370 protein-coding genes and 4 pseudogenes (1 of these 374 cut by a window edge) are annotated in these 441,662 nt (G+C 59.9%); 166 read left to right on the forward strand and 208 right to left on the reverse strand.

Translation table 11 applies throughout. The features are described 5' to 3' along the window. Positions 1 to 1,000, forward strand: the 3' portion of a protein-coding gene (locus JNB85_RS09025; protein WP_220334356.1) for an ABC transporter transmembrane domain-containing protein. 851 nt of this gene lie to the left of the window's left edge; 1,000 of the gene's 1,851 nt are visible here — the last part of the coding sequence; its start codon lies off the left edge, out of view; the stop codon is at positions 998 to 1,000. 79 nt (positions 1,001 to 1,079) lie between these two features. Here the strand turns inward: JNB85_RS09025 and JNB85_RS09030 are convergent, their stop codons facing one another. Continuing rightward, positions 1,080 to 2,270 (reverse strand): ROK family transcriptional regulator, encoded by a 1,191-nt coding sequence (locus JNB85_RS09030; RefSeq protein ID WP_220333988.1) that lies wholly within the window; start codon positions 2,268 to 2,270, stop codon positions 1,080 to 1,082. Positions 2,271 to 2,442: 172 nt separating this feature from the next. Here JNB85_RS09030 and JNB85_RS09035 point away from each other — a divergent pair, with 172 nt between their 5' ends. The 5 genes from JNB85_RS09035 to JNB85_RS09055 all read left to right on the forward strand — a co-directional run bounded on the left by JNB85_RS09035 (position 2,443) and on the right by JNB85_RS09055 (position 8,877). Beyond that, a complete protein-coding gene (locus JNB85_RS09035) occupies positions 2,443 to 3,717 on the forward strand; it encodes an ABC transporter substrate-binding protein (protein ID WP_220333989.1) in 1,275 nt (424 codons plus the stop codon). A gap of 69 nt (positions 3,718 to 3,786) precedes the next feature. Further along, positions 3,787 to 4,671 carry a carbohydrate ABC transporter permease gene (locus JNB85_RS09040; RefSeq protein WP_220333990.1) on the forward strand — a complete coding sequence of 295 codons (885 nt, stop codon included), beginning with the start codon at positions 3,787 to 3,789 and terminating at the stop codon, positions 4,669 to 4,671. Beyond that, positions 4,671 to 5,522, forward strand: coding sequence for a carbohydrate ABC transporter permease (locus JNB85_RS09045; RefSeq protein ID WP_220333991.1), 852 nt, complete (start codon positions 4,671 to 4,673; stop codon positions 5,520 to 5,522). The genes JNB85_RS09040 and JNB85_RS09045 overlap by 1 nt, the downstream gene beginning before the upstream one ends. Before the next feature lie 52 nt (positions 5,523 to 5,574). Continuing rightward, a complete protein-coding gene (locus tag JNB85_RS09050) occupies positions 5,575 to 6,720 on the forward strand; it encodes an ABC transporter ATP-binding protein (protein WP_220333992.1) in 1,146 nt (381 codons plus the stop codon). An 18-nt stretch (positions 6,721 to 6,738) separates the two neighbouring features. After that, positions 6,739 to 8,877, forward strand: coding sequence for a beta-galactosidase (locus JNB85_RS09055; RefSeq protein ID WP_220333993.1), 2,139 nt, complete (start codon positions 6,739 to 6,741; stop codon positions 8,875 to 8,877). Between the two features lie 186 nt (positions 8,878 to 9,063). On the opposite strand, the gene vapC is transcribed toward JNB85_RS09055, so the two are convergent. From vapC to lysA, 3 genes are all read right to left on the reverse strand, one after another. Next, the gene (gene vapC, locus JNB85_RS09060; RefSeq protein WP_183747996.1) at positions 9,064 to 9,462 is read right to left on the reverse strand and encodes a type II toxin-antitoxin system tRNA(fMet)-specific endonuclease VapC; all 399 of its coding nucleotides are present in this window, start codon (positions 9,460 to 9,462) and stop codon (positions 9,064 to 9,066) included. Further along, positions 9,462 to 9,695 (reverse strand): type II toxin-antitoxin system VapB family antitoxin, encoded by a 234-nt coding sequence (gene vapB / locus JNB85_RS09065; RefSeq protein WP_183747999.1) that lies wholly within the window; start codon positions 9,693 to 9,695, stop codon positions 9,462 to 9,464. The genes vapC and vapB overlap by 1 nt, the downstream gene beginning before the upstream one ends. Positions 9,696 to 10,256: 561 nt before the next feature. After that, entirely contained in the window at positions 10,257 to 11,528 is a 1,272-nt protein-coding gene (gene lysA / locus JNB85_RS09070) for a diaminopimelate decarboxylase (protein ID WP_220333994.1), read from the reverse strand. A gap of 130 nt (positions 11,529 to 11,658) precedes the next feature. Between lysA and JNB85_RS09075 the strand changes: the two genes are divergently transcribed. Next, entirely contained in the window at positions 11,659 to 12,582 is a 924-nt protein-coding gene (locus tag JNB85_RS09075) for a LysR family transcriptional regulator (RefSeq protein WP_220333995.1), read from the forward strand. Between the two features lie 52 nt (positions 12,583 to 12,634). Here JNB85_RS09075 and JNB85_RS09080 read toward each other — a convergent pair whose 3' ends face one another. From JNB85_RS09080 to JNB85_RS09105, 6 genes are all read right to left on the reverse strand, one after another. Further along, positions 12,635 to 13,696: an ABC transporter ATP-binding protein gene (locus JNB85_RS09080; protein WP_220333996.1), complete on the reverse strand. Its 1,062-nt coding sequence runs from the start codon at positions 13,694 to 13,696 to the stop codon at positions 12,635 to 12,637. 21 nt (positions 13,697 to 13,717) lie between these two features. Further along, complete coding sequence (locus JNB85_RS09085) at positions 13,718 to 14,572, reverse strand: sugar phosphate isomerase/epimerase family protein (protein WP_220333997.1); 855 nt, start codon at positions 14,570 to 14,572, stop codon at positions 13,718 to 13,720. A 31-nt stretch (positions 14,573 to 14,603) separates the two neighbouring features. Beyond that, positions 14,604 to 15,842 (reverse strand): ROK family transcriptional regulator, encoded by a 1,239-nt coding sequence (locus JNB85_RS09090; protein ID WP_220333998.1) that lies wholly within the window; start codon positions 15,840 to 15,842, stop codon positions 14,604 to 14,606. A gap of 40 nt (positions 15,843 to 15,882) precedes the next feature. Then, the gene (locus tag JNB85_RS09095; protein WP_220333999.1) at positions 15,883 to 16,725 is read right to left on the reverse strand and encodes a carbohydrate ABC transporter permease; all 843 of its coding nucleotides are present in this window, start codon (positions 16,723 to 16,725) and stop codon (positions 15,883 to 15,885) included. Beyond that, positions 16,722 to 17,651: a carbohydrate ABC transporter permease gene (locus JNB85_RS09100; RefSeq protein WP_220334000.1), complete on the reverse strand. Its 930-nt coding sequence runs from the start codon at positions 17,649 to 17,651 to the stop codon at positions 16,722 to 16,724. Before JNB85_RS09100 ends, JNB85_RS09095 begins: the two co-directional genes overlap by 4 nt. Positions 17,652 to 17,738: 87 nt before the next feature. Continuing rightward, complete coding sequence (locus JNB85_RS09105) at positions 17,739 to 19,037, reverse strand: type 2 periplasmic-binding domain-containing protein (RefSeq protein WP_220334001.1); 1,299 nt, start codon at positions 19,035 to 19,037, stop codon at positions 17,739 to 17,741. A 275-nt stretch (positions 19,038 to 19,312) separates the two neighbouring features. Here JNB85_RS09105 and JNB85_RS09110 point away from each other — a divergent pair, with 275 nt between their 5' ends. Continuing rightward, positions 19,313 to 20,359, forward strand: a complete 1,047-nt coding sequence (locus JNB85_RS09110; RefSeq protein WP_220334002.1) for a Gfo/Idh/MocA family protein — start codon at positions 19,313 to 19,315, stop codon at positions 20,357 to 20,359. A 14-nt stretch (positions 20,360 to 20,373) separates the two neighbouring features. On the opposite strand, the gene JNB85_RS09115 is transcribed toward JNB85_RS09110, so the two are convergent. After that, entirely contained in the window at positions 20,374 to 21,510 is a 1,137-nt protein-coding gene (locus JNB85_RS09115) for an ROK family transcriptional regulator (protein WP_220334003.1), read from the reverse strand. A 256-nt stretch (positions 21,511 to 21,766) separates the two neighbouring features. Here JNB85_RS09115 and JNB85_RS09120 point away from each other — a divergent pair, with 256 nt between their 5' ends. Together JNB85_RS09120 and JNB85_RS09125 are read left to right on the forward strand one after the other, a co-directional pair. Next, on the forward strand, positions 21,767 to 22,093 hold the full coding sequence (locus JNB85_RS09120; RefSeq protein WP_220334004.1) for an avidin/streptavidin family protein: 327 nt from the start codon (positions 21,767 to 21,769) through the stop codon (positions 22,091 to 22,093). Continuing rightward, the gene (locus JNB85_RS09125) at positions 22,042 to 22,524 is read left to right on the forward strand and encodes a YybH family protein (protein ID WP_220334005.1); all 483 of its coding nucleotides are present in this window, start codon (positions 22,042 to 22,044) and stop codon (positions 22,522 to 22,524) included. The genes JNB85_RS09120 and JNB85_RS09125 overlap by 52 nt, the downstream gene beginning before the upstream one ends. Before the next feature lie 214 nt (positions 22,525 to 22,738). Here JNB85_RS09125 and JNB85_RS09130 read toward each other — a convergent pair whose 3' ends face one another. The 8 genes from JNB85_RS09130 to JNB85_RS09165 form a co-directional block, all read right to left on the reverse strand. Continuing rightward, positions 22,739 to 24,841 (reverse strand): beta-galactosidase, encoded by a 2,103-nt coding sequence (locus tag JNB85_RS09130; protein ID WP_220334006.1) that lies wholly within the window; start codon positions 24,839 to 24,841, stop codon positions 22,739 to 22,741. 108 nt (positions 24,842 to 24,949) lie between these two features. Further along, entirely contained in the window at positions 24,950 to 25,825 is an 876-nt protein-coding gene (locus tag JNB85_RS09135; RefSeq protein ID WP_220334007.1) for a 2-hydroxy-3-oxopropionate reductase, read from the reverse strand. A gap of 7 nt (positions 25,826 to 25,832) precedes the next feature. Further along, a complete protein-coding gene (gene otnI, locus JNB85_RS09140; RefSeq protein ID WP_220334008.1) occupies positions 25,833 to 26,612 on the reverse strand; it encodes a 2-oxo-tetronate isomerase in 780 nt (259 codons plus the stop codon). 10 nt (positions 26,613 to 26,622) lie between these two features. Further along, positions 26,623 to 28,332 (reverse strand): ABC transporter ATP-binding protein, encoded by a 1,710-nt coding sequence (locus JNB85_RS09145; protein WP_220334009.1) that lies wholly within the window; start codon positions 28,330 to 28,332, stop codon positions 26,623 to 26,625. Positions 28,333 to 28,342: 10 nt separating this feature from the next. After that, positions 28,343 to 29,530, reverse strand: coding sequence for an ABC transporter permease (locus JNB85_RS09150; protein ID WP_220334010.1), 1,188 nt, complete (start codon positions 29,528 to 29,530; stop codon positions 28,343 to 28,345). 10 nt (positions 29,531 to 29,540) lie between these two features. Beyond that, on the reverse strand, positions 29,541 to 30,527 hold the full coding sequence (locus JNB85_RS09155) for an ABC transporter permease (protein ID WP_220334011.1): 987 nt from the start codon (positions 30,525 to 30,527) through the stop codon (positions 29,541 to 29,543). Between the two features lie 105 nt (positions 30,528 to 30,632). Then, complete coding sequence (locus JNB85_RS09160) at positions 30,633 to 32,741, reverse strand: family 10 glycosylhydrolase (RefSeq protein ID WP_220334357.1); 2,109 nt, start codon at positions 32,739 to 32,741, stop codon at positions 30,633 to 30,635. Positions 32,742 to 32,827: 86 nt separating this feature from the next. Then, positions 32,828 to 34,753 (reverse strand): ABC transporter substrate-binding protein, encoded by a 1,926-nt coding sequence (locus tag JNB85_RS09165; protein ID WP_220334012.1) that lies wholly within the window; start codon positions 34,751 to 34,753, stop codon positions 32,828 to 32,830. A 184-nt stretch (positions 34,754 to 34,937) separates the two neighbouring features. Here JNB85_RS09165 and JNB85_RS09170 point away from each other — a divergent pair, with 184 nt between their 5' ends. Next, complete coding sequence (locus JNB85_RS09170) at positions 34,938 to 35,945, forward strand: LacI family DNA-binding transcriptional regulator (protein WP_220334013.1); 1,008 nt, start codon at positions 34,938 to 34,940, stop codon at positions 35,943 to 35,945. A gap of 149 nt (positions 35,946 to 36,094) precedes the next feature. On the opposite strand, the gene JNB85_RS09175 is transcribed toward JNB85_RS09170, so the two are convergent. After that, positions 36,095 to 37,321, reverse strand: a complete 1,227-nt coding sequence (locus JNB85_RS09175; protein ID WP_220334014.1) for a multidrug effflux MFS transporter — start codon at positions 37,319 to 37,321, stop codon at positions 36,095 to 36,097. Between the two features lie 192 nt (positions 37,322 to 37,513). Between JNB85_RS09175 and JNB85_RS09180 the strand changes: the two genes are divergently transcribed. From JNB85_RS09180 to tkt, 3 genes are all read left to right on the forward strand, one after another. After that, the gene (locus tag JNB85_RS09180; protein WP_220334015.1) at positions 37,514 to 38,164 is read left to right on the forward strand and encodes a TetR/AcrR family transcriptional regulator; all 651 of its coding nucleotides are present in this window, start codon (positions 37,514 to 37,516) and stop codon (positions 38,162 to 38,164) included. Positions 38,165 to 38,807: 643 nt separating this feature from the next. After that, the gene (locus JNB85_RS09185) at positions 38,808 to 41,843 is read left to right on the forward strand and encodes an alpha-mannosidase (protein ID WP_220334016.1); all 3,036 of its coding nucleotides are present in this window, start codon (positions 38,808 to 38,810) and stop codon (positions 41,841 to 41,843) included. A gap of 202 nt (positions 41,844 to 42,045) precedes the next feature. Next, positions 42,046 to 44,076, forward strand: a complete 2,031-nt coding sequence (gene tkt, locus JNB85_RS09190; RefSeq protein ID WP_220334017.1) for a transketolase — start codon at positions 42,046 to 42,048, stop codon at positions 44,074 to 44,076. Positions 44,077 to 44,176: 100 nt separating this feature from the next. On the opposite strand, the gene JNB85_RS09195 is transcribed toward tkt, so the two are convergent. The 5 genes from JNB85_RS09195 to JNB85_RS09215 form a co-directional block, all read right to left on the reverse strand. Beyond that, positions 44,177 to 44,680 (reverse strand): GNAT family N-acetyltransferase, encoded by a 504-nt coding sequence (locus tag JNB85_RS09195; protein WP_220334018.1) that lies wholly within the window; start codon positions 44,678 to 44,680, stop codon positions 44,177 to 44,179. Between the two features lie 14 nt (positions 44,681 to 44,694). Continuing rightward, on the reverse strand, positions 44,695 to 45,573 hold the full coding sequence (locus JNB85_RS09200; protein WP_220334019.1) for a carbohydrate ABC transporter permease: 879 nt from the start codon (positions 45,571 to 45,573) through the stop codon (positions 44,695 to 44,697). Positions 45,574 to 45,578: 5 nt separating this feature from the next. Further along, positions 45,579 to 46,469 carry a carbohydrate ABC transporter permease gene (locus JNB85_RS09205; RefSeq protein WP_220334020.1) on the reverse strand — a complete coding sequence of 297 codons (891 nt, stop codon included), beginning with the start codon at positions 46,467 to 46,469 and terminating at the stop codon, positions 45,579 to 45,581. After that, positions 46,466 to 47,560: an ABC transporter ATP-binding protein gene (locus tag JNB85_RS09210; RefSeq protein WP_220334021.1), complete on the reverse strand. Its 1,095-nt coding sequence runs from the start codon at positions 47,558 to 47,560 to the stop codon at positions 46,466 to 46,468. The genes JNB85_RS09205 and JNB85_RS09210 overlap by 4 nt, the downstream gene beginning before the upstream one ends. Positions 47,561 to 47,669: 109 nt before the next feature. After that, the gene (locus JNB85_RS09215; RefSeq protein WP_220334022.1) at positions 47,670 to 48,926 is read right to left on the reverse strand and encodes an ABC transporter substrate-binding protein; all 1,257 of its coding nucleotides are present in this window, start codon (positions 48,924 to 48,926) and stop codon (positions 47,670 to 47,672) included. 163 nt (positions 48,927 to 49,089) lie between these two features. Between JNB85_RS09215 and JNB85_RS09220 the strand changes: the two genes are divergently transcribed. The 7 genes from JNB85_RS09220 (at position 49,090) to JNB85_RS09250 (ending at position 58,728) form a co-directional block, all read left to right on the forward strand. Then, entirely contained in the window at positions 49,090 to 49,881 is a 792-nt protein-coding gene (locus tag JNB85_RS09220) for a GntR family transcriptional regulator (protein WP_220334023.1), read from the forward strand. A 370-nt stretch (positions 49,882 to 50,251) separates the two neighbouring features. Beyond that, positions 50,252 to 51,589 carry an epoxide hydrolase family protein gene (locus JNB85_RS09225; protein ID WP_220334024.1) on the forward strand — a complete coding sequence of 446 codons (1,338 nt, stop codon included), beginning with the start codon at positions 50,252 to 50,254 and terminating at the stop codon, positions 51,587 to 51,589. A gap of 228 nt (positions 51,590 to 51,817) precedes the next feature. Continuing rightward, positions 51,818 to 54,070 carry a CDC48 family AAA ATPase gene (locus JNB85_RS09230; protein ID WP_220334025.1) on the forward strand — a complete coding sequence of 751 codons (2,253 nt, stop codon included), beginning with the start codon at positions 51,818 to 51,820 and terminating at the stop codon, positions 54,068 to 54,070. 701 nt (positions 54,071 to 54,771) lie between these two features. Then, positions 54,772 to 55,917, forward strand: a complete 1,146-nt coding sequence (locus JNB85_RS09235) for an extracellular solute-binding protein (protein WP_220334026.1) — start codon at positions 54,772 to 54,774, stop codon at positions 55,915 to 55,917. After that, on the forward strand, positions 55,917 to 56,807 hold the full coding sequence (locus tag JNB85_RS09240) for an ABC transporter permease (protein WP_220334027.1): 891 nt from the start codon (positions 55,917 to 55,919) through the stop codon (positions 56,805 to 56,807). Before JNB85_RS09235 ends, JNB85_RS09240 begins: the two co-directional genes overlap by 1 nt. After that, positions 56,804 to 57,625 carry an ABC transporter permease gene (locus tag JNB85_RS09245; RefSeq protein ID WP_220334028.1) on the forward strand — a complete coding sequence of 274 codons (822 nt, stop codon included), beginning with the start codon at positions 56,804 to 56,806 and terminating at the stop codon, positions 57,623 to 57,625. The genes JNB85_RS09240 and JNB85_RS09245 overlap by 4 nt, the downstream gene beginning before the upstream one ends. A gap of 23 nt (positions 57,626 to 57,648) precedes the next feature. Further along, positions 57,649 to 58,728 carry an ABC transporter ATP-binding protein gene (locus JNB85_RS09250; RefSeq protein WP_220334029.1) on the forward strand — a complete coding sequence of 360 codons (1,080 nt, stop codon included), beginning with the start codon at positions 57,649 to 57,651 and terminating at the stop codon, positions 58,726 to 58,728. Positions 58,729 to 58,734: 6 nt separating this feature from the next. On the opposite strand, the gene JNB85_RS09255 is transcribed toward JNB85_RS09250, so the two are convergent. The 3 genes from JNB85_RS09255 to JNB85_RS09265 form a co-directional block, all read right to left on the reverse strand. Continuing rightward, positions 58,735 to 59,568 (reverse strand): inositol monophosphatase family protein, encoded by an 834-nt coding sequence (locus tag JNB85_RS09255; protein ID WP_220334030.1) that lies wholly within the window; start codon positions 59,566 to 59,568, stop codon positions 58,735 to 58,737. 130 nt (positions 59,569 to 59,698) lie between these two features. After that, on the reverse strand, positions 59,699 to 61,426 hold the full coding sequence (gene poxB, locus JNB85_RS09260) for a ubiquinone-dependent pyruvate dehydrogenase (RefSeq protein WP_220334031.1): 1,728 nt from the start codon (positions 61,424 to 61,426) through the stop codon (positions 59,699 to 59,701). A gap of 228 nt (positions 61,427 to 61,654) precedes the next feature. Continuing rightward, the gene (locus JNB85_RS09265; RefSeq protein ID WP_220334358.1) at positions 61,655 to 63,514 is read right to left on the reverse strand and encodes a TPR end-of-group domain-containing protein; all 1,860 of its coding nucleotides are present in this window, start codon (positions 63,512 to 63,514) and stop codon (positions 61,655 to 61,657) included. A gap of 641 nt (positions 63,515 to 64,155) precedes the next feature. On the opposite strand from JNB85_RS09265, the gene JNB85_RS09270 reads away from it, so the two are divergent. Together JNB85_RS09270 and JNB85_RS09275 are read left to right on the forward strand one after the other, a co-directional pair. Continuing rightward, positions 64,156 to 70,497 (forward strand): DUF4082 domain-containing protein, encoded by a 6,342-nt coding sequence (locus JNB85_RS09270; protein WP_220334032.1) that lies wholly within the window; start codon positions 64,156 to 64,158, stop codon positions 70,495 to 70,497. Positions 70,498 to 70,585: 88 nt separating this feature from the next. Continuing rightward, positions 70,586 to 71,770: a GTP-binding protein gene (locus JNB85_RS09275; RefSeq protein ID WP_220334033.1), complete on the forward strand. Its 1,185-nt coding sequence runs from the start codon at positions 70,586 to 70,588 to the stop codon at positions 71,768 to 71,770. Positions 71,771 to 71,780: 10 nt separating this feature from the next. On the opposite strand, the gene JNB85_RS09280 is transcribed toward JNB85_RS09275, so the two are convergent. The 5 genes from JNB85_RS09280 to JNB85_RS09300 form a co-directional block, all read right to left on the reverse strand. Next, on the reverse strand, positions 71,781 to 72,962 hold the full coding sequence (locus JNB85_RS09280; RefSeq protein WP_220334034.1) for a M20 aminoacylase family protein: 1,182 nt from the start codon (positions 72,960 to 72,962) through the stop codon (positions 71,781 to 71,783). Between the two features lie 86 nt (positions 72,963 to 73,048). Further along, positions 73,049 to 73,828 carry an amino acid ABC transporter ATP-binding protein gene (locus tag JNB85_RS09285; protein ID WP_220334035.1) on the reverse strand — a complete coding sequence of 260 codons (780 nt, stop codon included), beginning with the start codon at positions 73,826 to 73,828 and terminating at the stop codon, positions 73,049 to 73,051. After that, positions 73,825 to 74,766 carry an amino acid ABC transporter permease gene (locus tag JNB85_RS09290; RefSeq protein ID WP_220334036.1) on the reverse strand — a complete coding sequence of 314 codons (942 nt, stop codon included), beginning with the start codon at positions 74,764 to 74,766 and terminating at the stop codon, positions 73,825 to 73,827. The genes JNB85_RS09285 and JNB85_RS09290 overlap by 4 nt, the downstream gene beginning before the upstream one ends. After that, positions 74,763 to 75,656, reverse strand: a complete 894-nt coding sequence (locus JNB85_RS09295; RefSeq protein ID WP_220334037.1) for an ABC transporter substrate-binding protein — start codon at positions 75,654 to 75,656, stop codon at positions 74,763 to 74,765. The genes JNB85_RS09290 and JNB85_RS09295 overlap by 4 nt, the downstream gene beginning before the upstream one ends. 47 nt (positions 75,657 to 75,703) lie before the next feature. Then, positions 75,704 to 76,675, reverse strand: a complete 972-nt coding sequence (locus JNB85_RS09300) for a substrate-binding domain-containing protein (RefSeq protein WP_220334359.1) — start codon at positions 76,673 to 76,675, stop codon at positions 75,704 to 75,706. A gap of 100 nt (positions 76,676 to 76,775) precedes the next feature. Between JNB85_RS09300 and JNB85_RS09305 the strand changes: the two genes are divergently transcribed. Next, a complete protein-coding gene (locus tag JNB85_RS09305) occupies positions 76,776 to 78,104 on the forward strand; it encodes an aminotransferase-like domain-containing protein (protein WP_220334038.1) in 1,329 nt (442 codons plus the stop codon). 7 nt (positions 78,105 to 78,111) lie between these two features. Here the strand turns inward: JNB85_RS09305 and JNB85_RS09310 are convergent, their stop codons facing one another. The 6 genes from JNB85_RS09310 to JNB85_RS09335 form a co-directional block, all read right to left on the reverse strand. Beyond that, positions 78,112 to 79,797 (reverse strand): GMC oxidoreductase, encoded by a 1,686-nt coding sequence (locus JNB85_RS09310; protein WP_220334039.1) that lies wholly within the window; start codon positions 79,795 to 79,797, stop codon positions 78,112 to 78,114. A 76-nt stretch (positions 79,798 to 79,873) separates the two neighbouring features. Next, complete coding sequence (locus JNB85_RS09315; RefSeq protein ID WP_220334040.1) at positions 79,874 to 80,953, reverse strand: ABC transporter ATP-binding protein; 1,080 nt, start codon at positions 80,951 to 80,953, stop codon at positions 79,874 to 79,876. Between the two features lie 4 nt (positions 80,954 to 80,957). Next, positions 80,958 to 81,836: a carbohydrate ABC transporter permease gene (locus JNB85_RS09320; protein ID WP_220334041.1), complete on the reverse strand. Its 879-nt coding sequence runs from the start codon at positions 81,834 to 81,836 to the stop codon at positions 80,958 to 80,960. Next, positions 81,833 to 82,723 (reverse strand): carbohydrate ABC transporter permease, encoded by an 891-nt coding sequence (locus JNB85_RS09325; RefSeq protein WP_220334042.1) that lies wholly within the window; start codon positions 82,721 to 82,723, stop codon positions 81,833 to 81,835. Before JNB85_RS09325 ends, JNB85_RS09320 begins: the two co-directional genes overlap by 4 nt. A gap of 74 nt (positions 82,724 to 82,797) precedes the next feature. After that, positions 82,798 to 84,027: an ABC transporter substrate-binding protein gene (locus JNB85_RS09330; protein ID WP_220334043.1), complete on the reverse strand. Its 1,230-nt coding sequence runs from the start codon at positions 84,025 to 84,027 to the stop codon at positions 82,798 to 82,800. Between the two features lie 55 nt (positions 84,028 to 84,082). Beyond that, on the reverse strand, positions 84,083 to 85,036 hold the full coding sequence (locus tag JNB85_RS09335; protein WP_220334044.1) for a sugar phosphate isomerase/epimerase family protein: 954 nt from the start codon (positions 85,034 to 85,036) through the stop codon (positions 84,083 to 84,085). Between the two features lie 230 nt (positions 85,037 to 85,266). Here JNB85_RS09335 and JNB85_RS09340 point away from each other — a divergent pair, with 230 nt between their 5' ends. Beyond that, complete coding sequence (locus JNB85_RS09340) at positions 85,267 to 86,349, forward strand: LacI family DNA-binding transcriptional regulator (RefSeq protein ID WP_220334045.1); 1,083 nt, start codon at positions 85,267 to 85,269, stop codon at positions 86,347 to 86,349. Between the two features lie 37 nt (positions 86,350 to 86,386). On the opposite strand, the gene JNB85_RS09345 is transcribed toward JNB85_RS09340, so the two are convergent. From JNB85_RS09345 to JNB85_RS09370, 6 genes are all read right to left on the reverse strand, one after another. Continuing rightward, entirely contained in the window at positions 86,387 to 86,638 is a 252-nt protein-coding gene (locus tag JNB85_RS09345) for a hypothetical protein (protein WP_220334046.1), read from the reverse strand. Positions 86,639 to 86,731: 93 nt separating this feature from the next. Continuing rightward, positions 86,732 to 87,451, reverse strand: coding sequence for a TfuA-like protein (locus JNB85_RS09350; RefSeq protein ID WP_220334047.1), 720 nt, complete (start codon positions 87,449 to 87,451; stop codon positions 86,732 to 86,734). Then, positions 87,448 to 88,602 carry a YcaO-like family protein gene (locus tag JNB85_RS09355; protein ID WP_220334360.1) on the reverse strand — a complete coding sequence of 385 codons (1,155 nt, stop codon included), beginning with the start codon at positions 88,600 to 88,602 and terminating at the stop codon, positions 87,448 to 87,450. The genes JNB85_RS09350 and JNB85_RS09355 overlap by 4 nt, the downstream gene beginning before the upstream one ends. Before the next feature lie 48 nt (positions 88,603 to 88,650). After that, positions 88,651 to 88,869 (reverse strand): hypothetical protein, encoded by a 219-nt coding sequence (locus JNB85_RS09360; protein WP_220334048.1) that lies wholly within the window; start codon positions 88,867 to 88,869, stop codon positions 88,651 to 88,653. Positions 88,870 to 88,879: 10 nt separating this feature from the next. After that, entirely contained in the window at positions 88,880 to 90,718 is a 1,839-nt protein-coding gene (locus JNB85_RS09365) for an AfsR/SARP family transcriptional regulator (RefSeq protein WP_220334049.1), read from the reverse strand. Between the two features lie 8 nt (positions 90,719 to 90,726). Next, the gene (locus tag JNB85_RS09370) at positions 90,727 to 91,161 is read right to left on the reverse strand and encodes a helix-turn-helix domain-containing protein (RefSeq protein WP_220334050.1); all 435 of its coding nucleotides are present in this window, start codon (positions 91,159 to 91,161) and stop codon (positions 90,727 to 90,729) included. A gap of 589 nt (positions 91,162 to 91,750) precedes the next feature. On the opposite strand from JNB85_RS09370, the gene JNB85_RS09375 reads away from it, so the two are divergent. After that, entirely contained in the window at positions 91,751 to 92,437 is a 687-nt protein-coding gene (locus JNB85_RS09375) for a dimethylsulfonioproprionate lyase family protein (RefSeq protein ID WP_220334051.1), read from the forward strand. A 121-nt stretch (positions 92,438 to 92,558) separates the two neighbouring features. Continuing rightward, positions 92,559 to 93,842: a cystathionine gamma-synthase family protein gene (locus tag JNB85_RS09380; RefSeq protein ID WP_220334052.1), complete on the forward strand. Its 1,284-nt coding sequence runs from the start codon at positions 92,559 to 92,561 to the stop codon at positions 93,840 to 93,842. 84 nt (positions 93,843 to 93,926) lie between these two features. Here the strand turns inward: JNB85_RS09380 and JNB85_RS09385 are convergent, their stop codons facing one another. The 3 genes from JNB85_RS09385 to JNB85_RS09395 form a co-directional block, all read right to left on the reverse strand. Then, entirely contained in the window at positions 93,927 to 97,028 is a 3,102-nt protein-coding gene (locus JNB85_RS09385; RefSeq protein ID WP_220334053.1) for an efflux RND transporter permease subunit, read from the reverse strand. 9 nt (positions 97,029 to 97,037) lie between these two features. Continuing rightward, positions 97,038 to 98,282: an efflux RND transporter periplasmic adaptor subunit gene (locus JNB85_RS09390; protein ID WP_220334054.1), complete on the reverse strand. Its 1,245-nt coding sequence runs from the start codon at positions 98,280 to 98,282 to the stop codon at positions 97,038 to 97,040. A 109-nt stretch (positions 98,283 to 98,391) separates the two neighbouring features. After that, positions 98,392 to 99,240 (reverse strand): MipA/OmpV family protein, encoded by an 849-nt coding sequence (locus JNB85_RS09395; protein ID WP_220334055.1) that lies wholly within the window; start codon positions 99,238 to 99,240, stop codon positions 98,392 to 98,394. Positions 99,241 to 99,463: 223 nt separating this feature from the next. On the opposite strand from JNB85_RS09395, the gene JNB85_RS09400 reads away from it, so the two are divergent. The 4 genes from JNB85_RS09400 to JNB85_RS09415 are packed head-to-tail and all read left to right on the forward strand — an operon-like array spanning position 99,464 to position 102,082. Further along, positions 99,464 to 100,213, forward strand: coding sequence for a response regulator (locus JNB85_RS09400; protein ID WP_220334056.1), 750 nt, complete (start codon positions 99,464 to 99,466; stop codon positions 100,211 to 100,213). After that, positions 100,206 to 101,516, forward strand: a complete 1,311-nt coding sequence (locus tag JNB85_RS09405; RefSeq protein WP_220334057.1) for an ATP-binding protein — start codon at positions 100,206 to 100,208, stop codon at positions 101,514 to 101,516. Before JNB85_RS09400 ends, JNB85_RS09405 begins: the two co-directional genes overlap by 8 nt. Beyond that, entirely contained in the window at positions 101,513 to 101,755 is a 243-nt protein-coding gene (locus JNB85_RS09410) for a hypothetical protein (RefSeq protein WP_220334058.1), read from the forward strand. Before JNB85_RS09405 ends, JNB85_RS09410 begins: the two co-directional genes overlap by 4 nt. A 33-nt stretch (positions 101,756 to 101,788) precedes the next feature. After that, positions 101,789 to 102,082, forward strand: coding sequence for a DUF2934 domain-containing protein (locus JNB85_RS09415; RefSeq protein ID WP_220334059.1), 294 nt, complete (start codon positions 101,789 to 101,791; stop codon positions 102,080 to 102,082). A 162-nt stretch (positions 102,083 to 102,244) separates the two neighbouring features. Here JNB85_RS09415 and JNB85_RS09420 read toward each other — a convergent pair whose 3' ends face one another. The 8 genes from JNB85_RS09420 to JNB85_RS09455 form a co-directional block, all read right to left on the reverse strand. After that, complete coding sequence (locus tag JNB85_RS09420) at positions 102,245 to 103,057, reverse strand: ABC transporter ATP-binding protein (RefSeq protein WP_220334060.1); 813 nt, start codon at positions 103,055 to 103,057, stop codon at positions 102,245 to 102,247. Next, positions 103,054 to 104,043, reverse strand: a complete 990-nt coding sequence (locus JNB85_RS09425; protein WP_220334061.1) for an ABC transporter ATP-binding protein — start codon at positions 104,041 to 104,043, stop codon at positions 103,054 to 103,056. Before JNB85_RS09425 ends, JNB85_RS09420 begins: the two co-directional genes overlap by 4 nt. 2 nt (positions 104,044 to 104,045) lie before the next feature. Continuing rightward, positions 104,046 to 104,903, reverse strand: a complete 858-nt coding sequence (locus JNB85_RS09430; RefSeq protein WP_220334062.1) for an ABC transporter permease — start codon at positions 104,901 to 104,903, stop codon at positions 104,046 to 104,048. A 3-nt stretch (positions 104,904 to 104,906) separates the two neighbouring features. Beyond that, on the reverse strand, positions 104,907 to 105,911 hold the full coding sequence (locus tag JNB85_RS09435; RefSeq protein ID WP_220334063.1) for an ABC transporter permease: 1,005 nt from the start codon (positions 105,909 to 105,911) through the stop codon (positions 104,907 to 104,909). A 114-nt stretch (positions 105,912 to 106,025) separates the two neighbouring features. Continuing rightward, positions 106,026 to 107,930, reverse strand: coding sequence for an ABC transporter substrate-binding protein (locus JNB85_RS09440; protein WP_220334064.1), 1,905 nt, complete (start codon positions 107,928 to 107,930; stop codon positions 106,026 to 106,028). Positions 107,931 to 108,127: 197 nt separating this feature from the next. After that, entirely contained in the window at positions 108,128 to 109,636 is a 1,509-nt protein-coding gene (gene arfA, locus JNB85_RS09445) for an arabinosylfuranosidase ArfA (RefSeq protein ID WP_220334065.1), read from the reverse strand. Positions 109,637 to 109,842: 206 nt separating this feature from the next. Beyond that, the gene (locus JNB85_RS09450) at positions 109,843 to 110,766 is read right to left on the reverse strand and encodes an ArsR/SmtB family transcription factor (protein ID WP_220334066.1); all 924 of its coding nucleotides are present in this window, start codon (positions 110,764 to 110,766) and stop codon (positions 109,843 to 109,845) included. A gap of 158 nt (positions 110,767 to 110,924) precedes the next feature. Beyond that, a complete protein-coding gene (locus JNB85_RS09455; protein ID WP_338050323.1) occupies positions 110,925 to 111,914 on the reverse strand; it encodes a LacI family DNA-binding transcriptional regulator in 990 nt (329 codons plus the stop codon). 174 nt (positions 111,915 to 112,088) lie between these two features. Between JNB85_RS09455 and ltnD the strand changes: the two genes are divergently transcribed. From ltnD to JNB85_RS09495, 8 genes are all read left to right on the forward strand, one after another. Next, complete coding sequence (gene ltnD, locus JNB85_RS09460) at positions 112,089 to 113,003, forward strand: L-threonate dehydrogenase (protein ID WP_220334361.1); 915 nt, start codon at positions 112,089 to 112,091, stop codon at positions 113,001 to 113,003. 269 nt (positions 113,004 to 113,272) lie between these two features. Further along, the gene (gene denD / locus JNB85_RS09465) at positions 113,273 to 114,259 is read left to right on the forward strand and encodes a D-erythronate dehydrogenase (RefSeq protein ID WP_220334068.1); all 987 of its coding nucleotides are present in this window, start codon (positions 113,273 to 113,275) and stop codon (positions 114,257 to 114,259) included. After that, complete coding sequence (locus JNB85_RS09470) at positions 114,256 to 115,029, forward strand: SDR family oxidoreductase (protein ID WP_220334069.1); 774 nt, start codon at positions 114,256 to 114,258, stop codon at positions 115,027 to 115,029. Before denD ends, JNB85_RS09470 begins: the two co-directional genes overlap by 4 nt. Positions 115,030 to 115,101: 72 nt before the next feature. Then, on the forward strand, positions 115,102 to 116,169 hold the full coding sequence (locus tag JNB85_RS09475) for an ABC transporter ATP-binding protein (protein ID WP_220334070.1): 1,068 nt from the start codon (positions 115,102 to 115,104) through the stop codon (positions 116,167 to 116,169). Positions 116,170 to 116,320: 151 nt separating this feature from the next. Beyond that, entirely contained in the window at positions 116,321 to 117,625 is a 1,305-nt protein-coding gene (locus tag JNB85_RS09480) for an ABC transporter substrate-binding protein (protein WP_220334071.1), read from the forward strand. 81 nt (positions 117,626 to 117,706) lie between these two features. Beyond that, entirely contained in the window at positions 117,707 to 118,639 is a 933-nt protein-coding gene (locus JNB85_RS09485) for a carbohydrate ABC transporter permease (protein WP_220334072.1), read from the forward strand. 10 nt (positions 118,640 to 118,649) lie between these two features. After that, complete coding sequence (locus JNB85_RS09490; protein ID WP_220334073.1) at positions 118,650 to 119,549, forward strand: carbohydrate ABC transporter permease; 900 nt, start codon at positions 118,650 to 118,652, stop codon at positions 119,547 to 119,549. 274 nt (positions 119,550 to 119,823) lie between these two features. Continuing rightward, positions 119,824 to 121,941, forward strand: coding sequence for a carboxy terminal-processing peptidase (locus JNB85_RS09495; protein ID WP_220334362.1), 2,118 nt, complete (start codon positions 119,824 to 119,826; stop codon positions 121,939 to 121,941). A 138-nt stretch (positions 121,942 to 122,079) separates the two neighbouring features. On the opposite strand, the gene JNB85_RS09500 is transcribed toward JNB85_RS09495, so the two are convergent. After that, positions 122,080 to 122,403: a GCG_CRPN prefix-to-repeats domain-containing protein gene (locus JNB85_RS09500; protein ID WP_220334074.1), complete on the reverse strand. Its 324-nt coding sequence runs from the start codon at positions 122,401 to 122,403 to the stop codon at positions 122,080 to 122,082. A 1,102-nt stretch (positions 122,404 to 123,505) separates the two neighbouring features. On the opposite strand from JNB85_RS09500, the gene JNB85_RS09505 reads away from it, so the two are divergent. Continuing rightward, entirely contained in the window at positions 123,506 to 124,288 is a 783-nt protein-coding gene (locus tag JNB85_RS09505) for a hypothetical protein (RefSeq protein ID WP_220334075.1), read from the forward strand. A gap of 226 nt (positions 124,289 to 124,514) precedes the next feature. On the opposite strand, the gene betC is transcribed toward JNB85_RS09505, so the two are convergent. Continuing rightward, complete coding sequence (gene betC, locus JNB85_RS09510; RefSeq protein ID WP_220334076.1) at positions 124,515 to 126,029, reverse strand: choline-sulfatase; 1,515 nt, start codon at positions 126,027 to 126,029, stop codon at positions 124,515 to 124,517. Between the two features lie 329 nt (positions 126,030 to 126,358). Between betC and JNB85_RS09515 the strand changes: the two genes are divergently transcribed. Next, positions 126,359 to 127,273: an alpha/beta hydrolase gene (locus tag JNB85_RS09515; protein ID WP_220334077.1), complete on the forward strand. Its 915-nt coding sequence runs from the start codon at positions 126,359 to 126,361 to the stop codon at positions 127,271 to 127,273. A gap of 3 nt (positions 127,274 to 127,276) precedes the next feature. On the opposite strand, the gene JNB85_RS09520 is transcribed toward JNB85_RS09515, so the two are convergent. The 10 genes from JNB85_RS09520 to bcoG form a co-directional block, all read right to left on the reverse strand. Further along, on the reverse strand, positions 127,277 to 129,280 hold the full coding sequence (locus JNB85_RS09520; RefSeq protein ID WP_220334078.1) for a CocE/NonD family hydrolase: 2,004 nt from the start codon (positions 129,278 to 129,280) through the stop codon (positions 127,277 to 127,279). A gap of 56 nt (positions 129,281 to 129,336) precedes the next feature. Continuing rightward, positions 129,337 to 130,968, reverse strand: coding sequence for an ABC transporter ATP-binding protein (locus JNB85_RS09525; RefSeq protein ID WP_220334079.1), 1,632 nt, complete (start codon positions 130,966 to 130,968; stop codon positions 129,337 to 129,339). Then, positions 130,961 to 131,788: an ABC transporter permease gene (locus JNB85_RS09530; RefSeq protein ID WP_220334080.1), complete on the reverse strand. Its 828-nt coding sequence runs from the start codon at positions 131,786 to 131,788 to the stop codon at positions 130,961 to 130,963. The genes JNB85_RS09525 and JNB85_RS09530 overlap by 8 nt, the downstream gene beginning before the upstream one ends. After that, positions 131,785 to 132,792, reverse strand: coding sequence for an ABC transporter permease (locus JNB85_RS09535; protein ID WP_220334081.1), 1,008 nt, complete (start codon positions 132,790 to 132,792; stop codon positions 131,785 to 131,787). The genes JNB85_RS09530 and JNB85_RS09535 overlap by 4 nt, the downstream gene beginning before the upstream one ends. Before the next feature lie 88 nt (positions 132,793 to 132,880). Beyond that, a complete protein-coding gene (locus JNB85_RS09540) occupies positions 132,881 to 134,470 on the reverse strand; it encodes an ABC transporter substrate-binding protein (RefSeq protein WP_220334082.1) in 1,590 nt (529 codons plus the stop codon). 120 nt (positions 134,471 to 134,590) lie between these two features. Then, positions 134,591 to 135,373, reverse strand: coding sequence for a carnitinyl-CoA dehydratase (locus JNB85_RS09545; RefSeq protein WP_220334083.1), 783 nt, complete (start codon positions 135,371 to 135,373; stop codon positions 134,591 to 134,593). A gap of 6 nt (positions 135,374 to 135,379) precedes the next feature. Then, complete coding sequence (locus tag JNB85_RS09550) at positions 135,380 to 137,434, reverse strand: acetate--CoA ligase family protein (RefSeq protein ID WP_220334084.1); 2,055 nt, start codon at positions 137,432 to 137,434, stop codon at positions 135,380 to 135,382. 3 nt (positions 137,435 to 137,437) lie between these two features. Continuing rightward, positions 137,438 to 138,598: an acyl-CoA dehydrogenase family protein gene (locus tag JNB85_RS09555; RefSeq protein WP_220334085.1), complete on the reverse strand. Its 1,161-nt coding sequence runs from the start codon at positions 138,596 to 138,598 to the stop codon at positions 137,438 to 137,440. Positions 138,599 to 138,607: 9 nt separating this feature from the next. Further along, positions 138,608 to 140,098, reverse strand: coding sequence for a carnitine 3-dehydrogenase (locus JNB85_RS09560; RefSeq protein WP_220334086.1), 1,491 nt, complete (start codon positions 140,096 to 140,098; stop codon positions 138,608 to 138,610). A gap of 7 nt (positions 140,099 to 140,105) precedes the next feature. Next, positions 140,106 to 141,008 (reverse strand): 3-dehydrocarnitine:acetyl-CoA trimethylamine transferase BcoG, encoded by a 903-nt coding sequence (gene bcoG / locus JNB85_RS09565; RefSeq protein ID WP_220334087.1) that lies wholly within the window; start codon positions 141,006 to 141,008, stop codon positions 140,106 to 140,108. 119 nt (positions 141,009 to 141,127) lie between these two features. Here bcoG and JNB85_RS09570 point away from each other — a divergent pair, with 119 nt between their 5' ends. Further along, entirely contained in the window at positions 141,128 to 142,111 is a 984-nt protein-coding gene (locus JNB85_RS09570; protein WP_220334088.1) for a GlxA family transcriptional regulator, read from the forward strand. Here the strand turns inward: JNB85_RS09570 and JNB85_RS09575 are convergent. Further along, positions 142,086 to 142,961 (reverse strand): LysR family transcriptional regulator, encoded by an 876-nt coding sequence (locus tag JNB85_RS09575; RefSeq protein ID WP_220334089.1) that lies wholly within the window; start codon positions 142,959 to 142,961, stop codon positions 142,086 to 142,088. The genes JNB85_RS09570 and JNB85_RS09575 overlap by 26 nt on opposite strands. Before the next feature lie 114 nt (positions 142,962 to 143,075). Here JNB85_RS09575 and JNB85_RS09580 point away from each other — a divergent pair, with 114 nt between their 5' ends. From JNB85_RS09580 to JNB85_RS09610, 7 genes are all read left to right on the forward strand, one after another. Next, complete coding sequence (locus JNB85_RS09580) at positions 143,076 to 143,981, forward strand: DMT family transporter (RefSeq protein ID WP_220334090.1); 906 nt, start codon at positions 143,076 to 143,078, stop codon at positions 143,979 to 143,981. Positions 143,982 to 144,070: 89 nt separating this feature from the next. Further along, positions 144,071 to 146,113, forward strand: coding sequence for an NADH:flavin oxidoreductase (locus JNB85_RS09585; RefSeq protein WP_220334091.1), 2,043 nt, complete (start codon positions 144,071 to 144,073; stop codon positions 146,111 to 146,113). A gap of 291 nt (positions 146,114 to 146,404) precedes the next feature. Further along, positions 146,405 to 147,940, forward strand: a complete 1,536-nt coding sequence (locus tag JNB85_RS09590; RefSeq protein WP_220334092.1) for a sensor histidine kinase — start codon at positions 146,405 to 146,407, stop codon at positions 147,938 to 147,940. 349 nt (positions 147,941 to 148,289) lie between these two features. Then, positions 148,290 to 149,156 (forward strand): alpha/beta fold hydrolase, encoded by an 867-nt coding sequence (locus JNB85_RS09595; protein WP_220334093.1) that lies wholly within the window; start codon positions 148,290 to 148,292, stop codon positions 149,154 to 149,156. A gap of 71 nt (positions 149,157 to 149,227) precedes the next feature. Continuing rightward, positions 149,228 to 149,470 (forward strand): hypothetical protein, encoded by a 243-nt coding sequence (locus tag JNB85_RS09600; protein ID WP_220334094.1) that lies wholly within the window; start codon positions 149,228 to 149,230, stop codon positions 149,468 to 149,470. 124 nt (positions 149,471 to 149,594) lie between these two features. Beyond that, the gene (locus JNB85_RS09605; RefSeq protein ID WP_220334095.1) at positions 149,595 to 151,649 is read left to right on the forward strand and encodes a response regulator; all 2,055 of its coding nucleotides are present in this window, start codon (positions 149,595 to 149,597) and stop codon (positions 151,647 to 151,649) included. Between the two features lie 172 nt (positions 151,650 to 151,821). After that, a complete protein-coding gene (locus tag JNB85_RS09610) occupies positions 151,822 to 152,154 on the forward strand; it encodes a helix-turn-helix transcriptional regulator (RefSeq protein WP_220334096.1) in 333 nt (110 codons plus the stop codon). A 31-nt stretch (positions 152,155 to 152,185) separates the two neighbouring features. On the opposite strand, the pseudogene JNB85_RS09615 reads toward JNB85_RS09610, so the two are convergent. The 3 genes and pseudogenes from JNB85_RS09615 to gcvA all read right to left on the reverse strand — a co-directional run. Then, positions 152,186 to 152,305: pseudogene (locus JNB85_RS09615) on the reverse strand (catalase); the annotation flags it as partial. A gap of 119 nt (positions 152,306 to 152,424) precedes the next feature. Beyond that, complete coding sequence (locus JNB85_RS09620; protein ID WP_220334097.1) at positions 152,425 to 153,282, reverse strand: SDR family oxidoreductase; 858 nt, start codon at positions 153,280 to 153,282, stop codon at positions 152,425 to 152,427. A 178-nt stretch (positions 153,283 to 153,460) separates the two neighbouring features. Further along, the gene (gene gcvA / locus JNB85_RS09625) at positions 153,461 to 154,348 is read right to left on the reverse strand and encodes a transcriptional regulator GcvA (protein WP_220334098.1); all 888 of its coding nucleotides are present in this window, start codon (positions 154,346 to 154,348) and stop codon (positions 153,461 to 153,463) included. A gap of 138 nt (positions 154,349 to 154,486) precedes the next feature. Between gcvA and JNB85_RS09630 the strand changes: the two genes are divergently transcribed. Next, positions 154,487 to 154,753 carry a hypothetical protein gene (locus tag JNB85_RS09630; protein ID WP_223216469.1) on the forward strand — a complete coding sequence of 89 codons (267 nt, stop codon included), beginning with the start codon at positions 154,487 to 154,489 and terminating at the stop codon, positions 154,751 to 154,753. 12 nt (positions 154,754 to 154,765) lie between these two features. Next, positions 154,766 to 155,218: a VOC family protein gene (locus JNB85_RS09635; protein ID WP_220334099.1), complete on the forward strand. Its 453-nt coding sequence runs from the start codon at positions 154,766 to 154,768 to the stop codon at positions 155,216 to 155,218. 99 nt (positions 155,219 to 155,317) lie between these two features. Here JNB85_RS09635 and JNB85_RS09640 read toward each other — a convergent pair whose 3' ends face one another. Beyond that, complete coding sequence (locus JNB85_RS09640) at positions 155,318 to 156,097, reverse strand: alpha/beta fold hydrolase (protein WP_220334100.1); 780 nt, start codon at positions 156,095 to 156,097, stop codon at positions 155,318 to 155,320. Positions 156,098 to 156,355: 258 nt separating this feature from the next. Further along, complete coding sequence (locus JNB85_RS09645) at positions 156,356 to 157,090, reverse strand: endonuclease/exonuclease/phosphatase family protein (protein WP_220334364.1); 735 nt, start codon at positions 157,088 to 157,090, stop codon at positions 156,356 to 156,358. A gap of 97 nt (positions 157,091 to 157,187) precedes the next feature. Here JNB85_RS09645 and JNB85_RS09650 point away from each other — a divergent pair, with 97 nt between their 5' ends. Further along, the gene (locus tag JNB85_RS09650; protein WP_220334101.1) at positions 157,188 to 158,159 is read left to right on the forward strand and encodes a lysylphosphatidylglycerol synthase domain-containing protein; all 972 of its coding nucleotides are present in this window, start codon (positions 157,188 to 157,190) and stop codon (positions 158,157 to 158,159) included. Here JNB85_RS09650 and JNB85_RS09655 read toward each other — a convergent pair. After that, entirely contained in the window at positions 158,097 to 159,602 is a 1,506-nt protein-coding gene (locus tag JNB85_RS09655) for a phospholipase D-like domain-containing protein (protein ID WP_220334102.1), read from the reverse strand. The genes JNB85_RS09650 and JNB85_RS09655 overlap by 63 nt on opposite strands. Positions 159,603 to 160,021: 419 nt before the next feature. On the opposite strand from JNB85_RS09655, the gene JNB85_RS09660 reads away from it, so the two are divergent. The 3 genes from JNB85_RS09660 (at position 160,022) to JNB85_RS09670 (ending at position 161,879) form a co-directional block, all read left to right on the forward strand. Next, on the forward strand, positions 160,022 to 160,447 hold the full coding sequence (locus tag JNB85_RS09660) for a gamma-glutamylcyclotransferase family protein (RefSeq protein ID WP_220334103.1): 426 nt from the start codon (positions 160,022 to 160,024) through the stop codon (positions 160,445 to 160,447). A gap of 236 nt (positions 160,448 to 160,683) precedes the next feature. Beyond that, positions 160,684 to 160,872: a DUF3008 family protein gene (locus JNB85_RS09665; RefSeq protein WP_220334104.1), complete on the forward strand. Its 189-nt coding sequence runs from the start codon at positions 160,684 to 160,686 to the stop codon at positions 160,870 to 160,872. Positions 160,873 to 161,006: 134 nt separating this feature from the next. Beyond that, on the forward strand, positions 161,007 to 161,879 hold the full coding sequence (locus JNB85_RS09670; RefSeq protein ID WP_338050318.1) for an alpha/beta fold hydrolase: 873 nt from the start codon (positions 161,007 to 161,009) through the stop codon (positions 161,877 to 161,879). Positions 161,880 to 161,984: 105 nt separating this feature from the next. On the opposite strand, the gene JNB85_RS09675 is transcribed toward JNB85_RS09670, so the two are convergent. The 11 genes from JNB85_RS09675 to JNB85_RS09725 form a co-directional block, all read right to left on the reverse strand. Continuing rightward, on the reverse strand, positions 161,985 to 163,100 hold the full coding sequence (locus JNB85_RS09675) for a TRAP transporter substrate-binding protein (RefSeq protein WP_183748189.1): 1,116 nt from the start codon (positions 163,098 to 163,100) through the stop codon (positions 161,985 to 161,987). A gap of 70 nt (positions 163,101 to 163,170) precedes the next feature. After that, entirely contained in the window at positions 163,171 to 164,751 is a 1,581-nt protein-coding gene (locus JNB85_RS09680) for a TRAP transporter large permease (RefSeq protein WP_220334105.1), read from the reverse strand. A 14-nt stretch (positions 164,752 to 164,765) separates the two neighbouring features. Then, positions 164,766 to 165,314 (reverse strand): TRAP transporter small permease subunit, encoded by a 549-nt coding sequence (locus JNB85_RS09685; protein WP_220334106.1) that lies wholly within the window; start codon positions 165,312 to 165,314, stop codon positions 164,766 to 164,768. A 117-nt stretch (positions 165,315 to 165,431) separates the two neighbouring features. Continuing rightward, complete coding sequence (gene mctR / locus JNB85_RS09690) at positions 165,432 to 166,076, reverse strand: two-component system response regulator MctR (RefSeq protein WP_220334107.1); 645 nt, start codon at positions 166,074 to 166,076, stop codon at positions 165,432 to 165,434. After that, on the reverse strand, positions 166,073 to 167,458 hold the full coding sequence (gene mctS, locus JNB85_RS09695) for a two-component system sensor histidine kinase MctS (RefSeq protein WP_220334108.1): 1,386 nt from the start codon (positions 167,456 to 167,458) through the stop codon (positions 166,073 to 166,075). The genes mctR and mctS overlap by 4 nt, the downstream gene beginning before the upstream one ends. A 51-nt stretch (positions 167,459 to 167,509) precedes the next feature. After that, complete coding sequence (locus JNB85_RS09700; protein ID WP_220334378.1) at positions 167,510 to 167,704, reverse strand: hypothetical protein; 195 nt, start codon at positions 167,702 to 167,704, stop codon at positions 167,510 to 167,512. Positions 167,705 to 167,738: 34 nt separating this feature from the next. Next, positions 167,739 to 168,767, reverse strand: a complete 1,029-nt coding sequence (locus tag JNB85_RS09705) for a CorA family divalent cation transporter (protein WP_220334109.1) — start codon at positions 168,765 to 168,767, stop codon at positions 167,739 to 167,741. Positions 168,768 to 168,912: 145 nt separating this feature from the next. Continuing rightward, the gene (locus JNB85_RS09710) at positions 168,913 to 169,434 is read right to left on the reverse strand and encodes a sarcosine oxidase subunit gamma (RefSeq protein WP_220334110.1); all 522 of its coding nucleotides are present in this window, start codon (positions 169,432 to 169,434) and stop codon (positions 168,913 to 168,915) included. After that, on the reverse strand, positions 169,427 to 172,360 hold the full coding sequence (locus JNB85_RS09715; RefSeq protein ID WP_220334111.1) for a sarcosine oxidase subunit alpha family protein: 2,934 nt from the start codon (positions 172,358 to 172,360) through the stop codon (positions 169,427 to 169,429). The genes JNB85_RS09710 and JNB85_RS09715 overlap by 8 nt, the downstream gene beginning before the upstream one ends. After that, entirely contained in the window at positions 172,357 to 172,635 is a 279-nt protein-coding gene (locus tag JNB85_RS09720; protein WP_220334112.1) for a sarcosine oxidase subunit delta, read from the reverse strand. Before JNB85_RS09720 ends, JNB85_RS09715 begins: the two co-directional genes overlap by 4 nt. Positions 172,636 to 172,647: 12 nt before the next feature. After that, a complete protein-coding gene (locus tag JNB85_RS09725; protein ID WP_220334113.1) occupies positions 172,648 to 173,898 on the reverse strand; it encodes a sarcosine oxidase subunit beta family protein in 1,251 nt (416 codons plus the stop codon). An 88-nt stretch (positions 173,899 to 173,986) separates the two neighbouring features. On the opposite strand from JNB85_RS09725, the gene JNB85_RS09730 reads away from it, so the two are divergent. The 14 genes from JNB85_RS09730 (at position 173,987) to JNB85_RS30925 (ending at position 188,071) form a co-directional block, all read left to right on the forward strand. Then, the gene (locus JNB85_RS09730) at positions 173,987 to 174,946 is read left to right on the forward strand and encodes a GlxA family transcriptional regulator (RefSeq protein ID WP_220334114.1); all 960 of its coding nucleotides are present in this window, start codon (positions 173,987 to 173,989) and stop codon (positions 174,944 to 174,946) included. A 70-nt stretch (positions 174,947 to 175,016) separates the two neighbouring features. Then, positions 175,017 to 175,700, forward strand: a complete 684-nt coding sequence (locus tag JNB85_RS09735) for a helix-turn-helix domain-containing protein (RefSeq protein ID WP_220334115.1) — start codon at positions 175,017 to 175,019, stop codon at positions 175,698 to 175,700. Between the two features lie 90 nt (positions 175,701 to 175,790). Beyond that, positions 175,791 to 176,687 carry a class II glutamine amidotransferase gene (locus tag JNB85_RS09740; protein ID WP_220334116.1) on the forward strand — a complete coding sequence of 299 codons (897 nt, stop codon included), beginning with the start codon at positions 175,791 to 175,793 and terminating at the stop codon, positions 176,685 to 176,687. A 54-nt stretch (positions 176,688 to 176,741) separates the two neighbouring features. Beyond that, positions 176,742 to 177,428 (forward strand): GltB/FmdC/FwdC-like GXGXG domain-containing protein, encoded by a 687-nt coding sequence (locus JNB85_RS09745; protein ID WP_220334117.1) that lies wholly within the window; start codon positions 176,742 to 176,744, stop codon positions 177,426 to 177,428. 18 nt (positions 177,429 to 177,446) lie between these two features. After that, on the forward strand, positions 177,447 to 178,775 hold the full coding sequence (locus tag JNB85_RS09750) for an FMN-binding glutamate synthase family protein (RefSeq protein ID WP_220334118.1): 1,329 nt from the start codon (positions 177,447 to 177,449) through the stop codon (positions 178,773 to 178,775). Between the two features lie 80 nt (positions 178,776 to 178,855). Further along, positions 178,856 to 180,163 (forward strand): type III glutamate--ammonia ligase, encoded by a 1,308-nt coding sequence (gene glnT, locus JNB85_RS09755; RefSeq protein WP_220334119.1) that lies wholly within the window; start codon positions 178,856 to 178,858, stop codon positions 180,161 to 180,163. A gap of 102 nt (positions 180,164 to 180,265) precedes the next feature. Then, entirely contained in the window at positions 180,266 to 181,150 is an 885-nt protein-coding gene (purU, locus tag JNB85_RS09760; RefSeq protein ID WP_220334120.1) for a formyltetrahydrofolate deformylase, read from the forward strand. Between the two features lie 3 nt (positions 181,151 to 181,153). After that, entirely contained in the window at positions 181,154 to 182,053 is a 900-nt protein-coding gene (gene folD / locus JNB85_RS09765) for a bifunctional methylenetetrahydrofolate dehydrogenase/methenyltetrahydrofolate cyclohydrolase FolD (protein WP_220334121.1), read from the forward strand. A gap of 114 nt (positions 182,054 to 182,167) precedes the next feature. Continuing rightward, a complete protein-coding gene (locus JNB85_RS09770; protein WP_220334122.1) occupies positions 182,168 to 183,301 on the forward strand; it encodes an aminomethyl transferase family protein in 1,134 nt (377 codons plus the stop codon). Positions 183,302 to 183,313: 12 nt separating this feature from the next. Then, positions 183,314 to 183,919, forward strand: a complete 606-nt coding sequence (locus JNB85_RS09775; protein WP_220334123.1) for a dimethylamine monooxygenase subunit DmmA family protein — start codon at positions 183,314 to 183,316, stop codon at positions 183,917 to 183,919. After that, positions 183,916 to 184,881, forward strand: a complete 966-nt coding sequence (locus JNB85_RS09780; protein WP_220334124.1) for a PDR/VanB family oxidoreductase — start codon at positions 183,916 to 183,918, stop codon at positions 184,879 to 184,881. The genes JNB85_RS09775 and JNB85_RS09780 overlap by 4 nt, the downstream gene beginning before the upstream one ends. Before the next feature lie 28 nt (positions 184,882 to 184,909). Further along, the gene (locus tag JNB85_RS09785) at positions 184,910 to 185,950 is read left to right on the forward strand and encodes a heme-dependent oxidative N-demethylase family protein (protein ID WP_220334125.1); all 1,041 of its coding nucleotides are present in this window, start codon (positions 184,910 to 184,912) and stop codon (positions 185,948 to 185,950) included. Between the two features lie 66 nt (positions 185,951 to 186,016). Next, the gene (locus tag JNB85_RS09790; RefSeq protein WP_220334126.1) at positions 186,017 to 187,354 is read left to right on the forward strand and encodes an NAD(P)-binding domain-containing protein; all 1,338 of its coding nucleotides are present in this window, start codon (positions 186,017 to 186,019) and stop codon (positions 187,352 to 187,354) included. Between the two features lie 117 nt (positions 187,355 to 187,471). Next, positions 187,472 to 188,071 (forward strand): methyl-accepting chemotaxis protein, encoded by a 600-nt coding sequence (locus tag JNB85_RS30925; protein ID WP_220334127.1) that lies wholly within the window; start codon positions 187,472 to 187,474, stop codon positions 188,069 to 188,071. Between the two features lie 6 nt (positions 188,072 to 188,077). Here the strand turns inward: JNB85_RS30925 and JNB85_RS09800 are convergent, their stop codons facing one another. Beyond that, on the reverse strand, positions 188,078 to 190,447 hold the full coding sequence (locus tag JNB85_RS09800) for a trimethylamine N-oxide demethylase (RefSeq protein WP_220334128.1): 2,370 nt from the start codon (positions 190,445 to 190,447) through the stop codon (positions 188,078 to 188,080). Between the two features lie 245 nt (positions 190,448 to 190,692). Here JNB85_RS09800 and JNB85_RS09805 point away from each other — a divergent pair, with 245 nt between their 5' ends. The 4 genes from JNB85_RS09805 to panB all read left to right on the forward strand — a co-directional run bounded on the left by JNB85_RS09805 (position 190,693) and on the right by panB (position 195,769). Further along, complete coding sequence (locus JNB85_RS09805) at positions 190,693 to 192,477, forward strand: trimethylamine N-oxide permease (protein ID WP_220334129.1); 1,785 nt, start codon at positions 190,693 to 190,695, stop codon at positions 192,475 to 192,477. 769 nt (positions 192,478 to 193,246) lie between these two features. Beyond that, on the forward strand, positions 193,247 to 193,840 hold the full coding sequence (locus JNB85_RS09810) for a transglutaminase-like cysteine peptidase (protein WP_220334130.1): 594 nt from the start codon (positions 193,247 to 193,249) through the stop codon (positions 193,838 to 193,840). Positions 193,841 to 194,075: 235 nt separating this feature from the next. Further along, complete coding sequence (panC, locus tag JNB85_RS09815; RefSeq protein WP_220334131.1) at positions 194,076 to 194,951, forward strand: pantoate--beta-alanine ligase; 876 nt, start codon at positions 194,076 to 194,078, stop codon at positions 194,949 to 194,951. Beyond that, the gene (gene panB, locus JNB85_RS09820) at positions 194,948 to 195,769 is read left to right on the forward strand and encodes a 3-methyl-2-oxobutanoate hydroxymethyltransferase (protein WP_220334132.1); all 822 of its coding nucleotides are present in this window, start codon (positions 194,948 to 194,950) and stop codon (positions 195,767 to 195,769) included. Before panC ends, panB begins: the two co-directional genes overlap by 4 nt. A gap of 170 nt (positions 195,770 to 195,939) precedes the next feature. On the opposite strand, the gene JNB85_RS09825 is transcribed toward panB, so the two are convergent. Continuing rightward, positions 195,940 to 196,890 carry an AraC family transcriptional regulator gene (locus JNB85_RS09825; RefSeq protein ID WP_220334133.1) on the reverse strand — a complete coding sequence of 317 codons (951 nt, stop codon included), beginning with the start codon at positions 196,888 to 196,890 and terminating at the stop codon, positions 195,940 to 195,942. Positions 196,891 to 196,996: 106 nt separating this feature from the next. Between JNB85_RS09825 and JNB85_RS09830 the strand changes: the two genes are divergently transcribed. The 6 genes from JNB85_RS09830 (at position 196,997) to JNB85_RS09855 (ending at position 203,495) form a co-directional block, all read left to right on the forward strand. Beyond that, positions 196,997 to 198,196 (forward strand): MFS transporter, encoded by a 1,200-nt coding sequence (locus JNB85_RS09830; RefSeq protein WP_220334134.1) that lies wholly within the window; start codon positions 196,997 to 196,999, stop codon positions 198,194 to 198,196. A gap of 451 nt (positions 198,197 to 198,647) precedes the next feature. Continuing rightward, entirely contained in the window at positions 198,648 to 199,850 is a 1,203-nt protein-coding gene (locus JNB85_RS09835; RefSeq protein ID WP_220334135.1) for an MFS transporter, read from the forward strand. A gap of 204 nt (positions 199,851 to 200,054) precedes the next feature. Beyond that, positions 200,055 to 200,615, forward strand: a complete 561-nt coding sequence (gene msuE / locus JNB85_RS09840) for an FMN reductase (RefSeq protein ID WP_220334136.1) — start codon at positions 200,055 to 200,057, stop codon at positions 200,613 to 200,615. Positions 200,616 to 200,855: 240 nt separating this feature from the next. Further along, on the forward strand, positions 200,856 to 201,692 hold the full coding sequence (locus JNB85_RS09845; RefSeq protein WP_220334137.1) for a MetQ/NlpA family lipoprotein: 837 nt from the start codon (positions 200,856 to 200,858) through the stop codon (positions 201,690 to 201,692). An 86-nt stretch (positions 201,693 to 201,778) separates the two neighbouring features. Then, a complete protein-coding gene (locus JNB85_RS09850; protein ID WP_220334138.1) occupies positions 201,779 to 202,861 on the forward strand; it encodes a methionine ABC transporter ATP-binding protein in 1,083 nt (360 codons plus the stop codon). After that, complete coding sequence (locus JNB85_RS09855; protein WP_220334139.1) at positions 202,842 to 203,495, forward strand: methionine ABC transporter permease; 654 nt, start codon at positions 202,842 to 202,844, stop codon at positions 203,493 to 203,495. The genes JNB85_RS09850 and JNB85_RS09855 overlap by 20 nt, the downstream gene beginning before the upstream one ends. Here the strand turns inward: JNB85_RS09855 and JNB85_RS09860 are convergent. Further along, positions 203,486 to 204,847, reverse strand: a complete 1,362-nt coding sequence (locus JNB85_RS09860) for an LLM class flavin-dependent oxidoreductase (RefSeq protein ID WP_220334140.1) — start codon at positions 204,845 to 204,847, stop codon at positions 203,486 to 203,488. The two genes, JNB85_RS09855 and JNB85_RS09860, sit on opposite strands and share 10 nt — an antisense overlap. A 206-nt stretch (positions 204,848 to 205,053) precedes the next feature. Here JNB85_RS09860 and tauA point away from each other — a divergent pair, with 206 nt between their 5' ends. The 4 genes from tauA to scpA all read left to right on the forward strand — a co-directional run bounded on the left by tauA (position 205,054) and on the right by scpA (position 209,975). Next, the gene (gene tauA / locus JNB85_RS09865; protein WP_220334141.1) at positions 205,054 to 206,058 is read left to right on the forward strand and encodes a taurine ABC transporter substrate-binding protein; all 1,005 of its coding nucleotides are present in this window, start codon (positions 205,054 to 205,056) and stop codon (positions 206,056 to 206,058) included. Positions 206,059 to 206,118: 60 nt separating this feature from the next. Continuing rightward, positions 206,119 to 206,913, forward strand: coding sequence for a taurine ABC transporter ATP-binding protein (locus JNB85_RS09870; RefSeq protein ID WP_220334142.1), 795 nt, complete (start codon positions 206,119 to 206,121; stop codon positions 206,911 to 206,913). Next, entirely contained in the window at positions 206,910 to 207,740 is an 831-nt protein-coding gene (locus JNB85_RS09875; protein WP_220334143.1) for an ABC transporter permease subunit, read from the forward strand. The genes JNB85_RS09870 and JNB85_RS09875 overlap by 4 nt, the downstream gene beginning before the upstream one ends. A 99-nt stretch (positions 207,741 to 207,839) precedes the next feature. After that, positions 207,840 to 209,975 (forward strand): methylmalonyl-CoA mutase, encoded by a 2,136-nt coding sequence (scpA, locus tag JNB85_RS09880; protein WP_220334144.1) that lies wholly within the window; start codon positions 207,840 to 207,842, stop codon positions 209,973 to 209,975. 1 nt (position 209,976) lies between these two features. Here scpA and JNB85_RS09885 read toward each other — a convergent pair whose 3' ends face one another. Then, positions 209,977 to 211,137 (reverse strand): fumarylacetoacetate hydrolase family protein, encoded by a 1,161-nt coding sequence (locus tag JNB85_RS09885; RefSeq protein ID WP_220334145.1) that lies wholly within the window; start codon positions 211,135 to 211,137, stop codon positions 209,977 to 209,979. A gap of 369 nt (positions 211,138 to 211,506) precedes the next feature. Between JNB85_RS09885 and JNB85_RS09890 the strand changes: the two genes are divergently transcribed. Genes JNB85_RS09890 through JNB85_RS09900 form a run of 3 tightly spaced genes read left to right on the forward strand, consistent with a single transcriptional unit; the run spans position 211,507 to position 214,044 of the window. After that, complete coding sequence (locus JNB85_RS09890; protein WP_220334146.1) at positions 211,507 to 212,517, forward strand: Gfo/Idh/MocA family protein; 1,011 nt, start codon at positions 211,507 to 211,509, stop codon at positions 212,515 to 212,517. 10 nt (positions 212,518 to 212,527) lie between these two features. Continuing rightward, entirely contained in the window at positions 212,528 to 213,625 is a 1,098-nt protein-coding gene (locus tag JNB85_RS09895; RefSeq protein ID WP_220334147.1) for a Gfo/Idh/MocA family protein, read from the forward strand. A gap of 8 nt (positions 213,626 to 213,633) precedes the next feature. After that, the gene (locus JNB85_RS09900) at positions 213,634 to 214,044 is read left to right on the forward strand and encodes a VOC family protein (RefSeq protein WP_220334148.1); all 411 of its coding nucleotides are present in this window, start codon (positions 213,634 to 213,636) and stop codon (positions 214,042 to 214,044) included. Positions 214,045 to 214,104: 60 nt separating this feature from the next. On the opposite strand, the gene cydX is transcribed toward JNB85_RS09900, so the two are convergent. From cydX to JNB85_RS09935, 7 genes are all read right to left on the reverse strand, one after another. Beyond that, a complete protein-coding gene (gene cydX, locus JNB85_RS09905; protein WP_220334149.1) occupies positions 214,105 to 214,227 on the reverse strand; it encodes a cytochrome bd-I oxidase subunit CydX in 123 nt (40 codons plus the stop codon). Positions 214,228 to 214,239: 12 nt separating this feature from the next. Beyond that, positions 214,240 to 215,394, reverse strand: coding sequence for a cytochrome d ubiquinol oxidase subunit II (gene cydB / locus JNB85_RS09910; protein WP_220334150.1), 1,155 nt, complete (start codon positions 215,392 to 215,394; stop codon positions 214,240 to 214,242). 6 nt (positions 215,395 to 215,400) lie between these two features. After that, positions 215,401 to 216,981, reverse strand: coding sequence for a cytochrome ubiquinol oxidase subunit I (locus JNB85_RS09915; RefSeq protein WP_220334151.1), 1,581 nt, complete (start codon positions 216,979 to 216,981; stop codon positions 215,401 to 215,403). 77 nt (positions 216,982 to 217,058) lie between these two features. Further along, positions 217,059 to 218,750, reverse strand: a complete 1,692-nt coding sequence (locus JNB85_RS09920; RefSeq protein WP_220334152.1) for an amino acid ABC transporter ATP-binding/permease protein — start codon at positions 218,748 to 218,750, stop codon at positions 217,059 to 217,061. Then, positions 218,747 to 220,453 carry a thiol reductant ABC exporter subunit CydD gene (cydD, locus tag JNB85_RS09925; protein WP_220334153.1) on the reverse strand — a complete coding sequence of 569 codons (1,707 nt, stop codon included), beginning with the start codon at positions 220,451 to 220,453 and terminating at the stop codon, positions 218,747 to 218,749. Before cydD ends, JNB85_RS09920 begins: the two co-directional genes overlap by 4 nt. Positions 220,454 to 220,457: 4 nt before the next feature. Further along, complete coding sequence (locus tag JNB85_RS09930) at positions 220,458 to 221,033, reverse strand: GbsR/MarR family transcriptional regulator (protein ID WP_220334154.1); 576 nt, start codon at positions 221,031 to 221,033, stop codon at positions 220,458 to 220,460. Positions 221,034 to 221,279: 246 nt separating this feature from the next. Then, positions 221,280 to 221,879, reverse strand: a complete 600-nt coding sequence (locus tag JNB85_RS09935; RefSeq protein ID WP_220334155.1) for a HupE/UreJ family protein — start codon at positions 221,877 to 221,879, stop codon at positions 221,280 to 221,282. 244 nt (positions 221,880 to 222,123) lie between these two features. Between JNB85_RS09935 and JNB85_RS09940 the strand changes: the two genes are divergently transcribed. Beyond that, complete coding sequence (locus JNB85_RS09940) at positions 222,124 to 223,155, forward strand: hydroxyacid dehydrogenase (RefSeq protein ID WP_220334156.1); 1,032 nt, start codon at positions 222,124 to 222,126, stop codon at positions 223,153 to 223,155. Here the strand turns inward: JNB85_RS09940 and JNB85_RS09945 are convergent. Both JNB85_RS09945 and JNB85_RS09950 read right to left on the reverse strand, forming a co-directional pair. After that, positions 223,152 to 224,162, reverse strand: a complete 1,011-nt coding sequence (locus tag JNB85_RS09945) for a Tim44 domain-containing protein (RefSeq protein ID WP_220334157.1) — start codon at positions 224,160 to 224,162, stop codon at positions 223,152 to 223,154. The two genes, JNB85_RS09940 and JNB85_RS09945, sit on opposite strands and share 4 nt — an antisense overlap. Positions 224,163 to 224,243: 81 nt before the next feature. Then, positions 224,244 to 224,702, reverse strand: a complete 459-nt coding sequence (locus JNB85_RS09950; protein WP_220334158.1) for a YbaK/EbsC family protein — start codon at positions 224,700 to 224,702, stop codon at positions 224,244 to 224,246. A 236-nt stretch (positions 224,703 to 224,938) separates the two neighbouring features. On the opposite strand from JNB85_RS09950, the gene JNB85_RS09955 reads away from it, so the two are divergent. From JNB85_RS09955 to JNB85_RS10010, 12 genes are all read left to right on the forward strand, one after another. Next, the gene (locus JNB85_RS09955; protein WP_220334159.1) at positions 224,939 to 225,940 is read left to right on the forward strand and encodes a LacI family DNA-binding transcriptional regulator; all 1,002 of its coding nucleotides are present in this window, start codon (positions 224,939 to 224,941) and stop codon (positions 225,938 to 225,940) included. Positions 225,941 to 226,111: 171 nt separating this feature from the next. Continuing rightward, on the forward strand, positions 226,112 to 227,146 hold the full coding sequence (locus JNB85_RS09960) for a sterol desaturase family protein (protein ID WP_220334160.1): 1,035 nt from the start codon (positions 226,112 to 226,114) through the stop codon (positions 227,144 to 227,146). Beyond that, positions 227,143 to 227,454, forward strand: coding sequence for a MocE family 2Fe-2S type ferredoxin (locus tag JNB85_RS09965; RefSeq protein ID WP_220334161.1), 312 nt, complete (start codon positions 227,143 to 227,145; stop codon positions 227,452 to 227,454). The genes JNB85_RS09960 and JNB85_RS09965 overlap by 4 nt, the downstream gene beginning before the upstream one ends. 64 nt (positions 227,455 to 227,518) lie before the next feature. Continuing rightward, positions 227,519 to 228,724 (forward strand): NAD(P)/FAD-dependent oxidoreductase, encoded by a 1,206-nt coding sequence (locus JNB85_RS09970; RefSeq protein ID WP_220334162.1) that lies wholly within the window; start codon positions 227,519 to 227,521, stop codon positions 228,722 to 228,724. Beyond that, the gene (locus JNB85_RS09975; protein ID WP_220334163.1) at positions 228,724 to 229,551 is read left to right on the forward strand and encodes a sugar phosphate isomerase/epimerase; all 828 of its coding nucleotides are present in this window, start codon (positions 228,724 to 228,726) and stop codon (positions 229,549 to 229,551) included. Before JNB85_RS09970 ends, JNB85_RS09975 begins: the two co-directional genes overlap by 1 nt. An 865-nt stretch (positions 229,552 to 230,416) precedes the next feature. Then, positions 230,417 to 231,763 (forward strand): extracellular solute-binding protein, encoded by a 1,347-nt coding sequence (locus tag JNB85_RS09980; RefSeq protein WP_220334164.1) that lies wholly within the window; start codon positions 230,417 to 230,419, stop codon positions 231,761 to 231,763. Positions 231,764 to 231,827: 64 nt separating this feature from the next. Continuing rightward, positions 231,828 to 233,129 carry an ABC transporter permease subunit gene (locus JNB85_RS09985; protein ID WP_220334165.1) on the forward strand — a complete coding sequence of 434 codons (1,302 nt, stop codon included), beginning with the start codon at positions 231,828 to 231,830 and terminating at the stop codon, positions 233,127 to 233,129. A 2-nt stretch (positions 233,130 to 233,131) separates the two neighbouring features. Beyond that, positions 233,132 to 233,974, forward strand: coding sequence for a carbohydrate ABC transporter permease (locus JNB85_RS09990; RefSeq protein ID WP_220334166.1), 843 nt, complete (start codon positions 233,132 to 233,134; stop codon positions 233,972 to 233,974). After that, positions 233,974 to 235,023, forward strand: a complete 1,050-nt coding sequence (locus JNB85_RS09995) for an ABC transporter ATP-binding protein (protein WP_220334167.1) — start codon at positions 233,974 to 233,976, stop codon at positions 235,021 to 235,023. The genes JNB85_RS09990 and JNB85_RS09995 overlap by 1 nt, the downstream gene beginning before the upstream one ends. A 3-nt stretch (positions 235,024 to 235,026) precedes the next feature. Continuing rightward, on the forward strand, positions 235,027 to 235,800 hold the full coding sequence (locus JNB85_RS10000) for a glycerophosphodiester phosphodiesterase (protein WP_220334168.1): 774 nt from the start codon (positions 235,027 to 235,029) through the stop codon (positions 235,798 to 235,800). Beyond that, on the forward strand, positions 235,784 to 236,791 hold the full coding sequence (locus JNB85_RS10005; protein WP_220334169.1) for a LacI family DNA-binding transcriptional regulator: 1,008 nt from the start codon (positions 235,784 to 235,786) through the stop codon (positions 236,789 to 236,791). Before JNB85_RS10000 ends, JNB85_RS10005 begins: the two co-directional genes overlap by 17 nt. Next, positions 236,791 to 237,606: an inositol monophosphatase family protein gene (locus JNB85_RS10010; protein ID WP_220334170.1), complete on the forward strand. Its 816-nt coding sequence runs from the start codon at positions 236,791 to 236,793 to the stop codon at positions 237,604 to 237,606. Before JNB85_RS10005 ends, JNB85_RS10010 begins: the two co-directional genes overlap by 1 nt. Here JNB85_RS10010 and JNB85_RS10015 read toward each other — a convergent pair whose 3' ends face one another. Beyond that, complete coding sequence (locus tag JNB85_RS10015) at positions 237,607 to 238,461, reverse strand: glycerophosphodiester phosphodiesterase (protein WP_220334171.1); 855 nt, start codon at positions 238,459 to 238,461, stop codon at positions 237,607 to 237,609. It abuts the gene before it with no gap. Positions 238,462 to 238,697: 236 nt separating this feature from the next. Here JNB85_RS10015 and JNB85_RS10020 point away from each other — a divergent pair, with 236 nt between their 5' ends. After that, complete coding sequence (locus tag JNB85_RS10020; RefSeq protein WP_220334172.1) at positions 238,698 to 238,856, forward strand: hypothetical protein; 159 nt, start codon at positions 238,698 to 238,700, stop codon at positions 238,854 to 238,856. A 2-nt stretch (positions 238,857 to 238,858) separates the two neighbouring features. On the opposite strand, the gene JNB85_RS10025 is transcribed toward JNB85_RS10020, so the two are convergent. The 7 genes from JNB85_RS10025 to JNB85_RS10055 form a co-directional block, all read right to left on the reverse strand. Then, complete coding sequence (locus JNB85_RS10025; RefSeq protein WP_220334173.1) at positions 238,859 to 239,950, reverse strand: pyridoxal-phosphate-dependent aminotransferase family protein; 1,092 nt, start codon at positions 239,948 to 239,950, stop codon at positions 238,859 to 238,861. A gap of 11 nt (positions 239,951 to 239,961) precedes the next feature. Beyond that, entirely contained in the window at positions 239,962 to 240,741 is a 780-nt protein-coding gene (locus tag JNB85_RS10030) for an ABC transporter ATP-binding protein (protein ID WP_220334174.1), read from the reverse strand. Then, positions 240,738 to 241,520 carry an ABC transporter ATP-binding protein gene (locus JNB85_RS10035; protein WP_220334175.1) on the reverse strand — a complete coding sequence of 261 codons (783 nt, stop codon included), beginning with the start codon at positions 241,518 to 241,520 and terminating at the stop codon, positions 240,738 to 240,740. Before JNB85_RS10035 ends, JNB85_RS10030 begins: the two co-directional genes overlap by 4 nt. Then, on the reverse strand, positions 241,517 to 242,347 hold the full coding sequence (locus JNB85_RS10040; protein WP_220334176.1) for an ABC transporter permease: 831 nt from the start codon (positions 242,345 to 242,347) through the stop codon (positions 241,517 to 241,519). The genes JNB85_RS10035 and JNB85_RS10040 overlap by 4 nt, the downstream gene beginning before the upstream one ends. After that, entirely contained in the window at positions 242,344 to 243,333 is a 990-nt protein-coding gene (locus JNB85_RS10045; protein ID WP_220334177.1) for an ABC transporter permease, read from the reverse strand. Before JNB85_RS10045 ends, JNB85_RS10040 begins: the two co-directional genes overlap by 4 nt. A 40-nt stretch (positions 243,334 to 243,373) precedes the next feature. Next, on the reverse strand, positions 243,374 to 244,984 hold the full coding sequence (locus JNB85_RS10050) for an ABC transporter substrate-binding protein (protein WP_220334178.1): 1,611 nt from the start codon (positions 244,982 to 244,984) through the stop codon (positions 243,374 to 243,376). 105 nt (positions 244,985 to 245,089) lie between these two features. Next, positions 245,090 to 245,425, reverse strand: a complete 336-nt coding sequence (locus JNB85_RS10055) for a hypothetical protein (RefSeq protein ID WP_220334179.1) — start codon at positions 245,423 to 245,425, stop codon at positions 245,090 to 245,092. An 87-nt stretch (positions 245,426 to 245,512) separates the two neighbouring features. Here JNB85_RS10055 and JNB85_RS10060 point away from each other — a divergent pair, with 87 nt between their 5' ends. Then, positions 245,513 to 246,844: an LLM class flavin-dependent oxidoreductase gene (locus tag JNB85_RS10060; RefSeq protein WP_220334180.1), complete on the forward strand. Its 1,332-nt coding sequence runs from the start codon at positions 245,513 to 245,515 to the stop codon at positions 246,842 to 246,844. 82 nt (positions 246,845 to 246,926) lie between these two features. Here the strand turns inward: JNB85_RS10060 and JNB85_RS10065 are convergent, their stop codons facing one another. The 5 genes from JNB85_RS10065 to JNB85_RS10085 form a co-directional block, all read right to left on the reverse strand. Next, positions 246,927 to 247,256: a DUF6665 family protein gene (locus tag JNB85_RS10065; RefSeq protein WP_220334181.1), complete on the reverse strand. Its 330-nt coding sequence runs from the start codon at positions 247,254 to 247,256 to the stop codon at positions 246,927 to 246,929. 18 nt (positions 247,257 to 247,274) lie between these two features. Further along, positions 247,275 to 247,427 carry a hypothetical protein gene (locus JNB85_RS10070; RefSeq protein ID WP_220334182.1) on the reverse strand — a complete coding sequence of 51 codons (153 nt, stop codon included), beginning with the start codon at positions 247,425 to 247,427 and terminating at the stop codon, positions 247,275 to 247,277. Positions 247,428 to 247,556: 129 nt separating this feature from the next. Next, on the reverse strand, positions 247,557 to 248,198 hold the full coding sequence (locus JNB85_RS10075) for a ThuA domain-containing protein (protein ID WP_220334183.1): 642 nt from the start codon (positions 248,196 to 248,198) through the stop codon (positions 247,557 to 247,559). A 16-nt stretch (positions 248,199 to 248,214) separates the two neighbouring features. Further along, the gene (locus tag JNB85_RS10080; RefSeq protein WP_220334184.1) at positions 248,215 to 249,318 is read right to left on the reverse strand and encodes a Gfo/Idh/MocA family protein; all 1,104 of its coding nucleotides are present in this window, start codon (positions 249,316 to 249,318) and stop codon (positions 248,215 to 248,217) included. 33 nt (positions 249,319 to 249,351) lie between these two features. After that, positions 249,352 to 250,551: an ROK family transcriptional regulator gene (locus JNB85_RS10085; protein ID WP_220334185.1), complete on the reverse strand. Its 1,200-nt coding sequence runs from the start codon at positions 250,549 to 250,551 to the stop codon at positions 249,352 to 249,354. A 203-nt stretch (positions 250,552 to 250,754) separates the two neighbouring features. On the opposite strand from JNB85_RS10085, the gene JNB85_RS10090 reads away from it, so the two are divergent. The 4 genes from JNB85_RS10090 (at position 250,755) to JNB85_RS10105 (ending at position 255,023) form a co-directional block, all read left to right on the forward strand. Further along, positions 250,755 to 252,059: an ABC transporter substrate-binding protein gene (locus JNB85_RS10090; protein WP_220334186.1), complete on the forward strand. Its 1,305-nt coding sequence runs from the start codon at positions 250,755 to 250,757 to the stop codon at positions 252,057 to 252,059. 81 nt (positions 252,060 to 252,140) lie between these two features. After that, positions 252,141 to 253,085, forward strand: a complete 945-nt coding sequence (locus tag JNB85_RS10095) for a carbohydrate ABC transporter permease (RefSeq protein WP_220334187.1) — start codon at positions 252,141 to 252,143, stop codon at positions 253,083 to 253,085. After that, positions 253,078 to 253,926, forward strand: a complete 849-nt coding sequence (locus JNB85_RS10100) for a carbohydrate ABC transporter permease (RefSeq protein ID WP_220334188.1) — start codon at positions 253,078 to 253,080, stop codon at positions 253,924 to 253,926. The genes JNB85_RS10095 and JNB85_RS10100 overlap by 8 nt, the downstream gene beginning before the upstream one ends. A gap of 23 nt (positions 253,927 to 253,949) precedes the next feature. Further along, positions 253,950 to 255,023 carry an ABC transporter ATP-binding protein gene (locus JNB85_RS10105; RefSeq protein ID WP_220334189.1) on the forward strand — a complete coding sequence of 358 codons (1,074 nt, stop codon included), beginning with the start codon at positions 253,950 to 253,952 and terminating at the stop codon, positions 255,021 to 255,023. A 101-nt stretch (positions 255,024 to 255,124) separates the two neighbouring features. On the opposite strand, the gene JNB85_RS10110 is transcribed toward JNB85_RS10105, so the two are convergent. Further along, positions 255,125 to 256,459 carry a dicarboxylate/amino acid:cation symporter gene (locus JNB85_RS10110; RefSeq protein ID WP_220334190.1) on the reverse strand — a complete coding sequence of 445 codons (1,335 nt, stop codon included), beginning with the start codon at positions 256,457 to 256,459 and terminating at the stop codon, positions 255,125 to 255,127. Positions 256,460 to 256,666: 207 nt separating this feature from the next. Here JNB85_RS10110 and JNB85_RS10115 point away from each other — a divergent pair, with 207 nt between their 5' ends. From JNB85_RS10115 to JNB85_RS10155, 9 genes and pseudogenes are all read left to right on the forward strand, one after another. Next, a complete protein-coding gene (locus tag JNB85_RS10115; protein WP_220334191.1) occupies positions 256,667 to 258,544 on the forward strand; it encodes a sensor histidine kinase in 1,878 nt (625 codons plus the stop codon). Then, positions 258,541 to 259,908 (forward strand): sigma-54-dependent transcriptional regulator, encoded by a 1,368-nt coding sequence (locus tag JNB85_RS10120; RefSeq protein ID WP_220334192.1) that lies wholly within the window; start codon positions 258,541 to 258,543, stop codon positions 259,906 to 259,908. Before JNB85_RS10115 ends, JNB85_RS10120 begins: the two co-directional genes overlap by 4 nt. Positions 259,909 to 260,389: 481 nt before the next feature. Then, the gene (locus JNB85_RS10125; RefSeq protein ID WP_183748334.1) at positions 260,390 to 262,333 is read left to right on the forward strand and encodes a PrkA family serine protein kinase; all 1,944 of its coding nucleotides are present in this window, start codon (positions 260,390 to 260,392) and stop codon (positions 262,331 to 262,333) included. A gap of 37 nt (positions 262,334 to 262,370) precedes the next feature. Then, positions 262,371 to 263,648, forward strand: a complete 1,278-nt coding sequence (locus JNB85_RS10130) for a YeaH/YhbH family protein (protein ID WP_220334193.1) — start codon at positions 262,371 to 262,373, stop codon at positions 263,646 to 263,648. After that, a complete protein-coding gene (locus JNB85_RS10135; RefSeq protein ID WP_220334194.1) occupies positions 263,645 to 265,210 on the forward strand; it encodes a SpoVR family protein in 1,566 nt (521 codons plus the stop codon). Before JNB85_RS10130 ends, JNB85_RS10135 begins: the two co-directional genes overlap by 4 nt. Before the next feature lie 120 nt (positions 265,211 to 265,330). Then, positions 265,331 to 265,762: a hypothetical protein gene (locus tag JNB85_RS10140; protein WP_220334195.1), complete on the forward strand. Its 432-nt coding sequence runs from the start codon at positions 265,331 to 265,333 to the stop codon at positions 265,760 to 265,762. 207 nt (positions 265,763 to 265,969) lie between these two features. Beyond that, positions 265,970 to 266,185: pseudogene (locus JNB85_RS10145) on the forward strand (alkanesulfonate monooxygenase); the annotation flags it as partial. Between the two features lie 24 nt (positions 266,186 to 266,209). Further along, positions 266,210 to 268,036: a TRAP transporter large permease gene (locus tag JNB85_RS10150; RefSeq protein WP_220334197.1), complete on the forward strand. Its 1,827-nt coding sequence runs from the start codon at positions 266,210 to 266,212 to the stop codon at positions 268,034 to 268,036. 17 nt (positions 268,037 to 268,053) lie between these two features. Continuing rightward, positions 268,054 to 269,052 carry a TRAP transporter substrate-binding protein gene (locus JNB85_RS10155; RefSeq protein WP_220334198.1) on the forward strand — a complete coding sequence of 333 codons (999 nt, stop codon included), beginning with the start codon at positions 268,054 to 268,056 and terminating at the stop codon, positions 269,050 to 269,052. A gap of 76 nt (positions 269,053 to 269,128) precedes the next feature. Here JNB85_RS10155 and JNB85_RS10160 read toward each other — a convergent pair whose 3' ends face one another. The 8 genes and pseudogenes from JNB85_RS10160 to JNB85_RS10195 form a co-directional block, all read right to left on the reverse strand. Continuing rightward, positions 269,129 to 269,482 carry a cupin domain-containing protein gene (locus JNB85_RS10160; protein ID WP_220334199.1) on the reverse strand — a complete coding sequence of 118 codons (354 nt, stop codon included), beginning with the start codon at positions 269,480 to 269,482 and terminating at the stop codon, positions 269,129 to 269,131. Beyond that, positions 269,475 to 270,143, reverse strand: coding sequence for a cysteine hydrolase family protein (locus JNB85_RS10165; protein WP_220334200.1), 669 nt, complete (start codon positions 270,141 to 270,143; stop codon positions 269,475 to 269,477). Before JNB85_RS10165 ends, JNB85_RS10160 begins: the two co-directional genes overlap by 8 nt. Beyond that, a complete protein-coding gene (locus tag JNB85_RS10170) occupies positions 270,143 to 271,693 on the reverse strand; it encodes an ABC transporter ATP-binding protein (protein WP_220334201.1) in 1,551 nt (516 codons plus the stop codon). Before JNB85_RS10170 ends, JNB85_RS10165 begins: the two co-directional genes overlap by 1 nt. Next, complete coding sequence (gene biuH, locus JNB85_RS10175) at positions 271,690 to 272,391, reverse strand: biuret amidohydrolase (protein ID WP_220334202.1); 702 nt, start codon at positions 272,389 to 272,391, stop codon at positions 271,690 to 271,692. Before biuH ends, JNB85_RS10170 begins: the two co-directional genes overlap by 4 nt. Before the next feature lie 51 nt (positions 272,392 to 272,442). Beyond that, positions 272,443 to 272,619 (reverse strand): annotated as a pseudogene (gene amiF / locus JNB85_RS10180) (formamidase); the annotation flags it as partial. A gap of 33 nt (positions 272,620 to 272,652) precedes the next feature. Beyond that, the gene (locus JNB85_RS10185) at positions 272,653 to 273,579 is read right to left on the reverse strand and encodes an ABC transporter permease (RefSeq protein ID WP_220334203.1); all 927 of its coding nucleotides are present in this window, start codon (positions 273,577 to 273,579) and stop codon (positions 272,653 to 272,655) included. Next, the gene (locus JNB85_RS10190) at positions 273,579 to 274,709 is read right to left on the reverse strand and encodes an ABC transporter permease (RefSeq protein WP_220334204.1); all 1,131 of its coding nucleotides are present in this window, start codon (positions 274,707 to 274,709) and stop codon (positions 273,579 to 273,581) included. The genes JNB85_RS10185 and JNB85_RS10190 overlap by 1 nt, the downstream gene beginning before the upstream one ends. A gap of 20 nt (positions 274,710 to 274,729) precedes the next feature. Continuing rightward, complete coding sequence (locus JNB85_RS10195; RefSeq protein WP_220334205.1) at positions 274,730 to 275,851, reverse strand: BMP family ABC transporter substrate-binding protein; 1,122 nt, start codon at positions 275,849 to 275,851, stop codon at positions 274,730 to 274,732. A 306-nt stretch (positions 275,852 to 276,157) separates the two neighbouring features. Here JNB85_RS10195 and JNB85_RS10200 point away from each other — a divergent pair, with 306 nt between their 5' ends. Continuing rightward, complete coding sequence (locus tag JNB85_RS10200; RefSeq protein WP_220334206.1) at positions 276,158 to 276,865, forward strand: GntR family transcriptional regulator; 708 nt, start codon at positions 276,158 to 276,160, stop codon at positions 276,863 to 276,865. A 175-nt stretch (positions 276,866 to 277,040) separates the two neighbouring features. Further along, positions 277,041 to 277,415, forward strand: coding sequence for a DoxX family protein (locus tag JNB85_RS10205; RefSeq protein ID WP_220334207.1), 375 nt, complete (start codon positions 277,041 to 277,043; stop codon positions 277,413 to 277,415). A gap of 367 nt (positions 277,416 to 277,782) precedes the next feature. On the opposite strand, the gene JNB85_RS10210 is transcribed toward JNB85_RS10205, so the two are convergent. The 17 genes from JNB85_RS10210 to JNB85_RS10290 all read right to left on the reverse strand — a co-directional run bounded on the left by JNB85_RS10210 (position 277,783) and on the right by JNB85_RS10290 (position 302,080). After that, a complete protein-coding gene (locus JNB85_RS10210) occupies positions 277,783 to 278,820 on the reverse strand; it encodes a porin (protein ID WP_220334208.1) in 1,038 nt (345 codons plus the stop codon). Positions 278,821 to 279,332: 512 nt separating this feature from the next. Further along, positions 279,333 to 281,009: an ABC transporter ATP-binding protein gene (locus JNB85_RS10215; protein WP_220334209.1), complete on the reverse strand. Its 1,677-nt coding sequence runs from the start codon at positions 281,007 to 281,009 to the stop codon at positions 279,333 to 279,335. Then, on the reverse strand, positions 281,006 to 281,950 hold the full coding sequence (locus JNB85_RS10220; RefSeq protein ID WP_220334210.1) for an acetamidase/formamidase family protein: 945 nt from the start codon (positions 281,948 to 281,950) through the stop codon (positions 281,006 to 281,008). The genes JNB85_RS10215 and JNB85_RS10220 overlap by 4 nt, the downstream gene beginning before the upstream one ends. A 66-nt stretch (positions 281,951 to 282,016) precedes the next feature. Further along, positions 282,017 to 283,636, reverse strand: a complete 1,620-nt coding sequence (locus tag JNB85_RS10225; protein WP_220334211.1) for an ABC transporter substrate-binding protein — start codon at positions 283,634 to 283,636, stop codon at positions 282,017 to 282,019. Positions 283,637 to 283,661: 25 nt separating this feature from the next. Then, a complete protein-coding gene (locus tag JNB85_RS10230) occupies positions 283,662 to 284,582 on the reverse strand; it encodes an ABC transporter permease (protein WP_220334212.1) in 921 nt (306 codons plus the stop codon). Further along, a complete protein-coding gene (locus JNB85_RS10235) occupies positions 284,582 to 285,430 on the reverse strand; it encodes an ABC transporter permease (protein ID WP_220334213.1) in 849 nt (282 codons plus the stop codon). Before JNB85_RS10235 ends, JNB85_RS10230 begins: the two co-directional genes overlap by 1 nt. Beyond that, on the reverse strand, positions 285,431 to 286,012 hold the full coding sequence (locus tag JNB85_RS10240) for an ANTAR domain-containing response regulator (protein ID WP_220334214.1): 582 nt from the start codon (positions 286,010 to 286,012) through the stop codon (positions 285,431 to 285,433). After that, the gene (locus JNB85_RS10245; protein ID WP_220334366.1) at positions 286,009 to 287,142 is read right to left on the reverse strand and encodes a transporter substrate-binding protein; all 1,134 of its coding nucleotides are present in this window, start codon (positions 287,140 to 287,142) and stop codon (positions 286,009 to 286,011) included. Before JNB85_RS10245 ends, JNB85_RS10240 begins: the two co-directional genes overlap by 4 nt. A 307-nt stretch (positions 287,143 to 287,449) precedes the next feature. After that, a complete protein-coding gene (locus JNB85_RS10250; protein WP_220334215.1) occupies positions 287,450 to 289,696 on the reverse strand; it encodes a glycoside hydrolase family 95 protein in 2,247 nt (748 codons plus the stop codon). Between the two features lie 2 nt (positions 289,697 to 289,698). After that, entirely contained in the window at positions 289,699 to 290,796 is a 1,098-nt protein-coding gene (locus JNB85_RS10255) for an ABC transporter ATP-binding protein (RefSeq protein ID WP_220334216.1), read from the reverse strand. A gap of 34 nt (positions 290,797 to 290,830) precedes the next feature. Beyond that, complete coding sequence (locus JNB85_RS10260; RefSeq protein ID WP_220334217.1) at positions 290,831 to 291,865, reverse strand: LacI family DNA-binding transcriptional regulator; 1,035 nt, start codon at positions 291,863 to 291,865, stop codon at positions 290,831 to 290,833. Positions 291,866 to 292,005: 140 nt separating this feature from the next. Next, positions 292,006 to 294,057, reverse strand: coding sequence for an alpha-L-fucosidase (locus tag JNB85_RS10265; RefSeq protein ID WP_220334218.1), 2,052 nt, complete (start codon positions 294,055 to 294,057; stop codon positions 292,006 to 292,008). A 4-nt stretch (positions 294,058 to 294,061) separates the two neighbouring features. Next, positions 294,062 to 294,883 (reverse strand): carbohydrate ABC transporter permease, encoded by an 822-nt coding sequence (locus JNB85_RS10270; protein ID WP_220334219.1) that lies wholly within the window; start codon positions 294,881 to 294,883, stop codon positions 294,062 to 294,064. Further along, positions 294,880 to 295,839: a carbohydrate ABC transporter permease gene (locus JNB85_RS10275; protein WP_220334220.1), complete on the reverse strand. Its 960-nt coding sequence runs from the start codon at positions 295,837 to 295,839 to the stop codon at positions 294,880 to 294,882. Before JNB85_RS10275 ends, JNB85_RS10270 begins: the two co-directional genes overlap by 4 nt. Then, on the reverse strand, positions 295,839 to 297,146 hold the full coding sequence (locus JNB85_RS10280) for an ABC transporter substrate-binding protein (protein ID WP_220334221.1): 1,308 nt from the start codon (positions 297,144 to 297,146) through the stop codon (positions 295,839 to 295,841). Before JNB85_RS10280 ends, JNB85_RS10275 begins: the two co-directional genes overlap by 1 nt. 538 nt (positions 297,147 to 297,684) lie before the next feature. Then, the gene (locus JNB85_RS10285) at positions 297,685 to 300,978 is read right to left on the reverse strand and encodes a GH36-type glycosyl hydrolase domain-containing protein (protein WP_220334222.1); all 3,294 of its coding nucleotides are present in this window, start codon (positions 300,976 to 300,978) and stop codon (positions 297,685 to 297,687) included. Positions 300,979 to 301,324: 346 nt separating this feature from the next. Beyond that, positions 301,325 to 302,080 carry an SDR family NAD(P)-dependent oxidoreductase gene (locus JNB85_RS10290; protein ID WP_220334223.1) on the reverse strand — a complete coding sequence of 252 codons (756 nt, stop codon included), beginning with the start codon at positions 302,078 to 302,080 and terminating at the stop codon, positions 301,325 to 301,327. Positions 302,081 to 302,300: 220 nt separating this feature from the next. Between JNB85_RS10290 and JNB85_RS10295 the strand changes: the two genes are divergently transcribed. Continuing rightward, entirely contained in the window at positions 302,301 to 303,188 is an 888-nt protein-coding gene (locus JNB85_RS10295; RefSeq protein ID WP_220334224.1) for an AraC family transcriptional regulator, read from the forward strand. A 42-nt stretch (positions 303,189 to 303,230) separates the two neighbouring features. On the opposite strand, the gene cysG is transcribed toward JNB85_RS10295, so the two are convergent. The 9 genes from cysG to JNB85_RS10340 form a co-directional block, all read right to left on the reverse strand. Further along, a complete protein-coding gene (gene cysG / locus JNB85_RS10300; RefSeq protein WP_220334225.1) occupies positions 303,231 to 304,706 on the reverse strand; it encodes a siroheme synthase CysG in 1,476 nt (491 codons plus the stop codon). Next, positions 304,678 to 307,332, reverse strand: a complete 2,655-nt coding sequence (locus tag JNB85_RS10305; RefSeq protein WP_220334367.1) for a nitrate reductase — start codon at positions 307,330 to 307,332, stop codon at positions 304,678 to 304,680. The genes cysG and JNB85_RS10305 overlap by 29 nt, the downstream gene beginning before the upstream one ends. Further along, a complete protein-coding gene (gene nirD / locus JNB85_RS10310; protein WP_220334226.1) occupies positions 307,332 to 307,661 on the reverse strand; it encodes a nitrite reductase small subunit NirD in 330 nt (109 codons plus the stop codon). Before nirD ends, JNB85_RS10305 begins: the two co-directional genes overlap by 1 nt. 11 nt (positions 307,662 to 307,672) lie before the next feature. Continuing rightward, entirely contained in the window at positions 307,673 to 310,123 is a 2,451-nt protein-coding gene (gene nirB, locus JNB85_RS10315; RefSeq protein ID WP_220334227.1) for a nitrite reductase large subunit NirB, read from the reverse strand. Between the two features lie 3 nt (positions 310,124 to 310,126). Further along, positions 310,127 to 310,924, reverse strand: coding sequence for an ABC transporter ATP-binding protein (locus JNB85_RS10320; RefSeq protein ID WP_220334228.1), 798 nt, complete (start codon positions 310,922 to 310,924; stop codon positions 310,127 to 310,129). A gap of 11 nt (positions 310,925 to 310,935) precedes the next feature. Further along, on the reverse strand, positions 310,936 to 311,826 hold the full coding sequence (gene ntrB, locus JNB85_RS10325) for a nitrate ABC transporter permease (RefSeq protein ID WP_220334229.1): 891 nt from the start codon (positions 311,824 to 311,826) through the stop codon (positions 310,936 to 310,938). 59 nt (positions 311,827 to 311,885) lie between these two features. Then, a complete protein-coding gene (locus JNB85_RS10330) occupies positions 311,886 to 313,184 on the reverse strand; it encodes a CmpA/NrtA family ABC transporter substrate-binding protein (RefSeq protein WP_220334230.1) in 1,299 nt (432 codons plus the stop codon). Positions 313,185 to 313,541: 357 nt separating this feature from the next. Beyond that, complete coding sequence (locus tag JNB85_RS10335; protein ID WP_220334231.1) at positions 313,542 to 314,825, reverse strand: CmpA/NrtA family ABC transporter substrate-binding protein; 1,284 nt, start codon at positions 314,823 to 314,825, stop codon at positions 313,542 to 313,544. 37 nt (positions 314,826 to 314,862) lie between these two features. Further along, complete coding sequence (locus tag JNB85_RS10340; RefSeq protein ID WP_220334232.1) at positions 314,863 to 315,450, reverse strand: ANTAR domain-containing response regulator; 588 nt, start codon at positions 315,448 to 315,450, stop codon at positions 314,863 to 314,865. 218 nt (positions 315,451 to 315,668) lie between these two features. Here JNB85_RS10340 and JNB85_RS10345 point away from each other — a divergent pair, with 218 nt between their 5' ends. After that, positions 315,669 to 317,972, forward strand: a complete 2,304-nt coding sequence (locus tag JNB85_RS10345) for an FdhF/YdeP family oxidoreductase (RefSeq protein WP_220334233.1) — start codon at positions 315,669 to 315,671, stop codon at positions 317,970 to 317,972. 11 nt (positions 317,973 to 317,983) lie between these two features. Here the strand turns inward: JNB85_RS10345 and JNB85_RS10350 are convergent, their stop codons facing one another. Continuing rightward, positions 317,984 to 319,006, reverse strand: coding sequence for a LacI family DNA-binding transcriptional regulator (locus tag JNB85_RS10350; RefSeq protein WP_220334234.1), 1,023 nt, complete (start codon positions 319,004 to 319,006; stop codon positions 317,984 to 317,986). A gap of 234 nt (positions 319,007 to 319,240) precedes the next feature. Here JNB85_RS10350 and JNB85_RS10355 point away from each other — a divergent pair, with 234 nt between their 5' ends. The 4 genes from JNB85_RS10355 (at position 319,241) to JNB85_RS10370 (ending at position 323,969) form a co-directional block, all read left to right on the forward strand. Next, complete coding sequence (locus JNB85_RS10355; RefSeq protein ID WP_220334235.1) at positions 319,241 to 320,380, forward strand: sugar ABC transporter substrate-binding protein; 1,140 nt, start codon at positions 319,241 to 319,243, stop codon at positions 320,378 to 320,380. Positions 320,381 to 320,458: 78 nt separating this feature from the next. Beyond that, the gene (locus JNB85_RS10360; protein ID WP_220334236.1) at positions 320,459 to 321,997 is read left to right on the forward strand and encodes a sugar ABC transporter ATP-binding protein; all 1,539 of its coding nucleotides are present in this window, start codon (positions 320,459 to 320,461) and stop codon (positions 321,995 to 321,997) included. Beyond that, positions 321,994 to 322,989, forward strand: a complete 996-nt coding sequence (locus JNB85_RS10365) for an ABC transporter permease (protein ID WP_220334237.1) — start codon at positions 321,994 to 321,996, stop codon at positions 322,987 to 322,989. Before JNB85_RS10360 ends, JNB85_RS10365 begins: the two co-directional genes overlap by 4 nt. Continuing rightward, entirely contained in the window at positions 322,986 to 323,969 is a 984-nt protein-coding gene (locus JNB85_RS10370; RefSeq protein ID WP_220334238.1) for an ABC transporter permease, read from the forward strand. The genes JNB85_RS10365 and JNB85_RS10370 overlap by 4 nt, the downstream gene beginning before the upstream one ends. A 100-nt stretch (positions 323,970 to 324,069) precedes the next feature. Here JNB85_RS10370 and JNB85_RS10375 read toward each other — a convergent pair whose 3' ends face one another. Next, positions 324,070 to 324,828 (reverse strand): alpha/beta fold hydrolase, encoded by a 759-nt coding sequence (locus JNB85_RS10375; RefSeq protein ID WP_220334239.1) that lies wholly within the window; start codon positions 324,826 to 324,828, stop codon positions 324,070 to 324,072. 43 nt (positions 324,829 to 324,871) lie between these two features. Next, positions 324,872 to 326,647, reverse strand: coding sequence for a cytochrome c biogenesis protein DipZ (locus JNB85_RS10380; RefSeq protein WP_220334240.1), 1,776 nt, complete (start codon positions 326,645 to 326,647; stop codon positions 324,872 to 324,874). Positions 326,648 to 326,853: 206 nt separating this feature from the next. Here JNB85_RS10380 and JNB85_RS10385 point away from each other — a divergent pair, with 206 nt between their 5' ends. The 6 genes from JNB85_RS10385 (at position 326,854) to JNB85_RS30930 (ending at position 331,364) form a co-directional block, all read left to right on the forward strand. Continuing rightward, complete coding sequence (locus JNB85_RS10385; protein ID WP_220334241.1) at positions 326,854 to 327,222, forward strand: DUF488 domain-containing protein; 369 nt, start codon at positions 326,854 to 326,856, stop codon at positions 327,220 to 327,222. Between the two features lie 137 nt (positions 327,223 to 327,359). Beyond that, positions 327,360 to 328,400, forward strand: a complete 1,041-nt coding sequence (locus tag JNB85_RS10390) for an alpha/beta fold hydrolase (RefSeq protein WP_220334242.1) — start codon at positions 327,360 to 327,362, stop codon at positions 328,398 to 328,400. 136 nt (positions 328,401 to 328,536) lie between these two features. Beyond that, positions 328,537 to 329,277 carry a response regulator gene (locus tag JNB85_RS10395; protein WP_220334243.1) on the forward strand — a complete coding sequence of 247 codons (741 nt, stop codon included), beginning with the start codon at positions 328,537 to 328,539 and terminating at the stop codon, positions 329,275 to 329,277. Continuing rightward, on the forward strand, positions 329,274 to 330,599 hold the full coding sequence (locus tag JNB85_RS10400) for an ATP-binding protein (protein WP_220334244.1): 1,326 nt from the start codon (positions 329,274 to 329,276) through the stop codon (positions 330,597 to 330,599). Before JNB85_RS10395 ends, JNB85_RS10400 begins: the two co-directional genes overlap by 4 nt. A gap of 159 nt (positions 330,600 to 330,758) precedes the next feature. After that, on the forward strand, positions 330,759 to 331,178 hold the full coding sequence (locus JNB85_RS10405; protein WP_220334245.1) for an organic hydroperoxide resistance protein: 420 nt from the start codon (positions 330,759 to 330,761) through the stop codon (positions 331,176 to 331,178). Positions 331,179 to 331,229: 51 nt separating this feature from the next. Further along, positions 331,230 to 331,364: a hypothetical protein gene (locus JNB85_RS30930; RefSeq protein WP_262928177.1), complete on the forward strand. Its 135-nt coding sequence runs from the start codon at positions 331,230 to 331,232 to the stop codon at positions 331,362 to 331,364. A 94-nt stretch (positions 331,365 to 331,458) separates the two neighbouring features. On the opposite strand, the gene JNB85_RS10410 is transcribed toward JNB85_RS30930, so the two are convergent. From JNB85_RS10410 to JNB85_RS10420, 3 genes are all read right to left on the reverse strand, one after another. Continuing rightward, positions 331,459 to 332,418 (reverse strand): S1C family serine protease, encoded by a 960-nt coding sequence (locus tag JNB85_RS10410; protein WP_220334246.1) that lies wholly within the window; start codon positions 332,416 to 332,418, stop codon positions 331,459 to 331,461. 268 nt (positions 332,419 to 332,686) lie between these two features. Continuing rightward, positions 332,687 to 333,865: an alpha-D-ribose 1-methylphosphonate 5-triphosphate diphosphatase gene (locus JNB85_RS10415; RefSeq protein ID WP_220334247.1), complete on the reverse strand. Its 1,179-nt coding sequence runs from the start codon at positions 333,863 to 333,865 to the stop codon at positions 332,687 to 332,689. Between the two features lie 433 nt (positions 333,866 to 334,298). Then, positions 334,299 to 335,444: a M24 family metallopeptidase gene (locus JNB85_RS10420; protein WP_220334248.1), complete on the reverse strand. Its 1,146-nt coding sequence runs from the start codon at positions 335,442 to 335,444 to the stop codon at positions 334,299 to 334,301. Between the two features lie 97 nt (positions 335,445 to 335,541). Here JNB85_RS10420 and JNB85_RS10425 point away from each other — a divergent pair, with 97 nt between their 5' ends. After that, on the forward strand, positions 335,542 to 336,840 hold the full coding sequence (locus JNB85_RS10425) for an alpha/beta hydrolase family protein (protein ID WP_220334249.1): 1,299 nt from the start codon (positions 335,542 to 335,544) through the stop codon (positions 336,838 to 336,840). 44 nt (positions 336,841 to 336,884) lie between these two features. On the opposite strand, the gene JNB85_RS10430 is transcribed toward JNB85_RS10425, so the two are convergent. The 5 genes from JNB85_RS10430 to JNB85_RS10450 all read right to left on the reverse strand — a co-directional run bounded on the left by JNB85_RS10430 (position 336,885) and on the right by JNB85_RS10450 (position 343,057). Further along, on the reverse strand, positions 336,885 to 337,982 hold the full coding sequence (locus JNB85_RS10430; protein WP_220334250.1) for an ABC transporter ATP-binding protein: 1,098 nt from the start codon (positions 337,980 to 337,982) through the stop codon (positions 336,885 to 336,887). Positions 337,983 to 337,992: 10 nt separating this feature from the next. Next, positions 337,993 to 339,924, reverse strand: a complete 1,932-nt coding sequence (locus tag JNB85_RS10435) for a glycoside hydrolase family 127 protein (RefSeq protein ID WP_220334251.1) — start codon at positions 339,922 to 339,924, stop codon at positions 337,993 to 337,995. 29 nt (positions 339,925 to 339,953) lie between these two features. After that, a complete protein-coding gene (locus JNB85_RS10440) occupies positions 339,954 to 340,811 on the reverse strand; it encodes a carbohydrate ABC transporter permease (protein WP_220334252.1) in 858 nt (285 codons plus the stop codon). Beyond that, a complete protein-coding gene (locus tag JNB85_RS10445) occupies positions 340,811 to 341,737 on the reverse strand; it encodes a carbohydrate ABC transporter permease (protein WP_223216470.1) in 927 nt (308 codons plus the stop codon). Before JNB85_RS10445 ends, JNB85_RS10440 begins: the two co-directional genes overlap by 1 nt. Positions 341,738 to 341,812: 75 nt before the next feature. Then, the gene (locus JNB85_RS10450; protein WP_220334253.1) at positions 341,813 to 343,057 is read right to left on the reverse strand and encodes an ABC transporter substrate-binding protein; all 1,245 of its coding nucleotides are present in this window, start codon (positions 343,055 to 343,057) and stop codon (positions 341,813 to 341,815) included. Positions 343,058 to 343,237: 180 nt separating this feature from the next. Between JNB85_RS10450 and JNB85_RS10455 the strand changes: the two genes are divergently transcribed. Next, positions 343,238 to 344,251, forward strand: a complete 1,014-nt coding sequence (locus JNB85_RS10455; RefSeq protein ID WP_220334369.1) for a LacI family DNA-binding transcriptional regulator — start codon at positions 343,238 to 343,240, stop codon at positions 344,249 to 344,251. A 22-nt stretch (positions 344,252 to 344,273) separates the two neighbouring features. On the opposite strand, the gene JNB85_RS10460 is transcribed toward JNB85_RS10455, so the two are convergent. Then, positions 344,274 to 345,464: an MFS transporter gene (locus JNB85_RS10460; RefSeq protein ID WP_220334254.1), complete on the reverse strand. Its 1,191-nt coding sequence runs from the start codon at positions 345,462 to 345,464 to the stop codon at positions 344,274 to 344,276. A gap of 329 nt (positions 345,465 to 345,793) precedes the next feature. Here JNB85_RS10460 and JNB85_RS10465 point away from each other — a divergent pair, with 329 nt between their 5' ends. Then, a complete protein-coding gene (locus JNB85_RS10465; protein WP_220334255.1) occupies positions 345,794 to 348,022 on the forward strand; it encodes a methyl-accepting chemotaxis protein in 2,229 nt (742 codons plus the stop codon). 76 nt (positions 348,023 to 348,098) lie between these two features. Here JNB85_RS10465 and JNB85_RS10470 read toward each other — a convergent pair whose 3' ends face one another. The 9 genes from JNB85_RS10470 to melA form a co-directional block, all read right to left on the reverse strand. Then, the gene (locus JNB85_RS10470; protein ID WP_220334256.1) at positions 348,099 to 349,169 is read right to left on the reverse strand and encodes an ABC transporter ATP-binding protein; all 1,071 of its coding nucleotides are present in this window, start codon (positions 349,167 to 349,169) and stop codon (positions 348,099 to 348,101) included. Positions 349,170 to 349,240: 71 nt separating this feature from the next. After that, positions 349,241 to 350,542 (reverse strand): D-tagatose-bisphosphate aldolase, class II, non-catalytic subunit, encoded by a 1,302-nt coding sequence (locus tag JNB85_RS10475; protein WP_220334257.1) that lies wholly within the window; start codon positions 350,540 to 350,542, stop codon positions 349,241 to 349,243. Further along, positions 350,539 to 351,495, reverse strand: coding sequence for an SIS domain-containing protein (locus JNB85_RS10480; RefSeq protein ID WP_220334258.1), 957 nt, complete (start codon positions 351,493 to 351,495; stop codon positions 350,539 to 350,541). The genes JNB85_RS10475 and JNB85_RS10480 overlap by 4 nt, the downstream gene beginning before the upstream one ends. Before the next feature lie 11 nt (positions 351,496 to 351,506). Then, positions 351,507 to 352,364 carry a carbohydrate ABC transporter permease gene (locus JNB85_RS10485; protein WP_220334259.1) on the reverse strand — a complete coding sequence of 286 codons (858 nt, stop codon included), beginning with the start codon at positions 352,362 to 352,364 and terminating at the stop codon, positions 351,507 to 351,509. Beyond that, positions 352,364 to 353,281: a carbohydrate ABC transporter permease gene (locus tag JNB85_RS10490; RefSeq protein ID WP_220334260.1), complete on the reverse strand. Its 918-nt coding sequence runs from the start codon at positions 353,279 to 353,281 to the stop codon at positions 352,364 to 352,366. The genes JNB85_RS10485 and JNB85_RS10490 overlap by 1 nt, the downstream gene beginning before the upstream one ends. Then, a complete protein-coding gene (locus JNB85_RS10495; protein ID WP_220334261.1) occupies positions 353,278 to 354,534 on the reverse strand; it encodes an ABC transporter substrate-binding protein in 1,257 nt (418 codons plus the stop codon). The genes JNB85_RS10490 and JNB85_RS10495 overlap by 4 nt, the downstream gene beginning before the upstream one ends. Positions 354,535 to 354,561: 27 nt before the next feature. Continuing rightward, entirely contained in the window at positions 354,562 to 355,524 is a 963-nt protein-coding gene (locus JNB85_RS10500) for an N-acetylglucosamine kinase (RefSeq protein WP_220334262.1), read from the reverse strand. Continuing rightward, entirely contained in the window at positions 355,521 to 356,315 is a 795-nt protein-coding gene (locus tag JNB85_RS10505; protein ID WP_220334263.1) for a DeoR/GlpR family DNA-binding transcription regulator, read from the reverse strand. Before JNB85_RS10505 ends, JNB85_RS10500 begins: the two co-directional genes overlap by 4 nt. A 196-nt stretch (positions 356,316 to 356,511) precedes the next feature. Then, positions 356,512 to 357,828, reverse strand: a complete 1,317-nt coding sequence (gene melA, locus JNB85_RS10510; protein WP_220334264.1) for an alpha-glucosidase/alpha-galactosidase — start codon at positions 357,826 to 357,828, stop codon at positions 356,512 to 356,514. A 102-nt stretch (positions 357,829 to 357,930) separates the two neighbouring features. Here melA and JNB85_RS10515 point away from each other — a divergent pair, with 102 nt between their 5' ends. The 6 genes from JNB85_RS10515 (at position 357,931) to JNB85_RS10540 (ending at position 363,829) form a co-directional block, all read left to right on the forward strand. Continuing rightward, positions 357,931 to 358,785, forward strand: a complete 855-nt coding sequence (locus JNB85_RS10515) for a helix-turn-helix domain-containing protein (protein WP_220334265.1) — start codon at positions 357,931 to 357,933, stop codon at positions 358,783 to 358,785. Between the two features lie 190 nt (positions 358,786 to 358,975). Continuing rightward, complete coding sequence (locus JNB85_RS10520) at positions 358,976 to 359,734, forward strand: FadR/GntR family transcriptional regulator (protein ID WP_220334266.1); 759 nt, start codon at positions 358,976 to 358,978, stop codon at positions 359,732 to 359,734. A gap of 23 nt (positions 359,735 to 359,757) precedes the next feature. Next, the gene (locus JNB85_RS10525; RefSeq protein ID WP_220334267.1) at positions 359,758 to 360,732 is read left to right on the forward strand and encodes a sialic acid TRAP transporter substrate-binding protein SiaP; all 975 of its coding nucleotides are present in this window, start codon (positions 359,758 to 359,760) and stop codon (positions 360,730 to 360,732) included. Positions 360,733 to 360,792: 60 nt separating this feature from the next. Then, complete coding sequence (locus tag JNB85_RS10530; protein WP_220334268.1) at positions 360,793 to 361,365, forward strand: TRAP transporter small permease; 573 nt, start codon at positions 360,793 to 360,795, stop codon at positions 361,363 to 361,365. 4 nt (positions 361,366 to 361,369) lie between these two features. Next, positions 361,370 to 362,776 (forward strand): TRAP transporter large permease, encoded by a 1,407-nt coding sequence (locus tag JNB85_RS10535; protein WP_220334269.1) that lies wholly within the window; start codon positions 361,370 to 361,372, stop codon positions 362,774 to 362,776. Between the two features lie 9 nt (positions 362,777 to 362,785). Then, the gene (locus JNB85_RS10540; RefSeq protein ID WP_220334270.1) at positions 362,786 to 363,829 is read left to right on the forward strand and encodes an L-idonate 5-dehydrogenase; all 1,044 of its coding nucleotides are present in this window, start codon (positions 362,786 to 362,788) and stop codon (positions 363,827 to 363,829) included. Here JNB85_RS10540 and JNB85_RS10545 read toward each other — a convergent pair. From JNB85_RS10545 to JNB85_RS10565, 5 genes are all read right to left on the reverse strand, one after another. After that, positions 363,826 to 364,587, reverse strand: a complete 762-nt coding sequence (locus JNB85_RS10545) for an SDR family NAD(P)-dependent oxidoreductase (protein ID WP_220334271.1) — start codon at positions 364,585 to 364,587, stop codon at positions 363,826 to 363,828. The genes JNB85_RS10540 and JNB85_RS10545 overlap by 4 nt on opposite strands. Positions 364,588 to 364,600: 13 nt before the next feature. Continuing rightward, entirely contained in the window at positions 364,601 to 365,413 is an 813-nt protein-coding gene (locus tag JNB85_RS10550) for an ABC transporter permease (protein WP_220334272.1), read from the reverse strand. After that, entirely contained in the window at positions 365,413 to 366,279 is an 867-nt protein-coding gene (locus tag JNB85_RS10555) for an ABC transporter permease (protein WP_220334273.1), read from the reverse strand. Before JNB85_RS10555 ends, JNB85_RS10550 begins: the two co-directional genes overlap by 1 nt. An 82-nt stretch (positions 366,280 to 366,361) precedes the next feature. Continuing rightward, positions 366,362 to 367,525, reverse strand: a complete 1,164-nt coding sequence (locus JNB85_RS10560) for a polyamine ABC transporter substrate-binding protein (RefSeq protein ID WP_220334274.1) — start codon at positions 367,523 to 367,525, stop codon at positions 366,362 to 366,364. Positions 367,526 to 367,547: 22 nt separating this feature from the next. Continuing rightward, positions 367,548 to 368,639 (reverse strand): ABC transporter ATP-binding protein, encoded by a 1,092-nt coding sequence (locus tag JNB85_RS10565; protein WP_220334275.1) that lies wholly within the window; start codon positions 368,637 to 368,639, stop codon positions 367,548 to 367,550. 191 nt (positions 368,640 to 368,830) lie between these two features. Between JNB85_RS10565 and JNB85_RS10570 the strand changes: the two genes are divergently transcribed. Beyond that, on the forward strand, positions 368,831 to 369,634 hold the full coding sequence (locus JNB85_RS10570; protein ID WP_220334276.1) for a helix-turn-helix transcriptional regulator: 804 nt from the start codon (positions 368,831 to 368,833) through the stop codon (positions 369,632 to 369,634). Between the two features lie 27 nt (positions 369,635 to 369,661). Here the strand turns inward: JNB85_RS10570 and JNB85_RS10575 are convergent, their stop codons facing one another. Beyond that, positions 369,662 to 370,687, reverse strand: a complete 1,026-nt coding sequence (locus JNB85_RS10575) for a fatty acid desaturase (RefSeq protein WP_220334277.1) — start codon at positions 370,685 to 370,687, stop codon at positions 369,662 to 369,664. Beyond that, positions 370,684 to 370,884: a DUF4167 domain-containing protein gene (locus JNB85_RS10580; protein ID WP_220334278.1), complete on the reverse strand. Its 201-nt coding sequence runs from the start codon at positions 370,882 to 370,884 to the stop codon at positions 370,684 to 370,686. Before JNB85_RS10580 ends, JNB85_RS10575 begins: the two co-directional genes overlap by 4 nt. Positions 370,885 to 371,361: 477 nt before the next feature. Here JNB85_RS10580 and JNB85_RS10585 point away from each other — a divergent pair, with 477 nt between their 5' ends. From JNB85_RS10585 to JNB85_RS10595, 3 genes are all read left to right on the forward strand, one after another. Further along, complete coding sequence (locus JNB85_RS10585) at positions 371,362 to 372,282, forward strand: MYG1 family protein (protein ID WP_220334279.1); 921 nt, start codon at positions 371,362 to 371,364, stop codon at positions 372,280 to 372,282. A 113-nt stretch (positions 372,283 to 372,395) separates the two neighbouring features. Next, the gene (locus JNB85_RS10590) at positions 372,396 to 372,950 is read left to right on the forward strand and encodes a DUF309 domain-containing protein (RefSeq protein ID WP_223216471.1); all 555 of its coding nucleotides are present in this window, start codon (positions 372,396 to 372,398) and stop codon (positions 372,948 to 372,950) included. A gap of 63 nt (positions 372,951 to 373,013) precedes the next feature. Then, complete coding sequence (locus JNB85_RS10595) at positions 373,014 to 373,373, forward strand: hypothetical protein (RefSeq protein WP_220334280.1); 360 nt, start codon at positions 373,014 to 373,016, stop codon at positions 373,371 to 373,373. 49 nt (positions 373,374 to 373,422) lie between these two features. On the opposite strand, the gene JNB85_RS10600 is transcribed toward JNB85_RS10595, so the two are convergent. From JNB85_RS10600 to JNB85_RS10610, 3 genes are all read right to left on the reverse strand, one after another. Beyond that, positions 373,423 to 373,800 carry a hypothetical protein gene (locus JNB85_RS10600; RefSeq protein ID WP_220334281.1) on the reverse strand — a complete coding sequence of 126 codons (378 nt, stop codon included), beginning with the start codon at positions 373,798 to 373,800 and terminating at the stop codon, positions 373,423 to 373,425. Between the two features lie 349 nt (positions 373,801 to 374,149). After that, complete coding sequence (locus tag JNB85_RS10605; protein WP_220334282.1) at positions 374,150 to 374,659, reverse strand: Hsp20/alpha crystallin family protein; 510 nt, start codon at positions 374,657 to 374,659, stop codon at positions 374,150 to 374,152. A 79-nt stretch (positions 374,660 to 374,738) separates the two neighbouring features. Further along, positions 374,739 to 375,215 carry an Hsp20 family protein gene (locus tag JNB85_RS10610; RefSeq protein WP_220334283.1) on the reverse strand — a complete coding sequence of 159 codons (477 nt, stop codon included), beginning with the start codon at positions 375,213 to 375,215 and terminating at the stop codon, positions 374,739 to 374,741. A 210-nt stretch (positions 375,216 to 375,425) separates the two neighbouring features. Between JNB85_RS10610 and JNB85_RS10615 the strand changes: the two genes are divergently transcribed. After that, complete coding sequence (locus tag JNB85_RS10615; RefSeq protein WP_220334284.1) at positions 375,426 to 375,647, forward strand: hypothetical protein; 222 nt, start codon at positions 375,426 to 375,428, stop codon at positions 375,645 to 375,647. Between the two features lie 38 nt (positions 375,648 to 375,685). On the opposite strand, the gene JNB85_RS10620 is transcribed toward JNB85_RS10615, so the two are convergent. The 4 genes from JNB85_RS10620 to groES all read right to left on the reverse strand — a co-directional run bounded on the left by JNB85_RS10620 (position 375,686) and on the right by groES (position 381,509). Continuing rightward, complete coding sequence (locus tag JNB85_RS10620) at positions 375,686 to 377,890, reverse strand: amylo-alpha-1,6-glucosidase (protein ID WP_222858612.1); 2,205 nt, start codon at positions 377,888 to 377,890, stop codon at positions 375,686 to 375,688. A 21-nt stretch (positions 377,891 to 377,911) separates the two neighbouring features. Next, positions 377,912 to 379,006, reverse strand: a complete 1,095-nt coding sequence (locus JNB85_RS10625) for a glycosyltransferase family 4 protein (protein ID WP_220334285.1) — start codon at positions 379,004 to 379,006, stop codon at positions 377,912 to 377,914. A 508-nt stretch (positions 379,007 to 379,514) separates the two neighbouring features. After that, positions 379,515 to 381,143, reverse strand: a complete 1,629-nt coding sequence (gene groL / locus JNB85_RS10630) for a chaperonin GroEL (RefSeq protein WP_220334286.1) — start codon at positions 381,141 to 381,143, stop codon at positions 379,515 to 379,517. A 51-nt stretch (positions 381,144 to 381,194) separates the two neighbouring features. After that, entirely contained in the window at positions 381,195 to 381,509 is a 315-nt protein-coding gene (groES, locus tag JNB85_RS10635) for a co-chaperone GroES (protein ID WP_220334287.1), read from the reverse strand. A gap of 281 nt (positions 381,510 to 381,790) precedes the next feature. Here groES and JNB85_RS10640 point away from each other — a divergent pair, with 281 nt between their 5' ends. Further along, entirely contained in the window at positions 381,791 to 382,063 is a 273-nt protein-coding gene (locus tag JNB85_RS10640) for an usg protein (protein WP_220334288.1), read from the forward strand. A 96-nt stretch (positions 382,064 to 382,159) separates the two neighbouring features. Further along, on the forward strand, positions 382,160 to 382,450 hold the full coding sequence (locus JNB85_RS10645) for a hypothetical protein (RefSeq protein ID WP_220334289.1): 291 nt from the start codon (positions 382,160 to 382,162) through the stop codon (positions 382,448 to 382,450). A 63-nt stretch (positions 382,451 to 382,513) separates the two neighbouring features. Here JNB85_RS10645 and JNB85_RS10650 read toward each other — a convergent pair whose 3' ends face one another. Further along, positions 382,514 to 383,353, reverse strand: a complete 840-nt coding sequence (locus tag JNB85_RS10650) for an oxidoreductase (protein WP_220334290.1) — start codon at positions 383,351 to 383,353, stop codon at positions 382,514 to 382,516. 213 nt (positions 383,354 to 383,566) lie between these two features. On the opposite strand from JNB85_RS10650, the gene JNB85_RS10655 reads away from it, so the two are divergent. Continuing rightward, on the forward strand, positions 383,567 to 384,448 hold the full coding sequence (locus tag JNB85_RS10655) for an AraC family transcriptional regulator (protein WP_220334291.1): 882 nt from the start codon (positions 383,567 to 383,569) through the stop codon (positions 384,446 to 384,448). 194 nt (positions 384,449 to 384,642) lie between these two features. On the opposite strand, the gene fcl is transcribed toward JNB85_RS10655, so the two are convergent. From fcl to JNB85_RS10675, 5 genes and pseudogenes are all read right to left on the reverse strand, one after another. Further along, positions 384,643 to 385,614 (reverse strand): GDP-L-fucose synthase, encoded by a 972-nt coding sequence (gene fcl, locus JNB85_RS10660; RefSeq protein WP_220334292.1) that lies wholly within the window; start codon positions 385,612 to 385,614, stop codon positions 384,643 to 384,645. Continuing rightward, complete coding sequence (gmd, locus tag JNB85_RS10665) at positions 385,607 to 386,710, reverse strand: GDP-mannose 4,6-dehydratase (RefSeq protein ID WP_220334293.1); 1,104 nt, start codon at positions 386,708 to 386,710, stop codon at positions 385,607 to 385,609. Before gmd ends, fcl begins: the two co-directional genes overlap by 8 nt. Positions 386,711 to 386,890: 180 nt before the next feature. Next, positions 386,891 to 389,098, reverse strand: coding sequence for a GumC family protein (locus JNB85_RS10670; RefSeq protein WP_420852265.1), 2,208 nt, complete (start codon positions 389,096 to 389,098; stop codon positions 386,891 to 386,893). 192 nt (positions 389,099 to 389,290) lie between these two features. Continuing rightward, positions 389,291 to 390,328, reverse strand: a pseudogene (locus JNB85_RS31095) (O-antigen ligase family protein); the annotation flags it as partial. A 1-nt stretch (position 390,329) separates the two neighbouring features. Beyond that, entirely contained in the window at positions 390,330 to 391,427 is a 1,098-nt protein-coding gene (locus JNB85_RS10675; RefSeq protein ID WP_338050319.1) for a glycosyltransferase family 2 protein, read from the reverse strand. 569 nt (positions 391,428 to 391,996) lie between these two features. Between JNB85_RS10675 and JNB85_RS10680 the strand changes: the two genes are divergently transcribed. Then, positions 391,997 to 393,580, forward strand: a complete 1,584-nt coding sequence (locus JNB85_RS10680; RefSeq protein ID WP_220334296.1) for a hypothetical protein — start codon at positions 391,997 to 391,999, stop codon at positions 393,578 to 393,580. A 93-nt stretch (positions 393,581 to 393,673) separates the two neighbouring features. On the opposite strand, the gene JNB85_RS10685 is transcribed toward JNB85_RS10680, so the two are convergent. The 6 genes from JNB85_RS10685 to JNB85_RS10710 form a co-directional block, all read right to left on the reverse strand. After that, positions 393,674 to 394,903, reverse strand: a complete 1,230-nt coding sequence (locus tag JNB85_RS10685) for a right-handed parallel beta-helix repeat-containing protein (RefSeq protein WP_220334297.1) — start codon at positions 394,901 to 394,903, stop codon at positions 393,674 to 393,676. 124 nt (positions 394,904 to 395,027) lie between these two features. Beyond that, positions 395,028 to 397,238 carry a GumC family protein gene (locus JNB85_RS10690; protein ID WP_220334298.1) on the reverse strand — a complete coding sequence of 737 codons (2,211 nt, stop codon included), beginning with the start codon at positions 397,236 to 397,238 and terminating at the stop codon, positions 395,028 to 395,030. After that, the gene (locus JNB85_RS10695; RefSeq protein ID WP_220334299.1) at positions 397,235 to 398,377 is read right to left on the reverse strand and encodes a glycosyltransferase family 4 protein; all 1,143 of its coding nucleotides are present in this window, start codon (positions 398,375 to 398,377) and stop codon (positions 397,235 to 397,237) included. The genes JNB85_RS10690 and JNB85_RS10695 overlap by 4 nt, the downstream gene beginning before the upstream one ends. Further along, positions 398,371 to 399,471 carry a glycosyltransferase family 4 protein gene (locus JNB85_RS10700; protein WP_220334300.1) on the reverse strand — a complete coding sequence of 367 codons (1,101 nt, stop codon included), beginning with the start codon at positions 399,469 to 399,471 and terminating at the stop codon, positions 398,371 to 398,373. Before JNB85_RS10700 ends, JNB85_RS10695 begins: the two co-directional genes overlap by 7 nt. Next, the gene (locus JNB85_RS10705; protein WP_220334301.1) at positions 399,468 to 400,418 is read right to left on the reverse strand and encodes a glycosyltransferase family 2 protein; all 951 of its coding nucleotides are present in this window, start codon (positions 400,416 to 400,418) and stop codon (positions 399,468 to 399,470) included. Before JNB85_RS10705 ends, JNB85_RS10700 begins: the two co-directional genes overlap by 4 nt. A 653-nt stretch (positions 400,419 to 401,071) precedes the next feature. Further along, positions 401,072 to 401,977 carry a phytanoyl-CoA dioxygenase family protein gene (locus tag JNB85_RS10710; protein WP_220334302.1) on the reverse strand — a complete coding sequence of 302 codons (906 nt, stop codon included), beginning with the start codon at positions 401,975 to 401,977 and terminating at the stop codon, positions 401,072 to 401,074. Positions 401,978 to 402,270: 293 nt separating this feature from the next. Between JNB85_RS10710 and JNB85_RS10715 the strand changes: the two genes are divergently transcribed. From JNB85_RS10715 to JNB85_RS10735, 5 genes are all read left to right on the forward strand, one after another. Further along, positions 402,271 to 403,128, forward strand: coding sequence for a WecB/TagA/CpsF family glycosyltransferase (locus tag JNB85_RS10715; protein WP_220334303.1), 858 nt, complete (start codon positions 402,271 to 402,273; stop codon positions 403,126 to 403,128). A gap of 15 nt (positions 403,129 to 403,143) precedes the next feature. Beyond that, the gene (locus JNB85_RS10720; RefSeq protein ID WP_220334304.1) at positions 403,144 to 404,637 is read left to right on the forward strand and encodes a sugar transferase; all 1,494 of its coding nucleotides are present in this window, start codon (positions 403,144 to 403,146) and stop codon (positions 404,635 to 404,637) included. A gap of 44 nt (positions 404,638 to 404,681) precedes the next feature. Beyond that, positions 404,682 to 405,734: a UDP-glucuronic acid decarboxylase family protein gene (locus JNB85_RS10725; RefSeq protein ID WP_220334305.1), complete on the forward strand. Its 1,053-nt coding sequence runs from the start codon at positions 404,682 to 404,684 to the stop codon at positions 405,732 to 405,734. 57 nt (positions 405,735 to 405,791) lie between these two features. After that, positions 405,792 to 406,757 (forward strand): glycosyltransferase family 8 protein, encoded by a 966-nt coding sequence (locus JNB85_RS10730; RefSeq protein ID WP_220334306.1) that lies wholly within the window; start codon positions 405,792 to 405,794, stop codon positions 406,755 to 406,757. A gap of 108 nt (positions 406,758 to 406,865) precedes the next feature. Then, positions 406,866 to 407,858 (forward strand): glycosyltransferase family 2 protein, encoded by a 993-nt coding sequence (locus JNB85_RS10735; RefSeq protein WP_220334372.1) that lies wholly within the window; start codon positions 406,866 to 406,868, stop codon positions 407,856 to 407,858. Between the two features lie 208 nt (positions 407,859 to 408,066). Here JNB85_RS10735 and JNB85_RS10740 read toward each other — a convergent pair whose 3' ends face one another. After that, on the reverse strand, positions 408,067 to 408,855 hold the full coding sequence (locus JNB85_RS10740; protein ID WP_220334307.1) for a response regulator transcription factor: 789 nt from the start codon (positions 408,853 to 408,855) through the stop codon (positions 408,067 to 408,069). Positions 408,856 to 409,410: 555 nt separating this feature from the next. Between JNB85_RS10740 and JNB85_RS10745 the strand changes: the two genes are divergently transcribed. Genes JNB85_RS10745 through JNB85_RS10770 form a run of 6 tightly spaced genes read left to right on the forward strand, consistent with a single transcriptional unit; the run spans position 409,411 to position 414,945 of the window. After that, positions 409,411 to 409,917, forward strand: a complete 507-nt coding sequence (locus JNB85_RS10745; RefSeq protein ID WP_220334308.1) for an acyltransferase — start codon at positions 409,411 to 409,413, stop codon at positions 409,915 to 409,917. Continuing rightward, positions 409,914 to 410,951, forward strand: coding sequence for a Gfo/Idh/MocA family protein (locus JNB85_RS10750; protein WP_220334309.1), 1,038 nt, complete (start codon positions 409,914 to 409,916; stop codon positions 410,949 to 410,951). The genes JNB85_RS10745 and JNB85_RS10750 overlap by 4 nt, the downstream gene beginning before the upstream one ends. Next, positions 410,948 to 412,051: a DegT/DnrJ/EryC1/StrS family aminotransferase gene (locus JNB85_RS10755; RefSeq protein ID WP_220334310.1), complete on the forward strand. Its 1,104-nt coding sequence runs from the start codon at positions 410,948 to 410,950 to the stop codon at positions 412,049 to 412,051. Before JNB85_RS10750 ends, JNB85_RS10755 begins: the two co-directional genes overlap by 4 nt. Beyond that, positions 412,041 to 412,760: an acyltransferase gene (locus JNB85_RS10760; RefSeq protein ID WP_220334311.1), complete on the forward strand. Its 720-nt coding sequence runs from the start codon at positions 412,041 to 412,043 to the stop codon at positions 412,758 to 412,760. Before JNB85_RS10755 ends, JNB85_RS10760 begins: the two co-directional genes overlap by 11 nt. Next, positions 412,757 to 413,731, forward strand: coding sequence for an NAD-dependent epimerase/dehydratase family protein (locus JNB85_RS10765; RefSeq protein WP_220334312.1), 975 nt, complete (start codon positions 412,757 to 412,759; stop codon positions 413,729 to 413,731). Before JNB85_RS10760 ends, JNB85_RS10765 begins: the two co-directional genes overlap by 4 nt. Continuing rightward, positions 413,728 to 414,945, forward strand: coding sequence for a DegT/DnrJ/EryC1/StrS family aminotransferase (locus JNB85_RS10770; protein WP_220334313.1), 1,218 nt, complete (start codon positions 413,728 to 413,730; stop codon positions 414,943 to 414,945). The genes JNB85_RS10765 and JNB85_RS10770 overlap by 4 nt, the downstream gene beginning before the upstream one ends. A 73-nt stretch (positions 414,946 to 415,018) precedes the next feature. On the opposite strand, the gene JNB85_RS10775 is transcribed toward JNB85_RS10770, so the two are convergent. The 5 genes from JNB85_RS10775 to JNB85_RS10795 all read right to left on the reverse strand — a co-directional run bounded on the left by JNB85_RS10775 (position 415,019) and on the right by JNB85_RS10795 (position 419,944). Further along, complete coding sequence (locus JNB85_RS10775; protein WP_220334314.1) at positions 415,019 to 416,527, reverse strand: O-antigen translocase; 1,509 nt, start codon at positions 416,525 to 416,527, stop codon at positions 415,019 to 415,021. An 80-nt stretch (positions 416,528 to 416,607) separates the two neighbouring features. Continuing rightward, positions 416,608 to 417,918: an SLBB domain-containing protein gene (locus tag JNB85_RS10780; RefSeq protein WP_220334315.1), complete on the reverse strand. Its 1,311-nt coding sequence runs from the start codon at positions 417,916 to 417,918 to the stop codon at positions 416,608 to 416,610. A gap of 286 nt (positions 417,919 to 418,204) precedes the next feature. Continuing rightward, positions 418,205 to 418,741 (reverse strand): OmpA family protein, encoded by a 537-nt coding sequence (locus JNB85_RS10785; RefSeq protein ID WP_220334316.1) that lies wholly within the window; start codon positions 418,739 to 418,741, stop codon positions 418,205 to 418,207. A gap of 13 nt (positions 418,742 to 418,754) precedes the next feature. Then, positions 418,755 to 419,426, reverse strand: coding sequence for a L,D-transpeptidase (locus JNB85_RS10790; RefSeq protein WP_220334373.1), 672 nt, complete (start codon positions 419,424 to 419,426; stop codon positions 418,755 to 418,757). A 344-nt stretch (positions 419,427 to 419,770) separates the two neighbouring features. Then, positions 419,771 to 419,944, reverse strand: coding sequence for a hypothetical protein (locus tag JNB85_RS10795; protein ID WP_220334317.1), 174 nt, complete (start codon positions 419,942 to 419,944; stop codon positions 419,771 to 419,773). A gap of 366 nt (positions 419,945 to 420,310) precedes the next feature. Here JNB85_RS10795 and JNB85_RS10800 point away from each other — a divergent pair, with 366 nt between their 5' ends. Beyond that, positions 420,311 to 422,035, forward strand: a complete 1,725-nt coding sequence (locus JNB85_RS10800) for a peptidoglycan D,D-transpeptidase FtsI family protein (RefSeq protein WP_220334318.1) — start codon at positions 420,311 to 420,313, stop codon at positions 422,033 to 422,035. A 253-nt stretch (positions 422,036 to 422,288) separates the two neighbouring features. On the opposite strand, the gene JNB85_RS10805 is transcribed toward JNB85_RS10800, so the two are convergent. Genes JNB85_RS10805 through JNB85_RS10815 form a run of 3 tightly spaced genes read right to left on the reverse strand, consistent with a single transcriptional unit; the run spans position 422,289 to position 425,856 of the window. After that, positions 422,289 to 423,107 (reverse strand): alpha/beta hydrolase, encoded by an 819-nt coding sequence (locus tag JNB85_RS10805; protein ID WP_220334319.1) that lies wholly within the window; start codon positions 423,105 to 423,107, stop codon positions 422,289 to 422,291. Positions 423,108 to 423,126: 19 nt separating this feature from the next. Further along, complete coding sequence (locus JNB85_RS10810; protein WP_420852266.1) at positions 423,127 to 424,596, reverse strand: NAD-dependent succinate-semialdehyde dehydrogenase; 1,470 nt, start codon at positions 424,594 to 424,596, stop codon at positions 423,127 to 423,129. Between the two features lie 33 nt (positions 424,597 to 424,629). Further along, positions 424,630 to 425,856, reverse strand: coding sequence for an iron-containing alcohol dehydrogenase (locus tag JNB85_RS10815; protein WP_220334321.1), 1,227 nt, complete (start codon positions 425,854 to 425,856; stop codon positions 424,630 to 424,632). A gap of 211 nt (positions 425,857 to 426,067) precedes the next feature. Here JNB85_RS10815 and JNB85_RS10820 point away from each other — a divergent pair, with 211 nt between their 5' ends. Genes JNB85_RS10820 through JNB85_RS10840 form a run of 5 tightly spaced genes read left to right on the forward strand, consistent with a single transcriptional unit; the run spans position 426,068 to position 431,003 of the window. Next, positions 426,068 to 426,748, forward strand: a complete 681-nt coding sequence (locus JNB85_RS10820) for a GntR family transcriptional regulator (protein ID WP_220334322.1) — start codon at positions 426,068 to 426,070, stop codon at positions 426,746 to 426,748. Positions 426,749 to 426,770: 22 nt separating this feature from the next. Further along, complete coding sequence (locus tag JNB85_RS10825) at positions 426,771 to 428,339, forward strand: sugar ABC transporter ATP-binding protein (protein ID WP_220334374.1); 1,569 nt, start codon at positions 426,771 to 426,773, stop codon at positions 428,337 to 428,339. After that, the gene (locus tag JNB85_RS10830; protein ID WP_220334323.1) at positions 428,336 to 429,328 is read left to right on the forward strand and encodes an ABC transporter permease; all 993 of its coding nucleotides are present in this window, start codon (positions 428,336 to 428,338) and stop codon (positions 429,326 to 429,328) included. The genes JNB85_RS10825 and JNB85_RS10830 overlap by 4 nt, the downstream gene beginning before the upstream one ends. 53 nt (positions 429,329 to 429,381) lie before the next feature. Then, the gene (locus JNB85_RS10835) at positions 429,382 to 430,329 is read left to right on the forward strand and encodes a substrate-binding domain-containing protein (RefSeq protein WP_220334324.1); all 948 of its coding nucleotides are present in this window, start codon (positions 429,382 to 429,384) and stop codon (positions 430,327 to 430,329) included. A 59-nt stretch (positions 430,330 to 430,388) separates the two neighbouring features. Next, the gene (locus JNB85_RS10840; RefSeq protein ID WP_220334325.1) at positions 430,389 to 431,003 is read left to right on the forward strand and encodes a DJ-1/PfpI family protein; all 615 of its coding nucleotides are present in this window, start codon (positions 430,389 to 430,391) and stop codon (positions 431,001 to 431,003) included. Between the two features lie 237 nt (positions 431,004 to 431,240). Here JNB85_RS10840 and JNB85_RS10845 read toward each other — a convergent pair whose 3' ends face one another. Both JNB85_RS10845 and JNB85_RS10850 read right to left on the reverse strand, forming a co-directional pair. After that, on the reverse strand, positions 431,241 to 432,374 hold the full coding sequence (locus JNB85_RS10845; RefSeq protein WP_220334326.1) for an ABC transporter ATP-binding protein: 1,134 nt from the start codon (positions 432,372 to 432,374) through the stop codon (positions 431,241 to 431,243). Between the two features lie 322 nt (positions 432,375 to 432,696). Continuing rightward, positions 432,697 to 433,899 carry an ROK family transcriptional regulator gene (locus tag JNB85_RS10850; RefSeq protein ID WP_220334327.1) on the reverse strand — a complete coding sequence of 401 codons (1,203 nt, stop codon included), beginning with the start codon at positions 433,897 to 433,899 and terminating at the stop codon, positions 432,697 to 432,699. A 155-nt stretch (positions 433,900 to 434,054) separates the two neighbouring features. On the opposite strand from JNB85_RS10850, the gene JNB85_RS10855 reads away from it, so the two are divergent. Further along, positions 434,055 to 435,026, forward strand: a complete 972-nt coding sequence (locus JNB85_RS10855; protein WP_220334328.1) for an ROK family protein — start codon at positions 434,055 to 434,057, stop codon at positions 435,024 to 435,026. 15 nt (positions 435,027 to 435,041) lie between these two features. Continuing rightward, a complete protein-coding gene (locus JNB85_RS10860) occupies positions 435,042 to 436,784 on the forward strand; it encodes a GH116 family glycosyl hydrolase (RefSeq protein ID WP_220334329.1) in 1,743 nt (580 codons plus the stop codon). 94 nt (positions 436,785 to 436,878) lie between these two features. Here the strand turns inward: JNB85_RS10860 and JNB85_RS10865 are convergent, their stop codons facing one another. The 3 genes from JNB85_RS10865 to JNB85_RS10875 are packed head-to-tail and all read right to left on the reverse strand — an operon-like array spanning position 436,879 to position 439,885. Further along, on the reverse strand, positions 436,879 to 437,697 hold the full coding sequence (locus tag JNB85_RS10865; RefSeq protein ID WP_220334330.1) for a carbohydrate ABC transporter permease: 819 nt from the start codon (positions 437,695 to 437,697) through the stop codon (positions 436,879 to 436,881). Beyond that, a complete protein-coding gene (locus tag JNB85_RS10870) occupies positions 437,694 to 438,647 on the reverse strand; it encodes a carbohydrate ABC transporter permease (RefSeq protein WP_220334331.1) in 954 nt (317 codons plus the stop codon). Before JNB85_RS10870 ends, JNB85_RS10865 begins: the two co-directional genes overlap by 4 nt. After that, entirely contained in the window at positions 438,644 to 439,885 is a 1,242-nt protein-coding gene (locus JNB85_RS10875) for an ABC transporter substrate-binding protein (protein ID WP_220334332.1), read from the reverse strand. Before JNB85_RS10875 ends, JNB85_RS10870 begins: the two co-directional genes overlap by 4 nt. A 210-nt stretch (positions 439,886 to 440,095) precedes the next feature. Between JNB85_RS10875 and pglB the strand changes: the two genes are divergently transcribed. Next, complete coding sequence (gene pglB, locus JNB85_RS10880; protein ID WP_220334333.1) at positions 440,096 to 441,397, forward strand: polygalacturonase PglB; 1,302 nt, start codon at positions 440,096 to 440,098, stop codon at positions 441,395 to 441,397. Positions 441,398 to 441,662: the final 265 nt, after the last annotated feature.

Below are 441,662 nucleotides of genomic sequence, written 5' to 3' on the forward strand. Positions count from 1 at the left end.
CGGAGTTCTCTGGATCGGCGCCCATAATCTGCTTTCCGGAACGTTGTCGGCCGGAAGCCTGAGCCAGTTCCTGCTCTATTCCGTCATTGCCGCAGGATCGCTCGGTTCACTCTCGGAGATTTGGGGCGAACTGGCGCAGGCTGCCGGTTCTGCCGAACGTCTTTTCGAATTGCTCGATGAAGATGCCGGCGAGGGTGAACAGGTCCCCCGTGCTGCGCTCAGCCAACCTGCGAAAGGCGCGGTCGAAATCCGAGACTTGCATTTCGCCTATCCGGGCGCTCCGGACAGGCAAGTTCTCACAGGCCTGTCGATGAGCGTCCGGCCCGGTGAGACAGTAGCGCTTGTGGGTGCTTCCGGCTCGGGCAAGAGCTCGATCTTTTCGCTCCTGCTCGGTTTCTACAACAATTATGCCGGCGACATTTCGCTGGATGGCTGTGATGTGCGCTCGACCGCCAGCGCCGCGGTGCGTGGGGAAATCGCCATCGTGCCCCAGGACGTGACCATCTTCGCAACGACGATTGCCGACAATATCAGTCTCGGACGACCCGATGCATCGCAGGACGAGATCGTGGCTGCGGCCACGACGGCGAGGGCTCATGGGTTCATTTCCGAGCTGCCGGACGGCTATCGCACCGTGGTCGGCGAGCGTGGCCTGACGTTGTCCGGCGGACAGCGGCAAAGACTAGCGATCGCCCGTGCGATCCTGAAGAACGCGCCGATCCTTCTGCTGGATGAGGCCACGGCATCTCTCGATGCAGAAAACGAAATGCTCGTGCAAAAGGGGCTCGACGAGTTGATGCGGAATCGCACGACGATCGTGATTGCGCATCGTCTTGCCACGGTGCTCAAGGCGGACCGAATTCTGGTGATCGATGGCGGCCGGGTGATCGAGGAGGGAACGCATGCCGCGCTGATCCGCAAAGGCGGTGCATATTGCAAGCTTGCCGAACTGCAATTCGATCTTTCGGGGTCGGCAGCTTTGCAGCATGACGCGGCGTGAGAATAGTTCGCATCGATGGTCCTATTGATCGGCACTGTGGGCGAACTCATTCGTTCACGTGCCGGGTCGTCACTGCCCTCTATCCGAATGAGTGGAAGGGTTTCGCAACGCCTCCAACCGATTCAAAATCGAACATCTTCTGCGTTACCAGCGCTGCGGCGCCGCGCGCCCAAGAATTGTCCTCCCAATCAGGAAGAATGGGCGGCGGCATCCTGAAGGTTCGGCGCGCCAATGCCTCCTGCAGAGGCGTCAGGAAGTGTGCGCCGAGTGAAACAGCTTCTCCGCCCGCGACAATAACCTCCGGATCCGTCACATTGACGAGATTGGCGAGAGCCGTTCCGATGCCGCGGCCCGCATCTTCGACGATCCGAACAGCCGTCGGGTCCTCTGCAGCAAGCGCCTGGCGCAGCTCGGGCGCTCCCAGATCCTCACCCCCGCCTGTCGCCTCGCGCCAGCGCCGCAACATCGATACCTCGGAATGGTAGGCCATCAGGCAGCCGCGCTTGCCGCATTCGCAGAGGCGGCCATTCTCCTCGTAGAGCGTATGCCCGAATTTGCCGGCTGCGCCGTTGGCGCCGCGATAGAGCTTGCCTTCGATGACGAGGGCACAGCTTATGCCGACGCCGACCGCCAGCACCGCCATGTTGCGATGTTGGCGGCCGAGACCGAACAACTGCTGTGCAATGGCGTAGGCGTTGGTATCGTCCTCGAGCCAAACGGGAACATTGGCGCGATTGGCGAGAAGTGATGCTAGCGGAACGTTGTCCCAATTGAAGCGGTGGCTCCTGATGCAGATCGTTTGCTCGTGATTGATGACACCCGGCATCGATATGCCGATGCCTGTAAGCTTGGCATGCGTGCGGCCCGCAAGTCCGACGAGCCTCGGCACTGTTGCCGCCAGGAGATCCGCGACATCGTTCGGCGCCCGGCTTGGCATCGGAATCCTGATGGCGGCGAGGGGGCTCGTCGCCAGGTCAGTCGCGACGCATTCTACCGTATCGGCCATAAGCTTGAAGCCGATTGCCAGCCCGTGCCCATAGTTGATTTGGACAGGGATTGGCCGGCGACCGGTGAAGCTTGAAACCGCCTCTCCCTCGGTGACGATGCCTTCCTCCACGAGGTCGCCGACGACGAAGGTGACGGCGGCCGGACTGAGCTGTGTGATCGTTGCCAATTCTGCGCGACTCTTCGGCCCTTCCTGCCTTAGCAGGTTCAAGATCAGACGGCGGTTCATGGCCCTGGCAGTCGTCTGGTCACCCTTGAGCTTCACGGCCGAGTTCCTTTATTTTGTAAATAAACTATTGCGGTGCTTTCTGATCTATGCATAAGTTTGCCTCGTCGATCAACTCGGAATGTGGAGATCGGCACGTTGGATGCCCGGCGTCCCCGTTTTGGAGGACGGCCGCCGGGACGTGTTGATCTGCTCAACTGGGAGGAATTCAATGGTATTTTCCAAGCATTTTTTGCCGACCACGCGCCGCACATTTCTAAAGGGCGCAGGCATGGCATCTGCGGCCGCGGTCGCAGGCGGCTTCCCGATCCCGGCAATCGCCCAGGCTCAGGAAGTCAATGTGATTTCCTCAGAGAATAATGGCAAAGCGCTCGACGCGCTGAAGAAGATCGCCGAGGATTTCGGCGAGCAGGCCGGTACAAAGGTCGTCATCAATAATATGGACCACGAGGCCCACAAGACGGCGATCCGCAACTATCTGACGGCAGGCGCGCCGGACGTCTGCTTCTGGTTTTCGGGCAACCGCATGCGCGCCTTCGTCAAGCGAGGCCTGTTCGACGACATCTCGGATCTGTTCGAAAAGGAAAAATACAAGGACGTTCTAGGCGCCAGCACCGGAGCGGTCACGGTCGACAACAAGCAGTACGGTCTGCCCACCGGCGGTACGCTCTGGGGCATGTTCTACCGGAAGGATGTCTTTGATCACAACGGACTGACCGTGCCGACGACGGCAGAGAAGTTTTCGGCCTATTGCGACAAGGCCAAGGCGGCGGGACTGACACCGGTCGCCATGGGCACGAAGGAGCTCTGGCCGGCCGCCGGCTGGTTCGACCAGATGAACCTTCGCATCAATGGTCTCGACAGGCATATGGCGTTGATGGACGGGCAGATGAGCTATCTCGACCCTGCCCTGACACCGGTCTTCGATCAGTGGGAAGCCATGATCAAGAAGGAGGTCTTCACGCAGAACCACACGTCGTTCGGCTGGCAGGAGGCGGCAGCGCTGATCGCCCAGAAGAAGGCCGGAATGATGAACCTCGGCGCCTTCCTGCGCTCCGCATTCACGGAAGAAGACCTGCCGCAACTGACGTTCGCACCGTTCCCGACCCTTGATGCCAACATTGCCCGGTTCGAGGAGTTTTCGCTGAACTCGGTCCATATTCCGACGAACGGCAAGAACAAGCAGGGTGCGCGTGAATTCCTCGCCTACTTCTACAAGCCGGAAAATCTTGCCGCCTATCTGGAGCCGGGCGGCAATGTGCCGCCACGCAGCGACCTGCCGCCAAGCAAGGATCCGCTGGTCAATGCCGCGGTCGAGTCCTTGAAACAGGTCAAGGGAACCTCGCAATATTACGATCGCGACAGCGACCCGGACATGGCGCAGGCGGGTCTGGTGGGCTTTCAGGAGTTCATGGCCAAGCCCGACCGTCGCCAGGCGATCCTGCAGCGCCTCGAAGGCACCCGCAAGCGTATCTACAAGATCTAGTTCTCCTCCCGGCGACCGGGGAGCGGAACCGTGGTTCCGCTCCTTCCATCTTCCATGAGGTTCTGGACAATGTTGATGTTATGGCGCCGCCAGCGTTGGTGGCTCACCCCGACTTTGCTTATCGCTCCGGCCATCATCCTCTTCTTCACAGTCATCCTACTGTCGGCAGCGCGAAGCCTATGGATCAGTCTCCACGACTGGGACGGGATGGGCCCGATGACGTGGGTAGGATTTGGAAATTATGCCGAGCTCTACAACGATCCGCAGTTCTATACGTCGCTGAAGAACAATCTGATCTGGCTGGTGATGTTCATGGCCGCGCCGCCGCTCGGGCTGGCGATCGCCCTGCTCGTCAATCAGAAGATCGGCGGCATGCGCTTCCTGAAGTCGCTGTTCTTCATTCCGCTCGTGCTCGCCTCCGTCACTGTCGGCGTGGTCTTCACCTGGGTCTATACACCGGAGTTCGGACTTCTTGCGCTCGTCTTCAAGGCGTTTGGCGCCACGGCACCTGCCGTGCTGTCGGACGAACATTTCGTCACTGTCGCGATCGTCATCGCAGCCCTCTGGCCGCAGATCACCTTCTGCATGGTGCTCTATCTCGCCGGTCTCAACAATTTGAGCGAGGAGCTTATCGGCGCCGGGCGCGTCGATGGCGCGAAGGGATGGAACATGCTCTGGCACATCGTTCTCCCGCAACTGACGCAGGTCACGTTCATTGCGATCGCCGTGACCGTCGTCGGCGCGCTTCGATCCTTCGACATGGTATCCGTGATGACGCGCGGCGGGCCGTTCGGCTCCTCGTCGGTGCTCGCCTACCAGATGTTCGAGCAATCCATCTTCTCCTACCGCTTCGGATACGGCGCGGCGATCGCATCGGTCCTGTTCGTGATCATGGCAATCTTCATCGTCTGGTACCTGTCGCGGATCATCCGCACCGAAGAAAGGGGCGGCTGATGTATCCTCGTCCGATTCCCGAGACGGCCGTCTGGCATCGCCGCTTCTATTTCCTGGCCGTATTGGCAGTACTTCTCCTATGGCTCTGCCCGCTCTTCGCCATCATCCTGACCTCGTTTCGATCGACCGCGGACGTGATGGGCGGCAACCTCTGGGGATGGCCGACCGAGTTCGGGCTCATCGACAACTACACCGCGGTCTTCACCCAGACGCCGATGGCGCAGTATTTCATCAACAGTTTGACGATCACGATTCCCTCGGTGATCGGTGTCCTGGTTCTGAGCACGCTCTCCGGTTTCGTCCTGTCGCGATACCGGTTTCCGGGAAACATGCTGATCTTCGCGCTCTTCGTCGGCGGCAACTTCCTTCCTCACCAGATCATGATGATCCCGGTGCGCGACCTGATGGTGCGGCTCGACCTGATTGATACGACGACGGCGCTGATCATCTTCCATGTCGCGTTCCAGACCGGCTTTGCGACGCTCTTCATGCGCAACTTCATCGCGGCTCTGCCCGACGAACTGTTCCAGGCAGCAAGGGCGGAGGGAGCCTCGCCTTTCCAGACACTCATTCATGTTGCGGTTCCCCTTGTCCGGCCGGCATTGGCGGCACTTGCCATCCTCCTCTTCACCTTCATCTGGAACGACTACTTCTGGGCGGTCGTCCTGACAGTGAGCGATTCCGTCAAACCGGTGACCGCCGGCCTTGCCAACCTGCGCGGCGAATGGGTCTCGGCCTGGAACCTCATCTCGGCCGGGACGATCGTCGTCGCCGTTCCTCCCGTGGTGATGTTCTTTCTGATGCAGCGACACTTCATCGCCGGCCTGACGATGGGAGCGGTCAAAGGATGAGCGCCCTCAGGAATTCGGAAACCAGATCTTCAAAAGCAGAGAGCCAGGAAACATGACCAGCCTCGAACTGCGACAGATAAACAAGAACTATGGCGCCTACCATGCCCTCAGAGGGATCGATCTTTCAGTGGAGGAGGGTGAGTTCATCGTCATGGTGGGGCCGTCCGGCTGCGGCAAGTCGACCCTGCTCAAGACGATTGCGGGCCTCGAAGCTATTACCTCGGGTGAGATCCTCATCAATGGACGTGATGTCAGCCGTGAGGAGCCGGGCGACCGTGGTATCGCGATGGTATTTCAGTCCTATGCCCTCTATCCGCACATGACGGTCGCCGAGAACATGGGCTTCGGCCTTCGCATGGCGAAAAGGCCGAAGGCGGAGATCGATGCCGCGGTTGCGCGCGCGGCCAAAATCCTTCGGATAGCCGATCAGCTCGAGAAGCGGCCGAAGCAACTGTCGGGCGGGCAGCGCCAGCGCGTCGCCATCGGTCGTGCGATCACGCGTTCGCCGGATGTCTTTCTGTTCGACGAACCGCTGTCGAACCTCGATGCGGCATTGCGCACGCAGATGCGGGTCGAACTATCCAGCCTGCATTCCGAACTCGGTGCGACCATGGTCTACGTGACCCACGATCAGGTCGAAGCCATGACCATGGCAAGCCGCATCGTCGTCTTGAACCAGGGCGTTATCGAACAGGTCGGATCGCCGCTCGAACTCTATCGCAATCCCGACAATCTGTTCGTGGCGGGCTTCCTTGGCGCTCCGAGAATGAACTTCCTGATCGTCACGGTGAACGAGGTTTCGGGTCGCCAGATCAGAGTTTCCGCCCCAGGACTGGCACCTACAACGGTCGAACTCTCAAGTCCCGCAGCCCTTCAGAAGGGGACGAGCCTGACGCTCGGCGTGCGGCCGGAGAACATTTCCGTTTTCACGGACGGAGCAGAGAATGGCGCAGTGCGCGGCATCGTCCGCTTGGTCGAGCATCTTGGCCGTGAAACGATCCTCTATGTTGATGCCGGCGACCTCAGGACCGTCGCATCGGAGAGCGGAACCGGAAACATCACGGTCCAGCTCAGCTACGTCGCTCCATTCAAGGCCGACCAGCCCGTGACGCTCAAGCTCGACGCTGCCGAACTCTATCTCTTCGCGCCTGACGGGGGCCGCACGATCAGCGCCCGCAAGGCAATCATCGACAAATAGGTATCAGGATAGACGCTCGTGTCTGAAAACAAGTCAGCAAAAATCTCCGCCTGGAATCCGGTCAACACCGACCGCTTTCTCGTTGGCGCTCCGCATTATCCCGAACATGTCGATGAGAGCTATTGGGAGCGCGACGCCGAGCGCATGGCCAAAGCCGGCTTCAATATCGTCAGGATGGCGGAATTTGCCTGGCATATTCTCGAACCTGAGCTCGGGCGTTTTGATTTCGAGCTGTTCGACAGGGCGATCGCCATCCTCGGAAGTCATGGCATCGACACGATCATGTGCACGCCGACGGCGACACCACCGCGCTGGCTGACCGTCGCGCATCCCGAGATCCTACGGGTCGATGGCAAGGGCCGACCGATGAGCCACGGGTCACGCCAGCACTGCGACACCGCAAGTCCGGTGTTTCGCGAGCACAGTAGGCGCATCACCAAGGCGATGGCCGAGCACTACCGGGACAATCCGCGCGTCGTCGGCTGGCAGACCGACAACGAACTCAACACCAGCATGCCGGAGAGCTTTTCAAAGGCGACGCTGAGCGAGTTTCAACTCTTTCTTGCCGGAAAGTACAGCACGATCGACAGGCTCAACCATGCCTGGGGTGGGGATTTCTGGGCGACTGCTTACCAGAGCTTCGATCAAGTGGTGCTGCCGATCGAGTTCGGACCGACTTTTCCGAGCCCGGGCCATGTGCAGGACTACCACCGCTTCCTGGCCTTCTCGACTGCGCGCTTCCAGCATGACCAGGTCGAGATCCTGCGTGCCGTCAATCCATCCTGGTTCGTCTTCCATAATCTGGGCGGGCTGCGCGATATCGATTTCCGCGGACAGTTTACAACCGATCTCGATTTCGTCGGCTACGATATCTATCCGATGCTCTACGACGAGTTCCAGCGCATCGGCAATCATGCGAAAGTCCAGGCGCTTCATCTCGACATCTGCCGGGGCTTTTCGGGCAACTACATCGTGCCCGAGCAGCAGTCGAGCTTCGGCAGCCAGCCAGGCTTCTGCACCTTGACGCCGGAGCCGGGAGAAATGCGCCGAATGGCAATGTCCTCCGTTGCGCGCGGCGCCGACGGGCTGATGTTCTTTCGTTGGCGTCCCGCTCATTTCGGTGCCGAGATCTACTGGATGGGGATCATCGATCACGACGACGTCCCGCGCCATCGCTACGACGAAGCGAAGCGCTTCGCCACCGAGATGAAGGCACTGCAGGACAAGATTCTTGGCACCTATGTGCGCATGGACGTCGGCATTGCCGGATCGGATTTCGACAATCAGGAGGCTCATAAGACCTATCCGATCGGCCTGCCGAGCCCTCAAGACGACGCCGTGCTGCTGCATCAGTATTGCTACGATCGAGGCATTGCCTGCGGGTTCATTCATCCCGAAGACGATCTCTCGAAGCTGAAACTTCTCTATGTGCCGCACTGGGTCATGTGGAAGGGCGAATGGACGGAGCGCCTGAAGTCGTTCGCCGAGGCGGGGGGCACGGTGGTGTTCGCCGCTCGCACGGGCACGCGCGACGAGAACAATCATGTGATCCGGCAGACCGCGCCGGGAACGTCGCTTGCGAAGTTGACAGGTGTGCGGGTGGAAGATTTTGGCCGGCTTTCGGCACCTGGCGCCATGGGTCTGTTCGAGGTGATGGAGCGATCCGGCGGACTGGTCGTGCCGCCGAACAGGCCGGCGGAATCGCACCGGCGCGAACGCCGCTTCAAGATCGGCAATCGTGAACTGACGGCCGGGTATTTCTACGAGAACCTAATCGTCGATGATGATGTCGAGGTGATCGCCGTCTGGTCCAACCGTTACGCCGAGGGAAGGCCGATGGCGACATCCAGGAAGGTCGGTGAGGGCCGGGTCGTCTATCTCGGCACCTATCTGACGCCCGATCTGACGGAGGCGTTGTCGGAACGTCTGTTCGGCGATGCCCGGATCGAACCGCTCATCGCCGACTTGCCCGAGGGTGTCGAGGTGACGATGCGCATGAACGAGGATCGTCGCCTTCTCTTCATCCAGAACTACTTGGACAAGCCCGCCAGGATCTCTCATGTTCCGGCCGGCATCAATCTCTTGGATGCGGGCAAAGAGGTGGACGGCGCGCTTGCGCTCGAAGGTTATGGCTGCGCCGTGGTGCAACTCTCCTGAAACATATAGCGGCCGGAAACGCCGACGCTCCGGCAGGTTAGAATGAGAGATCGAATAAGCATGGAACTCGCTGGGGTATCCTTAGCCCTGGCGGGATCATTGGCGACTTTTTTGCCCGTCTTACTCAATCAAGAACGGGTCGGGTGGAGGCAATCGCCGCCCTCGACCTGGATCGTCGTGTGATTGCTACACCCAGTTCTCAGTCCTGACTCCGGGCATGCGAACGAACTCACGCATGTTGTTGGTGACGACGATCAGCCCTTCGGCACGGGCATGACCACCAATCTGCATGTCATGGGGGCCGCAAGGAGTGCCGGCCCGCTCCAGATCTGCCCGGACCTGCCCATAGTGCAAGGCCGCCTTTTCTCCGAACGGGAGGACTTCCAAGCGCGCCGTGAAATGTTCAATAGCTGTCAAATTTTCAATGCGACGAGCGGATTTCTCCGCGCCGTAGTACAGTTCGGCGAGCGTGATTGAGGATATGCAAAGCTGTTCGGCAAGCAGGTTGAATTTCTCCCGAAGCTCCAGCGGGTAATTCTTCATGACATAGATGCAGATATTGGTGTCGAGCATGTAGGCGAGCATCAGAACGGCTCGCGCTCTTCGGTCTTTGGCTGCTCGCGCTCGTTCATGAAATCCTCGCTCACACGCGGGCCCGTGAGGAACAGATCATCCCAACGCTTGCCTTGGGGCACGATTACGCGGCTGCGGCCGATTTTGATAATATCGACCTGATGCACATCTTCCGGAAAGGCGACAGCCTTCGGAAGCCGGACGGCCTGGCTGCGATTGCTGGTAAACACTGTAGATCTCGTCATGTCAGCCTCACGTATATCCGATTGGGATATACGTAATACGCGAGTTTCATAATTGCAAGTCGATGCCGAGTTCAGAATGCCGCACAGCGGTGGTATTTCGACAGTGAGCCAGTTGACAGAATCGCACTTCCCGATGAGAACGTAAAGCGAACGAATGGGAGGGTGAGCATTCATGATACGTTTCGCGCCGAAGATCCAGCAGAACGCTGCCTCAGCAATCAAAAAGTCGAGCGGCAACACGCGACCCGGCATCGGGCTATCGGACACTTCAATCGCTGCCGCCGAGAATGAAACCGACAAGGTGGAAGGGCAAGCTGCCGCGGTGATATCGGGATCTGCCGCGTCTGCCGCTAAGCTCCTGGAGTTGTCAGGGGAGCCACCTTCGAAAGGCAGAAAAACAACTTCCAGGAAGCGCAAGGAGGTTGCGCGCCCGGCGCAGCTCGAAGTCGGCAACCGAGGCCACGAAAGTGTCGGCGATTTGCTGCTCGACCTTTGACACAGGCTTCGAATACTGGTGCCAATGCTTTTCTTGCGCTCCGATTCTCTTCGGATTTCAAGGGGTCATGTCACTTTCGCCGGATGACTCGAGATCAACTCCATCTTGAAAAGCTCGTCGATGGTCTGGCGCCGACGGATAAGCCGGGAATTTGTCCCGTCGATGAGATATTCGGCAGCGTGAGGCCGGCTGTTGTAGTTCGACGACATAGACGCGCCATAGGCACCCGCTCGGTGGAAAACGAGCAGGTCGCCTACCTCGGCGGGCGGTAGCGCCCGCGTCTCGACGACGCCATCTGCCCCTTGCGTGAATACGTCTCCGGATTCGCAAAGCGGGCCGGCTACGACAGTTGGGCGTAACTCGGATGGGCTGAGGCTTCGGCCATCGCGCGGCAGAACCGAGATTTCGTGATAGCTGCCGTAGAGGGCAGGGCGCATCAAGTCGTTGAAACCTGCGTCAACGAGGGTGAAGTGATTTCGGCCAGCCTGTTTGGTGGCGCGGACCTCGGCCAGTAGCAAACCGGCTTCTGCCACAAGAAAGCGACCCGGTTCGATCTCCAGGCGCACGGCATGACCAAGCCTGCTTTCCGCCTGCTTTCGCACGCTGTCCCACAAGCTGAAATAATGCGCGGTATCAATCACCCTATCCCCGTCGCGATAGGGAACTGACAGGCCACCTCCGGCCGAAATCGCCTCGACATCGTGATCCAGATCGCCCAGCAGGTCGGTCATCGCATGACAGACCTGCTCGAGATGGCCGTAATCGACGCCGGAGCCGATATGCAGATGAAGCCCGACGAGATGCAGGCCATAGCGGCGAACCAGTTCGACAGCCTGCTTAAGCTCGCCATGCCAGATGCCATGCTTGCTGTTTTCGCCGCCCGTATTTGTCTTGTTGCTGTGGCCATGGCCGAAACCCGGATTAACGCGAAGCCAGACGCGGTGACCGGGCGACAACTCGCCGAGCTGGTGCAGCATGTCGATGGAGCCGATATTGACCTCGACCTTGTCGTTGACGACGCGGCGCAAAGTTGGGCGGTCGAAAATATCGGCGGTATAGATGATGTCCGCAGCACCTGAGACGGCCAGACTGGTGGAAAAGCCGGCCCGCTGCGCGCGATCGATTTCGCCTGAGGATACGGAGTCCACAAGCACACCCGCCTCACGCATGAGCGAGAGGATGTGGATATTGCAGCATGCTTTCTGCGCATAGCGTATCACATCGAATGCGCCGAGCTGCCTTATCCGATCTCGGATCGTCGGAGCGTCGTAAACCCATAAAGGCGTTCCATACTTATGAGTGAGAGCAGTGAGGTGATTGGCAGAGATGATGGGCATGATGCTCTCACTCATAAGTATGGTTTCAAGTTGGGCACTGCGGTTTTTCACAGAGAGGTTGACCACGAAACCGAGCATATGAAAAATATCAATTTTTCCAGACTGTATTCAATTTGGATATGAGGCAGGCATGGCTGTTACCATTCGGCATATCGAGGTCTTCAGGGCTGTGATGACGACAGGTAGCGTCACAGATGCGGCCGCGATGCTGAGTACCTCCCAGCCAACGATCAGCCGGGAGCTGGCACGGTTCGAGCACCTCATCCAGATGAAGCTTTTCGAACGTATGCACGGTCGCCTCCGCCCGACTGCGCATGCTCTGCAATTGTTCGAGGAGGTGCAGCGCGCCTATTTCGGGCTTGACCGGATCATCAGCACCGCGACGTCGCTGCGCCAATTCGAGCAGGGGCAGCTCTCTATCGCTTGCCTGCCGGTTTTTTCTCAATCGCTCCTTCCGCAGACCTGCCGACATTTCAGCGAGGAGTTCCCGAACGTGGGCATTAGCATCGTTCCGCAGGAGTCGCCTCTGCTGGAGGAATGGCTGTCGGCGCAACGCTATGACTTCGGGCTGACTGAGGTTGGATATGTCCCTCGGGGCACGGAGCTAACCCCGCTCATAACGCTCGACGAAGTTTGCGTGCTGCCGGATGGCCATCCGCTTCTTGAAAAGACCCTCCTCTTGCCAGGCGATTTCGAAGGGCAATCCTTTGTCAGCCTGTCGGCGATGGACAGCTACCGGCAGCAGATCGATCAGGTTTTTCGAAGCGCCGGCATCATGCGGCGTATGGTCATCGAGACGCACAGCGCGGCGTCCGTCTGTTCGATCGTTCGGGAGGGGGTTGGCCTGGCTGTCGTCAATCCCCTGACGGCCCTGGATTACACCGGTCACGGCCTACATCTTCGCCGGCTGTCGTTCTCGATCCCGTTTTCCGTCAATGTCGTTCGGCCAATCCATCGGCCCCAGTCACAGCTGGTCGCGGTTTTCGCGGCCGAGTTGGCCCGGCAAGCAGGGCTGATCGAAACCCGGCTTGCCGCCCTCATTGATCCCAGATGACGTCGTGGAAGCAGACGAAGTCGGGCGGGTCACCGATGTCTGTCACGTGTAACTAGTTCAGCACCGGTTCGCCCGCGGTGATGCGCTGCTCACCTTCGTCAAACAGGTGAACGGCATCATGGAGCGGAGCGATCCGCAGCACATCGCCCGGGGCTGCTCTGATCCGCTCCCTGAAGACGCAGCTGATCGTCTGCGTGCCAAGACGGGCAATCACCAACGTCTCGGATCCTGTTGGCTCGACGACGGCGGTTGTCACCCCGATGCCATTGGGGTCGAGGGTGATGTGCTCGGGGCGAATGCCGTAGGTGACGGCGCTGGGCGGACGCCGTTCGCTCGGCAGGATTAGCCCGTCTGCGGTCCGGAAACCCTCACTCGTCATGCTTCCCTCGATGAAGTTCATGGCGGGAGAGCCGATGAAACCGGCGACGAAGAGGTTATTTGGCCGGTCGTAGAGTTCGAGCGGTGAGCCGGACTGTTCGATCACGCCGTCCTTCATCACGACGATCTTGTCTGCCATCGTCATTGCCTCGATCTGGTCGTGCGTGACATAGATCGTCGTCGTTTTCAGCCGCTGATGCAGCTCCTTGATCTCGGAGCGCATCTGGACGCGCAGCTTGGCATCGAGGTTCGACAGCGGTTCGTCGAAGAGGAAGACGGCAGGATCCCGGACGATGGCGCGGCCCATCGCGACACGCTGCCGCTGGCCGCCCGACAGTTGCTTCGGATAGCGCTGCAGAAGCGCCTCAAGGCCGAGGATCTTGGCTGCATTGCCGACGCGCTGATCGATCTCCGTCTTCGGCATGCGCTTCAGCCGCAACGAGAAGCCCATGTTTTTGGCGACCGTCATATGCGGATAAAGTGCATAGTTCTGGAACACCATTGCGATATCGCGATCTTTTGGCGCCAATTCGTTGACAATATGCTTGCCGATCTGAATCTCGCCCGAGCTGATGTCTTCCAAACCGGCGATCATTCTGAGCAGGGTGGATTTGCCGCAACCCGAGGGGCCGACAAGGACCACGAACTCCCCGTCGCGGATATCGACCGACACACCTTTGATGGCTTTGAATGCGCCATAGTCTTTGCGCGCATTGTTCACTCTAACATGAGCCATTTCCGTCCTCCCCGGTCGCTGTCAAAGCGTGTTCAAGACATTTCTGAGATAGGCGAGGCCAAGGCGTTCCCCCTCCTTTCGGGCACCGAGATCCTTGCCCGGCCATCCGTAGGCGGCGTCCTCGTGCTCGATCGAAAGAGTACCGTCGAAGCCGTTAGTCCGCGCCTGGCGCAGGAAACGCTGCCAGTCGAGAAGGCCCTGGCCCGGCAGTTTGTACTGCCACCAGCCCTTGCCGTGATAGCCGACGGACTGCTGCATGGCCGCATCGATTGCGGTATCCTTGGCGTGGAGAATGGCGATGCGATCCTTGACCGCGTCCATCGCGGCATAGGGGTCCACGCCGATGCGGATGAGGTGCGAAGGATCGAATTCGAGACCGAAGCGCCGGTCGGGTATTCGCTTGAAGAGCTCCTGCCAGCCCTTCGGCGTGGTTCCGATGAAATTGTCCTTAGGTCCCGGCCAGTTTTCGATCGCAAAGACGAGACCGCTTGAGGTCGTCTTTGCGATCAGGCCGTTGGCGAATTCGGCAAAATCATCGTAATTGGCCTCGTCGTCGGCACTATCATCGCGTCCGGGAAAGATCACGAAGATCGGCACGCCCGCTTCGCCGATCGCCTGAGCAAATTCCTCCGTGCGGGCGCGCAGCTCGCCACGCTTGCCGCGGTCGGTATCGAGCTGATTGCCGAAATAGGTGATCGAGGAGACGAAGAGATTATGGTCGCGGGCAAGTGCGACCGCGGCCCGCACCCTTTCCGGCGTCCTGATATGACCGCGGACATCGATTTCGATCGCATCGAAACCGGCCGACGCCGCGAAATCCACGACCTCTTCAAGCGGTCGATCGTTGAACGTCGACGTGTAGAAGCCAATCCTCATCAAAGTACTCCCAATGACCTTGCCGGAAGTTTCAGTTGTTCAGGCGATCCATGAATTTGAGGGGCGAACGGGTGCGTTGAACGGCGTCGGCTGAAGCGAGCATCAAAGCGGCCGCCATGGGCATCGCTGCCGCACCGAGTGCGGAAGCGTCCTCGCCGATCGAGGCGCGATGCAGCGTGGGCAAACTGTTGTCTCCGGCCATCAGGTTTTCGTGAACGTAGCGCAGCAGCTCGTCGATCATCCGGATCGGCAGGCGCCCGCCGATGATGATGGCGTCAGGATCGACGATCATGCCAATATGCTTAACGGCAACGGCAAGGTGCGCGCTCATTTCCTTCAGCCACTTCGACACCAGGGCCTTGCCGCGTGCATCGAGTGTCAGAAGGTCTTGCGGCACGCTTGCATGCACGCCGTGCTCGCCAAGGAATTTGTAGAGGAAAAACACAGTCACCATCTCGCCGAGAAGATCGACCTTCGGCGCGCTCTTGTCTCGGTCGTCGGCGATCGGCAGCCAGCCGATTTCGCCGCTCAGCGCCATGGCGCCGCGATGGCCATTGCCGTCGAGCACCAGGCCACCGCCCAGACATGCGTTGATGGCGATATAGAAAAAGTTGCGGCTTTCCGCCCCCAAGCCGTAGTCCAGCTCGGCAAGTGCGGCCGCATTGGTCTCATTTTCGATGAAGACCGGATGCTGCGTCAGATTTTCGAGTGCGGTCCGCACGTCGAAGTCCGTCCATTCCGAATAATCGTCTGGCATGCCAAGAAATGGAATCTCGCCGAGCCAGTCAGGCATGGCGAGCCCGATACCGGCCAGATGTGCGTCATCGACCAGGCGGCTTCGCTGGAAATGGGATATCGCATCGGCCGTCAGCTGCATGAACTCAGCCGGGCGCACGTAGCGTTTCTCGTGATGCACGCGGGCGCGAACATTGCCGACGGCATCGACGGCGAGGATCGTCAGGTGATCCCGGTCGATGTCGATGCCGATGGCAAAGAACGCATCCGGATTGATTTCGAGCTCGATTGCGGGCTGCCCCCGAAGCCCGTGCCGACGGCGAGCCTCGATGATCAGGCCCTCGTCGAGCAGGCGATCGACGATCCTCGCAATGGCAGGCTTGGTAAAACCGGTCTGCCTTGCGATCTCGGCACGCGAAATCGGCGCCTGCCGATGGATGCAACGCAGCACGACGGCTCTGTTATGCTCACCCGCATCCTCGACGTTGGCCCCCGTCAGGTCCGGGGGAAATCTGGCGCCGCTCATCTGGTTCATGGTCGCAATCTCCTATCAGCCACGGACACGCAACCCGGCTCTATCCCTTCACCGCGCCACTGGTCATGGCGCCGAGGATCAGCCGCTGGAGCGACAGGAACGCCACGATCGCCGGAACGACGGAAATCAGGCAGGCGGCCGCAAGCAACTGGATGGACGAGTCGGTCTGCATGCCCCGGAAGTTAAAGATTCCGACGCCGATCGGCATCAGGTCATTTTTGGTGAGCAGCAGGAAAGGTACCAAGAATTGCGACCAGCCGGCAATCACCGTGATGATGAAGACCGAGGCAATGCCCGGCGCCGACAGGGGCAGGATGATGCGCCAGAAGACCGAGAAGCGGTTGCATCCATCGATCATCGCGGCTTCGTCCAGGCTGCGCGGAATGCCGTCGACGGTGCCTTTCAACAGCCAGGTCGCAAGGGGAACACCGAGCGCGACATAGACCATGACGACGGCAAAATGCGTGTCGAGGAGGCCGAGACGGTTCATGTAGCGATAGAGCGGCACCATGATGACGAGTGGCGAGATCATCTGGAAAAGCAGGAGCCCCATCATCGACAGGCCTTTGCCGCGGAACTGGAAGCGCGAGAAGGCGTAAGCGGCAGGCAAGGCAACGATCAGCACGCCGAAGCCGCTCAAGGCCGCAAGCTTCAGGCCGTTCCAGAGATAGATTGGAAAATAGCTGTTGTTGAGAACGGTGATGAAATTCTGGATGGTGGGGTTGTCCGGAATATAACGCGCCGCGCCGCGATAGACCTCACGCTTGTCACGCAGCGCCATCGACAGGAGATAGGTGAGGGGGCCGGCAAAGAAAACGAACATCACCAGCATGAAGAGATAGCTCATGGCATCGCCGAGCCTTGTTCCGGTGCGTCCGCTCATTGCTCTTCCTCCTTCGGCAGGAACGACGCATAGACGAAGGCGAGGCCGAGGCTGATGATCAGCATCAGCACGGAAAGCACGCTGCCGCCGGAGAGATCGTAGTTTCGGAAGACGATGTTGAAGACGTAGAGCGAGATCACCTCGGTAGCGCGTCCCGGTCCGCCGCCTGTCAGGGTGATGATCGCGTCGAAGGTGTTGACCGTCTGGATGGTGATCAGGATCATGTTGACGAGGATTGCGGCGCGCAGCTGCGGCAGTGTCACGAAGAAGAACTGCTGCGAAGCGGTGGCACCATCGACCTCGGCGGCTTCGTAGAGCGAGGGATCGATCGATTTCAGCGCTGCATACATCACGACCATCGAAAAGGCCGTACCGCGCCAGATGTTCGAGATCAGCGTCGACCAGGGCGCCATCGCCGGATCCGAAAGCCAGGCAACGGTCGGCATGTGCATCAGCCTCAAAATGCTGTTCAGCGCGCCATAAGGCGCTTCGGAAAACAGCATCTGCCAGATGATGCCGCCGGCAATGCCTGGCACGACCCAGGCGACCAGCGCCGTCGTCCGCAGGATCGTGGTGCCGAACAGGCCGCGCTTTTCGCCGCGGATGACGGTGACAGCGACCGCAAGACCGAGGATCTGCTGGCCGATGACGCTGCCGCCGACGAAGATCAGTGTCGCCCAGAGAATGTCGGGCAGTTGCGGCGAGCTCAGCGCATTGGCGATCGAACCGAGCGTATAGTCCTGGTTTTCGCCGATCAGCGTCGCATTGGTGAAGGAAAGGCGGAAAACGTCGATGACCGGATAGAGATAGAATATGCCGATGACGACGATCACGGGCATGATCCAGGGCAGGGGCGCACCGGCGAACCGGCGCATGAACGTTCTGCTTTGAGGCGGGGTGTCAGCCTCGATGGCAATAGGGCTCATTGGCTTCTCTGTCCGGGTTTGACACTGTCGACGGCGCCTCAAAAAGGCAGGCGCCGTCGTAATCTGAAGCGTCAGAAATGCGCGGGATCAGAGGCGCTTGTAGGCCTCCATCGCGGCGCTGAATGCGGCGTCCAGGGCTTCCTCGGGTTTCTTCGTTCCCGAGAGCACGTCGCCCATCATGATCTGGATCTGGTTAGAGATCTCGGGGTAGATCGGTACGCCGGGGCGGGCCTGGCCGTTGACCAGGGCATTGGCGAAGGTCTTGTTGGCTTCGGTGGCGAAGACATCGTATTTGTCGAAGACCGACTTGCGCGTCGGCAGCTGCTGCTGCAGTGCATTGGCCGGACCCATATAGACCTCGCGGGCAAGATTGGCGCACATTTCAACCTTGTCCTTGTCCTTGCTGAAGGACGCGATCGTCCATCCGCCGGTGCCTGTGGAACGCTGATCGGCGGTCGGGCCGGGGATCGGCGAAAAGGTCCAGTTCTTGAACTCTTCCTCGTCGAGCGTCGCCTTCAGCTGCGCATATTGCCAGTTGCCGCCGATGAAAAGCGCCGTCGTCGCCGCTGCCGCCGCCGCGTTCATGTCGTCATAGTTGGCGATGGTGGTGACGCGCTTGGGGGCCGCACCGGAATCGACGAGATCCTTGAAGTAGTTCAGCGCCTTCAGGAATTTCTCCTTGTTCTCGCCCTCGCCGAAGACCGGCTTGCCGGCGTCGTCCACAAGCTTGCCTCCGAGCGCCCAATAGTTCGCCAGCCAGTCGAAGGTGGTGCCTTCCCAGCGCCCGCCGTTGAAGAGGACGCCTTCCATTCCTTCCTTGGTGGAGGCAAGTGCGGCCTTCTTCAGGTCGTCCCAGGTCTGCGGCGCATCGGCGACGATGGACTTGTTGCGGTAGAGGACGCGAAGGTCCGTATCCCACCACCAGGCGCGGATCGTCTGATCCTTATCTGTGATGCCGCTGCGGATGAAGGGGAAGAGATCGTCGACTTCGTCCTTGGAGAAATAGGGCGTGAAATCCGCCAGCACCTTATTGACCATGAACTGCGAGAGCACAAAGGAGTCGACGGCGGCGCAATCCGGCGCGTTGCCCGCCTTGGCCTGCTCCAGCATCTTGGCCTGTTCCGTGCCGATGTCGGAGGACATGAACTGCATCTGCAGTTTCCAGTCTGGATGCTTCTTGATGAAGTCGACAAAGAGCTTCTGGTAACCCTCTGCGATGTTGGGGTCGGAATTATTCGGACTGTCGTTGGTGAGCCGCACGACAAGGGTTTTTGGCGCATCTGCAGCGCCGATCCTGTCCTTTGTCGCAAGCTCCTGGGCAAATGCGGCAGGCACTGAAAATAACATTGTGCTCAGCGCTAACGCGCTGACGAACGCTCTCTTCATGATGGGTCTCCTCCCCATTTTAAACGGATACAGCCTGGTGGTCGGTTGACCTCTCCTCATTTCCATGCTGCATTAATTAGATTAAGTTACTTTGATTTGATGTCAAGCCGCAGCATTGGGAGGATTGGAGATGCCGGCGACATTCAACACAAGTTAGCGGACCGCAACCGCACTTCCAGATCATGAAAAATCCAACCACTCCGGCCATCCGCGGTGGGAGAGCTTTTGCCTCGGCTACGTGAGGATAGCCGAACCTGACATCTATGGAGGATCAGATGCGCTTACTCATTCTCGGCACGGGCGGAATGGCCAACCAGCATGCGGCAAATTTCAAGGCAATCGACGGCGTGAGCGTCGTGGGCGGTGTCGACGTGGTGCCGGAGCGGCTGGCAGCCTTTTGCTCGGAGCACGGTATTCCAAACCACTTCAGTTCGCTGGAGCAAGCTCTTGCCTGGGGCGAGTTCGATGCCGTTGCCAACGTCACGCCTGACCGCATTCACCATCCGACAACACTTCAAGCGGTTGCGGCAGGCAAACACGTCTTCTGCGAAAAGCCGCTGGCGACCGATGCCATAAAGGCGATGGAAATGACCGATGCCATCGAAAAAGCCGGCAAGGTCGGCATGGTCAACTTTACCTATCGCAATTCTCCGGCTCTGCAGAAAGGCCGGCAGATGGTCCTTGCCGGCGAGATCGGCGAGGTGAGACATGTCGAGGCATCGCACCTGCAGAGCTGGCTTGTCGGGCGCCATTGGGGCGATTGGAAAACCGAGAGCAAATGGCTGTGGCGGCTCAGCAAGAAGCACGGCTCGAACGGCGCGCTCGGCGATATCGGCATCCATATCGTCGACTTCGCGTCCTACGGGTCGGGGCTTGATGTCGCCCACGTTTTCGCGCGGCTGAAAACCTTCAACAAAGCACCAGGCCACAAGATCGGCGAATATGATCTCGATGCGAATGACAGTTTCACGATGAATGTCGACTTCACGACGGGTGCGATCGGCACCATCCAGGCGACGCGAACCGCCGCTGGCCAGATGGATCAGCTGCGTCTGAGAGTCTATGGCGAGACCGGTTCGATCGAAATGATCTACGATACCGGAAAGTCAACGCTTCGCGCCTGCCTTGGTGAAGACGTTCATACCGCAACATGGCGCGATATTGCCTTCGAGCCGGTGGAGACCAACTACCAGCGCTTCGTCCAGGCGGTGAGGGCAGGCAGAACTCAGGAACCGTCCTTCCGCAGGGCGGCGAATATCCAGAAGGTGCTCGACAAGGCGCTTGCTTCCGATATCAGCCACAAAGACGAGGCGCTTGGCTGAGCTGACGTCGGCGTTTAGGCAGATACTGGCGGCAGCAGGGTGTTGAGGAAGGGCAGCAATGCCGCCCCCAGCGCCACGCCGCCGCCGCTGAAGCTTGCCGGCTTCAGCGGCGAAATCCACGGCGTCAGGAAGGGACGCTTGGATGTGTCGCGCCGTTCGACGGAGAGCTGGTGGATCAGCGCCTCAATGACGCTGCGCGGCAGGTCGCCACCGATCATGATGACACCAGGCGCGATAAAGCCGGCCATGGCGATAATCGGATCGAGCAAGTGGCTTGCGGCATCCCGGATCCACTGCGTCAATTGAGGGGAAGAGGACTCATCGCCAGTGATGAGGCGCCCGAACGCGTCAGCGCCGACCAGTGCGCGCAGCGCGCCGAAACCGACCACCGTGTTAAGCCGGACATTGTCGGGGCCTGTCAGCATCTCACCGATGCTGCCTGCGCGTCCGTGGACGCCTGAATAAGGAATGCCGCGAACGAGGAAACCAGCTTGTACATCTTCATCGATGATGATCATCGCCAGTCCGCCTTCGGGGGCAGGCGCACCGATGGTGCGCTCGGCAAGCAGGCTTGCGGTGCACTCGTTTTCCACGTGACTGACGGGAAGCGTGGATGCTGCGTCAAGCTCATCGGTCTCCTGCGCGGTCCAGTCGTTTGAGCCGATCCCCAGGCCGATGATCGGCATACCCGCGTGCTGCCTTGTCATCGTCTGGACCACTGAGAGGACCGACGGCACTCTCGCTGCCGGGGTGAGGGGAAAGTACTGGCGATCATGGACCTGGCCGCTGAGATCGATGAGCACGGCTTCGCCCCTGCTTTGGCGGACCCTGACGCCGATCGAAAATGCGCCATCGGGGCGTAATGCGAATTCGGTAGCGGTTGCACCGCTGCCGGCTCCGTTGCGCCGGTGCGATGTCACCAGGCCCCCGTCACTGAGGCGGCGCAGGATATTGGTAATGCCCGGCCCCGTAAGCCCGGAATGCTGGCCGAGCTCCATACGGGTCAACGGACCGTGCCGACGGATCGCCTCCAGGATGACGCGGATATTCCTGTCGGCGATTTCTCCCGATCTCAGACCGATTGTTTTACCCCGCGTAACGGCCGTTTCCTCTGTCTGACGTCGCCGCGGCCCGGATCGAAGATACCGCATGACCGTGTTCCCTAAGCACATGAATGCCTGTGTATCACAGGTAATGAGAAAACAGACCATAAGCCTTTGATTCCCGTCGACATCAAAGAAAGCCTTTCCCAACATAAATGACGGGTTCGAGCTCCACACGCGACGGTAGCGCAGATCCAGGCAATCCTCACATCCTGCCGTGAGAACTGCGCAGAACTGGCTCGACGAACCAAACACCTTCATCACGCGTTCCTGCTACGTCGCAGCATCGCGTTTGGAGACGTTCATGGATTGGCGGGGCACGTGGGTCAACGAGTACGGATCGGTCGTTCGGATCGAAGATGATGCGAGCGGAAGGATATCGGGAACATTCGAGACGGCCTTGGAGGAGAGCGGCTTTTATGGCGAGATAGTTCCGATCGTCGGCGTAGCGAGCGGAAACTGCATTTCGTTTGCGAGCGTCTGCAAGGGAAAAGCCGGCGACATGGCCGTGGCCTATACCGGACTTCTGCGGGAAGGGCGCCTTGAAACGGCCTGGCACTACGTCGCCGACGACGGGCCATGGTGGAAGGCAGTCATCACGAATACCGACACGTTCAAACGTCGCGACTGAACCGGGGAGAAACGGTCATGCCGGCATTAAACGAAAGCTTCGAGGAGTTCCTGAGCCGTCGCGAAAGCGTTTCGCTCGACTACATCAATGGCAGCAGCGAAACCTTGATTGACATTTCGACGTCGCACGATCCCGCCACGTTCTTTCCGCCTTCTGGGGCGCGCATCGTGGGCGCTCAGGCTGTCAATGAAGCGAATAGAAAAGGTGCCGTATCCTTCAAGGAGGGAAGCACCGGCGAGTTCGAAGTCCTTCAATCGGCAGAAAGTGGCGACATCGGCTTATGGACGGGACTTCAGCACGCCAAGGTGATGCTGGAGGGGAAGAGCGAGGCCGTTCCGATGTCCCTTCGTGTGACCGAGATATTCCGGCGGGAGGATGGCGAGTGGAAGCTCGTCCATCGGCATGCCGACATGGCGAAACCCGCCTCCTAAGGGTTGGATGGCAAGGCGTGGTCGGAAGGATAGGCTGAAGCCCTTCAGCCAAACCCAAAATGTCATCAAACGAACTCAGGAAATCCGGCCCCAACTGCCACGGCGGATGTCGACAGTGTTTGCCAGGTCAAGAGATGGTGCCTTTGCCTCGTCTGGGGTCTGATCGGGATCGCCGTCAGGACGATTTCGGGCACTATTGAATTGGCCGATCTGACTAGTCGAGCGGCAGGATCAATGCGTCCCGAGCCGGCACCTCGACGCTGTCTGTATCATAGCTGTATTCCACCGGCCAGGCAGGATTTCCCCCTGACAGCTTCCCATCGGCAAGAGTGACGGTCGTCGTCTGCGCCTTGCGCGTCGGATTGACCAGCCATAGGAAGCTGCCCTTTTCGCCTTTGTGGAGACGGGCGTAGACCGCATCGTTGGAAAGCGCCACATGGCGCGTCCTGCCGCTCCATTTCACCAGTTCGGCGAAGAACGCGGCATTGGCCCTGCCATTGGTACGGAAGAAGGCAACGGAGGGGTTGGTGCCGATCAGCAGGGTGCGACCCTTGCCGAAGCGGTTTTCGACGACGGCAAGACGGCCGCCATCGAAAGCACCGCGCCCGGTGCCGCCGGTCAGGCGGTAGGATTGCAGAAGACCGCCGCCATCAACGGCTAAATCGTCGAACTTGAAATGGATGCGGTCGCCTATGTCAGGCATGAATTCCACTTCTTCCTCACGGGCGCCGAACACCTCGTCAAGCCCCATATTCGGCTGTACCTGGCCGACATGGCCGCGGTCGCCGAAATAGCCGGGGCATGCTTCGGCGATCAGCGTGCCGCCCTTTTCCACCCAAGCCTTCAGACGTGCCGCCTGCTCGGCGGTGAACATGATCGGGTAGGGGAAATAGAGGAAATCGTAGGTGTCGATATCGTCGATATGCACCCAATCCGGCTGCAAGCCCTGTCCGAGGAAGGCGCGATAGGCCCCCCACATGGCTTCCGGATAGGGCTTTTCCTTGCGGTCGTAGTTCAGCAGGTAGTCCCATTCCTGCGTTTCGGGGACAACGAGAATGCCGACTTCACCTCGCACCGGCTTTGCGTCCCAGAGCGTTTTCTGTGCCGGGTCGTTTGCCCATTTCGCCATGGCGCTCTGCATGTCGGAGCGCGGCGTACGGCTGCCGTCCATGCCATAGGCACCGAAGGCGCCGAAGAGCGGGCCGTCGAGCAGCGGACGCCAGCGCAGGTTCAAGACGCCGCGAGCGCCGCCGGCAAAGGAGGTCATGCTCCAGATGCGGATATCTTCGGGCTCGGCCACTCGACCGTCTTCCTTGTCGCGGCCGATCACCTGCGGCTGAAGCCAGAGCGGGCCGCCCTGGCGTTCGGCATGCCAGAACGGTTTGCCGCGGGCAGCAGCGCGGTTGATATCGACGCCGTACCAAGTCTTCCACGGCTCCGTGCCCTTGCGGGCCTGAATCCAGGTGAAGCCATAAATTTCCACCTTGGAGGCGGCGAGCCAGTCGTCGCAGCCGTTGGCCGCCATGTTGGGGATCGCGCCTGATATGCCGTGGGCGGCAATGACATTCTTTTGGTCGACGGCACGGATCGTATCGATGCGCCACTGCATCTGGTCATAGAAGTTGTCGCGCTTGAACTGCAGCCAGTCGATGCATTCTGGATAAGGCGCCATGTGGACCGGCGGCTCGATATCCTCCCATTCGGCGTAGCTGTAGCGATGCCAGGCCTTGGCGAGCACTTTCAGGCTGCCGTATTTCTTCTCCAGCCATTTGCGGAAGGCGGCCTTGGCATAGCTGCTGTAATCGACATCGGCGGAATAGTTGACTTCGTTCCAGACGTCATAGCCATAGATCGCCGGATGGTCCTTGTAACGCGTGGCGAGTGCCGTCAGGAACTTGCCGGCAGCTTCCTTCACCTCAGGGCAATTCAGCGTCAGTGCACCGGCGCCGCCGCCATTGTTGGAAAAGCCGCCTGTTGCGGCCGAAACGCCCATATAGGAGCCGAGCTTGGTACCGTCGGCATTGACCTGCAGCGCATCAGCATATTTGCGCACCGCCCAATCCGGTACGGCGTGAATGAGCTCGGCAATGACCGTCTTGATGCCGTTCTTGGCGGCGAGATCGAGCTGGCGGTCATACTCCTCCCAGTCGTAGACGCCGGGAGCGACTTCGATCGCGCTCCACATGAACCAGTGGCGGAAGATGTTCAGGCCATCTTCGCCGGCCGTCGTGTAGTCGCGTTCCCAATCGTCGCGCGGCGGATTGGACTTGCGGAAATAGACGGCGCCGAAAGGGAATTGGATATCGTTTCTGAGCATTGTTCTGTCCTTCTCTGTCGATGTTCGGACATGGCTTCGCCGTCCGGAGAAAAGGCTCCGGCAGGAGGCAATCGAAGATGTGGTCCGGGTGTTCTAGGTGGTCCTGATCTAGCGCGGCCCTCCGGCGAGGAGCTCAAGCGTGCGGATAAGGGCGGAATGGTCGCGTTCGCCGTCGCCATTGGCAACAGCGGCATTCATGAGCTGCTGGGTGGCCGCCGTGTTCGGCAACGACAGATCGAGCGCGCGGGCGGCGTCAACCGCAAGCGTCAAGTCCTTGCGGTGCAGGCGGATGCGGAAGCCGGGGTCGAAGGTTTCCTTGACCATGCGCTCGCCGTGCACTTCGAGAATGCGCGAGGCGGCAAAGCCACCCATGAGAGCGGCGCGCACCTTTGCCGGATCGGCGCCGGCTCGTTTGGCAAAGAGCAGGGCTTCGGAGACGGCCTCGATGGTGAGACCGACGATGATCTGGTTGGCGACCTTGGCCGTCTGGCCGTCACCGAGGCCGCCGACCAGCGTGATGTTCTTGCCCATCTTTTCGAAGAGCGGCCGGGCGCGTTCGAAAGCTGCGTCTTTGCCACCGACCATGATTGTCAGCGAGGCAGCCTTGGCGCCAACCTCGCCGCCGGAGACGGGGGCGTCGAGATAATCGCAGCCAAGCGCTTCGATGCGCTTGGCAAAACCCTTGGTGGCGACGGGAGAAATCGAGCTCATATCGATGACGAGCTTGCCCGAGAACAGGCCGGAGGCAACGCCGTCGTCGCCGAAGAGCACGGCCTCAACGTCAGGCGTATCCGGCAGCATCAGGATGATGATGTCGGAGGCTTCCGCGACAGCCCTGGCGCTGTGAGCGGCCCTGCCACCCTTGGTGACGAGATGCTGCGAGGCTTCCTTTACCCGGCTTAGATGCAGGGTGTGACCGGCATCGATCAGGTGTTCGGCCATCGGGCGGCCCATGACGCCCAGTCCGATAAATCCGATATTCATGTCACGCTCACTTCCGATAGGGTTTCATCCAGCCAAGCCCATCGCTGGTGCCGGCCTTGGGTTTGTATTCGCAGCCGACCCAGCCGTCGTAGCCGAGACGGTCGAGTTCGGAGAGGATGAAGCCGTAATTGATCTCACCCGTGCCAGGCTCGTTGCGGCCGGGATTGTCGGCGATTTGCACATGGGCAATCCTGTCCTTCAACCTCATGAAGGTTGGGATGAGGTCGCCCTGCATGATCTGCATGTGGTAGAAATCATACTGGATGTAGAGATTGTCGGAGCCGACCTTGTCGAGGATGCGTTCGGCATGGTCGGTCGTCGACAGGAAGAAGCCTGGAATATCGCGCAGATTGATCGGCTCGATCAGCAGCTTCACGCCGGCATCGGCCGTGCGCTCGGCGGCATATTTCAGGTTCTCTACCAGCACCTTTTCCAGCGTTTCGAGATCGGCACCCTTTGGTACGAGCCCGGAGATGACGTTGACTTGCGGGCAGGCAAGCGCCTTGGCGTAATCGAGCGCCAGCGAGATGCCCCTCCGGAACTCTTCAATGCGATCCGGCAGGCAGGCGATGCCGCGTTCGCCGTTCGCCCAGTCACCCGAGGGCACATTGAAAAGCGCCTGTTTCAGGCCGTTTGCCTGGAGCGTATCGGCGACCTTTTCCTTCGACTCGGCATAGGGGCCGAGATATTCAAGGGCGCCGAAGCCGTCGTTTGCGGCGGCGGCAAAGCGGTCCAGGAAGGCAAGATCCTGATAAAGGAAGGAAAGATTGGCGGAAAATTTCGGCACTGGAACATCCTCAGGCATTGGCAGGGGCGACGAACCGATGCCGGTGCAGCATCCGCTTGTCGCGCGGATCGGGATTGGGAACGGCTGAAATGAGGCTCTTCGTATAGGCTTCCTGCGGTGCGGTGCAGATCTGCTCGGCCTCGCCGAGTTCGACGATCTTGCCGCGATGCATGACGGCGACGCGGTCGCAGAAATAGCGTACGACGGAAATATCATGGGAAATAAAGATGAAGCTGAGATTCAGCCGTTGGCGAATATCGAGCAGCAGGTCGAGGATCTGGCTGCGGATGGAAACGTCAAGTGCTGAAGTCGCTTCATCGGCGATGATGATGCGCGGATCGAGCGCTAGCGCACGGGCTATGCCGATGCGCTGGCGCTGGCCGCCGGAGAAGGCATGCGGGTAACGCTCCATACCAATCGGATCGAGGCCAACGAGGCGCATCAGTTCGGCCACGCGATCGTCCAGCGCCTTGCCCTTGGCGAGGCCGTTGACGATCAGCGGATCGGCGATCACTTCCTTGACGGTCATGCGTGGATTGAGCGAGGCGAAGGGATCTTGGAAGACGAGGCGGACTTCGCGATGGAAGTTGCGCAACTCCTTCTTGCCGAGCTTGATGATGTCGGTCTCGCTGCCATCCTTGTCGCGATAGAGGACGGTACCGGTGGTCGGCTCGACGGTGCGCAGGATCAGGCGGCCGAGCGTCGTCTTGCCGGAACCGCTTTCGCCGACAATCCCAAGGTTTTCGCCGGGATAGAGGTCGAAACTGGCATCATCGACGGCACGCAGCGTATTGGCGTTGCCATGCCAGCCGAAGGTCTTGCTGAGATTGCGCACCGACAGGATCGGCTGCGGCGCTTCCGAGGCCAATGCGATGGGCGGCAGTCTGCCTTCGACATGATGCGTGAGCTTCACCGTCGAGGCCAGCAGCTGGCGCGTATAGGGATGGGTGGGGGCATGGTAGATCGCATCGACCGGGCCGCGCTCGACAATATGGCCAAAGCGCATGACGGCAACGTCATCGGCGACTTCCGCGACCACGCCCATATCATGGGTGATGAGCAGCATCGCCATGCCGCGGTCGATCTGCAGGCGCTTGATAAGGTCGAGGATTTCCGCCTGTGTCGTCACGTCGAGGGCGGTGGTCGGCTCATCGGCGATCAGAATATCGGGATTGCCGGCAAGCGCCATGGCGATCATGGCGCGCTGGCGCATGCCGCCGGAGAATTCGAACGTATAGCGGTCGGCCATCTTGTCGGGATTGGGGATTTCCACCTGTCGCAGCAGTTCGACCATGCGGGCGCGCGCTGCCTTCTTGTCGACATTGCTATGCAGGCGGATCGCCTCGATGATCTGCGAGCCGATCGTGTGGACCGGAGAGAGGGAGCTCATCGGCTCCTGGAAGATCAGGCCGATGCGCCGTCCGCGGATTTCCCGCATGGCGCGGCTGCCGGGGGCGAGCGTCGCGATATCGGCAACTTCGCTGCCGTTGCGCAAAAGGATGCGGCCCCCGACGATGATGCCGGGCCTATCGATGATCTGCAGCAGCGAGCGGGCCGTGACACTCTTGCCCGAGCCGCTTTCGCCGACGAGGCAGAGCGTCTGGCCGCGCTTGAGCTGGAAGCTTACATCCTCGACGGCATGCAGGATATGCGTGCGCAGGCGGAAATCGATCGAGAGGCTTTCAACCGAGAGCACGACGTCATCGGGAAGATCGGTCATGGCAACCTCCTCAATTGTCATAGGGATCGGCTGCATCGCGCAGGCCGTCACCGAAGAAGTTGAAGGACAGGACGGCAATGACCACAGCCAAAGACGGCCAGATCAGCAGCCAGGGCGCGGTCGCGACCGTGCGAATATTTTGGGCGTCCTGCAGCAGCACGCCCCAGCTGACGACGGGTGGCTTAAGGCCAATGCCGAGGAAGGAGAGCGAGGTCTCGGCGACGATCATCGTCGGTACGGCGAGGGTGACGACGGCGAGGATGTGGCTCGTCAACGAGGGCAAGATATGGCGGAAGATCAGCCGCGCCTCGCTCGAGCCGTCGAGTTTCGCGGCAGTGACGAAATCCTCGCTGCGGAGCGCCAGGAAGCGGCCGCGGACCTCGCGGGCAAGACTGGTCCAGCCGAGCAGCGAGACGATGATGGTGATGACGAAGTAGACATTGACCGGCGACCAGGTGAGCGGAATTGCTGCTGCGAGCCCGAGCCAGAGCGGGATGGTCGGCATGGCACTGACAACCTCGATGACGCGCTGGATCAGCGTATCCACCCAGCCGCCATAGAAGCCGGAGATGGAGCCGAGCACAACGCCGAGCACAAGCGACATGGCGACCCCGACGAGGCCGATCGACATTGAGATGCGGGTTCCATAAATCAGCCGGGTCAGAACGTCTCGACCGAGGCGGTCGGCGCCGAGCAGATACATCGGATCATTGGGGTTGATCGGGCCGATAAAATGTGTGGTCATCGGGATCAGGCCCCAGAGCTGATAGGCGGGGCCCTTGACGAAGAAGCCGATCGGCACGACCTTGGCGTCATCGACGACGAAAGTACGCCGCAGCGCTACCTTGTCGATTTCCACCTTGTACCCCTTCACATGGAAATTGAATTCCGAGCTGCCATCGGGCTTCTCCACGAAGAAGCTGAAACCCTGCGGCGGCGCATAGGTATATTGCGGCTTGGAGGTCGCGGGCAGCGATGGCGCGAGGAACTCGGCGAACAGGCCGACGAGGTAGAGGAAAAGAATGATCACGCCGGCAACCATTGCCACCTTCTGGCGGATCAGCTTGCCGGCAATCAGTCGCCAGGGACCGATGGCTGCAGTCGATATGGTCTTGCCCTGTTTCAGCGGGCTGATCGAAGGGCCGTCGGCAACTACGTTCAGGAGGCAAGTATGGGTTTCGAATGTTTCGTGTGTCATCGGCGCCTCCTCAATTGAACCGGATGCGCGGGTCGAGCAGCGCGAGCAGCAGATCCGACAGAAGCATGCCGACGAGGGTGAGCGCGGAGAGGAGCAGGATGAAGCTGCCGGCGAGATACATGTCCTGCGAGACGAGCGCACGGAAAAGCAGCGGGCCGGCGGTTGGCAGGTTCAGGACGATGGCGGTAATCGTGACACCCGATACGAGATGCGGCAGCACCCAGCCGATCGCCGAAACGAAAGGGTTGAGCGCAATGCGCACTGGATATTTCATGATCACCTTGTATTCCGGCAGGCCTTTGGCGCGGGCGGTGATGACATAGGGCTTGTGCAGCTCGTCCGTCAGATTGGCGCGCAGGATACGGATGAGGGCGGCCGTGCCCGAAGCGCCGATGATGATGATCGGGATCCAGAGATGGGCTAGGAAATCGCCGGCCTTAGCAAGGCTCCACGGCGCTTCGGCAAATTCGGGGGAGTTGAGACCGCCGACGCTCTGGCCGAGATAACGATAGGCGATGTACATCAGCGTCAGCGCCAGGATGAAGTTTGGCACCGCCAGGCCGATGAAGCCGAAGAAGGTGAAGACGTGGTCGCCGACCGAATGGCGGCGCACGGCCGAATAGATGCCGATCGGCAGGGCGACGATCCAGACGAAGAGGAGGCTCAGAAACGAGATGACCAGTGTCGAGCCCATACGCGCCCAGATGAGGTCGGAGACGGGCTGGTTCCATTCAAAGGACCGGCCGAAATCGCCGCGGCTGACAATGCCCCACATCCATTTGAGGTATTGGATGTAGAAGGGATCGTCGAAGCCGTAGATCTCCTTCAACCGCTCGATCTGCGCGGGATCGACGGCCTGGCCGCTGTCGCTCATCGTTGCGATCATCGAGGTCAGGTAGTCACCCGGCGGCAGCTGGATGATCAGGAACGAGATCAACGACATGCCGAACAGGGTCGGGATCATGTAGAGCACGCGCTTGAAGATGTAGCCAAGCATGGGAATGTTTCTCCTCCCGTTGACAGCGCCCGATAAGGCGCTTCCTCGGATCTCCACCGCCTTCGCCCCCTCCAGGCCGAAAGCGCTCCTCTTTATCTCCTCACCTCATTTCCAGGTGAGGTGCAGCACTTCCAGCCGCTCGATATCAGGCACCTCGACCTGCGCGCGGCCATCCTTGACGCTGAAGGTTGCGGCGCGGTCGGTAACGACGAGCCACGCCTTGGCCAACGACTTGCCCTGAGGAATTTCCACTGAAACCGTCTGCGTTGCCAGAGGGTAATTTTCGCGTATCGGCCCCTTCATCATCATCGGGTTGGTGAGGTTGAAGAGGCTGAGCGCAATACCCTCAGCGTTTTCACGAAGCGCGATGTCTACAACGCCGGGGCCTTCGACTGTCACGCGCGGCGTCTTGCCGAGCGCCCAGCGAACGGCGTTGCTAATTAGCTTGCCATGATCGACGGCGAAGACTTCCCAAAAGATTTCGCCGATATTCCAGGGGATATAGACTGTACGGCCGCCCTTGCCGGTTTCGCGGGCGATGACGGCGGCACCTTCCGGCGCCTTGCGCGGATAGACTTCTTCCATCGGCAGATCCGGGAAATCGGGCACGTAGAGGAAGGGTGTCGTCGCATTGCCGATGGGATCGGCATGGATGAGGCGGGTGCCGCCCATGATACGCTCAGCGCCGTCATAGCCCTGATTGATCGGATGATCGCCCGAGAGCGCCACATAGGTGTTCTTGACGATGCCGCGCGGGCCGGAGACGAATTTGGCGCCGAGCACACCTGAGAGGCCGAACTCGGCGCGCTTCTTGCCGAATTCGTCACGCAGCGACGTTTCGTAGGACGCGATGACGCTGCCGCCGCGCTCCACATAGGCGTGGATCGCCGCGTTCTGCGCATCCGAAAGGCAGGAGGCGTTGGCGAGGATGACAAGCTTGAATCGGTCGAGGTTTTCCTTGGTCAGAACCTGATCGGAAACAAGCTCGAAGGGCAAGCGGGCTTCGATAAGCGCATGGTAGAAACCGAGATCGTGCTTCTCGGCGCTGTGTCGCTCTTCCGGCGCCCAGTGGCGGAGCGTGGTCGATGGGTCGATGACAGCGATTTCGGCGGTCGGTTGCATGCTTTCGAGGACGGGCTCGACGGCAGCCTGCAGCGCAAAGGCGTCGGCGACCGGCTCCACCCAGCGCTTGTCGGGCACGACGCCGTTGAACTTGGTGAACCAAGCATAGAGGCCGTGGGCCGTGCCGTCATTGATCCAAAGCTGCATTTCTTCGCCCGAGGTGACGGCGTCCTTCCAGCGATATTCCTCTTCCGGGCCGATCGAGGTGATGAGCACGACCGGACGATCGGGGAAGGTGGCACGAATTCGCTTGCCGTTGCGGCCGGCCGACCAGCCGAGCTCAAGACCCTTGCGGCCTTGATGATCGACGACGAGGAACGGGCAATGTTTGGCGATCACGGAGAGATCGAATTCCATCAGAGAAGTGCCGCCCATGTTCGGGATGAAGCTTGCATGCGGTCGGATCGCTTTGACCGAATCGTCCCACTGGGCGATCATGTCGGTCAGCACGCGGCGGCGCCACTGTACCCAGGCCTGCCATGCCGGGTCGTCGGCATCCGGCTTCTTCGGCAGGGCGTGGCCGAACATGTCCTTGAAGCGGCGCGCGCTGTCTTCGCTGTAATCGACGCCGTGCCCCTGCCAGCGATTGGCGAAGACCGCGTCAATATCGTATTTGCGGACGATCTCTTTCACCACTTCCGGCATGAAGACGGTGTTGTAATCGCCATAGGCGTTCGTGACCCAGACATCCGGATAGGCCCAGTGGCGGCGCGGCGTGCCGTCGGCATTGATCATCACCCATTCCGGATGGGCCTTGGCGGCATCGTCGTGAATGGCGTGCGGATCGACGCGGGCCATGACATGCATGTCGAGCTTGCGGGCGGCATCGACGAGCGCGCCGAAAATGTCCTTATCGCCCAGGTATTTGCTTACATAGTGATAAGGAACTTCGCTCGGATAATATGCGATGTAGCCGCCGGCGCTCAGGCAGACGGCGTTGGATTTGGTGCGCTTGAAGACATCGACCCAGAAGGCCGGATCGTATTTCTCAGGATCGTCCTCCACGAAAGTGAGCTGGGTCCAGCGCGTTGCGGTCTTGAACCAATCCGGTGTGCGCAACGTGTCGGTATTCTGTCTTCTGGCGTCGAGCATTGTCTTCATCCAATCATCGGCAAAAGAGGGGGCGCGGCGCCGGCCGGTGGGGCGGCGCCTGCAATGCGTCAAGCTTTTTCAGGCCATCAGACCTTGTAGAACTGCTCCGGCATGGTGGGAGCGGGTGTCGGCCAGCCGAAGGAGTTCGGCATGGTCCTGGTGATGTTCTTCATGTTGTTCTTGACGATGCCATAGCCATCCGGCGGCAGGGAAATGCCGAAGACATAGAAGTTCTCGGCAGCACCCTGCAGGATCTGCTTCATGATCTCCTGCTGCCCAGCTGGATCGGAGGTCGATTTCAGCTTGTCGTAAAGCTCAAGCTGCTTCTTCGTCTCCTCCGGCGGCTCTTCCGCATTGGCGTTGTTGCGGTCGAGATACCAGAGCTGCCAGGCCGGGGCATACATCGCGTTGGAATCCGTCGGCACATAGTAGCGTGGGTCGAGCATGGCGGCGACGCCGCCATTGGCGCCGAACTGATGGGCCGTCGCGTCGAAATCGCGGCCCTGGCGGACGCGGGTTTCCCAAAGCGAACGGTCCATGGTGCGCATCTGCGCGTCGATACCAACAGCTTGGAACATCGGGATGACGAGCTGGAAGAGATCGAGGAAGATGGCGCGCGCCTGGTCGATCTCGAAGATCACCGTCAGGCGGCGGCCCTTTTCATCGAGACGGAAGTTCTGGTCGTCCCGCTTCGGGATCAGTGTGTCGAGCATAGCATTCGCCTTGTCGACATCGTAGCTCGTGAACTGCGTGGCAAGCTGCTCGTTGTAGAGCGGATCGCCCTGTTTGATGGATGGTTGGGCGGGAACACCCTGTCCGACGAGAACCGAATCAATCAGCGACTGGCGATCGAGCGCCATGGAGAGGGCGGCGCGGAAATCCTTGTTGCGGAAGAGCTTTCTCTTGGTCTCGTCATTGTGGTTCAGGTTGAAGATGAAGTTCATAACGTTGGCTTCAGTCGAAGTCAGCGTGTAGAAATCATACTTGCCCTGATCGCGCGCATCGTAGAGCACCGATTTGTTGTTCGGTGTGGCAATATATTGGTCCATCAGGTCGACTTCGCCCTGCATGGCCTTGAGCAGCAGTACTTGCGGATCGGCGACCATCTGGTAGACGATGCGGTCCATATAGGGGAGTTGGTTACCTTCCGTATCAACCTTCCAGTAGAAGGGGTTGCGTTCGGCAACGGCGCGTTCGGTATTCTCGCCGGGTGCCGTCGTAAACATCCAGGCATGGAGGCAGGGCTTCTTAGAGGAGTTCAGGAAGAAGGCGTTATCGTCCTGGAAGCCGGAGGCGGACTGGAAGGCGGCGATCCAGCTTTCGAAGCCGCGCTCCTTTGCAAGCTCGTTGGCCTTCGGGTTATAATCGATGTGGAACTGCTCGAGGTAATGTTTGGGGCAGCGGGTCGTGTGGTCGTTATTGGCCCAAGCGACCTGCAACGGGAACATACCGTTAGGTTTCGCGAAGATGACTTTAAACGTCTGTTCATCTATGATTTCGAGCTTCGCCGGCTTGCCAGCCGTTTTCCAGTGGCCTTGGCCATTCACGGCGACGCGTTTGTCGGTCAGGATCGTATCGTACCAGAATTTCACGTCTGCCGTGGTATAGGGCTGGCCATCCGACCACTTCATGCCCTTGCGCAGGCGGATGGTGTATTCAGTGGAATCCGCATTGCCATCGAAGGCTTCGGCGACATTCAGCGTCACGCCGGACCAGTCGGGCGTATAGCGCAGCAACGGTTCATAGGCCTGATAGCGGAACAGCATGGACAGCGAACCGCCGCCGACAAGCGCCATATTCCAGTCGCCGCCATATTTGCCGACGCTTTCAACCGGCTTGATGACGAGCGGATTTTCCGGCAGCCGGTCCTTCAGGGCCGGCAGTGTGCCGCTTGAAACCTTCTCCTTCAGAATGTCCGCTTCCTTGAAGTCGGCGGCGAAAGCCGGCAGGGCCGGCAGGATAAGAACGGCCGAAGTCCCGGCCAGAAACGCACGACGTTTCAGCTTGATCATAGGGTTCTCCTCCAAAAATCCTCTACCCTTTATCGTTGTTTTGCTCTCGGGCTTGGATAACGGAAAGAATACATTTGGATATTGTTAGGTAAAGCGTTATGTTTTGTTAGTGCGAGAATTTGCAATTTTGACAGAGAACGTGTAGCGAAGCGCTCCGAGCGCCGGGGGAATATCGAGGTGGAGAGTGGGAAGCAGGGGGCGGGTTACCTTACAGACGATTGCGCGAGAGGTCGGTCTCTCGAAATACGCGGTGTCGCGCTCGTTGGCCGGCAAGAGCGGCGTCAGTGACGAAACTCGCACGCTAATCCGCGCGACGGCAGAGCGGCTGGGTTACACACGTCCTGCGGGCCAATCCCAGACAAACGATATCGCTGTCGTTTTCCACGATCTCGATGCCGTCAACAGCGAACTCTACATGCAGATCCAGAATGGCGTGCAGCGTGAGGCACACAGGCTAGGTATGGCACTCCGCATCCGTTGGACGCATAGCGCCGATCAGCTTGAGGAATTGGCACGTTCCTGCGCCGGGCTGTTGCTTGTCGGCCCGCATGATCGGGAGGCAATCGCCGCGGCAACGGCAGTCGGGGTGCCGATTGTGCGTTTCGGCTGGGTTGATCCCCTGGAGCAGGCTGACCAGATCACGGGCACGGACCATGAGGCGGGACAGGCGGTACTTCAATATCTGATCGAACTCGGCCATCGGTCGATCTGCTATGTCAACGGCACGCCCGGTTTCCGAGGCCGCCGAGAGCGCTTTTACGGTGCGCGCGAGATCGCCGAACGCTGCGAGGATGTCTCGCTGCATGTGCTACGGTTCGATGAGCAGGCCGGTTTCGGTGAAGCCTTCCGCGACCTCAAGGCAAAGGGTATTCATCCGACAGCCTTCTTCTGTGCCCATGACGGTCTGGCGCTGACAGTGGTTTCCGAACTGCTGGGGCAGGGCTATCGCATTCCCGATGACGTCTCGGTGGTCGGCTTCGGCGACTTTTCGCCCGCCACCCAGATTTCCCCGCCGTTAACGACGGTAAAGATGGAAGGACTTGAAGGCGGCGCCGTCGGCCTCCGGCTGCTCCTCGAACGCATCGAGAATCCGCGGCTGCCCGGGATGCCGGCCCGGCGTGTCATGATTGCCTCACGCATCGTCGAGCGTCGTTCGGCGGGTCCTTGCCGCGCTGAACCCCTCTCGAACTAGGCTGGCGAAGTGCTAGGAACACCGCGCCTGACCTTGTAGACATACAGCGACCGGTCGATCTCCAATACCCGACATGCACTCCGGATCGAGACTTCCCAGTCGCCTTGACCATGTCGATAACCTTGCGGTTGCAATCCTGGCAGCAAGATCTATTCAGCCGCCACAGCATACCTACTCCTCAGCACTGCGACCGAAAGTACGAACACGATGGCCGAGCAGATCGCGATGACGACCACCATCGGTCTCGCAGTTCCGTCCATAAACATACCGCTGACGCCAACCACCAGCGCTGATGTCATGAACTGGACCGTCCCCATCATCGCCGAGGCTGTGCCAGCGATGCGACCATGGTGTTCAAGCGCCAATACCGCTGCATTGGGCACGATCATTCCAAGGAAAGCGTAGCCCGCAAACAGGAAGGCCGCCATGATGTCGAGGTGATCGGCGCCACCGGCCATGAGAACAGCAAGGGCCACCATCGTCGCCGCATAACCGGAAACTGCACCGCGAATTACCTTGCGCAAACCAATCCGGCGGGCAAGCCAGCCGTTCATCTGCGACATGCCGATGAAGCCAACGGCATTCACCGAAAAGACCACGCTGTAAAACGACGGAGAGAGCCCGTAATGGTCGATTAGTATGAAGGAAGAGTTGGCAACATAGATCATATAGCTCGACATCCCGAAGGAAGCCATCAGCACCAGACCGAGGTAGTACGGGTCCTTAAGGAGTGTTCCATAGGCTTTCAATGCCCCACCGAGACTGCTTTCACTGCGAACCGCGACCGGACGAGTCTCCTCAAGGAAAAAGCGGCCCGCGACGAAGCCGACAACGCCGGCGAAGACCATGACCCAAAAGATCAGTCGCCAGTTCCCGAACGCTGTCACGATGCTGCCCGCGAGCGGCGCCAGGATGGGTGAGATACTGAAGACCAGCATAAGCCGCGACATCAGTTGCGCGGCGGCGGCCCCCGCATGGAGGTCGCGCACGATGGCGCGGGCAATCACGACACCGGCACAGGCGCCGGTGCCCTGAATGAAGCGGAAGGCGACCAGCCAGCTAATGTCGGTGGAGAGCGCGCAGCCGATCGCGCCAAGGATGTAGAGCGCAAGACCGACATATAGAGGCCGCTTGCGGCCAAACATGTCCGAGAGTGGACCATAGATAATCTGTGACACGGCCATGGCAGCGAAGAAGGAGATCAGGCTTGCCTGGACTGCATGACTATCAGCGTGAAGATCCAGGCTGATCGTTGGCAACGCGGGTAGATACATGTCGAGGGCAAAGAGACCGACCGCGGATAGAAGGCCGAGGACGACGGCATGGTGGGAGCCACCGGCCGCCCTGGGGGGTGAAACGATATTCTTGCTCTGCACGGAAAAAACCTTTCCCGCACACCATCCCCGGACGAAGCAAAGCCTCATACAAAAAGCATGTGACGGGGATTGAGTGGGCGATTATATCTGGGACAGTGGAAAGACGGAGATGGGTCCAAGGCATAGCTCGTCATTCCTGTAAAATATTTTGGACACCATTGTCCAATTCGTCAAGTCCTTTATAGTGGTGTTATGAAAACTTCGCCCGCAGCGGTTTCTTCCGAGACAGAGAGCCCACCAGCCACGAGCAAACGTCAGGCGATCTTGAACGCGGCCGCGGATGTTTTTGCCGAGGAAGGGTTTGCGGCGGCGAGCATCGATGCCATCGCAGCAAGGGCCGGCGTGTCACGTCAGACGGTGTACAATCAACTCGGCGACAAGGATAACCTGTTCAAGGTTGTGGTTGCGGAGATCACGGAGAAGTCGAGCGCCGACTTCTTTCGGGTGCTGGACACATTTCCCGTGGCACCTATCGATCTCGAAAAGGAACTCATCGAGTTTTCGGCGCGGCTCCTGCGCAAGGCAGTTTGTGATGCGAATGGCCGTTGGCTCCGCAAGCTCGTCGAGACTGAAGGCAGCAGATTTCCCGAATTGTTCGAGACCTGGAAGGAATACGGACCGGGCAAGAAATACCCCGCCGTCGCGGCTCGCCTGGCGCAGCTCGCGCTGGCCGGCCATCTCGACATAGAGGATCCCGCACTTGCCGCGCGCCAGTACATGGCTCTTCTCGCAACAGATTTGCGGATCAACCAACAGATCGGCCGTCCAACTCCGGACGAAGAGGTCGACCGCATGGCAAGAGAGGCGACGAAGACCTTTCTGCGCGCATTCGGCAAACGCTAATGGCATCGCCGCCGCAATTGCAATATGAAACAGGAGGCTCTCGCAGGCAAACTTCTCGTCCCTGCTGCGCGTTAGACGTAGCCCCTGGTTACCAGACATAATATCCTGGGAAAAACGGGGAGCCGGTTCCAATCTCGTCAAGGCAACTGTGGTTTGTTGCTCCGACATCGCCAACAGGCCCCTTTCTCAGGGTAGGGATTGTGATCCAAAATCCTCGGATAATGGGTTTCTGATCCGGGTTTTGTATCAATGGCAGCTTCCGTCACATAACGTCAAATCGCTCAAACCATGCTCGCGGAACGCCGGATAGCCCGTCTGGGGGAACCGCGGAATGCAAGCGTGACGGCAGCCACGCGAAAGAGAACCCGCTGTCATTAGGAGCAAAAAAGCAGCCGTTCGTCAGCGGACGTGAAACGGCTTAAGGGAACATCCGGAACGCAACCGGTGCAAAAGTGAAAACATAGGGACATCGACAAAAACTCTCGCATCTTACTTCTCGTCCGCTTGACGCAAAAACAAAGTTACTTAATCTAAGAGCTGCCACGCGCCTCGCTGGAGGAGACGGGATGCTGTGCATGCGGCCAATTTGCGCGACCAGATCATCTCCCCGCCCGTCAGTTGCCGACTTCCGATAGGACCCGCCATGTCTCTCACCATTGCTCAACGCCTCGATCGCCTGAAGGTCCGTACAGCCGAGCTCGCCCACTGGCGCGACAGGCAAAGCATGCTGATCGACGGCTGGACCTTCGACGGCGAGCCGATCGCCCGTCATCAGGATTGGCCGCACAGTAAGGGAGCGGTTCATTTCGCAGCATCGGTAACGGCTCCGCACGACTGGCCGGTCGACGAGGTTCGCCTGCAGCTCGATCTCGGCGGTGAGAGCTTGATCACATTGCACTATCCGGGCGGCCAATCCGAGACATTCGGGCTCGACCCATATCATCAGGAATTCCCGATCAAGGGCAGGGAATTCTCGATTGCGACGGAGAGCGTCGCGCGCTTTCCTTTTGGAGAGCCGAACCGGGAACCGAAGCTCAACAAGGCGCGGCTGATCTGGCTGGACGAACCAGTCCATAAACTGCATCTCCTGTTGCGGCAGGTCGGCGAAGCTGCGGGCGCACTCGATAGGCATGAAGTGGTGCCGCACCTGATCGGGGCGGCCGAACAGGCACTGCGCAGCCTTGATTGGCCCTCGGACACATCAGCTTATATTTCGCGTACATCCAGTGCGGTCATGCAGCAAAAAATCTGGGAGTTGCCAGAACTTCAGACAAATCCGGCCGGACTGACTGAAGCGCAGAGCGCGTCGGCAGGTGCGGCATATGATGCGCTGATTTCGGAATTGAAGGAGCTTCAGACGCGTTTCCCGCAAAATGGCGAGATCCTGCTCACAGGCCACGCGCATATCGATCTTGCTTGGCTCTGGCCCTATCGCGAGACGCGCCGAAAGATGCGCCGCACTTTCAATACCGCGCTTTCGTTGATGGAGCGATCGGACGACTTCCGCTTCAATCAATCGACGGCCCATTATTATGCGCAGATGGAAGAGGACGATCCCGAACTTCTCGAGCGGATCAAAAAGAAGGTTGCCGAGGGTAAATGGGAAACCGTCGGCGGCATGTGGGTCGAACCCGACACCAACATGCCGACCGGTGAAAGCCTGGCGCGGCAGGTGCTTTATGGACAGCGCTATTTCGAGAAACACTTCGGTTCGCGCCACACCGTCTGCTGGCTGCCGGACTGTTTCGGCTTTTCGGGTGCCTTGCCGCAGATTTTGAAGCTTGGCGGGATCGACAGTTTCTTTACGATCAAGGTCAATTGGAGCGAAACCAATCACATCCCATCCGACTTCTTCTGGTGGAAGGGCCTGGATGGTAGCAAGGTGCTGGCCCACACTTTCGACAATCCGATGCAGGGCTACAATGGTTTTGTGCAGCCGGACTGCATCGTGCCAACCTGGAAGAACTTCCGCGGCAAGGCGCAGCACGACACGTCGCTCTTGGCAGTCGGCTATGGCGACGGCGGTGGCGGCGTGACACCTGAGATGGTCGAACGCGAAGTGCAATTGCGCGACTTCCCGGCGATTCCTAAAGCCCGTTGGGGCACGGTGAAGGGCTTTTACGAAAAGGCCCACCAGACTGCAGCACAAAAGGAGCTTCCGGTCTGGGATGGCGAAATCTATCTCGAACTGCACCGCGCGACGCTGACCTCTCAAAGCGGCGTCAAGCGCAAGCACCGCCAGGCCGAGCGGGCACTGATTACGGCAGAGACGATCGCTTCGCTTGGGCATCTCTTGGGTGCCGCCAAACCGCAAAGCCTGGAAGCGGATTGGCGCGTTGTTCTGAAGAATGAGTTCCACGACATCCTTCCGGGCTCGAGCATCCGCGAAGTCTATATCGACGCCGAACAGGAACTCGACGGCGTCATCGGCAATGCCAAGGCAGAGCAGGCAAAGGCTCTGAAGGCGCTAACGGCCCATCTTCCGGCAGGCGGAGTGACGGATGCGCTGGTTGTCGTCAACCCATCGCTTGCGCCGCGGCCACTCACGGCAAAGCTTTCTGATGGAACTGTCATCTCATCTGCCGATCCCGTGGCCCCTCTTTCCATCGCTGTCTTCGATCGCAACGCCGTGAAGCCTGCCGGCATGCTGAAGGCCGGTGCGCAGAGTCTCGAAAACGACCACCTGTCTGTCGTCATTGGTAAGGACGGCGCGGTTTCCAGCCTTGTTCACAAGGCAACGGGCAGGGAAGCTATTGAGGGTTCAGCAAACCAACTCTGGGTCTATCCGGCAGATAAGCCGCGCAACTGGGATGCCTGGGATGTCGATGCCGACTATGCCGAAAAGGCTGTCCGCCTCGAGGCGCCGGAAAGTATAGCCGTTGTCGAACAGGGGCCATATCGCGCTGCGATCCGCGTCGTTTATCGATACCGGAATTCGACGGTCACTCAGCTTTATGTGCTGACTGCCAACGCTCGCAGGCTCGATATCGAGACGACGATCGATTGGCATGATCGGCGCACTCTGCTGAGGACGTTGAATCCCGTTGCTGTGCGGTCGCGTACCGCCACCTTCGAATGCGCCTACGGCGTTGTCGAGCGGCAGACACATACAAACACCTCCTGGGAGCAGGCGATGTTCGAAGCCGCGGCACACCGGTTTGTCGATCTCAGCGAACCGGGCTTTGGTGTCGCTCTGCTCAACAACGCCAAATACGGGCACAGCGCGCGTGGCAACGTCATCGGCATGAGCCTCGTGCGTTCGCCGATCTATCCCGATCCGCTTGCCGACGAAGGCGAGCAGAGCTTTACCTATGCGCTGATGCCGCATGAGGGAGCCTGGCATGAGGGCGGCGTCCTTCAGGAAGCGATCGATCTCAATCAGCCGCTCGTCACCGTCGAGGCTACTGACCTCGCCGCGGGCACACTGTCGCCGCTCGGCGTAGAGGGTGTACCGGTCGCTTTTTCGGGGCTAAAACCGGCGGAGGAGGGGGAAGGCCTTATCCTGCGGCTTTACGAGCCGGCAGGCCGGCGCGGCCGGCTTTCGCTCGCCCTGCCCTCGGGCTGGCAGGCTTCGGGACCTCTGAACATCCTCGAAGAGCCGATCGAGCGTAAAGCCCCTGCCGAGATCATGCCGTTTGAAATTCGGACCTGGAGGCTGCAGCGAAGTTCATCGCGTTAGAGTTTGGGAACGCTTTTCGACGTTCCGAGCCCCTTGTCGATCGATCGCCCAGAGGGATCGCTGTAGGCAGCGTGGATGGCAGGATCTAGCGATTTAGTCGTTGGATCAGAGATCCGGGAAAAGTTTCAGCCTGTGCAGTGGCGCGGCTCGCGCCGGGCACTATCTTCGGGCTGGTCTTTCACCACCTCCCGAGGAAAAGATCATGACGGAATCTGTGAAGTCCGTACCGGCGCCCCGCGATCAGCACCTGCGCGACATGGCCAATTGCATTCGGTTCCTCTCGATGGACGCCGTCGAGAAGGCCAAGAGCGGGCACCCCGGCATGCCGATGGGCATGGCCGACATTGCCGTCGTTCTCTTTTCCGAATTCCTGAAATTCGATGCCGAGGACCCCTACTGGTTCGACCGTGACCGTTTCCTGATCTCCAACGGGCACGGTTCGATGCTGCTCTACAGCCTGCTATACTTGACCGGCTACCAGGATATGACGATCGACCAGATCAAGAACTTTCGTCAAGTCGACAGCAGGACGGCAGGTCATCCGGAATATCGCCATGCGACGGGGATCGAGACGACCACCGGGCCGCTCGGGCAGGGCCTTGCCAATTCCGTCGGTTTGGCACTCGCCGAGCGCATCATGAATGCCAGGTTCGGTGATAATCTTTCGAACCATCATACCTATGTCTTCCTCGGCGACGGATGCTTGATGGAGGGTATCAGCCAGGAGGCCATATCGCTTGCGGGTCACTTGAAACTCGGCAAGCTGATTGCGTTCTGGGACAACAATTCGATATCGATCGACGGAGCCACAAACCTTGCGGAATCCGACGATCAACCGGCGCGGTTTCGCGCTTCGAACTGGCATGTGCAGGAGATCGACGGACACGATACCGACGCGATCCGCAACGCGATCGTCGAAGCCCAAAGGGTTACCGATCGCCCGTCCATGATCGCCTGCAAAACCATTATCGGCTTCGGCTTTCCGACCCGTGCCGGCACGCAGAAGGCCCACAGCGATGCGCCCGGCGAAGAGGAGATCGCCGGCGCCCGCAAGCTTCTCGGCTGGAACGCGCCTCCCTTCGAGATTCCGTCTGATCTCCTGGAAGACTGGAGAAAGATCGGCGCGAAGGGGCGCAATGCCCGCATGGCTTGGGCGGTTCGTGTTCAGACGGCGAAAGCGGATATCCGCCAGGACTTCGAACGCCGCATGAAGGGCGAACTGCCTTCGGGCTGGACCAAAGCGATCGAGGCTGCAAAACAGGAGCTTCTGTCTGCTGAAAAGGATCTGGCAACAAGGCAGGCGAGCGGGATTGTTCTCAACCACCTTGCCGAGGCCATCCCCGAGCTCATTGGCGGATCGGCAGACCTGACGCCTTCGAACAATACGAAGGCCAAATCCATGACGGAGATCGCGCCGGGCCAATATAACGGCTCCTACATCCACTATGGCGTGCGCGAGCACGGCATGGCGGCGGCCATCAACGGCATCGCCCTTCATGGCGGGCTGATTCCTTATGGCGGCACCTTCCTGACCTTTTCCGATTACGCCCGGCCGTCAATCCGGCTGGCGGCGATGATGGCGGTGCGGTCGATCTTCGTGATGACCCACGATTCGATCGGTCTCGGCGAGGACGGCCCAACCCACCAGCCGGTCGAGCATCTGACGGCGCTGCGCGCCATTCCGGGCCTTGCCGTGTTCCGCCCGGGCGACCCGATCGAGACGGCCGAATGCTGGCAGGCCATTCTCGATGCCCCGCGGCAGGCCGCACTGATCGCCTTGTCCCGCCAGCCCATGCCGCTTCTGAGAAAGCAGCCGGGCTCTGAAAACCTGTCGGCAAGGGGCGGATATGTTCTGCTTGAAGCCGAAGGTGGCGTTCGAGAGCTGACGATCATGTCAACCGGATCGGAATTGCACTTGGCCGTCGAGGCAAGGGCGAGGATGCAAGCGGAAGGCGTTCCAACCGCGGTTGTTTCCATGCCGTGCCGTCTTTTGTTTGAGGCGCAGGCGCCGGACTATAAGCGCGAGGTTCTCGGGGACGGGACTGCGCGTGTCGCCGTGGAAGCGGCCATCCAGGATAGCTGGGACCGATATCTCGGGCTCGACGGCCGGTTCGTCGGTATGCACAGCTTCGGCGCGTCGGGCAAGATCAACGACGTCTACAAGAAGTTCGGCATCACCACAGACGCAGTTGTGAAGGCCGCGCAAGAGGCAATGGGTCTTCGCGGGCGCTGAATGATTGGCAGCTGCGGGCGGCTTGCCGCCGCCCCTTCGCAACAAGGGGATCACACCTTACTGATTTGAGAATCGTGAATCTCACAAATTGCGACACGCTTTAGTGGCCCGATTGCGAAATGCCTTTCGGCTCAGCAAGCGGCAGCATGCCGCGATAGATGCCCGGGTCCGAGCCTCCGATCGGGATTGCCCCGACGCTTCGACGGTAGAACTCCATTGGACCGGCGCCCCCGATTACCCCGTAGGCATAGCCCTGCGCGTACATATCGAGAAGCGTTGTCAGCAGCAGAGCGTGGCCGACACCTTTGCCGCGGGCGGCCGTATCGACGCCGGTCGGCCCGAAAAAGCCCTTGGCGGTTGCGTCGTGGCAGGCAAAGCCGATGAGTTCGTCGTTCTGGATTGCGATGAAGCAAGTGGGTGGCTGGCGCATGGTGGCAACCGTCGCTTCCGCGACCCAGCCGGATCCGAAGCGCGGTTCGATCCAGGCCGTCAGAGCGCTCAACTCCGGCGCAAGCACACGCCGGATGGTGATACCCTGTTCGGCGATGCGTTTATCGAGCGCAGGATCGGCCTTCAGCTCGTAGAGTTTTACCAGCATGTCCATAATTTCGTCCTTTGTCAGCCCTTGATGGCGCCTGCCGTCAGGCCGGCGACGATACGTCTCTGGAAGATCAATACGATGATGATCAGCGGCAGCGTCACGGTAACGGATGCGGCCATGATCTGACCGAAGGGGTATTCGTACCGGCTATTGCCTGCGATCAGGCCGATCGCAACCGGCACGGTCCGGTTCTCGTCCGTCAGGGTGAAGGTCAACGCGAAGAGGAACTCGTTCCAAGCCAGAATGAAGGCAAGAATGCCCGTGCTGGCGAGCGAAGGTCCCATGAGCGGCAACAGGATCTTCATCAGAATTCTGAAATGTGAGCAGCCGTCGATGATCGCGGCCTCTTCGAGTTCCCGCGGAAACTCGCGGATGAAGGTGGTCAGGATCCAGGTTGTGAAGGGCACGGTCGACAGGAGATAGGTGAGGACGAGCGCGCTTGGCCGATTGAACAGGCCCATCCAGTTGATCAGCTCGAACATGCCGGAGAGAACGACGACCTGGGGGAAGATCGAGATCATCAGCACGATCATCAGGATCGTGCGTCGTTGCGGAAAGTCGATGCGCCCCAGCGCATAAGCGGCGCTGAGCCCGATGACAAGCGACAGGAAAGTGGTTGAGACCGCGACATAGGCCGAGTTCAGAAGCGAACCCATGAAAACAGGATTGTCAATCAGCTGGCGATAGTAGGTGAAGTCGAACGCCGGCATCAGCGCCGATTGATAGAGCGCCGAACCCTGCTTCGTCGAGGAAACGAAAGCCCAGTAATAGGGAAACAGCGTGTAGAACAGGACAAGCAGAAGGGCCAGGATCTGCAGGCCTCGCACGACACGGCGCCGCATCCTGAAGTAGGAGGCAGGCTTGCGGACGGTCTTCGGGATGATTGCATCGGCCATGTCGCTCAGGTCCCCGCGGCTCTATCGAGGCGAAGGACCCCGATGATGATGATGGCGACAAGCGCGACGAGCAGGAAAACCCAGGTCGATGCCGCCGAGCCGATGCCGAGCTCCTGGAAACTGATCAGCCGGTCGCGCGCGTAAATGGAGACTGTCATGACGCTTTCATTGCTCGCCGCCATCACATAGGCCAGATCGAACATCCTGAGCGCATCGAGGACGCGGAAGAGGACTGCGACGCCGATCGCCGGACGCAGCATCGGCAAGGTGATCGACCAGAAGCGCTTCCATGCCGGAATACCATCGACCTCCGCTGCCTCAAATATCTCCGAGGATATCAGTTGCAGGCCCGCCAGGATGAGCAGAACCATGAACGGGGTCGTCATCCACACGTCGACGAAGATTACGACGCCCATCAGCAGTGAACCGCTCGCCGTCCAGGGAACGCCATGATCGATCAGGCCGAGCCCGATGAGAACCTTATTGATAACGCCGAACTGATCGTTGAGCATCCATTCCCAGATCTTCGTCGAGACGACGACCGGGATTGCCCACGGCACGAGGATGGCGGCGCGCGCCAGCCCGCGGCCGGGAATGGCTTCATTGACGAGAAGCGCTATCGCCAGGCCGAGAACTGTCTCGATTGCGACCGAGATGACTGTGAAGATCAGCGTATTCTTCACGGCAATCCACCAGCTGCGGTCGTTGATGACCTCAAGGAAGTTGTCGACCCCTGTCATTGAATAGACGGAGGGATCGTCAAGATAGGCATCGGTGAAGGCGAAGAAAAAGGTGCGGCCCAGCGGCCAGAGGGCAACGACCAGCATCACGATGATAACCGGCAGCAAAAACAGCCAGGCCGCACGATGGTCGCGGCGGGCGAGCCGGGCACTCATTGCCGCGCTCCTTCGATCATGCCGGCCTGGCGGTTGAGAATGAGGCGTTTTCCATCGGCGGCGAAGGCAAAGATCGCGGTATCCCGAAAATTCAGGCCGACCTCGCTGCCGATCAGTTCCTTTGGCGGCTCGACATTGACGCGGATGACCCAGATGACGTCGCCGTTGATGCGGCAATAGGCAAAATGCTCATGGCCAAGATCCTCAACACGTTCGAGCACGCAGGTCATTCGTCCGTCCGCAGCGTCCACCAGCTGGATCGCCTCCGACCGTATGCCGATTTCGGTGATGTTTTGGCCCTCGGCGCCTGCATCGATAACGAGGCCGCCCGGTCCGGTCACTTTGGCAGAAGTTGTCTGCACGGGCAGGAAGTTCATGCGCGGGCTGCCGATGAAGCCTGCGACAAACCGGTTGTCGGGGCTGTGGTAGAGTTCCTTCGGCGTCCCGACCTGCTCAATGCGTCCGTGATTGAGAACGACGATCCGGTCGGCAAGCGTCATCGCTTCCGATTGGTCATGGGTGACATAGATCATCGTCGTCTTCAGATCATCGTGGAGCTTGGCGATCTCCATGCGCATCTCCATTCGCAGATCCGAATCGAGATTGGACAGCGGCTCATCGAAGAGGAAGATTTCGGGTTGGCGTACCAAGGCGCGGCCGATCGCCACGCGCTGGCGTTGTCCGCCGGACAACTCGCGGGGCCGGCGTTCGAGCAGATGATCGACCTTCAGCATCCGCGCGACCGATCGCACTTTCTCGCTGATAGCGGCTCTCTTCATGCCGAGGGTCTCAAGCGCGAAGCCGATATTACGCGCAACGTTCATATGCGGATAGAGCGCGTAAGACTGGAAGACGAATGCTACTCCTCTTTGGGAGGCCGGCACATCAGTCACGTCGTCGCCGCCGATCCTCACCACGCCATTCGACGCGGAAATCAGGCCGGCGACAATGCGAAGAAGCGTTGACTTGCCGCAACCGGAGGGGCCGACGAAAACGACAAACTCGCCGTCGATAATCTGCAGGTCGACATTCTGGATAACAGTATGCGTACCAAAGTTCTTCGAAACGGATTCGAGCGAAACCGATGCCATTGTTCACCTGAGGATATGAGACGGCAGAGACCTCGCCACCGTGTTTGGCGGCGAGGCAGTGACGCGTTCCGGCAGCAGATCGTTCCCGCCGCCGGAGATCCGGAGAGCGTCAGCGGCTTTCCTTCAGTTTCTCAAGCCGACCAGCCAGCGACGTCAGGCTGGACTTGACCTCGGCACCGCCGGAAAGCATGTCGTGAACCGAGCGGTAGAAAGCCTGCGAAACGCGGTTGTAGCTGGTGCCGGTGTAGCCGGACGGACGCACGGCGCTGTCGGCAAAGGCCTGTTGGTTATCCTTGAGGAACGGTATCTTCTCAAGGACTTCCGGATCGCTGTAGAGCGCCTGGATCGACGGGTTGAGGGCTGCATTCAGAGCACGCATCTTCTGCATCTCAGGGCCTGTAATGAAGTTTACAAAGTCGGCCGCGACCTCGGGCTTGGCGCTGTATTTGTTGACGCCATAATACATGGGGCCAAGGCATCCGCTCGACTTTTCGCCTTCCTTGCCGACCGGTAGAGGCATCACGCCGACCTTGTCGATGACATTGCTGCCCTTTTGATGCGAGGTGCCCCAGACATAGGGCCAATTGCGGTGGAAAACCGCGTTGCCGGATTCGAAGAGCGCACGCGACTGCTCCTCATCATAGTTGAGGACGCCCTCGGGGCTGATCGAGCCGATCCAGCCTTTTGCCTTTTCGAGCGCCGCAGCAGCCTGTGGATTGTCGATGGTCACCTTCCCATCGTCAGAAATGATAGTGCCCCCACCGTTGGAAGCAACAAGTTCGATTGCGTCGCAGGTCAGGCCTTCATAGCTTTTGGCCTGCCAGGCATAACCCCACATGTCGGCCGAGCCTGCAGCCCGCTCCTTGTCCTGAATTTCCTTGGCGGTGGCAGCCAGCTCATCCCAGGTCTTCGGCGCCGGCTTGCCGTATTTTTCGAGCAGGTCTTTGCGGTAGAACATGAGCCCGACGTCCATATAGGCAGGCATGGCAACGAGATTGCCGTCGAGTTTCGCCGCGTTGAGCGTCGAGGCGAAATGCTTGTCCTGGTCTGCCTGCGGGATCATTGTCTTGAGGTCGAGCAGGTTGCTCTTGAACATGCCGAGCCAGATTACATCAAGGAAAAGGACGTCCATATCCTTGGACTTGGCCGCGAGCAGCTGCTGATAGATAGGAATCGCGTCGTCCAAAAGCGCCGGCATCTTGTTGATCTTGGCCTCGTTGCCCGTCTTTTCTTTCCAGGCATTGGCAACGTTCGTGCAGAGCTCGAATTCTGTTGGCGCGCAAAACACGGAAATGGTTTCGGCATGCGCGCCGCCACCCCAGAAGGCCGCAGATATCGCCAATGCGGCAAGGCTTTTCTTCAGCATCGATTGTTCCCTTCGTTGATAACGGCATTACGCGGAGCTCTCTGACTCCTTGCTTCTAATAGGACTGGTTATGACCAGTCATGTCAACATGGACTTTGCCGACGGTTGCGTCGAAGATACAAAACGGCAAGAGTGCACCGCACAGGACAGGATCGGAATCAAGATGCAGCAAGCGCCGGCATCATTCATCGCGCCCCAGGGCGGCATCGATCGCAACGACCCTCGCCCCTTGCACAGGCAGGTCTACGAAGCCCTTCTGGCGTCCATCCGCGACGGCAAGCTGCCGCTGCGCGGCAAGCTGCCGTCAGAACGGGAACTCGTCGATCTCTACAATGTCAGCCGGATCACCGTGCGCCATGCCGTCCGCGAATTGATTCAGCAGGGCGTGATACACAGCCAACCGGGAAAAGGCCTCTACGTCGCCGAGCGTGGTGGCGGCTTCGAACTCCAGGTCCTGAAAAGCTTCACCAGCATCGCGATAGCGAGCGGTCGAAGTCCGGGTCACCGGCTGATCGAGGCCAGCATCGTGCATGCGCCGCTTGAGGTGAGCCGTCCGCTTTTCCTGGCGCCTGGCGCCGAGGTGGTTCTCTTGTCGAGGCTGCGTCTTCTCGACAACATACCTGCCGTCGTCCAGACCGATTGGATACCGGCTGCACGCGTCCCGGGTTTGCTTGATCTCGACTGGGCTGTTGCCAACCGGTCGCTCTATGCTGAGCTTCGCGAGCGCTATGGCATTCATCCGAAGCGCGGGCAGACAACGCTGAGCGCGCGCCTTGCAACGGAACAGGAGGCTGCGATGCTCGAGTTGCCTCCGCCAGCCGCGGTTCTCACCGTGGATCAGATCGCTTTCGACGATCGCAACCGCCCGGTCAACCTGACGGCGCTGGTCCATCATCCTGCGCGCTATCCTCTGACGCTGCTTCAGTCGGAATCGGGCGATTTCACGCAGTATTGAGCGGCTCTGTCCTGCTTATCGGGGGGGCGCTTTGAGGCTTGCCAGTGGCGCTCCAATGTCTTTTGCATTGTCCGATTTTCCAAAGGATCCCAACCTGCGTTTGCAGCGCTATCTTTGCCCCCAACAGCCGCGCTTCTGATGTTTGGGGCCGCACCAGTGGCAGCTGTCAGATGCAGTCGACCGCGCATCATGGGATGTATACGCTCGGGGAGAGCCGTCGGTAACCTCTTGATTTTGTGTCCCGGCGCGCCACTGCTACACGTTGATACACTTCAGCCGATTTTCGAAATATGCAGGACACGTCGATCCTTGAAACCTCTCTTCGTTGACAAGGGCCGCGAATGCGGCAGCAATCGAAGGAAAGTGTTTCATGACCAAGTTCGACAATGTTTCAATTCGGCGCAGTGTTTCCGATCGAGCGATCGCCGTGGCGTTTGGCTCGCTGTTGCTCGTTCCGGTGATCTATGCACTACCGGCCCATGCCGCCGACCCTGCGTCGAGTGCTGCCACGACGACGGCGAGCGCGGACGAAAGCGTCCGACCATTCCAGATCCACGTTCCGCAGTCGCAACTCGATGACCTGCGCAGACGCATCGCCGGCACCCGATGGCCCGATAAGGAGACGGTCGGCGACGACTCCCAGGGTATTCAATTGTCACGCGTTCAGGATCTGGTTCGCTACTGGGGTACAGAGTACGACTGGCGCAGGACCGAGGCGCAACTCAATGCATTGCCGGAGTTCGTCACGACGATCGACGGTGTCGACATCCAGTTCATCCATGTTCGTTCGCGTCATCCCAACGCTCTCCCGATCATTCTGACACATGGCTGGCCCGGATCGATATTTGAGTTCATCAAGACCATAGGTCCTCTCACGGACCCGACTGCATATGGTGGCCGGCCGGAAGATGCGTTCGATGTCGTCATCCCCTCGATACCGGGCTACGGATTTTCCGGGAAGCCGACCGATCAGGGCTGGGGGCCGGACCGGGTTGCCCGCGCTTGGGACGTCCTGATGAAGAGGCTCGGCTATGACCACTATGTTTCTCAGGGCGGCGATCATGGTTCGGTGATCTCCGACGCGTTGGCGCGCCAGGCGCCGAAGGGTCTGCTGGCAATCCATCTCAATATGCCCGCGACGGTGCCGGGCGCCCTCATGAAGGCTATCAACAGCGGGGACCCGGCCCCTGCGAGCCTGTCGTCGCCGGAGCGGGAAGCCTATAATTCCCTGAGCACTTTCTTCGGACGAAACGCTGCCTATGGCGCCATAATGGTGACCCGACCGCAGACGATCGGCTATTCGCTTTCCGACTCGCCGGCTGGCCTGGCGTCCTGGATCTACGAGAAGTTTGCCCAGTGGAGCGACAGCGGCGGTGTTCCTGAACGTGTCTTCTCCAAGGACGAAATGCTTGATGACATCACGCTCTATTGGCTGACGAACTCCGGCGCATCGTCTTCGCGCTTCTACTGGGAAAACAACAACAATAACTTCAGTGCCGAAGCACAGAAGACAAAGGACATCAAAGTCCCGGTCGGCATCACGGTCTTCCCGAAGGAGATCTACCAGGCGCCGGAAAGCTGGGCTAAGCAGGCCTATCCCTCGCTGACCTACTATCACCAGGTCGAGAAAGGCGGGCATTTTGCGGCCTGGGAGCAGCCGCAGCTTTTCGCAGAAGAAGTAAGAGCCGCTTTCAAGTCCGTACGCTAATGACGTCGAAATGGGTGGTCCTCGTTCGAGGGCCACTCACTGGCGTCGCCGCAACGACCCGTCGTTCATGATTGCAGCGACCTCGCACATAAACCTCGTCCATGCCGCGGCTCGAAAACCGGGATCAACGCCCTATACTTTGATCCACTTTCCAACAGGCGATCGGACGTAATAATCCTCCGGTGGCGATGCTTATGCGTTTCAGTTCTCGACTTTTATGGAGGCTCCATGTCCGTTGCAGATGACCAGATACTCACATTACAAGTGGCAAACATGAGACCGCAGGATGCGGGAACAAGCATTGCGCGGCTTTCTTCGAGCGCGATGAGCAAGCTTGGTATTCGAGAGGGCGACCTTATCGAGCTTATTGGTAAGCGTCATACCGCTGCGGTCGCCATGCGCCCGTATCCCGACGACGAAGGGCTGAACATCGTGCGCCTCGACGGCCTGCAACGTGTGAATGCCGGAGTAACGAGCGGAGACCACGTCGAGATACGTAAAGCCGAGGCGCGTCCGGCGACAAAGGTGGTTCTGGCGCCAGCGCAGAAGAATTTGGTACTGCAGGGATCGGGTGAGGCTCTGCAGCGAACTTTCCTCCAGATGCCGATGGTTGCGGGGGACGTCGTGTCGACTTCCGTGCAGCAACGGATACGGGATCCGCGCTTCAGCCTTCCGGCTTACGGTCTGCAAGAAATCAGGCTCGTTGTCGTCTCGACGCAGCCGCGCGGTATCGTCCAGATGACAGAGCAGACCACAGTCGAGTTGCGTCCGCAGTTCGAGGAGCCGAAGGAAGCCCGCCGCGCGGACGTCACCTATGATGATATTGGTGGCCTCGGCTCGTCTGTCGAACAGGTCCGCGAGATGGTGGAGCTTCCCTTGCGCCATCCGGAGCTCTTTCAGCGCCTCGGCATCGATCCGCCGAAGGGTGTTTTGCTCTACGGGCCTCCGGGAACCGGCAAGACCCTGCTAGCCCGGGCGGTGGCGAACGAGACTGAGGCCAACTTCTACCACATCGCCGGACCGGAAATAATGGGCAGCCGATACGGCGAGTCCGAAGAACGGCTGAGGCAGGTCTTCCAGGAAGCCTCGCAGAACGCTCCTTCCATTATCTTCATCGACGAGATCGACTCCATCGCGCCGAAGCGTGAACAGGTCACGGGGGAGGTCGAGCGGCGTATCGTTGCCCAGCTCCTGACCTTGATGGACGGGCTGGAGCCCCGGCAGAATATTGTCGTCATCGGTGCGACCAATAGGCGCGATGCGATCGACGAAGCGCTGCGGCGTCCAGGACGTTTCGATCGCGAGATCGTCATCGGCGTTCCGGACCAAAATGGACGGCGCGAAGTCCTGGCCATCCACACGCGTGGCATGCCGCTTGCGGAAGGTACGGACCTCGATGAGATCGCCAGAACGACCTACGGTTTCGTTGGCGCTGATCTGGGGGCGCTCGTTCGCGAAGCTGCCATGGATGCGTTGCGGCGCGTGCTGCCCGACATCAATCTTCGGGAAGGCATCCCGAGCGAGGTTCTGGAGAAGCTGACGGTTTCACAGGATGACTTCATGTCGGCGATGAAGCGTATTCAGCCATCGGCTTTGCGTGAGATCATGATCCAGGCACCTAATGTGCGCTGGGACGATGTCGGCGGATTGGACGAGGCACAGATGAAGCTGAAGGAGGGTGTGGAGCTGCCGCTGCGCGCCCCGCAGTCCTTCAAGCGCATGGGCATTCGTCCGGCCAAGGGCTTCCTGCTCTTCGGGCCTCCGGGAACGGGCAAGACGCTCCTGGCGAAAGCCGTGGCGCGCGAGGCGGAGGCCAATTTCGTGGCGACGAAGTCATCCGATCTTCTGTCGAAATGGTATGGCGAATCCGAACAGCAGGTTTCGCGGCTCTTCGAGCGCGCCAGGCAGGTCGCCCCGACGGTTATCTTTATCGATGAGATCGACTCGCTTGCTCCGGCCCGCGGCGGAGGATTGGGTGAGCCGGCGGTGACGGAACGTGTGGTCAACACGCTTCTGGCAGAAATGGATGGGCTGGAAGACATGCAGGGTGTGGTCGTTATGGCGGCGACCAACCGGCCAAACCTTCTCGATCCTGCGCTTCTGAGACCGGGCCGTTTTGACGAACTGGTCTACGTCCCGGTCCCTGATAAGAAGGCGCGGCTGAAAATCCTCGGTATCCATACGAAGAAGATGCCACTGGCGAAGGATATCGATCTCGACGAACTCGCCGAACAGACCGTGCGCTTCACAGGGGCCGACCTTGAGGACCTGACGCGTCGCGCCGGCCTCATTGCGCTGCGCCGCTCGCTCGATGCCTCCGATGTGACCAAGGGGGATTTCTCCAAGGCTCTCCAGGAAGTCCGCCCGTCCGTCACTCCGGAAATGGAGCAGGAATACGAGGAGATGCTGCGGACGCTGAGGCAAGAAAGCCCGCAGCGACGGCAGATCGGTTTTACCCCACTGCGACAGGCTGCGGAGTAAAGACGATGGAGGCGGCCAAACCTCGGTTTTGATTTCCTGAGGGATGACGAACCCCGTCCACGGCAACCCCGTCCGGTCCTGGAACCCCGTCCATCAACGGCAGATTCTGGACGGGGTTCGCAGAGGTGGAGGGTGTATGGACGGGGTAACCCCCTCCGGCTTAGGCGGTTGATTCGAAACAATTATCGTCTGCTGGAGGGGGTGGACGGGGTTGTTTGCTGAAAGGTGTCGGAAACGGGTTATGCCGGCTTGTAGACGGCGAAATACAGGGTGTTTCTGGAGACTCTTGGGAAATGCGGTTTAACCCCGTCCACCGCCTCCGCGCCTCGTCGCCTCCAATCTCTTCGTCTGATGCGCAAACCGCTCGAGCGGACCAAGGAAGCCAGCTATAGGCCTGGCATCGGCTTAACTGCGCGATGCCCTTTCTCAAGCCCACGCGATCAAGTCGCGTGTTGCAAATTGCCCAATTCCTGTTGCCAGGCCTTCTGGCCGGGCTGTTTCCACTCAGCAAATAACAAGCTTCTCCGACGAAATTTTTCGGGGGCCGATAATGCTGCCCCCAATGGAGTATCGGGGCTTGTCTATCGCGTTTGGCACACGTGTGCATTTTCTTCGCTTCTGTCATTCCGATGTTACGCGCCGGAGCTATCCAGTCTCACAACTCATCTGAGGCGCGGCCTCGATAACGAAGGGAGACAGGTATGAATAGGCGCGAATTTCTGATCACCTCATCGGCGGCTGCGACCCTTCTCGCCCTTCCACGCTTCGCCTCGGCCGCCGCAGGCACGATCGATCTCTACAGCGGTTCGGATGCCAATATCATCGACCTTTGGAACAACGTCATCCGTCCGGCTTTCGAAAAGGCGCATCCGGAAGTCGCGCTGAAGGTGACCGATGCCGGCGACAATAACGGCCTTCGCGCCATCGCCGATCGCGCTCTCGCCGCGCTGAAAACCAAGACCGATCCGCAGGCCGACCTCTTCGAATCCTTCGATCCGCGCCTTCCGGCCGGTGGCGTCGATGCCGGTCTCTGGGTAAAATTCTCCGCCGAGAACGTTCCGGGCTTCGAGCGCGTCAACCCGCTCGCTATCGACACGCCCTACGCGCTGCCCTATCGAGGTTCGCAGGTTCTGCTCGCCTATGACAAGAGCAAGCTTGATCCGAAGGACGCGCCGAAGACCTGGGAACAGCTGACGGCTTGGGTCAAGGCCAATCCCGGCCAATTCATCTACAACCGGCCGGACAAGGGCGGTTCGGGCGGCAACTTCGTCCGTCGCGCCATCCATGAAGCCAATAGCCGCGATCCGAAGAAGTTCAAGATCGATAATTTCACCGCCGAGTTTGCCGAGCAGTCGCTGACGCCGGCCTGGAAGATCCTCAACGATCTCGCCCCGTCGCTCTATCAGAAGGGCGCCTATACCGCCGGCAACACACAGTCGATCCAGCTGCTCTCCCAGGGCGTCGTGACCATGGTTCCGGTTTGGTCAGACCAGGTCCTGCAGGCGATCTCGCAAGGCGTTTTGCCCGAGACGACCGGCCTTGTGCAGCTCTCCGATCTCGCGCTCTGCGGCGGTTTTTCGGCCATGACGATCTTCACCAACGGCGCCAACAAGGATGCCGCCCTCAAGCTCGCCGCCTTCATGCTGACGAGCGAGATGCAGGAAGCCATCATCACCGAAATCGGCGGCTTCCCCGGCGTGTCCTGGGATCACATTTCCGAAGATCTGCGCAAGAAATATGCCGACGTCATCCCGGCGACCATCCCGACCTTCCCGGGCGGCGATTGGGAAAAGGCGATCAACGACGGCTGGTATCGTACTGTCGCTCCCGGTATCAGCCGCACCTGATGGCGCTGGATGCCGCGCAGCCTGCGGTCGCGCACCGCGCTCAACCTCTCGGCAGGGGGAGCCTTTACGGGCTCCTCCTCGTCGGCATGCCAGTCTTTCTGGTCGGCTGGCTGATCATCTTTCCGATCTTTTCGGCGATCGCGACCACCGTTTTCGTCCGCCAGCCGGACGGGACGGCGGAGTTTTCGCTCGCCTCCTACCGTTTCTTCTTCACGGATGGGTACAGCCTGAACAATCTCTGGCTGACGCTCTGGACGACCATTGTCTGTGGTCTGCTCCTGCTTGCCATCGGCCTTCCGATTGCGCTTTATCTGCGCTTTTCCGGCGGTCGCCTTCCCGCCTATGTGCAGGGTCTCGCGATCTTCCCGATGTTTGTGCCCTCGATCATCCTGTCCTACGCCCTGATCCGAACGATCGGACCGAACGGCACGGTCGACATCCTGCTCAATGCGGTCGGCCTGCCGAAGCTGCCGAGCCCTTATCTGACCCCCTGGGGACCGGTCATCGGCCTCGTCTGGGACAATCTGCCCTTGACCGTGCTGATGCTGACGGCGGGGCTTACGTCTGTTTCCAATAGCTCCATCGAGGCGGCCCGCGATGTCGGCGCAACGCCTATCAGGGTCTTCATCTCGATTATTTTGCCGCGCATGGCCAATTCACTGCTGGTGACCGCCGCCTTTGCTGTTCTCGGCATATTCTCGGCCTTCACGCTGCCCTACGTGCTCGGCCCTGCCTCGCCGGAGATGATGGGACCTTTCATGCAGCGCACCTTCGCGGATATGAATGACCCGCTGAACGCGCTGACCCAAGCGGTCATCAGCTTCGGCTTCTGCCTTCTCTTCGGCATCTTCTATGTCTGGTCGATCGCCCGCAACCGCGAGGGCCGATGATGCGTCAGTCGACAGGCCTGAAATTCGACTGGACGGGACTGCTGCTGGCATTGCTGCTGACGCTTTTCATCGCGCTGCCGCTGCTGGTCGTGGCCACCTGGGCCTTCACCGAGATCTGGCGCTACCCTTCCGTCATTCCCCAGCAGTTCGGCTTACGTTTCTGGTCGCAGACGCTGGCGCGTAAGGATGTCTGGGATGCGCTATTCCTCAGCCTGCGGCTGACGGCGACCGTAACGCTGCTCTCCGCGATCATCTGTCTTCCGGCGGCCTATGCCTTTGCTCGGATGCGCTTTCCCGGCCGTAACATTCTGTTCCTGTCGTTCCTCGCCTCCCATGCCTTCCCGAAATTCGGCCTGCTGGTGGCGATAGCAGGCATCTTCCTGCAGATGGGGCTAATCAGCACCTTCTGGGGCGTAGTGCTGATTCAGCTCGTCGGCACGCTGATGCTGATGATCTGGATCCCGGTCGCGGCTTTTCAGAATGTCGACCGGCGCATGGAGGAGGCAGCACGCGATGCCGGCGCAACGCCGCTCCGTGTCTTCTGGTCGATCACCTTGCCGCAGGCCGCACCGACGATCTCGGCGGCCCTGCTCCTGACCTTCGTCGGCACCTTTTACGAGACGGAAGGCGCCTGGCTGATCGGTGCGCCGGAGATCCGCACCATGCCGGTGCTGATGATCAGCTTCATCAACAATCAGATCGTCGTGCAATATGGCGCGGTCCTCTCCGTCATGCTGTGGGTGCCGTCTTTTGCGGCATTGATGTTTGCGCGCCGCGTTGTCGGGACCGGCGCCTTTGCGCGGGGCTTCGGCGCCTGAGCGCCGGCAGAAAGGATTTAACAATGGCACATTTGGCGATCGAAGGCGTTTCGAAGAGCTTCGGCCATACCTTTGCCGTCAGCGATTTTTCGCTTGAAGTCGGTGATGGCGAACTCGTCTGCCTCCTCGGTCCTTCGGGCTCCGGCAAGTCGACATTGCTACGTATGATCGGCGGTTTTGAACGGCCGACTGACGGCAGCATCCGCATCGACGCCAGGGATGTGACCACCCTGCCGCCGGAACGGCGCCCGACCGGCATGGTCTTCCAGAGCCATGCGCTCTGGACGCATATGGATGTCTTCAGCAATATCGCCTTCGGCCTCAAACTGCGGCGCTTGCCGAAGGCCGAAATCCGAGAGCGCGTCGAGAACGCCCTCGCTCTCGTCGGTCTCGCCGATTACGGGAAGCGCGCGGTGACGCAGCTTTCCGGCGGCCAGCAGCAGCGTGTCGCACTTGCCCGCTCGCTCGTCCTCGAGCCCAAGATCCTGCTGCTCGATGAACCCTTCGCCAGCCTCGACCAGCATCTGCGCGAGCGGCTGCGTGAGGAAGTGCGTGACATCCAGCAGCGGCTCGGCATCACGACATTATTCGTCACCCACGGCCAGGACGAGGCCTTAGCACTTGCCGATCGCATCGTCGTCATGCGCGACGGCCGCACGGAGCAGGTGGCGCCGCCGAGCGTCATCTATCGCGAACCGCAGACGGCTTTCGTCGCCGGCTTCATCGGCTCGATGAATTTCGTTGAGAGCGAGATCCGGGATGGGATCTGCACGCATCCGCTTTTCAGCTTTTCCATTCCGGTTGCAGACGGTCCCGTGATGCTTGCGATGCGTCCGGAAGCCCTGACCGTGCGTCCAGCCAGCCGATCGGCCGATGCAATCGTCCACCGCGTCACCGACTTCGGCATGCACAAGATCGTCGATATCGATCTCGCCGATGGCACCAGGCTGAAGGCGATGGTTGCGCCGGGCGATATGATCAGGGCCGGGATGACCGTCGCTCCCAGCTGCTCGGGCTTCTTCGCCTTCCGCGACAATGCACTGATCCACCAGTCGGCAGCGGCACAGGCGGCTGCGCCAATGCAGCCGCTCTATACGGCCTGAACTGTCTCAGGCTTCCGGCTGAAAACCTTCCCGCAGCCAGGGATAGAGTGGCTTGCTTGCTGCCAGGATGTCGCCTTTACCGGTGACGGCTGCGCCTGAAAACCGTGTGACGATGCCACCGGCTTCCTCGACCATGAGTGCCGAGGCGCCGAAGTCATGAACCGCGAGGCCATCTTCGAAGAAGCCGTCCAGCCGGCCGCAGGCGACATAGGCGATCGAAAGCGCTGCCGAACCGAGGCGACGCACGCCGGCGGTATTGGCCATCAGCCGCTTGACGGCGTCGAAGTAAAGCTCTTCCGGGACCGCCTTCACTTGGCCGGGGATCGGCAGGCCTGCACCGACCAGCACGTTCTGGATATCGGCCACCTCTGCGCAATGGATCTGCTCGCCATTCAGCCAGGCGCCGCCGCCGGCCTCCGCACTGAAGAGCTCGTCCTGCATAGCGTCATAGACGACACCTGCGACGACGCGGCCGGCCTCGGCGATCGAGATCGTCATGCCGAAATGCGGAATGCCCCAGGCGAAATTGGTCGTGCCGTCGATCGGATCGATATAGATGACCGGCGCATCCGCGCCACCCTGCCGGTTGCCGACTTCTTCCTCGCCCTTAATCGCGTAAGTCGGGAACGCGCTCGTCATCTCTTCGACGATGATCCTCTCGACGGCGACATCGATTTCCGTCTGGTAATCACGCGGCGCCTTGTGGACCATCTCTGCCGCCCTGCGTCGTCTGAGTGCCTTGCGCGCCGTTTCGCCTGCCTTGAGGACGGTTTGAGCAAGCACGAGAAGACGGGGCGAGGCGGCCGGCGACAGGCGCGCGGCGGTCGAAGTCGATGTCATTAAGAGGGTCCGTGTGATGACTGAGGGTGGTAGGACTTGTTCCCATCGCAGATGCGCATGATGCTTTTATGAAGCCGGCGCACCTTGTATGCGGTGCTGCGCCGGCCGAGTTCAAGAGGTGTGTCCGACATCACCGAGACAGGAAATTCGAGACCGTTAGGTCCACGAGTTCGTCTCCCCGGCCGTTCATCACCGCGCGAATGGCCCATAGACCAAAACCCTTCACCTGTGCAGCTTCGATCCTCGGCGGCATCGACAATTCTTGCGTGTTCGTGACGACGTCGAGCAGTGCTGGGCCCGGATGCGCCAGGATTTCCCGGATGGCACCGTCAAGCTCGGCCGGATTCTCCACGCGGACGCCATGCACTCCGGCTGCGCGGGCGACCGCCGCAAAATCCGGGTTCTTGAGTTCGGTGCCCGTCTCAAGGAAGCCTGAAGCCTTCATTTCCATCGCCACAAATCCGAGAACGGAATTGTTAAAGACGACGACCTTCACCGGCAGGTTTTGCTGAACGAGCGTCAGGAAGTCGCCCATCAGCATGGCAAAGCCGCCATCGCCGGACATGCTGATGATCTGGCGGTCGTTGTACGTTGCCTGTGCCCCGATCGCCTGAGGAAGCGCATTGGCCATCGATCCGTGAACCAGGGATCCGATCAGGCGACGCTTTCCGTTCATTTTCAGGTAACGTGCAGCCCAGATCGTCGGAGTTCCGACATCGAAGGTGAAAACAGCATCGTCGGACGCATGCTCGCTCAGAAGGCGTGCCACATATTGCGGGTGAATCTTGCCGCCCTCCCGGCCTGTGGCAAGGTCGTCGAGGCCCTCACGCGCCTTCCTGTAGGCGGCAAGACAAGCATCGAGGTGATCCCTGTCCGTTCGCTCCGTCAGCTTTGGCAGCGTTGCCGCCAGCGTCGATTTGACGTCGCCGACGATGGCGAGATTCAGCGAGGCCCGGCGGCCAAGATTCTCCGGTCGAATATCCACCTGCACGATCTTGGCGTCGGTCGGGTAGAACTGCCGATACGGGAAATCGGTGCCGAGCATGAGAAGCGTGCCGCATTCCAGCATGGCCTTGTAACCTGAGGAGAAGCCGATCAGACCGGTCATGCCGACATCGAACGGATTGTCCCACTCGACATGTTCCTTGCCGCCGAGCGCATGGACAACAGGCGCCTTCAGCCGGTCCGCAAAGGCGATCAACTCGTCATGCGCGCCTTCGCAGCCGCGGCCACATAGAAGGGTAACCTTCGAGCTGTTATTGAGGAGTTCCGACAGTTGATCGATCTGATCGCTCGCCGGCACGACGTTCGGCTGGGACAGGGTGAGTGCGGCCGGTGCCGAAATCTTCGCCGTGAAATCGGTCAATGCCACGTCGCCCGAAATGACCACGACGGCAACGCCGCGCTTTCCGATGGCGGTGCGAATGGCCGTTTCGATGACTGCGGGCAATTGCTCGGGATGGCTGACAAGCTCGCAATAGTGGCTGCATTCCCTGAAAAGCTGATCCGGATGCGTTTCCTGGAAGTAGCCTCTGCCGATTTCGGCCGAAGGTATCTGCGCGGCAATGGCGAGGACCGGGACCCGTGAGCGATGGCAGTCGAACAGGCCGTTGATGAGGTGGAGATTGCCCGGGCCGCAGCTTCCGGCGCACACGGCCAATTCGCCGCTGAGATGGGCTTCGGCCCCGGCCGCGAAAGCGGCTGTCTCTTCATGGCGGGTATGGACCCACTCGATGTCGCCTCTCTGTCGCAGCGCTTCCGTGAGCCCGTTCAGGCTGTCGCCGACTACGCCATAGATCCGTTTGACTCCTGCGGAATGCAGCACCTCTGTCAGGACATCAGCTACTTTGGACTTCATCGAAAGGCTCCCGGGCTTTGGGTTTCAGTTGATGGCAAAAGGAAGCTAGGCCTAGCTCTAAGCTTCTCAACCCGGAGAATTATCAGAGTGGCGGAGACACCCAACTGGACCTTGGTATAGGCGCTGGCCGTAAAAAGCCCGCTTGCCTGATATCCGAGGGAGCGGCCGACCAGCCGAGAGCATAGGTTTGTTCGACTCTCTCCGTTGGCCTCCTCCTTCTACCGCGACCTATGCCTCGATCCGTTCCCGCTCTTTCGTTGCCTCCGCGATAAGTTTTATGAAGCGCGGATTCCGGCGCAGATTGTCCAGGTCGGAATCATGGGTGAACCATTTGATATGGTAGACCGAGCTGCGGGGCAGCAGGCCCTCCAGGATATCGATCGCATGTTCCACATGGCCTAGCACAGAGTGGACGCAGGCGAGATTATACTGGGCGACGATATCATCGGGATCGATGGCGCTCGCCCGTGCGGCCCAGTCGCAGGCCCGCGTTGCTTCGCCGAGATGGGCAAGGGCAAGCGCGCCGCGATGGGCGGGGCCGGAATTTTCCGGGTTCTGATTGAGCGCCCGCTCGGCTCTTTCAATGCCTTTTCGCGCCCAGCTTTCCCGGTCCGCCATCCGTCCGAGAGAATGGTACGAGGACATCAGATGGATCGGTGAAACATAATCGTCGGGGCGGATTTCGGCGGCGCGGGTGAAGTAGTGCACCGCCTCGGCGAAATTCCCGCGCATGAAGAAGATGCGAGCATAGTGGAAATTTGCTTCATAGAGGTTGGGATCGAGCGCAAGCGCGCGTTCGAAGCATGCCGTGGCCTCGTCGTCCTCGCCGTTCTGATGCAGCGCCAGGCCGCGGGAGGCATGGGCCTCGGCGAGATCGGGATCAAGTTCCAAGGCCTTGGCGCTCATGGTGAGGATGCGCTCCAGGGGTACATCGTCAGGCGCCCAGTCGCGTATCGCCGCATCGCAATCGGCAATGCCTGCATAGGCGCGGCCATAGTCCGGATCGAGCTCGACGGCCTTGTAGAACATGCGCCGGGCAAGCTGCAGATAGGATTTTGTCCAGGTATGGGAGAGCTGCCTTCCTCGCAGGTAATAGGTATAGGCCTCGACATTGGCGGTCGGCTCGGCGGCGATCGCCTTGCGCTCTTCCGGCAGCAACCGCACCTTCAATTGGCTAACGATCGCGTTGGTGATCTCGTCCTGGATCGCGAAGATATCGGTGAGGTCGCGGTCATAGCGCTCGGCCCAAAGGTGATCGCCGTTCATGGTGTCGATCAGCTGGCCGGAGATGCGCACCCGCGTGCCGACGATGCGTACACTGCCTTCCAGCATGTAACGCACACCGAGCTCCTGGGCGACCTGCTTCACCTTCACCGATGTGCCCTTATAGGTGAAGACGGTATTGCGTGGCACCACGTGCAGGCTGGAGACCTTGGAAAGATCGGTGATGATGTCCTCGGTAATGCCGTCGGAGAAATAGTCCTGGTCGGCATCGCCGCTCATATTGGTGAAGGGCAGGACGGCGATGAAACAGGTGTTGCGATTCTGCGCGACGAGACGGGCGGAACTCGGCTTCTCAAGAGAAACTGTATAAACCTGAACCGGCTGGCGGATATTTTTGAACACGTGTTCACCTAAAAAATCGAAGTCGAGATTGAGGCGTGAACCGACCTGATCCCGCACGATTGCCGACACGGCAATGCCGCCGACCGGAGCAATGCTTTCCAGGCGCGCGGCAAGATTGACGCCGTCGCCGAAAATATCGTCATTTTCGACGACGACATCGCCGAGATTGATACCGATGCGGAAATCGACGCGCTCTTCCTTCGGCACGTTTTCGTTGCGCACGGCCATGCTACGCTGGATTTCGGCGGCGCAGGCCACGGCATTCACGACGCTCTGAAACTCGGCCAGGATGCCATCGCCCGTCAGTTTGACGATACGGCCCTTGTATTCGGATATGCGGATCTCGACCAGTTCGCAGCGATGGCGGTTCAAAGCCTGCAGCGTGCCTGTCTCGTCCATGCCCATGAGCCGGCTGTAGCCAACGACATCGGCAGCGAGGATGGCACTCAATCGCCGCTCCATGATCCTCTCCATGGATTGTCTCATGTCAGTGTCTCGCTTTTCCAGATTTTGACCGCGCCAGGGCTCCCTCCCACGCAGCCGATATCTTTCGATTCGGCATGCTGTCACGGCGGCGCAGAGCCTATATCGTTACGGCGCAGCATCAATACTCCGAACGGGCGAAGATTGCGTCAAACGATAGCTCTTTCGGATGAGAAAGACCCCGGACTTGTCGAGGTGCTCAATTTTGAGGCTGTGCATCAATTTGACTGCGTCTCTGAGGAAGGGGTTGCAAGGACAGCGCTCGAACTGGTCTCGGACATCATCTCGTGCCCGTTCCTCGCAAGAGCGAGGGAATGTTCTGCGAAGAGGAGTTGGAAATCGAGAAAGACTGAATTGCCAGTTGTTACGTTTCCAATGCGGTAAGCGTGGCCGAGGTTGCCAGCTACCATTCGTAATGCGAAGCAAATCCGACGATCATGCCACCCGTTGTGCAGCGAAAGGCAAGTCACGGCTCTGCGCAAAAGCCCGTTTGCCAAAAGGATGCCGCCTGTAGGTCGAAAGGGGTAGGATATACTCGTGCACTTTTCGATTATAATCGGAGTCCGCGTATCGAACGACCCACAGAGATTTGACCTGGCAATTTCGCGAGAGGGCACGCCATGTATCGCAACGCTCGCCGGTGGGCTCCGCGCTCGCTAATGGTGGATTCGTGGGCTCCCCGGTGGTGGTCCGTCGGTGGAAAAGCGAAGCCACGCAAGAACACCAATCAGCTTGAGGATAGCGCTCAACTTGCGACGTCTGCGCAGACGTCGGTTGAAGGCAGGGGGAGCGCCCTTGCCGACAGTCCCGAAAGCAATCCTGTGCTCAGCGGCCATGATAACGAACCGGGAGCGGATGCGGTCGCCGAAGCAGACGGTCCGGGCGATATCGACCAGGTGTCCCCATCGTTGGCCGACGCTTTCGCAGCGGCGCGGGAATCGGGTGTTCGAAGCGGAGAGTCTGACGCGTCTGTGCTGTCGGCCCATAATCCGGTTTTTGCACCTTTCGAGCGGAATGCGAGCGGCGCCGCTCTCGGGCCTGCGTCGCCCCTTTATGGCACCTATGCTGGCACTGGCACTATGGGCGACGATCCCTTGGCTGCGTACCTGCCGCAGAGCTCCGCACCGACAGCGTCGGGGCAAGGTTCTGCCGCCGCAGCGGGTGCGCGCGCTCACTCCGGCAAGGTGGTCATTCTCGAATCGAGCCCATCGGCAGAGGCGGCTGCGCACCACGGCGGATCGAACTCACTGGCGTTCGGCATGCCCTTTGGCGTCTGCGGGTGCGGCTACTTTACCTCCCCCACGCGGATTCTCGATTGGGCTCATGGCGGTGCCATGCTTCAACAGGATGGTCAATTGCCGGGGACCAGGCTGACTGAAGGGCCGGACTATGTAGCAACGATCAAGCGGGCCATCGGTGCGTCGGTCAGCGACCCGCTTCTCGATCGTGACTTATCTCCTCTCTCGGGCTGGCGCGGAACAGCAAACTGGACGGATTCGAAGATATTGAACGGATCCCTGCCTGGTGGCGGTGAGATGGGAACGGGAACCGGCACCAGGGGTGTCGGCGTCCTTTCCGGCTCGGTCACCACGCCGCCGACCACGCAGCGGTCGTTAACGACGCAAAATCTTGCAGCCACCGCGGCAGCGCCTGTCAACATCATCGTGGCGGAAAACCAGAAGCCGGGCAATCCGCAGAGCGAGTGGGGTATCGTTGGCGCCGGTAGCTCCAACATCGAAGGATTCGCGACCGACATCAGCGTCGATAACGGCAAGACGATTAGCTTCAAAATCAATACCAACTCCAACAACTACCGGATCGATATCTACCGGCTCGGCTATTATGGCGGCATGGGCGCGCGCAAGGTCACGACCATTCAGCACACCGGTGTGCAGAACCAACCCAATCCGTTACGAAATGCCACGACCGGAACCGTGGACGCCGGCAACTGGGCTGTCTCGGCCTCGTGGACCGTCCCTGACGATGCCGTCTCAGGCGTCTATATCGCCAAGCTCGTGCGACAGGATGGCACCTTCGGTGAAAACCATATCCCGTTCATCGTGCGCGACGACGGCAGCCACAGCGATATCGTCTTCCAGACCGCCGACGAGACCTGGCAAGCCTACAACGGCTGGGGTGGCGCAAACTTCTATGGCGGCAACGGTCCGGCGACTGGCCAGGGGGCGGGCCGCGCCTATGCCGTCAGCTACAACAGACCGATCGCGACCCGCGGCGGGGTCGGCACCTATGCTGGTCCGCAAGACTATCTGTTCGGCGCCGAATATGCGGGCATCTATTGGCTGGAGCAGAACGGCTATGATGTCTCCTACATGTCGGGTGTCGACGTCGACCGCTACGGCAGCCTGTTGCTCAATCACAAGACCTATATTGATGCCGGACATGACGAATACTGGTCGGGACAGCAGCGCACCAATGTCGAAGCCGCACGCGATGCCGGCGTCAACCTGATGTTCTGGAGCGGCAATGAGGTCTATTGGCGTACCAGGTGGGGCAATGCCTACAGCGCCGACGGCACACCTTATCGGACCCTTATTTCCTATAAGGAGACATGGTCGCCCAGCGCCAGCATCGATCCTTCCAACGAATGGACGGGTACTTTCCGCGATCCGCGTCTCAGCCCACCGGCTATCGGCGGCGGAAACCCGGAAAACTCACTGACCGGGCAGTTGTTCAAGGTCGACGACGTCGGCAGCAATCTCCAGGCGATCACTATTCCCTATGACGACGCCAATCTGCGTTTCTGGCGCAATACGAGCGTCGCCAATCTTCAGCCTGGCCAGACGGCAACGCTCACCAAGAACTATCTTGGATACGAATGGGATGAAGCAGTCGACAACGGCTTCGATCCGGCCGGCCTCGTCAAGCTGTCGTCGACGACGCTTCCGGTCAGCACCTACTTGCTCGATTACGGAAACACGACCGGCAGTGCGACCGCGACCCACAATCTGACGCTTTATCGCGCGCCGAGCGGTGCGCTGGTGTTTGGCGCCGGTACCGTCTACTGGACATGGGGCTTAAGCAACAATCACGACAATGAGGCAACCCCAACCGATCCCCGCGTGCAGCAGGCAATGGTCAATTTGCTGGCCGACATGGGCATTCAGCCCGGGACGCTGCAATCCGGCCTCGTCGCCACGACCGGTTCCACGGATCACACGGCACCAACCTCTATCATCACGGTGCCATCAACGGCGACCGTTGGCTCCACCATCACGATTACAGGGACTGCAACCGACACGGGCGGCGGCGTCATCGCCGGCGTCGAGGTTTCGACCGACAATGGGGCGAGCTGGCATCCTGCGACAGGCGATGAGAACTGGACCTATACATGGTCGCCGCAGGTCGCCGGCAGCTACACGATCCTATCGCGGGCCGCGGACGACAGCATCAACCTCGAAACGCCCTCGGCGGGACGCACTGTAACCGTCAGCGGACCAAGTTACACCTCTCTCTTCGGTTCGGCGACACCTGCCGTCGTCAACACTGGCGATACATCGGCTGTCGAACTGGGGGTTAAATTCCAGACCTCCGTGGCAGGCAACGTCACCGGCATTCGTTTTTACAAGGGCAGCCAGGATACGGGCACCCACACCGGTTCCCTCTGGTCGAGTACCGGTACACGGCTTGCGACCCTCACCTTCAGCAACGAGACCGCCAGCGGTTGGCAGATCGCCTACTTCTCAAACCCGGTGGCGTTGACGGCGGGACAGACCTACACGGCGTCCTACCACACGAATACCGGCCACTATTCGACGACCGCCAACTACTTCGTCTCCAATGTGACGAGCGGCCCGCTAACGGCGCCGGCCAGCGGCAACGGCGTCTATGCCTATGGCAGCAACAGTCTGTTCCCCACGAGCACCTTCGAGCAGACGAACTATTGGGTCGACGTGATGTTCACCACGCCGAGCGCCAACACGGTGCCGACGGCGGTTGCCGATGCGGGTGATGCGACCGAGAAGGGTGGTGTTGCCAATGGTTCGGGTGGCGTGGCTGCGAGCGGCAACGTCCTGACCAACGATACGGATCCGGATGCCGGCGACACCAAGACGGTCACGGCCGTCACCTTCGGCTCGACGTCAGGCACGCTCGGTTCGGCGCTGAACGGCGCCTATGGCAGTCTCGTGCTCAGTGCCTCGGGTGCCTATAGCTATGCTGTCAACGAGACCAATGCCACCGTCCAGGCCTTGCGGCAGTCGACCAACACGCTGAGCGATGTCTTCAGCTACACGATGCGGGATGCCGCCGGCGCCACCTCTACGGCAAACCTGACCATCACCATCCATGGCGCCAACGACGCGCCGGTTCTGGCCGTCCAGACGGCGACCCAGAACGCCACTGTCGGTTCCGCCTTCTCCTTCGTCGTGCCGGCCACCACCTTCACCGATGTCGACAGTGGCGATACGCTGACCTATTCGGCAACGTCTGCCGATGGCACGGCGCTGCCCGCGTGGCTCGCCTTCAATGCCTCGACGCGGACGTTCAGCGGTACTCCAACGACAGGTGGAAGCTATGGCGTCAAGGTGACGGCGACCGATCTCGGCGGCCTTGCCGCCAACGAGACCTTCAGCATCGCTGTATCGACGCCTGGCAACACGGCACCGACGGCAGTTGCCGATGCGGGTGACGCGACCGAGAAGGGTGGTGTTGCCAATGGTTCGGGTGGCGTGGCTGCGAGCGGCAACGTGCTGACCAACGATACCGATCCGGATGCCGGCGACACCAAGACGGTGACGGCCGTCACCTTCGGCTCGACGTCAGGCACGCTCGGTTCGACGCTGAACGGCGCCTATGGCAGCCTCGTGCTCAGTGCCTCGGGTGCCTACAGTTATGCCGTCAACGAGACCAATGCCGCCGTCCAGGCGCTGCGGCAGTCGACCAACACGCTGAGCGATGTCTTCAGCTACACGATGCGCGATGCCGCCGGTGCGACCTCTACGGCAAACCTGACCATCACCATCCATGGCGCCAACGACGCGCCGGTTCTGGCCGTCCAGACGGCGACCCAGAACGCCACTGTCGGCTCGGCCTTCTCCTTCGTCGTGCCGACCACCACCTTCACCGATGTAGACAGCGGCGAAACGCTGACCTATTCGGCAACGTCTGCCGACGGCACGGCGCTGCCCGCCTGGCTCGCCTTCAATGCCTCGACGCGGACCTTCTCCGGCACGCCGACGACCTCAGGCACCTACGGCGTCAAGGTGACGGCGACCGATCTCGGCGGTCTCGCAGCCAATGAGAGCTTCAACATCGTCGCCTCGACGACGCCCGCAACCTACAGCCTGTTTAACGCCTCCAGCACGCCGGCCCAGACAAACCTCAACGACGGCCAGCAGCTCGAGCTCGGCGTGAAGTTCCAATCGAACGTCGCCGGCGACATTACCGGCATCAAGTTCTATCGAAGTGCCAACGACAACAGCCAGAACGTCGTCGACCTCTGGAGCTCTACGGGCACCAAGCTCGCGACCGCCACCTTCACCAACACCACGGCGAGCGGCTGGCAGACGGTGAATTTTGCAACAGCCGTCTCCATCACCGCCAATACCACCTATGTCGCCTCCTACCACACAACAGGCGCCTATGTGGCGACGAACAATTTCTATACGGCCGCCGTCACCAGCGGCCCGCTGACGGCCTCGGCCAGTGGCAACGGCGTCTACGCCTATGGCGGCTCCGCCACCGCGGGCATTTTCCCAAATGCCACTTACAGCGCCGCCAATTATTGGGCCGATGTGGTCTTCCGCCCGTCGACGCCTGGCAACACGGCACCGACGGCAGTTGCCGATGCGGGTGACGCGACCGAGAAGGGTGGTGTTGCCAATGGTTCGGGTGGCGTGGCTGCGAGCGGCAACGTGCTGACCAACGATACCGATCCGGATGCCGGCGACACCAAGACGGTGACGGCCGTCACCTTCGGCTCGACGTCAGGCACGCTCGGTTCGACGCTGAACGGCGCCTATGGCAGCCTCGTGCTCAGTGCCTCGGGTGCCTACAGTTATGCCGTCAACGAGACCAATGCCGCCGTCCAGGCGCTGCGGCAGTCGACCAACACGCTGAGCGATGTCTTCAGCTACACGATGCGCGATGCCGCCGGTGCGACCTCTACGGCAAACCTGACCATCACCATCCATGGCGCCAACGACGCGCCGGTTCTGGCCGTCCAGACGGCGACCCAGAACGCCACTGTCGGCTCGGCCTTCTCCTTCGTCGTGCCGACCACCACCTTCACCGATGTAGACAGCGGCGAAACGCTGACCTATTCGGCAACGTCTGCCGACGGCACGGCGCTGCCCGCCTGGCTCGCCTTCAATGCCTCGACGCGGACCTTCTCCGGCACACCGACGACCTCAGGCACCTACGGCGTCAAGGTGACGGCGACCGATCTCGGCGGTCTCGCAGCCAATGAGAGCTTCAACATCGTCGCCTCGACGACGCCCGCAACCTACAGCCTGTTTAACGCCTCCAGCACGCCGGCCCAGACAAACCTCAACGACGGCCAGCAGCTCGAGCTCGGCGTCAAGTTCCAATCGAACGTCGCCGGCGACATTACCGGCATCAAGTTCTATCGAAGTGCCAACGACAACGGCCAGAACGTCGTCGACCTCTGGAGCTCTACGGGCACCAAGCTCGCGACCGCCACCTTCACCAACACCACGGCGAGCGGCTGGCAGACGGTGAATTTTGCAACAGCCGTCTCCATCACTGCCAATACCACCTATGTCGCCTCCTACCACACAACAGGCGCCTACGTGGCGACGGACGCCTTCTTCACCAACGCCGTGACAAATGGTCCCCTGACGGCTCAATCAAGTGCCGTCGCTGGCGGCAACGGTGTCTACGCTTATGGCGGCTCCGCCACCGTGGGGCTCTTCCCGACCAGTTCATACGATTCAGCGAATTACTACGCCGATGTGATCTTCCGCCCGCAGCTTGCCGCATGACACATCGGGATGGGTACGAACGGATTCGAATGAGGCTTATGCGACGCAAACGCCAACCGCTTTCGGTATCCATATCCGGGGCATGCCGATGACCAGGATCGAGCGGCTTCCGGTGACCGTGCTCGCCGGCTTCCTCGGGGCTGGCAAGACGACGCTTCTCAGTCACGTCCTGAACAATCGTGATGGTTTGCGGGTTGCCGTCATCGTCAACGACATGAGTGAGGTGAACATAGACGCAAGCCTCATTCGAGCCGGCGACTGCAATCTCTCGCATACGACGGAGACATTGGTCGAACTCAGCAATGGCTGCATATGCTGCACCCTGCGCAACGACCTGCTGACGGAAGTGCGGCGGTTGGCCGAAGAGGGACGATACGATTATCTGTTGATCGAAGGCACCGGCATTGCCGAGCCGCGCCCCATCGCAGCAACCTTTTCCTTCCGCGACGAGAACGGGGTTTCGCTCTCCGATTTCGCCAGGCTCGACACGATGGTCACTGTGGTCGACGCTGCGAACCTGTTAGCCGACTATAGTAGTGCTGATCTGCTTGCAGACCGCGGCTTGCAACGCGACGGCGAGGACCACCGCACCCTCATCGACCTGCTGGTCGATCAGATCGAGTTTGCGGATGTCGTCGTCATCAACAAGATCTCGGACGCGACGGAAGAGGTCCGCGCGGAGGTCCGCAAGATCGTTGCGTCTCTCAACCCGGATGCACGACAGGTGGAGACGGATTTCGGCAAAGTTTCTCTGGCGACCGTCCTCGATACCGGCCTCTTCGATGAAGAAAAGGCCGCCGGGCATCCTCTCTGGCATAAGGAATTGTACAGCCCGGGCGAGCATGTTCCGGAGACGGAGGAATACGGGGTGTCGAGCTTTGTCTACCGCACGAGGCGCCCCTTCGACCCCAAGCGGTTTCGCGAATTTCTGGACGAGCCTTGGCCGGGAGTGCTTCGCGCCAAGGGCCATTTCTGGCTCGCTACGCGCCCGCGGCACGTGGGCCTTATGTCGGCGGCAGGTGTGCAGCGGCGTTGCGAGCCTATGGGGCTCTGGTGGGCAGCCGTTCCCCGGCAGGACTGGCCGAGCCATCGGCAGTTTCGTCAGCACCTGCAGAGCCAATGGGACAGCGCCTGGGGCGACCGCCGGCAGGAACTGGTATTCATCGGCGTTGGCATGGACGAGACGGGTGTGCGGACCGCCTTAGACGATTGCCTCGCCAGCGCCGATCCGCGCGAGTGGTCAGCTCTCGAAGATCCGTTCCCTGCCTGGTAGACGAAAGCTCTCAGTCGTCGAGATAGCGTTCCGTCAAGCGCGCCCACATCGCGGCGCCCGCCGTTAGCGATTTGTCGGCAAAGTCGTATCTGGCGCTGTGCAGGATCGCGGATTCCACACCGTTGCCGAGCCGCAGGAAGCTGCCGGGTTTGTGCTCGAGGAAATGGGCGAAGTCCTCACTGCCGGGGATGAGGTTGCAGAGGGCTACCTTGTCGGCACCGACGAGCTCTTCTGCAACCTTGCGGGCGAATTCGGTTTCCGCCTCCGAATTGAGGACCACGGGGTGTCCGCGCGTGTATTCGATTTCTGCGGTTGCGCCGTAGCCGTCGGGAATCGTCTCAGTGAGCCTGCGGATTCTGGCCTCCAAGGTGTCGCGCACCTTCGGATCGAAGGAGCGGATGCTAAGCAGCAGTTTTGCACTTTCAGGGATGACATTTGCGGCTTCGCCGGCATGGATTGCACCGACCGTGACGACGGCGGTCTGTGTTGGATCAATGCTGCGGGAGACGACCGATTGCAGGCTGACGACGAGGTTGCAGGCAACGACCACCGGATCGATGGTCAGATGCGGCCGCGAGGCGTGGCCGCCCTTGCCCCTGATGATGATCTCGGCGCTGTCGGCAGCCGCCATCAACGGGCCAGATCGCATCAACCAGGTGCCCTCGGGGGCACCCGGATGATTGTGCAGCCCGAAGATGACGTCGAAGGGAAAGCGTTCGAACAGTCCGTCAGCGATCATGGCGGGCGCCCCACTCAGCGCACCCGCCTCCTCGGCTGGCTGGAAAATGAGATTGACGGTACCGTTGAAGCGGCGTGTGCGCGCCAGATACTCGGCCGCGCCGAGAAGGATCGTCGTGTGGCCGTCATGTCCGCAGGCATGCATCTTGCCAGCCACCGTGCTGGCATAGGGACGACCAGTCTCCTCTGTGATCGGTAGGGCGTCCATGTCAGCACGGATAGCGATGCTCTTCTTTCCGGCTCCGACCGTCATGCGCGCAACGACGCCATGGCCGCCGACATTGCGGGTCACTTCATAGCCCCAGGATTCGAGCTTTTCAGCAACGAAACGGGCGGTCTCAGCCTCCTCGAACGAGAGCTCAGGATGGGCGTGGAGATGCCGGCGGATGGCCGTCAGCTCCGCTTCCATCGGTTCGAAATCGGAGAGGCGAGCGAAATCATTGTCGAGGGACATGGCAATTCCAGTTTCATGGGCGCGATATCGCTGGCCGGCTCACAGCAAAGCCGGCCTGCAGGGCAAGAGCATAGGGAGCCGCCGCGCTAGATGAAGCGCGACAGGAAGCTTCTGGTGCGGGGGTGCTGCGGGTTGCCGATCACGTCTTCCGGCTTGCCCTGTTCGACGACCTTGCCGCCATCCATGAAGACGACGCGGTCGGCAGCTTCCCGCGCGAAACTTATCTCATGGGTGACGACGATCATCGTCAGACCCTGGTTTGCAAGATCCCGCATGGTAGCGAGAACCTCGCCGACCAGTTCGGGGTCGAGTGCCGAGGTCGGCTCGTCGAAGAGCATCAGCTTCGGCTTGATAGCCAGCGCGCGAGCAATTGCCACGCGCTGCTGCTGGCCGCCGGAAAGCTGGCGCGGGTAGCTGTCGGCCTTGGCCGAAAGTCCGACCCGTTCCAGCAGCCTCAGCGCATTTTCGGTTGCGACCTTTCGGCTTTCGCCATGTATGCCGACCGGCGCCTCGATGATGTTCTGCAGCGCCGTCATATGCGGGTAAAGATTGAACTGCTGGAACACCATGCCGATCTTGCGCCGCTGCAGGGCGATCGCATGGTTCGACAGCTGCAGCAGCCGGTCCTTGTGCAGGCGGTAGCCGATCTGTTCGCCGTCCACCTCGATCGAACCCTGATTGATGGATTCGAGATGGTTGATACAGCGCAGAAATGTCGACTTGCCGGAGCCGGAGGGTCCAAGGACGACGACGACCTCACCAGGCGCGACATCGAGATCGATACCCTTCAACACTTCCAGATCCGCGAAGGACTTGTGGACATTGCGCGCCTTGACGAGAGGCTCGATCGTGGCGATCCCGTTCATGCCCCTGCCTCCGTTGCCTGCGCCATGACGGCTGCTTCCTTTGCAGGCTTCGCGGCGCCCGTGCGGCGATCGCCGCGGCTGTAATAGCGCTCGATATAGGCCTGGCCGACATTTAGGACCGACGTGATGAGCAGGTACCAGAGAACTGCGACGAGCAACATCGGTACGATCTCGAAGGTGCGGTTGTAGATCGACTGCACAGAATAGAGGAGATCGGCCATGGCGATGACGCTGACGAGAGAAGTCGCCTTGATCATGCTGATCAGTTGGTTGCCGGTCGGCGGAACGATCGAGCGCATGGCCTGTGGGATGATGATGCGGCGAAGCGCGCGGATGCGCGTGATGCCGAAGGCTTCCGCCGTTTCGTACTGGCCCTTGTCCACCGAAAGCAACCCGCCGCGGATGATTTCCGCCATATAGGCGGACTCGTTGAGCGCGAGACCGGCAATTGCAGCCGTCATCGGGCTGATCACCGAATTCGTATCCCAACTCATGAAGGTCGGGCCGAAGGGAATGCCGATCGACAGCGTCGGAAAGAGTGTCGAAAGATTGTACCAGAAGATCAGCTGTACCAGCAGCGGCGTTCCGCGGAAGAACCAGATGAACAGCGAGGCAAGCGAACTTGCAAGGCGATCGCTGGACATTCTCGCGACGGCCAGCACGAGACCGAGTGCGATGCCGACGATCATCGCGACGACCGTCAGGCCGAGCGAGACATAAAGGCCGCTGATGACCGTCGGGTCGAAGAAATAGTGTGCGACGACCGGCCAGCCGAAATTCTCGTTATGCGCGACTGACCAGGCGCAGTAGGCGGCGATCGCAAGCGTGATCACCCACGCAGCGACGCGGCCCCTGGGGAAGGGCTTGTGGGCATGGGCCACATCCCGGCTTCTCGCATCGCCAGGGGGCGATGCGAGTGTTTGCGTCTGTGTGTTCATTTCGGAAGCGTCCCACCGAGGTTGATGCCGGGCTCTTTGATCATGTTGTTCTCAAGACCCCACTTCTTCATGATCGCGGCATAGGTGCCGTTGTCCATCAGCACTTTGATCGCATCGCGCAGGACCGGGCCAAGCGGCGAGCCTTTCGCGACAACCGCGCCCTGATAGAGGTTCTCGAAGCCGTTCTTCTGTCCGACGCCGGTGAGTTCCAGCTGGCCGTTGGCCTGCGACACGAAATAGGTGAGCGGTGCCTGGGAGGAGAAGAAGGCATCCGAACGCTTGGAGCGAACGGCAAGGATCGAGCTCGGCTGGTCGGTGAAGGACTGCACCTCGATCGCGCCCTTGCCCTCGGTCTTGCACTTTTCGGCTTGCACCTGGATCACCTTCTCAGCCGAGCCGCCTGCCATGACGGCAATGCGGTTGCCGCAGGCGGTATCGAGTGAGCTGATGCCCTTCGGATTGCCCTTCTGCACCGAGAAAACCACGAATTCCTGCACCCAGTCGACAAAATCGTTGGATTCCTCGCGGCTCTTGAAGTCCCCGACGGGACCGAAGGCAAACTGGTAACGGCCGGAATTGACGCCGGCGAGCAGCGCCGGCAGGCCGCCTACGGTCTCATGCTCGATCTTGACGCCGAGAACCTGGCCGAGCGCATCGGTCAGATCAGCGCTTGCGCCGGTCATCTCAGTGCCGGTGACGATTTCATAGGGAGGAAACGAGCCATTGTTGACCGAGATCATCTTGCCGGACGTACGGATCGCTTCGGGCAACTGCGCATGAAGCGCATCGTTGACCGAAAGCTTGGGCAGGGCCGCATCTTCAGCGAAGGCCGTTCCCGAGATCATCACCACGCTCGCCAGAGCAAGGTATGCAATTTTCCTGATCGACATTATTTAGTTCCCCTGTTTGGTTCGAATTTATGCGTTTCGTGTCGTGCTCACCCGATGCGGCTACCGTCCACATCGAAGGAGAAGAGGTCTTCCGGCGTCATCAACTGCGGCAGGATGCCCTGGATATGAAGCTCGCTCGCGAAATCGGCGATCATCTTGCGGTTGGCCGCAAAGCCACTGGCGTCCCAACCGACCGGAAGCTCGGCGGCTGACTTCAACAGCTCGTCCATCATGAAAGGCGAGGTATCGGCATATTTGCGGCGTTTGCTCAGCCACATCCGCTGCGATTCATCGATCAGCTTGCTGAGTTCTTCAATCACCCAAGGGTTCTGCGCGACGATGCCGGCTTTGATGCCGATCAGATGCATGCCTGGAACATAGCCGACATCAGCGAAATATCGACGCTCGGCAGTTCTGAAATCGGAGACGACCTGCCGGAACGGCGATCCGCCGCCAAAGTAGCCCTCAGGCATGAAAGGCGTGAAAACCGCGTCAAGGAAGCCTTCCTCGAGCAGGTCGACCATGGGACGCTCGCCGGGAGCCGCTTCAATGCGGCCGGGCCGGCCGAACCCGTCGAGGCGATCGACGATCGGATGGGCTTCGGTCAGACGGCCTGCATACCACATGGCATCCTCGACGCCGACACCCTCGCGGCGCAGCGCTGCTCTGGTCCATGTGTTTCCTGAGTCACGCCATCCGGTGACGCCGATGCGCTTTCCGGCGAGCTCGCCGAGTTCGGTGATGGGGCCGTCCTTGCGGGTGATGATGCAGCGGTGACGGAAGCCGCGCATGATAAAATTGGGAATGCCGACAACGCTCTCGTCGCCATCGATGCGCAGCTGCGTATAGCGGCTGAAGGACATCTCCGCGACATCGTAGTCGTCGCTTTTGCCGAGATGCGGGACCAATGTGCCGACGCGGTCGACCTTGATGTCCAGCTTGGGGGAGGAGACATCGCCGAGAACCAGGGGTGTCATGTAGTCCCAGTCACGCAGGGCAAGTCGCAGGCTAAGGGGCATCGGCATTCACTCGCAAAGACCTTGTTTTCGAGACAATTAAATGTTCAAATTTTTCTGATCAAATGTTATTACGTTATTGAACATTAAAAGTGACGGTTAAATGAGCGATGTTGTGGACGCGGCGTGGTTTGCCCAAAAATTGACCGACCGGACAATTCGAGGGATTGCGATTGAAACCAGTGCCTTGATCCGGGCCGGGGCACTTCCCGTTGGAACGAAGCTGCCGCCGATCCGCGATCTTGCCTTTGCGCTCGGGATCAGTCCGGCGACGATCTCCGAGGCCTGGAGCGAGCTGAGACGCCAGAAAATCATCACCGGTAGGGGACGGAACGGCACCTGGGTGAGCGGCGACCGTTTCGTGGCAAAGCCCGAACGGCTCGGCAGTTCCGGCCGTTACGGAGCCGACGTCCTCGACCTGACCGCGGCCGTGCCTGATATTAGGCTTTTGCCAAAGCTTACGGAAGCCATGGCCTACGGAGCGTCGGCAGAAAATCTCAACAGCTACGAGCGAAGCCGCATTCTTCCGGAGTTGGAAGAGGTTGTCCGAAAGACCTGGCCATACGAGCCGGAGGCGTTCTTGGCGACGAACGGGGGCTATAACGCGGTTTATACCCTCATCCAGGCGCTCGTCATGCCCGGTGCCTCCGTCGCAATTGAGGATCCGACCGCCATGCGGCTTCTCGATATTCTGGAGGACCGCGGCGTGCAGATCATCCCGGTCCAGTGCGATCGCAAAGGGCCGCTGCCTGCGTCTCTCGAAGCAGCAATGAAGCTGCGGCCAGTCGCCTTCATTTTCCAGCCGCGGCTTCATTCCGTGACCGGCCAGAACGTCAGCCGTGAACGATTGCAAAGGCTCGGAGACATTCTTGACGGCACCGATACCTTGATCGTCGAGGATGACGGTGTCGCCGACATTTCCACAGCTCCGCGTCATTCACTTGGGCGCCGGTTTGCCGACCGCACAATCCACATTCTCTCCTATTCGAAGACGCATGGTCCGGATCTCAGGCTTGCTGTGCTTTCAAGCTCACGTGCGATCGTTGAACAGATCCAGTCCTACCGCAGCTTCAGCGCCGGCTGGACAAGCCGCATCCTTCAGGCGGCCACGGCCTGGCTTCTGCGGGATCCTGTGACGGAAGCCTCGCTGCAACGCTCTCGCGACATCTATTTCCGGCGCCGGGCCGATCTGGTCGATGCCCTGTGCGAGCGTGGGATCGAAGCGCAGCATGGCAGCGGCCTGTGCGCCTGGGTGCCGGTCGCATCAGAACCCTTCGCGATGGTCACGCTGGCAGCGCGAGGCATCGCGGTTCATCCCGGCTCGAAATTTTCCGTCCTTCCAAGCGCACATCTTCGCGTGGCGACGGCCATCCTATCGGATCGGGTAGATGCCGTGGCCGACTCGATCGCCCTCGCCGCCAGTCCGGCCTAGTCTTCGGCTAGCCCAACAGTTCACTGTCCCTGGAGACGCCAGCAGATGCGCGGTACTGCGCCGCGAGTTTCCGGCAGGCGCGCAAGGTCAGGGCCATGACGGTCAGGGTCGTACCCGCGGTGCCGCCACCGGGAAAGGCGCTGGCGTCGGTCACGAGAAGATTGGGCACATCCCAGCTCTGGTTCCAGCCGTTGAGAACAGAGTTTTCCGGCGAGGTGCCCATGCGTGCGCCGCCGCTTTCATGAATTGCGGCACCCATGCACATTGTCTTTCGGAACCATTTCCGGAATAGGAAACGGCTTAAAGGGTCGGCATCCGGGAAGGCGCCACGGCCCATTTCCCTCAGGCCAAGCGGCGATCCGATGAAGTCGAGCTCGCCTCCGGCACTCTTCACCATGTCGATCAGGGTCTTTTCCTGCCTGCGGATCAATTCCTGCTCGGGCTCATGCATGACGCAGCGGATATGCGGCACCGGGATGCCCCAGGCATCCCTACGGTTGGCATCAAGGGTAATGCGATTGTCGGCATGCGGCAGCATCAGGCCGAAGCCGAAGAAGGCAAGGCTCGACGGTTCGTTGTCGCCGACCGGCGCGCGGCCGACGCTGCCCTGATAGGCGAAGTCGCCGCGGGGCGCCTTTCCTTCAACATTGTCGAAGCGCGGTACGAAGATCCCGCCTGACGGATTATAGAATGGGTCCTGCGGGGCCGAATCGTCATGCGACCAGCCACGGGCGGGCGGAAAGGTTCCAAAGGCCAGGCAAGGCAGCTGGTCCATGAAATAGCGACCGAGCGTACCGGAACTATTGCCAAGGCCGTTCGGGTGTTTTGTCGATGCCGAATTCAGGAGCAGTCGAACGCTTTCGATCGGCGAGGCGCAGAGGACGACGTTTTCGGCCTTCACCGCATGGACGCTGCCGGAATTGCGATCGATATATTCTGCGCCCGTCGCCCGGCCTGTCTTCGCATCCGTCATAATGCGGCGCACGATCGCATCGTGGCGGATGGTCAGCTTGCCGCTGGCGAGCGCCTCGCGCAACGGGCGCGGCACGCGTTCGGCGTCCGGCGCGATGTAACGCCAGGAGACGACATGCCGCTCCGGTGCCTGGCTCTCGACGGTCTTCTTGAAGAGCTCTTCGGCCGGCGTCAGCCTGGCGGGGCGGGAATAGACGCCATCAGGCAAGGTCGAGACATGGTCCTGATTGCCATAGAGTCCTAGATGGCTTTCGGCTTCGGCGTAGAAGGGGGCGAGTTCGTCATAGGAGACAGGCCAGTCGACACCGCGGCCACTGCGGCTCTCAATCTTGAAATCGTCGTCGCTCCAGCGCAGCAGCACGCGCCCGAAACTGTGCAGGCGTCCGCCTGCCTGCCTGCCGCGGATCCACAGAAAGGGCTCGCCGCGCGGCGTCGTATAGGGGTTCTTCCGGTCATTGACGAAGAAGCGGCTGAAGCGCTCTGTGAAGAAAGCGGCACGCGCCTGAACCGGCTGACCTTTGATGGTTGCCCGCGCACGCTCCCAGATGTTGATGGCGCTTGCCGGCGGCTTTTTGCGGGTGGGATCGAAGTCCTTCTTGCCGATCTCAGGGCCGGCTTCGAGAAGCAGGACCGACAGACCATTGGCCGTCAGTTCCATGGCGGCAAAGGAGCCGGCCGCGCCGGAGCCGATTACCAGCGCATCATACACTTTCTCAGACATGTCTTTCAAAACCTGACTTCATCAATGGAATGGGGTGGGCGGCAGCGCGATCTCTCTGCTGCCGGGAGAGCAGGGCTCAGAGGCGATTGCCGTCCTCTCCGAAAAGAGATGCCTTGGAGAGATCGAGGCCGATGCCGATGACATCGCCCGGCTGGAGCGCGAGATCGCCCATCACCCGCAGCGACAGGGTCGTGTCTTTCCAGGTGAGCCAGATGACCGTATCGGAACCCATCGGCTCCAGGACAGAGACGGTTGCCTTCAGTGCGACTGTTCCTCCATCCTGCCGGATGCTCAGATGTTCCGGACGCACGCCAAGCGTTACCGGGCCGGCCTGCGGACTTGTGGCAAAAGCGTAACCAGACATATCGAGGGTGAGATCGCCCGCCTTGAACAGCACTTTATCGCCGCCCGGTTCGACGCTGCCTTCGATGAAATTCATTGAGGGAGCGCCGATGAAGCCGGCAACGAAAAGGTTGGCCGGCCGGTGATAGATCTCCGCCGGTGTGCCCAGTTGCTGGATTACGCCGTCGCGCATGATGGCAATGCGGTCGGCAAGGGTCAGTGCCTCCACCTGGTCATGGGTGACGTAGATCATCGTGTTGCCGAGCTGCTGGTGCAGCTTTTTGATCTCGACGCGCAGCTCGTTGCGCAGTTTGGCGTCGAGGTTCGACAGCGGCTCGTCGAACAGGAAGACATCGACTTCGCGCACCAGTGCGCGGCCGATCGCGACACGCTGGCGCTGTCCGCCGGAAAGCTCGGCCGGACGGCGATCGAGCAGCTTTTCAAGATGGAGAAGCGATGCCGCCCGCTCGACGCGGCTGTCGATCTCCGGCTTCGGCAGGCCCGCGACCCTGAGGCCGAAGGAGAGGTTCTTGCGCACCGACATGCGGGGATAGAGCGCATAAGATTGGAACACCATGCCGATGCCACGGTCCTTCGGTTCTTCCCAGGTGACGTTCTCCCCCGAGATCCAGATTTCCCCGTCGGTGATGTCGGAAAGACCGGCGATTGCGTTCAGCAGGGTCGACTTGCCGCAGCCGGACGGCCCGAGCAGGACGAGGAATTCCTTCGGCGCGATATCGAGCGACATCTGCTCGATCACCGTATGGTCGCCATAGCTGATCTTCAGGTCTTTGATGGAAACAGCGGAATGCATCGGCTTATCCCTTGACGGCGCCGGCCGCGATCCCGCGGACGAACCAGCGTCCGGACAGGAAATAGATGGCGAGCGGAATGATGGCGGTGAGGATGGTGGCCGCCATGTTGACGTTGTAGTTGCGCTCGCCCATCGTCGTGTTGACGATGTTGTTGAGCTGTACGGTCATCGGCAGATTGTCACGTCCGGCAAAGACAACGCCGAGCAGGAAGTCGTTCCAGATGCCCGTGAACTGGAACATCGAGGCGACGACGATCATCGGAAGCGCCATTGGCAGCATGATCTCGAAGAAAATCCGCCAGAAGCCGGCGCCATCGACGCGCGCAGCCTTGAAGAGCTCTTCTGGAATGGTGACGAAGTAATTGCGGAAGAGCAGCGTCACCAGCGGCAGGCCGAACAGCACATGCACGAGAATGATGCCGCCGAGGCTGTTGTAGAGGCCCATCACGGCCATGGTGCGCACCAGCGGATAGAGAAAGATCTGGTAGGGCACGAGCGCGCCAGCCATCAACAGGCCGAACATCAACCGTCCCGCCTTCGGGCGCCAAAATGAGAGTGCATAACCGTTAATCGCGCCGATCAGGACGGAAATGACGACGGCCGGTACGGTGATCTTCACCGAATTGAGGAAGCCCATGCGCACGCCGGTGCATTCGCTGCCGGCACAGGCGCCGGTCCAGGCCGTCTTCCAGGCGGTGAAATCCAGGTGCAGCGGCAGGGCAAATATCTGCCCCAGCCGGATCTCATCCATGGTCTTCAGCGACGTGACGATCATCACATAAAGCGGCACGGCGAAGAACAGCGCGGCGGAGATGAGGAAGGCATAAAGCCCGATGCGCGCTACGGTGATCTGCGTCGGCCTGGGGCCACGGGGATGGGTCATAGAGTACCTGCCTGTCGCCGGGCGCGGATATATTGGGCATAGCGGAAGGGCGCGACGATGATCAGCACGGTCAGAAGCAGGATGGTCGCCGCTGCCGTCGCGAGGCCGAGATTCTGGCGCTGGAACAGATTGTCCATGATGAATTTCGCGGGCACTTCGGTTGCCGATCCCGGTCCGCCATTGGTGAGCGCCACGACGATATCGTAGGTCTTGATCACGCCCATGGAGAGCAGCATGCCCGCGGCGGCAAAGGCCGGCGTGAGTTGCGGCAGGATGATCGAGACATAGGTACGCCAGACTGGAATGCCGTCGATGCGAGCCGCCCGCCACTGCTCGCCATCGATGCCGCGCATGCCGGCCAGTACAAGGATCATCACGAGGCCGGCACCCTGCCAGAGAGCCGCGATCACCACCGCGTAGATCGCAAGATCCCGGTTGATGATCCAGTCGAAGGTGAAACTCTGCCAGCCAAGCGCCCGCACGCTTTCCTGAATGCCAAGCGTCGGGTTCATCATCCATTGCCAGATCAGGCCGGTAACGACGAAGGACATGGCATAGGGATAGAGGAAGATCGTCCGGAAGGCGCTTTCGAAGCGCACCTTGCGATCGAGGGCGGCGGCAAGGAGGAAGCCGACGAACAGGCAGCCCAAGACGTAGAGCACGCCGAAGATGATCAGGTTCTGGAAGGAGACCAGCCATTTGGGTGTCTGAAACAGTTTGGAATATTGCTCGAACCCGACGAAGTTCCATGACGGGAACAGCCGCGAATTGGTGAAGGACAGGCTCACCGACCAGACCATGGTGCCGAGGTAGACGACGACCACCGCAGCCCAGGTCGGGATGAGAGCGATGAGAGGCGCCTTCGAACGGTTATGCTTCCGTTTCATTAGAGCGTCTTTGCAAAGAGCTTCGAAAGTCGCCTGCACCGGTGGTGCGGTCCAGGCGACAGGCATGTCCGATCTTACTTGAAGATCGTGGCGAACTGCGCAGCCGATGCATCGATATCGGTGGAGGGATTGGCCCAGAATTCGCCGACGAAGTCTGTGAGGGCGCCTACCTGCTCCGGCGTCATGGTGATGGCGTGTTCGGGAACAATCTTGCCCTCGGCCATGAAGGCCATGCCCTTCTGGGTGCAGGCGTCGAACTTGGACTTGTCGACATCGATGCGCGCGGGGATCGAGCCCTTGTTCAGCGAGAATTCGACCTGAACTGCGGGGTCCATAACGACCTCGGCCAGCAGCTTCTGCGCGGCGTCCTGGTTGGCGTCCTTCGTCTTCAGATAGGCAAAAGCGTCCGCGATATAGATCAGGCCCGGGGAAGCGGGAGAGATGGCGCAGCCGAAATCCTTGTCGGCGACTTTACCGGCAGCCGTGAATTCGCCCTTGGCCCAGTCACCCATGAACTGCACGCCGGCCTTGCCGGTGATGACCATGGCGGTCGCGTCGTTCCAGTTGCGGCCGGCAGAACCTTCATCGACATAGGCCCGCATTTTGCCGAGGATTTCGAGAGCCTTCTTGACGCCATCGGACGTCAGAGCTGACTGATCCTTTTCGGCATAGATCTTCATGAAGCCGTCCATGCCCACCTGGGACAGGAGCACCATGTTGAAGACCTTCACCTCCTGCCAGCCTTGGCCGCCCCAGGCGATCGGCGTCAGGCCCGCGGCCTTCAGCTTGTCCATGTCGGCGAAGAAGGCGTTCCAGTCCTTGGGTTCTTCGGTGATCCCGGCCTTGCTGAAGGCCTCCTTGGAATAGAACATCCAGCTTTCACCGTGGATTCCGGTCGGCGTCAGATAGACCTTGCCGTCATAGGTGGTGTAGTCATAGAGCGCCTTCGGAAGCGCGTCCTTCCACTTGCCGGCAGCCGCCACCTCGTCCATCGGGTTCATCAGGCCCTGCTCGATGAATTCGGCTGGGTCCTTGCCGACGACGACCTGTTTTGCGGTCGGAGGATCGCCGGCGACGAGACGGTTCTGGAACGCGGCATTGGCATTTTCGAAGCCGGCAATCGTGGAGCTTTCCCACACGCCGCCGCGCTTTTCGAATTCCTTCTTGATGGCATCGACGGCGCGGCCCTCGCCGCCCGATGTCCAGGAGGTGAAGACCTCGGCCTTCAGTTTGTCGTCTGCATTGGCAAGGCCGGCGGCGCCAAGCAGGATTGTGCCGGCGAGCAGCATCGTCATTTTCTTCATTGTTCCACCTCTTGAATAGGCCCTCTTTGCGGGGCCGTTTGGTTGCAAGCTACGATTAGCGATAGATCGGCAGCAGCGCCTGCCGCACGAGGGTCAGACCATTGGCAATGTCGCCAATGGGATCGGCAGCGGCATCGAGTTCGAGAATTGCCCAGCCGCTGAACTGGCGATCGCGAAGCAGGCGGATCCAGGCCGGCCAGTCGACGCGGCCAAGGCCGAAGCCGCAGAAGAAGGGCCGGTGGCGCTCGTGAATGTCGGCGCCAACAGGCGTATCTGCCGGCATCTTGCCGATCGCATCCTTCCAGTGGGCGATGATCATCCGCTCGTGATGGCGATCGACGAGCTGGATCGGATCGGAACCTTCGAGAATGATGTGCGCCGTGTCTGGGCACATATGCACGTAGGCCGGATCCGTCAGCAGCATCAGCAGATCGACGTCGCGGGCAGCAGCAAAGATCGAATGCGCTTCCGTGTGTACGGCGAGCCTGACGCCCTTCTTGTAGAGGATGGCTCCGAGCCGATTGAGGAAATCGGCGATGACCTTGGCCTGTTCGAAATCGCGGAAACGCACGGGCTCTTCACCTGGCGTCTGACGCATCGGTGCGCCAATGACCATGATGTCACCGCCGCAGGCCTTGATGAAGTCGGCATATTGTTCGGCCTTGGCGATGATGGCGGCTTGTGCCGCGGCCTCGGTGAAATCACCGGAGGCTTCGAGCTCCGCGAAGAAGCCGGACGCGAGTTGTAGTCCGCGGACAGAAAGCTCGGCGCCGAAGGCTTCCACAGACCCGTAGGTCTTGATGGCATCCTGCCAGTTGAACGGCGAGAAGGTCAGCTCGACACCGGTCACGCCCGAGGCTTTGATGCTGTCCAGGATCTTGTCCCAGAACTGCCGCGGATGAGACTTCGCATGGCCGACGATCGCATCATAGCTGTCGACGCCCCAGAAGCCCGGATGGAAGAAGGTGACCAAGTCCACTCCGAAACGCAGATTGTCACTCACAGCCATTAGTCAGCTCCTCCATCAAGGCATAGCTCACCCGTCGCGAGGGGCGTCCCTTGCGTTGAATTTTATTCATTCAGGTCAATAACTTAGCAACTGGCAATCGATTGCCATGCCTAGATATTAGACAGGCCGATAAAATATGCAACGCTTTTCTTCGAGTTTTTGGCAATCGTTTGCTATAAAAGGATTCGTGGCCAGCACGGTGTTTGGCTGCACTGGGCTAAGTGAGTGAAATGATAAAGAAAACTGAGGACAGCTTATCCACGGAGGGAGCGTCAGCCCTGATGGCCGATGTCGCCCGTCTGGCTGGCGTCGCAACCTCAACGGTCAGCCGTGCTCTGGCCAATCCAGGCCGCGTTAATGAGAAGACTAGGGAAAGGATTGCAGCCGCAGCCGAACAACTCGGCTATACGCCCAATGCCGCTGCCCGCAATCTGCGGGTGGGTAAGTCGAACGTGATCATGATCATCCTGCCGGGCTCGCTGCATTATGGTGCGTCCCAGATCATCCCTCAGGTTCTGGAGGCAGTGAATCGCACGGTTATCCGCAACGGCTATAATCTGATGATCGCAAACCTCGACCGTGACGAAAGTTCCGAGCGGCATATCCTTGATCTTGCCTTCGGAGGGACGGTGAGGGGTGCATTGATCTTGTCGTCGCAGTTGCCGGTGGTCGCCAACAGATCGCTTGCCGAGGCGGGATTGCCGATCGTTTCGCTTTTGCTCGACATGAGCGACACCTCTGTTCCGAGCATCATCACAAACGACAGGCAGGCTGTCAAAGAGGCCGGCCGGGAGCTCCTGGCACTCGGGCATCGCCGCTTTCTCTATATCGCCGGCCCGACGGGCAACTATCACGACATCGAACGCTATGCCGGTCTCGTCGAAGCCCTGCAGGAGGCGGGGCTTTCCGAACGGCATGTAACGCGCTCCGGGGGCCAGTTCACCTTCCAGTTCGGATTTGAAACGGGTCTGCAGGCTGCCGAGGACTTTGCAAGGCTCGACGAAAAACCGACCGCCGTCGTGGCGACGAGCGACGATATGGCAATCTCCTTCATGAGCAAGGTTCAGAAAATGGGGTGGCGGGTACCCGAGGACCTGTCGATCGTCTCGTTCGACGGATCTCCGGTCTGCGAATATTGTGCGCCGCCGCTCTCGACGATCGAGCAGCCCATGGAGGCTCTCGGGGAGACCGCGACGGAATTCCTGATTGCCAGGATGGAAAAGTCCGATGAGAGGCGAGAATTGCGTGTCGTCATTCCGAGCCGGTTCATCCGCCGCGACAGTATCGCGGTGAACTCGAAATTGGCGACATGATCTTTTTATAAGGCTGCGCGGCTAGCCGAACGGCCGATCAGTGCAATTCGATATTCATGGCCGCGAGCAACGGGTCCAGTCCAGGAAGATCTTCGTCCGTCGCTCTGCGCAGTTCCCGCGTAACCGCCGCCAATGCCGCGTCGAGAGACTGAGCGCTCGGTTCGATCTTCAAATCCTCCGCCACCGCTTTTGCATAGGTGATCATTCGAGCCAAAGCCATCAGCTCGTCAAGATTATCCATGGCTTCTGCCGATTCGTACCGGCGTTTTCCCGACCCTATGACCGACATATCGATTCTCCAGATTACCCGGACGACCATAAGGACAGTTCAGTGCTAAAGTGCGTGAAAAACGCGTGAAACACCTTGTGGGTGCAATAGACCCTAACTCTTTGAGCGGGCTAGTTGTTCTGCCCAAAGCGTCGTTTTCTTGAATTCCCAATGGCGTTCTGTCGGCACGCGCTGATCATGGGCGGCGCGAACAGCTTCGAGAAGAGCCAGGGCATCGATGCGTTTCTGATCGACTGCGTGCGTCTTCAGCATGGTCAGCCAGTACTCCTCTTGCGATGCGGGTATTGCCGAACATGCACGAACGATGAGAGCCCAGCTTCTCTTCTTGAAGAAGAGATTTGCTGCGGTCAGTTCGAGAGCCAGGCGAAAGGCTTCGTCGAAAAGCTGCAGCCTCTCCATCTTGTCCAAAGTACTTCTCACATTGACCATCGGCACGGTCAGCGGTTTACCGCCAAGTTCCATCGGCTCGTGCAGAAGCGCGACGTCGGCGTCGTCGACGACGGTTTTGCTGACATAGTCGTTGAAAATCCGGCCAACGCCGATCATTCCGAACGCTTGGCATTCGGCGGCGCGCAAGGCGCCCATGCTGGCGGCGCCTAGGACTGTGACATTGAGCGAGAGCGCAAAGAGAATCTCCTTATGCCAAACCGGTGCGGTATTTTCAAAGCCGCCGTCGACCAGGCCTATAACGTTTGCGCCATCTTCCACCGCCCTTAGCACATCTCCCTGAACAGCGGGCGGCCGCAGAGCGATATCCGTCGCGGCGTGGTTTGCCGCGTCAGGCAAGCTCGGACCGACGAAGACGACCTTCACGCGCGCATCGCCCTTGCAAGCGCACGGTGGCCGAAACGATGGAGCCTATTGCCCGCGGGGTTCTCAAGATCGGGTATGAATATCTTTACCACCGAAAACGGCAGGTTCGCAGGCGTCAGGGGGAGGGCAATCACCGAGCCGATCCCGCGTTCGCGAAGTCTTGTCAGCAGCTTATGCGACAGGACGGATATGTTCCCGGCTGGTCTTGTGGCGGCTACAGATCCAGAAGCGGGAACGGCAAGAAAGGCACTGCGGGTTTGTGCCGGAAGCGGCATCGCGAACAATTCGGGCCAGACATCGTCGCGGGCGCCACTGATATAGGTCAATCTCGACTGAAGCGCTTCCGTTACGGCGCGGATTGCCGCCCTCACGGCCCAGGGATGAGCGCCACTGCCGCCGGTGACCTCGACAAAGCGGAGCGGCGCTTTTCCGTTGACGGCTGATGGAGCGACGAGCGCGGTATAGCAGGGGATATCGATATCGCTTGTGATATCGAAGAGTTTCAAGATGAGCCCGGCAGCCTCGATCCTGTCGATCAGGCCTGAGAGCGCGGCGTCGGCAAAACTCCTGGGATCGACGCAGCAGGCGTAGCGCCGGTCATCGCTGCCGATCTGCCAGAGGACATGAGCATCGCGCTCGATACGCTCCAGGATGCCATGAAATATCGCCTCTTCCAACGTGTTGCCCGAGGCAAGCCCATCTGACGACATCCAGAACCGGTTCTGCCGCGTTCGGTCGAGGAGAGCGGCATCCTGCGGAACATGGATCGGCAGGTCGTGAAGCAGTTCGGTTGCCAGGCTCCAGGTCAGTTCCTCGTCTTCGCCCACGACCTGCTCGCCGGCTGCGATCAGGCAATCGAGCGGCTCGGCGCGATCACCCCGGCCTCGCAGGTCTCTTGCCGACGAAACTGTCGTCATCGTGGTGGGTTCGCCCGCCACCGCACGTTCCAGGGCTTCCATCGCCGCCGAGACTTTGGCGTCGATATCCTCAAGTCCCTTGCCTTGGGCGATGACAATGGAGCGGGAGTTTGGCGTGTACGCGCACCAGACCGGAAGGCCGACACAATCGAGATCGGTCTGTCGTGACAGGCGCGTGACCCCCATTTTCTCTAAATAGGGAGCAACGCGGGACAATGTATCCCGCGGCGTAATTGTTCGGTCGGAATAAAGATCGGAATGACCGGTCAGCGTCGCTCGCCTTCAGCCATCCACGTGACCGGAGAAGACTGCCTGCGCCGACGAGACGGCGATTGCGAAATCGACGTTCTTGATGAATGTGCCGCCAGCCTCGCGCTGCTTAACGGCTGCCGCCAGATCGGTGCCTGCAGGCACCTGCAGCGGTGTCACAGTCTTCGCGTCGATATCCACGAGCCACAGCCCCTGATCGCCAGATACACCCAGTACAACAACTTTTGCCATGAAATTCCCCTCAGCTTCGTGAAAATCCGGCCTTGAAAAGACCGTCCCGGTAAAGTTCCTTTTGCCATCGCTCCTTGAACGGCACCAAGGCAAGCCATTTCTCGACCTCGAACGCGGGATTGAGGAGCTCGGCGCGGTGCCGATAAAACTGCGCCCGTCTTCGATCGCCGATCATCGCGCAGCTGGCGGCCGCGATGCGATAGGCTGGTGCCTTGTCTTTCATCCGATCGACATAGGCAAGCGCCTCTTCGTAACGTTCAAGGAAGTAGCTCGCTCCAGCCGCACACCAGAGGTAAGCGTCGGGTGCAATCGGATTGAGCGAGATCGCTTTCCTGATCTTGTCGAGCGCATCTTGCGGCCGCGATGCGTGGACGAGTGTGTCCGCGTGGCTGTAGATCACGTCGGCATAATGCGGGCTGAGGCTTTCGGCGAGGCCAAGTGCTGCAACACTGTCATCGACAGCACCCTGGTACAGCTTCGTTACGCCAAGTTCCCGATGCCCGGCTGCCGATTCCGGATCTCTTTCTATCGCCCGAAGCGCTTGATCTTCCGCACGCTGCAGCAGGGCGGGATCGCCTTGCGCAGTCAACAGCCACTCGCTGGTGAATGTTCGCGCCAAGCCTGTGAAAGCAGGGGCATAGTCGGGAGAAAAATGCAGCGCGTGCTTAAAGGATTTTCGCGCGCGTCTGATGTAAGGCAGGTTGAGCTTGGTAAGCAGGCCGGCACCGACAAGGTAGGAATGATAAGCCTCTGGCTCAGCCTCGTTGCGAAGACGAATGCTTTCGTTGCGCTTCAATTGTCCCGAAACGGCGTCGGCAAGCTTCTGGGCGATCAATCGCCTTTGCGTCGGCAGCGTTTCGAGTGCCATTTCAAATCGGGCTGCCCACAAAATCTCGTCAGTGGGGAAATAAATGAGTTGCGCATAAAGCCCCTCTCCGGAAAGCCGCGTGTCCAAAAGGTAGGAAATCGAATGGCGTTGAACGACGGTGGCCTTGTCGGAGTCGCGCTGGATCTGCTCGGCTGTATGGGGGGCGACGACGGATATGTTGCGCAGGGCGCAAAGCTCGATCGTGACATCCTCGATGAGGGCGTCGGCAATTGCCGCCTCTCGTGTCAGGGCCGCTGCGCCGGGCGGCAGCAGCACAAGCCGCGGCGCTGACGGCCCGGTTAAGATTTGCGGCATGCTGTCTTGTTGCTCGGCGATGCGACTGCTTGCCATTGCCACGGTTCCGGCCACCTGCGGCCGGCGTTGCGAATGATCGTCCGCCGTGCCACGAAGGATGGAGCGGATTTGTTCGTCGCCGGGAAAGGCCTCAAGAAGTTGAAGCCCCGAGCGGCGCAGAAGCCGACGCTCCTCGTCGTCGCGAATATGATCCGCAGCTCTGATGAAGATGTCTCTCAGGGTAAGCAGATGTAGCTGCCGCTCGCGCTCGATCCATCCATCGATTGCTCTGGTGGATGCACTGAGACCGGGAATAAAGCCACGTTGCACAAGGTCGCCGACGGCCGCCAATTGCGCCACCGGCGGCCCTTCCTTTCGCAATATGTCGAGATCGACTGACAGAGCTTGCTTGTTCAAGGTGACGAAAGGCGGCCCGAAATTCAGTATCTGTTCGTCGGATGTCGTGGTTGTGTCGCGAATGCGGGAAATCAGTTTGCGCAAATTGAGATCGGCGAGATGATCTCCTGTCTCGTTCCATAAGAACCGCGCAAGCTCTTGTCGGCTGCGTTGTTGATCCGGCGAGCAATACAGGTAGGCGAGCATCACCAGGGCCTTGACCGGATAGCGCATCGCCGCGCCCAGGTCGTCTGTCAGTCGTAACTCGCCAAAGGTCTGGAGGTGAAGCACGAGAGCTCTCAGGCGCCGGTTTCTGGATGAATGATGTCGTCGATCTCAGGGTGTGTGTCTCTTGCCAGGCTCTTGGCAAGGGCGACAAGCTTCTGCCGGATAGCCGGGCTTTCGATCGCCATGAAGGCGCGATTGAGGGCTTGGGCATCTTTCGATGCCAAAAATGCATTCACATCATCCCTGCCGTTGCTGACAAGGCTGTAGGTTGTAGGCTCGGTGTCGTTTTCGAAAAAGAATTGAACGGGGACGCCCAATGTCTCGGCGATGGATTGCAGCCGGCCCGCGCCAATGCGGTTTGTGCCTTTTTCATACTTCTGAATCTGCTGGAAGGTGACGCCTATCCGTTCGGCAAGTCCGACCTGCGATAGCCTGAGCACCTTGCGGCGTGCTCGCACTCTGCTGCCGACATAGGCATCAATCGATGTGGGCGACTTGGCCTTCATGGCTGGAACCTCCGGTCACAGATGATCATTGCGAGGTTTGCGGCAAAATGCAACCGAAAGTAATATAATAATTTTCCTCAGCGGTGCAGCGACATGAGTAACGTTTTGCCGATATTCAGATTTCCTGCACCGAAAATTATCTAATGCCAGAACAAGCGTATGAGAGTAAAAGAACCGGTTTGGAAAGCAGCAGAGCTTGAAAAAACGTTCTCTGATTGCTTTCGGCACAAGGAGACAAAGTGTTTTCTTAAAGAATAAATGCGGAAGTTAGGTGCCTTCAGTTCACGCGTGGACAAACACCATTTGCTATTAGGCAATTTTCTGATTCGCCCAAGCAGCCTGTTGCTTGAGCATGGAAAGACGGCCCCTTCTACCGGCCCCAAACTTTGGGCGAGTGGGCCTGAGCGAGCCATCCCGAGCCGGTCCGATACCTTCCTGGTGCCTGCGCTGGCAACGCCGACAAATCGTCAGACCAGAGATGATTTTCAGTCTCGATCTTCCTGACAGGTTGAGGTCCAGCGGCGGATTGATCACATCCTTGCCGGATATGGAGGAGACACTGTAGGGAAGGTTCCGCACGGAGGACGCCATGGGTAGGACAATCAAACGAGAAGCAGATCTACTTATCACCGATGAGAAAGAGCCGGTGAAGCGCAGGCTGCGGGAACGGGGTGCTGCGGAACGCCCGGTGGAACTCGACAATTTCCTGAACTTGCTTGCCCGCGTGATGCTGCATGCATCGGCTTCGACGATGGCGAGCTTCGTTGCGGGAAAAGTCTTTCAGAAGCTTGAACGCACGGGAACGCTGCGCGACAAGCGGCTCCACGACACCGGAACCCCTTCCGGCCTCGAGGACGCTCTTCGAATCGCAATCGCTGCTCGAGACATACATGCCGAGATCGCGCAGAGCGTTTGGCACCTCGCTGAATCGCTTCTATGGATCAGGGGCAGAAGCGGACCATTTGCCAGCCTGAATTTCGAGAAAGCCCATGCACACAGCGTGATCGTCGGCCCAGGTGGTCTGGAAGACCGGGCCGATATCCGGATTGGCCTCACATACATGGAGCCCTACAGCCGTTTTCCGGATCACGTGCAACGGTTTTCGCGGGCTTTCCTGTTGCTTTCCCCCTGCGAGCTTTCGATAGCCGGAGAGAGCTGGTTTTCGACCGGAATAGGCGGCGTCTTTGCCGCTGAAGCGGGCCAATCATTTGCCATGCGCTGCACCACCACTCCGCTTCTCGCGGTCTGGTGCCATGTCGAAGAGATCGGGAGGTAAACGGCAATAAATGCCTGGTCATCTGCCAAGAGGTGTTTCTCTGTGGCTGCGGCGCTCCAGATATGAGTGAGGCCTGGCACATTGTTGGTGCCGGAAAGCCGCTCATTGAGGGAGACGTTTCATGACTGCACCGCATCCTCCTAGAACCCATATCGGCAATCATCCCCTGCATCCGGAAACTCAGATGCTGAATTACGGCTATGATCCGGAACTCTCCGAAGGCGCGGTCAAGCCCCCCGTCTTCTTAACGTCCACCTTCGTTTTCAACTCTGCGGAAGACGGTCGCGATTTCTTCGATTACGTCTCTGGCCGAAAAGAGCCGCCGGAAGGCAAGGGGGCAGGCCTTGTCTATTCGCGCTTCAATCATCCAAACAGCGAGATCGTCGAAGATCGCCTTGCAGTCTATGAGCGGGCCGAGAGTGGCGCGGTGTTTTCATCGGGAATGTCTGCCATCGCGACGGTCCTGCTTGCCTTCGTCCGTCCGGGGGATGCCATCCTCCACTCACAGCCGCTCTATGGCGGGACGGAAACGTTGCTTGCAAAGACCTTCCTCAACTTTGGCGTTTCCGCCGTTGGTTTTGCCGATGGCGTCAGCGAAGCCTCGATCAAGGCCGCGACCGAGGAGGCAATGACCAAAGGCCGTGTCTCGGTCATCCTCGTCGAGACGCCCGCAAACCCGACCAATAGTCTTGTCGATATCGCGACGATCCGCCGGATTGCCGATACGATCGGCCAGAAGCAGGGCCATACACCCCTTGTCGCCTGCGACAACACGCTGCTCGGTCCGGTCTTCCAGCGCCCTATCGAGCACGGCGCAGACATTTCCCTCTATTCCCTGACCAAATATGTCGGCGGCCATTCGGATTTGATCGCCGGAGCAGCACTTGGAAGCCGGACACTGATCAAGCAGGTGAAAGCGCTTCGCGGCGCCATCGGCACGCAGCTCGATCCGCATTCATGCTGGATGCTAGGGCGTTCGCTCGAAACGCTGCAGATCCGCATGGAGCGGGCAAACAGCAATGCCAGGGCAGTGGCGGATTTTCTCAGACAGCATCCCAAGGTCGAGACGATCCATTATCTTCCATATAGCGATCCCGTCTCCGCCGTCGGCAGGACGTTTGCAGCCCAGTGCAGCGGCGCCGGTTCGACGTTCTCCTTCGATATAAAGGGCGGCCAGCCGGCCTCGTTCCGGTTTTTGAACGCGTTGAAAATCTTCAAGCTTGCCGTCAGCCTCGGCGGAACGGAATCTCTGGCATCGCATCCGGCAACCATGACGCATTCGGGCGTGCCGGCCGAGGTGCGCCAGCGCATCGGCGTCCTTGATGCAACGATCAGGCTGTCGATCGGGATCGAACATCCAGACGATCTCATTGCCGATCTCACCTTGGCGCTCGATGCAGCGTAAGCTTCGCCGTCACCACGCAACCAAGCGATGGCTGCGTGGTGACGAGCGCCGACGAATTCCGGCCGTCGGACTGTCTGACAGCCGCTAACTGCGCAAACTGTCTGAGCCTTCGATGAAGGTGTTGCCTGAACCATCGGCGGCAGCGCCGCTATCCGACATCTTTCGCGCCAAGCGTTTGACCCTATCGCCGAGATCGGCAATCAGGACATGGCATGCAGGAACGACGACCAACGAAAGGACCGTCGAAACCATCAGCCCGCCGATGACCGCGACCGCCATCGGCGCCCTGAACTCGCCTCCGATCTCGTGGCCGAGGGCCGCAGGCACCATGCCAGCCACCATCGCCAGCGTCGTCATGACGATCGGGCGCAGTCTCTCGGCACAGGCCTCGATGGTCGCTTCGATGCGCGGTAGGCCCGACCGCTCGAGCTCGATTGCGAAATCGACAAGCATGATCGAATTCTTCACGACGATGCCCATCAGCATGAGGATACCGATGACGACCGGCAGCGATACGGGATGGCCGGTGATAATGAGGGAGGCAACCACACCTGAAAGCGCAAGCGGAAGCGGGGTGACGATCGTCAGTGGTGTAAGCGGGCTGCCGAACAGCAAGATGAGCACGACCACAACAAGGCTCAAGCCCGCGATCATGGCGAAGGCGAAACTCGTAAAAACGCTCTCCTTGGAATCGGAATCGCCGGTTGCCCGCATTTCGACCTCCGCTGGCAGCGCCTTGACGGACGGCAAGTTCTCGAATGCTGCGATGCCTTCGCCTTGCGTGATCCCGGCTGCAAGGTCCGCACCGATTTCGACCCGACGCTGACGCTCCATGCGATGGATGACGGAAACGCTTTCACCTTCCTCCAGGTGTGCGACTGCCTCGATCGGCACGAGGATCCCGGCGGATGTCATGACCCGCAATTGTCGCAGCTTCTCCCAGCGGCCGATCCCGCCATCCTCGACGAGCGTGCGGATCGGGATCAATCTGCCACTGTCCTTGAATGACGGCAGTCTGGAATCGGCATCTCCCAACGTCGCGACCCTGATTGCTGTCGCGACCTCTCTCGCACTGACACCAAGATCGGCGGCCCGCTCCGGCGACACGACCACGCCAAGTTCTGGCTGGCGCGTTGCTTCCGACGAAGCCGGGTTGACGAACATCGCGTTGGCGCGCATTTCGGTCAGGATCGCCCGGGCGGCTTTCGACGCCTGCTCGCCGTTGACGCTCAGGATTGCAAACGACACATCCCGGCCGCCGCGGTCGTTGATGAATTCGAAGCGAAGGTCGGGAACGGCTTTCAGTTGAGCCTCAACCCTTTGCTGGATTTGCTCCAGCGCAAGCCTGCGCTTGCTTCTGTCGGCAATGGACATGACGATGACCGACTTGCGGATGTCGCGCACGCCGTCGGATCCCGATCCGGCGCGCACGAACACGGTCTTGATATCCTCGATCGTCTTGAGGCGACCGGCGACCAGATCGCTCACCTCTTCATTGTCAGCAAGGGTCGAGCCTGGCGGCAGCTCGATCGAAACCGTCATCCGGCCCGTATCTTGGGCCGGCAGAAACGCACTCGGCAAGGAACCGGCAAGGAGAATCGTCAGGGCAAAGAGGCCAGCCGCCAGACCGGCGGTGAACAATCGCCACCTGATGGCCAAGCCGACGAGCCCGCGATAACGCGTAACCAGGCGCCCTTCTACGTGCGCCTTGGTTGGGGAGGTCAGGAAGTAAGCGGCGATCAGCGGGGTTACCAGGCGCGCGACAAGGAGCGAGAAGAAGACGGCAATCGCGACCGTCAGACCGAACTGGCGGAAATATTGGCCTATTTCACCCGCCATCATTCCGACTGGGGCGAAGACGGCAATGATGGCGGCCGAGATCGCCATGACGGCGAGGCCGATCTCGTCGGATGCGTCGATCGCAGCCTTGTAGGCGGTTTTGCCGAGGTTCTTGTGACGGACGATATTTTCGATCTCGACGATGGAATCGTCGACGAGAATTCCCGTCACCAGCGTGATCGCAAGCAGGCTCAGCATATTGAGCGAGAAGCCCGCCAGTTCCATCACCCAGAAGGTGGGGATTGCCGAAAGCGGCAAGCTGATGGCGGCAACGAGCGTGGCGCGCCAGTCGCGCAGGAAGAGGAAGACGACGATGACGGCAAGGATCGCACCCTCGATCAGCGTGCTGCGGGCAGACAGGAAGTTTGCGAGAGTGAGCGTGACGCTGTCGTCGACGATCTTGAACTCTGTTCCTGGCCTTACTCTGGAAATCTTCTCAAGCGCCGCGGCAACCTTTCCGGCAACGTCGACGTCTCCTGCGCCAACCGCCTTGTAGACGGTAAATCCAACCGCCGGCTCGCCGTCGAGACGCGCGAAATCCTGCCGTTTCTCCGTCGTGTCGGCAACTACAGCGACATCGGAGACCGAGACACTCTTTCCCTGCGGCAGGGAAAGACGAATGGCTCTGAGCTCGTCGAGGGTTGAAACGGCTGCCTTGGTCGCTATCGTCATGTCCTGCGCATCGACATTGCCCCGCCCCGACGGCAGATTGAACTGGCTTGCGGCGACCTGGTCGCTGACGGAGGCTGCCGTCAGGCCGAGAGGTGCAAGCCTATCCGCCTTCAGCAGAACATGGATTTCCCGGTTGACGGTGCCGACGAGTTCGACGCGGCCTACGCCAGCCAGCCCTTGGAGCTTCCTGACGACGACGTCGTTGATGAAAAAGGACAGATCTTCCGCCGACATCGAGCCGTTATGGGCCGAATAGGTAACGACTGGCTGGTTCTCGGAATCGATCCGGTCGATGATAGGTTCATCGATGGCGGCCGGCAGCCGATCGCGAATCTTCGTGACCGCGTCCCTGACGTCGGAGACGGCCCGGTCGACCGGCACGCCGATTTCGAACTCGACCTTGGTCTCCGATCGACCTTCCGAAATCGTCGAGCTGATATGCTTGATATCGGAAAGCGTCGCGACGCTATCCTCGATGAGCCGGGTGATCTGGATTTCCATCTGATCGGGCGCGGCGGCGGGTTCTTCGACGGTCACGCCGACCGCCGGGACGTTGATGGCCGGAAAATAGGTGATCGGCAGCGTTGCATAGCTCTTCAGTCCGAGGCCGGTGAGGATGACGAACAGGAGGATGACGGGCAGCGGCGTGCGGATCGCCCATGCGGAGATGTTCATCAGATGACCTCAGTTGCCTTTGGAAACCGGGCTTGCGTCGGCTTGCTCGATGACCGGGACCGCCTGCTCGCCGGCCTCCATGAAGCCACCTGACTTTGTCACCACCAGGTCGCCCTCGTCGACGCCGGAGCGAACCTCAACGAAACCAGCTTGGCGAGAACCGAGCAAGACGGGCTTTTGTTCGATGCGGTTGTCCTTGAGGATCTTGATCGATGGTTCCTCACCGGCGCTGGCAATCGCCGAGGCGGGCAGGAATATGCCTTTGCTGCTTCCGATCTCGATACGCGCTGAGGCAAAGCCGCCGATCGGGACCATCAATCCACGAGGCAGGGTGATCCGCGCGCGTCCGAGCCGTGTCCGGTCGGCAAGCGCCGGCGCGACGAAGCGCACGGCACTTGTCAGACCGTCACGGTTGTCTTCGAGGAAGACAACCGTGACGGCGCCGACGGGCACGACATAAAACTGAGACTGCGGGATTTCCGCTTCCAGTTCGAACTGATCGTCATTTGCGATGATGAAGAGCTGCTCGTTGGATGAGGAGGCGGTCGCGCCGACCTTGGCGGATCTGTTGATGATCCTGCCTGCCACCGGCGCGACAATCTTCCCATAGCTCAGCCGCAATTCAATATCCTTGCGCGTCGCCGCGACAGTCTTGATGGCAGCTTTTGCCGATTGGACGGCCTGTCTGCTGGCCCGCACGCTCACCTGCGCGCGTAAGAGCGCCTTTTGCCTCTGCTCGAGCGCCTCTTGAGACATCAACCCCTTGGGAACGAGCTTTTGCGCACGCGTAAGATCCGCCTCGGCCTCCTCCTGCGAAATCAGGGCGCTGTCGAGCGCGCTCGATGCCTGCCCGAGTTGTGCCGCCGCACTCGCTGCCTGCGCGTCGTTTTGCTGAAGCTCGACCTCGATCCTCGACGTATCCAGTGTCGCAAGCACCTGTCCGCGGCTGACGAGATCGCCCTCCTCGGCGTCAATGGAGACTATCCGGGCTCCGGAGAGATCCGTATTGACCAGTGTCGTTTCCCGCGCAACGACCGTGCCGACGACGGAAACGCTTTGTTTGAGAACCTGAGCTTTCGCAGCGATGACCGACACTTTCGGCCCCTCCATGTCGGTGGCAAGAGCGTGAACCGGGAACCCAGCGGTCACGGACAGCAGGAAGATCGATGCAAGGCGACCCGTTCTGAGGTTTTGGGACGATCGGTCGCCCTGCGACAGGCAGGACGTGCGAAAGAGCGGCATAAAGGAGGTCATCAATTCATTCCCTGCGCGATTTTGCTTGATTGCCGGATGTTAGGGCCGCCACGGCCGCGACCCTTTTTTGGTTTCGAACAGCTCGCAAAGATGCTTTGGGTCGACCGGGTCAGAACCGGTAACCCAGCATCAGCATGGTTTTCGACTGAACCTTTTCCTTGACGATCGGGCTGTCTGCCGCGTCTCCGACCAGGAAGCCCACGCCCTGCTCGCCTCTGACCACCCAGTTCTCGTTGATCAGATAGGTGGCCGAGGCGGAGAGATCGACGCTCTTGATCCCAGCCCCAGCCTCGTGCTGCGCATGACCGGAGCGGGCGGACTGGGCAGCGTCGACACCAAAATAGGCGTCCATGTAGTTGTTGTCTGCAAAGGTGGCGGAGGCTTCGGCGCCGAGGATGAGGTGCTCAGACAGCGGCTGCGAGATTGCCGCGCCGGCGGTTGCGAGCAGGCCCTCGCTTCCGCCGATCGTCTTGTCGACCGATACGAAGAGACTGGCAGGGCCGAATGAGTAGGTGGCCTTGCCGCCGACAGTCACGCCAAAATCGATGTCGCCCATACCGCGCAGCGTGTCGGCATCGTCCTCGTCACGACCGGAGTCGTATCCGATATTGACGTCGAACCGGAAAGCATCCTTTTCGAAGGCCTTTATTTCGATGCCGGTTGGATCGATCGTGATCCGGTCAAAAAATTCGGCCGAGACAAAGGGAAAGGGTGAGACTTCAAACTCATCGCTTCCCTCATATTTTGGCTTGAAGGCTGCGCCGGCGCCGATGACGACGTGCCAATCGTGCAACGCCTGGCGAACCGGGCCAAAACGCTCCGGGTCCGGCGCCGGCGCGGTTTCTTCGCCGCTTGCGAAGTCGGCCGTCTGGGCAGCACATGGGGATAAGAACAGCGACGCTACGGCGATGGAACGCAGCCGGGACCGATTGGCAGTCACTTTTAGAGAGGCAGACATGAAAGCTCCGAGGTTAAACCGCGTGCTTCCCCCGACATCGACCTGGAAGCACGCCACGCTTCAGCAGTGCCATGCGCGATGGGCATCGCGTATTGGATGTTGTTAAGAATTGTTTCTGCCCGGGCCGGCCGTTCTTTGCCTTTGAAACATTTCTTCACAATCTCGGGCGAGGACGATTTTCTCCGTCATGATAAGGATGGGCCGAAGAACGGAGGTGGCGTGATTGGATGACGAGCGTACACGAGCGGCTGTCGAGCGGCCGAGGATATTGATCGTCGAGGACGATCGTCAGATCGCCGAAATGCTGCGCGACAGTCTTGTCGAGCAGGGCATGGATGCGGAGTTCGCGGGCGATGGCGCAGCGATGGACGCGAAGATGCGTGTCATGCCCTTCGATCTCGTTGTCCTCGATGTCATGCTGCCCGGCGAAGATGGCCTCAGTCTCTGCCGGCGCCTGCGTGTCGGCGGCGGCATCCCGATTCTGATGCTGACGTCCTTGAGCACCGACATCGATCGGATCGTCGGGCTGGAAATCGGCGCAGACGACTATGTCACCAAGCCCTTCGTTCTGCGTGAACTCCTGGCCCGGATCAAAGGCCTCCTGCGCCGGTCGGCATTGTCAGCGCAGAGGGAGGTAAGGCCGGCGCACAGGCTTTTACGCTTCGATGGCTGGCGGATCGATCCGGCCCGGCGTCAGGTTCACGATCCGGACCAGGCCAGGATTGCCATGACGACCCATGAGTTCGATTTGCTTTTGGCCTTTTGCCGCAATGCCGGCAGGGTTTTGACCCGCGAGCAGCTGCTTGCGGTGACCCATGCTGGTCTTGCCGGCCCGATCGAGCGCAGCATCGATGTCCATATCAGCCGGCTCAGGCAGAAAATCGAGAAGGACCCTCGCGATCCGCTCCTCATCAAGACCGTCCGTCTCGGCGGCTACGTCTTTACTGCGCAGGTGGAAGAGGCTGATGTTTAAACGCCTGCGGCGTGTCACGATGACAGTCCGAGGTCAGATCACCATCATCATTCTGGTGGCGCTGGTGACGATTGTCACCATGGGCGATGCGGTGGAGCGCTGGGCCAGAGAAGATCTTGCCGCTCCGGATCTCGAAAACATCGCTGACAAGCTCAACGCTATCGCCGGGCTGCTTGGACCCGCCTCGGCCGAAGATCGGCAGATCATCCTCGCCAATGCACGTCGCGCCGGCTGGGAGATCGAACTCACGTCGACGGCGACCGTGAGTCGGTTTACACAGTCTTCGAGCCGTCAGAGCTTCCTGGACATCGTCGCTGCGCGGTTGTTTCCGCCAGACAACGAGCCGCCATTGGGTGGCTGGCAAACCTTCCTCGATGACCGACGCGTGATTGCCGCGCGTGTCGACGACGACACGATCGTCATCACCTCGGGCTTCCCGGATTCCATGCTGAGCAGTGCGTTCCTCGGACGCGGCCCCTATTACTTCGTCGCCTTTTTCGTATTGATCGGCTTTTTCTTCATATTCGCGATCAGGGTGATTACGGAACCCCTACAACGTATTGCCCATGTGGCGGCGGTGTCCGATATCACCAGCGGTTCTCCTGTCTTCGAGGAGAGGGGAACGGTCGAGATCGTTGCATTGGCCCGGGCATTGAACGGCATGCGCCGGCGGATCCGTCTGATGATCGAAGCCCGCACCCGCATGCTGCGCGGCATCGGTCACGATCTGCGCACGCCGCTGACGCGGCTGAAGCTGCGTGTGGAGCGGATGGGGGAGAGCGGCCAAAAGGACGCCCTGCTGTCCGACATCGATCGGATCGAGAACCTGCTCGTCGAGAGCCTGAATTATCTTCGAAACGACTATGCGACCGAGGCGATCGAACTCGTTGACGTCGCAAGCATCCTGCAGACGGTCTGCAGCGAATTTGCCGATATCGGCCATGCCGTCCGATACAATGGCCCCAACAGGCTTCTTGCCAGATGCCGGCCGCTTTCCATCACCCGCGCAATCACCAATCTTTGCGATAACGCCGTTAAATTTGCAGGCAGGGCCGAGGTGACAATGGCCGAGCGGCCGGAAACCGTTCTGATCACTGTCGACGACGACGGCCCAGGCATTCCGCAGGAGCTTCGAGAGCGGGTACTGGAGCCTTTCTTCAAATCGGACCAGTCTCGCGCCGGAGGTGGCTTCGGCCTCGGTCTGTCGATCGTCGCAGACATTATTCAGTCCCACCAGGGCACATTGGAACTGCGCCAGCGCAGTCCGCATGGTCTCAGCGTTGCCGTGGCGATACCAAAATGAAAGGTATCGAGCGGCCGTCTGCTCTCGAAGGTTCTGCAAATCTTCACAGTGCGAAAGCAATCGCAGCCGGTACTCCAGGCAATCTCGGAGTCCCACTTATTATTGTCCCGTTGGCCGCATCAAATAACTGGCATGACGGCAGGTCTTCTTTGCCAGCATTTGATGCGAACGCCGTTCCACCTAAAGGCGTAGGAAATGCGCGCGCAGCCATTGCCCTTCTCGCGCGCAGCGCCATCTGATTGTTCCTGGCAGCAGTTTCACAGGAGAGGCAGATGGCATCGAACGAGGACCGCATCAGGCAGCGCGCTTACGAGATCTGGGAGCAGGAAGGTCGGCCAGACGGCGAGGACCTGAAGCATTGGCTTCAGGCCTTTCAGGAAATCGCCGCGAACATCGAGGCGAATGGCCAGTCTGCCAAAAAGCCTCGCGCGCGAAAGACTGCGACGGCAGAGGCTCCGGTGAAGCCCAAAGGCGCTGCGAAGGCCAAGGGCGGTGCCCAGAGCGCTCCGACGACGACTCCGCCCCCGAAGCCCACCAAGGCATCCCGGAGTGTCACCAGGCACTGACACGACCTGGGAAGTGATAGGCCGATCCGGAGTGCGCATAATGGGTTGTGCCGACCACTTCCGGGGCGCAGTGCTTGCACCTGCGCTTTGCGATGGCTTGTCGTTTCGAATTCAGTTTGAACGACGAACCTGTTCCTGTGGCGCATCGCATTCGCCAAATCGTTACGATGTCGAAGCGAAATCGGCAGTTAGCACCGCGTCTTTCAAGGCCCGGGAGTATGCGTGCTGCGGATTGTCGAGGACCCTGCGTGCCTCGCCCTGTTCGACGATCTCGCCTTTGCGCATGATGATGATCCGGTCGCTGATGTAATAAGCGGTGGCAAGATCATGGGTGATGTAGACGATCGAAAGCCCAAGCTCATGTTTCAATTGTTCGAAGAGATTGACGATTGCCATGCGCAGTGACGCATCGACCATGGATACCGGCTCGTCGGCGATCAGTAGGCGTGGCTGCGGGATCAGGGCACGGGCAATTGCAGCCCGCTGTAGCTGACCGCCGGAGAGTTCATGCGGAAACCGGCCCTTTACCTCCTCAAGACTGAGGCCGACGTGATGGAGGGCCTGGTCGGCCAGCCGTTCGATCTGTTGCCGATCCGGCTTGGCCCCGCCAACCGAAAAGTTCCGCGCGGTTTCGAAAAGGTAGCGATCGACGCGCTTGAGCGGGTTGAAGGCCTCGAAAGGGTTCTGCAGGACTGGCTGCACTTCCCTCATGAAGGCGCGGCGCTCGGCCTTGCCGTGGAGGGCCACCGCTTTCTGGCGAAATTGGAGTTCGCCTTGCGTGGGCGTTGTCTGTCCGAGGATCATCGCTGCAATCGTTGATTTTCCGGAACCCGATTCTCCGACGACGGAGAGAATCTCTGGCTCGCTGCCGATTTCGAAGCTAACATCCTTGACCGCCACGATCTGCCGCCGGCCAAGCATGCCGCCCTGACGGTAGATCTTCGTGACATGAGAGAGAGTGAGAAGAGCGTTCAAGCCTGATCTCCCGTCACCGCAAAGCAAGCCACTCGCCGATCCGGCTCAACTGTGATCATCGGTGGGACCTTCTGCGAGCAGATGTCCATTCGCTTCGGACAGCGCGGATGAAACCGGCAGCCCTCGGGCGGCATCGCAAGGTTCGGCGGGCGTCCCTCGAGCGAGGGCCGGGCCTTCGCATCACCGATGCTTGGCAGGCTGGCCACCAGATGCTGCGTGTAAGGGTGCAGCGGCAGGGCGAAGAGCTTGCGCGTCGGCGCTTCCTCGACGAGGCGACCGGCGTAGACGATGCCGACGCGGTCTGAAACCGTCGCATGCACACCCATGTCGTGGGTGACGAACAAGAAGGACGAGCCTATCTCACGCTGGATTTCGCGGATCATCGACAGCACGTCGCGCTGGACGATGACGTCAAGCGCCGTCGTCGGCTCGTCGGCAATGATGAACTCGGGCGTCAGGATCGTTGCAAGCGCGATCGTCATACGTTGGCGCATGCCACCGGAGAGCTCGTGCGGATAGGCTTGGAGCAGATGCGCATCAAGCTTCAGTCTCTCGAGATGCGAGCCGACTTTTGTGAAGAACTCATTCTTGCCGACCTTCATGTGACGGAAGGCGAAATCGGTGAAGGAGTGATGGATGCGTCGCACCGGGTTCAGCACATTCATGGACGCCTGCATGATATAGGACAGGTGCAGCCAGCGAAGCGCCATACGCTCGTCCGGCGTCATCGCATACATGTCCTGCGTGCCGCCGGCAAAATGGAAGACCACCTTGCCTGATACGACCTTGAGCGGTGGCCGGATGGCGCCGGCAATCGTCTTGATCAGGGTTGTCTTGCCACTGCTGGATTCGCCGGCGACCCCATAGATTTCGCCGTGCCCGATCGTCAGAGTGATGTCGTCGACGGCGCGCACCTCCCGGTCGACGCCGTAAAGGAAGGCGCGATAATAGGCTTTCAGGTTCTGGACTTCGACCAGGGCATCCATGGCTAGCCTCCCATCCGGTTCAGCCGGCTGCGCGGATCGTTGTATTCGTTCATCGACATGGACAGGAGAAACAGCGCCAGGAAGAGAACGACGATGACCGCTACGGGTGCAGCCACCCACCACCATGTTCCTGCTATCAGCGCCGAATGGGCGTTGGCCCAATAGATCATCATCCCCATGGTCGGCGTCTCGATATCGGTGAACCCCAGCACCGACAGAGTGATCTCCATCCCGATCGACCAGATCATGTTGTTCATCGTGGTGGCGAAGACGATCGGCAGGACATAGGGCAGATGCTCTTCAACGAGGATCTTGCTCATGCTCATGCCGGAATAGACGCTTTGGGTGGTGAAGGGTCTCGTCTTCAGACCGATTGCGACCGAACGGATGAGACGGGCGTCGTAGGACCAGCCGAGCGAGGCCATGATGACGATCAGCGCCACCCAGGTCATGTTATCCTTCAGCACGAAATAGAAAAGGATCAGCAGCGGAAATTGCGGGATGACCATGACGCTGTCGTTGATCGCCATCAGCACCTTGTCCACCGTGCCGCCGGCATAACCGGCGACTAGGCCGACAACCAGCGAGATGATGCGCGAGAGAAAGGCGACGCCGATGCCGAAATAGAGGGTGTTGCGAAGGCCGGTCGTCAGCTGCCAGAAAACGTCTTGGCCGCGCGATGTCGTGCCGAGCCAATATTCGCCGTCCGGCGGCATGTCCGGCGGCAAGAGATAGATGTCGGTCGCGCCATAGGGCGAGAAATAGGACAGGATCACCAGCCCGACGATGACGGCAAAGAGCAGCAGGCCGCAGAGAAATTCCATGTTTTGGCGGGCGAGGTCGCGGATGATGGTAAACATGGCCTATTCCACCTTGATGCGCGGATCGATCAGCGGGCTCAAAATGTCGATGATGAACACGGCAGCAGCAACGCCGACGATCGACAAAGCGCTAAGGCCGAGCACCAGGCTGTAGTCGCCGGCATGCACCGCGGAAATCAGCAGGTTTCCGATTCCGGGATAGCCAAAGACGATTTCCGTAATGACGGTGCCGTTGAAGATCCCGCCGAGTGACATGGCAAGCCCGGTGAATTGCGGCACCATGGCATTGCGGGCGATATAGGAGCGGAGAATTTTCCGCTTCGGAACGCCGCCGAGCTCGGCGAAGACGACGTAATCGTCGGTGATGATGTTGGAGACGAGCGCGCGCATCCCGATCAGCCAGCTGCCGGCGCCGACCAGGATCAGCGACAAGGCTGGCAGGATGGAATGCTTCAGGATATCGAGGACGAGCGCGAAGGAGAGATCCAGATTGGTGTTCATCTCGTAGCCGCCAGTGATCGGCAGCACCGGCCAGAGATAGCCGAACAGAATGAGAAGCACGAAGGCGAGAATATAATAGGGAATGGGAAGCAGGGCGATAAAGACGAGGCTGACGGCCTTCAGCACCATATCCTTCCTATAGTAGCCGGCGAGCGCGCCGATCGCATTTCCGAGCACGAAGGTGATCAGGGTGGACACCGTCATCAGCCCGATGGTCCAGGGCAGCGACCGCAGAATGATGGTAGAGACAGGTGTGGGAAAAGCCGAGAGCGAGGGGCCGAGATCACCGGTCGCAAGCCGCAGCCAAAAATGCAGATATTGCTGCCAGATCGAACCGTCCATCCCGTAGAGCTCTCGCAGCGACTGACGCATCAGTTCAATCGCGTTCGGATCGGATTGCCCCATCTGCGTGATGGCGCCTATGCTTTCTTCGACCGGATCGATCGGGGTCAGGTGGGTGACGAAGAACGTTATGGTTATTCCAAGAAAGACGACGAGCAGAAACTGACCGAACCGCTTCAGCACAAAGATCAGATAGGACGTCATAGAGCAGTTGTTCCTCTCTGGTTCCCTTCGAAAGGATCGACGAGCATGGCAGCTGCGGCACATGCCCGTCGATAGGGGGCCGGCGCGAAACGGCCGCGCCGGCGTTGGGGAGGATTATTTCGGTTGAGCCGGTTTCAGTTTGACCATCATCAGCCTGGAATTCGCCCAATTCGGCACTGGGTCGGTATAGGGGTCCGATATCGTCGGATAACCGGTCCAATAGGTCGTATCCATCGAGGTGAAGACGTTATAGGACATCAGCGGGATCGTCGGCATTTCGCGGGCGACCAGCTTCAGATAATCGTTGCCGAGCTCGATGCCCTTCGGATCGTCGGCGCTGATGCCGCGGATGCTTTCGATGATCTTATCGAGCTCCGGATTGCTCCAACGCTGCCAGTTGCGCGGCGGCTGATTGTCACCCTTCTTTGCCACGAATTGCGAGTGCCAGCTGTCGAGGAAGAAGGACAGGTCGGGATCGCCGCCCCAGGTCTCGACGCTCCAGGCAATCGCCACCTGGAAATCGCCGGGCTGCAGCGCAACCTGCCACAGTTTCGCAACGGGCACGGCTTTTGCGTCGATGCCGAAAGAGGCCCATTGCTGTGCGATGAGTGTGCCCGCCCGGGTGAAGACGGAGCGCGTGTCGCCCTCAACCGTCATCCGGATCTTGAACGGCTGGCCGTCCGGGGTCATCCATTTGCCGCCGGTTTTCTTGAAGCCGGCTTTTTCCAGAAGTTCGGCTGCTGCCTGCGGATCCGGTTTCCACCAGCCGTAGCCGAATGCCGTGGTGATCGCCGCCGGATCGGTCGGGATCTGGTCCTTGAACTTCGGCTGCTTGCGCAGGATATCGGCAACCTGTTGTCCGATCGTCGGATCATAAGGTTTGATCTTTCGTTTGCCGGTGTCGATCTCGAAATTCTTCAGCCAATCCTGCATCGGCGCCTGATAGTCGTTCATGGTGGCCGCCGTGGGCGGTACGCCGAGCGCCGACAGCGTGGCAGCGCCGCGATAGCTCGCCATGTCTACAGCCTTGATGTCGATCAAAAGGGCAAGCGCCCAGCGTACATCGGGATTGGCAAAGGCCGGATCCTGGGTGTTGAAGATCACCGCCGGAAGTGTCGGATCCGGATGGGCGAAAGGAAAGCCAGGGAACCAGGTCTCGACCGACTTGGACTTCTCCTTGAGGGTAAACATGCCCTCGGGCGTATTGTCATGAATGATATCGAGATTATGCTCGAGCTGGGCGATGGTGCGTTTATCCGGCGGGCCTGGATCGACATAGGTCACATATTTCGGGGCCGGCTCGCCGAAGCGCCCAAGCGATGTTCGCTGCCAGTCGTCACGCTTTTCCCAGGTATACCATTGACCCTGAGGGTCATAGGCCTTGAGCTTGTAGGCACCGAGTGAGACCGGGTTGGCGAAATCATAGCGAAGCGGATCGGCCACCTTCTCGAAGACATGCTTGGGCATGATCCAGGCACCGTTCCAGCGAACGGTGAAGATCGCATGGAAACGGGAATTGGGCTTCTTCAGCTTGAAGACGACCGTATAGGGATCGGTCGCTTCGACGCTTGCCACCTGTACGGAAAAGGCAGCACTCCAGACCATGCCGGGATGGTCCATCTGCGTCTTGACCGTGTAGACGAGGTCGTCGGCGGTGAATTCCACGCCGTCGCTCCAGTAGAGCCCCTTGCGCAGTTTCACCGTCATCTCGGTGAAGTCGGCATTATATTGCGGCTTGTCGGCGGCAAGGGAATTGTCCCAAGGCGAGCCGCCGAGGCCTTTTTCCGGATCGATGTACCAGAGCGTGTCCATGGTCAACTGCTGCAGGCCGGTTGAAACGCCGCCGCCGCCGTTGACCCAAATATTGAACCAGCCGGGATTCTTGATCGTACCTTCCGGGTTTTCGACGATGAGAGTGTCCTTGCGGGGCAAGGATTTATAGTCATCCGCCTTAGCCGCGGCCATCAGGCCGAGCGTCGCCAAGGCGACGCCGAATGCAAGCTTCTTCCAATGCTGCATTTTCTCCTCCCTTTGAATGCGACGAGAGCGCGGCCGCAATGGACGCATGGGACGTCGCGGTTTTGGGGTTCGCAGCGGCATCGGGACTTTTACTTGTCAGGTCCGATGCTTCTGCGAACCATTCCTCCGGCTCGGCTGCCTCCTCGCAGTGAGCGGATATTCTCCAGACCAGCACGAGAGTGATGGCCGGAAAGGTCTCAGACCGACAGACGAATAACGCTGTAGGACTGAGGCTTCAGGCTCGCGCGCAATCTGCCATCCTCGATTTTCGCATTCTCGACTCTAATCGGGGCGACTGTCTCGGGCTGCCGCGCCGTATTGACGGCCTCAAGGTCCGGATGCGTCATTTCCACCTGTTCCAGCACGCGCGCATTGGCAAAGCCGTCCAGCCTGGCGTCGAGATCAAGCGCGTTCTGCGGGTGACGGTTGACGACAAAGAAGGTCAGCATCTGGCTGTCATCGGAAAGAACCGCTGATGCGTCGAGATAGGGGACGTCGTCCGCTTCGTCGCAGTCATAGGTCGGTGCGTCGGCGATGAGCTGCAGGGCCGATCCGCGGCCGTATTTTGACGCGAAATAGAAGGGATAATAGATCGTCTGACGCCAGGCCGGACCGCCATTCTCGGTCATGATCGGAGCGATGACGTTGACGAGCTGGGCGATGCAGGCGATGCGCACGCGGTCCGAACGGCGGATGAAGGTATTGAGAATCCCGCCGACCTGCAGGACGTCCTCGAAATTATAGACATCCTCCAAAAGATGCGGCGCATCCGGCCATTCGTTCTTCGCCAGGATATCCTTGTCCTGCTGGTTGGAATGATACCATACATTCCATTCGTCGAAGGAAATGCCGATCGTCTTTTTCGATCGCTTTTTCGCCTTGATATAGTCGATCACGCCGCCGATGGTGGTGATGTAGCGGTCGAGTTTGGTTGTGCGGGCAAGGTAATTGAGCGTGTTCTTCTCGCGGTTTGCGAAATACATGTGCAGGGAAATATAGTCGGCGCTGTCATAGCATTCGTTAAGGACCTGCGCTTCCCAGTCCGGATAGGTCTGCATGTCGGAATGCGATGAGCCGCAGACCACCAGTTCCAGCGACCTGTCGAAATTCCGCATGGCCTTTGCCGTTTCGTCGGCAAGCCGGCCATATTCCTGCGCCGACTTGTGTCCGACCTGCCAGGGTCCGTCCATTTCGTTGCCGAGGCACCACAATCTGACATTATGGGGGGCTTCCCAACCATGCTTGCGACGCAGGTCCGACCAATAGGTGCCGCCGGGATGATTGCAATATTCGAGGAAATTGCGGGCCGAATCCAGCCCGCGTGAGCCGAGGTTGACGGCGAGCATCGGCTCGGTCTTTGCCTTCTTGCACCAGTCGACGAATTCATTGACACCGATCTGGTTGCTTTCACGGGTGCGCCAGGCAAGGTCGAGACGGACAGGGCGCTCCGAACGCGGACCGATGCCGTCCTGCCAATCGTAGGCCGAAACGAAATTGCCGCCGGGGTAACGACAATAGGGTGTGTCGAGTTGCTTTACGAGATCGATGACGTCTTGCCGGAAGCCGTCCGCGTCGGCTGTCGGATGCCCTGGCTCGTATATGCCGCCGTAAACGGCTCGTCCGAGATGCTCGAGGAACGAACTATAGAGTCTGGGATCAATGCTCGCGACCCGAAAATCGCGATGAACAACAACGTCCGCTTTCAACGAACCCTCCCGTAAATATCGACTTTTTCGTTCTTATGCAGCTATCTTGATAGCTTGAGAGCAGGGAGTCAATTGACGATCGTGTGCGTTATGCGGTGTGAAACCATCGGAATTAATCACTGTTTCTCAGTGGGTTGGCATGGAAACCGCGTGTCATCGACGCAAAAATATAGCAACATTAAAATCACGATTTCCGATATTCTCCATCAAACGTAGAGCCGCATGACGATGTCGCGGCCGTAATTTCCAAACCCGCGGCCGAATATATTCACGCCGCCGGTATGGCTGGCATTCTCGGCAATGCCGACGCGCAGGCGGATCGAGGAATGCTGCGCCAGCGCAAGGTCTTCAACCGTGACGTTGGAGGTCGAGACGCCGTCGATGAATGTGCCGCGTGTGGAGATACGCCAGGTCTTCAGCTTGCCGTATTGGGAGCCTTCAAGCTTCCACCAGCCAGGGGTATGGGCGCCTCGCTTGTCGCCGTAGTCGCCTGGAGAGGTCCAGGTGCCGACCGGCATTCCATTGACCCAAAGCGTGATGTCGGAGGGCCAGTCCGGATTGGTGCCCGGTACTTCCGAGGACAGCTCCATCGAGAATTCGATCGCGCGCACATTCTTATTCAGGACTTTGGCATTGTTGGGGAATTTGTATTCGACAAAGCCCCTGCCGAACCACACGAGACCTGCCTGCATGCGTTGCGGATCAAGGAAATAATCGGGAACGTCGAGCAGGCCGATTACGCTGTCACTCGAGCAGAGGCCGCAAGGGGCATGGATGTCGCAACTCGTATAGAGCCCAACCGGCATCTCGACCTCGATGACGTCGTCTGCCTTGTTGACGGACTTGTCTTCAAAGCTGATGAGGATCTCGTCATAGACTGCAGAGCAGATCTTCTGATTGCCCTTCCGGCCTTTGGCGAGGCGGGATTCAACCAGTCCCACCTCTTCCAGAATTTGAATTCCGGTTGCGACGGTTGACTGCGGCAGCGATAGCGCTCGGGCCATGTCGTTGACGTTCAGGGGACCCTTCGAGCACAATAGTTTGAGGAGTTGCAGGCGTCCTGGCGCAGCGAGAGCTTTGATAACGGCGTCGTTGACTCCGGCTTCGATCGTCAAAAACGAGCGTTCCATGCTCTCTCCAGGCTGCGTCACAGATGGATTTATATCGACAATCCTGATATGGGCAAGGCGGAGGAGAGGGATATCGATCGATTTCTTTGATTTTAATCCTGGCATTCGTTTAAGAGGACGGCTTTCCCAGCAACCCATCTTGCCGGCGCCGACGCCCACTATTCGATGCCGATAATCTCTGGAACAAAGGCGGTGATCTTACCGCTCGATGGGACGCCCGTCACCATGGAACCGCGTGCCAGACGCGCCGCGACTTCGCCGATCATGCGGCGCGGCGATTTGGATGTGGCAATCCTCACGGGAAGCGCGGCCGCGAGTTCCAACCCGTTGAAGCCCGCCATCAGAATATCATCGGTTCGGGAAGCTTCCATGCCGGCAAAAGCGCCTCCGACCGCCATGTCGTCGTTGGAATAATAGATGCAGTCGAGGTTGGGCTCGGCACGCAGCAACTCATGCGTCAGATATTTGCCGAGACAGACTGAGGAAAGGGTGTCGCCTATCCTTTGCCCGATGAAGGCGAGCCGATGTTCAAGCAGGACGCGCTCAAAGCCGGCCTTGCGTTTGGCAGCGCGCAGGTCCCGCTCCAGCACGCTGCCGACATAGCCGAAACGTCTTCGTCCGGCGGCAATCAGTGCTCTTGCCATCTCCTCGCCGGCCTTTCCGTGCGAGAGACCGACATTGAAATCGATGGGTGTGCCATCGAGGTCCATGATTTGAATGACGGGAATAGCCGCGCTTCTCAGCATTTTCACGGTATCTTCGGGCTGATCGAGACCGGTGACGATGATGGCGCTCGGCCGCCAGGACAGCATGTCTCTTATAACATCACGTTCCTTGCGAGCATCATAGTCCGAGAGGCCGAACACCGCCTGCATTCCGGATCCCTCGAGCCCGACCGAAATACCTGCGAGCACCTCCGGAAAGACAATGTTGGACATGCTCGGCACCACCACCGCTACGAGGTTGGTTCTCTGTGACGACAACGAAAGGGCAAGTTGGTTGCCGACATAGCCCAACTGCTCCGTTGCCTTCAGCACTCTCTCGCGGGTTTCGGGAGAAACATCAGGGGCGCCGCGCAGGGCCCGGGATACAGTCATCTTACTCACGCCAGCGGCTGCGGCAACTTCTTCCAGAGTGGGTTTGCGTATCCCCAAGGAATCCCCCATTCACCCCCGACATCGGCGCGTGAGCCAGTCATAAGCCGATTGCGCGAAAAGTGGAACTGGCGGCGCTTGACATACATTGTCAAAATGAGGCTTGTTACCGATACCGGTATCGATAACATCGTACCTGTGGCTAATGTTCATCTCGGAGGAAGGGCTGTGGAGGACGTGCAGACAGCCGCGGTCGTCGGCCTTGGCTCGATGGGATGGGGCGCTGCCCTATCGCTTCTGAGAGCGGGTTTTACCGTCTACGGATGTGACCTTCGGTCTGATGTGTTGCAGCGCTTTTCGGACGCGGGCGGCAAATCCTGCAAGACACCATCGGAAGCCACTGCGGAGGCCGCCGCGGTATTCGTGTTCGTCGTCAATAGCAGCCAGGCCGAGCAAGTCTTGTTCGGCCTCGGGGGCGCGCTGGAGACGGCTCGCGCCGGCACCGTGTTTCTCCTTTGTGCCACCATGGCGCCAAGCGACACAGTCTCAATAGCCGACCGGCTGGAGGCCGCCGGCATGCTTGTCGTCGACGCGCCGGTGTCCGGCGGCCAAGCCAAGGCACTTTCCGGAGAGATGGTCGTCATGGGTTCTGGTTCGCCGGAAGCTTTCACGCGCGCAAAACCGGCGCTCGATGCAGTCTCCGGCAAGGTCTTTCGTCTCGGAGACAGGCCCGGTCCCGGCTCGCAGGTGAAGATGATCAATCAGCTCCTCGCCGGGGTGCATATTGCCGTGACGGCCGAGGCAATGACGTTTGCAGCCAAGACCGGGATCGACCTGAAGACGCTTTACGAGGTGCTGCGGGTTTCGGCCGGCTCCTCCTGGATGTTCGAAAACCGTGGCGAACATATCGTCTCGGGTGACTACACGCCGCGCTCGGCGGTCGACATCTTCGTCAAGGATCTCGGCATCGTCGCCTCTGAAGCAGAGCGGGCAGGTGCCGCTACTCCTCTCGCGGCGGCCGCGCTTTCGCTCTTCCGGCAGGCATCCGAAGCCGGTTTCGGCAAGGAAGATGATGCCGCCGTGGCAAAGGTCCTTGCCGAAAAGAGTGGCGTCGTCCTGCCGGGCATGAAGGTTATTCGCTGACAGGCACTGGGCAAAGGAGACATGAGACTTATGTTCGATTGCTACCACCCGCGTATCATGCAAGGTAAGCTGACGTGCAGGTTGCAGTTTTGATTGATTTTTATCTGACCGGTAACGTTCCTGCGTATCGGTCGGAGCTTTGGAAAACTTGAAGGAATAGATGGCGTTGCGCTTGGTGTGACGCGCGGAATCCGACTGGGGAGAACGGGTTCCGATCTGACACGAGGTCGTCTCGGAACGAGATCGGCGGCGCTGGGAGGTAAACTGACATGCATGTGATGATTTTGGGTGCGGCAGGCATGGTCGGCCGCAAGCTGGTCGAAAGAATTACCCGCGAACCTGACGCGCTCGGCACTTCGATCAGCCGGTTGACGCTGGTCGACGCATTTCAGCCGCCGGTGCCTGAAGCCCTTCGGCCCCTGTCAAACGCCATGACGTTCGATCTTGCCCAGGCGGGCGTCGCCGACAAGCTGATCGGGACGCGGCCCGATCTGATCTTTCATCTGGCGGCGATCGTTTCCGGCGAGGCGGAGGCGGATTTCGATAAAGGCTATGCCGTCAACCTCGATGGGACACGTGCACTGTTCGACGCGATCCGCCAAGAGGGTCTGAAATCCGACTACATGCCCCGTGTCGTGTTTGCTTCCTCCATCGCCGTATTCGGCACGCCTTTCCCGGATGTCATTCCGGACGAATTCTTTTCCACGCCTCTGACGAGTTATGGCACTCAAAAGGCAATTGCCGAGCTGCTGCTTGCCGACTATTCGCGTCGCGGGATTTTCGACGGCATCGGCATTCGCCTGCCGACGATCTGCGTACGGCCAGGTGCGCCGAACAAGGCCGCCTCCGGTTTCTTCTCCAATATTCTGCGTGAGCCGCTCGCCGGTAAGCCGGCGATACTGCCGGTCAGTGACACTGTCCGGCACTGGTTCGCAAGTCCGAGGGCGGCGGTCGGGTTTTTCGTTCATGCTGCAAAAGTCGATACGGCAGAAGTGGGGCCGCGGCGAAACCTGACCATGCCGGGCCTCTCGGCCCTGGTTTCGGAGGAGATCGATGCCCTTCGCCGTATTGGAGGCGACAAGGCCGTCGCGCTCATCAGGCGCGAGAGCGATCCTGCGATCGAACGTATCGTTGCCGGCTGGCCGACCCGGTTCGACGCGAAGAGAGCCTCCGCACTCGGCTTTAAGGCGGAGACGAGTTTCGACGAGATCCTGCAGGTGCATATCGAGGACGAACTCGGCGGGAGGATCGGATGAGTGGAAGTTCCGGCGTGCAGCCGAAGATTGCTCTGGTGACCGGTGGCGGTACGGGCGTCGGCCGCGCGATTGCCAAAGGGCTCGGTGCAGCCGGCTACAGGGTCGTCATCTCTGGACGGCGCGCCGAGATTCTCGAGAAAGCCGCTGCCGAACTTGGGAGCGAAACAGGTGCGGAAGTGGTCGCAGTCCGCGCCGATGTCGGCGATCCGCTCTCGGTGAAAGCATTGTTCGACACGATCGCAGATCGCTACGGCCGTCTCGACCTCCTGGTCAACAATGCTGGGGTCTCGGTGCCGGGCATCCCGCTGGAGGAGGTGTCTTTTGAAGACTGGAGCGCTATCTTGTCGGCCAACCTGACGGGCGCCTTTCTGTGTACGCAGCAGGCGTTCAGGCTGATGAAGGCGCAAACGCCACGGGGCGGTCGTATCATCAACAACGGCTCGGTTTCGGCAACGACGCCCCGCCCTAATTCCTCGCCCTATACGGCGACAAAACACGCCATTACCGGCCTGACGAAATCAACCGCCCTCGACGGGCGTGAATTCGACATCGCATGCGGCCAGATCGATATCGGCAATGCGGCAAGCGACATGACGAAGCGGATCGCCGCCGGCGTCCTTCAGGCCAACGGCACGACTGCTGCGGAGCCGACCATCGATGCCGCACATATCGCCGATGCGGTCGTCTACATGGCGGGTCTGCCGCTGGGCGCCAATGTGCTGACGATGACGGTCATGGCGACCAAGATGCCCTTTGTCGGGCGCGGATAACCGGCGGCAGGCGGTGAAATTTGAGAAGACGAATACATAGCATGTAGTGCTCGATATCTGGGAGGAGGGAGTATGGCAGGTGTTCAATTCGCGGATGTTCGTAAATCGTTCGGTGCGTTTCCGGTCATCAAGGGCGTGAACATCGATATTGCCGATGGTGAGTTCGTGATCCTGGTCGGGCCTTCCGGTTGCGGCAAGTCCACGCTGTTGCGCATGCTGGCGGGGCTGGAAAACATCTCCGCCGGCGAAATCCGGATCGGCGGGCGGGTTGTGAATACTTTGCCGCCGAAGGATCGCGACATTGCCATGGTGTTCCAGAACTACGCGCTTTACCCGCATATGACTGTACAGCAGAACATGGGCTTTTCGCTGATGCTCAACAAGGCGCCAAAGGCCGAGGCCGAGAAGCGCGTAAAATACGCCGCAGGCATTCTTGGGCTCGATTCACTGCTCGACCGCTATCCACGCCAACTTTCCGGCGGCCAGCGCCAGCGCGTCGCCATGGGCCGGGCCATCGTGCGCGATCCGGAAGTCTTTCTCTTCGATGAACCGCTCTCCAATCTCGACGCAAAGCTGCGTGTCGCCATGCGCGCCGAGATCAAGGAATTGCACCAGCGGCTAAAGACCACAACCGTCTACGTCACCCACGATCAAATCGAAGCGATGACGATGGCCGACAAGATCGTCGTCATGCATGACGGTGTCGTGGAGCAGATCGGCTCGCCTTTGGAACTTTACGACAAGCCGGCCAACCTCTTCGTCGGCGGCTTCATCGGCTCTCCGGCGATGAACATGATCAAGGGCAGGCTCGATCCCGAGAATTCAGGGCGTTTCATCACTGCCGACGGCACGGCGCTGCCGGTTGCCAATGCGCCCGACAGCGCAAAGGGCCGTGACCTCGTCTACGGGCTGCGCCCGGAATATATCTTGCTCGATGCAGGCGGCCTGGAGGGCGAAGTCATCGTGATCGAACCGACCGGCTACGAGACGCATCTCACCTTGAAGCTCGGCGGCAGTGATCTCAACTGCGTCTTCCGCGAACGCGTCAACGCGCGCCCAGGCGAACGCCTGAATGTCGCGATCGACGCCTCGCATGTTCATCTTTTTGATGCTGAAGGCGGCCAGAGATTGAGCAGTTGATGCCTTCAGGCGCGGCGCGGGAGAGGAGGAGCCTTCCCGTTCAGTCACCTGATGGCAGGCATCCCATTTCCGGATGCAGGTACCGTCGTTCATCGAGCGGGAGATGGATGTCGGAGAATTCTCTCCCGCATTTTTTATGAGGAGGAATATCATGACGATCAAGAGACGTGAATTTCTTGCTGCTTCGGCAGCCGCAGCCGGCGTCGCCGGTCTGGGCATCAGGCCTTCTTTCGCACAGGCCGAACCGACCTATAAGCCGGAAAGCGGCGCGAGTTTGCGCCTGCTGCGCTGGACGCCCTTCGTCAAGGGCGATGAGGACGCCTGGCTTGCCAACACTAAGAAATTCACCGAGGCGACCGGCGTTGAGGTGCGCATCGACAAGGAAAGCTGGGAGGACATTCGCCCGAAGGCTGCGGTCGCTGCCAATGTCGGCTCGGGGCCTGACCTCATCATGTGCTGGTTCGACGATGCCCATCAGTATCCGGACAAGCTGGTCGACCTGACGGAACTCGCCAATTATCTCGGCGACAAATATGGCGGCTGGTACGACGGCCTGAAAGGTTACGCTTCGCGCGGGGATGCGTTCATTGCCATGCCGTTGACGACGATCGGCAATGCGGTCGTCTATCGCGATACCCACGTGAAGGCGGCCGGCTTCAGCGAATTTCCGAAGGATACGGCGGGTTTCCTCGAGCTCTGCAAGGCGATGAAGGCCAAGGGCACCCCTGCCGGCTTCCCTCACGGCAAGGCCGTCGGTGACGGCAACAACTATGCCCACTGGCTGCTCTGGAGCCACGGCGGCAAGATGGTCGACGAAGGCGGCAAGGTGACGATCAACAGCCCGGAAACGCTGGCTTCGATCAACTATGCCAAGGAGCTTTACGCGACCTTCATCCCGGGCACGGAAAGCTGGCAGGACGTCAACAACAACCGCGCCTTCCTCGCTGGTCAGGTTTCACTGATCGCCAACGGTGTTTCGGTCTATTACACTGCCAAGAATGACCCGAAGCTCGCCGATATCGCCAAGGACATCCGCACGACGAACTTCCCGATCGGGCCTGTCGGCAAGAGCGTGGAACTTTTCCAGACGAGTTCGCTGCTGCTCTTCAAGCACACGAAATATCCGGAGGCGGCAAAGGCCTACATCAAGTTCATGATGGAAGCCGACCAGATGAACGCCTGGATCCAGGGCTCCAGCGCTTATTGCTGCCAGCCTCTGAAGGCGTTCGCGAAGAATCCGATCTGGACTGCCGATCCGGTCCATGCGCCTTACGCGCTTGCTTCCGAAAAGCTGCGCCCGAACGGCTATGCCGGGCCGCTCGGCTATGCCTCTGCTGCGACTATGGCGGACTATGTGCTGGTCGACATGTATGCCGCCGCTGTCACTGGCCAAAAGTCGCCAGAAGATGCGATGAAGGAGGCCGAGCGCCGGGCAAACCGCTACTACCGCGTTTGATCCCATTTTTCCAAGACTTGCGGCATGCCGGAAACGACGTGCCGCAAGTCCCTAGGGCATATCGCAATCTGGAGATAAGCAATGTCGACGGTGAATTCCGGAGATACGCGCGGACCGGCATCCTCGCTCCTGCAGAACAACAACGTGCTCGGCTTCCTGTTCATGCTGCCGGCTGCGGTCTTCCTGGTCTGCTTCCTAACCTATCCGCTGGGGCTCGGTGTCTGGCTCGGTTTCACCGATACGCGCATCGGCCGCGATGGTATCTTCATCGGTCTGGAAAACTACCAATACCTTATGGACGACAATGTCTTCTGGTTGTCGGTCTTCAACACCGTCCTCTATACGTTCATCGCATCGCTGCTGAAGTTCGCGCTCGGCCTCTGGCTTGCGCTGCTTTTGAACCAGCATCTGCCGTTCAAGAGTTTTTTCCGGGCGATCGTGCTACTGCCCTGGGTCGTGCCGACCGTGTTGTCGGGCCTGGCCTTCTGGTGGATCTACGATTCCCAATTTTCGATCATTTCCTGGTCGCTGATGCAGCTTGGCCTGATCGATGCGCCGATCAACTTCCTCGGCGATCCCACCAATGCACGCATCTCCGTCATCATAGCCAACGTATGGCGTGGCATTCCCTTCGTGGCGATCTCGCTGCTAGCCGGCCTGCAGACCATTCCGGCATCGCTGCAGGAGGCCGCCTCGCTTGACGGGGCGACCAGCTGGCAGCGTTTCCGCTATGTGACGTTGCCGATGCTGACGCCGATCATCGCTGTCGTGATGACATTCTCCGTGCTCTTCACCTTCACGGATTTCCAGCTCATTTACGTGCTGACAAAGGGCGGGCCGGTCAACGCCACGCATCTGATGGCAACATTGTCCTTTCAGCGCGGTATTCCCGGCGGCCAGCTCGGCGAGGGTGCCGCGATCGCAGTCGCCATGATCCCTTTCCTACTCGGCGCGATCATGTTCAGCTTCTTCGGTCTGCAGCGCCGCAAATGGCAGCAGGGCGGTCAGGACTAGGGAGAAAGATATGTCGACCAATTCCAACACCGCCAATGCCGCCCTGACCGACAATGCCGAAGGCATGAGTTATCTAAACCGCCTGCCGCGGCGGGTGGTGATGCTCTATCTGCCGATGGCGGTTTTCGTCTTCGTGCTGCTCTTCCCGTTCTACTGGATGGCGATCACCGCGGTGAAGCCAAACGAACAACTGACCGATTACAGCAATTACAGTCCGTTCTGGGTTGTCGGGCCGACGCTTGCCCATATCAAATATCTGTTCCTCGAAACGTCCTATCCGGGCTGGATGTGGAACACGATCCTTGTCGCCGTCTGCTCGACCTTCCTGTCGCTGGTGGCGTCGGTCTTCGGTGCCTATGCGATCGAGCGTGTGCGCTTCACCGGCTCGCGCTCCGTCGGCCTCATCATCTTCCTTGCCTATCTCGTGCCGCCATCGATCCTGTTCATTCCGCTTGCCTTCATCGTTTTCAAGCTCGGCATCTATGATTCGCGCCTCGCGCTGATCTTCACCTATCCAACCTTCCTCATTCCCTTCTGCACATGGCTTCTGATGGGTTACTTCCGCTCGATCCCGTTCGAGCTGGAGGAAAGTGCGCTGGTAGATGGCGCCAATCGGTGGCAGATCCTGACGAAGATCATCCTGCCGCTGGCGGTACCCGGTCTCATCTCGGCCGGCATCTTCGCCTTCACCCTGTCATGGAACGAGTTCATCTACGCCCTGACTTTCATTCAGTCGTCGGAGAACAAGACGATTCCGGTTGGCGTGCTGACCGAACTGGTGCGTGGCGACGTGTTCGAGTGGGGATCGCTGATGGCGGGAGCGCTGTTCGGCTCGCTGCCCGTCGTCATCCTCTACTCGTTCTTCGTGGACTATTACGTTTCGTCGATGACGGGGGCGGTCAAGGAGTGAACAAGGACTAGAAGCTGCCCTCACGCTCTGACAGAACGTCCTTCTTCCGCCAATCCGCGAACGCTTACCAGCGCTTGGCTAGTCGCCGGGTAGAGAGCTCGTGATGGTCGAATTGCCGGGTATTGTCCGGTTACTCGGGATATTGTCATTGACGAAGGGACGAATTTCGCAGTTTTGCAAACCATGCAATTAACTGGCCGGTTGCCAAAAAACCATAATTGCCTCACCTAGATCGCACATCGACAACAGGCATTATGAATTGGATCAACGCCGGATGCGCATAGCCTACGTTTTTTTCGGTACATTTCTTGCAATCGCGCAGTCCGCTTATGCTGAAGTCGCGGCACCGCCTGTCCTGGCGCCGCAAAAGCAACAGGCGCAAGCTGCTCAGCTGAGCGCACAACTTCTCACGCGATACAGCTACAGACCTGTTCCACTCGACGACGCCTTGTCTGCCAGGATCATGGACCGGTTCATCAAATCACTGGATCCGGACCACATGCTCTTCCTGCAAGCCGACATCGACAAGTTCATGTCGGGGCGCAGCGAGATCGACGATGCCATCGACCGGAAGGATTTGAAAATCCCGTTTGCCATCTTCGCCGCGTACGAACAGCGTATCGTCGACCGCATGAATTACGCGCGCAGTCTGCTTAAGCAGGACTTCGATTTCGGTGTGCAGGAAAGCTATTCCGTGTTGCGCGACAAGGAGCCCTGGCCGCAGTCGGAAGCCGAAAGTAATGAGCTTTGGCGCAAGCGCGTCAAAAGCGATTGGTTGCTGTTGAAACTCGCCGGCAAAACCGATGCCGCTATTCGCGAAACGCTCGACAAACGTTACGCAAACGCTCTCGAGCGAGCCTACCAGTATAAAAGCGATGACGTCTTTCAGTTGTTCATGGAGGCTTATGCGACGTCGATCGATCCCCACACGGATTATTTCGGCGCAACGGCTTCGGCCGATTTCAATATCTCGATGAAGCTTTCGCTGGTTGGCATCGGCGCGGTCCTGCAGGAGCGCGACGATTATACGACGATCCGTGAGCTCGTACCTGGCGGTCCGGCCCAGTTGTCCGGCAAGCTCTCTGTCGGAGATCGTATTACCGGCGTCGGTCAAGGCAAGGACGGTGCGATAAAAGAAGTAGTCGGCACGCGCCTCGATGAAGTCGTGCAATTGATACGAGGGAAAAAAGGCTCCGTCGTGCGCTTGGACATCCTGCCGGCGGATGCCGGAGCAGACGCCACGCATCGCGTCGTCAGCCTTGTGCGCGATAAGATCAGTCTCGAAAAGCAGGCTGCCAGGAAGACCGTGCTGTCGGTAAAAGTCGGCGAGGCCACGCGCAAAATCGGGGTGATCACGCTGCCGACATTCTACGAGGATTTCGAGGCGCGGCACAAAGGGGACAAGGACTACAAAAGTGCAAGCCGTGATGTCGCCAGGCTTCTCGATGAATTGAAGCAAGAAAAGGTCGACGGCGTTCTCGTTGACGTGCGCAACAATGGCGGCGGTTCATTGGATGAGGCTATTGATTTGACCGGTCTGTTCATCGGCAATGGCCCCGTCGTTCAGCAGCGCGGTAGCGATGGCAAGGTTGCGGTCAGAAGCGCCGAGTTTGCAGCGCCTGTCTGGACAGGCCCGATGGGTGTTCTGATCAATCGCGGGTCGGCATCGGCGTCGGAGATTTTCGCCGCGGCAATCCAGGATTACGGTCGCGGCGTGATCGTCGGCGAACCCAGTTTCGGAAAGGGCACAGTTCAGACTGTCGTTGATCTCGATCAGATGGTTCACAACAGCAAACCCGAATTTGGCGAGCTGAAAGTAACGATCGCGCAGTTTTTCCGGATCAATGGCGGTACGACGCAGCTGCGCGGCGTGACGCCTGATATCAGTTTGCCTGGACTGTCCGACCCGAAGAGCTTCGGCGAGACCAGTTATGATAATGCCCTGCCGTGGGCGCAGATCAAGCCCGTGAACTACGCCCCCACGGATATGATCTCGAAATGGCTTCCGACATTACAAAGCCGTCATGACGCGCGGGTCGGGAGCGATCCAGATTTCCAATCTCTCGTGAAAGATATCGCCGATCTCAAGGCGCAGCGCGAAAAAGGCGTCGTTTCCCTCAACGAAGCCGAGCGTCGCAAGGATGCGGCCGCGCGAGAAAATCGCCGGAAATCTCGAGCCCAGTTGAGCGATGGTGAAGATCCCGGCACAGATGATGGCCTGGAATCAAGCGAGCGCAGCCTGAGTGCTGATATTGCCATTGAGAATGCCCGCAAGAAGGCAAAAGACCTATTGCTGAACGAGGCATCCGCCATCCTTGCCGACGTGGCGGATTTGCAGGAAGGCGTGCTGAGGGCAGCCACGAAACAATCGGGAGACACAGTCGGGAAGTAGTCAGGCTCGAGCGCTATTAGAGCGATAGGCGGCTGCAAGCGCACTTTCGACGCCGTGTAATATCGCAAACCCTCGCATTCTGCCGATGGGGGAATGGCCGAAGCGATCTTAGCTTCGGCCAACCGGTGAAAGGATCAATTACCGCCAGTCGCCATCGCGGTCCCAACGGTCGTAGCGTCTGTATTCACGCCAGTCGCGATCGCGATCCCAACGACCGTAACGTCTGTATTCCCAGCCGTGATGCGGACGATCCCAACCGTAAAAGCGTGGGGGCGGCGGTGCCCATCGATTGGGTCGGCAAAAGCCGCGTGGGCTCAGATGGTAACCGCGGCCACATGCATAATCGACCGCTATGACGTTTGCGACGGCTGGCGCCGTGACACGGCCAACAGGCGCGGCATTTGCGGCTCCAGCTGTTACTGCGGCTGCGAGAAGGGCCACCGTGACTAGAAGTTTTCGCATCTTCGTTACTCCGATTGTCAGGGGATTTAGCACCCGTCCTGGTGAACCGATGCTGAAAGCGTCGTTCACCTGAGTGACAGCTTCAGCTGCTAATCGCGCTCCCAACGATCACGCCGGTAATCGCCCCGTCGATCGCTGCTATCGGAATCGGACGTCCGCAAATGTTCCAGCACTTGCAGAACCGCGTCGGTGCAATCCTTTGTGGAATCCCCGTCAGCACACCTGAGGTCGATCCTGGTCTGGCCGTTCTCGATGTGAAACCGGGCGCCGCGCTCCCTTGGCTGCGAACGCCAATCATGGTCCACACGCTCTTCGTTCTTGCTTGAGACATTCGGCGGAAGCGGATTTTCTCTGCCGGATTCTGGCGCTGGGGATGGAGGCGGCGATGGTTCAGATGGGGCCTGAGCAAAGGCGCAAGTAGCGATCAACCCAAAGACTGCCGCCGGTAGTCCTATGATTCGTTTCATGACGTCACCTCGCTTTGTGCGAAAGTAACGAAGGGTCGAGACGATAGTTCCTATTGTGGAGCGGCGGCCGGCGCGTGCCTGGCGAGAAACTTAGCCGCCCCGCTGCCGGCGGCACGATGTGATCGGATGCTCAATGAAGGCCCTGCAGCCGATTCCGTCGTTCACTCAACAATTCATGTTGAACCAGGTCTCTCGCTTCCTTCGAAAGACCATTCGGCCCGGATAGGCCGAGCTCGATTAACCTTGTTTCGATTGGCTGGGGAACTCTATCCGCTTCATGCTGGCAAAGCCTCACAAGCCACTTCCATTCGTCGCTTGTCATGTCCCTTCGCGCGACCATCAACTGCCTCCCACCTCACAACAATCATCATTTTTTAGAAATACCACAATTCTCGCCGAAAGGCAGCCATGTAGCCGCCTCACAAGCGAGCTTTCGGACTCGTTCGATCGAAGACGCTGCAAGATCGCGAGTTGTTCCGATTTCATTCTCGCCCGCTCGGCGGGCGGGGCTCTTCGCGTCAAAATATTCGGCAAGAAGTTCAAATTGAAAGAACATGCTCAATTAGATTTTTATGGCAGGCTGCTTCAATAACCGAGATGTAACGGGCTCCTGTGCATATCGGAAGGACTATCTCATGCGGCTCTCCAGGACTATCGGCGTTCTCTGTCTCTCCACGACTCTGGCGCTCGCGCCTCTTAATGTCATCTTTACCGATCTCTCGCCTGCCTTCGCCAAGGGCGGCAACGGCGGTGGCGGGAAGGGGAGCGCCCCCTCTACCGGCAAGACCGAGAGCGGTCGCACTGCAAAAAGCTCGGGCAAAACCACGAAGTCGATCAAGCAGACCGCCAGCACGAAGAATACGGCCAAAAAGACGACCGTCGCCACAGCGCCTGCGACAGGGCCAGCAAAGAAGCCGGCAGCCGAGCTTGCCGGACTGAACTCGCTGAAGCGTAACTATCACGCGTTGATGAACACCGCGGATCCCAGGATGGCCGCGATCTCAACTTTCGCCAACGCCTACGCGCAGTACGAATTGGCAAATGGCGTTGCCCCGCCGGCTGACGATCCGGTTTTGGGCGACGCGGCTCTGACCGCAGCGCTGGCTTCGGCGACCAAGGCGGGCACCGTCAGCCCCGAAGCTTTGAGTTGGGCAAAGGATACGCTCGGCATCGGCACGGCTGTCGGAACGATCGACCAGATGAGAGAGGCGATGGCCGCCGCAGCCCCGGCGCCAGAGACGCCAACAACCGAACCGCCAGCCGGCGAGACGGCCGAGGGTAGCGAGACGGCTGACCCTGCCGTGGCTGCGGAAGGCTCCGAGACCGGAACGGAGAGCACGGCGACAACGACCGAAGCCGCACAAAGCGTGGATGCGACAGAGACCTCCGCAACGAGCAGCGAGACAACGAACCCCTGATCTTCCCTAGGGGATCTTTTGGTCTCGCTGGCTTTCATTGCCCCTTGAGTGACAAGGGGCAATGTCGGCTCTGTCTAAGGGCTTGCTACGGCTCAGCTATTCGCAATCGGAGCCTGCGCCTTCCGCACGGTGCTGTGCCGGAGGCTCTGCCCTTCGGCCGCCGCAAACGTTCTTCGATGCTTTCACGGGACAGCTGTCGCCTCGAGTCTCAGGCAAAGGTTAGCCGTCATTCGCCCCGCGGAAACCGCTGGTTCTCCTCCAGCACGTTCAGATCCATGTGATTGCGCATGTAGCGCTCGGCAGCCTTTTGCAGGGGTTGATAATCCCAGGGATAATAGGATCCTTCACGCAATGCAGGATAGACGACCCAGCGCCGTGCCTGGCTTTCTCGGACCGCCGCATCGAAACTTGCGAGGTCCCAGCGCAGTTTGGCTTGATTGAGGAGCGCGTCCAGCGTGTTCGCATGGGCCGGATCGCCGGCCAGATTGACGAGCTCGTGAGGGTCGTCCTGAAGATCGAACAACAAAGGAGGATCCTTTTCGCAAACGGTAAGCTTGAAGCGACCGTCGCGAATAGCCACCAACGGTGCGATCGATCCTTCGGCAGCATATTCCATCAGGACGGGGCTGCGCCTGCCCGAACCATCCACCAGTTGCGCCAGATTCTCGCCATCCGTCCAGTTGGCAATCGCCGCGATATCGAGACCGGCAAGGCCGGCAAGTGTCGGCGTGACGTCGAGCGTCGAAACCGGCTGATCGATCGATGCAGGTTGCCAACCGGGTGCGGCAATCATCAGCGGCACGCGGGCTGACCCATCGAAAAAGCACATCTTGAACCAGAGACCGCGTTCGCCGAGCATGTCCCCGTGGTCCGAGACGAAGAGGATGACGGTGTTGTCGCGCATCCGCCCCCGCTCCAGCACATCGAGGATCTCTCCGACTTTCTCGTCGACATAGGAGATGTTGGCGAAATAGCCGCGCCTGGCCAGGCGAATCTGCTCGGTGGTGATATCGAAGGCGGTGTAATCGCAAGCTTCGAGCAGGCGTTGCGAATGCGGATCCATCTCATCGAAAGGCAGCGGCGGAACGGTCGGGTCGAGGGCCGGGCAGTCCTCGTAGAGATCCCAGAATTTGCGCCTGGCCACATAAGGATCGTGAGGATGGGTGAAACTGACAGTCAGGCACCAGGGACGGTCGTCTTGACGGCGCGACAGGTCGTAGAGTTTTCGGGTGGCGTTGTAGGCGACTTCGTCGTCGTATTCCAGCTGGTTGGTAATTTCCGCAATCCCGGCACCCGTGACGGATCCAAGATTATGATACCACCAGTCGATGCGTTCACCAGGCTTGCGGTAGTCGGGCGTCCAGCCGAAATCGGCCGGATAAATATCTGTCGTCAGGCGTTCCTCAAAGCCATGCAACTGATCCGGTCCGACGAAATGCATCTTGCCCGACAGGCTGGTGTGATATCCGGCTGCCCTGAGATGGTGTGCATAGGTCGGAATGTCCGAAGCAAATTCGGCGGCATTATCATAGACGCGCGTCCGGCTCGGCAGCTGCCCCGACATGAAGGACGCGCGCGCCGGCGCGCAGAGAGGGCTTGCCGTATAGGTATTAGCAAAACGAACCGACCTTGACGCCAGTTCCTTCAGGTTCGGCGCATGAAGGAATTCTGCCGGTCCATCGGGAAACAGCGTGCCATTTAGCTGATCGACCATGATGATGAGAATATTGGGGCGGGCCATGTGTTGCGACTGCTCGTTGCTTGGGGGGCTGAAGGGTCTAGGGGTGCATTCGCCGCCAGTTGACGACCGTTTGACGGAAGTGATCCTCTGGGCAGCGTGGGTGCACCGGATGATGTAAGAAATAGCCGAATTGGGGACGACGAACTATCGCCTCGCCGACATCAGTTGTTCCGGGCGCTCGGGCAGCAGCTTTTTCGCAGCCACGGACCTGTCTCCGACACGAAGGGTCGCGGCAGGACAGGCGTCGAGGCGTCGCGCATGCATGATGCAATGCTGGCCGTTTGGCCAGCCGCCTCGACGGTACCTTGCGAACACGCGGAAGGAACTTCATGTCGATCGCCCGACCGGTGCCCACCGAAGAGAGCATTCTGAAATTCCTCGATATCTGCGAAGGCTTCTATCCGCCTGATGCGGTCGAGGCATCGATCGAGCAGCAACGGCAATGGTACGATGCGCTCTGCGCGCGGTTCGACCGCCTTCTGCCGCAGGGGCTGGTCTATGCCGATGGTATGGTGCAGCGCATACCGATCCGCCGCTATCGGCCGCGGACGATCACGACATCGACCGTTCTCCTTTACCTTCACGGCGGCGGTTTCGTTGTCGGCTCGCTGGAAAGTCATCATTCGATCTGTGCTGAAATCGCCGATTTTTCCGGCGCTGAACTCGTTTCCGTCGATTACCGGCTGGCCCCCGAATACCGCTGGCCGGCGCAGAGCGAGGATTGCTTCCTTGTCTTGAGACACCTGCTGTCGTCCCCCAGCAGCAAGGTCGTCGTCATCGGCGATAGCGCCGGCGCCAATCTGGCGGCGGGGCTCGCCATTAGAGCGCTGGAGGAGGGCCTACCCGGTGTCGCCGGTCAGGTCCTCGTCTATCCGGCATTGGGCGGCGACCTGCAGAAGGGTTCTTATGTAGAAATGGCAAATGCACCCGGCCTGACCGCGGCTGATGTCGCCTATTATCGCGACATCCTGCAGGCCCCGCCGCATCATCCTGTCGCCGCACCTCTTCACGCGATATCGGTACAGGGGCTTGCACCCGCCTTCATTACGGTCGCACGATTCGATCCCTTGCGAGATGACGGGCGCACTTACGCTGCCCGGCTCGCAGAGGCTGGCGTGGAAGTCTGGTTCCGCGAGGAACCGCAGATGGTGCATGCGTGGTTGCGCGCCCGCCATATGAGCGAGGGTGCCCGGGCAGGCTTCAGGGCGGTATGCGAGGCGGCGCGGCTCTTCGCATCGCGCTGACGGCTACATCAGATCGCGGGCGATTGCCGTCTCGCCAAAATCCTTCTCAAAGATCTTTATCCCGCCTTCATGGGCGATGACTGAGGCGGCGATGATCCAGTGTGTTGCCGTGCAACGGATCGATGCTGTCGCGACCGTTGTCACGGACCAACCAGGACGCTGCATGTCGCAAGTCCAGGTGGATCGGCCTGTCATCGATAGCGGATCGTTCGGCGCGATCGACCAGGTTTCCTCGCGCAGCTGCCGGGTGGAAAGACCGGTGCCGGGATGCTCGAAAAGGCCGGTATCCTCATGGATTTCATAGCGCGTGACGCCGGCCTGGAGATCGCGCACCACCTGCCGTTTTGTGGAGGCGGGTGCGTGTTCGATATATTTCGGCAGAGGATCGGGATTGTCGGGCTGTTTGATGTCGATGATCTCATGCGCGCCGAGCTTAGGCAAAGCCAGACCGATGGAGGTGATGTCGATTGTCAGCCCCGGATCTTCCGGCGGTGGCAGCACCATCGGCCAATAGGCCGTTGATAGCGACAGGCGGATACGGTGCCCCTTGCGGAAACGATAGCCGCAGGCATCGAGCGTGATGGTAATGCTTGTCAGTTCCCCCTTGTTCAGCGGCTCCGGTGCAGCATTGCCATTGCGATGAGCCAGATTGAGCACGCCGAAGGAGACGCGCGTTGCCGTGCCGTCTGGATGGACGTCGACGAGCCTTGCGCAGAGATTGGCGGTTTCGGCGTCGCACCTGAGCGTCAATGTGACGACCGGACGTCCGAGATAATCATGGTCCTCGACCAGCGGCGCGGTCTGAAAGGTCAGCGATCCGGCGTCATCGAGGCGCTGATCGATCGCCAGTTCCGCATCCGGCTTTAAGGTGAACCATTCGCCCGAGGCCGTGCCTGTATCGAGCGGCGAGCGCAGATAAACGGGATGTTCCGGCGCATGTGGGATCGGCATGCCTTCCATCAAGGCGCCGAACTGCTCGACATAGAAGCACTGCATGTCCGGCTGCTGCCAACTAGGCTTGGCGATCCAGAAACCGGGGTCCAAATCGCGGCGCGTGGCGGGCTTTATGGCATCGAGAATATAGGCGCGTATGGATGGCATGGTCTCAGCGCCGTTGCGCTCGCCGCGCAGCCAGCGGTTCCACCAGGCGATGGCTTCGCCATGAAAATCGACCCGCGGCTTCGGCCAGGCGAAATGCGGATACTTGTGGATCCATGGACCGATCAACGCCTTCGCCTTCTCGCCGAGACCCTCGGCGGCGAGCAGCGGCGTGTTGCGATAGCCATCCGCCCAGCCGGCGATGACGATGGCGGGAATATCGAAGCCTGCGAAATCTTCGCAGATCGATCCATGCCGCCAGAAATCGTCACGGCGCTGATGCTTCAGCCATTCTTCCATGAAGAAGGGTTCCTGCTCCAGGCGCTGCCGCCACATATCGCGCCAATCGTCGCCGACGATGGCCGGATCGGGGGAGCGTGATTGGTAGGCAAGCATCGTCGCGGCCCAGGAGAGCTGGGCGGAGAGATGGCAGCCGTTCTTATAGTGGATGTCGTCATTATAGCGGTCGACCGTGGAAGCGATCGAAATCACCGCCTTCAGCGCCGGGGGCTTCAAAGCAGCGACCTGCAGGCAGTTGAAGCCACCCCAGGAAATACCCATCATGCCGACCGAGCCGTTCGACCAAGGTTGCGCTGCGATCCAGGCGATCAGCTCGCAGGCATTGGCAAGCTCCAGCTCGGTATATTCGCCATCGATGATGCCGCTGGATTCGCCCGAGCCTCTGATGTCGACACGCACGCCGGCAATGCCTGCTGCAGCGAAGACCGGGTAGGTGGATTCATCACGCGGGCTTGTCCCGTCGCGCTTACGATAGGGCAGGAACTCGAAGACCGCCGGCACGGGATCCTTCTCCGCGCCGTCGGGCATCCAGATGCGCGCGGCAAGGCGTGTTCCATCGCCAAGCGTGATCCACTGGTTTTCAATCGTTGTGAAAGAGCGTTGGCTCATGATTTTTCCTGGGATGCAATCATAGAGCCGGCCAAAAAGCGGCCGGCGTTGACGGTTCAGTTGCCGGCACTTTCCATTCGCCGGGTGGTCAGCACCTTTTCAAGCCAGCCGATCTCCATTTCCGGAACGGATTTCAGCAGCAGGTCGGTGTAGTCGTCGAAGGGCGGCGAGAGCGCCTTCGACTTCGGTCCGAAGCGCACCAGACTGCCGCGGTGCATGACTGCGACACTGTCGGCAATGGCCCGCACGATGGCGATGTCGTGGGTGATGAAGATGTAGGAGAGCTCCTCCTCCTCCTGGAGCCGAAGCAGCAGCTTCAGAATGCCTTCGGCAACCAGCGGGTCGAGTGCCGAGGTCGGCTCGTCGCAGAGGATAAGTTCCGGTTTGGCGGCCAGCGCGCGGGCAATCGCCACGCGCTGTTTCTGGCCGCCCGAGAGCTCTGCCGGGTAGCGGTTCAGGAAGCCATTGCCCATCTCGATCTGGTCGAGCAATTCCTTCACGCGGTCCGTCTTCGCAGCTCCCCTGAGACCGTAGTAGAAGGTCAGCGGCCGACCGATAATGTCACGGACGGTCTGGCGCGGGTTCATCGCCGTGTCGGCCATCTGGTAGATGAGCTGGATGCGGCGCAGGTCGTCGCGTGGCCGGTGTCGGACGTCGGGCGTCAACGGGTTGCCGGCAAAAGAGATCGTCCCGACAGTTGGCGCAAGCAGGCCGGTTATGACGCGGGCGAGCGTTGATTTTCCCGAGCCCGATTCACCGACGATCGCCAATGTCTGTCCCTTCGGCACATGCAGACTGACATCGTTCAGGACCTTGAAACCATTGGAATATTCCGCGCTGACGTTTTCGACCTTCAGCAGCGCATCGGACTGATCGACAGCTTCGTGCCTCAGCGTCTGCCGGACGTTGACGAGCGCGCGGGTATAGTCCTCCCGCGGCGCTTCGATGATCTGCCGGACACTGCCGTATTCCACCGTCTTGCCATGGCGCAGCACCATGATGTCGTCGGAGATCTGGGCGACGACGGCGAGATCATGGGTAATATAAAGGGCTGCCGTATGGGTCGCCTCGATCGCATGCTTGATCGCCGCCAGCACGTCGATCTGGGTGGTGACGTCAAGTGCCGTCGTCGGTTCGTCGAAAACGATCAGTTCGGGGTTGGAGCAAAGGGCCATCGCCGTCATGGCGCGCTGCAGCTGGCCGCCCGAGACCTGATGCGGGAAACGTTCGCCGAAACTTTCGGGATGGGGAAGGCCGAGCACCTGAAACAGATAGAGCGCTCGCTTTTTCGCCTCCTGTTTGCTCATGAGCCCGTGTTTGACGGAAGCTTCGACCACCTGGTCACCGAGCCGGTGGGCGGGATTGAAGGCGGCCGCCGCCGACTGGGCGACGTAGCAGACGCGGGCGCCGCGGATCTGCCTGATGCCGCTCCTGCCGAGGCCAAGAATATTGTCGCCGTCAAGCAGCACCTCTCCGCCGATGATCTCGGCACCGCCTCGGCCATAGGCAAGTGCAGAGAGCCCGATCGTCGATTTCCCGGCCCCGGATTCACCGATCAGCCCGAGCACTCGGCCTTTCTGCAAATCAAAGGAAACGCCGTCAACGATGGTCACGCGTTTCGGCGCTTCACCCGGCGGATAGCTGGTGGCTTCGATCTTGAGATTGCGGACGGAAAGAAGATCAGGCATCGCCGCGCCCTCCCTTGAGGCTCGAGGTTCGTTTCAAAAGCCAGTCGACGACGAGGTTGACGCAGACTGCGAGAATGGCGATCGCGCTACCCGGCACGAGCGCTGCCGAAATGCCGAAGATGATGCCGTCCTTGTTGTCCTTGACCATGCCGCCCCAGTCAGCCGATGGCGGCTGGATGCCGAGGCCGAGGAAGGAGAGCGTCGAGAGAAACAGGATCGAAAAGGCAAAACGCAGGCCGAACTCGGCCAGCAGCGGTGTCAGCGTGTTCGGCAGGATCTCCCGGAAGATGATCCAGAGTTTTCCTTCGCCGCGAAGTTTGGCCGCCTCGACGAATTCCATCACAGCAACATCGAGCGCCACGGCACGGCCGAGACGATAGACGCGGGTGGAATCGAGGATCGCCATGACGAGGATCAGGACGATGATGTTTTGTGGCAGGACGGCGAGCACCACGAGCGCGAAGATCAGCGTCGGGATCGACATCATCAGGTCGTTGAAGCGCGAGAAGACCATGTCGATCAATCCACGAGAGACGGCTGCCGTAAAGCTCAAGATGACGCCGAGCGAGAAAGAGATGACCGTTGCGGCAAGCGCCACGAAAAGTGTCGTGCGCGCGCCGTAGATCAGCCGGGAGAGAATATCGCGGCCGAGATTGTCGAGGCCGAAGACATATTGCGCATCCGGAATCTGCCAGACGCTGCCGACGACTTCGGTCTCCCCGTAGGGGGCGATGAAAGGTGCAAAGAGAGCGAAGATGAAGGCGATCGCGATGCCGATCATACCGATCCAGGCGGTGATGGGGATGTCTCTCAATCTCATCTCGGATGCCTCAGCCGGGGGTTGGCGATGATGGCGAGAATATCGGCCAACATGTTGAGGAAGATATAGACGGCGGCAAAGATCAGGCCGCAGGCCTGCACCACCGGCATGTCGCGCACCGTCACGGCATCGACCATGTATTGGCCCATGCCGGGATAGACGAAGACCACCTCGACGACGACGACCCCGACCACCAGATAGGCAAGGTTCAGCGCCACGACGTTGATGATCGGCGCAAGCGCGTTCGGTGCGGCATGCTTGACGATCGAGTGAAACGCCGAAAGGCCCTTCAGCTCTGCCGTCTCCATATAGGCCGACGACATGACCGAGAGGATTGCAGCGCGTGTCATGCGCATCATGTGGGCCAGCACGACGAGCACGAGGGTCGCCGTCGGTAGGGCGATCGCCTTCAGGCGCTCGGCAAAGCCCATGCTCTCATAGACGGTTGCGGGAAAGGTGGCGACGCCGAATTTCACCGCGAAAAACATGATCAGCAGGTAGCCGATAAAGAACTCCGGTAGCGAAATCGCCGCCAGCGAAATGATGTTGATGATCTTGTCGGGCAGGCGCCCCCGGAAATGCACGGAAACCATGCCGAGCCCGACGGCAAGCGGCACGGAGATCAGAGCGGCAAAGCCCGCCAGAAACAGCGAATTGCCGAGCCGCTTGCCGATCTGTTCGCTGACGGAGTTCTTGCTGGCCCAGGATGTGCCGAAATCGCCTTGCACGGCATTGCCGAGCCACTCGACGTATCGCGTCGTCACCGGCCGGTCGAGCCCGAGATCTTTGCGGATATTGGCAACCGCCTGCGGCGTTGCCGACTGACCGAGATAGGTCGTAGCGAAATCGCCGGGAAGAGCTTCCAGGCCGCCGAAGATCAGGATGGAGACGGCAAAGAGCAGGATGATGCTGAGCACGAAGCGCTCGAGAATAAGGGAAAGCAGCGGAAAACGCTGCCGGAACCTGAGACCGGGCAGGATATTGCCTGAGGTCGGACTGGACATGATGGAGGCCTCGCGCTGAAACGTCAGGGGGACCGCGGATTTTGTCCCACGGTCCCGGCTTGCCTGGAGATCGGACAGCAGATCGGCGTCAGGCCTCCAGCCAGACGCGGGTTGCGACGTAGCCGTTCGACATGTCGTTGCCGATGTCGTGGACGTAGCCCTTCACCTGCTTGGTGGAGGCGTTCACGAAGTCGTTGAACATCGGCAGGATGACGCCGCCTTCGTCGCGGACCATCATCGCCATGGTGCGATACATGTCCTTGCGCTTGGCCTCGTCGAGTTCGGAACGCGCCTGAAGCAGAAGCTTATCGAAATCAGGGCGCTTGAAGCGGGTGTCGTTCCAGTCCGCCGTCGACAGATAGGCGGTGGAATACATCTGGTCCTGTGTCGGACGGCCGCCCCAATAGGAGGTGGAGAAGGGCTGGACGTTCCAGACGTTCGTCCAATATCCGTCGCCGGGCTCGCGCTTGACCTCTATCTCGATGCCGGCTTTCTTGCAGCTTTCCTGGTAAAGGACGGCCGCATCGACGGCACCTGGGAAGGCGACTTCCGATGTGCGCAGCAGAACCGAGCCGCTATGGCCTGATTTCTTGTAGTGGAAGGCCGCCTTATCTGGATCGTAGGCGCGCTGTTCGATACCCTCGGGAAAGAGCGCATAGGTGCTGTTGATCGGGAAGTCGTTGCCGACTTTGCCGTAGCCGCCGAGGATCTTCTGCACCATGGTTTCGCGGTCCATGGCATATTTGAGCGCGAGACGCAGGTCGTTATTGTCGAACGGCGCCTTGTCGCAATGCATGATGAAGACATAATGGCCGCGCCCGGCAGTCGAAAGGATTTCGACATTCGGAGCACGCTTCAAGAGGTTGACGGTCTTCGGGTCGACACGGTTGATGTAGTGCACCTGGCCGGACGAGAGCGCGGCGATGCGCGCCGTGGCGTCGTTCATGCCGATGATTTCGATGGAATCGACATAACCACGATCGGTGCGCCAGTCGTCCTTGTTCTTTTCGAAAGTGGCGCGCACGCCAGGCTCGAAGCTCGTGAGTTTGTACGGGCCAGTACCGATCGAGGCGAGCGGATCGTCGACACCGCCATTCGGCTGAATGACCAGATGATAATCGGTCAATAGCAGCGGCATGTCGGCGTTGCCTTCCGAAAGCGTCAGGACGAGGTTGCCGCCGTCTGCCTTGATGTCCTTGATCGAGCCGAGAACGCCGAGCGCGCCGGATTCCGACTTCTTGTCGGTATGACGCTTGAGTGTGGCGACCACGTCGTCGATCGTCAGTTCCTTGCCATTGTGGAACTTGACGCCCTTGCGGATCTTGAACGTCCAGGTTGCCGCATCCTTCGACGGTTCCCAGGATTCGGCAAGCGCCGGTACGGCGGCGCCCGTCAGCGGGTCGGATTCAACCAGCATGTCGCCCCAGCAGCGGCCGACGCAGAACATGAACTGCGACAGGAACTTCGCCGGGTCCTTGGAGTCGGTTGCAGCGCCTCCCTCCAGGCCAAGCTTCAGATGGCCGCCGCGCTTTGGCTCGGCGGCCTCGGCACTTTCGGTAAAGAGCTTGTCGGCAACGGCAAGCGTCAGGCCGGCTGCCATGGCGCGTCCCAGGAATTCGCGGCGGCTGAGGCCGCCTGCAGTCACCCGGCTTGCGAGATATTTGGTGTAGTCGTTCATTCCCCTTCTCCTTCTTATGGTGCGTTGACTTCGATTTTTGGGCATGATCCCGAACGGTTTCCTCTTCCGTCGGAGGTGCCCGCACGCTTGCGGGAAGATGATGCGGTTGCTGCCGCCTTGTTACCGTCCTTTCCAGTTAGGGCTTCGTTTCTCGGCGAAAGCCCGTGCGCCTTCCAATTGGTCCTCGCTCGAATAAAGCCGGTCGACCGTCGCAAACTGCCGTTTGGTGATTTTGTTCATGGCAGTCTGAAAGGTGGAACCCTCCGATTCACGCACGATTTCCTTGATCGCCGCGTAGACGAGCGGCGGCCCGCTTTCGAGCAGGTGGGCAAGATCCCAGGCCCGCTCCATCAGCTTGTCTGCTGGCAATATCTCATTGACGAAGCCCCAGCGATGCGCCTCATGGACGTCAAGCCAGCGGCCGGTCAGAAGCATGTCCATGGCGATATGATAGGGGATGCGCTTCGGCAGCTTCACCGAGGCGGCATCGGCAACCGTGCCGGAGCGGATTTCCGGAAGGGCGAAGGTCGCATGTTCGGCTGCGAGGATCAGGTCGGCGGAAAGCGCGATCTCCAGCCCGCCGCCGCAACAGATGCCGTTGACGGCACAGATGACCGGCTTGTTGAGATCGCGCAGCTCCTGCAGTCCGCCGAAACCGCCCACACCATAGTCTCCGTCGACCGTGTCGCCTGCCGCTGCAGCCTTCAGGTCCCATCCGGCGCAGAAGAATTTCTCACCCGCGCCGGAGATGATTGCAACGCGCAGCGCCGGGTCGTCACGGAAATCACGAAATATCAGTCCCATGGCGCGGCTGGTCGCAAGGTCGATGGCGTTTGCCTTCGGCCGGTCGATGATGACTTCCAGCACTGTGCCAGCCTGTCGGGTGCGAATGGGGTCGCTCAACCTATGCTACCTCCTCCGCCGGATCAGGGCATCGACTGCGGCCACGCCGTGACCTTCGGGAAGAACCATCAACGGATTAATGTCCAGTTCCTCCAGCCGTGCGGCATTCGTTACGACATAATCTGCCGCCCGCGCGACAGCCGTCACGATCGCTTCAAGGTCGCCTTTCGGGCGTCCGCGATATCCCTCGATCAATTTTACGATCTTCAGGCGCGAAATTGCCTCGGAAATTTCCGATTTCGTCGTCGGCAACGGCAAAATGACGGAATCCTCCAGAAATTCAACGAAAATTCCGCCGGCGCCGACCGTTAGCGATAATCCGAAGACCGGGTCGCGCGAGGCACCGACGATCAACTCGGCGACGGGCCGGTCGATCATCTTCTCGACCAGAAAACCGTCTGTCGCAGCCATCTTTGATGCGGCATCCAATACGGCCTTGGCATCCTTCAGGTTGAGTGCGACGGCGCCCGCTTCGGTCTTGTGCGTGACGCCAAGAGCCTTCAGGACAACAGGAAAGCCGAGACGCTCGGCACAATCCGCCGCCTGAAGCGGCGACCTTGCAACCCGACCTTGGGGGATACGAAGGCCGGCGAGGTCGAGTTCGGACTTCGCATCGGCCTCCGTCAGCGTTTCGATTGCGCCTTCTACAGTCGCCACATTGAGAAGCGGCAGGGGAGGCGGTTTGCGCCAGGCATGGCCGATGCCGGCTGCGACTTCCGCGGCAATCAGGGTTTCATCAATACCGCAGAAGGGAACGACGCCTTCGGCGATCAGCCGGTCGGCGACAGCCTCCGGCATGTTTTCGGGTAGGGTCGCCAGGATCCCGGCAAGCGCGCCTGTCGCAGAGGCCGCAGCGGTGACCGCGTCAGCCGTCGTCACCCAATCTGCCGCTTCGCATCGATCGGCGCGGGGAAAATCGAGGACGACGAGATTGAGGTCGTAGCGACCTTCGAACATTGCGGTGAAAGCTTCTGTCTGACGCGCAAGATCGCCCCACACGAACGTATGGTAATCCAGCGGGTTGGAGAGCGTCACCATGTCGCCGAGGATGTTTCTCAGGCGCGGCAGTTGCTTTGCTTCGAGGTCTCGGAACGTGACAGCGTGTCCGACCGCAGCATCCGCCACCAGCGAGGCTTCGCCGCCCGAACAGCTCATCGAGGAGATCGAGGCACCTTGCAGCGGGCCTTCGACATGCACGAGTTTCAGTGTTTCAAGGAGCGCTGGCAGCGTTTCGACGCGGCCGATGCCCAGGCGGGCAAGCACTGCATCGGCTACGGCGTCGCCGCCGGCAAGGGATGCGGTATGGGAGAGCGTTGCTTGTCTCGCCTGTTCCGACTTGCCGACTTTCAAAACAATAACGGGCTTTTTCGTCTGACGGGCTGCGGCGGCAAGTCGCTCGAGCGCAGCTTTGTCGCCAAAGCCTTCGACATGGAGGCCAAGCGCGGTCACGCGTGGGTCGGCGAGCAGGCCGCAGGCGACATCGCAGAGCGAGGTTTGCGCCTGGTTGCCTGATGTCACGACATAGGCGATCGGCAGGCCGCGTGTCTGCATGGTCAGGTTGAGCGCTATATTCGACGATTGGGTCAGAATCGCCACGCCACTTTCGACGCGCTTCATGCCATGCTGATCGGGCCAGAGAAGCGCGCCGTCGAGGCCGTTGATGAAGCCGTAGCAGTTTGGTCCAAGGATCGGCATGTCACCTGCAGCGCCAACCAATGCCTGTTGCAGATCGCTGCCATCGGCAAGCTCGCTCACCGCCTCACTGAAGCCCGAGGCATAACAGACCGCACCGCCGGCACCAGCCACCGACAGGCTGCGGACGATCTCGATGGTCGATATCCTGTTGACCCCGACGAAGGCGGCGTCTGGCGGCGACGGCAGGTCGGAAACGCTTCTGTAGCAGCGCCGCCCGAGGACCTCGTCGAGCGTCGGGTGAACGGGCCAGAGCTCGCCCGCAAACCCCATCCGGTCGCACTGCTCGATCACCCGACGCGCTTCGCGGCCGCCGAAGACGGCGATCGTTTGCGGTCTGAACAGGCGGTCGAGTGCGCGTGGTGTCATCAGCTACGCTCCCAGAGGCCGCAGGAGATTGCGGCTGATGATATGGCGCTGAATCTCCGACGTGCCGTCCCAGATACGTTCGACGCGCGCATCCCGCCAGAAGCGGGAAAGCGGAAGATCGTCCATCAGGCCCATCCCGCCATAGATCTGGATCGCCTCATCCGTGACGCGGGCAAGCATTTCGGAGGCGTAGAGCTTGGCCGACGCGATTTCGCGATCGGAAGATAGACCTTCATCCAGCCGCCATGCCGCCGAAAGCGTCAGCCAGTCGGCCGCGTCGATCTCGGTGACCATGTCGGCAAGCTTGAAGGAAACGCCCTGGTTGGCCCCGATCGGCCGGCCGAACTGTTTGCGCTCGGCGGCATAGGACAAAGCCATGTCGAAGGCGCGACGCGCCCTGCCGACGCAGGTGGCGGCGACCGTCAGCCGCGTGCCGTAGAGCCATTGATTGGCGAGTTCGAAACCGCGGTGCACCTCGCCCAGCACCTGGGAGGCCGGAATCCGGCAATCGGCAAAGCTCAAGGTGCAATTGTGATAGCCGCGATGGGAGACGGAATCATAGCCTTTGAGGATTTCGAAACCTGGTGTGCCGCGATCGACCAGAAACGCGGTGATCTTCTTCTTGAGGCCTTTTGGCGTTTCCTCCTCGCCGGTTGCGGCAAAGACGATAATGAAATCGGCGACATCGGCATGCGAGATGAAATGCTTGGTGCCATTGAGAACGAAATCGCCGCCGTTGCTGCGCGCGGTGCATTTCATGCCGCGCATGTCGGAACCGGCATCAGGCTCGGTGATTGCCAGTGCGTCGATCTTTTCTCCGCGGACGGCCGGACGCAAATACCGCTCACGCTGCTCGCCTTCGCATGCCATCAGGATGCCGGAGGGACGGCCGAAAAAGACCGTCAGCGCCATGGAGCCGCGGCCAAGCTCGCGCTCCACCAGCGTGAAGGTGACGTGGTCGAGGCCGGCGCCGCCCGCCTCCTCGGGGAAATTGCAGGCATAGAAGCCGAGATCGATGCATTTGCGCCGGATCTCAGCGGCAAGATCCGGCGGGACGACGCCTGTGCGCTCGACTTCGTTCTCATGCGGATGGATTTCGGTTTCGACGAAGCCGCGGACCGTCTCGACGATCATTTCCTGTTCTTCGCTGAGGCCAAAATCCATGTCGATCTCCTATCGTTTCTGGCCGACATGGCGGCCAGCCCCATCGGGGGGCGGCAGCTTTGCATGGGCCGTGGCGATCAGATTTGCCTTGTCGAGGACTGCGGCAGGCGCCGGTGTCGCCTTGCCGGCTTCGGTATCGACATGCAGCAGCATCTGCTCGGCAGTGGCGAGCACGGCGCCGCTCTCCGTGTCGCAGATCGTGTGGAAGAGGTGCAGCCGCTTGTCGTCGACTGCGAGGATCTGGCAGGTCGAATGGATGGCCTGCCCGAGTTTTGCCTCGCCAAGATGGCGGATATGGGTCTCGACGGTATAGTAGCTCCGCCCGGCCTCGACATAGGCAAGATCGACCCCGATCAGCCGCAAAAGCGCGTCAGACGTATCGCCGAAAACCTGCAGGTAGCGATGCTCCGTCATATGGCTGTTATAGTCGACCCAGGCGGGGCTCACCTTTGTCTCGACGAGCTTAAGGGGGCCTGAAGGATCTATAGCAGCGGTTTTCCCGCCGCCTGCAGCCCAGAGGGATCGTTCGAAATCCTTCAGCAACTGGCCGGCGCCCCAGCCCCTGCCGTCGTTTCCGGCCTTCAGCGCCTGCAGGATGCCGACGAGATTTTCGTCGCGGATGCGCTCCAGTGCGCGGATCGAAAGGCCGGCGGCCTGTTCGTCCGACTGTTTTCCGATCTTTTCGATCAACGCGTCGTCGAGATCGACAACGTCGGTGAGCTTCGTCCAGGGCCAGGCAAGGCAAGGCCCGAACTGGGCGAGGAAATGGCGCATGCCGGCCTCGCCGCCGGCAATGCGGTAGGTCTGGAACAGGCCCATCTGCGCCCAGCGCAGCCCGAAGGAATAGCGGATGACGTCGTCGAGCGTCTCGACGGTGCAGATGTCGTCATGGATGAGCCAGAGCGCCTCGCGCCAGAGCGCTTCGAGCAGCCGGTCGCCGACGAAGGCCTCGATCTCCTTGACGATATGGACGCCTTTCATGCCGATCGGGACCAGACGTTCCATCGCAGCCTCGATGGTGGCTTTCGAGGTCTTCTCGCCGCCGACGATCTCCACCAGCGGGAGCAGGTAGACGGGATTATAGGGATGAGCGACGAAGAGGCGCTCGGGGTGCTTCATGTCGCGCTGCAGGTCGCTCGGCAGCAGGCCTGACGTGGACGAGCCGATCAGCGCGTCCGGGCGTGCGGCAGCATCGATTTCCGTCAATACGCGGCGCTTGAGGTCGAGCCGTTCCGGCACGCTTTCCTGGATCCAGTCCGCACCGGAGACCGCCTCCTGCAGCGACGTTTCGAAGGTAAGCCGGCCGCGCGGCGGCAGCGGTGCGCCGGTCAGCATGGCATAGGCCTTTTCCGCATTGGCAAGGACCTCGCCGACGATACGGCTTGCTTCCGGATGCGGATCGAAGACGCTGACATCGATGCCGGCAAGCAGAAAACGTGCAATCCATCCCCCGCCGATGACGCCGCCGCCGATACAGGCCGCTTTGGTAATCCGTGTCATGTCGTCCTCAGCGCTTCGTCAGTTTCAGTTTCTTACGCACGTCCTCAGGACCGATGATCCTGGCCCCCATGCCTTCGACCACCTGCACGGCCTTTTCGACGAGCTGCGCATTGGTGGCGAGAGCGCCCTTGCCGATATAGAGATTATCCTCCAGGCCAACGCGGACATTGCCGCCCGCCAGAACCGCGGCAGCCGGATAGGCCATGGCGTTGCGGCCGATCGAAAAGGCCGAGAAGGTCCAGCTGTCGGGAACGTTGTTGACCATCGCCATAAAGGTATTGAGGTCGTCTGGAGCACCCCAGGGAATGCCCATGCAGAGCTGGATGAGCACCGGATCTTCAATCAGGCCTTCTTCGGCGAGCTGCTTTGCAAACCAGAGATGGCCGGTGTCAAAGGCCTCGATCTCGGGGCGTACACCAAGATCGGTCATTTTCTTCGCCATTGCCCGCAGCATGGCGGGCGTGTTGGTCATGACGTAATCGCCGAGATTGAAGTTCATCGTGCCGCAGTCGAGCGTGCAGATTTCGGGCAGGCATTCGGCGACATGGCTGACGCGCTCGGTTGCCCCTGCCATATCCGTCCCCGCCGCCTTCAAGGGAAGAGGGCTTTCGACATCGCCGAAAATCAGGTCTCCGCCCATGCCGGCCGTCAAGTTCAGCACCACATCGACGTCGGCCGAACGGATGCGGTCGGTGACCTCCCTGTAGAGGTCGTTGCGGCGGCTTGCAGCACCCGTTTCCGGATCGCGGACATGGCAGTGAACGACTGCCGCCCCAGCCTTGGCGGCATCGATCGCGGAGGCCGCGATCTGCTTGGGAGTAATGGGAACGTGGCTGGATTTCGAAACCGTATCGCCGGCACCGGTGACAGCGCAGGTGATGAAGACATCGCGGTTCATCGCAAGAGGCATGTCTGTTGTTCTCCCTCGTCTTGGGGGCATTACGCGCCAGGATGAGCGAGGATGCTTTGCATTTTCGGAATCGATCGATACATTATCGGAACAGCAAGGAGTGACTGTGGGAGGGGACTGTGCTGGAGCGATCGACGGAACGGCTCGACATCGATCTTCTCGTCCTGCCGGACACCAATCTCATCCTCATTGCCTCCGTCATCGAACCGCTGCGCGGGGCAAACCGCATCTCCGGCAGCGAGCTCTACCGCTGGCACATCTTCACGCCTGACGGCGAAGCTGTGCCGACAACCAGCCACATTTCCATACCGGCTCAGGGAACGTTCCAGACGACGGCATCGGATAGGCCGCTCTTCGTGCTGGCGAGTTACAACTGGCGACAAAGCGCGACAGCGGGCCTGAAGATGCAGCTATCGCAGGCGGCACGCCACCGGACGATGATCGCGGGCATTGAATCTGGCACCTGGCTGCTTGCGGAAGCCTGCCTGCTAGACGGTCTGTCGGCGACCGTGCATTGGGAGGACTATGAGGATTTCGCGCTTGCCTATCCGCAGGTTTCGGCCGTCAAGGACCGGTTCGTCATCGACGGCAAGCGGCTGACGACATCAGGCTCGCTGCCGACCGTGGATCTGATGCTGGAGATCATCCGGCGGCGCCAGAGCTATTCGCTGGCGCTCGAGGTCAGCCGGCTGTTCCGCTACGAGCAGCCATCCTTTCATGCCGACGAGGCGCTGTCGGCAGGCTTGCGCGTGGATGATCCGCGGGTGGCCCACGCCGTGCGGCTGATGGAGGACAATATCGAACAGCCGATCGTGCTGGCGCGCCTTGCCCGAAGGGTCGGGATCAGCGCCCGGCACCTGCAGGATCTCTTCCAGGCCTCGATCGGGGCGCCGCCCCATATCCACTATCTAGCGCTCAGACTGAACGCGGCGCGGCGCAAGGTGATAGAGACGACGGCGTCCTTCGCCGACATTGCAGCTGCAACAGGCTTCAATTCGGCCTCCGCCTTCGCGCGAAGCTATCGGGCAAGCTATTCCGAAAGCCCCTCGGAAACGCGGCGACGGTTGCGACGTCCGGTCAAGCTATCGGAAGCCCGGCCATAGGCTGGAAAGCGTCGCGCACCATTTCGGCAAGTTCGCGAACCGCTTCGCTCGACCGGAAGGTGTTGCGACGAAGCACGACCCTTGAGGAATCGACCGGCGGGAAGCCGTCCTCGGTCGTCAGCTCCCGGCAGCCAGGCGGGATGTTGCTGCGCGATAGCGTGGTCACGGCAAGACCGGCAGTCACGGCGTTCTTCAGTCCGGAGCTGGTATCGGCAATGAAAGCCACCCGGTAGTTGCGCCCGAGCTGGTGCAGCGACTTCAACGCAAAATCGCGACACCAGCTCGAGTCTCTGTAGGTTGCGATCGGCAGCGGGTCGATGTCGTGCAACCGGTGGACGATCGAGGTCACCCAGACAGTCGGGTCGATGCAGAGCACTTCGCCACTCATCTGATCGCTCCAGTCGAAAACGACGGCGAGATCGAGCTCGTCGCGTTCAAGGGCGGCGATGTTGCGGACGGTATAATCGCAGGAGATCGTAACCTCGACAGCCGGGTGACGCACGGCGAAGGCTGCAAGTGCGGCGGGCAGCACGGTCTGGCTATATTCCTCGGGAATGCCGATGCGAACCGGTCCGCCAAGCGGTTTGCTGCGGATCGTTGCGGCCGCCTCGCTCAGAAGATCGATGACACGGCGGGCATAGGGAACGAGCTGGACGCCCTGACGTGTCAGTACCACTCCTCGGGCGCCGCGTTCGAAGAGGGCTTCACCGATCGTGTCTTCCAGCTTCTTGATCGCCGCGCTGATTGCAGACTGCGTTCTGCCGACGCGCTGTGCGGCCGCCGAGAAATTGGTGGTCTCGACGACGACGAGGAAGGTCCGGAGAAGATCGCTCTCGATGGGCTCGCGCATGGACAGCCATAGAAAAAATCGATGACAACCATCTCTACTATTCGTTTGTCTGATGTCAATTGTGGGTGCAGAAAGGAGGTGCGTTCGACTTTTCCTCCTTCGAGACTTACTTACGTGACCATTGACCATCCGGCCGGGCACCTCAGTGCCGGCGAGCGCGAGAAGGGTATCCTTCTCGTCGTCGGGGCGACGCTTGCCTGGAGTGCCAGCGGGGTCTACTCGCGTCTCCTGACGACAGACGTCTGGACAGCGATCGCCTGGCGTTCGCTGTTCGGCGGGCTGTTCCTGCTGATCCCCTGCCTGTTCCTCGAAGGCGGGATATCACGAAAGCAATGGCGTTCGGTCTTGCATCCGTCCGGCCTGGCGATGATTGTCTGCCAGACGGTCAGCCAGGGCTGCTTCATCGGGGCGCTCTATATGACCAGCGTCGCGAACGTGACGATGATCTATTCGACCGCACCCTTTATCGCCGCCCTGTTTGGATGGGTCATCCTGAAAGAGGGTGTCGGACGGCGCACGATGATTGCCGGGGCCATTTCTCTTCTGGGTGTCGTTGTCATCGTCGCCTCGTCGATCGGCGGTGGCACCGGGCTCGGCGATCTCTTGGCCCTTGGCATGACGGTCTCCTTCGCGCTCGTCATCATCATCCCGCGCATCAATCCTGAAGTGCCGAGCCTGCCGCCGACCGTTGTCAGCGCCTTCCTGACGCTCGTCATCTTCGCTCCATTCGGCTCGGTCGGCTCGCTTGATCTTCACAACTGGATCGTGCTTGCAGCTTTTGGTGCGACCAATTTTTCGCTGGCGCTTGTGCTTTTCCTCGCCGGGGCCAGGCGAATGCCGCCGGCCGAAGCTGCGCTGATCGGGACGATGGAGATCGTGCTGACCCCGTTCTGGGTCTGGCTTCTGTTTTCCGAGCGACCGCCTGTCGCTACCTTCTTCGGCGGCGCCATCATCTTCTCAGCCGTTCTCTGGCATACCGCTGTGGATCTCAGCCGCGGCCGGCGGGCGCATGCCGGCTAGAAAGCGACGTCGATCGGATCGTCATTTCAGGCGGCATGGGTCAGAATAGCGGTTCGATTGCCGCTCCCACCCAAGCAACGAGTGTGGATATGTCCTCCAAAGACCCTCTGCTGCAGCCGTTTCAACTCAAGCACCTGACGCTGAAAAACCGCGTCATGTCGACCGCTCACGAGCCGGCCTATTCGGAAAACGGCATGCCGACGGATCGCTACCGGCTTTATCACAGGGAAAAGGCGAGAGGCGGCATCGCACTGACCATGACGGCAGGATCGGCGGTCGTCTCGCCTGACTCTCCGCCATCCTTCGGCAATCTCCACGCCTATCGGGACGAGATCGTGCCCTGGCTGAAGAGACTTGCCGACGACTGTCATGAGTTCGGTGCGGCGGTCATGATCCAACTCACGCATCTTGGCCGCCGCACAAGCTGGAACAAGGGCGACTGGCTGCCGGTGCTGTCAGCCTCGCCGATCCGTGAGCCGGCGCACCGGGCCTTCCCGAAAGAGGCCGAGGACTGGGACATCGAACGCATTGTGGCAGACTATGCCACGGCGGCGCAGCGCATGCAGGAAGCCGGCCTCGACGGTATCGAAATCGAGGCCTACGGCCATTTGCTCGATGGTTTCTGGTCGCCGGCGACCAATCGGCGCGAGGACGAATTCGGCGGCTCGCTCGACAATCGCATGCGTTTTTCTGTCATGGTCACGCGGGCGGTTCGCGAGGCGGTCGGGCCGGATTTCATCGTCGGTATGCGTCTCGTCGCCGACGAGGATTGGGAAAGGGGGTTGTCACGCGAGGAAGGCATAGAGATCGCATCACGATTTACCCGATCCGGCGACATCGATTTTCTCAACATCATCCGCGGTCATATCGACAGCGATGTCGCGCTCAACGAGGTCATTCCGATCCAAGGCATGGCATCTGCCCCGCACCTAGATTTTGCCGGCGAGGTGAGGGCGATAACCAGGTTCCCGGTCTTCCATGCCGCACGCATCGGTGACGTGGCGACGGCCCGTCATGCGATTGCAGAGGGGAAGCTCGACATGGTTGGCATGACGCGCGCGCATATTGCCGACCCGCATATCGTGCGCAAGATCGAAAGTGGCGAGGAGGCGCGCATCCGGCCTTGTGTCGGCGCTACCTATTGTCTCGATCGGATCTACGAAGGTGGGGAGGCGCTTTGTATCCACAATGCCGCGACCGGTCGCGAGGGAGAGATTCCGCATGAGCTTGCCAAAGCCGAGCTTCGCCGAAAGGCCGTCGTGGTCGGTGCGGGACCGGCCGGGCTTGAGGCTGCCCGCGTGCTGGCCGAGCGGGGGCATGCGGTCGAGCTTCTGGAGGCAACCGGAAGAGCCGGCGGACAGGTCAATCTTCTGGTCCGCAATCCCCGACGCAAGGAGATGATCGGTATCATAGACTGGCGGCTGGCGGAACTGGAGCGGCTCGGCGTTCGCATACGCTATAATGTCTACGCGGAGCCGAGCGATGTACTTGATCTTCAACCCGACCTTGTCGTCGTTGCGACCGGCGGCATTGCCCAACAACCCGAACTCGATTCAGGCGATGAGCTCGTAACCTCCTCCTGGGATATCCTTTCGGGCGGCATCAGGATCGCCGATACCGTCCTGCTGTTCGACGACAATGGTGGGCACCCAGGCATGTCGGCGGCCGAAGTGATTGCCGGAAGCGGTGCCGAGCTCGAGGTCGTTTCGCCCGAGCGCTTTTTCGCCCCTGACATGGGAGGCATGAACCACGTGCCCTATGCCCGTAGTTTCGCGGAGCGGAACGTCAGGGTCACCATCAATACGCAACTCAAATCGGTCCGACGCGACGGCAACATGCTCGTCGCTGTGCTCGGATCGGATTTTGCGGATGGCGCACAGTGGGAGCGCCGTGTCTCCCAGATCGTTGTGGAGCATGGCACAATTGCCAATGACGAGCTTTATCGTGAGCTAAAGCCGCTCTCGCGAAATCTTGGAGCCGTGGATTATGCCGCCCTGATCAATCGTCGGGCGCCGCTGCCAACGCGCAACAGCGAAGGACGTTTCGACCTCGTGCGGATCGGCGATGCGGTTTCCAGCCGCAACATCCATGCGGCCATTTATGAGGCTCTGAGGTTCTGCTCGCTGTTTTGAGCTCTTTATAGCTGAGCTCGGCTATCCTGATGGCGCCGCTCAAAGGTGCAGGATGCGGTCGGTGCGAGGATCGATAACCGAACTAGGTCTTTGAGTGTGGTCGATCTTGTCGACACCGTCCTTTGGGGCCTGATGTCAACGAGTGGAGCCTGTATTAACCAGCGCAGCAAACGCGTGTCAGCCAGTAAATTGTATAGCGGAGGGCGGGGAGAGTGGGGTCGTCTGCAACCTATCCTTGACTCCGATAGCCTGCTATCCGACAGTGTCGTCTGTTAAATCCATGGGGATTCGATGGGCCTCACGAAAGGCTTCACGATTGTCGGCAGGGCTGCGATTGCCGCTATCGTGTCAATGTTCCTTGCACTCTCTCTCGTCTTGGGCTTTTGGCTGCATTCGAGCTACATTTCCGCGATCATGCGTGGAGAAGACCAGGTCACCGCCACGGCCAAGATCGTTGCCGCCAACGCGATCTGGATCAATTCGCTCGCGCGCCAGACCCTTTCCCGCATGGATGATGCCTTCGGAACGACGGAGGCCCTGCCGGAGGGGGAGCGCATTGCGCGGTTCAACGCCGCGACGGCCGAACTGCCGACCACGGCAACCGCCTATGTGGTGGCTGCGGATGGGACGCTGCTCTATTCGACCGACCGGGAAAGCAGCCCCGCCGACATCGTCGACCAGACCTATTTCCGCCGGCTGGCCAATGGTGCAGAAGACCATACGTCGGCGATGACCATCATGCGCAATACGGATCGCCATGTCTTCCTTTCAGCTGCGCGCATCGAGCGGAACGATAGGTTCGAAGCCGTCGCGATTCTGGCGTTTGATGTCGGGATGCTGCGATCGATCTGGGACGCTGCCTCGCTCGGGCCGGGCTCTACGGTGAGCTTCCTGAGGCGGGATGGAAAGCTAATCGCCAGGTATCCCGAGCCGAAAGAAGCAGTCGATCTTGGCAACTACGTTCTCTTTACCGACTATATGCGGAAAGCGACATCGGGTTCTTATGTATCTGTCTCCCCCGTCGACCACGTCAAAAGGCTGGTCGCATACCGGATCGTCGAGCGGACGCCGTTTGTTGCCATTGCCTCGGCCGAGACGGCGGAAATTCTCAAGCCTTTCTGGACCGACGTCTCGATTGCCATGCTGATCGTTCTTCTGGCCCTTTGTGCGGCTGTGGTCGGCGGACTGAAGATCCTGAGCCTGGCGCATGCGGACGCGCGCCACACCGGAGAACTTGCCGAGGCGCTTCGAACCAATCAGGTGCTGATGCGGGAAATTCATCACCGGGTGAAAAATAACCTGCAGACGGTGATGGCGCTCATCCGGCTGCAGGGCCTGAGGCCTGAAACCGTTCAGAGGGTGAACGAGCGGATCGTCGCCATGTCGGCAGTGCATGAACAAATGTATGGCTTCGACCAGTTCAGCAGCGTCACTGCGCAGCAGTTCGTCCCGAGCCTGGTTCGCACGCTGGTCGGGCTGCACGACCGCGATATCAAGCTGAGCTTCGAAATCGACGACATCAGGATCGATGCGGACAAGGCCACGCCATTTGCATTGCTGCTGAACGAGCTTCTGACAAACAGCATGAAATACGCCTTTGTCGGCCGGACCGGCGGACATATTCGCATCAGGCTGCTCGAGCGTCCGGACGGCAAGGTCCTGCTTGAAGTGGCCGACGACGGCATTGGATATGAGCCGGTTGCAACCAAAGCCGGCATGGGAAGTAGGTTGATCAAATCTTTCGTCAGCCAGATGGATGGAACCTACGACACCGAGCGGGCTGAAGGTACCGTCTTCACTGCCTTATTGTCGATTGCCGTCCGATGATGCGGCAACGTGAGGGCGGGCGCCGCGAGCGGACGACAACGGCCGACACATGAGCGAAGGTCCGGTGTGGCGCCTGCCTCCGACGCGATTCGCAAGAAAGCCGCTTTACGAACCTTGATTGACAACTTCCATTGGCAGCCGGAACTCTGCCGCGATCCGTGAGTTCATCTCGGATCGTACCGAGGCGCCTCCATGCATGACCCCAATCATATCCTGAGCGCAGTTCAGCCGAGGCGTGCTGCGCTTCGTGATGAAGTTCTCCATTCGCAACGAGATACCGGCTCCGTTGCCGGGGATGAACGGTTGAACGACAAGCTGATATCAGACGCGCGAATGTGCGGGAGGAGTGATGTTTGAAGGCTTTGAGCTTCGATATGTCGTGATTGCCGAAGGGGCGATCCGTCTGCGCATCGGCGGCAGCGGCCCGCCGGTTCTTCTCCTGCACGGACATCCGAGAACCCATATGACGTGGGGAAAGGTGGCCGACCTTCTGTCGCCGTTCTTCACGGTCATCTGCCCGGATCTGCCGGGCTTCGGACGGTCCTATATTCCCACCGATACCCACGACAGCCGCCATTCGTCCAAGCGGGCGAAGGCTGCGGCGCTCGTCGACATGATGAAGGCGCTCGGCTTCCGCAAGTTTGCCGTGGTTGGCCATGATCGCGGCGCCCTGAGTGCCTTTCGCATCGCAATGGACCATGCAGACCATGTCGACAGGTTGGTGATCATTGACGGCCTCCCCGTGCTTGAGCATCTGGAGCGGGCGAACTGGGAGTTCGCCCGTGATTGGTATCATTGGTTTTTCTTTGCTCAACCCGACAAGCCCGAACGCGCGATCTTGGCCGATCCGCTTGCCTGGTACGACACGCTGCGCCCGGATGCGATGGGACCGCAAGCCTATGACGATGTCCTCGAGGCGATCTCTAATCCGCTCGTCGTCCATGGCATGATCGAGGACTACCGTGCCGGCATCCGCGTCGATCATATCCACGATCGGCAAGATCGCGACGCAGCTCGCAGGATCGCCTGCCCGACGCTGTGCCTCTGGTCGCTGCGCGACGACCTTGAACAGATCTATGGCGATCCGCTGGCGATCTGGGAGACTTGGGCACATGACCTGCAAGGTTTCGGCATCGACAGCGGCCATCATGTTGCGGAGGAAAACCCGTCGGCGCTGGCGCAGGCGATTTCGGCCTTCCTGGGACAAGAAATGTGAAGCAAGGCGCAAGCGCGCACGGAACAGACGCCCACGGGTTTTGTTTTCTTCTCGTAACCAGAGGTTCGGAGATGGCCGACCGTCCCCAACACGATCCCTTTGGATCGACCGAGACGCAAACCGCCTATGACGCCAAGGAACGTCCCGGCTCGAGCCGAGGTCTTGCCTTGTCCGCCTGGGCAATTATTGCCGCCGCTGTATTCCTCGTTCTGTGTGTCCTGGGCCTCGTGCTGGCGCCAGAAACGCCCTCCGAGCCGCCAGCAACTGGCTCCGCCGCTCAGCTGCCGCCATCGCGCGATGCGGGACACGACTGATGCATCTGGGATTCTGCTTCGCAGTCCTTATTCAGGGGAAAGGTCAGCCTCGTCCCAACTTGACATTGCAAGTTTCCCGCTCTGGATTATTTGATAGGGCTCGAAGAACACATCCGGAGGTCCGTTGAACAAAACCCGGCCAGCGCTCCTTCTCATTACCGCCTCGCTCATTCCGGTCATCATACTGGCAGCGCTGATGGGAAGGTTCTTCATCAAGGAGCAGCAAGCAGCTCTTGACGACGACATTCGCGGCCGGGCAGCGACGTTGGCCGCCACTCTTCAACGTGAACTCAAGAGCCAGGCTCAATTGCTCGCGGTCGTCGCCGATTCCCCGCGCCTCGACCCTCCGATCCCGCGCGCCGCCTTTGCCGAGACTGCGCGGCGTTTGCTCGATCGGGTGCCTGAATGGGAGCAGATCAGGATTTCGAACGAGAAGGGCGAAGTCGTTCTGTCGTTTCCGCCGCTCGATCCGTCGGCAGACGCGCCTGTTGCGGACATGGAAAGCCATCACGCTGTCGTTCGCACAGGTGCCGCCGTGGTCGGCAATATCGCCGTTGGTCCTAAAGGGCAGGCGGCCTTTGCGTTGCGCGCTCCGATCCAAAGGAACGATCGTTTGAAGGCTGTCCTGTCGGTGGTGATCCGTCCGGCGATGGTGACCAAACTGCTCTATGCCAACGGACTTCCAGGGTCCTGGTCGGCTTGGATCGTCGATGGACGCGACCGCCTTGTGGCATCGACCGGCGCTCCCGCCCTTGCCGGTAATCCGGCCAGCGAATTTGCAAGCTTTTCCGGCGAGGATTTAGGTGCTGCCACCCTCAAGGACGGGCTGGAGCTTCGGGTCGCCGAAGTCGCGCTCGCCGACACCCCCTGGCGGGTAAGGGTTGGTCTGCCGGTCTCCGACTATCAGCGGCTGGCGCGCAAGGCCACTGTGCTGCTTGTGACGGCGAGTTGTTTTACGCTCCTGCTGTCCGGTTCGGCTGTATTTCTCTTTTACAGGGAAGTGCGCGCCAGAAACCGTGAGCGGGAGAGCATGGCAAACTGGCAGCGGATGGATGCGCTTGGAAAGCTGACGGGGCAGGCCGCCCACGATTTCAACAATCTCCTGATGGTCTTCCAGTCCGGAGTTGAGGGCATCAAGCGACGGCGAAACGACGAACAGCGCGTGACGCAGCTTCTGACGCATATGAGCGATGGCGTGGTACGAGGAAAGGCGATCACCCAAAGGCTGTTATCGTTTTCAAGACGTTCCAACCAGGGCGCCTCGCAGGTCGAACTGGACGTCAGGCTTGCCGAACTGTCTCCGCTGCTGCGCCAAGCCGTCAATGACACGATCCTGATGGAGATCAGGGTGCCGGAAGATACCTGGCCGGTTCACGTCGATCCTGCTGGGCTTGAAATTGCCCTGATCAACATCCTGACGAATGCACGCGAAGCCATGACGGGAGGTGGGCATGTGATCATTTCCGCTCGCAATGTGCTCGACGCAGCGACGGAGAGTCCCGGGCTCAAGGGGCCGTTCGTCGCGCTGACGATTTCCGACACCGGGACCGGCGTTGCCCCGGAAAATCTTGCACGGGTGTTCGAACCGTTCTTTTCCACCAAGAAGAATGGTGGCTCGGGTCTCGGCCTCACACAGGTCCACAGTTTCGCCAGTGGCAGCGGCGGTGCAGTCAAAGTCGCAAGTCTGGCCGGCCACGGCAGTGCCTTCACCATGCTTCTGCCGCGATCAAACGAGCCGCGGGCGGTGCGTGCGGAGCCAGCCTCTTCGGCAAACCTTCCCCGTACGATCATGATCGTCGACGACACACCGGCATCGCTGGAATCCGTGCGACTGGTGCTCGACGGCATCGTGCCGACGATCTTCGAAGCCGCAGGTGGACCCGAGGCGATCGAGATCCTGAACCGTCATCCTGAAATCGAAGCGGTCGTTAGCGATATCATGATGCCGGGCATGTCAGGCATCGAGCTTGCCGAGGAGATCCGCCGCAGAAACCCGTCTCTGCCCGTCGTGCTGATGACCGGCTATAGCGACAGGCTGGAGGCCGGTACGGAAGTTGGACGTCCGGTCGTCCCGAAGCCCTTCAAGGTCGAGGATCTGGCTGCCTGCTTCGAGGAGGCGAAAATCTCGGTGGTCCAATCGGCAAACGTCGTGCGCCTGGAAATTCCGACGAAGGGCTGATCGGCGTTGACGTCACATATCTACTCCTTTGATCGATCGGTACGCTGATATCATCAGCTCCTAATCCTTTCGAACGGAACCCCGGTCAATCTTTGCCGTTTGCCCTTGCAGACAAGGCGGTCACGGATCACTGGGCCGCCGTGTCAGACAATTCGATTGGAGCTGTAGTGTTATGATTACAAGCCAACAGCTGCGTGCAGCGCGCGCGCTATTGCATTGGGAGCAGAAGGATCTTGCCGAAGCCGCGCGGGTCTCATTGCCGCTGATTAAGGAACTCGAAGTCGCGGCAGGACAACTGAAGGCAGAGGCGCGAGCAATTGACGCGATCGTCAACGCTATCCAATCGGCCGGTGTTTCGTTTCTCGACGGAAACTATTCGAGCCCGGGCGGACCCGGTGTGCGGTTCAGCCAGCCGGCTGGGACCAGCCTGGATACCACCGAAGACGAAACGATCCAGTACCGTGAGTTTTACGAAAATGATGCTCCGCCCGGCGCGGGCGGCTGAGACCGCCGGCGCCTTGCATCGCTCACGCGAGACGCGGGAATGCTCGGTCCGGCTCCGGTTTCACGGAATGGATAACGTCGGGAAGCTTGATGGCGTCCTGGATGAAGAAAACGGGAATGTTATTGGCGACGAGGTCCCAGTTTCCCTCCTTGGGCGGGTCACTTTGCCGCCCAAGCGTGTCTTGAGGTAAACCTTCGAACCAAGTTGAAACGTCAAGCTTGGCGTTGCCTCCGGCAAATCGACAGCCTCGCTGGTCTCAGGCGCTCCAGCTCATAAGATCGGTTTGCCGCCCGTCACGGCAATCGTTGCCCCCGAAACATAGCTCGATAGCGGATCGGCGAGCATTACATAGGTGGTCGCGAGCTCGGCGGGTTGGCCAGGGCGCTGCATCGGGACCTGCTTGCCGAAATTCCTGACCGCCTCATCGGGCATTGTAGAGGGAATGAGAGGCGTCCAGATCGGGCCTGGCGCGACTGCATTGGCGCGGATGCCCTTCTCAGCCAGCATCTGCGCGAGACCGGCAGTGAAGTTTTGGATAGCGCCCTTGGTCGTCGCATAAGCGAGCAGATGAGGACTCGGGCTGTCGGCATTGATCGAGGCCGTGTTGATGATGGCGCTGCCGGCTTTCATATGCGGGACCGCCGCCTTGGTCAGGTAGAACATCGCATGGATATTGACCTTGAAGGTCAGTTCCCATTCGTCGTCGCTGATCTCGCCAATATCCTTGAAGCTTGCCTGATGGGCCGCATTGTTGACGAGGATATCTATGCCGCCAAGTTCGCTGCGTGCGGTTTCGATGATATGGCGGCAATGCTCCGGATCCTGCAGATCTCCTGGGACGAGGACTGCCTTTCGCCCTGCCTCTTCGATCCACTTCTGGGTTTCGCGCGCGTCGTCCTCCTCGTCGAGATAGGCAACGAGAACATCAGCACCTTCGCGGGCATAGGCGATCGCAACAGCCCGTCCGATGCCGCTGTCGCCGCCGGTAATGACGGCTTTCCTGCCGGTCAGCCGCCCAGAGCCGCGATAGGTCCGTTCGCCGTGGTCCGGTACCGGCGACATCGCCCCGGTCGTGCCCGGCATGGGCTGGTGTGGCGTATTGAAAGGCGGGGTCGGATAATTGGCCATTTTCTGTTCCTCCAGGTATTGATGGGGCGGACCGGCCGACATCAGCCGACGAGCCTTCGGCCCTCGCCGCGGCCGGGCGGGCGGTCCGGTACAACAACTCGTCTGGGGTCCGACAGTTCCCTGTCAGTTCGTGGCAACGAACGGTTTCTAGCTGAAGTTCATTTTATAAGACGCCCAGTCAGCCGGCCGCCATTTCCCTGAATAGCCAATCTCGGAATGTCCTGACTTTCCGTTGCCGCAGTGCGCCGTTCGGATAGACGACATAATAGTTCCATCTCGACTTCAGCGTCAGATCAAAGGGACGCACCAGCCGGCCGGCCGCCAGATCGGCAGAGACGAGCGCGCTCCTGCCCAGCAACACACCTTCGCCTTGCACTGCAGCCTCGACAGCATAGGCGGCAGATTCGTACCTTACCCCGTTGCTAGGGTTGATATCGTCCAGACCCGCAGCCCGCAGCCATGTCGCCCAGTCGATGCGGAAGTTGTCGTGGATAAGCCTGTGATGCCTCAGGTCATCGGGTGTCCTGAGCGCATACTCCCCTTGCAGCAGTTCCGGACTGCAGACCGGCGAAACCTCTTCCTCAGCCAGGAACTCCGATGTCACGCCTTCATATCCCCCGGCGCCGTAGCGGATCGCGATATCAATTCCGTCTCTGATGAAATCCGAAAACGTGCCGGACGTCGACAGGCGCACGTCGATATCCCGGTTGGCGCGATGGAAGCGGTGGAGCCGCGGCACAAGCCACCGCCCTGCAAAGCCGTCAGACGTGCTGACATTAAGGACGCCGGCGGACTTGGGCGCAGTTGCCGCGATTGTCGCAGCACCGATCCGATCAAGGGCCGCGCCGATCTCCGCAGCATAAGCGGCACCTACCGATGTGAGTTGGACGGATCGGGTTCCCCTCTCAAAAAGCCGGCTGCCGAGCTGTTCCTCCAAGTTGCGGATCGCACGACTGACAGCGCCGTGCGTCACATGGAGCTCTGCGGCGGCCTTGGTGAAGCTCAGATGACGAGCAGCGGCGTCGAAGGCTGGAAGCGTGGTCAGAGGTGGAAGTCGTCTCGGCATCGAGTCACCTGTGATTTCTAGTCACAAATCCTGCACGAATATTCGATTGTCGTCCAGCCAGGGGCCGTGCACTTTCGGCGCATCGAGAAGCTTTCTCGAACCTGTTTATGCCAGTGTGTCGCCTAAGAGGAGATCGTCATGACTGTTACTTTCACTCACAATGAAAATTGCCGTCTCACCACGCGAGGCTCTGCGCACCTGCCCACGGTTCCAATTGACCTGCTTTGCGCAATGGTCACAGGACAAGCAGCCCGATTGTTCGCCGGCATTCGACGCCGCTGGACGATGAGACATATTGCACGCTTTTCCACCCATCGCCTGCAGGACATCGGCTTCGAGCGCGATTGGGATGGGTCGCTAATGCAAATCAGCAATGGCCGAGTTGCCGGTCACCTCGAACACTGAAGGAGAAGCGACATGAAGATCTATCCCCATCTTTGGTTTGCGTCTCGTGCGGAGGAGGCCATGGAGTTCTACACTTCAGTGTTCAAGGAGTCTCGAGTCCTTGGGCGCATCGATCTCCCCGACCCCGAACTGTCGGTTGTCCGCTTCGAATTGGGAGGTCTGCCGATCGCCGCGCTGAACGCTCACTCCCAGGTGCCATACAATGAAGCGTTCTCTTTTCAGGTCGAGACGGACGACCAGACTGAGACCGACTATTATTGGAATGCATTGACATCCGGAGGCGGCAAAGAACAGCCGTGCGGCTGGCTGACGGACAAGTTCGGCGTCTACTGGCAGGTCACGCCGACGATCCTGCTGCGGATGGTCGCCGATCCCGACAAGGAGAAGGCAGGGCGGGTGCTGCAGGCGATGTATAAGATGAAGAAGATCGTCATCGCCGATCTTGAACGGGCCTATCAAGGCTAGCGAAGGCCACTGGTTTCTATGGAGCCCACGCCAGTTCCTTTGCGCAGGCTTCCGGTGCATTCCGCATCCGGCATCGTTTCCGGTTGATCCATCCCGCCATCAACTGCGCTGCCCTGCAGCCTCGAGGATGAGACCGGTTATCTCGTCTGGATGAGAGATCAACGACAGGTGGCTGGCTTGCACTTCGATGGTCTTTGCGCCCATGCGCTTGGCCATGAAACGTTCGAGATCGGGGTTGATGGTACGATCCTCCGTGGAGACGGCATACCAACTCGGCTTGGAGCGCCAGGCCGCCTGGGTAGTCCTGCCTGTAAGAAGCGCTTTCTGGAACGGTTCCTGAACGGCATAGAGCACCTTTGCCTTCGCTTCCGGAAGGTCGCCGGCAAAATCGCGAAGGAACGCTGCTTCGGTAAGGCGTCCTTCGTCGCCATCGAAGACGATGCCGGCTGATGCTGGCGGCGTCGGATAGGTCTTGGCCAACGCCGTATAGTCCTCATCGGCATCCGGGGCACGCGCGGCCACATAAACGAGCGCGGAAACGTTTGGATGCACGCCAGCTTCCGTAACGATCATTCCGGCAAAGGAATGGCCAACCAGAACCGTCGGGCCGTCTTGTCGCGAGAGTACCCGCTGCGCCGCAGCGACCGCATCAGGCAGGGTTGTCAGTGGATTTTGTACCGAGGTGGCATTCAGCCCGGCGGCCTGCAAGCGCGCGATCACGTCGGACCAGCATGAGCCGTCAGCAAACAGCCCGTGCAGCAGGACGACGTTGCGAGCCTTTACCGGCGCGGGAGTCGCTGCTATCGCGCGAGTGGAGATGAGAGAAGCGGCGGCGCCGGCAACCAGGGCGCCGGTGAACATACGTCTGTTCATCATCATGATTTCGTTTCCTTCTAGGTCAAGTGATTTCAGTGAAACCAATACGCCTAAGTAGAATTCTCCGGATATGATCTCGTGTCGGCGGAAGCAGCTCTGAAATCGGAGCAACGACGCTGCAGTATTTGCTGTTATGCCGCCGCTCCCTCTCGGACGACCATGTCAGCTTAGGATAAATAAAAACCGGAGGCAGCTATATTGAGGTCTAGGCTCCTGCCTACCAATGGCTAGTCAAGCTGGTTGCAAGAAGCTTGACGGACGTTACGGATCACTGAAACCGATGTCCGCAAGAAGAGGGAGGTGGTCCGAGGCGATCCTCGCCAGCCGTGTTTCAAGGACTGTGGCTTTCTTTACGGTCAGTTGGTGGCTGACGAAGATGTGGTCGAGGCGCATCAGCGGGTAGCGGGAAGGGAAGGTGGCTCTCGGCGCCGCCGCACCGGTCAATTGGGCATCCTTCAGCGACCGCGCTGCAAGACGATAGGTCGCGGATGCCGGGATAGCATTTAAATCGCCACAAAGAACACTCGGAATGGACTCCTCTGTCGTGCCGCGCAGCCAGCCGGAATTCAGCAGCGTGGTCATCTGCTGGATGCGCTCGCGTCCGCGAAGACCCAGATGCGTGTTGACGACAAGCAGTTTTCTTTCGCCAACCATTATTTCAACGGAAAGTGCGCCGCGCGTTTCGCCGATAGACGGCAACGGGCCGGCCTTGACCGCGCCTGTGGGCAAGGCGGTGATGATTGCGTCGCCGTACTGTTCTTCGGCGATCGACAGGGCCGGATGGAAATGCGCCTGCATCTTCAGAAGTGATGCGATCATGTGAGCCTGATCGACACCACCTGTCCTTCGCCTGCCGACGTCGACTTCCTGTAGGGCAACGATGTCGGCCTCGGCCTCGGCGATGACATTGGCGATGCGGCCGGGGTCAAGCTTGCGGTCGGTACCGACGCAGCTATGCACATTGTAGGTCAAAAGTCTGATGGGTTTATCCGGCATGTACCTGCTGAAAGGTTGCTGCTGCAAGGAACACAAAACTCGCTCGTTCGTTCCCGCAGATCGAGCAGTAGCCTCACACTTCGAATATGGATGATCGATGACATTGAAAAGCATAATCTGGAACGGACTGCTTGCTGCAGCCCTCTGCCTGGCATTGTTTCTCCTCTACCGGATTTTCCAGCAGTATAGTTTCGATCAGGTCATCCAGTCGGTGCGCAGCATACCTCTTTGGAGGGTTTGTCTGGCAGTTCTTTGTGCTGCTGCGTCCTATCTATGCCTGAGTTGCTTCGATTTCCTGGCGATCCGTTCTCTCGGAAAGTCGTTGCCCTACCCAAAGGTGGCGCTGGCTTCCTTCATCAGCCTTTCGCTCGGCCACAATATCGGCTTTGCGGGACTAAGCAGCGGAGCCGTTCGCTACCGTTATTACACACGCTGGGGACTGACAGCCGAGGATATGGCAAAGGTCATCCTCTTTTGTGGCGTCACAGTAGGGCTCGGACTGATTACGCTGGGCGGTCTTGCAATGATCATCAATCCCGTGGATGCCGGGCGTCTTCTGCAGATCGAGACGACAAGCAGCCGACTGTTCGGCCTGTTCGCCCTCGCGGTGCCGGGCGTCTATGCCGCGCTGGCTTTTTTCGTCCGCGGCAAATTGCAGGTCTGGCGCTGGTCGTTTCAGTTGCCGCAGCTTTCCATTGCCGTTGCACAGATCGCGGTTGGGACGATCAACTTCATCTTCGTTTCAGCCTGCCTTCACCAGATGCTCTCCGCCTTCGGCCACATTGCCTTCTTCCAATCGGCGACGGCTTTCGTGCTCGCCAATTCTGCAATCCTCGCGACGCATGTTCCGGGCGGCCTCGGGGTACTCGAGGCGACGGTTGCCTATGTGGTGCCGAAGGAGGCGTCGATCGGCGCGCTTATCGCCTTTCGCTGTGTCTATTTCTTCATTCCGCTGACGCTCGGCACCACCTTGCTGATCATCAGCGAGGTGGTGTTCCGACGGCGCTCACGCGGGGCGGACGGTGAGGCCGAGGCGCTTGAAAAACGAGCGCAAGCCCAGTCTGCGTAGCAGCGAAAAAGGCTGGGTGGGGTCGAAGATAGTTGTACCGATAATCGGAGTGACGCTGCCGAACGGCTGGACCGCAAATTCCCGCAGGCCGCGCGGCCCGCTGTTGAACGCTTCGATGGCAGCGATCATCGAGCCGGAACGGATATTGGCCGCAGCAAAACTCTTTATCCCAACGCCGAGGAACTCCGCCAACAGCCTGTTGCGCAGCTCGGCGATCGCGCGGCGGTGATCTGCATTTCCGGCTTCGAGAAGCATGTCGCATTCCGAGTCCAGCCCCTCCGAGCGGTTGTTGAGATTGGAGGAGCCGATACGGACCACGTCGTCGTCGGCGATTATGAGTTTGGAATGGACAAGTACTTCCACCTCAGCCTTCTTCCCCGGCACGACTGGATAATAAACGCGCAGCCGGTTCTTGTGATCAACTCGCTTGAGCCGCCGAATGACACGATCACGATTGTTGCCCATGACAATCTTTTCGATCAGCCCATGGGAGCTGCGCGTGCAGATGACCACCACTTCCGGTCCTTCCTCCTCCTGAAGACGCGCTGCAATGGCGTCGGCGACGCGGAAGGATGAAAAATACTGCGTCTCGATGTAAAGCTGTCGCTTGGCTCCAGCAATTACATCGAGGGTCATGGCGATGCCGGCGCTGGCGCCCGACCGAAAGGCCGTCGACGGCTCTGTCAGAGCGAAGCTGACAGGGCAGTTGGCCATTGAAATGGAAAGATCGTCCGGCCAGACGAAATCGATGCCCTCGCCAACCGACGTATGGATCTCACCGGTAGCCTCTTCCCATCGCCGCCTTGCGATTTCGCCGATGCGCCGCGCGGCATCACCAGTGACCATCGCCTGAACGTCGTGCAGCGGATCGTAGAAAACGCCTTCAGGCGCGCGTCGCAGTTTGTCGTCGGCGCGATGGCGGCGGGTATCCCATCGCCGTGACGTCAAATCCATTCCACCGATGAAGGCGACCGCGTCATCGATGCACACGAGTTTCTGATGGTGGCTGCCACGTATCGCACTCTGGATATCGAAACGCAGATCGATTCCCGGGCTCTTCGGGAAGGCCTTCTTTCGTAACAGCTTCACGGATTTTTCCGAATAGATCGGGCCGAGTGTCCAGACGAGGATACGTATTTTCAGCTCCGGACTTGCCGCGCTTAACGCATGCAGCATGTCGCCCAATGTCTCGTCGGACTTTTCCGGCTCCATCAGGATATCGGGATTGAAGTCCCAGCCGACGATCCAGATGGTGCGCTTAGCCTGTCGCAGGGTGCGCGCCAGTTCCGCGAAATAATTATTGCCATTAATCAGGAAGGCAGTCTTCGCAGCGGTGTCTCCAACGTGAAAACGTCTCGCCCTACGTTCACTGTCGCTGCTTCGCCGCCGTTCCTCTGCCTGGGATAAGGTCGGATGATGGTATATATTTTTAGATATGGTCATGATTGCCTTGGCCTCTGAACTGATCACAAACGCTCAGGATTTCCTCAGGTTCCCTAGGCCCGGTGTCGGACTCACCGACAGCAGAATCGGTTCCAATGCCGATTGGCGAGGTGGTCATTCATTATTGCGGCCGCGAGGAGTTCCTGCGAAGGCTCGCCCATCCTTCCAGCTCTATTTCCTCTGTCATCATAAGCACGCAATGCGCGGGACACCTGATGAGTTGCGGCGACGGACGATCTTCTCGCAGAGCTCGGGCTTCCCCGCTTCTCCCCATGCCAAAATTCACAATTCAAACTGCGATGATCGATCGGCCGAAAGACGGCGCGCAACCTTCAGCCGGATTGCAACATTCAACGCAGCAGTAGCGTTAACTCCTTTCTGGCGATCGGCGAGGCCAAAATGCGTAGGGGCTGGCCCGGATGACACGGAACGTCTTTGTTTTCGGAACTCTGAAGAGAGGCTTTCCTCTTCATGAACAGGGGCTTTCCTGCAACAGTTTTCGCGGGATCTTCAGGACACGCGACCGTTATCCGATGCTTATCGCCGGTCCTTGGTTCGCGCCGATGATGTTCAACGAACCGGGCGTCGGATATCGCGTCATCGGTGAACTCTACGAGGCTGACCAAGATACGATAGCAAAGCTGGATCGGCTGGAATCCATCGGCAAGCCGGGTAACCTGCGAGTTGCGATAGAAGTGGAGCCCGTCGTCGGCGGACCAGCATGGTCCGCACTTGTCTACATGAAATCGCGGCAGCTCGCCGACCCAATTCACTCGGGTTATCTACAAATTTACGAAGACAGGCGGTTTATCCCATTCGACCGGAGAGACGGGCATCGCTGCTGAACTCTGATCTTCCGATTCAAAATTCCTTTTCGTCGAAGGAACAATCAGAAGGCCGAGGGGTTCGAGCATGAGAACGAAACCGCCAGACCGTCCGCAGCCGGGAATGCGTAGAAATATGCAGCGAATGCCCTGCCAATTGTGAACGAAGTCTCGACAGCAAGAATATCGAGACAATATCGGGACGATGTCGTTGACCGGCGTATCGATCCTGAGTGCCCGGATGAAGGAGCTTCGTGATGCCTGCAAAATCAAAATCTCAACAGATGGCTGCCGGCGCAGCCCTTGCCGCCAAGCGCGGCGAGAAGAAGAAGAGCGAACTGAAAGGTGCTTCAAAGAGCATGGTCGATTCCATGAGCGAGAAGGAACTTCACGACATGGCGTCCACTAAGCAGAAGGGAAAGCCAGCGCACTCCTCCAAGTCCTGAGGCCCACTGCCCGCTTCAAGAGCGGGTTGCGGCGCGGCGGTCTCGACGTTCACCTGCCGCCTCGAGTGACGACGCTCGTTTGCCGCGGGTTTTGATGATCGACCTGCAGAAATCTCACCAGTCAGGAGGTATGTGTGCAACCAACGATCCATAGATATGTGACCGTCAATGGTATCGATGTCTTTTGCCGCGAGGCCGGGCCTGAAAATGCCCCTGTGGTGCTGTTGCTGCACGGTTATCCATGCTCGTCATATGAATTCCGCAATCTGATCCCAGGGCTGGCGGATCGCTGGCGGCTGCTTGCGCCGGATCTTCCAGGTGCCGGCTATAGCGCGACCCCTAATGACTTCGACTACAGCTTCGACGGCTATGCCGACTTTCTGGACAGCTTCGTGAAGACGGTGGGCGTGGAGCGATTCGCGCTGTATCTCCACGACTTCGGATCTCCGATCGGCGCGCGGCTGGCCATCAAGGCGCCGGAGCGTATCGTGGCGCTCATCATCCAAAATGGCGATATCCCTTACGAAGATGCGTTGGGATCGAAATATGCCGAGATCGAGAAGACCTGGCAGCTTCCGCGGTCCGATATGAGGGCGAAAGTGGCGGAGGCGATCAACGAGGATACATTCAGGGAGGAATTCCTGAACGATGTGAGGCCCGATCTCGCCAAGCAGATTCCTCCCGACCTCTGGAAGCTGCATTGGTCGTTGATGACGCCGAAGCGCAAGGATATTGCGATTGACCTGATCGCCGGCCTGAAAGAGAACCGTGCGTGGTTTCCCCAACATCGAAATTACCTTGCCATATATCGTCCGCCGACGCTGATCGTATGGGGGCCTCAGGACGGCTACATGCCGGAGAAGTCGGCGCGTGCCTACCTCCGCGATCTCCCCGACGCCGAACTGCATCTGCTGGATGGCGGTCATTGGCTGCTGGAGACTAATCTCGATGAGGTGTTGCCGCTCATCCGCGATTTTCTTGGCCGAGTTCACAAGAGCACGACCTGAACAGAGGTCTTCAGTGTATGGCCGATGATGTTCAGCAAATCTGTCCGTGTGAGCGCGCTGCCGATCGCAAAGAGAAGAGCCGGGTTGAACCCGGCTCCGATATGATCACTTCTTCGCGGCCTGAGCGGCGTACATGTAGCTGTCATAGCTGTACTCGGCGACACGGAACCATTCAAAGCTCTCGTCGCGGAACTTCTTCCAGCCCGGATAGATCTTCGCCCAAGTCGGATGCTTCTGGCTGTACTCACCGTAGAGTTCGAAGGAAGCCTTGTAGGCGGCGTCCATCACGTCGCGCGGAAGGGGGCGCAGTTTGACGCCCTTGCCGACGAGCGAGCGGATCGCTGCGGTATTCTTGACGTCGTAGAGCGCCTGCATGTTGACGTTCGCCGCCTTGCAGGCAACGTCAAGAGCCGCCTTATAGGTGTCAGGCAACCCTTCATACTGCGCTTTGTTGATGAAGAAGTGGATGGTCAGGCCGCCTTCCCAATAGGCCGGGTAATAATAGTTCTGGGCGATCTGGTAGAAGCCGAGCTTCTCGTCGTCATAAGGGCCGATCCACTCGGCAGCGTCTATCGTGCCACGTTCGAGCGCAGGGTAGATGTCGCCACCCGGAAGCTGCTGGGGGACGACGCCGAGACGCGACATGACTTCGCCGGCAACGCCTGCGATACGCATTTTGACGCCTTTCAGATCGGCGACCGACTTGATCTCCTTGCGGAACCAGCCGCCCATCTGGGCGCCGGTCGCGCCGCCCGGAATGCCCACGACGCCATAGTCCGACAGGAACTCGTTATAGGCTTCGTTTCCGCCGCCGTGATAGAGCCAGGCGTTCTGCTGGCGGCCGTTCAGGCCGAAAGGGATTGTGGAGCCAATAGCAAACGTTGGATCCTTGCCCGTGAAATAGTAGCCGCAGGTATGAGCAAGCTCGACGGTATTGGCCTTGACGGCGTCGATCGCCTGGGCACCCGGCACGAGTTCGCCGGCCTGGAAGACCTGGATTTGGAACTTGCCCTCGGTGATCTTGTTGAGCGCGTCGGCCATGACCACGGCACCGCCGTAGATCGTGTCGAGATTGTTGGGGAAACCCGAGGTCAGGCGCCAGCGCAGCGTCGGCGTGCTTTGGGCGATTGCCGGGGCGGCAAGCGAGGCCCCCGCCACGGTTGCGGCGCCGGCCAGCGCACCTTTCGTCAAAAATCCTCTGCGGCCTATGTCTCTCGTCATGATGCTCCTCCTCTGGGGGTGGCGCGGCCGCGCGCTGCGGCAGCGATCTGGCTATGTGTCGGGCTTGGAATCAGGGATTGCTTCCGTTTTGTTCCGGGTTCCCGAAGCTTGGCGTCGGTGATCCGAAATCCGGTGCCGGTGCATCGAAGGCGGGCGGCGCGGTTTCGCCTTCCGACGGCTCGGCTCCGAACGGTGCTGCCGGTGCGCCGAATGGATTTGCCCCGCCCTCGCCTGGCATTGGAACATTCAGTTCGATCGTCGACGGATCCACAGCCACGCGTCCGGACTTGTAATGGGTCACCAGTTGAGGGAACGCGATGACGACGATCACCATCGCCAGCTGTATGCCGAGATAGGGCAGGGCACCCATGTATATCTGACCGGAGGTGACGGGCTGGATCGTCGTGCCTGTGATCCTGTCCTTATAGGCTCGCGTTGGCGCGACCGAACGCAAATAGAAGAGCGAAAAGCCGAACGGCGGGTGCATAAACGAGGTCTGCATGTTGATCGCCAGCATCACGCCGAACCAGATCAGGTCGATGCCGAGGCTGTCGGCAACCGGTGCAAGCAACGGAATGATGATGAAGGCCAGCTCGAAATAGTCGAGGAAGAAGGCCAGGAAAAAGACGAGCAGGTTCGCTACGATCAGGAAGCCGACTGCGCCACCGGGGATCGACGTCATCAGATGCTCGACCCAGACGTGGCCGTTGACGCCGTAGAAGGTCAGCGAGAAGACGCGTGCGCCGAGAAGAATGAAGATGACGAAGGACGACAGTTTTGCCGTCGCATAAAGCGCCGACTTGATCATCGCGAGATCGAGACGACGGTTGATGGCTGCGAGGGCAAGCGCACCAACCGCGCCCATCGCGCCGCCTTCCGTCGGCGTTGCAAGGCCGATGAAGATCGTGCCGAGGACGAGGAAGATCAGCACCAGCGGCGGGACGAGCGAGATAATCACGCGCTGCAACAGCTTCCAGCCCTTGAGTGTGCGCGCCGCCGCGGGCAATGCCGGAACACTCGGCGGGCGAATGATCGACATCGTGATGATGTAGAGGGCATAGGCGGCAACGAGCAGCAGGCCCGGGATAAGCGCGCCTTTGTACATGTCGCCGACGGAACGACCGAGCTGGTCGGCGAGGATGATCAGGACGAGGCTCGGCGGGATGATTTGCGCCAGTGTGCCGGAGGCTGCAATCGTCCCGGCGGCGACACGCCGATCATAGCCGTAGCGCAGCATGATCGGTAGCGAAATCAGGCCCATGGAGATAACCGATGCGGCCACAACGCCAGTGGTGGCTGCAAGGATTGCGCCAACGAAGATAACCGCGAAAGCAAGACCGCCGCGAATAGGGCCGAAGAGCTGGCCGATCGTGTCGAGCAGGTCCTCGGCCATTCCGCTTCGTTCAAGGATCAAGCCCATGAAGGTGAAGAACGGGATGGCAAGCAGCGTCTCGTTCGACATCTGTCCGAAGATGCGATCGGGGATTGCACCGAAAAGATTGACGGGCAGCAGCCCCATTTCGATGCCCACGAAGCCAAAGATGAAGCCGACGAAGGCGAGTGCGAACGCGACCGGATAGCCGAGCAGCAGCACCACGATCAGCGACAGAAACATGATCGGTGCTAGGTTTTCCGCAAAGAAAGCAAACATGATGTCGTTCCGCCTTAGAGAGTCTGCGCTTCGGCGTCAGCAAGGGCGATCGCGTCGGGCAAGTCGCCGCGCAAGATCGCTATGCGCTTGATGAGCTCAGAGAGGCCCTGGAGAGCAAGTAGCCCGAAACCCAGAGGGATCATGGCCCAGACCGGCCAGAGGATAAGGCCACCGGTATTGTTGGATACCTCGCCCGTAGAGAATTTCTCGATGACGCTCGGCCAAGAGAGGTAGATGGTGATCAAGCAGAAGGGGAAGAGGAAGAAGATCGTGCCGAAAACTTCGATCCAGAGCTGAACCCGGCGGGAGAGGCGACCATAGATCAGATCGACCTTCACATGTTCGTTGCTCATCAACGTCCAGGCCGCCGCAACCAGAAAGGCTGCGGAGAAAAGATACCATTGTGCTTCCAGCCACGCATTGGAGCTCAGATTGAACAGCTTGCGTGTCGTCGCGTTGATCGCGCTGATGAGGACGGCGAGCAACAGTAGCCAGGAAACGGCTTTGCCAAAGAAAGTATTGATCGCGTCTATCGTACGCGACAGCGTCAAAAGTCCGGCCATGGAATCCTCCCGAGGCCGCACGAAGCGGCCGCAAAGGACACCTACGAACTGCTTTTTGCAGGCGCAATATGAGAAAGCGGTAATCTGACGGTCCCTACCCACTACTGGGTAGAGCGCTCAAACCGCCGGGTTCAGTCCGTGCTCGATCGCAATACGCGTCAGATCAGCCGTTGTGGAAACACCAAGCTTGCGCTTGATCGTCTTGCGATGCGTTTCGACGGTTGCAACCGACAGGTCGAGCAACCCGGCAATCTCCCGGTTGCTCCGCCCGATGGCAAGATGCGCCAGGATTTCCCGCTCACGCGCCGTGATCGGCAGATCGTTCTCTTTCGTCCGCTTGCCTTGCATAAGAACGTCCGAGACGCCGGTGGAAAAATAGGTTCCGCCTGCAGCGACAGTTTCAATCGCCCCAATGATCTCTTCGTTGGGAACGTCCTTGAGGATATAGCCGGAGGCACCTCTGACGACCGATGCCGAGATATATTCGCGGCTGTCATGCATCGACAGCATCAGGATTTTCGTCGACGGTGCCGCGTTCTTAAAGATCTCGATCGCGTCAATGCCACTGATCTGCGGCATGTTGATGTCCAGGAGAACGATATCTGGGGCTTGCCGTGCCGCAATGTCCAAACCCGGTTGAACGGCTCCAGCGGTGCCAACCACCTTTATATGCTCGTAGGTTTCGAGGATGGCACGCAGGCCTTCAAGAACAAGCGGGTGATTGTCGACAAGGACGACGGAAATTACAGGTTTTTTGTTCATGCTGCCTTCGGCGCTGACGTCGCCGCATTTGCAGATTTCGGGAACATCGCAGTCAATGTCGTGCCCTTCTCATTCGTCTGAACGATCAGAATTCCCCGGAAATGCGCCATACGTTCCTGCATGTTTCTAAGCCCCAGTCCCCCCGAGTAATTTGGACTGCGACTTTCGGTTTTTTCAGTGAAACCGATCCCGTTATCAGCAATCGACATACGCACGCGTCCCTTCATGCTCCATATCCTGATCGCGACCTCGGAGGCGCCGGCATGTCGCTCGACATTCGATAGAGCTTCCTGTGCTATCCGATAGAGGGCGGTGTTGGCCTCGGGTTTGAGCGTGTCCGGGCTTGAAGATTCGACCGATACGGAAATCCCCGTCCGCTCTTCGAAGTGGTTTCCAAGCGATGTCAAGGCGGCGGTCAGCCCCAGATCATCGAGAACGCGTGGCCGCAATTCATGCGACAGGTCCCTGACTTCCTTGATTGCACCATTCAATGCATCGATTCCTCGATCGATTGCAGCACCAGCGTCGGCGGCGCTTGCCCTGACCTTTCGAGAGGCGAGATCAAATGCATAGCGGACGCCGATCAGGTTCTGTGAGACACCATCGTGCAGTTCTCGGGCCAGTCTTGCCCGCTCTTCTTCCTGCGTGTCGATGATACGCTGCGTGAGCAGTTTCTGTTTTCCGTCGGCCAGCCGCCGTTCATGGAGGGTGATCCACATGCAGGTCGCAAAGACCAGGAGAACAGACGGAACAGCAATCAGAGTGACGATGACAAATGTGCGCCTGATGCTCTGCTTGAGGTCTGCCTTGGCCGCTTCAGTTTGGGAAAAGACATCGTCCAGATAGACCCCTGTGCCGATCATCCAACGCCATTTATCGAGGCCCGCTGCAAAGGAGAGCTTGTCGGCCATCGATCGGGAAGAAGGCTTTTCCCATTTATATTGGTGTAGCCCCCCGCCTTCCTTCGCTTTGGCGATCAGGTTGGCAATGACCTTGTCGCCGTCTGGGTCGACAAGATCGAACCAATTGTGCCCCGGCCGGAACGACTGGCGTGGATGGACCACATTGTTGCCGTCGTAGTCGTAGACGAAGAAATACCCGTCTTGCCCGTAGTCGAGTGAGGTCAATATCTGCCTTACCCGTTCCTTTGCCGCCTCGTCGTCGGGGCCTGCATTGTCGTAGACATCCTTGATCGCCGACAGGGCAAGATTTGTAAGATTGAGAAGCTCGGTCTCTTTTGCCTTCAACAAATTGCGCTCGAAGGTATCAATGCTGCTCTGGGCCAGATTGGACGACTGCCACGTCGTGAATGCCGTTATCAGGGCAATGGTCAGCACCAGTGGAAGGATCGCAAGCGCGAGAATCTGATGACGAAGTTGCAAGATAACCGCCTCTCGTAAAGCGACGAGTTTAGTCTGTCTCGTCCATTCGGCTCAAGCTTTGAGTTCGGCGCGTGATAAAGGCGCACAATCTGCACGCCGCGGAACCTGATCACGCCAACGACGTCCAGCGCGATCCGACAAACGTTCGAGATGCAGGCGCAGCATGAAGAAGGCGGCTGCCTGGTCGACGAGATTGCCGATCTTTTCCAGGAACTGGTCTTTATAGGCGAGATGCGTTGAAGTCATCCGAAGGACCTTCTGGATCTCTGTCTTCCGCTCCTCAAAGCCAGTTGATCCGCTTGAGGACCATCAGGGTGGCAACGGAAATGATCGCAACGAAAGCAACGATGATGATGAAAGCCCATGTATCGTTGACGCCGGGGATGCCGCCGACATTCATGCCGAAAAGACCGGCCACAACGCTCGGCGGCAGCAGCAGAGCGGCGAGTGCGGCGAGGCGATTGGAATTGCGGGCTATCCGCTCGCTGATGACCGTCGAGAGATCGTCATGCAGAATGCCGGTACGGTCGCGGATGGCGTCGAGATATTCGATGAAGCGCATCAGCTTGTCGATGACTTCACGCAAGCGCAGCTTATCACGCTCCTTCAGAAAGGGTGCGTCGTCGTGCTCGATACGGTTTAAGGCGTCGCGCTGAGGTGCGAGATAGCGCCGAAGCTGCACGGAGCGGCGGCGAAGTTGCTTTAGCCGCTCGCGTACTTCACTGGCTTCGCCGTGAAAGATCAATTCGTCCAGTTCGTCGACCTCTTCGTCCATTGCGTCGAGCACAGGCTCAAGGTCGCGCACCAGCTTTTCGCTGACGAGAGCGAGCAGTTCCCCCGTCTGCTTTGGGCCTTTGCCTTTGTCCAGGGCGAGACGGATATCGCGCAAGGCGGTTATATAATGGCCGCTGTCGCGCAGGGTTACCAACCTGCGCTGGTCTGCCCATATGTGAAGAGGAACGAGATCGATTTCGGCAGGCCCGTCTTTTGCTCCCTCCGGGGGCGTGGCACAGACGCCGCGAAGAATAATCAGCAGCCCGTCATCGATGCTTTCGACGCGCGGGCGCGTTTCTTCCTCCAGCAAGGCTTCGGCGACGAGCGGATCGAAGCCGCCTCTCGTCGCCACCCATTCAGCAGCGGCTGGATGATCACGCTCGAAATGCAGCCAGACGACGCCGTCATCTGGCGCCCATCGACGCACCGCTTCCATGTCAAGGGTGCGGCAGCCGCCAATTCCGTCAAGGAGCACCGCGAAACGCAAACCCGGCTCTACGCCGTAACTCGCAACGTTCATGGCCTGCTCGTGCATGAGTACCTCCAGCCGCCGACCGATACCGGCGCGCGCTATCAGAACGCTATTGGTACGAAGTCGAATTTTCAACAGCAGAGAAACTGAAGCTGTTGCTGCGAAAGCGATTTCGCTGATGAAGACCGCGGTTTACCAGTTAGGCCTGTCAGGCTGCTGCGGCGCGTTCGAGCATCTCATATAGATCCTCGGCAAAACTGCGCAGCACCGTGATTTCGAAAGCTGTCGCCTGCGTGCGCGTCAACTGGACGGAGACATGCCCGAAAAGGGTGACGGCCGATTGGCCGATGGGGAAGGAGGCGGGGTCGAGATCGACTGCCGTTCCTTGCAGGAGCAGGTCGGCAGCGCGTGGACCGGAAAGGGCAAAGCGGATCCGCCCATGGCTCTGGTCGCAGACGAAACCTCCGCCTCTCAGACGATCGGCAAGCAGCGCGATACGCGAAGGCGGCAGGCTGTCATCGCCTGTTATGTACCATTGCTGATAACCGGCCGGCCGCACGCTGCTCGCGGCCAGTCCAACGGCAGCGAGCGCGCTGGCGAGGCTATCGCCATCGATTGCGCCCACGACATGCAGGAGATGGCCTTCCGGCAGCGGCTCCAGCCGGATGCCAGGGCCTTCGACCGTCGTCTTGCCGGCAAGGGCGGGTCTGTGTTCGGGACGTTCAGGCATGAAGTTTCTCGTTGTCGGGATCGATGAAGACGGGACTGCAAAGCAGCGCCTCCGTGAATTCGTTTCTGAGGCCATTCCAGACCACGACCTTTTCGCCTATGCGCTCCGGCCCGCGCTTGACGAGCGCAAGGCCGATCGTGTGGCCAAGGCTCGGCGAGAAAGCGCTCGAGGTCACATAGCCCTGATCGGCTTCAAGGGTCGCGACGGCATGTTGGGCAAGAATGTGAGAGCCGGTGCGGAAGCTCGCCGCCGGATCGAGCGGCTTGACGCCAACGAGGCGCAGACGGTCCTCCGCCTGCAAACCTTCGCGGGCAAGCATGGCCTTGCCGATGAAGTCGGGCTTGGTGGTCGAAACCATGCGGGCGAAGCCGAGATCGCCTGGCGTAACCGTTCCGTTAATCTCTGCATGGGTGACATGGCCCTTCTCGATGCGCATGACTCCGAGCGCCTCAGCACCGTAAGGGCAGATGCCGTGCTTTTCACCTGCGTGCATGATCCGGTCGGCGACCCATTCGCCGTAGCCGGCAGGCACGGCGAGCTCATAGGCGAGTTCGCCGGAGAAGGAGATCCGGAAGAGCCGGCCTTCGAGCGCGCCACCGAAGAGCGAGACAGTGCGGGCACTCATGAAGGGGAAGGCGGTATCGGAAATATCCTCGTCGACGATCGTGGAGAGAATCGCGCGCGATTTCGGACCGGCGACCGCCATCTGGGCCCACTGATCGGTCGAGGAGGCAAAACGGACGTCAAGCTCCGGCCAGAGCGTCTGGGCGCAGAATTCGAGATGGGTCAGCACGCCGGCGGCGAGCGCCGTCGTCGTCGTCATGAAGAAATGGTCCTCGGCGAAGCGGCTCGTCGTGCCGTCGTCGTAGATCATGCCGTCCTCGCGCAGCATGATGCCGTAGCGTGCCCGGCCGACCGGCAGCTTGGCAAAGCCGTTGCAGTAGACGCGGTCGAGGAAGGCAGCGGCATCCTTACCGAAGACCTCGATCTTGCCGAGAGTGGAGACGTCGCAGATGCCGGCATTCCGCCGGATGTTCAGCACTTCGCGGTCAACACTCTCGCGCCAGCTTGTCTCCCCTGCACGTGGAAACCAGGAGGAGCGGTACCATAGCCCCGTCTCGACGAAGACGGCGCCATTCTTCTTGGCCCAGCCATGCAGCGGCGATTTGCGTACCGGCTGAAAATGACGGCCGCGCGAGGCGCCCGTCAGGGCGCCGAAGGAGACAGGCGTATAGAAGGGACGGAATGTAGTCGTGCCGACTTCGGCCGGAGAGACGCCGCGGGCCTCGGCCAGGATGCCGATCGCATTGATATTGGAAAGCTTGCCCTGATCGGTCGCCATGCCGTTGGTCGTATAGCGTTTGGCGAGTTCGACATGCCCATATCCCTCGCGAACGGCAAGGCCGAGATCCTTGAGGTGTACGTCGTTCTGATAATCGACGAAGGCCTTGCCCTTTGCGCCCTTGACGGACCAGAGCGGCTTCGATGCCGCCCCGGTTTCCTCGACGGGCGCGAAGGCGGGCTCGACCGTCGCGAAGCCGATCGCCTTCAGCGCCTCGACGGCCTTGGCCGCACCATCGCCGAGGCAGGCGTTCGTAGAGCCGTACCCCGCCGCAGAGCCGGCGATCGACAGGCCCTGCTGGCGTTCCGGCGCCAGGAAGGCTGCCTTTTCCTCCGACCAGACCGGCTTGGCGCCGCGATGGCAGGCAAGGTGGATGATCGGGCTCCAGCCGCCCGACATGGCAAGCGCGTCGGCCTCGATGCGCTGTGTTGCCGAAGCGGTCTCGATCGTGACATGGCGCAGGCGTTTGCCACCATGCGCGTCGCAAACGCGGCTGCCGTATAGCACGCGGGCGCGGCCGGACCAGATGTTGTCGGCCGCACCGCGGCTGTCGACGATGGCGACGACATCGACACCGGCGGCTTCGAGTGCGGCTGCCGCGCGATAGCCGGACGCATTGCTGGTGAAGATCACGGTGCGGGCGCCGGGCGTCACCGCTTGCCGGCTGAGATAGCTGTGCATCGCACCGGCCATCATCACGCCTGGAATATCGTTGCCGCCGAAGATGAGCGGCCTCTCTTCTGCACCCGAGGCGAGGATCGCCTGTTTGGCGATGATGCGCCAGAGGCGCTCGACGGGGCGATGAGGATCCGGCACTGCCACATGTTTTTGCACACGCTCGACAGCGCCGAAGACATTGTCGTCGTACCAGCCGACGACGGTGGTGCGCGCCAGGAGGCGGACATTCGGCAGGCCCTCGAGTTCGTCGAGCATGTCCTGCAGAGCGGTTCCGCTTTCAAGAAGCAGGCTGCCGCCAAGCGCGAAACCTTCGTCGGCGAGGACGACGCGGGCACCGGCGCGTCCAGCCGTCAACGCCGCGGCAATACCGGCAGGCCCCGCGCCGATGATCAGCAGATCACAGTGAGCCCAGCATTTCTCGTAGGAATCCGGATCCGGTTCGTAGGAAGCCTTGCCGAGGCCGGCGGCCTTGCGGATCAACGGCTCGTAGAGCTTTTCCCAAAGGGCGGCCGGCCACATGAAGGTCTTGTAGTAGAAGCCGGCGCTCAGGAAGGGTGACAGCAGGCCGTTGACGGCGCCTATGTCGAAGCCGAGCGAGGGCCACCGGTTCTGGCTGCGGGCGACAAGCCCCTCATGGAGTTCGATCATCGTCGCACGCGTATTGGCTTCCGTGCGGCCGCCGGTGCCTGTCGTCACCAGCGCGTTGGGCTCGGCCGCACCCGCCGTCAGAATGCCCCGCGGCCGATGATACTTGAAGCTGCGGCCTACGAGCTGGATGCCATTGGCAAGAAGGGCGGAGGCAAGTGTATCGCCGGGATGGCCGGTCAGTTGTCTGCCATCGAAGGTAAAGTTCAGCGTGCGCGACCGGTCGATCCGGCCGCCGCTGGGAAGCCGCGAACTCGTCATGCCGCACCTCCGAGCTTGGCAAGCGCGGCATCGCTGACGGTGTGAACGGCGTGGGTGGCAGTGTCGCGCTCGACAACCAGCCAGCGCCGGCAGCCTGAGGAATGGTGCCAGTACTCCTTGTGCCGTCCCCTCGGGTTGTCCCGCAGATAGACATAGTCATACCAGACCTCAGCGCCGGCATCGGCTGCCGGCCGGGTCAGGCTCGCATCGCCCCGAATGGTGAATTCTTCCTTGGGGCGGATGCCGCAATGAGGGCAGGAGATCAGGCTTGCCATGGCGTCATGTCCTCAATGCAGGTTGGGCTGGGCGCCGACGCCCTTTTCGTCGATTTGATAACCGCGGCGGAAACGGTCGAGACGCAGCTCGCGCGCCGTCTCATGCGGCTCGTTGCGGGCGATCAGATGAGCATAGCAATAGCCGGAGGCGGGTGTGGCCTTGAAGCCGCCATAGCACCAGCCGGCATTCAGATAGAGATTATCGATATGCGTGCGGTCGATGATCGGCGAGCCGTCCATGCTCATGTCCATGACGCCGCCCCAACTGCGCAGATATCTGACCCGCGTCAGCGAAGGGATCATAGCGACGCCGGCTTCGGCGACGTGCTCGACAGTGGCGAGATTGCCGCGCTGGGCATAGGAATTGTAGCCGTCGATATCGCCGCCGAAGACGAGGCCGCCCTTGTCCGATTGCGAAACGTAAAAATGGCCGGCGCCAAAGGTGACGACGGTATCGATGAAAGGCTTCAGCCCCTCGGTGACGAAGGCCTGCAGCACATGGCTCTCGATCGGCAGGCGCAGGCCTGCCATGTCGGCAACCACGGTGGAATTGCCGGCGGCAGCAAGCGCGAGCTTGCCGCAACCGATGAAGCCTCTGGTGGTCTCGACGCCTGCCACCCTGCCGTTCTCGCTGCGAATGCCAGTGACCTCGCAACTGGTGATGATATCGACGCCGCAGCTGTCAGCGCCGCGCGCATAACCCCAGGCGACCGCATCGTGGCGCACGGTTCCGCCGCGCGGCTGGAATAGACCGCCCATGACCGGGAAGCGGGCATTGTCGAAATCGAGGAAGGGCAGCATCTTGCGGACCGTAGCGCGGTCGAGCAGCTCTGCATCGACGCCGTGCAGGCGCATGGCATTGCCGCGTCTTGTGTAGGCATCGCGCTGCGCATCGGAATGGAAGAGGTTCAGCACGCCGCGCTGCGAGACCATGGCGTTGAAGTTGAAATCCTGTTCCAGCCCTTCCCAGAGCTTCATCGAGAGCTCGTAGAAAGGGTTGTTGCCGGCCAGCAGGTAATTGGAGCGGATGATCGTCGTGTTGCGGCCGATATTGCCGGAGCCGAGATAGCCCTTCTCCAGCACGGCGACATTGGTGATGCCGAATATCTTGGCGAGGTAATAGGCCGTCGAAAGGCCATGACCGCCACCACCCACGATGATCACGTCATAATGCGGCTTCGGCGAAGGCTGGCGCCAGGCAGGCGCCCAGCCATTGTTGCCTCGAAGTCCGTTTAAGAAGATGGAAAGAGCGGAATAGCGCATGGGTGGATCCGGTGGGAGCTGGTGCCATGATGCCAGAAAGGCGAGACGCGACTTGCCTGTTTGGGACATTTATCGATAAGAACGGGACATGACGTTGATCGAAGCAAAAAACCTGCATTCCATCGGTTTCATCCTTCTGCCGGGATTTGCCCTGATGTCCTATGCCTCGGCGAGCGAGCCGCTGCGGGCCGCCAATCTGCTAGCCGGGCGGGAAATCTACCGCATCTCATGCTTTTCGCCGGACGGCGGGCCGGTATTGTCGTCCGGTGGCGTCCCAGTTCCGGCCGCACCGCTTCCCGGCCGCGGTTTCGGGCTCGGCACTGTCTTAGTCTGCGCCGGCGGTTCGCCGCGAGACTGGCACTATCCGGCTGTGCTCTCCTGCTTGCGCCAACTCGCGCGCGAAGGCGTGCGCATCGGCGGCATTTCGGGCGGTCCCTATCTGCTGGCAGAGGCCGGGCTGCTGACCGGCCGCGACTTTACAATCCATTGGGAGCATGCGCCGGCGCTTCTCGAAGCCTTTCCCGACCTGTCGCCGCGCCAGGCGCGTTTCGTGGTCGACGGCAACCGCATTACCTGCGGCGGCGGCATTGCGCCGCTCGACATGATGCATGCGCTGATCGCCGACCGCATCGGACCGGATTTCGCCCGAAGGGTCAGCGACTGGTTCCTGCACACCGAGGTCGGTCAGCCGACAGCGCCGCAGCGCGCTTCCCTTGCCGAGCGCTACGGTGTCCACCATCCTGGCCTGCTGAGCGTCTTGGAAAAGATGGAGGAGACCATTGAGATGCCGCTCAACCGTGCAGCCATGGCCCGCATTGCCGGGGTGACGCCGCGCCATCTCGACCGCCTTTTTGCCGCTCACCTCGATACGACCTTCCTCGAACAATACAGACGCATCAGGCTGCAGCACGCCCGAAGGCTCCTTGAGCAGAGCCCGCTGTCGATTTCCGAGATCGCAATGGCGACAGGTTTTTCCGGCGCCGCGCATTTTTCGCGCCTCTTTCGCGGCTTCTACGGCACCAGCCCGAGTTCAATCCGCAAGCCATGACTTTCTTCTGGGTTGAGAAGATTTCACTCCGGCGATAGGGTGCTTACAAAGAGCCAACGAAGGACCGTGAATGAAGATCAAGCTGGATGAAGCGTCGAGCCAGGAGCATGCCCATGCGGTGCGTCAGGCCCTGTCCCAGAATCCGCATGCGGTGCGCGAGCCGAAGGAAAACAATCTCGAAATGGCGATCGGCCACGAGGTGCGCGCCTATCGCAAGAAGCTCGGCATAACCGTCACCGATCTTGCGGCGGCGACTGGCATTTCGCTCGGCATGCTGTCGAAGATCGAAAATGGCAACATCTCACCGTCGCTGACGACCTTGCAGTCGCTCTCGCGCGCCCTCGGCGTGCCGTTGACGGCCTTCTTCCGCCGCTACGAGGAACCGCACAATGCCGTCTTCGTCAAGGCGGGCCAAGGCATCGAACTTGAGCGGCGCGGCACACGCGCCGGCCATCAGTATAATCTGCTCGGCCATATCGACAATAACAGCAGCGGCGTGGTCGTCGAGCCCTATCTCATCACGCTGACGACGGATTCGGATGTCTTTCCGACTTTCCAGCACGAGGGCATGGAACTGATCTACATGCTGGAAGGTGAGGTCGTCTATCGCCATGGCGACCAGCTTTTCCCGATGCAGCCGGGCGACAGCCTGTTCTTCGATGCCGATGCGCCGCACGGGCCGGAAGAACTCGTGAAACTCCCGAGCCGCTACCTTTCCATCATCAGCTATCCGCAGCGCGGCAAGAATGACTGACTTGCCTTAAAAGAAAAAAATATTCCTGCAGGTTGAAAACGCAAAACAGACCTGATAGTCATTTTGCAGACGCGAAATGGAGGGTCTGTCATGTGCGGAATTGTGGGTCTCTTCCTGAAGGATAAAAGCCTGGAGCCGGAGCTCGGTGCGATGCTGTCATCCATGCTGGTGACGATGACGGACCGCGGGCCTGATAGCGCCGGCATTGCGATCTATGGCGCAAGCAGCGGCAATAGTGCCAAGATCACCGTGCAGTCGGCCAGGCCGAAGAAGGATTTCTCCGGTCTTGAAGCTGAGCTCATGAAGGAACTCGGCACGGAGGTCTCAATCGACATCAAGAGCACCCATGCCGTCGTCACCCTGCCGAAGAACATGCTCGAAGAGGGCCGCGCTGCCATCGCCGAACTGCGCCCCGACATCCGTATCATGAGCAGCGGCGACGCGATCGAGATCTACAAGGAAACCGGCCTGCCGAAGGACGTCGTTTCCCGTTTCGCCGTCAATTCCATGGCCGGAACTCATGGCATCGGTCATACCCGTATGGCGACGGAATCGGCAGTCACCACGCTCGGTGCCCATCCCTTTTCCACCGGTTCCGACCAGTGCCTCGTCCATAACGGCTCGCTCTCCAACCACAACAACCTGCGTCGCGAACTGAAGCGCGAAGGCATGAGTTTCGAGACAGAGAACGACACGGAAGTCGCCGCCGCCTACCTGACCGCCGAAATGGCCAAGGGCAAGAATCTCGGCGAGGCGCTGGAAGGTGCCGTCGATGATCTCGATGGTTTCTTCACCTTCGTTGTCGGCACCAAGTCCGGCTTCGGCGTCGTGCGTGACGCGATCGCCTGCAAGCCGGCCGTCATGGCCGAGACCGACCGTTACGTCGCCTTCGGCTCGGAATACCGCGCGCTCGTCAATCTGCCCGGCATCGAGGCCGCACGCGTCTGGGAGCCGGAGCCTGCGACCGTCTATTTCTGGGAACGCTGAGGGCCGCTTTTCTGCCTTCATCCCATCGGCTCGATCTCATTTCAGGACGATTTCATGCCCACATTTGATCTTGCGGTGACCCCGCTTCGCGACCTCAACCAAGCCCTGCATGACGTGGCGTCAGGCGACAACGACCTGCAGTTCGATGTCGTCAATCCGCGCGGCCACCATGCCGTCGCCGCCGGCGTGCATGCTCCCGTCAGCATCGATATCCACGGCAGCGTCGGCTATTACTGCGGTGGCATGAACGAGGAGGCCGTCATCACCGTGCACGGCTCAGCGGGTCCCGGTGTTGCCGAAAACATGATGTCCGGCCGCATCACCATCAAGGGTGACGCCAGCCAATATGCGGGCGCCACTGGCTGCGGCGGCCTGCTCGTCATCGAGGGCAATGCCTCTTCGCGCTGCGGCATCTCGATGAAGGGCATCGATATCGTCGTGCGTGGCAATATCGGCCACATGTCCGCTTTCATGGCGCAGGCCGGCAACCTCGTCGTGCTCGGCGACGCCGGCGATGCGCTCGGAGATTCCCTTTACGAGGCCCGCATCTTCGTGCGCGGCAAGGTCGAGAGCCTCGGTGCGGACTGTATCGAGAAGGAAATGCGAGCAGAACATATCGAGCTTCTCTCCGCTCTGCTGGCAAAGGCCGGCATTACCGACGCGCGGCCGGAGGAGTTCAGCCGCTACGGTTCCTCCCGCAAGCTCTACAATTTCAACGTCGACAATGCCGACGCCTATTGAGTTTTATCGAGGTTTTCCATGAGCTATCACAACCCGCCCACAAAGCCTCGCCTTTCGGCAACCTTCGACGAATACACGATGTCGGAAATCCGCCGCGCCGCGGCAACCGGCATCTATGATATCCGCGGCGGCGGCGCCAAGCGCAAGCTGCCGCATTTCGACGACCTCTTGTTCCTCGGCGCCTCGATCTCGCGTTATCCGCTCGAAGGCTACCGCGAGAAATGCGGCACAAACGTCGTGCTCGGCTCGCGTTATGCCAAAAAGCCGATCGAACTCAAGATCCCGATCACGATTGCCGGCATGAGCTTCGGCTCGCTCTCCGGTCCTGCCAAGGAAGCGCTCGGCCGTGGTGCCACGATTGCCGGCACCTCGACGACAACAGGCGACGGCGGCATGACGGAGGAAGAGCGCGGACATTCTGAGACGCTCGTCTATCAGTACCTGCCGTCGCGCTACGGCATGAACCCGCGGGATCTGCGGCGCTGCGACGCGATCGAGATTGTGGTTGGCCAGGGTGCCAAGCCCGGTGGCGGCGGCATGCTGCTCGGTCAGAAGATTTCCGACCGCGTCGCCGAGATGCGCACGCTGCCGAAGGGTATCGACCAGCGTTCGGCAAGCCGTCATCCCGACTGGACCGGTCCCGACGACCTCGAGATCAAGATCCTCGAACTGCGCGAGATCACCAACTGGGAAAAACCGATCTATGTGAAGGTCGGCGGTGCGCGCCCCTATTACGACACGGCCCTTGCCGTGAAGGCAGGTGCCGATGTGGTCGTGCTCGATGGCATGCAGGGCGGTACTGCGGCAACGCAGGAAGTCTTCATCGAGCATGTCGGCATGCCGACGCTCGCCTGCATCCGCCCGGCGGTGCAGGCGCTCCAAGACCTCGGCATGCACCGCAAGGTGCAGCTCATCGTTTCGGGCGGCATCAGGAACGGCGCCGACGTGGCGAAGGCGCTCGCGCTCGGCGCCGATGCCGTCTCCATCGGTACGGCCGCCCTTATCGCCATCGGTGAGAACGATCCCCGCTGGGCGGCCGATTATGAGGCGCTGCATACGACGGCAGCTGCCTATGACGACTGGCACGAAGGCAAGGATCCGGCCGGCATCACAACGCAGGATCCGGAACTGATGAAGCGCGTCGATCCGATCACCGCAGGTCGCCGCCTCGCCAACTACCTCAAAGTCATGGCGCTGGAGGCGCAGACGATCGCGCGCGCCTGCGGCAAGAATCATGTCCACAATCTGGAACCGGAAGATCTCTGCGCATTGACGATCGAGGCTTCAGCGATGGCGCAGGTGCCGCTCGCGGGAACGAGCTGGATACCGGGCAAGGGAGGCTACTGATTTCTGCCGGCCGGGCAAAACGTCCGGCCGCTTCGCATCCATAACCAAAGTGTCTCTGAGAAATCCAAAGGGGAACGAGAATGACACTGGACCTTGCTGCTTTTGCGAAAGACAAAGGCATCAAATATTTCATGATCAGCTATACCGACCTGTTCTCAGGCCAGCGCGCCAAGCTGGTGCCGGCGCAGGCGATTGCCGGCATGCAGGAAGAGGGTGCGGGTTTTGCCGGGTTCGCCACCTGGCTCGACATGACGCCCGCCCATCCCGACCTTTTTGCCGTTCCCGATGCCACCTCCGTGATCCAGCTTCCCTGGAAGAAGGATGTCGCCTGGGTCGCCGCCGATTGCATGATGGATGGCACGCTCGTGGCGCAGGCGCCGCGCAATGTGCTGAAGAAGCTTGTCGGTAAAGCCGAAGCGGCGGGCAAGCGGGTCAAAACGGGTGTCGAGGCCGAGTTCTTCCTGATCACCGCCGACGGCGAACAGATTTCCGATGGCCGCGACACGGCCGAAAAGCCCTGCTACGACCAGCAGGCCGTCATGCGCCGCTACGACGTCATTGCCGAGATCTGCGACTATATGCTGGAGCTCGGCTGGGGCGCCTATCAGAACGACCATGAGGATGCCAACGGCCAGTTTGAGATGAACTGGGAATTCGACGACGCGCTGAAGACGGCCGACAAGCATTCCTTCTTCAAGTTCATGGTCAAATCCATTGCCGAGAAGCACGGGCTTCGCGCTACCTTCATGCCGAAGCCCTTCAAGGGCCTGACCGGTAACGGCTGCCATTGCCATATCTCGGTCTGGGACAATGATGGCAAGGTGAACGTCTTCGCCGACAAGACAGCCGAATTCGGCCTGTCGGCGGAAGGCAAGCACTTCCTCGGCGGTATCATGAAGCACGCTTCGGCGCTTGCCGCGATCACCAACCCGACCGTCAATTCCTATAAGCGCATCAACGCGCCGCGCACGACTTCGGGCGCCACATGGTCGCCGAACACGGTAACCTGGACCGGCAACAACCGCACTCACATGGTGCGCGTGCCAGGCCCCGGCCGTTTCGAACTGCGCCTGCCTGATGGTGCGGTCAACCCCTACTTGCTGCAGGCGATCATCATCGCGGCTGGCCTCGACGGCCTTGAGGACAGGGCCGATCCTGGTCCGCACCACGACATCGACATGTATGCGGAGGGACATCTCGTGAAGAATGCGCCGCGTCTGCCGCTGAACCTGCTCGATGCGCTACGCGCCTACGATGCCGACGAGACGTTGAAGGCTGCGATCGGTTCGGAATTCTCCGCCGCCTATCTTAAGCTCAAACACCAGGAGTGGAATGCCTATTGCTCGCATTTCACCCAGTGGGAACGCGACAGCACGCTCGATATCTGAGCCGACCGGTTGAGGTTTTGACATCATGCGCCCGCGGGCCGGAGCATCGACGTCCCGGCCCGATTGGTGGCCTATGCTTCAAGTGACGAAGGAAGAGATGGCATGAAGAGCTACGTACTGACGGTATCCTGCAAGTCGACGCGCGGCATCGTTGCGGCGATCTCGGGTTATCTCGCCGAACAGGGCTGCAACATCGTCGACAGCTCGCAATTCGACGATCTGGACACCGGCCAGTTCTTTATGCGCGTCTCCTTCATGTCCGAAGAGGGCATCTCCGAAGCCGATATCCGCGCCGGCTTCACCGGCATCGCCGCGCGTTTCGGCATGACCTATGATTTCCACGACAGCGAGAAGCGCATGAAGGTGCTGCTCATGGTGTCGCGCTTCGGCCATTGTCTCAACGACCTGCTCTACCGCTGGAAGATCGGTGCTTTGCCGATCGATATCGTCGGCGTTGTCTCCAACCACTTCGATTACCAGAAGGTCGTGGTGAACCACGACATTCCCTTCCACCATATTCCCGTCACCAAGGCCAACAAGGTGCAGGCGGAGGCACATATCATGGAAGTGGCCGAGCAGACCGGCACGGAACTGATCGTGCTGGCCCGCTACATGCAGATCCTGTCAGACGAGATGTGCCAGAAAATGTCGGGCCGGATCATCAACATCCACCATTCCTTCCTGCCGAGCTTCAAGGGCGCCAACCCCTACAAGCAGGCCTATGAGCGTGGCGTGAAGCTGATCGGCGCCACGGCACACTATGTGACCGCCGATCTCGACGAAGGCCCGATTATCGAGCAGGACACGGCCCGCATTACCCATGCGCAGAGCGCCGACGACTACGTTTCGATCGGCCGCGATGTCGAAAGCCAGGTGCTGGCGCGCGCCATCCACGCCCATATCCATCACCGTACCTTCATCAACGGCAACCGCACCGTCGTTTTCCCGGCAAGTCCGGGCAGCTACGCTTCCGAGCGCATGGGCTGAGCCATGGTCGAGGTCATCGACGGCAAGCAGGTTGCCGCATCCGTAATCGAAACCGTGAAATCGGCTAATGCTGCGCTTGAAGCCGCCAAGGGCGTCCGGACGGGCCTTGCGGTCATCATTGTCGGCGACGATCCGGCGAGCCACACCTATGTCAGCTCCAAGAGCCGCATGGCCAAGGAATGCGGCTTCAAGTCCGTCCAGCACACGCTTCCCGTCGAGACGAGCCAGGAGGAGCTTGCAACGCTCGTCGCCTCGCTCAACGCCGATCCCTCGATCCATGGCATTCTCGTGCAGCTGCCGCTGCCCAAACATCTCGACAGCGAGCCGATCATCCAGTCGATCCTGCCGGAGAAGGATGTCGACGGCTTGAGCGTCGTCAATGCCGGCAAGCTTGCGACCGGCGATCTGAAGACCGGCCTCGTCTCCTGCACGCCGGCCGGCGCCATGGTGTTCGTCCGCCGCACCCATGGCGAGGATCTCTCCGGCCTCAACGCTGTCGTCATCGGCCGCTCTAATCTATTCGGCAAGCCGATGGCGCAGCTTCTGCTGAATGCCAATGCAACGGTCACCATTGCCCATTCGCGCACCAAGAACCTCGCCGGCATCTGCCGCAACGCCGATATCCTGGTGGCCGCCGTCGGCCGTCCGGAAATGGTCAGGGCCGATTGGGTGAAGGCCGGCGCCACCGTCATCGATGTCGGCATCAACCGCATTGCCGCCCCCGAGCGCGGCGAGGGCAAGACCCGCCTCGTCGGCGATGTCGCCTTTGCCGAGGTTTCTCCGGTTGCTGCCGTCATCACCCCGGTTCCCGGCGGCGTCGGCCCGATGACCATTGCCATGCTGATGGCCAATACCGTGATCGCCGCCCATCGCTCGGCAGGGCTGACGCCGCCGATATTCTAAGGAAAGTGCCGTTGAGACAGCCGACAAAAATCACCGGGATTGGCTTGCCACAGCGTGAAAGACGAATATAGTCAGGAAATAAATATTCCGTAGAGGAAATAAGAGGGAACGGAAATGGCATTATCTTGGCGTTTCTCCGCCTTGGCGGATCGGCATCGCGCTCTGGGATCGAAGCTCGAGGACTGGAGCGGCATGGGAACCGCTTGGACCTACGACAAGAACATGTCTGACGAGCACGTCGCAGTCCGCACCAAGGCCGGTATCATGGATGTCTCGGGCCTGAAGAAGGTGCATCTGGTCGGCCCGCATGCGATCGCTGTCCTCGACTACATCACCACCCGCGACATGACGAAGATCTATCCCGGCCGCTCGGTCTACGCGACCATGCTGAACGACCGCGGTTACTTCACCGACGACTGCATCGTCTACCGCACCGGCCCGAATTCCTGGATGCTGGTGCACGGCTCAGGCTCCGGCCATGAGGAGATCGTCAAGCAGGCGGCAGGCCGCAATTGCGCCGTGCTCTTCGACGACGACCTGCACGATCTCTCGCTGCAGGGACCGTTGGCCGTCGACTACCTCGCCAGATATGTGCCCGGCATCCGCGACCTCAAATATTTCCATCACATGCAGACGACGCTGTTCGGTGCGCCTGTCATGATCTCGCGCACAGGCTATACCGGCGAGCGCGGCTACGAGATCTTCGTGCGCGGCCAGGACGCCGTCATGGTCTGGGACCGGATCGTCGCAGAAGGCGAAGAGATGGGCATCATCCCCTGCTGCTTCTCTGTGCTCGACATGCTGCGTGTCGAGAGCTACCTGCTCTTCTATCCCTACGACAACTCGCAAATGTATCCCTTTGCCGACCAGCCGCCTGGCGACAGCCTGTGGGAACTCGGCCTCGATTTCACGGTCAGCCCCGGCAAGACCGGCTTCCGTGGCGCCGAGGAACATGCGCGGCTGAAGGGCAAAGAACGCTTCAAGATCTTCGGCATGCTGATCGATGCCGACGGCCCGGCCGATCTCGGCGACGAAGTCTATGCTGACGGAAAGAAAGTCGGCGTCATCACCTGCCCGAGCTATTCTGCGCTGACGAAGAAGTCGATGGCGATCGCCCGTCTCGACGTCGACAAGGCTGTCCAGGGTACGAAGCTCGAGGTGCGCGGCAAGACCCTGAAGACCGGCGCAATTGCCCATGCGCTGCCCTTCGACGATCCGGAAAAGAAGAAGAGGACGGCGGTCGGTTAAGGAGGCGCAGGCATGCTTGTCGAAGGCATCAAGAGCCGGCCGGTCTACAAGGGTCTGACGATCCAGCCGCAGGCCCGGCATCATATCTTCGCGCTGGAGGGAGAGGGTGCGAATGCCCTTCTCGACCAGACGGCAGGGCTCGATACAGGCATCCTTTCCCGCAGCGAGATCCTCTATGTCGCCCGCGGTTCGCAGGGAAAGGGCCATGACGAGGCACTTCGCCGCCTCGACGCCGACATGTTCTTTGTCGCCCCGACGATCCCCACGCTGCTCTTTCGGCTGAAAGGTTCGCTGACGACCGCCCGCATGGGTACGCGACTCTATCTTGCAGGCACCGAAGGCTTCATCGGCCAGACGATGATGGTCGCCCTCGACCATGGCATGGACCACGCCTCGATCATTACGGAACATCGAGGGTCGCTCGCGCGGCGGGTGCAATGCGTCCACTGCAAGGGCATCACAGACAACGTCACGCATAGTCCCTTCACCTGCAGCCATTGTGGTCTGCCGCTCCTGGTGCGCGATCACTTTTCCCGTCGACTCGGCGCCTTCCAGGGCGTCAATATCGATGCTGAGGAGCCGGGCAGCGCCCCTGATCCGGAGGAATTGTTCCTGTGAGCGGTGGTACAGAAATTCCCGTACGCGTGACGACGGTGACGCCGGTCGCGGAACGCATCAAGCGCTTCCGCTTCGAACGCCTCGATGGCCGGCCGATGCCTTATTTTTCCGGCGGCGCGCATGTCATCGTCTCTATGAATGACGAAGGCCATATCCGGCGCAACGCCTATTCGCTGATGTCGCCGCCGCAGGATTGCTCGGCCTATGAAATCAGCGTGCTGCATGTCGAGAATTCCCGCGGCGGCTCGACCTTCATGCATGAGAAGGTGCGCGAGGGAGACGAGATGAAGGTCTCCTATCCCGTCAACCTCTTCCAGCCGGACTGGCGCGCCCGCAAGCATCTTCTGATCGCCGGCGGGATCGGTATCACGCCCTTCATCGCGATGATGGAACAGTTTTCGCGCGAGGGTGCCAATTTCGAGCTGCATTATGCGGTGCGCTCCCACGACCGCGGCGCTTATTGCCGGGAACTGGTTGACCGCTACGGTTCGCACCGGGTGAAGATCTATTGCGATGCGGAGAGCAACTTCATTCCTCTCGCCCGCCTGCTCGACAGCCAGCCGCTCGGCACGCACCTTTATGTCTGCGGTCCCTCCGGCATGATCGATGGCGTGCTGAGGGCCGGTCTCGAGGCCGGCTGGCCGGAGCAAAACCTGCATTCGGAACGGTTTTTGTCCTCCCAGCCCGGCAGGCCTTTCGACGTAGAGCTGCTGCGGTCGGAAAAGACGGTCCATGTCGGTCACCACGAGAGCATGCTGGAGGCGATCGAGGCGGCAGGCGTTGACGCGCCCTTCCTCTGTCGGGGAGGCGCCTGCGGACAATGCGAGACGGCAGTTGCGGCCTGCGAGGGAAGGCTCCTGCATCACGACGTCTATCTGAGCGATGAAGAAAAGGCCTCCGGCCGCAAGGTGATGATCTGTGTCTCCCGCTTCGAGGGAAACAGGCTCAGCCTCGACCTCTAGAGCAGAAAGCGGAACAAGGAGAACGGACATGGCCATCGTCTTCAAACAGGAAACCTTCCGCGATGATTTCACCTATCGCAACAGCCCGGAAAACATCCGGCGCTTTCCGTTTCCCTTTGATCGCGACGAATACATGTATTCGGTCAACATGGAGCCGCATGTGAAGGGCCGCGAGGGCACCGTGTTCGAAAGCCTCATCGATGTCGACGAGCATTACGTCGCCGAGATGCAGGACAGGGCGCTGGTGCTGAAAGAGGACCCGCTGCGCTATCAGGCGCTGCCGCACATGATGACGGCGCAATGGGATACGCTGGAACTCCTGATGGAGGAGCAGGCTGCCGGCTATCCCGAGCATTTCACGCTGATCAAGAACGGCGACCAGTGGCGCTGGATCAACCGGCCGCTTGGCATCGACGACACATTCACCTTCGGCGACCGTTCGACACTGCCCTATGAGCCGCTCGAATACATCACCCGCCAGGCTCAGGGAGATTTCTGCATCGTCGACCAACGTGACGGCAATCTCTGGATGGATGCCGGCATGGTGACGACCCAGGCCGACTGGTCGCTGGATTTCGATATCGGCATGAATTTCATGGAATGGCACGGGCCAGTGCCGCTCGCCCACCAGATCGGCGTCTTCGACAGGGCGCTGAAATTCCTCTTGAACCTGCAGCAGGGCAAGCCGACGCGCCGTTTCAACTGGACGATGACCATCAATCCGCGGCTGGATACCAGTCCGGAGAATTATCCCAAATGGGGACCGGACCGCACGACCGTGACATCAGAGAATGTCGGCGAGAAGGTGCATCTGCGCGTCGAGCTGCAGAGCCTCTGGCGCCTGCCGCGCTCGAACGCCATCCTCTTCGTTATCCGTTGCTACCTGATGAACATGGAGGAATTGGTGACGGTGCCGAAATGGGCGCGCCGCTTTCCGCGCGTCCTGAAAACTCTGCCGGCGGAGCTCGTCGACTACAAGGGACTGACACGCTACCGCGAGACGACCATCGACTGGCTCTCCGGATTTGACGACGGCGCGCCGACGAGCCCTGGCATCTTTCCGGACTGATGACGGGCGGATGGCGAACGACTGCACAAGATAAAAACGTCGATATCATCGAAAGGGGAATGCTTCATGACAAGAGTTGCCGTCATCGGCGCCGGTCCTTCCGGGCTTGCCCAGTTGCGGGCCTTCCAGTCCGCCGCACAGAAGGGTGCGGAAATCCCGGAGATCGTCTGCTATGAAAAGCAATCCGACTGGGGCGGGCTCTGGAACTATACCTGGCGCACCGGGCTCGACGAATATGGCGAGCCGGTTCACGGCAGCATGTATCGTTATCTCTGGTCGAACGGACCGAAGGAATGCCTGGAATTTGCCGACTATTCCTTCGAGGAGCATTTCGGCAAACCGATCGCCTCCTATCCGCCCCGCGCCGTGCTCTGGGACTATATCAAGGGCCGCGTCGAAAAGGCGAATGTCCGCCATTGGGTGCGCTTCAATACGCCTGTTCGCATGGTGCGTTTCGATGAGGAAACGAAGAAATTCACGGTCACGGCGCATAACCGCCTCGAAGATCACATGTACGACGAGGAATTCGACTATGTCGTGGTGGCGAGCGGCCACTTCTCGACCCCGAATGTGCCTTATTTCGAAGGCGTAAAGACCTTCAACGGCCGCGTCCTGCATGCCCACGACTTTCGCGATGCGCTGGAATTCAAGGGCAAGGATATCCTCATCGTCGGCCGCAGCTACTCGGCCGAGGATATCGGCTCGCAATGCTGGAAATACGGCGCCAAGTCGGTCACCACGAGCTATCGGTCGAAGCCGATGGGTTTCAACTGGCCGGATAATTTCGAAGAACGGCCGCTGCTGACCAGGCTCGAAAACCGCACCGCCCATTTCCTCGATGGTTCAACGAAGGAAGTGGATGCGCTGATCCTGTGCACCGGATACCAGCATCACTTTCCCTTCCTGCCCGACGAATTGAGGCTCAAAACCGCCAACCGCCTCTGGGCCGATCATCTCTACAAAGGCGTGATCTTCGACAGAAACCCGCAGCTTTTCTATATCGGCATGCAGGATCAGTTCTACACCTTCAACATGTTCGACGTGCAGGCCTGGTGGGCACGCGATGTCATGATGGGCCGCATCAAATTGCCGCCGGAAGAGGAACTGCAGGCGAATTTCGACATGTGGCGGACCCGCGAGGAGACGCTCGAAGATGCCGAGCAGATGATCTGGTACCAGGGTGACTATGTGAAGGAACTGCTCGCCGAGACCGACTATCCGAGCTTCGATATCGAAGGAACCAACAGGACCTTCATGGAGTGGGAGCACCACAAGGCTGAGAACATCATGGGCTTCCGCGATCACGCCTATCGTTCGCTGATGACCGGCAACATGTCGCCGACGCACCACACGCCCTGGGTTAAGGCGCTCGACGATTCCATGGAGGAATATCTGCGCAACTGATCTCTCCCAAGTTCCCGCGTAACCGAGAAAGGGTCGTCCGTCGCGGCCCTTTCCGGCGTGTTTGAAATGAGACGAAGCAAACCCGATCTGCACTCATTTTCTCAAGGCGTGGTCTTCATGGATTTTCAGAGCAGTGTTCTCGGCCGCATGAGCGGTTTTCTCTATCGCTGCCGTGCGGATGAAAACTATACGATGCTGGAGATGACCGATGGCATCGAACGCATTTTCGGCTATCCAGCCGAAGAGATCATCGGCAACACGACACGCACCTTCACCTCGATCATGTGCGAGGAGGACGTGCCGCTGATGGACAAGGTCGTCGGCATAGCGCTGGAAAGCCGCACCGACTGGACGATGGAATATCGTATCCGCCATCGTGACGGGCATTATGTCTGGGTGACGGAGACGGGCGGCGGCGTCTGGGACGAAAATGGCGAGCTGCTCTATCTCGAGGGCAGCATCATTAATATCGAGTCGCTCTACCAGCGCATCGACGAACAGACTGCCGGAATGCGCATCACTGCCTCGAAGACCAACGAGATCCTGCACTCGCTGCGCTACCTGAAGCTGCTTGCCGTCAATGCCGGTATCGAGGCGGCAAGGGCGGGGACGGCGGGATCCGGCTTCGCCGTGCTTGCCGCCGAGATGCGTCAGCTCGCCAATTCCTCCGAAGAGGCAGCAAGGGCGATCACCAGCGCCCAGCGCAGGGCAGAATAAAGGCTTTTACGAACGCGGCCGGGTCTTCTGCGGGTCGTAGTGTGACAGAGGCACCACTACCGCCGGCAGGCGCTTCTGCTGGCCATCGAGCTTGCCAATATCGACTTCGGTGCCAACGCCGGCATGGGTCACGTCGATGCGGGCGAGTGCGATCGTCTTGCCGAGGATGGGAGAGCGCGTCGCGCTGGTGACGACGCCGATCTGGGCGCGGCCGACATGGATGCAATCGCCGTGGCCGACCGTTTCGTTCGCCTGCACGTCCAGGCCAACCATCAGGTGGCGCGGATGTTCCTTGCGCCGCAGAAGCGCCTCACGGCCGATGAAATCGTCCTGCTTGGACTTGAGTGGCACAGTGAAGCCGATGCCGGCCTCGAACGGATCGGTCTGATCGTCGAATTCGTGATGGGCGAAGACGAGGCCCGCCTCAATGCGGACCATGTCGAGCGCTTCAAGCCCCATCGGCTTCAGCCCGTAGGGCTCGCCGGCCTTCCAGACGGCATCGAAGACGGTCAACGCATCCTTTGGATGACAGAAGATTTCGTAGCCGAGTTCGCCAGTATAGCCGGTGCGCGAGACGACGACCGGGGCGCCTTCAAAGCCGCCGACGCGCCCGACGGTGAAGCGGAACCATTCGAGCTCGCCGATATCGGGCTGGCGTGGCGCCGTCCAGATGATCTCCTTGAGGATGTCACGGCTCTTCGGTCCCTGCAGGGCGATATTGTGCATCTGGTCTGTCGAAGAGCGCACCCAGGCCTTGAAGCCCTTCTTCTCGGCCTGTTCGCGCAGCCATATGCCGCTGTAATCGTCGCCGCCGATCCAGCGGAAATTCTTGTCACCGAGGCGGAAAAGTGTGCCGTCGTCGATCATGCCGCCGTGCTCGTAGCACATGGCGGAATAGACGACCTGTCCGGTCGACAGCTTGCGCACGTCGCGCGTCAGGCAGTATTGCAGCAATTCCTCCGCATCGGGACCCGTGACCTCGAATTTGCGCAACGGCGACAGGTCGATGACGGCGGCCTTCTCGCGGCAGGCCCAATATTCTTCGACCGGACCTTCAGAGGAAAATCGGTTCGGCAGCCAGTAGCCGCGATATTCGGAGTAGTCCCGCGTCAGTGCCGCAAGGCGAGGGTGAAAGGCGGTTTCCCGCGTCAGTTCTGCATCGGCGTCAGGGGTCATGCGATAGGCTACCGCTCTTGAGAATTTTTCTTTTCCGGAGAAGGTGCGGACGTGGATGTCGGTCGGATCCCAGCCATTGGCCGCATCGATATCGTCGGGGCAGGAGGAGGAGACGCAGACAAGATCGGTCAGCGCCCGCATCAGGACGTAATCACCCGGCCGAGACCATGGCTCGTCGAGGTAGAGCTGGTTGTTGTGGTCGATATTCGTATTGTAGAAATAGTTGAGCGCCTCCCAGCCTTTGCGGCCGGGTATGCCGTAGGGCGCGAGCGCCGCATTGAAATTGTCGGTGCAATTGACGTGGCCGGGATAACCCATATCGTCGTAGTAGCGCGAATTGCAGGCGGTCGCGAATGCGTCATGGCGGCCGACCGTGTCCTGGACGACCTCCACCAACGGCTCGAAATCGCGGTCGAAAGCCTTGGACGGCAGGCCGGGGGCAGGATAGCTGCGGCCGAGCAGGGTGCGGGTCACGGTGGAGTCCAGCGCAAGATCGAGACCCTTGTCGACCTTGCGGGCGGCAAAGGCCTGGAAATCAGTACACTGCCGGCCGTAGACGTCGATGATCTGGATGAACTCTCCGGCGCGGACGAAATAGGCCGATGCGGTCGCCGCCCTGATGCGGATGTCTTCGATCGGATCGGCCATCGGCTCGGGGAGGGCCGCGGCATAGTCGCGGACCAGCCTGCTGCGCCGGATACGGATCTCGATCGGTGTTGCCGTATTCTGTGCGTCAGGCGACATCGCCGTTGCAGCTGCGGCGGCCACCAACAGACCCTTCAAAGCGATCGTAAACTCAGCCTTGCTGCCCGCAGCGGAAGCTTCGCTGAAAATGCGGATCGCACCTGCCGCGCCGAGATCAGCGCCGCGTCGCTCAAGTGCCGCGCGGGTCCGGGCGGCGCTCTCATCACCCGAAGAGAGAATGGCCTTCAGTCCGTCGGCCGGGCCGGTGAAGGCTGCACCGAGGCCGACCGATTGAAACCGGCCGTTTTCGTCGAGGAAGGAAAGCTCGCAGGCCTGTCCGCCTTCGCTGTCGATCAGGGTGACGTGGTCGCCTGCCTCGACGCGAACAACAAGGGATCCACTGCCCTTACAGCGGTAACGCTCGACGCCCTCGGGCAGCGCCGGGATACCGGGATAGCGGATGATGCTTGCCGACACGGGTCGCACCCCTGACATCCCGGGATGGAGATCTCGCATGTGGTCCTCATGGGATTGATGTGCTCTCCGGCACGCAAATCATGCTGACAAAATGCTACCCGAAAGTAAAGGGATATTGACTAAAAAGAAAATATCTTCACTATGCATAAAGGGTCAAGACTCGGAAATCCGCTGGGGAACGCGGATCGAGAAAATGCCGGGCAGCCCATCATGCCACGGGAGGCGCGTTCAGGGAGACGTACGCAAAGCTACGTCCCGAACAAATAGAATGGGGAATTTCATCGATGACGGATATCGTGGACGCCGGCGTTGCCGCCGGCACCGAAGGTAAGCTTATACGCGCGCTTGACTGGAAGGGCGCGTTCTGGGTGGCAGCCGGCGTGCCGCCGCTTGTTCTCTTCTCCATCGGCGGTATTGCAGGCACGACCGGCAAGCTCGCCTTTGTCGTCTGGATCATCTCGATGATCATGGGCTTCCTGCAATCCTTCACCTATGCCGAAATCGCCGGCATGTTCGGCAACAAGTCGGGCGGCGCCTCGGTCTATGGTGCCACGGCCTGGCTGCGCTATTCGAAATTCATCGCGCCGCTGTCCGTCTGGTGCAACTGGTTTGCCTGGTCCCCGGTGCTTTCGCTCGGCTGCGCCATTGCGGCCGGATATATTCTCAATGCCTTCTTCCCGATCCCGGCGGCGGATTCGCAGGCGGTCCTCGCCTGGATCAGCGCGCATGCCGCTTCGATTACAGCCGATAGCCCCCGCGTCGCCGAATATATTGCCGCCCATGCTGGCACTTCGCCTGAGGATGCGGTCAAGGCGCTGGTGAGCGCGGACGGCGTCGCGGCGCTGACGCCGACGATCCGCACTTGGTCGCTCGTCAGCTTCAGCATTCCTTTCCTCGCCACCGCCAATATCAACGCCACCTTCTTCATCGGCGGCATCCTGATGCTGATCATTTTTGCGATCCAGCATCGCGGCATCTCCGAAACGGCGAGCGTCCAGAAATGGCTGGCGATCATCGTGCTGGTGCCGCTGCTTATCATTGGTCTCTATCCGATCATCAGTGGCCAGATCGTTGGCGCCAACGTCACCGGGCTGGTTCCGCCGACGGCAGCTTATGCCGGCACCGACGGTACCTGGAGCAATGGCGGCTGGACGCTTTTCCTCGGCGGCCTCTATATCGCCGCCTGGTCGACCTACGGCTTCGAGACCGCCGTCTGCTATACGCGCGAACTGAAGAACCCGAAGACCGATACTTTCAAGGCGATCTTCTATTCCGGCCTTGCCTGCTGCCTGTTCTTCTTCCTCGTTCCCTTCGCCTTCCAGGGCGTACTCGGTCATGAGGGCATGCTGGCGCCGGGTATTGTCGACGGCACGGGTGTCGCCGAAGCGCTCGGCGGACTGATCGGCGCCGGCCGCATCGTCACCCAGCTTCTCGTCGTGCTGATGATCATGGCGCTTTTCCTCGCCATCATGACGGCGATGGCAGGCTCCTCGCGCACGCTCTACCAGGGCTCGAAGGATGGCTGGCTGCCGAAATATCTCGACCATGTCAATGAAAACGGCGCCCCGACCCGGGCGATGTGGACAGACTTTGCGTTCAATCTTTTCCTGTTGGCGATCGCGTCCGACGCTGGCGGCTATTTCTTCGTGCTCGCCGTCTCCAATGTCGGCTACATCATCTTCAACTTCTTGAACCTGAATTCCGGCTGGATCCATCGTATGGATTCCGGTCATGTCGAGCGCCCCTGGAAGGCCCCCACCTGGCTGATCGGCGTCAATACCGTGCTTGCCTTCGTCAACGCTCTCTTCCTCGGCGCCGGCGCCAAGGTCTGGGGCTATGCCAACGCGCTCTGGGTCGGCTTCATCTTCGCCGCGCTTATCCTGCCCGTCTTTGCCTATCGCCACTACGTTCGCGACGGCGGTAAATTCCCCGCCGGCGCCATGGAAGACCTCGGGCTTGTCGGCCAGGACCTCGGAGTCAAGAAGGCGGGGATACTGCCATATCTCGCGCTCGCCGGCGGTCTCGCCATCGTACTGATCGCCAACTGGATCTTCCAGTTGCCCGCCTAACGTCCATTGCTTTGGCTATCCTCAGGTTTCTCTGGCGCTTGGTTCGCACCAGAGAAACCTGATACTGAGGGCGCCAGTTGGAGACGGCTGACGTCTCTGGAATTCGAATGATCTAACGTTCGCCGCCGCCTCGCCGCCGCTCACGGCGTCGCCAGGGGGCGCGCTGAATTCGCGCCATCGTCTGCCGATGCTTGCGATACCGACTGCGACATTGCGTGCATGGCGGTCAAAGGAGCGGCTACCCGGCGTCGGAAAGATAGAGGTGCGAGGCATTTTCTAAAATCAGCCGGGGGGCAACTGTTTTCCAGCTGCCGATGAGCCCGCATTTGCATCGGCATCCGCTGAGTTGCGCAAAGTGTGTCCCAGCCCGCTGCAAGCGCCTCCCGCTTTCACGACAGATGGCCGTTCAGGAGGACGCACCCCAAGATCTTGCGGGCGACTTTTTCCAAATCAGCACCCATCGCGGCAATTGAAACGGCCGTCCTGCCGCACTAGTTTAAATTGTTAAGCCGTTGGCGGCGTGCGTCTGGTTGCGATGCGCATTTCGGCAATTGCGCTGTGACTGAAGGACCGGATATGCCCGCAACTTGGATGCGCCCGCGTCGCAAAGTGAAACATGTGATCAGCCTATGCGTTGAAAAGGTTATGGTATTCGGAAATAAAGGATCGCGACCAAGCGCCCAGCCGTCCGAATGAGGCCCTTAAAGGGTTTCGCCGCCGCTGAGCGAAGCTCATCATCGTTCGATCAACCGCTACACGGAAGTAGAAGATGCGTAAGCATGAACTGGTTATCGTGGTGACGCTTGCATCTCTGTTCGCGGCTCCGACTGCTTACGCGGACGGTCCTGCCGGTTCAGCGCGTGGCCTGAAGACGGCGCCTGTGTTCAGCTATATTTCTGAAAAGCACCGGACTGCCGCGCCTTTCGCGCATGTGATGTTTTGCGCCCGAAATCCCGATGAGTGCACTGCGCGCGGCGATGTTTCCGAAATCTCCTTGAGCCCGCTTGCAGAGAAACAGCTTGGCGATGTCAACGCGTCGGTCAACCGCTCGATCCGTCCGGTGGACGAACGGTCCGATCAGGGCGACGTCTGGCAGGTGAACGTCACGGCGGGCGATTGCGAGGATTTTGCGTTGACCAAACGCGACCACCTCATCGCCATGGGCTGGTCGTCGAAAGCACTGCGGATCGCCGTGACCAAGACGCCCACCGGCAAGGGCCACGCGGTTCTGGTCGTCAGGACCGATCGCGGCGATCTGGTGCTCGACAACCGCACCAATGCGATCAATAGCTGGAAGGATACGGATCTTCGCTGGCTGATGATACAGTCGGGCGATAATCCACGGATATGGTACGAACTTTAGATCCATCGACATGATACGAGTTCGGACGCATGTGTGACGTGCGCTGCCGTCGCTGTTCTTGCCTGAATTGCCCGGCGAGAAATTCGTCGCCTTGGCTGCCGTCCGCAATATTTGGACACGCCCTGATCGAACCTTCTTCATCTAATCGGTCTTATCGAAAAGAAACCATTGACCTGGAGCCCTGCTTGCATCTTCTATCCGCCCCCAACGTGAGGAAGGCGGCCAGGGAGGGCACATGCAGGTCCTATCGAGCATTGACGCGGTGCGCGCAGCGCTTGCCGCGGTGAGAACAAATGGCGGAGGCGTTGGTTTCGTGCCGACGATGGGTTATCTTCACGCGGGGCATATGGAACTTGTTGCACGAGCCCGCGCCGAAAACGAAATCGTCGTTGCCTCGATCTTCGTCAATCCGCTCCAGTTTGGGCCGACGGAGGACCTGACCCGATACCCGCGTGACCTGCAACGCGACAGAACGATGCTGGAAAAAGCAGGCGTCGATATTCTCTTTGCGCCCGGTGTCGAGGATATGTATCCGCGCCCGATGAAAACTGTGGTTGATGTGCCGGAGCTTGGCTGCGAGCTCGAAGGCGCTGTTCGGCCAGGGCATTTCGCGGGTGTTGCGACCGTCGTCAACAAGCTCTTCAACATCGTCCAGCCAAGCAACGCCTATTTCGGCGAGAAGGATTACCAGCAAGTCGTCATCATCAAACGGATGGTTGAGGATCTGGCTCTACCGGTACGCATCGTTTCAGTACCGACGGTCCGGGATGCGGATGGCCTCGCTCTATCTTCTCGCAACGTTTATCTCAGCGAGGAGGAACGACGCGCAGCGGCCATTATCCCGCGCGCATTGGAGGAGGCAGAACGCCTCGTCGCTCAGGGCCTCACCAACCCGCAGGTCCTTGAAGCGAAGCTGATCGGCTTCATCGGTGGTGAACCCCTGGCAACGCCGGAAGTCATCGCCGTGAGGGACGCTTCAACGTTGAAGCATGTCGCGAAACTCGAAGATCCGGTGGTTGTCGCACTGTTCGTGCGGATTGGCTCGACCAAGCTTCTCGACAACCGGGTGATTGCCAGAAAAGGCTTATCCGGAAAGGGAGAAGCACAATGAGCGCTGTCGGCTCCGCAAAACGCCTGACGCCCACACGAATCCGGATGATGAAGGGCGGAACGCCGATCGTGTGTTTGACGGCCTATACCACGCCGATGGCGCGGCTCCTGGACGAGCATTGCGATCTCCTGCTGGTTGGGGATTCGCTCGGCATGGTTCTCTACGGCATGGAAAGCACCGTGGCAGTGACGCTCGACATGATGATCGCCCACGGCAAAGCGGTGATGCGCGGCGTCGCCAGATCCTGCGTGGTCGTCGACATGCCCTTCGGCAGCTACCAGGAGTCGAAGGAGCTGGCCTATCGCAACGCCGTGCGCATTCTGCAGGAAACTGGGTGCGATGCGGTCAAGCTCGAAGGTGGCGAGGAGATGGCCGAGACAATTTCCTTCCTCACAGCGCGCGGTATTCCGGTTCTCGGACACATCGGCCTCATGCCTCAGCAGGTTCATACCGCCGGCGGCTATCGATCTGTTGGACATTCCGAGACGGAGATTGCCAAGATCCGGCGTGACGCCGACGCAATCGGCAACTCGGGCGCCTTTGCGGTCGTCATCGAGGGCACGGTGGAGACATTTGCCCGCGAGGCGACGACGGCAATTCCTGTTCCGACGATCGGGATTGGTGCTTCGGCCGCCTGCGACGGCCAGGTCCTGGTTTCGGACGACATGCTCGGACTGTTCAACGACTTCACGCCGCGCTTCGTCAAACGGTACGACGAACTTGGAAAGAGGGTCGGGGCGGCGGCTGCCGCTTATGCGGGCGAGGTGCGTTCCCGCGCATTCCCCGCGGAAAAACATACATTCAAGCGCCGGTCTTGATTGGGCGGCCTGTTGACTTGCAGAGCCTGGCGACCCGCGCCGATATCAGGATTGCGCAGCGTATATGAGGTGAAACCCAAGCGCGTAAGGCCAATGTGATCGGGCGCGCATCCCAGCGTCATGAACAAAAGCGAGATATGGTTCGCGGGTGCTGCGTTGATCTGCCGTTATCAGGATGCGAGCTGACCTCTGGGACGAGTTGCATCCAGAGTGCGCATGCGAAAGGTCACGGGCGGAGCGCCAATGATGCGCTTGAAGGCACGGCTGAACGACGCTTCGGATTCATAGCCCAGCCGTTCGGCAATCGCGGCGACACGCCGTCCTTCGCGCAGCCACTGATGCGCCTGGTGCATGCGCATGCGGGCAACGTAACGGGCAGGCGTCTCTCCAACTGCCTTGGCGAAACGTTCGGCAAAACCCGATCGGGATGCCCCCATCTTCCGTGCGAGCTCTTCGACCGTCCAGTCATGGGCAGGATCGAGATGGATGGCTGCCAGAACCCGTCCTACTTCGGGATTACGAACCGCCGTCAACCAGCCGGAGGAGTCGCCGCACCCGTGCTCGACCCATGCTCTTATGATCGTCGCGGTGAGAACATCTGCGAGGCGGGCCAGGATGCCGCCAGCGCCGACGCGGTTCATATCCACTTCACGCACCATGGCATCGAGAAGGGCAGGGATAGAGGGCTCGCTCACCGAGAGGTCGCTTGTCCGCATCACGTTTGGCATCAGTTGCAGCAGCGGATGACGCTTGTCGACGTTGAACCGCATGACAGCAAAGAACAAGAGGTTTTTGCTGTCCGCGCACGGACACTGCAGGTCGACAATGCCGTCGCAGACTGGTCTGCGCGTCATGCACTCGACCGGCGTCGGCGTTATTCCAGGCTCGCTTGCAAGCACGTGGGCATCGCCACGCGGCAGAAGGACCGCATCGCCCGGATGCATCTCCATCCAATCTCCGTCCGGCGTCTGCACAAAGGCCTTTCCGGCAGCCAGAAAATGGAACTGCGCTTCATCCTTCATCGGAAACGCCGTAGCCCACGGGGCAGAAGGCTGACAACGGCCATAATCGACGCCGTCCAGGCGAAGTCCCCGCATCATTTCCGTCAGTGCATCGCTCATGGACACCTTCATTATTTGGACGAACGGTCATGATTTATAGATTTTCTAGCATAGAAGCACCAGAGCGAGCCGTCTAGCCTTACTGCAACATGTTTGGAGATGGCATATGAATCTCAATTCTAGTGGATTCCATAAGAAGACCAGAGAATCGGAGCCCGCCTGGGCCGGCGTCGTCTCGCTTTCGCTCGGAGTTTTCGGTCTCGTCACGGCCGAGTTCCTGCCGGCCAGTCTGCTCACCCCGATTTCCCATGATCTCAATGTCAGTATCGGCTCTGCGGGTCAGTCGGTTACGATGACGGCGGTCGTCGGTGCTTTCGCCGGACCCGCCGTGGTCATCGGCACGAGCCGGATCGACCGCCGCATAACCCTTCTCGGCTTGACGAGCCTGCTGATTCTGTCAAGCCTTCTCGCAGCGTCTGCCGGTGGGCTTATCGCGCTTCTCATTGCCCGTGCGCTGCTTGGTATCGCGCTCGGCGGCTTCTGGGCCTTGTCGCTGGCGCTCGCCATGCGGCTTGTTCCGAAGCAACTGATGCCGCGGGCGATGGCAATCATCATGACCGGCGTTTCCGTTGCAACGGTTTGCGCTGCTCCCGTCGGCGCGTGGGTGGGGGAGGCCTATGGTTGGCGCTCCGCTTTCCTGATTGCCGCGGCCGTTGGCGGCGTCGCACTCGTGGTGCAGATCCTGACCTTGCCTGCGATGCCAGCCACGGGTTCTGCGGGATTGGCGACAATGGCCGCGGTGCTGCGCCGTCCGGCCATCCGTCTCGGCCTGCTCACGGTGCTGCTTGTCGTGGCCGGCCATTTTGCCGGTTTCACATTCATTCGTCCTTTCCTGGAAACGGTTCCGCATCTGCAAGTCGAAGGCATTTCCGCCGCGCTCCTGGCCTTCGGGATCGGCGGATTTCTCGGCAATCTGTTCGGCGGCTTCGTCTCGGAGCGAAGCACGAGGCTGTCCATCGTCATTGCAGCAGGCGGAATCGCCGCAACGACGTTGCTTTTGGCACTCGCCGGCATCCTCCCGGTCATTGCTTTCGTTGCCACTGCCCTTTGGGGTTTCGCGTTCGGAGCCTTGCCTGTCAGCGTCCAGAGTTTTGTGACGCAAGCTGCATTCGATGAGGCAGAAAGCGCCGGTGCTCTGATGTTGACGACTTTCCAGGTTGCGATCTCAAGCGGGGCAGCAATCGGCGGCCTGATCGTCGACGCCCAAGGGCTCGAAGGAGTGTTCGGCTTCGCAGCCCTTTCGGCTTTTTGTGGAGCGATCGTCATCGGCGTTCGCGGCCGAAGATCCGTGGAGGCGGCATCGTAGCACGAGGTTCGCGCTTCCGAGGCTTCTAAGATAGGCGATGGCAGAGATATGGCCTTCCATGGTCTTGCTGGAGGCGCACGGGTCCTTCAAGGATCTATGGTTCGTGGCTCGGACAGGAAGCCCCTCGTTTGCTCTCGGCCTCGACGCGGATCTGCGACTGAAGGCAAATGCCTCGTAGTTATTTGCCGTTTCAATCGCGGATCCCGGTACCAGCCGGGAATCTGCTGCGGGACCGGCGTGCGAGGGGTCTGAATTGCGGGATCGGGAGCAAGAATCTTACAACTGCGTACCGATCCATGCAAATCTGGGCTGTAATCGTCTCTGTTCATACGATAAACGCTTTTTCAGCGACCGCCGCTGACAAATCACTTCCCAAGCCCCGATCGCCTTAGAACAGCCCGCACGAAACCGACGACGGCCCGGCATGTCCGGCCGCGCAGGAGGAAGACCCATGGCATCCGTTGCCGAGAGCGCCCCCCGCTTCGAAAAAACCGCAATGTCTATCCTGGTGGCGGTCAGCTTCTGCCATATGCTCAACGACATCATGCAGTCGCTGCTTGCTTCGCTCTACCCACTCTTCAAAGCCAATTACAACCTCGATTTCGTGCAGATCGGCCTCTTGACCATGACTTTCCAGGTTACGGCTTCGCTGCTCCAGCCCCTCGTCGGCATCGTCACCGATCGCTGGCCGATGCCCTATTCGCTGCCGGTCGGCATGGCGAGCACCTTCTGCGGCCTGGTCCTGCTCGGCAATGCCGGCAGCTTCGAACTGCTGCTCATTGCCGCAAGCCTCATCGGCTTCGGTTCGGCCGTCTTCCATCCGGAATCCTCGCGCGTTGCGCGCCTCGCCTCCGGCGGACGCCACGGCTTTGCCCAGTCCTTCTTTCAGGTGGGCGGCAATGCCGGCCAAGCGATTGGCCCGCTGCTCGCTGCCTTTATCGTACTGCCGAACGGTCAGCACAGCGTGTCCTGGCTTTCCGGCATCGCCATGATTGGCATCGTGGTCCTGAGCTGGGTCGGCAACTGGTACATGAGCCACCGCCGCCAGAACGCCAGCAAGGCAGCCCCGAGCCGCACGCTGCCGCTGCCGCAGAGCAAGGTCGTCTGGGCTCTCCTCATCCTCGTGTTGCTGACGGCGACGAAGAACGTCTACATGGCAAGCGTCTCGAGCTACTTCACCTTCTATGTCATCGACCGTTTCCAGCTCGATGTGCAGCAGGCGCAGCTCATGCTCTTCCTGTTCTTAGGATCCGTAGCTACCGGCACTTTCCTCGGTGGCCCGATCGGTGATCGCTTCGGTGCCCGTTTCGTCATCTGGTTTTCGATCCTCGGCGTTATCCCCTTCGCGCTGCTGCTGCCCTATGCCAATCTCTTCTGGACGGGCGTGCTCAGTGTCGTTATCGGCCTGGTTTTCGCTTCGGCCTTCTCCGCCATTGTCGTCTTCGCGCAGGAACTGGTCCCAGGTCGAGTCGGCCTGATTGCCGGTGTTTTCTTCGGCTTCGCCTTCGGTGCGGGTGGTCTCGGTGCGGCCTTGCTCGGCGGTTTTGCCGACTCACACGGTATCGCCTTCGTCTACCGCATCTGCTCCTACCTGCCGCTGCTCGGCCTGCTCACCATCTTCCTGCCGCGCATCCCGAAGCACCGCGCGGTATGATCTTTGAACTGGGAAGAGGCACTGGAAGCGTTTCGGCGCCTCTTTCTCATCCGGGCAAGCGCATGGGCGGGGTTGCCTTCGGACGGATATATTTTCTCTGGCCTTTGGCGAAGACGGATCGTCATTTCTTTAATCTACTATTTTGATGGATAATATCCGTCTCATGATGCAGCCATCGACGGCGCGATAGTGGAAGGAAATGATATGTCTGCACCCAAACTGGTCGGTCTTGCCGGCAGCTTCAATCGTCCCTCGAAGACCTTTGCGCTGGTAGAGAATATTGCCGGCCTTGCCGCCGAAAAATACGGCTTCGACAACACAATCTACGATCTGACGGACGTCGGGCCGTCGCTCGGTCAGGCGCTGCGCCGCGATGACCTCGACAATCGCGCCAGAGAAATCATCGCAGACATTGCAAACGCCGACGTCCTCGTTGTCGGCGCACCAACCTTCAAGGGCAGCTATCCGGGCCTCTTCAAGCATCTGATCGATCTCATCGATCCGCATGAGCTGCGCGCCAAGCCGATCGTCATCACCGCGACCGGTGGCGGCGATCGTCATGCGCTGATGGTCGAGCATCAGCTGCGTCCGCTCTTCGGCTTCTTCATGGCCCATACGCTGCCGACCGCTGTCTACGCCTCGGACCGCGATTTCACCGACTACCGCGTTTCCTCCGAACAGCTTTCCAAGCGCATCGGCGAAGTCATCGGCGAACTCGCTGCCTTCTTTCCTGGCAGAAGCTCAAGGCTGATCGCGGCGGAATAAACGATATCCAAAGACGGATTTCAGCGGCGCCCTCGGGCGCCGTTTTGTTTGGAGCGCGCCTAGCAGCTGGATTAATCCATAATTTTGATGGAATTTTTATCCTGCTGCTCTCGAAGACGCGGCAAGAGTTTTTCCGGTGTTGAGACGACATCAGACGTTCGTGCTTCGCTCGCCATGCCCGTATTTGCAATTATCCGCCTGCTCGGGGCTCGGCCTCATCAAGTCAGACGGGATAAAAAAATGACGAAGAACAAGAATTTCGGCGCCATTTCGCTTTCGCGCCGCGCGGCTCTCGCGGTTGCCGCCTCTGCGGCCGCACTCATCGCCTTTGCTGCGCCGGCGCCTTCCTTTGCGGAAGACAAGTCGATCAAGGTCGGCATCATGAGTGGCGAGGATGAAGATGTCTGGCGGGTCGTCACCAGCGAAGCTGCCAAGAAGGGCCTCAAGATCGAAACGGTCACCTTCAACGATTACACCCAGCCGAATGAGGCACTGGAGCGCGGCGAAATTGATGCGAACGCCTTCCAGCACCAGCCCTATCTGGACAATCAGGTCAAGCAGCACGGCTACCATATCGTCCGTGTCGGCTATACCGGCGTATGGCCGATCGGTCTCTATAGCAAGAAGCACAAGTCTGTCGCCGAGCTGCCGAAAGGTGCCGTGATCGGCGTGCCGAACGATCCGTCCAACGAAGGCCGCGCCCTTCGCGTTCTGCAGAACGAGGGCCTGATCAAGCTGAAGGACGGCACCGGCATTCTGGCGACGATCGTCGACGTCTCGGAAAACCCGAAGAACATCGAAATCCGCGAACTCGACGCCGGTATCGTCGGCCGCTCCATCGATGACCTCGACGCCGGCGTCGTCAATACCGACTGGGCGCTGAAGAGCGGTCTGTCGCCGAAGGAGCGCATCGCGCAGGAGCCGATCGCCGACAATCCCTATCGCAACTTCATCGCTGTCAAGGAAGAGAACAAGGATGGCGATTGGGTAAAGACCCTCGTCTCCTCCTATCAGAACGAGACGGTGAAGGCCGAGTTCGATAAGGTCTACAAGGGTACGGGGCTCAGCGCCTACTGATTTCGCCGCCCTTAGAAGGGCGTCAGCAACCGAGGCGGCCCTGGCCTTTTGCCGGGGCCGCCTTCAGCGTTTGTAAAGGAACGAGCATGAATTCAATTGTCTCCGCTTCAGGCATCGAGACGCGGCCGGGCGAGGCCGAAGAAGTGGTGCGCCTGAAGGATGTCAGGCGCAAGTTCGGCGTGACGGCAGCACTCGACGGTGTTTCGCTCAGCGTGAAGAAAGGCGAAATCCTCGGCATCATCGGCCGCAGCGGCGCCGGCAAATCGACTCTGATCCGCTGCCTCAACGGTCTCGAAAGGGCCGACAGTGGTGAGATCGTCATCGAGGGCCGCAATATTGCAGGCCTTGCCGAGCAGGAACTGCAGCCGCTGCGCCGCCGCATCGGCATGATCTTTCAGCATTTCAACCTGCTCTCGGCCAAGACGGTCGAGGAGAATGTCGCGCTGCCGCTGAAGATCGAGGGTGTCGCCAAGGCCGAGCGGCTGAAACGGGCGCAGGAGCTTCTGGAACTGGTCGGCCTTTCCGATAAGGCCAGGGCTTATCCGTCGTCGCTCTCAGGTGGCCAGAAGCAGCGCGTCGGCATTGCCCGCGCACTGGCCGCCCGGCCAGCCCTGTTGCTGTCCGACGAAGCGACCTCGGCTCTCGATCCGGAGACGACGCGGTCGATCCTTGCCCTGTTGAAGGATATCAACCGTAAGCTCGGGCTTACTATCCTGCTGATCACCCACGAGATGGAAGTAGTGCGCAGCATTGCCGATCGCGTTGCGGTCATAGATGCCGGTCGCATCGTGGAGGAGGGCCAGGTCTGGTCGATCTTCGGCGATCCGCAGGCGGCGATCACAAAAAGCCTGCTCGGCGGCATCCGCCCGCAGTTGCCCGCGCATATTGCCGCGCGCCTGTCGCAGAAGGGTGGCACGGAAGCAATCCTCAGCGTCGATCTTTCCGGTCCGGAAGCGCAAGGCGCGCTTTTTGCGGATCTCTCGGCAGCGCTGCCGCATTCCTTCCGCCTCGTGCACGGCGGTATCGATCACATCCAGAACCAGCCGGTGGCGCGGTTCTTCATTGCCGTTCCTGCGCGTAATCCCGCGCTTGCCGAAAAGGTCGAACAATTTCTGAAGGCCCGGTCCGCCCGGGTGGAGGTGCTTGGTTATGACACCGATCATGATTAATCTGTTGCTGCGCTCTCTCTGGGAGACGGTGCTGATGACGGCAGCATCCGGCCTGATTTCGCTGGTAGCAGGATTGCCGCTCGGTCTGGCGCTGGTGCTGACGAACCGCGGCGGCATTGCCGAAAACCTCTGGATCAACCGCATCCTCGGCGCCGTCATCAACGGCTTCCGTTCCGTGCCTTTCATTATCCTGTTGGTGGCACTGATCCCGCTGACGCGCCTGATCGTCGGCACGGCGATCGGCACCTGGGCGGCCATTGTTCCGCTCGCCATTGCTGCTACGCCCTATTATGCCCGCATCGCCGAAGTTTCACTGCGCGAGGTGGATCGCGGGTTGATCGACGCCGTGCGCGCCATGGGCGGCAACCGTTTGACGATCATTCGCGAGGTTCTCGTGCCCGAAGCGCTGCCCGGCATCGTCGCCGGCTTTACCGTCACGTTGGTGACGCTGATCGGCGCCTCAGCCATGGCCGGCGCCATCGGTGCCGGCGGTCTCGGGGATCTTGCCATCCGCTATGGCTATCAGCGTTTCGAAACCAATGTGATGATTGCCGTCGTGGTCGTGCTGATCGTTCTGGTCTGCGGCATCCAGTGGTTGGGCGACCGGTTCGTCGCCCGCCTGGATCATTGCTGAGATCTGAATTGCGCAGCGGGATGGCCGGCCGGTAGCCGGCCGTTCCCGCCGAACAGCTTCTGGCGCAGCGGCCCTTCCGCATAGTCGGCCTTGAACAGGCCGCGCTCCTGCAGCACGGGCACGACGAGATCGACGAAATCGTTGAGGCTCTCAGGTGCTATGGTGCGCGCAAGATTGAAGCCGTCGATGCCGCCTTCCTCGATCCAGCGCTGCAGAGTGTCGGCGACCTGCTCCGGCGAGCCGACAATCGGCTTCATGCGGCTGCCGAGTACCATCTGATCGATGATCTGCCGCTTGGTGACCGGTTTTGCTGCCTGCTTGGTGATCGCAGCCAGTGCCGACTGATTGGCATTGGTCGAACCCTGGTCGATCACGTCGTCCAGCCCGTATTTCGAAAAATCAATGCCGACAGAGGCGGAATAATGGGCGAGCGACGCCTCGACGCTTGCATGCCGGCGATAGTCCTCAAGCTTCTCCTGTGCCTCGTTTTCGGTCCTGCCGACGACGACCGTGATCAGGCTCAGGATCCTGGTCGCATCCGCGCCGCGGCCGTTTGCCAGCGTCTTGGTGCGAAGCGCATCGACGATCGGACGCGCCGATTGTGGTGTCGGCCCGGCAATGAAGACGCATTCGGCATGGCGGGCGGCGAAATCCTGTCCGCGGGCGGAGGCGCCAGCCTGGAAGAGCAGCGGTGTGCGCTGCGGCGACGGTTCGGCGAGATGAATGCCCTCCATCTTGTAATACTGGCCTTTGTGGCTAACCGCGCGCACCTTTGAGGCATCGGCGAAGATGCCGCGCTCACGGTCACGTAACACCGCACCATCGTCCCAACTGCCTTCCCAGAGCTTATAGAGGATTTCGAGATATTCTTCGGCGGCGGCGTAACGCGCATCATGCTCCGGCAGCTTCTCGAAACCCATACTGCGGGCAGCGCTGTCGAGATAGCCTGTCACGATGTTCCAACCGATGCGCCCCTTGGTCAGATGGTCGAGCGTCGACATGCGCCGCGCCAGCAGGAAGGGCGGCTCATAGGTGGTATTGACGGTGACGCCGAAACCCAGATGTTTCGTCACGTAAGCCATTGCCGAAATCGGCATCAGCGGATCATTGACCGGGATCTGCGCGCCCGTCTCGATGACCGGGACCGGGCTGTCCTTGTAGACATCGTAGACGCCGACAATATCGGCCAAAAATATGCCGTCCAGCTTGCCGCGTTCGGCCGTGCGCGCGAAATTCGCCCAGTAATCGAGGTCAGTGTAATTGACCGAACGATCGCGTGGATGCGTCCACATGCCATGATTTATGTGCCCGACGCAGTTCATGTCGAAGGCGTAGATCTGCACTTTCTTCATCGAATACTGTCCTGAGATTTAGTCGGCCACGTGGCAGGAGTTGCCGAGCGGATCGGGAAATCACCGCTTCTTCCCTCCAAATTAGAAGCAAATTATCCCTTATCGCCGATTCCGGAAATTTTCTATCTCTATAAAATCTATGAATTTTAGAATGATCTATCGACATTCCCGAGGCGGAATGATCTTGAACATTGCGGGAGAGGGATATGAAAATCAACCGACGCAACCTTTTGGGGACGGCTGCTGCCGCTGTTCTCACCTTTGCCACCTATGCGGCTCACGCTGCCGACGTTACGCTCAATATCGGTTACCAGCCGATCGTCGAGCCGTCGCGCGTGCCGCAGGCCGATGGCACCTATGAGAAGGAGACCGGCGCCAAGATTAACTGGCGGAAGTTCGATAGCGGCGCCGATGTCATCACGGCGATCGCCTCTGGCTCCATCGATATCGGCTATGTCGGCTCGTCGCCGCTTGCCGCCGCCGCCAGCCGCGAACTACCAATCGAAACCATCTATGTCGTTGGCCTGATCAGCGATGCTGAGGCGCTCGCCGTCAAGAACATCGCCAAACCGGAGGATCTGAAGGGCAAGAAAATCGCCACACCCTTCGTCTCGACCGCGCATTACAGCCTGTTGACGGCGCTGAAGCATTGGAACGTCGATCCAAAGTCGGTGCAGGTCCTCAACCTGCGTCCGCCGGAAATCGCCGCAGCCTGGGAACGTGGTGACATTGACGGCGCCTATGTCTGGGATCCGGTGCTGGCGCAGCTGAAGAAAAGCGGCAGTGTGCTGGCCACCTCCGCCGATGTCGCCAAGTGGGGTGGTCCGACCTTCGACGCCTGGATTGTCAGCAAGAAGTTTGCCGACGCCCATCCGGAAGTCGTCACCGGCTTCGTGAAGGTCACAGGTGCGGCTTACGCGTCCTATCTCGCCAATCCTGACGGCTGGAACGCCACTTCGCCAGAAGCCGAAAAGATCGCCAAACTGACCGGCGCCAAGACCGGTGAAGTTCCGGCTCTTCTCAAGGGCTACACTTTCCCGAGTCTCAAGGAACAGGCCGGGGCCGACCTCCTCGGTGGCGGCACGACGAAGGCCGTTGCAGAAACCTCGGCCTTCCTGCTGGAGCAGGGCAAGATCCCCAGCGTTCTGAAGGACTATAGCCCCTATGTTTCCGATCGCTGGGTCAAGGAAGCAGCCAAGGCAGGTCTCTGATCCTCCCAAGGGTCCCGGCGCGGCTTCGCCGCGCCGGTTTTGCTTAAACAGGTGGTGTGCATGAGCATACTTTCACTACAGTCCCTCTCGCTCGATTATGCTGAGGCAGGCAGTCGCCGGAAGAGACGTGTGCTGGATGGCGTCAACCTGCATATCGCTTCGGACGAGTTCGTGGTGGTTATCGGCCGTTCGGGTTCGGGCAAGACGAGCCTTCTCAACATTGCCGCAGGTTTCACTGAGCCAAGCGAGGGACGCGTGCTCGTCGACGGCAAAGAGATCGACGGGCCTGATATAGACCGGGCTGTCGTGTTTCAGGACGACGCGCTCTATCCATGGCTGACGGCCGCAGGCAACGTCGCCTTTCCACTGAAGCTTCAGGGGATCCCGAAAGGCGAGAGGCAGCGCCGCGCGGAAGACCTGCTGGTGAAGGTCGGCCTCGATGGCGCGGGCAAGAAGAATATCTGGGAACTCTCCGGTGGCATGCGTCAGCGCGTCGGCATTGCCCGCGCGCTTGCGTCCGGGCCACGCTTCCTGCTGCTCGATGAGCCGCTCGGCGCGCTCGATGCTCTGACGCGTAGCCGCATGCAGAAATTCCTGCTCGACGTCTGGGCCGAGAGCAAGACCGGCGCCTTATTGATCACCCACAGCATCGACGAGGCTTTGCTGCTTGCCACGCGAATCATTGTGCTTGCGCCCAATCCGGGTCGCATCGTTGCCGATATCAAGACGGAGTTCGGCAAGGCAGTGCTCGAAGGCAAAAACATAAAAGACATCAAGGCGCTGACGTCATTCAAGGACTTGAATGACGAGCTGACCGCGCTGATCCATGCGGATGAAGAGGAGATTGCCGCATGAGCGTCGAGGCGGAAACACTGACGACCCCCGTCTCGGATCACCCGGTAGAGGCGCGGCCAAAACGCAGCGGTACGCTGCCGATCTCGCTCGCAACCATTGCCGTTATCATCGCCGGCTGGAGCCTTGCTTCCGCCTATGGCGCCGTCTCACCGGTATTCCTGCCGTCGCCGGTTGTCGTGGCGAAATCGCTTGCCAATGTCGCGGTCAGCGGCTTCGTCGATTCCACGCTCGCCGAGCATACGTTGGCAAGTCTGCTGCGCATCTTCGCAGCGCTCGCCGTCTCGCTCCTCATCGGCGTGCCCGCTGGTCTTGCCATCGCCACCAGCCGCATCGGCAAGGGCATCCTCGATCCGATCGTCGAATTCCTGCGCCCTCTGCCACCGCTTGCCTATCTGCCGCTAATCATCATCTGGGTCGGCATCGGCGAGGCGTCGAAGGTTACGGTGATCTCGCTCGCCATGCTGCCGCCGATCATCCTATCGACGGCATCAGGGGTCAAATCCGCTCCGGCTGATTTCGTCAATGCGGCCCGCTCGTTTGGCGCGAGCCGGCTGCAGGTGCTGCTGCATGTCATTCTTCCAGGCGCCATTCCGTCGATTTTGACAGGCACGCGCATCGCGCTCGGCGCCGGTTGGTCGACGCTGGTCGCTGCCGAGCTGGTGGCGGCAAGCCAGGGCCTTGGTTTCATGATCCAGTCCGCGGCGCAGTTCCTGGTGACCGATATCGTCATCGGTGGGATCATCGTCATCGCTGCCATCGCCTTCCTGCTGGAGATACTGGCGCGGCTGATCGAACGGGTCCTCGTGCCCTGGGCCGCGCATCGCTAAACGTCTATTATCGCCTTGCCGATCAAATTATCCTAAGGCTGTATCGCGCCGCGCGACCGCATGGTGGTAGCGTGGCGCGCAGACGATGCGGAGGATGATATGACGAAGAAGACGCTGTCGGACTGGGAGGCGTTGGCGGAAAAGGAGCTGCGCGCGGCACCGGAGACGCTGACCTGGCATACGCCCGAAGGCATAGACGTCAAACCGCTCTACACAGCCGCCGATCTCGACAGCACTGACGTGGACAGCCTGCCGGGATTCGCGCCCTTCACCCGCGGTCCACGCGCCACCATGTATGCCGGCCGGCCCTGGACGATCCGCCAATATGCGGGCTTCTCGACCGCCGAGGAATCCAACGCCTTCTACCGCCGCAATCTCGCCGCCGGTCAGAAGGGCCTCTCCGTTGCCTTCGATCTCGCTACCCATCGCGGCTATGACAGCGATCATCCACGCGTCGTTGGCGATGTCGGCAAGGCGGGGGTGGCTATAGACAGCGTCGAGGACATGAAGATTCTGTTCGACGGCATTCCGTTGCAGGACATGTCCGTCTCCATGACCATGAACGGTGCCGTCATCCCGATTCTGGCAAATTTCATTGTCGCTGGCGAGGAGCAGGGCGTTTCGAAGGCGGAGCTTTCCGGGACCATCCAGAACGATATCCTCAAGGAGTTCATGGTCCGCAACACCTATATCTACCCGCCTGAACCCTCGATGCGCATCGTTGCCGATATCATCGAATATACGGCGAAGGAGATGCCGAAATTCAACTCGATCTCGATCTCCGGCTATCACATGCAGGAGGCGGGCGCGACGCTGGTGCAGGAGCTTGCCTTCACGCTTGCCGACGGGCGCGAATATGTGCGTGCGGCAATCAACAAGGGGCTGAACGTCGATGATTTCGCCGGCCGGCTCTCCTTCTTCTTTGCGATCGGCATGAATTTCTTCATGGAGGCGGCCAAGCTCCGCGCTGCCCGCCTGCTCTGGACACGCATCATGGAGGAGTTCGAGCCAAAGAAAGCGTCTTCATTGATGCTGCGAACTCATTGCCAGACATCGGGTGTGTCGCTGCAGGAGCAGGATCCGTACAACAACATCATCCGCACGGCTTTCGAGGCGATGTCGGCCGTGCTCGGCGGCACGCAATCGCTGCACACCAATTCCTTCGACGAGGCGATTGCCCTGCCGACGGAATTTTCTGCCCGTATTGCCCGCAATACGCAGCTCATCCTGCAGCACGAGACCGGCGTCACCAAGGTGGTCGATCCGCTCGCGGGTTCCTATTACGTGGAGAGCCTAACGAAGGAACTTGCCGACAAGGCCTGGACGCTGATCGAAGAGGTTGAGGCGCTCGGCGGCATGACCAAAGCCGTCAATGAGGGCCTGCCGAAACGGCTGATCGAGGAGGCCGCCGCCCGTCGCCAGGCCGCGGTCGACAAGGGCGACGAGGTCATCGTCGGCGTCAACAAATACCGGCTGGAGACCGAACAGCCGATCGACATTCTCGAGATCGACAACAGCGCGGTGCGTGCTGCGCAGATCCGCCGGATCGAGGAAACCAAGCGTCGTCGTGACGGCATGAAAGTGAAGGAGGCGTTAGCCACGCTTTCGGACGTTGCCCTCAGCGGCAACGGCAATCTGCTCGCAGCCGCTGTCGAAGCGGCGCGTGCGCGAGCGACCGTCGGTGAGATTTCCGATGCGATGCGCGCGGTCTTCGGCGATCATTTCGCCACACCCAAAGTCATCCGCGGTGTCTACGGCACGGCCTATCGTGACGAGCCGGAGCTGGACGTCCTTAAAGCCCGCATGGCTGAAGTAACAGAGGCCATGGGCCGCAAGCCGAAGATCATGGTCGCCAAGCTCGGTCAGGACGGGCACGACCGCGGCGCCAAGGTGATCGCCTCGGCCTTCGGCGATGTCGGTTTCGACGTGCTTGCCGGCCCGCTGTTCCAGACACCAGAGGAGGCGGCCGGCATGGCGCTCGCCGAAAAGGTTAATGTGATCGGCGTTTCGTCGCTGGCAGCCGGTCACCGGACGCTGCTGCCGCAGTTGATCGACCGGCTGAAAGAGCAGGGCGGTGGCGATATCATCGTCGTCTGCGGCGGCGTCATCCCGCGGCAGGACTATGAGTTCCTGCACGAACACGGCGTTGCCGCGGTGTTCGGTCCAGGTACCAATGTGCTTGAGGCCGCGAATTCCGTTCTCGACCTCCTGCAGGGGATCAGGCGAAACCAGTAGCTTAGAGCAGCCCGCGCTTTGCGAGATTGCTCATCAAAGCCGAGATGCCGAAAGTCCACGGCGGGCATTCCGTCGACAGCCGTACAGTGTTGACCAGTGCGCCCAGGCCGGCGGACGAGATTTCAACGACGTCGCCAGTCTTGTGGGTAAAGCCCTGATTCTTTGCATCGCGGTCCTGTGTCGGCGCAAAGAGCGTGCCGAGAAATAGCATGAAGCCATCGGGATATTGATGGTGAGCGCCGACCGTCTGTTTGACGAGATCGGTCGGGTCGCGGCTGATCTGCGACATGGAACTCTTGCCGTGCAGGACGAAGCCGTCCTGGCCGGTGACCTTGAGGTCGAGCTCGGCCTTGCGCACGTCGTCGAGGCTGTAACTCTGATCGAAAAGGCGAATGAAGGGGCCGATGGAGCAGGAGGCGTTGTTGTCCTTAGCCTTACCGAGCAGCAGCGCCGAGCGACCCTCAACGTCGCGCAGGTTCACGTCATTGCCGAGGGTTGCTCCCTTGATCTCGCCCCGGCTGTTGACCGCGAGCACGATTTCCGGTTCCGGATTGTTCCAGGTCGAGATCGGGTGGAGGCCGACATCGGAACCCCAGCCGACGGAGGAGAGAACCGGAGACTTGGTGAAGACTTCCGCATCCGGGCCGATGCCGACTTCGAGATATTGCGACCAGATGCCTTCCTCGATCAGCGCCTGCTTGACTTTGTCAGCCTCCGGCGAGCCGGCCTTGATGTTGGTCAGGCTGCCGCCGATCAGCGTGCTGACTCGCTCTCGAATGGAGGCGGCGCGATCCGGATTGCCGGCGGCTTTCTCCTCGATGACGCGCTCGATCATCGACTGGGCAAAGGTCACGCCGCAGGCCTTGATCGCCTGCAGATCGGCAGGGGCGAGAAGATAGGTTTTGTTCGAATCCGGCTTTCCGGTGCTGTTTGCCGCAATCTCCTCCAGCGTGCCGAGCGACTTGCCGCTCGCTGCTCGAACGAATTCCGCCGCATCGGCTCGCTCCAACAGCGCGCTCAGCGTGGGGGCTGCCGAAGAGGTGATGTCGACGAGGGCGCCGTCGCGCAGCGTCACGATGCTCGGACCGGAGACTTCCGGATTCCAGACGCGGCCGACAAACAGGCCGCCCGAAGCGGCAGGATCGAGGGGGGAATGGGACATGGTGATCTTCCATCAACGGTGGAGCGGGGAGCGCTCCTGCGGAAAGGGATGGCTGCCGTCCTCCTACCCGACGGCTTGCAGAAATCGAGCACATTCATCGGACAAGAGCAAGTCTCGACAGGTGGAAAGCAGTTCGTGCTGGCCTTTGTGCTGAGCCGGAGCAACACAATGCCGAAGCGGCATTTTGCCATAACTTATAACTATTTAGATACAAAATAATCTCAATATTTCATATATTTACCAGTATGACGAAACTGTTTTGCCACTTGCCTCGCCTTGACAGGACCTCTCTTTCGTTATCTTGTTTTGCCTCATGGAGGAGGGTTGGCGAATGCCGACCTGCGAATTTCCCGGGAGGATGATATTGCGATGCTGAGATTTGCCGTCGTCGGGATCGACCATGGGCACACGTTCGATCATGTGAAGGGATTGCTGGCCGCAGGCGCCGAATTCGTCGGCTACTGCCCGCAGACCACGGTACCTGCGATTCGCGAAATGTTCGAGAAGACTTATCCGGATGCACCGCAGATCGACCGGGAAAAGATCTTCGAAGACCCCTCGATCGACGTCATCTGCATTGCCGCCATTCCGCGCGATCGCGCAGGCCTTGCCATCCGCGCCATGAAGGCCGGCAAGGATGTCATGACTGACAAGCCGGGTGTGACGACCTTCGCCCAGCTCGAAGAGATCAAGCGTACGGTCGCCGAGACCGGGAAGATCTTCTCTATCTGCTTTTCCGAGCGCCATTGCGTGCGCTCCGCGGTCAAGGCGGGCAAGCTGGTGAAGGAAGGGGCGATCGGCAAGGTCATCCAGACGCTCGGCATGGGGCCACACCGGCTGCAATTGCCGACGCGGCCTGACTGGTTCTTCGACCCGGAGGCCTTCGGGGGCATCATCGTCGATATCGCCTCGCATCAGGTCGACCAGTTCCTGTTTTACACGGGCTCGACGACGGGCGAAGTGGTCGCAAGCTCCATTGGTAATTTCGGTATGCCGGAAAAGCCTGATTTCCAGGATTTCGGTGAAGTGCTGCTGCGTTCCGACAAGGCGAGCGGTTATGTCCGTGTCGACTGGTTCACCCCGGAGGCTCTGCCGACATGGGGCGACGGACGCCTGACCATCCTCGGCACTGAGGGCTATATCGAACTGCGCAAATATATCGACATTGCCGGCCGCCCGGGCAAGGATCATCTCTTTCTTGTCAACGGCAAGGAGATGACGCATATCGACTGCAGCAGCGAGAAGCTCGACTATTTCGACGCCTTTGCCGCCGACGTGCGCGACCGCAGCGAGACGGCGATGACGCAGAACCACGTCTACGAGGTCTGCCGCCTGTCGCTCGAAGCACAGACGAAGGCTGCCCGCATCGGTACCCGCTGAGGAAAACATCATGACACGGAAACTGCGCGTCGGCGTTCTCGGCGCAGGCATTGCCGAACGGCATCTGACAGGCTTCGGCTGGAACAGCGGCCTCTTCGAGGTTCCGGTTCTCTGCTCTCTCGATGCGGATCGCGGCCAGCGGCTCTGCGAGGAGCACAAGATCCCCGAATATACGCAGGATGCGGAATCGCTCTTTGCGCGCGACGATCTCGATATTATCGACATCGCCACGCCGCCGAGCTCGCATTTCGAGCTTTGCAGGAAGGCGATCGAGAGCGGCAAGCATGTGATCTGCGAAAAGCCGCTCTTCGGTTCGATTGCCGAGGTGGACGAGATGGCAAAGATCCTTGCGCGCTCGAACGGCCGCAAGTTGATGCCGATCTTTCAGTATCGCTATGGCAGCGGCCTGCAGAAGCTGAAGCTGTTGATTGAGCGCGGCCTTGCCGGCAAGCCATTTCTGACGACGATTGAAACGCATTGGTGGCGCGGGCCGGATTATTATGCCGTGCCCTGGCGCGGCAAATGGGCGACGGAGCTCGGCGGCGGTCTGCTCGGTCACGCGATCCATGCTCACGACATGCTGAACTATGTGCACGGCCCTTGCGCCGAGGTGTTTTCCTATGGCGCGACGCTGGTCAACCCGATCGAAGTCGAAGACACTGCTTCGCTGTCGGTGAAGATGAAGAACGGCTCGCTCGCCACGCTCTCGATGACGCTTGGTTCCCGGAAGGAGATCTCCAGGCTGCGCTTCTGCTTCAGCAATCTCGTCGCCGAAAGCATACTGGAGCCCTATACGATGGGCCGCGACCCCTGGACGTTCATCGCCGGAACCGAAGACCACCAGGCGCGCGTCGATGCCGCACTTGCCGGCTACGAAGCCAAGGAGGATGGGTATACGCGTCAGTTCGAGCTCTTTCATCGGGCGATCGTCGAGGAGCGGGATCCGCCGGTGACGCTGCAGGATGCGCGCAATTCGCTGGAGCTGGTAACCGCCGCCTATCACTCGCAGCGTACCGGCCGGCCGACGCCGATGCCGATCACAGCCGATCATTCGCTCTACGGCTCCTGGCTTCCGGAAGAAGCTCGAACATCTGCCGCCGGCGCGTAAAGAATGAAATGCTGAAATCATTCGAACATATTGGCATGACGGTCAGCAATATGGACCGAGCGATCGAATTCTATTGCGGTCTGCTTGGGCTAAAACTGCAACTGCGCAAACAGATGCCCGATGGCATGCAAGTCGCTTTCCTCGATGCCGGCGGCGGCATGTTGGAAGTCTTTGCGCCGCCCGGCGGTGCCGCGAGAGCGGTCGATGTTCCCGATGGAACGGCCGGCGTCAAGCACATCACCTTCCATTTCGAAAACGTCGAGGGAATCTTTGCGCGACTTGAAGCTGTGGGCGTTGAAGTCAAAGAGCCGCCACGCTTTGCCGTTCATTCCGAGATGTTGAATAGGATCGCCTTTGTCCGAGATCCCGACGGTATCATCGTAGAACTTGCAGAGCGGTCGCAAAACCGCCTTGGCTGACAAATCTGCGGCGATGAGACGAAAGAGAAAGGGCGCAGTACGAGCCGCGCCCCTCGACATTTATCGGCGTTCGCCCGGCGCCTTTTTCCTGGCTTCGTCGTCCACCAGCTCATACCACATGGCGTTGAGGACGGCGAAGGCGGCGGCCAGCGGCAGGCCGAGTATCCATGCAAAGTACCACATCGTTCCGTCTCCTCAGTAGGCGTGGCTGTTCTTGTCTGTAACGCTCTTCTCGTCGACCTTGCCCCACAGCACTTTGTAGACCCAGGCGGTGTAGGCAAATATGATCGGCAGGAAGATGACCGTGACCACCAGCATTATGAAGAGCGTCTGGTGGCTCGACGATGCATCCCAGACCGTCAGGCTCGACTTCGGATCGAGCGAGGAGGGGAGGATGAATGGAAACATCGATAGACCCACCGTCGAGATGATGCCTGTTATCGAGAGCTTGCTGAAGAGCAGAGTCACAACCTCGCGCCGTGCCTGCATTGCGATGAAGGCGGCCGCAGCACCCAGGAAGCCGAGAATCGGAGCGACGATCATCCAGGGATAGGTGCCGTAGTTGGTAAGCCATCCTCCGCCTTGGAGCGTCACAGCTTTCAAGAGCGGATTGGATGGGCCGACTGGGCTGATATCGCTGGTGATCCGATAGCCGCTGATACCCATCCAGAGATACAGGCCGCCCAGCGCAAAGAGCACGATGACCGCAAGCGCTGCGCTGCTGCCGAAGCGACGCGCGCGATCAGCAACCGGCCCCGTTGCCTTGAGCACCAGCCATGCGCTTCCGTGCATGATGAGCATGGCGACGGAGAGCAGGCCGCAGAGAAGGGCATAGGGGTTGAGAAGAGCGAAGAACGAGCCTTCGTAGAAGATGCGCATGTCGTCCGCGAAGCGGAAGGGTACGCCCTGCAGCACATTGCCCACGGCAACGCCGAAGATCAGCGACGGTACGAAACCGCCAACGAAGAGCGCCCAATCCCAGCCGTTCCGCCAGCGAGCGCTGTCCCGCTTCGAGCGGTATTTGAACCCGACTGGGCGCAGGATGAGCGCGAAGAGGATTGCAAACATCGCCAGATAAAAGCCCGAGAAGGAGACCGCATAGAGCGGAGGCCAGGCGGCGAAGATGGCGCCGCCGCCGAGGATGAGCCAGACCTGGTTGCCTTCCCAAGTGGCGCCGATCGTATTGATGGCGATACGGCGTTCCGTATCGTTTTTGGCGACGAAGGGCAGAAGCGTGCCGACGCCAAGGTCGAAGCCGTCGGTCGTGGCGAAGGCGATCAGCAGCACGCCGAGCAGCACCCACCAGATGATGCGCAGGGTTTCATAATCGATAAGGTCGTGAAGGATCATGACGGGTCACTCCGCGGCTGGAACGAGGGTTTCGGAAACAAGTTTCGCTTCCGGCTCGTGGTCCGGTTCCGGTCCTTGCCGGATTCCTTTGAGCATTAGCTTCATCTCGATGATGATCAGCGTCGTGTAGAGTACGGCAAAGCCGACAATCGTCAGAAGCACCGTGCTGGCGCCGAGGCTGGAGACGGCGACGGCTGTCGGCAGCACGCCTTCGATCACCCACGGCTGACGGCCGAACTCGGCAACGACCCAGCCCAGTTCGATTGCCACCCACGGCAGCGGGATGGCAAATACCGCGATGCGCAGAAGCAGCGGATACTTGTCCAGGTGCCGACGGGCCGACAGCCAGAAGAAGGTTGCCGTCAGCACGATGAAAAACATGCCGAGGCCGACCATGATACGGAACGACCAGAAGAGCGTCGGCACATGCGGGATGGTGTCACGCGCGGCCTGGGTGATCTGCTGATCGGTCGCCTGACGCGGGTCGTCGACATAGCGCTTCAGGAGCAGCGCATAACCGAGATCATGGCCGAGATCCTCGAAGGAGGTGCGGACTTCCTGGGCAACCTGATCCTGGGCGGGTGCTGCGCGAATCTGCATCAACGCGTCATAGGCTTTGATGCCGTCGCGAATGCGGCTCTCGGCCTGCTGTTCCAGCTTGTCGATGCCGGGAATTTCCGTTGTCAGCGAACGCGTGCCGATGAGGCCCATGGCCCAGGGGATATGGATGGCGAAATGTGTTTCGCGCGCTTCCTGGTCCGGGAAGCCGAAGGCGGTGAAGGCAGCCGGTGCAGGCTCCGTCTTCCACATGGCTTCGATCGCGGCGAGCTTCATCTTTTGGTTTTCAGTGGCGAGATAGCCGCTTTCGTCACCGAGCACGACCACCGACAGCGCCGATGCGAGACCGAAGGAAGCGGCAACGGTCATCGAGCGCTTGGCAAGCTCGATATGCCGGCCCTTGAGGATGTACCAGGCCGAAACGCCGAGCACGAAGATCGAGGCGCAGACATAGCCGGCCGAGACTGTATGCACGAACTTCGCCTGCGCGACGGGGTTGAAGACCACGTCGAAGAAGCTTGTTATCTCCATACGCATCGTCTGCGGATTGAGCGCCGAACCGACGGGGTTCTGCATCCAGCCGTTAGCTACGAGGATCCAGAGTGCGGAGAAGTTCGAACCGAGCGCCACCGCCCAGGTGGCGACCAGATGGCCGACCTTCGAGAGCTTGTCCCAGCCGAAGAAGAAAAGGCCGACGAAAGTCGCTTCGAGGAAGAAGGCCATCAGGCCTTCGATCGCCAGCGGCGCGCCGAAAATATCACCGACATAATAGCTGTAATAGCTCCAGTTCATGCCGAACTGGAATTCCATGACGATACCGGTCGCGACACCGAGCACGAAGTTGATGCCGAAGAGCGTGCCCCAGAATTTCGTCATCTGCCGCCATATCTGGCGGCCGGTCATGACATAGGTTGTTTCCATGATGGCAAGCAGCACGGAAAGGCCGAGCGTCAGAGGCACGAACAGGAAGTGATAAAGCGCAGTCAGCGCGAATTGGAAGCGCGATAGCGCCACGATGTCTAGTTCCATTGTCTTTCTCCCACGGTCCCACGCGGTCTCAAGAGTTTCCGCATGGCCGGCCGGCCGTGCGGGGCATCCTCGTTTGCTCAATCCGGCCGAAGCCGATCGAGCGCCTTTTCGAACGCCGCCTCTCCACGGCGCGAAACTTCTGTGATGCGACCGTCCGTGATGACGGCGATCAAGTCTGCGAGTGCGGCCTCGCGGCGAATATGCGTGGCGATTACCAGCGCTCGGCCTCCGGCTCTCAGCGCGAGGCGATGCAGCACATCGCGTGCAGTGCGGCCGTCGAGCCCCTCGGTCGGCTCGTCGAGTAGCCAGAGCGGCGTGTCGCGCAGGAAGAGCCGCGCGAGTGCCAATCGGCGCGACTGGCCACCGGAAAGGCCCATCCCGCCTTCGCCGAGCGGTGTATCGAGGCCTGAGGGTAGCGCATCGACATCGGCAAGCAGGCCGGCAGCGGCGAGCGCGTCTCGCAGCCGGTCATCACCAGCATCGGGCGCCGCGAGCAATAGATTGCCGCGCAGTGTATCCTGGAAAAGCTCGGTGCGCTGGGTCAGCAGCGTTGCGTCGAGCGCTGCGGCCATGCCGGCACTAGGTGGCAATTCGCCTGAAAGCAGCGATAGCAGGGTCGATTTGCCGGCGCCGCTACTGCCGACCACGGCTATGTGCTCGCCGCGACGAAGTTCGAGCGCCACTTCCCGCAAAGCCGGCGATGCCGCCCCGTGATGGCTGACGGTTACATTTTGCAGCGCGAAGGCGAGCTCACGAGACGGAGCCTTGGGCGTGAAATCCGCTTGAGCGGCCGAAAGGCGTGGCGCGATACGCTTGGCCGCCAGTATGGTCCTGCCGAATTCCATCGCGCCGCGGCGCAATGCGGCAAACGGTTCTGTTGCGGCAAAGGCGACGAGCACACTGAGTGCCGCAACGGGTGCGGTGATCGTGCCGGTCTGCATCAACGTCGCAGATGTCAGCAATGCCGCGACCAGCAGGGCCGTCGAGACGAGCCCGAAGCCAATGCTCACGCCGGTCTCGATCCGGTTCAGCCGGTCGTCGGCCTTTGCGGTATAGGTGTCCGCGGCGGCGATTGCCTGCTGCTGCGCGGCAAGGCGATTTGCCATGAGGAGATCGGTCTGCCCGGCAACGAGATCAATGGTTCGCGACCGGATGGTTTCGATGCCGTAGGCGCGGCGGCGGGCGTGCTTCAGTGCCAGTCGGCCGGCGGCGAGCGGCAGGCCAAGCCCCGTCAGAAAGAGGCAAAACCCGAATAGCAGGCCGGATAGCGGATTGATCAGGCCGAGTGTCACGCTGGCAACAAGTGCTGTGCCGACTGCTACGGCCGCTGGCACCAGCACGCGAAGATAGAGCGAATCCAACGCATCGATATCGGCGGTCAGCCGGAAGAGCAGCCGGGCCGGACGGTTAAGAAGCGCGCGCGCCGCACCGGCGGAGGCCCAGCCGCGGAACAGGCGCTCACGAAGGGCGGCGAGCACGGCGAGCGTCGCGTTGTGGGTTGTCAGTCTTTCGCCATAGCGTGCAGCCGTGCGCAGGATGGCAAGGAAACGGATGCTGGCCGATGGCGCGAAGACGTCGAAGGTCGCGGCAGTGGTTGCGGAGAGACCTGCAAGCGCGGTTGCCGTAATGAACCAACCTGATAGGCCGAGCAGGGCAATGCCAGCCGTGACAGTCGCAACCGACAATGTGGCGCCGAGCAGCAATTCCCTGCGGCGCGTCTGCAGGAACAGGCGCAAAACCGGCTTGATATCTCCAAGGAAGGTGATCATTCCGCAGCCTCCTGAAGATGCTCCGTATCCAGGCGGATGGTGCGGTGCATGCGTGCGGCCAGCAGCGGGTCGTGCGTTGCGACGATCAGCGTGCGGCCCTCCGCAAGAGCAAGTAGGCTCTCGGTGATCTCGGCCGCCGTCTCGGCATCGAGATGTGCGGTCGGCTCGTCGGCGAGGATGATGCGGATATCTGGGTCGCAGGCGGCTCGTGCGATGGTAAGGCGCAGCGCCTCGCCGCCGGAAAGACCGATGCCGCCTTCACCGAGGGGGCTATGTCCATAGGCCTTGGCGACACCGCCAAGCTTGGCGAGATCGAGCGCCTTGGAGATTTCTGTCTTGCTGATGCCAGGTCGTCCGAGTGCAATATTGCCGGCAACGGTGCCTGCGAAGATATGCGGTCTCTGACCAATCCAAGCCATGTGGCCGCGATCTGCCGACGCTCCGCCGATTATAATCCGGCCTTCGCTGCACGGGGCTAGGCCTGCGATCAGCGACAGCAGCGTTGATTTGCCAGTACCGCTCGCGCCAAGCAGCGCGACATGTTCGCCGGCTGCGAGATCGAGATCGAAGCCCTCAAAGATGGGAGATTGGTCCGGCCGGTAGCGGAAGCTGATATTTTCCACGCGAAGAGCGAAGGCCGCGTCAACGGCCAGTTTCCCTGTCTTGTCGCGATCGGCAAGCGTCATGCTTTCAGCAGCGATTCCATCCAGCGCCTTCAGCGCAGCCTCCCCCGAGGCGCGGTCATGCCAGACGGCCGAGAGCTCACGCAACGGCTCGAAGAAGGCAGGTGCGAGCAGCAATACGAACAGGCCCTGCGAAAGGTCGAGACCGCCGGACCAGGCGCCAAACCGGATTTCGCCGAGCAGGCTGAAGCCGACATAGACGGCAGTCATCGCCACGCCGAGCGCCGAGAAGAGTTCGAGTACGGCCGAGGACAGGAAGGCGATCTTCAGCACGGCCACGGTGCGCGTGCGCAGTGATTCTGCTTCCGAGCGAAGTTTCAGGGCCGTGGCATCGACCGCGTCCAGAGAGCGGATCGTCGCAAGACCGCGCAGGCGGTCGAGCAGGAAAGCGTTGAGGCTACTAGTTGCGATAAGCTGCTTTTGACTCGCGGCCTGCGCGCGCCAACCAATCAGCGCCATGAAGATCGGAATGAGCGGCGCTGCAAACAGCAGTACGAGTGCGGCAATCCAGGAGATCGGAAAAATGCAGGCCAGGATGACGAGCGGTACGAAGCTCGCCTTCATCCGCGCCGGTCGGAAACGGGAGAGGTAGGGCACGATCAGTTCGGCCTGTTCGCCGAGCACACTGGCGGCCTCGCCAGAGGCCGGACGGCCGGCGTCAACAGGCGAAAGGCGGGCAAGCAGGCGGACGGCGTTGGCGCGTTTTTCGCTGAGCTCGCTGCGTGCTGCGCGAAAGGCAAGGCGGCCACCAACCGCATCGAGACAGCTTTTGACCATGCCGAGTAACAGGATGAAGACAGCTGGCCAGAACATGTCACCGAGACCGACGCCATCGGCCAATCGGCCGACCGACCGGGCAAGTATGCCCGCCTGCGGAATCCAGAGCGCAGCCGCGAGGGCCTGCAGCATTGCGGCACTGCGCAGGCGACGGTTTGTGTTCGCCGGCTTGCGAGCCGCTACCCCGACAGCAGGCATCTCCACCTGTTGCTGTTCTCTCGCGTCGAAGAAAGCACTGACCATGGCGCTAACTCTTGTTCGCAGGATTGGGACGGCGGCGGCCAAGCGAAACGACCTTGTCCTTCGCCTCCAGCAGCTTGGTCACTTTTGCACCTAACGAGAGTAGCGTTGCAAGTCTTTCTGTTTCAAGTTGTTTTACGTCTTCGTACCAATGCGTCAGTTGCTCGATGAGCGTATGCATCTCGCTCATGCGTTCCTGGGCATGACGTTCGGCCTCGCTGGCGGGCCGCTGCATGAGGATTTCGCGTAGCACCGATAATGTAGGATCGACCTCGCGCTTCTTGCGCTCTTCAGCGAGCGTCCTGAGGATCACCCAGACATCGTCGGGTGTGGTGAAGAAGTCGCGCCGGTCATCCGGCTTGTGGCGCAGCAGCACCAGTTTCCAGGCCTGCAATTCGCGAAGACTCATCGAAACGTTCGAGCGTGATATGCCGAGCGCGTCGACGATCTCCTCTGCGCAAAGTGGCGAAGGCGAGACGTAGAGCAGGGCATAAATCTGGCCGACCGTGCGGTTGATGCCCCAGCGAGAACCCATTTCACCGAAGTGCAGGACGAAGGACTGAACGAGAGGCGGAAGGTTCATTTTTGTTTCCGAGCGTCTGTAGTTTCAGAAATTTCTGAAATCACTATACAAACTTTCCGATTTGCACCGCAATTGTGCTGACGAGGGCTGCGTCAATTTGGACGGACGCTTCGATGGCGTTTTCTCAGTAAACGAACGCCGCCCACCTGGAATTGACTTAAGTCAAATCTCGCAAACGTAAAACGCCCGGCGGACATCCGGCCGCCAGGCGTTTACGCAGCGTAAATGTTTAAAGAGATGCGCGCCTCAGATGAGTCCGGTCAGGAAGCCGGCGCCCGCTACGGCAGCAAAGCCGCCAGCGCTACGCACCACGAAGGCGCCCCGACGCTCGCCGAAACGGGCGATCACGAGGCCGAGGCCAAGGCCGGCCACATGCAGCAAGGCGGTCGCGATCATGAAGCCAGCAGCATAGGCAACCCCCGCTGCAGTTTCGGGCATCTCGGCGCCGTGCGCATGGCCGTGGAAGATCGCAAACAGACCGACGATGCCCATCGCGACTGCCGTCGAGACGCGGATGTTCAGCGCAACGACTGCGCCGAGCACGATGACGGAAAGCGCGATGCCCGTCTCAACGAAAGGTACGTTGATGCCGACGATGCCAAACGCGCCACCGAGAGCCATGACGAGAAGGAAGGTTGCAGGCACTGCCCAGACGGCCCGGCCGCCGAGCTGGAAAGCGAGTATGCCAACCATGACCATAGCAAGGATATGATCAAGGCCGGAAATCGGATGACTGAAACCATGGACAAGACCGGCCGCTTCGCCGACACCGGTATGGGCGTAGGCGGCTACCGGAAGCGCTGCGGCGGCGAGCGCAAGGACGCCGCTCTTGAAGACTGATTTCATGATGGAATTCCCTCTGCTTTGTAGATCCTGCGGCCGCCGATCGCTCAGTCCCGGTTGCAAGTCGCTTTCACAAACTAATCCAGGGAAATTTCATCGTCAACGGAAAGCAAGAGAATAGGTAGTAATTTCAAGTGCTTATATCATAGGCAATTGCCGTTTTGAAAGGCGTCTTCACAAGCGCCCGCCAACGGTACTATGAATCACGTTGCGGCGGTGAGAGCCATCGCATCTTGAGGAGGATTTCATGACGAATACCGAAAGGCCGCTGGCGATCAGTGCGCCGGAGCCGCGTACGCTCGACCTGATCTTCAGCGACAAGGCACGCGGCGAACTCTATGCGAAATATGAGATCGTAGAGGCCGATCCCGAAAACATCGCCGGTCTCGGCGACGATATCCTCGGCAAGGCGCGCTACATTATCGGCCAGCCACCGCTTTCGGCGGACACGCTCGGCCGTATGCCACAGCTGCGCTCGATCCTCAATGTCGAGAGCAATCTCCTCAACAACATGCCCTACGAGATACTCTTCCAGCGCGGCATTCATGTGGTGACGACGGGACAGGTCTTTGCCGAGCCGGTGGCGGAGATCGGCCTCGGTTTCGCGTTAAGCCTCGCCCGCGGCATCGTCGATGCAGATGTCGCTTTCCGGGAGGGCAACGAGATGTGGGGCGGCGAAGGCAATACAAGCGCCCGGCTGATAGCGGGCTCCGAGATCGGCATTATCGGTTTCGGCGATCTGGGCAAGGCGTTGCGGCGGGTTCTGTCAGGCTTCCGGGCCAGGATCAGGGTTTTCGATCCCTGGATGCCTCGCTCGATCCTGGAGGAAAACGGCGTGGAGCCTGCCAGCCTGAGCGACGTGCTGACGCAGAGCGATTTCGTTTTCGTCGTCGCCTCCGTCACCAGCGATAACAGGGGCTTCCTCGGCGCGGATGCGTTTGCCAGCATGCGAAAGGGCGCCGCCTTCATCCTGCTCAGCAGGGCCGACGTCGTGGATTTCGATGCGTTGATGGCCGCCGTTGCATCAGGCCATATCGTTGCGGCAAGCGATGTCTATCCGCAGGAGCCGCTGCCATCAGACCATCCGGTGCGCCGCCTCAAAGGCTTCATTCGCTCGGCCCATCGCGCCGGCGCGCTCGATGTCGCCTTCAAGAAAATGGGCGACATGGTACTTGAGGATATGGATCTGATGGATCGCGGCCTGCCGCCGATGCGCTGCAAGCGGGCGGAGCGCGAAACGGTGTCCCGCATGCGCTCCAAACCCGTTTCAGTCAATTAGGCAGCGCGCTGGCCGGTGCCCTGGATGGCGGCAAGCTTCCAGTCGGCACCTGGCTTGCGCACAAAGGTCCAGACCTCCGTGCTTTCGCTCGGGCGGCGGTCGTCGCCCGAGACGACACGGCCGCTGCCGCGCTCGACCATGGCGTCGATCGAGGAATAGCGCATCGCTAGCGTCGCATATTCTTGACCATTCTCACGCCAGGCTTCGGCAATATCGCCCTGCAGCAGCTTAACGTCGGAAACCTGGTTGCGCACGCCATTGGTGGCATTCTCGCCAAGCTCTTCGGCAAGGTAGGACATCGCTTCCGGCGTCGTCAGGCGGCGCAGCGTGCCATAGTCCTCTGCCCCATAAGCGGTCTGAACCTTTGTCAGCAATTCTTCGAATTGGTCGAGGTCAGCCTGGGCAAGTCCGATCTCATCGTTCGGGCGCACATTAGGCCGCTTGCTGCCGGAGCCCGACCCGATTGCCGGAATATGGAAGGACGAGCCGCCATTGGCCGGCGACATGCCATAGGACTGCGGTCCGCCATAGCTCTGGCCGCCGGTGCCGTAGGACGGTTGGCGGCGATTGGCGAAGAAGCGCATGGCTAGGGTGATCGCTCCGAAGATCAGCGCGATCTGCAGGAGCATGCCGAGGAAACCGAAGCCGCCGCCGAAGCCGTGGCCGAGCAGCATACCAAGCAGACCGCCGGCAATCAGGCCGCCGATCATCGAACGGCCGAAGCCGCCGAAGAGGCCGGGACGCTGCTGGGCATAGCCGGGTTGTTGCGTGTTATAAGGCGCAGTTGTCTGCGGGCGCGGCGTCATCGAGCGTTCGATGGGTGAGGCCGGGGCGGGAGCAGTCTGCGTGGCCGGAGGCGCGCTGAAGGTACGCGTGCCGCGGCTTCCGAATCCGCCAAAGCTGCCGGCACGGCGCGCATCGGCGTCTCCGATCGAAGCAAAGACGGTGGCGCTCGCAAGAACGGCGATCGCCGCGATCCTGGCAAAACGCGAAACGGCAGTGGGCATTCTTTCATCTCCTATCATGCGCTGAATGGCATGTCGGTACCTAATATAGGTACTCTTTTTGCCCTGTGAAGTTGCGCACTGCTACTGGCAGACGTCGACCCACTCGGCTTTGGTAATTTCCGTCAGCCGTTGGGTCGAGACGCGCAGCGCGGAATTGGTCGAGCCGGCGGCCGGAACGACCTCATCGAACTGCTTCAGCGACACGTCGCAGTAGATCGGCAAGGGTGCCGGCAGGCCGAAGGGGCAGACGCCGCCGACCGGATGGCTCGTCACCGCCAGCACTTCCTCCGCGTCGAGCATGCGCCCCTTGCCGCCAAAAGTGTCCTTGAACTTCCTGTTGTCGAGACGCGCCATGCCGCTCGCCACGATCAGCATGATACGATCACCGACGCGCAGGCAGATCGTCTTGGCGATCTGCGCTGGCTCGACGCCATGCGCTTCGGCGGCGAGGGTGACGGTCGAAGAACTGCCGGCCGTTTCGATGATGGCAATGTCGGGGGCATTGGCGGCGAAGAAGGCGCGGACGGATTCGAGGCTCATGGGATGGATACTTTTGATACTTTTGGATGAACAGCCGATCTGGGGCCGCATGAGGCGGCACGCGATTCATGTATTTGCCTCCCAACTTAATATTTAGATTTCAGAAAGTTCAACCGCTTAATTCCTGAAGAAGCATTTCTCTGCGTTCTGAAAGGCAATTCGTATTGCTCCTCATATCTGACTCATGGATATGCTGGAAAAAACGGGATCCAGCTTTGGCCCATTAAGGACAGACAGTGAGCAAACCGAACTATCGGGATATCGCCCGGCAGGCGGGCGTGGGAACCGCAACCGTGGAACGCGTCCTGAATGGTCGCGGTGGAGTTCGTCCCGAACTGGTCGAAAAGGTCGTCATCGCTGCGCGGAGCCTGGATTACCCTCGCACGCTTCCCCATGCCCATCGCGGTCTGTTGCGCATCGAGGTGCTGATGGTTCGTCCCGAGACGAGCTTTTATCAGCGGCTCTCCACGGCGTTCGAGCGGATCGCAGCGACCCTGGATCCGCTGGTCGTCGTGCATCGAAGCTTCACTGAAGAAATGAAACCGGAGGAGATTGCCCGCCGCATCCTGTCGACCGATTTGCCGCGCGCCGGCCTGATCCTTGCGGTGCCGAGCAGTCCGGTGATCCAGGCAGCCGTCGAAAAAGTCGCCACGCAAGGCTTGCCCGTTGTGAATGTCGTCACCCGCGCGTCCGATCGTTCAGGCGAATTCGTCGGCATCGACAATTATGCCGCCGGACGGACCGCCGCGCTCTTCATCAGCCGCATGGCCCGCCGGCAGGGGGCCGTCGTTGCAATCTGTCATCCAATCTATCAGGTGCACCGCGATCGCATCCGCGGATTTTCCGATTATTTTCTGGAACACCCAGGTGCCACCAGCTTTCAATGGCTGGGCTTTGGCCTCGATGAAGAGCACCTTAGTGCTGAACTGCTATTATCAGCTCTGAAAATGTCTCCGGATCTTGCGGCCCTTTATAATGCCGGAGGCGCCAACTCTGCACTGATCGGCGTGCTGCGTCGTCACGCGCGCGAGCGCGATATCTTCTTCGTCGGCCATGAACTCACAGATTACACCCGCCAAGCCCTGCAGGACGATGTCATGGATGTCGTGCTCGATCAGGCGCCGGAAGCACAGGCTCGTCGATCGCTCGATCTCGTCCTGCGCCGCATCGGCCTGACCGATATCGAACCCGACCGGGCGCCCATCCGTTTCATTACCATCACCAAGGAAGGCCTTTGATCTAATTTGATCAAGAATGGCTTCGCCGCTGCGACGCTCCCCTGTTAATTTCGAAGCAAGGAGGAGAGCCGGAGCGTCAAGAGGAGCGACACCGGATCAAGCGCACCAGCGCTCTCTTTCAAAAGAACGTGTGCGATGCGGAAATGACCGTGTTGCCGTGAGGAGAGTGAAATGGACGATCTGAAATTTGGCACGCGCAACAAGCGCGGCGACTGGGCGCCTGACAAGCCCGTCGAGACAGCGCCGCTCTTTGCCTTTCCGCCGCGGCTGATGGCCATCCTGAAATGGCTGCCGCATTATTTCTTTCCCTGGAATGCGATTTTTGCAGCCTCCGCCGTCGCCTATTGGGCCTGGGTCATTCCGTCTGTCGAGACGATGCGAACTTTGGGCTTTGGCTGGATCGCCTGGCTCTATGGCATGAATGCGACCTGCGTCCTGCTCTTTTATGGCGCATTCGAGGTGCATCTCTATGTGCTGAAGCGCCAAGAGAACCGCTTCAAATATAACGGAAAATTTCCCGCCGAACAGAAGAACAAGGCGTTCTGGTTCGAAAACCAGAACATCGACAACATGCTGCGCACCTTCCTGTCAGGCGTGACGATCTGGACGGCGATCGAGGCGGCGATGTTATGGGCCTATGCCAATGGTTATGCGCCGTGGCTGAGCCTTGCCGAACACCCCTGGACGCTTGCCCTCGTCGCGCTGATCGTGCCGATCATTCACGAATTCCACTTCTTCTGCGTCCATCGCCTCATCCACACGCCATTTCTCTACAAGTGGGTCCACTCGGTCCATCACAACTCGGTCAATCCGTCACCCTGGTCGTCGCTGTCGATGCATCCGGTCGAGCATCTGCTCTATCTCGGAACGGCTTTCTATCACCTGATCCTGCCATCTAACCCGGTGCTGATGCTGTATCAGCTCCACTATGCGGGTTTTGGTGCCATTCCAGGCCATGTCGGCTTCGACAAGGTCGAGATCGGCGACGACAAGCTGATCGATAGCCATGCCTATGCGCATTACCTGCACCACAAATATTTCGAAGTGAACTATGGCGACGCGCTGATCCCGTTGGATCGGTGGTTCGGCACCTGGCACGACGGCTCGCCCGAAGGTGAGGCCCGCATGCAGGAGCGCTACCGCCGCCGCAAGGAAAAACTCGCCGCCCGAAAAGCTGGCTTGGAACGCAACGGAGCGGCCGAATGACCTGGATCACTGCCTGCAAATTCGACGATATCGAACAGGAAGGCGCCATTCGTTTTGATCACGGCAGCCGCACCTATGCCATCTACCGTGGACCTGACGATAGCGTCTATTGCACCGCGGGTCTCTGCACCCACGAGGCGATCCATCTCGCAGAAGGCTTGGTCATGGATTTCGAAGTGGAATGCCCCAAACATTCCGGCGCCTTCGACTACCGAACCGGCGAGGCTCTCCGGCTTCCTGCCTGTGAAAACCTGAAAACCTATCCGGCCGAAGTGGTCGACGGGGTGGTGCGCGTGGCCCTCGCCTGATGATCCTTCCCGGCCGGCGTCTCCTTCTCAGAACGCCGGCCTGCTTTTTTCCATGGAGAACCTCTTGAGCGACATTGTCATCATTGGTGCAGGGGAATGCGGAACACGCGCTGCTTTTGCTTTGAGAGAGGCGGGATATTCCGGGTCAGTAACCCTCGTGGGCGCCGAGCCCCACCTGCCTTATGAACGGCCGCCACTGTCAAAGCCGATGAATGGTGCCGTGCAAATGAAGGTGATTTGTGCGGAAGGTGTACTGGGGGCTGCCGGCATCGATTACGTCAAGGGGGTGTCTGCATCCAAGCTGGACGTTGGTGCTCGTACTGTCCTTTTGAGTGACGGTCGGCTCCTTGCCTTTGATAAGCTGCTGCTCGCCACTGGTGCGCGCCCAAGACGGCTTGGCTGCCCCGGGGCCGAGCGTGCGCTTGATTTCCGCACGCATGCCGATGCAGAGGCGATATTTGCCAATGCCGGGCCAGGTCGGAGCGTTGCCATTATCGGCGGCGGCCTGATTGGCATGGAACTCGCAGCGGTTCTTCGCGGAAAGGGCGTCGCAGTCAGCGTGATTGAGGCCGCGCCTAAACCGTTGGGTCGTGCCGTTCCGCCGCGCTTTGCTGCCAAACTGCATGCCAGGCACGTCGCCGAAGGCGTCGATTTTCATATCGGTCGAGGCGTCATCACCATCAACGAGGACGGCGTTCTTCTGACGGATGGCGGCATGGTTCAAGCGCAACTCGTCGTCAGCGCCATTGGTGTCATGGCGGAAACCAGATTGGCGCAAGAAGCTGGGCTGGTAGCGGGCAACGGCATTCTGACGGATATTTATCTGCGCACCAGCGCAGCGGATATCTTCGCGGCAGGGGACTGCGCGGCAGTAAGCCAGCCTGGTGGCGGTCATATCCGGTTCGAAAGCTGGCGGAATGCCAGAGCTCAAGCGGAGACTGCGGCGCGCAATATGATCGGCTCACCGGAGGCTTTCGCCTCAATCCCCTGGTTCTGGTCGGATCAGTATGATCTCGGCCTCCAGGTGGCGGGACTGCCGCAGCCGGAGCATCAAAGCGTGGTCCGGCAGTATGGCGATGGCGAGCTCGAATTCTATCTGGACGGAGGACGTCTCGTTGCCGCAGCTGCTCTCGGTATCGGCAATGCGCTCGCCAAGGATATCAAGCTCGCCGAGATGCTGATCGCTGCAGGCGTTCGGCCTGATCCCGCCGCGCTCGCCGATGCCAACCTCAATCTCAAGATGCTTCTGAAAAACGTGCGGGCGGCCTGATGCAGAAGCTGATGATCTTCCAATCGCTCTGGGCTATGGAGCGTCGGCATCCTGACGGGTACGAGCGCAGCCTCGATGAGAACATCGCGATGATCCTGGACGCCGGCTTCGAGGGCATCAGTGCCCACTATACGAACCGCACCGATGTCGTCAGGTTAAATGACGCGATCCGGGGCACCGGATTGAAGATAGAAGGCGTCTGTTTTCCTCGCAACGTCCAGGATCTACGCTTGCCGCTCGAGCTTGCCGCGGAATTCCCGGTCAGTCATATCAACGTGCAGCCCGATGTCCGACTGCGCCGCGTCGAGGATTGCCTACCGATCCTGGATGGCTGGATGCAGCTTGCCGAGGATGCCGGCGTTTCCGTCTTCATCGAAACCCACCGCAACCGGATGACGACGGATCTGTTGTTTACCCTCGACCTGCTGGAGAAGAGGCCGGATTTGCCGCTGCTCGCCGACCTCTCGCATTTTACGGTCGCCCGCGAGTTTGCGTTTCCGATCGATGCCGAAACCGATGTCATGATCCATCGCATCCTGCGCAACGCGCAGGCCTTCCATGGCAGGGTCGCATCGTGTGAACAGGTGCAGATCGAAATTTCATTTCCTCACCATCGGCCCTGGGTCGACCTCTTCCTTCAATGGTGGGACTACGGCATGCGCGAATGGCGCAGTCGTGCGGCTTCGAATGCCGAGCTGGTCTTCACCTGCGAATTGGGGCCGAAGCCCTATGCCATCACCGGGCGAGACGGCAACGATACCACCGATCGGTGGGCGGAGGCGCTAGTGCTTCGCCAGATGCTTCGTGACCTCTGGGCCGGGATATGATTGCCATATCGCACTGGCCGAAAGCCGGCGGGGATGATCTCATCTTGACACCATTCCCTGCCGGATATTCCCCTGGCAATTTCAGCGAGGAGTCCGATCTATTCATCGGACAAAGCGAGGTCGCGGCGCAACCAGGCTGGGAAGGTGTCGACGCTGTTCGTCCTATGACGACATCTCCACCTGGCAACGATCGTTGCGACGAGAATCTCTCTGAGACTGAATCGCGAGCAAAGCTCGCGCATGGATGCCGACAGGCTTTCGCCGGCGCGTTGATTGATCATGATCATCAGCGGTCAGAATTCTGAGCCGCCCTTCTTTCAAGCTGAAAGTGCACAGCGACATGGCGCGGACGTCATCGCGTCCAGACGCTGCGTGCGAAACGAATGCCATCTTTGGATGGGGAAGCTTGAAGGATCTCGGATGTGATCGAGGGTTTGGAGCTTCGAAGGCCTATGCCAAAGAGGCGTTGGACGAAGAAATATCTGTCATTGCACGCCTCCATTGTTGAACGGCTCCGTCGCAATTACTAGCCGATTGCGAAAATAGAGGCAAGTGCGCGATTTCGAACTCTTCGAAGAGCCGACGGCGTGGTCGTGGCGGCCATGCTGCGGCTCGCGACATTGCCTCAGCACCCTTCGATGCAGATTTTCACCGGCAATCGGCCTCACCTTTTGATGGGCAATTGACCGCGCCGAGAACATCGTCATAATAATTTTGCACACGTGCTCAATTTTGTCATTCGGCCGTTACGTTCGCCCCCTAGAGCGGGATACGCCACGTTCTCGTGGGGTTATCGGAACGGCCGTCAACACCAGTGATGACCCGTCAAGAGGCCTCACACTGCTCTTCTGGGGAGATGAAGAAAATGACTCTTTTGCCGACACTGAAATCCCTCACCGTCGCAGCCGCCATCCTGGCTTCGACTTCCGCTCTCGCGCTTGCCAAGGACGTTCACATCAGCGTCTGGGCCGGCGGTACCGGCCCGAACGACGTCTATCGCCTCGACGCCATCGAGATCGCAGCCCAGCAGCTGCAGCGGGAAGCTGCGCTGAAGGGTGAAGACCTGAAAATCACCGTCGAGAAGAAGCCCTATTCCGCCTGGGAGGATTTCAAGCAGGCGCTGACCCTTGCCGCAGAAGCCAAGACCGCTCCGAACATCGTCGTCAGCGGCCATGAAGACATCGCGCCCTGGTCGCAGGCCGGTCTCATCGTCCCGATCGAGGACTATGTCGATCTCGACTCCTGGCCGCTCAGCGACATTTATGAAAACCTGATGCAGATCGCCTCCTATAACGGCGCCGTCTACGGCATTCCGCAGGATGCCGAATCCCGGCCGATGTTCTTCTGGAAGCCCTACATGAAGGCGATCGGTTACAGCGACGCAGATCTCGATGCCTTGCCTCAGAGTGTCCAGGACGGCAAGTACACGATGAAGAACCTGCTCGAAGACGCCAAGAAGATGCAGGAGAAGGGCCTCGTTCAGGCCGGTTACGGTTTTTATCCGCGTGCCAGCAACGGTCCTGATTACTGGCAGTTTTACACCAGCTTCGGCGGCGCGATGGAAGAGGGCGGTAAGCTCGTCTTCGACAAGGCGGCGATGACCCGCACCTATCAGTTCTTCGCCGATGCCGTTAAGGCAGGCGTCACCAAGAAGAACCATATCGGCATGCCAGGCGATCAATGGTGGAAGGAAGTCGCCACCGGCAAGGCCGGCATCTGGGATGGCGGCACCTGGCACTATGCCCGCCTCGTCAACCAGGAAGGCCTCAAGGACTTCTTCGGTAACGTGATCTTCACGCTGATTCCGGCCGGCGAAGGCGGCAAGGCCAACACGCTGACGCATCCGCTTGTCTACCTCCTGACTGCAGGTCATGACCAGGAAGACACCGAGATCGCCGCTCAATTGATCAAGATCGCTTCCGAGCCACGTACCAACGCCCTGCATGCGGTAAAATCAGCCCATCTCGGCATCTCCAAGTCGGAATCCGCCGTGGATTTCTATGCGGCCGACCGATGGACCCGCGAAGCCACCGAGCGCCTGCTGCCGCATGCCAATGCGATGCCGAATAATTCGGATTTCGGCAAATATTGGAACATCATGTGGAAGAACCTGGAAGCATCCTGGACCGGCGCCAAGACCGTAGACGCCGCGGTCAGCGATGCGGAGAGCGAGCTGAAGAGCACGCTCGGCGACAAGATCGTCATCCGCTAAGACCGAAGCACTCTTTCGGGCGGCGGCCACCGCCGCCCGGCCAGTTCGCGATGAAGAGGCTTCCATGAAATCGTCCAGAGCGCTCGGACTGGTGATGATCGCGCCTGCCGCGATCATGATCATCCTGTTCTTCCTGATGCCGGTGGTTCTAACGGCGGTCTTCTCCATGACCAACATGACAACCGCGACCGGCATTTCCGGCGGCGTCTACCAGATCGCACCCAACTCTCTGATCGCGCTGAAAGCGGCCATGCCCGAGATCGCCGCCGAAATGGCCGAACCGCGCTATACGATCGACGAGGCGGGCCTCGCGGCCGTCGAGAGTCTCGGGCTTGCGCCTGGGATTGCCGCCGAATTGCGCACGAAACATATGGGCGAGGTCTTTCCGGTACGCCGCGACGTCGAACGGATGATCAAGGATCTCGCCGACCGGCCTTCGACACGCGACGTCAAGCAGATTTCCGAACAGTTCAATCGTTCCGTTCTCAACACCCGCTTCGACAGCAAGGAGCAGCTCTTTTTAGCGCTGCACGATCTCGGTTTCAAACTGACGCCGGAGCAGAAAGAAACGGTCGCCAAGACCACCTATACCGGCTGGGTGTGGACATCAGACAATTTCTCGCGCATGACCGCTTCGCCCGACATGGCGCGGGTGCTTTTCAACACTGCGCTCTATGTCGCGCTGGTGCTGATACTCTTCAATGTCGGTTATGCGCTGCTGCTGGCCATTTGGACGCATTATATGCCGCCGACGCTGGCTTCGATCTTTCGCGGCATTTGGCTTCTGCCGCGGATTACCCCTGTCGTCATCTACGTGATGCTGTGGAAATGGCTTGCCTGGGATACGGGCTTCATTTCAATCCTGATGGGCAAGTTCGGCTATCCGCCGAAGAACTATCTGCTCGACAGCGCTTACAATGCCTGGTTCTTCGTCGTGCTGATCAACGGCTTCATCGGCGCCTCGATGGGCATGCTGGTCTTTTCCTCGGCGATGAAGGCCATTCCGAAGAGCCAGTTCTATGCGAGCGAGGTGGACGGCGCCTCGCGCTGGCAGCAGATCCGCTACATCATCCTGCCGCAGATGCGTTGGCCGATCCTCTTCGTCACCTGCTACCAGACCCTGTCGCTGCTTGCCTCCTTCAATGAAATCCTGCTCGCCACCAATGGCGGACCGGGCAACGCGACCGAAGTCTGGGCGCTCTCCGCCTATCACACGGCGCTCAGGAACTATGCCGGCAATCTCGAATACGGGCTGGGTGCCGCCATGGCGCTGGTCCTCGTCGTCATCGGCGTGACGCTGTCGCTTCTTTATCTGCGCGTCTTCAACTACGGCACGCTTGTCGCCAAGCCCCTGATCGAGGATTGACCATGGCCGAACGCTCGCAGCCCTCGGCAAATTACCGCAGCTGGCCTGTTCTAGCGGCACTGACCATCGTCAGCCTGCCGCTGCTCCTGATGTATGTCTATCTTTTCATCGACACCGTGACGGTGAAGCAGTCGGATGCCTTGCTGCCCTCCGGCTTGACGCTCGCCCACTGGCGCTTCCTGTGGCAGACGACGCCGGGCAAGGCGAACATCTGGCAGGTGACGCTGAACACGCTGCTGTTTTCGGCCTGTACCACCAGCCTGGTGCTCATCGTCTCGTCGATGGCGGGCTATGTGCTCTCGCGGCTCAATGTACCTGCGCGCGGCTTCTTCCTTGCCGGCGTCATGGTGCTGCATGCTTTTCCGTCGGTTACACTGATCATCGCCATCTTCATCGTGCTGCAGATGATCGGTCTCTACAATTCATTGATCGGCGTGATCCTGGTGAAGGCGGCGATCGACCTTCCGCTTGGCATCTGGCTGATGAAGGGTTTCTACGACACCGTGCCCTGGGAAATCGAAATGGCCGGCGTCGTCGACGGTGCCTCGCGGTTCCGGGTCTGGCGCAGCCTCGTGCTGCCGCAGGTCAAACCCGGCATCATGGCACTCGGCCTGTTCTCCTTCCTTGCCGGCTGGGGCGAGTTCATCCTGCCGCAGGTGCTGGCGCCGGGCAATCAGGTGCAGGTGCTGTCGGTCTATCTCGCCGGCTTCCTTGCCGACGACAACAACTACGATTTCAACATGTTCAAGGCGGTTGGCCTCTTCTACCTCATTCCGGTGCTGATCGCTTACGCGCTCTTCAACAAATATCTCATGAATATCTATGGCGGCGGGAGCAAAGGCTGATGCGTATCCTCCTCGACAATTTTTCGAAGAGCTTCGGCTCCACCAAGGTCATCGAGGACATGACGCTCGAAGTCGGCAGCGGCGAGATGCTGGCACTGCTCGGCCCCTCGGGCTGCGGCAAGTCGACGACGCTCTTTTCTGTCTGTGGCATCCATAGACCAAGCAGCGGGCGCATCCTCTTTGGCGACCGCGACGTGACGGACCTGCCGAGCCAGGCCCGCAACGTCGGCGTCGTATTCCAGTCCTACGCGCTCTATCCGCACATGACGGTTGCCGAAAACATCGGTTTTCCTCTCAAGGTGAAGGGTGTCAACGCCACAGAAATCCGCAAGCAGGTCGAGCGCATTTCCGGGCTTGTTCACATCAGCAACCTCATGGAACGCCGGCCAGCCGAGCTTTCGGGCGGTCAGCAGCAGCGTGTGGCACTTGCCCGCGCTCTCATCCGCAAGCCGGATGTGCTGCTGCTCGACGAACCTCTCGCCAATCTCGATGCCAAGCTGCGGCTTGAAATGCGTTCTGAAATCCGCCGCATCCAGCGCGAGACCGGTATCACCGCCATCCTCGTCACCCATGATCAGGTGGAAGCGATGAGCATGTGCGACCGCATTGCCATCATGAAGGAAGGCGAGATCGTGCAGATCGCGACGCCAGCCGAAATGTACAACGACCCGCGGACGTCCTTTGTCGCCGGCTTCCTCGGCAATCCGCCGATTACCTTCCTGCGCGGCGTCATGAAGGATTGCGCTTTCGCCATGCCGGAAAGCGAAATTCGCGTGCCGATATCGGTCCAGGCTGCGGAGGGTACAAAGCTGACGCTCGGCGTGCGCCCGGAGCATTTCCATCCGGCCGGCGATGTCCCCGTTGCCGGGAAGGTCACCTTCGCCGAAACGCAGGGCCGCGAAAACCTTTACGACGTGCAGCTTGCCGGCGGTTGGCTGCTGCGCTCCATCCAGCCGGTCCGCAACGACATCACAGTCGGCGACGAGGTGAAGTGGGCGATCGACAGCAAGGGTGTATTCGTCTTCGACGAAGAAGGCCGGAGGCTCTGAGGGATGCGTGATTTTTCCAGTTTTTTCGAACGTTACGGCTGGCCCCGCGACAAGGGATATCTCCCTTTCTGCATCGGCCATCGCGGCGCGAGTGGGCATGAGCGGGAAAATACGCTCGAAGCCTTCCAGCGTGCCGCCGAACTCGGTGCGGAGATGTGGGAACTCGACACGCAGCTTACCAAGGACGGCGTGGTCGTGGTCTCTCACGACGATCATCTTGAACGCGTCTTCGGCGTCGACAGGCGCATTTCCCAAATGACGGCCGCCGAACTTGCCGCCCTTGAAGGCGTCAATGTTCCGACTTTCGAGGCGGTCGCCGCGCTCGGACGGCGGACCAACACGGGCCTTTACGTCGAGCTCAAGGCATCGGGAACAGGACTTCTATGCTGGAAGCATCTGAGCGAAAAGAACCAGCGCTTTGCCTGCCTCGGCTCCTTCGATACCGCGCAAGTGCGCGAACTTCGCGATGCGGGCTGCGATTATCCGCTCTCGGTGCTCATCCGCGTTGGACATGATCCGCACGCGGCGGGTGACGAGGCTGGCGCCAATATCCTGCATCTCTGCTGGGAACGGGCCGGCGAACGGCCGCAGGATCTCGTAAACGAAGAGCTGATGCAGCGCACTTTCAGTAAAGGCCGCGAGATCGTGCTGTGGCATGAAGAGCGGCCGGCCATCCTTTCCGACATCATGAAACTTCCGGTGCTCGGCATCTGCACGGACTTGCCCGACCTGATGCGCCCGGCCGCAAGAGATAAAAGACATGGCAGACAAGGATAACAAGGGACCGAGGAAGGTTACGTCTTTCGACGTGGCGCGTGTGGCGGGTGTTTCGCGTGCGGCCGTCTCGCGCGCCTTCACGCCGGATGCGAGCGTTTCGCCGAAGACGCGCGAAAAGGTCTACCAGGCAGCCAAGGATCTGGGTTACCGGGTAAACTATCTCGCCCGCAGTCTCACCAACAAGCGCTCCGATCTCGTCGGCCTCGTCGCCGCCGGTCTGGATAATCCGTTTCGCACATTGCAGATAGAGCATCTGGCGCGTGTGCTGATTTCACGCAATTTCCGACCGATCCTATTGCCGACCTCGAAGGAAGCGGACACATCCGCCGTTATCGGTCAGCTTCTGCATTATGCCGTTTCCGGCGTCATCGTCACGTCGGATGCTCCACCGACGGAGATCTGTGAACAATGCGCGGCTGAAGGCGTGCCGATCGTGCTGATCAACAAGGGCGATGATATTCCTTTTGTCGATCGCATCATTTCCGACGATCGCATGGCCGGCCATCTCGCCGCCACACATCTGATCGAAAACGGCGTCAAGGCGCCGGCGGTCATTGCGGCGCCTGCCATTTCTTATACAGCAAGGCGCCGCAGCGAGGCCTTCATGGCGTCCTGTCGGCAGCTCGGCCTCGAGCCGCGCACGATAGAGGTGAAAATCAACGATTATCAGAGCGGCTATGACGCAGCCGCTGATCTTACCTCGCTCGGTATCGACGGGCTCTTCTGCGCTAACGACTATATGGCTTGCGGTGTGATCGACCGCATCATGAAGGGGCTCGGTCGCGAGGATCAGCCGCCGTTGCGCATCGTCGGCCATGATGACATCCCCCAAGCAAGCTGGGCGGCTTACGGCCTCACGACAATCCGCCAGCCTTGTGATGTCCAGGCCGAACAAACGGTCGATCTGCTGATGAGCCGGATCGCTGAGCCGGATATGACGGCTCGCGTCGAATTTACCCCTGTGACGCTGATAAAAAGAAGGACTACCTGATGAATTCCGCATTCGATGCTTCAGCCCTGACCGCACGGGCGGAGGTCGCAATCGACGTGGCCCGCCGGGTTGGACGCGAGGCTGCACGCTTCCGACGTGAAGGAAATTCGGCCGCACTGCATGTCGAAAACAAGGGGCTGCAGGATTTCGTCACCATCGCGGACAAGCAGGCGGAACAGGCAATTCACCAAGGCCTGCTGGCATGCTTTCCTGACGATACTTTCATGGGGGAGGAGACCGGCGGACACTCCGGCTCTGCCGGCACCTGGGTCGTCGATCCCATCGACGGCACGACCAATTACATCAGAGGCTTTCGTCACTGGGGCGTTTCCATCGCCTTCGTCCTTGGCGGCACGGTGGAGATCGGCGTGGTCTATGATGCGGCCAACGATCAGGTTTTTTCCGCGATCCGCGGCAAGGGCGCCTTCAAGGAAGGCCAGCCGATCCAGGCCGCTCCAACGATTGATCCCGCCAGTGCGATCGTCGTGCTCGGCCATTCGCGCAAAACGAGTTTTGACGACTATACGGCGCTTTCGAAGCGGCTCCATGAACGCGGCATGGATTATCGCCGCATGGGTGCAGCGGCAGTCGATCTGGTGCGTGTCGCGGAAGGCATTTCCGATCTATTCTACGAACGGCATCTCAATGCCTGGGATATGCTGGCCGGCGCGCTGATTGCCGCCGAGGCGGGTGCCAAGGTCGCCATCCCGCCTGTCGACATGTTGCTGAAGGATGGCGGCCCGGTTATCGCCCATTCGCCGGGCCTGGCAGAGGAATTTGCCTTTCTCATCGAATTCGAGGGATTGGCGGGCTGATCAGCCCGCCACTCGCGCCAGCCACGCTCGCTCTGTCGCAGGGGCCTCGTCTGTGGTGATCTGATCTGGCTTCAACGCCATCAGCGCTGAGAAATTCGTCCATTCGGCATCGCTGAAGCCGCTGTCCGGGTCGTTCAATGTGAAGGTCCAGGCATCGACCTGTTTACCCTCGCTATGGCATAGCGCGATCATGTCGAGCCCGGCCTTTGCAGCATCGAGCAGCATCTGCCAGTAGAGATAGACGGTTTCCGGTTCGGTCGGGCCACGCAGATCGGCAAGCAGTTCCTTTTCGACCGCTTTCCAGCCTTCGGCCCTGTAGATATTGCCGAGCTTGTCGGTTGGGTCGATTCCGCGGCGCAGATGCGGCAACTTCTCCTTGACCGCCAAGATCAGCTCCAGGCTGCTGGCGCTAACGATGACGGAGGCAGAAATCTGCTGCAGGCGTTCAGCCAGGTGGGCGATGCCCTTTTCACCGATCGCTTCGTAATCGTCCTTCATATCGAACTGTAGCAGCGCGTCCGGATGGGCCGATTGCAGCATGGCGGCCAGATCTTCGCTGTAGAGGAGGGGACGACCGCCGTCCTTCATGCGCAGGCCGCGCAGCTCCGCGAGGCTCTTTTTGGCAACCAGACCGTGCCCAGTCGTCTCGCCTTCCAGTTTCTCGTCATGCAGCACGACAAAACCGCCATCGGCGCGCACCCTCAGGTCGAGCTCCATCGACGCGCCGGTCTTGAAGCCTTCCGCCATCACCTCCGCCGAAAAGAGCGGATCGGCCATGCGTCGGCGCAGCCGGTGCCATTTGAGCAGGGTCGCATGACCCTCGAACACGATCTGAAGTCCGCATGCATCCGACATTCCGTCATCCTCGGCTTACTTGTCTTCGACCCTTCGTGCATCGGAAAAGCCCGATTCTCAAGAGGAGTTCGCAAACCCGGGCAAAGCCGAGATGAAGCCTTTTTCCCGGGCCGCTCTTATAGCGGCATCTTGATGCGATGAAGTCACCCCAAATTAGAATACAATTTTTATAGACTATATATCCCGGTGGCGCGATCCGTGCGAAAATCGCCACCCGGTTTTCCAGGAGGTGGCGTATGTTTGCGGCATTCAAAACGTTTCTTGTGAGGTTTTTCCGAGGCCGCGAGCAACCAACAATCGCCCGTGCGACGGCAGAGGATTCGGAAAGCCGCATGCGCAGTCTGCGGGAGGAGGAGCTCTTTTTCTGGCAGCCGACGCCGCTCTCCTGGTTTTGAAACTAGGCGTTATAAGCCTTGGCGACCGCCTCCGATGCTGCGCCGATATCCGCCGGCAAACCGGCCTGCCGCAAGGCCTCGCCATAGGCTACGACACCTGCGAGGACGATCTGGAACGTCGCTCGTGGTCCTGTATGGTTCAATCGAATGAGATGCGACAGGTTGGTGCCGACCCCGGCTGTCAATTCAACGCCCAGCCCCGCCGCAAAGCGGATGACGAATGCCGCTTCCATGCCTGCCGGTACTGAGACCGTGGTCACCAGGTTTGACGCCCGTTCGGCAGGAACCCAGAGGCTGGCTCCCAGCGCCGACAAACCGGCCCGGCTCGCGGAAGCGGCCTTCTCGTGGCGCGTGATGAGCCGTTCGATGCTCTCTGCCTCGACCCGATCGAGGGCCGCCTCGAGTGCGAAGAATTCCAGCGGCGCGGGCGTTCCGGGCAGGGCGCCGTGACCGTCATCCAGCCACGCCTTCAGGTCGGCGAGTGACAGGATGGAATCGCGCGGCGCATCGTCATGCAGGATCAGTTCCCAGGCGCGCGGGCTGACCGACAGAGCGGAGACGCCCGCAGGTCCTCCAAGCGCCTTCTGCGGGCCGATGACGGCTATATCGATGCCCGATCCATCGACATCGAGTCGATGACCGCCAACCGACGCAACGGCGTCGACCACCGTAGCAATGCCCCGAGCCCGTGCCAGGGATATAATCTCAAGCAGCGGATTGAGGATACCGCTGGTCGATTCGGCGTGAACAAGCGCCAGTACATGGATGCCGGGATTGGCATCCAACGCTTCGGAAACCGTCTCGGCGTCGATCGGCAGGCCGGGTAGAGCGGTGATGTCGATGACATCAGCGCCGCCACGCCGCAGCCATTGCCCGAACCAGCCGCCATAGGGGCTGGTAACGATGTTCAGTGCCGAGAGCCCGGGCCTGGCAAGGCTGGTCGCGACAGCTTCGAGCGCTACGACGGCTTCGGCTTGTACCAGCAGCACGTCGTTGTCCGTCTTCAGAGCGGCGCCGATGCGGTGGGCGAGAGTGGCATAACGTTTGGCCGGATAGACCGGCGTACCATAAAGCGGGTTCCAGACTTCGGTCATGGGCGGCTCCTTCAATCGGGTTCGGTCACGAGGCGCGGCACGGCTGCGACGAGCCGGCGCGCCGCTTCGGATCGCGGTACCGTGACGACATCGGCCGCCGGTCCTTCCTCGACAATCTGGCCGGCATCCATGACGGCGATACGATGCGCGATCGCCCGCACCACTGCAAGATCATGGGAGATGAAGAGATAGGCAAGGCCGCGCTCGCGCTGCAGCGCCACCAACAGTTCGAGGATACGGCCACGAATGGTGACGTCGAGCGCGGAGACGGCCTCGTCCAGCACCAGCAAAGATGGCCTCGGGGCAATGGCCCGGGCAATGGCAACGCGCTGGCGCTGCCCTCCCGAAAGCGTGTAGACCGGGCGTGAGGCAAAGGCGGCGGGGAGACCGACACGTTCGAGCAGCGTGATGATTTCTGTCAGCCGTTGCTTGCTGTTGGCGATGCCGTGGATGCGCAGCGGGTCGCCCAGAACCGAGGCGACAGAGGCCAGCGGGTTAAAAGCCGCAAGCGTATCCTGAAACACCATCTGCATGCGCGCTCGCCTGCGCCGCAGTTCTGCGCCGCGAAGTGAGAGCCAGTCTTCTCCCTCAAAGCGGATGGAGCCGGAATCGGGCTCTATCAGGCGCAGGAGCACGCGCGACAAAGTCGATTTTCCGCTGCCCGAAGCGCCAACCAGTCCCAACGTCTCGCCTGCTGCAATTCTCAGCGAAACATTGTCGAGAGCGGCAACATGCCGGCCTGTTGTGGAATAGGTCTTCGACAATCCGTCGATAGTCAAAAGCTCGCTCATGGGGCCACTTCTGCAATCAGCGGCGGCGTGGAAAGATCGCGATGGCTGGCAATAAGGGCGGCGGTATAGCTCTCTGCCGGCGACGACAGAACCGACCGGATAGTGCCGGCTTCGACCAGTTCTCCATTACGGAAGACGGCGATGCGATCGGCGAAACCGGAGGCGATCGCGATATCATGGGTGATGAAGAGCAGTGTCATGCCTTCTTCCCGCACCAGTCCGTCGAGCAGGTCGACGATTTCAGCCTGTACCACCACGTCGAGTGCGCTGGTCGCCTCGTCGGCGATCAGCAAGGCGGGCTTGGCTGCAATCGCCGCGGCAATCGCCACGCGCTGCCGTTGGCCGCCTGAAAGCTGGTGCGGGAAGGCGCGCATGGCGCTTGCGGGCTGCGGCAAGCGCACCCGCTCCAGAAGTTCTTCGGCATGGGCACAGGCCTGCCGCCAACCGAGGCGGAGGTGTCTTTCGGCAGCTTCGGCAACCTGCTCACCGATGGTTAGCACCGGATTGAGGCTGGTGCCCAGATCCTGAAACACAAAACCGATATCGCGGCCGGGTACCGGAGCGCGGCCGAGTGCTGGCCATGTTATTTCGCCTTCGATCCTGGCCCGCTCCGGCAAAAGACCGGCGAGCGTGCGGGCAAGCGTACTTTTGCCCGAACCGCTCTCGCCAATGAGCGCCAGCCTCTCACCCCTGACAATGTCGAGGTCGACGGCTCCCAGCGCCGCCTCCCGTCCGTAGCGGACAGTAAGGCTTCTCACGCTGCAGAAGGGCGGGCTCATCGGGAGCCTCCGTCAGAACCAAGCACCTTAGTCAGGCCCTCGCTGAAGAGATGGACGCCGACGACGGTGACCGCCAGCGTCAGGCCAGGCAGAACCGAAAGATAGGCGGCCGAGCGCAATACGCTGCGGCCTTCGGCGATCATCGAGCCCCAAGTGGCGAGATTGGGATTGCCGAGACCGAGGAAGGAAAGGGCTGCTTCCGTGAGGATTGCGCCGGCAACGATTGTGGCCGACAGCGCCAGCACCGGCGGAAGGGCATTCGGCAGGATTTCCTTAAAGGCGATCTCGGCCGGATGCATCCCGATCACACGCGCGGCTGAGACATAATCCCGCTCCCGGATGGACAGCACCTGTGCCCGCGTCAGCCGCGCCGGATCGGCCCAGGTGCCAAGCGCGATGGCAAAGACGACGACGGGCGTCGACACGCCGATAGTGCTGACGAAGGCGAGCGCCAGCAGAAAGCCCGGAACGATCTGAAAGGCGTCAGCCACACGCATCAGTGTCTCGTCGACCAACCCGCCGGCAAAACCCGCGGCCATGCCGACAAAGAGACCGAGCACCATGGCGGAGAGGGCGGCGGCAATCCCGACAGCAAGCGAAGTCCGCGCGCCGTGGAGAAGGCCGGCGAGTACATCGCGGCCCAATCGGTCCGTGCCGAGCGGCAGGCCCGGATCGGAGAAGGGCGGAAGCAACGCCCGGCCAGCAATACGCAGCGGATCCCCCGGCGATATTATCGGGGCCAGCAGGCCGGCAATGAACAGAGCCGCCAGGATGACGAGCCCGATCGTGCCTTCTGGGCTCCGCAGGAAACGCCTGAGCAAGGTCATACGCAGCCCTCCGAGGCACCGATGCGCGGATCTAGCGCCGCATAAACGAGATCGACGATGAAATTGACGCAGATGACGAGAACGGCGCTCGTGACGATGATACCCATCAAGAGAGGCGCATCGCGTCCGTTGACGGCCTCCTGCGCCAGCCTGCCGAAGCCCGGGATGGCAAAGACGCTCTCGATGACGACGCTGCCGCCTAGCATGGCGGCGGACTGCAGGCCGAGCATGGCGACAAGCGGCAGGAGCGCATTGCGCGCGACGTGCCGAAGCACGATGCGGCTGCGTGACAGGCCTTTTGCGCGGGCAAACAGCACGAAATCGAGCTTCCAGGCTTCCGCCATGCCGGATCGCATGACCCGCAAGAACAGCGCGAGGTAGATAAAGGCGAGAGCGCCGACCGGCAGGGCAAGATGTTGTGCGATATCGAGCGCGCGTGAAAACCCGGTTTTCCCGGACGCAATGGTTTCGATACCGGCGATCGGCAGCCAACGCAGCTTGACCGAAAAGAGGATGCTGAACACCAGCCCCAGCCAGAAGCTCGGGATGGCATAGACGATCAGCGAGCCGGTCGAGAGAAGACGATCACATAGGCTGCCTGGCTTCGCGCCGGCGAGGATACCGAGCGTCGAACCCAGTCCGAAGGACAGTGCCGTGGCACTGCCCATCAGGAGAAGCGTGTTCGGCAGCCTCTCGACGATCAGATCTCGCACCGGGCGGTTGAAGGCGACTGACCAGCCGAGATCGAGGCGGGCGAGCGAAGACAGATAGAGCCAGAGGCGGGCAAAGACCGATTGGTCGAGGCCGTAGCTTTCCCGCAGCGACTTGACGAGTGCGGCGTCGCCACCACCGATCGAACCGAGATAGGCGTCGACAGCGTCGCCGGAGGCGGATTCCAGCAGGAAAAAACTGAAGATCACCACGATCAGCAGCACCGGAATGCTGCTGATGATCCTACGTCTCAGGAGGAGAAGTGCACGTTTCACGCCGGATGAGGCCCCTGCAGCAATTGCACCTTCGACCCTATCACGATTGCAGCGCTGTATCTCCCCAGTTCGAAACCGCCCAACGCGGATTGTCGGAGACGTTCAGCACCGTATCGCGGGCGACCGTGATGAAGCCCCATTCGGCGACGTTGATCAGCGGCAATTCTGCCACCACGAGCTGCTGGAACTTATAATAGAGGTCGGTGCGTGCGGCCGTATCCACGGTCTCGGACGCCTGCTTAATGATCTTGTCGAGCTCGGCACTCACGTAGCCGCCCTGGTTGGAGAAGGGCACGCCATCAGGCGTTCCGGACTGGACGAGGATCGTGGTGGAAATCGCTGGATCGCCGCGGAAGACCGGCGGTCCGACGGCGATATCGAAGTCGTGGTCGGTATAGACGGCTTTCTGGTGGGCGGCCGCATCGGCATTGACGATGACGGCATCGATGCCGACCGCCGCAAGCGCCTGGCGCAGGTAATCACCGAACTGGCGCGTCTCGTTGAAATAGGGTGCCGGACGTAGCTTGAGCTGGAACCGATTGCCATCAGGGCTTCTGGTATAGCCGCCCTGGTCCAGCAGCTCGTTTGCCGCCTTCACGTCGAAATTATAGTTGGCGACATCGGCGGTGTAGAATTCTTTAGAATTCTTCGGAACAGGGCCAGTGGATTCCGTCGCGTAGCCGAGGAAGATCGTATCGACGACGAACTTCTTGTCGATCGCGTGGGCAATCGCCTGACGGACCCTGAGATCGGAGAGCTCCTTGCGGCGATGGTTGATCTCGACGACGAGCTGATAGGTGAGCGCCTCATAGCCCTTAGAAATCACTTTGATGCCATCGACCTTGGAGATGCGGTCGAGATCGGCAAGCGGTACGGCTGAGAAGGCGGCAAGATGGATTTCCTCGGCTTCGAGGGCCGCACCCGCCGATTCACGGTCGGGCAGCACGCGGTAGACGATTTCGTTGAGCTTCGGCTCGCCCTTCTGCCAATAGTTCTCGTTACGCGTCAGCCGATAATATTCGCCGGGCTTGTATTCGGCGAACTTGAACGGGCCGGTGCCGATAAGCGTATTGCTGGCCGGGTTCTTGGCGATATCGGTACCTTCGAAAATATGCTTAGGGACGACGCTGGTAACAGCCGGAAGCGCATTGCGGATGAGCTGGAAGGGCGTCGGCTTCGAGAATCGGAAGATCGCCGTGTGGTCGTCAGGTGTATCGACTGCTTGCAGATTGGCGAAGACCAGGCGACCGAGGTTCTGGAGTGGCTTCCAGACGTTGAGCGCGGAGAAGGCGACGTCGGCCGAGGTGAATGGCTTGCCGTCATGCCAGGTGGTGTTGTCGCGCAGCTTGAAGGTGACGGAGAGCCCGTCGGCTGAGCCTTCCCAGGATGTAGCCAGACGCGGCGCCAGACCGTCCGAGCCTTCGTAGGAGGCCTCCGCGAGTGGTTCGATCACCTTGCTCGCGATGAAGAAGACGCCGTTTGAGGCGACGATGGCGGGATTGAGGTTCTTCGGCTCGGAATCAGCTGCGACGATCAGACGCCCGCCGGCAGGTACATCCTGCGCCAGCGCAATACGCGACAATGCCGTCGTTCCGAGAAGCAGTGCCGTGCTCTTCAGCAGGCCGCGCCGAGAGATATCTGCAATAGTCATGCCCCCTCCTGATACTCAAGAAATTCAACGATCTATATTCGAGCTGAAACCGTAAGTGTGACAGGAATTAAATTCGAACAGGACGGCCAGGCGAGATATTTTTTGTCACCCAGCCATTATTTTTTTCCAATGGCTGCTGCCGACAAGCTGTGGTGTTTTGGCGCTGAAGTCGCGATATGCCGCTTCCGGATGCGGTGCGATTAGCCTGGGCTCATTACCGCTGAACTCTTTGCACAGCGAATCCTGCCGGTAATCGGTATTGCAGAGCCGCGCTTCTGCAAACTCCGGCATCAGTATATCGGCGTGATGTTTCCACGCCCGGATCGCGCAGCGTGTGCGGCGCGCACTTTGCGCCAGCACGGTTACTCGCATAGAGATCAGCGTGCCGGAGAAACTGCCGCCAGAAAATGCCGGTACCGATCTCGAATTGCTGTGTGCCAACGCCTACGTAACCCGAACGGATACGTCATTCCGGCATCCGCATTAAGTTGAGGGGCGCCCGCTTCGCGCCGATCCATGAGGAAAAAGATGACCCGTTCACGGCAGTTGCGCCTCGGCGCCTTTATGCGTCCCGTCAGCCTGCATACCGGCGCATGGCGCTATCCCGGGTCCTATCCGGATGCGAATTTCAACTTCGCACATATCAAGTCTTTCGCGCAGAAGCTGGAAGCCGCAAAGTTTGACGCCTTCTTCATGGCAGATCACCTTGCAGTGCTGAACATGCCGGTGGAGGCGCTGAAGCGCAGCCACACCGTCACGTCCTTCGAGCCCTTCACGCTGCTGTCGGCACTCGCTGCCGTTACCGAGAGGATCGGGCTGGCCGCGACGGCGTCGACCACCTTCGATGAGCCTTACCATGTTGCTCGCCGCTTCGCTTCGCTCGACCATATCAGCAACGGCCGCGCAGCCTGGAATATCGTCACCACATCCAACCCCGATGCTGCCCTTAATTTCGGCCTCGACGAACATGTGGAGCACGGTGAGCGCTACAAGCGGGCGCGTGAATTCTATGACGTCGTCACTGGCCTCTGGGACAGCTTTGCCGACGACGCATTCATTCGTCACCGCGAGAGCGGAATTTATCTCGATCCCGAAAAAATGCATATCCTCAACCACAAGGGCGAGGAACTGAGCGTGCGTGGGCCGTTGAATATCGCCCGTCCGGTTCAGGGCTGGCCTGTCATCGTGCAGGCAGGTCAGTCTGATCCCGGCCGGCAGCTGGCTGCCGAAACAGCCGAAGTGGTCTTCTGTTCGCCGCGCGATCTTGACGGCGGCAAGGCACTCTATGCGGATATCAAGGGGCGGATGCAGGCTATCGGCCGCAACCCTGACCATCTGAAAATGTTGCCCGCCGCTTTCGTCGTCATCGGGGACAGTATTGAGGAGGCACGGACTAAACGGCTGTCGCTCGATAGCCTCGTCCACTACGACAGCGCCATCGCGTCGCTTTCGATCGCGCTCGGCCACGATGCTTCCGCTTTCGATCCGGATGCGCCGCTGCCCAAAGATATTCCTGAGACCAATGCCAGCAAGACCGGTCGCGCCCAGGTCATCAAGCTGGCGCAGGAGGAAAACTTGACCGTCCGCCAGCTTGCCCAGCGTTATGGCGGCTACTCGGGCCTCGCGTTCGTCGGTACGCCCAAGAGCATCGCCGACGAGATGGAGCGCTGGCTGGACGAGGAAGGATCCGATGGATTCAACGTCGTCTTTCCCTACCTGCCGCAAGGGCTCGACGACGTGACGACACGCCTAGTGCCTGAATTGCAGCGGCGTGGCATATTCCGCAATGAATATGAGGGCACGACATTACGAGAGCATCTTGGCCTGCCGCGGCCGAAAAATCGTTTCTTCTCCGATTAAGGCGGTTTCTGAAGTCTTCGCATGCAACCGCGTCGTTTGCTGAACGGGCACCATCGTGTCGGCACAAACCGGCTAGTTGCTTCTACTTCCTGACGATGCCCACCCGCGCCAGCACCTCGCCAGGGATGCCATAGCGCTGGATAATATCCTTGTTGTTGCGCAGGCCGCAGATCTCACGCTGGACAAACAGCCCCCAGACGGCGTCGGATGCTTCGTTGACAAGCGTTTCCCGCTGCTCAGCGCTGTGGCGATCGGGGTTCCACGCCTTTAATGCAGCGAGCGCCGACTCGACTTTCAGCCCGTTGCGTCCAAGCGAGCTCGCCCGCTCCGACATCATCTCGTATTCGAGCACATCCACGCCGCCTTCTGCCGAAACCGACTGTCTTAAGGATTGCGGTGGACGAAGGCTCATCGGACTGTCCCTCGCTGGTTATGGCGCCGGCGCGCCCGTGACCTGGAAATAGGCCCAGGCGGCGGCAAAGACGATGATCACGACCGCGATAATCATCAGCTTGCGAAGCATGGGGTTGGGTGCTTTGCGCGGGGGCTTCGGCTTGCGAAACTTGATAACGTTGTCGCTCATCGTCTTGCTGTTCGGTTCGTTCTTCCCACAGCAGTAACGCATATCGACGGGCTTTGGCACCCGTGTCCCGTCCAAATATACGCTTTTATGTGAGAGCTGCCGGCGGATACCGGCAGCTTCGAAACCCGATCAGCGGGCAGCCCAGTTGGCGCCGCGGCGGAAAATCGTCTTCATCTGCGGCACGTCGAATTCCTTGGCGACATGGCCGAGGGAGGAGTAGAAGACGCGACCCTTGCCATATTTCCGCTTCCAGACGACCGGCATGGTCACGCCGTCGATCCAGTAGGCATGTTCGCCGGTGAAGGTCGTCGTCGCGAGCACCTCGTTCGAGGGATCGACATGCATGTAATACTGCTCGGAATTATACGGGAAATCGGTGATCCCCTCCATCAGCGGGTCGTCCGGCCGGGTGATGTTGACGGTGTAGTCGATGATATTGCCGGGATGAGCAACCCATTGGCCGCCGATGATGAACTGGTATTCCGTCGATTCGCGGAAGCTGTCGCCGGCGCCGCCGTGATAGCCGGCAATACCGACGCCGCTTTCGATGGCGGCAGCGAGGTTCTTCACCTCCTCCTTCTCGATCTTCGACATGGTGATGACGGGAACGATGAGGCTCAGATCATGGATCGACGGATCGGCGAAGGCCTCCGTGCTGTGCTCAACATAGACTTTGAAGCCGTCTTCCTCGAGCATGTCCTTGATGATCGCGGCGCATTGTTCCGGTTCGTGGCCTGCCCAGCCGCCCCAGACGATCAGTGCTTCACGCATGTATTCCTCCTGAATGTTATTTGCCGAGCAGTCCGTCGACGAGAGATTGAGAAAGCGGAGCAGGGCGCTCCGTTGTCGTGGTGAGTGTCACCGTGCTGCCGGTGTCGGACGCCTTCTGAAAGGCTTCCATGACTTCGAGTACGTGCAGCGCCAGGTCGCCGTTTGCGCGGTGCGGCCGGTTCGACCGGATGGCGTGGGCGAGATCGGCGACACCGAGTGAACGATAATTGCCGTCGGCATAGGGCAGGGTTACGGGCTGTTCCTCGAACTGGCCGCCCTTTTTCAGATATTCGACTGTCCCGCCGAAATGGTTCGGGTCGGGCACGATCAGCGTGCCTTCGGTACCGTAGACCTCGAGCGGCACGTGCTTGTGGCCGGCGACATCGAAGCTCATGCCGATCTGCACGACAGCGCCGTTGGCGAAAGCCATGACGCCGGTCACGTGGGTCGGAATATGCACGGGAATGCGCTCACCGTTGCGCGGCTCGCTGGTGATGATGCGCTCATTGCGGGGCGTGACCGCAAAACCGGCGACCCTCGCAACCGGCCCCAAAAGGTTGACGAGGTCGGTGATGTAGTAGGGCCCCATATCGAGCATCGGGCCACCGCCGACTTCGTAATAGAAGGCCGGATTGGGATGCCAGCGCTCGTGGCCGGGACACATGAAGGTGGCGGTGCCGCCGACCGGAATGCCGATGACGCCCCCGTCGATCAAGGCGCGGGCGGTCTGATGGCCGCCGCCGAGGAAGGTATCGGGTGCTGCGCCGATGCGAAGGCCCTTGGCCTTGGCGGCGTCCGCCAATTTTTTCCCTTCCTCGAAATTAATCCCGAGCGGTTTTTCCGAATAGGTGTGTTTACCAGCGTCCAGCGCCTGCAAGCCGACGGCGACGTGAGCCTTTGGAATGGTGAGGTTGACGATGATCTCGACCTTGGGATCGGCGAAAAGTTCTTCGGCCGTCCTGGTCTGAAGGTTGAATTCGGCCGCCTTCGCCTCTGCAAGATCACGATTGAGGTCGGCCAGTCCGCGGATGTCGAGGATCGGGAATGCCGATGTCATCGCCTTCAGGTAGGCGCCCGAAATATTGCCGCAGCCAATAATGCCGATGCCGACTTTTTCCATCATATCCTCCGATAAATGTTGGGGTTTTGCGCGTCAGAGCGCCGGTCCCGTCGTACTCCAGGGCGATTCGTAGAGTTCGTAGAGGGCAACAGCGGCGGCGCCCTGTGCCCAGAAGTCGTCGGTCGAGTCGTCGAAAACGAGTTCACTGACGCCCTTCAGGGATGGCGGGATAGCGAGTTCGTAGGCCTCTCGCAGGCTGTTGAGGAAGGGCTCGCCCAGCGCAAGCGAGGAGCCGACGAGAATGACGCGCGGCGGCGCAAACAGCGTGACAATATTCGCGACGGTCAGCCCTACCGCCTCGCCGGCGCGCACCGCCGCAGCGATCAGCCGGTCGTCGTCAGCCTGAATCAGTGCCTTCACATGCGTCATACCGCGGCCGAGGCGCACTGCTTCGGCAAAGCGTCCATCGGCCTGCTGTTCGCCGAGAATAGCACTTTCGCCGGCTTGGCTGGAAAGGCGCACTACGCCCTGCTGTCCCATGCCGAGGACGAGATCGCCGAGATTGTGGCTGAGGCCGCCGGCACCGCGGAAAAGCTGGTTGTCATGCAGCACGCCGAGGCCCAGCGTCTGCTCCAGCGCGATCAGAACCATGTCTTCCAGATCACGGGCCTTTCCGAACCAGTGATGGCCAAGCGTGATGGCGTGCGCGTCGCTTTCGATAATCGTCGGCGTCGACAGGCGGCCCGACATTTCCATAGCAAAATCAATGTTGACTTCGCGGAATATCGGGCTCGAACGGATATGGCCAGTACGGTGCTCGATGACCCCGGGAAGCGCCAGGCATATGCTGTCGATATCGTCGAGCGATAGGCCGATATCGACGACACAGCGCCGTACGCCATCCTCGATGAGATCGGCAATAACGGCGATCGGCTGGCGATCGATGCGGATTGGCAGCGTCAGCTTGGAGAGCACGTCCCCACGGAAATTGGTGACGGCGAAAACCATACGGCTGGCCGCGATCTTGGCGCCAACCACACGGGCGGCATCCGGATTGAGCTCCAGCATTACGCGAGGCCTTCCGCGTACGGCCTCATTGCGGATATCGCCTTCATGACGCGGCAGGATCAGCCCATCGTCGAGCAACGAGGCGGTGATGGCGGAAACCGTCGTCGTCGAGAGCTCCGTACGCTCACTGATCTGGATACGGGAGATCGGACCGTGACGCCGGATCGTGTCGAGCACATTCAAGCGGTTGATCGCACGCATCAATTCGGGATCTGCAGTTTTCATGAAAACGAGCCAGGCAATCGGTTATTGGGCAAAAGGACCCAATATTTTTAACGGGTTACGAAATAAATAGCAGTCAATTACGGTGCGCTGTCAAGCGAATTAGATGAAAAATACAGCAGTTGGGTTGACAATAGGCAAAAGCTCCGTTGAATTAATCCGCATAGGGGAAAAATTGTGAGGATAGGTCCCCTGGGAGGAAAATCATGAATTTCATGTTGAAGAGCTCCGCTTTCGGCGGCAGGCGCATCGCATCCATGGCCGTGGCAACCGGCATGCTATTGGCAGGAGCCGGTGCTGCCTCTGCGACGACGGCGGTCAAGTGGCTGCATCTCGAAAGCGATCCGAAAAACGTCGCGGTCTGGGAAGATATCGCCAAGAAATATGAAGCCCAGCATCCCGACGTCGATATCCAGATGCAGTTCCTTGAAAACGAGGCCTTCAAGGCCAAGCTTCCGACAATGCTGCAGTCCGACGACGTGCCCGATTTCTTCTTCAGCTGGGGCGGCGGCGTCTTGAAACAGCAGTCCGAAACCGGCGCGCTTCAGGATCTGACGACAGCCCTCGATGCCGATGGTGGCAAACTGCGCAATGCCTATACCCCCGCTTCGGTCGATGGGCTGACCTTCGACGGCAAGACCTGGGCCATCCCCTACAAGGTCGGCCTGGTCAGCTTCTTCTATAACAAGGCGCTGTTTGCCAAGGCCGGAGTCAAAGCCGAGGACATCAAGAGCTGGTCTGATTTTCTCGAAGCGGTGAAAAAGATCAAGGCAGCCGGCATCGTGCCGATTGCCGGAGGCGGCGGCGAGAAATGGCCGATCCATTTCTACTGGAGCTATCTCGTCATGCGCGAGGGCGGCCAGAAGGTCTTCGAAGCGGCCAAGAACGGCGAAGGCGAAGGTTTTCTTGACCCCGCGATCATCAAAGCGGGCGATGACCTCGCCGAGCTCGGCAAGCTCGAGCCTTTCCAGCCAGGCTATCTCGGCGCAACCTGGCCGCAGACGCTCGGTGTCTTCGGCGACGGCAAGGCCGCGATGATCCTCGGCTTTGAAGCGACCGAGGCCAACCAGCGCAAGAATGCCGGCGACGGCAAGGGTCTTGCACCCGACAATATCGGCCGTTTCGATTTTCCTGCGGTCGACGGCGGCGCCGGCAAGCCGACCGATACACTCGGCGGGTTGAACGGCTGGGCCGTTACCAAGAAGGCATCCAAGGAAGCGATCGATTTCCTCGCCTTCCTGACGAACGCCGAGAATGAGCGGGCGATGGCCAAATTGGGCATGCTTCTGCCCGTAGCTGTCGGCGCCGATGACGGCGTCGTCAACCCGCTGCTTGCTGAATCTGCAAAAGAGCTTGCTGCATCGACCTGGCATCAAAACTTCTTCGACCAGGATCTCGGTGCGGCCGTCGGCCGTGTCGTCAACGACGTGGCGGTGGAGATCGTCTCCGGCCAGATGAATTCCAAGGACGGCGCTCAGATGATCCAGGATGCTTTCGAACTGGAGCAATAACCTGCGCCTGCAGAACCTTTCCCGGCGCTCCCAAAAGCGGAGCGCCGGCACCGCTGCCGACGAGATACGAAAGCAGGAATCATGGCCAATATTTCAGTCCCCTCGATGTCAGCCACGGCAAGTCCGGCAAGACGAGCACGAGCCGCAAACCGGAAAAGTTCGGTCGCCCACGACCGGCTGGCCGTGCTTTTACTCTTTCTGCCGCCGGCGCTGCTGCTCTTTACGCTGTTCGTCATCATGCCGATGGGTGAGGCCGCCTGGTACAGCCTCTATAAGTGGAACGGCTACGGCACGCCGACCGACTTCATCGGCCTGCGCAATTTCGAGGTCCTGTTTCGAAACGCCGCTTTCACTCAGGCGCTGATCAATAACGGCCTGATCATCGTCATCTCGATCTGCATCCAGGTGCCGCTTGCCATCTGGCTGGCGACCATGCTTGCCCATCGCATTCCAGGCGTCGTCGGCTTCCGCCTGATTTTCTTCCTGCCCTATGTGCTTGCCGACGTTGCGGCGGGCCTCATCTGGCGCTTCGTCTATGACGGAGACTACGGCCTATTTGCCGCCGTCTCGAATTTCTTCGGCTTCGCCAATCCCTATGTGCTCGCCGACAAGGATGTGGCGATCTATGCCGTACTCGGCGTCATAGTCTGGAAATATTTCGGCTTTCACATGATGCTGTTCATCGCGGGCCTGCAATCGGTCGACAAGAACGTGCTGGAGGCCGCCGAAATCGACGGCGCCACCGGTTGGCAGAAATTTCGTTACGTCACCCTGCCGCTGCTCGGCTCGACCCTGCGTCTTTCGATTTTCTTCGCCGTAGTCGGCTCGCTGCAGCTCTTCGACATGATCATGCCGCTGACGGGCGGCGGCCCGTCCAATTCCACGCAGACGATGGTCACCTTTCTCTACACCTATGGCGTCATGCGCATGCAGGTGGGCTTGGGCAGCGCCGTCGGCGTCGTGCTCTTCATCATCTGCGTGACGCTCGCCTTCGGTTACAAAAGGATATTCATGCGTCATGACTGATATCAGCTCTTCAATCCGTGTGAGCGCGTCCACACGCATTTATCTCTACGTGTCGCTGAGCCTGATTGCCACAATCGTGCTCGTGCCGCTGCTGACGACGGCGCTCGGCGGTTTCAAGACACTGGGCGACCTGCGCACCAATCCCTTCGGCCTGCCGACGGAATGGCAGTGGGCGAACTATACGGATATTCTCTTCGGCGAACGCTACTGGCTGCAGATCGGTAATTCGCTTGTTATCGCAGCCCTCACCGTGCTCCTGACGCTGATCGTCTCGTCCATGGCGGCTTTCGCCTTCGCCCATGTCCGCTTCTTCGGCTCGTCCTTCCTGCTGAATTATTTCCTGCTGGGACTGATGTTTCCGGCGGCGACTGCGATCCTGCCGCTCTTCATCCGCATCCGCGATCTAGGCCTGTTGAATACCTACTGGGGCGTTGTGCTGCCGCAGGTGGCCTTCGGTCTCGGCATGAGCATCCTGCTGTTCAGGAACTATTTCCGCAATCTCCCGGAGGAATTGTTCCAGGCCGCTTTCGTCGATGGCTGCGGTTATCTGCGCTTCTTCTGGCATATTTCGCTGCCGCTTTCCCGTCCGATCGTTGCTACAGTCAGCATCATTTCCTTCGTCGGCAGCTGGAACAGCTACATCCTGCCGCTGATCATGCTGAACTCGGAATCCAAATATCCCTGGCCGCTCGGCATCATGGTCTATCGTGGCGAATACGGCACCGAGTGGCAATTGGTGCTGGCCTTCATCACGCTCACCATCCTGCCGACCATCATCGTCTTTTTCGCTGCCCAGAGGCACATCATCGCCGGATTGACCGCCGGCGCCGTGAAGTCCTGAGCCGAACCATTGGAGGTGCAATCATGGCATCCGTTTCACTGAACGATATTCGCAAGGCCTATGGCGCCGTTGACGTCATCCACGGCATTTCGCTTGACATCGAGGATGGGGAATTCGTCGCCCTCGTCGGGCCGTCCGGCTGCGGAAAGTCGACGCTGCTGCGGATGATCGCCGGCCTCGAAGAGATCACCGACGGCGAGATCGCCATCAACGGCAACGTCGTCAACGGCATGACGCCGCGCGAACGCAACATCGCCATGGTCTTCCAGTCCTACGCGCTCTATCCGCATATGACCGTCGCGGAAAACATGGGCTTCAACCTGAAGCTCGCCGGTGTCGCAAAGCCGCAAATCGAGGCGCGCGTTGCCGAGGCCGCCCGAATGCTCGATCTTGCCCAGCTTCTCGACCGCAAGCCGGCCCAGCTTTCCGGCGGTCAACGCCAGCGTGTCGCCATGGGCCGTGCTATTGTGCGAAATCCCGCCGTCTTCCTGTTCGACGAGCCGCTGTCCAATCTCGATGCCAAGTTGCGTGTGCAGATGCGCTCGGAAATCAAGACGTTGCACCAGAAGGTCAGGACCACCTCGATCTATGTCACGCACGACCAGATCGAGGCGATGACGCTTGCCGACCGCGTCGTCGTGCTCAATCAGGGCAGGGTGGAGCAGCAGGGTACGCCGCTCGAACTCTACAGGAAACCGGCCAATCTCTTCGTCGCCGCCTTCATCGGATCGCCGGCGATGAATATGCTTGACGGCACGGTGGACGGCGAAAACGGTGAGCCGGCAGCGCGCCTTTCGGACGGCACTGCAATCCGTATCGCCCCGGATAGGAAGGTTCGTCCTGGCCAGACGGTGACTATCGGCCTGCGCCCCGAGCATCTGACGCCGGGCGGCAAGGACGGAAATGCTCTTGCCGGGCAGACCCTGCTTGTCGAGCCGACCGGCGCTCAGACGCATGTCGTCTTCGATCTTGGCGGCCAGCCTGTAACGGCCGTCGTGGATGGAAATTATGCGGCCCGCTACGGCGCCCGTTTCGAAGCCAATATCGCCAGCGAGCAGATCCATGTCTTCGACCGCGGCACCGGTCTTGCGCTTTAAGCCTGAAGCATTGCGGACGGGCCGGCGTGTTTCGGCGCTCCCGAAATCACGTAAATCCGCCGCCGATCGTATGACCGGCGGCGGATTTGCCTTGTCGGCGCTTATTCGGCCGGCTGTGCGGCGGGACCGAGCAGATCGCTGTCGTCCCGCGGGTTGCCGGCCATTGCGGCGGTAAAACGGGTCTGGTCGAGTTCGTTTTCCCAGCGGGCGACGACGATTGTGGCAACCGCATTGCCGACGAGGTTCGTCAGTGCCCGGCACTCAGACATGAAGCGGTCGATGCCGAGGATGAGCGCCATGCCGGCGATCGGAACCGAGGGAACGACCGAGAGTGTCGCGGCAAGCGTGATGAAGCCGGCCCCGGTGATGCCTGCGGCACCCTTGGAACTCAGCATGGCCACCAGAAGCAGTAGGATCTGGTCGCCGAAGCTCAGATGCGTATCCGTCGCCTGGGCGATGAAGAGCGCTGCGAGCGTCATATAGATGTTGGTGCCGTCGAGGTTGAAGGAGTAGCCGGTCGGGATGACGAGCCCGACGACCGAGCGCTTGCAGCCGGCACGTTCCATCTTGTTCATCAGGCCGGGCAGGGCAGCTTCCGATGACGAGGTGCCGAGCACCAGCAGCAACTCTTCCTTGATATAGCGGAGCAGCGCCAGGATGGAGAAGCCGTTGTAACGGGCGACTGCGCCGAGGATGATCAGCACGAAGAGCAGCGACGTCAGATAGAAGGTGCCGATCAGGAAAGCGAGGTTGGCGATCGCGCCAATACCATATTTGCCGATCGTGAAGGCCATTGCGCCAAAGGCACCGATCGGCGCAAACTTCATCAGGATCGCGACAAGACGGAAGACCGGGGCGGTCAGAACCTGGAAGAAGTCGAGGACAGGCTTGCCGCGTTCGCCGACGGAGCCGAGCGCAATGCCGAAAACGACGGAGAAGAACAGCACCTGCAGGATGTCGCCCTTGGCGAAGGCGCCGACGATCGTGTCCGGAATGATGTTCATCAGGAAGCCGACGATCGTTGCGTCATGGGCCTGGGCGGCGTAATTATTGACCGCCTTGGTATCGAGCGTTGCCGGGTCGATGTGCATGCCGGCGCCGGGCTGCAGCACGTTGGACACGACAAGACCGACAACGAGCGCCAGCGTCGAGAAGACGAGGAAGTAGCCAAGCGCCTTGCCGACCACGCGGCCGAACTTCTTGAGGTCGGCCATGCCGGCAATGCCGGTCGTGACCGTCAGGAAGATGACGGGCGCGATCACCATGCGCACGAGCTTGATGAAGGCATCGCCAAGCGGCTGCAGCGAGGCGCCAAGAGAAGGGTAGAAATGGCCGAGCAGGATGCCTGCGGCGATGGCGGCGAGAACCTGCACATAGAGGTGCCGGTAAAAGGGCGTTTTGCCGCGCTCTGCGGCGGCGTTCATTGCAATATCCATTGGTGTCCTCCGCTGTGCCGGACGCCGATGCGCCGGCGGCAAATCATGATGGTCAAACAGCCTCCCGACTGATGAGGACGTGGTTTGCAACGCGCGTGCCAGTTTCTTCCGCTTGTCTAATTCATTGATATTCTTGGATGCACCTGCTTGTTACAGGCGGGATAGTGCGATTCTCCGCACAAAGTGATTTGCCGTCCGTGCGAAAACATGCACAAGTACGCCATGCTCCAGAAGGCTGCGAACGAACGTTTCCTGACGCCTGAACAGCTCGGCCGGCGCTCCCGGTCGGTCTGGCTGATCTTTGCGGCGCTTGCTGCGGTCCTCATCGGAACAGCCCTTTACGGCGCCGGCATCTATGCCCGCCTGCAGGCAGTAGCAGCGCTGGAGGATCAGGGGCAGACCGACGCCAATCTCAAGGTGGCGCTGCTGCGCGCAGTGCTCGAAGGGCCGCGGGCGCTGCCGCTGCTTCTTGCCGATGACCAGCAGGTGCAAGACGCTTTGGCCTCGGGACAGGGAGAGTCGGTGATGGGGCTTGACCGTAAGCTCCAGAGCCTAGTCGCCGGCACCCGCGCCTCCGTTCTTTATGTAACCGGCAAGAACGGCATTGCGATTGCTTCCAGCAATTGGCAGGAGCCTCTGAGCTTTGTCGGCAACGACTATTCCTTTCGTGACTATTTCCGCCGTGCGATGGAAACAGGAACGGCGGAGCATTTCGCACTCGGCAATGTCTCCAAGCGGCCAGGTCTCTATATTTCCCGGCGGGTCGGAGATGCTGCGGCTCCGCTTGGCGTCGTGGTCGTCAAGATGGAGTTCGACCAGCTGGAATCCGATTGGCGCGATGCCGTCCGTCCGGCCTATGTCGTCGACGAGCACGGCGTCGTCCTCATCACCAGCCTGCCGTCCTGGCGTTTTATGACGACGAAGCCTCTGCCACAGGACAGCCTTGCGGCGATCAGAAACAGCCTGCAATTCGGCGAAGCGCCATTACTGCCCCTGCCGATCGAGGAGCGACAGGCGCTGAAGCCAGGAGCCGCCATTGTCCATGCCATCATGCCGGGCGCGGGGGAGGGCGAGTTCCTGCGATTGCGCACCGAGGTGCCGTCGACATCCTGGCAACTCGAATATCTCGTGCCGACCGAAGCGCCGATCGCCTCTTCGGTGCGCGAATGGCGGCTGCTGACATTGGCCGCCCTCATTCCCGTGCTGGCGATCATGACCTTTCTGCTGCGCCGTCGCCAGATCGTCGTCATGCGCATCGCGACTGAGAGGGCCGCCCGCGAGGAGCTGGAGCGCCGGGTGCTGGAGCGCACGCAGGACCTCAGCCGCGCCCGTGACCGGCTGCAGGAGGAGATATCGGACCACCGTTCGACCGAGGCGCGGCTGCAGGTGGTGCAGCAGGAGCTGGTGCAGGCGAACCGCCTGGCGATTTTGGGGCAGGTCGCCGCCGGAGTGGCGCATGAAATCAACCAGCCGGTCGCGACCATCCGCGCCTATGCCGACAATGCCCGCACGTTCCTCAAACGTCAGCAGCCGGAATCAGCCGACGATAATCTCGATGCGATTGCCAGCCTGACGGAGCGGATCGGCACCATCACCGAGGAGTTGAAGGCCTTTGCCCGCAAGGGCCGCACTGCGGCGGAACCGATAGAACTGCGCGCCGTCATCGAAGGCGCGGTCGTTCTGCTGCGAAGCCGGTTTGCCGGCGAGTTGGATGCGCTCGATATTAGGTTGCCTTCGGCCGATCTTAAAGTGAGCGGCAATCGCATCCGGCTTGAGCAGGTGCTGATCAATCTCTTTCAGAATGCACTGGAGGCCTTGGACGGCAGGGAAGGCGCAAAAGTTGAGGTCTTCTGCGATGAGAAGGACGGTGAGGTGGCGGTAACCGTCGTCGATAACGGCCCCGGCATATCGGACGACATCCTCGGCTCGCTCTTTTCGCCGTTTAACACCTCGAAGGAAAAAGGCTTGGGCCTCGGGCTCGTCATCTCCAAGGATATCGTTGCCGACTATGGCGGCCGTATCGAGGTCGAAAGCAACGGGAGCGGCACCCGCTTTACCGTTTATCTGCAGAAGGCACAGGCATGAGCGAAGCAATCCCAGTCTTCCTTATCGATGACGACAAGGATCTCCTGAAGGCGACGAAACAGACACTGGAGCTCGCCGGCTTTTCTGTTTCGACCTTTTCCGCCGCTACGGAAGCGCTGAAGGATCTGAACGCGGAGTTTTCGGGTGTCGTCGTTTCCGATATCCGCATGCCGCATATCGACGGATTGCAGCTCTTCGACCGCATCCGCCGGCTCGACGAAGACCTGCCCGTGATCCTGATCACAGGACATGGTGACATCCCGATGGCCGTCAAGGCGATCCAGGACGGAGCCTATGACTTCATCACCAAGCCTTTCGCCGCCGACAGGCTGGTGCAGAGCGTGCATCGTGCCGCCGAAAAGCGCCGGCTCGTACTCGACAACCGGTCGCTGCGCGAAGCGGCCGAGCAGGCGCAGGGCGATCTGCCGCTGATCGGCCAGACGCCGGCCATCGAGCGCCTGCGGGCAACGCTCCGGCAGATCGCCGACACCGATGTTGATGTGCTGGTGACCGGGGAGACCGGCAGCGGCAAGGAAGTAGTCGCAAGCCTGTTGCATCGCTGGAGCCGTCGCTCGAAGGGAAACTTCGTTGCACTGAATTGCGGCGCCCTGCCGGAAACTGTGATCGAAAGCGAGCTCTTCGGCCACGAAGCCGGGGCCTTCACCGGTGCTCAGAAGAAACGCATCGGCCGTATCGAACACGCAAGCGGCGGAACGCTATTCCTCGATGAAATCGAAAGCATGCCGGCTTCCGCGCAGGTGCAGATGCTGCGCGTCTTGGAAATGCGCGAAGTTACGCCGCTCGGCACCAACGAGGTGCGGCCCGTCGATCTGCGTGTCGTCGCTGCCGCCAAGGTCGATCTCGGCGATCCGCGTGAGCGCGGCGATTTCCGCGAGGACCTTTATTATCGCCTCAATGTCGTGACGATCAGCATTCCGCCACTGCGCGACCGGCGCGACGACATCCCGCTGCTCTTTGCCCATTTCACCGAGCGGGCTGCCAGCCGTTTCAAACGTCCCGTTGCCGCGCCTTCGCCCGAGCTGCTCCGCCACCTGAAGAGCCATAACTGGCCGGGCAACGTGCGCGAGCTCTCGCATTTCGCCGAGCGCTTCGTACTCGGCCTTGAAGCGACACCGGCGGAAACGCCGCAAAACGGGATGGGGGACAAAGAGGCTTCCCTGCCTCTGCCGGCGAGGGTCGACCGCTATGAGGCCGATATCATCCGCGAAACGCTGACCCGGAACGACGGCGACGTGCGCCGGACGATCGAAACACTCGGCATTCCGCGCAAGACCTTTTATGACAAGCTGCAGCGCCACGGCATCGAGCGGGCCGCATTCAGCTCTTCAAAGCCTGAGAACTGACACTTTGGCTAGCGGGCTGTGGCGAGCGGATCCGGATATAAACACCTCGGTCGGAAGTCCGGGGGATCCGAGCCTTAAGCGTAAGGATTGTGATCATGGCCTAGTTTCGACCAGGCCTTGCTTTTCTGACGCCTGCTGAAAGCATAGCTTTCGTTCTGACGGCAAGAAAAACTCGGTCCAGCGAATCAGGTGGCCCATGAAACGGCACCGGCACATATTCCCATCATTGGCGTGAAGGTGCGTGGCGTTCTCTTTTCATACCGCGCGCGAATGATACTCCCGCCGCCGCCGCAAAGCTATAGAGGTGGTCAATTTTCGAGGATCAAATTGCCAGGTTACGCGCAATTTTCTGTGTAGCGATGCTGGAATGCCGGCCATGTCTTATTTCCGACGATGAGGACCTTGATCTTTCGAAACATTGGCGCACCATCTTAGTTAGCGAAGGCGAAAATCGCTGAGGCAGACCTTTATAGGAGGGCCTATGCTGAACAACTCCCTATTTGATGCGTTTACCCGTAACTACGAGTCTCGCCGTGAGACCGATATGTCCATCGCGGACTATCTGTCCTTGTGCAAAGAGGATCCGATGGCCTATGCCAATGCCACCGAGCGGCTGCTTTCGGCAATCGGCGAACCCGAGATCATCGATACAGCGAAGGATCCGCGGCTCGGTCGGATTTTCATGAACAGAACCATCCGAACCTATCCCGCCTTTGACGGGTTTTTCGGCATGGAGGAGACGATCGAGCGGATCGTTTCTTTCTTCAGACATGCTGCCCAAGGCTTGGAGGAGCGCAAACAGATCCTTTACCTGCTCGGCCCGGTCGGCGGCGGCAAGTCTTCGCTTGCTGAGCGCCTGAAGCAGTTGATGGAGGTCAATCCCATCTATGTGCTGAAAGCCGGTGACGACCTGAGCCCGGTCTTTGAAAGCCCCCTCAATCTTTTTGATCCCCTGACCATGGGTCCGTTGCTGCTTGAGGAATACGGCATCCCGACTCGTCGTCTCAGCGGCCTGATGAGCCCGTGGTGCCTGAAACGGCTTGATGAGTTCGATGGCGACATCTCCCGCTTCCGGGTCGTCAGGATCCAGCCGTCGAGGCTGCGGCAGATCGCGATTGCCAAGACAGAGCCGGGCGACGAGAACAATCAGGATGTCTCGTCGCTGGTGGGCAAGGTCGACATTCGCAAGCTCGAGCACTACTCGCAGAACGATCCTGATGCCTACAGCTATTCCGGCGGCCTCAACCGGGCCAATCAGGGCGTGCTGGAATTCGTCGAGATGTTCAAGGCGCCGATCAAGATGCTACATCCGTTGCTGACGGCGACGCAGGAAGGCAATTACATGGGCACCGAGAACATCGGTGCGATTCCCTTCTCTGGCATCATCCTTGCGCATTCGAACGAAGCGGAGTGGCAGACCTTCAAGGCCAACAAGAACAACGAGGCCTTCATTGACCGCATCTGCGTCATCAAGGTTCCCTATTGCCTGAGAGTGATGGAGGAACAGAAGATCTACGAAAAGCTGATCGAAGGATCGGAGCTTGCGGATGCGGCGTGCGCGCCGGCGACACTGGAGATGCTGGCTCGTTTCTCCGTCCTGTCACGGCTTCGCAAGCATGAGAATTCCAATCTCTTCTCAAAAATGCGCGCCTATGACGGCGAAAGTCTGAAGGAAACCGATCCGCGTGCCAGAAGCGTGCAGGAATATCGGGATGCCGCCGGCGTCGATGAGGGCATGGACGGAATATCGACACGTTTCGCGTTCAAAGTTCTTGCATCGACGTTCAACCACGACACGACGGATATCGGCGCCGATCCTGTGCATCTGATGTATGTCCTGGAACAAGCTATCCGTCGCGAGCAGTATGGCGAGGAGACGGAAAAGCGTTACATGGAGTTCATCAAGGCCGAATTGGCGCCGCGTTATGCGGAATTCATCGGCAACGAGATCCAGAAGGCCTATCTGGAATCCTATTCCGACTACGGTCAGAACCTGTTCGACCGCTATGTAGATTACGCGGATGCATGGATCGAGGACGTCGATTTCAAGGACCCGGATACTGGTCAGCTGCTCGACCGTGAACTTCTGAATCAGGAACTGACGAAGATCGAAAAACCTGCGGGCATCGCAAACCCCAAGGATTTCCGCAACGAGATCGTAAAGTTCTCCCTCAGGTCGCGCGCCGCCAATGGCGGCAAGAATCCCTCCTGGACGAGCTATGAAAAAATCCGGGAAGTCATCGAAAAGCGTATGTTCTCACAGGTCGAGGATCTGCTGCCCGTCATCTCCTTCGGTTCGAAGAAGGACAGCGAGACCGAAAAGAAACACAGCGAATTCGTCTCGCGCATGGTGGCGCGGGGCTACACGGAACGGCAGGTTCGCCGGCTGGTGGAATGGTACATGCGCGTCAAGCAGGCGAGTTAGGTAGGCTGTCCGAGCGAGTACCCAGGTAGGAGCAAACATGCACATCATAGACCGGCGGCTTAACCCGCGCGGTAAAAGTTTAGAAAATCGACAAAGGTTTCTACGGCGTGCCAAGGACGCCGTAGAGCAGGCGGTTAAACGATCTTTGCAAGACCGCAGCATCCGCGATGTGCTTGATGGCGGTGAAGTCACTCTTCCGATCGGCGGCATGGCCGAACCCGGCCTTCACCGGGGGGGAGGAGGAATTCAAGATCGCATCCTTCCCGGCAACCAAAAGTTCGTCGAGGGCGATTTCATCAAGCGTCCGCCGGCATCGGGCGGCGGTCGTTCGTCCGAGGCGGGAGAGGGCGATGGCGAAGACGGTTTCCGCTTCATACTAACCCGAGAGGAATTCCTCAACATCTTCCTCGAAGATCTGGAGTTGCCTGATCTCGCCAAGCGCCGGCTGAGCGAAACCGAGGAGGTGACGCCGCAAAGAGCCGGCTTTTCTGTTTCCGGCTCCCCCTCAAACATCGCCGTCGGGCGCACGACACGCCTTGCCATGATGCGGCGCCTTGCGCTTCATCGCCCCACGGCAGAGGAGATCGAAGCGCTCCAGAAGCAGATCGAAGAATGCGAGAATGCGAAAGAGCGCCTCGTTCTCGAAGACAGGCTGAGGACACTGACGCTCAAGAGCAAGCGCATTCCCTATATCGACCCGCTCGATGTCCGCTACCGGCGCTTTGAAAACACGCCAAAGCCAGTCGTGAAAGCAGTGATGTTCTGCCTCATGGATGTTTCCGGTTCCATGAGCGAGCATATGAAGGATCTCGCAAAGCGCTTCTACCTGCTCCTCTATCTCTTCCTGTCGCAGCGTTACGAAAAGGTGGAGATCGTCTTTATTCGCCATACGGAAAAGGCGGAGGAGGTCGATGAGGAGACTTTCTTCTATAGCCCGGCGACGGGCGGCACGCTGGTCTCCAGTGCGTTGGCCGTCATGCGCTCGATCGTTGCTGCGCGTTTTGATCCGACGGAGTGGAATATCTATGCGGCGCAGGCCTCCGATGGCGACAATTCCTACTCAGATGGAGCTTTGACCGGCCAGCTGCTGCAGCAGGAAATCTTGCCGGTCTGCCAGTACTTCGCCTATATTGAGGTCGGTGAGGAAGACGGAGATTCTTCGATGTCAAGGTCGCCGCTCTGGACGCTTTACCAGGAAATCCGCTCTGCAACACGGCCTCTTGCCATGCGCAAGGTCTGCCGCAAGAACGAGATATTCCCTGTTTTTCATGACCTGTTTCAGAAGAAGGCTGCCACGGCAGGGGCTACGCCATGAAGACCAGCACGCGGCAAAAGGAAGAGCTTCTGTTCGAAGGGGCTGACTGGGATTTTCCGATTTTGCAGCGCATTCATGACGCCTGCGAAGAGATTGCGCTTGGAGAACTGGGGCTCGATGTCTATCCGAACCAGATCGAGGTCATCACGTCCGAGCAGATGCTCGATGCCTATTCCTCGACAGGTATGCCGCTCTTCTATCGCCACTGGTCCTTCGGCAAACATTTTGCCCATCACGAGGCCTTCTACCGCCGCGGGATGCGCGACCTCGCCTACGAGATCGTCATCAACAGTTCGCCCTGCATCTCCTATCTCATGGAGGAAAACACGGCGACCATGCAGACGCTGGTCATTGCGCACGCAGCCTTCGGCCATAACCACTTCTTCAAGAACAACTATCTGTTCAAGCTCTGGACCGATGCCGAAGGTATTCTCGATTATCTCGATTTCGCCAAAAGCTACATCTCCCGCTGCGAGGAACGATATGGGGAAGCGGCTGTGGAGCGTACGTTGGATGCTGCACACGCATTGATGTCACACGGCGTGCACCGCTACGCCGGCAAAACCCAGGTTGATCTCCGGCAGGAAGAAAAGCGGCTGCAGGAGCGCCGCGCCCACGAGGAGAAAATCTTCAACGATCTGTGGCGCACCGTGCCAACCAGCCTCAAACGCAACAAGTCGGATCGCGATCTCGAGCGTAGACGTGCCGCTCTCGGCTTGCCTCAGGACAATATTCTATACTTCCTCGAAAAATCGGCGCCCCGGCTGCATCCCTGGCAGCGCGAGATATTGCGCATCGTCCGCCACGTCGCTCAATATTTCCATCCTCAGCGCCAGACCAAGGTGATGAACGAGGGGACTGCCACCTACGTCCATTACAACGTTATGCAACGCCTGCATGAGCGCGGCCAGATCAGCGACGGCAACTTTTTCGAGTTTTTGAAATCGCATACGAATGTCATTTTCCAGCCGATGTATGATGATCGGCGTTTCTCCGGTTTCAATCCCTATGCGCTTGGCTTTGCAATGATGCAGGATATCGAGCGCATCGTGACGAAGCCCACAGGCGAAGACCGCGAGTGGTTTCCGGATATTGCCGGGCGGGGCGATCCTATGGCGGTCCTGCGCGATATTTGGGCCAATTATCGCGATGAGAGTTTCGTCAGCCAATTCCTTAGCCCAAGCCTCATGCGCCGGTGGCGCATGTTCCAGCTCCACGATGATCCCGACATCAAGGAAGGCATTCTGGTTTCAGCGATCCACGACGAGCGCGGCTATCGGCGCATTCGCCGGCAACTCTCGCGCAGTTACGACATAGGGCACACCGATCCGGCGATTGAGATCGTCGACGTCGATCTGGCCGGCGACCGCAGGCTGCTTTTACAACACCGGGCCAGCAATGACGAATTCCTGGAAGAGGAAGACCTAAAGCTCGTCCTGCAGCACCTTGCCGATCTCTGGAGCTATGACGTCCTCCTGGAAGAACTCGACAGCAAGGACAGTGTCGTCCGGAAGCACGTCGCCCATCCGCGGGCTTTTGCGAGACAAAGCGAATTCGCCTGATTGGTGGAATTCTGCCATTGAAGAGACCCGATTCTTCAAACGTGATTGGACAGGCCGCGCAGTTGGGATCAACGTTATCGACGGGGGCGTGCAGTCTATTTTTCCAAATAGGAGGCCGTCATGGAACAATACGCAGTCGATCAGCTCAAGGCTATAGCCAAGGTTAGCCGCACCACGCCACAACTGTCTCGCGCCGAGCGGTTGAACCGGTGGGCGGAGCTTCTGGAAAGCGATCCTGCGCGTTCGCTCGTTACCCTTCGGGAGACCGAATATCTGCCCCGTGACCAGCGGATAAAGATGAGAATCACAGGGTCACCCATATCCGTAGCCTATGCCGATCCGGTTCTGCGTGCAGCCGGTCTTGAGGGCGATACTTATGGAGATGCCCTGAGTTTCTTCGACCTTAACGATCGGCAACTGCACGGTCTCGTCTGCTCCTGCCATTTCGGGGCACGGGTTGATGCGGGTGTCGTCGCCCGCCATCTGAGAGCTGCCTCCATATCGGGCATGAAGGGCATTCTGGCGCGCATGCGGCTGATGTTTACGCGATAAGCCGGCTGCGTACCCGAAATCGTTGGCCAGACGTTCGCTGCAGCAGAACCCGGCTGATGAAGTGCGGCACTTCACAGCCGCGCTTCGCCTGCGTCCGGCAGCAAGTACAGATCTCGGAGTGGCGGCATCTGCCAATGTCGCCTGTTTGCGACGGCCCTTTGCAAATGCGCCGCTTTTCATAGTAAGCGGTTGCATCTTCTTAAGACAGTTCATTCCCCTGCTCTCGTCTTCGATGCTGTGGCCTATCAAAAGGCCAGCGTCGAAACCTTTTATTATTTCGGCATACCCCTCCTTGAGGAAGCCTATCGTTTCGGCGAAAAGGTTCTGCCGCGTCTCGATGTCAGCAGAAAATGCATAAAGACGCGCAACTTCACCTGGTCGACACCCTTCGATCGTGGCCTTTCCACCGCCGAGAGCGCCTGAGGGCACTGCAAGAAAGCAAATTCTGTGGCAGCAAGCGAATTCCACCCAGCCGAACAGGAGACTGATGAGGGATTTGCAGCCCGCATCCTGAAGGCGATCGAAGCCGTACTTGGCGTTGCTGCCGCGTCGGTGCTTGCCGCGCTGCTCTTCATGGTGCTGGTCACTGTCTGCATGCGCTATTTCTTCGCGACCGGTTTTCTCGGAGCCGAGGATCTCGGCATCTGGCTGCACGTGCTGCTGATCGCGCTTGGCGCGCCGCTTAGCCTCAACAGTGCGCTCGCCATGCGTCTTGATGTCTTCGTCAAGATGATGCCTGAGCGGCTGCACTCGGCAACACAGGTCGCGGCCGATGTTTTCACCGTGCTATCGGGTCTCATCTTGAGCTTCGGCGGCAGCGAGATCATGACCATGCTCGGAGGCATTTCCCCGACGCTGGGCGTACCGGAATGGATCCGCTTCGGCTTTCTCGGCGCCGGTGGCGTGCTGATCCTCGTCGTACTTCTGCTGCAACGTATCGTCGAAGAAAAGGTTTGGCCGGTCCTTTTTTCCGTCGCTATCGGAAGTGCGCTCTATGCCTGCATCCCCTTCGTCTCCGTCAAGCTCGACTGGCCGCCGAGCATCTTTCTCGGCCTAATCGCCGCGATCGGCCTGGTGCTTGCAGCACCCCTGCCACACGCCTTCCTGGCGGCCGCCTATATCGTGATCGCCTTCGGCAGCAGCCTGCCGGAACCGGCGATCGTCTCTTCGACAGTGGCCGGGATCTCGAGGTTCCTGCTGCTTGCGATCCCCTTCTTCCTGCTTGCCGGCGGACTGCTGACAGCATCGGGCGTTGCCAACCAGCTCGTGCGCTTTGCCGCCGCCATGGTGGGCCATCGCCGTGCCGGCCTCGCCCAGACGACATTGCTCACCAGTGTGCTCTTTTCCGGAGCCTCAGGTTCCTCGGTCGCCAATGCCGCTTTCGGCGCATCCACCTTCCAGCCGGAGCTCGTCCGCCACGGTTATCCGCCCGCCAAGGCCGCAGCGATCATTGCAGCGACCTCGGTACTCGACAACGTCATTCCACCGTCGATCGCCTTCCTGATCCTGGCAACCGCCACCAATCTTTCCGTCGGCTCCCTGCTGGTCGGCGGTTTCTTTGCGGGTGGTCTGATGGCCATCTGCCTCGCGGTCGCGATCCATCTGACGGTTCGCGACCAGGCGCCTCTGGCGCGGGCCACATCCGCACAGCGCCGGCAGTCGGCTGTCCAGGCAATCCCTGCCTTCGGCCTCGGCGTCATCGTCGTGGTCGGCATTCGCATCGGTATCGTCACGACGACGGAGGCCGCCGCCCTCGCCGCCTTCTACACCTTTCTGCTTGGCATCGGTGCGCGGCTTGGCATGTTCTCGCTTTATGCCGCCTTTCGCCAGGCGGCGGTCGAGGCCGCCGCTATCGGCCTTCTGATTGGCACAGCCGGCCCCTTTGCCTTCCTGCTTGCGGTTGATGATGTCTCAGGCCTGATCTCACACCTGACGACGGTGCTCGGCGGCAGTGCGCTCGCTGTCATCCTGTTGTCCAACATCATCCTGCTGGTCGTTGGCCTCGTTCTCGATATCGGCGCTGCGATCCTGCTTTTCGGCCCGATCCTGTTGCCTGCGGCTGTCGCCGCCGGCATCGATCCCATTCATTTCGGCGTCATCATCGTCGTCAATCTGATGATCCACGGACTGACGCCGCCGCTCGGCATGCTGATCTTCGTCGTCAGTGGCGTGACCCGCATACCCGCTTCCGCCCTTTTTAAAGCGGTCGTTCCCTATCTGCTTGCCCTTCTCGTCTCCCTCGCAATCCTTTGCGCCTGGGCGATCATCTTCTAACGGACAGGACCTCATTCATGGACAATCTCAACCGACGCAATTTCCTGAAGACTACCGCGATTGCCGGAACAGCCCTTGCCGCCCCGGCCTTCGTTCGCAGGGCAGCTGCCCGCACAACGACCATCACCATCGCCTCGCTGCTTGGCGACGACAAGCCGGAAACCAAAATCTGGGTGAAGATCAGAGAGCTGGTCGAAGCAAAGCTGCCCGGTCAGTTCAAGTTCAACATCGTCAAGAACGGTGCGCTTGGCGGCGAAAAGGAAGTGGCGGAAGGCGTTCGCCTCGGCTCCATTCAGGCAAGCCTTTCGACGGTCTCCTCGCTTTCCGGCTGGGTGCCGGAACTGCAGATCCTCGATCTTCCCTTCCTGTTTCGTGATGCCGATCATGTGCGCCGCATCGTCGGCGGCGATGTCGGCACCGAACTTAAAAGCAAGCTGCAGGCGCAGAGTTTCGTCGTCGGCGATTTTATCAATTACGGCGCCCGTCATCTGCTAAGTAAGGAGCCGGTGACGCGCCCGGAACAGCTCAGGGGCAAACGCATCCGCGTCATCCAGAGCCCGCTGCACACCAAGCTCTGGAGCGCCTTCGGCACGGTGCCGATCGGTATTCCGATCACCGAGACTTATAATGCGCTGGCAACCGGTGTTGCCGACGCCATGGACCTCACCAAATCGGCTTATGCCGGCTTCAAGCTCTATGAAGTCGTGCCCTACATGACCGAGACCGGCCATATCTGGGCCTCTGGCGTTATCTATTATTCCTCGACCTTCTGGGGCGGCCTGAATGACGAGGAGAAGGCGGTCTTCCAGCAGGCCTCTGCGGAAGGTGCCGCCTACTTCAACCAGCTGATCGTCGATGACGAGGTAGCGTCGGTGGAAGTCTCGCTGAAGAACGGTGGCAAGCTGTTAAAGCCGGAAGCCTTCGAAGACTGGCAGAAGGGTGCGCAAGGCGTCTGGGACGATTTCGCTCCCACCGTCGGCGGGCTCGACCGCATCAAGGCAGTCCAGTCGTCCTGACAAAGCTTTGAACGCAAGGCTGGCCCATTAGCCAGCCTTGCCGAATTCTCAGGGTACGAAGCAGCGAGCGTCGAATTCACGCTGTTTCCTCGTCCAGGATTTTTACCGGCCTGTCCCACTGGATGAGCACCACGCAGCCGGGATCGCTCCAGACTGAATGCTCGGTACCGGGCGCATTGACGACATAGCTGCCACGACCGTAATCCCCCGCTTCGTCGGATTGCACACCGTCGAGAACAAGGATGGTCTCAAGTCCTTCATGGCGATGGCGGGGAACGCTGGCGCCGGCCTCGTATTTCAGAAGCGCCACGCCCGGCTGATCGCCTTCGAAAGGCCTGATCCAGTGGATGGTCACGTCGTCGCGGAAAGGGCCGAATTCCAGCTCCTTCCAGCCGCCTGATGTGAGCAGCTCGCGGGTGGTTTCAGGCATAGGCTATGCTTTCCAGGATATCGTCGACATGTGCGGTCCAGCCGACGATCGCACCCTGGGCGCGGATCATGGCAATGGCTGCCGCCTTGAATTCGGGGAAGTAGCTTTCCGTCGCCTCCTCGGCGAGCAGACATTCGTAGCCGCGATCGTTCGCCTCGCGCATAGTCGTCTGCACGCAGACTTCGGTCGTCACGCCGGCAAAGACGAGCTGCTTGATACTCTTCCGTTGCAGCACATCGTCGAGTTCGGTGGCGTAGAAGGCGCCCTTGCCAGGCTTTTCGATCACCACTTCGCCCTTCAGCGGTGCGAGTTCCGGCAGGATCGCGGTGCCGGGCTCGCCTGAAACGAGAATGCGGCCCATGGGGCCTTCGTCACCGATCCTAAGTGTCGGGTTGCCGCGGTCGCGTTTTGCCGGCGCCAGGTCCGAGAGATCGGGCCGGTGACATTCCATCGTGTGGATCACCGGCAGGCCGGCATTGCGAAAGCCTTGGATGAGGCGTTTGACGTCGGGCACGATCCTGGTGATGCGGCTGACATCATTGCCAAGGCTTGCTCCGAAGCCGCCCGGTTCGGCGAAATCACGCTGCATGTCAATGACGATGAGGGCAAGCTGGTCGTGCTTCACCGGAAAGGCGAAAGGCTCTGCCTTGATCTCCGCCATCAGTGATGCCCCGCCATATGCGCGCCGATGACGCCGATATCGGCTGACCGTGCCGGCGTCTCGTAGACCAGTTTGCCTTCGGAAATCACCATGATGCGGTCGGACATCTCGAGCAACTCGTCGAGGTCTTCGGAAAGCAGCAAAACGGCCGTACCGGAATTGCGCGCTTTCATGATGCGGGCGCGAATCTCCGCAACCGCCGAGAAATCGAGACCGAAACAGGGATTCGAGACGATCAGCAGATCCACCTCGCCAGTCAGTTCGCGGGCGAGCACTGCGCGTTGCACGTTACCGCCCGAAAGGGCTGCGATCGGCGAGGAAGAGGATGCCGTCTTGACCTTAAAATCGAAAATCAAATCCGTGGCGCGCTTCTTCATCCTGCCCTTGTTCAGCCAGATCGCATCCTTGCCATCCGCCTTCAGATCGAATGTGCGGAAGGCGAGGTTTTCGCTGATCGTCATACGTGGAGCGCAGGCATTCTGCAGCGGCTCCTCTGGGATGAAGCGGACATTGTTCTTGCGGGTCTCCGGACGTGTCGCGCCGTAAATCTCACCCTTGACGCTGACGCGGCCAGTATCAGTCGGCCGCTGGCCGGCAAGGATCTCAGTTAGTTCCTTCTGGCCATTGCCCGATATGCCGGCAATGCCGACGATCTCGCCCGAGCGGACTGTGAGATTATCGATCTCGATGGTCTTGAGACCGGAACGATCCGGCGCCTTGACCTGCTCGACCGTCAGCACAGGTTTGGCGCTTTCGGAAATCGGAACACGGATATCGAGTTCGGCGAGCTTGACGTCGCCGATCATCGTCGCCGCCATGTCGGCCGTGGAAAGCTCACCCACCTTGCCGGTGCCGACGAGCTTGCCGCGCCGCAGGATCGATACGGCGTCGGCGAATTTCGTGACCTCGTGGAATTTGTGGGAGATCATCAATACGGTCAACTCGCCGCGCTGTGTCATGCCGCGCACGAGGCCGAGCATTTCTTCTGCTTCGGCAGGCGTCAACACCGAGGTCGGCTCGTCGAGTATAAGGAACGAGCGACCGAGATAGAGTTGCTTGACGATTTCAAGCTTCTGCTTCTCACCGGCGGCAAGTTCACTGACGGGACGATCGAGCGGGATCTTGAAGGGCATGCGCTCCATGAAGGCGGCAAGATCCTTGCGTTCCTTTGCCCAGTTGATGATGGCAGGCACTTCGGCGCGGCTGATGACGAGATTTTCTGCCCCCGTCAGTGAGGGAACCAGCGTGAAATGCTGGTAGACCATGCCGAGCCCGTAGGTCGCAGCGTCATTGGGCGAAGCGATCGCCACTTCGCGTCCATCGACGGAAAGCGCGCCCGATGTCGCGTGGTAGAAACCCATAATACACTTGACGAGCGTCGACTTGCCGGCGCCGTTTTCGCCGAGCAGCGCGTGAAAGCTGCCTGCGGGTATTTTGATTGACACATGATCGAGGGCGGTGAAGCCGCCGAAGCGCATCGTCATGTCGATCGTGTCGATGCCGACGGCCTTGCCGGCTTGCGGGAGGGGAGTGTCGCGGACCGTGCTCATGGCAGCTGCCTCAGAAGCTTCTCTGAATTAGAGACCGACCCGAAAACACCGCCCTGCATCTTCACCATTTTGATGGCGGCAAGGTGGTTGCCATAGTCGGTCGCTCCACAGCAATCTTCCAGCAGGAGGCATTCATAGCCGCGGTCGTTCGCCTCGCGCATCGTGGTGGAGACACAGACGTCGGTGGTAATGCCGGTCAGGATGATGTTCTCGATGCGCTTCTGGTTGAGTATCAGTTCAAGATCGGTAGCGCAGAAGGACCCCTTGCCGGGCTTGTCGATGATTGTCTCCCCTTCGATTGGATAGAGCTCCGGGATGATGTCCCAGCCGGGTTCGCCGCGTGTGAGGATACGCCCGCAAGGGCCAGGATCGCCGATGCCCGCCCCGATGCGCTGCGAGCGCCAGCGCTTGTTGGCCGGCAGGTCGGCGAGATCGGGGCGGTGGCCTTCGCGCGTATGGATGATGTGATAGCCCTTGGCCCGCATGGCGGTCAGGACCTTCTTAATCGGCTCGATCGGGGCCTGCACAAGCGACAGGTCGTAACCCATGTGATCGACATAACCGCCCTTGCCGCAGAAATCCGTCTGCATATCGATGATGACGAGGGCGGTATTGTCCGGCCGAAGGGCGCCGTTATAGGGCCAGGCATAGGGGTCGGCGTCGATATAGTGTTCTTTGGTTTCGACCATGGCGTCCATCGTCTTCTTCTCCTATTCACCCGCGAGTTTGGATGTTTCGCCGCAGCGGCGCAGCGCGTATTCCGGAAAGACGACCAGATCGATGCTCGGTTGATTGCGCCGCGCCTTGCCGACGAGATCGACGATCACATGTGTCTGGCGGGCCAGGTCTTCCCTCGTGACGGTGACGGGGAGCTGCAACTGGACGATGCCGTGTTCCGACTTGTTCAATCCGCCGAGACCGTTCATGGTTTGCTCCGTTCATGCCTATGTCGTTGGGGCTCATTTCGTCAGGGAAAGCGCACCGGGCGCGCCGGCGAGCGAACGGGTGGGTGAGGAGGTCGCGATCATGATGACCAGCGTCAGCACGTAAGGGGTAGCATAGAAGAGGTAGTAGCCCTGTGTAACGCCGACGGACTGCAGCGCCGGACCCAGCGCGCCCGCACCGCCGAAGAGAAGAGCGGCAAGAAAGCAGCCGATCGGGTTCCAGCGGGCGAAGATGACGAGCGCGACGGCCATCAGGCCCTGACCGGAGGAAATTCCCTCATTCCAGGAGCCGGGATAATAGAGCGAGAGATAGGCGCCGCCGATGGCCGCCAGCGAGCCGCCGACGGCTGTGGCGAGCAGGCGCACTCGATCAGGGTCGATGCCCATGGCACGGGCCGCATCGGTGCTGTCGCCAACGACACGGAGGATGAGGCCGATACGGGTATTCCTGAATGCCCACCAGAGGATGAAGGCGAGGGCTGCGCCAAGCAGGAAGAGCACGTTGATATTCAGCGCCGCCTGGATCTGCGGTAAGCTGGACCAGAAGCCGAGCGGGATGGCCGGCAGGTGCGGCGCAGCCGGCTGGATGAAGGGCTTGCCGAGGAAGAAGGCAAGGCCGAGCCCGAACTGCATCAAGGCGATGCCGATTGCGATATCGTTGACCTTCGGCCACTTGCAGATCCAGCCGTGGACGAGGCCGAAGACTGCGCCCGTTGCCATGGCTGCGAGCACGCCGAGCCAGGGCGAATTGGTCATGACGGCGACGGCGTAAGCCGTCATGGCGCCGAAGACGAGCGTGCCTTCAAGCCCGAGATTGATGCGGCCGGACCGCTCGGTGATCGTCTCGCCGAGGCTGACGAAGATGAAGGGCGTGGAAACGCGGATGGCGCCTGCGAGGATGGCGAGGGGCACGCCCCATATGCCGATGCCTGTCTCTTCCATCAGAGGCTCCTTTTCCAGAGGTCGGGATTGAAGATCTTGAAGCGGCCGTAGAAGGTCTCGCAGAAGAGGATGACGATGAAGAGCGTGCCCTGCAGCACCAGCACGGTGGCATCGGGCAGACCCGTGCGCCGCTGGATAAGTCCGCCCGAGGCATCAATGCCGCCGAGCAGGATGGCAACCGGAATGATCGCCAACGGATTGTGACGCGCGAGGAAGGCGACGAGGATGCCGGTATAGCCGTAACCTGCGGCGAGTGATGCATTGGCGCTGCCTTGCACGGCGGCAACCTCGACCATGCCGGCAAGCCCGGCGAAACTGCCGGCGATCGCCGTGAAGCCGGCGATCAGCCTGCCGACAGCCAGGCCCTGGATCTGGGCGGCGCGTACATTGCCGCCAGCGATGCGGGCGGCAAAGCCGAAGCTCGTCATCTCGATCAGAATCCAGGAAAGGATGCAGGCGGCGATACCGACGACAAGCCCCCAGTGCACATCCATGCCCGGGATGTTGCCGAGCATATATTCTGATGGTAACGGTTTGGTGGAAGGCTTGTTGAGACTGGCGGGATCGCGCAGCGGCCCTTCGACGAACTGGTTCATCAGGGCAATGGCGATATAGGAAAGCAGGAGCGACGAGATCGTCTCGTTGACGCCGCGATAGTGGCGCAGGAAACCGGCAAAGCCGATCCAGATGCCACCGACCGCCATGGCGGCAATCCCCATGAAAATCAGCGTAAGGAAAACAGGCGCGGTGCCGACAAGCGGCATGGCCATGGCCGCGGCGGCAACGCCGCCCAGCACGACCGCTCCTTCCCCGCCGATGATGACGAGGCCAAGGCGGGCGGGCAGGGCTACGCAGAGTGCCGTCAGGAGAAGGGGTGCGGCACGACTTAAGCTGTTTTGCACCGAAAACCAGCTGCCTAAGCCGCCGGTATACATGAGCTGAAAGAGCATCGCCGGCGATTTGCCATTCGCCAGGATGAACAGGGAGAAGAGCGCAAGACCTATCAGGATGGCCGCGAGGCCGATGACAATTGGCTCGGCACGTCGCGCGATCCATTCGAGGACGGGGAGCAGCAACGCGGTTTTTTCGGAAGCGACTGAGATTGCGGGATCATTGGCCTGGACAGTCATGGCGCTTCTCCCTTGTCGGTTTACGCCGTCGATCCGACGACGCCCTCGACCAGATAATTCATGCTCTCGAGTTCGATCGCCTCTTCGGCGTAGCTCTTGTCAGCGGTCACGACCGAATTGCCCTTGTTGTCCTTCAGCGGTCCCTTGAAGACCGAGAAACCGCCCTTCATCATCTCCGCATGGGTAGCATTGAAGGCCTGGCGGCCTGCCTCGGAAACGCCTGGTCCGAGCGCGCTCATCTTGACGAAACCGTCCTTCAGGCCGCCGCGGACGAAATTGCCAAGCTTTTCACCGGCCTGAGCCTTCTTGACGAAATCGCTGTAGACATTGCCCCATGCCCATTCGGCACCGGTGAGATACTTTTCCGGAGCAAGCGGGCTCTGGTTGGCGTGATAGCCGCAGACGAAGGCGCCGCGGCCGGCGGCCGTCTCGACGATGACCTTCGGACTGTCGACGTGGCAGGTGATGACATCGGCGCCCTGATCGACCAGGGCGTTGGTGGCTTCGGCTTCCTTGACGGCAAGCGACCACTCGCCGGTAAAGATCACCTGGCAGGTGATGGTCGGATCGACAGTGCGGGCGCCGAGCAGGAAGGCGTTGATGTTCTGCAGAACCTGCGGGATCGGTTTGGCGGCAACAAAGCCGATCTTCTTGCTCTTCGTCGCATGGCCGGCAGCTATGCCGTTCAGGTACTGGCCCTGGAAGATATAGCCGAAATAGGAGCCGGTATTGACCGGGTTTTTGCCTTCCTGCCAGAGGCCGCCGCAATGGCGGAACTGGATGTCAGAATATTTGGCGGCCATGGCCAGCATGTGGGGGTCGAAATAGCCGAACGATGTCGGAAAGAGCACGGTCGCGCCATCGAGATTGATCATCGACTCCATCGTCTTCTGAACATCGACGGTCTCCGGTACATTCTCTTCTTCGACGACGGTAACACCTGGAAGCCCCTTGACGGTTGCGGCGCCCTCGGCGTGGGCCTGGTTGTAGCCATAATCATCCTTCGGGCCGACATAGATGAAGCCGACAGTGAGGGATGCTTGCGCGAGCGCACGCGCAGATAGGAGGCTGGGGGCGGCGCCGACCAGGGCGGCAGAGGCCTGAAGGAAATGGCGGCGGCTCATGGAAAGGAGTTTGGTCATCAGGAATGCTCTCCTTGCGGCGTTTTGCCGGTTCAATTGGGTGCAGAAAAGTGTATGCAATCGTCATGCCAGATTTTATTCTACTGAATTCATTAGTGGTATTTAAAAAAACCGCGGGCTCTGTAAAAAAGTGTATGCAATTTTGAGCAACTTAAGATCAAAAACTGTGCATAGCCTATAAAAGTAGCTAGAATTGGCGCCAGATACCTCTGTTTTCTGTATTGTAGAGTCACGAATACAGAATTTATTCATAAAAACAAGTAGTTGCAGCGATATTTGACTTTGCTGCGCCAACAATGCATGTGTATGCATCAGTCAAATTGGCAGAATCGTTCCTTGAAGCAGATCAGGCGCAGAGAGATCATCCGAACAGGAACCACCGTCGAGCAGATGGTGCGAGCAATTGCCGATATGATCGTGACCGGGCAGTTGCTGCCGGGCGACAAGCTTGACGAGATCTCGTTGGCCGCCCGTTTCGAAGTCTCGCGCACGCCAGTACGCGAGGCGCTGCGCGAACTCGGGGCAATGGGGCTTGTCGATCGCGAGCCGAATCGCAGCGCTGTCGTCACCAACGTAACCGAGACCTATCTGCACTCGATGTTCGAGGCGATGGCGGAACTCGAAAGCGTGTGTGCGCGTCTAGCCGCCGAGCGGATGACTGTTGACGAGCGACGCATGCTGGAAATGGAACATCGTGCTTCCGCTCGCCTCGTGCATCAGGGTGCGGAAGAAGACTATGCTGCGCATAATACCGAGTTCCACACGCGGCTCTATCGCGGTGCGCATAACGAGCATATTTATGAACTGGTAACCCAGAGCCGGGCTCGGCTTGCGCCTTTCCGCCGTGCGCAGTTCCGGCTGCCAGGCCGGCTTGCGAAATCCTATGACGAGCATGACATGATCGTGACCGCGATCATGCGGGCAGATGGCGCAGCCGCTGCAAAGGCTGCCTATTCGCATGTGGAAATCGTCAGCGATGCCAGCGTCGTGTTTGTTTCGTCGAGAGAGAAATAGCTGCCGCGGGCGTGCCGACCGCATAGTGCAGCAAGCACGAGCCGTCCCGTTTGGAATTGCAGGCGAGACCAGACGCGGGAAGGCCAAATCCCGATTGCGAGGTCGCTGCCGAATTGACAATATCCAGGCGACATCATAGTCCGGGTTATAGCCGGCAATTGAAAAGGCAGTGATAATGTCGATTTGGATCGGGCGAATTCTGTCGACGATAGTTGTCGTTCTGCTTCTTGCCGATGCGGCGACCAATTTGTTTGCACCTGTTTTCATACGGGCGGAAATGGAAGCGACCGGTTTTCCCATTAGTCTCGCCCCGGTGCTCGGTATTATTATAGCGATCTGCACGATCCTTTATGCCGTTCCGAAGACAGCCTTCCTTGGTGCGATATTGATAACCGGTTTTCTCGGTGGCGCTATCTGCACGCAATTTCGCCTGGGCGAGTTTTTTACCCCTCCCCAGATCGTCAGCCTGCTTCTCGGCATCGCCGTCTGGGGTGGCTTGTATCTGCGCGACCCGAGACTGCGCCAGTTGATGCCGCTGAATATGGTTTGAGCGGGTCGCGATCCCGCCCTGGAGTGTGAAAGCGGGAGGCTGTCGCTGCCACCTTTTCTAAGACAGACGCGCTCACCCGATCTGGGGCCAGGGCGACCATCACGCTTATCGATTGCAATTTTCTCGATGGAAGTCGACGATTGGGTTCTTCAGGCTATCGGACGGCAATACAGTCCTGCCAATTAAAAGCTCGCCCTCGGGTGAGGGCGAGCCCATACCATCTACAGGAGTGGAGTTCTGTATCGATGGGTGAGGCCGATCCAGCAGGGAACCGGACCGACCTCTTTCTTCTGAATTGGAGGTCACCAAACCAGAAGCTCGTGATGAAAAACCCCGAGATGTGATCCCGGGGTCTTCAGTGTTCAAATTAGAACGAGCGCTGCAGACGGAAGTAACCGGTGGTTACGTCGTCGCCATCTTCCGGATCCAGGTACTGGACGGAAGCCTTGGCGTAGAAGTTGTCGACGATCTGGTAGTCGACCGTGAGACCGACCTTCCAGGCATCGCCGAGACCGTCGAAGTCATCCGGAACAGCAGAGGCGCTGCCGAAGTAGTTGCCGTAGTACTGAACGCCGGGGGTGATCTTCAGCTTGTCGGTAGCCTTGATGGCGTACTCGGCAGCAACTGCCCATTCGGCGATCGAGTAGTAGGAGTTCGGACCGCTGGAGTAGACAGCAGCGAGGCCGAGCGTGCCCGGGCCGAGTTCAGCCGTACCCATAGCGCGGATAGCGCCGTCTTCGTTGTCGAAGTCGTAGCCGCCGGTGACCTGGTAGCTGAAGGCGCCGGCCGTGCCGCCGATGCCGAAAGCAACGCCGACGTTGTTGGGCTCTTCGCCATCCTTGAAGACGCCGTCTTCCAGTTCGTCGACGCTGAGGCCAGCGTAGAAGGAACCGGTTTCGTACTGATAACGGAGCGAGTTATGCAGCGTTACGTTGGAGCCGATGTCGTCCGTTTCGCCGGAGAGACCGTCGTCCCACCAGGAGTAGAAGAGACCAGCGCGGAAGCCCGCGATGTCGAGGTAAGCGGAGTCGAGGATCGTCGACTGGTCAGACGCGTTGTCGGCGTTGGCCTGAAGAACGATCACGCCGGTGAGCGGACCGTATTCGGTGTCGCTCTTGGCCGTGAACTGAACCTGACCACGGGTTACAGCATCCCAGCTGGAGTCGTTCGGGCGAGCGTCGGTTTCGCCAGCGCTCGGGCCGACGTTAACCTGGAAACGGATGTAGCCTTCGATCTTCAGGCAGGTTTCCGTGCCCGGGATGTAGAAGTAGCCGGTGCCGTAAGCGTCGCAGACGCGAACGTACTCAACCGGTTCCGGCTCGGCAGCGACGATTGCGTCTGCTGCGAATGCCGGTGCAGCGATGAGGGCAGCTGCGGAACCAAGCAACATCATACGAATGTTCATGGAAAGCCAATCTCCTAAGTTCGAGTGCGTTCCACGAAAGAACGTCCCCTCTGATAAAACCCGATCAATTCGGTAGGGCCTAAAATAGCCGAAAGGGGGGAGGGCTCAACAACGAATGCTCTCATTTTATAGCGAATTCTAACTAAACCGTGATGTGTGTGACAGAAGTACAACAGTCCTGAGGCGGGTATTAACAAGAGGTAAAATGGAACGGCGAAATATTGCTGTTTTAGCACTACTTAGCCGGATTGGCCGCGCCCAAATGGACACGGGTTCTGCGCCTCAATACCGAACTTTATCGCAAACCGATCCAGATGCGAGCTTGTATTCGCGCATTCGAGCGGTGCGATAGACGGAAAATGCGGCTGGCCGACGGGAATAGCGGCATGCACGATCGGCACTCGATCGTACCGCGATTCGATACAAGCGATGATTCGACAGAGACCGAGAGCAAGCCTCGTGAAAGAGCACGCGGTTTCAGAGGGCGCGCTTCTATATCTGTGATCCGAATCTCAAACCTGCGCGCGCCGCGCTTCAGGATCGGGAACCGGAACGGCAGCCATCAGTGCCTTCGTATAATCGTCCGTCGGGTGTTCGAAGATCTGGCGACGGGTGCCGGTCTCGACGATCCTGCCGCCACGCATGACGGCAACCTTGTGGGACATGCGCTCGACAACCGCCATGTCGTGCGAGATGAAGAGGTAGGAGAGCCCCATGCTTTCCTGCAGTTCCAGCATCAGATCAAGCACGCGGGCGCGGACGGATACGTCGAGCGCCGCAACGCTTTCATCGGCGACGATCAGCTTCGGCTTGAGCGCAAGGGCACGCGCGATGCAGATGCGTTGGCGTTGGCCGCCGGAGAACTCATGCGGATAGCGCGTAGCGGCATCCGGCGTCAGCCCGACACGGCGCAGGAGCTCTGCGATCCTGTCATGGCGCTCGGATTTAGCGGCAATGCCGTGGATGACTAGCGGTTCTGCGATCGCAGCGCCCACCGACATGCGAGGGTCAAGCGAAGCATAGGGATCCTGAAAGATCATCTGCGCCGTGCGGCGTATGGGCCGCATTTTTCGATGGCTGAGGCCTGCAATGTTGCGGCCGTTGATGACCACATCGCCTGTGAAAGGAATGAGGCCGAGGACGGCCTTGCCGGTTGTCGATTTTCCCGAACCGCTTTCGCCGACGAGACCGAGTGTTTCGCCCGGCAGAATATCGAAGGAGACGTCGGTGACTGCCGCGGGCGGCGCCTTGTTCTTGAAGATAAAGCTCTCAGCCCCACCATAAGTGACATTGAGACCACGCACATTCAGTACCGGTGCGCGATCGGGATGCAGGGTCTCGACACTGCGTGACGTGATACGCGGCGGACCGTCCGTGCCGGTAAAAGCACCGAGACGCGGCACGGCCGAGAGCAGTTGCTGCGTATAGGTCTGGCGCGGCGCGCGGAAGATAGCGACAGCATTGTCCTCTTCGACGATGCTGCCATTCTGCATGATGATGACGCGGTCGGCCATTTCGGCAACGACGCCCATGTCATGAGTGATCAGGATGATCGAGGTGCCGAACTCCGACTTCAGCTCTCGCATGAGTTTGAGAATCTGTGCCTGTACCGTTACATCGAGTGCGGTAGTCGGCTCGTCGGCGATCAGCACCTTGGGACGGCACGAGAGCGCCATGGCGATCATCACGCGCTGGCGCATGCCGCCCGAAAGTTCATGCGGATATTGCTTCAGACGTCTTGTCGGATCGGTGGCCTGCACGGCATCGAGCATCCGCAGTGCGATCGCCTCGGCATTCTCGCTGGCCTGATGTTCGCGGATTGCTTCCATCAACTGCGCGCCGATCGACATGACTGGATTGAGCGAGGTCATCGGCTCCTGGAAGACCATGGCGATATCGCCGCCGCGTACGCTGCGCATGGCCCGGTCGGAAAGTTTCAGCAGGTCGCGTTCGCCGAGCAAGATGCTGCCGGAGGCGACTTGAAGCGACGCCTTCGGCAGCAATCCCATGATCGACAGCGACGTCACCGATTTGCCGGAGCCGGATTCTCCGGCCAGACAAAGCGTTTCGCCGCCTGCGAGGTCGAAGTTGATATCTCTCAGAACCGGTTTGCGGCCCTCCGGGGTTCGCGCATCGACGCTGAGATCACGAACGCTGAGAACAGGCGCGGCGGGTATGGCTTCAATCACGCGAATACGATCCTCGGGAAGTAGAAGGAGACGACCCAGTTCGGCATATCGACGATTTCGCTGATGCGCAGATCGCCGCAGACAGAGCAGAGCAGATAGGCATCGATGGCACTCATGCCATGTTCAGCAGTCAGAAGATCGATCATGCGCATCACGCTTTCGCGTGCGCCGGTCATCAGGTCCGGACCGATGCCGGTCGTGACTTCATAGCCGGCGCCATCGAGATGGCGGGTGACGGGTCCGGTGGTGGTGAAGCGCGGCGTCTGTAGGCGTGCATCCTTGACGAGCTCGATCGTCGCCTCGACATTCATCTGACTTTCGATCGCGGTGCCGCAGACTTCGCCGTCGCCTTGGGCAGCGTGCGTGTCGCCGATAGAGAAGAGAGCGCCTTCGACCTCGATCGGCAGATAGAGAGTGACACCAGCAGTCAGGTCGCGGATATCCATATTGCCGCCGATACGGCGTGGCGGCACGACGGAATGCGTGCCGGGTTCCGCCGGGGCAACCCCGATCGTGCCGGCAAAGGGTTTCAGCGGTACGCGGCCGCCAGGCCCGTAAAGGGCTGGCGTCATACTGTTGGCGTCGTAGGACCAGACGTGCAGTGCCGGTTCCTTGAATTGGTCGGCAAGCAGGCCGAAGCCGGGAATATTGGCCGTCCAGCCCGCACCCGAGGGAATGAACTTGCGCAGCGTCACCTTTAGCGCATCGCCGGGCTTGGCGCCCTCGACGTAGATCGGGCCGGAAACCGGATTGATCTTGCTGAAATCCAGATTGTTCAGCGTCTCCAATGTTGCGTCGCTGCCGAGCTGGCCGCCGGAGGAGTCCAAGCATTCGAAATGGATCGTTTCGCCTGGCTTGGCGACGACGGCGGGTGCAAAATCCTTGTTCCAACCTAAATTATGCTGGGCGCGGTGAATGGTGTGGGTGCAGGCAATGCACATAAGGTGTCTCCCTCGATTTTATGGAGCCTTCCCGACTGGACCGGGAAGGCGCTGTTTCCTTAGGGCTTATTGCTTCACGTGGATCGCGTCGTAGTTAATGACGCGGGTCGGGTCGATGTAGATATTGTCAGCGCCGCCCATGCGCAGCGACTTGGCTACGACGCGGCGCTCGTTGATGACCGGAACCCATGGCGCATCGGCCATGATGTCGGTGAAGATCTTGCCCCAGGCAGCGATACGCTCTGCAGACTTTGCCGGGTCGGACATGGAGTCGGCGGCAACTGCACGCTTGTCGAGATCCGCATTGCAATACCAGGACCAGTTCCAGCCGCCCTGAACAGCGCCGGCGCAACCGAGGATCGGGCCGTAGAAGTTCGAAGGGTCCGGGAAGTCGGCGATCCAGGCCATGCCGCCCGACCAGATCATCGGCGCTTCGCCTTCCGTACCGCCGGCCGAAATGACGTTGGCTTGGGCAAGCGCGCGAACTTCAGCCTTGACGCCGACGGCTGCAAGATCCTGCTGGATCGCCTGGGCGATACGCGGCTGTGGATCGGTGTTGGTCGAATAGAGCACTGTCTCGAAGCCGTCTGGGAAGCCCGCTTCCGCCAGTAGAGCCTTCGCCTTGGCAGCGTCATAGGCATAGCCTGTAAAGGACTTGTCGTAACCGGGCATCAGCGGCGGCAGCGGCTGGTCGGCAGGCGTTGCGCGGCCGTTGAGGATGCGCGTGATGCGCTCCTTATTGATGGCCATGTTGATGGCCTGGCGCACTTTGACGTTATCGAAGGGCTTCACCTTGGTGTTCAGCGTGATGTAGCCAGTGTGAAGCTGCTCGCCATCGACGATCATCTGTGCGCCATCGGCAGAGTTCTTGATCTCGATGAATTTTGCGGGCGGGATACCGTCGCCGGCAATATCGACTTCACCTTTCTGCAGGCGCAGCAGTGCAACCAGCGGCTCCTGCCCCACTTCGACCTTGAAGCTGTCGATATAGGGCACACCTTTGACGAAATAATCCTTGTTGCGCTCGAAGACGAGCTGCTGGCCGATCGTCCAGTCCTTCAGGATAAAGGTGCCGGAACCGATAGGCTTCTTGCCGAAATCGCCGCCGGCGGCTTCGACCGCTTCTTTCGGCACGACCGAGGCGAAATTGATCGCGAGCACGTGCAGGAAGGTCGCGTCAGGACGCGACAGGTGGAAGATGACAGTGTTTTCGTCGGGCGTCTCGATGCCCGAGAGCGTTTCGGCCTTGCCGCCGGTCTCATCCTCGAAGCCTTGGATGGCGCCGAAGAAGCCGGCGCCCGGGCCTTGCGTCTTCGGGTTGACTGCGCGCTCGATCGAATATTTCACGTCGGAAGCGACGACTTCACGGCCGTTGGAGAATTTCACGCCCTTATGCAGCTTGAACGTATAGGTGAGGCCATCCGGCGATACCGTGAAGCTTTCGGCGAGCGACGGAATCGGGTTCGGCGTGCCCGGTTCGTAATCCATCAGGCGCGAATAGAGGCTCTTGATCATCGACCAGTTGACCCAGTCGTAGCCGATGGCCGGGTCGAGCGTAGTGATGTCGTCCTTGTAGGTGACGACGATATCGCCGCCTTGCTTGGGCGTTTCCTGTGCCGTGGCAGCGAAGGGGGCGAGCGCCACCATCGTTGCCATGGTTGTGTGTCGAAGCCAGCGTTTGAACATTCGGGTTCCCCTTCTTTGGTTGCTGTCAACGTGTACGGATGCGTGGATCGATAAGCGGGGCCACCAGGTCGGCGAGCAAGTTGCCGATGACGATGGCAAGTGCAGATGTCAGCGTGACGCCCATGATGATGGGTATGTCTACCTGCTGGATTGCCTGCCAGGCGAGTTGACCAATGCCCGGCCAGCCATAGACCGCTTCGACGACGACCACGCCGCCCATGAACTGGCCGATATCGATACCGATCATGGCGATGATCGGCAGGATGGCGTTTGGCAGGGCGTGGCGGAAGATGATGCGGCGCGAGGAGAGGCCCTTAGCCCGCGCCGTGCGCACATAGTCCTGATTGAGCACGTCGATCATCGCGGATCGCACCATGCGCGCATACCAGCCGGCGCCGAGGACGCCGAGGGTGGAGGCTGGCAGTACGACATGGGCGAACGTGCCATAGCCGCTCATGGGTAGCCATCCGAGCGTTACGGCAAAGACATAAAGAAGCAGCAAGGCGACGACGAACTGCGGCGCTGAAACCCCGACAAACGAGGCCGTCATGACGAGCCGGTCGACGGAACCGCCGCGGCGGACGGCGGCGATCGTGCCAAGCGTCAAGCCGAGAGCGACTTCCACTAGGATGCCGGCTAGCATCAGGACGAGCGTTGCCGGCAGGCGGGCGGCGATCAGTGTCCAGACCTCTGTCTTCTGCGCATAGGAGCGGCCGAGATTGCCGTGCAGCAAGTTGCTCAAGTAGGTGCTGAACTGGACGAGCAGCGGCTGATCTAGGCCGAGTTCGTGACGGATGTTGGCGACCGTCTGCGCTGTAGCACTGCGGCCGGCGATCATGCGCGCTGGGTCGGCCGGCAGCGCATAGAGCAGCACGAAAGTGATGGCGGCAACGCCAAGAAGAATGAGGGCGGCCTGCACGAGCCGGCGAAGGATGAGGGAGATCATCAGCCTCTCCCCCGCTGGGTCGGATCGAGAATATCGCGTAGCGCATCCCCGACCAGATTGAAGGAGAGCGCCGTCAGCAGGATGACCGCACCGGGGAAGAAGACGAGCCACGGGGCTGCCTGGAAATAGCTCTGGCTCTCGAAGATGATGTTGCCCCAGGACGGCTGCGGCGGCTGCACTCCGATGCCGAGGAAAGAAAGCGTCGCCTCAAGCAGCACGGTCGTGGCGATGCCGAGCGTGCCCCAGACGATCGCTGTAGGCACCAGATGTGGCAGGATATGCAGGAAGAGCACGCGCATATGCCCGGCACCGAGCGAGCGCTCGGCCATGATGAAATCACGCTCCACCAGTCCGCGCGTCTCGGTATAGACGATGCGGGCGACCTGAACCCAGTTGACGAGCGCAATCACCATGGCGACGATCCAGAGGCTCGGCCGCAGCAAGGCGGCAAGCACGATTGCGAGCAGCAGCGCCGGGAAAGCCATCATCAGATCGGTGAAGCGCATCAGGATATTGCCGAGGACGCCGCGCAGATAACCGGCAAGGATGCCGATGAAGAGGCCGATCGCGACCGCGATGCCGTTGGCGACGAGCCCGATGACGAGCGAGGTGCGCGCACCGAAGAGCATGCGCGAGAAGAGATCGCGCCCCAGCGTATCGGTGCCAAGCAGATAGGGGCCGCCGGGCGGCAGGGGGGCGCCTTCCAGTGACAATCCGTCGAACATCTGCTCGTCGGGATTGAAAGGCGCGATCCAGGGGGCCGCCACCGCAAGGCCGATGACGATAAGCACGACGATAAGGCCAAAAAGGGCGGTCGGCTGCCTTAAAATGGCTTTCAATACACGCATTCAACCCGCCTCCGGCAACGGTTCTATGCCACCGATGATGAAGGCAGCGATCTGTTCCATGGGCAGCCGGCGACGCATGGCGCAGTTACGCAGGATCGAATAGGCGCGCTCTTCATCGACGCCGTGCGCCTTCATGAGCTTTTCGACGGCGGCATGAACCAGCGGTCGCAGGCGCACGCGCTCTTCGAGATATTGCAGGCGCTCGGCCACACCCTTGCGCTCCTGATGAATCGAGACGGCCATGACGAGGGCCGGATAGACGGCGGAGGCAGCAATAGGCTTGGCGATAACAGCGCCGGCACCCTGGCTGAGCGCCCAGGCGATACGGCCCGGCGCTTCCGAGCCGAGCAATGCGACGACGGGGCATGTCGGAACGGCACTGCTCCAGGGCAGGAGATCATCAAAACCCTGGTCGGCATCGACGATAACTAGATCGGGTACGCTTGCCGCTGAAAGCGGCGCCCATTGCAGGGTTGCCGAAAGCCCGAGAAGACGCAGCTGACGGATCAGCCTTTCGGTATTGCCGTCCTCGCGGTGCAGGACGACGGCATGCCAGCCGGTGAAATTGGGTGTTTCCTTCATGATACCACCCGCAATTTCGGCGAAGACGTCTTGCTGCGGCCGGTCAGATAGGGATCGGCGGCGAGTGGTGGGCGCGAGGCGATCACATCGAAGCCGTTCTGAGCGTTGATGCGACCGAGATGGAAGGGCAGGGCGGCGTGGTTCGTCTCGCGGTCGATGTTGAGCGCGCCGAAGGGTGTCGCCCAGCTCTTGCCGTACAATTCCCGGCGCACTGCGGAAGGCTCGTCACCGCCGGCCGCCACAATCGCATCGACGCAGAGCCGCACGGCTGCATAGGCACTGGCAAAGACGCTGGAGATACGGCGCTCGGCGCCAAAATGGGCGACGATCCGCTGCTTGAATTCGGCGTTTTCGGATGTCGCGACGCTGTCGAAATAAGAGGCGGCACAGAGCTGGCCGGTGGCGGCACCCGGTGGGATATCATCGAGCTCGCACTCCATCAGGTCGCAGCTGACAACAGGGCAATTCTCCGGCCGGAAAGTCGGGTCGCGATCGGCAAGCCGCCGGATCGCCTCGTGGAAAGCATAGCTCGAGGGGCCGATCAGATTGTTGAGGATGAAACTCGGACGGCGCTGCTCGATATCGGTCACGATGCGCTCGACCGCGGTTTCCTCGAGCGGCAGGTAACGCTCTCCGAGAACCTCGCCACCGGCATTGGTGGTGAGTTCACGGGCAAGCCGATTCATCTCCCAGCCCCAGACATAATTGGCCCCGACAAGATAGGGCCGATTGCCGTAGCGTGGGATCAGGTGCTCGAAAAGCGGCAAGAGATGCTGGTTGGGGCAACCGCCGACATAGATGACATTCTCATTCGCCTCGAACCCTTCGTAGGGGCACATATACCAGAGCAGCCCGTCATGTTTTTCGATAAGCGGAATGACCTCCTTGCGAGCGGCCGAGGTGATGGTGCCGACGATATGGCGGCAGCCGGCACGCAGCAGACGACGGGCGCCTTCGAGATAGGCGGCAAGATCGGCTTGCGGATCAAAGAAGATCGGTTCGACCGGCCGGCCGCTCGCCGCGGCGAATTCGGCAATCGCAAATTCCGCGCCAGCGCGCGCGTCGCGCCCCATGGAGCCGTAGGGGCCGGTGGTGGAGTAAAGAATGCCAATTTTCAACGCATCATTCATCTGCAAGCCAAAAACCAAAAACCCCATGAAGGCGTCCCATCCGCGACGGGGCCATCATGGGGCGAAACTGCCCAGCGACTATCGAAGTCATGTAAGAATGCGGAGGCGCTCTCTGCCTAATCCGCAGGCTTGAATAAAATACAGGCAGTCCGGTTTTGTCAAGCGTGTGGCAGGCGAAATCCGGGACGGTGCGGTGAGATCACAGCTGGGGCTGAAGACCTGAAGATGAAGCTCTCGTGCCGTGCCGGACACCGTTTGGAAGCCAATGTGGGCCGGTAAAAGCCGAGTTCGCGTAGAGGCCCGATCTCTATACGAAGAGGTCGTCCTTGCTCGCCATGAAAGTCTGTCCAGCGGCAAGGGTGATGGCGAATCTGCCGTTCGCAAAACGGATGGCGGTCTGAATATCCCGTGCTGCCGAAATGGCAATCTTCACGGGCCTGCCATTCTCCCAGTCGAGGTCGAGAAGCATGCCGCCGCGCACCCGCAGACCGCCCAATGAGCCCCGCGGCCACGCTTTGGGCAAGGCCGGGAGCATGTGAATTTCACCAGGGCGAGACTGCACCAGCATTTCCAGAATGCCGGCGGCTCCGCCGAAATTGCCGTCGATCTGGAAGGGCGGATGGGCGTCGAACAGATTGGTATAGGTCCGCTCAGGGCTGATCAGTAGCTTGACGACGTCGAGCGCGTGATCGCCGTCACGAAGCCGTGCCCAGAGGTTGATGCGCCAGCCGATGCCCCAGCCCGTTGCCTCGTCACCACGGATTTCCAGCGAGCGGCGCGCAGCCGCAGCAAGCGCGGGCGTCGCATCCATGTCAATCTGCCAACTCGGATAGAGGCCGTAGAGATGCGAGACATGGCGGTGATGGATCTCCGGTACCTCCAGGTCCCAGTCCTCAAGCCATTCCTGCAACTGACCGGCAGCACCAATCCTGTCGGGCGGCAGGTGCGGCAACACGCGGTCGATCGTGGAGACCAGTGCGTCTTCGCCGCCGATGGAGACTGCGAGCGGGCGCAGCAGATTGAGGAAATCCCGGATGATCTGGCTATCCATGGCCGGCCCGGCACAAAGGGAGGCGCCATGCGGATGGACGTTCTCCGGAGAGATCGAAGGATTTGTTACCAGATAAGCGGTACCGGGAAGGGGAACCAGTACATCGAAGATAAACTCGGCTGCAGCCTTGGCAATCGGGAAAAGCCGACGGCGTAAGCCTTCGGGGTCATCGAGATAATCGCTGAGATCGAGCAGTTGCGCCATGAGCCAGGCGCCACCAGTCGGCCAAAGTCCCCATTTCGCACCATCGATCGGTCCGGTAGCCCGCCAGAGATCGGTATTGTGGTGCAAGACCCAGCCGCGGGCGCGGTAGTGCATTTGTGCCATCTCGCGACCGGTTTCGGCAAGCTCCTCCACCATCTCGACAAGAGGCTCGATACATTCCGGCAGATTGGCAGGCGCCGGCAGCCAGTAATTCATCTGTAGATTGATGTTTGCAGTATATTTGCTGCCCCAGGGCGGATTGGTCTCCTCGTTCCAGATGCCTTGCAGGTTTGCCGGCTGGGTGCCAGGGCGGGAGGAGGCGATCATCAGGTAGCGGCCGAACTGCACATAGAGGGCGGCAAGTGCGGGATCATGTCCACCGGCAAAACCTGCGATGCGGCGATCGGTGGTCTCGTTGGCTGCAGATGTCGAACCGAGGTCGATGGCGAAGGCGCGGAACACCTTTTGATGTTCGGCCACATGGTCCCTGCGCATGAGCTCCATGTTGCGGGCAGAAGCATTTGAAAGACGCGCAGAGACGGCACCATCCGGATCGCCGGAAACATCGTCGTAACGCCGGAAACTCGTCGCTGCATCGAGCAGGATCACAAGGTCGTTGGCATCATCGACCGAGATGACGCCGTCGGAGACCCTTAACGTTCCACCCTTATTGATCACCCGGATGCTGAAGGCGAAGCGCAAGGCGGCGGCAACGCCCCATTCGTCCTTGCCGACGCCGAAAAAGGTCAGTTGTGAGTTTTGTCCCTCGATCAGTTGGCCTTGTTGCGGGCTGTCGAGCGATATCCGGCAGTTTATGGAGCGGAGCCGATCTGCCGAGATGTGCATGACCAGCACGCCGTCGACGGCGGAAATGAAAGCCTCGCGACAGAAGGCAGTGTCCTCGGCGACGTAGGAGGTCGTAGCGATTGCAGTATCGAGATCGAGCGTGCGGCGATAGCTTGTCACGCTCTGCGAATGCAGAAAATCGATATGGAGATCGCCAACCGGCTGATAGGACATCTGCTTGATCGGCCGGGCCATCAGATGCTTTTCGGCTAGTGCTTCGGCTTCCGCATAGCGCTCTGCGAAGATCAGTGCGCGCACACGCTCCAGGTGACCATAGGCATCGGGATTGGCCGGCCGATAAGGTCCTCCGGCCCAGAAGGTGGATTCGTTGATCTGCAGCCTTTCGGAAATGGGGTCGCCGAACACCATGGCGCCGAGCCGGCCGTTGCCGAGGGGCAGCGCATCCGTCCAGAGCCGTGCCGGCACGTCGTACCAGAGAAGATTGTCCGCCATCGTCATTCTGCCGGAATGCTGTTTGCCGGGCGGGTATCGCGGATACGCATGCCGTCGACGCTAAAGAGCAGCGTCTTTCGACTCGGAAAGCCGGCGCTTACCGTTTCGCCGGGGCGCAAGGCTCTCTCCGAACGGTCCTCGACGATCACGGACTGGCCGGAGTTGAGCGTGCCATAAATGAAACGGGTTCCACCGAGGTTTTCCACGACCTCGACCTTGACGTCGATTGCGCCGTCGCCTTCATCCTGCCCCGAGAAATGTTCCGGGCGGATGCCGACCTTGACCGGCATTTCCTTAGCCTGACCAACGATGCCGGCTGTGAAAACCGTGCCGCAATCGAGCTTGATCACCCCATCCGCACCGAGCGTACCATCGAGGAAATTCATCCGCGGCGAGCCGATGAAGCCGGCGACGAAGAAATTGTCGGGATCGGCGTAGAGCGCGTCCGGCGTGCCGGCTTGCTCGATCTTGCCGGCCCGCATAACGACGATCTTGTCGGCGAGCGTCATCGCCTCCGTCTGGTCGTGGGTGACATAGATCATCGTCGCGCCGATGCGGCGATGCAGCTTGGCAATCTCGACGCGCATCGAGACCCTGAGTTCCGCATCGAGGTTCGACAGGGGTTCGTCGAACAGGAAAACGGCCGGGTTGCGCACGATCGCCCGACCGATCGCAACGCGCTGGCGCTGACCGCCCGAGAGCTGCGCAGGTTTGCGCTTCAACAGCGCTTCGATCTGCAAGGTGGCTGCCGCCGCAGCGACGCTGCGGTCGATATCGGCCTTGCCCATGCCGGCCATACGCAGCGAAAAGCCGATATTCTGCTCCACTGTCATGTGCGGATAGAGCGCGTAGTTCTGGAAGACCATGGCCACGCCGCGCTCGATCGGGTCGGCGTCGTTCATGCGCTGCCCATCGATCTTGAGGTTGCCGGCGGTGATCTTCTCAAGGCCGGCGATCATGCGCAGAAGCGTTGATTTTCCGCAGCCGGAGGGACCGACGAAGACCGTGAACGAACCGTCGTCGATGCTCAGGTTCAGGCCCTCGATGGCTCGAAAGCTACCATAGGATTTGTCGATATCGTGCAATTCCACGCGGGCCAAAGCTTCCTCCCTTTAACCGCTGGCGGGCAGCGCGTCAGGTGATCCGTCGCGTCGAGCCTCGCAGGATGATGTCGCATTCAAGGACGACGCTGCGTGTCGCTCCCCCGGAGGGCTCCGTCAGACGTTCCACGAGAATGTCGGTAATGGTTTCGGCAACGCTTGCGACCGGCTGGGCGACTGCGGTGATACCGGCTTCGTAGAGCCGGAAGATCGCCACATCGTCGAAGCTCGCAAGCGAAATATCTTCGGGCACATGCCGGCCGTTTTCCTTCAGCCAGCTCAGTGCCCCGATCGCCATGCCGTAGTTGGCCGAGAAGATCGCGGTCGGCTGGTCTTCGAGCGACATCAGCCGTTTGGTCGCCTGATAACCGCCGTCCATGCGCCAGTTGCCGCGCACTGCGAGTGCCGGATCGATTGCAATGCCCCGGTCGCGCAGCGCCTGCTCATAGCCCTCCAGCCGTTCGATCCCCGAGGAATTGCGTGGATCGCCTGTCAGAATGCCGATACGGGTGTGGCCGAGATCGATGAGGTGGCTGACGATGCGGTGGCTTGCGCGATGGTTCTCCACCATCACCCGGTCTGCCGCCAGCCCGCGGACGTCGTTGTTGTAGAAGATGATCGGGATGTCGTGGTGGATCAGGTCGTCGACGCGATCATAGACTTCCGCCGTGCCGTCCATGACAAGCGCATCGACGCGCTGTGCCGCAAAGAAATCCAGGGCCTCGGCCACCACGCGCGGATCGCCGCCGTGGCAGTAGGTCAATAGCGCCCTTCCGGTCTGACGCACGGAATGAGCAAGATGCTCCAGCATTCGGGCATGGAACTCGTCGAAGGTCGGCACCAGGAAGCCGATCATATGGGTGAGATCGGTGCGGATAGAGGCAGCTGCAGCATTCCGCCGGTAACCGAGATCCTGGATAGCCTGCTCGATCTGTTCGCGGTTCGACCGACGGATCGTTTGGCCGTTAAGATAGCGCGACACAGTGCCGACGGCGACGTTCGCCACCTTGGCAACGTCGATGATCGTGGCTCCGCGCCTCCTTCCGGCCGTCTGGTCCGTTTGTTGCATTTCGAGCGGGCTCCTGCACTCATCCATGGGAAATCGCGCCAGGCCAGGCGCCTTTCCGTCGTATAGCCCAGCGCTCCGCCGCCCACCAGTATCGCGGGCGGCAAGAGCAAAGTCCGACGGCTCCCTTACTTCAATCTGCATTATGCGCCTTCGAAGATCACGGCGCTGTGGATGCGCAGGCGCGGCACCGTGATGTTGATGGCACCATCGTCACCCGCATCCCAGGCAAGATCCTCTCCTGTCATCGCGTCAAAAACGCGCTTCGGTTTTGCCGGCAGGCGCACAGTGGCATTGACCGGGCCAATCGCCGGAATGTCCTCGATCATCTCCATCATCCGCGTCGAGCCGTCGTCGCCGCGCACATCCTTCCCGCGGATCTGCGGCGGCCCGTAGAGCAGATGCAGGATATGGCGATCATGCTCGATCTGGCGCGTCAGCGTCGCCCGGCCGGAAGACGGCAAGTCGGTAACCATGGCCGGATTGGGAACGAGGCGATCGAGTAGTCCGCGGACAACATATTTGTAGAGGGGCTGGCCCATCGCCCGGTAGAGACGGAAAATCGGGTAGGCGACATAGGCGGCACCCTCGTGTTCGGTGACTGCCGCTCCCAGCATATCGGCATCCGGGTCGTCAGGCGCATGCTGATGCGAGCAGAAATGCTTGTAGGAGCGGTTGAAATAGGAGGGATAGATGCCGGCCAGCACCGTTGCACCGACGGAGTGGACGGTTTCGGCATCATCGTAGAAAACGAAGGCCGTTTCCGGCATGGACGGATCGAGATCCTTTCCGGCTTTCACATAGCTTGGCTTGAAAGCGACCGGCGCAGATCCCCTTTCGATGCCGAAGTCGACGGCAAATCGTCCGTTTTCATCAAGACCCGAACGCCAGGAAGCGATGATCCTGCCGCCGCCGGCGAGATAGGACTTGAGCCGGGCGGCAAGTGCGGCATCGACAGGGATTTCATCCGGCAGGATCAGCAGCCGGTATTGCTCGAAGCGGCCGGATTTATCGATGACGTCGAAAGGCCGTTTCAGCTCCTGCAGCATTTGGGCGGCGCCGTCATCGCTTGGATGGTTGCGCGCGCCTTTCGGGTTCATGTGTTCCGCCGAAAGGATCGCGATTTCGGAAATCTGCTTGGCGCCCTCCAGAAAGGGCTCGAGCTTTTCGACACGATGATAGGCCGGCGCGATCGAGGCGTAGGTATCGGGGTTGATCGCTCCGTTCGGATGAAGCTGGTCGCCGACCAGGCATTTGGAGCCAAGGGCAATCATCTGGGCACATTCGTATTCCAGTGCATCTGGATGTTTGAAGCCGCCGAATTCGCCCCAAGACGTATGGAACTTGCCGGTATGGGCGAGAAAGTCCATGCCGAGCGTTGCCGCATAACGGGCGCTTGAGGGAAAGTGGTCGTATCCCCAACCGCCCGTCGGCAGGCTTTCGAGTTCGAGATGCGAATAGGTCGAGAAGCGTTCCGGCCCCTGCTTATGGATGTGGCCGCAGTTGTAGAAGACGCGCAGGCCCGGAAACTCCGCAAATAGCGCCTCGCTGGTCTCACGACGAAACTGCTCGTTGACGGCTTCGTCGTTCTTCAGGCGGTCGGCCGGGTTTTCAGGGTCGAGGCCTTCGCACAGCATGCGTTCGACGCAGGCCGGGCAGACGCAGTCCGGCGTCAGGATGATATCGAAGAAGAGCCCCTGCGTCGGATAGTTCTGCGCGACCTCGCGTGCCTGTTCGAGGATGTAGTGCCTGAGACCCGCATGATTGAGGCAGAGCGTGTGCCACGCGGGGCTGAGCTGCTTGCCGGCGGAAGGGTCGGTCGGCCGGTCGTGATGATAGCGGTTCGATGCGCTCATGGCGCGCCATTCAGGATGTTCGCGTGCCGTCAGCTCGTCCCACTGTACCGAGATATAGATCGGGCTTTCGATATCCGCTGCGGCAAGCGCCTTCACCATCTCACCGAGAAGGTCCGGGCGGGCAAGTTGCGGATGCGGCTTGCCGACCTTTGTCGGGTAATAGGACCAGCCATGGTGACACTTGGCGAAAATGGTGATGGAATCGACATGAGCTGCCTTCAGCGTCGAAACGAAGGTGTCCGGGTCGAAATCGGCGCCGATCCCGGGAATATGTTCGGACGTATGGAAATCGAGATGGATCTGACGGTAACGCAGCGGCTTGTTCGTGGTCTTGGGCATGGTTCTATTCCTTTGCGCCGGTGCTTGTCTGGGAGCCGGCGGCGAACTGACGTTGAAAAACGAGGAAGACGAGCAGGGGAACGATGGTGGTGATGATGGCTGCCACCGATCTCAGGTCCCAATTGATCTCGTAGCTGCCGGAGATACGGGCGAGCAGAACGGGAAGGGGCACATCGCTGCGCAAGAAGAGCATGGGCAGCAGCAGCGCATTCCATGTCCACAGGAACTGCAGGATGCCGACGGCGAAGATCGGCGACAGGCTGTTCGGCAGCACCACATGGCGAAATGTTGCCAGCGGCCCGCAGCCGTCGATCTTGGCGGCCTCCACGAGTTCGCGCGGAAAATCCTCGAAGAAGTTTTTGACGAGGAAGATAGACCAGGCGAAGGACAGCCCGACATAGGGAATGAGCACAGAGAGAATGTTGTCGATCAGTCCCATGTCGCGCCAGAGCGTGAAGAGCGGAATGATGACCACCTGTTGCGGCAGCACGAATGCATTGATGATGATGATCAGGAGCACGCGTCGGAAGGGGAAGGTCAGGAAGTGGAAGGCATAGGCGGCCGCCGGGGTCAGCAGCATGGTGAGCGCCGTCGCGATACCAGCCGTCTTCATCGTCACCCACATGGAGTCAGCAAGCGGATACTTGTCCCAGACCCGGCGCCAGGCATCGAGCGTCAGATCGAAATGGTCAAAACGCCACCAGCCGAGCGATACGCCTTCGGGCGGGCGCAGCGAGGTAACGACGATGCCGATGATCGGAATCACCCAGATGAAGGCGATGACGCCGACGACGAGGATAATCCAGCGGGGAGCTTTTCCGATCATTTCGCACCGGCCGTTCGCTGGATGATGGCGGGGATGGAGACGATCAGGACAGCAAGCAGCAGGATGACGGTAGCTGCCGCGCCATAGCCCAGTTTGAACTGGGTCATGGATTCCCGGTACATGAAATAGCCGACAGTTTCCGTCGAGCGCACCGGTCCGCCGCCGGTCAGGATATAGATGATGTCGAAGGCGCGCAGAGCCGACAGAAGGTTGATGAAGACGGCGACACGTACGCCCGGCATCGACAGGGGCATCATGATGTGCCGCATGGTCGAAACCGGCTTGGCTCCATCCATATAAGCGGCTTCGAGCACGGATTTGGGGATCGCCTGGATGGCGGCGAAGATCAGCATCAGCGGCAGCCCGACACCGCTCCAGGAGGCGGCGACGATGAGCGCCCAGAGGGCGGTGCTGGCGTCGCCCAGCCAGGCATGGGCAAAACCGGGAAAACCCAGGAACTGGATGAGCGAATTGAGAAGGCCACCGGCATCCGCCCTATAGATGCCGATCCACATATAGCCGGAGACCGCTTCCGAAATACCGAAGGCTGCGAAGATCATCACGCGGAAGGGCAGGGTCTGCTGTGGCGCAAAAGCGCAAAGCATCGCCAGAACCCAGCCGATCGCAACCGAGATCGCAGTCGTGCCGATGGTGAAGATCAAGGTCGTCAGCAACGTGCTGCGAAAAGCCGCGTCGGCAAAGAGCCGCGTATAATTTCCGAAGCCAATGAAGGCGGGCTTTCTCAGCCCCTGGATATCCCAGAAGCTCAGCCGGATCGTCTCGACCAGCGGGTAGATCACAGCGATCGCAAACAATACGATAACCGGCGCAATCAGGATGAGCGCGGCGGGCGTGTTCCTGAGCAGACGCCGATGGCTTCTGATGCCAGCCGCCGGCGGAGAACCCTGCATCACGCCCGCCGCTTCCCGCGCCGGGGAAGCGGAGGTGTCAGCCATCAGTAGGAACCCTTGGCTTTTGTCTCTATAGCCGCAAGGACCGTGTCGATATTGGCATCGGACGGATCCTGCAGGAATTTTTGCAACTGCACGCGATATTCGTCGACGAGATCGCCGGGCAGCAGGTCGCCGAGCACGAATTGCAGCTTCGAGCTTGCGACCGCCTGTGTCGCCACCTTCTGCGCTTCGCCATAGAGCGAGGCATCGACATTGCTGCTCGGTGAAGCATAGCCGGCCTTGGCAAGGATGTTGGCGGCCTCGGCACTCGTCCAGAAATCGAGGAAGGCGTCCGCCGCCTTCGGATTGGGGCCATTCGTCGTCACCAGCAGCTCCTTGGCGTCGACGCTCGACGTATCGTCATGGCCCATCCCGAGAGACGGGAACTGGAAGAGACCGTAATCTTTGCCTTCAGTGAGCTTGTAATCGTTCTTGGCACGATTGTTCAACCACATGCCGATCAGCAGATAGTTCTTGGCATCGGCCTGGAAGACCTGATCGGCTTCACCGTCCCAGTCATTGGCAAGCATCGCGTTTGGCGCACCGCAGCAGCCGGCGGTCAGCATCTGCGCATATTTCGTCAGCGCCGTCTTCACGGCGGGATCGGTCCACGGGATCTGATGAGCGCCAAGCTTCGTCGCCGTCTCGACGCCCGCGGTTCTCAGCAGCAGGGTTTCGAACCATTCGGCATGTGCCCAATATTTTCCGGGGATCGCGACCGGAGCTGCGTAGCCGGCCTTAGTGAGCTTCGCGAAGGAGGCGACAAACTCGTCCCAGGTCTTCGGGGGTTCGGCAATACCGGCCTTGGCGAGATGCTCCTTCTTGTACCAGACGCCGGAGCGGTCCCCGAACGTGTAAGTCAGGCCGTAGGTCTTGCCGTCGATGGCGCCGAGATTCTTCCAGGACTGGCTGACAAGCTTATCCCATCCGAAGGATTTCCACTGGTCGTCGATGGGCCGCAGCATGCCGGCATCGGCAAGTTCCTTGCGAAAGGCCGGCCAAGTGTTGAAGAGCACGTCGACGACTTCGCCGCCCATCAGCGCGGTGCGGATACCGCCGCGCATGTCACCCTGGCCGGTGATGGCGACCTCGCGGATCGTGACATTGGGATATTTCGACAGAAAGGCCTTCTGGATCGAATGCATCATCTCGAGTTCGGAGCCGCCGATCCAGTTCAGAACGACCAGTTCGCCGCTGATTGAATCCTGAGCCCGTCCCGCTCCGGTGACGGCCAAGAGCGCAGCGCTTCCTGCGCCGGCAAGAAGGGTGCGGCGACGGATTTCGGGCATAAATCTACTGCTGCTGGTCATGTCATGTCCTCCCAAACATCGACTGCTACCGTCATGCATTCAATTTAGTTGAAACGTTATCATCTATTTTGCCTGAAACAAACGTTTTATCGATAAACAAACGACTTATCGAATAAGCGACTGATATTACGTTATAAAGTGAACCGGAACGACGACCGATATGTGCGTTCCATGCTCTGGAGAAGGAGCAGGTCTCATTGGCGAGGACGTGGCGATAGTGACCGATTTGATGCCAGCCAATAACAATCACACAGAGTGAGACTGCGTCCTTGCTGCATAGGATGCATAGGATGTTTCTGCCGCTACGTGAGAGATGTCAGCCACATATATGACAGCTGATAATCTGACATTTTTAGAGGGCGTGGGAAAATGCCTATGCATCCTATGCAGGCCCCGCGATCAGCTGAAGCCTTTCCGGCAGGCACGAAGCTATCTTCTAGAGCGCTTCCGAGCCGAAGCGGAATCGGAGGAAGCGCTCTATCCTATTGTTTTCCAAGATTCCGGATGGAAAGCCGCTGCCACTTTTTCTGGAATTGCTCTAGCTCTTTCCCTTCGGCGCCGTCGATGGAGCATTCAACCGGCGCCAAGGCGCATGATCCGCCTTGATCGTGATCGATGCGGACGACGGCAGCAGCGGTTCGCGCTTGCGCCGTCCGAAGCGGCGTTTGAAGCCGAGGATGTTTTCGATGAAGCTGCGGGCATAGAGGCCGGGGCCGCTGGAATAGATGCGCCAGCCGCCATCGACGTCGATCTCGCCCTTCTTGACCTGATCCCAGCTGCTCATCGCCTGATAGCGATCGGGGAAAGCGGCATCGCTGCTGCTGAAATAGGTGTTGCGCTGGCGCAGCGACGCATGCGGCAGGGCATCCGTGACGGCAATCGGGTTGACGAGGCCGATCGTCTTCCAGAGCGCCTTCGCATCTCTGGCGATGGCGAGCGTCTCGCAGTAGCGCAGATGGGCATGGACATACATGAGGCCGATCTCGCGGCCGAAGAAGGAAGAGGATTCCGCGCGCCGGAACAGCGTTTCCGGGCCACCGGCATAGGTCGCGGGTTTCTCCATCAGGCGCACGCCATCAGGGAAAAGCAGGTGCTTTTCGATCAGCTTCATATGCGCCTGCCGCTGCTCCGGCGTGAAGAGCTTGCCGAGCATCGCCTGCGTCATCGAGATCAGCGAATAGTGCAACCCTGTGCGCTGGTCATCGGGATGCAGCAGCAGCTCGACGCCGTCGTGGGCGGGATCGAAGATGCCGTAACCGGCGACAACGCCATCGCGGATCAGGTGCTTGTTGAAGTCCCGCCGCATGGCGGTGGCGATCTTGCGCAGTTCGGTGGCGTCAGCGCCTTTACCGATACGGCGCAGGATCGCGGAATAACGCACGATCTGTTCGTAAAGCAGGGAAACGGTCCAGCTGCTCACCATCCAGTCGCGCAGATGCGGATCGGCCGGCTGCAGGGAGTCATTCCAGTCGCCTTCGCCGTAGCGGATCAGATGCGTGCCGGGAATGAAACGCTCGCGCACCGTATCGAGGAGCTTGTCGACATGGACGGCGATCGTATCGGCCGGCGCTCTGCCCATAGTCTTGTCATCGCGCCAGGCCACCTCTTCATCGAGGATGGCAAGGTCACCGGTCGCTTCGACATAGTCGCAGAGCGCCTTCAGCGGCCAGACGACGATATCGCCGTGGCTGTCGCCGGAGCGGATGTTGGAATAGGGCTCCAGCATGAACCATTGCGGCCAGTCACCTTTCTCCAGGTACTGCTCGCTGAAGACCGTCTTCACGACCTCCTTGGCTTCGAGATCATGCTCATAGGCGAGCAGGAATTCCACCGGTCCCTGGCAGGCATCGCGCGTGCCCCAGGCGGCACCGGTATATTGCTCCAGCCCATGCGGCACGCTCAGATGCACGATTGCGTCATGTGCCAGCCAGGGCAGCATTGCTGCGTGTGCCTGAGCGTCGGCTTTTGGTTTGTCGAGCGTCAGACCGCGAATGGCGTGCTGCCAGAAACGCGATGCCGGAGCCAGCATCGTTTCCTGTATGACGCCGCCTGCATAGCGGTCCGCCAGACGTTCGGCCTCTGCCTTGTCCGTCATCGAGCCGACGACGGCGAAAGAGAGTGATTGTGTCTCGGTGGAGCGCAAGGCGATATACGCGCCGTTGCGGGCGGCGCCATCCCCATAGAGAAGCTCGTCACCGCCGATCGCCTCAACGGCGTCTGGTGTGGAGCTCACAAGCCAATAGCTGGCATCGGGAAAACGCTCACCCCATAGCCAATGCGGGTCCGGGCGAAAGAGGATGCGCTTTGCATCGTCGTCGAATTCGGCGTAGCCGCTCGTGTCATGTTCCCGCTCGCCGAGAACGAGATGGCCGAAGACCAGGAAGCGGCAGGGCTTTCCCTCGACGGAGACCGCCCACTGCATCGCGGGATCCTCGCCGGAGGCCGTGGCCGTCACGGTGACGGTGCGGTCGGCAAGCCGATAGATCCAGCGGCAGTCGCTGAGGCCCATGTCGAAGACCGAGGGCACGCCGAGAAGCTGCCAGCCATGGCCGACATCGGCGAGGATGCGCAATCCGCTGGTCCGCGTCAGATTGTAGGGATCGCGGGAGACCGAAAACAGCTTGTGGAAGGATGTATTGCCGATCGTCAGCTGCGCGGCAAAGATGCCCTGCATCCAGCAGGTGGATGCCAGGGTGACATCGTCAAGCAGCATGTTCTGGCCGCTGCGCACGATTGCTCCATGGCGGCGTGCGACCTGCAGTTCCTTTTCCCGCAGAACCACGTGGCGATTAAGAGCGCCCTCGGGCACGAAGAAGGACAGCAGGTTTCCGTCTACGCGCTCTTCGAGCATGCGATTAGGGTAGAGTCGGGCAAGCGCTTTATCGTTGAGCGTCTCGACCGTCAGCAGCCCGGCATCCTGCAGGATGCTGCGCGGCGGCGCTTGCTCGGCCGGTCCGGCTGCCGTCGCTTTGGGAACGTTCAGATGATCAAGGCGAGAAAGATCGGCATTGTCGGATGCCGCCTGATGATCGTTTAGGAACAGGCCGAAGAAGGTCGCGGTTACGCCTTCGGCTGAAACGGAAAGCGGCTTCGACTGAAGGGCCGGGCAGGCCATTTCATGCTGCCGGCGCTGGCTCGGCAGATCGGTGCCGAAGGGACCGACGAGAAGACCGTCCTCGTCAGTGGCCGATTTGACCAGTTGGATCGCATCGGTGGAGTAAGCGGCGACACCTTCGAGGCAACCCTGCGCGAGCCACGGATTGCGCCCGCCGCCCTGCTTGAGGTTCTGCCGGTTCATCACTACAGGGCCGAAGGCCGGATGCTCGGCGATATGATGGTCGATATATTGTGAGGCATAGGCCTCGCTGTTCATCAGGAAACCGCGGTCGCCGAGGCCGATATCCTGAACCAGCACGAGATCGGCCGGCGGTTTTTCCGTACCGGAATGCGCAAGCGTGACATGCCAGAACCATGTCGTTTCGGAAGGGGCAAGCACCAGGCTCACGTTATAGTGGATGTCTGCGAGTTCGCCACTCCAGGAGAAGCCTGCCTCACTATGGCCAAAGCGACCCTGGGCCCGTGGTCCGACGATCTCTGCAACGGCAGGCTTCCTGCCACCGATCCGCAGATAGAGGCGTCCGACGCCGCCGGAGAGCGGCGATCCCTGGATCTGGTTGATCTGTACCGTTCCGAGGCTATCGGCATAGTCGATGGAAAACAGCGTGCCGTTCGGCAGCGCGGATATGGAAAGGCCGGAGCCATTGGCGATTGTCAGAAGGCCGAGGTCGTCGCGGCGCGGCAGCTGCAATTTGCGATTCAGTCTCGAGGGCATGTCAGATCTCGTGTCGCCTAAAAGAGAATCGGACAATGCCGCAAAATGTTTGAGCAAAACACTACCGAATGTCACGGATTAGATCGTGGCGTGCATGGTGAGGTCGTTAGAGCGAAGCAAACATTGGTCTAAAGTAAAATTGCTTCAACCAGAATTTCGCAATGCAGGACGTTCAATGCCGCCGGGGGGGTGGCTCAATCGAGTCCACGGTGCCCTCCCGACGATGCTGGTATTGAAGGCTATCGCCTTGTCTCGCCTCAAAGAACAAGAAAGTCCTCGGGAAAGGGCGGCTGCATTGAAGGCATTCAAGGCCGGTCCAGCGGAAACCCGAACCGGCCCAGGTTGACTAGATATTCTGGCCGCCAGATACTTCAATACGCTGTGCCGTAACCCAGCCGTTGTCACGGCCAATCAAGCTGGCGATCATCGGGCCGATATCGTCCGGCAGACCGACGCGGCCAAGGGCGATCATGTTTGCGAACGCCTCGTTATAGGCTGGCGTATCGCGAACCGCGCCGCCCAGGAAATCTGTCGCAATCGCACCCGGGGCGACCGTATTCGCCGTGATGCCGCGGCTCCCAAGCTCTTTCGCCATGTAGAGCGTCAGGATTTCGACCGCGCCTTTCGCTGCGGAGTAGGCCGAAAACCCAGGATAGGAAACGCGGGTGAGGCCGGACGAGAAGTTGACGATACGACCGCCGTCTACAAGGAGAGGGAGCAGGGTCTGGGTCAGGAAGAAGACGCCCTTGACGTGGACATTGAATAGATTGTCGAACTGGGCTTCCGTGGTCTCCGCGAAACTTGCCATCTCGCCATGACCGGCATTGTTGATGAGGTGATCGAAGCTGGAGCGCGACCAGGTCACCCTCAGGGCGGATCGAACGGCTTCCGCGAAGGCTGGGAATGCCGATGTGGTGCCGACGTCGAGCTGCAGCGCCACCGCCTTGCGGCCGAGAGCTTCAATTTCGGCAACGACAGCGGTGGCTTCTTCCGCGCCGTTTCGGTACGTTAAAATTACGTCGCCACCATGCTTGGCGATGCTGACGGCGGTGTTGCGTCCAAGGCCGCGGCTACCGCCGGTTACGAGTGAGATCGTCGTCATAGGTCAACTCCTTTTGTGATGACTGCTGATCGACACAATGCCTCCAGCCTAACCGGAACTGCTGCCTATTTCTCCAAACGAATTGCCTATTTGTCCAAAAGCGAGGAGTTGCATCGTCCCACGGCCTTGCGAGAGCGCCTAAAGACTTGGTAGTCTGGCGTTGTTGAAGGCCCGCCGCAATTTCGACTTGCCTTTTTCTCCATCGTCGCACGGAGTTCTAATGAGTTTGCTGGAGATCGTCCGCCGTCATGCGGATATCAACGTCGATCGCTTCGGAGCGGCAGCAACTCCGATCACCGGTCTGACGGCAATCCGCGCCCTGAACCCAAGCGAAATCCAGTTTGCGATCAACAGGCCGCTGGTTGCGCTGGTACTCCAGGGTCGAAAGAGAGTGAGCATCGGGTCGGAGACATTCGATTTCGGCGCAGGCGATAGTCTCCTGATCACCGCCGACGTTCCCACGGTGAGCCAGATCATGACGGCAAGCCGCATTGCTCCCTATTACTCTCTCGTTCTCGAACTCGACCTGGCCCTGATCCGTGAACTGAACTCCGAAATTGGTCCGGCGGCAGCGTCGACCTCGAAGCCCGTTAACGTAGACCCGACCGAAACAGAGGTCGCGGACATCGCCGCCAGGCTCATGGGCCTCATCGATCGGCCCTCAGTCATGCCAATCCTGGCGAGACAGCATCTAAGGGAGATGCACTTCTGGCTAATGACCGGCAAGCACGGAGCCTCAATCCGGGCGCTCGGTCAGACAGATGGCCACGCGGAGAGAATTGGTCGTGCCGTTGCCATCATCCGCGAAGGCTTCGCTCGTCCCTTAAGGGTGAATGAGCTTGCCGAGACGGCAGGCATGAGCCTTTCGTCATTTCATCAGCATTTCCGCACGGTGACCACATTGTCGCCACTTCAGTTCCAGAAGCAATTGCGCCTGATCGAGGCGCGAAGGCAGATGATCTTGGAAGGCGTTCCGGCCAGTTCGGCTGCCTATTCCGTCGGCTATGAGAGCGTCACGCAGTTCACGAGGGAATATGCCCGCCAGTTTGGAGCGCCGCCCGTTCGTGATCTCAAGGCATTGCTGGAAAATGGCGTAACCGCGGCGTGAGGTTGACGAGGCAAGGCTTTTGCTCAGCGTTTCGGCGCTTCCTTACGCCTGGGCAACGAACGGCAGATCGGCTTCAGCCATCAGATCGCAAGCCGCAAAGACCTCCCCGACGCCGATCAGTACGGGCCGGTCGAGGCCCATTTCCGCCATGGCCGAAGAAAGGCCGTCCAGATTGCCGACCCAGCGCCGTTCGTCGGCATTGGCGACAGAGCTGACGATCACGACGGGCGTTTTTATATCGAGGCCAGCCTCGATCAACCTGCTCTGGATTGCTCCGGCGGTGCGTCCGCCCATGTAGAAGATCGTCGTCTTTCGTATGTCTGCGATTGCCTGCCAGTCGATCGTCTCGGGCAGGCTGCCATGGCGCGAATGTCCGGTGACGAACTGCACGCTCTGCGCATGATCGCGGTGAGTCAAGGAAATGCCGAGCCGCGACGCCATGGCGCTCGCCGCTGTGATGCCGGGGACGACCTCGACCGGAATGTTATGCTGCTTCAGATAGGCGATCTCCTCGCCGGCGCGGCCAAAAATCATCGGGTCGCCGGATTTCAGCCGGGCAACGTTCTTGCCGGCCTTGGCGAAAGTCAGCATCATCTCGTTGATGTCTTCCTGGCGGCAGCTTTCGCGCCCGCCGCGTTTGCCGACGAGCAGGCGCTTTGCCTCGCGCCGCGCCAGTTCCAGAACCTCATCCGACACCAGATCATCGAACAGGATGACATCGGCGGCCTGCAATGCTCGCACGGCCTTCAGCGTCAGATATTCCGCATCGCCCGGACCGGCGCCGATCAGCGTCACCCGTCCGGGGGCGCGCGCCCGAGCCGGCCGTCCCATATCGGCAAGCAGATCGCGAGCGCTTGCTTCCGTTGGCTCAGCTCCGAAAGCACGATCGACAAAGCGTTCCCAGAAGACGCGCCGTTCTGCGCCAGGCTTCAGACGAAGAGCGATCTCTTCGCGCAGCGACTGGGCAAGCGCCGCCCAGGATTTCAGGGATGTCGGCAGCAGCGTCTCAATGCGGCGGCGAATGGCTTGGGCGAGAATGGGGGCGGCGCCGTCCGTCGAGATCGATACCACGACGGGCGAACGGTTGACGATGGAACCGAACTGGAACTGGCAGAAAGCAGGCTTGTCGATCACGTTGACCGGAACGCCGGCTCGCCGCGCCGCCTCGAAAAACGTTCGAGCCTCTGTCTCACTCTCGCAGTCCGCTACGGCAAGCGCCGCACCTGCAAGAACGTCTTCGCGCCACGTCATTGGACGGTGGATGATAGCACCTTCCGGATGTGGTGAGCCTCGTTCGAGGAGAATTGAACAGGCCTCGCCGAGGCGCTCGCCATAGATATCAACCCTTGCACCGCAAGCGGCGAGCAGCTCCGCCTTCCAGGCGCAGGCATCCGAACCACCGGCGACGATCACCCGGTGCCCGGCTAGCGACCAGAAGACCGGCAGCTTGGCGAGCGGCGCCATGCGGGCAGGCGCCCGGTCGGCAATATCATTCGGCAGCGTCTGCAACACAGGCATTGATGATCCCCCTGATTTCGGCGCGGCACGAACCGCAATTGGTGCCGGCCTTGAGCTCGCTGCCGATCGCCTCGACGCTGCGGCAGCCGGAACGAACGGCAGCGACGATCTGGTTGACGCCGACGCTGAAGCAGGAACAGACCGTTGCACCCGGATCCGGCATGTCTGCACCCGGTCGGCCGGCGATGATGGCAAAGCGGCGACGCAGATCGCCGTGATCGGCAGTCAGCTGCGATACCGCCCAATTGCGCGCGACGGCAACCGGCTCTCTTGCGAGAAAGAGAGCGGCAAGCAGCCTCTCTCCTTCGAAGAAGGCGATGCGACGGTCGCCCGATTGCTGGTCGGCATAACCCAATGGCTCGATATAGTCGGCAATGCCGAAGCTTTTTCGGCACCAGGCTGCCCAGTCTTCGATGCCGTCACGGAAGGCAAGCTCCAGCCGCCATCCGCCATCGGCCTTGGCGAGTGCCCAGTAATCTGCGTCCACCACGTCAGGCTTTGCCATGCTGACGGCGAAGCCATACATGGCAGCGCGGTAGCGGCTGACGGCAACCGCGACATTCTTCGAAGCGGGCTGCCCCGAAACCGGGTCCGTCGCTGGTTTGATAACGGCGCCTATCCGCGCTTCAGCCGAATTCTGGTCGCTCCAGTGCATCGGCACGAAGACGCTGCCGCGTGCCTGCCGGTCGGTCACCAGCGCACGGATGATCGCCTTGCCATAGCTGCTTTCGATCTGCACGAGGGCAGCATCGGCCACGCCGAGTTCCATCGCATCGCGTGGATGGATTTCCGCAAAGGGTTCAGCGATATGGGATGACAGCCGCGCGCTTTTTCCTGTCCGTGTCATGGTGTGCCACTGGTCACGGATGCGACCCGTATTCAGCGTGAACGGATAGGCTGCATCTGTTCTGTCGGTTGCCGGCGCTTCGACGGCAACGAAACGCGCTTTGCGGTCGGGATGAAAGAAACCGCCGTCGGAGAAGAACCGTGTTTCTCTTGCCTCTGTTCCGTATGGCTGCGGCCACTGGAACGGTTCCAGCGCATCGTAAACGGGTTGCTGTATGTCAGCATAGGCGCCGATATCGAAGTCGCGGTCTCCATCGTTCTCGAAGGCGGAGAGTGCCGCGTGCTCAGCGAAAATATCGGCCGGAGACGTGTAGTCGCAGGCGGTAAAGCCCATCCGGCGGCCGACTTCTGCCATTTGCCACCAATCGGCGCGCGCCTCTCCCGGCAGGGTGAGGAAGGGACGTTGCCTCGATATGCGGCGTTCCGAATTGGTGACCGTTCCGTCCTTCTCGCCCCAGCCGAGGGAGGGCAGCAGCACATCCGCATGCTGCGTCGTATCGGTCTCGCGCACCATGTCGGAGACGACCACGAAGGGGCAGGCGGCAATGGCCGCCTCGACGCGGCGTGCATCCGGCAGGGAGACGACCGGATTGGTCGCCATGATCCAGAGCGCCTTGACACGGCCTTCCTCCACAGCGCCGAACAGATCGACGGCCTTCAGGCCGGGTTTGGCGGCAATAGAAGGCGCATTCCAAAAGCGCTGCACTCGGTCGCGATCACCAGCGCTTTCGATCGCCATATGGGCTGCCAGCATATTGGCAAGGCCACCGACCTCGCGGCCGCCCATGGCATTCGGCTGTCCCGTCAGCGAAAACGGTCCCGTGCCCGGTCGGCCGATACGCCCCGTCGCCAGGTGGCAATTGATGATGGCATTGACCTTGTCGGTGCCGGAAGCGGACTGGTTGACGCCCTGGCTGTAGCAGGTGACGACCTTCTCGGTCGTCTCGAACAGGCGGAAGAATTCTCTTACCTGCATGGCCGGCAGGCCGGTACGGTCAAGCACCTCGTCCGATGTCAACGCGGCGGCAGCGGCAAAGGCCGCTCCAAAACCTTCCGTATAGGCACCGATATAGTTCTGGTCGATAGCAGAGCTTGCCGCGAGATGGGCGAGCAGTCCCATGAAGAGTGCGACGTCACCATCCGGACGGATGGCCAGATGCAGATCGGCGATGTCGCAGGTCATCGTCCGGCGCGGATCGATGACGACGATCTTCAGACCCGGCCGGGCCGCCTTGGCGGCTGCGAGCCGCTGGTAGATGACGGGATGGCACCAGGCGAGGTTGGACCCGGTCAGTATGACGAGATCGGCAAGCTCCAGATCCTCATAGAGGCCCGGCACCGTATCCGAGCCGAACGCGCGACGATGGCCGGCGACCGAGGAAGACATGCAGAGGCGGGAGTTGGTATCGATATTGGCAGCGCCGATGAAACCCTTCATCAGCTTATTGGCGACATAATAATCCTCCGTCAGAAGCTGACCGGAGACATAAAAGGCGACGGACTCAGGGCCATGTTGGGCAATGATCTCGCAAAACCTGCTGGCGACAAGATCGAGCGCCTCATCCCAGCTTGCCTGTCTGCCCTTGATTTCAGGATGGAGCAGGCGACCATCGAGATCGATCGTTTCAGCAAGCGCCGAACCCTTGGAGCAGAGCCGACCGAAATTGGCCGGATGCTCCGGGTCGCCTTTCACTGTTACGGTGCCGGTCTCGTCCACCTTGGCGATCACGCCGCAGCCGACGCCGCAATAGGGACAGGTGGTCTTGACTTCCGCTCCCATCATTCCGCCGCCATGACAAGGCTTTCGAGCGCGATATAGAGTGTGCCGCCCTCGTTCCTGAGCGGGATGGTCCGCACCGCACCGTCGTCTGCACCGAGCGCCTTGCCGGTCTCCAGCGAGATCACCCAATTATGCAATGGGCAGGTAACGGCATTGCCGTGCACGATGCCTTCCGAAAGGGGCCCGCCTTTGTGCGGGCAGCGGTTTTCGATCGCATAGACCTCATTCTCGCCGGTGCGGAAGACGGCGATGTTCATATGCGGGGTCTTCACGCAGCGGGAGCCACGCAGAGGAATATCGGAGACATCGCCGATCGGGTGCCAGTTCATGATGGTTCTCCTCACTCGGCTGCCTGACTGAAACCGATAGTCGCCATCGGCCGGAATTCATGCTTGTCCTTGCCGGAGACACGCTCCGACCAGGGGTCGACCTGGGCAAATTTCTGGGAAAAGACGAAGCGCTCGTAATAGGCCTTGCGTTTGTCGTGATCCTCCATGATCTGTCGGCGGATCTCATCGAGGCCGATGCGCTTGGCCCATTTGTAGATACGCTCGAGATAGCGGCCCTGCTCGCGGTACATCTGCGTCAGCGCCACGATATGTTCGAGCGCTTCGTCCTCGGTCTTCACCAGGCCGAGCACCTCCGTGCCCTTGATGTCGAGACCTGCAGCACCGGCGAAGTGGATCTCGAAGCCGGAATCCACGCAGATGACGCCGATATCCTTGCAGGTGGCCTCGGCGCAGTTTCGCGGACATCCTGACACTGCCATCTTCAGCTTTGCCGGCGTCCAGGAGCCCCACATGAATTTCTCGATGCGGATGCCCAGACCGGTGGAATCCTGCGTGCCGAAGCGGCACCAGTCGGAACCGACGCAGGTCTTCACCGTGCGCAGGCCCTTGGCATAGGCCTGGCCGGAGATGAAGCCGGCCTTGCCGAGATCGGCCCAGACGGCCGGAAGGTCTTCCTTTTCGACGCCGAGCAGATCGATGCGCTGGCCGCCGGTGACCTTGACCATCGGAATCGCGAACTTGTCGACGACATCGGCGATGGCGCGCAGTTCGCCGGAACTGGTCACTCCACCCCACATGCGCGGCACGACGGAATAGGTACCGTCCTTCTGGATGTTGGCGTGGACGCGTTCATTGATGAAACGCGACTGGTAGTCGTCGGCATATTCATCCGGCCAGTCGCAGACGAGGTAGTAATTAAGTGCCGGGCGACATTTGGCGCAGCCGCCCGATGTCTTCCATTCCAACTCCTGCATGACGGCCGGAATGGTCTTCAGCTTCTTTGCCTTGATCAGGCGGCGCACATCGTCGTGGCCGAGTTCCGTGCAAGTGCACATAGGCTGCACGGCTTTTGGGTTATAAGCATCCCCCAGCGTCAAGCACATGAGCTGCTCGACAAGGCCGGTGCAGGAGCCACAGGAGGCCGAAGCCTTGGTATGGGCACGCACGTCATCGAGCGATGTCAGCCCCTTGGCCGTGATTGTTGAAGTGATTTTGCCCTTGCAGACGCCGTTGCAGCCGCAGATTTCCGCATCATCCGGCAAGGCTGCAACGGCCGCCATAGGGTCCAGCGGGGACCCTCCCTGATAGGCCTGGCCGAAGATCAATGTGTCGCGCATATCGGAGATATCGACAGCCTTTTTCTTCAGGTCGTTGAACCAGGCGCCATCGGAGGTTTCGCCATAAAGCACGGTGCCGATGATGCGATTGTCCTTTAATACCAAGCGCTTATAAACGCCCGCGGTTGCATCGCGCAGCACGATTTCCTGCCGGTCGTCGCCGTCGGCGAAATCACCCAGAGAATAGAGCTCGATGCCGGTGACCTTGAGCTTGGTCGGCGTGTCGGAATGTACGAAGCCCGGCTTGGTATCGCCTGCCAGATGGGAGGCTGCCACGCGGGCCATCTCGTAGAGCGGTGCGACAAGGCCATAGACCATGCCGCCGACTTCGGCGCATTCGCCGAGGGAATAGATATTGCCGTCGGAGGTCTGCATGCCGGCATCGACGACGATGCCGCGATTGACGGCAAGTCCGGCTTCCTTGGCAAGGTTGACGTTCGGGCGAATGCCGACCGCCATGACGACGAGCGTGGCCGGAATGATCGTGCCGTTGTCGAGCTCGACACCTTCCACCTTGCCGTTGCCGATGATCTGCTTGGTATTGGCCTTGCAGATGACTTTGATGCCGCGTTCCTCGACGGCCTTCTGCAAGAGGTAACCGGCGGCGGGATCGAGCTGGCGCTCCATCAGTGTCGGCATGACGTGCAATACAGTGACATCCATGCCTCGCTGGGCAAGACCCGCCGCGGCTTCCAGACCGAGCAGGCCGCCCCCGATAACGATCGCCTTTTGCCGCGACTGGGCGGCAAGCAGCATGGCCTGCACGTCGTCGAGATCGCGATAGGTGATGACGCCAGGCAGATCCTTGCCGGGTACGGGAATGATGAAGGGCACGGAGCCTGTGGCGATGACGAGCTTATCATAGCCCTCGGTCACGCCATGATCCGACGTGACCGTCTTCCTGTCGCGGTCGATCGAGATGATCTTGTGGCCCTTGTAGAGGGTGATGCCATGGTCGATGTACCAGCCGTCGCCATGGATGACGATCTGCTCGTAGGTCTTTTCGCCCGAGAGAACAGGCGACAGCATAATGCGATCGTAATTGACGCGCGGCTCGGCGTTGAAGATCGTGACCTGATAGCGGCCCGGTGCCTGTTCGAAGAGATGTTCCAGCATGCGCCCAGGCGCCATGCCGTTACCGATGATAACGAGTTTTTCGGTCATGGTTTACTCCGCGGCTTCGACGAAGCGGTGACGTTCGTAGAGGAACTTCAGCACGGCTTCGCGGCATTTGAGGTAGGTTCGGTCGGAGGCGAGCTCGATCCGGTTGCGGGGACGGGCAATGGGCACGTCGAGAACTTCGCCGATGCGGGCTGCCGGCCCATTCGTCATCATCACGATGCGGTCGGAAAGCAGCACGGCTTCGTCGACGTCATGGGTGATCATGACCATCGTATTGCCGAGCCGGGCGTGGATCTCCATGACAGCATCCTGCAAATGCGCCCGCGTCAGGGCGTCGAGCGCGCCGAAGGGCTCGTCGAGCAGCAGGATCTTCGGCTCCATCGAGAGTGCCCGGGCAATGCCGACACGCTGCTTCATGCCGCCTGATATTTCGGAGGGGCGTCTGTCTTTCGCATGAGCCATCTGCACGAGGTCAAGATTGGTCATGACCCAGTCGTGACGCTCGGCCTTGCTCTTTTTGTTGCTGAAGACTTTCGAGACGGCGAGATTGACGTTCTCATAGACCGTCAGCCAGGGGAGCAGCGAATGGTTCTGGAAGACGACGGCGCGTTCCGGGCCGGGCTCGTTGACCTCGCGGTTTTCGAGCAGCACGGCTCCCTTTGAGACAGGCGTCAGGCCGGCGATGAGGTTGAGAAGTGTGGACTTTCCACAGCCGGAATGGCCGATGATCGAGACGAATTCACCCTTGTCGATGACGAGGTTGACGTCCTTCAGTACCTCGGTGCGGGCGCCGGCACGGTCGAAATGCTTGTCGATATGGTCGAGCTTCAGATAGGCGTTCATGGTCGATCCCCTCAATTGGCCGAGGCGCCGCGTGTGACGATCTTGCCGATGGCGGACACGAGCTTGTCGAGGGCGAAGCCGACGACGCCGATATAGGCAAGGGCCACGATGATGTCGGGCAGGCGGGAGGAGTTCCACGCATCCCAGATGAAGAAACCGATGCCGACACCGCCGGTCAGCATCTCGGCGGCGACGATCGCCAGCCATGAGAGACCGACGCCGATGCGAAGGCCGGTGAAGATGTAAGGGGCTGCGGACGGCAGCATGATCTTGAAGAAGAACTCGAACTGGTTGAGCCGCAGCACTTCGGCGACGTTGCGATAATCCTGCGGGATGTTGCGCACGCCGACGGCGGTGTTGATGATGACCGGCCAGATCGAGGTGATGAAGATCACGAAGATCGCCGAAGGATTGCTGTCCTGGAAGGCCGCGAGCGACAATGGCAGCCATGCAAGCGGCGGCACGGTGCGCAGCACCTGGAAGATCGGATCGAGGCCGCGCATCGCCCAGACCGACTGGCCGATAACGGCGCCGATAACGATGCCGATTACGGCTGCAAGGCCGAAGCCATAGGCAACCCGCTGCAGCGAAACCAGCACGCGCCAGCCGAGACCGATATCCTGCGAGCCGTAGTTGAAGAAGGGATAGGCGATCAGATCATAGCTTTCCTGCCAGACCTGGTGCGGCGATGGCAGCGAAGCGTTCGGCGAGGAACAGAGGATCTGCCAGAGGCCGAGAATAATCGCGAGAACGATCAGCGGCGGCAGGATATTGCGGGCGGCAGCGACCAAAAGAAGCTGAAGGTCGATCTTGCGCGCCGGCTTCTTTGCGAGATGGACGATAGTGGCCGTCTTCGGCACAACAGCCGCCTTGATGGTTTCATTCTTTGCAAGCGCTGACATGCGTTCGCTCCTTGATGGAATAAAAGGCCGGCGCGCGCCTCACGCGCCGGAGGCAGGGATTACGAAGCGGCCTTTATGGAAAGGCTGTCGAGATAGGCGGAGGGGTTCTCCGGGTCGAAGACCTTGCCGTCGAAGAAGGTTTCCTTGCCGCGCGACATCGAGGCCGGAATATCGGTCGCCGCAACGCCGAGATCCTTTGCGGCCTCGCGCCAGATGTCCTCACGGTTGACCTTGTCGACCAGCGCCTTGATATCCGTATCCGGTGCGAGTTTGCCCCAGCGGATATTCTCCGCCATGAACCAGGTATCGTGGCTCTTGAAGGGATAGGAGACGCCGCCGGCCCAGAATTTCATGTAGAGATCGGTGCCGTGGGTAACGCGGCCATTGCCATAATTGATGTCGCCCCTCAGGCGGCCCAGCACATCCTTCGGCGGTACGTTGAACCACTGCCGCTTGCCGAGGATGGTCGCCATCTCTTCCTTGTTGTCCATGCTGTCACACCATTGCTGGGCTTCCATGATGGCCATCAGCAGGGCTTTGGCAGCATTCGGGTTCTTTTCCACCCAGTCGGCGCGCATGCCGAGGGCCTTTTCCGGATGGCCTTTCCAGAGCTCACCGGTCGTTGCCGCCGTGAAGCCGATGCCCTGATTGACGAGCTGCTCGTTCCAGGGCTCGCCGACACAGAAGACGTCCATGTTGCCGACCTTCATGTTCGCGACCATCTGTGGGGGTGGTACGACGATGGTGGAGACGTCCTTGTCCGGATCGATGCCGCCGGCGGCGAGCCAGTAGCGAATCCACAGGTCGTGCGTGCCGCCGGGGAAGGTCATGGCGGCTTTCACTTCCTTGCCCTCGGCCTTCTTCTTCTCGAAGGCGGCTTTCAGTTTGGAGGAGTCGAGCTGGACACCTGTATCGGCATATTCCTTGGCGACCGAGATGCCCTGGCTGTCGTAGTTCAGACGTGCCAGCAGTGCCATCGGCACCGGCTGGTTGTTCTGGGTCACCTTGCCTGTGTGCATGAGATAAGGCAGCGGCGAGAGGATATGCGCGCCATCGATACCGTTGGCCGCACCGCCGAGAACCAGATTGTCGCGCGTTGCACCCCAGGAGGCCTGCTTCGCCACGTCGACTTCAGGAAGGCCGTACTTTTCGAACAACCCCTTTTCCTTGGCGACGATAAGCGGCGCTGCATCCGTCAGGGCGATGAAGCCAAGCTTGACGCCCGTCACTTCAGGTGTGGCCGCAGCAGCGAAGGCTCCGGAAGGAAATGCTGTCCGAACAGCGCTCACGAGGGCTGCGGCGGCGGTGGTCTTCAGCATGCTGCGACGGCTGATCGCGGTCGTGAAAATCTTGGTCATGCGCGGGCTCCTCTGGGTGGCTGCCGGAATTTTCGCAATAAAAAACGCCGCTCGGAGATTGCGTCCTCGGGAAGGGAGAAGTCCCGGACAGCAAAAACCTTGCGACGTCGATGTCTGTTGTGAGCGCTTATTGCGCGCTCATCCTGCGCCGATCGCCGTTGACCGGTGCAGTTTTACCCCTGCAAGCAGCGTGCCAGTTTGTCTAGGTTGCTGTAGGCTATTGAAATGGAAGGAAATTTCTTCGGCTCGCACCCGCTGCTGCTTTTCAAAGCACGAAGTCGCTCTGCAAAACTTTTGTGCGATTGCTCAGTGCGGGTCGAAAATCCTGCAAGCGATTTATGCAATGCAGCAACCGGTTCAGGCTTCATCAGCAGGCAGAACGAAGGGCAGGGCGCTCTTCACCGCAAATCCCGCAATGTAGTCCGGCAGTTTCGACGGATCGAAAACATGGCCGTCCATGAAGCGGTCGTTTTCGTCGGCGCCCTCGATGCGTACATCGGCATCGATGGGTGCACTGCCCTCGCCAAGGGCCGTGCGGTAAAGGTCCGGGCGATAGGCGGAAGCGGCCGCGCGTGCGGGGTTGAGTCCGAGTTCGGCCTGACCCCAGCGGATCATCTGGCTATAGATCCACAGCGCCTGGCTTGTGCGCGGATAATTGGCAAAGCCCGAATGGAACATGAAGTAATTGTCAATGATGCGCCGGTTCCCCTTCGCATCGAGGCTGAACTCGCCGGCCAGCACATGGCGGATGATGTGGACCGGGGCTGCGATGTAGCGGGCTTCCGCCAGGGCTTCGGCAAGCGCATCGTGGTTTTCCGGCCGGTCGCACCAGCGTGCCGCTGCGTCGAGAGCGACGATCAGCCGGGAGACGGTTTCCTGATGACTGTCCGCCCACTCCGGGCGCATGCCGATCACCTTTTCCGGTGCAGATGGCCAGATATCCTGTTTGGCAGCGACGATACGCCCGACGCCACGCTCTGACGCCACCATGTTCCAGGGTGCGCCGACACAAAAGCCATCGATCGCGCCGGCGGCCAGCGCGTCGGAGGTCAGTGGCGGCGGCACGACGACGAGTTTGACGTCCTTGTCCGGGTCGATGCCGCCGGCGGCGAGCCAGTAGCGGAATTCGTAATTATGCGAGGAAAAGGGATAGGTGACCCCGAAGGTCGGCAGCGGCTCGCCGCTTGCCTTCATTGCCGCCAGCACCGTTGAGAGGGCCTGGGCGTTTTCCAGTGCACTGGCAGTTTCGGAAAGCCCGGTCGTATTCCGCATCCTGTCGAAAAGGCGGGTCGACAGCGTAATCGCATTTCCGCCGCGCCCGAGAGAAAAAGGCGTAATCGTCGGTGACGGATTGGAGCCGAGGCCGAGCATGGAGGCAACGGGCATAGGCGAGAGCATGTGGGCGATATCGAACTGCCGGAAAGCGAGGCGGTCGCGGATGTTTGCCCAGGAGACGTCCTTGACGAGATCGAGCGTCAAGCCCTCCCGCTTGGCAAAACCGAATTCTGCTGCCGCGATGAGCACGGAAGCGTCGATGAGCGGAATGAAGCCGGCCCGCAGCGTTTTGGAACCTCCGCCGTTGGCATGTGCGGGTGCCGGCAGACCGGCATCGGGATCGAAGCTTTTCGTCATCATGTTCACTCCGGCTTCCTCCGGACAATCGCAACCAGACCGGTTATCACATCAAAAGCCCTGCTGCGGTCACGACGCTCTGGGCGATGTCGGACATCTTCTTCTTCTCGTTCATTGCCGTCTGCCGAAGCAGCGCAAACGCTTCCTCCTCTGACAGGCCGCGCAACTTCATCAGTATGCCTTTGGCGCGCTCGACGATCTTGCGTTCCTCCAGGGCCGACTTGGCATCGGCAAGTTCACGCTGGAGCCGGTTGAAGGCATTGAAGCGGCTGACCGCCATATCGAGAATGGGTTTGACGCGCTCCTTCTTCAGCCCGTCGACGATGTATGCCGACACGCCGGCATCCACCGCGGCCTCGATGGAGGCCGTGTCGGAGCGGTCGACGAACATGGCAATCGGTCTGCCGACCGTGCGGGTCAACTGGAACAGATGCTCCATCATGTCGCGATTGGGGTTCTCGATATCGATGATGATGACGTCGGGCCTCAGCGTATCGATGATGCGCGCCACACCCTGAACCTCGTGAATGACAGTCACGCGCGCATGGCCAGCCTCTCGCAGGCCCTCTTCGATGATGGAGGCGCGAATGGTATTTTCATCGATCACTAGAATGGTCAGATCGAGCCGGCTCATGTGTCATTTATGACGCAATGCAGCAAGGCCGACAAGGCGAAAAGGCAATTTAATAGGCATTTTGTAAAAATGATGAAATAATAATCTATTTGCTTTATATATGTGCAACCCTCCCGGATCCCTACACTTGTCGACGACTGGCTATCTATGCCTCAGTATAATGCACCGCCCGGACATTCGCTGTTATCGTTGGGTTATCTTGAAGATGGAGAGTGAAGATGAGTGACGAACGTCCCGAAGGCGTTGAGGCGTACAGTCACCCCGCAGGGGGATGGGATGCGCTGAAAGCGGTGGCGAAAACGCTGAAGCATCAGCAGATCGTTGCACAGGGCAGTACTACGCTGCTCAAGGCAAACCAGCCTGAAGGTTTCGATTGTCCCGGCTGCGCCTGGCCCGATCCTAAGCACACGTCTTCGTTTGAATTCTGCGAAAACGGTGCAAAAGCAATTACCTGGGAATCGACCGCCCGCCGTGTCGAGCCGGAATTCTTTGCCGAGCACACGGTTTCGGAACTTTGGGAATGGATCGATCACAAGCTCGAAGACCAAGGCCGCCTGACGCATCCATTGAAATACAATGGTGCCACCGACAAATACGAAGCCATCGATTGGGACCATGCCTTCGCTCTGATCGGTGCGGAGCTTAACAAGCTCGCGAGCCCACACGAGGCCGAGTTCTATACATCCGGTCGCGCGTCCAATGAAGCTGCTTTCCTCTATCAGCTTTTCGTTCGTGCCTATGGCACCAATAATTTCCCCGATTGTTCGAACATGTGCCATGAGGCGACCAGCGTCGGCCTGCCGCTGTCACTCGGCGTCGGAAAAGGTACTGTAACGCTTGAGGATTTCGACGATGCCGATGCGATCTTCAGCTTCGGCCACAACCCGGGAACCAACCATCCTCGCATGATGACCACCTTGCATGAGGCGTCGCGGCGCGGCGTGCCCATCATCGTCTTTAACCCACTGAAGGAACGCGCACTGGAGCGTTTCGCCGCGCCGCAAAATCCAGTGGAGATGGTGACCCTATCCTCGACGCGCATTGCATCAGCCTATCATCAGGTCCGCACCGGTGGCGACCTTGCAGCCCTTAAAGGGCTGATGAAGCTGATCTTCGAGCGCGACGAGGCGGATCTTGCGGTGGGGGGCGAAGGTGTTCTCGACCGGGCTTTCATTGCCGAACATACCATTGGTATCGATGCTCTGAAGGAAGATCTCGCAAATACCAGCTGGGCCGATATCCTCAGCGTGTCCGGCCTTACCATGGAGGCGCTGAACAGCGCCGTCGATGTCTATCTCAATGCTCGCAATGTCATTCTCTGCTACGGCATGGGCATCACGCAGCACGCGAACGGAACGGCGAATGTCCAGCAGCTTGCCAATTTCCTGATGCTGCGCGGCAATATCGGCCGCCCGGGCGCCGGCCTCTGCCCGTTGCGCGGTCACTCCAATGTGCAGGGCGACAGGACCGTCGGCATCACCGAGATTCCAAACAAGGCGCTGCTCGACGGTATGGAGCGCGCCTTTGGTTTCCGTCCTTCTGCAGAGAAAGGCCACAATGCGATCGAATCTATCGAGGCGATTGCGGCCGGCAAATCCAAGGCGCTGATCTGCCTCGGCGGCAACCTGGCTGTCGCCATGTCAGATCCTGACGTGACCTTCGCGGCGATGCGCAAGCTTGATCTTGCTGTCCATATCGCCACCAAGCTCAACCGCTCGCACCTCCTGACGGCAAAGACCTCGATCATCCTCCCCTGCCTCGGGCGGACCGACCTCGATACCCAGGCATCAGGTCCGCAAGCGGTTACGGTCGAGGATTCCATGTCCATGGTGCATGCTTCGCGCGGCTTCCTGAAGCCGCCGAGCGAATTGCTGAAATCCGAACCGGCCATCATCGCAGGCATCGCAATGGCCACACTCGGTACAAAATACGATATCGACTGGGACGGGCTGATCGCCAATTACGATCGCATTCGCGAAAAGATCGAAGTGGTCTTCCCGGATTTTCATGAGTTCAACAGCCGCGTCCGGGTCCGCGGCGGCTTCCGGCTCGATGTTCCGGCCTCCTATCGCGTCTGGAAGACCGCGAGCGGAAAGGCGAATTTCCTCGTCGCTCCCGGTCTCGACGAAGATCCCCGCCTGAAGGACCCGACGACATTGGTGCTGACGACGCTGCGCAGTCATGACCAGTACAACACGACCGTCTATGGTCTCGACGATCGCTATCGCGGCATCTTCGGCCGCCGTGACGTCATCTTCATGAGCAGTCGGGATCTTGCGGAACGGGGCCTGCGTGACGGAGACAGGATCGATATCCGCTCCGCCGCGGGTAACGGCGGCGGGAAAACCGTCATCGGTTTCACGGCTGTCGAGTACAATATCCCCGTCGGTTCCGTGGCCGGTTATTATCCGGAAATGAATGCGGTGATCGCCCTTGATCACTACGATCGCAAGTCGGGCACGCCGAGTTACAAGGGCGTCCCCGTCACGATCGCCAAGAGCGAGGCCCAAGCTGCGGCTTAGAGCCTTTCCTCCTAACTCGAAACCGCAACGGTCACCCCCGTGCTCTCGCGAGCGATGACCTCGAAGCCGAGATCGATCTGGTTTGGTGTCTGACGGCTCGTCGAATTGAGGGCCGCCAGCACTTTTTCGGCGGCAAGTTTGCCCGTCTCGAAACGTCTCGTCATGATCGATGAGAGGGACGGTGACGCACAGGCGGAAAATTCCAGATCATGAAAACCGATGATGGCGATATCGTCAGGCACGCGGATGCCGCGCTTGCGGCACTCCTGCATGGCGCCGAGTGCCACGTTGTCGTCGGTGCAGAAGATCGCTTCCGGGTGGTCGCCGCGTTCATGCATAAAGGCCAGGAGGTCGGAGCCAAGCGCAACCGAGCTGTGCCGCGGCCGCTGAGTGACGATCTCAAGATTCTCCAGGTCCGCTTCCTGCATCGCCAGACGATAGCCGTCGAAGCGGGACTGGGAACGATGGTCGAGGTTGCCTGCCAAAAAGGCAATACGGCTGAAGCCGCGGTCGATGAGATGCTGCGTTGCCGCCTGCCCGGCGCGATCCTGCAGCATGCCAATATTAAGGTCGATCGGATCGGGCGACAACTCGAACGTCTCGACAACGGGCAAATGTGCCCGCGTCAGAAGTTGATGGGCAAGCTGCGTATGATGAACGCCGGCGATAATGATTGCTTCGACCCGCTGGCCGAGCAATACCTTAATCGCATTCTCCTCCTCCTGCTCCGAATACCGGCTGTTGACGACGATCACCTGGAAGCCGGCACCGACAAGTACTTCGTGCAGTGCAAAAAGATATTCGGCAAAGATCACGTTGTAGAGGGTCGGCACAATGACGCCGATTGCATGCGTGCGGGATGAGGCAAGCCGGCTGGCCGCGATGTTGGGGACGTAACCGAGTTCCTGAATGGCGGCATTCACGCGCCGCCGCAGCGCCTCCGAGACCGCGTCGGGCTTGCGAAGTACGCGTGAAACCGTGATAGGGCTGACGCCAGCCAGATTTGCCACATCATCCAAAGTTATTCTTCGCATTGCCTCTCACTCTAACAGAACAATTCATATTGATCCGTAAATCATCTCGCAGTTGCGAAATATCTATCATGATTAGCGTAGTTGACAGCGCTAGCAAATCCGATTTGACAGCGCTGTCAACTATGTTACGCTCAAATCGTACCGGAAAGGGATGGGATGGAGCCTTCCCGGAATCAGCATGCCAATAATATCTTGTGGAGGGGCGGCTCGGGCCGCCTGAGGAGGAGGTATTCAATGTTCAAGGTGAAAAAAGCTAAGATGGCTGGTGCCGCCGCATTTTCCGCGTCGGCCTTTGCTCTTCTCTGCAGCACGGCCATGGCGGAGCCAAAGGTTGTGTCCGGACCCGCCGCCGATCCGGATTGCATGGTTCCATGGTCAGCTGAAACCCAGTTCTTGCAATTTCCGAAGAAGGATGGCCCATACCGTATCGCGCTTGCTAACGGCTATATCGCCAATACATGGCGCATCCAGATGGTCCAGACGGCAAAGGCCTATGCCGCCCAGCCCGACGTTGCTGCCAAGCTGAAAGAGTTCAAGGTCGTCTCGACCGGCGAGGATGTTCCGGCCCAGATTTCGGCGATCAACAACTTCATCGATGCTGGTTACGATGCCATCGTCGTCAATGCTCAGAACCCGACAGCGTTCGGTCCGGTTATCAAGCGCGCCAAAAAAGCCGGCGTCGTTCTCGTCGCCTTCGACAATATTCTCGACACCAAGGATGCGATCAATGTCAACGTCGATCAGAAAGGCCTTGGTGCTCTCTGGGCCGATTGGCTGGTGAAGCACCTGCCGCAAGGCGGCAAGATCCTGGAAGTGCGCGGTGTTGCCGGCACCTCCGTCGATACGGATCGTCATAACGGTATCCACGAAACGCTGGACGCTTCGGGCAAGAAGTTCACCGTCACCGAAGTCGTCGGCAAGTGGGATGACGGAGTCGCGCAGAAGGCAACCGCTGATGCGATCGCCACCAATGGCCCATTTGACGGCATTACCGCGCAGGGCGGCGATACTGGCGTGGTGCAGGCGATGATCGATGCAAAGCATCCCTTCGTGCCTTTCGGTGGTGAGACAGAGAACGGCTTCCGCAAATTCTGCGCCGCCCATGCGGCAGATGGCCTGAAATGCTCGTCGGCCGGTACTGGCCCGGCACAGGTTGCTGTTGCCATCAAGACGGCCATTGCGGCACTTGAGGGCAAGGTCGTTCCTCAGGCCGTCAAGCTGCCGACGGCACTCGTTTCCGATCCCGATTTCAAGGAAGGTGAGGACTACTATCCAAAGGAATCCGATAACTTTTTCGTCGGCAACTCTTTCCCGACCTGTGGCATCAACTTCTCCGCACAGGAAATCATGGGGCAGACCAAGGAAAACCAGTAAACGCCACCATCCGGACCTGACTGCGGGCGTTCGCGCCCGCAGTCTCGATCTCGACACCACCGAATGGAGGCTGGATGCATGATCCTTTCTGAACCGCTTCTGCGCATGGAAGGCATATCGAAACGCTATGGCGGTGCGATTGCGCTGAAAGAAGCCAATATCGCTGTTCGACCGGGCGCGATCCATGCCGTGCTCGGCGAAAACGGCGCCGGCAAATCGACGCTCATCAAGATTATGGCCGGTGTAGTAGCGCCCGATGAAGGACGCATGCTGCTCGACGGAAATGAAGTCTCCTTCGCGTCACCGGCCGCCGCCAATGGCGCCGGTATCGTTTGTGTTTTCCAGGAATTGTCGCTTATTCCCGATCTTTCGGTGGCCGACAATATCGTCATCAGCAATCCGCCGCTGCGTTTCGGTATGATCGATCGCAAAAGACAGCGCCAGATTGCCGAGGAAGCACTCGCTCGCGCCGGTGCTGCCGATATCCATCCGTCGTCCCTGGTGAAGGATTTGCCGCTTTCTCGCCGGCAGATGGTGGAGATCGCCAAGGCGCTGGCCCGCAAGCCGCGTTTGATGATCCTCGACGAGGCCACCTCGGCCTTGACCCAGTCGGATGTCGAGAAGGTTTTCGGCGTGCTTAAGCAACTCAGGGCCGAAGGCATGGCGCTGATCTATATTTCGCACCGCATGCATGAGATTGCACAACTGGCCGACGACTGCACGGTCTTTAGAAACGGCCGCAGCATCGAATCCTATCCTGCCGGCAGCAAGAGTGACCAGCAGGTCGTGGAACTGATGATCGGCCGTGAATATACCAACGTCTTTCCGCCCAAGCCGATGCAGCCGAGGGCAGCCACGCCGGTTCTGTCCTGTCGCGACCTTTCCTGGGGAGACCGGCTTTCCGGAATCAATTTCGATGTGCGGCCGGGCGAGATTATCGGCTTCGGCGGATTGGACGGGCAGGGGCAGCGAGAATTGCTTCTGGCGCTTTTCGGCGTGCTGCGCGACCTTAAGGGCGAGGTGGCGATTGATGGCAAGCCGGTTGCGTTGAAGAGCCCCGGCGAAGCGAAATCGGGCGAGATCTCAATGGCGCTGATCCCAGAGGATCGTAAGACCGAGGGGCTGATGCTGCCAATGACGGTGCGCGAGAACCTCTCGATTGCGGCACTCGACCGCGTTTCGCGCAACGGCGTTATTGATCGGGCAGCCGAGCTTCGCGAAATCGACGAGCTGCTGAAGCTTCTGGCGATCAAGGCCGCGACGATCGATATGCCCGTCGCCTCGCTGTCAGGTGGCAACCAGCAGAAAGTGGTGATCGCCAAATGGCTGATGAACCGCCCGCGCATCATTCTGCTCAACGATCCGACCCGCGGTATCGATGTCGGCACCAAGCAGGAAATCTATGCCCTGCTGCGCAAGCTTGCAGATGCGGGTGCCGCCATCATCTTCTATTCGACCGACTATGATGAACTGATCGGCTGCTGCGATCGTGTGCTCGTCATGTATGATGGCAGCATCATTCGCGTTCTGGAAGGAAACGAGATCAACGAGCGCGAGCTCATCAGCGCCGCCCTCAATATCGACGCCAGTCAAGCACAGCAAAGGATAGCCCAATGAGCATGCAGGCGAGCGGCGAATGGCGCTATCGGTACGTTCAGCAGAAGGGCACGCTCTTTGCTGCCCTTCTCTTCATCCTGATGTTCATCATCTATGTCTCGAACCATCCCGCCGGCTTTACGCCCAACGTGGTACAGACGGCCGCCAACAAGGCAACGCTGCTTGCCTTCGTGGCCATGGCGCAGTGTTTCGTGGTGATCACGGCGGGCATCGATCTTTCGGTTGGCATGATCCTGATCCTGTGCAACTGCCTCGCATCGTGGCTCGTCGTGGGTACGCCGCTGCAGACGGGGCTTGGCGTCATTGCCGTACTCCTGACGGGTCTTGCCTGCGGCCTGCTCAATGGGCTGGTCATCATCTTCGGTCGGTTGCAGCCCATCGTCACGACGATTGCGACCAGCGCGGTCTTCTACGGACTGGCGCTGTTGCTGCGGCCCACACCCGGCGGCTCGGTCAACGAGGATCTCGCCGATGCCTTCACCTCGACGTTTTTGGGCGTCATCCCGGCAAGCCTTGTCGTGCTCGCTCTAGTCATCCTGGTGATCTGGGTGCCGTTCAGCCGTTCCGTGTTCGGCCGCACCGCCTATGCAGTCGGATCGGCGGAAAACGCCGCCTATATGTCGGCTATGCCGGTGAAGCGGGCAAAGCTTGCCGCCTATGCGCTGGCTGGCCTACTGTCAGCGGTCGGCGGGCTTTATTTGACCTTCTTTTCCTATACGGGCGAGGCGGCCTTTGCGAGCGGCAACGCCTATACGCTCTATTCGATTGCGGCAGTGGTGCTCGGCGGCGTTTCGCTCGCAGGCGGTAAGGGAAGTGCCATTGGCGCGGTATTCGGCGCGCTCGCCTTCCGCACCATCGGCGACCTCTTGTTCGTCTTCGACTTCGACCCGCTCTGGCAGCCGCTTTTCCAGGGTGTTGTGCTGATGCTGGCAGTCAGCATCGGCTGCATCGGCCTATCGCGGGTGCGCAATCGTCTGGAGTGGTTCCAATGAGCGAGGATGCTTCCACCATGCGGCAGATTCCTGTGCCTCCACGCTTGCGTGGTGTCGATCCCGCCGTGGCGATCGCCTTCGGCTGCATCATCCTGTTGCTTCTCGGCGGTTCGCTCTATTCCTCCAACTTCCTGTCTCCGGATTACCTGTTGCAGCAGCTAAAGGTGGCTTCGTTCCTAGGTGTGATCGCGACCGGCATGATGGCGGTCATCCTGCTTGGACAGATCGACCTGTCGGTGCCTTGGGTGGTGACGACAGGAGCGATGATGGCCTGCGCCGCCACTGCCTACGGAACGACGGGTGCGATCCTCGCGATCCCCTTCGGCATTCTCTGCGGCGCAGCAGTCGGGTTCGTCAACGGGCTCGCGGTCGCCTATCTGCGCATTCCCTCGATGATCATCACGCTTGCCACCAATGCCGTCGCCCAAGGATTGATGGTCGTGTATACCGGTGGCTTCTCCCCTCAGGATTCGGCTTCTGCGGCCATGCGCTTCCTTGCAACCGGCTACACCATTCCGGGTCTTCCGAACGGCGTTCTGGTGTGGCTCATCGTCGGCCTGCTCGCCGTCTTCCTTTTGACGCGCACGACTTTCGGCCGGTCGCTCTACGCGATCGGCAATCGCGAACGCGCCGCCTACATGTCCGGAATCAATACGCGCAGGATTACCCTGCTCGCCTTCATCATCTCGGGCGGTCTCAGCGCGCTCGGCGGCGTGCTGCTCGCGGGATACGCTTCGAAAGCCTCCCAATCCATGGGTGACGCGTATCTCCTGCCGTCAATTGCTGCCGTCGTGCTCGGCGGCACGCATGTGCTGGGAGGCAAGGGTTCTTATCTCGGAACCGTCGCTGGCGTCATCTTGATAACCCTGCTGCAGTCGATCCTCTCGGTCATGCAGATCGAAGAGGCCGGGCGTCAGCTGATCTATGGTGCCGTCATCATCGGCATGTTGCTGCTTTACGGGCGGCAGAAGGTTTCGTGACAAAGCTCGGCGCTCCGTCTCCTCGAGGCGAAGACTGTATGGCCAAAAGAAATGAGCCGGCGGAGTGATCTGCCGGCTCCGGTTGGCGCTTTTGACCTGATTACTTGCCGGCTGCCTCGGCAGCCTTCGCGATCACATCGGCGACCTTCTCCGGCTGAGACGCAAAGACGGCGTGACTTGCCTTGATTTCCGTCACCGTGCTGCCGGCCCGCTTTGCCATGTCGCGTTCTAGGTCGGGATTGATCGAACGGTCTTCGGTGGCGACAATCGCCCAGCTCTTTTTAGCCTTCCAGGCGGGATCGCCAACCTTGGCGGAGAAAGCCTCCTTGGAGGCGAAGACTTGTGACTTTGCGAGGAACGCGGCCTCGTTCTTCGGCAGGTCAGCGGCGAAGTCGTTCGCGAAGGCGGCCGGGTCGAGATAAAGATATTTTCCGTCCTTCGTCTCGCGAATATTCATGCCGCCAGCCGGCTTGGAACTCGCCAGGCTGATGAGGCTTTCACCCTTGTCCGGCTGGAAGGCCGCGACGTAGACCAAGCCCGCGACGTTAGGACTGTTGCCGGCTTCGGTGATCACCATGCCGCCGTAGCTGTGGCCGACGAGCAGGGTCGGGCCGTCCTGCAGGTCCAGCACTCGGTTGGTGGCGGCGACGTCATCGGCAAGCGAGGTGATCGGCTCCTGCACGATGGTGACGTTGAAGCCGCGGCGTTCGAGAATTTCGGTCGCTTGGCGCCAGCCGGAACCGTCGGCGAGTGCGCCGTGGACGATGACAATGTTCTTCACATCCGCTGCATGGGCGGCAAAAGCGATGACGCTGGTTGCGAAGGCGAGAGCGATGGTAGAAAAATATTTGCGTTTCATGATATTTGCTCCTGTTGTTCAAGTTAAACGAGAGAAGGAATGTTCAGCCGAAAGTGAAGGCGTAGGCCTGAACGCCGGGATCGAGGAAATGGATCTCGAAGTTGCGTGCTTCCACCGCGCCTGACTGGCGCACGAGCTGGTAGAGCTTGGTCGAGGTCACGGTTCCGTTTCCATCGGCATCGATATCGCTGCCATGGTCGGCACCCGGCTCCTTGCCGTCGATCGTCACCTGGAAGCGGATCGGTTTGCCGTCAGCACTTGGGCCGAGTACGAGATGCAGGTCGCGGGCGCTGAAGCGGTAGGCGATACCGCCGCCTGCCTGATCCAGCGTTGCCTCTTCGGCGCCGACAGTCCATTTGCCCGAAAGACCCCACTGGTTGAGACTTGGCTGCTTGACCGAATAGTCCCTGGCGGCATCGGCGCGCATACTCTCATTGGAGGCAAAGCCAATGGCCTGCTTATAGCCGATATAGGTCTCGCCGGAGCCGATGTCCTTCAGGTCCGGGCTTGCTTCGGCACCTTTCGCATCCGGCACGACCGGTGCACTTACTGCCATCTCGCTGCCGGCTTCGCGCAACAGGTCCTGGATCGCCTGCTCGGTCTGTCGGTAGTTGCCTTCGCCGAAGTGATGTTCGCGGATCTGGCCCTTGGCATCGATCAGATAATGAGCCGGCCAGTAGCTGTTATCGAAGGCGCGCCAGATCTTGTAGTCGTTGTCGATAGCGACCGGGTAGCCGATCTTGAAGTCGGCGATGGCCTTTTTGACATTGTCGATCTTCTTTTCGAAGGCAAATTCCGGGGCATGCACGCCGATCACGACCAGACCCTGGTCTTTGTATTTTTCAGCCCAGGCGCGGACATAGGGGATCGTGCGGATGCAGTTGATGCAGGAATAGGTCCAGAAATCGACGAGCACGACCTTGCCACGAAGCTGTTCAGTCGTCAGCGGCGGCGAGTTCAGCCATTCGACGGCGCCGTCCAGTGACGGAGCACGGCCTTCGACGGGTAGATCGCTATGGAAAGGTTTCTTCGCGTCGGAAAGACCGATCGTCTTGTCGTTGCTTGCGACTTCGGACGATCCTCCATCGGTTGGCTTAATATTCACCCTGTCGAGAACGGCCTGCTCGAAGGAAGACGTGCTGGCATAGGAAAGTTGCGAGAGCAGGCCGGTGTCGAGGCCGAGTGCGATAACGACGACACCTGCAAGTACGGCAGCGCCGAGGCCCTGACGAATGCGCTCACTGACGCCGAGCGACTTCTTCATGCCGGTAAAGATCTTGCCGCCGACGGAGAGTGCGATAGCCAGCGAAGTCGCGGCACCGGCGGCATAGGCAAGCAGCAAGAACGTCGTCTGCAGGTTGGCGCCCTGAAGTGCGGCGCCGGTCAGTACGAGACCGAGGATCGGCCCGGCGCACGGCGCCCAGAGCAGACCGGTTGCGACGCCGAGAACGAGCGCGCTCGCCACAGTCGGCGCAGCACCGGTCTTGCCGGAAGCGTTCAGCAGGCGGTTGCCGAGATCGACGATCGGCAGGGTGATGAAGCTCGCGATACGCGGCGAAATCAGGCCGACGCCGAAGACGGCAAGCAGGGTCAGCGCAGCAAGGCGGCCATATTCATTGGCATTGATCGCCCAGCTCCCGCCAATGGCGGCAAGTGTGGCCACCAACGCGAATGTGGCGGCCATACCGATCAGCATTGGCAGCGTGCTGCGCACGAATGGCTGTCCAGCTCGGGCGAAGACGAAGGGGAGGATTGGAAGGATGCAGGGGCTGAATATGGTCAGCGCCCCTCCGAGATAGGCAATGATAAGAAGCGTCATCATCGTTTCCTCTGAAACCTGTTGGGTTCTGGACGGCGATGCGGCTCGGCCAGCAACGGCGCTAATCTGTTGAGGCCATGTATCTCCTATGTGTCCGGGTTCGCGGCAATATGTACCGAAGTGTAGGAAGCGCCGTCATCGCGGCTGCGCTATCTTCACTTCATCGCCGCTTTACCTGGCGTGGATCAGGCACGGAGGATGAAAAAATGGTCAAAGCGAAAGCCATAAAGCTAAAGCGGGCCTATGCAGCCAAGGCAGATACAGATGGTATCCGGCTGCTGGTCGATCGGATCTGGCCGCGCGGCCTGAGCAAGGAGCGCGCCGCCTTCGATGCCTGGTTAAAGGATGTCGCGCCGAGCACTGAATTGCGCCACTGGTTCAATCATGAACCGGGGCGCTGGGAGGAATTCCGCAAGCGCTACAGGGCCGAGCTTCAGCAGAAAGAGGAAGAGATAAATCAGGTGCTCGATTTCACCAAGAAAGGCACCGTCACCCTGCTTTATGCGGCCCGTGATGACGAGCGCAACAACGCGGTCGTGCTCCGTGATGTCCTCATCCAGCGAATTTCCGATTAAGAAGGCAGCCAATTGTATCAGAATGTATCCGGAAGGCCGGATGCTACATCCGCATGCAATAAAAGCGGATGCCCGAAACATCGGGGATACATGCCGGTTGTTTTCTCCCTGCTATCCACTCGAAACGGAGAAAGCCAATGTCCAGCGAAATCAATCTTCAGCGTCGTCGTTTTTTTGGTGTTGCCGCCATGACCATGGCGGCCGTCGAGTTCGGCCTGACCAGCGCCGCCAACGCCCAGTCTCAGGTGACCGCGCCCGCCGTCACGGCAGGTTCGAACACGTCCTTTGCAGCGCTGAAGCAGATCAAGGCTGGCGTATTGAATGTCGGCTACGCTGAGGCCGGTCCCGCGAATGGTCCGGTTGTGCTGCTGCTCCATGGCTGGCCCTACGACATCTACAGCTTCGTCGACGTGGCGCCTGCGCTCGCCGATGCCGGCTACCGGGTACTGATCCCCTATCTGCGCGGGTATGGCACAACCGAATTCCTCTCCGCGAAGACACCACGCAACGGTCAGCAGGCGGCCATCGCCACTGATATCATCGCCTTCATGGATGCGTTGAAGATCGAGCGTGCCGTAATCGGCGGCTATGACTGGGGCGGCCGCACCGCGGACATCCTGGCCGCTGTCTGGCCGGAACGCTGCAAGGGTTTGGTCTCGGTCAGCGGTTATCTGATCGGCAGCCAGGACGCGAACAAGAAGCCGCTTCCGCCGCAGGCCGAGTTGTCCTGGTGGTACCAGTTCTATTTCGCTACGGAACGCGGCCGCGAGGGCTACGAGGCCAACCGGCATGATTTCGCGAAGCTGATTTGGAAGCTCGCTTCGCCGCAGTGGAAATTTGATGACGCAACTTTCGACCGCTCTGCCAAGGCATTCGAAAACCCCGACCATGTCGCGATCACCATTCACAATTACCGCTGGCGGCTTGGCCTTGCCAACGGTGAAAAGAAATATGACGCGTTGGAAAAGCAGCTCGCTGCCTTTCCCGTCATCACCGTACCGACCATCACCATGGAAGGCGACGCCAATGGCGCGCCGCATCCGGAGCCTTCGGCCTACGCCAAAAAGTTCACCGGCAGGTATGAGCATCGCACCATAACCGGCGGCATCGGCCATAACCTGCCGCAAGAAGCACCGCAGGCCTTTGCCCAGGCCATCCTGGATGTCGATCGCTTCTAAGCCCTGCCTCGGCTGCCGCGAACGGAGTTCCCTGTTTCGCGGCAGCCAATTCAGAGTCAAAACAGTAAGCAACGAGTCTGCATCTGAGATAACAATTCTGCTTCGAGCCAGCAGATAGAGGATCCGAAAGTCCGACATGGAGCACGTCGACCATATCCTGATCGTCGATGACGATCGTGAAATCCGCGAACTGGTTTCAAGCTATCTGAAGAAGAACGGGCTTCGGACGTCAGTCGCCGCCGATGGCCGCCAGATGCGCAGCTTTCTCGAAGGCAATACGGTCGATCTCATCGTGCTCGATCTCATGATGCCGGGCGATGACGGGCTTGTGCTCTGTCGTGAGCTGCGTGCCGGTAAGCACAAGGCAACACCGATCCTGATGTTGACGGCCCGCAGCGACGAGATGGATCGCATCATCGGACTGGAGATGGGCGCCGACGACTATCTGCCGAAACCCTTTGCCGCGCGCGAATTGCTGGCACGCATTAAGGCCGTCTTGCGCCGCACCCGCGCCCTGCCGCCAAACCTGCAGATTTCGGAGGCAGGACAGTGGCTTCGCTTCGGCGACTGGCGCCTGGATACGGTCGGCCGGCATCTTCTCGACAGGCAGGGAACCGAGATTGCGCTGAGCGGCGCCGAATATCGGCTGCTGCGCGTCTTCATCGATCATCCGCAGCGGGTGCTCAACCGCGACCAACTGCTGAACCTCACGCAGGGCCGTGACGCCGAACTCTTCGACCGTTCGATCGATCTTCTGGTCAGCCGGGTTCGCCAGCGACTGGGGGATGATGCGCGCGAGCCGACCTATATCAAGACGGTGCGCAGCGAAGGTTACGTCTTTTCCGTTCCGGTGGAGATTGAAGAGGCCAGGTCATGAGCGTGGGAGCTGCTCTTCGCTCGGGGCTTTGGCCGAGCACGCTCAGGGCTCGGCTTTTCCTTATTATGCTCTTCGGTCTGGCGGTTGCCTATGGCCTGTCCTTCACCGTGCTCTTCGTCGAGCGTTCCATGTCGGCCAAGGCCGTCATGCTTGGCACACTGGAAAGTGATGTCGCGACCTCGATCGCCGTTCTCGACCGTCTGCCGGCGGATCAGCGCAGCGACCTGCTCGATCGTCTCAGCCGCGGCAATTATCGTTTCGAACTTGGGCCGGGCCTGCCCGGTGTGCCCGACAATTCCAGCAAGGGCAGGGAAATCGGCGGCAGGATCGAAGAGGCGATCGGCGGCGCCTATCCGATCCGCATAGAATCCATTCCGGGCGACGTCAGCCGGCTGCAGGCGCATCTGACGCTGAGTGACGGAAGCCCGCTGACGATCGACATCACGCCGCGGCCTCCGATGCCGATTGCGGCATGGTTGCCCTATGTGCTTGCTATCCAGATGGTGCTGCTGGTGCTTTGCACCTGGTTTGCGGTGCGCCAGGCAATCCGGCCGCTCGGTGCACTTGCGGCTGCAGCAGATGCACTCGATCCCAACAAAAAAGGCCTGCCGCTCAGCGAGCAAGGACCGAGGGAGGTTGCCCATGCTGCCCGCGCCTTCAACGCCATGCGGGAGAGGATCGCGCACTATCTCGAAGAGCGGGTACAGATATTGGCTGCGATCTCCCACGACCTGCAGACGCCGATCACCCGCATGCGACTGCGCGCCGATATGGCCGATGATTCCCCTGAAAAAGACAAGCTGGTGCGTGATCTCGCTGAGATCGAACGTCTCGTGCAGGATGGGATCGCTTATGCCCGCAGCGCCCATGGCAATGGCGAGAAGTTGGCCCGCATAGACCTCGCGTCCTTCATCGACAGCATCGCCTATGACTATCAGGATATGGACAAGCCAGTCAGCGTCGCCGGCCTCGTACAGGGCCTTGCGTCGACAAAACCGCATGCACTTCGCCGCATTCTCACGAACTTCATCGATAATGCGCTGAAATTCGCAGGCGCAGCCGAAATCAGTGTCGAGCGGAAAGATGAGGAGGCGATCGCCATCACCGTGATGGATCGCGGTCCCGGCATTCCGGGCGCCATGCTCGAAGCCGCCATGCAGCCCTTCTTCCGGCTGGAACAGTCGCGCAACCGTGAGACGGGCGGCACAGGCCTTGGCCTTGCCATTGCCCAGCAATTGGCAGCCGCGATCGGCGGCTCGGTGCGGCTCTATAACCGCGAGGGCGGTGGGCTGGCGGCCGAAGTGACGATCCGCGCCAACTGAATCTTTCGCTGCATTTGTACGCGAGAATGTCCGGACAGACCGGCGCTACGCTTTGATACAGTTCGGCCGATTTTGGAAACATACGGGATACGTCAGGCCGTCAAAACCACTCCGTCACCAGATGTCGCAGGTCGCGATACGAAACCAAGGAGTGCTCTCATGACGACGACGATCGAAAAGGTTCTTTACACCGGCAAGACTCACACCACCGGCGGCCGCGACGGTGCGGCCCGCAGCAGCGATGCGCAGCTCGAGGTGAAGCTTTCGCCTCCGGGCAGCGCCCATGCCGGTACCAATCCTGAGCAGCTGTTTGCCGCCGGCTGGTCGGCCTGCTTCATCGGGGCGATGGGCCTTGCTGCTGGCAAGCGCAAGCTGAGGCTTCCCGCCGATACCGCCGTGGACGCTGAAGTCGATCTCGGAATGACCGGCGATGCCTATTTCCTGCAGGCCCGCCTCAACATCAGCCTGCCGGGTCTGGAGCCTGAAGTCGCCCGTACGCTGATCGAGGAAGCCCACCAGACCTGCCCTTATTCGAAGGCGACGCGCGGCAACATCAATGTCGAGCTGAACCTCGTCTAAACATTCCAGATACGAACCGGGCGCAGCTTGGCTGTGTCCACGGAGGTTTCGATGAGAAGGATCATCATCTGCATTCTGGGGGCGGCTGTCGTTGCGGCGCCCTGCATTTACGACGTCTTCTCTACGGAGCCATCTGCTCTGGAGGGGCTGCTTGCGGCGATCTCGACGGTGCCGATATCGCCGTGATTCCGGCCCGGATCGCTGAAAAGAACAACGAGGCATCCGCCAGAAACGGGTGCCTCGTTTGTTTCAGGCAGTCAATAGGTTGCAGATGCGCTTGCTAGTGGGCTCTCTTGGTCGGGCGTACCGTGCGTTGCTCGATCCGGCCCGCAACCGAGAAAATCAAAACATCGATCTCGGCATCGATCGTCGATCCATCCAGAAGCCGGACCACATCGTCTATTCCCGATACCGGCTGACCGCCGATCGAAAGCAGATAATCGCCCTCGCGAAGACCGGCTTTTGCGGCAGGACCGCCGGCTTCGACGCGGCGCAGGCGGACAGTCGTCCGCTGCGGGATGCCGGCCTCAAGCGCAATGCGACGGTGCAGATCGACGGTATCGGCTGCGATGCCGATGTATCCGCGGCGCACCTCGCCGAAGCGCAGGATTTCGGACACGGCATGCTTGGCAGTGTTGGATGCGACCGCAAAAGCAATGCTCTGCGCCCCCTGGATAACAGCGGTATTGACGCCGATGACTTCCCCGGCCGAAGAGACCAGTGGACCGCCTGAATTGCCGGGATTGAGCGCTGCGTCGGTCTGGATGATATCTTCCATCAGACGACCGCTCGCAGCGCGCATCGAGCGTCCGAGAGCGGAAACGACGCCGGCTGTGACAGTCCATTCGAAGCCAAGCGGATTGCCGATGGCAACCGCGATATGCCCGCGCTTCAGCTTCTTCGAGTCGGCAAGCTGCGCCCAGGCACCGGACCAGTCATTGGCCCGGATCAGGGCAAGGTCGGTGTCTTCGTCCCGGCCGAGCACCCGGCCTTCGACGATGGCGCCGTCGGGCGTCTTGATAGTGACGGCTTTCGCATCGCCGACGACATGATTGTTGGTGACGACGAGACCATCCGGCGAAATGGCAAAGCCGGAACCATGTCCCGCCCGCCCGCCGATCCGCTCGATGCGGCTGACGGCCGGGCCGACCATATCGACGGTATTCGACACCGTTTCGGAATAGGCATCCAGCAGCCCGGCGTCTGACGACGGCTGAATGTCACGATCAATGAATCCCATGAAATCTCCTCCGACGCGTGAGGCGTCGACGTTGAGGACCGGCAGCGACTGCTGGAGGCAAAGGGCTGTCGTTCGACAGGTGAACAATGGAGATATCAGGTGAGACTTGTAACGGCGTCTTTCAAGAGACGTGATGTCCGAAGCCCCAATGGGCGAGGCTGCTGCCTTGCAGGGCAGCTGGGCAGGGTGAGCGTTTTGTTGCCGAGAGGCGAGGGGAAGTCGACGACCGCGTCGCAATACTCCGAAAATGCAATAGCCGTCTTCAGTGTCAAATCGTGGTTGGTGTTGAGAGCCCCGGGACTGTTCCATCCGAGTAAACCAGTTTTCCGCGGCTGAAGGTTGCTCTCAGCCGGGGCAGACGACCTCTCTCCGCCACAACAAGATCGGCGCGCAGGCCAACTTCGATCGCGCCGCGATCTGTGAGCTTCAGCGCGGTCGCAGGGTTGGCGCTGATAAGTGCCACAGATGCCGGCAGCCCACCTGATCCGGCATTCGCAAGCGCTATGGCGGCCGGCAACATGCTGGCGGGATGATAATCGCTCGCCAGAATGTCGAGAATGCCGTGTTCATAGGCCTCGCGGGCAGAAAGATTGCCCGAATAAGACAAGCCGCGAAGCGCGTTCGGCGCCCCCATGGCTGTTGCCAGTCCGAGTTTGCGAGCTTCCTGCGCCGCTGCCATCGTCACTGGAAATTCGCTGATGCGCGCACCCAATCCCTCGACGATCGCAACTTTCTCCGCGCTGTCATCGTCGTGGGAGGCGATGATGACGCCATGATCGCGAGCAGTGGCTGCAATTCCCTCCAGATTGTCGACCGCATCATTGCTTTGGGTCCGGTATTCGATGCGCTCTCGCACGCGGCGCGCTGCCTGTTCAAGCGTGATTTTGTTGTTCCGGGCGATCGTCTCGATATGCCGCTCGACATCGCGATACTGGCCTTGTCCTGGCGTGTGGTCCATCAGCGACACGAGGTCGAGGGCGCCGGCCCGCAGCAGATCTTCGATCACGGCGCGGGCATGGGTGAAGGTGATTTCGAAGCGCGCATGGACCCTGTGGTCGACAAGAAGATCATTTTCTCGGAGCTCGATCAGGGTCTGGATAATGGAACGCGAATGTTCTTCCGAGCGGACGTTGCCGTAGCCGTTGTTACCGTGGAAGGAAAGCGCTGCAAAGGCGGTGGTGATGCCATTGCCGGCGAGTTTCTTGTCGAGTTCGAAGAGGCTGAGTTCCAAAGGAAAGCGCACATTCAGACGCGGCTCGATCTCGCGCTCGATCATGTCTCCATGCATATCGACGAAGCCGGGAAGCAGCAGCCTGCCGTCGCCGTTGACATCGGCGGAAGCCGCAGGTTCTTCCCTGATTTCCGCGATCATGCCGCCTTCGATCCTGACTGCGCCGCGAGGTATGACCCTATCGCGCAGCACGACTTCGAAATCACTCAGCCACATTCTCTGCTCCATCCTGGATCTGTCGGATCTGCCGATGCGACGGCCTAGCCTGTTACGCTGCTGTGATGACGAAACATGTCAGCAAGATCTTTGATCCGCCGGCGCCTCATGGAAACAATCGGCTACCGGCAAGCGCTTTCGTCTAATCGAGTGCCGCATAGGATGCAGGAGATGCAGGGGTAGTTTTAGCCGCTCTCTGGGAAATGTCAGATTTAGTGCCTGTCATCTAACCATCTGACATTTCTCACGCGATCGATAAAAAAACCTATGCGGATTATGCATCCTATGCAGGTCAAGGTGGACCTTCCATTATCGCCGACTGCGCTCCTTCTACGGGCTGATGTCGCGGATCTCGGCTGAGCTTGACGTGGCTGCAGGACGCGGCGGCTGTGACCGGCACGAACAGGCTTCTCGCATTTTTGCGGAATGGAACTCAGACTGCGTAAGGATTTGCAGCCGGCGTCGTAAACCAGCAGGGACCGTCCTCGGTCATATGAACATGGTCTTCCAGGCGGACACCAAATTCCCCCGGAAACACGATCATCGGCTCGTTCGAAAAGCACATTCCTGGGGCCAGCGGAGTTTTGTTGCCTCGCACGATATAAGGCGCTTCGTGGATTTCGAGGCCGAGACCGTGACCGGCGCGGTGCGGCAGGCCAGGTAGGCGATAGTCCGGGCCGAGGCCGTGGCGCGCGAAAGTGTTTCGGGCAGCGGCATCAAGGCTTTCGCAGGCCGCACCGAGTTTTGCCGCATCGAAAACGGCCTGTTGACCCCCGCGTTCGATTGCCCAGGCGCGTTCGAACGCGCCATTGCCCTCGTCCAGCATATAGGTGCGTGTCAGGTCGGAATGATAGCCATCGATCCGGCAGCCCGTATCGACGAGAATGACGTCGCCCGTCTGCAGGATCTGTTCGCCGTCCGCCCCATGTGGCAGTGCAGTCGCTTCACCGAAGGAGACGATGCAGAAGGTCGAGCCGCCATCGGCGCCGGCCAAACGATGCTGCTGGTCGATGAAGCGAACCACATCCGAGGCTGCTGTGCCGGGGGCGAGCATGTTGCGGACCTTGCGGTGAATATCCAGCGTGATGCCCATCGCATACCGGATGAGGGCAATTTCCGCCTGCGATTTGATGGCGCGTAGTGCATGGATGGCAGGCCCTGCATCGGCAAGGCGGGCCGCCCCCATCTCCTTCGTAAAGGCGTGGTAGAAGGCAAGCGGTAACGCATCGTCGAGCGCGAGCTTGCCGGACGGGCCGACGAGCCGCGATGCCAATGCTGCAGGGCTTTCCTCTTCTTCCCAGACGGCGATCTCACCAGGCAGATGCGGCAGCGTCTCGACGCGGCTGCGCTCAAAACCGGGTACGATGTACGTGAGCTTGTCGTCTGTCACCACCGCGCCGAGCAGGCGCTCGCTCAGGTGCCAGACGAGGCCGGTGAAATAGCGCAGGCTCTCGGTCGGGCCGAGCAGAGTAGCGGTTATGCCCTCTGCTCCCATACGTTGGCGCAGGCGCAACAGGCGATTGCTTCGTTCTTCGTCCGTGATGGCGGCGACCGGATGTGACCAGGTTGGGAGAGACACGTTCTATACCCGTTACTTTTGGCGCAATCAGATGCTTGATTCCAGCATAGGGCAATTGTAGGCACTGTGTCGACAAACAATCTACAGGATTTTGATCATGCTCGTCAGCGAATATACGATCCCCGGTGTCCATATCCGCGACCATTTCGTCGACGTGCCGCTCGACTGGAAAAATGCGGACGGCGCATCGATCAGGGTTTTTGCACGTGAGGCCTGCGATCCCTCCCGCAAACAGGAAAAACTGCCGGTCCTGCTGTTCCTGCAAGGCGGTCCGGGCGGCAAGTCGCCGCGGCCTGTCGGCGGCGGACCGCCCTGGTTGGGTGAGGCGCTGAAAAACTACCGCGTCGTGCTGCTCGATCAACGCGGCACCGGAAGGAGCACTTGGATCGAGAGTGCCACGATGGCGGCATTTGCGGATGGGAAAGCCGGAGCAGACTATCTCAGCCACTTCCGTGCCGACAGCATCATCGCCGACTGCGAATATCTCAGGAAGACAGTCTTCGATGGTATGCGATGGGAGACTCTCGGCCAAAGCTATGGCGGCTTCCTGACGCTGACCTATCTGTCGCAGGCGCCGGAGGGACTGGCTGCGTGTTATGTCACGGGCGGACTGGCAGGGCTTTCGGCGACTGCCGATGATGTCTACCGCCGCACCTATCCGCGCGTTGCTGCCAAGAACCGGGAATACTACCAGCGTTATCCGGCCGACCGCGACCGCATCGCCCGGATCGCCGATCGCATTGCGGCCTACGATGTGCGTCTGCCTGATGGGGATCGCCTGACGGTGCGCAGGCTGCAGACCATCGGCATCGATTTCGGCATGGCGCCGGGATACGAGAATGTGCATTGGCTGGTCGACGAGGCCTTCTCCGATCCGGCGGAAACGCGCTTTTCCGATGCCTTTCTGGCTTCGGTCATGTCTCTCACCTCCTACGACGCAAACCCCATGTTTGCGGTGCTGCAGGAAAGCATTTACGGGCAGGGCAAAGGCGCGACTGGTTGGGCGGCGCAGCGCATCCGATCGGAATTTGCGGAGTTCGGCGAACAGAGCCGGCCGCTCTATCTGACCGGCGAGATGATGTATCCGTGGATGTTCGAAGAAATCCGCTCGTTGCGACCCTTCCGCGGCGCTGTGGAAGCGCTGGCGCGCGGCGATGAATTCGAACCGCTCTACGATCCGGCCCGGCTGGCTTCGAACGAGATCCCCATCGCCGCGGCGGTCTATTTCGACGACATGTATGTCGACGCCGATCTGTCGCTCGCCACTGCCCGTGATGTCGGCAATATCAAGACGTGGGTGACCAACGAATTCGAGCACGATGGTGTGCGCCAGTCAGCCGCTGTCTTCACACGTCTAAGGCAAATGGTGCGCGATCGCGGCGGCCCCCTCGGTTAATCCGAGGGATTTCCGCCTTCGCTACGTCCACGCGTACGCCGTCGTCAGGCCGAAAGCGATCTGCCGCTGACGGGATCGAAGAGATGCATGCGGTTCATGTTGAAAGAGAGCGGCATTTTCGTACGCGGGCGCGGATCGCTCTCCGGATCGACATTGGCGCAGATGCTGACCGAACCGATGTCGAAATAGATCATTGTTTCCGGTCCGAGCGGCTCGACCAGATCGATATCTGCCTCGAAGGTTTCAAAGCCGGGTTTCGAGAACAGACTCGATATCGATTCCGGCCTGATACCGAAAATGACCGGCTTGCCGGCATGGGCCCGATATTCTGCAACCCGCGTTTCCGGAACGGCAAGACGGCTGCCATCTTCGAGGACGACCGCCAGTCCGCCACCCATGGCCTCTAGCGTCGCATTCAGAAAATTCATCGACGGTGAACCGATAAAGCCGGCCACGAACTGGCTGACAGGACGATGGTAAAGTTCCTGTGGCGGCCCGGCCTGTTCGATGATGCCGCCATTCATGACGACGACGCGATCGGCCATGGTCATGGCCTCGACCTGGTCGTGGGTGACATAGACTGTCGTGGTAGGCAGCAATTGATGCAGGCGCTTGATTTCGGTCCGCATCTGCACCCGCAGCTTGGCATCGAGGTTGGAAAGCGGCTCGTCGAACAGGAAGACCTTGGGATTGCGCACGATGGCGCGGCCCATCGCGACGCGTTGGCGCTGCCCGCCTGAGAGCTGGCCGGGACGCCGGGACAGGAGTTCGGTGATATGCAGCGTCTCGGCGGCGCGATTGATGCGCTCGTCGATCTCCGCTTTCGGCAGCTTCTGCTGTTCGAGGCAGAAGGAGATGTTTTCCCTGACACTCATATGCGGATAGAGCGCGTAGTTCTGGAACACCATGGCAATGTCGCGCTTGCCGGGGCCGAGCCGGTTGACCACCTGATCGCCGATGACGATGTCGCCGCCGGTAATGTGCTCCAGGCCGGCGATCATGCGCAGCGTCGTCGATTTGCCGCAGCCGGAGGGACCGACGAAGACGACGAATTCATTGTCCTCGATCTCAAGGTTGATGCCGCGAACGGCTTCGTAAATACCATAGGATTTGATCACATTGCGCAGTTCAAGTCGTGCCATGGTGACCTCCCTACTTTTCGTGCAGCCAGACGGCCATTGCGCCCGGCTCTCGGTTTGCCCAGAGATGATAGGGGATCGCCCTGAAGCGCCGCGGCTTCAGCGCCGGTGGCTCAGTGCGATAGAGCGTTTCCTGCCAGTCGGACGCATCGGCTTCGAGCGCATCGCCTTCGAGAACGGTGGCGCCACCAAGGAGTGCCGCGTCGTAGTTCGCAATGATCTCGCCCTCAGAGGACAGCCTGAGGCGTTGTGGCTCCGTGCCAAGGTCGGCCTCCTCGACGCAGAAGATCACCGGACCGCGCCGCAATGCGAAGCGGCCATTGTCTTCGGTTGCCGCCGGATGTGCGTAGAGACGATCGACCGGCATATCGAAGGTGAGACGAACCTCGTCGCCGTCCTTCCACTCGCGTTCGATGACCGCATATCCCTTGGCGACATCGAGCTTGATTGCTTCGCCGTTAACGAAGGCCCCGGCATCGCGGCACCAGCCCGGAATACGCAGACGTAGCGTGAAGTGCTTTGGCTGCTCGAGGCCGAGCGAGATCCCGACATCACCATTCCAAGGATATTCGGTTGTCTGCTTAAGGCGTAGCAAGGTATTGCCGACCGAGAGCTCGGCTGCATTTTCGCCGTAGAGATGGATCGCCACTTCATCGGCCTTCGTCGAATAGAAATACTGGCCGAGCGAGGTGATGAAGCGGGCGATATTGGTTGGGCAGCAGGGGCAGTAATGCCATTTCCAGCGGCGGTTCTGGCCGTGGCTCTCGAGCACGTTTTCATAGAAATAGTGCTCGCCGTCACGCGAGATGCCTGACAATGCGCCGTTGTAAAGCACTGTTTCGAGCTTGTCCGTGAACTTGCTGTCGAGCTCGATCTGGGCCATGCGGTGGCTGAAGAAGCCGAGCGCCACTGCCGCACAGGTCTCGGCATAGGCGGTTTCGTTCGGCAGATCGTATTCCCTCGTGAAGCCTTCGTTCGATGCCGAAGGGCCAAGGCCGCCGGTGACATAGAGCTGGCGCCCGATCAGATTATCGAACAACCGGTCGCACGCGCTCTTCAGGCTCTCGTCGTCATTTTCGAAGGCGAGATCGGCCATGGCCGAGAACAGATACATGGCGCGCACGGCGTGGCCCACGACCTGCGTCTGCTCGCGCACCGGCATATGGGCCTGGCTATAGGCATAGGTCTGAAAGACATAGCCGGCGGGGTCTTCGCCGCGCTTGCGCGCCTCTTCATCATAATAGGAGGGCATCTGGCCGCGCTCGTCGACAAAATAGGTGGCGAGCTTGAGGTGGCGGGGATCCTTGGTGACACGGTAGAGCTTGACCAGCGCCAGTTCGATTTCCTCATGCGCATCGTAGCCGCGCAGCTTGCCCGGCTCGCGGCCGAACGTGTCGATGATATGATCGACGGCGCGGATCATCACGTCGAGGAAACGGCGCTTGCCGGTCGCTTCGAAATAGGCGACGGCGCCTTCCAAGAGATGGCCCATCGAATACATTTCATGCAGGTCGCGCAGGTTGGTCCAGCGCTTTTCCGGCTCGCGGCGGATGAACCAGCTGTTGAGGTAACCATCGCTCATCTGCCCATGTTCGAGCTTTTCGACGATGGCGTCGATCTTGGCTTCAATGTCGGGATTCGGATTGTTCTTCAGCGTGTAGCTTGCCGCCTCGATCCATTTGCCGAAATCGGAATCGAAGAAATGCTGCATTGACAGCCCGCTCGGCTGGATCGGCCGCACGAGCGGGCCTGCTGGCTTGTCAAAATCGAGCACTTCGAGAAAGCCCTCCTCATCGAGCCGCATATGCTGGGTAGGGATCGTCACGTCACGCACGGTCTCTGTCCAGCTTTTCCAGAAGCCGCCCGTGAAGGCGACGCGGGTGTGGTCGGCCGGCACGTAACGGTCGATCGGGGTTCGTGACTGGGATTTCTGGGCGATGGGCATGGAGACTCCTTGAGCGGACGCGCCGCGTCTCATTTCACGGCGCCGGCCGTCAGGCCGCGCACATAATAACGTTGAAGAAGAAGGAACAGGATGATGCAGGGGATCATGGTGACCGCGATACCGGCCTGCAATGCGCCCCAGTCGATGATGCCATAGAGACCCGAAGACACGTTCACCAGCATGATCGGTAGCGTGAACTTGTTCTGGTCCGACAGGAAGATCAGCGCGGCCAGGAACTCGTTCCACGAATTGAGGAAGGCAAACATCGCCACGGTTGCGACGCCGGGCAGGGCAATCGGCAGCATGATACGGCGAAGGATCGTCGCTTGGGAGGCACCGTCGATGCGCGCCGCCTCGATCAGCGCCTTCGGCACGGCGTCAAAGGCGTTGCGCATCATGAAGACGGAAAAGGGTAGCTGGAAGGTGACATAGATCAGCACCAGGCCAACAAGGCTATTCTGCAGTCCAATTAGTTTCAGGATCAGGAACAGTGGCGTCAGGATCGACTGGAACGGGATCATCATCGTCGCCATGATCAGCACGAAGAGGATCGACTGGCCGGGAAACTTGAACTTGGAGAAGCCGTAGCCGGCCGGCACAGAGACGATAACGGTCAGGAGGACAGTGCCTATCGCAATCATAACTGAGTTGGCGGCGTAAACGTACCAGCCGGCGCCGACATTCTCGAGCCGCCGGTAATTCTCCAGCGAGAAGGTCTTGGAAAACAATGCTGCCGGATTGGCGAGTGCCTCGGCAGCCGGTTTGAAGGAATTCGCCAGCGACCAGACGATCGGCATGATGAAGAAGATCGCAAACAGGATCGATGCGAGCAGGAAGAGTAGGTAACCGGTCTGGCCGCCGCGGGGGTTTGTTGTCGGTTGGGTCATTAGCCTTCCTCCGGGCGCTCGCGCAGCAGCACGAATTGGATGGCACTGATAGCGACCAGCACAATCAGCAGCGCAAAAGAGAGCGCCGAACCGTAGCCGAGCCGGTAGGACGAGAAGGACGCCAGATAGATGGAGAACACGGCCGAGATCGTGCTGTTTTCCGGTCCGCCTTGGGTGATGATGAAAAACTGGTCGAATGCAAGCATGGACGAGGTGACGTTGAGCACCAGCGCCAGCACCATCGAATTGCGCATCAGCGGGAGGGTAATTCTACGAAAGCGGCTGAAAACGCTGGCGCCGTCAATCTTGGCAGCTTCGATGACGTCGTTCGAGATGCCCTGCAGGCCGGTCAGCAGGATGACCATGGTGAAGCCCGCGGTCTTCCAAACGACCATCAGGATGATCACGGCCATCGCCGGCCAGAAGCTTTCGAGCGGGCGTGGTGCAGAGTCGATCAGGCCGATACCGCGCAGAACCTGCGCGAAGACGCCGCTATCGGGATTGAGCAGCCACATCCAGAGTGTGGAGGCGGCGCCAAAGCCGATGACGACAGGCATGAAGAAGATCGTCCGAAAGAAACCGGCCGAGCGTAGCGGGCGGTCGACGAGCAGCGCCAGCGGAAAGGCCACCACGAAAATCGCCGCCGTCACAAGCACGGTATAAAGCATCGTGAAACCCAGCGAATGCCAGAGCTGCATGTCGCCGAGAAGTTCGCTGTAATTGGCAAGACCGATGAATTTCTTCCGGCCGAGCAGCGGCCAGTTGTAGAAGCTCATCCATATGGTCATGGCGAGCGGAACGAGAAACAGCACGAGGATGAAGAGGAAGCCGGGCAGGATGAAGGCCAGTCCCAGCCAGCCCTTCGGCTCCGGCTCCCCGGAGGCCGGCTGTTTTATGTGCATTGTCGGCGTGTCGACCACTGTCATTCCTCGAAGATTTCAAAACCGCGCGTCGGCAATCCGGAAGGTGCGGGGCGGACGACCGCCCCGCTTCAGATGTTGTTAGGGGTTGGTGCGGTCGAGGATCTTGGTGAAGTCGTCCTGCGCCTTCTTGATCGAACCATCGACATCGTTGCCGAAGATGGTGCCCTGGATCAGGTTGAGGAACGGGCCGGTGCGGCTGACAAACAGTTCATCCGAGGAGAAAGTATAGGGCGTGCGCGCCTTGGCGAGAATGTCATAGGCGACGAGGTTGCGCGGGTCGAACTTGGCATAGGCTTCCTTGGCCAGATCCGTACGCGACGGCATGCCGGATTCCTGAGTGATGTAAACCTGCTGCTCGGGCTCCATGTAGAATTTCACGAAGTCGAGCGCGACCTTCTTCTTCCCGTCGCTGATACCCTTGATGAGCGCCATGGTATCACCGCCGGCAAAGCTCGATGCGCCGCCCTTCGGGCCCGGGATCGGAGCAACGGCGAACTTCACATCAGGATATTTGCTGGTCAGCAAGTTGACGATATAGGAGCCGGTCATGAGGATGCCGACCTTGCCGGAGGCGAAGGCTTCGACGGCATTGTTGCCGTTGCCAGAACGCGAGGTCGGATGGATTGCGCCTTCCTTCCACATGTCGCGATAGGCGGCGATGGTGTCACGCATTGCCGGTGTGTCGACGGTGGCGGTGCGGCCGTCATCGGAGAGCACGTCGGCGTTGGCGGCCCAGAGATGCGGCAGGAAGTCATAGATAAGCCAGCTGCCGGAATTGGCGACGAAGTAGAAGCCGTAGGTTTCCTTGTCGAGCGCATGGATCTTCTTGGCGTCGGCGGCGATCTCTTCGAGTGAGGCCGGTGCCTTGTCCGGGTCGAGGCCTGCTTTCTTGAAGAGATCGGTATTGTAGGCGATGATCGAGGCATCAGGCAGCGCCGGCACGCCATAGATCTTGCCGTCATAGGTGGCGAGGCGGACATGCGAAGGGCTCAACGCTGCGGAATAGGGCAGTCCCTTGACGAAATCGCTGATGTCCTCAAGGCTGTCATTGGCCGCAAAGGTCGGCAGGTAGATCAGGTCGAGGACTGCGCCGTCGGGCGCTGCACCCCCGGCGATTGCAGCGCCGAGTTTCGGCACCATCTGCTCGGCGGTGATCTGGGTCACGTTAACCTTGTCGGAGTGCGAGGCATTGTATTTTTCGGCCAGGCCCTGAAGCACGGCGCCCGAAGAGGTCCGCACCCAGAGCGTGATTTCTTCGGCGCTGGCGAGAGAAGAGCTCGCTAGCAGCGCAACAGCGGCAATGGTGGTTTTCAAACGTAACATGCGGGTTCCCCTTCTCTTATGCGAGGCTCCTCTGCCTCGAGACGAAGACGACGTTAAAGGAGAAAATTTTTCGTGTCGACAGGCTGTATGCACCAAAACGCAATGTTTTTGTTAAAACCTTTTAGCAACTGAATTATTTCTGCTAAAAGGTTTTAACAACGTGGATGAATGGGTGCGAGTTTGAAGGAAACTGGTGGCGGCAGGCACACGATCCGTGACGTGGCGAAGGCCGCGGGCGTGAGTATTTCAACGGCCTCGAACGCTCTGAACGGCACTGGCAGAACCAATGTTGAGACACGCGAAAAGGTACGACGGATTGCTGAGGAGATCGGATTTCGTCCGAACGCTCTCGCGCGTGGGTTGTTGACGAAACGCAGCCATGCGATCGGCATGCTGACCAACGATACTTATGGGCGCCTGACACTGCCGATGGCGAGCGGCGTGTCGGAAGTGCTGGTCGATCACGGCGTTTCGCTCTTCCTCTGTGCCACCAACAATGACCCGCGATTGGCGAAACTGCACCTCGAGACGCTGCTCGATCGGCAGGTTGATGGCATCATTTTTACGGCAACCCGCATCGACCTGGAGCCGCCGCCAGAGCTGACCAGGCTGCGCATCCCGGTCGTCTATGTCTTCGCACAAGGACCAGGAGATAGCGTAAGCTTCCATCCAGATGACGCACAGGGCGCGCGGTTGGCGGTCGAGCATCTCCAGAGCCTCGGCCGGTCGCGCATCCTGCACATCACCGGCGAGCAAAATTATCGCGCCGCCTGCATTCGGGCCGAGGCCTATCGGCAACTGGTCGGGCCGATGGCCGAGGTCATGTTCGGCGATTGGTCGGAAGAATGGGGACATGCGGCGGTCGAGACCGTCTTCTCGCGCCCCGGAGCGAAACCGGATGCGATCTTTTGCGGTAGCGACGAGATCGCCCGTGGCGTCATCGACGCACTGCGCGACAGAAATATTTCCATTCCCGGCGACGTCGCGGTCGTCGGTTTCGACAATTGGGAAGTTGTCTCCAGGCAGACGCGTCCGCCTCTGACGACTATCGACATGGAACTCAAGGAACTCGGTCACCGGGCGGGGCTTGCGATACTTGCTCTGTCGAAAGGCGAGAATGTCGAGCCGGGCGTAGAGAGATTGCCCTGTACGCTTGTCGTTCGCCGGTCTGCTGGCCAGTCCAATCAGGCGTGACCGGGCAGTCATCACCGATCATTTAACCGCATGCTGCTTGATTGGCTTCTTCCTTGATCCCCGCCTTGTTATCGCTTTCGCGCGGCTTCAGCGCTTTCGTCAGGCACAAAGCCGCAATGATGACCGGCAGGCAGACAAGGTAGGAGATCCTGATGCCGGCATGTTCGGCCACGAAGCCAAGCAGTGGCGGCGCCAGGAAGAACACGACGAAGGACATTTGCCCGAGGGCTGCGACATTCAGATGAGCCGGGCGATCGGTCCGCTGTGCTGCTGCGGAAACCGCAAGAGGGTAGACGGCGCTGCAGCCGCCACCCATCAGCGCGAAGCCGAACAGTGCGATATAGGGGTGCGGCGCAAGCCAGACGGCGCACAGGCCTGCCACCGAGAAAATCAGCAGAAAAGTGGCTACGGCGCGCGCGCCAAATCGGTCGACGAGCGGGTCGACGAACAGCCGGGCGACGGCCATAAAGAAAGTGAATAGCGTGAGCCCGAGCCCACCAATAAAGGGCTCGACTGCGAAGGCGTCGCGCATATAGATCGCTGACCAGTCGATACCGGCGCCTTCCACCAGAAAGGCGGCAATGCCGATGATGCACAGTGGCATGAGCCCCCATGTCGGCAGTGCCGCGCTCGGGCCTTCCACGTGCTCAATTCCTGCGCGAGCCGGCGCATTCTTCATGCCGGAGATGACAATCGCCCCGACAATCAGAACGAAGGTGAAGGTCAGCGCAAGATGCAGTTGCATGGGCACACCCGCTTGACGAACGGCTGAGCCAACGAGCGCGGTCAGGAAAAATCCAAGGCTCCAGAAGCCATGCGCCCTGTTCATGACGCCGCGGTCAAGCTGGGCCTCGATGCGATCAATCTCGACATTGAGATTGATTTCCAGCGCCCCGGCCAGCAAGCCTTCGCAGAACAGGATGAAGAAAACCAGCCAGGCGGCATTGGCCCATGGAATGGTTGCCAGCAGCGCAGACGTGCCCAGGACCGTCAGAAACGCAGTCTTACGTGCTCCGAAGCGGGCGATCAGTGGCGAAGCGAAGGTAAGGGAAATCAGCGCGCCGATTGCCGCACCGATCAGCGTGAGGCCGAGCTCGGACTTGTCGACAGCCAAAGCGTCCTGAAGGTCGGGCAGACGCGAAAGGAGCGCGCCCATCGAGATGGCGAAGAGAAAGAAGCAGACATAGATCCGGTGTTGCGGCTGGATAAGCATTCGATCGCTCCGGGATCTCATCAGTTGGAGAGTTGGTCTCAATCGCAACGACGGCGAAAAGACAATTTCGGGTAGCATTTCCGAGATATATGTTGTTTGCAGAGACCGCAACAGCAACCTTTACTCGCTATCGGCGGGCGGTCCTTTTATTCCGGGGAGGCGGGACCGAACATCGGACCATCGAAACTTTCTGCATATTTTCGCTGCTCAATGCGGTATGGCAGCGCTGACGACGCAGCAGCTACTGCCTAATGTTGACCATTCAAAATTAAGTAAAAAACAAGTTTTCCTCTCAAGAATTAGGGGCATTCGATATTTGAGGGGGCATTATGAACGAGGAAAAGATCAAACGGCCTATATGGATCCGCATCACGGCCTATGGATTTGCGGCCGTTATGTTTGCGAGCGCGGCAATCGGTGGTCTTGCTTGGTATCGTCAGAATGCGATGAGCGATCAATCGCTTCAGAAGGAGCTTTCGTCGGATCTGCATGTAATCCAGGCGGATATGGAGGCTCAGAAGCGGGCGGCAGCCGGGCTTGCGGTAACCCTTGCCGGCGAGCCTGAAACGGCTGATCTGATCGGCAAGAATGATCGCGCATCCCTTCTTGCGAAATATACTGCCAGCTTACCGGCGATCAAAGCGCAGGGCCTTCAGCTCATCACTTTCAGCAATTCCGATGGCATGGCCGTTGCGCGTATCCATGCGCCGGATACTTTTGGCGACGATCTCAAGGGACGTCGCAAGACGATCGTTGCAGCACTGACGCAGGGCAAGCTGAATGCCGGCATCGAACCTGGGCGGACCGCCGTCAGCATGTTTGCTTCGGCTCCCGTCATCAAGGACGGCAAGACCGTCGGCATCGTCGATGTCGGCACCTCGCTCACGAACGACTATTTTGCGCCGCTGGCGCAGTCGGTCGATGCGGCCGTTGCAGTCCATATCCTTCAGGACGGGAAATTCGTATCGCAGGCCTCGACTTTCGGCGACAAGACAATTCTCACTCAAGAGCAGTTGCAGGCAGCCTTCAACGGTGACCGCGTCCGTGTCCACGCGATTCTCGGCGATAAGGACTATGAAGTCGCGGCCATTCCGTTCGAAGATTTCTCCGGCCGCAAGATCGGCGTTTTCGAAATCGGCTCCGATGTGACAGAGATCGTCGAAGCGTCGCAGCAGGCGCTCTGGATGGCGGCGATCGGTACGGTTATCGTCTCGCTGATTTCGCTTGTTGGCTTCCTCGTCTTTGCGCGATCGATTGCTGCGGTTATCAAGAAGACGACCAGCACGATGGCGCGCCTGGCTTCAGGCGATCTCGATGTCGAGGTTCAGGGCCAGGCCCGACCGGATGAAATCGGCGCCATGGCGCGCGCTGTTCAGGTCTTCAAGCAGAATGCGATCGAGCGGGTTCGCCTCGAAACGGAGGCAGAGGCTAATCGCAGCATGAGCGAAAGAGAGCAGATCGAGCGGGAGAAGGAAAAGGCGAAAGACGCTGCCGATGTCCAATTTGCCGTCGACAACCTCGCCGCCGGTCTCGCCAAGCTCGCCGACGGCGATGTATCCTACCGCATCGATCAGCCCTTCGTGACGAAGCTCGATGGCGTCCGCAGCGACTTCAACAACTCCGCCGACAAGCTGCAATCGGCGTTGAACCGGGTGTCGCAGAATGCGCGCGGTATCGATTCTGGAGCAAACGAAATCAAGTCGGCCGCCGACGACCTCGCCAAGCGCACGGAACAGCAGGCAGCGGCGCTCGAGGAAACCGCGGCGGCTCTCGAAGAAATCACCACGACGGTGAAAGATTCGAGCAAGCGTGCAAAGGAAGTCGGAGAGCTCGTTTCCCGCGCTAAGACCGGCGCGGAAAAATCCGGCGAAGTCGTCCGCAAAGCGGTTTCGGCCATGCAGCAGATCGAAAAGTCCTCGGGCGAGATCTCCAACATCATCGGCGTCATCGACGATATCGCCTTTCAGACCAACCTTCTCGCTCTGAACGCCGGCGTCGAAGCCGCGCGCGCCGGTGAAGCCGGCAAGGGCTTTGCCGTCGTCGCCCAGGAAGTGCGCGAGCTCGCCCAGCGCTCAGCAAATGCCGCCAAGGAGATCAAGGCTCTGATCAACACGTCGAGCGAACAGGTCAATTCCGGCGTCGGTCTCGTCGGCGAGACCGGCAAGGCGCTGGAAGCGATCGCCGCCGAGGTCCAGGAAATCAATCGCCATATCGCCGCGATCGTCGAAGCGTCGCAGGAACAGTCCTCCGGTCTCGACCAGATCAACCTGGCCGTCAATCAGATGGACCAGGATACGCAGAAGAACGCCGCGATGGTGGAAGAATCGACCGCGGCAAGCCATAACCTTGCGAAGGAAGCGTCTTCGCTCAATGAGCTTCTCGCGCAGTTCAAGCTAAGCGAGACTGATCATGCGCCGCGTTCTGCAGCACCTCGTGCAGCCGCGCAAGACGATGCGCCGGCGCCATCACCGGTTCGCGCTCTCGGACGCAAGATCGCCTCTGCCTTCTCAGGAAATGCCGCACTTGATACGAAGGGCGACAATTGGGAAGAGTTCTGAAGCTCGATCCGTCAAAGCAAGGTGCGGCGTGGCGATCATCGCCGCGCCGTTTTCATCCAGTAGCCCAAAGCGGCCGCTAGCCGATCGGCAGGCGCTTTTCGCTTTTGGCGTCGAAGAGATGCAGTTTGGTGAGATCGGGCATCATCCTGACGGTATCGCCGGCCTGCAGGGAAAGCCGGTCTCGCACCGTTGCCACCAGGGGATCCGATCCAAGCTTGGCATTAATCTGGGTTTCAGCGCCTGTCGGCTCGATGACCGCCACCTCGGCGCTCACGCCTTCCGGGCTGACGATCAGATGCTCCGGACGGATGCCATAGACCACTTCCGTCCCACGCGCTGCCGCGGCAGTCTCCGGAAGCGGCAGGTGCGCTCCTCCGTCGGCGATGAATTCGAGCGGCCCGGACACGCTGATCTTGCCTTTGATAACATTCATGCCCGGTGAACCGATGAAGCCGGCGACGAAGAGATTGGCCGGGCGGTCGTAGAGGTCGAGCGGTGAACCGATCTGCTCAACATAACCGTCACGCATGACAACGATCCTGTCGGCCATGGTCATGGCTTCGATCTGATCATGCGTCACATAGATGGTCGTCGTTTTCAGCCGCTGATGCAGCTGCTTGATCTCTGAGCGCATCTGCACGCGAAGCTTGGCATCGAGGTTGGACAAGGGCTCGTCGAAAAGGAACACTTGCGGCTGGCGCACGATGGCGCGGCCCATGGCAACACGCTGACGCTGGCCGCCGGAGAGATTTCTCGGGTAGCGGTCGAGAAGATGTTCGAGGCCGAGGATCTGCGCCGCATCGCGGACGCGCGCTTTGATCTGCTCTTTCGGTGCTTTCCCCAGCCGCAGTGAAAATCCCATATTCGCTTCGACCGTCATATGCGGATAAAGCGCATAGGATTGAAAGACCATGGCAATGTCGCGCTCCTTTGGAGCGACATTGTTGACGACCTTGCTGCCGATCGAGACGTTGCCACCGGAGATTTCCTCAAGCCCCGCGATCATGCGCAGCAAGGTCGACTTGCCGCAGCCGGACGGGCCGACGAGAATGACGAATTCTCCGTCGCGGATGTCGATGTCGACCCCGTGCAACACTTCGAAGTGACCATAATTCTTGCGGACATTTGCCACGTTCACGGACGCCATAACTGTCTCCGGCTGAAAATTTTGATTTCGGATCTGCGGTCGCTCGGAAAGAGCGACATGTGACATGCCTGCTACCGAGGCGCTGTCGCGGTGGCGTAGGGGGCGAGGGCTGCATCAATAGCGGCAAGGCAGAGATCGCGGGCCTTGGGCGCCAGGCGTTTCTCGACCACATCGGGATAGAGACGGGCAAGATGCTGGCTGATCAGTGTTTCCGGAATCTCGTCGGGCAGCTGCGCAAACAGTTTGTCCACCGCCGCGGCAGCGCGCGCGTTCGGCCAATAATAGCGGATGCGGTCGCTGTAGCTGAAATGTCGCTGCAGGCGCTGCTCATCTGCCGTGCCGCCATAGTGACCAGCCCAATGTCCAGGCTCGGCAAGCATGATCTCTTCCATCGTCGTCACCAGCCCGCGGGCCTCCTTGCTGCCTGAGAGGGTGTCGGCGATCGCATCGAGACCGTAGAGCGCTTCGCGCAATGCAAAGGTCAGGCCCGGACCGACTTTGAGGATCGAGAACCCGCCGTCAACCAGAGAAGCCAGCAAGCCTGCTGGCTGATAGTCGGTGGAGTGGGCTTCGAAGAGCAGACCGTTCATCTCGTCGAGCGCGGAGATCAGCTCCCGTGCCCGCTCGGGCTTATAGAGCGCGACATTGGCATTGCCGAATTCCACACCCGGCTGAACGACGATGGCGATAACGCGCTCCAAAGCTGGACTGACGCCGGCTTCGGCGAATGCCCGACGGTGAACATCAAGCGTCCTCAGAACTGCTTCCCGCCGCGTGATCTCCAACTCCTCCAGCGCGTGCGTCGCACCGCCGGGCGGTGGCACCTCGGTGCCAATGACATAGACCGGCAAACGTCGACCGCTCCGACGGGCAGCCTCTTCGGCAGCTTTCGCCAGACGCGCCGCTCTTGCGGCGGTCAGTTCATCGGCAAGGGCCACAGGTTCGTCGGCGCAGCCCATCGACGTGTCGAGATGCAGCTTTTCGAAACCGGCCTCGACATAAGCCGTCACCATCGCCTGAGCACGCGCCATCGCATCCTCGGCGTCGAGCTTCCGCCATGGGTTCGGGCCGAGATGGTCGCCACCGAGAATGATGCGTTCGGCGGGAAAGCCAACGCTTGCCGCAATTCGTTCGATGAAGGCGCGGAAATCCGCCGGTGTCATACCGGTATAGCCGCCCTCCTGATTGACCTGATTACAGGTTGCCTCGATCAGGACCACGTCGCTCTGCCGGGCGGCACGTCGCAATGTGGCTTCGATGACCAGCGGATGGGCGGAGCAAACGGACGTGATGCCGCGGGGCAGGGGCAGCCCTCTGTCCCCGAAGAGTTTCGCCAGCGCAATCTGGCGGTTTTGATCGACCGCGGCGCTCATGCGAGTGTGACAACTTTAGTGAGATGACGTGGTGAGACGGTATCGATGTGGTGTGCCTGAGCGGCACGTTCGCCGAGGATCTGCAGCGCCGGCAGAACGGCGAGGCCGGCGAGCGACAAGTCGACATCAACAGGAAGCTCCAGGTCGCCAGGACCGCCGAAGCCGATGACAACGGCGCCTTTTTCGCGCAGCTCGCCAACCAGCTTGGCCTCGGCTTCTCTCTGGTCCGAACTGTAGAGCACGACAACCGCCGTCTTCTCATCGACGAGGCTGATCGGCCCATGGCGGTATTCAAGCGGATGGAAGGCCTGCGTCAGGAGCTGGCTCATCTCCATCAGCTTCAATGCGCCTTCAAGCGCGATGCCGAAAAGCGGTCCGCCGCCGAGAAAGACGAAGTGCGAACGGTCCTTGATGATATCGGGCAGGGAAGCGTCGAGCGTGTTCGCAAGCTGCCGTGCCGATGCGACGATCGAAGCCGGCACAGTCTGGCCGATCATCTGCAGGCTCAGCAAGACCATAAGGCTTGCTGACACTGTCATGACGATGCCTTCGTCCGGATGGGTTGGCGAGCAGATCAACTGGTCGCAATTCTTGGCAAGCGCGCTTTCGGCCTCGACCGTGACAGCGGTGACGAACGCGCCGGCAGCGCGGCTCGCCTTGGCCGCCGCGACCGTTTCCGTCGTCTCGCCGCTGCGCGAGAGCGCGACCACATGGGTCTTTTGCCATTCCGGCCAGAAATAGGAGGGGCGGTTCAGCCACTCTGCGCCAGGCACCGCAATCGCCCTGCACTTGAGGCTGTTGGCATAGGCGGCGAGAGACAGAGCAAGGTTGAAGGAGGTGCCGCAACCAACGAAGACAAGGAGATCGTCCGCCTTGCCGCTTGCCGCATTCGAGCCGATAGCCTTTTCCCAATAAGGGAACTGCTCGAAGATTACCTTTTCGGTCGTGTTCATGATGTCTCCGATTACTTGACCGAACCAGCCAGCAGACCGCTGACGAGGTACCGGTTGAGAAAGATGACGACGAGGGCAGGGATGACGATGGCAATCGATCCGCTTGCCGTGATCAGCCCGTAGTCGATGAAGTTCTTGGTGACGAATTCGGGAATGAGAACCGTCAGGGGTTTCGTCGCCTGCGGCGAGAAGATCAGGGGAACGAGATATTGGCCCCAGGCTCCCAGGAAGGTGAGGATGGCAGCTGCCGTCAGGCCGGGGCCGGCGAGTGGCAGCACGATGTGGAAGAAGATGAAGAGGCGACCCGCGCCATCGAGTTGTGCGGCCTCTTCGAGCGCGATCGGAAGCTGCTCGAAGACGCTGCGCAGCAGCCATAGGGAAAGCGGCAGATAGGCCGAGACATAGATCAGCGAGACGCCGGTATAGGTGTCGACCAGATGCATCTTGATCATGATCTGATAGAGCGGGATCAGCACCGCATAGGCAGGGATGGCGAGTGTCGCGACGACAGCACCGAACAGAAGGTGACGCCCGGGAAAGCGCATCCGGGTGAATGCATAGGCGCCGAGTGCCGAGATCGCGACGCAGAGAGCCGTGGCAGCTGCAGACGTGATCACGCTGTTGAGCAGCGCTGCGCGGAACTGCTTCCACACTTCCACCCCGCCGATCCGCGCAATGTTGATGCCGAGCAGGCGCGAATAATGGTCGAGCGTGAAATGCTGTGGAAAGAAATGGATCGGCCGCGTGGAAAAATCTTCCGTCGGCGTCACGGAGCTTGCGATCGTCCAGTAGATCGGGCCGAGCGACCAGACCAACAGCACGGCAAGACCCGTCCATATCATCAGGCGATAGAGAATGGTTGGTTTCATCAGTCGAACCGTGTGTTGCGATAGACGCGGAGGACGTAGACGAGCGAGACGAGCAGCGACACCAGCGTAATGACCACCGACAACGCCATCCCGTAGGAGAAGCGAAGGTTCTGGAACGTCTCGAGATAGATCTGCACGAGGATCGGCCGCGTTTCGAGGCTCGATCCGGCAAGCACCCAGGCCTCGTCGAAGAGGTTGAAAGCATTGACCGTCGCGTTCGTCATGGCGACAGCGATGGCGCTGCGCACGAGCGGAAGCGTGACCAGGCTGAACATCTGCAGGCGCGTCGCGCCGTCGATACGGGCAGCCTCATAGAGATGCGCCGGGATGCTCTGCATGGCGGCCAGCACGATGACGATCGTCAGCGGCATCATGCGCCAGATATGCACGACGGTCACGGCGATGATCGCGCTCGTCCGGTCGTTGAACCAGACATGATTTTCGAAGGGCAGGCCGAGTGCGACGAGAATGCCGTTCAACAGGCCGGCGCCGGGCTGATAGATCCATAGCCAGATGACGGAGTTGACGACACCGGGAAGCGCCCAGGGCAGGATGACGGCCGCGAGCACCCATTGGCGCCCGGCCTTCATCTGATTGATGAGCGCTGCAGCCAGCACGCCGAAGATGGTTTCGGCAGCGACGGCGAGAACGACATAGATGAGGGTGTTCGTCCAGGTCGTCGCCAGCTGTCCGTCCGACAGCATGCGGGTGTAATTCTCCAGTCCGACAAAGGGCGTTCCCGCCTGCATCGGATTGACCCGATGCAGCGAATCCCAGACTGTCCGGCACATCGGATAGAAGACCAGAGCTGCCATCGTCGCGAGGATCGGCAGTACCAGCAGCAGGCCGAGCATCGTGTCGGCGTTGAAGCCGACACTCCGCTTGGCTGCTATACCTTCGGCGGTGACTGTCGTCATTGCGCCATGGCCTGCTTGGCGGCGTCGGCGATGGCCTGCATGGCCTGATCAACCGTCATCTGATCCTTCGCCGCGCTGTTGATCGCCGTGTTCACCGCGCTTGAGAACTGCGGATACCACGGCGGCGTTCCCTGCTGGAACAGCGGCTCCACAGTCTTCGACTGTGCGACAAGTGCGTCACCGCTGGTGAGCTTGCCTTCCGTATTCAGTTCGGAGAGGGCGGAAGTGCGGGTCGGCAGGAAGCCGTTTGCCGCGTTCTTCTTCTGAAACTCCTTGCTGGTGAACCATTTGACGAAAGCGACTGCCGCTTCCTTGTTCTGCGAGACGTTCGGAATCGCGAGTGCTTCCGGAAGGCCGAAGCTGCGGGTCTGGCCGCTTTCGGTCGGCACGAGGATTGCTTCCACCTGCCCGGCGACCTTGGACTGCTTCGGATCGTTCATCTGACCCAGCCGACCGGGCTCGCCCGAGATCATGATGCTTGTCAGCCCCTGGGCGAACATGCTCTCGTTGATCTGACTGTCTTTGAGACCCGTCGAGGCCGGATCGACCAGACCGTCCTTCAGCAGGCTCAATTCGAAGGCGAGCGCCTTGTAGCCGGCTGAATCGGGGGTTAGGAAAAGCGGCTTGAAGTCCTTGTCGAAGAGTTCACCGCCAAAGGCCTTAGTCAGCAGATACCAGCTGGTGGAGGCACCCTCCGTCGCCGAGAGAGGCAGGCCGATCGGATAGGTGGAGATGCCCTTTTCCTTGATCTTCTTGGCGGCAGCCACCAGCGCGTCGAGCGTCTTTGGCGTCTCGGTGACGCCGGCATCCGTGAAATGCTTCTTGTTGATGAGCATGACGCGGAAGTCGTTCGTGTAGGGCACGCCGAGCAGCTGGCCGTCGACGGTGAAGATCTTGGCGACGCCGATGTCGGCGACGGTATCCTTGTCGATCACATCGTTCAGCGGCATGTACCAGCCCGCGGCACTGAACTGTCCCGTCCACGACCAGTCGAATTCGGTGACGTCGGCCGGCGCTGTGCCGGCGACGAGCGCCGTTACCAGCTTCGGACGGATATCGTCCCAGGAGAGGGTCTGGAGATCGACATGGATGCCGGTCTCGGCTTCGAAATCGGCCGCTACCGTGGCGCCCTGCGGCGATGGCATCAGCACCGTGATCGATTGGCCGGCAAGCGGCTTGGCGTCGTCTGCCATGGCAGGCAGGGCAATCGCAAGTGCGGCTGAGGCAAGCAAAGGCAATATGAATTTACGCATGTTCCCATCCTTCGTTATCGTTGACAGTCATTGTCCTGATCGTGCGATCACGGCTTCAGCCTCGACCGCGATTTGCCCGAACCAGCCCTCGTCCAGCGGCCAGTCGAGAAGTTGGGCGGCAGCCAGGAGCGCGCCGCCAATGGGAGGAAGTACAGGTGCGATCGCTTGCCGGCCGATCCGCCTTTCGACTGCATCGAGCAGGAGACGGCTGGAAAAGGTGCCCCCCGCATAGGTCCAGTCGGTTCCGCTCTCGCAATGGTCTGATATCGCCCGGTGGTGCTTGGCAAGCTCGTCGGCTGCCTCTTCAATCAGACCGATTGCGGCTTCGTCACCCTGCTCGGCAATTCGGTCGACGAGGATCGAGAGCGCGGCAATACCAGCGCGCGGCCGTGCGAGCCCATCGATCCAACTGCCGAGCGCGTTGATCGGATCGGAAATGTCGAGCTCGAGGTGATCATAGATCGCCTTCGCCAGCGCCGTCGGTTTGGCGCGTCCATCAAGGCTCTGGCTGATAAGGTGCAATGCTTCGCGGCCGATCCAGTAGCTGCTGCCCTCGTCGCCGATCACATCGCCCCAGCCGCCGACGCGTGCGGAGGCACCTGCGCCGTTGCGTGCCCAGGACATGGAACCGGTCCCCGACAGAACGAGTATGCCTGGGCGCCCGGCAAAGGCGCCGAGATGGGCGGCATCGACATCGTTGAGGACGGTTCTGTGGATGTCCGGGAAGGCTTCGTCGATGCATCGCTTCTGGAGAGAGGAGAGATGCGCAACTTCGCCGTAAGCAGGCAAGGCAGCGCCGACAGCGGCCAATCCCGGCTCATTGCGGAAGGGGTCGATATGCCGCTCCAGCTCCCGCCGCCAGTCGGGGTTGTCCATTGGATTGACGCCGCCGCCGAGCGCGGTGCGTAAAATCCGGCCCCTTTTGTCCGCCAATGCGATGAGCACCTTGCTGCCGCCGCCGTCGATGCCAAGGATCAACTCGTCGCTCATTCTTTTGCTCCGAGCTCGGCATAGGTCGTATCGACACCGAAATTCGCGAGTTCGGCGCGCCATTGAGGCGCCAGGCCTTTGTCGGTTATGAGCTTTGCGGCGTTCAGCGGCGCGACCTTGTAAGTCGCCATCGTCCCGAATTTCGAGGAATCGGCGAGAACATAACCGTTGGCCGAGCGGGCGAGCATGCGTCGATTCAGGCTGGCTTCCGCGCTGTCGACACTATAGATCGCTCCATCCGGGCTGATGGCGCTGGCCCCCAGAAAGAGCTGATCGAACCAGATCGTTTCCAGCATCGCTTCAGCCTGCGGGCCGACGAGAGAGGCATTTTCACTGCGCAGATGGCCGCCGAGAAGCACGACTTCGAGATGCGGAATGTTCAGGAATTCCTGGGCGACGATCAGGCCGTTGGTGAAGATGCGCAGCGGCATCGGATTGATGCGGATCAGCCGGGCAAGCTGAAGAACGGTCGTGCCGGCATCGAGGAAAATTGCCGTGCGCGGCAGAAGCTTTTCATAGGCCGCATTCGCGATCGAACGCTTGGCTGAAAGATGACGCTTTTCGCGCTCCTGGAAGGCCAGTTCAACCGAGGACCCTTCGGCGATGCGGGCCCCACCGTGCACCCTGTCGATCGCGCCGTCCTGCTCGAGAACCTGCAGGTCGCGCCGGACCGTCGCGAGCGAAGCGCCGACTGCATCAGCCAGGTCCTGAATGGTGGAAAAGCCGTTCGCATAGAGATGGCTGCGGATGGCATCGAGCCGGTCAGTTTTTACGCCGCCAGTCTGATTCACGGATCGCCCCCTGCTGCTTATCGTTTATTTGCGTCAAAGTTCCCACTCAATACGATCAATGTCAATCATAATTCTGATCGTTTGTGATTTTTTGAGATCGTAGCGCGGAGTTTAAGAACAAACAAAAGCACGCCTTCCCGAGGGATGGCGTGCCTCATCATGAGTAGCGTGCTGGCGGTTGTGGGCTCTGACGGCTTCAGTGGTATTTCGGCAGCAGATCGCCGTGTGCTTCGATCAGGTCGTCGACCAAACCCCAGATTTCATCGGGCGAGAGTTCTGCGGATGTATGCGGATCAAGCAGTGCGGCCTGATAGATGCGATCGCGCTTGCCTGTCAGCGCCGCTTCAACGGTCAGTTCCTGAACCGAGATGCTCAGCTTCATGACAGCGGCGAGCTGCGAGGGAATCCTGCCGATGCGGGTCGGCTGGATTCCGTTCCTGTCCACATGGCAGGGCACTTCCACAATACACTCGGGCGGCAGGTTCTCGATCAGACCATTGTTGGGAACGTTGCCGTAAATCAGTGCGGGATTACCGGTGACGGCAGCGTTGATAATGCCTGCGGCATATTCATTACTGCGGCAGACCTCGATCGGCTTGTCGCCTTCGAGATCGCGGCGCAGCGCATGCCATTCGGAAATCTGCCGCTCACAGCGGCTGATATATTCGTCGAGCGGGATGTTGAGCTTGTCGATGAGCTCGGGGCGGCGGTCCTTGATGTACCACGACGTATATTCGGAGAAATGCTCGCTGGATTCCGTCACGAAATGGCCGAGCCGCTTCAGTACATCGAAGCGCACGCGGTCGTCGGACGGCACGCGTCCCTCGCCGGCGATGGCCGTCAGGCGTGGATAAAGATCTTCGCGCCGGCCATCGGCATGCAGCTTTTCGTATTTCAGAAAGAAGGCGACATGGTTGATGCCTGCCGAGATGTAATTGATGTCGGCGATGTCTTCGTCGAGGCAGGAGGCGAGATGGGCGGCGGTATGCTGAACGCTATGGCAAAGACCGACCGTGCGGACGCTGGGCGCCAATTCCTTGATCGCCCAGCAATTGATCGCCATGGGGTTCACATATTGCATCAGCAGCGCGTCGGGGCAGACCTCTTCCATGTCGCGGCAGATCGCCTCCAGCACCGGAATGGTGCGAAGTCCACGGAAGATCCCGCCGATGCCGAGCGTATCGGCAATGGTCTGCCGCAGGCCGTATCGCTTCGGCACGTCGAAATCCGTGACAGTCGCAGGCTTGTAGCCGCCGACCTGCATCATCAGAATAACGAAATCCGATCCGCGCAGCGCCTCGCGACGATCGAGGGTTGCCTCTACCCTTACCCTCTGCAGATTGAGCGCCTCACAGATGCGCCGCGCAACGATCTCCGACGTCTTCAGCCGCTCCGGGTCGATATCAAAGAGGCTGATCACGTAATCGCTGCCCGAGGGTGTGGACAGCACGTCCCCCAGAATGTTCTGCGCAAAAACGGTGCTGCCCGCACCCACGAGGCAAATCTTCGGCATTTCGGTCTCCCGCCAATGAAGGTTGCCACAGTCGTGCCTCTTCCAAATCAGAATTTCTTCCTGCTATTGAAGTGAGTGTTCCCGGATTGAAGCGTTGGACGCATGAGAGACGATCATTTCAACAGGAGCGGCGAGTGGGCGGGATCGCCGCGGAGCTTCCTGATCGAGCGACACACGGCCGATGCCATGAGCGCCGCGCATTGGCACGACCATGTCGAGATCAACCTGCTTCTCGATGGTGCCATGACCTATCTCTTCAATGGACGGCAGGAGCGGGTCGAGGCCGGACGTCTTGTTCTCTTCTGGGCGGCCATTCCCCACCAGACAATCCTGGTGACGCCGGAAGCGCCGCTCATCTGCGTCTACCTTCCGCTCGTCGATTTTCTCGCGCTCTCCATCGACAAGAAGGCGAGACAGGCAATCATGCAGGGTGCCTTCGTTGTCGAGCCTCGCCGCCGCGAGACGACATCGCTCACCGTGTCTGCCTGGGCCGAGGAATGGGGCAGGGGCGATCCCATCCGGCGTCAGCTGATCGCCGACGAGGCCAAGCTTAGAGTGCGCAGGCTCATCCTCGATCACGCCGATGATCGAGGCTCGTCCATTGCAGCCGCTGCGACGCCGGTCAGTCCCGCCATCCGCCACTCAGAGGTGCTGACCGACCTGATCAACCGGCATTTTTCTGAATCGCTCAGCCTCGTGGAACTTGGAAGGCGCGCCAATGTGCATCCAACCACCGCCAACAGGGCGTTTCGCGATGTGCTTGGCATTTCGGTCATGGAATATCTGACCCGTTATCGCCTCGCGCGAGCGATGCAGCGGCTGGCCGAGACGGAGGACTCGATCCTAGAGATTGCCCTCGACTGCGGCTTCGGCTCCAGCAGCCGGTTTTACGACGTCTTCAAGCAGCGAACCGGCAAGACACCGCGACAGTTCCGCCTGTCGCTCGACAAGCCGTAGCGTGTATCTTGATCGGAGCGCGGTCGAGGACTGCAAATCCGGGCACGATCTGCCTCCCCTATCAATTGGCAGACCGATCTGAGCGCATGCGTCGGATTGACGCACAACTTCCGCGATGATAGTTTGAGGTCAATTGGTCAGGCCAGTTGACCAGTTGTGCGCTTGAGGAGAAGCGCGCCGGGAGGCCACAATGTTTTCGGCAGTCGAATCACGCCGCCTCTACAGGCAGGTGGCGGATCAGATCCGCATAATGATCATCCGGGGCGAACTCGCCATCGGCCAGAGGCTGCCGGCCGAGCGCGACCTTGCGGAGCGACTTTCGGTTTCGCGCCCGACGCTGCGCGAGGCGCTGATCGTGCTGGAGGTCGAAGGCTACATCAATATCCGCATGGGCTCCGGCATCTACGTCACACGCAAATCTGCGGCCGAAGCGACCGGTAACGAACGCGAACCGTTGGAAGGTCCTTTTGAGCTGCTGCAGGCCCGCGCCATCATCGAATGCGCGATCTCAGAGGAGGCCGCAAAGAGCGCCAGACCGCAGGACATCGCCGTTCTCGACGAGGCGCTGAAAGCGATGAGCGGCGTAGTGGAGGATGCGCGCGCCGTGCTTGTTGCCGACCGCGCCTTTCATACCGGCATAGCAGCAATCGTCGGCAACGCAACCTTGGTCCGGGTCACCGGCGAATTGTTCGACATGCGCATGACGCCGTATTTCGAAAAGCTTGCCAGCCACTTCGAAGGACCGGTGTCGTGGCGCACCGCGCTGGAAGAGCACCGGGCTATCCGCGACGCGATCGCCGCCGGCAATGCGGCAGGAGCGAGGGCCGCCATGCGTACGCATCTGACGAATTCGCAGAAGAGGTTTTCCGAAAGCTTCGGGGAGGAGTTCTCGGGCGAGGAGGGGCGCGGCCATGCGGCCGAGTCGAACAAGGGAAACGCAGGCATCTAAGGAGATCTCAGGAGGAGAGACCGATGAAGCTGAAACTGATGACGATACTCTGCACTGCCGCTGCAATCATGGCGACGACGGCGATCGCTCATGCCCAGACCGTGCTGAAATGGGCGCATGTCTACGAAACCTCGGAACCGTTCCATACGGATTCCGTCTGGGCCGCGGAAGAGATCAACAAGCGCACCAACGGCCGTTACAAGATCGAGGTCTATCCGGCATCGCAGCTCGGCAAGGAAGCCGATATCAACCAGGGCCTCAAGCTCGGCACGGTCGACATCATCATCTCCGGATCGAGTTTTGCCGCCCGCGACTATAAGCCGATCGGCGTCACCTATTTCCCATACATTTTCCGCAACCCGGAACACCTGATCGCCTATACCAAGAGCGAGGTCTTCAAGCGTCTTGCCAAGGGTTATGAGGACAAGACCGGCAACCATATCGCCGCCGTCAGTTACTATGGCACGCGCCACACGACATCCAACAAGCCGATTGCCAAATGCGCCGATATGCAGGGCCTGAAGATCCGTGTGCCCGACGTTCCGGCCTATCTCGCCATGCCCAGGGCTTGCGGCGCCAACACCACGCCGATCGCCTTTGCGGAAGTCTACCTCGCGCTTCAGAACGGCACGGTCGAAGCTCAGGAAAACCCGCTGACGACGATTGAGGCCAAGAAGTTTTACGAAGTTCAGAAGAACATCAGCCTGACCGGCCATATCGTCGATCATCTGAATACGGTGATCTCGAAAACGCTCTGGGCCAACCTTTCCGATGAAGACAAGAAGATCTTCGGCGACGTCATGCAGGAAGCCGCTGAGCGCACGACCAAAACCATCGAAGGCAAGGAAAAGGGCCTGATCGCCACCTTCAAGGAGAAGGGCCTGAGCGTCACTGAAGTCGACAAGGCCGATTTCGAAAAGGCCGTCGCTGAAAAGGTCAAGTTTGAAGACTTCGGCTACGATGAAGCGGATTGGGAAGCGATCCGCGCCATCCAGTAAGAGCCGAGGGCGCGCGGGAACGCTGCGCGCCCTTCTTCCGCAACCGGAACAAGGCCGATCATGTCGCAAGAAATTCATACGCCAATCACTGCCGAGGAAATCGGCCACGAGTTCGAAGGGCATGCGCCCACCGCCAATGTCTCTGATTACGCTATCGAAGACTGGATTACCCTGATCGTTTTCTGGCTCATGGCCGGCTGCGTTTTCCTGCAGTTCTTCACCCGCTACGTGCTGAACGACAGCTATGCCTGGACCGAGGAAATTGCCGTCAACTGCCTGGTCGGCGTCGTTTTCTTGGGCGCCGTCATGTGCGTGCGCACCTCACGCCACATCCAGGTGGATGTCTTTTACCACTATATGCCGGCTGGCCTTGCGCGCGTTCTCGCAACCTTCGTCGATATCGTCCGCATCGGCTTCTTCGCCTATGGCTCTTATCTGATGTGGCGCTACGTGCAGATCGTCGCAGACGAGCAGATGGTCACCGTCGACCTGCCGCGCAACATCGTCTTCTACAGCGTGCTTGCAGCCTTCGTGCTGATGCTGATCCGCGCGGTGATTGTCTTCATCGCCAATTTGCGCCGCGGCTATTCCGTTCTGGAGCGCCCCGAAGAATTCCACGCCGTCGAAGGATGACCCGATGCTGCTCTTGCTTGGCTCGTTTCTGCTGTTGATGCTGATCGGCGTGCCCGTCGCAATCTCGATGGCCGTCGCATCCGTTCTCTATATTGTCCTTTACGGCGTTGCTCCCGACATCATCGTCGCCCAGCGGATGATAGCCGGTGTCGAAAGCTTTCCGTTGCTCGCTGTTCCATTCTTCATCCTTGCCGGCAATCTCATGAATTCGGCTGGTGTCACCGGCCGCATCTACTCCTTCGCCGTCGCGCTTGTCGGCTGGATGAAGGGTGGCCTTGCACAGGTCAACATTATCGGTTCGGTTATCTTCTCGGGCATGTCCGGCACCGCGCTCGCCGATGCGGCAGGGATCGGCACGATCGAGATCAAGGCCATGAAAGATCACGGATATCCGGTCGAGGCTGCGGTCGGGGTAACGGCGGCATCCGCGACACTTGGCCCGATCTTCCCGCCGTCCTTACCCTTCGTGATCTACGGCATGATGGCGAATGTCTCGATCGGCGCTCTTTTCATGGCCGGCATTCTGCCCGGCATCGTCATGACGCTGCTGATGATGATCACAGTCGCCGCCTTCGCCTATGTGAAGCGCTGGGGCTCCGATGCGCCGTTCGACGTCAAACAGTTATTTTCGGCAGGGATGGAGATTATCGTCGTCCTACTCGTACCGTTGACGATTTACCTGATGACGCGATCAGGCGTATCGATGAACGCTGCGGCGGGTATTGCCCTTGCCGTGCTTCTGGTGCTCGATTGGTATTTCCGTTTTTCCGCCGTCATGGCGCTGATGACGCCGGTCATCCTGATCGGCGGGATGACCATGGGCTGGTTTACGCCGACGGAGGCGGCCGTCGCGGCTGTGCTCTGGTCGCTGTTCCTCGGCCTTGTGCGCTACCGAACGATGACGCTCTCGACGCTTGCCAAGGCAAGCTTCGACACGATCGAGACGACGGCTTCCGTTCTCTTCATCGTCACTGCTGCTTCGGTCTTCGCATGGCTGCTGACCGTCAGCCAGGCCGCGCAGCTTCTGTCCGATGCGATCCTATCCATCACTGACAATAAGTGGATTTTCCTGATCCTGGTGAATCTGCTGATGCTGTTCGTTGGCTGTTTCCTCGACACGATCGCTGCAATCACCATCCTCGTGCCGATCCTTCTGCCGATCGTTGCGAAGTTCGGGATCGATCCGGTGCAGTTCGGCCTCATCATGACCCTGAACCTGATGATCGGTCTCTTGCATCCGCCGCTCGGTATGGTGCTCTTCGTGCTGTCGAGGGTCGCGAAGCTTTCCGTCGAACGGACGACGATGGCGATCCTGCCCTGGCTGGCACCGCTCTTCATCGCCTTGCTCCTGATCACTTTCATTCCCTCCGTATCCCTCTGGCTGCCACAGCAGCTCGGGCTTCTGAAGTAGGAGGGTGTGATGGAGACCCGTCTGGCACGGCTTTATGCAAAGGGCGATTTGCGGATTGAAACCGCTCCGGTCGCAGTTCCCGGTCCGGGTGAGGTGCTTTTGAAGATGGCAGCCGCAGGTATCTGCGGCTCCGATCTGCATTATTACCAGGATGGCGGCTTCGGTCCGGTCAGGGTTCGCGAGCCGATGATACCCGGCCACGAAGCATCAGGAACGGTGGAGCTGGCAGGTGAAGGCGTCACGCTGAAAACCGGTACGCTGGTCGCCGTCAATCCGAGCCAGCCTTGCGGCGCTTGCGAATATTGCGAGATCGGCATGCCCATCCACTGCCTGGAAATGCGCTTCATGGGCAGCGCAATGCGCCTGCCGCATGAGCAGGGCATGTTCCGGGATTGGCTGGTGGTGCCGGCGAGGCAATGCGTTGAAGCCGGGCCTGCGACGACGCCCGCAGAAGCGGCCTGCAGCGAGCCCCTATCCGTCTGCCTGCACGCCGCATCGCGTGCGCCGGGCATTGCTGGCAAGAAAGTTCTGATCACCGGCGCCGGACCGATCGGCTCGCTGATGGTGGCTGTCGCAAGCCATTTCGAGGCAAGCGAAATCGTCGTCACTGACCTTGCCGATGCGGCGCTCGCGCGAGCGAAGGCGATGGGTGCCAGTCGCACGACCAACGTGGCGCGAGATGCAGTGTCACTTACCGAATATCAGGCCGGAAAGGGTTATTTCGATCTGGTATTCGAATGCTCCGCGGCCGCTCCGGCCATCCATAGTGCGATTGCGGCGGTCCGGCCGCGCGGCACCATCGTCCAGGTCGGCGTCTCCGGCGACGTGCCGATACCTCTCAACGCCATCGTCGGCAAGGAGTTGCACATCCACGGAACGCAGCGCTTCCACGAGGAGTTCGCTGTTGCGGTCGACCTGATCTCACGGCGGAAGATCGATGTGCGGCCGATCATCAGCCACAACCTACCGCTCGAGGAGGCCGTAACAGCCTTTGAAATTGCCGGCGATCGTTCGCTTGCCTGCAAGGTGCAACTGACCTTCCCGTCAGTCTAAACGACAGTCTCTCCGCCATCGACGACGAGAATCTGCCCCGTCATGTAAGAGGAGCGGTCTGAAACGAGAAACAGGATCGGTTCGGCGATCTCCGAAACATTCGCCCAGCGGCCGAGAGGCACCTTTTCAGCGATATAGCTTTCAATCTTGCTGCGCCCACCCATCTGCGCGATGAACGGCTCATTGAACGGCGTGTCGACCCATCCGGGGCAAAGCGCATTCACGCGAATGCCGAATTTTGCATAGTCGCCCGCCATCTGCCGGGTCATGGCGATGACAGCATGTTTGGTCGTCGTATAGGCGATCATTTCGCGGTCATAGAGGACGCCTGATGATGAGGACGTGTTCAGGATCACGCCTTTGCCGGCTTTCTTCATGATCGGCATGACGAAGCGCGCCGCCATGAAATGCGCCCGCACATTCAGGCTCCAGGACTTGTCGAAACCTTCGACCGCAACCTGCTCCAGATCGCCGGCAACCTGCGCGCCTGCGTGATTGTGCAGGATGTCGAGCCGGCCGTGGTGGGTGGCGATCGCTGCAATGCCCGCTTCAAGCGCCTTGTCGTCGGTCACGTCGACCACCAGGCTTTCGGCGCTGCCGCCGGCATCGACAATCAGGCCGACGGTCTCCCCGGCGTTTGCAAGATTGATATCGACGACGACCACATGTGCGCCTTCGCGCGCCATGATCAACGCGCCGGCCCGTCCGATGCCAGAGCCTGCGCCCGTGACGATTGCAACGCGATCTCTCAGTATCATGGCATTTCCCCGGTCAGTTTGTCGTTGTCTTTTCGCGCATCAGGAAGCGCGCGATGAAAATGAGCGCAAGCGAGGCGACGAGCACCATTGTCGCGATCGCATTGATTTCGGGCGTCACGCCGCGGCGAATGGAGGCGAAGACATAGATCGGCAGCGTCGTGTTGGAGCCGGCCACGAAGAAGGCGATGATGAAATCGTCGAAGGAGAAGGTGAAGGCGAGCAGAAAGCCCGCCAGGATCGATGGCATGATCTGCGGCAGCACGATCTGCCGGAAGGTCGTGAAGGGCGTCGCATAGAGATCGCTGGAGGCCTCGACGATATCGCGCCCAAGGCTGGCGATACGCGCCTTCACGATCATCGTCACCAGTGCCATGGTGAACAGCCCGTGCGCGGCAATGATCGAGCCGTAACCGAGCGCGAGTTTCGGAGGCTGATCGCCCGGCCAGAGGGCGGCGACGACGGGGTTGATGAAGCCGAAGACCTCGACGAGGGCAACAAGCGTCGCGATGCCGATGACGACACCCGGCACGACGATCGCCGCCGCAAAGAGCCCGTCGAAGATGGCGCGTGTCCGGGCGCCGAGCCGCTCCATGCCGATGGCAGCCATCGTGCCGAAGATTGCTGCCAACGCGGCGCTGGTGACAGCGATGATCAGGCTGTTGCGCAGCGCTTCCATCAAGAACGTATTCGACAGCGCCCGGCCATACCATTGGGTCGAGAAGCCGGTGAACTCGCTGGCATTGCGGCCCGCATTGAAGGAGAAGAGCACGACGAGCGCAATCGGCGTGTAGAGGAAGAGATAGACGAAAGTAACGAGCGCGCGCATCAGATGAGATCCACCTGCCGGGTACCGGCAACGCGCCAGGCAATCCGCATGGCGACAAGCAGCACGATGACGACCACGGCAACCAGTGTGACGGCAATCGCCGATCCGAAAGGCCAGTTGCGCGATTGCAGGAAGAGGTCGACAAGCGCATTGCCGATGAAGAACACCTTGCCGCCACCGAGAAGCTGCGGGATCAGGTATTCGCCGAGAAGCAAGATCATTACCAGCGCAACGCCTGTCATCACGCCCGGAAGCGATAGCGGCAGAGTGATACCGAAGAAGGTCGAGATGGGCTTTGCACCGAGATCGGCCGAGGCTTCCAGCAGCCGGCGATCCAGTTTTTCCAGGCTGACATAAATCGGCATGATCATCAGCGGCAGGTAGCCGTAAACGATGCCGAGCAGCACGGCGCCGGGCGTATTGATCAGCCTGACATTTTCGATGCCAACGAATTCGAGCAGGTGCGGAATGCCGCGCGCGCCGAGCAGATACATCCAGGCATAGGTGCGCACCAGCAGACTGGTCCAGAAGGGCACGACGACAAGAGAGACGAGAAGCAGCCGCCGCTGCGGGCTTGCCTTGACCGCAAGGTAATAGGCGACCGGGTAAGCGACGGTGAGGCAGGCAGCCGCCCCGATCGGCGCCAGGATCAGCGTATTGACGAAGGCTGCCGAGCGCGCGCCGAGATTGGCGAACTGTTCGAAGGTAAAAGCCGCCTGATAGCCGCCTTCCGGCGCCCGTTCGCCAAAGGCGAAGACGATGATCGCGATGAAGGGCAGCACCAGGAAGACGAACAGCCAGACACAGGCCGGGCCGACAAGAGCCACGGTGATCAGGCCTCGTTTGGTGGCATGGGGCAGGGGCATGGCTTGGTCTTCATCCACCGGATCAGAAAGCTGAACCGGCTTCCCCGCTGCAGGTCGGGGGAAGCCGGGATGCGAGATGGTCTTACGCCGACTTGAAGCGCGCCATCAGTTCGGCGCGGCCCGGATCGGTGAGCGTCACGGCGGCGCCGAATTCCAGCGGTGTCAGCGCGGCTTCGTCCGGATAGACGATCTTGTTCGATGTGACCTCTTTCGGCAGCAGCGCAATGACGCGGCTATCGGTTGTTGGCGCACCGTTGGCGATGTGCTCCTTCACCGCATTCTGCGGGTCCATCAGGTAGTTGAGCAGTGCATAACCGGCAGCCTTGTTCGGCGCATCCTTCGGGATCGCGTAATAATCGGTCCAGATTTCGCCGCCGTCGGTGCCGAGGATATAGGCAAGTTCCGGCATGTCGCGGTTGAGCTGGGCGCCGTCATTGGTCCAGCACATGGTGAGCCATGCATCGGTCGAGCGCATGGACGGCTGGTAGTCGGAATTGATTGCGAAGAGATGCGGCTTGACCTTGATCAGCAGCTCTTCGGCCTTGGCGAGCTCGTCAGCCTTGATCGAGTTGAAGTCATAGCCGAGTGCAACAAGCGCACTGCCGATCGTCGTCAGCTGGTAGTCATGTACCATGGCGCGGCCATCGGCTTCGGTTTGAGCGATCTCGAAGAAGTCCTTCCAGCTCGAAAGCTTGGTCTTGATCTTTGAGGTGTTGACGGAGAAGCCGGTTGTGCCCCAGTTCTTCGGCACAGCATATGTCTTGCCGTCGATCTGGCCTTCCTTGGTGAAGCGCGGGCTTTCCGTTGCCTGGCTGAAGTTCGGGATCTTCGACAGGTCGAGCTCGTCGATCAGGCCGAGCTTGTGATGGGTCGAAATCGTATAGTTGGTCGGCACGAAGAGCGACCAGCCGGAAGCGCCTGCCTGCAGCTTGGCGAGCATTTCCTCGTTCGAACCGAAGACGTTGACTTCGACGGCGACGCCGGTTGCCGCCTTGAAGTTCTCGAAGGTTGCCGGGTCGTGATAGTTCGGCCATGTGGCGATCGACATCTGCGTGCCCAGATCTTCGGCCGCATAGGCAGGCGTCGACAGCGCGCCCGGGAAGCGCGACAGTACGGCGGTCGCAAGCCCCAGGCCGGTGACGCCGAGGAAGTGCCGGCGGCTGACGGAACCGCGCTTCAGGCGCATGAACTCATCCATGAAGCCTTCGGTGGAAATGGGCAGATTGTCCTTATAATCCTTGCTCATGATGCTGTTCCCTTGTTTTGGTTTATGCATTCGATGCTGGAAAGACATGGATGGCGGCGGGGTCGAAACCGAGGAAAACCTCCTCGCCCGGTTCCACGAGATCGCTCTCGTTCATGCTGCGGCGGTCTGCTGTGATCAGGAAGTCGCCAAGCCCCGGAACGCTGACCGCATATTCGGCGGACGAGCCGAGGAAGATACGATGCGTCACGGTTCCCTTGAACGACGCGCCTGATGACGCAGCCTTGCGCGTCAGATGGATCGCCTCGGGGCGGAGGGCCGCTATAACCTCGCCCGACGCCAGCCGCTTGCCGCTGGCGATCGCTGTCCCATTGGCCAACCGGAGCGTCGTACCATCCGCTTCCATTGCCGCGGCGATACGGTTCGTCTTGCCAACGAAATCCGCGACGAAAAGGTCGGCCGGACGGTCATAGACCTCCTGTGGGCTACCGAGTTGACGGATGCGGCCGGCGCTCATCACGCAGACGACGTCGGCCATCGAAAGCGCCTCTTCCTGGTCGTGGGTGACGAGGACGAAGGTGATGCCGAGTTCGCGCTGCAGGGTCTGCAACTCGATCTGCATCGCCGAGCGCAGCTTCTTGTCGAGTGCGGCCAGGGGCTCGTCGAGCAGTAGGACAGAGGGGCGGTTGACGATAGCGCGAGCGAGCGCCACGCGCTGCTGCTGGCCGCCCGACATTTCATGGATCCGCCGCTTGGCAAAGCCGCCGAGCCGGACCATTTCAAGCGCCTCGGCGGCACGGCGGTCGATCTCTGCCGACCCGATCCTCGGGCGCATCTGTTTGAGCCCGTAGGCGACATTCTGCTCGACATTGAAATGCGGGAACAGCGCGTAGTGCTGGAAGACCATGTTGACCGGGCGGCGATAGGCGGGAACTCCGTTCATTTCGCGCCCGTCGATCAGCACCGTGCCTTCGCTCGGCTGCTCGAAGCCGCCGATCATGCGCAGGCAGGTCGTCTTGCCGCAGCCGGAAGGCCCAAGCAGCGCCAGGAAGGCGCCCTTCGGCACAGTGAGGTTGATGTCCGTTACGGCGGTCACGGCGCCATAGTTTTTCGTGACCGAACGGAATTCGATATCGTTCGTCGAAGCGGATGCCACGTCTGTTCCCTGCGGTTGGTTTGGAATGGCAGTCTATCGCTGCTCTTATTGCCACCGTCGTTAAGAAAAGAGTAAGCCTGGGCGTCCTGCACGGTATATACCCCGAGAGAGGTATTTAGGCACACAGTGTTTCGTGGAAGGTGTATATCTCAACTGCGTGAGATTGCGCGGAACGGCACAGGGGAGGGCTAGTGAGCATCGATCTGGAAACGCTGTTTGCCGCTTTCAATGCCACCGTTGGCAAATCAGCCATGACGGATGCGGGCTTCGGCGACACCTTCCGCCAGATGATGGCCGCGCTCGTGCGCTTCGACTATGTCGTCGTCTTTGCCTATCGCGGCAAAGAGCGGCCGATCGATCTCTACAGCACCTTCGATCGCGAAGAGCACGTTGTTTTCGTCACACTGTATCAGGCCGGTCCTTATCTGCTCGACCCCTTCTATCATACCGCTCGTGAACGTCGTGAAGGGGTCTTTAGGATGCGTGAACTGGCGCCGGATCGGTTCTTCTCCAGCGAATATTACCGCACCTATTACGTTCAGACCGGACTTGCCGAGGAAATCGGCTTCTTCGTGCCCATCGATGGCGATATTACTGTCGTCCTTTCGCTGATGCGGCGGGAAAAGACCGGTGTTTTTCCACCCGCTGAATTTTCGACGCTGAAAAAGGTCGAGCCGCTCGTGGCCAGCATGGTGAAACATTACTGGGCCAGGCTCGCGCCGCGCTTCGATGGCCAGCTTGCCGCAAGGGGCAAGAGCCGCCGCAAAAGCGAGAGCATCCCGCGCGCCGATACCGTCTGGCACGATCTCAACCTCACGAGCCGGGAAACGGCAATCGTCGAACTGGTGCTGCAGGGCCATTCGTCGGAATCGATCGGCCTGAGGCTCAACATTTCGACGGGAACGGTGAAGGTCCACCGCCGGAATGTCTACCGCAAGCTCGGTATCTCTTCGCAGACGCAGCTGCTCTCGCTCTATCTGAAAAATCTGAGCTGAGCGATTGCTGCGCGCTCCAGGCTGCCGTCAGGCGCGTGCCTCTGCCTCACGCAGCGAAATCAGCCGTCGCGCCGTCTCATCCCAGAGGATGAGCTTCACGCAGCCGAGGCTGTCACGCATATTGATGCGCCCAAGCTTCGCCAGTTCTGGGTAGTCCCGCAGCACTTCCGGCAACCTGTAAAATGGCACTCGGCTCGACAGATGGTGGACATGGTGCATGCCGATATTGGCGGTGATCCATCGCAGCGGGCGCGGCAGATCGTAATGCGAGGCACCATGCATGGCGGAATGGGGAAACGTCCATTCCGGAGGCGTGGACCAGTGAGTGTCTTCGAATTGGTGCTGGACATAGAACAGCCAGACACCCGCCGCTCCTGCAAGCAGAACGATCGGCAGATGGATCAGCAGAAATGGAACGATGCCGACGGCCCAGATGAGAAGAATGGCAAGCGCAGCGATGCCGGCGTTGGTCGCCATCGTTGAAACCCAGGGCAGCGCCCCGGAGCGCATCATGCCGAACGGCAGTCTCTGTTTGAAGAGAAAAAGATAGGCAGGACCAATGCCGAACATGACCAGCGGATGCCGATAGAGGCGATAGGCCAGTTTTCCCCGACGCGTCAGGGCACGATATTCCGCGACCGTCAGCGTGGCAATATCACCGACACCTCTCTCGTCCAGATTGCCGGCTGAGGCATGGTGTTCCGCATGCGCACGGCGCCAATAGTCGTAGGGAGTGAGTGTGAGGACGCCGAGCAGGCGCCCCGTCCAGTCATCCCACTGACGTCGTCCAAAGAAAGAGCCATGCCCACAATCATGTTGCAGCATGAAGAGCCGCAAGAGGAAACCGGCGGCTGGAACGACGAGGATAACGCCCAGCCAATAGCCGAAGTGGATTGCCACCCACGCCGCTGCCCAGAGAAGGACAAACGGGATTAGGGTCACGGCCAGTTCGTACAGGCTTCGTCCTGTATCGGGCTTTCGGTAGTTCGAGAGAATCTTGAGCCAGGCTTTTTCCGCACCGGCGTCTTGGCTGGCGGTCATCGTTGCGTTCATAGTCGGTCGGCGTCTTTCTGTTCAGCAGCGCTGCGGAAGAAATGTTCGGCATGCTGGTAGTCATTTTCTGCGCCGATCCGATCGCCGGCCAAAGACTTCAGCTCGGCGAACTGAAGGTACTGCTTGTGTCGATCCAATAGGCGCTTCCTGGACGGTGTAGCACTTTGGTTGGGGTGGGCGAAATGGTGATTACTCATGATAAATCCGAACCGCGATGGTTCGCTCCTGATTGTCTGGAAATGATTGCTTGAACGCTCTGCTCGGCGATCATCCGCGGTCGCAGTTTGCAACTGATGCCTTGCCTTGGGAGACTGCGGCAACGCGTGTTAGCGATCGGCGAGATAGCGTTTCGCAGCAGATGGGTCGTTCCGATCTGGTCTGTATGGGAGCCACGCGCGGAAACAATACTCCACTGCGGCTGCTACAAATTGCTGAGGGGAGGGTCGCAGGCGCGCGTCGGCAATCGGACAACGGACCCTGCGTCATCGAGCATACAATATCCTCGAATATCTGCGATATTACCGCGGCATTGTGGCTGCATCACGTCCGGGATGCCTCCAAGCTATCCGGATCGAAAGAATTGTGTCGCTTCCCGCGCCCGCTGTTGAGCTGGCGACCAACGCAGGCTATCAGGACGGGCAACAAAGCCCCAGTTCCAAGAGACGCATCTGACAATGACCCCTTCATACCTGGTTACGCATTCCGGCGGCTTCCACGCCGATGAGCTGCTTTCGAGCGTCATCCTGACCCGGCTGTTTCCTGAGGCCGCGGTTATTCGCAGCAGACACGTTGAATGGACCACACCGGCCACTGATCGGATCATTTACGACGTCGGCGGGCAGTATGACCCCATCGCAGGCATCTTCGACCACCATCAGCGTGGCGCGCCCGTGCGTGAGGACGGGCGGCCCTACAGTTCCTTCGGCCTGGTCTGGAAACACTATGGGGCTGATTATCTTGCAGCACTAGGAGTGCCCGAAGCGAATGTTTCGTCGGTGCATGCCTCTTTCGACGCCAAGTTCGTCTTGCCTGTCGATCTCACCGACAATGGTGCGCTTGATCCTTCCATCGCAGGCGAGCTGGCCGGCCTTACGCTGCCGGCCTTGCTGGAAACCCTGAAACCGGTTTTCGATGCCAAGGAGCCCGAGGCCGATGACCGGGCATTCCATGCCGCCCTTTCGATCGCACGAAGCTTCGTCGAGGCCGGTATCGCGACGCAGGATGCCAAGCTGCGCGCCGAAGCCCTCGTTCTCAAGGCGATCGACGAAACAGGCGAGGGGCATATCCTCGAACTGCCGATGGGCATGCCTTTTCGCGCGGCAATCGTAAGAGCCAAGGCTGATCATCTGCTTTTCGTCGTTCACCCTCGGGAAAACGATTGGTGCGTGACCGGTATCCGCCGTGCTGACGAAGGCTTCGAACTGCGCGCCGATCTGCCCGCATCCTGGGCGGGCCTGACCGGCGACGAGCTTGAACGTATTTGCGGCGTCGAAGGAGCGACTTTCTGCCATAAGGGCCTCTTCGTCGCGGCAGCAAAAACTCGAGAAGCAGCATTTGCGATGGCACAAATCGCGGTAGAACAGGCGCTATCGTAGGACGATCACGCACATCAACGACGTCGCTTCGGGCTAGTGAGGACAATGGTGTGCGATGAAGCGATTTATCAGCTGGCTTGCGTACAGCTTCGCTTGCGATCATCGTCTTCGGCATGATGACGGTTCAGGTTATGCAGCGTCCTCGTCTACTGCCGCAGCGGAGCTTTCCGCGCTACGCTTATTTGCCAGGCCGGATGCCTCATCCTGTACGGGATCCGGCAGGACATAGTTATCGGGTCGAGCCCGAGCCAGTTCTTCCCACACTCAATTCCGACGAATTCGCGTGGGGCGCGGATCTTTTCAACCATGGTTATTACTGGGAAGCGCATGAGGCTTGGGAAGGGATCTGGCAGGTCGCGGAGAGAGGGAGTGCGCTGCACACCTTGCTCAAGGGGTTGATCCTGCTTTCCGCCGCCGGGGTGAAGATCCGTGAGGGCAAACGCGCACCGGCGATGCGCCATGCCGGCCGCGCTGCCGGGCTGTTTCGTCAACTACCGAAAGTCCCGCATGACGCCTTTTCGCAGGCGCTCGGAATGTCGCTGACGACGCTTGCCGATAAAGCGGAAGCATCGGTAAGCGTCGCGCCAGTGTTGCGGATGACCACGCCGGGACAGCCGGAACCAGTCTATGATTTCATTCTTGGAGATCCACGAAGCCTTGCGCCATAAAGGGTTTATTGGCAGCTCTGCCTGAGACAACATAGGGGCAATCGCTATGGGCCTGGTTTTCCGATGATGATGGCTCAATTTGATAATATGATGATAGTCAGACGCGTGATTGCAAAAGGTCTCCTGCTTCTCGCATTCTCCGGTCCGTGCTGCGGGCCATCGTTGGCTGCAGATGGGAAAGCAGATGTGTCAAAACTGCCGGAGGACGTGCGCGCTTTTATGGAGCGGCGCGATGGATGCGATCATTACCGCGGCGAAGATTCCCCCGACGCGGAGCGCAGGGCGCAAATCGACATGGAGCTGCAGCGACTCTGCATCGGAACCGATGCAGAACTTGCCCGACTGAAGCGCGCCTATGCTGGAAATAAGGCCGTTCAGCATTCGCTTGACGGCTATGAAGTGGGCATTGAAACGGGAAACTAGCTCACCGATCGCTGAGAGCCGACCGACAGCGTCCATCATCAGCCTCTCGTCAAACTTCCATCACGTCTTCAAAAGCTCCCGGGAAACTCTGACGTGCCACTTTCTCGTTGATGATCAGCATTGCCGCATAGGACACGGGGTCGAAATCCTTATCGACAGCCACCACTTCTCGTCCAAAGAGCAGGTTGAGCCGAGCCGCGTCCAGATTGCCGCGCTCGAAGGGCTCCGCCCCGAAATAATGCCAAAGCGCATGCAGGAAGGCTGCGTCGACCCGGTGTTCAGCAGTGCCTGGCCGGGCGCGACGGGGCAGAGCCTTGATCGGCGTCACACCCTTCGGGTTGGCGCGGCGGATAGTGAATTGAATGCCGGTCCCTGGCATACCCGATGGAAAGCCACGGTGTTTCGTCATATCGGGAAGATTGGCCATGGCTGGCTCTCCTTCGCAAACGGATAGTTCCAATGTCAGGCGCGTCGATAGCAATGCGTCGGGGCACACGCATAGCCGTTTAGGCGCTGCTTTACGAGCGTAGCAAGGTCTCTCCATTGAATATTTTACTCAATTCCCCCTGCGTGGAACTCGGCTCCAAATCTCGTTGGCAACAGTGCGAACAGGGCAAGGGGGGAGCAAAATAAGTAGGGGCCGAAGCCATCTGGTCCGACTGATCCCCGTCCGGTCTTCAAGTCAGATATGCCTGGAGATATCGATTGTTCTTTCGTCGTCTCTGCCGCGGGCTGCCGCCGGCGGCCGTAAAGCAAGCCGCCGGCCGTCGTTTAGATCAGCTCTTGATAGCGATGCGCTTGATCTGAGACTGCGCCTTCTCGGTCTTCGGCAAGGTCACTGTCAGCACGCCATTCTTGAAGCGGGCGTCGATATTGTCTTCCTTAACTTCGACGCCGAGCGGAATGCGGCGCTCGAAGCGGCCGTAATAGCGCTCGGAGAACTGACGATCCTTGTTCTCGATTTCCGACTGCTTTTCGCCTTTTAGCGTCAGCACACCATCATTAAGCAGGACTTCAATGTCCTTCTCCTCAAGGCCGGGCACTTCGGCGGTCACCTTGATCTCCTTATCGTTATCGGAGATCTCGATGCTTGGCCATCCGCCGCCCAAACCGGTGGCGCTACTTAGAGACGGCAAGCCGGAGCCGAAGCCACGGAAGACGTCATCGAAGAGCCGGTTTACCTCGCGATGCAACGATAAAAAGGGATCGCGGTCGTCGTCGCGAAACAGACTGGGAACCTGGTTGCCGTTGTTGCGGCTCCAGGGAATGAGATCACGGACACTCATAGTTTTCTCCTTTCTGTTGGGTGGTGTAGCTTTTCCGGTGCCGGACGTGGCCCGGCACCTTTGCACTCGCCGCGGATGCTTAAGCCGCTTGTTGCTTGGCGTCGATCTGCTTCGTCTCGACCTCGGGCAGTGCCTGGTCGGTCTTGATCTCGATCTGCCGTGGCTTCATCTCTTCAGGGATTTCGCGCTTGAGATCGATGGTCAGCAGACCGTTGACGAGACTTGCAGTCACGACCTTTACATGGTCGGCAAGATCAAACCGGCGCTGGAAGCTCCGTCCGGCGATACCGCGGTGCAGATATTGCACCTCCTCGGCATTCGCCTTCTGACCAGAAACCACGAGCATGTTCTGCTCCTGTGTCATTGTCAGCTCGTTCTGCGAGAAGCCCGCGACTGCCATTGCGATGTGATAGTCATCCTCGCCGGTCTTGACGATATCGTAAGGCGGCCAGTTGTCGATGGTGTCGATGCGGCTTGCTGTTTCGAGCGCGTTCAACATTCGGTCGAAGCCGATGCTTGACCGGAAGAGGGGAGAGAAATCGAGGTTTGTCCTCATAGCCATATCCTCCTTATAAGCAACATGGATACAAGGAGACGCCAAGAGCGACAGGCGTCTCCTGGACTTGTGCCGGTTCCCTTTGGCAACCGACAATACTAATGTAATTCAGTGACTTGCCGTTTCAAGGGACTGGAATTCTTCGATAAGAAATTGATTTTTTGGGCAGTATCACCACATCCGAGCGTAGGTAAGAGAGGAGCAATGGATATGACAATGACTTCAGACGATGTCATCGCCGTGCTTGGCCCTGTCGATAAAACGCTTGTAGCCGAGGTCATCGCTACTGGTGCAACGCAGGCTGAACTTGCAGAGGCATTTGCGTGGGCCAGCAATGACGAGGCCTTGATAGGCGAAGGGCGGCGCCTGGCTACGGGCAGGGTTGCTGCGCTCGTGGATCTGCTGACCTCGGATGAAGAGGAATTGGAATAGGGAAGGCAGACACCAGCCTTCCGAAAATCGTGGTTCATCTACACTATTGTGAGCACCCGCACGTCGCCCCTGCGTTCGACGACATCGACCACAACTTGGCGGCCGGAGCGCCGGATGGCGACATCAGCCGAGCCGTTGCCGATAGATAGATGCCGCAGGAGAACCTCATCCAGGAAAGAGGGCAGCTGTGGTTCGTTAAAGCTGATCTGCAAGGCGTTCGGATCAAAATCCAGTCCCAGGCACGATTGCAGCAGCGAGAGGGGTGCTGCTGCTGCCCACGCCTGTGGAGAGCAGGCAACCGGATAGAAGGTCGGCCCCTGCGCCCACCGACGCGCAAACCCGCAAAAGAGTTCGGGAAGCCGCCGCAGCTCAATATAGGTCGATGCCGCGAAAAGGCCCTCGAAGATCCGGGCAGCCTCAGTGCGGTAACCGTAACGGGCAAGCCCGCTGGCAATCATGGCATTATCATGCGGCCAGATCGAACCGTTGTGGTAGCTCATAGGATTGTAGCGTGCCTCGGTCGAGGGGATGGTGCGGATGCCCCAACCGCTGAAGGAGGGCGCACTCATCAGCGTGCGGGCGACCTTTACAGCCCTTTCGGGATAGGCGATGCCGGTAAACAGCGCATGGCCGGCGTTCGAGGAGCGGACCCTGCAAGGCTGCTTGTCTGCATCGAGCGCCAGCACATAGGTGCCGAGTTCCTCATCAAAAAAGGAAGCATCGAACGCGCGGCGCAGGCCTTCTGCCCGGGCAAGAAAGCCTGCAGCCCGCTCCGGCCGGTCGAGCAGCCGGAAGATTTCGGCTGCCGCCTGCCAGGCGCCATAGACATAGGCCTGAACCTCAGCAATGGCGATCGGTCCCTTCGCCAATGCGCCGTCGGCATGAAAGACGGAGTCGTTGCTGTCCTTCCAGGCCTGATTGACCAGGCCTTCCTCGGTCAAGCGCCCATATTCGACGAAGCCGTCGCCATCGCGATCCCCGTGCTCGTCAATCCAGGCGAGCGCCGCCTCGATATGCGGCAGAAGACGAGAGACAGTGGCGACATCGCCGGTCCGCCTGACATATTCGCCGGCGAGCATTACGAAGAGCGGAGTCGAATCGACGCTGCCATAATAGCGGCGGAAAGGAACTTCGCCGAGTTCAGCCATTTCTCCGGCGCGTACCTCATGCAGAATTTTCCCTGGCTCGGCGTCGGAGGCGGGATCGATCTCAGTCGCTTGGTTGACGGCGAGATGTCCAAGAACGCCGCGGGCGATCTGCGGATCGAGCCAAAGCATCTCAAGAGCGGTAAGGATGGCGTCGCGACCGAAGACTGTGCTGAACCAGGGGATGCCGGCATAGGGATAGGGCCCTTCCGGCTTGTCGGTCATCAGCATGTAGAGGTCGGCAATGCTGCGACGCGCGACCTCGTTGAATATCCCGTTTGATGTTGCAATCGAAGCCGCGCGTGAGGACGAGGCGCGCAATGCCCGGCGAGCATCCCGCAGGGCAAAGAAGAAGGAACGGTGGCCGCGGCGTTGGGTCGCCGTCCGGTCGCAACCGATCTCTATAAACAGCGACCGCGTCTCGTGTGGCGCTAGGAGGAGATCATAGACGACATGATCGCTGCCAAGTTGGTCGGGCTGCGGATCGAAGGACAGCCGCGTCGATCGTTTCCGGTTGTCCAAGCCTATATAGGAGAGCAGGATCGCATCCCGCTCCGTAATGGCTGGAAGATGCCGTCCTCTCCTCGCCCTCACCGTTCCCCGCACCTCGAACAGATCAGCGAAATCAGCTCCAAATCCGATCTCTATCCGGACATGCTGCGGTCGCTCGTCATAGTTCCTGACCGTCAGCCGCTCGTAGCAGCATGCATTCCAGAGGAAGCGGGTCCTGCGCAGATGGATCAGGTCATGGCCAAGGGTGAGCTTGCCCTTGTCGTCGAAGAGATCGGGATTGGTCAGGTCGCATCTCAGGGTAGCGTTGTCGTCGCGCAGGGTTGACGACAATAGCATCGGTCGCTTGCCGTTGACCGTCAGGTAGAGATGCGAGAGATAGCGTGTATCCCCGTGAAACAGGCCTTCCGGACTGCCGGGCCCGAAAAGCACGTCGCCGTTGTGATCGAAGACGGCGAAGGTGTCACCGTGTTTAAGGGTACGGGGTCGCCTCTCCTGTAGAGATGCTGCGGCAGGAATGAAGAACTGTGCGATCGGCGCTGCCGGGCTCGCCGATGCAGGGGCCGGGTTACTGCCTGTTGCAACCATCGAAATGGCTCCTCCGTGCGGTTAGGCGACGACTTTCAGGTCTAGCGACTGACCGTTCGCCCGGCGAACAGGCGCGGCTCTTGTGCGAACGCCCGGCAGATTGCGATAGATGCCGAGATAGTCCCGCGCCATCCGTTCGGCTGTAAAACGCTTCTCGAAGGCTGTCCGGACCTTGCGACGATCGAGCCGCAGCAGCCATTCGATATTTTCTGCGGCTTCCTGAACATTGTCGACCAGTACACCGGAGACGCCCTCGTCGATCACTTCAGGAGCAGAACCGCAGCGGAAAGCGACAACGGGTGTGCCGCAGGCCATGGCTTCGATCATAACAAGCCCGAAAGGTTCCGGCCAGTCGATCGGGAAGAGCAGCGCGCAGGCATTGCCGAGGAAGACTGCCTTCTGATGCTCGTTGATCTCGCCGATGAATTCGACGTTCGGATGGCTCTTGACCATCGGCTCGATAACGGTTTGCCAATAGGCTTTGTCGGCGTTGTCGATCTTGGCTGCCATTTTCAGTGGCATGCCGACCTTTGCGGCAATCTGGATGGCACGATCCGGCCTCTTTTCGGGAGATATGCGACCGAGGAAGGCAAGGTAATTACCTTTCGGCTTTTCCGTGAAGGGCAGCAGATCGCGAGGCAGGCCATGATACACCGTTCCTGACCAGCTGACCGGCGGCATCGGGCGACGCTGATCATTGGAGATCGAGACGAGCGGAGTATCGGCGAAAGCCTTGTAGAAGGGCTTGAGATCAGGCAGGTCGAGACGCCCATGCAGCGTCGTGACCGTGCGGTCGGCGAAGTCCCGGATCAGCGGGAAATGCAGGAGATCGATATGGAAATGCAGGACGTCGAACTCATGTGCACGCCTGCGGATCTCCTCCAGCATCACGACCTCGTGCGGTAGATGCTCCTTGACCGCCGGGTTGAGCCTGAGCGCGACGTCCGAGCACGCCACCAGCTTGGCGTTGGTGATGGAATCGCCGCTGGCGAAAAGCGTGACGTCATGGCCTTGGGCGACAAGTTCTTCGGTGAGATAAGAGACAATCCGCTCGGTCCCCCCGTAAAGCTTGGGCGGAACGCTTTCGGCGAGCGGTGCGATCTGAGCGATCTTCATCGGCAAACCTCCTCAAGTGAGCAAAGATTCCTCGAAAGAACCAGCTCTGCGTCCTTAAAGGCACGCAGCGGCCAGATAGGATGTCTAGATCTCGAATGATTGTCGGCGACATCCTCCTTTCCGGTAGCTGCACAGGCCAGTGCTACCTAACCCGCGAACTCGCGGCGGGTTCCCCCGACGAGGCCTTTGAATGTCGAAGAAATGGGATGAAATCATTCCTTGAGATCGCCGATCGGTCTTATTGGACGCCCATGAAGCGAGTACGGGCCGTTTCCCATCATTGCCGGCGCCTTCGGCAGCAAACGCCTCGCTAGGGGCCTCGAAATGCATGGTCGGACGAAGCGGACGCGCGGCAGCGATCACTTTCGCGGTTTTCCGCCCTGCGAATCTGTTTGTGTCTTCCTTTCTCATCCCTTGGCTCCATTGATCTCGACCGATGGAACTTGTGGTTTCGATGACGTAATATGGAGGTCCGCCCCGGCAGACGGCGCGGACCTCCGCAATCGCTTTAGAAGTCCATGCCGGGGCCGGCGGGCACGGCCGGCGCGGCATCTTTCTTGGGCTTTTCGGCGATCATGGCTTCTGTCGTCACCAAGAGGCCGGCAACCGAAGCGGCATCCTGAAGCGCCGTACGCACGACCTTAGCCGGATCGATGACGCCTTGCGCATAGAGGTCGCCGTATTCCCCAGTCTGGGCGTTCCAACCGTAGGAGAAGTCACTCTTTTCACGCAGCTTGCCGACGATGACGGAACCTTCTGCACCGGCGTTTTCGGCAATCTGGCGGGCAGGGGACTCGATCGCGCGGCGGACGATATCGACGCCGACACGCTGATCGTCGTTGGCTGTGGGTAGATTGTCGAGGGCCCTGACGGCACGCAGCAGCGCAACGCCGCCACCCGGCAGGATGCCCTCCTCGACAGCCGCACGGGTTGCATGCAGCGCGTCGTCGACGCGATCCTTCTTCTCCTTCACCTCGACTTCCGTCGAACCACCGACGCGGATGACGGCGACGCCGCCAGCGAGCTTGGCAAGACGTTCCTGCAGCTTTTCGCGGTCGTAGTCGGAGGTGGTCTCTTCGATCTGGGCCTTGATCTGGGCAACGCGACCGTCGATTTCGGTCTTCGATCCGACGCCGTCGATGATGGTCGTGTTCTCCTTCTCGATCGCCACCTTCTTGGCGCGGCCAAGCATATTGAGCGTGACGTTTTCGAGCTTGATGCCGAGGTCCTCGGAGATGACCGTGCCGCCCGTCAGGATGGCGATGTCTTCGAGCATTGCCTTGCGGCGGTCGCCGAAGCCCGGAGCCTTGACGGCAGCAATCTTCAAACCACCGCGCAGCTTGTTGACGACGAGGGTCGCAAGAGCTTCGCCTTCGACGTCTTCAGCGATGATGAGGAGCGGCTTTCCAGACTGGACGACAGCTTCGAGGATCGGAAGCAGCGATTGCAGGTTCGACAGCTTCTTTTCGTGGATAAGGATATAGGGCTCCTCGAACTCGACCCGCATCTTGTCGGCATTGGTGACGAAGTATGGGCTGAGATAGCCGCGGTCGAACTGCATGCCTTCGACGACTTCGAGTTCGGTTTCACCGGTCTTGGCTTCTTCGACCGTGATCACACCTTCGTTGCCGACCTTTTCCATGGCCTCGGCGAGATAACGGCCGATCTCGGCATCGCCATTGGCGGAGATGGTGCCGACCTGGGCGATCTCGGAGTTGTTCGAGATCTTGCGCGCGTTTGCCTTCAGTTCCCTAACGACCGCATCGACGGCAAGGTCGATACCGCGCTTGAGGTCCATCGGGTTCATACCGGAGGCAACAGCCTTGGCGCCTTCCTTGACGATGGCCTGTGCGAGAACCGTGGCGGTCGTGGTGCCGTCACCGGCAAGATCGTTGGTTTTGGAGGCGACTTCGCGCAGCATCTGGGCGCCCATGTTTTCGAACTTGTCTTCAAGTTCGATTTCCTTGGCGACCGAAACACCGTCCTTGGTGATGCGCGGCGCGCCGAAGGACTTGTCGATGACCACATTCCGGCCTTTCGGGCCGAGCGTGACCTTTACCGCATTGGCCAGCACATCGACCCCTCGCAGCATGCGATCACGGGCATCGGTATGGAACTTGACTTCTTTTGCAGCCATTTTCTTCACTCCTTTGATAGGCAGCTATTTGACTGATGGTTGGAAAGCGCCTCAGGCCGCCTTTTTGTGCTCGGCCTGGGCTTCGATGACGCCCATCACATCGCTTTCCTTCATGATCAGAAGGTCTTCCCCATTGATCTTGATCTCGGTGCCGGACCATTTGCCGAATAGAATGCGATCGCCGACCTTGACGTCGAGCGCTTGGATCTGGCCGGCACCGTTGCGCGCGCCGGAGCCGACGGCGATGACCTCGCCTTCCTGTGGTTTTTCCTTGGCGGTGTCTGGGATGATGATGCCGCCTTTGGTCTTTTCTTCCGATTCGACACGGCGGACGAGAATGCGATCATGAAGCGGTCGGAACGACATGTTTTCCTCCGATGGACAAACAATGATGATGTTGTTCCCCTGGCCGGACCGGATGACCAGTCCGGGCGGGTGCAAAGACCTCGGTCGAGCGTTTTGCGAAAAATGATCTGGTTTTGCATTTTTTCGATTTCAAGAGAGCGAATGAAAAAAATTAGCACTCGCACTTGGTGGCTGCTAACACGCTGGAAAGGAACAGAAAACCTGGATCAGACGTTCACAATTCCGTTGATGGCCGCAAAAAATTGCGCCACCTTTTGACTGTCATGAAACGGAGATGAAGCATGCGATTTTCATCGGATCTCGAACGTCAATTGAATGGCTACGGGCTGACCACCGCTCACATTCTCTACCGCATTCCCGATTTTGAATCAGTTCTGCAGACCTACGTCTGGCAGGATTACGATCTTGCGCCAGATTTTCCTGAGATGCATAAGTTCCTGGACTTTTGGCAAACCAATCTCGATGGACCGCTGCATTCGGTCCGCTATTCCCACCAGCGCCTGATAGGGCCGAACGAATGGCGCCGTGTCGAAGGCGAGTTCAAGCTGCACTGAGACTTGAAACCGGATTTTTATCTTCCTAGCTCTTCCTGCGACCGAAGCCGATGAGTTCGGTCACTATCACATGTCTTTTTGGAATGGGTACGGAACGTGGAAGAGAAGATCAGTGTCATCAAGAACCTTAGCGTTGAGGAACGCGAAGAGACCCTCATCGATATCGCGCGGATTCTGGAAGACACAGCACGCGAAGCTTTCGTCGAAGGCAACAGGCATTTTGCAGTGCTATCCAACAACATGGCCGCTGCAATCCGGATCAACGCCGATGAGCTTGCGCGCGACGACGTTCGAAATGCTGAGCGCGTGCTGCAGCAGGCAACGACAATGCTTTCGGAATTCAAGGCTGCCCACCCCTACCGATTGGTGAGCATGGCCGTTCACTAGCGAATGTGGAGCGAGCTCCCAAAATCGGCCGGCGCTATGACACCGGCCGAACTTTGTCGTAACTTAGTTCCGCGGAAAGTCCGTGCTAACAGTCACGTGTTGCCAGGCGTCGAAATTCTTCCGCAGAGCCTCCAGGCGTCCCTGCGCGAGCTTATATGCGTCCGAACCGAGGAGGAGCCGGAGAGGAGGCTCGGCTGCGTCGACTGCCTTGATTATGGCCGCCGCGCCGCGCACCGGATCGCCCGGCTGTTTGCCTGAATATTCACGCGCGGCCTTGCGTCGGGCGCCCGCTGTCTCGGCGTAATCGTCGATCACGGTCTTAGATTCGATCATGGAGCGACCAGCCCAATCCGTCCGAAAGCCGCCTGGTTCCACGATTGTCACCTTGATGCCGAGCGGCCCGACTTCCTGCGACAGAGATTCCGAAAAGCCTTCAACGGCGAACTTGCTGGCATGATAATAACCGGTCGCCGGAAACGCCATCAGACCACCAACCGAGGATATGTTGATGATGTGACCGCTTCGGCGAGCGCGCATCCGCGGCAGGGCCTTACGTGTCACTGAATAGAGGCCGAAGACGTTGGTTTCGAACTGACGGCGAATTTCGGCGTCTTCGCCTTCTTCGATTGCGGAGAAGTAGCCGTACCCAGCGTTGTTCACCAGCACGTCGATGTGACCAAAGTGCGCTTCGGCGCCGGAAACGGCCGTCTCGACAGCCTTCTCATCGGTTACGTCGAGTGGCAGCGCGATGGCTTTACCGTCATATTTTCCAACGAGGTCTTCGAGATTTTCCGGGCGGCGAGCGGTTAGCACAGCGCGATCGCCGCGCTCCAGCACCTGCTTGGCGAGCTCGTAACCAAAACCGGTCGAGCAGCCGGTTATGAACCAAATCTTCTGTGACATTGGATTGCCTTTCTTGTTTCAAACTTCCTTGGCTCGGCAGGCAGGAACCGTAACGCCACCGCCTGCGAAGCTGAACGCCGCTGAATTTGGCAACAAGTCCCCTTTGAAACTACGGCAATCATGCCAATATTTTGCACGATCCTGCCAAACAGCCCGCCCCAGCCTTTCCGTATCGGTGAGCACGTGTCAGACACGGAGCAAATGGAGATGATCGTGAAACAAATCGTTGAAACGATGTGCGACATCATCGAGCGTCACGCCGACAAGCCGCGTACGCCGACAATCATTCCGGGTCTTGTGCTCCACCAGATGGAGACAAGCATCCATCCGATCCACGCTCTTTATCATCCACGGGTGTGCATCATCTTGCGGGGAGGAAAGACGGTTAGCCTCGGCGACGAGCGGTTTCACGTGGACCAATCGACATTCCTTCTTGTCACCGTCGATTTACCTGTCGCGTCACAGGTGTTCAAAGCCGATGACGGAAAGTCTCATCTTGCCCTCACCTTGGACCTTGAGCGGACGATGCTTGCTGATGTCCTGCAACGCCTTCCACCGCATCATACGCCGACCAGTCCTCCGGCCGGCATTATCGCTTCCGAGCTTACGGGATCGCTGCTTGAGCCTTTCGCGAGATTGCTGAATTTGCTGGACAACCCGGATGAGGTTGAATTTATCCGGCCCTTGATCGTTCAAGAGATCCATTATCGGCTTGCGCGGAGTGGTCTTGGCGAGAGGCTCGGACAATTCGCCCGGAGTGGCTCCCATCTATGGCAGATTGGAAAAGCAACGAGTTGGATCAAGGCGAACTACAAGGAGCCTATGAGGATCGAGGAACTTTCTGAAATGGCAGGGATGAGCGTCACGTCCTTCCACCGCCATTTCAAAGCTGTCACATTGATGACACCGATACAGTACCGAACCCAGATCCGCCTTCAGGAGGCCAGACGTATCCTGATTTCAGAACGCGCTCCGGCCGGCACGGCGGGCGTCGCGGTAGGCTATGACAGCCAATCGCAATTTAGCAGAGACTATAAGCGAATGTTCGGGGCGCCTCCGGCGTCTGATGCCGTTCGCCTCGTCGGAACAGTATGACGATACGCGCGCCGTGGAACATTGCGCCGACCTCGATCCGGCACGGAAGCGTGATCGGCATTGAAGAAAATCTGAGGTGCCGAGAGAAGTTTTCGTGCCGACCGCAGCGTTTCGTTGACCAAGCCCGCGGGCCGCCGGCCAACGAATCCGCTGAAGATCAACCGCGTCAGTTAGGTGACAACGGGCGGGTGCACTCACTCCGCAGCCTCGATGTGGCGCTTAAGATAGTGCCCATTCAGGAAGGAGTGGTAGGCATCGGCAATGCCCTCCTTCAGGCCGATCTTTGGAGACCAGCCAAGCCTGCGAAGTTTGTCGGCACTCATGAGTTTGCGTGGCGTTCCGTCCGGTTTCGTGAGATCGCGGGTGATATCGCCTTCGAAGCCTATAACCTCTGCAACCAGCTGCGCCAATTCGAGGATGCTGATGTCTTTTCCGGAGCCGACATTCACATGGCTTTCGGCGGAATAGGTCTTCATGAGATAGACACAGGCGTCGGCGCAATCATCGACATGGAGAAATTCTCGCTTTGGTGTGCCAGTGCCCCAGATGCGTATTTCCTTATCGCCGTTGACCTTCGCCTCATGTGCCTTGCGGATCAGGGCCGGCATGACATGGCTTGATGCGAGATCAAAATTGTCGCCCGGCCCATAGAGATTGGTGGGCATGGCCGAGATGAAATCCTTGCCGTGTTGCTTTCGATAAGCAGCGCAGAGCTTCAACCCGGCAATTTTGGCGATCGCATACCATTCATTCGTGGGTTCGAGCGATCCGGTGAGAAGCGCGTCTTCGACGATCGGCTGATCGGCAAGTTTCGGGTAGATACAGGACGAACCCAGAAACATCAGCTTTTCGACGCGAGCTTCATAAGCGGCGTGGATGACATTCGCCTCCAGGATCAGGTTGTCGTAGAGGAAGTCGGCTGGATAGGTATCGTTGGCGAGAATGCCGCCAACCTTGGCAGCTGCCAGGAAGACGGCATCGGGACGGTTCTTCGCCATCCATGCCTCCACCTGATCCTGCCGTCTCAGATCGACCTCGGCGTGCGCGACCGTCAAGATCTCGCAGCCCTCGGACTCGAGGCGCCGAACGATCGCAGAGCCCACCATGCCGCGGTGGCCCGCGACATAGACCCTCTTTCCGGCAAGGCTGTAGATGACATCAGGCATGGACCAGGCCCTTGTTCGCACCGACCAACGGAACATTGCGGGCCATGACTTTCAGATCCTCGCGAACCATTTCCGAAACCAGCTGGTCAAGAGTAATCTCGTGTTTCCAGCCGAGTTTTGTATGCGCTTTTGTCGGATCGCCAAGCAGAAGGTCGACTTCAGTGGGGCGGAAGTAGGCGGGGTCGATTTCTACCACGCATCGGCCGGAGAGCTTGTCAAATCCTCTTTCCTCGACACCCTCCCCACGCCAATCGATCGGCATGCCCACCCTGGCAAAGGCCTTCTCGACAAAGGAGCGAACGGTGTGCGTTTCGCCGGTCGCAAGAACATAATCCTCAGGTTCGTCCTGCTGCAGCATGAGCCACATGCCGCGGACATATTCTCGCGCATGTCCCCAGTCGCGCTTGGCATCCAGATTACCGAGATAGAGCCGGTCCTGCAGGCCAAGATGGATGGCCGCGGCCGCCCGAGTGATCTTGCGCGTTACGAAGGTTTCGCCGCGAAGCGGGCTTTCATGATTGAACAGAATGCCGTTCGAGGCATGCATGCCATAGGCTTCGCGATAATTGACGACGATCCAGTAGGCATAGAGCTTGGCAACGGCATAGGGGGATCGAGGGTAGAAGGGCGTCGTCTCGTTCTGTGGAACCGTCTGAACTTTGCCGTAGAGTTCGGAGGTGGATGCCTGGTAGAAACGGGTCTTCTTGGTCATGCCCAGCAGGCGAATGGCTTCAAGCAGCCGCAAGGTGCCGCTTCCATCCGCGTTGGCGGTATATTCCGGCGTCTCGAAAGAGACCTGGACGTGGCTCTGTGCGGCAAGATTATAGATCTCGTCGGGCTGCGTTTCCTGAACGATCCTTATGAGGTTTGTTGCGTCCGTCATATCTCCATAGTGCAGGATAAAGCGCGGATTGTCGACATGAGGATCCTCGTAGAGATGCTCGATGCGATCGGTATTGAAGGATGACGAACGCCGCTTGATGCCGTGAACGATGTAGCCCTTATCCAACAGCAACTCGGCCAGATACGCACCGTCCTGACCCGTCACGCCGGTAATTAGTGCAACTTTCCTGTTCTGTCTCATTCCGGTATCCATGATCGCTCTCCAACTCGAATACGAACGCTGTTTCTGACAAACTGATGCTGCAAGGGACGGGCGCTGCGCCGCCTTAATCAGGCGGAATGCCTTGCCGGATACATCGACGGGGCGGTGCCTTGCTGCTTGAACGGTCGGCTCCGGCCTTGCCTTTCATGCGGAGGAGCGAAGCGTTTTGCCTCATTTTTGCATCCCCAGATACGGGTGCAGCCAACGCAAGGTGAACCATGTCGCGATCGGCGACGTCTCGAAATTCTGATATTTCATCAACGACCTTGCGTAGAGTTCGGAGTCGCGGAAGCTGTATTTGGCGTGACGTTTTGGTTTGACGTTGTTGATGGTGACGACGATGTCGGCATTGCGGGCGCTCCTGAGCTGCTGCAGGCAGAATTCGGCGGCGCGGCGGCTGGTCTTTGCCCATTGCACGACCATCAGCGTTCGCTCGGCAAGCGCCGTCAGATGCATCGTGTCGGCCGAGGCGAGCACTGGGGCGCTGTCGAAGATGACGATCTGGCCTCTGGCGCGGGCCATCTCGATGATCTCGGCCAGGTCGGCCGACCGCATGCGCCGCTGCAGACCGGGATTGCCGGCCGGGATGAAGTCGATGCCGCTCGGATGGTGATGGACGATGTCCTGAAGAGCTGCCTGCCCACTTAAGAACTCGTTCAGCCCCTGCGTCAGGCCGGACCTGAACAACGTGTCGAGACGTCCGCGCCGGATGTCGCTGTCGACGAGCAGCACCGGCGTGCCGTTGGCGGCGAGTTCGATTGCCAGCGATCCGGCCACCAGCGACTTGCCTTCGCCGCTATGGGCCGAGGTGACGGCAATACTGTTCGGCAGCTTTCCGCCGTTGGTCTGTTTGAGCGAGATCATGATGGTGCGGATCGCTTCGTCGAACATGCCGATCTGCGTTTGCCCGAACAGCCTTGAAGGGTCTCTGCGGTCCTTGCGTCGCAAGTGCGGGACGAAGCCGGCCGGCACGATGCGTGCGATTCCGGCGATCTGGTCGAAGCTGCGCACCGTCCTGTCCATCATCTCGACCACGAAGGCGGCCGTCACCGCAACCGAGATGGAAGCAAAGAAGGCGCCGATCAGATAGAACAGCCGGCTGCGCCCCTGCGGTGTGAGCGGCACTGCAGCCGGTGACAGGACCTCCAGTTCGGCGCCCGGCAGCATGGCCTGCCCGACAAGGCTCCGGCGCTGCTCCTCGAGCTTGTCGAGCGCCGTCTGCTCCTTGTCGGCGATGCGCTGCAGCCGCGTAAGCTCTGTCTGCGCCAGCGACGAGCGGGAGCGCTGCTCATAGGCGGCCGTCAGTGCCGATCGGACCGTGCGGTCCTCGTCATCCAGAGCGGTCAGCCTGGCGCGTATGGACTGCAGGTACCGGTCGACCGCCGTGCTGAGATCGGCGCGGGACTTGTCGATCTTTGCCCGCAGGTCGACCACGGCGGGAGCATCGTTGCCATAGATGTCGAGAAGGCGGGCAAGATCCTGCTGCTGGGTCCGAAGATCGGCCTGCATCACGCCGATGCTGTCGGGAACGGCTTTGGTCTGAGCGGCAAGCGAAGGATCGTCGGCTGCTTCCAGCGCGGCAATCGTATCCTTGATGTCGGCGCGGCTTTGTCCGATCTTCGTCTGCCGGTCGCTCAATTCGACGATCGCCTTGATCTGTTCGCTCTGATCATCGTCGTTTTGAACGACGCCCGCCGTTTGCTGATAGGTGTCGGCGGCATCGCGGGCTGCCTTGGCGCGATCCTGCTGTTCGGCGATGCGCTGGCCGATCCATGCTTGCGCCGTGTCCAGGCTGGCGCGGATACTGTCCTTGCGTTCTTCGAGATAGATGCTGATGAGCCGGTTCGGGACGGCGGCTGCGAGTTGCGGATCGCCGGCCATAAAGCCGATCTGGACGACGTCGCTCTGGCCGTCGCGCCAGACACTCAGCGCCTTGTAATAGGCCTGGATGACCGGCTCGACACTGTCTGCTGCCGGTTGCGACGACTGATCGCTGCTCATCAGGGCGCGCAAAGTTGCCCTGATCTCATCGACGACGGAGGCCTGGCGCAGGGCCGGGTTGAACTCCGGCCGCTCGTCGAGCCGCAAGTCGCGGATGACCCGCTCGGCCACGCTTCTCGACAGAAGCCGCTCGGTCTCGGAGGTGACGTTGAGCGGCGCATTGCCGCCGGCATCGCCGCTGTTCAGCGCGGTTGCCAGGGGCTTGTGGATCATCAGCCGGGATCCGGCATGATAGCTCGGCCTCAACCCCGAGATCAGCACGATCGAAGCCGCCATCAGCACCACCATCAGAGCAACGATCATCACCAGCCGCCGACGCAGCAAACGTAAACCAGACGTGAGATCACCCGTTTCGGTCGGGAACCGGATCGCGAACATAATCACGGCAGTGGCAAACAGGACGAAGAGAAGGCTATTCTGAGTGAGGATGATCGTTTCCGTGAGGTTCATCACCAGAAACATGATGACCAGCACGTTCAGCCACAGCCAACCTTCCTCAGGAGCGTCACACAGGAGCGCCGCGCCCTGCCGCAAAGCGCGGGCAATGGTCCAGACCAGTGGGATGAAGCCCAGGAGCCCGAGACTCAGCAATGTGTCGCGAAATCCATTATGGGCGTGCGGCGCCGGCCACCCCGCCGCGGCTCGGACGTGCCAGCCATCGGCGTTGGAGTCGGCCCAGAAGGCCTGATAGCCGTAACCGAACAACAACCGCCTTCCGATTGCGTGATCCACTTCCCGCCAGAGCGGAACACGGCCGGTCAGTGTCGCATCCTTGCCCAGCGCTTCCAGCATGGGAACGAGCAGTTCGCTGAGGCCTACAAGGACCAGCGCGACCAGTTGCAGACAGACCAGCACGAGGGTCACCCGTCCGAGATCGCGGGTCTTTGATAGAGCAAGGAAGAAAACCGTGGCCACCACCGCACTGGCGAGTGAGGTCATGGCCGTCATCGACTGGGACGCGACGAGGCAAACGAGACTGGCGCACAGCAGCGGTATGCTGACGATTTTCAGCCCCGCCTGTCGATCCGCTGCCATCACGCTGCATGCGAAAGTCGCGATTGCGGCGTTCCACCCGAGCGCGTTCTTGTTGTCAAAGACCCCTCTCAGGGAGCTCTCGCCCACGGTGAACGCGCGACTGGGCCATGCCACAGCCATCAAAAGACTGAATACCATGCCGGAGCCGAGCACCACGACCGTCAGCAACAGCAATTGCCGGGGCGTGAACAGGATGGCGAGAAGATACGCAAGCGATACGGAGAGAACGAGCGCGATGCCCCGCTGCAGGGTGAGAGCGGGGCTGGGCGACCACAGCACGGAGACAAGCGGTAAAAGGAGGAGCACAACGAACGGCAGGCTGCGGCGGATGGCGATCAGCAGCTCTGCCTGATTTCGAGCCAAGAGCCCAAGAGAAATCAGATAGATAGGCATGCCAAGCAGGCGAAGAGTCGCCATTTCACTGGCATCCAGGTAGCCATCGCGGTCGATCAGAGGGAAGACGCAACCGCTCAGAAGGAGCAGCGCAATGATAACACCGACGCACTCCATCGAACGCCAAGGCATGATGACACTGGGGCTGTAGATTGCCGGGTAGCAAGCCTTATCCACCATGTCATTCTGCCGGATACTGGCTGCTCAACTGGCCCTCCGGCGGTCTCGCGCTCGCCACTGCCGAACTTGCGGCGATGCCGACCCGTCGCACAGAGCCGGCGGTGGCGGGCGCGCCGCGCCTCGCCAGATCGGCAACGGTGCCGCTATCCGTCCCTGCGGCTGCTCGACCCGTCAGATGCTCCACCAGATAAAGCGGCCGTTGCCGGACCTCGACTGCGATCCGGCCGACATATTCGCCAAGGAGCCCGACGGAGATCATGTTGAACGCGCCGAACACCAGAATGACCACCATAATCGATGCATAACCAGGCGCATCGACGCCGAATATCAGCGTTCGCCCGATGATGATGGCCGCGTAGAGTTGCGCCAGAAAAACGACGACGAGGCCGACATAGGTCCATATCCGCAGCGGCATCGTCGTCGATCCCGTGATCCCGTCCAAAGCGAAGTTCCACAGGCGCCAATATACCCACTTCGAGGTGCCTGCCGTCCGTTTCGGCCGGTCGTATTCGACCGTCGCCTGCGTGAAGCCAACCCAGGAGAACAGGCCTTTCATAAAGCGGATGCGCTCCGGCATGCCGTTCAGGACATCGACGACGCTGCGGTCCAGCAGCCGGAAGTCGCCGACATTGTCCTGGATGGGATAATCGGCCATTCGATTGTAGAGGCCGTAAAAAGCCGTGGCGCTCCAGCGCTTAAGCCAGGTGTCGCTGCCACGCCTCTTGCGGCGTGCGTTGACCACCTTTGCGCCGCGCATCCAGGCGGTTACCATATCAGGAACGATGTCCGGCGGGTCCTGCAGATCGACGTCCATCGGGATGATTGCGTCGCCGCGGGCATGGGCAAGGCCTGCGGCCAGCGCTGCGTCCTTGCCGAAGTTTCGCGACAGGCAAATCAGGCCGACATCCGATCGCTGCGCCACGAGACCTTCGATGATCTCCACAGTGCGATCTCGGCTGCCGTCGTCGACGAAGAGAATCTCCACCTGCCCGCCTGATCCAAGAGCGCTGCGGATCGCGTTGGTCTGTGCATCCACGGCCTGGAGAAAGAGCACGATCGTCTCCTCCTCGTTAAACACCGGCACCACGATACTCAGCACCAGGCCTTCCGTATCGGACATGCCTCGAGGCGAAAGATCAGTCGCAGCAATTGGCCATGTGCGGGGGAGCTCCGTGCTGTGCGGCAACATTTTAAGCTCCCGATGTGATGAAATGGGTTGGACCATGCGTGCCGGCGACCGCACGACGATCGGCGCTCAGCCGACCGAGCAACTGCAGGCACATGCCGAATAAGGATCGGGCCTGATAAAAGTCTTCGCCGAGACAGCGGAGCCGTCCACAGGTGTTTTGAGGAAACCGCTCGATCCGATCACTCTTTACAATAGTCTTACTCTTGACCATGTCCGGCTCCATCCAGCTTGCGAACTTGCAAGCTTCAAGGCTTATCGAACCTCTCTCGGAATCTCCGTCTGTGATGACGCGCAAGCCTTTGTAGAAATGAACTTTATTCTTTCTACCGGCTGATCGAAAGCGAGCCATAAGACGTACGCGTACCACTTTGTGCTGATTGTTGCTCGAACGGAGAAAGCGTTAGTCTTAGCGCCGATCTAAGCCGGGATAGATGTATTGCCGGCGGCTCGCTGGACACGGCTTTGGGACTTGTACGTGAATGGGCATATCTAACCTCGATCTGGCGATGGGCGCAGAGATCGCCGAACCATCGAACCCGGCCAACAAACCAGGATCGTTTTCGCAGAGGTCGCGCCCGTTGTCGCGGCGGGTCACTTCGTGGCTCGCCATGGTCGCCACCTTGGGGGCGCTCTGTATCGCGATCAGCGGACAGAGCTACTGGATAGACGAAGCCAACACCGCCTGGCGCGCAGCGGAGCCGCACTTCGGGACGTTTCTGGCCCGCATGGTCGCGGAGACCGGTTCAGATGCGCAGATGCCGTTTTTCCTCGTGGCGATCTGGGCCTGGGAGAAAATCGCAGGCGACGGCGAGATCGCTCTCAGGGTGATGAACCTGTTTTGGCTCATTCCTGGCCTCTACATTTTCGCTAAGGGTCGGATTGATCGCCTTCTGGTGGCCGGGACCAGCGCCTTCCTGTGGTACTATATCGACGAGGCGCGGCCCTATGGCATGCAGATCGGGGCGAGCCTCATGGTCTTCGGCCTTCTCGAGCGCGCGGTCGTTGCAGCGAGCGATCGCGGCGCAGAAGGCCCCCTTCTTAGCCGCTGCCAAGCATGGCTGCTCGCGTTCGGGCTTATCGCTCTTGCCGGAAGCAGCCTCCTCGGCGCGATATGGGCCGCAGCCGCGGTTGCTGCCGCCGCGTGTGCTGTGTCCTGGCGCAGTCGCCGGCTTGCAGCCAGCCATCTCATCGGGCCATCGGTTCTCCTCGTGCTCGTGCTGGCGCCGCTCGGGCTCTATTATCTCTGGACGGTGATCGGAGGGGCAGGCGGCACCAAAGTGGCGACGACCGACGCGCGGACTCTGGTTTTTTCGGCCTATGAACTGTTCGGCTTTGCAGGCCTCGGGCCGGGCCGCACGGATCTGCGCACAGGGGAGGGGGCGATCGTCTCCTCTTACGTGGTTGCTCTGGCGAGCTACGCCATCCTGGTCGGGGCGGTAACGCCGGCGGGGTTGATCCATGCCATTCGCAATATTCCGCCTCGCACGCTGGCAGCCTGCGCGATCGCCTTCACGTCCGCTGCTGCACTGATCCTGATGGCCGGATATATCTTGCACTGGCGCGTCGTCGGTCGCCATCTTGCGCCCGCAATCGCGGTCGTCCTGGCGCTGCAGGCAGCGGGCGTGGCCTTGCTCTGGCGTAGGCCCGCCGGCAAGCTCGTGGTGCTTGGCTTTCTGATGATGGCATTGGCCTCCGGCGCGAGCATCAGGTTCGCTCCCCGCCACGCCAAGGACGACTATCGCTCCGCGGCCGGCGTCGTGCGCTCAGCTCTCACTGAGGGTGATCGCGTCTGGTGGAATGCCGACGCGCTCGGCGCCCTCGTTTACCGCGTGCCGCTGGGCCGCGAGTGCGGCAGTGCGCTCTATGTCTCAGAACCGCGGCCAGGCTTTGCTTCCATACTCGAGGCTCCAACCCTCATCGTCACCAGCAAGTCTGATATCTACGATCCGGAAGGGGTTCTCGCCGCGTTCCTGTCCGATCAACATTTTCAAATCACCGAGACCTTTCAGGCTTTCCAGATCTGGCGACGCGTGCCATCGACGGGTCCGTTGCCTTGCCGCTAACCTCCTATATCATGCTTCGAGCTGCTGCGATCGACGCCCCTGAGCTCACTATGAGCTAGCCGCTGTTGGCGAGGAAGTTCTCGGCGACCGTATTCATCGCGGTGCCGAACCAGAAACGTTCTGGGCATTCGGCGGCGTGTCTGCATCGGAATCGGCCTCATCTGCTCCGATGTCGACCTTGCCGTTCATGCGGGCCTGCCCGTCAAGGTCGACAGATCCGAGCCCGAAAGCGGACGTGCCGGCATCGATGGCCGGCGAAGCCGGCTTCAGGTGGAAATTTCCCGTGGCCGGGTCGGAAAGCAGCGGATCAAACCCAAGCAGGTTCCCGTCGGCAGCGTCCGGCGAACGGCCGTCCGAAAGTACCGACGCCTCGCGTGGCGTACCGTTGAAGGTGATATTGTTGTACCACTTCACATCCTTGTTCACGTAGCCGTTGGTGCTGACGTCGTTGATGGCTCGGTTCCGGGAGTCCGTTCGCGGATCCGCCACTGCGATATTGTTCACCCAGGTATTGTGGCTGCCCATGGCGTTGCTCAGCTCGCCCCGCCAGCTTCCCTTATTGGCATTGTCGTGATTGTTGTGCCAGACGGTATTGTTGCGTACTGTAACGAAGTCGCTCAGGAAGACGTGGATGCCTTTGCCACCATTGCCGTAGGAGACATTGCCCTCGATCAGAGTGCGGTATCGGTATTTGGTGTCGTGAAAGCCATCGATGATGATACCGTTTCCATCCGTGTGTTCCCAGTTGATCGCTGGTCCTTGCACGTTGTCGTAGCTTATGTTGTTCCTGATGACGTTGCGGAACTCGGCATTGCCTGGGGCGAGATCCATGTTTTGCCAAAGGGAGATGCCGCTGCACTGATAGCCGTTCGTCGCGGCGTTGCCGTAGATCCGGTTGTCTTCGATCGTCAGCCAATCGGACTTGGCGGTGGAAATACCCGAACCGCCGCTGTCATGGGCGATATTGTCCTTGATCGTCACATGATGCGATCCTTCAACATCGATCGCATGTCCTTCTCCGCCGACGACATCGAAGCCCTGGATCTTCACGTAATTCGCTCGCACGCTCAGCGTGCTGTAGGCGTCCGAAGAAGGCGGCCTGAGCATAGCGTTGCCGGGCAATTCGGATCGGATGGTGACATAATTATCCGCCGCGCCATCCTTCGTGATCACGATCTGCTCGTGGTACGTACCTGATTTTACGACGACCTGATCGCCGGGCCTGAGTTGGGCCTGCATGGCGCGGCTGATCGTCTTCCAGGGTGCTGACAAGCTGCCTTTGGCGATGTCGCTTCCATCAGTGGCAACGTAATAGTCCGTCATCGCTCTTCTCCTGTCCCTAGTGTGCTGATCCCGCGGGTACTGGCTGTGATGATTGATGGCGTTCACCTGCTGCCTAAGCGGCGGCGGTCGATAAATTCTGTTAAACCATTGGTAATGTTCAGATTTACGTTTTAAAATCGTGATATTTCATCAACGACCTTGCGTAGAGTTCGGAGTCGCGGAAGCTGTATTTGGCGTGACGTTTTGGTTTGACGTTGTTGATGGTGACGACGATGTCGGCATTGCGGGCGCTCCTGAGCTGCTGCAGGCAGAACTCGGCGGCGCGGCGGCTGGTCTTTGCCCATTGCACGACCATCAGCGTTCGCTCGGCAAGCGCCGTCAGATGCATCGTGTCGGCCGAGGCGAGTACCGGGGCGCTGTCGAAGATGACGATCTGGCCTCTGGCGCGGGCCATCTCGATGATCTCGGCCAGGTCGGCCGACCGCATGCGCCGCTGCAGACCGGGATTGCCGGCCGGGATGAAGTCGATGCCGCTCGGATGGTGATGGACGATGTCCTGAAGAGCTGCCTGCCCACTTAAGAACTCGTTCAGCCCCTGCGTCAGGCCGGACCTGAACAACGTGTCGAGACGTCCGCGCCGGATGTCGCTGTCGACGAGCAGCACCGGCGTGCCGTTGGCGGCGAGTTCGATTGCCAGCGATCCGGCCACCAGCGACTTGCCTTCGCCGCTATGGGCCGAGGTGACGGCAATACTGTTCGGCAGCTTTCCGCCGTTGGTCTGTTTGAGCGAGATCATGATGGTGCGGATCGCTTCGTCGAACATGCCGATCTGCGTTTGCCCGAACAGCCTTGAAGGGTCTCTGCGGTCCTTGCGTCGCAAGTGCGGGACGAAGCCGGCCGGCACGATGCGTGCGATTCCGGCGATCTGGTCGAAGCTGCGCACCGTCCTGTCCATCATCTCGACCACGAAGGCGGCCGTCACTGCAACCGAGATGGAAGCGAAGAAGGCGCCGATCAGATAGAACAGCCGGCTGCGTCCCTGCGGTGTGAGCGGCACTGCAGCCGGTGACAGGACCTCCAGTTCGGCGCCCGGCAGCATGGCCTGCCCGACAAGGCTCCGGCGCTGCTCCTCGAGCTTGTCGAGCGCCGTCTGCTCCTTGTCGGCGATGCGCTGCAGCCGCGTAAGCTCTGTCTGCGCCAGCGACGAGCGGGAGCGCTGCTCATAGGCGGCCGTCAGTGCCGATCGGACCGTGCGGTCCTCGTCATCCAGAGCGGTCAGCCTGGCGCGCATGGACTGCAGGTACCGGTCGACCGCCGTGCTGAGATCGGCGCGGGACTTGTCGATCTTTGCCCGCAGGTCGACCACGGCGGGAGCATCGCTGCCATAGATGTCGAGAAGGCGGGCAAGATCCTGCTGCTGGGTCCGCAGGTCGGCCTGCATCACGCCGATGCTGTCGGGAACGGCTTTGGTCTGAGCGGCAAGCGAAGGATCGTCGGCTGCTTCCAGCGCGGCAATCGTATCCTTGATGTCGGCGCGGCTTTGTCCGATCTTCGTCTGCCGGTCGCTCAATTCGACGATCGCCTTGATCTGTTCGCTCTGATCATCGTCGTTTTGAACGACCCCCGCCGTTTGCTGATAGGTGTCGGCGGCATCGCGGGCTGCCTTGGCGCGATCCTGCTGTTCGGCGATGCGCTGGCCGATCCATGCTTGCGCCGTGTCCAGGCTGGCGCGGATACTGTCCTTGCGTTCTTCGAGATAGATGCTGATGAGCCGGTTCGGGACGGCGGCTGCGAGTTGCGGATCGCCGGCCGTAAAGCCGACCTGGACGACGTCGCTCTGGCCGTCGCGCCAGACACTCAGCGCCTTGTAATAGGCCTGGATGACCGGCTCGACACTGTCTGCTGCCGGTTGCGACGACTGATCGCTGCTCATCAGGGCGCGCAAAGTTGCCCTGATCTCATCGACGACGGAGGCCTGGCGCAGGGCCGGGTTGAACTCCGGCCGCTCGTCGAGCCGCAAGTCGCGGATGACCCGCTCGGCCACGCTTCTCGACAGAAGCCGCTCGGTCTCGGAGGTGACGTTGAGCGGCGCATTGCCGCCGGCATCGCCGCTGTTCAGCGCGGTTGCCAGGGGCTTGTGGATCATTAGCCGGGATCCGGCATGATAGCTCGGCCTCAACCCCGAGATCAGCACGATCGAAGCCGCCATCAGCACCACCATCAGAGCAACGATCATCACCAGCCGCCGACGCAGCAAACGTAAACCAGACGTGAGATCAAACTCCTCCGATTTCATCTCCGTCTGAAATCGGGGTTCGTAATGGACCGCCGGGAGCGGCACGTTGCGGTCTGGCGGAAAAGTCGAAATTGTCATTGTGCGCTAACCTTTGCTTGAGGTTGCGCGGAGATGGTTTCGTAGAGTTTTTCCATCGACCGCATATATGCCTTCATACTGAAATGATTCAGATAATGCGCGCGCGCCCTGGTCGAGAGGCGGCTGCGGACATCTGGATCCGCAACCAGTCTAGCAAGGGCCGCTGCCAAGGCATCCTTGTCTCCGACAGGGACGAAGACACCGGTTTCACCGTCGGAGATGACCTCTTCGTGCGCCCCAACGCGTGTGGTGACAACAGCAAGCCCGTGGGAAAGCCCTTCGAGCACCGCCATCGCCAAGCCTTCGGCATGCGAGGGCAAGACCAGGATATCGGCGCGTGCACACAGCGCGCGCGCCTCGTCGGCGCCGAGCCATCCCGGCATCTCCACCAGACTTGAAAGCCCCATATCCGCAGCCTGGCGGCGATAATCTTCGACAGGCCCGTCTCCTGCTAGCACGGCGCGCCAGCGAAGCTTTTTCATGAGCGGATGGCTAAGGGCGAGCAGAAGTTCCGGAACGCCTTTGCGTTCGCTCAGCCGGCCGAGGAATATGATCAACGGCGGCTCGCCGGTACGAGTGTTGTGTGCCCCGGGATCGGGGACACAATTGTGAGCGATCACGAGGCGGCGCTCGTCAACGCCCAGACGTGTCGCAAGCGTCGCGCGGTCACGTTCACCCAGCGCCACGACGCAATCAGCACGTTGAAACATCCGGCGTATCAGCGATTGTTGACGCGGCGAGCGTGCAGCAAAATCGCCGGCATAATCGTAGTCATGTAGATGCAATATGTGAAAGCACCCGAGCAAATGGGCAGCCTCGGTCAAGATCAGCTTTCGGGAGGTGCTGCCGCGGCCCGCGACATGGATATGGTGAATGCGTTTCGGATCGACGACTCGATCCTTCGCCATCGTCAGGATGGCGACCAGCAGACGCAGAGGCGACGACGCGGCAGACCATCGAGGCCCTCTGGTGTCGGTGACTGCGTGTTCTGTCCCGCCTTCCTTCGCCGCGCTGGTCAGATAGCCGATCAGCCTGCCAATACCGCCGCCATTCTCGCAGCCACCTGGAACATAGTGGCGGACGCTTGTCGTATTCCGCACCTCCGACGGATGACCATCCATAAGTACCTTCATCAGCATGATCCGACCACCTCGCGATAAAGGGCGGCGGCCCGGGCGCCAACCTGGTCGGGCGAGTTCGGTCCTGTGGCCCATTCGAGTGCGTTGGCGCCGAGATTGTTTCTAAGATCGTTATTATCCACCAACGTACGGATCGCTTTCGCGAGCTCTTCCGCATTGTCAGGCGGAACCACCATTCCCAGTCCGTTGGGCTGAACGGTCGCTCGCAATTCGCCCACATCGGTTACGATCACAGGTTTGCCGAAGGCCGCAGCAAGGTTGAGCACGCCGCTCTGGGATGCTTCCGTGTAGGGAAGGACAACGATATCGGCATCGAGGAAGAGCTGGGCGACCTCCTCGTCTTCGATAAAACGGTTGCGAATGTCGTAGCGGCCAGCTTCACCCATGAGCGGCCGGAAGACCCAGGGATCATCGCCACGGCCTGCGACCGTAATATGCAGATTGGGGAGCACATCCTTAAGTATCGCCTCGGCACGGATCAGTTGCTTCAAACCCTTGTAAGCGAAAATTCGCCCAAAGAGCAGGACGCGCACAGTTCCGTCGGAGGAACGCCGCGCCATCTTTTGCCGCCGAGCGAGTTCCGCATAGCGATGGATGGCGGGATGCGACAGGACATGCACGCAGTCTGGAGATTTTGAATATCGATCGAGGACCATCCGCTTCAGTCCCTCGCCATGCACGACGACATGCCCCGACTGTCTGACCATTAATTCCGGCGCCCAGCCGGGCAGCGTACGCGTATCGGAATCGCCGGGATGCAGTTCCACATCATGAACGGTGGTCACGAGCGGAATCGGCCGCCAGAACGGCACGGCAAAATTCAACCACAGCGTGGTATTGCTCAAGAGATGAATGAGGTTCGGCTGCTCGTGCCGGATGAGGCGCGTGAGCTGATGTAGGAACCAGGGATTGGCAAGCGACCGGTGGCGTGGCCAGTCAAGAAGGTGAAGATCGACGGCGGGGTCGAACCAGGAAGCAAGATGAGCGTAGCGCCGGCGCGGGACGCCAAGGACGACCGGCATATGTCGCGCGACGCCGCTTGCGAAGGAAATGGTGTAGTCCTCCAGTTCGGAAACGAGCAGCAGCGCCTTCATTCCGCTGCCTCCGACAAGCCGATGTCTTGACCGGGGCGAGGGAGGTAATAAGCGCTACGCAGCGCGTCGCGGGTCCGCCGCAGCAAGTTTGGTTCTCCGGCGAAAAGCAGCCCTTCGACCGCAAGCTTGAGCCGGGTGCGCGCATTGACGCCATCCAAGCCTGCCGCTGCCATCTGGTAGGGATAGTGATCCGCCAGACTGAGCCTTGCCGGTAAATCGTGGAATGAGAGAAACCGGTTCGTCGCTTCGACGCTACGCTGCCAATGCGCCATTCGCCTTTTCAGCATGGAGACATCATCGATTGGCCGGTACCAGTTGTTGCTATGAATCCGATAGAATCCAAGTGAGTCCGGCAAGGCGGCAACGTCGCCCAGAAACGGATAGATGCCAGTGAGCCAAGCGTCCGCGGAGATGCGGAACTGTTCGGGAATCGGACCAGCAGCATCCCAAGCGCTGCGCCGTACGGAGATGGCCGACGTCATCGGGAAGGGCCACCAGCCTGCCGATTTCGTCAGCTGCGGCGACAGATCTCCCGAGCACAACGTCCGGGGAATCGGTTTGAGGGTCGGCGCGCCATCAATCGAAGTCGGCTGAAGTCGGTGGTAGACGAGCGAGGCCTCGGGGTGTGAGCGAAAAGTCGCCGCCGTCGCTGACAGCTTGCCGGGCGCCCACCAGTCGTCGGCGTCCAGAAAACAGAGGATGCCGCCGCTGCTGAACTTCACGGCCGTGTTGATCGCGGCCGCCTGTCCCGAGTTCTCCTGAACAATCACCCTGACGCGGCTGTCATAGGCTTCCAGAATGGAAAGCGACTCGTCGCTGGACCCGTCATCGACGACGATTATCTCGACGTCGGGAACCTCTTGGCCCAGGGCGCTGTCTATCGCACGTCCGACGAAGCGGCCGTAATTGTAATTGTTGATAAGGACGCTGATGCCCGGCCGCTCCATGACACCCCCCTCTCAAGCGGCTTGTTGCATGGCACCGTGGTGCAGCAACGTGATCATGATCGCGTCCGTAGGGACCTCCATGATGGTGTCCCTTTGCTTGACGGGGGTCTCGCTTGTAACTGGAGAGGTCGCCGCCACTAATGCCGGCGCGAGGGATATCTCCATCATGTAATGTGCAGAACCAGGTCCAGAACGCGAAACCATAGGAATCCCAACCCTCCAAGCTTCAACTACGAACAATCAGCCTGCGCCGGAATCATCGCCTCACGTCATCAGAAACTACCGCCCGGCCATGTCCTTCGCACTTGCATTCTTTTCCAAGCTACCGGTGAATGGGCACAGGTAACATCTGCTCTTATTGGCAATCCCCTTGACCCTGGCCGCCACCCTTTGGGGGAGGGGTCGCCAAAAGCGTAAGTACGATGCACTCCTCGGATAACGGGTACATGCCTTAGACGTAGATGCTGCCGGCCTATCTCGCCGGTGGTTGACGGAATCATGATCGCAAAAGACCAATAGAGAACGCCGGGCCGTTCGGCACCGCCGGCGGCTCAGCGCGCTGTCGGCATGACTGCGCGCCATTCTCGACGCTGCGCACTCGTGAAGTCGCAGGATTGTGGGCATTGAGATCAATCCCTGAAAGCCTCGCGAGGCTAGGCAGGCGCCCCGATGATCGGAGGAACGATGTTGTTGACGGCGAGTTGTGCCAGCACGTCGGCACTGAGCGTCCCTCGAACGCCGGGATGGCGATGGCGACCCTCTTCGGCATAGGAGTAGGTCTCCGCATCCGACGGACCGAAAGTCATGAAAACCGCGACACGGTCGGGCGTTCTGCCGAGCCGTCGAATGATCGATCGCGTCACGGTGAATGTCTTCTGAACGTCCAGGCGAAGCAATGGACCGATCCGCTCGAAGAATTTGCGAAGGCCCCTGTCAAGCAGTGTCGGCATTTGCCCAGCATGTTCGATCCGCACGTCGAAGATGATCGCGTCCCCCGCCCGCACTCCAAGGCCCTTCGCCGGCAGGCTCTGGACCAAGCCCTTGAGGTGGGATCTGGGCCGCACCTTCAAGGTGGCGGTCGAGTTTTCGTCCTGGTCCTGCAGGTAGAATGCGATCTTGTAGACCTTGAAGTTCTCGTCCGAGAAAATGCTTCCATCAGCACAGCGAGGATGGTGAGGAATGTCATTGTGCCACGACGATGTCGTGTTGATCATGAGATCGCATTCGCCTGTGAGAACGACATCGAGCGGTCGAGTAATTTCCTTGAGGCGGTTGAGGATCGTATCGGAAGTCATAAACCTGGCGACTTCGTCTACAACATACATTGCGTGAAGCTGAAATTTGCCGCCGTACAAATACTTGCCACCTGACCTCAGGTACTCTTTGGAAACACTCCGTAATCTCTCCACCTGCTCGGGCGTCAGGACATCCCTGATGACGACGTAGCCATCGGAGATCAAATCGTTCTGCAGCCGATTGGTCGTGCCGGGCGTCCTTGAAGATTCTCTGACCGGCATCCGTATTTCATCCGTTGAATTCACCTCTGTTGAATTCGCCATTGTCTTTCTCCCGGCTTTGTCGCGCTCAAACCTCCCCAGCTTTGGTTGCGCTAAAGCGACTGTCTTCTGCGGCAACGCGAAGGTCAAACCGCTCTTTTCGGGGTAACGCTTATCAAAAAGAGCAATCGTGCATACCCGGAAGGTGCCGCCTTACTTCGAATATCGTAATTCGTTCTATGAGGCGCGCAGAAATGTGAAGTCTTTCTACGTCCAATAGCTGGAGTTGAAAGTATGGAGGCATCGGACTTGCCAGCATACTCTTGCTACAGGTTCAGTTGGCAAAAGCGTAGATCATGAGAAATTCACCAGCAGACAGAAACCAAACCTCATCCCTTGATCCAAGGGACTCTCCGAAGTGGACGAATGTCCTTGGTGTTCGAGTTTCCGCGGTCAATCTCAAAAGCGCGACCGGACTTATCGAAAAGGCGATTGAAGAGGGCAGGAAAGAGTATGTCTGCGTTCGCGACGCGCACGGCGTCGTGCGGTGTCAAAAAGATTCCAAGCTTCGGTCCATCCATAACCTGGCGTTCCTCGTCACTCCTGACGGTATGCCGTTGGTATGGGCACTGAAACGCGCCGGTCATGCGGAAAGCGACAGGGTCTACGGACCGGATCTCATGTTAGCCGTTTTCGGCGCCGGCATCTCCAAAGGCTTGCGGCACTTCCTTTATGGAGCAACAGCCGAAACGCTCGAGCAGCTGCGGACGCGTCTTCTCGAAAAATTTCCGCAGGCACGGATCGTTGGGTCCTATGCACCGCCTTTCCGCCAACTATCGATGCAGGAGGAAGCGGATATTGCCGACCGCCTCAATCGGTCGGGTGCCGATATCGTCTGGGTGGGGCTGAGCAGCCCCAAGCAGGAACTCTGGATGGCGCGTATGCGCGATTGTCTGGAGGCGCCAATGCTCATCGGTGTCGGCGCTGCTTTCGATTTTCACGCCGGCCTCAAGCGGCAGGCGCCGAGGGCCATTCAAAGAAGCGGCTTCGAATGGGCGTTTCGTCTTCTATGCGAGCCGCGACGGCTGTGGCGGCGCTATGCGCTCGTCGTGCCGACCTTCATCTCCCTGACTGCCTTCCAGAGACTGGGGCTTCGGAAGTTTCCGATCGAAGACGCCGTTTCTGGGTCGGGTGCGTCGGGACAAAGGCCGTAGAGGAGTAAAAGCATCATGTCCTCATTTGCGCCGTCAGCAATGACAGCAGCCCCGTCGAAAGCATCCACCACAAATGACATTGCGTCGCGAGCAATTTCGGCAGGTTCCGTTCCGCCCATAGCAGCTAAGACTGCCGGTCCGTTAGGGCAGTCAGGGCTGATTATGCCGGCTTCGTTACGACGCCGGCTTCCTCGGCTTGCAACCTCGTCATTGATGATTGCCGGGGATATCGGAAGCTATCTGATTACCTATTTTGCTCTCCTGACTTTTCTTCCCAGTGGCCCGGAGGGCGCGGTAGTAGAGCGCGCTTTCATCCTCGCAGCAGTGGCTGCGATCGTTCTTTATGCATCGGCCGGCCTCTATCCCGGGTATCGGCTGCACGACCACGAACATCTGCGGCGGCGCACCATAGCCGCCGTCAAAGTGGCTGCCCTAACGGCATTCGGAGCAGTCATCTTACCGGAAGGGGAACGACTGCTGCTTGCCATCATTGGCTTCCTCGGCCTTGGGCTGATTGTTCAGCCGGTCATGCATTGGCTCGCAAGAGGCCTGTGCAGGAGACTCGGAATCTGGGGGGAGCGCGCAGTCATCATAGGGGGACGGAATCTCATTCCCGGGCTCATGGCGCATTTTAGGGACCACTGGCAGTATGGCATCAGGCCGGAGCCCTTTTCCCAGGACATGTTTGAAGCATCGTCTGAGGGGGGGGCATCCATTGCCCTGATTGCGGGGGACATCGGCTCGCTTATCCCCGATCTGGCGGCGATGCGCCGGAAATTCGCCGAAGTCGTTCTTCTGTCCGATACGCCGAGCCTCAAGGTTACCGGATTGCGGCCAGCGGATGTCGGCGGAGAGATCGGTATTCGCATCACCACCGGTGGCAGTTCGGTCAACACGGATCTGGTTCGCCGGGGCCTCGATCTCGCAATCGCCATTCCCGCAACGATCGTGGTTGCGCCCTTCATCGCGATTGCAGCAGCCGCAATCTATGCCATCGATCCAGGCCCCGTCTTCTTCCGGCATACTCGGGAAGGACTGTCCGGCAAGCCGGTGCACGTCCTGAAATTGAGGACGATGTACCAAGATGCAGAACAGCGCCTCGAAGCGTTGTTCGCAGAAAACCCTGCCATGCGAGCCGAATGGTTGAGCCACTTCAAGCTCAAGGACGATCCGCGCGTCCTGCCGGTTATCGGACAGCTCCTGCGCTCTTCGAGCTTCGACGAGCTCCCGCAGCTGGCGAACATTATTGCAGGCGAGATGGCGATCGTCGGCCCGCGTCCGTTTCCGGAATACCACCTGCTCGCGATGGACGGTGAATTTCGAGACAAGCGTCGTTCCGTAACGCCGGGGCTCACGGGCCTTTGGCAGATATCGGAACGAAGCAACGCGGATATCGAACTGCAGCAGCAACTCGACGAGTTCTACATAGACAATCGGTCCTTGTGGTTCGACTGCCAGATTCTTCTCAGCACGATCCCTGCAGTCTTCAAACGCAGGGGAGCCTACTGACCATCCTCTTTTCACGAGGCAATCATCAACAACGGAGCACACCAATGCACGGACAAAAGCGAATTATGGTAACAGGCGGCACCGGGTTTCTCGGATCCTTCCTGTGCGAAAGACTCTTGCGAGAAGGCAATGACGTTCTCGCCGTGGACAATTATTACACCGGCTCTCGCGACAACGTGCTGCATCTTCTCGACGACCCACGCTTCGAAATCCTTCGCCACGACATTACCTTTCCGCTTTATGTGGAGGTCGACGAGATCTACAACCTCGCTTGTCCGGCATCTCCGGTCCACTATCAGATCGATCCCGTTCAGACGGTCAAAACCAACGTGCACGGGGCCATCAATATGCTTGGTCTCGCCAAACGAACAAAGGCGAAGATCTTCCAGGCATCCACCAGCGAAGTCTACGGCGATCCGGTGGTTCATCCGCAGCCCGAGGAATATCGGGGCAGCGTTAATCCCATCGGCCCGCGGGCATGCTATGACGAAGGCAAGCGCTGCGCCGAAACATTGTTCTTCGACTACCATCGTCAATATGGCGTGGAAATCCGCGTGGCGCGGATCTTCAATACCTACGGGCCGCGCATGCAGACCAATGACGGCCGGGTCGTCTCCAACTTCATCGTTCAGGCGCTTCGAAACGAGCCGATCACCATCTTTGGAAATGGCACGCAAACGCGTTCGTTCTGCTATGTGGACGATCTGATCGAGGGTTTCATCCGCCTGATGGCTGCGCCGGCCGGCGTGACGGGTCCGATCAATCTCGGCAATCCAGGAGAATTCCAGGTCCGGGAACTGGCCGAGATGGTCATCGAAATGACGGGGTCGAAATCAAGCATCGTTTACAAGCCCCTGCCCATCGACGACCCGACGCAGCGTAAGCCGGACATCAGCCGTGCAAAGCAAGATCTGGGCTGGCAACCGACAGTGAATCTGCGTGAAGGGCTCGATAAGACGATCGCCTATTTCGAGTGGAAGCTGTCTGGCAGAGCCAGGAGCGTATCTGGCGTCCGGTCTCCGGAAACGGCCTACACCCCTCAGCCTGCTCCGGCCGTCGGCCTTCCTGTTCAGCAAGCCGTATCGATCGGGCCGTGAATAGCACCGTCGATCATTACAGGGCGAAGCTCGGTTTCGAGGGATGGTGCCGGAAACATGAATGTGCATAGCATACCAACAGGAACCGCCCCCGTGGGGCCAAAACAGCAGCTGGGGCCGATCGTCTTTGCGGTCGATGCGGCCTACGCTGTTCCCCTGGCGACTGCTCTCAGATCGGCCGCCGAGAACAACAGAGACGCATGGCCCTTGGATATCCATGTTATTCATGAAGGAATCGGCGAGGAAACGAAGCGACGGATCTTTGATTCTCTGCCCGCAAACTCTGCGGTCATCCAGTGGCACCCGATAGGCACCCTGTCCTTCGCGAGCGGATTTTCCACACGCCCTGGCGTCTCGAAAATGACCTTCGCAAGAATTCTCCTGCCGCAGTTCCTGCCGGAGACCTGCAACCGAGCTTTATATCTGGACGGCGACATCCTCGTGCTCGGTGCGCTTGAACGCTTGTGGAACATCGATCTGGGCGAGGCAGTAATCGGCGCTGTTTCGGATTACTGGTTGGACAATGTGGTGAGCAACGGACCGAGGGCAGGCGGCCTTCGGGTCGAACGCTATTTCAACGCCGGCGTTCTCCTTATCGACCTGGCAAAATGGCGAGCCGAGAAAATATCGGAACGATCTCTGGAGTATCTCGATCGCTTTCCGACCACGGAATATTCAGATCAGGATGCACTCAACGTCGCCTGTGACGGAAAGTGGAAAATCCTCGACCGTGCCTGGAATTTTCAGTTCGAGCCGACGCAGGTCATCGCCCGTCTCGCGCTGGAGCAGAAGCTCGCGATCGCTCATTTCGTGACCAACGTGAAGCCCTGGAAATCAGGTAGCTTGAGCCCGAACGCCGCATTCTACGATACGTTTCGATGCCGGACCCGTTTTGCGCTCACGCCGCGGCAGCGCGTTCAAAGTGGCTTGAAGCGGGCAGGCTCCCGGCTGCTTGCCCGATCCGCCTTGTTGAGAGCTGTATGGTCCTGCACCAAAACGGCCATGCGAGCGCCCACGGCTTAACGTCTGCGCGAGTGAAGCGGAAAGCGAGGAACCTATAAGAGCAGAACGATGCCGAGTTCGGGTTTCTTGAAATTCCCTGAAGGAACGATTGCCTGCGGAGGAACGAGTTTGCAACGTGTTGATGTCGTAATTCCCTGCTACAACTACGCTCATTTCCTGCAGGAATGTGTTGAAAGCGTTCTTTCGCAAGCCGGCGTCGATGTGCGCGTGCTCATTCTGGATGACTGTTCGCCGGATAATACGCCGGAAGTCGGATCAGCTTTGGCATCCCGGGACGAACGGGTCACCTATCGCCGGCATACCGCAAACAAGGGTCACATCGCCACCTACAATGAGGGCATCGAGTGGGCGGGCGGCGACCTGTTCCTGCTTCTCTCAGCGGATGATTATCTCTTGCCGGGTGCGCTGGGCCGCTCGGCAGAGCTGATGCGCAATAACCCGGATGTGGGGTTCACGTTCGGGAACGCGCTCATAGCCGAGCCACACGGCATCATAACCAAGCGCGTCGACCCTCTTGGCAATAAGAGTGTGCCCCCCAAGCAGGTCCTGACTGGACCGCAATTCATGCGGTTGAGCGGAGCAAACAACCTGGTTCCGACACCGACGGCTGTCGTGAGGACGGCGCTGCAAAAACAGGTCGGCGGCTATCATAAGGAACTCCCGCATACCGGTGATATGGAGATGTGGCTGCGCCTCGCATCACATGCCGGAGTGGGCTATATCAACGAGGATCAAGCAGTATATCGGCGGCATTCCTCGAATATGTCTCTTCAATACTATGGGAAAAGTATTCTTCCTGACCTCCGGCAAAGAAAACAAGCTTTCGATATCCTGTTTCGCCAGGGTGCAGCCAACCTCAGGAAAGATGAGAAACTAAGACGCTTTCTTGCCAGAGATCTCGGGAAGGAGGCGCTTCGAATGGCCGGCATGGCGTTCAATAACTTCGACGTCGCTACCGCCGCGGCCATTCAGCGCTTTGCCTTGGAGGTTTCTCCCGAGGTGCGGAATTCGTTGCCCTGGATCAAGCTCGTCTGCAAGCAAACCATCGGGCCGAAATACTGGTATGCCTTGAATTCTATAGGGCGACGAGTTGCAGGATGAACGGACAGGGTCGGGTCGCTCATCCATCGAAGATCGGTCGGAATGCGATCGTCTCGCCGTCAAGGCGCTAAGACGTGCTGCCAATTTTCGAGTGAGCGACAAAGAGGGTCCAAAGTGCAGCGCTTTCAAATAACGCCGGGAGCGCATTTGCGCTCCCGGGGTGACTTGGGCAAGAACGGACAAGAAGGGATCTGCCCCAACAACGGCCTCAGCACGGCGTCCTATTCGCGCTCGCGCCTGAAATACCACTCTGGAACAGGTCGTTGAGCTTGAATACAACTTCCGTCCTATTCGTTGCTTTGACCTTCTTCATAATGTTGCGAACATGGACCTTTACCGTGCTTTCTCGCAGATTGAGCTCGTAGGCAATGATCTTGTTTGCCTTTCCGCGTCGAAGTGCTTCTACGACCTCGGCTTGACGATCCGTAAAGATGCCGGCCAACGGACGAGCGGTGGTGTTGCTGGATTCCAGAAGGTGACGCATGGCAAACAGCGTGCTTGCGGGCACAAAAACCCCACCCGCCACTGACAATGCGATCAGTTCCATGCAAACGCTGATACTGACCGAAGCAGGTATGTAGCCCTTGGCCCCGTATTCGATTGCCCTGACGATTTGGCTGAAATCATCGCTGTCAGCCAATATGATGACTGGTATCGCTCCGAATTCCGAAGCAAGACTCCTGATCTGCCCCGCAACGGCGGGTTCATCGATCTTCTTGCCGCCGATGTTCAAGAGGATTGCCGAAAGCGGCGGATATTCGTCGCATCTCCGCTTCCATTCCTCAACACTTTCGAATGCCAGTATAAGTAAATCCGTCTTGTAGGCGGCCATGCACTGCGCAAGGCATTGCCTGTCGAGTTCACGGTTGTCGAGGATCACCAAAGAGTGGCTTGGCCTCGACTGTAAGCTCAATCCGGTAGAGTTATTCTCTACCTTGAGTGGAAGAGCTGTTTTCTCCTGCCTGAAGTCTAAATTTGGTACAAGCGCTGAATTCACTGCGTCATCCTCCCCAGCCGAGTTTCCCTACGCCATAACAACAACCGAACACTCAAGCCCTTCAGATATGAGGGTTTGGCAGCACTAAAGTAGGAATTGAATACCACAGTTCCTGTTATCTTAAACTAGCTAATATAGGCTAAAGGAGCAGATTAGTTCCATCGTAAGGTGTAAATAGGACGTAATTCTTGGTATAACTTATGCGATACTACGTCATCCGCGCAGTGGTTGATTGCGTTGTTCTTCGGTTACGGACGCGATTGCTAAATGCATGAAAATAATGCGCACCCTCGACGCACGATCGGGGCAGCCCCGAGCCTATTCCCCCACCAATGTTGATTGTTAGCTATGAACATCGGCGTACATCGTCATGGGTAGATACGTCTTTAGGCGGAGGCGGTTAGACGTTTTGTTTCTTTACTCCAATCACGAAAACAATTCTCTTTGACCGGAAAGAAATATTTGTTTTTCGAGATGAAATATTGGGCGCAATCATCTGATTGGCTGTTTCATCTAGGAATCAGGGTGTGTTGAGAGCGTAAGGGGTGCAGGCGTATGATTGCATCAAACGTAAAGCTGGATGACAGCAGCGTCATCCATCATCGAGATCTTGTAAATCTCTATGGCTGCACGATCGGCGCGGGAACGCGCATCGGCACTTTCGTTGAAATCCAGAAAAACGTCCTCGTCGGGAAGGACTGCAAAATCTCCAGCCATTCCTTCATCTGCGAAGGCGTGACGCTGGAAGACGGCGTTTTTGTCGGTCACGGGGTCATGTTCACCAATGACACCTACCCGCGCGCCGTCAACGCCGATGGCAGGCTGCAGACCGAAGCAGACTGGATCGTTCTCCCCACGCTGGTCAAGCGTCACGCGTCGATCGGCAGCAATGCGACCATTCTGCCTGGCGTAACCATCGGAGAGGCTGCGCAGATTGGAGCGGGGGCGGTTGTAACGAAGGATGTGCCTGCGGGCGCCATCGTTGCCGGCGTTCCGGCCAGGATTATCGGTCGCGTTCACGACCGGTCGGTCAACATGCAGGCGTTGGGAGGAATGCGATGATCGGCATTGCGGTTGTTGGATATGGCTATTGGGGTCCGAATCTGGTTCGCAACATATCGGAAGCGGCAGGCGCGCAGCTCATTTCAGTCTGTGATCTCAATGTCGAACGGTTGGCGGCAGTAAAATGCCGCTACCCCGCAGTGACGATCACCGATGATTTCGAGGAAGTCCTGCGCGATCCGAGAGTGGATGCCATCGCTATCGCGACGCCGGTCTTTACCCATTTCAAGCTCGCCATGCAGGCTATGATGGCCGGAAAGCATGTCTTCGTCGAAAAGCCGATGGCATCGACGACGGAGGAAGCCTCGCGGATGGTCGAAGAGGCCGCGCGCCGACGCCTCGTGCTGGCCGTGGATCATACCTTCGTCCACACCGGCGCCGTCCGCAAGATGCGCGAACTGGTCGAAAGCGGCTTGGGCGACATGTATTATTATGACTCAGTCCGGGTCAATCTGGGGCTTTTCCAGCATGATGTCAGCGTCATCTGGGATCTCGCGGTGCACGATTTATCGATCCTGGACCATGTCGTGCAGGAAAGGCCGGTGGCGGTTTCGGCGACCGGCATGAGCCACGTCCTCGGCGAGCCGGAAAACATCGCCTATCTGACGCTCTTCTTCGAGAGCAAGCTCATCGCGCATATCCACGTCAATTGGCTGGCACCGGTCAAGGTGCGCCGCACGCTGATCGGTGGCAGCAACAAGATGGTCGTCTACGACGATCTGGAGCCCAGCGAGAAAATCAAAGTCTACGACAAGGGCATCACGCTGAACCCGAATTCTCAGGCCTATGGTGAGAAGGTGCATCAGATGATGGTCGGCTACCGCAGTGGTGACATGTGGGCACCCAAGCTCGATATGACCGAAGCATTGAAGCGTGAACTGGATCAGTTCGTCGAGTGCATCGAGCAGAATTCGCGGCCGATTACGGACGGCCATGCCGGGCTGCGTGTCGTGCGCATTCTTGAAGCCGCAAGCCGGTCGCTCGCCCAGCGCGGCCGTGTCATCGAACTCGAAGAGGCGAGGCGCATTGCATGATCCCCTTCCTGGACCTCAAAGCACAGTATCAGTCGATCAAAAACGAAATCGACGCCGCGGTGCTCGGCGTGCTCGCCTCAGGGCAATATATACTGGGCGAGGAGGTTGTCCGCCTCGAGCAGGAGTTCGCTGACTATTGCAACGTCAAGCATGCGATCGCCGTCAATACCGGGACGAGTGCTTTGCATCTGTCCCTTCTTGCAGCGGGTGTCGGCCCCGGCGATGAAGTCATCACCGTGCCATTCACCTTTGTCGCGACGGTGTCGGCGATCTGCTACACAGGCGCACGACCTGTATTCGTCGATGTCGAGCCCGCGACGCTCACAATGGATGCGGCCCAGCTCGAGGCGAAGATTACGTCCCGGACGAAGGCCATTATTCCTGTTCATCTCTACGGGCAGATGGCCGATATGGACGCGATAAAGGCGGTTGCCGACCATCACCGTATACCGGTCATCGAGGACGCCTGCCAGGCGCATGGTGCTCGCTACAAGGGCGCTCGTGCCGGCAGCATCGGTTCATCGGGCTGCTTCAGCTTCTATCCGGGCAAAAATCTCGGCGCCTGCGGTGAGGGAGGTATCGTCGTGACGAACAGCGACGATCACGCCAAGACGATGCGCATGCTGCGCGACTGGGGTCAGGAGCAGCGCTATCACCATCTGTTGAAGGGCTTCAACTACCGCATGGACGCCATTCAAGGCGCTATCCTTCGCATGAAACTTCGGCATCTCGAAGACTGGACCGAAGCACGTCGGATGCATGGCCGGCGCTACACCTCGCTGCTTGCGGGAGCAGGGCATTTGAAGACGCCTGTGGAGGCAGCTGAGCGGCGCCACGTCTACCACGTCTATGCCATCAGAAGCCGCGATCGCGATGCGCTTCAGCGCGTGCTTACTGCGGAAGGCATTCAGTCCGGGCTGCACTATCCGATCCCCGTCCATCTGCAGAAGGCCCATGCCGACCTTGGTTACCAACTCGGTGATTTCCCAGTCTCGGAAGCCGCGGCGCGGGAGGTCCTCTCGCTGCCGATCTATCCGGAGATGCCCGCGTGGCACGTCGATCAGGTGGCCGCTACGCTGGAATACGCCTATGTCAGCTAGTCGTGCAGGTGAGGCTCGCATCGTGCAGGCGGTCCATGGCCGTCACGAAAGGCTGGCGGACCCTGCCTACCAAGCCGGGCTGACCGAAGAACTCAAGCAATCTTATGGACGCGCTGGCCTTATCGAACTCTACGGTCGCTTTGCGATGGGCGACGGCGTCGTCGACACCCTGATGCGGAAAGCCATCTGGCAAGCGATCGCGCGCAGCTGCGGCACGGGACTGCAGGTCGCAGGCGGTGCCGGTTTCAAACATCCGGAAACTTTCGAAATCGGCAACGGCGTGTTCATCGGCGCCCAGGCCTATATCCAGGGGCGCTTCGACGGCACTTGCGTGATCGGCGACAATGTCTGGATCGGCCCGATGGCCTATTTCGACGCGCGCGACCTGGTGATCGAGGATTCTGTCGGCTGGGGGCCTGGCGCCAAGGTGCTTGGCTCCGCCCATACGGCACTGCCGGTCGATGTGCCGATCATCCGCACGGATCTGGAAATCAAGCCGGTCCGAATCGGCGCATGGGCAGATATCGGCACGAACGCGACAATTCTTCCCGGCGTCAGCATCGGGAAGGGGGCAATCGTCGGAGCAGGCGCAGTCGTCGTCTCCGATGTCGAACCGTTTTCGGTCGTCGCCGGTGTGCCGGCGAAATTCATACGCTGGCGCACGGAAGCCGATCCTGTGCTGGATATATCGCGTGGAGGAAGATCGTGAGAAATCAACGGGTGCTCATTACCGGTGGAGCCGGCCTGATCGGGTCGCATATTGCCGACCTCGTCGCATTGGAAAAACCGCGTGAGATCATCATCCTCGATAACTTCGTGCGCGGACGCAGGGACAATCTCAGCACGGCAATAGCCGGCGGAGCCGTTAACATCATCGAGGGAGATATCCGCGACAGAGCGCTGCTCGCAAAAACCTTCGAGGGCGTCGACATCGTCTTTCATCAGGCGGCCATCCGTATCACGCAATGCGCGGAAGATCCGCGGCTCGCCTTCGATGTTCTGGCCGAGGGCACGTTCAATGTCCTCGAAGCCGCCGTCAAGGCAGGCGTGTCGAAGGTCGTCGCGGCTTCCTCGGCCTCTGTGCTGGGTTTGGCCGAGAGCTTTCCAACCACTGAAGCGCATCATCCCTATAATAACAGGACGATCTACGGCGCGGCGAAAACATTCAACGAGGGGCTGCTTCGCAGCTTCGCTGACATGTACGGCCTGCGCTATGTGGCATTGCGCTATTTCAACGTCTACGGCCCCCGAATGGATGTCTACGGCGCTTATACCGAAGTGCTGATCCGTTGGATGGAGCGTCTGGCGGCCGGAATGCCGCCTCTCGTCTACGGAGACGGTAGTCAGACGATGGACTTCGTTGATGCACGCGACATCGCCCGTGCAAACCTGCTTGCAGCGAAGAGCGACGTTACCGACGAGGTGTTCAACGTCGCCAGTGGCAGGGAAATAAGCCTCCTGGAGCTCGCGCAGATGCTGAGCAGCATCATGGGAGTTTCACTCGAGCCGCAGCACAAAGAGGCACGTGCGGTCAACGGTGTAACCCGCCGTCTTGCAGACATCAGCAAAGCCGAGAAGCTTCTGGGCTTCAAAGCGGAAATATCGATGGAGCAAGGGCTTCGCGACCTTGTGGCCTGGTGGCAGATGAAGACTGCCGCAGCGGGAGGCCAAGCTGCATGAGCCCGTCGCCATCTACAATTCCGGTCGCCAAGCCTGTTCTTGGAGAGGAGGAGGCCGAGGCTGCACGCCGCGTTATTCTGTCAGGATGGGTTACGCAGGGGCCGGAAGTCGCCGCTTTCGAGAGCGAATTTGCCGCCTTTGTCGGTGCGGCGCATGCCTGCGCCGTCTCCAACTGCACGACTGCGCTGCATCTCGCTCTGAAGGCAGTCGGTGTCGGTGCCGGCGATGAAGTTATCACCGTCAGCCATTCGTTCATCGCAACCGCGAATGCCGTTCGCTACTGCGATGGAGTGCCTGTTTTTGTCGACATCGAGGCGGACGGTTACAATATCGACGCCAGCCTGATCGAAGCGGCAATCACGCCCCGCACCAAAGCAATTCTCTGCGTGCATCAGCTCGGCATGCCCTGCGATCTCCGCTCGATCGTGGAGATCGGCAGGCGCCATCAGATACCGGTTATCGAAGATGCGGCCTGCGCGACGGGGAGCGAAATCCTCTGGGATGGACGCTGGGAAAAGATCGGCAAAGCGCATGGCGACATTGCCTGCTTCTCCTTCCATCCCCGTAAGGTCGTCACGACGGGCGATGGCGGCATGTTGACCACCGCCAATCCCGAATATGACCGGAAGTTCCGGCTGTGGCGTCAGCATGGCATGAGCATCACGGATACTGTCCGTCACGGCTCGAAACAGGTGATCTTCGAAGACTATGACGAGTTGGGTTATAACTACCGTATGACCGATCTCCAGGCCGCTGTCGGACGCGAACAGTTGCGGCGGCTGCCGGAGCTGATTGCGCAGCGCAGGCTGCTTGCCGAGCAGTATTGCGAACGCCTGTCGACGATACCCGGATTGTCGTTGCCGGTCGAACCGCGTTGGGCTCGCAGCAACTGGCAGAGCTTCTGTGTAAGACTGCCCGATACCGTCGACCAGCGCGCCGTCATGCAAATCTTGCTCGATCAGGGGATCTCGACGCGGCGCGGGGTGATGAACATTCATCTGGAGGGCGCCTACTCCGACAACAGTTCTCACCGCGCTGCCACGAGCCTGATGCAAAGTGTGTCAGCGCAGCAGCAAACGATCATCCTGCCGCTCTATGCCCAGATGACGGCAGCCGATATGGAAAGGGTCGTTGAGGCGCTTCGCGAGACCCTTTCGGTAGTTGCTACCGAGCCCTCCGGCGTGCGACGCGTCATGGACGTCGCTCTCGTCTGATTACGGTATCTGCTCGATCGGAACATTTGCATCCGAAAACAATGCGCGCATCGGGCGATGTGCGCATTGTTCGTTATGCGGATTTCGCGATCCATCCACGAATGACTGACGGCACGGATTCCGGCGGAAGCAGGTCCATCAGCATACGCAGCGAATAGAGCCCGCAGACTGCTACGGCAACGAAGCCAATTGCTGTCGCCGGCCAGAGTGGCAGGACCGCGAAGGTCAGGAATACCAGTGCCGACGCGGGCAGGAAAAGCAGTGCGTGTCTATGATTGGCGGCCGACCAGCGAAAGCCGGTCAGACGCCGCACGATCACATAGACCAGGATGCTGTGCCAGACGTAGAGACCGAAAAACGCCATGCCGGCCCCTGGCGTGCCGAGCAGCGATACGAAGAGCCAGGCGAGACCCACATGCACGACTGCTGCCGCTACCTCCGTCCAGAAGAAAATCGTCTGAGTGCGTTTCGCGACGACAATGAAGCCCATTGGCCAGGAAATAATCCGAAGCATCATTCCAAGGCAGATCCAGCGCAAAAGATCGACGGCCCCCTGAAACTCTGGGGAATAGAACAAGCTCATCATCAGTGGCGCCAGGGTCAGCGTGGCCAGCAGGCCGGGGCCGGCCAGCAGCATGCTGATTTCCGCCTGTTCATTGACCAGGCGATTACATTCCGCATTGTTGTTCGCTGCTGCGGTCAGGCGCGGATAGAAATCCGTTCCCATCGCCTGCAGGATGAAGCCGGCGTAGAGGCCGCCAAGGCCCCAGGCCGCCTGATACAACCCCGCCGCCATGACGCCTCCCTCCTTCAGCACGATGAGGCGGATGGCGTAGGCTGCACCGAAGGTCAGAAGCCCGCTTGCCATGAAGACAAAGCCGAGCCTGAGCAGCGCCGATACTTCCCGGCCGAACTGGCGCGCGGGCATGGGCGAAGGATGCGGGCAGATGCGCCGGCTGTACCACCAGGTCGGCAGGATTGAGGCAGCCGCGATCACCACAAGGGACGGTGCGATCGCCTGCATGCCGAACAGATAGATCAACGGGATGCTGACCGCCGTGCCGAAAAGCCCGGCAAGCACGTTGATGCGGGCAAGATCTGCAATGCCCCGCAGGCCTTGGATCAATGCCGTCTGCCCCGCAGAAACCAGTCGGCAGAAGATTGCCAGCGATAACAATGCAATGCCACCGGCATGTTGGTAGCCGCCAAAAGTGAAATTCGAGACCGGGAATGCCAGCGCGGCGAGCAGGAGCGCACCAAGCAATGCGAGCACCATCGATATGCGTCTGAGCACCGTCGCCGATCGTGCGATCCTTTCTGCGTCATCGGTGCCCGCAGCTTCGGCGATCTGGCGCACTCCGCTGCTTCCGACCCCAAGCCCGGCAATGGCCTGCGCGATATCGAGGATTGACCCGTAAAGGCCCATAAGCCCGACGCCCTCCGGCCCCAGCAGAACGGCCATGGCCTTGTTTCTGATAATGCTGAGTGCGACATTCACGAGCGAAGAGCCGCCCATCAGTATCGTCGACTTGAGGATCTGGGTGTAAGTCTGGCTGCTGGGTGGGGTCATGTGCAAAGTCATCAGGTACCCCTAGCCGTTTATCCCGTGATGGTGCTCGGCCGTCCGCAGAGAGCTTGGCTGTGGGACGTGCGTTTCGCGTCTCACCGGCTCACCTGAGTCATATGCGCCTCTGTCTGGGCAGGCAGCCCACCGGCGTCCTCGGACGCCGCTTCGGCGATGCGGGCTTGAGTTACTCTGACCACGTCACCTGGTGCCAGTTCCGTTGCTTCGGATGCCTGGAATTCTGCGACCTGTCCGTTGTCGCGCCGGCTCACGGTGAAGGTCAGCGGAAGCTCTTCACCGCGCTCATTCACGTTGCCGCTGCTGGCGAGTTCTTCAAGAAGCAGTTGTTGCGTCGTGTCGCGCTTTAATCTCAGCTGATCGAGATTGGCCTTCTCCGACTGCACTTCGGAAGCGACTTCATTCCGACGGGTGTCCGAAAGTCCCTCGAGATTGCGCGTCGTCTCGTTGATCGCTTGACGCCCTCGCATGATCGCTGTGACAAGATCCAGCTTGTCAGACCGGTAGGTGTTGAGCAACCGTTCGAGATCCATCTGGCGCGAGGTGATCGTGAGGCCTTTCTCGACCAGCGTCTTGACGCTGACCAGCTGTTCCTCGACGGACCGGATATTGTCATCCGAGCCTTTCAGCTTCTCCTCAAGCGCATCGATCTCCGCCTTCAGGAGATCGCGCAATTCGACGAGCGCCGTCGACTGCCTTTCCAGCGCACTTGCGCGAGCCTGAAATATGACCCTCTCCTCGTCATAGATACTGGCCGCATATTGCTGGTCGGCGGCGGGCGGCCGCTCGAAGGTTATCTCCTTCGCTCCAGCCATCTCCGCTTGAAGCCGCGCGAGCTTTGCGGAGCTGCGCAGCAGTGAATAGTCGATTTCCCGCAGGTCTCCGGCAAGCGTGATCGTCTGCGATCGTTGCCGTGCCGCCGGCCGCAGCGGGCCGCCGCTCATGGCCAGGGATTGCAGGACGCTGAGGCCAGAGCGAAACTTGTATTCTCCTGGCGTAGTTACGTCCCCCACGACGAAAATGGACGGATAGTCGAGAACGTCGATCGTGACTGCAGGTGTCTGCGCCAAACCCATCTTTTCCTGCAGGCGCTTGGCGATTTCCCGAGTAAGGCCGGCATTGTCGAGATTTCCAATGGACAGCGGTCCCAGAAAGGGCAAGGAGACTGTGCTTTCATTCGAAATGGTATATTCGCCGCCGATCGCATCCCACCGCTCAAACTCACCCTTGGATGGCATCCATTGGACAACCGTCAGGCGGATTTTCGTTTGCGGAGCAAAGGGCGTGCCGTCGGCGAGAGCTGGCGGCGCAATGCCGGTGAGAAGGACGAGTGCACTGATGGCAAACGTCGCACGAAGGAACATGTGAGGAACGCGGTACGAAAGCTTCATATACATGTCCAGCCTGCAAAGCATCCTTAATTGGATACAGCTTTAATGCCTTAGACGCTGCGCGCACGCCGGACACCGGGTCCGAGGCCGCGACACCAGTGTGCAGCCTGGCGAAGCCTTGAGGAAGATGAAGGCCGGATGCTTGGCCTCATCACTATGGATGAGATGGGGTAGGGTGCTTCAACCCAAATCGATCTCCGGCATATTTCCTCGGCTCACGAATGGCCGTTGGACGCGGAGGGGTTAAGCTTCCCACGGCTCGACGTCACAAGCCAGGAAATTGCAATCAGGTTGCGTCGCGCTCCGTGCGCAGATTGGCGACGACACGCCTGTTCTGCACTTTGCAGGAACGTTGCGTGCAGTCGCGGACTTCGCGGTCCGCACCGTAACCCTTGGCCCACATGCGTCTGGCGTCGACGCCCTTCGAGACGAGATAGGCCATGACGGCGTCGGCGCGCTGCTGCGACAGGGTCTTCATTTTCGACTCCGAACCGGAATCGTCGGCAAATCCCTGCAGCTTGATCAGCCATGCCGGGTTCCTGTTCAGCCAGGCGGCCTGGTTGTCCAGCGTTGTCATGGCGACGGTATCGAGCTTGGCGGAATCCTGCGTGAAGTAGATCCGTCGGCCGACACTGAGGATGAAATCCTCTTCGCTGCCAGCCTTGACGTTCTCGAAACCAGGCGCGGGATCGTTGGTCTGGCCGGTCAGTGGTGCTACTGTAGGCTCCTCTACGGAAGCGATATCGGTAGTGGTGCAGGCAGCGAGCGCCAGGAGCATGGCCGAGGCGGCAAGGAGCCTCGCATATGCGGTCAAAACAGACATCAGAGTGATTTCCTCATTCGACCGCGTTGGCCTGGCTGACTTCGGCGGCGGGCGCCTGGTCGGCAATATGCGGCAGAACCTGCACCGCGGTGCCAATCGGGCAGCGCTGGTAAAGATCGATGGCGTCTTCGTTGAACATCCGGATGCAGCCACTGGAGGCATCCTTGCCGATGCTCCATGGCTCCAACGTGCCATGGAAGCGATATCCGGTATCGACGCCGTCACGCAAAAGGTACATGGCGCGGGGGCCGAGCGGATTCTTCGGCGAGCCTCCCGCCACGAATTCGGGCAGTTCGGGATGCCGCTTGCGCATCTCCGGCGGCGGCGTCCAGCGCGGCCACAGCGATTTGCTATCGATCGTGGCGCGGCCAAACCATTTGAAACCCTCGCGGCCGACGCCGACGCCGTAGCGAATGGCCGTCTTGTTCTCCATGATCAAATAGAGAAAATGATGCCGTGTATCGACAACAACGGTGCCGATCGGCTCGCTGCTGAAATATTTGACAACTTGGCGGTGCCATTGCTTGTCGATCTTGGTGAAGTTTGTCGCTCTGAACGTCACGCCATTGTCGGCGGCGGTACCGGCAAAATAGGAAGCCGCCTGGCCAAAAGCCGGCTTTTGTACTGCGCCTGCGCCAAGTAACGCTAATCCACCAAGCAGAATATCCCTGCGGGTCCACACCATCGGCCATATCCCCCTCAAAGCCAAGCAGCGTGGCGCCAGTAAATCAGATTTTTCACTTGCGACAACATAAAACTCTCCTCGTCCCCTAAAGCATGAGGTCGAGTTGCTAATGTCGTGGTCTGCGTTGCTCTGATCGCTACTCGGCAAGAACGGCGCCGCACCCGCACGCGGCACGTACGGCCGGTGCCTGTGAGCCCATTTGGAGTTCGTACTCGGCAATAATCAAAAACGGGAGCGCAGTTCTCTTCCTGTCTCGCCAAACCGCGTTCCAACCGGATCTTCCCGGTGTCGGGAGGACTGAGGCCGATAGCGGTCGCCCAAGAATCAAAGCCAGTTGCGGATCACTACCAAGCCGTCCGTGCGGTGCTGAGCGCGAACGTAAGGGAAGAGGTGACAAGGGCCACGTGAACCTTGAGCGAAACGGCACAGTTTCCCGGATAGGAGAGGTTGTGCTGGATTAGATGCTTGAGCAACTCGTCGGCATTGCGCTTTTCGGTCAGCGGAAATGTCACAGTCATATGCGTTCCTCCGAGGAGCAAATTCGATCTTTGGAGGAATTTACGCTCGAGTTCTTTTGCGCTGCAACAAAAAAATTTAACTACAGAATTAAAATCGATTAGGTTCCGAGGCAGTTATTTTAAAATCGTTTTTAAATCCTGCGGTGATCCCTTGTCCGGTCCGGTCGGAGCCGCTGCGACAAAATGCACTCGGTCGGATAAGATCTTGTTAATCATCCAGGTCGCAGATGGAGGGAAGTTTAAACGTTCTACCAGCGCCGCGAGAATATGTTCCGCCCTGTAGGGCTTTAAATCTGCATGCCCACTTGAGAGCCGATGCCGATGGCTGGGTTATGCGCTGGTGCGTTCTGTTCGCGGTGTGTGGCAATGTCGATCATTCATAGTATCAGCGTCAGAAGCGGTCGATTGGTAAGGCTCACCTTCGAATCCGCCCCCTTCATGCGGGCCGCTCGTAAGACCGCCGGAACGGCACGTCAGGCGAGAAGCCGCATCGTCACCCTCGCAGGCGTCCTCGGCATCGTCTACGCCGGAATGTTCGGCAAGCTGATCTACTACGGCCTTGCCGGCGACATGACGACATCGAGCATTCCGCCCAATCCGATCATGGCTTCCCGGCCCGACATTCTCGATCGCAATGGCGAACTTCTTGCGACTGATATCCGCACGGTATCGATGTTTGCCGAACCGAGTCATATGGTCGATGTCGATGAAGCCGTTGAGAAGTTGACCCAGCTCTTCCCCGAACTTGACCGGAAGGCACTCTATCAGAAGCTATCGGACAAGCGTTCGCAATTCACCTGGCTGCGTCGCCAGCTGACGCCGAAGCAGCAAAGCGAGGTTTTGGCTCTCGGTCTTCCCGCCATCGGCTTTCGCCCCGAGGTGAAGCGTTTCTATCCTGGCGGACGCACGGCGGCCCACATCCTGGGCTATGTCGATATCGACAACAAGGGCATGGCCGGCATGGAGAAGTATCTCGACATGCAGGGCCTTTCTGATCTGGAATCCACCGGTCTTGCAGTGCGCGAAAATCTGGAACCGGTGAGACTGTCGATCGACATCCGGGCACAGAATGTCGTTCATGACGTCGTCACTGACGCGATCACGACCTACAAGGGCAAGGCTGCTGGCGCCGTTATTCTCGACATCCATACCGGCGAAGTGCTCGCCATGGCGTCCGCTCCCGATTTCGATCCGAACGACCCGCAGGCGACCGGCAGCGAAGGCTGGCTGAACCGCATGTCGAACGGCACGTTCGAAATGGGCTCCACCTTCAAGACCTTCTCGATGGCATTGGCACTCGACAGCGGCACGGTGAAACTTTCCGACAGTTTCGACGCGACCGGGCCGTTGCATTACGGCGGCTTCACCATCCATGACGACCGTGACGTGCCGCGCCGCTGGCTGACAATTCCGGAAATCTTCCGTTATTCCTCCAATATCGGCACGGCGAGGATGATGGATCTGGTCGGCATGGATCGTCAGAAGGACTATCTGACGCGCTTTGGCCTCTTAACCAAAATGCAGACCGAGTTGCCGGAGGTGAAGACGCCGACACAGCCGAAGGTCTGGAAGAAGATCAATTCGATCACGATCTCCTTCGGCCATGGCGTGGCGACCACACCGTTGCAGACGGCTGTCGCCGGCGCCGCTCTCGTCGATGGCGGCGAGCTCATAGAGCCGACCTTCTTGCCGCGCTCGGCGGAAGAGGCGGCAAAAACCGAGCAACAGATCGTCAAGAAAAGCACCAGCGATACGATCCGTTATCTCTTCAAGCTCAATGGCGAGCAGGGCTCCGGACGCACGGCCGACGTGCCGGGTTTCCATGTCGGCGGCAAGACAGGCACGGCAAACAAGGTCGTGAACGGCCATTATTCGCACACGCTGAGCTTCAACGCCTATCTCGCGGCTTTCCCGATCGACGCGCCGAAATATGTTCTGCTGTCCTTCATCGACGAACCGCTGACCGGCCAACATGGACTTACTTTCGCGACGAATACGGCAGCACCGATGGTGCATGACATCATCAGTCGCGTCGCTCCGATCCTGGGGGTCGAACCCGACTTCGGGCAGAACTTGCTGGCCTCGTATTGACGGTGGCAGCAAAAGCGTGTTGCGATCTTTTAAAGTCGCATGTCACGCTGTAAATCGTAGTTTTCAGAACGTCGTTAGTGAAAAGCCGGTGTGCCCTCTTGCGCGATATGTTTAAACGCGGAACTCGATGACAGAGGCAAGCGCGGTTGCCTTGACCATCCAGATGATCGCATGCCTTAGGGAGGCAATGCGTGCCTTACCCTTGAGTTGTTTGCGCTTCCATTTTCCTCCCGATTGGCCCCGCCCCTGCTGGTCAGGGCGAACGCGTGATCATTTCGGCCAGGATGCGAGCTGTCGCCGTATTCGGGAGGGCAAGATCGCGAACGCTGCTCATGTGGTTGGAGCCTTCCAGCTTCTCTTCGGAGACCGACAACCCTTGTTGGCGCAACATTGCCGCGAAGTCGTACGCCTGCCGGTGAAACGGTGGCGTTTCGTCAGCCCCCACGGCAATAACGACATGACAGGTTGGGTCGTAGACCTGCGTCATGGGCGAGAAATCGGCGACCTCTGCGTCGGTGATGCCGATTTCCGAACTTAAAAACGACGACTGCAGGGGTTTCAGATCATAGAGGCCGCCCAGTAGGAATGCTGCCGACACGCCCGAAAAAGCCACCCGTCGATGGAAGAGGAAGCTTGCGAGATGCGCACCGGCGGAATGGCCGCTGATAGTGACGCGCGACGGGTCGCCGCCGAAACTCGCAATATGTGTGTGGATCCATTGCCCGGCCCGGCGGACCTGATCGACAAGCACCTGCATCCTGACTGCCGGCATCAGGGCATAGTCGACGATAACGGCGATCGCGCCCGCCCCGGTGATCGTATCGGCGACATAGGAATAGTCACGCTTGGAAAACATCCGCCAGTAGCCGCCGTGGATGAACATATGCACTGGCGCTCCTGCACATGCGCCTGCTGGAAAGAACAGGTCCAGGGTTTCGCCTGCCCCGCCTCCATAACAGATCTCCTGCATGCGAAGCCTTTGACGGATCGAAGCGCTCCTTTCCTTGATCTCCGCCACGATGGCGTCGAACTCCGGCACATGTCCGCGAATACGAAACGGATCGGTCTCCAAAGATCTCTCCTCTAACGTGTCAGAAGCTCGTTGCGATATATTTGGCTTCCATGAATTCGGCGATGCCGTGATGTTGCCCGCCCTCGCGGCCGAGACCACTCTGCTTGACGCCGCCGAAGGGCGCCGCCGGATCGGAAACCAGACCTCGGTTGAGCGCAATCATACCCGCTTCCAGAGCGGAAGAAACGCGCAGCCCGCGCGCTGCGTCGCGCGTGAAGACGTAGGCAGCAAGACCGTATTCCGTGTCGTTGGCCCGGGCGACGACCTCGTCCTCGGTCTCGAACCTGTAAATAGGCGCAACCGGTCCGAAGATTTCCTCGTGCGCCATCTCGACGCCCTCAGGCATGTCGACGAGAACTGTTGGCGGGTAAAAGTAACCCGGCCCAGCAGAGGCCTCGCCGCCACACATGACTCGCGCGCCCTTTGCCTTCGCGTCAGCAACCAGGCGATCAATCTTTTCCACAGCCTTTGGCGTGATCATTGGCCCGCATTCGGTCAGGGCATCAACGCCCGAGCCAACGGTGAGAGCTGCCATTCTCTTGGCCAGCCCCTCAGCGAAGGCCGCGTAGATTCCTGACTGGACGTAGAGGCGGTTTGCGGCAGTGCAGGCCTCGCCGGCATTGCGCATCTTGGCAACCATCGCGCCGTCGAGTGCTGCATCGAGATCGGCATCATCAAAGACGATGAACGGAGCGTTGCCGCCGAGTTCCATGGAACATGAAACGATCTGCTTGGCCGCTTCTGTAAGAAGGAGGCGACCGACGCCTGTCGAGCCCGTGAACGAGAGTTTTCTGACGCGCGGATCGGTGAGAATGGCGGCGCTGAGTTGGGCAGGCTCGCTTGTCGTCAGCACGTTGACGACGCCTGGCGGTACGCCGGCCTCCTCATAGATCGAGGCCAGTGCGTAGGCTGTCAGCGGGGTCTCGCTTGCCGGCTTCAGGATGACGGTGCAGCCAGCAGCGAGTGCCGGAGCGATCTTTCGCGTGGCCATTGCAGCCGGGAAATTCCATGGCGTGATCAGCAGGCAGATACCGATCGGCTGGTAATCGACAATGATGCGGTTGCCCCCCGACGGAGCGATGCCGAATTCTCCCGTAATGCGGACGGCTTCTTCCGCATTCCAGCGGAAGAACTCGGCCGCATAAGCGACCTCGCCGCGGGCGTCCCGCAGTGCCTTGCCATTCTCCAGGGAGATCAAGGTGGCAAGCATTTCGGAACGCTCGATCATCAGTTCGAAACAGCGTCGCAAGATCTCCGAACGCTTGCGCGGCGGCGTCGACCGCCAGCCGGGCGCAGCCCGGGATGCGGCCTCGATGCTTGCCTGTGCATCCTCGACGGTGGCGTCTGCAACAGCCGCAAGAAGCGCCCCGGTCGAGGGGTCGGTCACGCCGATCTTGCGCCCGCTTTTCGATTGCCGCCAATTCCCGTCGATATAGAGGCCGCGGGCCGTGGCCTCAATGTCTGGCAGGTGGCTGTCGGCCTTTGGCATTTGCTGGGCAATAGTCATTTGGTCCTCGAATGTTTAGAGGGCAGCGGCGGCAAGATCGCCGTCATAGGCTGCACGAACGAGACGCTTCATGGCGTCGATGTCGAAAGGCCTCGGGTTGTTCTTGATCAATCTGTCGATGCTGAGTGCCTGTTCGGCAGTCCAGTCGAGCTTGTCGGCGGTAAGCCCGAGATCGGCGAGTGTCGGCGTGATGCCGATGGCTTGAAAGAGCCTGCGGATCTCCTCGATCGCCGCCTCCGCCATTTCCTGCTTCGTCCTACCTGTTGAATCCAGACCCAGCGCCTGGCCGATCTCGGCCATTTCGGTCATCGAGGCGGAGCGGTTGTAGTTCATGACGTAGGGCATCATCGTTGCGACCCCGAGCCCGTGGGCCGTATGGGTCAATGCGCCTGCGGGGTACTGGATGGCGTGCGCCGCTGCAGTACCGGCCGTCCCGAATGCGCAGCCGGCGGCCAGCGCACCCATCATTACGTCGGCGCGCGCATCTTCGTTCGATCCCTCCTTGCAAGCCGTTTCCAGGCTGCGTCCCAGGAGCTTGATGGCGAGAAGCGCGAAATAGTCGGTAAGTTCACTTTTACCGATGAAAACGTGATTTTGGGGCAATAAGGGGTCGGCGCCGCGCCGCGCGGCCGTGAATGCCTCGATTGCATGGGTCAGCGCGTCTGCGCCTGCGACAGCGGTCAGGCTGGGCGGACAGGACATCGTTAGATCAGGATCGCAGATGGCCGCTGCGGCGATGAGATAAGGGCTCGATATACCGACCTTCAACGTCCGGTCCGGATCGGAGATGACTGCAACCGGCGTCACCTCGGAGCCGGTTCCTGCGGTGGTCGGAACAGCGATGATTGGGATTGTCGGGCCGGGAACCTTGAACTCGCCATAGTAATCCGCAAGGCTTCCGCCATGGCTTAAGAGCAGGGCGGCGCATTTTGTCATGTCGAGGCAACTCCCCCCGCCTATCCCTATCACCATGTCGGGCGCGAAGCTCCGCGCCTCCTCAACGCACAGCGCCACCGTGTCGCGCGGCACATCCGGCAGGACCCGGTCATGAACTAGTGTTTCGATCGATACGGCGTTCAATGCGGCCACAAGCTCGGCGAAAATGGAAGTCCCTGCGAAGCGTTCATCCGTGCAGATCAGCGCCCTTTGGCCAAGCCTCTTGGCGACGGAGGGCAGCGCAAAACGTTGGCCCTTGCCGAACAGGACTTCTTTCGGGAGCCGGATAGCCGCAAAGAGGGTCATCGTGCTGGCCCTTTCATCAGTTGTGGGATGAAGAAAGACCTTGAGGAAGCGTCGCAAAATTGGCGCGCGATTTCTTTCCCGCTCGTGCAAATGACCCTCATGAAACCTCCGATATAAAATCCTATAGGATATGGGATTGCATATCGCCGAGCATCGTGTTAGCGATTGTTCCTGTCAAGAGGCAAAAGAAATACAGGGCCGGAATACGATGATGCTCAATGCCACACCTGATCCGAGTGGGTTCATACAGCGCAGCAACAGTCTCGCAGACAGCGTCTACGAGGTCATTTTTGCGCAGCTGATGTCTCTGAAGATCGCTCCAGGCGCGCGCATCACCGTCGATAATCTCGTCAAGGAATTCAACGTATCCCAGACCCCGATCCGCGAAGCGCTCGGCCGCCTCGAGGGGGAAGGGCTTGTCGTCAAGACGCATCTGATCGGTTACAGCGCAGCCCCGCAGATCTCCCATCGACGCTTCGATGAGCTTTATCACTTGCGATTGCTTCTCGAGCCGGACGGTGCTGCGAGAGCGGCAAAGGCCATGGACGATGAAAAGCTCGCTATTCTCAGGGAGGCGGCCGGTGTCATGGGGCGCCGGGAGGGAGGCGATGAACGGCTACGCTATTCCACCTTCGCGCGGCAGGACGCCGTTTTCCATGACAGGATCATGGAATTTGCCGGCAACGAGCTCATTCGCCAAACCCTCAGCCATCAGCACACGCATTTTCACATCTTTCGACTGATGTTTCATTCCCGCGTCACCGAAGAGGCGCTGGACGAGCACGAGGCGCTTCTCTCCGCCTTTGCTGCAGGTGACCCATCGGCTGCAGAGAAGGCAATGAGAACCCATCTCGAACATTCACGGGACCGGCTCGTGCCGGCCTTCGACTAAGAGGCGGGCAATGTCGAGCGCCATGAGCATCGAGAGGGAGAGGAGGAGCGCGGTGTCCGAGACAGACGGCTTCGTCTCTCATCCGGTCCTTCGTGCAGAGGGCATATCGAAGCAGTACGGACCGGTCACCGTACTCTCGGACGTCACGCTCGATATCTTGCCCGGCGAAATCCACGCCATCATCGGTGAGAACGGCGCCGGCAAGTCGACATTCATGCGGCTCCTTTCCGGTTACGCCGAGCCCACAGCAGGAGCGCTGTCGATGGGCGGCCGCAAAGTCGGCTTTTCAAAGCCTGAGCAGGCGCAGGAGTCGGGTATTGTCTTGGTGCACCAGGAAATCCTGCTTGCGGACGCCCTGACCGTCGCAGAAAATCTTTTCCTCGGCCGCGAACTGATGCGTCATGGCTTGGTCGATGATCGGACGATGCGGCGTTTGGCCGTCGAAAAACTTCACGACCTTGGATGCCACGTGTCGCCAAACGCCCTGGTGCGTGACATCTCGCTTGCGGATCGCCAGCTCGTGCAGATCGCGCGCGCACTTCTCGACGACTACAAGCTCGTCATTTTCGATGAGCCGACCGCAGTCCTGACGGGTGAGGAGGTCGAGCGACTGCTTGCCATCATCCTGCAACTGAAGGGGCAAGGTGCTGCCGTGCTTTACATCAGCCATCGCCTCGACGAAGTCCAGCGGCTTGCCGACAAGGTGACGGTGCTCCGAGACGGCAAGATGGTCGGCACATATCCTGGCCATAGCCTGACGCAGATGGACATGGCGCGGCTGATGGTCGGGCGCGATCTCGCCGCGCTTTATCCCGAGAAGACCGTAAAGCCAGCCCTGCAGGCGATGCTTGAAGTCCGGGATTTCGGCGTTCCCGGCTTCGCAAGCGACATCTCGTTTACCGCCCACAAAGGCGAGGTGCTCGGATTCGCCGGCATGATCGGTGCCGGCCGCACCGAGGTGTTCGAGGGCATCATGGGCCTGCGCCCTGCAACCGGAACCGTAAAATTGCAGGGCAGGGCGATTGATCTCAGGCGTCCCCGCGCAGCGATGGATGCCGGAATCGGCTACCTGACCGAGGATCGCAAAGGCAAGGGCCTGCTGCTGCAGGAGCGGCTTGCGCCGAACCTCACGCTGTCCGCCCTCGGGAAGTTTCATCCCGGCCTTCTGATGCGCCGCCGTCGTGAGCAGAGCGCGCTCGTCGAAGCCGTCGACACCTACGACATCCGCCTGAAAAGTTACGTGGTCAAGGCGGGCCAGCTCTCCGGTGGCAACCAGCAGAAGCTTCTGCTCGCCAAGGTCCTTCTGACCAATCCTTCGGTCGTCGTCATCGACGAGCCGACACGCGGGATCGACATCGCGAACAAGGCCCAGATCTACGCCTTCATCGAGCGCCTGGTCGCAGAAGGCAGGACCTGCATCGTCATCTCGTCCGAAATGCAGGAGCTGATCGGGATCTGCGACCGGATTCTTGTGATGCGGGAGGGGCGCATCACAGGAGAGGTGACAGGCGACAGAATGACGGAACATGAGATTGCGCTTCTTGCCACCAGCGAGACGAAGGTTGCGGCGAAGCAGGGAGGAAGACAATGACAGTGATTACGGGTTCGACGCCGGTTAGGCCGGAGCGGGAATGGAACATCGGCTGGTCGGATGTCGGCCCCTTCCTTGCGCTTCTGGCGCTGCTGCTGATCGGTTTTTCGATCAACCAGGATTTCCTCTCGGCGACCAATCTCGGCAATGTGATCACGCGAAGCGCCTTCATCGCGATCATCGCTGTGGGTGCGACCTTCGTCATCTCATCCGGCGGACTGGATCTTTCAGTCGGTTCGATGGCCGCATTCATCACCGGCATAACCATCATGTTCATGAACAGGATGGCTGCCGACTGGGGTGTCCTGGCAATTCCTGCCGGCATGGCCATCGCGCTTGTCGTCGGGCTCATCTGCGGGTTGATGAACGGGCTCATCGTTACCGTCGGAAAGATCGAGCCCTTTATTGCGACACTCGGCACCATGGGGATCTTCCGCGCCCTCATCACCTATATGTCGGATGGCGGAACGATCCCGATCGATCGCAGCCTCCGCGATGCTTATCGGCCTGTCTATTTCGGGACCCTTGGCGGTATTCCCTTTCCGATCCTCATTTCGATTGCCGTTGCCGCCATCGCATCCTTCATCCTCTACAAGATGAAGTATGGCCGGAAATGCGCTGCCGTTGGCGCGAATGAGGACGTTGCCCGCTACTCAGGCATTTCCATCATCAAGACGCGCACGATCGCCTACGCGGTGCAGGGTGTATGTGTTGCGATCGCCGCGATCTGCTATGTGCCGCGCCTCGGAGCGGCGACGCCGACCACCGGTGTGCTATGGGAATTGCAGGTCATCACTGCGGTCGTTATCGGCGGGACAGCCCTGCGGGGTGGCAAGGGCCATGTCTGGGGCACGGTCGCCGGAGCGGTCATCCTCGAACTCATTGCCAACCTGATGGTACTCTCGGATTTCGTCTCCGAATATCTCGTCGCCGGCGTTCAGGGCGTCATCATCATCATCGCCATGCTCACTCAGAGGTTCTCGAAGTAACCGCGTCCGGACCGCGCGGATTGATGTTTGTGGTCCGATTCTGGGAGGAATGAATGTCTGGAAAATGGATTGCGGCCCTGGCCGTCAGTACGGTGCTGCTCGCCGGTCAGGCCCTTTCGGCAGATAAGAAAGTTGTTGCAGTGTCGATCCCGGCAGCCGACCATGGCTGGACGGCGGGCATCGTCTATCACGCACAGGCTGCCGCCAAGGAAGTCAATGCCGCCTTTCCGAATGTCGAGGTCGTCGTGAAGACCTCGCCTTCGGCAACGGCGCAGGTGAGCGCGCTTGAAGATCTTTCCGCAGGACGCAAGCTCGATGCGCTGGTCATCCTCCCCTATACGTCGGAAGAACTGACGACGCCGGTCAAGGCGGTCAAGGATGCCGGCACCTTCATCACCGTCGTCGATCGGGGCCTCAACGACCAGTCCATCCAGGACCTCTACCTTGCCGGCGACAATATCGCGGTTGGCCGCAATACGGCGAAGTTCATGATCGACAAGCTGGGCGGCCAAGGCAACCTCGTCGTCTTGCGCGGCATTCCGACCGTCATCGACGATGAACGCATCCAGGGCTTTCAGGATGCCATCAAGGGAACCGATCTCAAGGTTCTGGACATCCAGTACGCGAACTGGAACAGTGACGACGCCTTCAAGCTGATGCAGGACTATCTCGCCAAATACCCGCAGATCGATGCTGTCTGGGCAAATGACGACGACATGCTTCTTGGCGTGCTCGAGGCCGTCAAGGAATCGGGCCGCAAGGACATCAAGCTCGCCCTCGGCGGCAACGGCATGAAGGACATCGTCAAGAAGGTCATCGACGGCGATCAGATGACGCCGGTCGAGACACCCTATCCGCCCGCCATGATCAAGACCGCGATCTACATGACCGTCGCCAATATTGTCGGCCAGGCGCCGGTGCGAGGCACTGTCAAGCTGGATGCGCCGCTGATCACGCAGGAGAATGCCAAGGAATACTATTTCCCCGACTCTCCGTTCTGATGAGACCGAAACCGGGGGCGGCCGCAGCCGCCCCATTGCATGAAGAAGAGGAGTAAATCATGCCTGGTAAGAAGATACTTATGCTGACCGGTGAATTCACCGAGGAATATGAAATCTATGTCTATCAGCAGGCGATGGAGGCAGTCGGCCATACAGTCCACGTGATCTGCCCCGATAAGAAGGCTGGCGATCTGATCAAGACCTCGCTCCACGATTTCGAAGGCGATCAGACGTATACGGAGAAGCTCGGGCACTTCTTCACGATCAACAAGACCTTCTCGGAGGCCGAGGCGCAGCTCGATCAATATCAAGCAGTCTACTGCGCAGGCGGTCGCGGTCCCGAATATATCCGCACCGATAAACGCGTTCAGGCAATCGTGCGGCATTTTCACGAGAAGCAGAAGCCGATCTTTACGATTTGCCACGGCGTCCAGATTCTGATTGCCGTCGACGGTGTGGTTCGCGGCAAGAAGGTCGGTGCCCTGGGGGCCTGCGAGCCGGAAGTTACGCTTGCAGGCGGCACCTATATCGATCTGTCGCCGACGGAAGCCTATGTCGATGGCACCATGGTTTCCGCGAAGGGATGGACCGCACTTGCGGCATTCATCCGCGAATGCCTGAAAGTACTCGGAACTGAAATTCGCCACAGCGACGATATCGCCAAGGCTGCTTGAGCCCTCGCTCCTTGCTGAGATCGTTTCGTGCGATCCCTACGCATCTCCGAAAATAGGGATCGATTTTCGAAGATGCGTAGGTTTTAGGACGTTCTAGCGCGCCGGGGCACTCTTCCAATGCCGCTTCCCGATGGAGCATCCTGCACCGCAGTTCTCAATGGCAGAGGACATCGTCCTTCGGCCATCGGCGTTTGGCGGTACACCCACGCAATCCTCAAGCGAAGCGGAATAGAGTCGTTATGCTGGCGTGGCGATCGGAGTGTCGGCTTTCAGTCTCGTGAATGCCGCACCCGAATGCGTGTCGAACGCGTAGACACGATGCGGCTCCACGACAAGTTCGAGAATTGATCGGTCTGCGATCGCCACATGATCGGGAAGATGGATAACCGCAGCGGTTTCGCAGGATTCGACCGTGCCATAAACATAGGTTTCCGTTCCGATGCTTTCAGCATAGTCGACCTGAAAACGAACGCGAAAGCCGTCATGGACCCGATCACGCGCCAAACCGAAATGATTAGGACGAATGCCGAGTGTGACCGCCTGGCCGACCTCGGCATCTGCAGCCTCCAGCGGCAGGTCGAGCGCACCGAATCCAGGCACCTGCAGGGCTATCCCGCCTGGGCCGCAGGAAAGTAACTCGCCTTCGAAGAAATTCATCTGCGGAGAGCCGATGAAGCCCGCAACGAACCGGTTCGCCGGAGTCTCGAAAAGCTCCAGGGGCGTGCCAATCTGTTCGACACGGCCGGCATTGAGTACGACGATGCGATCCGCCATCGTCATCGCCTCGATCTGATCGTGTGTGACATAGATCATGGTCGCTCCCAGGCGCTTATGGAGGCGGCTGATTTCTCCTCTTGTCTGTACCCGAAGTGCAGCATCGAGGTTGGATAGCGGTTCGTCGAAAAGAAAGAGCTTCGGGTTTCGAACGATGGCTCGCCCGATCGCAACGCGTTGCCTCTGTCCTCCTGACAACTGCTTGGGACGCCGGTCAAGAAGTGGTTCGATGGCAAGCATCCGGGCTGCTTCCAGCACCCGCGCGTCAATTTCGGTGCGCGTCAGCTTGGTGTTTTCCAGTCCGAACGACAGGTTTCTCGCAACGGTCATGTGCGGGTAGAGGGCGTAGGACTGAAACACCATCGCAATCTCCCGTTCGCCTGGAGCGGCATGCGTTACATCCTTGTCGCCGATAGCAACGCTTCCGCTCGTGACGCTTTCGAGGCCGGCAATCAAGCGCAGAAGGGTCGACTTGCCGCAACCGGATGGGCCGACGAGGACCACAAATTCACCCTCGCTGACATCAAGATCGACGCCGTGGAGAATGGCATGATGACCGAAACTCTTTCGAACATCGTTCAATGTTAAGCCAGCCATTCGCCAGTTCCTTCTAAAGCCAATTCGAACAAATTTGTCGTCGCATGTGCCGCAGTTTGGAAGCTATGAATTAGTTCGTCAAGATGACGAACATGGATTTCCGGATCTGACGCCATTTTCATTCCCGACTCTTCAACTCGAACTCGCGGCCAAGCGTGTTCGAGGCAAGGGACGGGCCGTTGCTTTCAGAGCAACGTTGTTCAATTCGAGAACTGCTTCGCTGGCTGCTCCTCAAGCTGGTGGGCATGTTGCCTCTACATGCCGCATTCAATTTGGAAAGGGCCGGGACCGCAAGACGAGTCAGGTCGCCAGGCGTTCGGGATCAGCGGGGCGGCGGCGGCAAACGCCGTTGCTCGGGAAGGGCCTGCGGTGAGAAGAGAAGGTTGTGCAGGTGGGTAAGGGCAATTGCTAGTGCGCCAACGAGCGTTGCGCGGCTGCCAAGCGCGCTCGCTTCCACCTTTATATTGCGCCGACTTGCCTTGGCTATCCCTTCGCGAATCCGCTCGACCATCAATGGATGGGAGCCAATGCTGCCTCCAAGGACAACGATGGTCGGATCGACGATCGCGTTTACGGACACGATCAGGAGTGCTGCGATATCCGCGACTTTGCGGATGACCTTTGCAGCGATCGGATCTTCCTTTTCTGCAAGCCTCAGAATATCTCGGACGGACGTGTCCTTTGCACCGCCTGAGCGGTGGTACAAATCGCTAATTCCCTGCGCTGCGATGGCGCATTCGAGTGCGCCGCGCTCCAAGCTGTCCTCGGCATAGGGATCAGCACCGAACGGCAGGTAGGAAATCTCGCCAGCTGCCCCACTCGCTCCGCGCATCAACTTACCCCCTTGGAGTACGCCGAGACCGATGCCGGTTCCAAGCGAGATGAAGGCCAGCGTGTCGATCTCAACTGCGCGTCCCTGCCATGACTCGCCGATGACGGCTGCGTTGACGTCGTTTTCAAGCACAACCGGACAACCGAGCCTTTCTCTAAGTGCTCTGACAATATCGATGCCGGCAAGATCGACAAGGTTCGGTGCCATTGACAGCGCGCCGGTCGTCGGCTCCACCACGCCGGGCGTGGCGATGGACGCCACCAGAACATAATCACGCGCCACACCGCTTTCGGCAAGAATCCGCCCAAGCGCCGATTCAATCTGTTCGAGCTGATGATAGCCGCCGCGATGATCGGACGGATATTCGATCTCATTCACAATTCTGCCGACGATATTGCCGAGCACGATCCGCGTTGTCGTGGCACCCATGTCGATGGCCACGGCGTAGCCGGCCGTGCCGTTCACCTCATAGGTGATGGCGCTGCGGCCGATGCGGCCGGTCGTAAGCCCTTTTTCGCGAACCCAGCCAGCCTCTTCCAGCGTCCTGATGACCTCGGACATCGTCTGCTTCGAGAGGCCGGTCATCTTGGAAAGTTCGGCACGGGACGTGGGACCCGTGTGCAGCAAGACATCCATGACAGCGCGAACCGAAATCTGTCGCAGCATCGGGGGCGCGTTTTCAGTCAATGCCATGGGTTAAATATTCCGGTCAATCTAGGATTTCGCTGTTCGTCTGCTTCTGCTTTTTCCACGAATGCCCGTGAATTTCAAACTGGTTGTTGACAGACCAGAAGGCCGGCAATAATAAATTCGTCAACCTGCCGAACAAATATAGAAAAGAGCTGCGTTTGTCAAATATTTCAACTATCGCGCCAGACCTGGGGCCGGCGGTTGACAATCGTCGCGCGAGCGCTTCCGGTCTCATTGCTGGCGTTGATCTCGGTGGTACCAAGGTGCTCGCCGGCCTATCCGACCTTGACGGCGTTCTCTTGGCGACGATGGAAGAGCCAACCGCCCATGGCGAAGGCGCTCCCGTCCTCGAGCAAATTGTGCGCATGATCTCGACCCTCGCGGAGCGGCATCATGACCTGGGTCCTCTCCTTAGGGCCGTCGTTGGCGTACCGAGCGCCGTTTCGCCCTCTACTGGTCTTGCTTCGCTGTCGCCGAATCTCGCAATCCCTGCGGACCAGCCACTTGCCGGGCTTCTTGAGGCCGGATTGCCCTGCGGCGTGATTGTCGAGAACGACGTCAATCTGGCGGCATTTGCTGAGGCGACGCTCGGAAGAGCCCGCGATTGCAGTTCCGTGGCCTTCATCGCCTTCGGAACTGGGGTGGGCATGGGGCTCGTTATCGATGGCAGGCTTTTTCGCGGTCACCACGGCCGCGCGGGGGAACTCGGTCTTCTGCCGCTCGGCACAGATCCGCACGATGCCGCGCCGAAAGCAAGGGCCGGCCTCTTTGAGGATCAAGTCGATTCAGCGGCCATACGCTCTCTCTACCGAGATGGAACCGTGCCGGTGAGTGAGATCTTCCTCCGAGCAGGTTCAGGAGACCCGGAGGCTTCTGCTGCTATCGCGGCGCTCGCAAAGTCCGCATCGGTCGGCCTGGCGTCCGTTCAGGCGGTATTCGATCCGGCATTGATTGTGCTTGGAGGCGGCATCGGCTCGCGCCGCGAATTCGTCGATCTCGTCTCACGGCATATGTCGTCCTTACTGCCGTTCGCCGTGCAGGTTGAACCGACTTCTCTCGGTCCGGAAGCAGGGATGCGCGGTGCGCTAATGCTTGGCTTGCACGAACTTTCCATCCAGACAGCCCCGTGAGAACAGGAGCTCGCCATGACGAATTTACGTGTAAAGCCGCGTCTTCTTATCCCGCTTGCCGATGGGCAGCTCGTCTCGGAAAAGCCCGTGCTGCTTCCGTTCATGGCACCGCGCCTGCAAGGCGATTGCTGGCCTGACGGGAGGATAGAGATTTCTGTCTGGGGCTGTGGAAAAATTGCAACCCTGACCTTCGGCGGATGGCGCGGGCCTTTCACCTACGCTCCTAACCGCGTCGAGACCGACGACGGCGGCCTGTATGTGGCTCAATCGGCGCCAGCGCTGTTTTTGAAGGGGGCAAGACTGCAGACACTTGTCCCCTCTCAGCGTTGTGCCTGGTGGGGAAGCAAGGGGAAACGCGAACCGGTGGAGCGGCTGGGTGAACGACGGATTGCCCGAACCGGATGGGGTGTCGTGATTGCCGAGCAAAGACCTGGCGGCATATTCCTCAGCGCTGGCGCGTCGAGCGAAGAAGCCATCAAGGCCTTTGACCTCGCTCAGGAGGACGTAATTGCCGAAGCGAATGCCTATGTGGCACGCTGCGACGAAATGCCGGAAGCTTCCCCGCTGATGCGCAGTATGATCTCGCAGAGCCTTCATGCTGCACTTTCGAGCATTCGTCAGAACGAGCATGGCGGTTTTGGCGGCCTTGCTGCAGGCCAGGCCTACAGCGCACCTGCACGAACCTACTATCGCGACGGATATTGGACGCTTCAGGCCTTGCTCGAGCGGGCGCCCGATGCTGTGCGCTCACAAATCGAGCTGCTCGCGCGCGGCATACAGCCCGATGGGGAGGCGCCGAGTGGTGTCATTCTTACCGGGCCGGCACAGGCCGAAGAATGGGAGAAGGTTCGCAGATCACATCCACAGATCAAAGAGGAGCACCTTCGGCCGGGAGATTGGTGGAGTGACCACTTCGACAGTCCGTTGTTCTTCATTCTGACGATCGGCGACTATATTCGTACGACGGGGGACAGTTCCCCGCTGACTGTTCATTGGGATAAGGTCATTGCCATCTTTGATCGCTACTGCGGCTTGGATAGGGCAGGGAACGGCTTGCCGGTCAAGCCTCGCCATGATCGCGATTGGGCCGACAATGTCTTTCGCCATGGTTATGTTTCCTATGACATCGGCTTATGGATCGGTGCCCTCGACGTGATTGCCGCTTACAGCGGGACGATTGACGGAAATATTGCCGCCAAGGCTGCCGCAACCGCCAAAAAGGCTCGCGCATCGATTGACGACGTCCTTCTTCAGGCAGGCGGAGCCTACGCCGACTACGGGGAGAAACACGATTTCGTTGAGGATCACCTCACGCTCGACAGTCTCACCCTGCTTCGATACCGAGCCGTTTCGGCAGAACGTGCAAGAACGGTCCTTGCGAAGGTGGAGGCGGTCCTGGAAACCCGCAACAACGCCAGTCAGCCCTACGGGGACTGGGGTGTCATGTGTGCCTTTCCACCCTTCAAGCGGCAAAAAGACACCCGCTCGAAGTCCGCCTTCAGATATCGTTACCACAATGGATCGGATTGGCCTTACCTGTCAGGTCTTTATGCCGAGCAGCGCCTGATTCATGACCTTTCGGATGCGGAATATCCGTTGCTGCGCTGGTGGGAAACCTGCCTGGAAGAAGGGTGGATGGGCGCTGTGGAATATTTTGCGCCGCCATGGGGGCGGGGATCGCTGCTCCAGGGTTGGAGCAGCATGCCGGCGATGGCCGCCCTCGCACACAGGCACAAGCTGCGCCCACCGCTTGCCTGAAGCGTCCTCAGAACATGGTCGCGATCTTTACAGACCAGGGAAAATGCAAAAGCCGCCCGGGGCGGCTTTTGCATTTGACTGGCACCGGCTTTCGCTACTCTTTGGTCGCTCCGGCCATCAGCCCGCTCATCAGCATTCGTTGCAGGGCCGTGAACATGACGAGCACCGGCAGGACGGAGAGAACTGACATCGAAAGCAACCGGGGCCAGTTGATGCCAAATCGTCCGACAGTGTTGGCGAGTGCCACCTGGACCGTCCATTTGTCCTGGTCAGTGATGACCAGGAATGGCCACAGATAATCGTTCCAACGCCAGACGAGATTGAAAGCCAGAAGCGTGCCGATCGCGGGTATAGATAACGGCACGATGATCCTCAGCAAGATGCGCCACTCCGGCGTTCCATCAATCCGGGCCGCCTCCAAAAGGCTGTCGGGAATGTTCGTGATGTATTGCCGCATCAGGAACACCCCTGTCGGAGTTGCGGCTGGAGCGATGATGATACCCGCGAGCGTATCAAGAAGTTGGAGATCGCGCAGAACCAGGAAGACCGGGATCATGACGATCTGCAGCGGCACCATCAGGGATGACATGATCAGCAGGAAAAATAGCGTGTCGCCTCTGAACCTGAATTTCGCAAGCGCATAACCCGCCATGACGCTGATGGTGACGGATAGCAGTGCCGAGAGCACGGAGACGATCGCCGAATTGCGGAAAAAGACCAGAAATTTTGCCCGCGATACCGTTTCGATGAAATTCTGCAGCGTTACATGGGCCGGAAAAATGGTTGGCGGCCATTGGAATATCTCCTGTTGCGATTTCAGCGACGACAGGAAGAGCCACACCGGCGGCATCAGGAAGATGAAGAGTGCCAGCGCCACGAACGCGAGCCGCCAGGGCGAATAGATGCGTGTCATTTCTCGCTCCTAGACAGGCGCAACTGAACGATCGTCAGCAGCAAGAGAATTGCAAAGAGAACCATCGACTGGGCGGCGGCAACGCCGGCCTGCATCGGCTTTTGAAATGCCGTGTCGTAGATCGTCTGGATCAGATAGACGGTCGCCTTGCCGGGTCCTCCTCCGGTCAGCGACACGACGAGTTCATAAACCTTGAAGGCTTCGATCGACGACAGCACCAGGACCACTGCCATCGTCGGCCTGAGAAGCGGCAATGTGATATGCGTGAACTGGCGCCATTTGGTGGTGCCGTCGATGGATGAGGCTTCGTAGTAGTCCGCCGGGATCGCAGTCAGGCCGGCGATGAAAATCATCATGTTAAAGCCGGCTTGGGCCCACACCCATGCGATGATCATCGCAATCTGAGCCATGGTATCTTGTTCGAGCCACGGAACCGGAGCAATTCCCACCAATGAGAGCAGATAGTTGACGAGGCCGTTGTTCAAGCCGAAAAGCCAGCGCCACGATACGCCAATGATCAAAAGACTGATCATCGAGGGGAAGAAGACAACCGTCCGTACAATCGCGAAGAATTTCGTCTGCGGCGAGAGAAGCAGTGCCAGCGCCAAGGAGGCGATAATGTTCAGTGGCACCGCGATAACGACGAAGACAACCGTCTTGACAAGAGACGTCTGGAAGTCGGCATTGCTCAAAAGCCCAAGAAAGTTATCAAAGCCCACATATTGCGGCAGGGTGCTCGGCACCTGTGGAACCACCACCACGCCCCGCTTGAAGAATGCCATCAGGAGGCCTTGCACCAGCGGATAAAGCGTAAAGGTGACGAGCAGTGCGATCGTCGGCAGCATGAGCAGATACGGCCAACCGACATTGAAAAGGCTGTTGCGGCGGCCCTTCGGCACCGGGTGAGGCCCCAGTGCCGAACCACCTAGTCGCGGGATCGCCGCCGTCACTTGCTCGCCTCGAGCGAGTCGTCCGCAGCCTTCTTGATCTGCGCGATCGCATCGGCTGACGAAATCTGGCCAGCGACGGCTTGCGTAACGGCTGATTTCACCGTCCCCCAGACCGACTGCATCTGCGGCCAGGCCTGGTCTGTTGCCGCATAGGCCGGGCTCGCATTCAATTCGTTCTGCATTGCGGTGATTGCAGCCGTTGCAGCCGGATTGTCATACTTGACCGGCGGCGCCTTGAGGTTGGCGGGGATCATGCCGAAGGTCTTGGCGTATTGCGCCTGGATCTCCGGTGACGTGATCCACTTTATGAACTCGACGGCTTCCGGCAGATGCTGGCTTGTGTTGAAGGCAACGATGTAATCGCCGCCGTAGATCGATGAAGCAACCGTCCCGCGTGGCGTCGGTCCAGCTTGCCAAGCGAATTGTGCATTGGTTGCCAGCCCGGCAATCTGCCAGCTCCCGGACATGTAGGCCGCCGCCTGACCTGCAGTGAAAAGTTCCTTTGGATTGTCCGAACTTGCTCCGCTCCACAGGCCGGGCGGCATGGCAGCCTTGGTGATGTCGATGAATTTGTCGAGCGTGCTCGTCCAGGCCGCCTCGTCCATCACGACCTTGACGGGCTCTTTCTCGGTGTAGATGTGGTTGCCATATTGATACTCGTGAACGATCCACCGGCTCGCAGAAACGTCCCAGACCAGCGGATAGCGGGTGCCGGATTTCTCTGCTGCCTCCTTGACCTTGGGAATGAACTCGTCCCATGTCCAACCGGTCGCCTGGTCCGGAATGGCGACACCTGCCTTTTTGAAGGCATCAGCGTTCAGGAAGATCCCTGTCGAGGTGACGCGCAGGGGGGCGGCAATGACCTTGTCCCCAAGCTTGGCTCCATCAGCCCAGCCCTTGACGAAGTCGTTGATCCATTCCGGTCCGATCTCCTTGCTGAGATCTGCCAGAAAGGGCCGAATAACCGGCTCCATGGAGGAGGTCAGGGACAAATCCGGCATGATCCCCGAGGCTGCATATTGCTGGAATTTCTGGATCATCCCGTCATAAGGGGTGATTTCCAGATCGAACGTCGTCTCGGGATGCAGCTTCGTGTACTGATCGAGCAGAGCGCGCGTGTCCGCTTCCTCCTGATCGTTGTCGACATACCACACGAGCTTGAGTTCCGAGGCTGCGGCGAACGACATTGTTATCGCCATGGCGCTGGCGGTCATTAGAATTGTCTTTAGCTTTTTCATAGGGCTCCCTCTCTGGCTTGTCATTTTGACATCCGGAACGAACGGCCTGCAATAGAACTCCCTGAGGCCTTTGTTCGTAACCATGACGAATTAAATACGAGTTTGGCGGCCTGTCAACACAACACTCCGACGCGGTAAGATTTAGTTCGTCCTGTTGACGAATAAATAGGCCGCGTCTATGAATCCGGTGGAAATAGGCGGAGACATGTGATGGAAATGTTCGTTGAAGCCGTGGAAGGCGGTATCCAGACGGCGCTCGACACGATCGCGTTAGCAGGGGGCGGGACGGTCTTCCTTCGGCCGGGCCATCACTCGGCGAGTGCGCTCCGACTGAGAAGCGATATCACCTTGCATATCGAAGAAGGCGCAGTCCTGACCTTCGTGGCTGACTATGAGTGCTATTCCGAAAATACTGTCAGCGTATACGCCGAGGCTTCGGATCGCGCCTATATCGTCGCGCAGAACGCCTCGAATGTCACCATCACAGGCAAAGGCACGATCGATGGACGCGGTGATGCCTTCCACACTGGCTTCGACGAGGGCGTCGGAACCTTCACTCCGGTAGCCGAACGGCCGCGTGTGATCGTTTTTGAGGATTGCACGAACGTTCGTATGGAAGGCATCCATATTACGGATTCGCCCATGTGGACGATCCACTTCGTGCGCTCCCGCGATATCGTCGCCCGAGGGCTTCGTGTCTCCAATAACCGCCAGCTCCCAAATACGGACGGGATCGTTATCGATAGTTGCAGCGACGTCACGATTTCTGAAGTCATCATCCGCACCGCCGATGACGGTATCTGCCTCAAGACGAGCCTGAGCGACAGAGGAATTGGACGTTGCGAGCGGATCGAGGTTTCCGACAGTGTCATCGAGAGCAAAAGCTGTGCGCTCAAAATCGGCACCGAAAGCTTCGGCGACATATCCCAAATCCGCTTCCTGCGTTGCCGGATCGAGAATTCCAACCGAGGCCTCGGCATCTTTTCGCGCGACGGCGGCAGGATTGAAGATGTCGTCTTCCGCGACATAGAGCTCGATTGCAGCGAGACGCCCGACGGGTTTTGGGGTTCCGGTGAACCGTTCACGATGACCAAGCTCACGCGCCGTCCGGAGCGTCCCGCTGGAGCAATCCGGACGGTGCTGGTCGAGAACGCCTCGGGGCGAAGTCACGGCGCCATCAATCTTTTTGCGGAGGAACCGGGCGGCATAGAAGATATCGCTCTTCGCGGGATCGATATCAAAATGGACGAAGGGCCGCTTGGCACTGCAAAGCGGTACGACTTGCGACCGACAAATGCCGACCTGGCGCCGCCGAAGGGCTTGCAGGGGCGCGGCAATGCCTGGGTCCGGGGGCAGGACGGGAAGATCGTCGGTCTTTTCGACTATCCAGGGGGATTGCCGGGCGTGTTTGCGCAAAATGTGACAGGTCTTGAGTTGGAAGACATAAAGATCCGCCGGCCCGAACCGCTGCCAGCAGGATGGAACCAGGTAAACATCGCGTTGATCTCCTGAGGGAGCTGGTAGTCTTGCTGGAAGCGCCTTGGTGGTTGGACTAACGCTCTTTTCGTCGGCGGAGGCTACAGGGCGTTGACCTACCAGGCGGTCACGCATTGATGGGAGAAGCGCCCGCGTTCGTGGCATCGTTCGACTGATGTGGCGGGGAAGTTGCAATGTCGAATTGTGTGCAAAGTTGAAATGTCCCTTTTGCCGCCGCACGGCACGCCGACCAGCTCCGATCTGACCGGCTGATCCGGTTGCAAGATCAGATCGGGGCGGG

Source organism: Rhizobium mesosinicum (assembly GCF_019511345.1).
GTDB lineage: Bacteria > Pseudomonadota > Alphaproteobacteria > Rhizobiales > Rhizobiaceae > Rhizobium > Rhizobium mesosinicum.

Coding starts and splice junctions, on each gene's coding strand:
- JNB85_RS09035 (WP_220333989.1), top strand. CDS start 2,443: ATGGTATTTTCCAAGCATTTTTTGCCGACCACGCGCCGCACATTTCTA.
- JNB85_RS09040 (WP_220333990.1), top strand. CDS start 3,787: ATGTTGATGTTATGGCGCCGCCAGCGTTGGTGGCTCACCCCGACTTTG.
- JNB85_RS09045 (WP_220333991.1), top strand. CDS start 4,671: ATGTATCCTCGTCCGATTCCCGAGACGGCCGTCTGGCATCGCCGCTTC.
- JNB85_RS09050 (WP_220333992.1), top strand. CDS start 5,575: ATGACCAGCCTCGAACTGCGACAGATAAACAAGAACTATGGCGCCTAC.
- vapC (WP_183747996.1), bottom strand. CDS start 9,462: ATGCTCGCCTACATGCTCGACACCAATATCTGCATCTATGTCATGAAG.
- vapB (WP_183747999.1), bottom strand. CDS start 9,695: ATGACGAGATCTACAGTGTTTACCAGCAATCGCAGCCAGGCCGTCCGG.
- lysA (WP_220333994.1), bottom strand. CDS start 11,528: ATGCCCATCATCTCTGCCAATCACCTCACTGCTCTCACTCATAAGTAT.
- JNB85_RS09075 (WP_220333995.1), top strand. CDS start 11,659: ATGGCTGTTACCATTCGGCATATCGAGGTCTTCAGGGCTGTGATGACG.
- JNB85_RS09080 (WP_220333996.1), bottom strand. CDS start 13,696: ATGGCTCATGTTAGAGTGAACAATGCGCGCAAAGACTATGGCGCATTC.
- JNB85_RS09085 (WP_220333997.1), bottom strand. CDS start 14,572: ATGAGGATTGGCTTCTACACGTCGACGTTCAACGATCGACCGCTTGAA.
- JNB85_RS09090 (WP_220333998.1), bottom strand. CDS start 15,842: ATGAACCAGATGAGCGGCGCCAGATTTCCCCCGGACCTGACGGGGGCC.
- JNB85_RS09095 (WP_220333999.1), bottom strand. CDS start 16,725: ATGAGCGGACGCACCGGAACAAGGCTCGGCGATGCCATGAGCTATCTC.
- JNB85_RS09100 (WP_220334000.1), bottom strand. CDS start 17,651: ATGAGCCCTATTGCCATCGAGGCTGACACCCCGCCTCAAAGCAGAACG.
- JNB85_RS09105 (WP_220334001.1), bottom strand. CDS start 19,037: ATGAAGAGAGCGTTCGTCAGCGCGTTAGCGCTGAGCACAATGTTATTT.
- JNB85_RS09110 (WP_220334002.1), top strand. CDS start 19,313: ATGCGCTTACTCATTCTCGGCACGGGCGGAATGGCCAACCAGCATGCG.
- JNB85_RS09115 (WP_220334003.1), bottom strand. CDS start 21,510: ATGCGGTATCTTCGATCCGGGCCGCGGCGACGTCAGACAGAGGAAACG.
- JNB85_RS09120 (WP_220334004.1), top strand. CDS start 21,767: ATGGATTGGCGGGGCACGTGGGTCAACGAGTACGGATCGGTCGTTCGG.
- JNB85_RS09125 (WP_220334005.1), top strand. CDS start 22,042: ATGGTGGAAGGCAGTCATCACGAATACCGACACGTTCAAACGTCGCGA.
- JNB85_RS09130 (WP_220334006.1), bottom strand. CDS start 24,841: ATGCTCAGAAACGATATCCAATTCCCTTTCGGCGCCGTCTATTTCCGC.
- JNB85_RS09135 (WP_220334007.1), bottom strand. CDS start 25,825: ATGAATATCGGATTTATCGGACTGGGCGTCATGGGCCGCCCGATGGCC.
- JNB85_RS09145 (WP_220334009.1), bottom strand. CDS start 28,332: ATGACCGATCTTCCCGATGACGTCGTGCTCTCGGTTGAAAGCCTCTCG.
- JNB85_RS09150 (WP_220334010.1), bottom strand. CDS start 29,530: ATGACACACGAAACATTCGAAACCCATACTTGCCTCCTGAACGTAGTT.
- JNB85_RS09155 (WP_220334011.1), bottom strand. CDS start 30,527: ATGCTTGGCTACATCTTCAAGCGCGTGCTCTACATGATCCCGACCCTG.
- JNB85_RS09160 (WP_220334357.1), bottom strand. CDS start 32,741: ATGCTCGACGCCAGAAGACAGAATACCGACACGTTGCGCACACCGGAT.
- JNB85_RS09165 (WP_220334012.1), bottom strand. CDS start 34,753: ATGATCAAGCTGAAACGTCGTGCGTTTCTGGCCGGGACTTCGGCCGTT.
- JNB85_RS09180 (WP_220334015.1), top strand. CDS start 37,514: ATGAAAACTTCGCCCGCAGCGGTTTCTTCCGAGACAGAGAGCCCACCA.
- JNB85_RS09185 (WP_220334016.1), top strand. CDS start 38,808: ATGTCTCTCACCATTGCTCAACGCCTCGATCGCCTGAAGGTCCGTACA.
- tkt (WP_220334017.1), top strand. CDS start 42,046: ATGACGGAATCTGTGAAGTCCGTACCGGCGCCCCGCGATCAGCACCTG.
- JNB85_RS09195 (WP_220334018.1), bottom strand. CDS start 44,680: ATGGACATGCTGGTAAAACTCTACGAGCTGAAGGCCGATCCTGCGCTC.
- JNB85_RS09200 (WP_220334019.1), bottom strand. CDS start 45,573: ATGGCCGATGCAATCATCCCGAAGACCGTCCGCAAGCCTGCCTCCTAC.
- JNB85_RS09205 (WP_220334020.1), bottom strand. CDS start 46,469: ATGAGTGCCCGGCTCGCCCGCCGCGACCATCGTGCGGCCTGGCTGTTT.
- JNB85_RS09210 (WP_220334021.1), bottom strand. CDS start 47,560: ATGGCATCGGTTTCGCTCGAATCCGTTTCGAAGAACTTTGGTACGCAT.
- JNB85_RS09215 (WP_220334022.1), bottom strand. CDS start 48,926: ATGCTGAAGAAAAGCCTTGCCGCATTGGCGATATCTGCGGCCTTCTGG.
- JNB85_RS09220 (WP_220334023.1), top strand. CDS start 49,090: ATGCAGCAAGCGCCGGCATCATTCATCGCGCCCCAGGGCGGCATCGAT.
- JNB85_RS09225 (WP_220334024.1), top strand. CDS start 50,252: ATGACCAAGTTCGACAATGTTTCAATTCGGCGCAGTGTTTCCGATCGA.
- JNB85_RS09230 (WP_220334025.1), top strand. CDS start 51,818: ATGTCCGTTGCAGATGACCAGATACTCACATTACAAGTGGCAAACATG.
- JNB85_RS09235 (WP_220334026.1), top strand. CDS start 54,772: ATGAATAGGCGCGAATTTCTGATCACCTCATCGGCGGCTGCGACCCTT.
- JNB85_RS09240 (WP_220334027.1), top strand. CDS start 55,917: ATGGCGCTGGATGCCGCGCAGCCTGCGGTCGCGCACCGCGCTCAACCT.
- JNB85_RS09245 (WP_220334028.1), top strand. CDS start 56,804: ATGATGCGTCAGTCGACAGGCCTGAAATTCGACTGGACGGGACTGCTG.
- JNB85_RS09250 (WP_220334029.1), top strand. CDS start 57,649: ATGGCACATTTGGCGATCGAAGGCGTTTCGAAGAGCTTCGGCCATACC.
- JNB85_RS09255 (WP_220334030.1), bottom strand. CDS start 59,568: ATGACATCGACTTCGACCGCCGCGCGCCTGTCGCCGGCCGCCTCGCCC.
- poxB (WP_220334031.1), bottom strand. CDS start 61,426: ATGAAGTCCAAAGTAGCTGATGTCCTGACAGAGGTGCTGCATTCCGCA.
- JNB85_RS09265 (WP_220334358.1), bottom strand. CDS start 63,514: ATGGAGCGGCGATTGAGTGCCATCCTCGCTGCCGATGTCGTTGGCTAC.
- JNB85_RS09270 (WP_220334032.1), top strand. CDS start 64,156: ATGTATCGCAACGCTCGCCGGTGGGCTCCGCGCTCGCTAATGGTGGAT.
- JNB85_RS09275 (WP_220334033.1), top strand. CDS start 70,586: ATGACCAGGATCGAGCGGCTTCCGGTGACCGTGCTCGCCGGCTTCCTC.
- JNB85_RS09280 (WP_220334034.1), bottom strand. CDS start 72,962: ATGTCCCTCGACAATGATTTCGCTCGCCTCTCCGATTTCGAACCGATG.
- JNB85_RS09285 (WP_220334035.1), bottom strand. CDS start 73,828: ATGAACGGGATCGCCACGATCGAGCCTCTCGTCAAGGCGCGCAATGTC.
- JNB85_RS09290 (WP_220334036.1), bottom strand. CDS start 74,766: ATGAACACACAGACGCAAACACTCGCATCGCCCCCTGGCGATGCGAGA.
- JNB85_RS09295 (WP_220334037.1), bottom strand. CDS start 75,656: ATGTCGATCAGGAAAATTGCATACCTTGCTCTGGCGAGCGTGGTGATG.
- JNB85_RS09300 (WP_220334359.1), bottom strand. CDS start 76,675: ATGCCCCTTAGCCTGCGACTTGCCCTGCGTGACTGGGACTACATGACA.
- JNB85_RS09305 (WP_220334038.1), top strand. CDS start 76,776: ATGAGCGATGTTGTGGACGCGGCGTGGTTTGCCCAAAAATTGACCGAC.
- JNB85_RS09310 (WP_220334039.1), bottom strand. CDS start 79,797: ATGTCTGAGAAAGTGTATGATGCGCTGGTAATCGGCTCCGGCGCGGCC.
- JNB85_RS09315 (WP_220334040.1), bottom strand. CDS start 80,953: ATGCATTCCGCTGTTTCCATCAAAGACCTGAAGATCAGCTATGGCGAC.
- JNB85_RS09320 (WP_220334041.1), bottom strand. CDS start 81,836: ATGACCCATCCCCGTGGCCCCAGGCCGACGCAGATCACCGTAGCGCGC.
- JNB85_RS09325 (WP_220334042.1), bottom strand. CDS start 82,723: ATGAAACGGAAGCATAACCGTTCGAAGGCGCCTCTCATCGCTCTCATC.
- JNB85_RS09330 (WP_220334043.1), bottom strand. CDS start 84,027: ATGAAGAAAATGACGATGCTGCTCGCCGGCACAATCCTGCTTGGCGCC.
- JNB85_RS09335 (WP_220334044.1), bottom strand. CDS start 85,036: ATGGCTGTGAGTGACAATCTGCGTTTCGGAGTGGACTTGGTCACCTTC.
- JNB85_RS09340 (WP_220334045.1), top strand. CDS start 85,267: ATGATAAAGAAAACTGAGGACAGCTTATCCACGGAGGGAGCGTCAGCC.
- JNB85_RS09345 (WP_220334046.1), bottom strand. CDS start 86,638: ATGTCGGTCATAGGGTCGGGAAAACGCCGGTACGAATCGGCAGAAGCC.
- JNB85_RS09360 (WP_220334048.1), bottom strand. CDS start 88,869: ATGGCAAAAGTTGTTGTACTGGGTGTATCTGGCGATCAGGGGCTGTGG.
- JNB85_RS09370 (WP_220334050.1), bottom strand. CDS start 91,161: ATGAAGGCCAAGTCGCCCACATCGATTGATGCCTATGTCGGCAGCAGA.
- JNB85_RS09375 (WP_220334051.1), top strand. CDS start 91,751: ATGGGTAGGACAATCAAACGAGAAGCAGATCTACTTATCACCGATGAG.
- JNB85_RS09380 (WP_220334052.1), top strand. CDS start 92,559: ATGACTGCACCGCATCCTCCTAGAACCCATATCGGCAATCATCCCCTG.
- JNB85_RS09385 (WP_220334053.1), bottom strand. CDS start 97,028: ATGAACATCTCCGCATGGGCGATCCGCACGCCGCTGCCCGTCATCCTC.
- JNB85_RS09390 (WP_220334054.1), bottom strand. CDS start 98,282: ATGACCTCCTTTATGCCGCTCTTTCGCACGTCCTGCCTGTCGCAGGGC.
- JNB85_RS09395 (WP_220334055.1), bottom strand. CDS start 99,240: ATGTCTGCCTCTCTAAAAGTGACTGCCAATCGGTCCCGGCTGCGTTCC.
- JNB85_RS09405 (WP_220334057.1), top strand. CDS start 100,206: ATGTTTAAACGCCTGCGGCGTGTCACGATGACAGTCCGAGGTCAGATC.
- JNB85_RS09410 (WP_220334058.1), top strand. CDS start 101,513: ATGAAAGGTATCGAGCGGCCGTCTGCTCTCGAAGGTTCTGCAAATCTT.
- JNB85_RS09415 (WP_220334059.1), top strand. CDS start 101,789: ATGGCATCGAACGAGGACCGCATCAGGCAGCGCGCTTACGAGATCTGG.
- JNB85_RS09425 (WP_220334061.1), bottom strand. CDS start 104,043: ATGGATGCCCTGGTCGAAGTCCAGAACCTGAAAGCCTATTATCGCGCC.
- JNB85_RS09430 (WP_220334062.1), bottom strand. CDS start 104,903: ATGTTTACCATCATCCGCGACCTCGCCCGCCAAAACATGGAATTTCTC.
- JNB85_RS09435 (WP_220334063.1), bottom strand. CDS start 105,911: ATGACGTCCTATCTGATCTTTGTGCTGAAGCGGTTCGGTCAGTTTCTG.
- JNB85_RS09440 (WP_220334064.1), bottom strand. CDS start 107,930: ATGCAGCATTGGAAGAAGCTTGCATTCGGCGTCGCCTTGGCGACGCTC.
- JNB85_RS09450 (WP_220334066.1), bottom strand. CDS start 110,766: ATGGAACGCTCGTTTTTGACGATCGAAGCCGGAGTCAACGACGCCGTT.
- denD (WP_220334068.1), top strand. CDS start 113,273: ATGCATGTGATGATTTTGGGTGCGGCAGGCATGGTCGGCCGCAAGCTG.
- JNB85_RS09470 (WP_220334069.1), top strand. CDS start 114,256: ATGAGTGGAAGTTCCGGCGTGCAGCCGAAGATTGCTCTGGTGACCGGT.
- JNB85_RS09475 (WP_220334070.1), top strand. CDS start 115,102: ATGGCAGGTGTTCAATTCGCGGATGTTCGTAAATCGTTCGGTGCGTTT.
- JNB85_RS09480 (WP_220334071.1), top strand. CDS start 116,321: ATGACGATCAAGAGACGTGAATTTCTTGCTGCTTCGGCAGCCGCAGCC.
- JNB85_RS09485 (WP_220334072.1), top strand. CDS start 117,707: ATGTCGACGGTGAATTCCGGAGATACGCGCGGACCGGCATCCTCGCTC.
- JNB85_RS09490 (WP_220334073.1), top strand. CDS start 118,650: ATGTCGACCAATTCCAACACCGCCAATGCCGCCCTGACCGACAATGCC.
- JNB85_RS09495 (WP_220334362.1), top strand. CDS start 119,824: ATGCGCATAGCCTACGTTTTTTTCGGTACATTTCTTGCAATCGCGCAG.
- JNB85_RS09500 (WP_220334074.1), bottom strand. CDS start 122,403: ATGCGAAAACTTCTAGTCACGGTGGCCCTTCTCGCAGCCGCAGTAACA.
- JNB85_RS09505 (WP_220334075.1), top strand. CDS start 123,506: ATGCGGCTCTCCAGGACTATCGGCGTTCTCTGTCTCTCCACGACTCTG.
- betC (WP_220334076.1), bottom strand. CDS start 126,029: ATGGCCCGCCCCAATATTCTCATCATCATGGTCGATCAGCTAAATGGC.
- JNB85_RS09515 (WP_220334077.1), top strand. CDS start 126,359: ATGTCGATCGCCCGACCGGTGCCCACCGAAGAGAGCATTCTGAAATTC.
- JNB85_RS09520 (WP_220334078.1), bottom strand. CDS start 129,280: ATGAGCCAACGCTCTTTCACAACGATTGAAAACCAGTGGATCACGCTT.
- JNB85_RS09525 (WP_220334079.1), bottom strand. CDS start 130,968: ATGCCTGATCTTCTTTCCGTCCGCAATCTCAAGATCGAAGCCACCAGC.
- JNB85_RS09530 (WP_220334080.1), bottom strand. CDS start 131,788: ATGAGATTGAGAGACATCCCCATCACCGCCTGGATCGGTATGATCGGC.
- JNB85_RS09535 (WP_220334081.1), bottom strand. CDS start 132,792: ATGTCCAGTCCGACCTCAGGCAATATCCTGCCCGGTCTCAGGTTCCGG.
- JNB85_RS09540 (WP_220334082.1), bottom strand. CDS start 134,470: ATGAACGACTACACCAAATATCTCGCAAGCCGGGTGACTGCAGGCGGC.
- JNB85_RS09550 (WP_220334084.1), bottom strand. CDS start 137,434: ATGACACCACGCGCACTCGACCGCCTGTTCAGACCGCAAACGATCGCC.
- JNB85_RS09555 (WP_220334085.1), bottom strand. CDS start 138,598: ATGGATTTTGGCCTCAGCGAAGAACAGGAAATGATCGTCGAGACGGTC.
- JNB85_RS09560 (WP_220334086.1), bottom strand. CDS start 140,098: ATGACACGGATTACCAAAGCGGCCTGTATCGGCGGCGGCGTCATCGGC.
- bcoG (WP_220334087.1), bottom strand. CDS start 141,008: ATGCCTCTTGCGATGAACCGCGATGTCTTCATCACCTGCGCTGTCACC.
- JNB85_RS09575 (WP_220334089.1), bottom strand. CDS start 142,961: ATGCGCGAGCCCATCGAGAGCGATCTTCTCCGGACCTTCCTCGTCGTC.
- JNB85_RS09585 (WP_220334091.1), top strand. CDS start 144,071: ATGTCCTCCAAAGACCCTCTGCTGCAGCCGTTTCAACTCAAGCACCTG.
- JNB85_RS09590 (WP_220334092.1), top strand. CDS start 146,405: ATGGGCCTCACGAAAGGCTTCACGATTGTCGGCAGGGCTGCGATTGCC.
- JNB85_RS09595 (WP_220334093.1), top strand. CDS start 148,290: ATGTTTGAAGGCTTTGAGCTTCGATATGTCGTGATTGCCGAAGGGGCG.
- JNB85_RS09600 (WP_220334094.1), top strand. CDS start 149,228: ATGGCCGACCGTCCCCAACACGATCCCTTTGGATCGACCGAGACGCAA.
- JNB85_RS09610 (WP_220334096.1), top strand. CDS start 151,822: ATGATTACAAGCCAACAGCTGCGTGCAGCGCGCGCGCTATTGCATTGG.
- JNB85_RS09620 (WP_220334097.1), bottom strand. CDS start 153,282: ATGGCCAATTATCCGACCCCGCCTTTCAATACGCCACACCAGCCCATG.
- gcvA (WP_220334098.1), bottom strand. CDS start 154,348: ATGCCGAGACGACTTCCACCTCTGACCACGCTTCCAGCCTTCGACGCC.
- JNB85_RS09630 (WP_223216469.1), top strand. CDS start 154,487: ATGACTGTTACTTTCACTCACAATGAAAATTGCCGTCTCACCACGCGA.
- JNB85_RS09635 (WP_220334099.1), top strand. CDS start 154,766: ATGAAGATCTATCCCCATCTTTGGTTTGCGTCTCGTGCGGAGGAGGCC.
- JNB85_RS09640 (WP_220334100.1), bottom strand. CDS start 156,097: ATGATGATGAACAGACGTATGTTCACCGGCGCCCTGGTTGCCGGCGCC.
- JNB85_RS09645 (WP_220334364.1), bottom strand. CDS start 157,090: ATGCCGGATAAACCCATCAGACTTTTGACCTACAATGTGCATAGCTGC.
- JNB85_RS09650 (WP_220334101.1), top strand. CDS start 157,188: ATGACATTGAAAAGCATAATCTGGAACGGACTGCTTGCTGCAGCCCTC.
- JNB85_RS09655 (WP_220334102.1), bottom strand. CDS start 159,602: ATGACCATATCTAAAAATATATACCATCATCCGACCTTATCCCAGGCA.
- JNB85_RS09660 (WP_220334103.1), top strand. CDS start 160,022: ATGACACGGAACGTCTTTGTTTTCGGAACTCTGAAGAGAGGCTTTCCT.
- JNB85_RS09665 (WP_220334104.1), top strand. CDS start 160,684: ATGCCTGCAAAATCAAAATCTCAACAGATGGCTGCCGGCGCAGCCCTT.
- JNB85_RS09675 (WP_183748189.1), bottom strand. CDS start 163,100: ATGACGAGAGACATAGGCCGCAGAGGATTTTTGACGAAAGGTGCGCTG.
- JNB85_RS09680 (WP_220334105.1), bottom strand. CDS start 164,751: ATGTTTGCTTTCTTTGCGGAAAACCTAGCACCGATCATGTTTCTGTCG.
- JNB85_RS09685 (WP_220334106.1), bottom strand. CDS start 165,314: ATGGCCGGACTTTTGACGCTGTCGCGTACGATAGACGCGATCAATACT.
- mctR (WP_220334107.1), bottom strand. CDS start 166,076: ATGAACAAAAAACCTGTAATTTCCGTCGTCCTTGTCGACAATCACCCG.
- JNB85_RS09700 (WP_220334378.1), bottom strand. CDS start 167,704: ATGACTTCAACGCATCTCGCCTATAAAGACCAGTTCCTGGAAAAGATC.
- JNB85_RS09705 (WP_220334109.1), bottom strand. CDS start 168,767: ATGCACGAGCAGGCCATGAACGTTGCGAGTTACGGCGTAGAGCCGGGT.
- JNB85_RS09710 (WP_220334110.1), bottom strand. CDS start 169,434: ATGCCTGAACGTCCCGAACACAGACCCGCCCTTGCCGGCAAGACGACG.
- JNB85_RS09715 (WP_220334111.1), bottom strand. CDS start 172,360: ATGACGAGTTCGCGGCTTCCCAGCGGCGGCCGGATCGACCGGTCGCGC.
- JNB85_RS09720 (WP_220334112.1), bottom strand. CDS start 172,635: ATGGCAAGCCTGATCTCCTGCCCTCATTGCGGCATCCGCCCCAAGGAA.
- JNB85_RS09725 (WP_220334113.1), bottom strand. CDS start 173,898: ATGCGCTATTCCGCTCTTTCCATCTTCTTAAACGGACTTCGAGGCAAC.
- JNB85_RS09730 (WP_220334114.1), top strand. CDS start 173,987: ATGACGTTGATCGAAGCAAAAAACCTGCATTCCATCGGTTTCATCCTT.
- JNB85_RS09735 (WP_220334115.1), top strand. CDS start 175,017: ATGAAGATCAAGCTGGATGAAGCGTCGAGCCAGGAGCATGCCCATGCG.
- JNB85_RS09740 (WP_220334116.1), top strand. CDS start 175,791: ATGTGCGGAATTGTGGGTCTCTTCCTGAAGGATAAAAGCCTGGAGCCG.
- JNB85_RS09745 (WP_220334117.1), top strand. CDS start 176,742: ATGCCCACATTTGATCTTGCGGTGACCCCGCTTCGCGACCTCAACCAA.
- JNB85_RS09750 (WP_220334118.1), top strand. CDS start 177,447: ATGAGCTATCACAACCCGCCCACAAAGCCTCGCCTTTCGGCAACCTTC.
- glnT (WP_220334119.1), top strand. CDS start 178,856: ATGACACTGGACCTTGCTGCTTTTGCGAAAGACAAAGGCATCAAATAT.
- purU (WP_220334120.1), top strand. CDS start 180,266: ATGAAGAGCTACGTACTGACGGTATCCTGCAAGTCGACGCGCGGCATC.
- folD (WP_220334121.1), top strand. CDS start 181,154: ATGGTCGAGGTCATCGACGGCAAGCAGGTTGCCGCATCCGTAATCGAA.
- JNB85_RS09770 (WP_220334122.1), top strand. CDS start 182,168: ATGGCATTATCTTGGCGTTTCTCCGCCTTGGCGGATCGGCATCGCGCT.
- JNB85_RS09775 (WP_220334123.1), top strand. CDS start 183,314: ATGCTTGTCGAAGGCATCAAGAGCCGGCCGGTCTACAAGGGTCTGACG.
- JNB85_RS09785 (WP_220334125.1), top strand. CDS start 184,910: ATGGCCATCGTCTTCAAACAGGAAACCTTCCGCGATGATTTCACCTAT.
- JNB85_RS09790 (WP_220334126.1), top strand. CDS start 186,017: ATGACAAGAGTTGCCGTCATCGGCGCCGGTCCTTCCGGGCTTGCCCAG.
- JNB85_RS30925 (WP_220334127.1), top strand. CDS start 187,472: ATGGATTTTCAGAGCAGTGTTCTCGGCCGCATGAGCGGTTTTCTCTAT.
- JNB85_RS09800 (WP_220334128.1), bottom strand. CDS start 190,447: ATGCGAGATCTCCATCCCGGGATGTCAGGGGTGCGACCCGTGTCGGCA.
- JNB85_RS09805 (WP_220334129.1), top strand. CDS start 190,693: ATGACGGATATCGTGGACGCCGGCGTTGCCGCCGGCACCGAAGGTAAG.
- JNB85_RS09810 (WP_220334130.1), top strand. CDS start 193,247: ATGCGTAAGCATGAACTGGTTATCGTGGTGACGCTTGCATCTCTGTTC.
- panC (WP_220334131.1), top strand. CDS start 194,076: ATGCAGGTCCTATCGAGCATTGACGCGGTGCGCGCAGCGCTTGCCGCG.
- panB (WP_220334132.1), top strand. CDS start 194,948: ATGAGCGCTGTCGGCTCCGCAAAACGCCTGACGCCCACACGAATCCGG.
- JNB85_RS09825 (WP_220334133.1), bottom strand. CDS start 196,890: ATGAGCGATGCACTGACGGAAATGATGCGGGGACTTCGCCTGGACGGC.
- JNB85_RS09830 (WP_220334134.1), top strand. CDS start 196,997: ATGAATCTCAATTCTAGTGGATTCCATAAGAAGACCAGAGAATCGGAG.
- JNB85_RS09835 (WP_220334135.1), top strand. CDS start 198,648: ATGGCATCCGTTGCCGAGAGCGCCCCCCGCTTCGAAAAAACCGCAATG.
- msuE (WP_220334136.1), top strand. CDS start 200,055: ATGTCTGCACCCAAACTGGTCGGTCTTGCCGGCAGCTTCAATCGTCCC.
- JNB85_RS09845 (WP_220334137.1), top strand. CDS start 200,856: ATGACGAAGAACAAGAATTTCGGCGCCATTTCGCTTTCGCGCCGCGCG.
- JNB85_RS09850 (WP_220334138.1), top strand. CDS start 201,779: ATGAATTCAATTGTCTCCGCTTCAGGCATCGAGACGCGGCCGGGCGAG.
- JNB85_RS09855 (WP_220334139.1), top strand. CDS start 202,842: ATGACACCGATCATGATTAATCTGTTGCTGCGCTCTCTCTGGGAGACG.
- JNB85_RS09860 (WP_220334140.1), bottom strand. CDS start 204,847: ATGAAGAAAGTGCAGATCTACGCCTTCGACATGAACTGCGTCGGGCAC.
- tauA (WP_220334141.1), top strand. CDS start 205,054: ATGAAAATCAACCGACGCAACCTTTTGGGGACGGCTGCTGCCGCTGTT.
- JNB85_RS09870 (WP_220334142.1), top strand. CDS start 206,119: ATGAGCATACTTTCACTACAGTCCCTCTCGCTCGATTATGCTGAGGCA.
- JNB85_RS09875 (WP_220334143.1), top strand. CDS start 206,910: ATGAGCGTCGAGGCGGAAACACTGACGACCCCCGTCTCGGATCACCCG.
- scpA (WP_220334144.1), top strand. CDS start 207,840: ATGACGAAGAAGACGCTGTCGGACTGGGAGGCGTTGGCGGAAAAGGAG.
- JNB85_RS09885 (WP_220334145.1), bottom strand. CDS start 211,137: ATGTCCCATTCCCCCCTCGATCCTGCCGCTTCGGGCGGCCTGTTTGTC.
- JNB85_RS09890 (WP_220334146.1), top strand. CDS start 211,507: ATGCTGAGATTTGCCGTCGTCGGGATCGACCATGGGCACACGTTCGAT.
- JNB85_RS09895 (WP_220334147.1), top strand. CDS start 212,528: ATGACACGGAAACTGCGCGTCGGCGTTCTCGGCGCAGGCATTGCCGAA.
- JNB85_RS09900 (WP_220334148.1), top strand. CDS start 213,634: ATGCTGAAATCATTCGAACATATTGGCATGACGGTCAGCAATATGGAC.
- cydX (WP_220334149.1), bottom strand. CDS start 214,227: ATGTGGTACTTTGCATGGATACTCGGCCTGCCGCTGGCCGCCGCCTTC.
- cydB (WP_220334150.1), bottom strand. CDS start 215,394: ATGATCCTTCACGACCTTATCGATTATGAAACCCTGCGCATCATCTGG.
- JNB85_RS09915 (WP_220334151.1), bottom strand. CDS start 216,981: ATGGAACTAGACATCGTGGCGCTATCGCGCTTCCAATTCGCGCTGACT.
- JNB85_RS09920 (WP_220334152.1), bottom strand. CDS start 218,750: ATGATCACCTTCCTTGGAGATATCAAGCCGGTTTTGCGCCTGTTCCTG.
- cydD (WP_220334153.1), bottom strand. CDS start 220,453: ATGGTCAGTGCTTTCTTCGACGCGAGAGAACAGCAACAGGTGGAGATG.
- JNB85_RS09930 (WP_220334154.1), bottom strand. CDS start 221,033: ATGAACCTTCCGCCTCTCGTTCAGTCCTTCGTCCTGCACTTCGGTGAA.
- JNB85_RS09935 (WP_220334155.1), bottom strand. CDS start 221,879: ATGAAATCAGTCTTCAAGAGCGGCGTCCTTGCGCTCGCCGCCGCAGCG.
- JNB85_RS09940 (WP_220334156.1), top strand. CDS start 222,124: ATGACGAATACCGAAAGGCCGCTGGCGATCAGTGCGCCGGAGCCGCGT.
- JNB85_RS09945 (WP_220334157.1), bottom strand. CDS start 224,162: ATGCCCACTGCCGTTTCGCGTTTTGCCAGGATCGCGGCGATCGCCGTT.
- JNB85_RS09950 (WP_220334158.1), bottom strand. CDS start 224,702: ATGAGCCTCGAATCCGTCCGCGCCTTCTTCGCCGCCAATGCCCCCGAC.
- JNB85_RS09960 (WP_220334160.1), top strand. CDS start 226,112: ATGGACGATCTGAAATTTGGCACGCGCAACAAGCGCGGCGACTGGGCG.
- JNB85_RS09965 (WP_220334161.1), top strand. CDS start 227,143: ATGACCTGGATCACTGCCTGCAAATTCGACGATATCGAACAGGAAGGC.
- JNB85_RS09975 (WP_220334163.1), top strand. CDS start 228,724: ATGCAGAAGCTGATGATCTTCCAATCGCTCTGGGCTATGGAGCGTCGG.
- JNB85_RS09980 (WP_220334164.1), top strand. CDS start 230,417: ATGACTCTTTTGCCGACACTGAAATCCCTCACCGTCGCAGCCGCCATC.
- JNB85_RS09985 (WP_220334165.1), top strand. CDS start 231,828: ATGAAATCGTCCAGAGCGCTCGGACTGGTGATGATCGCGCCTGCCGCG.
- JNB85_RS09990 (WP_220334166.1), top strand. CDS start 233,132: ATGGCCGAACGCTCGCAGCCCTCGGCAAATTACCGCAGCTGGCCTGTT.
- JNB85_RS09995 (WP_220334167.1), top strand. CDS start 233,974: ATGCGTATCCTCCTCGACAATTTTTCGAAGAGCTTCGGCTCCACCAAG.
- JNB85_RS10000 (WP_220334168.1), top strand. CDS start 235,027: ATGCGTGATTTTTCCAGTTTTTTCGAACGTTACGGCTGGCCCCGCGAC.
- JNB85_RS10005 (WP_220334169.1), top strand. CDS start 235,784: ATGGCAGACAAGGATAACAAGGGACCGAGGAAGGTTACGTCTTTCGAC.
- JNB85_RS10010 (WP_220334170.1), top strand. CDS start 236,791: ATGAATTCCGCATTCGATGCTTCAGCCCTGACCGCACGGGCGGAGGTC.
- JNB85_RS10015 (WP_220334171.1), bottom strand. CDS start 238,461: ATGTCGGATGCATGCGGACTTCAGATCGTGTTCGAGGGTCATGCGACC.
- JNB85_RS10020 (WP_220334172.1), top strand. CDS start 238,698: ATGTTTGCGGCATTCAAAACGTTTCTTGTGAGGTTTTTCCGAGGCCGC.
- JNB85_RS10025 (WP_220334173.1), bottom strand. CDS start 239,950: ATGACCGAAGTCTGGAACCCGCTTTATGGTACGCCGGTCTATCCGGCC.
- JNB85_RS10030 (WP_220334174.1), bottom strand. CDS start 240,741: ATGAGCGAGCTTTTGACTATCGACGGATTGTCGAAGACCTATTCCACA.
- JNB85_RS10035 (WP_220334175.1), bottom strand. CDS start 241,520: ATGAGCCCGCCCTTCTGCAGCGTGAGAAGCCTTACTGTCCGCTACGGA.
- JNB85_RS10040 (WP_220334176.1), bottom strand. CDS start 242,347: ATGACCTTGCTCAGGCGTTTCCTGCGGAGCCCAGAAGGCACGATCGGG.
- JNB85_RS10050 (WP_220334178.1), bottom strand. CDS start 244,984: ATGACTATTGCAGATATCTCTCGGCGCGGCCTGCTGAAGAGCACGGCA.
- JNB85_RS10060 (WP_220334180.1), top strand. CDS start 245,513: ATGACCCGTTCACGGCAGTTGCGCCTCGGCGCCTTTATGCGTCCCGTC.
- JNB85_RS10065 (WP_220334181.1), bottom strand. CDS start 247,256: ATGAGCCTTCGTCCACCGCAATCCTTAAGACAGTCGGTTTCGGCAGAA.
- JNB85_RS10070 (WP_220334182.1), bottom strand. CDS start 247,427: ATGAGCGACAACGTTATCAAGTTTCGCAAGCCGAAGCCCCCGCGCAAA.
- JNB85_RS10075 (WP_220334183.1), bottom strand. CDS start 248,198: ATGCGTGAAGCACTGATCGTCTGGGGCGGCTGGGCAGGCCACGAACCG.
- JNB85_RS10080 (WP_220334184.1), bottom strand. CDS start 249,318: ATGGAAAAAGTCGGCATCGGCATTATTGGCTGCGGCAATATTTCGGGC.
- JNB85_RS10085 (WP_220334185.1), bottom strand. CDS start 250,551: ATGAAAACTGCAGATCCCGAATTGATGCGTGCGATCAACCGCTTGAAT.
- JNB85_RS10090 (WP_220334186.1), top strand. CDS start 250,755: ATGAATTTCATGTTGAAGAGCTCCGCTTTCGGCGGCAGGCGCATCGCA.
- JNB85_RS10095 (WP_220334187.1), top strand. CDS start 252,141: ATGGCCAATATTTCAGTCCCCTCGATGTCAGCCACGGCAAGTCCGGCA.
- JNB85_RS10100 (WP_220334188.1), top strand. CDS start 253,078: ATGACTGATATCAGCTCTTCAATCCGTGTGAGCGCGTCCACACGCATT.
- JNB85_RS10105 (WP_220334189.1), top strand. CDS start 253,950: ATGGCATCCGTTTCACTGAACGATATTCGCAAGGCCTATGGCGCCGTT.
- JNB85_RS10110 (WP_220334190.1), bottom strand. CDS start 256,459: ATGGATATTGCAATGAACGCCGCCGCAGAGCGCGGCAAAACGCCCTTT.
- JNB85_RS10115 (WP_220334191.1), top strand. CDS start 256,667: ATGCACAAGTACGCCATGCTCCAGAAGGCTGCGAACGAACGTTTCCTG.
- JNB85_RS10120 (WP_220334192.1), top strand. CDS start 258,541: ATGAGCGAAGCAATCCCAGTCTTCCTTATCGATGACGACAAGGATCTC.
- JNB85_RS10125 (WP_183748334.1), top strand. CDS start 260,390: ATGCTGAACAACTCCCTATTTGATGCGTTTACCCGTAACTACGAGTCT.
- JNB85_RS10130 (WP_220334193.1), top strand. CDS start 262,371: ATGCACATCATAGACCGGCGGCTTAACCCGCGCGGTAAAAGTTTAGAA.
- JNB85_RS10135 (WP_220334194.1), top strand. CDS start 263,645: ATGAAGACCAGCACGCGGCAAAAGGAAGAGCTTCTGTTCGAAGGGGCT.
- JNB85_RS10140 (WP_220334195.1), top strand. CDS start 265,331: ATGGAACAATACGCAGTCGATCAGCTCAAGGCTATAGCCAAGGTTAGC.
- JNB85_RS10155 (WP_220334198.1), top strand. CDS start 268,054: ATGGACAATCTCAACCGACGCAATTTCCTGAAGACTACCGCGATTGCC.
- JNB85_RS10160 (WP_220334199.1), bottom strand. CDS start 269,482: ATGCCTGAAACCACCCGCGAGCTGCTCACATCAGGCGGCTGGAAGGAG.
- JNB85_RS10165 (WP_220334200.1), bottom strand. CDS start 270,143: ATGGCGGAGATCAAGGCAGAGCCTTTCGCCTTTCCGGTGAAGCACGAC.
- JNB85_RS10170 (WP_220334201.1), bottom strand. CDS start 271,693: ATGAGCACGGTCCGCGACACTCCCCTCCCGCAAGCCGGCAAGGCCGTC.
- biuH (WP_220334202.1), bottom strand. CDS start 272,391: ATGGACGCCATGGTCGAAACCAAAGAACACTATATCGACGCCGACCCC.
- JNB85_RS10185 (WP_220334203.1), bottom strand. CDS start 273,579: ATGGAAGAGACAGGCATCGGCATATGGGGCGTGCCCCTCGCCATCCTC.
- JNB85_RS10190 (WP_220334204.1), bottom strand. CDS start 274,709: ATGACTGTCCAGGCCAATGATCCCGCAATCTCAGTCGCTTCCGAAAAA.
- JNB85_RS10195 (WP_220334205.1), bottom strand. CDS start 275,851: ATGACCAAACTCCTTTCCATGAGCCGCCGCCATTTCCTTCAGGCCTCT.
- JNB85_RS10200 (WP_220334206.1), top strand. CDS start 276,158: ATGCATCAGTCAAATTGGCAGAATCGTTCCTTGAAGCAGATCAGGCGC.
- JNB85_RS10205 (WP_220334207.1), top strand. CDS start 277,041: ATGTCGATTTGGATCGGGCGAATTCTGTCGACGATAGTTGTCGTTCTG.
- JNB85_RS10210 (WP_220334208.1), bottom strand. CDS start 278,820: ATGAACATTCGTATGATGTTGCTTGGTTCCGCAGCTGCCCTCATCGCT.
- JNB85_RS10220 (WP_220334210.1), bottom strand. CDS start 281,950: ATGTGCATTGCCTGCACCCACACCATTCACCGCGCCCAGCATAATTTA.
- JNB85_RS10225 (WP_220334211.1), bottom strand. CDS start 283,636: ATGTTCAAACGCTGGCTTCGACACACAACCATGGCAACGATGGTGGCG.
- JNB85_RS10230 (WP_220334212.1), bottom strand. CDS start 284,582: ATGATCTCCCTCATCCTTCGCCGGCTCGTGCAGGCCGCCCTCATTCTT.
- JNB85_RS10235 (WP_220334213.1), bottom strand. CDS start 285,430: ATGCGTGTATTGAAAGCCATTTTAAGGCAGCCGACCGCCCTTTTTGGC.
- JNB85_RS10240 (WP_220334214.1), bottom strand. CDS start 286,012: ATGAAGGAAACACCCAATTTCACCGGCTGGCATGCCGTCGTCCTGCAC.
- JNB85_RS10245 (WP_220334366.1), bottom strand. CDS start 287,142: ATGAATGATGCGTTGAAAATTGGCATTCTTTACTCCACCACCGGCCCC.
- JNB85_RS10250 (WP_220334215.1), bottom strand. CDS start 289,696: ATGGCGGACAATCTTCTCTGGTACGACGTGCCGGCACGGCTCTGGACG.
- JNB85_RS10260 (WP_220334217.1), bottom strand. CDS start 291,865: ATGCAACAAACGGACCAGACGGCCGGAAGGAGGCGCGGAGCCACGATC.
- JNB85_RS10265 (WP_220334218.1), bottom strand. CDS start 294,057: ATGCCCAAGACCACGAACAAGCCGCTGCGTTACCGTCAGATCCATCTC.
- JNB85_RS10270 (WP_220334219.1), bottom strand. CDS start 294,883: ATGATCGGAAAAGCTCCCCGCTGGATTATCCTCGTCGTCGGCGTCATC.
- JNB85_RS10275 (WP_220334220.1), bottom strand. CDS start 295,839: ATGGCTGACACCTCCGCTTCCCCGGCGCGGGAAGCGGCGGGCGTGATG.
- JNB85_RS10280 (WP_220334221.1), bottom strand. CDS start 297,146: ATGACCAGCAGCAGTAGATTTATGCCCGAAATCCGTCGCCGCACCCTT.
- JNB85_RS10285 (WP_220334222.1), bottom strand. CDS start 300,978: ATGCCCTCGAGACTGAATCGCAAATTGCAGCTGCCGCGCCGCGACGAC.
- JNB85_RS10290 (WP_220334223.1), bottom strand. CDS start 302,080: ATGACGACGATCTCACTCGTAACCGGCGGTAGCCGCGGCCTTGGACGC.
- JNB85_RS10295 (WP_220334224.1), top strand. CDS start 302,301: ATGAGTTTGCTGGAGATCGTCCGCCGTCATGCGGATATCAACGTCGAT.
- cysG (WP_220334225.1), bottom strand. CDS start 304,706: ATGCCTGTGTTGCAGACGCTGCCGAATGATATTGCCGACCGGGCGCCT.
- JNB85_RS10305 (WP_220334367.1), bottom strand. CDS start 307,332: ATGGGAGCGGAAGTCAAGACCACCTGTCCCTATTGCGGCGTCGGCTGC.
- nirD (WP_220334226.1), bottom strand. CDS start 307,661: ATGAACTGGCACCCGATCGGCGATGTCTCCGATATTCCTCTGCGTGGC.
- nirB (WP_220334227.1), bottom strand. CDS start 310,123: ATGACCGAAAAACTCGTTATCATCGGTAACGGCATGGCGCCTGGGCGC.
- JNB85_RS10320 (WP_220334228.1), bottom strand. CDS start 310,924: ATGAACGCCTATCTGAAGCTCGACCATATCGACAAGCATTTCGACCGT.
- ntrB (WP_220334229.1), bottom strand. CDS start 311,826: ATGTCAGCGCTTGCAAAGAATGAAACCATCAAGGCGGCTGTTGTGCCG.
- JNB85_RS10330 (WP_220334230.1), bottom strand. CDS start 313,184: ATGACCAAGATTTTCACGACCGCGATCAGCCGTCGCAGCATGCTGAAG.
- JNB85_RS10340 (WP_220334232.1), bottom strand. CDS start 315,450: ATGAGCCGGCTCGATCTGACCATTCTAGTGATCGATGAAAATACCATT.
- JNB85_RS10345 (WP_220334233.1), top strand. CDS start 315,669: ATGAGTGACGAACGTCCCGAAGGCGTTGAGGCGTACAGTCACCCCGCA.
- JNB85_RS10350 (WP_220334234.1), bottom strand. CDS start 319,006: ATGCGAAGAATAACTTTGGATGATGTGGCAAATCTGGCTGGCGTCAGC.
- JNB85_RS10355 (WP_220334235.1), top strand. CDS start 319,241: ATGTTCAAGGTGAAAAAAGCTAAGATGGCTGGTGCCGCCGCATTTTCC.
- JNB85_RS10360 (WP_220334236.1), top strand. CDS start 320,459: ATGATCCTTTCTGAACCGCTTCTGCGCATGGAAGGCATATCGAAACGC.
- JNB85_RS10365 (WP_220334237.1), top strand. CDS start 321,994: ATGAGCATGCAGGCGAGCGGCGAATGGCGCTATCGGTACGTTCAGCAG.
- JNB85_RS10370 (WP_220334238.1), top strand. CDS start 322,986: ATGAGCGAGGATGCTTCCACCATGCGGCAGATTCCTGTGCCTCCACGC.
- JNB85_RS10375 (WP_220334239.1), bottom strand. CDS start 324,828: ATGAAACGCAAATATTTTTCTACCATCGCTCTCGCCTTCGCAACCAGC.
- JNB85_RS10380 (WP_220334240.1), bottom strand. CDS start 326,647: ATGACGCTTCTTATCATTGCCTATCTCGGAGGGGCGCTGACCATATTC.
- JNB85_RS10385 (WP_220334241.1), top strand. CDS start 326,854: ATGGTCAAAGCGAAAGCCATAAAGCTAAAGCGGGCCTATGCAGCCAAG.
- JNB85_RS10390 (WP_220334242.1), top strand. CDS start 327,360: ATGTCCAGCGAAATCAATCTTCAGCGTCGTCGTTTTTTTGGTGTTGCC.
- JNB85_RS10395 (WP_220334243.1), top strand. CDS start 328,537: ATGGAGCACGTCGACCATATCCTGATCGTCGATGACGATCGTGAAATC.
- JNB85_RS10400 (WP_220334244.1), top strand. CDS start 329,274: ATGAGCGTGGGAGCTGCTCTTCGCTCGGGGCTTTGGCCGAGCACGCTC.
- JNB85_RS10405 (WP_220334245.1), top strand. CDS start 330,759: ATGACGACGACGATCGAAAAGGTTCTTTACACCGGCAAGACTCACACC.
- JNB85_RS30930 (WP_262928177.1), top strand. CDS start 331,230: ATGAGAAGGATCATCATCTGCATTCTGGGGGCGGCTGTCGTTGCGGCG.
- JNB85_RS10410 (WP_220334246.1), bottom strand. CDS start 332,418: ATGGGATTCATTGATCGTGACATTCAGCCGTCGTCAGACGCCGGGCTG.
- JNB85_RS10415 (WP_220334247.1), bottom strand. CDS start 333,865: ATGTGGCTGAGTGATTTCGAAGTCGTGCTGCGCGATAGGGTCATACCT.
- JNB85_RS10425 (WP_220334249.1), top strand. CDS start 335,542: ATGCTCGTCAGCGAATATACGATCCCCGGTGTCCATATCCGCGACCAT.
- JNB85_RS10430 (WP_220334250.1), bottom strand. CDS start 337,982: ATGGCACGACTTGAACTGCGCAATGTGATCAAATCCTATGGTATTTAC.
- JNB85_RS10435 (WP_220334251.1), bottom strand. CDS start 339,924: ATGCCCATCGCCCAGAAATCCCAGTCACGAACCCCGATCGACCGTTAC.
- JNB85_RS10440 (WP_220334252.1), bottom strand. CDS start 340,811: ATGACCCAACCGACAACAAACCCCCGCGGCGGCCAGACCGGTTACCTA.
- JNB85_RS10445 (WP_223216470.1), bottom strand. CDS start 341,737: ATGACAGTGGTCGACACGCCGACAATGCACATAAAACAGCCGGCCTCC.
- JNB85_RS10450 (WP_220334253.1), bottom strand. CDS start 343,057: ATGTTACGTTTGAAAACCACCATTGCCGCTGTTGCGCTGCTAGCGAGC.
- JNB85_RS10460 (WP_220334254.1), bottom strand. CDS start 345,464: ATGCTTATCCAGCCGCAACACCGGATCTATGTCTGCTTCTTTCTCTTC.
- JNB85_RS10465 (WP_220334255.1), top strand. CDS start 345,794: ATGAACGAGGAAAAGATCAAACGGCCTATATGGATCCGCATCACGGCC.
- JNB85_RS10470 (WP_220334256.1), bottom strand. CDS start 349,169: ATGGCGTCCGTGAACGTGGCAAATGTCCGCAAGAATTATGGTCACTTC.
- JNB85_RS10475 (WP_220334257.1), bottom strand. CDS start 350,542: ATGAGCGCCGCGGTCGATCAAAACCGCCAGATTGCGCTGGCGAAACTC.
- JNB85_RS10480 (WP_220334258.1), bottom strand. CDS start 351,495: ATGAACACGACCGAAAAGGTAATCTTCGAGCAGTTCCCTTATTGGGAA.
- JNB85_RS10485 (WP_220334259.1), bottom strand. CDS start 352,364: ATGAAACCAACCATTCTCTATCGCCTGATGATATGGACGGGTCTTGCC.
- JNB85_RS10490 (WP_220334260.1), bottom strand. CDS start 353,281: ATGACGACAGTCACCGCCGAAGGTATAGCAGCCAAGCGGAGTGTCGGC.
- JNB85_RS10495 (WP_220334261.1), bottom strand. CDS start 354,534: ATGCGTAAATTCATATTGCCTTTGCTTGCCTCAGCCGCACTTGCGATT.
- JNB85_RS10500 (WP_220334262.1), bottom strand. CDS start 355,524: ATGAGCGACGAGTTGATCCTTGGCATCGACGGCGGCGGCAGCAAGGTG.
- melA (WP_220334264.1), bottom strand. CDS start 357,828: ATGCCGAAGATTTGCCTCGTGGGTGCGGGCAGCACCGTTTTTGCGCAG.
- JNB85_RS10515 (WP_220334265.1), top strand. CDS start 357,931: ATGAGAGACGATCATTTCAACAGGAGCGGCGAGTGGGCGGGATCGCCG.
- JNB85_RS10520 (WP_220334266.1), top strand. CDS start 358,976: ATGTTTTCGGCAGTCGAATCACGCCGCCTCTACAGGCAGGTGGCGGAT.
- JNB85_RS10525 (WP_220334267.1), top strand. CDS start 359,758: ATGAAGCTGAAACTGATGACGATACTCTGCACTGCCGCTGCAATCATG.
- JNB85_RS10530 (WP_220334268.1), top strand. CDS start 360,793: ATGTCGCAAGAAATTCATACGCCAATCACTGCCGAGGAAATCGGCCAC.
- JNB85_RS10535 (WP_220334269.1), top strand. CDS start 361,370: ATGCTGCTCTTGCTTGGCTCGTTTCTGCTGTTGATGCTGATCGGCGTG.
- JNB85_RS10540 (WP_220334270.1), top strand. CDS start 362,786: ATGGAGACCCGTCTGGCACGGCTTTATGCAAAGGGCGATTTGCGGATT.
- JNB85_RS10545 (WP_220334271.1), bottom strand. CDS start 364,587: ATGATACTGAGAGATCGCGTTGCAATCGTCACGGGCGCAGGCTCTGGC.
- JNB85_RS10550 (WP_220334272.1), bottom strand. CDS start 365,413: ATGCGCGCGCTCGTTACTTTCGTCTATCTCTTCCTCTACACGCCGATT.
- JNB85_RS10555 (WP_220334273.1), bottom strand. CDS start 366,279: ATGCCCCTGCCCCATGCCACCAAACGAGGCCTGATCACCGTGGCTCTT.
- JNB85_RS10560 (WP_220334274.1), bottom strand. CDS start 367,525: ATGAGCAAGGATTATAAGGACAATCTGCCCATTTCCACCGAAGGCTTC.
- JNB85_RS10575 (WP_220334277.1), bottom strand. CDS start 370,687: ATGAACGCAACGATGACCGCCAGCCAAGACGCCGGTGCGGAAAAAGCC.
- JNB85_RS10580 (WP_220334278.1), bottom strand. CDS start 370,884: ATGAGTAATCACCATTTCGCCCACCCCAACCAAAGTGCTACACCGTCC.
- JNB85_RS10585 (WP_220334279.1), top strand. CDS start 371,362: ATGACCCCTTCATACCTGGTTACGCATTCCGGCGGCTTCCACGCCGAT.
- JNB85_RS10590 (WP_223216471.1), top strand. CDS start 372,396: ATGATGACGGTTCAGGTTATGCAGCGTCCTCGTCTACTGCCGCAGCGG.
- JNB85_RS10595 (WP_220334280.1), top strand. CDS start 373,014: ATGATGATGGCTCAATTTGATAATATGATGATAGTCAGACGCGTGATT.
- JNB85_RS10600 (WP_220334281.1), bottom strand. CDS start 373,800: ATGGCCAATCTTCCCGATATGACGAAACACCGTGGCTTTCCATCGGGT.
- JNB85_RS10605 (WP_220334282.1), bottom strand. CDS start 374,659: ATGAGTGTCCGTGATCTCATTCCCTGGAGCCGCAACAACGGCAACCAG.
- JNB85_RS10610 (WP_220334283.1), bottom strand. CDS start 375,215: ATGAGGACAAACCTCGATTTCTCTCCCCTCTTCCGGTCAAGCATCGGC.
- JNB85_RS10615 (WP_220334284.1), top strand. CDS start 375,426: ATGACAATGACTTCAGACGATGTCATCGCCGTGCTTGGCCCTGTCGAT.
- JNB85_RS10620 (WP_222858612.1), bottom strand. CDS start 377,890: ATGGTTGCAACAGGCAGTAACCCGGCCCCTGCATCGGCGAGCCCGGCA.
- JNB85_RS10625 (WP_220334285.1), bottom strand. CDS start 379,006: ATGAAGATCGCTCAGATCGCACCGCTCGCCGAAAGCGTTCCGCCCAAG.
- groL (WP_220334286.1), bottom strand. CDS start 381,143: ATGGCTGCAAAAGAAGTCAAGTTCCATACCGATGCCCGTGATCGCATG.
- groES (WP_220334287.1), bottom strand. CDS start 381,509: ATGTCGTTCCGACCGCTTCATGATCGCATTCTCGTCCGCCGTGTCGAA.
- JNB85_RS10640 (WP_220334288.1), top strand. CDS start 381,791: ATGCGATTTTCATCGGATCTCGAACGTCAATTGAATGGCTACGGGCTG.
- JNB85_RS10650 (WP_220334290.1), bottom strand. CDS start 383,353: ATGTCACAGAAGATTTGGTTCATAACCGGCTGCTCGACCGGTTTTGGT.
- fcl (WP_220334292.1), bottom strand. CDS start 385,614: ATGCCTGATGTCATCTACAGCCTTGCCGGAAAGAGGGTCTATGTCGCG.
- gmd (WP_220334293.1), bottom strand. CDS start 386,710: ATGGATACCGGAATGAGACAGAACAGGAAAGTTGCACTAATTACCGGC.
- JNB85_RS10670 (WP_420852265.1), bottom strand. CDS start 389,098: ATGTTCGCGATCCGGTTCCCGACCGAAACGGGTGATCTCACGTCTGGT.
- JNB85_RS10680 (WP_220334296.1), top strand. CDS start 391,997: ATGGGCATATCTAACCTCGATCTGGCGATGGGCGCAGAGATCGCCGAA.
- JNB85_RS10685 (WP_220334297.1), bottom strand. CDS start 394,903: ATGACGGACTATTACGTTGCCACTGATGGAAGCGACATCGCCAAAGGC.
- JNB85_RS10690 (WP_220334298.1), bottom strand. CDS start 397,238: ATGACAATTTCGACTTTTCCGCCAGACCGCAACGTGCCGCTCCCGGCG.
- JNB85_RS10695 (WP_220334299.1), bottom strand. CDS start 398,377: ATGCTGATGAAGGTACTTATGGATGGTCATCCGTCGGAGGTGCGGAAT.
- JNB85_RS10700 (WP_220334300.1), bottom strand. CDS start 399,471: ATGAAGGCGCTGCTGCTCGTTTCCGAACTGGAGGACTACACCATTTCC.
- JNB85_RS10705 (WP_220334301.1), bottom strand. CDS start 400,418: ATGGAGCGGCCGGGCATCAGCGTCCTTATCAACAATTACAATTACGGC.
- JNB85_RS10710 (WP_220334302.1), bottom strand. CDS start 401,977: ATGGCGAATTCAACAGAGGTGAATTCAACGGATGAAATACGGATGCCG.
- JNB85_RS10715 (WP_220334303.1), top strand. CDS start 402,271: ATGAGAAATTCACCAGCAGACAGAAACCAAACCTCATCCCTTGATCCA.
- JNB85_RS10720 (WP_220334304.1), top strand. CDS start 403,144: ATGTCCTCATTTGCGCCGTCAGCAATGACAGCAGCCCCGTCGAAAGCA.
- JNB85_RS10725 (WP_220334305.1), top strand. CDS start 404,682: ATGCACGGACAAAAGCGAATTATGGTAACAGGCGGCACCGGGTTTCTC.
- JNB85_RS10730 (WP_220334306.1), top strand. CDS start 405,792: ATGAATGTGCATAGCATACCAACAGGAACCGCCCCCGTGGGGCCAAAA.
- JNB85_RS10745 (WP_220334308.1), top strand. CDS start 409,411: ATGATTGCATCAAACGTAAAGCTGGATGACAGCAGCGTCATCCATCAT.
- JNB85_RS10750 (WP_220334309.1), top strand. CDS start 409,914: ATGATCGGCATTGCGGTTGTTGGATATGGCTATTGGGGTCCGAATCTG.
- JNB85_RS10755 (WP_220334310.1), top strand. CDS start 410,948: ATGATCCCCTTCCTGGACCTCAAAGCACAGTATCAGTCGATCAAAAAC.
- JNB85_RS10760 (WP_220334311.1), top strand. CDS start 412,041: ATGTCAGCTAGTCGTGCAGGTGAGGCTCGCATCGTGCAGGCGGTCCAT.
- JNB85_RS10770 (WP_220334313.1), top strand. CDS start 413,728: ATGAGCCCGTCGCCATCTACAATTCCGGTCGCCAAGCCTGTTCTTGGA.
- JNB85_RS10775 (WP_220334314.1), bottom strand. CDS start 416,527: ATGACTTTGCACATGACCCCACCCAGCAGCCAGACTTACACCCAGATC.
- JNB85_RS10780 (WP_220334315.1), bottom strand. CDS start 417,918: ATGAAGCTTTCGTACCGCGTTCCTCACATGTTCCTTCGTGCGACGTTT.
- JNB85_RS10785 (WP_220334316.1), bottom strand. CDS start 418,741: ATGTCTGTTTTGACCGCATATGCGAGGCTCCTTGCCGCCTCGGCCATG.
- JNB85_RS10790 (WP_220334373.1), bottom strand. CDS start 419,426: ATGGTGTGGACCCGCAGGGATATTCTGCTTGGTGGATTAGCGTTACTT.
- JNB85_RS10795 (WP_220334317.1), bottom strand. CDS start 419,944: ATGACTGTGACATTTCCGCTGACCGAAAAGCGCAATGCCGACGAGTTG.
- JNB85_RS10800 (WP_220334318.1), top strand. CDS start 420,311: ATGTCGATCATTCATAGTATCAGCGTCAGAAGCGGTCGATTGGTAAGG.
- JNB85_RS10810 (WP_420852266.1), bottom strand. CDS start 424,596: ATGCCAAAGGCCGACAGCCACCTGCCAGACATTGAGGCCACGGCCCGC.
- JNB85_RS10815 (WP_220334321.1), bottom strand. CDS start 425,856: ATGACCCTCTTTGCGGCTATCCGGCTCCCGAAAGAAGTCCTGTTCGGC.
- JNB85_RS10820 (WP_220334322.1), top strand. CDS start 426,068: ATGCTCAATGCCACACCTGATCCGAGTGGGTTCATACAGCGCAGCAAC.
- JNB85_RS10825 (WP_220334374.1), top strand. CDS start 426,771: ATGAGCATCGAGAGGGAGAGGAGGAGCGCGGTGTCCGAGACAGACGGC.
- JNB85_RS10830 (WP_220334323.1), top strand. CDS start 428,336: ATGACAGTGATTACGGGTTCGACGCCGGTTAGGCCGGAGCGGGAATGG.
- JNB85_RS10835 (WP_220334324.1), top strand. CDS start 429,382: ATGTCTGGAAAATGGATTGCGGCCCTGGCCGTCAGTACGGTGCTGCTC.
- JNB85_RS10840 (WP_220334325.1), top strand. CDS start 430,389: ATGCCTGGTAAGAAGATACTTATGCTGACCGGTGAATTCACCGAGGAA.
- JNB85_RS10845 (WP_220334326.1), bottom strand. CDS start 432,374: ATGGCTGGCTTAACATTGAACGATGTTCGAAAGAGTTTCGGTCATCAT.
- JNB85_RS10850 (WP_220334327.1), bottom strand. CDS start 433,899: ATGGCATTGACTGAAAACGCGCCCCCGATGCTGCGACAGATTTCGGTT.
- JNB85_RS10860 (WP_220334329.1), top strand. CDS start 435,042: ATGACGAATTTACGTGTAAAGCCGCGTCTTCTTATCCCGCTTGCCGAT.
- JNB85_RS10865 (WP_220334330.1), bottom strand. CDS start 437,697: ATGACACGCATCTATTCGCCCTGGCGGCTCGCGTTCGTGGCGCTGGCA.
- JNB85_RS10875 (WP_220334332.1), bottom strand. CDS start 439,885: ATGAAAAAGCTAAAGACAATTCTAATGACCGCCAGCGCCATGGCGATA.
- pglB (WP_220334333.1), top strand. CDS start 440,096: ATGGAAATGTTCGTTGAAGCCGTGGAAGGCGGTATCCAGACGGCGCTC.